The organism is Georgenia sp. G2120 (genome assembly GCF_055326485.1).
This window is the reverse complement of the sequence record NZ_JBUZNL010000002.1, coordinates 1-367,023: the sequence shown is the minus strand read 5'-3', so window position 1 is coordinate 367,023 and position 367,023 is coordinate 1. Positions and strand designations below refer to the sequence as shown.

The 367,023-nt window shown below is 73.2% G+C and carries 311 protein-coding genes, 2 tRNA genes, 1 rRNA gene, 6 pseudogenes and 1 other annotated feature; of the genes and pseudogenes, 183 read left to right on the top strand and 137 right to left on the bottom strand.

All coding sequences use genetic code 11. The features are described 5' to 3' along the window. Positions 1-120: 120 nt before the first annotated feature. The 3 genes and pseudogenes from ACZLMO_RS03845 to ACZLMO_RS03835 form a co-directional block, all read left to right on the top strand. Positions 121-723: pseudogene (locus ACZLMO_RS03845) on the top strand (integrase core domain-containing protein); the annotation flags it as partial. Next, a pseudogene (locus ACZLMO_RS03840) lies at positions 720-1,103 on the top strand (IS3 family transposase); the annotation flags it as partial. The pseudogenes ACZLMO_RS03845 and ACZLMO_RS03840, both read left to right, overlap by 4 nt. A 51-nt stretch (positions 1,104-1,154) precedes the next feature. After that, positions 1,155-1,304, top strand: coding sequence for a hypothetical protein (locus ACZLMO_RS03835; RefSeq protein ID WP_463652897.1), 150 nt, complete (start codon positions 1,155-1,157; stop codon positions 1,302-1,304). A 235-nt stretch (positions 1,305-1,539) separates the two neighbouring features. Here ACZLMO_RS03835 and ACZLMO_RS03830 read toward each other — a convergent pair whose 3' ends face one another. Beyond that, the gene (locus ACZLMO_RS03830) at positions 1,540-1,890 is read right to left on the bottom strand and encodes an ArsR/SmtB family transcription factor (RefSeq protein ID WP_463652896.1); all 351 of its coding nucleotides are present in this window, start codon (positions 1,888-1,890) and stop codon (positions 1,540-1,542) included. Positions 1,891-1,954: 64 nt separating this feature from the next. On the opposite strand from ACZLMO_RS03830, the gene ACZLMO_RS03825 reads away from it, so the two are divergent. Both ACZLMO_RS03825 and ACZLMO_RS03820 read left to right on the top strand, forming a co-directional pair. Next, positions 1,955-3,127, top strand: coding sequence for an MFS transporter (locus ACZLMO_RS03825; RefSeq protein WP_463652895.1), 1,173 nt, complete (start codon positions 1,955-1,957; stop codon positions 3,125-3,127). Then, positions 3,124-4,149 carry an IS481 family transposase gene (locus tag ACZLMO_RS03820; RefSeq protein ID WP_463652903.1) on the top strand — a complete coding sequence of 342 codons (1,026 nt, stop codon included), beginning with the start codon at positions 3,124-3,126 and terminating at the stop codon, positions 4,147-4,149. Before ACZLMO_RS03825 ends, ACZLMO_RS03820 begins: the two co-directional genes overlap by 4 nt. On the opposite strand, the gene ACZLMO_RS03815 is transcribed toward ACZLMO_RS03820, so the two are convergent. Both ACZLMO_RS03815 and ACZLMO_RS03810 read right to left on the bottom strand, forming a co-directional pair. Continuing rightward, entirely contained in the window at positions 4,100-5,125 is a 1,026-nt protein-coding gene (locus ACZLMO_RS03815) for an IS481 family transposase (RefSeq protein WP_463652894.1), read from the bottom strand. The two genes, ACZLMO_RS03820 and ACZLMO_RS03815, sit on opposite strands and share 50 nt — an antisense overlap. Continuing rightward, the gene (locus ACZLMO_RS03810) at positions 5,122-6,306 is read right to left on the bottom strand and encodes a Cmx/CmrA family chloramphenicol efflux MFS transporter (RefSeq protein WP_015780278.1); all 1,185 of its coding nucleotides are present in this window, start codon (positions 6,304-6,306) and stop codon (positions 5,122-5,124) included. Before ACZLMO_RS03810 ends, ACZLMO_RS03815 begins: the two co-directional genes overlap by 4 nt. Before the next feature lie 355 nt (positions 6,307-6,661). Here ACZLMO_RS03810 and ACZLMO_RS03805 point away from each other — a divergent pair, with 355 nt between their 5' ends. Next, entirely contained in the window at positions 6,662-8,218 is a 1,557-nt protein-coding gene (locus ACZLMO_RS03805) for a recombinase family protein (protein ID WP_463652893.1), read from the top strand. A gap of 136 nt (positions 8,219-8,354) precedes the next feature. Continuing rightward, positions 8,355-8,903, top strand: a complete 549-nt coding sequence (locus ACZLMO_RS03800) for an antirestriction protein ArdA (protein ID WP_463652891.1) — start codon at positions 8,355-8,357, stop codon at positions 8,901-8,903. 64 nt (positions 8,904-8,967) lie between these two features. Here ACZLMO_RS03800 and ACZLMO_RS03795 read toward each other — a convergent pair whose 3' ends face one another. Further along, positions 8,968-9,411 (bottom strand): MarR family winged helix-turn-helix transcriptional regulator, encoded by a 444-nt coding sequence (locus tag ACZLMO_RS03795; RefSeq protein ID WP_463652890.1) that lies wholly within the window; start codon positions 9,409-9,411, stop codon positions 8,968-8,970. Positions 9,412-9,465: 54 nt separating this feature from the next. Here ACZLMO_RS03795 and ACZLMO_RS03790 point away from each other — a divergent pair, with 54 nt between their 5' ends. The 5 genes from ACZLMO_RS03790 to ACZLMO_RS03770 all read left to right on the top strand — a co-directional run bounded on the left by ACZLMO_RS03790 (position 9,466) and on the right by ACZLMO_RS03770 (position 13,881). Then, positions 9,466-9,810 (top strand): VOC family protein, encoded by a 345-nt coding sequence (locus tag ACZLMO_RS03790; protein ID WP_463652889.1) that lies wholly within the window; start codon positions 9,466-9,468, stop codon positions 9,808-9,810. After that, positions 9,807-11,024: an MFS transporter gene (locus ACZLMO_RS03785; protein ID WP_463652888.1), complete on the top strand. Its 1,218-nt coding sequence runs from the start codon at positions 9,807-9,809 to the stop codon at positions 11,022-11,024. The genes ACZLMO_RS03790 and ACZLMO_RS03785 overlap by 4 nt, the downstream gene beginning before the upstream one ends. Positions 11,025-11,047: 23 nt before the next feature. Beyond that, positions 11,048-12,688 carry an IS21 family transposase gene (gene istA / locus ACZLMO_RS03780; RefSeq protein ID WP_463652887.1) on the top strand — a complete coding sequence of 547 codons (1,641 nt, stop codon included), beginning with the start codon at positions 11,048-11,050 and terminating at the stop codon, positions 12,686-12,688. A gap of 10 nt (positions 12,689-12,698) precedes the next feature. Next, positions 12,699-13,484, top strand: coding sequence for an IS21-like element helper ATPase IstB (istB, locus tag ACZLMO_RS03775; RefSeq protein ID WP_463652886.1), 786 nt, complete (start codon positions 12,699-12,701; stop codon positions 13,482-13,484). Positions 13,485-13,659: 175 nt separating this feature from the next. Further along, positions 13,660-13,881 (top strand): hypothetical protein, encoded by a 222-nt coding sequence (locus ACZLMO_RS03770; protein WP_125106244.1) that lies wholly within the window; start codon positions 13,660-13,662, stop codon positions 13,879-13,881. A gap of 48 nt (positions 13,882-13,929) precedes the next feature. Here the strand turns inward: ACZLMO_RS03770 and ACZLMO_RS03765 are convergent, their stop codons facing one another. The 10 genes and pseudogenes from ACZLMO_RS03765 to ACZLMO_RS03720 all read right to left on the bottom strand — a co-directional run bounded on the left by ACZLMO_RS03765 (position 13,930) and on the right by ACZLMO_RS03720 (position 23,317). Next, the gene (locus tag ACZLMO_RS03765; protein WP_463652885.1) at positions 13,930-14,874 is read right to left on the bottom strand and encodes a hypothetical protein; all 945 of its coding nucleotides are present in this window, start codon (positions 14,872-14,874) and stop codon (positions 13,930-13,932) included. A gap of 340 nt (positions 14,875-15,214) precedes the next feature. After that, positions 15,215-15,562, bottom strand: a pseudogene (locus ACZLMO_RS03760) (relaxase/mobilization nuclease domain-containing protein); the annotation flags it as partial. A 131-nt stretch (positions 15,563-15,693) separates the two neighbouring features. Next, positions 15,694-16,251, bottom strand: a complete 558-nt coding sequence (locus ACZLMO_RS03755) for a plasmid mobilization protein (RefSeq protein ID WP_463652884.1) — start codon at positions 16,249-16,251, stop codon at positions 15,694-15,696. Between the two features lie 110 nt (positions 16,252-16,361). Further along, on the bottom strand, positions 16,362-16,685 hold the full coding sequence (locus tag ACZLMO_RS03750; protein WP_463652883.1) for a hypothetical protein: 324 nt from the start codon (positions 16,683-16,685) through the stop codon (positions 16,362-16,364). Between the two features lie 2 nt (positions 16,686-16,687). Next, positions 16,688-17,020, bottom strand: coding sequence for a hypothetical protein (locus ACZLMO_RS03745; RefSeq protein ID WP_397554959.1), 333 nt, complete (start codon positions 17,018-17,020; stop codon positions 16,688-16,690). A gap of 28 nt (positions 17,021-17,048) precedes the next feature. Further along, positions 17,049-19,685, bottom strand: a complete 2,637-nt coding sequence (locus tag ACZLMO_RS03740; RefSeq protein WP_463652882.1) for a hypothetical protein — start codon at positions 19,683-19,685, stop codon at positions 17,049-17,051. A 353-nt stretch (positions 19,686-20,038) separates the two neighbouring features. Beyond that, on the bottom strand, positions 20,039-20,344 hold the full coding sequence (locus tag ACZLMO_RS03735; protein ID WP_242134952.1) for a helix-turn-helix domain-containing protein: 306 nt from the start codon (positions 20,342-20,344) through the stop codon (positions 20,039-20,041). A gap of 639 nt (positions 20,345-20,983) precedes the next feature. Then, positions 20,984-21,877, bottom strand: coding sequence for an SDR family NAD(P)-dependent oxidoreductase (locus ACZLMO_RS03730; protein ID WP_463652881.1), 894 nt, complete (start codon positions 21,875-21,877; stop codon positions 20,984-20,986). 39 nt (positions 21,878-21,916) lie between these two features. Beyond that, positions 21,917-22,297: a cyclophilin-like fold protein gene (locus ACZLMO_RS03725; protein ID WP_463652880.1), complete on the bottom strand. Its 381-nt coding sequence runs from the start codon at positions 22,295-22,297 to the stop codon at positions 21,917-21,919. 105 nt (positions 22,298-22,402) lie between these two features. After that, positions 22,403-23,317, bottom strand: coding sequence for an oxidoreductase (locus tag ACZLMO_RS03720; RefSeq protein ID WP_463652879.1), 915 nt, complete (start codon positions 23,315-23,317; stop codon positions 22,403-22,405). Positions 23,318-23,413: 96 nt separating this feature from the next. Here ACZLMO_RS03720 and ACZLMO_RS03715 point away from each other — a divergent pair, with 96 nt between their 5' ends. Beyond that, entirely contained in the window at positions 23,414-24,094 is a 681-nt protein-coding gene (locus ACZLMO_RS03715) for a TetR family transcriptional regulator (protein ID WP_463652878.1), read from the top strand. Between the two features lie 186 nt (positions 24,095-24,280). Here ACZLMO_RS03715 and ACZLMO_RS03710 read toward each other — a convergent pair. Next, positions 24,281-25,578, bottom strand: a pseudogene (locus tag ACZLMO_RS03710) (IS3 family transposase). Then, positions 25,169-25,297: a sequence feature (AL1L pseudoknot), on the bottom strand. (Overlaps the previous pseudogene by 129 nt.) 277 nt (positions 25,579-25,855) lie before the next feature. Here ACZLMO_RS03710 and ACZLMO_RS03705 point away from each other — a divergent pair. Then, positions 25,856-26,599, top strand: a complete 744-nt coding sequence (locus ACZLMO_RS03705) for a class I SAM-dependent methyltransferase (RefSeq protein ID WP_463652877.1) — start codon at positions 25,856-25,858, stop codon at positions 26,597-26,599. A gap of 30 nt (positions 26,600-26,629) precedes the next feature. On the opposite strand, the gene ACZLMO_RS03700 is transcribed toward ACZLMO_RS03705, so the two are convergent. The 3 genes from ACZLMO_RS03700 to ACZLMO_RS03690 are packed head-to-tail and all read right to left on the bottom strand — an operon-like array spanning position 26,630 to position 28,729. After that, positions 26,630-27,382, bottom strand: coding sequence for an SDR family NAD(P)-dependent oxidoreductase (locus ACZLMO_RS03700; protein WP_463652876.1), 753 nt, complete (start codon positions 27,380-27,382; stop codon positions 26,630-26,632). A 49-nt stretch (positions 27,383-27,431) separates the two neighbouring features. Next, positions 27,432-28,025 carry a DNA alkylation repair protein gene (locus ACZLMO_RS03695; protein ID WP_463652875.1) on the bottom strand — a complete coding sequence of 198 codons (594 nt, stop codon included), beginning with the start codon at positions 28,023-28,025 and terminating at the stop codon, positions 27,432-27,434. Positions 28,026-28,072: 47 nt separating this feature from the next. Next, a complete protein-coding gene (locus tag ACZLMO_RS03690) occupies positions 28,073-28,729 on the bottom strand; it encodes an ankyrin repeat domain-containing protein (protein ID WP_463652874.1) in 657 nt (218 codons plus the stop codon). A 111-nt stretch (positions 28,730-28,840) separates the two neighbouring features. On the opposite strand from ACZLMO_RS03690, the gene ACZLMO_RS03685 reads away from it, so the two are divergent. Genes ACZLMO_RS03685 through ACZLMO_RS03675 form a run of 3 tightly spaced genes read left to right on the top strand, consistent with a single transcriptional unit; the run spans position 28,841 to position 30,206 of the window. Beyond that, positions 28,841-29,644, top strand: a complete 804-nt coding sequence (locus tag ACZLMO_RS03685) for an alpha/beta fold hydrolase (protein ID WP_463652873.1) — start codon at positions 28,841-28,843, stop codon at positions 29,642-29,644. Further along, a complete protein-coding gene (locus tag ACZLMO_RS03680) occupies positions 29,641-29,871 on the top strand; it encodes a hypothetical protein (RefSeq protein ID WP_425714825.1) in 231 nt (76 codons plus the stop codon). The genes ACZLMO_RS03685 and ACZLMO_RS03680 overlap by 4 nt, the downstream gene beginning before the upstream one ends. After that, positions 29,868-30,206 (top strand): type II toxin-antitoxin system PemK/MazF family toxin, encoded by a 339-nt coding sequence (locus ACZLMO_RS03675; RefSeq protein WP_463652872.1) that lies wholly within the window; start codon positions 29,868-29,870, stop codon positions 30,204-30,206. The genes ACZLMO_RS03680 and ACZLMO_RS03675 overlap by 4 nt, the downstream gene beginning before the upstream one ends. Positions 30,207-30,254: 48 nt before the next feature. Here the strand turns inward: ACZLMO_RS03675 and ACZLMO_RS03670 are convergent, their stop codons facing one another. Next, positions 30,255-30,611: a TraR/DksA family transcriptional regulator gene (locus ACZLMO_RS03670; protein ID WP_463652871.1), complete on the bottom strand. Its 357-nt coding sequence runs from the start codon at positions 30,609-30,611 to the stop codon at positions 30,255-30,257. Between the two features lie 90 nt (positions 30,612-30,701). Here ACZLMO_RS03670 and ACZLMO_RS03665 point away from each other — a divergent pair, with 90 nt between their 5' ends. From ACZLMO_RS03665 to ACZLMO_RS03650, 4 genes are all read left to right on the top strand, one after another. Continuing rightward, a complete protein-coding gene (locus ACZLMO_RS03665) occupies positions 30,702-31,079 on the top strand; it encodes a hypothetical protein (protein WP_425714827.1) in 378 nt (125 codons plus the stop codon). A 91-nt stretch (positions 31,080-31,170) separates the two neighbouring features. After that, the gene (locus tag ACZLMO_RS03660; protein WP_463652870.1) at positions 31,171-31,611 is read left to right on the top strand and encodes a YtoQ family protein; all 441 of its coding nucleotides are present in this window, start codon (positions 31,171-31,173) and stop codon (positions 31,609-31,611) included. Between the two features lie 34 nt (positions 31,612-31,645). After that, the gene (locus ACZLMO_RS03655; RefSeq protein ID WP_463652869.1) at positions 31,646-32,107 is read left to right on the top strand and encodes a VOC family protein; all 462 of its coding nucleotides are present in this window, start codon (positions 31,646-31,648) and stop codon (positions 32,105-32,107) included. Positions 32,108-32,188: 81 nt separating this feature from the next. After that, on the top strand, positions 32,189-32,911 hold the full coding sequence (locus ACZLMO_RS03650; RefSeq protein WP_463652868.1) for a GyrI-like domain-containing protein: 723 nt from the start codon (positions 32,189-32,191) through the stop codon (positions 32,909-32,911). Between the two features lie 43 nt (positions 32,912-32,954). Here the strand turns inward: ACZLMO_RS03650 and ACZLMO_RS03645 are convergent, their stop codons facing one another. Continuing rightward, a complete protein-coding gene (locus ACZLMO_RS03645) occupies positions 32,955-33,371 on the bottom strand; it encodes a GNAT family N-acetyltransferase (RefSeq protein WP_463652867.1) in 417 nt (138 codons plus the stop codon). Positions 33,372-33,460: 89 nt separating this feature from the next. On the opposite strand from ACZLMO_RS03645, the gene ACZLMO_RS03640 reads away from it, so the two are divergent. From ACZLMO_RS03640 to ACZLMO_RS03620, 5 genes are all read left to right on the top strand, one after another. Beyond that, positions 33,461-33,691 (top strand): FitA-like ribbon-helix-helix domain-containing protein, encoded by a 231-nt coding sequence (locus ACZLMO_RS03640; RefSeq protein ID WP_463652866.1) that lies wholly within the window; start codon positions 33,461-33,463, stop codon positions 33,689-33,691. Between the two features lie 55 nt (positions 33,692-33,746). Then, positions 33,747-34,241 carry a GNAT family N-acetyltransferase gene (locus ACZLMO_RS03635; protein WP_463652865.1) on the top strand — a complete coding sequence of 165 codons (495 nt, stop codon included), beginning with the start codon at positions 33,747-33,749 and terminating at the stop codon, positions 34,239-34,241. A gap of 114 nt (positions 34,242-34,355) precedes the next feature. Beyond that, complete coding sequence (locus ACZLMO_RS03630; RefSeq protein WP_463652864.1) at positions 34,356-34,709, top strand: YciI family protein; 354 nt, start codon at positions 34,356-34,358, stop codon at positions 34,707-34,709. Then, a complete protein-coding gene (locus ACZLMO_RS03625; protein ID WP_463652863.1) occupies positions 34,706-35,059 on the top strand; it encodes a YciI family protein in 354 nt (117 codons plus the stop codon). The genes ACZLMO_RS03630 and ACZLMO_RS03625 overlap by 4 nt, the downstream gene beginning before the upstream one ends. Further along, on the top strand, positions 35,056-36,300 hold the full coding sequence (locus ACZLMO_RS03620; protein ID WP_463652862.1) for an RNA polymerase sigma factor: 1,245 nt from the start codon (positions 35,056-35,058) through the stop codon (positions 36,298-36,300). Before ACZLMO_RS03625 ends, ACZLMO_RS03620 begins: the two co-directional genes overlap by 4 nt. 137 nt (positions 36,301-36,437) lie before the next feature. Here ACZLMO_RS03620 and arfB read toward each other — a convergent pair whose 3' ends face one another. Further along, entirely contained in the window at positions 36,438-36,875 is a 438-nt protein-coding gene (gene arfB, locus ACZLMO_RS03615; protein WP_463652861.1) for an alternative ribosome rescue aminoacyl-tRNA hydrolase ArfB, read from the bottom strand. Between the two features lie 206 nt (positions 36,876-37,081). On the opposite strand from arfB, the gene ACZLMO_RS03610 reads away from it, so the two are divergent. Next, positions 37,082-38,878, top strand: a complete 1,797-nt coding sequence (locus tag ACZLMO_RS03610) for a BCCT family transporter (RefSeq protein ID WP_463652860.1) — start codon at positions 37,082-37,084, stop codon at positions 38,876-38,878. Position 38,879: 1 nt separating this feature from the next. Here ACZLMO_RS03610 and ACZLMO_RS03605 read toward each other — a convergent pair whose 3' ends face one another. The 5 genes from ACZLMO_RS03605 to ACZLMO_RS03585 form a co-directional block, all read right to left on the bottom strand. Continuing rightward, entirely contained in the window at positions 38,880-40,256 is a 1,377-nt protein-coding gene (locus tag ACZLMO_RS03605) for a DHA2 family efflux MFS transporter permease subunit (protein ID WP_463652902.1), read from the bottom strand. Positions 40,257-40,446: 190 nt separating this feature from the next. After that, complete coding sequence (locus ACZLMO_RS03600; protein ID WP_463652859.1) at positions 40,447-41,085, bottom strand: acyl-CoA-like ligand-binding transcription factor; 639 nt, start codon at positions 41,083-41,085, stop codon at positions 40,447-40,449. 145 nt (positions 41,086-41,230) lie between these two features. Then, on the bottom strand, positions 41,231-41,548 hold the full coding sequence (locus ACZLMO_RS03595; protein WP_463652858.1) for an acylphosphatase: 318 nt from the start codon (positions 41,546-41,548) through the stop codon (positions 41,231-41,233). A gap of 85 nt (positions 41,549-41,633) precedes the next feature. Then, positions 41,634-42,395, bottom strand: a complete 762-nt coding sequence (locus ACZLMO_RS03590; RefSeq protein WP_463652857.1) for a MerR family transcriptional regulator — start codon at positions 42,393-42,395, stop codon at positions 41,634-41,636. A 166-nt stretch (positions 42,396-42,561) separates the two neighbouring features. Continuing rightward, positions 42,562-43,668, bottom strand: a complete 1,107-nt coding sequence (locus ACZLMO_RS03585; RefSeq protein WP_463652856.1) for a serine hydrolase domain-containing protein — start codon at positions 43,666-43,668, stop codon at positions 42,562-42,564. 194 nt (positions 43,669-43,862) lie between these two features. On the opposite strand from ACZLMO_RS03585, the gene ACZLMO_RS03580 reads away from it, so the two are divergent. After that, on the top strand, positions 43,863-47,474 hold the full coding sequence (locus tag ACZLMO_RS03580) for a metallophosphoesterase (protein WP_463652855.1): 3,612 nt from the start codon (positions 43,863-43,865) through the stop codon (positions 47,472-47,474). 169 nt (positions 47,475-47,643) lie between these two features. Continuing rightward, positions 47,644-48,897, top strand: a complete 1,254-nt coding sequence (locus tag ACZLMO_RS03575; protein WP_463652854.1) for a multidrug effflux MFS transporter — start codon at positions 47,644-47,646, stop codon at positions 48,895-48,897. Positions 48,898-48,985: 88 nt separating this feature from the next. Here ACZLMO_RS03575 and ACZLMO_RS03570 read toward each other — a convergent pair whose 3' ends face one another. Continuing rightward, on the bottom strand, positions 48,986-49,609 hold the full coding sequence (locus ACZLMO_RS03570; protein WP_463652853.1) for an HAD family hydrolase: 624 nt from the start codon (positions 49,607-49,609) through the stop codon (positions 48,986-48,988). 220 nt (positions 49,610-49,829) lie between these two features. On the opposite strand from ACZLMO_RS03570, the gene ACZLMO_RS03565 reads away from it, so the two are divergent. Continuing rightward, positions 49,830-50,285, top strand: coding sequence for an SRPBCC family protein (locus ACZLMO_RS03565; RefSeq protein WP_463652852.1), 456 nt, complete (start codon positions 49,830-49,832; stop codon positions 50,283-50,285). 31 nt (positions 50,286-50,316) lie between these two features. On the opposite strand, the gene ACZLMO_RS03560 is transcribed toward ACZLMO_RS03565, so the two are convergent. Both ACZLMO_RS03560 and ACZLMO_RS03555 read right to left on the bottom strand, forming a co-directional pair. Further along, a complete protein-coding gene (locus tag ACZLMO_RS03560; protein ID WP_463652851.1) occupies positions 50,317-51,228 on the bottom strand; it encodes an SDR family oxidoreductase in 912 nt (303 codons plus the stop codon). Between the two features lie 187 nt (positions 51,229-51,415). Further along, positions 51,416-51,952 carry a CarD family transcriptional regulator gene (locus ACZLMO_RS03555; protein ID WP_463652850.1) on the bottom strand — a complete coding sequence of 179 codons (537 nt, stop codon included), beginning with the start codon at positions 51,950-51,952 and terminating at the stop codon, positions 51,416-51,418. 235 nt (positions 51,953-52,187) lie between these two features. Between ACZLMO_RS03555 and ACZLMO_RS03550 the strand changes: the two genes are divergently transcribed. Both ACZLMO_RS03550 and ACZLMO_RS03545 read left to right on the top strand, forming a co-directional pair. Next, positions 52,188-52,631, top strand: a complete 444-nt coding sequence (locus ACZLMO_RS03550; protein ID WP_463652849.1) for a hypothetical protein — start codon at positions 52,188-52,190, stop codon at positions 52,629-52,631. Between the two features lie 240 nt (positions 52,632-52,871). Next, positions 52,872-53,519, top strand: a complete 648-nt coding sequence (locus ACZLMO_RS03545; RefSeq protein ID WP_425715658.1) for a TetR/AcrR family transcriptional regulator — start codon at positions 52,872-52,874, stop codon at positions 53,517-53,519. 96 nt (positions 53,520-53,615) lie between these two features. Here ACZLMO_RS03545 and zupT read toward each other — a convergent pair whose 3' ends face one another. Continuing rightward, positions 53,616-54,416, bottom strand: coding sequence for a zinc transporter ZupT (zupT, locus tag ACZLMO_RS03540; protein WP_463652848.1), 801 nt, complete (start codon positions 54,414-54,416; stop codon positions 53,616-53,618). A 195-nt stretch (positions 54,417-54,611) separates the two neighbouring features. On the opposite strand from zupT, the gene ACZLMO_RS03535 reads away from it, so the two are divergent. The 4 genes from ACZLMO_RS03535 (at position 54,612) to ACZLMO_RS03520 (ending at position 60,110) form a co-directional block, all read left to right on the top strand. Beyond that, on the top strand, positions 54,612-55,031 hold the full coding sequence (locus tag ACZLMO_RS03535; protein ID WP_463652847.1) for a DUF4870 domain-containing protein: 420 nt from the start codon (positions 54,612-54,614) through the stop codon (positions 55,029-55,031). Positions 55,032-55,280: 249 nt separating this feature from the next. Next, entirely contained in the window at positions 55,281-57,206 is a 1,926-nt protein-coding gene (locus ACZLMO_RS03530) for an ABC transporter substrate-binding protein (RefSeq protein ID WP_463652846.1), read from the top strand. Between the two features lie 181 nt (positions 57,207-57,387). Beyond that, positions 57,388-58,920, top strand: coding sequence for an ABC transporter permease (locus tag ACZLMO_RS03525; RefSeq protein WP_425715654.1), 1,533 nt, complete (start codon positions 57,388-57,390; stop codon positions 58,918-58,920). Further along, a complete protein-coding gene (locus tag ACZLMO_RS03520) occupies positions 58,920-60,110 on the top strand; it encodes an ABC transporter permease (RefSeq protein ID WP_425715653.1) in 1,191 nt (396 codons plus the stop codon). Before ACZLMO_RS03525 ends, ACZLMO_RS03520 begins: the two co-directional genes overlap by 1 nt. Before the next feature lie 17 nt (positions 60,111-60,127). Here the strand turns inward: ACZLMO_RS03520 and ACZLMO_RS03515 are convergent, their stop codons facing one another. Then, positions 60,128-60,739 (bottom strand): hypothetical protein, encoded by a 612-nt coding sequence (locus ACZLMO_RS03515; RefSeq protein ID WP_425715652.1) that lies wholly within the window; start codon positions 60,737-60,739, stop codon positions 60,128-60,130. A 71-nt stretch (positions 60,740-60,810) separates the two neighbouring features. Here ACZLMO_RS03515 and ACZLMO_RS03510 point away from each other — a divergent pair, with 71 nt between their 5' ends. The 5 genes from ACZLMO_RS03510 (at position 60,811) to ACZLMO_RS03490 (ending at position 67,871) form a co-directional block, all read left to right on the top strand. Beyond that, positions 60,811-62,769, top strand: a complete 1,959-nt coding sequence (locus tag ACZLMO_RS03510) for an ABC transporter ATP-binding protein (RefSeq protein ID WP_463652845.1) — start codon at positions 60,811-60,813, stop codon at positions 62,767-62,769. Positions 62,770-62,971: 202 nt separating this feature from the next. Next, on the top strand, positions 62,972-64,885 hold the full coding sequence (typA, locus tag ACZLMO_RS03505; protein WP_463652844.1) for a translational GTPase TypA: 1,914 nt from the start codon (positions 62,972-62,974) through the stop codon (positions 64,883-64,885). Then, entirely contained in the window at positions 64,885-65,532 is a 648-nt protein-coding gene (locus ACZLMO_RS03500; protein WP_463652843.1) for a hypothetical protein, read from the top strand. The genes typA and ACZLMO_RS03500 overlap by 1 nt, the downstream gene beginning before the upstream one ends. Further along, complete coding sequence (locus ACZLMO_RS03495) at positions 65,529-66,038, top strand: flavin reductase family protein (RefSeq protein WP_463652842.1); 510 nt, start codon at positions 65,529-65,531, stop codon at positions 66,036-66,038. Before ACZLMO_RS03500 ends, ACZLMO_RS03495 begins: the two co-directional genes overlap by 4 nt. Before the next feature lie 105 nt (positions 66,039-66,143). Beyond that, entirely contained in the window at positions 66,144-67,871 is a 1,728-nt protein-coding gene (locus tag ACZLMO_RS03490; RefSeq protein ID WP_425715647.1) for a VanW family protein, read from the top strand. Here ACZLMO_RS03490 and ACZLMO_RS03485 read toward each other — a convergent pair. Then, positions 67,838-68,167 carry a hypothetical protein gene (locus tag ACZLMO_RS03485; RefSeq protein WP_425715646.1) on the bottom strand — a complete coding sequence of 110 codons (330 nt, stop codon included), beginning with the start codon at positions 68,165-68,167 and terminating at the stop codon, positions 67,838-67,840. The two genes, ACZLMO_RS03490 and ACZLMO_RS03485, sit on opposite strands and share 34 nt — an antisense overlap. Positions 68,168-68,291: 124 nt before the next feature. Between ACZLMO_RS03485 and fdxA the strand changes: the two genes are divergently transcribed. The 4 genes from fdxA to ACZLMO_RS03465 all read left to right on the top strand — a co-directional run bounded on the left by fdxA (position 68,292) and on the right by ACZLMO_RS03465 (position 72,543). Further along, positions 68,292-68,633 (top strand): ferredoxin, encoded by a 342-nt coding sequence (fdxA, locus tag ACZLMO_RS03480; RefSeq protein ID WP_425715645.1) that lies wholly within the window; start codon positions 68,292-68,294, stop codon positions 68,631-68,633. A 1-nt stretch (position 68,634) separates the two neighbouring features. Further along, positions 68,635-69,762 carry a succinyldiaminopimelate transaminase gene (gene dapC / locus ACZLMO_RS03475; protein ID WP_425715644.1) on the top strand — a complete coding sequence of 376 codons (1,128 nt, stop codon included), beginning with the start codon at positions 68,635-68,637 and terminating at the stop codon, positions 69,760-69,762. Between the two features lie 188 nt (positions 69,763-69,950). Further along, positions 69,951-71,237: a citrate synthase gene (locus tag ACZLMO_RS03470; protein WP_425715643.1), complete on the top strand. Its 1,287-nt coding sequence runs from the start codon at positions 69,951-69,953 to the stop codon at positions 71,235-71,237. Between the two features lie 127 nt (positions 71,238-71,364). Then, positions 71,365-72,543, top strand: a complete 1,179-nt coding sequence (locus tag ACZLMO_RS03465) for an acyl-CoA dehydrogenase family protein (RefSeq protein ID WP_425715642.1) — start codon at positions 71,365-71,367, stop codon at positions 72,541-72,543. A gap of 37 nt (positions 72,544-72,580) precedes the next feature. Here the strand turns inward: ACZLMO_RS03465 and ACZLMO_RS03460 are convergent, their stop codons facing one another. From ACZLMO_RS03460 to ACZLMO_RS03400, 13 genes are all read right to left on the bottom strand, one after another. Further along, positions 72,581-73,687, bottom strand: a complete 1,107-nt coding sequence (locus ACZLMO_RS03460; protein ID WP_425715641.1) for a fatty acid desaturase family protein — start codon at positions 73,685-73,687, stop codon at positions 72,581-72,583. Between the two features lie 308 nt (positions 73,688-73,995). Further along, positions 73,996-74,955, bottom strand: a complete 960-nt coding sequence (locus ACZLMO_RS03455) for a hypothetical protein (RefSeq protein WP_425715640.1) — start codon at positions 74,953-74,955, stop codon at positions 73,996-73,998. Between the two features lie 13 nt (positions 74,956-74,968). Then, positions 74,969-75,904 (bottom strand): 2,3,4,5-tetrahydropyridine-2,6-dicarboxylate N-succinyltransferase, encoded by a 936-nt coding sequence (gene dapD / locus ACZLMO_RS03450; RefSeq protein WP_425715638.1) that lies wholly within the window; start codon positions 75,902-75,904, stop codon positions 74,969-74,971. 138 nt (positions 75,905-76,042) lie between these two features. Continuing rightward, complete coding sequence (locus tag ACZLMO_RS03445) at positions 76,043-77,311, bottom strand: MFS transporter (RefSeq protein ID WP_425715637.1); 1,269 nt, start codon at positions 77,309-77,311, stop codon at positions 76,043-76,045. A 16-nt stretch (positions 77,312-77,327) separates the two neighbouring features. Then, on the bottom strand, positions 77,328-78,311 hold the full coding sequence (locus tag ACZLMO_RS03440) for an NUDIX domain-containing protein (RefSeq protein WP_425715635.1): 984 nt from the start codon (positions 78,309-78,311) through the stop codon (positions 77,328-77,330). A 35-nt stretch (positions 78,312-78,346) separates the two neighbouring features. Then, complete coding sequence (locus ACZLMO_RS03435; protein ID WP_425715634.1) at positions 78,347-80,299, bottom strand: acetyl/propionyl/methylcrotonyl-CoA carboxylase subunit alpha; 1,953 nt, start codon at positions 80,297-80,299, stop codon at positions 78,347-78,349. A 284-nt stretch (positions 80,300-80,583) separates the two neighbouring features. Beyond that, positions 80,584-81,249, bottom strand: a complete 666-nt coding sequence (locus ACZLMO_RS03430) for a Maf family protein (RefSeq protein WP_463652840.1) — start codon at positions 81,247-81,249, stop codon at positions 80,584-80,586. Positions 81,250-81,410: 161 nt separating this feature from the next. Beyond that, on the bottom strand, positions 81,411-83,105 hold the full coding sequence (locus ACZLMO_RS03425) for a DUF885 domain-containing protein (protein WP_463652839.1): 1,695 nt from the start codon (positions 83,103-83,105) through the stop codon (positions 81,411-81,413). A 25-nt stretch (positions 83,106-83,130) separates the two neighbouring features. Next, positions 83,131-84,126: an ABC transporter ATP-binding protein gene (locus ACZLMO_RS03420; RefSeq protein ID WP_425715631.1), complete on the bottom strand. Its 996-nt coding sequence runs from the start codon at positions 84,124-84,126 to the stop codon at positions 83,131-83,133. Further along, positions 84,123-85,172 (bottom strand): ABC transporter ATP-binding protein, encoded by a 1,050-nt coding sequence (locus tag ACZLMO_RS03415; RefSeq protein ID WP_463652838.1) that lies wholly within the window; start codon positions 85,170-85,172, stop codon positions 84,123-84,125. The genes ACZLMO_RS03420 and ACZLMO_RS03415 overlap by 4 nt, the downstream gene beginning before the upstream one ends. Then, the gene (locus ACZLMO_RS03410; protein WP_463652837.1) at positions 85,169-86,137 is read right to left on the bottom strand and encodes an ABC transporter permease; all 969 of its coding nucleotides are present in this window, start codon (positions 86,135-86,137) and stop codon (positions 85,169-85,171) included. Before ACZLMO_RS03410 ends, ACZLMO_RS03415 begins: the two co-directional genes overlap by 4 nt. After that, on the bottom strand, positions 86,134-87,078 hold the full coding sequence (locus ACZLMO_RS03405; RefSeq protein WP_425715628.1) for an ABC transporter permease: 945 nt from the start codon (positions 87,076-87,078) through the stop codon (positions 86,134-86,136). Before ACZLMO_RS03405 ends, ACZLMO_RS03410 begins: the two co-directional genes overlap by 4 nt. A gap of 13 nt (positions 87,079-87,091) precedes the next feature. Continuing rightward, complete coding sequence (locus ACZLMO_RS03400) at positions 87,092-88,660, bottom strand: ABC transporter substrate-binding protein (protein ID WP_463652836.1); 1,569 nt, start codon at positions 88,658-88,660, stop codon at positions 87,092-87,094. Between the two features lie 153 nt (positions 88,661-88,813). Between ACZLMO_RS03400 and ACZLMO_RS03395 the strand changes: the two genes are divergently transcribed. Further along, a complete protein-coding gene (locus tag ACZLMO_RS03395; protein WP_463652835.1) occupies positions 88,814-89,620 on the top strand; it encodes a DUF1028 domain-containing protein in 807 nt (268 codons plus the stop codon). Positions 89,621-89,640: 20 nt separating this feature from the next. Here ACZLMO_RS03395 and ACZLMO_RS03390 read toward each other — a convergent pair whose 3' ends face one another. Together ACZLMO_RS03390 and ACZLMO_RS03385 are read right to left on the bottom strand one after the other, a co-directional pair. Beyond that, positions 89,641-90,237 (bottom strand): helix-turn-helix domain-containing protein, encoded by a 597-nt coding sequence (locus ACZLMO_RS03390; protein ID WP_425715622.1) that lies wholly within the window; start codon positions 90,235-90,237, stop codon positions 89,641-89,643. 145 nt (positions 90,238-90,382) lie between these two features. Further along, positions 90,383-91,846: a CAP domain-containing protein gene (locus ACZLMO_RS03385; protein ID WP_463652834.1), complete on the bottom strand. Its 1,464-nt coding sequence runs from the start codon at positions 91,844-91,846 to the stop codon at positions 90,383-90,385. 176 nt (positions 91,847-92,022) lie between these two features. Here ACZLMO_RS03385 and ACZLMO_RS03380 point away from each other — a divergent pair, with 176 nt between their 5' ends. The 3 genes from ACZLMO_RS03380 to ACZLMO_RS03370 all read left to right on the top strand — a co-directional run bounded on the left by ACZLMO_RS03380 (position 92,023) and on the right by ACZLMO_RS03370 (position 95,012). Continuing rightward, positions 92,023-93,090, top strand: a complete 1,068-nt coding sequence (locus ACZLMO_RS03380) for a hypothetical protein (RefSeq protein WP_463652833.1) — start codon at positions 92,023-92,025, stop codon at positions 93,088-93,090. Between the two features lie 16 nt (positions 93,091-93,106). Further along, entirely contained in the window at positions 93,107-94,231 is a 1,125-nt protein-coding gene (locus ACZLMO_RS03375) for a hypothetical protein (RefSeq protein ID WP_463652832.1), read from the top strand. A 142-nt stretch (positions 94,232-94,373) separates the two neighbouring features. Continuing rightward, the gene (locus tag ACZLMO_RS03370) at positions 94,374-95,012 is read left to right on the top strand and encodes a hypothetical protein (protein WP_463652831.1); all 639 of its coding nucleotides are present in this window, start codon (positions 94,374-94,376) and stop codon (positions 95,010-95,012) included. Here the strand turns inward: ACZLMO_RS03370 and ACZLMO_RS03365 are convergent. Both ACZLMO_RS03365 and ACZLMO_RS03360 read right to left on the bottom strand, forming a co-directional pair. Then, positions 95,003-95,386 carry an acyl-CoA carboxylase epsilon subunit gene (locus tag ACZLMO_RS03365; RefSeq protein ID WP_463652830.1) on the bottom strand — a complete coding sequence of 128 codons (384 nt, stop codon included), beginning with the start codon at positions 95,384-95,386 and terminating at the stop codon, positions 95,003-95,005. The genes ACZLMO_RS03370 and ACZLMO_RS03365 overlap by 10 nt on opposite strands. Next, positions 95,383-97,047: an acyl-CoA carboxylase subunit beta gene (locus ACZLMO_RS03360; protein WP_463652829.1), complete on the bottom strand. Its 1,665-nt coding sequence runs from the start codon at positions 97,045-97,047 to the stop codon at positions 95,383-95,385. Before ACZLMO_RS03360 ends, ACZLMO_RS03365 begins: the two co-directional genes overlap by 4 nt. A 166-nt stretch (positions 97,048-97,213) precedes the next feature. Here ACZLMO_RS03360 and ACZLMO_RS03355 point away from each other — a divergent pair, with 166 nt between their 5' ends. The 5 genes from ACZLMO_RS03355 (at position 97,214) to ACZLMO_RS03335 (ending at position 102,223) form a co-directional block, all read left to right on the top strand. After that, positions 97,214-98,074, top strand: coding sequence for a biotin--[acetyl-CoA-carboxylase] ligase (locus ACZLMO_RS03355; protein ID WP_463652828.1), 861 nt, complete (start codon positions 97,214-97,216; stop codon positions 98,072-98,074). 82 nt (positions 98,075-98,156) lie between these two features. Beyond that, complete coding sequence (locus ACZLMO_RS03350) at positions 98,157-99,338, top strand: adenylate/guanylate cyclase domain-containing protein (RefSeq protein WP_425715668.1); 1,182 nt, start codon at positions 98,157-98,159, stop codon at positions 99,336-99,338. A gap of 140 nt (positions 99,339-99,478) precedes the next feature. Further along, positions 99,479-100,165, top strand: a complete 687-nt coding sequence (locus tag ACZLMO_RS03345; protein WP_425715611.1) for a response regulator transcription factor — start codon at positions 99,479-99,481, stop codon at positions 100,163-100,165. A 1-nt stretch (position 100,166) separates the two neighbouring features. Further along, positions 100,167-101,489: an ATP-binding protein gene (locus tag ACZLMO_RS03340; protein WP_425715610.1), complete on the top strand. Its 1,323-nt coding sequence runs from the start codon at positions 100,167-100,169 to the stop codon at positions 101,487-101,489. Between the two features lie 89 nt (positions 101,490-101,578). Next, on the top strand, positions 101,579-102,223 hold the full coding sequence (locus ACZLMO_RS03335) for a lysoplasmalogenase (protein ID WP_425715609.1): 645 nt from the start codon (positions 101,579-101,581) through the stop codon (positions 102,221-102,223). 41 nt (positions 102,224-102,264) lie between these two features. Here the strand turns inward: ACZLMO_RS03335 and ACZLMO_RS03330 are convergent, their stop codons facing one another. Beyond that, entirely contained in the window at positions 102,265-102,888 is a 624-nt protein-coding gene (locus ACZLMO_RS03330; RefSeq protein ID WP_463652827.1) for a GtrA family protein, read from the bottom strand. Between the two features lie 76 nt (positions 102,889-102,964). Here ACZLMO_RS03330 and ACZLMO_RS03325 point away from each other — a divergent pair, with 76 nt between their 5' ends. From ACZLMO_RS03325 to ACZLMO_RS03315, 3 genes are read left to right on the top strand one after another with little or no spacing between them, the layout of a single operon-like run. Further along, positions 102,965-104,149: a 5-(carboxyamino)imidazole ribonucleotide synthase gene (locus tag ACZLMO_RS03325; protein ID WP_463652826.1), complete on the top strand. Its 1,185-nt coding sequence runs from the start codon at positions 102,965-102,967 to the stop codon at positions 104,147-104,149. 18 nt (positions 104,150-104,167) lie between these two features. After that, the gene (gene purE / locus ACZLMO_RS03320) at positions 104,168-104,737 is read left to right on the top strand and encodes a 5-(carboxyamino)imidazole ribonucleotide mutase (protein WP_463652825.1); all 570 of its coding nucleotides are present in this window, start codon (positions 104,168-104,170) and stop codon (positions 104,735-104,737) included. Between the two features lie 7 nt (positions 104,738-104,744). Then, positions 104,745-106,016, top strand: coding sequence for an amidohydrolase (locus tag ACZLMO_RS03315; RefSeq protein ID WP_463652824.1), 1,272 nt, complete (start codon positions 104,745-104,747; stop codon positions 106,014-106,016). A gap of 30 nt (positions 106,017-106,046) precedes the next feature. Here ACZLMO_RS03315 and ACZLMO_RS03310 read toward each other — a convergent pair whose 3' ends face one another. The 5 genes from ACZLMO_RS03310 to ACZLMO_RS03290 form a co-directional block, all read right to left on the bottom strand. Then, positions 106,047-107,450 (bottom strand): hypothetical protein, encoded by a 1,404-nt coding sequence (locus ACZLMO_RS03310; RefSeq protein ID WP_463652823.1) that lies wholly within the window; start codon positions 107,448-107,450, stop codon positions 106,047-106,049. Between the two features lie 46 nt (positions 107,451-107,496). Next, positions 107,497-109,023 (bottom strand): LCP family protein, encoded by a 1,527-nt coding sequence (locus ACZLMO_RS03305; protein ID WP_463652822.1) that lies wholly within the window; start codon positions 109,021-109,023, stop codon positions 107,497-107,499. 82 nt (positions 109,024-109,105) lie between these two features. Next, complete coding sequence (locus ACZLMO_RS03300) at positions 109,106-110,509, bottom strand: LCP family protein (RefSeq protein ID WP_463652821.1); 1,404 nt, start codon at positions 110,507-110,509, stop codon at positions 109,106-109,108. A 146-nt stretch (positions 110,510-110,655) separates the two neighbouring features. After that, complete coding sequence (locus ACZLMO_RS03295; protein ID WP_463652820.1) at positions 110,656-111,123, bottom strand: DUF2304 family protein; 468 nt, start codon at positions 111,121-111,123, stop codon at positions 110,656-110,658. Then, positions 111,123-111,815: a glycosyltransferase family 2 protein gene (locus ACZLMO_RS03290; protein ID WP_463652819.1), complete on the bottom strand. Its 693-nt coding sequence runs from the start codon at positions 111,813-111,815 to the stop codon at positions 111,123-111,125. Before ACZLMO_RS03290 ends, ACZLMO_RS03295 begins: the two co-directional genes overlap by 1 nt. 106 nt (positions 111,816-111,921) lie before the next feature. On the opposite strand from ACZLMO_RS03290, the gene ACZLMO_RS03285 reads away from it, so the two are divergent. The 4 genes from ACZLMO_RS03285 (at position 111,922) to ACZLMO_RS03270 (ending at position 116,098) form a co-directional block, all read left to right on the top strand. Then, entirely contained in the window at positions 111,922-112,521 is a 600-nt protein-coding gene (locus ACZLMO_RS03285; RefSeq protein ID WP_425715600.1) for an acyltransferase, read from the top strand. A gap of 14 nt (positions 112,522-112,535) precedes the next feature. Then, complete coding sequence (locus ACZLMO_RS03280) at positions 112,536-113,642, top strand: DegT/DnrJ/EryC1/StrS family aminotransferase (RefSeq protein WP_463652901.1); 1,107 nt, start codon at positions 112,536-112,538, stop codon at positions 113,640-113,642. A 5-nt stretch (positions 113,643-113,647) separates the two neighbouring features. Continuing rightward, positions 113,648-114,667, top strand: coding sequence for a Gfo/Idh/MocA family protein (locus ACZLMO_RS03275; protein ID WP_463652818.1), 1,020 nt, complete (start codon positions 113,648-113,650; stop codon positions 114,665-114,667). A 267-nt stretch (positions 114,668-114,934) separates the two neighbouring features. Next, positions 114,935-116,098, top strand: coding sequence for a glycosyltransferase family 4 protein (locus ACZLMO_RS03270; RefSeq protein ID WP_463652817.1), 1,164 nt, complete (start codon positions 114,935-114,937; stop codon positions 116,096-116,098). A 53-nt stretch (positions 116,099-116,151) separates the two neighbouring features. On the opposite strand, the gene ACZLMO_RS03265 is transcribed toward ACZLMO_RS03270, so the two are convergent. From ACZLMO_RS03265 to ACZLMO_RS03255, 3 genes are all read right to left on the bottom strand, one after another. Beyond that, positions 116,152-117,207 (bottom strand): hypothetical protein, encoded by a 1,056-nt coding sequence (locus ACZLMO_RS03265; protein ID WP_463652816.1) that lies wholly within the window; start codon positions 117,205-117,207, stop codon positions 116,152-116,154. Positions 117,208-117,345: 138 nt separating this feature from the next. After that, positions 117,346-118,632: an acyltransferase family protein gene (locus ACZLMO_RS03260; RefSeq protein ID WP_463652815.1), complete on the bottom strand. Its 1,287-nt coding sequence runs from the start codon at positions 118,630-118,632 to the stop codon at positions 117,346-117,348. Then, positions 118,629-120,668 (bottom strand): glycosyltransferase, encoded by a 2,040-nt coding sequence (locus ACZLMO_RS03255; RefSeq protein WP_463652814.1) that lies wholly within the window; start codon positions 120,666-120,668, stop codon positions 118,629-118,631. The genes ACZLMO_RS03260 and ACZLMO_RS03255 overlap by 4 nt, the downstream gene beginning before the upstream one ends. Before the next feature lie 157 nt (positions 120,669-120,825). Here ACZLMO_RS03255 and ACZLMO_RS03250 point away from each other — a divergent pair, with 157 nt between their 5' ends. The 3 genes from ACZLMO_RS03250 to ACZLMO_RS03240 are packed head-to-tail and all read left to right on the top strand — an operon-like array spanning position 120,826 to position 124,879. Continuing rightward, positions 120,826-122,601: an ABC transporter ATP-binding protein gene (locus ACZLMO_RS03250; protein WP_463652813.1), complete on the top strand. Its 1,776-nt coding sequence runs from the start codon at positions 120,826-120,828 to the stop codon at positions 122,599-122,601. 32 nt (positions 122,602-122,633) lie between these two features. After that, entirely contained in the window at positions 122,634-123,758 is a 1,125-nt protein-coding gene (locus ACZLMO_RS03245) for a glycosyltransferase family protein (protein WP_425714655.1), read from the top strand. Continuing rightward, complete coding sequence (locus tag ACZLMO_RS03240) at positions 123,755-124,879, top strand: glycosyltransferase family protein (RefSeq protein ID WP_425714654.1); 1,125 nt, start codon at positions 123,755-123,757, stop codon at positions 124,877-124,879. Before ACZLMO_RS03245 ends, ACZLMO_RS03240 begins: the two co-directional genes overlap by 4 nt. On the opposite strand, the gene ACZLMO_RS03235 is transcribed toward ACZLMO_RS03240, so the two are convergent. Next, positions 124,876-126,060, bottom strand: a complete 1,185-nt coding sequence (locus ACZLMO_RS03235; RefSeq protein WP_425714653.1) for a glycosyltransferase — start codon at positions 126,058-126,060, stop codon at positions 124,876-124,878. The two genes, ACZLMO_RS03240 and ACZLMO_RS03235, sit on opposite strands and share 4 nt — an antisense overlap. Before the next feature lie 49 nt (positions 126,061-126,109). Between ACZLMO_RS03235 and ACZLMO_RS03230 the strand changes: the two genes are divergently transcribed. Continuing rightward, positions 126,110-127,270 (top strand): glycosyltransferase, encoded by a 1,161-nt coding sequence (locus tag ACZLMO_RS03230; RefSeq protein WP_463652812.1) that lies wholly within the window; start codon positions 126,110-126,112, stop codon positions 127,268-127,270. A gap of 9 nt (positions 127,271-127,279) precedes the next feature. On the opposite strand, the gene ACZLMO_RS03225 is transcribed toward ACZLMO_RS03230, so the two are convergent. Beyond that, positions 127,280-128,497, bottom strand: coding sequence for a hypothetical protein (locus tag ACZLMO_RS03225; RefSeq protein WP_463652811.1), 1,218 nt, complete (start codon positions 128,495-128,497; stop codon positions 127,280-127,282). A gap of 118 nt (positions 128,498-128,615) precedes the next feature. Here ACZLMO_RS03225 and ACZLMO_RS03220 point away from each other — a divergent pair, with 118 nt between their 5' ends. Then, a complete protein-coding gene (locus ACZLMO_RS03220) occupies positions 128,616-128,840 on the top strand; it encodes a type II toxin-antitoxin system Phd/YefM family antitoxin (RefSeq protein ID WP_425714650.1) in 225 nt (74 codons plus the stop codon). Further along, complete coding sequence (locus tag ACZLMO_RS03215; protein ID WP_425714649.1) at positions 128,831-129,229, top strand: type II toxin-antitoxin system VapC family toxin; 399 nt, start codon at positions 128,831-128,833, stop codon at positions 129,227-129,229. The genes ACZLMO_RS03220 and ACZLMO_RS03215 overlap by 10 nt, the downstream gene beginning before the upstream one ends. A gap of 29 nt (positions 129,230-129,258) precedes the next feature. Here the strand turns inward: ACZLMO_RS03215 and ACZLMO_RS03210 are convergent, their stop codons facing one another. After that, positions 129,259-129,900: a hypothetical protein gene (locus ACZLMO_RS03210; RefSeq protein ID WP_425714648.1), complete on the bottom strand. Its 642-nt coding sequence runs from the start codon at positions 129,898-129,900 to the stop codon at positions 129,259-129,261. Between the two features lie 272 nt (positions 129,901-130,172). Between ACZLMO_RS03210 and allB the strand changes: the two genes are divergently transcribed. Next, a complete protein-coding gene (gene allB, locus ACZLMO_RS03205; RefSeq protein WP_425714647.1) occupies positions 130,173-131,699 on the top strand; it encodes an allantoinase AllB in 1,527 nt (508 codons plus the stop codon). A 66-nt stretch (positions 131,700-131,765) separates the two neighbouring features. On the opposite strand, the gene ACZLMO_RS03200 is transcribed toward allB, so the two are convergent. Beyond that, on the bottom strand, positions 131,766-132,629 hold the full coding sequence (locus ACZLMO_RS03200; protein ID WP_425714646.1) for a bifunctional allantoicase/(S)-ureidoglycine aminohydrolase: 864 nt from the start codon (positions 132,627-132,629) through the stop codon (positions 131,766-131,768). A 222-nt stretch (positions 132,630-132,851) separates the two neighbouring features. Between ACZLMO_RS03200 and uraD the strand changes: the two genes are divergently transcribed. The 6 genes from uraD to ACZLMO_RS03170 all read left to right on the top strand — a co-directional run bounded on the left by uraD (position 132,852) and on the right by ACZLMO_RS03170 (position 141,878). Beyond that, complete coding sequence (gene uraD, locus ACZLMO_RS03195) at positions 132,852-133,349, top strand: 2-oxo-4-hydroxy-4-carboxy-5-ureidoimidazoline decarboxylase (protein WP_425714645.1); 498 nt, start codon at positions 132,852-132,854, stop codon at positions 133,347-133,349. After that, positions 133,346-133,711 (top strand): hydroxyisourate hydrolase, encoded by a 366-nt coding sequence (gene uraH, locus ACZLMO_RS03190; RefSeq protein ID WP_425714644.1) that lies wholly within the window; start codon positions 133,346-133,348, stop codon positions 133,709-133,711. The genes uraD and uraH overlap by 4 nt, the downstream gene beginning before the upstream one ends. A gap of 201 nt (positions 133,712-133,912) precedes the next feature. Next, positions 133,913-135,532, top strand: a complete 1,620-nt coding sequence (locus tag ACZLMO_RS03185) for a xanthine dehydrogenase small subunit (protein ID WP_425714643.1) — start codon at positions 133,913-133,915, stop codon at positions 135,530-135,532. After that, entirely contained in the window at positions 135,529-138,078 is a 2,550-nt protein-coding gene (gene xdhB / locus ACZLMO_RS03180; protein WP_425714642.1) for a xanthine dehydrogenase molybdopterin binding subunit, read from the top strand. Before ACZLMO_RS03185 ends, xdhB begins: the two co-directional genes overlap by 4 nt. Positions 138,079-138,091: 13 nt before the next feature. Next, positions 138,092-139,054, top strand: coding sequence for a xanthine dehydrogenase accessory protein XdhC (gene xdhC / locus ACZLMO_RS03175; RefSeq protein WP_425714667.1), 963 nt, complete (start codon positions 138,092-138,094; stop codon positions 139,052-139,054). Positions 139,055-140,120: 1,066 nt separating this feature from the next. Next, positions 140,121-141,878, top strand: a complete 1,758-nt coding sequence (locus ACZLMO_RS03170) for an HNH endonuclease (protein WP_463652900.1) — start codon at positions 140,121-140,123, stop codon at positions 141,876-141,878. Positions 141,879-142,146: 268 nt separating this feature from the next. Here ACZLMO_RS03170 and ACZLMO_RS03165 read toward each other — a convergent pair whose 3' ends face one another. The 4 genes from ACZLMO_RS03165 to ACZLMO_RS03150 form a co-directional block, all read right to left on the bottom strand. Next, positions 142,147-143,499: an 8-oxoguanine deaminase gene (locus ACZLMO_RS03165; RefSeq protein WP_425714640.1), complete on the bottom strand. Its 1,353-nt coding sequence runs from the start codon at positions 143,497-143,499 to the stop codon at positions 142,147-142,149. A gap of 114 nt (positions 143,500-143,613) precedes the next feature. Continuing rightward, entirely contained in the window at positions 143,614-145,197 is a 1,584-nt protein-coding gene (locus ACZLMO_RS03160) for an NCS2 family permease (protein WP_425714639.1), read from the bottom strand. Positions 145,198-145,272: 75 nt separating this feature from the next. After that, positions 145,273-146,568, bottom strand: coding sequence for a guanine deaminase (guaD, locus tag ACZLMO_RS03155; RefSeq protein WP_425714638.1), 1,296 nt, complete (start codon positions 146,566-146,568; stop codon positions 145,273-145,275). Positions 146,569-146,832: 264 nt separating this feature from the next. Continuing rightward, a complete protein-coding gene (locus ACZLMO_RS03150; RefSeq protein ID WP_425714637.1) occupies positions 146,833-147,333 on the bottom strand; it encodes a nucleoside deaminase in 501 nt (166 codons plus the stop codon). 400 nt (positions 147,334-147,733) lie between these two features. Here ACZLMO_RS03150 and pucL point away from each other — a divergent pair, with 400 nt between their 5' ends. After that, positions 147,734-148,672 carry a factor-independent urate hydroxylase gene (gene pucL / locus ACZLMO_RS03145; RefSeq protein ID WP_425714636.1) on the top strand — a complete coding sequence of 313 codons (939 nt, stop codon included), beginning with the start codon at positions 147,734-147,736 and terminating at the stop codon, positions 148,670-148,672. Positions 148,673-148,718: 46 nt separating this feature from the next. Further along, entirely contained in the window at positions 148,719-150,347 is a 1,629-nt protein-coding gene (locus ACZLMO_RS03140; RefSeq protein ID WP_425714635.1) for a nucleobase:cation symporter-2 family protein, read from the top strand. Positions 150,348-150,376: 29 nt separating this feature from the next. Here ACZLMO_RS03140 and ACZLMO_RS03135 read toward each other — a convergent pair whose 3' ends face one another. Next, positions 150,377-150,853, bottom strand: a complete 477-nt coding sequence (locus tag ACZLMO_RS03135) for a SufE family protein (protein WP_463652810.1) — start codon at positions 150,851-150,853, stop codon at positions 150,377-150,379. Positions 150,854-150,880: 27 nt separating this feature from the next. Beyond that, positions 150,881-151,636 (bottom strand): IclR family transcriptional regulator, encoded by a 756-nt coding sequence (locus ACZLMO_RS03130; RefSeq protein ID WP_463652809.1) that lies wholly within the window; start codon positions 151,634-151,636, stop codon positions 150,881-150,883. 119 nt (positions 151,637-151,755) lie between these two features. Between ACZLMO_RS03130 and ACZLMO_RS03125 the strand changes: the two genes are divergently transcribed. Continuing rightward, positions 151,756-153,018 carry a DUF6986 family protein gene (locus ACZLMO_RS03125; RefSeq protein WP_463652808.1) on the top strand — a complete coding sequence of 421 codons (1,263 nt, stop codon included), beginning with the start codon at positions 151,756-151,758 and terminating at the stop codon, positions 153,016-153,018. Positions 153,019-153,037: 19 nt separating this feature from the next. Here ACZLMO_RS03125 and ACZLMO_RS03120 read toward each other — a convergent pair whose 3' ends face one another. After that, entirely contained in the window at positions 153,038-153,466 is a 429-nt protein-coding gene (locus tag ACZLMO_RS03120) for a GlcG/HbpS family heme-binding protein (RefSeq protein ID WP_425714631.1), read from the bottom strand. 293 nt (positions 153,467-153,759) lie between these two features. Here ACZLMO_RS03120 and ACZLMO_RS03115 point away from each other — a divergent pair, with 293 nt between their 5' ends. The 4 genes from ACZLMO_RS03115 to gcl all read left to right on the top strand — a co-directional run bounded on the left by ACZLMO_RS03115 (position 153,760) and on the right by gcl (position 158,222). Continuing rightward, positions 153,760-154,524 (top strand): IclR family transcriptional regulator, encoded by a 765-nt coding sequence (locus ACZLMO_RS03115; protein ID WP_463652807.1) that lies wholly within the window; start codon positions 153,760-153,762, stop codon positions 154,522-154,524. A 168-nt stretch (positions 154,525-154,692) separates the two neighbouring features. After that, positions 154,693-155,505: a hydroxypyruvate isomerase family protein gene (locus tag ACZLMO_RS03110; protein WP_463652806.1), complete on the top strand. Its 813-nt coding sequence runs from the start codon at positions 154,693-154,695 to the stop codon at positions 155,503-155,505. Between the two features lie 35 nt (positions 155,506-155,540). Continuing rightward, positions 155,541-156,419, top strand: a complete 879-nt coding sequence (locus ACZLMO_RS03105) for a 2-hydroxy-3-oxopropionate reductase (protein WP_463652805.1) — start codon at positions 155,541-155,543, stop codon at positions 156,417-156,419. Positions 156,420-156,446: 27 nt separating this feature from the next. After that, positions 156,447-158,222, top strand: coding sequence for a glyoxylate carboligase (gcl, locus tag ACZLMO_RS03100; RefSeq protein WP_463652804.1), 1,776 nt, complete (start codon positions 156,447-156,449; stop codon positions 158,220-158,222). Positions 158,223-158,318: 96 nt separating this feature from the next. Here gcl and ACZLMO_RS03095 read toward each other — a convergent pair whose 3' ends face one another. After that, positions 158,319-159,131 (bottom strand): hypothetical protein, encoded by an 813-nt coding sequence (locus ACZLMO_RS03095; protein WP_463652803.1) that lies wholly within the window; start codon positions 159,129-159,131, stop codon positions 158,319-158,321. Position 159,132: 1 nt separating this feature from the next. Continuing rightward, a complete protein-coding gene (locus ACZLMO_RS03090; protein ID WP_463652802.1) occupies positions 159,133-159,954 on the bottom strand; it encodes a hypothetical protein in 822 nt (273 codons plus the stop codon). 258 nt (positions 159,955-160,212) lie between these two features. Here ACZLMO_RS03090 and ACZLMO_RS03085 point away from each other — a divergent pair, with 258 nt between their 5' ends. Beyond that, positions 160,213-161,430 carry an acyltransferase family protein gene (locus tag ACZLMO_RS03085; RefSeq protein ID WP_463652801.1) on the top strand — a complete coding sequence of 406 codons (1,218 nt, stop codon included), beginning with the start codon at positions 160,213-160,215 and terminating at the stop codon, positions 161,428-161,430. 34 nt (positions 161,431-161,464) lie between these two features. Here ACZLMO_RS03085 and ACZLMO_RS03080 read toward each other — a convergent pair whose 3' ends face one another. Then, positions 161,465-162,427, bottom strand: coding sequence for an AraC family transcriptional regulator (locus ACZLMO_RS03080; RefSeq protein ID WP_425714623.1), 963 nt, complete (start codon positions 162,425-162,427; stop codon positions 161,465-161,467). 158 nt (positions 162,428-162,585) lie between these two features. Between ACZLMO_RS03080 and ACZLMO_RS03075 the strand changes: the two genes are divergently transcribed. Further along, the gene (locus ACZLMO_RS03075; RefSeq protein WP_425714622.1) at positions 162,586-163,464 is read left to right on the top strand and encodes an NmrA family NAD(P)-binding protein; all 879 of its coding nucleotides are present in this window, start codon (positions 162,586-162,588) and stop codon (positions 163,462-163,464) included. After that, positions 163,461-163,970, top strand: coding sequence for an anthrone oxygenase family protein (locus ACZLMO_RS03070; RefSeq protein ID WP_425714621.1), 510 nt, complete (start codon positions 163,461-163,463; stop codon positions 163,968-163,970). Before ACZLMO_RS03075 ends, ACZLMO_RS03070 begins: the two co-directional genes overlap by 4 nt. Before the next feature lie 43 nt (positions 163,971-164,013). Here the strand turns inward: ACZLMO_RS03070 and ACZLMO_RS03065 are convergent, their stop codons facing one another. Both ACZLMO_RS03065 and wecB read right to left on the bottom strand, forming a co-directional pair. Then, entirely contained in the window at positions 164,014-164,415 is a 402-nt protein-coding gene (locus ACZLMO_RS03065; protein ID WP_425714620.1) for a hypothetical protein, read from the bottom strand. 59 nt (positions 164,416-164,474) lie between these two features. Next, complete coding sequence (gene wecB / locus ACZLMO_RS03060; protein ID WP_463652800.1) at positions 164,475-165,539, bottom strand: non-hydrolyzing UDP-N-acetylglucosamine 2-epimerase; 1,065 nt, start codon at positions 165,537-165,539, stop codon at positions 164,475-164,477. 63 nt (positions 165,540-165,602) lie between these two features. Here wecB and ACZLMO_RS03055 point away from each other — a divergent pair, with 63 nt between their 5' ends. The 8 genes from ACZLMO_RS03055 to ACZLMO_RS03020 all read left to right on the top strand — a co-directional run bounded on the left by ACZLMO_RS03055 (position 165,603) and on the right by ACZLMO_RS03020 (position 177,938). Continuing rightward, entirely contained in the window at positions 165,603-166,715 is a 1,113-nt protein-coding gene (locus ACZLMO_RS03055) for a glycosyltransferase (RefSeq protein WP_463652799.1), read from the top strand. Then, positions 166,712-167,833, top strand: a complete 1,122-nt coding sequence (locus ACZLMO_RS03050) for a glycosyltransferase (RefSeq protein ID WP_463652798.1) — start codon at positions 166,712-166,714, stop codon at positions 167,831-167,833. Before ACZLMO_RS03055 ends, ACZLMO_RS03050 begins: the two co-directional genes overlap by 4 nt. Positions 167,834-167,936: 103 nt before the next feature. Beyond that, positions 167,937-169,232, top strand: coding sequence for a nucleotide sugar dehydrogenase (locus tag ACZLMO_RS03045; protein ID WP_463652797.1), 1,296 nt, complete (start codon positions 167,937-167,939; stop codon positions 169,230-169,232). Then, entirely contained in the window at positions 169,233-171,287 is a 2,055-nt protein-coding gene (locus ACZLMO_RS03040; protein ID WP_463652796.1) for a DUF6541 family protein, read from the top strand. Between the two features lie 125 nt (positions 171,288-171,412). Then, complete coding sequence (locus ACZLMO_RS03035) at positions 171,413-173,719, top strand: DUF6541 family protein (protein ID WP_463652795.1); 2,307 nt, start codon at positions 171,413-171,415, stop codon at positions 173,717-173,719. Further along, a complete protein-coding gene (locus ACZLMO_RS03030) occupies positions 173,716-176,010 on the top strand; it encodes a DUF6541 family protein (protein WP_463652794.1) in 2,295 nt (764 codons plus the stop codon). The genes ACZLMO_RS03035 and ACZLMO_RS03030 overlap by 4 nt, the downstream gene beginning before the upstream one ends. A gap of 81 nt (positions 176,011-176,091) precedes the next feature. Further along, positions 176,092-177,081 carry a UDP-glucose 4-epimerase GalE gene (gene galE, locus ACZLMO_RS03025; RefSeq protein ID WP_463652793.1) on the top strand — a complete coding sequence of 330 codons (990 nt, stop codon included), beginning with the start codon at positions 176,092-176,094 and terminating at the stop codon, positions 177,079-177,081. Continuing rightward, positions 177,078-177,938, top strand: coding sequence for a glycosyltransferase family 2 protein (locus ACZLMO_RS03020; protein ID WP_463652792.1), 861 nt, complete (start codon positions 177,078-177,080; stop codon positions 177,936-177,938). The genes galE and ACZLMO_RS03020 overlap by 4 nt, the downstream gene beginning before the upstream one ends. Positions 177,939-177,959: 21 nt before the next feature. Here the strand turns inward: ACZLMO_RS03020 and rfbB are convergent, their stop codons facing one another. Both rfbB and ACZLMO_RS03010 read right to left on the bottom strand, forming a co-directional pair. Continuing rightward, entirely contained in the window at positions 177,960-178,952 is a 993-nt protein-coding gene (rfbB, locus tag ACZLMO_RS03015) for a dTDP-glucose 4,6-dehydratase (RefSeq protein ID WP_463652791.1), read from the bottom strand. Positions 178,953-178,980: 28 nt separating this feature from the next. Then, positions 178,981-180,303, bottom strand: a complete 1,323-nt coding sequence (locus ACZLMO_RS03010; protein ID WP_425714609.1) for a UDP-glucose dehydrogenase family protein — start codon at positions 180,301-180,303, stop codon at positions 178,981-178,983. A gap of 121 nt (positions 180,304-180,424) precedes the next feature. Here ACZLMO_RS03010 and ACZLMO_RS03005 point away from each other — a divergent pair, with 121 nt between their 5' ends. From ACZLMO_RS03005 to ACZLMO_RS02980, 6 genes are all read left to right on the top strand, one after another. After that, entirely contained in the window at positions 180,425-182,590 is a 2,166-nt protein-coding gene (locus tag ACZLMO_RS03005; protein ID WP_463652790.1) for an N-acetylmuramoyl-L-alanine amidase, read from the top strand. A gap of 548 nt (positions 182,591-183,138) precedes the next feature. Continuing rightward, the gene (locus ACZLMO_RS03000) at positions 183,139-184,332 is read left to right on the top strand and encodes a C40 family peptidase (protein WP_425714607.1); all 1,194 of its coding nucleotides are present in this window, start codon (positions 183,139-183,141) and stop codon (positions 184,330-184,332) included. 157 nt (positions 184,333-184,489) lie between these two features. Then, positions 184,490-185,323: an ABC transporter permease gene (locus ACZLMO_RS02995; protein WP_425714606.1), complete on the top strand. Its 834-nt coding sequence runs from the start codon at positions 184,490-184,492 to the stop codon at positions 185,321-185,323. Continuing rightward, the gene (locus ACZLMO_RS02990; RefSeq protein ID WP_425714605.1) at positions 185,320-186,633 is read left to right on the top strand and encodes an ABC transporter ATP-binding protein; all 1,314 of its coding nucleotides are present in this window, start codon (positions 185,320-185,322) and stop codon (positions 186,631-186,633) included. Before ACZLMO_RS02995 ends, ACZLMO_RS02990 begins: the two co-directional genes overlap by 4 nt. Continuing rightward, a complete protein-coding gene (locus ACZLMO_RS02985) occupies positions 186,630-187,994 on the top strand; it encodes a glycosyltransferase family 4 protein (RefSeq protein ID WP_463652789.1) in 1,365 nt (454 codons plus the stop codon). Before ACZLMO_RS02990 ends, ACZLMO_RS02985 begins: the two co-directional genes overlap by 4 nt. Positions 187,995-187,999: 5 nt before the next feature. Then, the gene (locus ACZLMO_RS02980; RefSeq protein ID WP_463652788.1) at positions 188,000-189,124 is read left to right on the top strand and encodes a calcium:cation antiporter; all 1,125 of its coding nucleotides are present in this window, start codon (positions 188,000-188,002) and stop codon (positions 189,122-189,124) included. A gap of 32 nt (positions 189,125-189,156) precedes the next feature. On the opposite strand, the gene ACZLMO_RS02975 is transcribed toward ACZLMO_RS02980, so the two are convergent. Next, on the bottom strand, positions 189,157-190,791 hold the full coding sequence (locus ACZLMO_RS02975; protein WP_425714602.1) for a glycosyltransferase family 2 protein: 1,635 nt from the start codon (positions 190,789-190,791) through the stop codon (positions 189,157-189,159). Positions 190,792-190,823: 32 nt separating this feature from the next. Then, positions 190,824-191,228 carry a hypothetical protein gene (locus ACZLMO_RS02970; protein ID WP_425714601.1) on the bottom strand — a complete coding sequence of 135 codons (405 nt, stop codon included), beginning with the start codon at positions 191,226-191,228 and terminating at the stop codon, positions 190,824-190,826. A 45-nt stretch (positions 191,229-191,273) separates the two neighbouring features. Between ACZLMO_RS02970 and ACZLMO_RS02965 the strand changes: the two genes are divergently transcribed. Next, on the top strand, positions 191,274-193,880 hold the full coding sequence (locus tag ACZLMO_RS02965) for a glycosyltransferase (protein WP_463652787.1): 2,607 nt from the start codon (positions 191,274-191,276) through the stop codon (positions 193,878-193,880). A 444-nt stretch (positions 193,881-194,324) separates the two neighbouring features. Here ACZLMO_RS02965 and ACZLMO_RS02960 read toward each other — a convergent pair. Further along, positions 194,325-195,614: pseudogene (locus tag ACZLMO_RS02960) on the bottom strand (ArnT family glycosyltransferase); the annotation flags it as partial. Next, positions 195,611-197,005 (bottom strand): hypothetical protein, encoded by a 1,395-nt coding sequence (locus ACZLMO_RS02955; RefSeq protein WP_463652786.1) that lies wholly within the window; start codon positions 197,003-197,005, stop codon positions 195,611-195,613. The gene ACZLMO_RS02955 and the pseudogene ACZLMO_RS02960, both read right to left, overlap by 4 nt. 140 nt (positions 197,006-197,145) lie before the next feature. Here ACZLMO_RS02955 and ACZLMO_RS02950 point away from each other — a divergent pair. The 3 genes and pseudogenes from ACZLMO_RS02950 to ACZLMO_RS02940 all read left to right on the top strand — a co-directional run. After that, positions 197,146-198,078 (top strand): annotated as a pseudogene (locus tag ACZLMO_RS02950) (glycosyltransferase family 2 protein); the annotation flags it as partial. Positions 198,079-198,590: 512 nt separating this feature from the next. After that, positions 198,591-199,691: a glycosyltransferase family 4 protein gene (locus ACZLMO_RS02945; protein WP_463652785.1), complete on the top strand. Its 1,101-nt coding sequence runs from the start codon at positions 198,591-198,593 to the stop codon at positions 199,689-199,691. After that, on the top strand, positions 199,688-200,725 hold the full coding sequence (locus ACZLMO_RS02940) for a lysylphosphatidylglycerol synthase domain-containing protein (RefSeq protein ID WP_463652784.1): 1,038 nt from the start codon (positions 199,688-199,690) through the stop codon (positions 200,723-200,725). The genes ACZLMO_RS02945 and ACZLMO_RS02940 overlap by 4 nt, the downstream gene beginning before the upstream one ends. 27 nt (positions 200,726-200,752) lie before the next feature. On the opposite strand, the gene ACZLMO_RS02935 is transcribed toward ACZLMO_RS02940, so the two are convergent. Beyond that, a complete protein-coding gene (locus ACZLMO_RS02935) occupies positions 200,753-202,897 on the bottom strand; it encodes a SpoIID/LytB domain-containing protein (protein ID WP_463652783.1) in 2,145 nt (714 codons plus the stop codon). Between the two features lie 179 nt (positions 202,898-203,076). Between ACZLMO_RS02935 and ACZLMO_RS02930 the strand changes: the two genes are divergently transcribed. After that, positions 203,077-204,408, top strand: a complete 1,332-nt coding sequence (locus tag ACZLMO_RS02930; protein ID WP_463652782.1) for a hypothetical protein — start codon at positions 203,077-203,079, stop codon at positions 204,406-204,408. Between the two features lie 45 nt (positions 204,409-204,453). Here ACZLMO_RS02930 and ACZLMO_RS02925 read toward each other — a convergent pair whose 3' ends face one another. Together ACZLMO_RS02925 and ACZLMO_RS02920 are read right to left on the bottom strand one after the other, a co-directional pair. Continuing rightward, entirely contained in the window at positions 204,454-205,431 is a 978-nt protein-coding gene (locus ACZLMO_RS02925; RefSeq protein ID WP_463652781.1) for a glycosyltransferase family 2 protein, read from the bottom strand. Further along, positions 205,428-206,042 (bottom strand): dTDP-4-dehydrorhamnose 3,5-epimerase family protein, encoded by a 615-nt coding sequence (locus ACZLMO_RS02920; RefSeq protein ID WP_463652780.1) that lies wholly within the window; start codon positions 206,040-206,042, stop codon positions 205,428-205,430. Before ACZLMO_RS02920 ends, ACZLMO_RS02925 begins: the two co-directional genes overlap by 4 nt. 168 nt (positions 206,043-206,210) lie before the next feature. On the opposite strand from ACZLMO_RS02920, the gene rfbD reads away from it, so the two are divergent. Both rfbD and ACZLMO_RS02910 read left to right on the top strand, forming a co-directional pair. Next, entirely contained in the window at positions 206,211-207,059 is an 849-nt protein-coding gene (gene rfbD, locus ACZLMO_RS02915) for a dTDP-4-dehydrorhamnose reductase (protein ID WP_463652779.1), read from the top strand. A 24-nt stretch (positions 207,060-207,083) separates the two neighbouring features. Beyond that, a complete protein-coding gene (locus ACZLMO_RS02910) occupies positions 207,084-207,518 on the top strand; it encodes a hypothetical protein (protein WP_463652778.1) in 435 nt (144 codons plus the stop codon). Positions 207,519-207,642: 124 nt separating this feature from the next. Here the strand turns inward: ACZLMO_RS02910 and ACZLMO_RS02905 are convergent, their stop codons facing one another. The 3 genes from ACZLMO_RS02905 to ACZLMO_RS02895 all read right to left on the bottom strand — a co-directional run bounded on the left by ACZLMO_RS02905 (position 207,643) and on the right by ACZLMO_RS02895 (position 210,335). Continuing rightward, the gene (locus tag ACZLMO_RS02905) at positions 207,643-208,560 is read right to left on the bottom strand and encodes a hypothetical protein (RefSeq protein ID WP_463652777.1); all 918 of its coding nucleotides are present in this window, start codon (positions 208,558-208,560) and stop codon (positions 207,643-207,645) included. A gap of 142 nt (positions 208,561-208,702) precedes the next feature. Further along, positions 208,703-209,572, bottom strand: coding sequence for a glucose-1-phosphate thymidylyltransferase RfbA (rfbA, locus tag ACZLMO_RS02900; protein WP_425714589.1), 870 nt, complete (start codon positions 209,570-209,572; stop codon positions 208,703-208,705). A 4-nt stretch (positions 209,573-209,576) separates the two neighbouring features. Next, positions 209,577-210,335 carry a TIGR03089 family protein gene (locus ACZLMO_RS02895; protein ID WP_425714588.1) on the bottom strand — a complete coding sequence of 253 codons (759 nt, stop codon included), beginning with the start codon at positions 210,333-210,335 and terminating at the stop codon, positions 209,577-209,579. A 127-nt stretch (positions 210,336-210,462) separates the two neighbouring features. On the opposite strand from ACZLMO_RS02895, the gene ACZLMO_RS02890 reads away from it, so the two are divergent. From ACZLMO_RS02890 to ACZLMO_RS02880, 3 genes are read left to right on the top strand one after another with little or no spacing between them, the layout of a single operon-like run. Continuing rightward, positions 210,463-210,774: a WhiB family transcriptional regulator gene (locus tag ACZLMO_RS02890; RefSeq protein WP_425714587.1), complete on the top strand. Its 312-nt coding sequence runs from the start codon at positions 210,463-210,465 to the stop codon at positions 210,772-210,774. Positions 210,775-210,777: 3 nt separating this feature from the next. After that, complete coding sequence (locus ACZLMO_RS02885) at positions 210,778-214,479, top strand: glycosyltransferase (protein WP_425714586.1); 3,702 nt, start codon at positions 210,778-210,780, stop codon at positions 214,477-214,479. Continuing rightward, entirely contained in the window at positions 214,476-216,068 is a 1,593-nt protein-coding gene (locus ACZLMO_RS02880) for a DUF5719 family protein (protein WP_425714585.1), read from the top strand. The genes ACZLMO_RS02885 and ACZLMO_RS02880 overlap by 4 nt, the downstream gene beginning before the upstream one ends. A gap of 87 nt (positions 216,069-216,155) precedes the next feature. On the opposite strand, the gene ACZLMO_RS02875 is transcribed toward ACZLMO_RS02880, so the two are convergent. Next, positions 216,156-216,632 (bottom strand): metallopeptidase family protein, encoded by a 477-nt coding sequence (locus ACZLMO_RS02875; protein ID WP_425714584.1) that lies wholly within the window; start codon positions 216,630-216,632, stop codon positions 216,156-216,158. Positions 216,633-216,778: 146 nt separating this feature from the next. Between ACZLMO_RS02875 and ACZLMO_RS02870 the strand changes: the two genes are divergently transcribed. Then, the gene (locus tag ACZLMO_RS02870) at positions 216,779-217,222 is read left to right on the top strand and encodes a DUF3499 domain-containing protein (RefSeq protein WP_425714583.1); all 444 of its coding nucleotides are present in this window, start codon (positions 216,779-216,781) and stop codon (positions 217,220-217,222) included. Further along, the gene (locus tag ACZLMO_RS02865; protein WP_425714582.1) at positions 217,219-217,521 is read left to right on the top strand and encodes a Trm112 family protein; all 303 of its coding nucleotides are present in this window, start codon (positions 217,219-217,221) and stop codon (positions 217,519-217,521) included. The genes ACZLMO_RS02870 and ACZLMO_RS02865 overlap by 4 nt, the downstream gene beginning before the upstream one ends. Positions 217,522-217,650: 129 nt before the next feature. On the opposite strand, the gene ACZLMO_RS02860 is transcribed toward ACZLMO_RS02865, so the two are convergent. Continuing rightward, positions 217,651-218,535, bottom strand: a complete 885-nt coding sequence (locus ACZLMO_RS02860) for a hypothetical protein (protein WP_425714581.1) — start codon at positions 218,533-218,535, stop codon at positions 217,651-217,653. A gap of 183 nt (positions 218,536-218,718) precedes the next feature. Here ACZLMO_RS02860 and ACZLMO_RS02855 point away from each other — a divergent pair, with 183 nt between their 5' ends. Next, positions 218,719-219,717, top strand: a complete 999-nt coding sequence (locus ACZLMO_RS02855; protein WP_425714580.1) for a cation diffusion facilitator family transporter — start codon at positions 218,719-218,721, stop codon at positions 219,715-219,717. 93 nt (positions 219,718-219,810) lie between these two features. Here the strand turns inward: ACZLMO_RS02855 and ACZLMO_RS02850 are convergent, their stop codons facing one another. Continuing rightward, a complete protein-coding gene (locus ACZLMO_RS02850; RefSeq protein ID WP_425714579.1) occupies positions 219,811-220,707 on the bottom strand; it encodes an RDD family protein in 897 nt (298 codons plus the stop codon). Between the two features lie 19 nt (positions 220,708-220,726). Here ACZLMO_RS02850 and ACZLMO_RS02845 point away from each other — a divergent pair, with 19 nt between their 5' ends. After that, positions 220,727-221,725 carry a stage II sporulation protein M gene (locus ACZLMO_RS02845; protein ID WP_425714578.1) on the top strand — a complete coding sequence of 333 codons (999 nt, stop codon included), beginning with the start codon at positions 220,727-220,729 and terminating at the stop codon, positions 221,723-221,725. A gap of 103 nt (positions 221,726-221,828) precedes the next feature. Here ACZLMO_RS02845 and ACZLMO_RS02840 read toward each other — a convergent pair whose 3' ends face one another. Genes ACZLMO_RS02840 through ACZLMO_RS02820 form a run of 5 tightly spaced genes read right to left on the bottom strand, consistent with a single transcriptional unit; the run spans position 221,829 to position 227,448 of the window. Continuing rightward, positions 221,829-223,148 carry a DUF58 domain-containing protein gene (locus ACZLMO_RS02840; protein ID WP_425714577.1) on the bottom strand — a complete coding sequence of 440 codons (1,320 nt, stop codon included), beginning with the start codon at positions 223,146-223,148 and terminating at the stop codon, positions 221,829-221,831. Further along, on the bottom strand, positions 223,148-224,257 hold the full coding sequence (locus ACZLMO_RS02835) for an AAA family ATPase (protein ID WP_425714576.1): 1,110 nt from the start codon (positions 224,255-224,257) through the stop codon (positions 223,148-223,150). The genes ACZLMO_RS02840 and ACZLMO_RS02835 overlap by 1 nt, the downstream gene beginning before the upstream one ends. Next, the gene (locus tag ACZLMO_RS02830) at positions 224,254-225,507 is read right to left on the bottom strand and encodes a DUF4350 domain-containing protein (RefSeq protein ID WP_425714575.1); all 1,254 of its coding nucleotides are present in this window, start codon (positions 225,505-225,507) and stop codon (positions 224,254-224,256) included. The genes ACZLMO_RS02835 and ACZLMO_RS02830 overlap by 4 nt, the downstream gene beginning before the upstream one ends. After that, positions 225,504-226,220 carry a DUF4129 domain-containing protein gene (locus tag ACZLMO_RS02825; RefSeq protein WP_425714574.1) on the bottom strand — a complete coding sequence of 239 codons (717 nt, stop codon included), beginning with the start codon at positions 226,218-226,220 and terminating at the stop codon, positions 225,504-225,506. Before ACZLMO_RS02825 ends, ACZLMO_RS02830 begins: the two co-directional genes overlap by 4 nt. Next, positions 226,213-227,448, bottom strand: a complete 1,236-nt coding sequence (locus ACZLMO_RS02820) for a glycerophosphoryl diester phosphodiesterase membrane domain-containing protein (RefSeq protein ID WP_425714573.1) — start codon at positions 227,446-227,448, stop codon at positions 226,213-226,215. The genes ACZLMO_RS02825 and ACZLMO_RS02820 overlap by 8 nt, the downstream gene beginning before the upstream one ends. Positions 227,449-227,543: 95 nt before the next feature. Between ACZLMO_RS02820 and mtrA the strand changes: the two genes are divergently transcribed. From mtrA to ACZLMO_RS02775, 9 genes are all read left to right on the top strand, one after another. Continuing rightward, positions 227,544-228,227 (top strand): MtrAB system response regulator MtrA, encoded by a 684-nt coding sequence (mtrA, locus tag ACZLMO_RS02815; RefSeq protein ID WP_425714572.1) that lies wholly within the window; start codon positions 227,544-227,546, stop codon positions 228,225-228,227. Continuing rightward, positions 228,224-230,038 carry an MtrAB system histidine kinase MtrB gene (gene mtrB / locus ACZLMO_RS02810; protein ID WP_425714571.1) on the top strand — a complete coding sequence of 605 codons (1,815 nt, stop codon included), beginning with the start codon at positions 228,224-228,226 and terminating at the stop codon, positions 230,036-230,038. Before mtrA ends, mtrB begins: the two co-directional genes overlap by 4 nt. Continuing rightward, positions 230,035-231,786, top strand: coding sequence for an LpqB family beta-propeller domain-containing protein (locus ACZLMO_RS02805; protein WP_425714570.1), 1,752 nt, complete (start codon positions 230,035-230,037; stop codon positions 231,784-231,786). The genes mtrB and ACZLMO_RS02805 overlap by 4 nt, the downstream gene beginning before the upstream one ends. A gap of 100 nt (positions 231,787-231,886) precedes the next feature. Next, positions 231,887-232,687, top strand: a complete 801-nt coding sequence (locus tag ACZLMO_RS02800) for a ComF family protein (RefSeq protein ID WP_463652776.1) — start codon at positions 231,887-231,889, stop codon at positions 232,685-232,687. A gap of 223 nt (positions 232,688-232,910) precedes the next feature. Next, positions 232,911-233,555, top strand: a complete 645-nt coding sequence (hpf, locus tag ACZLMO_RS02795) for a ribosome hibernation-promoting factor, HPF/YfiA family (protein WP_425714568.1) — start codon at positions 232,911-232,913, stop codon at positions 233,553-233,555. 66 nt (positions 233,556-233,621) lie between these two features. Then, the gene (locus tag ACZLMO_RS02790) at positions 233,622-234,872 is read left to right on the top strand and encodes a winged helix-turn-helix domain-containing protein (protein WP_425714567.1); all 1,251 of its coding nucleotides are present in this window, start codon (positions 233,622-233,624) and stop codon (positions 234,870-234,872) included. Between the two features lie 159 nt (positions 234,873-235,031). Further along, the gene (gene secA, locus ACZLMO_RS02785) at positions 235,032-238,142 is read left to right on the top strand and encodes a preprotein translocase subunit SecA (protein ID WP_425714666.1); all 3,111 of its coding nucleotides are present in this window, start codon (positions 235,032-235,034) and stop codon (positions 238,140-238,142) included. 335 nt (positions 238,143-238,477) lie between these two features. Then, positions 238,478-239,635, top strand: a complete 1,158-nt coding sequence (locus ACZLMO_RS02780; RefSeq protein ID WP_425714566.1) for an LLM class flavin-dependent oxidoreductase — start codon at positions 238,478-238,480, stop codon at positions 239,633-239,635. A 2-nt stretch (positions 239,636-239,637) separates the two neighbouring features. Further along, positions 239,638-240,354, top strand: coding sequence for a CE1759 family FMN reductase (locus ACZLMO_RS02775; protein ID WP_425714565.1), 717 nt, complete (start codon positions 239,638-239,640; stop codon positions 240,352-240,354). A gap of 119 nt (positions 240,355-240,473) precedes the next feature. Here ACZLMO_RS02775 and ACZLMO_RS02770 read toward each other — a convergent pair whose 3' ends face one another. Together ACZLMO_RS02770 and ACZLMO_RS02765 are read right to left on the bottom strand one after the other, a co-directional pair. Beyond that, on the bottom strand, positions 240,474-241,049 hold the full coding sequence (locus tag ACZLMO_RS02770) for an Rv3235 family protein (RefSeq protein ID WP_425714564.1): 576 nt from the start codon (positions 241,047-241,049) through the stop codon (positions 240,474-240,476). Continuing rightward, on the bottom strand, positions 241,046-241,747 hold the full coding sequence (locus ACZLMO_RS02765; protein ID WP_425714563.1) for a LysM peptidoglycan-binding domain-containing protein: 702 nt from the start codon (positions 241,745-241,747) through the stop codon (positions 241,046-241,048). Before ACZLMO_RS02765 ends, ACZLMO_RS02770 begins: the two co-directional genes overlap by 4 nt. Positions 241,748-242,054: 307 nt before the next feature. On the opposite strand from ACZLMO_RS02765, the gene ACZLMO_RS02760 reads away from it, so the two are divergent. Further along, on the top strand, positions 242,055-242,570 hold the full coding sequence (locus ACZLMO_RS02760) for a hypothetical protein (RefSeq protein ID WP_425714562.1): 516 nt from the start codon (positions 242,055-242,057) through the stop codon (positions 242,568-242,570). A 25-nt stretch (positions 242,571-242,595) separates the two neighbouring features. On the opposite strand, the gene ACZLMO_RS02755 is transcribed toward ACZLMO_RS02760, so the two are convergent. Next, positions 242,596-242,820, bottom strand: coding sequence for a helix-turn-helix domain-containing protein (locus tag ACZLMO_RS02755; protein ID WP_425714561.1), 225 nt, complete (start codon positions 242,818-242,820; stop codon positions 242,596-242,598). 156 nt (positions 242,821-242,976) lie between these two features. Between ACZLMO_RS02755 and ACZLMO_RS02750 the strand changes: the two genes are divergently transcribed. Genes ACZLMO_RS02750 through ACZLMO_RS02740 form a run of 3 tightly spaced genes read left to right on the top strand, consistent with a single transcriptional unit; the run spans position 242,977 to position 245,979 of the window. After that, the gene (locus tag ACZLMO_RS02750) at positions 242,977-243,636 is read left to right on the top strand and encodes a hypothetical protein (RefSeq protein WP_425714560.1); all 660 of its coding nucleotides are present in this window, start codon (positions 242,977-242,979) and stop codon (positions 243,634-243,636) included. Next, positions 243,633-245,525 carry an AAA family ATPase gene (locus tag ACZLMO_RS02745; protein ID WP_425714559.1) on the top strand — a complete coding sequence of 631 codons (1,893 nt, stop codon included), beginning with the start codon at positions 243,633-243,635 and terminating at the stop codon, positions 245,523-245,525. The genes ACZLMO_RS02750 and ACZLMO_RS02745 overlap by 4 nt, the downstream gene beginning before the upstream one ends. Before the next feature lie 7 nt (positions 245,526-245,532). Then, positions 245,533-245,979 (top strand): DUF6912 family protein, encoded by a 447-nt coding sequence (locus tag ACZLMO_RS02740; protein ID WP_425714558.1) that lies wholly within the window; start codon positions 245,533-245,535, stop codon positions 245,977-245,979. Between the two features lie 82 nt (positions 245,980-246,061). Here ACZLMO_RS02740 and ACZLMO_RS02735 read toward each other — a convergent pair whose 3' ends face one another. The 6 genes from ACZLMO_RS02735 to ACZLMO_RS02710 all read right to left on the bottom strand — a co-directional run bounded on the left by ACZLMO_RS02735 (position 246,062) and on the right by ACZLMO_RS02710 (position 254,423). Further along, positions 246,062-249,280 (bottom strand): AAA family ATPase, encoded by a 3,219-nt coding sequence (locus ACZLMO_RS02735; protein ID WP_425714557.1) that lies wholly within the window; start codon positions 249,278-249,280, stop codon positions 246,062-246,064. After that, positions 249,280-250,476, bottom strand: coding sequence for an exonuclease SbcCD subunit D (locus ACZLMO_RS02730; protein WP_425714556.1), 1,197 nt, complete (start codon positions 250,474-250,476; stop codon positions 249,280-249,282). Before ACZLMO_RS02730 ends, ACZLMO_RS02735 begins: the two co-directional genes overlap by 1 nt. A 99-nt stretch (positions 250,477-250,575) precedes the next feature. Then, positions 250,576-251,382 carry a histidinol-phosphatase gene (gene hisN / locus ACZLMO_RS02725; protein WP_425714555.1) on the bottom strand — a complete coding sequence of 269 codons (807 nt, stop codon included), beginning with the start codon at positions 251,380-251,382 and terminating at the stop codon, positions 250,576-250,578. Further along, positions 251,379-252,551 carry a ribosome small subunit-dependent GTPase A gene (gene rsgA / locus ACZLMO_RS02720; protein ID WP_425714554.1) on the bottom strand — a complete coding sequence of 391 codons (1,173 nt, stop codon included), beginning with the start codon at positions 252,549-252,551 and terminating at the stop codon, positions 251,379-251,381. The genes hisN and rsgA overlap by 4 nt, the downstream gene beginning before the upstream one ends. Before the next feature lie 13 nt (positions 252,552-252,564). Beyond that, entirely contained in the window at positions 252,565-253,902 is a 1,338-nt protein-coding gene (gene aroA / locus ACZLMO_RS02715; protein ID WP_425714553.1) for a 3-phosphoshikimate 1-carboxyvinyltransferase, read from the bottom strand. A 26-nt stretch (positions 253,903-253,928) separates the two neighbouring features. Then, positions 253,929-254,423, bottom strand: a complete 495-nt coding sequence (locus ACZLMO_RS02710; protein ID WP_425714552.1) for a DoxX family protein — start codon at positions 254,421-254,423, stop codon at positions 253,929-253,931. A gap of 135 nt (positions 254,424-254,558) precedes the next feature. Here ACZLMO_RS02710 and ACZLMO_RS02705 point away from each other — a divergent pair, with 135 nt between their 5' ends. From ACZLMO_RS02705 to ACZLMO_RS02690, 4 genes are all read left to right on the top strand, one after another. After that, entirely contained in the window at positions 254,559-255,218 is a 660-nt protein-coding gene (locus ACZLMO_RS02705) for a sigma-70 family RNA polymerase sigma factor (RefSeq protein ID WP_463652775.1), read from the top strand. After that, positions 255,215-255,535: a mycothiol system anti-sigma-R factor gene (gene rsrA / locus ACZLMO_RS02700; RefSeq protein WP_425714550.1), complete on the top strand. Its 321-nt coding sequence runs from the start codon at positions 255,215-255,217 to the stop codon at positions 255,533-255,535. The genes ACZLMO_RS02705 and rsrA overlap by 4 nt, the downstream gene beginning before the upstream one ends. Before the next feature lie 150 nt (positions 255,536-255,685). Continuing rightward, complete coding sequence (locus ACZLMO_RS02695) at positions 255,686-255,760, top strand: 50S ribosomal protein bL37 (protein WP_425714665.1); 75 nt, start codon at positions 255,686-255,688, stop codon at positions 255,758-255,760. 137 nt (positions 255,761-255,897) lie between these two features. Next, a complete protein-coding gene (locus ACZLMO_RS02690; RefSeq protein WP_425714549.1) occupies positions 255,898-256,869 on the top strand; it encodes a zinc-binding dehydrogenase in 972 nt (323 codons plus the stop codon). Positions 256,870-256,991: 122 nt separating this feature from the next. Here the strand turns inward: ACZLMO_RS02690 and ACZLMO_RS02685 are convergent, their stop codons facing one another. Beyond that, positions 256,992-257,588, bottom strand: coding sequence for a GDSL-type esterase/lipase family protein (locus ACZLMO_RS02685; protein WP_425714548.1), 597 nt, complete (start codon positions 257,586-257,588; stop codon positions 256,992-256,994). A 117-nt stretch (positions 257,589-257,705) separates the two neighbouring features. Next, positions 257,706-261,581 carry a multifunctional oxoglutarate decarboxylase/oxoglutarate dehydrogenase thiamine pyrophosphate-binding subunit/dihydrolipoyllysine-residue succinyltransferase subunit gene (locus ACZLMO_RS02680; RefSeq protein ID WP_425714547.1) on the bottom strand — a complete coding sequence of 1,292 codons (3,876 nt, stop codon included), beginning with the start codon at positions 261,579-261,581 and terminating at the stop codon, positions 257,706-257,708. 416 nt (positions 261,582-261,997) lie between these two features. On the opposite strand from ACZLMO_RS02680, the gene ACZLMO_RS02675 reads away from it, so the two are divergent. Together ACZLMO_RS02675 and ACZLMO_RS02670 are read left to right on the top strand one after the other, a co-directional pair. Further along, positions 261,998-263,341, top strand: coding sequence for a M23 family metallopeptidase (locus tag ACZLMO_RS02675; RefSeq protein ID WP_425714546.1), 1,344 nt, complete (start codon positions 261,998-262,000; stop codon positions 263,339-263,341). Between the two features lie 2 nt (positions 263,342-263,343). After that, positions 263,344-264,120: a glycerophosphodiester phosphodiesterase family protein gene (locus tag ACZLMO_RS02670; RefSeq protein ID WP_425714545.1), complete on the top strand. Its 777-nt coding sequence runs from the start codon at positions 263,344-263,346 to the stop codon at positions 264,118-264,120. Positions 264,121-264,227: 107 nt separating this feature from the next. On the opposite strand, the gene ACZLMO_RS02665 is transcribed toward ACZLMO_RS02670, so the two are convergent. After that, positions 264,228-264,300: transfer RNA gene (locus ACZLMO_RS02665), tRNA-Arg, on the bottom strand. Positions 264,301-264,450: 150 nt separating this feature from the next. Between ACZLMO_RS02665 and ACZLMO_RS02660 the strand changes: the two genes are divergently transcribed. The 27 genes from ACZLMO_RS02660 to ACZLMO_RS02530 all read left to right on the top strand — a co-directional run bounded on the left by ACZLMO_RS02660 (position 264,451) and on the right by ACZLMO_RS02530 (position 290,246). Further along, positions 264,451-265,011 carry a hypothetical protein gene (locus ACZLMO_RS02660; protein ID WP_425714544.1) on the top strand — a complete coding sequence of 187 codons (561 nt, stop codon included), beginning with the start codon at positions 264,451-264,453 and terminating at the stop codon, positions 265,009-265,011. Between the two features lie 66 nt (positions 265,012-265,077). Further along, a complete protein-coding gene (argS, locus tag ACZLMO_RS02655) occupies positions 265,078-266,757 on the top strand; it encodes an arginine--tRNA ligase (RefSeq protein WP_425714543.1) in 1,680 nt (559 codons plus the stop codon). Between the two features lie 26 nt (positions 266,758-266,783). After that, complete coding sequence (gene lysA / locus ACZLMO_RS02650; protein WP_425714664.1) at positions 266,784-268,181, top strand: diaminopimelate decarboxylase; 1,398 nt, start codon at positions 266,784-266,786, stop codon at positions 268,179-268,181. 117 nt (positions 268,182-268,298) lie between these two features. Beyond that, positions 268,299-269,693, top strand: a complete 1,395-nt coding sequence (locus tag ACZLMO_RS02645) for a homoserine dehydrogenase (RefSeq protein ID WP_463652774.1) — start codon at positions 268,299-268,301, stop codon at positions 269,691-269,693. Between the two features lies 1 nt (position 269,694). Then, a complete protein-coding gene (thrC, locus tag ACZLMO_RS02640; RefSeq protein WP_425714541.1) occupies positions 269,695-270,798 on the top strand; it encodes a threonine synthase in 1,104 nt (367 codons plus the stop codon). Further along, the gene (gene thrB / locus ACZLMO_RS02635) at positions 270,795-271,718 is read left to right on the top strand and encodes a homoserine kinase (RefSeq protein WP_425714540.1); all 924 of its coding nucleotides are present in this window, start codon (positions 270,795-270,797) and stop codon (positions 271,716-271,718) included. The genes thrC and thrB overlap by 4 nt, the downstream gene beginning before the upstream one ends. Before the next feature lie 285 nt (positions 271,719-272,003). Beyond that, complete coding sequence (rho, locus tag ACZLMO_RS02630) at positions 272,004-274,085, top strand: transcription termination factor Rho (RefSeq protein WP_425714539.1); 2,082 nt, start codon at positions 272,004-272,006, stop codon at positions 274,083-274,085. Positions 274,086-274,221: 136 nt separating this feature from the next. Next, positions 274,222-274,440 (top strand): 50S ribosomal protein L31, encoded by a 219-nt coding sequence (gene rpmE / locus ACZLMO_RS02625; RefSeq protein ID WP_425714538.1) that lies wholly within the window; start codon positions 274,222-274,224, stop codon positions 274,438-274,440. Between the two features lie 106 nt (positions 274,441-274,546). Further along, positions 274,547-275,656 carry a peptide chain release factor 1 gene (prfA, locus tag ACZLMO_RS02620; RefSeq protein ID WP_425714537.1) on the top strand — a complete coding sequence of 370 codons (1,110 nt, stop codon included), beginning with the start codon at positions 274,547-274,549 and terminating at the stop codon, positions 275,654-275,656. Next, entirely contained in the window at positions 275,653-276,549 is an 897-nt protein-coding gene (gene prmC / locus ACZLMO_RS02615; RefSeq protein WP_425714536.1) for a peptide chain release factor N(5)-glutamine methyltransferase, read from the top strand. Before prfA ends, prmC begins: the two co-directional genes overlap by 4 nt. Beyond that, a complete protein-coding gene (locus ACZLMO_RS02610; protein WP_425714535.1) occupies positions 276,546-277,316 on the top strand; it encodes an L-threonylcarbamoyladenylate synthase in 771 nt (256 codons plus the stop codon). The genes prmC and ACZLMO_RS02610 overlap by 4 nt, the downstream gene beginning before the upstream one ends. Then, positions 277,313-278,425 (top strand): MraY family glycosyltransferase, encoded by a 1,113-nt coding sequence (locus ACZLMO_RS02605; RefSeq protein ID WP_425714534.1) that lies wholly within the window; start codon positions 277,313-277,315, stop codon positions 278,423-278,425. Before ACZLMO_RS02610 ends, ACZLMO_RS02605 begins: the two co-directional genes overlap by 4 nt. Continuing rightward, positions 278,422-279,024, top strand: a complete 603-nt coding sequence (locus ACZLMO_RS02600) for a hypothetical protein (RefSeq protein WP_425714533.1) — start codon at positions 278,422-278,424, stop codon at positions 279,022-279,024. The genes ACZLMO_RS02605 and ACZLMO_RS02600 overlap by 4 nt, the downstream gene beginning before the upstream one ends. A 173-nt stretch (positions 279,025-279,197) precedes the next feature. Continuing rightward, a complete protein-coding gene (gene atpB / locus ACZLMO_RS02595; RefSeq protein ID WP_463652773.1) occupies positions 279,198-280,028 on the top strand; it encodes a F0F1 ATP synthase subunit A in 831 nt (276 codons plus the stop codon). 79 nt (positions 280,029-280,107) lie between these two features. After that, positions 280,108-280,311, top strand: coding sequence for an ATP synthase F0 subunit C (gene atpE / locus ACZLMO_RS02590; RefSeq protein ID WP_425707879.1), 204 nt, complete (start codon positions 280,108-280,110; stop codon positions 280,309-280,311). Beyond that, positions 280,311-280,895, top strand: coding sequence for a F0F1 ATP synthase subunit B (locus ACZLMO_RS02585; RefSeq protein WP_425714531.1), 585 nt, complete (start codon positions 280,311-280,313; stop codon positions 280,893-280,895). Before atpE ends, ACZLMO_RS02585 begins: the two co-directional genes overlap by 1 nt. A 5-nt stretch (positions 280,896-280,900) precedes the next feature. Next, entirely contained in the window at positions 280,901-281,713 is an 813-nt protein-coding gene (locus ACZLMO_RS02580; RefSeq protein ID WP_425714530.1) for a F0F1 ATP synthase subunit delta, read from the top strand. A gap of 62 nt (positions 281,714-281,775) precedes the next feature. Then, entirely contained in the window at positions 281,776-283,407 is a 1,632-nt protein-coding gene (gene atpA / locus ACZLMO_RS02575; RefSeq protein ID WP_425714529.1) for a F0F1 ATP synthase subunit alpha, read from the top strand. Between the two features lie 3 nt (positions 283,408-283,410). Further along, on the top strand, positions 283,411-284,304 hold the full coding sequence (locus ACZLMO_RS02570) for a F0F1 ATP synthase subunit gamma (RefSeq protein ID WP_425714528.1): 894 nt from the start codon (positions 283,411-283,413) through the stop codon (positions 284,302-284,304). Between the two features lie 50 nt (positions 284,305-284,354). Next, positions 284,355-285,818, top strand: coding sequence for a F0F1 ATP synthase subunit beta (gene atpD / locus ACZLMO_RS02565; RefSeq protein ID WP_425714527.1), 1,464 nt, complete (start codon positions 284,355-284,357; stop codon positions 285,816-285,818). A gap of 1 nt (position 285,819) precedes the next feature. Continuing rightward, entirely contained in the window at positions 285,820-286,134 is a 315-nt protein-coding gene (locus ACZLMO_RS02560) for a F0F1 ATP synthase subunit epsilon (RefSeq protein ID WP_425714526.1), read from the top strand. Between the two features lie 6 nt (positions 286,135-286,140). After that, positions 286,141-286,560 carry a DUF2550 family protein gene (locus ACZLMO_RS02555; RefSeq protein WP_425714525.1) on the top strand — a complete coding sequence of 140 codons (420 nt, stop codon included), beginning with the start codon at positions 286,141-286,143 and terminating at the stop codon, positions 286,558-286,560. Positions 286,561-286,663: 103 nt separating this feature from the next. Beyond that, positions 286,664-287,359, top strand: a complete 696-nt coding sequence (nucS, locus tag ACZLMO_RS02550) for an endonuclease NucS (protein WP_425714524.1) — start codon at positions 286,664-286,666, stop codon at positions 287,357-287,359. 8 nt (positions 287,360-287,367) lie between these two features. After that, positions 287,368-288,390 (top strand): family 1 glycosylhydrolase, encoded by a 1,023-nt coding sequence (locus tag ACZLMO_RS02545; RefSeq protein ID WP_425714523.1) that lies wholly within the window; start codon positions 287,368-287,370, stop codon positions 288,388-288,390. Next, complete coding sequence (locus ACZLMO_RS02540) at positions 288,390-288,707, top strand: hypothetical protein (RefSeq protein ID WP_425714522.1); 318 nt, start codon at positions 288,390-288,392, stop codon at positions 288,705-288,707. Before ACZLMO_RS02545 ends, ACZLMO_RS02540 begins: the two co-directional genes overlap by 1 nt. A gap of 159 nt (positions 288,708-288,866) precedes the next feature. Then, positions 288,867-289,688 (top strand): alpha/beta fold hydrolase, encoded by an 822-nt coding sequence (locus tag ACZLMO_RS02535; RefSeq protein ID WP_425714521.1) that lies wholly within the window; start codon positions 288,867-288,869, stop codon positions 289,686-289,688. Between the two features lie 87 nt (positions 289,689-289,775). Continuing rightward, positions 289,776-290,246, top strand: a complete 471-nt coding sequence (locus ACZLMO_RS02530; protein ID WP_425714520.1) for a GNAT family N-acetyltransferase — start codon at positions 289,776-289,778, stop codon at positions 290,244-290,246. A 9-nt stretch (positions 290,247-290,255) separates the two neighbouring features. On the opposite strand, the gene ACZLMO_RS02525 is transcribed toward ACZLMO_RS02530, so the two are convergent. Next, positions 290,256-291,578 carry a coiled-coil domain-containing protein gene (locus ACZLMO_RS02525; RefSeq protein WP_425714519.1) on the bottom strand — a complete coding sequence of 441 codons (1,323 nt, stop codon included), beginning with the start codon at positions 291,576-291,578 and terminating at the stop codon, positions 290,256-290,258. Between the two features lie 201 nt (positions 291,579-291,779). Here ACZLMO_RS02525 and ACZLMO_RS02520 point away from each other — a divergent pair, with 201 nt between their 5' ends. From ACZLMO_RS02520 to ACZLMO_RS02505, 4 genes are all read left to right on the top strand, one after another. After that, positions 291,780-293,495, top strand: a complete 1,716-nt coding sequence (locus ACZLMO_RS02520; RefSeq protein WP_425714518.1) for a hypothetical protein — start codon at positions 291,780-291,782, stop codon at positions 293,493-293,495. A gap of 4 nt (positions 293,496-293,499) precedes the next feature. Further along, positions 293,500-294,579, top strand: a complete 1,080-nt coding sequence (locus tag ACZLMO_RS02515) for a hypothetical protein (RefSeq protein WP_425714517.1) — start codon at positions 293,500-293,502, stop codon at positions 294,577-294,579. 149 nt (positions 294,580-294,728) lie between these two features. Continuing rightward, positions 294,729-295,649: a co-chaperone YbbN gene (locus ACZLMO_RS02510; protein WP_425714516.1), complete on the top strand. Its 921-nt coding sequence runs from the start codon at positions 294,729-294,731 to the stop codon at positions 295,647-295,649. Continuing rightward, positions 295,649-296,200: a GNAT family N-acetyltransferase gene (locus tag ACZLMO_RS02505; protein WP_425714515.1), complete on the top strand. Its 552-nt coding sequence runs from the start codon at positions 295,649-295,651 to the stop codon at positions 296,198-296,200. The genes ACZLMO_RS02510 and ACZLMO_RS02505 overlap by 1 nt, the downstream gene beginning before the upstream one ends. Here the strand turns inward: ACZLMO_RS02505 and glgB are convergent. The 3 genes from glgB to ACZLMO_RS02490 are packed head-to-tail and all read right to left on the bottom strand — an operon-like array spanning position 296,191 to position 303,961. Beyond that, positions 296,191-299,808 (bottom strand): 1,4-alpha-glucan branching protein GlgB, encoded by a 3,618-nt coding sequence (gene glgB, locus ACZLMO_RS02500; RefSeq protein ID WP_425714514.1) that lies wholly within the window; start codon positions 299,806-299,808, stop codon positions 296,191-296,193. The genes ACZLMO_RS02505 and glgB overlap by 10 nt on opposite strands. Next, positions 299,808-301,862 (bottom strand): maltose alpha-D-glucosyltransferase, encoded by a 2,055-nt coding sequence (gene treS / locus ACZLMO_RS02495; protein ID WP_425714513.1) that lies wholly within the window; start codon positions 301,860-301,862, stop codon positions 299,808-299,810. The genes glgB and treS overlap by 1 nt, the downstream gene beginning before the upstream one ends. Then, complete coding sequence (locus ACZLMO_RS02490; RefSeq protein WP_425714512.1) at positions 301,859-303,961, bottom strand: alpha-1,4-glucan--maltose-1-phosphate maltosyltransferase; 2,103 nt, start codon at positions 303,959-303,961, stop codon at positions 301,859-301,861. Before ACZLMO_RS02490 ends, treS begins: the two co-directional genes overlap by 4 nt. Positions 303,962-304,354: 393 nt before the next feature. Here ACZLMO_RS02490 and glgP point away from each other — a divergent pair, with 393 nt between their 5' ends. Further along, the gene (gene glgP, locus ACZLMO_RS02485) at positions 304,355-306,940 is read left to right on the top strand and encodes an alpha-glucan family phosphorylase (RefSeq protein WP_425714511.1); all 2,586 of its coding nucleotides are present in this window, start codon (positions 304,355-304,357) and stop codon (positions 306,938-306,940) included. Between the two features lie 66 nt (positions 306,941-307,006). Here glgP and trpS read toward each other — a convergent pair whose 3' ends face one another. The 3 genes from trpS to glgX form a co-directional block, all read right to left on the bottom strand. Then, positions 307,007-308,119, bottom strand: coding sequence for a tryptophan--tRNA ligase (trpS, locus tag ACZLMO_RS02480; RefSeq protein WP_425714510.1), 1,113 nt, complete (start codon positions 308,117-308,119; stop codon positions 307,007-307,009). Positions 308,120-308,227: 108 nt separating this feature from the next. Beyond that, positions 308,228-309,028, bottom strand: coding sequence for an alpha/beta hydrolase (locus ACZLMO_RS02475; RefSeq protein ID WP_425714509.1), 801 nt, complete (start codon positions 309,026-309,028; stop codon positions 308,228-308,230). A gap of 83 nt (positions 309,029-309,111) precedes the next feature. After that, positions 309,112-311,394 carry a glycogen debranching protein GlgX gene (glgX, locus tag ACZLMO_RS02470; protein ID WP_463652772.1) on the bottom strand — a complete coding sequence of 761 codons (2,283 nt, stop codon included), beginning with the start codon at positions 311,392-311,394 and terminating at the stop codon, positions 309,112-309,114. A gap of 117 nt (positions 311,395-311,511) precedes the next feature. Here glgX and ACZLMO_RS02465 point away from each other — a divergent pair, with 117 nt between their 5' ends. The 3 genes from ACZLMO_RS02465 (at position 311,512) to nudC (ending at position 314,908) form a co-directional block, all read left to right on the top strand. Next, complete coding sequence (locus ACZLMO_RS02465; RefSeq protein WP_425714507.1) at positions 311,512-312,726, top strand: cysteine desulfurase family protein; 1,215 nt, start codon at positions 311,512-311,514, stop codon at positions 312,724-312,726. A 96-nt stretch (positions 312,727-312,822) separates the two neighbouring features. Beyond that, the gene (gene mnmA / locus ACZLMO_RS02460) at positions 312,823-313,914 is read left to right on the top strand and encodes a tRNA 2-thiouridine(34) synthase MnmA (protein WP_463652771.1); all 1,092 of its coding nucleotides are present in this window, start codon (positions 312,823-312,825) and stop codon (positions 313,912-313,914) included. Between the two features lie 43 nt (positions 313,915-313,957). After that, positions 313,958-314,908: an NAD(+) diphosphatase gene (gene nudC, locus ACZLMO_RS02455; protein WP_463652770.1), complete on the top strand. Its 951-nt coding sequence runs from the start codon at positions 313,958-313,960 to the stop codon at positions 314,906-314,908. A 9-nt stretch (positions 314,909-314,917) separates the two neighbouring features. Here nudC and ACZLMO_RS02450 read toward each other — a convergent pair whose 3' ends face one another. Further along, complete coding sequence (locus ACZLMO_RS02450; RefSeq protein ID WP_463652769.1) at positions 314,918-315,178, bottom strand: mycoredoxin; 261 nt, start codon at positions 315,176-315,178, stop codon at positions 314,918-314,920. A gap of 245 nt (positions 315,179-315,423) precedes the next feature. On the opposite strand from ACZLMO_RS02450, the gene ACZLMO_RS02445 reads away from it, so the two are divergent. From ACZLMO_RS02445 to ACZLMO_RS02435, 3 genes are all read left to right on the top strand, one after another. Beyond that, a complete protein-coding gene (locus tag ACZLMO_RS02445) occupies positions 315,424-317,556 on the top strand; it encodes an ATP-dependent helicase (RefSeq protein WP_463652768.1) in 2,133 nt (710 codons plus the stop codon). Between the two features lie 225 nt (positions 317,557-317,781). After that, positions 317,782-318,003: a hypothetical protein gene (locus ACZLMO_RS02440; RefSeq protein WP_463652767.1), complete on the top strand. Its 222-nt coding sequence runs from the start codon at positions 317,782-317,784 to the stop codon at positions 318,001-318,003. An 84-nt stretch (positions 318,004-318,087) separates the two neighbouring features. Beyond that, positions 318,088-318,444, top strand: a complete 357-nt coding sequence (locus tag ACZLMO_RS02435) for a WhiB family transcriptional regulator (RefSeq protein WP_463652766.1) — start codon at positions 318,088-318,090, stop codon at positions 318,442-318,444. A gap of 191 nt (positions 318,445-318,635) precedes the next feature. On the opposite strand, the gene ACZLMO_RS02430 is transcribed toward ACZLMO_RS02435, so the two are convergent. Next, positions 318,636-319,712, bottom strand: coding sequence for a thiamine biosynthesis protein ThiF (locus tag ACZLMO_RS02430; protein WP_463652765.1), 1,077 nt, complete (start codon positions 319,710-319,712; stop codon positions 318,636-318,638). A gap of 90 nt (positions 319,713-319,802) precedes the next feature. Further along, complete coding sequence (locus tag ACZLMO_RS02425; protein WP_463652764.1) at positions 319,803-321,371, bottom strand: zinc-dependent metalloprotease; 1,569 nt, start codon at positions 321,369-321,371, stop codon at positions 319,803-319,805. A 124-nt stretch (positions 321,372-321,495) separates the two neighbouring features. On the opposite strand from ACZLMO_RS02425, the gene ACZLMO_RS02420 reads away from it, so the two are divergent. Next, a complete protein-coding gene (locus ACZLMO_RS02420; RefSeq protein ID WP_463652763.1) occupies positions 321,496-322,710 on the top strand; it encodes a YlbL family protein in 1,215 nt (404 codons plus the stop codon). A gap of 93 nt (positions 322,711-322,803) precedes the next feature. Here ACZLMO_RS02420 and ACZLMO_RS02415 read toward each other — a convergent pair whose 3' ends face one another. Further along, the gene (locus tag ACZLMO_RS02415; protein ID WP_425714497.1) at positions 322,804-323,436 is read right to left on the bottom strand and encodes a PPA1309 family protein; all 633 of its coding nucleotides are present in this window, start codon (positions 323,434-323,436) and stop codon (positions 322,804-322,806) included. Positions 323,437-323,652: 216 nt separating this feature from the next. On the opposite strand from ACZLMO_RS02415, the gene ACZLMO_RS02410 reads away from it, so the two are divergent. Both ACZLMO_RS02410 and ACZLMO_RS02405 read left to right on the top strand, forming a co-directional pair. Beyond that, positions 323,653-326,712, top strand: coding sequence for a UPF0182 family membrane protein (locus ACZLMO_RS02410; protein WP_425714496.1), 3,060 nt, complete (start codon positions 323,653-323,655; stop codon positions 326,710-326,712). A gap of 281 nt (positions 326,713-326,993) precedes the next feature. Continuing rightward, a tRNA-Met gene (locus tag ACZLMO_RS02405) sits at positions 326,994-327,067 on the top strand. A 107-nt stretch (positions 327,068-327,174) separates the two neighbouring features. Here ACZLMO_RS02405 and ACZLMO_RS02400 read toward each other — a convergent pair. The 7 genes from ACZLMO_RS02400 to ACZLMO_RS02370 all read right to left on the bottom strand — a co-directional run bounded on the left by ACZLMO_RS02400 (position 327,175) and on the right by ACZLMO_RS02370 (position 332,495). After that, a complete protein-coding gene (locus ACZLMO_RS02400; RefSeq protein WP_425714495.1) occupies positions 327,175-328,128 on the bottom strand; it encodes a carbohydrate kinase family protein in 954 nt (317 codons plus the stop codon). Between the two features lie 153 nt (positions 328,129-328,281). After that, positions 328,282-328,437 (bottom strand): hypothetical protein, encoded by a 156-nt coding sequence (locus tag ACZLMO_RS02395; protein ID WP_425714494.1) that lies wholly within the window; start codon positions 328,435-328,437, stop codon positions 328,282-328,284. Positions 328,438-328,561: 124 nt separating this feature from the next. Then, on the bottom strand, positions 328,562-329,116 hold the full coding sequence (locus ACZLMO_RS02390; protein ID WP_463652899.1) for a dihydrofolate reductase: 555 nt from the start codon (positions 329,114-329,116) through the stop codon (positions 328,562-328,564). 8 nt (positions 329,117-329,124) lie between these two features. Continuing rightward, a complete protein-coding gene (locus ACZLMO_RS02385) occupies positions 329,125-329,958 on the bottom strand; it encodes a thymidylate synthase (RefSeq protein ID WP_425714492.1) in 834 nt (277 codons plus the stop codon). Positions 329,959-330,180: 222 nt separating this feature from the next. Further along, positions 330,181-330,660, bottom strand: coding sequence for an Hsp20/alpha crystallin family protein (locus ACZLMO_RS02380; RefSeq protein WP_463652762.1), 480 nt, complete (start codon positions 330,658-330,660; stop codon positions 330,181-330,183). A gap of 333 nt (positions 330,661-330,993) precedes the next feature. After that, positions 330,994-331,794, bottom strand: coding sequence for a hypothetical protein (locus ACZLMO_RS02375; RefSeq protein ID WP_463652761.1), 801 nt, complete (start codon positions 331,792-331,794; stop codon positions 330,994-330,996). Next, the gene (locus ACZLMO_RS02370; protein WP_463652760.1) at positions 331,791-332,495 is read right to left on the bottom strand and encodes an OsmC family protein; all 705 of its coding nucleotides are present in this window, start codon (positions 332,493-332,495) and stop codon (positions 331,791-331,793) included. Before ACZLMO_RS02370 ends, ACZLMO_RS02375 begins: the two co-directional genes overlap by 4 nt. Before the next feature lie 82 nt (positions 332,496-332,577). Here ACZLMO_RS02370 and ACZLMO_RS02365 point away from each other — a divergent pair, with 82 nt between their 5' ends. Then, entirely contained in the window at positions 332,578-334,020 is a 1,443-nt protein-coding gene (locus ACZLMO_RS02365; protein WP_463652759.1) for a glucose-6-phosphate dehydrogenase, read from the top strand. Continuing rightward, on the top strand, positions 334,017-337,460 hold the full coding sequence (locus ACZLMO_RS02360; RefSeq protein ID WP_463652758.1) for a proline dehydrogenase family protein: 3,444 nt from the start codon (positions 334,017-334,019) through the stop codon (positions 337,458-337,460). The genes ACZLMO_RS02365 and ACZLMO_RS02360 overlap by 4 nt, the downstream gene beginning before the upstream one ends. Positions 337,461-337,583: 123 nt before the next feature. Here the strand turns inward: ACZLMO_RS02360 and ACZLMO_RS02355 are convergent, their stop codons facing one another. Further along, positions 337,584-338,099, bottom strand: a complete 516-nt coding sequence (locus ACZLMO_RS02355) for a DUF2505 domain-containing protein (RefSeq protein ID WP_463652757.1) — start codon at positions 338,097-338,099, stop codon at positions 337,584-337,586. A 145-nt stretch (positions 338,100-338,244) separates the two neighbouring features. Here ACZLMO_RS02355 and ACZLMO_RS02350 point away from each other — a divergent pair, with 145 nt between their 5' ends. After that, positions 338,245-339,744: a sensor histidine kinase gene (locus ACZLMO_RS02350; RefSeq protein ID WP_463652756.1), complete on the top strand. Its 1,500-nt coding sequence runs from the start codon at positions 338,245-338,247 to the stop codon at positions 339,742-339,744. Positions 339,745-339,774: 30 nt separating this feature from the next. Here ACZLMO_RS02350 and ACZLMO_RS02345 read toward each other — a convergent pair whose 3' ends face one another. Then, a complete protein-coding gene (locus ACZLMO_RS02345; protein ID WP_425714484.1) occupies positions 339,775-340,023 on the bottom strand; it encodes a WhiB family transcriptional regulator in 249 nt (82 codons plus the stop codon). A 241-nt stretch (positions 340,024-340,264) separates the two neighbouring features. On the opposite strand from ACZLMO_RS02345, the gene ACZLMO_RS02340 reads away from it, so the two are divergent. Beyond that, a complete protein-coding gene (locus tag ACZLMO_RS02340) occupies positions 340,265-340,663 on the top strand; it encodes a hypothetical protein (protein ID WP_463652755.1) in 399 nt (132 codons plus the stop codon). 194 nt (positions 340,664-340,857) lie between these two features. Here ACZLMO_RS02340 and ACZLMO_RS02335 read toward each other — a convergent pair whose 3' ends face one another. The 8 genes from ACZLMO_RS02335 to ACZLMO_RS02300 form a co-directional block, all read right to left on the bottom strand. Continuing rightward, complete coding sequence (locus ACZLMO_RS02335) at positions 340,858-344,274, bottom strand: FtsK/SpoIIIE domain-containing protein (protein WP_463652754.1); 3,417 nt, start codon at positions 344,272-344,274, stop codon at positions 340,858-340,860. Positions 344,275-344,419: 145 nt separating this feature from the next. Next, positions 344,420-347,077, bottom strand: coding sequence for an FtsX-like permease family protein (locus ACZLMO_RS02330; RefSeq protein WP_463652898.1), 2,658 nt, complete (start codon positions 347,075-347,077; stop codon positions 344,420-344,422). Continuing rightward, entirely contained in the window at positions 347,077-347,892 is an 816-nt protein-coding gene (locus ACZLMO_RS02325) for an ABC transporter ATP-binding protein (protein ID WP_463652753.1), read from the bottom strand. The genes ACZLMO_RS02330 and ACZLMO_RS02325 overlap by 1 nt, the downstream gene beginning before the upstream one ends. 165 nt (positions 347,893-348,057) lie before the next feature. Continuing rightward, positions 348,058-348,762: a response regulator gene (locus ACZLMO_RS02320; protein ID WP_463652752.1), complete on the bottom strand. Its 705-nt coding sequence runs from the start codon at positions 348,760-348,762 to the stop codon at positions 348,058-348,060. Further along, complete coding sequence (locus ACZLMO_RS02315; protein WP_463652751.1) at positions 348,759-350,222, bottom strand: sensor histidine kinase; 1,464 nt, start codon at positions 350,220-350,222, stop codon at positions 348,759-348,761. Before ACZLMO_RS02315 ends, ACZLMO_RS02320 begins: the two co-directional genes overlap by 4 nt. Positions 350,223-350,358: 136 nt before the next feature. After that, complete coding sequence (locus ACZLMO_RS02310) at positions 350,359-351,108, bottom strand: SOS response-associated peptidase (protein ID WP_463652750.1); 750 nt, start codon at positions 351,106-351,108, stop codon at positions 350,359-350,361. 34 nt (positions 351,109-351,142) lie between these two features. Further along, positions 351,143-352,297 carry an RNA polymerase sigma factor gene (locus tag ACZLMO_RS02305; protein WP_463652749.1) on the bottom strand — a complete coding sequence of 385 codons (1,155 nt, stop codon included), beginning with the start codon at positions 352,295-352,297 and terminating at the stop codon, positions 351,143-351,145. Positions 352,298-352,299: 2 nt separating this feature from the next. Next, entirely contained in the window at positions 352,300-352,737 is a 438-nt protein-coding gene (locus ACZLMO_RS02300) for a YciI family protein (RefSeq protein WP_463652748.1), read from the bottom strand. A 236-nt stretch (positions 352,738-352,973) separates the two neighbouring features. Between ACZLMO_RS02300 and ligA the strand changes: the two genes are divergently transcribed. Continuing rightward, on the top strand, positions 352,974-355,562 hold the full coding sequence (ligA, locus tag ACZLMO_RS02295) for an NAD-dependent DNA ligase LigA (protein ID WP_463652747.1): 2,589 nt from the start codon (positions 352,974-352,976) through the stop codon (positions 355,560-355,562). Positions 355,563-355,627: 65 nt separating this feature from the next. Here the strand turns inward: ligA and ACZLMO_RS02290 are convergent, their stop codons facing one another. After that, positions 355,628-356,509 carry a type IV toxin-antitoxin system AbiEi family antitoxin gene (locus tag ACZLMO_RS02290; RefSeq protein ID WP_463652746.1) on the bottom strand — a complete coding sequence of 294 codons (882 nt, stop codon included), beginning with the start codon at positions 356,507-356,509 and terminating at the stop codon, positions 355,628-355,630. A gap of 483 nt (positions 356,510-356,992) precedes the next feature. Beyond that, on the bottom strand, positions 356,993-358,243 hold the full coding sequence (locus ACZLMO_RS02285) for a phospholipase D-like domain-containing protein (RefSeq protein WP_463652745.1): 1,251 nt from the start codon (positions 358,241-358,243) through the stop codon (positions 356,993-356,995). 113 nt (positions 358,244-358,356) lie between these two features. Here ACZLMO_RS02285 and gatC point away from each other — a divergent pair, with 113 nt between their 5' ends. The 4 genes from gatC (at position 358,357) to ACZLMO_RS02265 (ending at position 363,225) form a co-directional block, all read left to right on the top strand. Beyond that, complete coding sequence (gene gatC, locus ACZLMO_RS02280; RefSeq protein ID WP_425715922.1) at positions 358,357-358,656, top strand: Asp-tRNA(Asn)/Glu-tRNA(Gln) amidotransferase subunit GatC; 300 nt, start codon at positions 358,357-358,359, stop codon at positions 358,654-358,656. Next, positions 358,653-360,191, top strand: coding sequence for an Asp-tRNA(Asn)/Glu-tRNA(Gln) amidotransferase subunit GatA (gatA, locus tag ACZLMO_RS02275; RefSeq protein ID WP_463652744.1), 1,539 nt, complete (start codon positions 358,653-358,655; stop codon positions 360,189-360,191). The genes gatC and gatA overlap by 4 nt, the downstream gene beginning before the upstream one ends. Further along, positions 360,188-361,687: an Asp-tRNA(Asn)/Glu-tRNA(Gln) amidotransferase subunit GatB gene (gene gatB, locus ACZLMO_RS02270; protein WP_425715920.1), complete on the top strand. Its 1,500-nt coding sequence runs from the start codon at positions 360,188-360,190 to the stop codon at positions 361,685-361,687. The genes gatA and gatB overlap by 4 nt, the downstream gene beginning before the upstream one ends. Positions 361,688-361,761: 74 nt before the next feature. Then, positions 361,762-363,225 carry an NAD-dependent malic enzyme gene (locus ACZLMO_RS02265; RefSeq protein ID WP_425715919.1) on the top strand — a complete coding sequence of 488 codons (1,464 nt, stop codon included), beginning with the start codon at positions 361,762-361,764 and terminating at the stop codon, positions 363,223-363,225. A 200-nt stretch (positions 363,226-363,425) separates the two neighbouring features. Here ACZLMO_RS02265 and ACZLMO_RS02260 read toward each other — a convergent pair whose 3' ends face one another. After that, positions 363,426-363,974: a DoxX family protein gene (locus ACZLMO_RS02260; protein WP_425715918.1), complete on the bottom strand. Its 549-nt coding sequence runs from the start codon at positions 363,972-363,974 to the stop codon at positions 363,426-363,428. Between the two features lie 147 nt (positions 363,975-364,121). Here ACZLMO_RS02260 and ACZLMO_RS02255 point away from each other — a divergent pair, with 147 nt between their 5' ends. Both ACZLMO_RS02255 and ACZLMO_RS02250 read left to right on the top strand, forming a co-directional pair. Beyond that, entirely contained in the window at positions 364,122-364,811 is a 690-nt protein-coding gene (locus ACZLMO_RS02255; protein WP_425715917.1) for a DinB family protein, read from the top strand. 659 nt (positions 364,812-365,470) lie between these two features. Next, positions 365,471-366,991, top strand: a 16S ribosomal RNA gene (locus ACZLMO_RS02250). The last annotated feature ends 32 nt before the right edge of the window (positions 366,992-367,023 follow it).

Here is a 367,023-nt window from a genome sequence, read left to right as displayed (position 1 = left end):
CGAGTAGCGCGGGCAAACCAGATGGCCAGCACCGGGCAGAGCCGGTGGCCATCACTGGGCAGTCCTTGTGGCCGTCAGCGGGTCATTCCCTGGCCACCTATGGGCAGCTTTTCATGGCCGCTGACAGCTCGGCGACTCGGTCACATGGTGCACCTCGACGTCAAGAAGGTCGGCAGGATCCCGGACGGTGGCGGATGGCGAGCCCACGGCAAGGACAGCCCGCAAGCCCGAGCGGTCGCGCGCACCAAGACCCGGGGATTGAAGACCGGATACGTCTACCTGCACTCCGCGATCGACGGCTACTCGCGCCTCGCCTACACCGAGGCGCTCGCTGATGAGAAGGCCGCGACCGCGGTCGGATTCCTCGCCCGTGCCCGCGACTGGTTCGCAAGTCACGGCATCACACACATCGAGCGGATCGTCACTGACAACGGGGCCTGCTACCGCGCTGCAGCTTTCGCCGCCGCGCTCGACGGCTCGCGACACCAACGGATCACTCCGTACACGCCTCGGCACAACGGGAAAATCGAGCGCTACAACCGAATCCTTGTCGACGAGTTTCTCTACGTCCGGACCTGGACGTCGGAAGCGCAGCGCAGCGCGGCCCTTGACGTCTGGAACCTGCACTACAACTACCACCGGCCGCATGGAGCGGCGGACTTGCAGCCACCGGCGACGCTGGTTCCGCTTCGCGTCCACAACGTCCTGGCGTCCTACACCTAGCTGTCACCGCGTTGAACTCAGCCGTCGCACGCCGCGGCGCTGACGGCGTCGACGTGGCCGGGTGCATCGTGCACAGCGACCGAGGCTCGCAATTTCGAAGCCGAAGATTCGTCCACCGCCTCGGGCACCATCAGCTCCTCGGGTCCATGGGCCGAGTCGGTGCCTGCGGCGACAACGCCGCGATGGAATCCTTCTTCGCGCTCCTGCAAAAGAACGTCCTCAACCAACGCCGCTGGGACACCCGCGAAGAGTTGCGCATCGAGATCGTCACCTGGATCGAGAGGACCTACCACCGCCGACGACGCCAAGACCGCCTCGGCCGATTGACGCCCATCGAATACGAGACCACCATGACCACACCAGCCGACCAGGCTGCGTGACTACCCACTGTCACCTATCCGTGCAGCAGTCCCCGATGCAAGCTGTCCGGCTTGACCATGACCCATGACGGAATGGGCTATTTCGGCTTCATCGAACCGTACAAGGCCTACGTCGAGGTCATGAGCTTCGATCGGCTCGTCAACGCCGCAACGGAGCGGAGCCGTGCCTTCTTCGACAAGCTCGGCCTGCCCTCGAGCTAGATGAGATGGCGCACGACGACGAAGACCTTGAGGAGGGTCCTGGGCAGGAATCCGGCGAGGAGGACGACTCGCCGGTCGACGGCGCGGAGGCTCCGACCCCGGACGCAGTCTCGTCACCCGCGGCCGACTTCCGGATGCCGGAAGGGTTCGCGCAGTCTTTGATGCCTAGCTGTTGCGGGGCAGGTGGTTATTGACGGTGAAGCGGTGGCTCCCACCTGCCTCCGAGCGACGAGCGTCAGGCAGTCTGTCGCGGCGGCTTGACTCCGACCTTCGTTGCTCCGTGCCCTGAGGTGGCCAGCAAACTCTCAAGGAGGCCTGGGAACCGCTCTTCGAGGTCGTCGGCCCGGAGATGTACGTAGCAGCGGGTGCCTTCCTCACGAGTCCGCGTGACTCCCGAGGACCGGAGCACCTTCAGGTGATGGCTGAGGGTGGAGTTCGCGACGGGCGCATCCAACTCACCCCACTGTCGCTCGACACCGTCGGACAGTAGTCGCACCAGGCCCAGCCGCAGGGGGTCGGACAGCGCGGCAAGGAGGGTGGTCAGCGCCACTTCGTCCAGATCAGGGTGATGTGCATCTTTCGCCACGAGTTCAGTATCGCACTGGACCCACCTTATTCGATGTTCGCCGAACATCGAATAAGGTGGGTCCATGAGACAACACCGACTCCCTGGCTGGCTGATAGGCCTCTTCGTCGCCACGCTCGCGTTGGGCACCGATGAGTTCGTGATCGCCGGCCTCCTACCCGAATTGGCCGCCGACCTACAGATCACCACGGGCGCAGCTGGTCAACTGATCACCGTGTTCGCCCTCACGTTCGCGCTCGGTGCGCCGGTGATGGCAGTCGTCTTGGACCCGTATCCACGACGGCGGGTCATCCTGACCGCCTTGGCGGTATTCATGATCGCCAACCTCGCCGCCGCCATCGCGCCCACGTTCAGTAGCTTGATCGCGCTCAGGGCAGTGGCCGGTCTTGCCGCTGCGGTGGTGTCGTCCACCGCGTTCGCGGTCGCGGCGCAGGGCGCTCCGTCCGATCGGCAGGGTCGCTATCTCTCAGTCGTCACCGCGGGTCTAACCGTGGCACTGTTCACCGGAGTGCCTGTCGGGGCATGGATTGGCGGGCTATTCGGGTGGCGGTCGACATTCGTGCTGATCGCGGTCGTAGCGCTCGCCGCCATGATCGTCCTCGCAGCGGGGCTGCCCCAGCTTGAGGGAGCCCCGGCAGCGGGTCTGGTCGAGCGACTCAGCCCTCTACGCAACGTGCGCGTGCTGCGGCTCGTCCTTGCCGTGACCCTCTGCGGGGCGGGCGGTCTGATGTTCTACAGCTACCTCTCGGCCCTCCTGGAACGCAGCCAGGGCAACACGCAGGCACTGCCCTGGGTGCTTCTGATGGTGGGCATCATCGGCGTCCCCTCAGCCTTCCTGGGTGGCCGGCTTGCAGACCAGTACGGCGGGCGACGCAGCCGGCTCATCGTCGTCGGCGGACACGCCCTGGCCCTCGTTCTCGTGGGCAGTCTGCTCGCACTGAGCGCGCCCTTCCCGCTGCTGCTGCTCGGCATCGCCACCTGGTCTGTCTTCGCTTGGGCCCTCAACCCACCCCTGCAGGCCAGCACCATCGAAGCCGCACCCGCCGCGCCCATGACAGCCATCTCGCTCAACATCTCCGGCCTCTACCTCGGTACCGCGGCCGCCGCCGGTGTCGGCGGGATCATCGTCGACGGACCCGGGGCACTCTGGATCCCGTTCGCCGCGGCCCTCGCGCTGACGCTCGCGTGGATCAGCGCCTCATTCCGAACGCCGCAGCCAGCCGTGGTCACGGCATGACCCACCGCAACGCACCCCTGTCCATCGAAGGACGCCGCCGGCTTGTCGAACGCTGCAAGACCCGTCCCATCGCCCACGTCGCAGCAGAGATGGGAATCTCCCGCGCCTGCGCATCGAAGTGGGTCAACCGGTGGCGGCATCACGGCGATGCTGGCCTTCACGACCGCCCATCGACTCCCCATCGGAGTCCGCACGCGACGCCCGCATGGGTCATCGAACACATCGAGACCTGGCGGCGCGAACACAAATGGTCCGCCCAGCGCATCACCGACGAACTCGCCGACCTCGGGGTCAGGATCAACCGCCGGACAGTCACCCGGCACCTGAGCAGGCTCGGCCTCGGCCGACGCCGGTTCATCGACCCCGGCGGCGACAACAACCGCAAGCCGGGCAAGATCACCGCCCGCTGGCCCGGGCACATGGTGCACCTGGACGTGAAGAAGGTCGGCAGGATCCCCGACGGCGGCGGATGGCGCATCCATGGTCGTGGCAGCGACCAAGCCAAGGCCGCCGACCGCGCCAAGTCAGCTGGCGCACGGCGCGGATACACCTACCTGCACTCGGCCATCGATGGCTTCTCCCGGCTCTCCTATACGGAGCCACTACTCGACGAGAAGGGAGCGACTGCGGCAGCGTTCCTGACCCGCGCCAAGGTCTGGTTCGCTGCCCACGGCATCACCCACATCCACCGCGTCGTCACCGACAACGGCGCGTGCTACCGCTCCGGCGACTTCGCCCGGATCGTTGGCGATCGGTCCCGGCATCAAAAGACAAAGCCCTACACGCCGCGCCACAACGGGAAGGTGGAGCGCTACCAGCGAATCCTGGCCGAAGAGCTGCTCTACGCCCGCGACTTCACCAGCGAGGACGCGCGTTCAGCAGCGATCGCGGTCTGGAACATCCACTACAACTACCACCGACCACACTCAGGCGCAGGCGGTCAGCCACCGGCATCCCGATTGCGGGAAGGCGTCACGAACGTCCAGCCCTCATACACCTGTATGAGGGCCAGACGTTGGTGACGCGAGCACGGAGCCGAGATGCTGGGGGATGTCCGCCCGCTCCACTGTGGGGGCGGTGGTAGTTGTAGTGGATATTCCAGATTTCGATCGCGGCGTCGCGGGCTTCTTCGCTCTTGAACTCTCGGGCGTATAGCAGTTCCTCGGCCAAGATTCGCTGGTAGCGCTCCACCTTCCCGTTGTGTCGGGGCGTGTAGGGCCTGGTCTTCTGGTGTCGCGTGCGGTTGCCGACGATTCGAGCGAAGTCGGCCGAGCGGTAGCACGCACCGTTATCGGTGATGATGCGGTGGATGTGCGAGATCCCGTGAGCGGCGAACCAGGCCTTAGCTCGGGCGAGGAACGCTGCCGCCGTGAGTCCCTTCTCGTCGGTCAGCGGCTCGGTGTACGAGAGTCGGGAGAATCCGTCGACGGCGGAGTGCAGGTAGGTGTACCCCCACTTCGCCCCAGCTGACTTCGCGCGACCCGCGGTCCTAGCCTGGTCGCTGTTGCGCCCGTGAATGCGCCAGCCGCCGCCGTCAGGGATTCGGCCGACCTTCTTCACGTCGAGGTGCACCATATGGCCGGGCCAGCGGGCGGTGATCTTCCCTAGCTTGCGATTGGTGTCGCCGCCAGGGTCGATGAATCGGCGTCGGCCAAGGCCGAGCCGGCTCAGGTGTCGGCTGACGGTACGCCGGTTGATCCTGACGTCCAGCTCGGCGAGCTCGTAGGCAATGCGCTGGGCGGACCACTTGTGCTCTCGCCGCCAGACCTCGATCTGTTGGATGACACAGGCGGCTGTCGCGGTACTGCTGTGGTGGGGCGTCGAAGCACGGTCTTGGAGCCCGGCTTCGCCATGGCGTCTCCACCGGTTGACCCACTTCGAAGCGCACGCGCGTGAGATGCCCATCTCGGCAGCTACGTGCGCGATCGGCCGGGTCAGGCACCGATTCACGAGCCGGCGTCGACCTTCAAGGCTCAACGGAGCATTAGCGTGCGTCACTTGGCAGCCTCCACATTCCGTACCCGCGGGGCGATCATGCGCAGCGTGGGCAGCATCACGAGGAGTGCGAGAGCGGTCAGCGCGGTCGCTGCCCACACGGGACCAAGGTTGCTCGAGCTCTCGAGCGCTACCGCTCCGAGCGCCGGACCAGCAGCGGCCCCGATGTTGAGAGCGGCAGTCGCGTAGGAACCACCCATGGTGGGCGCTTCCGATGCTGCGTAGAGCACTCGAGCGATCATGGTGCTTCCCACAGCGAATGCCAGCATTCCCAGCAGGAACACCAGGACGAGCAGCGGCACGGAGTGCCCAGCAAGCACCGCGAGCAACAGCCACCCAACTAACAGGAGCGGCGCGGCCACAACGAGGAGCGTTCGCGGGTGCTGGTCAGACAGTCGCCCGGCAATGCTGACTCCCATGAAGGACCCGATGCCGAACAACACCAGAGCCACCGGTACCCACACCTGGCCCAGACCCGCTGTCCCGGTCACGACCGGCGCGAGGAACGTAAACGCGGCGAAAGTCCCGCCATTGACCAGCGCAGCGAGCAGCATCGCCGTGAAAAGACGGGGCACGCGGAGCTGCGCCAACTCGAAGGCGAGAGACAGGCCATCGTTGGCTTCGTCCTGCGTGTCTCTCGGCTGTGGACGGATCCCGGTGAGGATGCCGATTGCAGCAGGAACGCACAGGAAGGCTACCGCCCAGAACGTGGCCCGCCATCCCAGCGCCGTGCCAAGTAGAGCCCCCGCGGGAACACCGGCGACCATGGCGATCGTGGTGCCCGAGAGGAGGATGGCAAGAGCGCGGCCCTTCCGGCTGGGGGCCACGAGGCGGGTCGCGGTGCTGAGTGCAACGGCCAGGAAACCGGCGTTGGCAACCGCGGCAACCACACGAGTTGCGAACAGCACGGAGAAGGTCTCGGCAGTGGCGGCGACGACGTGACAGGCAGCGAAGATGACCACGCACCCGAGCAAGGTGGTCCGGGCGGGCCACCGACGGGTGAGAGCTGCCATGGCGGGCGCACCGAGAATCATCCCGACCGCAAAGGCAGAGGTGAGTAACCCAGCTGTGCCGACAGAGACACCGACACTGGCGGCGATGTCTGGCACGAGGCCAGCAAGCATGAACTCAGATGTGCCCATGGCAAAGACAGCCAGGGCAAGCAGGTAGAGGGCGAAGGGCATGGAGGGCTCCGAGGAACGAGAACGAAAAGGGGGAAACGTCTCGTCACCACGGCCAGCGCCCAGGGAGCTGCCCAAGAGCCCGCTCAGCGCACAGGCGCAGGCGGCGGGTTAAGGACTCAGGAGGTCTGGGGGCTGACGGTGTGACCGAAAGCCCCCTGAGTGTCTGATTCAGGGCACGCCATGCTCTTCACCCTACCGACGCTCCCTCGACACTGCACATCCTTTGCGCGCGCCGCGGCATCGTCATCAACGTCCTGCCCCGCAACAGTTAGTTGGCTCAACTCTATCACTATGCACACTGACGGTGACGGCGTTAGTTATGGACGGCGCTTACGTCAAAGGGTAATCTGGGTACATGAACGAGCGCTCCACTGCACACCGCAAGGCAGCCATCTACCTTCGCATCAGCCAGGACCGCGAGATGGATGGGCTCGCCATCGACCGACAGCGTGAGGACTGCGAGAACCTCGCGCGGTTCCGGCGCTGGGACGTCGTTGAGACGTACGTGGACCAGTCCAAGAGCGCCACCGATCGAACCGCGATCCGTCCGGACTACGACCGCATGGTCGCCGACTACCTGCTCGGGCGGTTCGATGCGATCATCTGCTACGACCTCGACAGGCTCACCAGGCAGCCCCGGCAGTTGGAGGACTGGATCGATGCCGCCGAGCTGCGTGGTCTCGCCCTCGTCACGGCCAATGGTGACGCGGACCTCTCCACAGACGGTGGGCGCATGTATGCACGCATCAAGGCCGCCGTGGCGCGTGCTGAGATGGAGCGCAAGAGCGCCCGTCAGTCCGCCGCCCAGCGTCAGCGCGCCATGCAAGGGCGTGCTCCGAAAGGCATGCGCCCACTCGGCTACGCCGTCGATGGTGACGTGATTCCTGGCGAAGCCGAGGCGGTGAGGGCGATCTACGACCTCTTCACGAGGATCGAGCACCCTGAGTCGCTACGCTCGCTCGCGCGGGCGCTCAGCGGCACTGGGGTGATTGACGGTCTCTCGCCCCTTCCCAAGCACACGCACACCGTGAGCGTCGAACGCGCTGCCGCCCGCGAGCAGCAAGGCCTCGAACCCCGGCCGATCGTCGAAGACGGTCCGTGGTCTCCCTCAACAGTGCTGGGCATCCTGCGGAACCCGCGCTACGCGGCGCTTAGCACGTACACCCCGAAGTTTGCCCAGGCGGACGGGAAGCGGCGCCGGATGTGGAAGGCACAGATCCTCCGTGATGACGCTGGAGAGCCGATCCGGGGGCAGTGGGAGCCGATCGTTAGCGATGAGACGTGGTGGAAGGCGCAGCAGGTCCTCGATGACACGGAGCGGGTGACGAACACATCCGGCTCGACCAAGCGCAAGCACCTCGGGAGCGGGCTCTACCGGTGCGGATACGTCGACGAGGAGACCGGCGAGGTGTGCGGTAGGAAGGTAACCGGGGCACCGCGCGGCTACAAGTGCGCAGGGCACATCGTCCGCTCGGGCGCCGCCATCGACGATTTCGTCATGACGGTCGTCGCCAAGCGTCTTGCACGCAAGGACGCGACGGTGATGGTCGAGGTCGCGGACGGTGGACCGCATGCTGCAGGCATCGACTCGGCGATCAGCGGCCAGCGGGCGCGCATTCTGCGCGCCGAGGCCGACTACGACGCCGAGATCATTGAGGCCCGCGACCTCAAGCGCGTACGGGACGCCGCAGAAGCGCGTATCCAGGAGCTGGAGGCCGAAAGGCTCATGCAAGGGCGCGCAGGCGCGCTGTCGCCGATCCTGGGCGTCGATAATCCTGCCGAGGCGTTCCGGGGTGCTTCACTTGACCTCCGCCGTCAGACCATCGACGCCCTTGCCACGGTCACGCTTCTCCCACAGCCGCGCGGGCGCAAGGGGTTCAGGACCGAGTCTGTCGCCGTCGACTGGAGGTAGACCTCCCATTGGCTAGCCACGCGGAGCGTGGCCGGGAGACCTCTTGAGAGCGGCGACGTGGCGTAAGCGCGTCGATTCACCGAGCACGACTGCCTGTCGCGCCCGCCGCTCTCCTCAATCACGGAGGAGACCCGCCATGACCACCCGAACGAACACCGATACCACGCCCCGAGCCTGGATCGGCTGCCTCGCCTGCTACAACAACGCTCGCCTCGTCGGCGAGTGGTTCGCGGGCGAGTCCGCCGACGAAGTCACCCTTGCTGACGTCCACGGCGGCGCTCACCGCGTGCGCCCTGGATGCGAGGAGCTGTGGGTCATGGACCACGAGAACGTCCCCGCCTCGGGCGAGATGAGTCCGTCGGAGGCCGCAGAGTGGGCTCGCGTCATCCTCGCGGTCCCCGAGCATCAGCGCGATGCTCTGTGCGCCTGGACGGCCTCCGGCAGCTACGTCGCAGAAGGCACTGGAGACCTGCCGTCTGTTTCCGACTTCGAAGAGCGCTTCTGCGGAACCTGGGGCAGCTTCCGGGACTACGCCGAGACCCTCGCCGAGGAGATCGGCCTCATCCCGCAGGACGCCCCGGAACAGCTTCTGCGTTACTTCAACTGGGATGCCTGGACGCGTGGCTACGTCGGTCAGATACGACACCACTTGTCGGTCTGTTCTGACACCACGAGCAATCGATGAGATGACATGTCGATTGGTTTCGACACCAGGGTCGCGAGGGAGTGGGTTGGTCAGGCGCGGAGGTTTAGCTGCTTGCCGCGGAGGTGAGGCACGCCGCGAGGTCCTGCCGTAGCCGAAGTTGCTGTTCTGGGGACAAGGGGGCGAACACTTGCTTCTCCGCGGCGCGAACCGCAGTGCTGGCCCGGCGAAGGATGGCCTGCCCGTCCCAAGTGAGCATGCTCGGTAGCGCCCGTCCGCGGGGTGCCTCGTCGGGCCGGGTGAGGAGTCCGCGCTCTTGCAGTCGGCGCAGGACGAGATTCATCGACTGCCGGGTCACGAAGGCGCGGCGGGCCAGCTCGGAGTTCGACAGTCCTGGGTTCTGCCCGAGCAGCTCCAGGCAGGCGTACTGGGGAACGGTCAAGTCCAGGGGTCGCAGGGCCTCGTCCATCGCAGTGCGGAGTGAGGCATGCACCTGCTTGAGGACGTAGCCCACCGAGAGCTCCAGTTCGCCGACCAACTCTTGCCCCATGTCAGCAGTCTGACATACGCTCGATGTCAACACACTGACATCAGGAGGTAGATCATGGCTGGCAACGTCACGTACTTCGAGGTCCCTAGCAGCGACATCGAAGCGACCCAACGGTTCTGGGGCTCGCTGTTCGACTGGACGTTCCGCGAAGGCAACTTCCCGGGCTACTCAATGATCGACGGGCCCACCCCCATGGGCGGTGCACCGCACGAGGATGCGTCCCGGCATCCGCGGATCTTCTTCGCCGTCGAAGACATTCACGCGGCAGTGGCGCGGGTGCGCGAGTTGGGTGGCACCGCCGAGGACCCCGTGACGATCCCATCCGGTGCGTTCGCCCACTGCGTCGATGATCAGGGCGTGGAGTTCAGCCTTTCCCAGGAGCCAGGAGAACAGGCTTGAGTCAAGCCGATGCCCGGGTAGACGCCGCGCCTTCAAACTTGATGAAGCCGCTGTTACCGCTGGCCGTGGCGACGTTCGCGGTCGGGACCGACGCGTTCGTGATCGCGGGGCTCTTGCCCGCTATCGCAACGGACCACGACGTCAGCGTCGCCGCGGCCGGGCAGCTAGTGACGGTGTTTGCGCTGACACTCGCGATCGCGGCCCCGGTATTGAGCTGGCTGTTGAGCTCGATCGATCGCCGGAAGGCACTCCAGCTCGCGCTGGCCGTGTTCGTCGTCGGGAATATCGCGACCGCGCTGAGCCCGAACTACCCGATCATGATGTCGGCTCGGGTCCTCACCGCTCTTGGTGCTGCGACCATCACGGCTTCGGCATCAAGTGCGGCCGTCGCGATAGCACCCGAGGAACGCCGGGGCCGGGCGATGGCCCTCGTCATCGGCGGCCTGACCCTGTCGACCGCATTGGGCATGCCGGTCGGCAACCTGATTGGCAGTGTCGATTGGCGATTCACTCTGTGGGCCGTTGCGGGACTGGGGATGCTCGCCGCGATCGGGATCTCGGTGTCGTTGCCGAGGGTGTCACTCCCAGCCGTCAGCCTGACCGCCAGGCTTGCGCCACTGCGCCAGGTCAACGTGCTCACGATCCTGATAGCGACGACGCTGGTCATGGCCGGGCACTACACCCTCTACAACTACATCGGTGCGCTCACCGCCGACGCCACGGCGGACTCGTTTCCCCAAGCGCTCACCCTGATCCTCTTTGCCTGGGGCCTGGGAGTCTTGGCCGGCAACTTCGTCGCCGGGTTCTGGGCGGACAAGCGCTCAGGCCTGGGAGTCGCGGTGGTCGCACTCGGCAGCGGCACGATACTGCTCGCGGTCAGCCCGCTCGCCGTGGGTCACCTGGCGCTCGTGCTCGTCTGGGCCGTCGTCTGGGGAGCAACTGACGGGATGGCCTCGGTGGTGCAGCAACACCGGCTGGTGATGATCGCGCCCGCCTCCGCACCACTGCTGTTCGGGCTCAACTCCTCAGCGATCTACGTCGGCGTCGCGATAGGGGGCGTCCTCGGCGGCGTGTCTCAGGGGTGGTTCGCCATCACCCTGCTCGGCATTCCTGCGGCCGCCATGGCGTTGCTCGCCACGATGGTGACCGTCGTTGAGGGGCGACGGAGCAGGCGTGAACGAAGAGCACGGGGTCAGGTCGAGTACGCCCGCTAGGACGAAGGCGTGCACAGAAAGCCATGGACCAGAGTCGAGTAGAGCTGTTCGCCGCGATCCGGCGTGATGCTCGCGCTGGGATGTCGAAGCGGGCGTTGCAGCGAAAGCACGGCGTCGGGTACCGCACCGTCGCAGCCGCCCTGGTGTCGGCGTGGCCACAACCTCGCAAGGCGCTCCCGCGCCGTGCTTCACGGCTGGACCCCTACCGTGAGGTCGTCGACGGGTGGCTACGGGACGATCTGGATGCGCCAAGGAAACAGCGCCACACTGCGAAGCGGATCTATGACCGTCTTCTCGACGAACACGATGCCCGAGGCGCGGTCTCGTACGGGATGGTGCGCGACTACGTCGCGACCAAGCGACGCGAGATCCGGATCCAAGCCGGCCGGGGACAGTCAGCCGGATTCGTGCCTCAAGAGCACCTACCCGGCCATGAGGCAGAGGTCGATTTCGGCGAGGTCGCGATCAAACTGCGCGGCGAGCTGGTCACCTGCACCCTGTTCTGTCTCCGCCTCTCCTACTCCGGCAAGGCCGTGCACCGGATCAGCGCGTCAGCCGGGCTGGAGGCATTCCTCGAAGGGCACACGCACGCATTCCGCGTCCTGGGCGGCGTGCCCACGGACAAGATTCGCTACGACAACCTCAAGGCCGCAGTCGCCCAGGTCATCGGATTCTCCCGGCAGCGGGTCGAGACCGAACGCTGGACCGCATACCGGTCCCACTACGGGCTCGAGGCCTTCTACTGTCAGCCCGGAATCCAAGGTGCCCACGAGAAGGGAGGAGTCGAGGGGCAGATCGGCTGGTTTCGTCGCAACCACCTCGTCCCTGTTCCGGAGGTCGACTCGATCGCCGAGCTCAATGCGATGGTCGACGCATGGGACCTCGAGGACGAACAACGCCGGATAGGCACTCGCGCCCACACCGTCGGGGAGCACTTCGCAAACGAGCTCCCACTCCTGCAGCCACTGCCCGAAGAAGAGTTCGAGACCGGCCTCTGGTCCACCCCACGCGTGAACAGGTACGCCCAAATCACGGTCCGGATGAACACCTACTCCGTCCCCGTCCGATACATCGACCGCAAGGTTCGGGTGCTTCTGCACGCGTCCCAGCTGGTCGTCTACGACGGGCGCTCCGAGGTCGCTCGCCACGAGCGACTGATGACCAAGGGCGGCACCCGCGTCGAGCTGGACCACTACCTCGAGCTCCTACTCCGCAAGCCTGGAGCGCTTCCCGGCGCGACCGCGCTGGAACAAGCCCGCGCCGCTGGCCGCTTCACCCCGATCCACGACGCCTGGTGGGCAGCAGCCTGCAAGATCCACGGCGACGCCGAAGGCACCCGGGCGCTGATCCAAGTGCTGCTCCTTCACCGCCACCATCGACACGAGCAAGTCGTCGCCGGAATCGCCGCAGCGCTCAAGGCCGGGGCACTGACCGCCGACGCCGTCGCCCTGGAAGCCCGCAAGTTCGCCGACGATGAAACCGGGGCGGCCACTCCGGGAGGGCTTCAAGACGAGGAGCAAGGGTCGTCCCCGCCACCCGTTCGATCGCTCACCGAGCAGCGCCTCCGGACCAGGCTCCCCGAAGACGACCGGCCATTGCCATCAGTCGATAGGTACGACCAACTCCTGTCGAGCCGAACCCGCACACGAGCCGAACCTTCCTGAGGAGCCCACCATGAACACCCGTCGCCGCGGCATGACCGAGGAAGCTGCCGATGCCTCGATCGACCAAGCGTGCCGCATGCTCCGACTACCCACTATCCGCCAAGAGTTCATCGACGGTGCCGACCGCGCGGCCGCGGAGCAGATGTCCTACCGAGGGTTCCTCGCCGAGCTCCTCCTGGCTGAATGCGACGACCGTGCCCGCCGTAGGTCCGAGCGACGGATCAAGGCCGCAAAGTTCCCCCGCGAGAAGTCCATTCGGGCGTTCGACTTCGACGCCAACCCCAACATCGACCCCGCGACCGTGCACACCCTCGCAAAGTGCGAGTGGGTCAAGAACGGAAAGCCGCTCTGCCTCATCGGTGACTCCGGAACTGGCAAGAGCCACCTCCTCATCGGGCTCGGGACCGAAGCAGCCATGGCTGGTCACCGGGTCAAGTACACCTTGGCGACGAAACTCGCCAACGAACTCGTCGAAGCCGCCGACGAGAAGGTCTTGTCCAAGACCATCGCCCGCTACGGCCGCGTCGACCTGCTCTGCATCGACGAGCTCGGCTACATGCAACTCGACCGTCGCGGTGCAGAGCTGCTGTTCCAGGTCCTCACCGAACGTGAGGAGAAGGCCTCCGTCGCGATCGCCTCCAACGAGTCGTTCTCCGGCTGGACCAAGACCTTCACCGACCCGCGACTCTGCGCCGCCATCGTTGACCGTCTCACCTTCGGCGGCACGATCATCGAGACCGGCACTGACTCCTACCGCCTCGCCCACACCGCCCGGCAAGCAAGTCCGCACAACTGACCTGGGAGCGGTGTCGATGCTCATCGACACCGCTGATCTAGATCTGGCCCAAGTGGTGTCAGAACAGACCGACAAGTGGTGTCGTATCTGACCGAAAGAGCCAGACGCGCGACCTCGAACACGACTACACGGTTGTCCGAGCCGACGCGATCTCCGTGTACGTCTTCAGGGACCTGTGAAGGGAACGATCATGAGTGCTGAGTCCAACGCCTACAGCCATGCCGAATCGTTTCGCTGGTGGGTCGGCAACCCCGAGATGGGCGATGAGGAGGCTCACCTCCATGACCTGCTCGCCCTGCACAAGGCAACCGTCGAACTGATCCGCCAGCAGCGCGACCTTCTCGGGTATTACGACACCGATGCCGAGCTATTCGGCGATGACCCCGACGTCGACTGAGTTCAGAGTGCCCGTAGCTTCGGCTACGGGCACTCACTTTTCTTCCGACTACCAGCCGCGGTAGCTCTCGTACAGCTTCTTTCCGAGCCACCAGAGCAGCCAGGCGAACAGAGCGCATCCGCCGAGGGCGGCGAGGGCAATGAGTGCCTTCGCCCACCAGGCACTCGCGGCGGCGAAGGAGTCCCAGGCCCATCCGAGCAGCGGTCCGAGGCCGAGCATCTGCGTGATCCCGCCGACCATCCCCGTGAGCATGATGAACGCGACGGTGAACGGGACCAGGGCAAGGCACATACGACCTACCGTCGCCCAGGTGACCCTCGCCGAGAGTCGCTCGACTCGCCGCTCGGCCCGCCCGACGGCGCTGACCACTTCGTGGGCGCGGCCGGTAAGCTCGGCGAGCTTCTCGGAGCCGAGCCTGACCACCCGCTCTTCGAGCCCCTCGACGGTCTTCTCGACCCTCTGGACGGGAACCTCGACAGCCTCAGCAAGTCGGTCATCGAGTACCTTCACAGCGTGCTCGGTGAGCTTGCCCGTGTCGATACGGACGTGGCCGCGCTTACGGACGGCCTCGGCGAGGTCAGCCGAGGCTGAAGTCGTCGTCTTCAGCTCCTCGCTGATCTTCTGTGTCATCGTGTATGCGGCCAGGTCCGCCCTGGTGACCGAGGACCCGTCGGGCAGCTTCACGACCTCGCTGCTGCTCAGCTGCTGCGCGACGGCGCTCAGCGTCTTCTCGATCTCGTTCAGCCGCTTCTTCGTCTCGGCGTCGAGCGGCAGCGTGGAGGGAAGCTCGTGCTGCCGCGAGGTCGACAGGCGATCCAGTCGCGTCATCTGCTCCTCGTCCATCACCTTCACGTACTCGGTCAGGTCGGCGACGGTGTTCGTCAGCTTCGCGATCTGCTGCATGTCGGCGTCGCGCTGTGAGATCAAGGCCTCCAGGAGCTCCGTAGTCTTCTGCTGCTCGTCGGCCTGCTTGATCCTGTCCAGCGCTCCCATGAGCCTGTCCCTTCTGTGCGTGATAGTCGAAGATCTCTTGAGCACCTTCGGCTGTGAATTCGGGTGCCAGCGCCGAGGCCTTCTTCCGTCCGAGCTTCCCGTTGTCATCCCGGCGCATCTTGTAACTCCAACCGTCGCGGTTCGTCACCGCGAGCGTGACCCCGTGCTCGGCGAGGACGAGCTCGAACGCCTCGCGATTCGTTGAGCGCGAGTCGGTCAGTGCGTAATAGACCTTGTCGCCGAGGACCTGCTCGAACCCGCCCGGAGAGAAGGCCTCGCGGCGCAGCTCCCAGTCGGGCTTCGGTTCCTCAGGGTCGGGGAGCACCCGCAGGCCCTCGTCTGCCATCAGCTCGTCGTTCAGCTGGCGCAGTCCGTGCTTCCACGATGTGTACCGCTGGAGGCTCTTACCGGTGAGGTTGTCGTGGTTGATGACCAGGATGTGTGCATGCCCGTGACCTCCGGCGGAATCAGAGTGCACCGCGACCATGTAGTCAGCGCTGTGCATGCGTTCCGCAAGTTCGACGGCCACGTCCCGGATGCGTTCAAGGTCGGCCTGCGAGGTCACGTCGAACTCGTCAGGGTGGAACGCCAGAACGTAGCTCTGAAGTTGGTTCGTTCGGCCATGAGCAGCGGCGTGCGCCTCAGCACACGCGATGAACTCCGCCGGAGTCGACCCGCCGTCGACCATGGACATCGCATACGCGGCCGCACGTGTCGATCCGACCCTGAGGAGCTCCCTGCGCACCTCAGGGTCACGCCCGTAGAGGATGTACCCCACGGCTCCTGCAGCATTGGTCGAGGGGCGGACGTTCACGGTGCTCATGTCCGCGTCCGGTCGCCGAGCGAGGCACGCACCTCGTCCACCGCAACCATCACCTCGTGAAGGAGGCCGTCATCGACGGCAGCACCCTTGCGGAGCGCCTGGTTCAGGTTCACACCAACTCGACGCAGCTGCTCTACTGCAGGAACAAGAGACGTAGGCGCCGCCTCCTTCACTCCCGCGTTGTTCTCCAGCTGATCGACCTTCGAGGACCTCGAGTCCAGCGCGTCGAACATGACGGCACGAGCCCATGCGCTCGGCTTGACGCCGAGCACGTGGGCACGGCGGCGGATCGCATCGCGATCAGCCACCGTCAACCGCACGTCGAGAGAGACCTCCCGACGACGGCTGTTCCGAGGCTCCACCGGAGCCTCGGCCGACCCTGCCCTCTGCGCAGCACCACGACCGGTGTTCACCTGGGAGTCGTGGTGCAGCTCCGCTGCCAGGGCCGGGTCTTCCGCACACCCCTCCGCGCGAGCCCGACCAGCGCTGCTTGGGGAGTTGTGCTCGCTCTCCGGGGCGTACGGAAGACGGCCAGCAGGGTTCTTGTCGGACATTTCGCTGACGCTCATATCCTCCAAGAACCGCTGGCCCTCGTCCTCGGTCGCTGCGCTCCCTGCGGGCGAGGGGGTCCCGGGACGCTGACGCAAGTCCCGGATCGGAGTCGTCAGCCGTTCCACGGTGCCGCCTCCTCATGCTCGGGATCGACGGACTGCGAGGCAGTCCCGTCGTTCGCCGACACCGAAGGCGATGCCGCCTTCTTCGCACGCCTCGACCTCTTCGCCTTCTCTGCCTCCAAGGTATCGGCCGCCTCCTCGGAGAGCCGGTCGTAGAGATCGGGGCTTTGGTCGCGCAGCAGATTGATGACCTTCTCGTCGATGCGGCGCTGTTCAGCGGCGGCAGCACGCTTCAGCTTGGCGATGCGCTCGGACGCACGGCGGCGCTCCTGATCGATCAGCTCGTCGAGGTTCGTCTTGGTCTTATTGCTCATGGTCAGTTCTCCTTCCCGTTGAGAGGGTGGCCCTCTCCGAGGACAAGCGACGCAATCTCGGACGGGAGGTCGAGAGCAGCGATGATCGTGTCTTCGGGCAGGCCTTCGTCTCGTGCTTCCTGCACGTCCTCACGAAGCAGGTCGAGCGCTGCGCCAAGCACGAGTGCCTCAGAGCGCAGGGAACCCTCGATCGTGGTGCGCCGGGGGTCGCGGGCCTGCCAGGCGTCGCCGGGTGCGCGTCCGCTGATCAGCCAGTCCGTCAACGAGACGCGCGCGGCGCCCCTGTCCTGAATGTCCTTCATCAGGTCGTCCAGCATCTGGTCGTCGCTGTTCATGGTCGTTCCTTTCGAGTCGTTGAGTTGGTCAGTACGGGAGCCGGTCGGCGTCCGTAGGCTGTTCGCCGGACGCCATGGACGTCATCCGGCCGAGATACGGGTCGAGCGTGTCGATGGGGAGCATCTGGGACGCCCGCTCGGGCCGGCGGGCGTTGTCCCAGTCACCGCGCGAGACGGTGCCGAGCCCCCACTCGCCGAGCCAGTCGAGCCGCTCGGCGATGCTCAACGAGCGGTCGGCGAGAGTGGGGATCGTGGTCACACCCTGGCGATGCGCCATGACGATGGACATCAGCACAGCGCGCTGCGGGGTACTGATTCGGCGACCCTTACCGTGCGCGAACTTCACGTTCCAGTCGTGCCATTCAGAGACGGTGCGCAGGCATCCGGTCTCGGCCATGTCGCGGGCGATCTGGCGAGCGCGCAGGCAGTCCTCGACCCGTTCCCACGGCTGCGTGGCGAAGGTCGCCATCTCCTCAACCGAGCCGTCCGGCAGGGGCACCATCTCGGGTGTCATGGAGGACATAACGGGCTGGCGCTTGAGGTCGTAGTCCATGCTGACCGAGCGCTCGATCCGGGACGGCAGGAAGTCTTTCCGGTCCTCCTTGCGTGACAACTCCTGGAACGAGGGGAACCGCGTGTACCCGTTGGGAACCCGACCTTCCCTGCTCACGACGGAGGCCAGCAACAGCTCGCGGTCCTCGATACTGTCAGGGACAATATCTTTCGGTGCCTTGAGGCCGTTGTGAGCGCATACGCCACCGAGGTCGAGAGAGACGTTCCCGCGCGTCGTGAAGTTCACCAAGTCGGACTGCGCGTGCTTGGTCTCCCAGATAGACGGGTCCCCAGTCAGGGCAACCCGGGCATCGCCGAGCACCTCTTCCAGACCGTAAAGGTCGAGGGCGGCGACCTCGTCCACGGTAGCGTCCGTGATGAAACCGTCGGTCGTCACCGAGTAGACATCCCTACCGTTCTCGCTCAGCTGGTTCATCGTCGCCAGCAGCTGCGCCCGGACCAGTGACGTGGTCGTGGCCGCGTGATAGGGGCTGGACACAGCGGAACCGCCGACGTTGTCCATCTCCTGCGCACGTGCATCCCAGGACCGCTGCTCAGCCACGTCCTGCGCCGTCTTCCCATAGATGCTGTTCACTCCGGTCTTGAGGGTCTGCTCTTCCAGAGATCCCTTGCCGAACAAGGTCTTGGCGGTGTTGCGGTCGTCGATGAGCTGCTTGACGCCATGCCGGAGGGAGAAGCTCGGGCCACCGTCGTGCTGCCGCTCACGACCGAGATAGCCGATCTGGCAGTGCACCTCAGCACCCAGGGTGAGCGCGAGCCACAGCTCCGGGCCGCACACCCATGTCCCGGCGACACCCTCGGATGTGCGCGGGTAGATGAGCGTCCCGTCGGCGACGATGGGCAGGCACGGGTGCAGCACGTTGGTCGGGAACGTGAAGGACACGAAGCCTACGAAGGGCGTCGTGGCCGTCGGCACGTCATCAACGGAGAGGACCCGCTCATGCACGACTTCCTCGATAGCACCAGCCTCCCAGTCGATGTCACGGACCAGCGCCATCGCCGTCGGGTATGCGTTCTGTGCGTCGATGTCCACGGTCGGTACCGGGTAGTAGCCAGGCATCGGGCAGCTGTTGAGACCACCGTGGTAGGCGCGAGCGAACGCCGACGACAGCTGAGCAGCAGCGCCGTCCAGCGGGTTCCGTCCACGCTTCGCATAGAAGCTCAGGCGGTCGCCCTCCTCGACAGCCTCGACACCCTCATCCTCGTCCACCAGCCCGGCGAACAGCCGACGGAACTCGGCCGGAGTGGAGGCACCGAGGTAGGCGCTGCCCGAGTTGACGAGGGCAGCGGCAGCACCACCGCTGAGAGTGATCGGCGGAACGGTGCCGTCGCCCCACAGCCGGGCGAGGTACTCGACGACGATCACCGCGTCGTTGACGCCGTACTCCAGAAACTCCGCGAGGTGTTCACGGCGATAGTCGGTCATCCTGGAGATCCAGCAATCCGGCACGTCGAGCTTCGCGACTCCGCACGCCTCGCCGAGCGCTGCCAGTGTCTTCTTCCCTGCCGGAGCCTGCGACATGGTGTCGCGCACGGTCACTGACAGGCTCTGCCACCAATGCCCGTTCTCGTTGCCGCGCTGGGAGCGAAACGGCAGGAGAGTCACGAGGCCACCGGCCGCCGAGGTCAGGCGGACGAGGGGGTCCAGCTCCCGGGACTGACCACCCGAGCGGAACGTCGTCAGGTCGGCAGCGCCGTAGTGGCAGGCGAGGACGAGGGGAACCCTCAGCTTCGCGAGTGCCTCCCGGCGCTCATCCCAGTCATCCGTCCAGAACACCGAGCGAGGCACACCGCGCGGGCCCACCCCGGTGGGCACCAGAGGGGACCGCCACAGCTCAGCTGCTGCGACTACGGTCCACAGCGCCGTGTGCAGGGAGATGCGCGCACCGGAGCCCAGCGGCGGCAGGATGACGACCTCGACCATCACCGATGGGTCGAGCGGATCAGGTACGGCGAGCTGGTAAGAGTCGACGACCCGAGCACCGCCCACGGTCGTGAACTCGGTGTCGAATCCGACGACGATCCCGGCGCGGCCCGTGCCCATCGCCTTCACCGACGGGAGCTCGCCGAACGCGGTCGTCGGCACCGACATGACCCCTGCGACGGCCCCCGGCGAGGGCGGCGCCCAGCCGGTCGCAGAGCCACGGTCACACGGTCGAAACCCGGGGCTCCCCATAGGGGCTATTGACCGTGCCCGACCACCGCCCTCCTGACCAGGGGAAACGTTCGTCTCGGACGGGTTGAAAAGGTGTGACAGTTCGGAACCGTCACACTCAGTGGCGGGCGTCTGAGACCTCTTCGCCCCGCCGTTCGAGGCCTCGCTGGGCACACCCGCGCCACCGTTGACCGCTGCTCGCGCGCGCCGCCGCACGAGAACCTCAAAGGCGATGCCGCGCCGTGCACCATCGGTGATCTCGTGGTGTTCCCAGCCAGGAGCCGCGGCGCTCATGATGCACCGCCGAAGATCGTGCTGAGACGACGAACCTGGGCGTCGCTCAGCGGGGGAGCGGAGGCGGCGAGCCGCTCTGCGGCGGCCTCGATCTCCTCGAAGGTTGCAGGCCTGACAGCGACCGCGAGAGCGTCGAGGTCGGTGCGCAACACCTTGATGCGGGAACCGATCTTGACGGCGGGCAGCCGACCGTCAGCGATCCACTTCCGGAGGGTCTGATACGCGCCGTAGCCGAGCGAGACGGCTTCCTGGAGCGTGATGTAGTGAGTGAGATCGGACGAAGGAGGCGGGGAGTACCCCATGACAACTCCAGACAGCTTGAACTGTCCGGAGACGGGGGAATAGTTGTCCGGCTACTTTCCCGGTCGCCGTGCGCGATGCTCCACTGGGCCCTGTCGGGCCTCCGTGCCTTACGGGAGAAGTCGCTCCCTGCCGGGTCGTCTGTATCTCAATCTCGACGTGGTTCCCGGCGCTACCCGGTGCTGACTATGCGCTGCTCACCACAGCCCACGTGGGGTGATCCCTCTCCAACCACCTTGCGGTCGCGGTGATTAAAGACTTGACGCGATCCTATCCGGTCGGTCAAGTGGTGGCAAGTTCGAGTGCTCTAAACGGAAGCAGTGTCCGTAATGCGGTGGAGTTCCGCTTCAACGTGTGAGAGGGGCCTCTGACCAGGGTATTCGCCTCTTTCGCTTCTCGGTTCGGCGAATGGAGTGAGTTCCGGTCTTGCATCATGACGTCGCTCAATAACGGGCGGGGTGGGCATGCATCGTCAGATTGACTGGACGGGTGGCCGTGAAGGCGTTCTGCATCTGTTCCTCAAGCGCGTCCCGGTGATCGTGTCGTGGTGATATCGCCGACCCGAGTATCCGTGCCGTGCTCGCCACGATCGGTGGCGACCGGGGCGACGTTGACAATGGACCTGTCGGTGAAGCGCGCCGTCAGGCGTCCTCTCCCTGACGTGGTGCCGTCGGCAGGTAGGGCTGGAGCACGTCCATGCAGTAGTCCCAGACCGCCGATTCCGCCGCCGGGCTGTGGTGGCGTTCGCTGACCTTCTCCCGCCCCTTGGGGCCGAAGTACAGGTTCGAGAGCCCCTCGACTTCCGGGGCGGTGGCGGCGTGGATCGTGGGCTGCGCGCCCTTCTCGGTGGAGCTGGCGAAGAGGAAGGCCACGGCGAAGACCGGTCGCAGCAACCAGGGGCGCTGGTCGGCCTCCCCGAGGCTTGAGCGGGCCATGCCGGGGTGGGTGGTGTTGACGTCGATCGACTCAACGCCCTGCGCGCTCAAGTGCTTGCGCAGGGCGCGCATCGCCCAGATGACGTAGAGCTTCGAGAGGCCGTAGGCCCGGGTGTACGAGTAGTGGTCCCGCAGCTCGATGTCGTCGAGGTAGGGCTTTCCACCCTGGGCGTGGGACGCCGAGGAGACGGTGACGATCCGTGCGTGCCGGCTCTTCTTCAAGGGCTCGATGAGCAGCAGGGAGAGCAGCAAGGGGGCGAAGAGGTTCACCGTCATGGTCTTCTCGTGGCCCTCGGCGGTGGGCTGCCATGTGCGGCCGTACTGGTTGCCGGCGTTGTTGACCAGCACGTCGAGATGGTCGTACCTCGCGTGGAACTCCTCGGCCATGGTCTTGACCGCGGCGAGGGACTCCAGGTCGGCGACGAGCACATCGGCGTCGGCGTTGCCGGTCTCGGCGACCAGCTCATTCTTCACGGCCAGGGCCTTCGCGCGGTTCCTGCCGTGGATGATCACGGTGTGGCCCTGTGCCAGGAACGCTTTAGCCTCCTCGCGGCCGATACCGCTGGTCGCTCCGGTGACGAGGATGATCTTCTTGTCCATGTCGAGTCCAAACTTTCTCTTGTGGGGTGGGCTGACGAATCAGGGAGTCATTGCTTGTGCGGTGACGGGACCGGCTTCCAGGTCATCGAGCTGGGCGGTGGTGGCCTCGAAGCGGCCCATGTGCACCAGCTCGGGCTCAGGCTTGTGCCCGGCCGGGTCGTACCAGAACGCGATGCTGTTCCACGGGGTGAAGCAGATGAGCACCCCGGGGGCGACGCCGGAGGCTGGTGAGCCCTGCATGTCGAGCGGGTCGCGCAGCCGGGTGAGCTTCTCCAGGCCGCCGTTGTCGGCGAAGTCGAGATCGTGCAGAGGCAGCTGCGCGATCAGCGAGCGGACCGTCGGGTTGTCCTGGTCGAGGGTGACATCGATGCTGGTGCGGTCGTTGCTGAACCGGATGACGGTGCCGGTGACAGTCGACATGGTGGGGTCCGTCGCATTCTGTGGGTCAGTCGTGGCTGAGAGCAGGTACGGCGGTGGTTTCCGCAGATCGGCGGGTGGTCAGGAGCGCGATCGCGGCGATCCCGATCACGCCCCGACCGAGTCCAGCGATACGCCGGTGAGGCGCTCGGCCTCGGCCCACAGCCGCTTCGCGGTCTGCTCGTCCTGCCCGCGCTGGGAGATCTTCGCGGGGGCCGGGCGGCCGATCAGGCCGAACCGGGGGCCGTAGTAGCCGCCCTGGACGACGTCGGGACGCGTCGCGGCATACAGCAGCGGCGCGGCACCCGCGGCGGGCGAGTGGGTGGGAGTGATCCGCGCGGCGATGCGGAGCTCGAGGATCGGCTGGTCGCCGTACTGCTTGCCGTTCTCGAAGATGTTCGTCGAGGAGCTGCCTGGGTGCGCGCCCACCGACAGCAGGTCCCAGCCCATGTCCTTGGCGATCCGGGCCAGCTGCTGGCTCAGCAGCAGGTCGGCGAGCTTGGAGCGCCCGTACGCGCCGATGGGACTGTAGGAGCGCTTCCAGTTCAGGTCGTCGAAATCGATCGCTGCCTGATTGCTGCTGGACATCGTCACCACCCGCGGGGTCGCAGCCTTCAGCAGCAGCGGCAGCAACCGCACGGTCAGGGCGTAGTGGCCGAAGAAGTTCGTGCCGAGCTGCATCTCCAGCCCGTCGGCGGTCTCGTAGCGCTGGGGGAGCATCATCACCCCGGCGTTGTTGAGCAGCAGGTCCACCGGCGTGCCCTCGGCGATCAACTGATCGGCGAACTCGGCCACGCTCGCCAGGTCCGCCAGGTCCACGCGGCGCACCTCCACCGTGGCCTGCGGGTGGGTATCGAGGATGTCCCTCCTCGCCTCCTCGCCCTTCGAGACGGTGCGCACCGCGATGATCACCCTCGCTCCGGCACCTGCCAGGCCACGGGCGGCCTCCTTACCGGTGCCGCTGTTGGCACCGGTGACGATCGCGAGCTTGCCGCTCTGGTTCGGGACCTCGTAGGCCGCCATGTCGACTCCTTAAAGACTGCTGGTCTGTTTGCGCTCCACACGCTAACGCACCACCGGTCTGCATGCAAGAGACGAGTGGTCTGTAGAATGTTGGGCATGGACTTCCAGAGAGCCCGCAGTGAGGAGCAGCGTCAACAGCGGCGCGAGACGATCCTGGGCACCACCGCGGCAATGCTTGGTGAGATGTCGGTGGCGGACTTGAGTCTGAATGAGCTCAGCCGTCGCGTAGGGCTTGCTAAGTCCAACGTGCTGCGCTACTTCGAGTCCCGCGAGGCGATCCTGCTTGAACTCCTCGATGGCGAGGTGCAGGCGTGGGCCAAAGATCTCGAACTGCGTGAGGTCCCTACCGACGGTCCTCCTGTCGAGCGGGCCGGGGAGCTCGCGCGGCAGTTGGCTGCGAGCCTGGCTGAGCGGCCGGTCCTGTGCGACCTGCTTGCCGCACAGTCCGCGGTGCTCGAGCGCAACGTCTCCACCGACGTGGTGCTGCGACACAAGCAGGCCGCCGCCGAAGTCATCAAGCGCCTGTCGACCGTGGTCAGTTCCTGGGTCCCCGAGCTGAGCACCGACGCCGCGGCGCAGGCGATCGCGATCGTGCTGATCATCGCCGGAGGCGCATGGCCGGCAAGCCAGCCCAACGAAGCGGTCTGCGCGGCCTATGACGCCGAACCCGCGATCGGGCGCATGCGCATGGACTTCGCCGAACTGGTCTCCGAGACCCTCACGCTGACCATCTCCGGTCTCCTGGCACGCGAATCCGCCGCCGCCCAGACCGGATGAAGCGGGGCGGCAGCGGCCGTCCTGTGCGGACGTCCTCGTAGTGCGTCGGTGTGACCTGGATGCGGCATGCCGGGGCTGACCGCCCCGATGCTCGCGGCTCAGGGACGCCCGTGCGGCCCTGAGCGGTTGCAGCGGGTTCGCAGACCGGTGGGGTCCGGCCGTGAGTCAGACTGAACCGCCCCGGGTTCAGTGGAGAGTTGTGTGTGGTTCGGCGGCGGGTGCCGTCGAGGCGTTGAGGGCAGCGTAGTAGTCGTGCTCGTACGCTGCGGGGGCGAGGTGGTCGCACCAGGAGTGCGGGCGGGTTGTGTTGTACCAGTCGACCCATCGAAGGACCTCGAGCTCGACGTGCTCGAGCCCCTTCCAGGGGCCGCGCCGACGGATGCGTTCGGTCTTGAAGACCCGGTTGAGCGCTTCGGCGGCAGCGTTGTCGTACGAGTCGCCCTTGGACCCCACCGACGCGACGATGCCGAGCTCGATCAGGCGTTCGGTGTAGCGAATCGCTCGGTACTGAACGCCGCGATCGGCGTGATGGACCAGGCCGGAGAGCTCTCGGCCGTCGCGGTGGCGCTGCCAGATCGCGTGGTCCAGGGCGTCGAGCGCGAGATCGGTGTGCAGGGAGCCGTGCACTCGCCATCCCACGATGCGCCGGGAAAACAGGTCCATGACGAAGGCGACATAGACGAAACCGGCCCAGGTCGGCACGTAGGTGATGTCAGCGACCCACCGATTGTCCGGGGCCGATGAGCTGAAGTCCCGGTTGAGCTGGTCGGCAGGGTGCTGATCCCGGGCAGGGATGGTCGTCCTGGGCCGCTTGTGGTCCCCGGCCACCGCACCGGACAGGCCCAGTACCTTCATCCTCCTGGCCACGGTGCACCGAGCCACGGGCGGGTACTTCTGGCCGGTGGGGCGGCCGTGCTCGTCGAGGACGTCCTCGCGCTCGAGCATCTTCCACATCTTCAGCACACCGAAGACCTGGTAGTTCTCGTCCCAGATGCGCCCGATCCGCTCGTCCAGTGCCGCGTCGCTCAACGCGCGTTTCGAGGGCAGACGCGTCTTCGCGGCGTAGTAGGTGCTCGGGGCAATCTTCGCGCCGGCCTGGGAAAGCACGGCGCAGATCGGCTCGACCCAGAAATGGTCCCTGTACTGATCGATGTAGGCGATCAACGAGGTCAGGGGCGGCCCGGCTCCGCCGCGAAGAAAGCCGAGGCCGACCTCAGGATCGCGTTCGCACGCCGAAGCTCGCGGTTCTCCTTCTCCAGCTGAACCAGCCGCTCATGCGGACCGGCCGCTGTCGCGGTCGAGCCCGCCGCCGGCCCAGGACCGCGGAACCAGTTTCGCAGCGTCGCCCCCGGGATGCCTAGCTGCTCACCGACCTGGTAGCAGGCCCCCTTCGCGGACATCCCGGGATTCTCCTTGAGCGTCTCGTTGACCGTGCGGATCGCACGCTCGCGAAGCTCGTCGCTGTACTTCCTCGGTGCAGGCATGACTCCACTCTCCCGTAGAGATCAACACCCTCCACCAAACCCGGCGCGGTTTATACTGGGAGCAGCGGTACGGCCCCAACAAGCACCTCGGCAACGAGTGGCTGGTCGAGACGAAGGCGCGTGGCATCCACCTGATCGAGGAGGCCGCCGCTGCCCGCAGTTCCTAGCCGTCGTCTCCTCACGTCGATGAGCCATGTGCGGATGTGACTGAACGACGTGGGTCGCACCGACGCCGCGTCCGGTGCGACCGCCGCGCAGCGAACCTATGGTCGATCCCGTGATCGACACCTGGCGTCAGGCCTATGCGCAGTCGAAGATGATCGGCTGGGACTTCTCCGTGCTCGACGGTCGGATGTCCGCCGACGAGCCGTGGTGGGACTTCGAGGCCGACTGCCGCTCCGAGCTGACCCGCTCAGCGCGCATCCTCGACCTCGGAACCGGGGGTGGGGAGAGGCTGCTCCGACTCCTGGACGGCGTGGAGGTCGCCGGCAGGCACCTCACGGCCACGGAGGGGTGGGAGCCGAACCTCACCGTGGCGCGGAAGGCTCTCGGCCCGCGTGGTGTCGACGTGGTCGGTTACGACGCGGACAGAGGCGATCGCCTGCCCGTCCCCGACGCGAGCGTCGATCTCGTGATGTCGCGGCACGAGTCCATCGACGCGCACGAGATCGCCCGAGTGCTTGCCCCTGGCGGTCGGCTGCTCACGCAGCAGGTCGACGGGTACGACGCCGCAGAGATCCATGAGTGGTTCGACGAACCGTTCGAGTACGCGCACGTCACGGCCACCCGCTACCGCGCGGACCTCGAGGCCGCGGGACTCCGGATCGACACCGGCGACGAGTGGCAGGGGACGATGGAGTTCGCGGACGCGACCGCGCTGGTCACATATCTGGCCCTCGTGCCGTGGGACGCCCCGGGCTTCACCGTCGACGCGCACGCCGAGCGGCTTGCCGCCCTTGACGCCGACCGCCCGATCCGGGTCGGCCAGCGACGGTTCCGGATCTATGCGACCAAACCGTAGCCGGCAGCCGCGCACCGGGCCGTCCTTTGTCTATGCGGGAGCCGGCAGTCGTGCCGTCCGTCCTCCGTCGACGACGAGCACCTCGCCGGTGATGAAGGACGCCATGTCGCTGGCGAGGAACGCAGCGGCATGCCCGATGTCGCGAGGCCGGCCCAGACGACCGACAGGATGGAGCCTGCGCAGGCTCTCCTCTGCGGCGCTCGGGTCGTCCAACGATGCGATGTACTCCTCGCTGAGGTTCGACTCGATCCACCCCGGTGCGATCGCGTTGCAGCGCACGTCGTGGTCGCCGAGGTCGACGGCCAGCGCGCGGGTCATCGCGTGGAGGGCGCCCTTCGACGCGGCGTAGGCCGCGTGCTGCGGGTTCGCCGCGAAGCCCTCGATCGAACCGATGTTGACGATGCTCCCGCCGCCGGCCAGGTGGGGCAATGCCGCCTGCGCGAGCAGCAGGGGCGTGCGTGTGTTGACCGCGGTCGTTGCCTCCCACGCCTCCACGGTGGTGCTCGCGGGGTCCTGCTCGATCATGAGACCCGCGCAGTTCACGAGGATGTCGAGTCGCCCGAACTCCGCGATCACGGCGTCGACCAGGGGCGCGAACTCGGTCGTGGTCGAGAAGTCGGCGGAGAAGTGGGCTACCCGCGGATCCGAGGTGAGCGCGTCGTCGAGCGACGAGCGCTGCGCGACGAGGACGCGCGCCCCGTGCTCGAGAAACACCTCGACGATGCCGCGTCCGATGCCCTTCCCGCCGCCTGTGACGAGGGCGACCTTGTCGGTCAGATCCATGCCGCCCACGCTAGTTCGCCTCGCCCCGTGCGAGCAGCCGCCAGGGCCGTCAGGACAGACCCCGCCGCGCTGCGTGCTTGCGGTAGATCGTCACGGCGGAGGCCACTCGCGGGTGCGTGTCGTCGTCGAGCAGGTCCGCGATACCGAGGCCACGTGCCACGTCGGCATCCGTCCCCTTCTTGATGAACCAGAGCGGGGCGGTGACGGCGGATCGTCGTCGGAGGGGGTCCTCCGAGCGGGCGAGGTTCTCGAGGATCGAGAACTCGCACGCGCCGACGAGGATCGGCCACCCCAGCACGCGGGGCGCCGCGCGATCGACCATGTCCCACGTCGTGATCGCGTCGTGGTGATCGAGGTAGACGGCGGCAAGGTTCGCGCGCTCGTCGTCGGTGAGCCGGCGCCGGGCGCGGAAGTCGAGGATGCAGAAGGCGGCGAGCCGTGGCTCGTACGCCGGGTGCGCGAGCAGTCGTTCGAGCTCGTCCTGCGGAAGTCCGATCGCGCGCTTGGCGATGTCGAAAAGCGTGCCCATCCGGACGCCGAGGACGGGCTCGTCCGGCGCGACCCGGGTCCGTGTCCGAGCGACCTCTCCGGGGTCGGCCGCGTCCTGCAGCGAGGCGACAAGGTCCTGCGCCGTCGTAGCCATGGCTCGACCCTAGGGCGCCGGTGCCGCCGGCTCTGGCGGCTCCGGGTTCAGGCTCGGAGGAACTGGGCGACGGGCTCGGCCTGGTAGAACTCGGTGAGCGGCTTGCCGAGGTGGGGGTCGGGGCGGCTCGGGTCGGCGCCGCGGCTGATGAGGGCGTGGAAGATCCGGGAGAGGTCGTCGACGAGCTCGGGGTTGAGCGGCTTGGGGTCCACCCAGTCCGGGTCGCTGTGGCGGTAGGACGGGAGGATCTGCCGCGCGTCGAGCACGGCGCGTGCCAGTGAGGAGTTGCCGTAGGAGTCGAGGGCCTGCACGTCGGCGCCGGAGTCGAGCAGCAGCTCGAGCGCGGCGAACGCGACATCGGACGTCTCGGCCGAGTTGCGCAGCTGCCAGGGGTTCTCCTCGCGCCAGGTGGGACGCAGCCAGCGCGACCGCATGACGGCCGCCATGATCGCGTCGTGGAGGACCGGCATCGCCCACGGCTCCCGTTCGCCGTGCTCGATGTAGTTCGGGTCGGCGCCGTGGTCGAGCAGCAGGGCGCCGATCTCGAACTCACCGGTGCGGTACGCGACCTGAAGGGGTGACTGCCCCTGGTACTTCTTGGGCGGCGCGGAGGCGGCGAGCGTGACCATGTCGGGGCTCTTCGCCAGTCGCGCCCGGACCGCGTCGATGTCCCCCGCGACGATCTCCTTGAACGCGATCTGCATGCTGCTCCCCGTTGTCCGTGCCGGGCCTGAAGCCTGGTCGTCGCGTCAATGTAGCGTCGCCCGGGGCGTGGCGGACCTCCGGCTGCCCCGACGATCTGGAGACGGGACGACATGACCGTGATACCGCACGTGGTCCGCCGGGGCGAGGGCGTCCCGATCGTCGCCGTCCACGGCAACGGCGTCGACCACCGACTGCTGCTCGCGCTCGACGACGACCTGGCGGCCGCGGGGTCCGTCGAACGCATCTACCTCGACCTGCCGGGCTTCGGCAGGACACCGGCGCTCGACGGCGACGGCGGGCTCCCGGAGCTCGCCGACTGGCTGGTCGCGACGGTGCGCGAGCTCGTCGGTACCGGCCGATTCGCGCTGCTCGGCAACTCGCTCGGCGGTCTCCTCGCCCGGCACGTCGCCGCCCAGCTGCCCGACCAGGTGCTCGGGCTCGCTCTCCTCGCGCCCGTCGTGGACCCGGACCCGTCACTCCGGACCACGCCTGAACACATCGTCCTCGAGCGCGACGACGACCTCCTCGCCTCGTTGAGCACGGACGACCGGGAGGAGTTCGCCGGCGTGACGGTCCGTCAGGTTCCCGCCGTGTGGGAGGCGTTCGCGGCGCACGCGCTGCCGGGGATCCGCGCGGCCGATGCGCGCGCGATGGAGCGACTCTCGCAGCGGTACTTCCTCACGGCGACGCCCGAGGCGCCGGGGACGACGACGAACACCCGTGACTGGCCGACCCTCATCGTGGCCGGGCGGCAGGACCATGTCGTCGGCCATCTCGACCAGGCCGAGCTCGCGGCTCTGTATCCGCGCGCGACCTACCTGGCCATCGACGGGGCGGGGCACAACGTCCATCTCGAGCAGCCGGAGCTGGTCGGTGCCGCCGTGCACGACTGGGCGCGTATACTCTTGGTATGACAGTGACGACGATCAAGGTCACCGCGGAGACGCGTGACCGGCTGAAGGGGCAGGCCGCCGCGTCCGGTCGCACTCTCGGCGAGTACGTGGCGCACCTCGCGGACAAGGCGGATCGGGACGCTCGCTTCGCCGAGATCCGCGCGGCGCACGACTCGACCTCGCCCGAGATGATGGAGAGCTACTGGCGGGAGAGTCGCGAGTGGCTCGACGCTGATCTCGGCGCGTGAGCCCCGTCGTTCAGGGAACTGTGCTGTGGGGGTACCTCGACCCCACGGTTGGGAAGGAGCAGTCCGGGCGTCGCCCGCTCGTCGTCGTGTCCTCGGAGGATTACAACTCCCTGGTGACCGGGCTGCTCGTCGTCGTGCCGGTGACGCGTGTCGGACGCGGGTGGCCCAATCACGTCGAGCTGGTCGGCAGTCTTGGCGGGCTGACAGGGTTCGCGATGACGGAGCAGCCGAGGACCGTGAGCCGCGACCGGTGCGGCGAGGTCATCGGCCTGGTCGATGTCGCGTGTCTCAGGATGATCCTGCGGTACCTGGCCGACTTCCTCGGTCTGGACTGACTCCGGGCGCCCCCGCTCAGCCCTCCCTGATCTCCACGCCGATCCGGATCAACCCGAGCACCCGACGCAGGTGGTCGCCTCCGGCCGGACCGCGAGCCGTGCCGACGGGATCGGTCGGCCGCACACCGCGCAGAGTCCGCCCTCGCCCCGGTCGCGCCGGGCGATAGCCCCGTCGATCTTCTCGAGCGCCTCGAGCCGCATCCGCCGGAGTCCCTCGAGCCGCGACCACTGGACGGACAACGGCTCGCCCTCGGGGTCGTGCTCGTCGTCGTCGGACCCGCCCCGGCGCGCGTTCCGGAGCGCGTCGAGCGTGTCCTCGACCTCCACCAGGTTCGCTGCCGCCTTCGCGCGGCGAGCCTCGAGGCTGTCGCCGTCGGTGGGCGGCACCGCGTCGCTCCCCGTCATCGGCCCAGTCTGCCCCGGAGGGCTGGTGCGACAGAGCCGGACGGGCGTCGTCGTCGGCTCGTCCGGGGCGATCCCGCGCCACAATGGCGCGTGCCCACGACCTCCACGTCCGACGACGATCCCTCCGTCCGGGGCGCCCTCGTGGTCGACATCCGCCGGGTCGACGCGCACCCCGGTGACCAGCTGGACCTGGACCGCCGGGTCGAGGTCCCCGCGGACGCGATGCTCTCGGACGTTCTCAGCCTCGTGGTCGAGCCGTTCCTCCGGATCGCTCCGCGGTCGAACTGGCGCGTGAGGGCTCGGGTCGAGGGTCGGTGGGCCGACGTCGGGACGGCGATGTGGGACTCGAGTCGGCAGAGCCTCGCCGCGGAGCTGACCGCGCCGGACCGACCCGCGCGTGAGATTTCCGCCAGGTCGGTTCTCGAGATCGCCTGCCCGGCACTCCCGTACGGTCCGCGGAGGGCATAGGCGCCGCGCTGGCCCTTCTCGCCGAACCGGTGGCATGGTGAGGACGAGAGCAGACCAGAGCAGTCCACACGGCCTCGAGGAGTCTTCGGCGATGATCTTTTCCGTCTACCTGTCCGGCGAGATCCACACCGACTGGCGCGACGAGATCCGGCGTGGCGCGGAGGCCGCCGGCCTAGACGTCACGTTCAGCGCGCCGGTGACCGACCACCCCGCGAGCGACGCGGCTGGCGACCACCTCGGCGAGACCCCGAGCCAGTTCTGGCGCGACCACCAGTCCGCGAAGGTCAACGCCATCCGCACGCGCACCCTCATCGAGCAGAGCGACCTGGTCGTCGTGCGTTTCGGGGACAAGTACAAGCAGTGGAACGCGGCCTTCGACGCCGGCTACTGCGCCGCGCTCGGCAAGCCCTACGTCACCCTCCACGACGAGGACATCATCCACGCGCTCAAGGAGGTCGACGCAGAGGCGAAGGCCTGGTGCACGACCACCGACCAGGTCGTGGAGACCCTGCGATACGTGCTGCAGGGGTAGGGCCGGGAGGCGGCCGCCGTCTACGTTGTGGGACATGGTCGCCGTCGCCCAGATCAACCTCGTCGCTGCGGACATCGACGTCAGCCGGAGGTTCTACGAACGCCTCGGGGTCGAGTTCCGTGGCCGCAACCGGCACGGGGAGGGCGCTGCCGAGGCATGGGTCTCGACCAACACGACCGTGACGCTGGTGATCCATTCGACCGCGTTCGCCGCGTGGTGGGACGAGACGGCGCCACGGCCGACCGCCGGTGGCCCGCAGATCGACCTGGAGCTCGGTTCCGCGCAGCAGCTCGACGACCTGGTCGCCGAGCTGGACGGCATCGACGTGGACGTCGTCAAGGTGCCGACTGACATGCCGTGGGGCCAGCGGTTCGCTGTTGTGCGTGACCCGGACGGACACCGCATCGGCCTCAAGGCGCCGATCGAGCGCGAGCGACGGGACCCGGAGCGAGGCGTGCGGGTCACCGTCGACGAGCTCCGCGCCGAGCGCCGGTAGGGACGATCCGATCAGATCGGATCGGCACGGTCGGGCGCTCCTCGGTCCGGCCGACGATGCTGGTGGTCGGAGGGAGCACCAGTGATCGACCATCTCAACCGCCTCGTCGACGCGATCGAGTCGGACCTGCTCGGGGACGACGATCTCCTGACGATCGCCGTGCGCCACGGGTACGGATCGACCGAGGCCTTCGGTCGCGCGTTCCGTGCCGTGCACGGCGTGAGCCACGGCGAGGTGCGTCGGCACGGCGGCCCCCTCCGCAGCCAGCCACAGCTCAGGTTCCGCCTGACCGTCGAAGGGAGCACCCCCATGGATGCCCGCATCACCGAACGACCCGCCTTCCGACTCGTCGGACACGCCGCGCGCGTGCCCCTCATCCATGAGGGCGTCAACCCGCACATCGCCGCGCACGTCGCCGCCATCCCCGCCGCCGAGCACGACCGGCTCAAGGCGCTCGGCACCGGCGAACCGGCGGGGTTGCTCCAGGTCAGTGCCGACGTCGATGCCGACTACACGGAGGGCAGCGAGCTCACCTACCTGCACGGGGTGGCCGTTGACGCCGGGACGGAGGTCCCCGACGACCTCGACGCGCTGGACATGCCCGCCGGGACGTGGGCCGTCTTCCGTACCTCCGGCGAGCACCCGGCTGCGCTGCAGGCGGCATGGGCCGCGACGGCCACCGAGTGGTTCCCGTCCAACCCGTGGCGCCTGCGTCCCGGTCCGTCGATCGTCGCGGTCTTCGAGCGCGCCGACGACTTCAGCACGGCCACCTGCGAGCTGTGGCTTCCCGTCGAGCGCGAGTGATCTGCACGCGCGGACCAAGGGGCCGTCTGGCGCGAGCCGTCGATCAGGAGAACCGGACGAACGCGCGGACCGGGGGCTCGTGCGCGTGGGCGGCGGTGAATCCCAGCGACGTGTAGAAGGCGTGCTGCCCGGGCTCGTCGTCGGTGATGAGCACCTGCTGGCGCACGTGCGCGACCGGGGAGAACGCGAGCCGGACCAGCTCGCGGCCGATGCCCCCGCGGCGGTGACCCGGATCGACGAGGACGTCCTGCAGGTAGGCGATCGTGTGCCCGTCGCCGACCACTCGCGCGAGCCCGACGAGGCGTCCGTCCTCCCGTGCCGTCGCCACGGAGGCCGAGCCGGCGACGGCGGCCGCCAGCCGGTCCGGGTCCCGCGTGTAGGCGGTCCACCCGACGGCGTCGTACAGCTCGGTGAGCTCGTCCCCCTCGGGGGTCGCGTCGAGCTCGTAGGTCGGTGGCATGCGGTCATCGTGCCAGGCATGCCAGATCCACCCGGAGGGCTTGGTGGACAGTCTCGCTACCATCCGTGCGAACACCAGGAGGTGGTCGCATGGCACCCATCGTCGTTCGAGGGCTTGACGAGTCGGTGAAGAATTGGCTGTCGGAGAGAGCGAAGAGCAACGGTCGTTCAGCAGGAGCCGAGGTACGTGAGATTCTGATGCGGGAGGCACGGCGCCCCCGCATCGGCCTCGCGCTGTTGGGGGCCGCTCGTCTCACCGGTGGGGTGGAGGAGTTCCCCGTGCCCGAGCGCGTCGATGTCGCGCGAGCGGTCGACCTCTGATGAGCACCATGGACGTCGATGTCTCATCGCCGGAACGTCGGCCCGAGAGTGGCCGATGACCGACACAGTCACGCTTCGCCCGCTCGCCGTCGAGGACGCCGACCCGATGGCGCGCGTCCTCGCCGACCCGGGGTTGCATGAGTTCACCGGCGGCGAGCCGCCGTCGGCCGACGATCTCCGACGGCGGTACACGGCACAGGTGCGCGGCGGCCCGGCGGACGGGAGCGAGGTCTGGCTCAACCGCATCGTGCTCGTCGGTGAGGACCGTGAGCCCGCCGGCTACGTCCAGGCCACGATCACCGACGACGGCGCGACGGCGGAGATCGCCTGGGTGATCGGCGCGGCCTGGCAGCGGCGCGGGTACGCGGGACGCGCGGCGCAGCTCCTCGCGGCCGAGCTCGCGGAGCGCGGAGTGTCCACGCTCGTCGCCCACGTCCACCCGGAGCACCACGCCTCCGCCCGGATCGCCGAACGCCTCGGCCTCACCCGCACCGACGTCGTCGTCGACGGGGAGATCCGGTGGGAAGGGGCACCGGGGGAGGACGTCTGAGAATCTCTCCCACCCGGTTGTCGATTCCGCACACCCTCGTCCGTCATGCTCATGAGGTCGCGACCGCGGCCCGGCCGGCGGACCGCGCCGGCCCCAGCACAGGAGGTGGGAACGATGCCCAAGTTCGTGGTTCTACTGATGGCCGACGGTGACGAGAAGGCGTGGGACACGCAGACCCCCGAGGAGCAGGGGGCGCTGATGGAGAAGTTCGGCGCGTTCGGCGAAGCCTGCGCCGCGCGAGACGGGGTGGAAATCCTGGCCGGGGAGGCGCTCGCCGACGGCGACGCCGCCAGCACGGTGCGCACCCGCGACGGGCGCCTCACCCACACCGACGGCCCGTTCGCGGAGGCCGTCGAGCAGCTCGGCGGCTTCTACCTCCTCGAGGCGCCCGACCGGGAGACCGTCGTCGAGCTCCTCGCCGTGCTGCCGGCGTACGACATGCAGATCAACCCGGTCCAGGAGATGTGAGCGTGCACCGCTACCTCGTCCTCATCGCCTACGAGCCGTGGGACTGGTCCACGGCCACCGAGGAGCAGCGGGACGCGTTCTTCGCCCAGCACGGTGCGTTCTCCGCGTTCGTCGCCGAGCACGGTCGGGAGATCGCCAGCGCGGCGCTCGGGGACGCGGAGACCGCGACCACGGTGCGGCACGTCGACGGTCAGGTGGTCGTCACCGACGGCCCGTTCGCCGAGACCGCGGAGATGATCGGCGGCTACTACGAGATCGAGCTGCCGGACCTCGACACGGCGATCGCCGCCGTGTCCCTCCTGCCGCCGAGCTACTCCCTCGAGATCCGACCGGTCGTCGCGGTCGAGTGACGACGGAGGCGCTGGCGCGCGTGGTGCGCGAGGAGTGGGGCCGACTCGTGTCCCTGCTCCTCGCGCGCTACCGGAGGCTCGACCTCGTGGAGGATGCGCTCGCCGATGCCGTCGAGGCCGCCGCGCGGACGTGGCCGGACGGCGGCGCGCCCGACAACCCGGCCGCGTGGCTCCACCGCGCGGCCGGGCGGCGAGTCGTCGACCAGCTGAGGGCCGAGGCGATGCGGCAGCGCCGTGCGCCGCTGCTCGTGACCGAGGCGGAGCACCGTGCCGACCGGGTCGGCGTGCGCGTGGACCCCGGAGACCTCGTCGAGGACGACCTGCTGCGGCTCGTCCTCATGTGCACGCACCCGGCCCTTGCCCCGGAGGCCGCCGCAGCCCTCGCCCTGCGTCTCGTCCTCGGCGTGAGCACGCACGACGTCGCCCGCCTCTTCCTCGTGCCCGAACCGACGATGGCGGCCCGGATCACCAGGGCCAAGAAGAAGATCGTCGCCGCCGGCATCCCCTTCGCCGTCCCTGACGCGGGAGCGCTTCCCGAGCGCCTCGACACCGTGGCGCAGACCGCCTACCTCGCCTTCACCGCCGGGTACGCGCCCGGCAGCGGTCCCGACCTGCTGCGCACGGAGCTCGCGGGCGAGGCGGTCCGCCTCGTCCGCGTGACCCGGGCGCTGCGCCCCGACGAGCCCGTCCTCACCGCGCTCCTCGCCCTCGTGCTCCTGCAGCACTCGCGGCGCGACGCCCGGGTGGGGCCCGGCGGCGAGCTCGTCCTGCTCGCCGACCAGGACCGCACGCGTTGGAACCGCGCCGAGATCGACGAGGGGCTCGCCCTGCTCGAGACCCTCGCGGAGCCGCGCCCCATGTCCCCGGCGGCGGCCGGGTACCTCCTCCAGGCACGGATCGCCGCGGAGCACGCCACGGCCCCGACACCGGGCGACGTCCGGTGGACGCGCATCGTCGGGTACTACGACCTGCTGCTGCGCGTGACGCCGTCGCCCGCTGCCGAGCTCGCCCGCGCCGTCGCGGTCGCCGAGGCCTCGGGCCCGGAGGACGGGCTGCGCGCCGTCGACGGTGTGGACATGCCCGGCAGCCACCGGCCCGCCGCTGTCCGGGCCGAGCTGCTCGCCAGGCTCGGCCGCACGGGAGCGGCCCGCGCCGCCTACGCGGACGCGATCACGTTGTGCCGCAACGACGCCGAGCTCGCCCACCTGCGCGGACGACTCGCGCAGCTCGCCGAGGCGTGAGGGGGCCGCCCGGTGCCGCGGTGCCGGGCGACCGTCGGCAGCCCCGGTGCCGCCGGCCGCCGGCGGCCCCGGGCGCCGGGCTCGGCACCGTACGCGGTCCGCCGAGCCCGGCACCATACGCGGTCCGACGGCCCCCGTCAGTCGATCGGCCGCCTCCGGTTGCGTTTGATCTCCGACCGGACCTTCTTCGCGGCCAGGCGGCGCCGCTGGGATCCGCGGGTCGGTCTGGTCGGTCGACGCACGGTGGGCGGCATGACGGCGTCCCGCAGGAGCGCCGCGAGGCGCAGGCGGGCGGCGCCGCGATTTCGGTACTGGGAGCGGTGCTCTGCCGCCGTCACGGTGAGCACCGATCCGTCGAGGCGCGTCGCCAGCGCCTCGAGCACCCGTGGCCGCTGGGCGTCTGTCAGCGCGGTCGTCGTCGAGAGGTCGAGGCTCAGCTGGACCCGCGAGTCCGCCGTGTTCACGCCCTGTCCACCTGGACCGGACGCGTGGGAGAACTGCTCCACCAGCTCGCCGGAGGGCACGACGAGGCCCCGCGGGGCACCCGGCCCCGGCGGCACGCGCAGGTCGTCCATGCCTGCCAGCATGGCGCACCGCTTCGTCGTCTCCGAGGCGGCAGCACGTGCGGCGTCACCCGCCCGTTCCCGTGCGACCGGAGCGACTCCCGGTTTGCACGTCACTGTCTGCTGAGTAACGTAGGCGCGACTGTCAGGTGCACCACACGAGTCGGTCGCAGAAGGATAGTGGCCGGCGACTCCACGATCGAAGGAGCCGACCACCGATGCTCAATCGACTGCACGACCTCCTGCGCCTCCGGACATCGCCCGCGATCTTCTTCGGCTCCGCGGCGATCCTCATCGGATTCGTCATCATCACGATCGTCTTCACGGGCCCCCTCGACTCCGCCGTGGGCGCCGCCTCGAGCTGGCTGATGACGAACCTCGGCTGGTTCTACATCCTCGGCGTGACGGTCTTCCTCGCGTTCCTCATCTTCATCGCCGTCGGCCGGTTCGGCCGGGTCAAGCTGGGGCCCGACGACGAACCCCCCGAGCACTCGGGGCCCGCCTGGTTCGCCATGCTGTTCGCCGCGGGGATCGGCAGCATCCTCATGTTCTGGGGCGTGGCCGAGCCGATCAGCCACTTCGGGGCGCCACCGCGCGAGGCCTCGCTCGGCATCGAGCCGTCGACGACGGCTGCTGCGGCCGACGCCATGAACTTCACCTTCTACCACTTCACGCTGCACACCTGGACGATCTTCACGCTGCCCGCCCTGTGCTTCGCGTACTTCATCCACAAGCGCAACCTGCCCCCGCGCGTCAGCTCGATCTTCCAGCCGCTGCTGGGTGAGCGGATCCACGGGCCGATCGGCAAGCTCATCGACATCGTCGCCATCGTCGGCACCGTCTTCGGCATCGCCGTCTCGGTCGGCCTCGGCACGCTGCAGATCAACGGCGGGCTCGCCCAGCTGTGGGGCGTGCCCGAGAACGCCGCCTGGCAGCTCATCATCATCTCGGTGGTGTGCGGCGTCGCCCTCATCTCGGTGGCGCTCGGCCTGGAGAAGGGCATCAAGGTCCTCTCGAACGCCAACATCGTCATGGCCGTGGCCCTGCTCCTCTTCGTCCTGTTCGCGGGGTCCACCCTGTTCGTCCTCAAGGGCACGATCGAGTCCCTCGGGTCCTACCTCGTCAACCTGCCCGAGCTCGCCTTCTGGAACGACACGTTCGCGGACACCGGGTGGCAGAACACGTGGACCGTCTTCTACTGGGCCTGGACGATCACGTGGTCGCCGTTCGTCGGGATCTTCATCGCCCGCATCTCCAAGGGCCGCACGATCCGCCAGTTCGTCTCCGGCGTGCTCGCGATCCCGGCAGGGTTCTCGGTGATCTGGTTCGGCATCTTCGGCTTCTCTGCCTTCGACATCGAGCTGAACGGCGAGGGGGGGCTCGTCGAACGAGTCGTCGACCAGGAGGACGTCCCGGGCGCCCTGTTCGCGTTCCTCGAGCACTACCCGGGGGCCGGGGTCATCTCGGTCATCGCGATCATCCTCGTGGTGATCTTCTTCGTCACCTCGGTGGACTCCGCCGCGCTCGTGACCGACACGATGGCGAACGGGCACGAGGACTTCAACCCGCTCGGTCAGCGCATCTTCTGGGCGATCGCCGTCGGCCTCATCACCGCCACCCTGCTCGTGTTCTCCGGGCAGGGCGGGCTCAAGGCGCTCGAGTCGACGATCATCCTCGTCGGACTCCCGTTCTTCGTCATCGCGTACTTCCAGATGTACGCCCTCATGCGCGCGCTGCGGGAGGACGCGGGCGAGCTCCCGCCGATCCGGACGCGGCGCTGGAAGAAGGTCCTGCCCCCGGAGGAGCTCGAGCGCCGGCACGACGAGGACGAGCACGACACGACGGAAGTCGTCGTCGCCCCCGAGGCCGCGGAGGAGGCGCCCGAGATGCGCGACCCGTACGTCGAGCGGCCCTCGAGGCGGTGGCGCCGCGAGAAGGGGCGGACGCTGTCCGCCCGCACGGGCAGCGAGCCGAAGGAGTACGGCCGGGCCGTCGACATCGACGACCCGCGCTGACTCAGTCGTTCGTCGTCGTCGGACGGGTCCCGGGCCGTGTGTCCCGGACGAAGAACGATCCGACGACGCCGAGTGCGCCGATCGCCCCGGCCACCGCGAACGCGACGTTCGCACCGTGGATGGCTCCCGACGGCCCGTAGACCTCGGGGTCGCGGGCGGCGCCGGACATCACGGTGACGAGCACCGCGGTCCCGACGGAGCCGGCCACCTGGCGCAGCGTGTTGTTGAGGGCCGTTCCGTGGGGGATGAGGCTCGGCGGCAGCACGTTGAGCGCCGCCGTCGTCACCGGCATCATCACCATGGCCGTGCCGAGCATCCGCACGGCGTTGACCGTTGCGATGTAGGCGAAGGTGGTGTCGGTCGACAGCCGCGCCAGCAGGAACGTGGTCGCCGTCAGCAGGACGAACCCGACGATGCTCAGCGCCTTCGCGCCGAACCGGTCGAAGATGCGGCCCGTGACCGGCGACATGAGGCCCATGACGGCCGCGCCCGGGAGGAGCGCCAGCCCGGACTCCATGCCCGAGTAGTCGCGCATCTCCTGCATGTAGAGCGGGAGGACGAGCATCCCGCCGACCATCGCCATGAACACGCACATCCCGAGCGCGGTGTTGAGGGCGAACATCGGGTGGCGCAGCACGCGCAGCTCGAGGATCGGGTCCTCGATGGTCAGCTGCCGGTGGACGAATGCCACCAGCGTGAGGGCCCCGACGACGAGGGGCACGATCACCTGGGCGCTCGCCCAGCCCGCGTCCCCGGCGGCGCCGAACCCGAACAGCAGGCCGCCGAAGGCGAGGGTCGACAGGACGATCGAGGCGACGTCGAGACGGGGGTCCGACCGCTCGGTGACGTTCCGCAGGATGACGTAGGCGACGATCATGTCGATCACCGCGATCGGCAGCATCATGACGAACAGCGACTGCCACGGCAGGTGGTCGATGATCCAGCCGGACAGGCTCGGGCCGATCGCCGGGGCGAACGCGATGACGAGCCCGAACGTCCCCATGGCCGTGCCGCGCTTCTCGAGCGGGAAGACCGCGAAGAGGATCGTCTGGGCCAGCGGCATGATGATCCCGCCGCCGGCAGCCTGGATCACGCGACCGACGAGCAGCACGGGGTACACCGGTGCCACCGCGCAGACCACCGTCCCCACCGTGAACAGGCCCATCGCGGTGAGGAACAGGGCGCGGGTGGTGAACCGGCGGATGAGGTAGGCCGTGACCGGGATCATGATGCCGTTGACCAGCATGAAGATCGTCGTCACCCACTGGACCTGGCTGGCCGAGATCCCGAAGTCCGCCATGAAGGCCGGCAGCGCCGTGTTGAGCAGCGTCTGGTTGAGGATGATGACGAAGGCGCCCGAGATGAGCACCGTCAGCAGGACGTTGCGGTTGACGGGCGCGGGGGAGCGGGTGCCGTCGCGGGCGGCGCCGTCGTCGGACGAGGAGCCGCGCTCGTGCTCCGCTGGAGTGTCGTCGCTGGTCAGGGTGCAGCCTCTCGGTCCGTCCGCCCGCGGCTCGCGGGGGACTGTCGTCGTCGGAAGTGTCGGTCGGGTCTCGTGCGCGGCCGGGTCAGCCCGTGAGCCGCACGTCGGGTTCGGCGATGCCCTCGTGCTCGAGCCCGGCGAACGCGGCGTCGACAAGGTCGGCGAGCGAGGCCTCGTCGCCCGTCGTCCACCGGCGGATCGAGACCCGCAGGACGCCCACGGCCACGGCCGCGAGGAGGGTGGGCCGCAGGTCGTCGGGCCCGGTGCCGAGGCGCTCGGCGAGAGCCTCGGCCAGGCTCTGCTCGAGGCGCACGTACTGCGCCAGCTGGCGCGTGAGCAGGGGCAGGTGCGCGTGGACCAGGCGCTGCCGTGACTGCAGGCGCTCCCGGTCCGGCCGGACCTCACCGAGCCGGTAGCTGCTGACGATCCCGACCCGGATCGCTCGCAACGGGGGCTCGTCGGGCGGCCGGGCGAGGATCGATCGACAGAAGACGTCCGCCGACTCGGAGGTCTCCGGGACGAGGGCGTCCTCCTTACAGGAGAAGTAGTTGAAGAACGTGCGGGCGGACACACCGGCGGCCGCGCTGATCGCGTCGACGGTGAGGGACTCCATGCCGTGCTCGAGCGCCAGGTCGAGGGCGGTGCTTCGGATGGTCCGGTGCGTCTCCTGCTTGCGCTGCTCCCGCCTGCCGAGGGGAGCCGGTGCGGTGCTCGGGTCGGTCATCGACGACGACGCTAGGTCCGAACATGCAGACTCTGCAAGTTTGCCGATGTGGCGAGGAGGCGTCGTCGTCCGGCGCGGCCGCGCAGGGCACCCGGCCCGGGCAGGATCACGAGGTCGCCCATGTCGCCGGTGTCGTGCGTGCCGTTCAGCGGATCTCGAAGTCAGGCTGTCGTGCGTCGTCGTCGCCCGCAGTGCGGCGGGCGTCAGCACCGCCGGGGGCTGTTCGGGCGTCGACGGGCCGGACGTCGACCGCGTCCACGCGCGCCGCCGGCGGACCGGAGCGGCACCACTCGAGCACCGCGTCGACGTCGCGGCGCGCACCCGTCAGGAGGGCCTCCACCCGGCCGTCGCCCGTGTTGCGGACCCAACCCGACACCGACCGTGAGCGCGCGGCCTCCCGGCACGCCGCCCGGAAGCCGACGCCCTGGACCCGGCCGCTGACGATCACTCGCACGGTGGCCATCGCTCGTGTCCCCCTCACCGTCCGCGGGGCGGTGCCCGGTCCGGGACACCGCCCCGCACGGGCCGGCTCCCGCCGACCCGGACGGTTACGCGAGGTGCTCCTCGGCGAAGACCGTCATCGCGTCCCGGACATAGGCCGCGTAGCTGCGGCCCTCGTCCGAGTATGTCGCGCCGAAGCGCGGGTCGTCGACGTACATCTGGCCGAGGCCGATGAACGCCTCCCTGCCCGGGGGCGTGCCGCCCCACCCGGCACCGACCCAGTCGTACTGGCGGCGGGCCAGCGCCTGGACCTCGTCGCTGCGGACGTCGAGGCCCCTCGCGGAGGCGTCGCCGAAGCCCTCGGCGACGTCCTGGATCTCGCGCTGGAAGGACGCCTTCTCGGTGTTGCTCAGCGAGCGCCACCAGGCGTCGGACTCCGCGTAGGCCTGGTGGCCCCACCGCTCCTCGACCTCGTCCTTGTGCTGCGTGTGGTCGAACCCGTCGAACATGTCGCGTGCCACGAGCCCTCCTCCTTCGTCGATCATGGTGATGGTGGACCGCACCGATCCGGCGACGACGCGGAGCCGCTCGCTCTCGAGGTCGAGCCGCTCCGCGTGCGCTCGCAGCGCCTCGGTGACCGGCATGTCCTCCTCGAGGACCTCGCCGATCCGCGCCAGCCCCAGCCCGAGCTCGCGCAGGACGAGGATCTGCTGCAGCCGCAGCAGGCCCGCCCGGTCGTAGAACCGCACGCCCCCGTGGCCGGTGCGCGCCGGTACGAGCAGGCCGACGGCCTGGTAGTGCCGCAGCGTCCGGCTCGTCGTGCCCGTGAGCCGGACGATCTCCTGCATCGACCATTCCTGGTCCGGCATGGCTCCTCCGTTCGTCGCGATCGGTGCACGCACCACCGTTCCGCTTGACGCCGCGTCAATCGCAAGGGGCGGTGGCATCGCCGTCGGGTGGTCCCGCTCACGGTCACCGGCCGGTGCTCGGTGGTCATTCGTCCGGCGTCGGTCAGCGCCGGACCGTCCCGGGCGCTCAGCCGTCCGTGGGCAGTGCGCCGAACTCCGTGAGCAGCCCGAGGACCCGCTCGTCCATCGCGACCTGGGCGAGGAGGATGCCGATGCTGCCGTCGGGGGTGACGAAGAAGTCCGTGCCCAGCCCGCCCGACCACCCCCACCGGCCGGCGGACGGCCCGGACGTCGTCACCGATACTCCGTACCCCCACCCGGTGGAGTCCCAGAATCCGGGGAAGAAGCTCTCCGGCGTCTTGGCGTTCTCCGGGACCTGGTCCGTGCGGAGCGCGGTGAGCAGCTCCCCGGGGATCAGCTCGCCGGCCGCGAGCGCCCGCAGGAACGCGTGGAGGTCGGTGAGCGTGGAGACGAGCTCGGCGTGGCCCACCTCGAAGGGCGGGGCGACGTAGAAGCCCCCGCCGGCCGGCTCGATCTCCTCGAACTCGTCGGCCCCGCGGCGGTAGGCGGCGGGGAGCCGGTGCGTCCGGCTCGCCGGGACGACGAAGCCCGTGTCCACCATGCCGAGCGGGCCGAACAGCTCGTCCGCCAGGACGCCGGCGGTCGAGGTGCCGGCGACCCGGCCGAGCAGGATCCCGAGGATCCCGAACGAGTGGTGGTACCGCCAGCCCTCGCCCGGCTGGACTGCGAGGGGCAGGGTGGCCAGCGCGGCGAGCCAGTCGTCCTGGCCGAGGCGCGGAGGGGCCTCGTCGGCCTCGGTCCCGTTCGCCGCCATCGCGTCGGCGAGCGGGGAGCCGGGGGCGAGGGCGCCGTATCCGGACATGTTGGTGAGGAGGTGGCGCAGCGTGATCGGTCGGCGCGCGGGCACGGTGTCGTCGATCTCCGCACCCGGATGGACGAGGACGCGCCGCTCGGTGAGCTCGGGCAGCCAGCGGTCGACCGGTGCGTCGAGGTCGAGATCGCCGCGCGCGACGAGCCGCAGCGCCGCCACGGCGGTGACGACCTTCGTCATCGACTGGATCCGCACGATCGCGTCCGGGGACGCGGCGGGTCCGCCGACGGTGAGGTGGCCGACCGCGACCGGATCGAGGTCTCGGCCGAGCGTCGCGACCGCCCCGGGGACCGTGCCCTCGTCGACGTGGCGGGCGAGCGCGGACCTCGTCGTCGCGGGCATATCGCCAACCTACCGCCGGAGCCCGGCGGACGGAACGGGAGGGCGGCCGCGGTCCGGGCGTCCGTCCCGGGGCGGGAGTTCACCGCAGGGGCCCGTCCGGTTCACCTTCGGATGACATCGTCCGGGTTGCCCGTCACACGGCTCCCCCTCCGGCTCCCTCGGGCCGGCCGTACCCGTCTGGAGAGATGTCAACGATGCGTAGATCTTGGACCTCGGGGCTGCTCGCCTCGGCCGCGGCGCTCGCGGTGGTGACCGCCACGGTCCCCGCCGCTGCCACCCCCGACGACGGCGGGGTGATCCCCCTCCCGGCGGCCCCCGGCGCCGCGCAGCCGAACTACGGGCCGGTCGAGCCGGACCCCGGCCAGGTCGAGGCGGGTGAGCCGACCGTCAACGTCGACGAGGGCGAGCGCGTGAGCGGTGTGCACACCGTCGTCACCACCCCGAGCGTGGCCGGCGAGAACCCCGCGAACATCGAGATCGACGGGGTCGCCGACGAGGACGCGCGGGTCACCCTCGGCGCCGAGGCGCTCGCCGAGACCGATGCCGCGTTCGTCCTCGACGTCACCGCCGCGGTCGAGATCGCCTACAGCAACTACCTCATGGTCAACGGCGAGCGGGTGGGGATCCTCGAGCAGATCGCCAACGTCAACGACCACCCGATCAACCTCCCCGCCGACCTCGTCACGCTCGGGCACAACGAGATCGAGTTCCACACCGGGACCCGCGCCTCGACCTGCGGCATCAACCACGACGACGTCGTCATCGGCAACTTCCGCCTCCAGATCCCCGGCGGCGAGCAGTTCAGCAACCCGGCCAACCCCACCACCGGCCCCGCCCCGGGCGCGGACGGGCTGTACAACATCGGTGACGGCAACTGCGGATCGAGCAACAAGCCCCGCTTCCTCACCACGGAGTTCACGGTCGACGCCGAGCCGAACGAGCACTCCGGCCTGCTCCTCGAGCTCGACACCACCGCGCTCGAGGACGGCGAGCACACCCTGGCCGTGACGACCGACGCGGGCGCGACCACCGAGCGCACGATCGTCGTCGACAACACCGGCCCCGCGCTCGTCTCCTCCACGCCCGCCGACGGCGACCACCTCCTCGGCGACGCGGTCGTCGCCGCGGAGGTCGCGGACGAGGCCGGCGTGACCGGCGACGTCGCGCTCACCCTTGACGGCACCCCGATCGCAGCCGGCACCACGATCTCGTCCGACACCCTGAGCGAGGGCGCCCACGAGCTCGTCGTCGAGTCGACCGACGCGCTCGGCACCACCTCGCGCCACGTCGTCGAGTTCACCTCCGCCCCGAACACCCCGGGAATCGCGGACCTGTCGCCCGCGACCGGGACCGCCGGCGTCGGGCTCGACGCGCCGCTCGCGGCAACGGTGACGGACCCGCACGGCGACGACGTCGACGCGACCTTCTACGTGGCCGAGCCCGAGCTGCCGTCGGCCGCCTACCAGGGCACGACCGAGGAGCTCCCGCTCGGCCAGCTCGACCTCACCGGCCAGGAGGAGGCCGACGCCGCGCCGCTCGCCCCGGGCGACGACGAGGTGCTGCGCAGTCCTGCGGCCGAGGGCGTGACGTACCAGCGGTTCGACGTCCCGGTCGAGAGCGACGGCGAGCAGATCGTCTCCTGGTCCGGCGAGGTCGACCCGGCCCGTGGCGCCCGCCTCTACGTGTGGGACGGCGTCGAGCTGACCTGGGACCTCCTGCAGGACGCCCGCGGCTCCGCCGACGGTGCGACCGAGCTCGGCGGGACCGCCGACGCGCAGCACGTCGACGACGGCACCGTCCACCTGCTCGTCGAGGGGTACGACCCCTTTGCCGACGACATCGAGGACCCCGTCGCCGACTCGTTCCGCGACCCGGAGACCTACGACTTCGCGATCGCGCACAACACGGACACGCAGTACCTGTCCGAGGGCGCCGTGGACCAGGAGGGCGCCGCCGCGGACCGCTTCCGGGACGCCTACGTCGACACCACGCAGTGGATCGCGGACAACGCGGACGAGCGGAGCATCGCCTACGCCCTGCACACCGGTGACCTGGTCAACGACGACACCGTCGTGACCGACGACCCGGACTGGATCGCCCACGCCCGGGCGCAGTACGACGTCGCCGACGAGGCGCAGTCGATCCTCGACGACGCCGGCATCCCCAACGGTGTCCTGCCCGGCAACCACGACAACCGGTACGGCAACGACAACTCGCTCTACAACGAGTACTTCGGCCCCGAGCGGTACGAGGCCCTGTCCGAGGACTGGGAGAACGCGGAGTACGGCGGCTCCTGGCGCGAGGGCGACAACCAGAACCACTACGACCTGTTCTCCGCCGGCGACCTGGACTTCGTCGTCGTGCACCTCGGCTACCTCGCCACGGCAGAGGAGCTGGCCTGGGCGAACGAGATCCTCGCGCAGTACCCGGACCGCAACGCGATCCTCGCCTCGCACGAGTACATCAATGCCTCGACGGCGCCGGACGCGCGCGGGGCGACGCACACCGCGCACTGGGGCCAGAACCTCTGGAACGACGTCGTCACGCAGAACCCGAACATCGTCCTCGTGCTCTCGGGCCACGTCCATGGCGTGGGGACCAACGTCCGGCACGACGTCGCGGAGCCCGGTCACCACGTGGTCGAGCTGCTCGCCGACTACCAGGAGTACCTGGTCGATGACGAGAAGACCGCCGGCTTCATGCGCCTGCTGCAGTTCGACGTGGACCGCTCGGAGCTGACGGTGGACACCTACTCCGCCCGCCTCGACAACTTCGGCGCGAACGAGTTCGACTCGGCCACCAACCGTGAGTACGACGGCACCGAGGACGACTTCACCGTGCCGATCGACCTCACGACCCGCACCACCTCGATCGCCACCGACTCGGTCCTCGTCACCGCGTACTCGGACGAGGAGATCGGCACCGACACCGTCGCGTCCGGTGAGACCGCGACCGTCGAGTGGTCCGGCCTCGAGCCGGCCACGACCTACGGCTGGTACGTGGTGGCGCAGAACGCCACGGGCGGCGAGGCCGTCTCGCCGGTCGCGACCTTCACGACGACGTCCGACGGCGGCGAGGAGCCCGGCCCCGACCCGGAGCCCGAGCCCGGTGAGCCGGTGCCGCCGACGCCGGGGCGTGGGTTCTATCTCAACGACGGCTGGGACGCGGTCGCGGAGCACGAGTTCTCCTTCGGCCGCGCCGGTGACGAGGTGCTCGTGGGTGACTGGGACGGTGACGGCCAGGACACCCTGGCCGTGCGCCGCGGGAACGCCTACTTCCTGACGAACTCGCTGTACGGCGGGAACGCGGACGTCGAGCTGGCCTACGGGCGCTCCGGCGACACGGTGCTGGTCGGTGACTGGGACGGCGACGGCGTGGATACGTTCGCCGTGCGCCGGGGCAATGCCTACTTCGTGTCCAACACCCTGGAGTCCGGGGATGCGGAGACCGAGCTGAACTACGGCCGCGCCTCCGACTCGGTGCTCGTGGGGGACTACGACGGTGACGGCGTGGACACGTTCACCGTGCGTCGTGGCAACCGGTACTTCATCGCCAACTCGCTCACCGGTGGGAACGCGGACTCCGAGCTGGCCTACGGGCGGGCCTCGGACGAGGTGTACGTCGGTGACTGGGACGGGGACGCGGTCGACACGTTCGCGGTGCGGCGTGGGATCACGTTCTTCGTCTCGAACTCGCTCACGGCGGTCAACGCCGAGATCGAGCAGGACTACGGCCGCTCCGGTGACGAGGTCTTCGTCGGCGACTGGGACGGCAACGGCACCGACACCCTCGGCGTCCGCCGCTGACCCACCTCACCCGCCGGAACGAGAGGCGGATAGTCTGACCGTTCGCCGCTGACGCGCACGAGCGGTCGGCGGCCCAGGACAGGCACGGAGGCCCGGGACCCCACCAGGGGTTCCGGGCCTTCGCCGTGGATCACGGGACCACCCGGCCCCCGCACCGTGAGGAACGCCAGTGAACGACACGACCGCCGCGGGCACGACCGCCGCGAGCACGGCGCCCGCGGGCCCCACCATCTGGCTCGTCGCCACGCTCGCGCTGCTCTCCGCGGTCTCCCCGCTGGCGACCGACATGTACCTGCCCGCCTTCCCACAGATGCAGGACGACCTCGGGACGACGGCAGCCTCCGTCCAGCTCACCCTCACCGCGTTCATGGTGGGGCTCGCGCTCGGCCAGCTCGTCATCGGCCCGCTCTCCGACGCGCTCGGTCGGCGCGGGCCGCTGCTGATCGGCACGATCGTCTGCCTGGCGGCGAGCATCGCCTGCGTGCTCGCCCCGAACGTCACGGTTCTCGTCGTCATGCGGTTCGTCCAGGGCATGAGCGGCGCGGCCGGGATCGTCCTGTCCCGCGCGGTCATCACGGACATGACCCGCGGGGCACGCACCGCCCGGCTCATGAGCCTGATGATGGTGGTCGGCGGCCTCATGCCCGCGCTCGCCCCGAGCATCGGCGGCGGCATCCTCGCGGTCGGGGACTGGCGCACGATCTTCCTCGTGGTGTGCGCGCTCGTCGGCGTGATGGTGGTGCTCGTCGTCGTCGTGGTGCCCGAGTCCCTGCCCGCCGGGCGGCGCGGGTCCGGGGGCCTGCGCCGACTGGTGGTCGGTGCCGGCGAGGTCCTGCGCAACCGCACCTACCTCTTGGCCACCGGCGTCTTCACCCTCGGCTTCGCGGCGTTCTTCGGCTACATCTCGGCCTCGCCGTTCGTCCTGCAGAACATCCTCGGCCTGGGCGAGCTGCAGTACGCGGTCGTGTTCGGGGTCAACTCTCTCGGCATCATGGCCACGGGCGGCCTGGCGATGAGGCTCGCGGGTCGGGTGCCGATCCTGTCCGTCGTCGGCGTGGGTCTCGCCCTGCTCGCGGCCGGCGCCGTCGCGCTCCTCGTGCTCGCGCTCGTCGGCCCCACCCTCGTCCCGACGCTCGTCGCGATGTTCGTCGTCGCCGCCTCGATCGGGCTGTTCATGGGCAACTCGTCCGCGATCGCGATGCAGGCCCTGACCTCCTCGGCCGGGACCGGTTCGGCGGTCCTCGGCGCAGCCCAGTTCCTCCTCGCAGGACTCATCTCGCCGATCGTCGGTATCAACGGAGAGGACGACGCCGTGCCGATGGGGCTCGTCCTCGTCGTCGGATCGGCCCTCGCCTGGGTCTCCTACCTCGCGCTGCGCCGCGAGCCTGCCGGGTCGGACCGCACGACGACGAACCTCGCCTGACCGCTCCCGATCGCCCGGTGCCCGCGGGCGGACGTGGATGCGCCCCCGTCCGCGCGGGGGGTCGGGGCGCGGCCGTCGTGCGCGGGGCTCAGCCCAGGAGGCCGGGCAGCTCGTGCAGCGAGCTGATCCGCCAGCGCGCCCCGCCGTCGTCGAGATCGAGTCCCGGCGTGACGACCGCGGCGCTGTCGACGCCCGCCGCACGGGCGGCCTCGGCGTCGATCGGGCGGTCACCGACGGCGAGGCAGTCCGCCGGGTCCAGCCGGTGCCGGCCCAGCACCTCGGAGTACATCGTGGGGTCCGGCTTGCGCGGGAACCCGTCCGGCGCGCACAGGAGGTCGTCGACCTCGAGCCCGAGGCTCGTCAGGAGGCTCGTGGCGCTCGCCCGGTCGCGGTGCGTGACCACGAGGTTGAGGCCGCCGAGCGCACGGGCCGCGGCCATCGCCTCGCGCGCGCCGTCCATCACGGGTGGGGGAGTGCGCACCCAGCCGGCCTTGAGCTCGGCCTGCGACTCCTCGAGCTCGGCGGCGTCGATCTCGTAGCGCCGTGCCAGCTCCTCGACGGCGACCCCGGTCGAGCGCCTCGTCAGTGCCGCGACCTCGTCCGGCGTCACCTCACCACCGTGGCGCCGGACGACCTCGACCATCGCGGCGTCGACCGCGGGGTAGGTGTCGACCAGGGTCCCGCCCATGTCCCAGACGATGTGTCGCCGCATGCGCCCAGTCTGCACGTGCGGACGGTTGCCCGGTGGTCGGGCACGACCCGCGCGACCGGCCCGACCGCCCGTACCGGCGCCCTCGGCACGCTCTGCCGGGTCCCGGCACCCTGCCGGGTCCCGGCACCCTGCCGGCGGCTGCACGGATCCGTGCCGCTGCGCGCCCGGCGACCCGCCGGCGACCCTGGGCAGACGGCCGGTGCGGTGGTTGGATGACCACATGGACACACCCTCGGGCGAGTCGCGGATCGTGAACGCCAGCGCGGAGGTCGCGGCACCGGCCGCCGAGATCTTCGAGCTCATCGCCGTGCCCGCCAACCAGCCGCGCTGGGACGGCAACGACAACCTCGTGCGGTCGTCCCGGTCCGAGCAGGTCCGCGAGGTCGGCGAGGTCTTCGAGATGCTCAACACGAGCGGCAAGGTGCGCGCCAACACGATCTCCGAGCTCGAGCAGGACCGGCTCATCGCCTGGATGCCCGGCGGGGTCGGCGAGGAACCCGCCGGGCACGTGTGGCGCTGGGAGCTCGAGGAGATCGGCGAGGGCCGCACGCTCGTCACCCACACCTACGACTGGACGCAGCTGCACGACGAACGCCGCCACGAGCGCGCACGCTCGACCACGAGCGCCAACCTCCTCGCCTCGATCGAACGGCTCAAGGCGCTCGCGGAGAGCTGACCCGCGACCCGGCGCTGCGCGACCGTCCGGCTCAGAACACCGGCTTGCCGCCGGTGACGCCGAGGACGGCGGCGGAGACGTAGCTCGCTTCCTCCGGCGAGGCGAGGAACACGAAGGCGCCCGCCACCTCGGACGGCTGGCCCGCCCGTCCCAGCGGAGTGTCACCACCGAACGCCGGCATCGAGTCCGCGCCCTTGGTGGCGGGTTGGAGCGGCGTCCAGATGGGACCGGGAGCCACCGCGTTGACGCGGATCCCGCGTTCGCCCAGCTCCTGCGCCAGGTTGACCGTGATGTTGGTGATCGCCGCCTTCGTCGACGCGTAGTCGATGAGGCTCACCGACGGGTCGTAGGCCTGGATCGAGGCGCAGTTGATGATCGAGGATCCGCGGCCGAGATGCGGCAGGGCCTCCTGGGTGATCCAGAACAGCGCGTAGAGGTTGACCTTGACGATCGCGTCCATCTGCTCGGTGGTGACGTCCGCGATCCCGTTCTCGCGACGTGCCCACTGCGCCCCGGCATTGTTGACGAGCACGTCGAGACCGCCGAGTCCCGCGACGGCGTCGCGCACCACCGTCCGGGCCGTCGCCTCGTCCCGGATGTCGCCCGGGACGAGAACGGCGCGTCGTCCCGCCCGTTCCACCCACGCCGCGGTGTCCTCGGCGTCGGCCTGCTCGTCGGGAAGGTAGGACAGCGCCACGTCGGCGCCCTCACGGGCGTAGGCGATCGCCACGGCGCGACCGATGCCGGAGTCGCCACCGGTGATGAGCGCACGGAGCCCGGCGAGCCGGCCGTTCCCGCGGTAGGACTCCTCCCCGTGGTCGGGTCGGGGCTCCATGGCGGCGGTGAGACCGGGCGGTTCCTGCTCCTGGGCGGGGAACCCGCCGTCCTCGCCGGCCAGCCGTGCGGCGTCGGTGCCTACTCGGTGGAGGTCGTTCTCGCTCATGTCTCCAGCCTCGCACCGGGGGGTCGGTCGCGCGAGTGGAGGCGGGTCGGTTCACCGGGAGGCGCGGTCGTGCGAACGGAGGCGTGGATGGATCCGCCGAGCTGACCCGGACGCACCGCGGCCCCGACGCATCTGCGTCGGGGCCGCGTGGCCGGCCCGTGGGCGGGCCGGGGCGATCGGGGGCGGATCAGCTCGCGGGGGCCAGCGACGTCTCGTCGTCGGCCGCGAGGTCCGGGGCGACCTGCTCGAGGATCGCGCGCTCGACGGCCGTGTCCGCGGCGCTCTCCTCGATCTCCAGCCCGATGGCGAGCTCGCTCACCAGCGGCACGAGGGCGTCGCGCATGAGGGTGCGCTCACCGAAGGAGATGCCGGACTCCTCCTCGCGGCGGCGCAGGTCGCGGACGACCTCGGCCACCTTGACGAGGTCGCCGGACGCGACGCGGTCCTGCGCCGACTTCATGCGGCGGGACCACACCTTCTCGAACGGCAGCGAGTCGGCGACGAGGACGTCGAAGATCGCCTCGATGCGCGTGGTGTCCATGACGTCCCGGACCCCGACCTCGTCGAGCATGTCGACCGGGACCGCGACCGTGAGGTCCTGGCCGAGGACCTCGAGCCGCGCGTAGGAGATCTTTCGTCCCTTGACCGTCCTGCTGAACACCGAGTCGACGGTGCTCGGTCCGTGGTGGGGGTGGACGACGGTCTGACCGGGAACGACGGGCATGGATCTCCTCTGCTCGGGACGACCGGTCCGGCCGCCCGCTCGCGCGGCGGTCGTCCGGACGGCGGCGGATCGCTCGCGGCGCTCGTGCGGACATGGGCACAGACGATTCGGTGAACCGTCCGAAACCTACGGACCTGCCGGACAATTATGGCACAGTGCCGCCGAAAATGCCAGTGTGATGTCGTCCGCTAACCGGTGACGAGGTTCGCGGCACACTGACTGGCAGGCTGGGGCCATGGCGGACGCGGAGATGTACATCGTCAACTACCGGTGGGCCGAGGCGGGCCCGGAGCCGTGGGACGAGTCGTCGATCGTCACCCTGCGGGCGGACCTGGTCTCGTCCGGGGACGGCAACGCGGTGTGGTCGGCGATCGAGGGGTGGTGGTCCGACTCGCTCGAGAGGACCGACGACGACGCGCCCACCGCGCACGAGGGTGGGTGCGTCGTCCCACGTCCGGAGCGTGCCGGGCCACGGATCGTCGTCCTGCTCCGCGCGCGCGGCGAGGCGGCGTTCGACGAGATCGCCAGGTTCGCCGCGTGGGTCCACCGGTTGGCGACCGTGGCCGAGCCCGCGGTGGCCATCACCTGGACCGAGCTCCCGCACACGAACGCCGGCGACGAGTCCCGGGCGCTGGAGATCCTGCACGGCCCGGCCGGACAGGCCGGCAGGGCCGGGTGAGCGTCGTCGTCGAGGGACGGGAGGCGGGCGCGAGGATGCGGGACCTCCGACGGCGCCCCGGGGGTGTGCGCCGCCGTCGCCTCCCGCATGACGGCGGCAACCGACCGGCGCGACGCCGTGTGAGCGACGCAACGATCAGGGCGTCGAACGGGCGACGACGCGCCGATAACGGTGACCTGCGACCGACCTCCCGGCCCGGCGATGCATCGAACAGCGCTGCATGTACTTACAGTGTGTGGCATGGCTAGACAGCGGACGTACGACGACACCCTGAGGGACCGCCTGATCGACGAGGCGGCCCAGGTGATCGCCGACCACGGGGTGCAGGCGCTCTCGGTCCGCGACGTCGCCATGCGCGCCGGGACCACGACCAATGCGATCTACACGTTCTTCGGCAGCCGTGGCTCGCTGGTCGCCGAGGTGGTGGCCAAGGCTGACGAGTCGTTCGTCGAGGCCCACCGGGTGGCCGCGGGCGAGGGGGCCGACCTCCTCGACCTGTACGCCATCGGCAAGGCATACGTCATGTGGGCGGTCGAGTACCCCACGATGTACGTCATCCTCACCGACCGCGCGGGCGCCCGGCTCGACCCGCCGCCGTGGGCGCCGCACATCGAGCACGGCGCCTCCGAGGACGGCGCGCCGATCGTGCGCACCGTGAGTCGGCTGATGGCCGAGGGCGTGCTCACCGCGGCCGACCCGGTGCTCGTCAGCACCTACCTGTGGGCCGGCGTGCACGGATACGTCGAGGTCAACCGCCTGCTCGACGGCCAGGTCCCGGACGGGTACGACCTCGTCGAGTACCTCCACGCGCTCATCGCGCCCTGGGTGGCCACCGACGCCGACGGGAAGCCGGTCGTCGACCTCGACGAGATCGGCCGCGGGGTCTGACGAACGCGCCGACGTCGGTCGTCGACGTCCGGCGTCGAGCGCAGTCGGGCTCGTCGCCCGGGCCCGGGCGGGTCGGGGCAGGAGCCCCGGCGCGGGTCAGGCCAGCATGAGCAGGCTGAGCGCCATGACGGCCATGCCGGCGAGCAGTCCGTAGACCGACCAGTGGTGGTGCCCGTACGCCTCGGCGGTCGGGAGCAGCTCGTCGAGCGAGATGAACACCATCACCCCGGCGACGGCGGCCAGCGCGAGGCCAGTCACGGTAGGCGTGAGGAACGGCGCGAGCAGGCCGAACCCGATGAGGGCGCCCGCCGGCTCCGCGAGGCCGGCGAGGAACGCCCACCGGAGCGCGGTCCCGCGCGAGCCCGTCGCCCGTCGGATGGGGACCGCCACGGCGATCCCCTCGGGCACGTTGTGGATGGCGATCGCCACCGCCACCGGGATCCCGATCTCCGGGTTCTCCAGGGCGGTGATGAACGTGGCGAAGCCCTCGGGGAAGTTGTGCAGGCCGATCGCCACGGCGGTGAACGTGCCCATGCGCAGCAGCGAGGCCGCCTCCCGCTCCGCCGCGGTCCGTTCGACGGGCGGCACCTCGTGCGGATTCGCGGCGCCCGGGACGAGGCGGTCGATGATCGCGATGACGGCGATGCCCCCGAAGAACCCGGCCGTGGTCGCCCACGCCCCCGGACCGTCTCCCAGCGCGCCGCCGAGCTCGGCCAGGGACCCGGGCAGGATCTCGACGAACGAGACGTAGATCATCACGCCCGCGGAGAAGCCGAGCGCCGCCGAGAGGAACCGGTCGGACATCGCGTGCCGGGACAGGGCGACCAGGGCGCCGACCGTCGTGGCCAGGCCCGCCCCGAGCGTGAGCAGGAACGCGAGCACCGCACCCTCGGGCACCGCCCACCTCCTCGTCGTCCTGCGGCCGTGCCGCCGTCGGGCCCCGGGAGCCGCTCGGCCCCGGCGCGGACGACCGCCCACCGGTCACCCCGGTCAGGGTAGGCGGGGGAGAGGGTGGCGACGGACGGCGGCGCACCCCGTCGACGCCCGCCGATAGGCTCGAGACGGCACACCCGACCGACGAGGAGCAGCGACATGTCCTACGACAACCCGTACGCGACGTCCGGCGGCCCCGAGCACGGCCGGGGGGACGGCGCCCCCAGCTCCGACGAGCGCACCTTCGCAGTCATCGCGCACCTCTCCGCGCTCGCCGCGATCCTGCTCTCCGTCGGCTGGCTCACCTTCCTCGGCCCGCTCATCGTGTGGCTCGTCCTGCGCGAGCGGGGCCCGCTGGTGCGCGCCGCCTCGGCCGGCGCCTTCAACTTCGCGATCGGGATCACGATCATCGGCATCGTCGCCTGGGTCTGCTTCTTCACACTCATCCTCATCCCGGTGGCGATCATCCTGTGGATCATCGCGTTCGTCGCCCAGGTGTGGTGCTCGATCCGCGGCGCCATGGCGGCCTCCCGGGGCGAGCTCTACCGCTACCCGTTCCAGGTGCGCATCCTCGGCTGACCGGGCGCCGCGCCGGGCGTCACCGGTCGCGCGGGAGCGGCTCGACGCCGCCGGTTCCCGGTGTTCTCGCAAGTCAGGGGCGTTACGAGAACATAACGAAAGAAACTCAGATGTTCCCGGGATGCGCGCGCCGCTTCGCGAGCATGGTTACAGTGCGCCTCAACCGTGACGGACAACGACCCGTTCGCGCGGACATGACGGCTGGTCAGGCCACCCCCGTGGCCGTGACCACCATCCTGAGGAGGAACATTGAAGATCCGGCGCTTCACCGGGCTCGTCGCGGCTTCCGCCGCCACCGCCCTGGTCCTGGCAGCCTGCGGAGGATCGTCCGACGACGACAACGGCGGCGACGACGACACCACGCAGACGGACGGCGCGGGCGGCGACTCGCCCGACGACGACCCCGACGCTCCCGGCGGCGACGCCGAGGGTCTCAACGAGTCGACGCAGATCAGCCTCGGCTGGAACCAGCACTTCTACGAGTACAACGGCAACACGGAGACCGGTAACGCGGCCTCGAACAACAACATCCTCCACCTGATGAACAACGGCTTCGCGTACTTCAACGAGGAGCTGGAGTTTGTGCCCAACGAGGAGTTCGGCACGATGGAGCTCGCCGACGACGGTGTGACGGCGACCTACACGATCGCCGACGGCGTCACGTGGTCCGACGGCACGCCGGTCAGCGCGGTCGACGTGCTCCTGCAGTGGGCCGCCACGTCCGGCCACCTCAACACCGTCGAGGCGGAGACGGACGAGGAGGGCGAGGTCACCAACCAGGACGAGCTCGACGCCGGCGTCTACTTCAACGGCACCTCGCCGACGGTGGCCTACTTCCAGCCCACCCCGGAGATCTCCGACGACTACACGACGCTCACCGCGACGCTGAGCGAGCCCTTCGCCGACTGGCAGTTCCAGCTCGCGTCCGGCTTCGTCCCGGCCCACGTGGTCGCCATGCGGGCCCTCGACATCGACGACCCGCAGGAGGCGCTCGACACGCTCGTCGAGGCGATCCAGACCAACGACACCGAGGTGCTCTCGCCCGTGTCCCAGTTCTGGAACGAGGGCTTCCAGTTCGACGGCGCGCTGCCGGACGACGAGCTGCTCTACCTCTCCAACGGCGCCTACCTCCTGACGGAGATCAGCGGCGAGGAGTACGTCGTGCTGACCGCCAACCCGGACTACCAGGGGTCCCACGCGGCGACCTTCGAGACCGTGACCGTGCGCTTCAACGGTGACCCGAACGCTCTCGTGGACGCCATGGAGAACCAGGAGATCGCGGTCGTCTCCCCGCAGGCGACCTCCGACCTGCTCACGCGCGTCGAGGGCCTCGGCGAGCCGTACACCTTCACCCAGGAGGACACGGCGACCTACGAGCACATCGACCTCGCCCAGAACAACGAGGGCCCGTTCGACCCGGCCACCTACGGCGGCGACGCGGAGACCGCGCGCAACGTCCGCGAGGCCTTCCTGCGCGTCATCCCGCGCCAGGAGATCCTCGACCAGCTCGTCATCCCGCTCAACCCCGAGGCCGAGATCCGCAACAGCCAGACGCAGGTCCCCGGATCCCCGTACTACGACGAGATCGTCGAGGCCAACGGGATGACGTCCTACGACGAGCCCGACGTCGAGGCGGCCACGGCGCTCCTCGAGGAGGCCGGCGTCGAGACGCCGATCGAGGTCCGGTTCATGTACGACACGGCGAACAGCCGCCGGTCGAACACCTACCAGCTGCTCGCCTCGGCCTACGAGGAGTCCGGCCTGTTCACGCTCGTCGACGCGGGCTCGACCGACTGGGGCTCGCTCCTCGCGGACACCACCGTCTACGACGCGGCGCTGTTCGGCTGGCAGTCCACCTCGACGGGTGCGACCAACTCCCAGGCCAGCTTCTACACCGAGGGCATCAACAACTTCTACGGCTACTCGAACCCCGAGGTCGACGCGCTGTGGGACGAGATCGCCACGACCGTCGAGCCGGAGGACCAGGCTCCGCTCCTCGGTGAGATGGAGGCCCACCTCGTCAACGACGCGTTCGGCCTGGTGCTCTACCAGCACCCGGGTCTGACGGCGTGGAACAGCGACGTGGTCGAGGAGATCACGCCGATCACCATGGCGCCGACGATCTTCTGGAACTACTACGAGTGGACCCCGGGCGGCGCCGCCACGGCAAGCTGACCCAAGCCGTCACGCCTGACGGATCGACGAGAGGCGCCGGGACCCCGGTTCCGGCGCCTCTCGCGTGCCCGGAGGACACCCCAGCGCGCGTGCCTCAGGACACCCCGACGAACGTCGTTCGTCATCACAGAGCCGCGTGTAGGCTCCCAAGCCACGTGCCCCAGCGAGAAGGTCTCACCACATGATTCGGTTCCTGGTTCGGCGAACAGCCACCGGGCTCGTCGTCCTGCTCGTCTCGAGCTTCCTCATGTACGGCATGCTGTCGGTCTCGATCAACCCGCTGCAGGACCTCGAGGAGTCGACCGCCCCGAACAAGGCGCAGCTCATCGCCCAGCGGATCCAGGACCTCGAGCTCGACCGGCCGTGGATCGCGCGGTTCTGGGACTGGCTGACGGGCGTGGTCACCGGCGACCTCGGCGTGGCGTGGCGCAGCGGGCGTGAGGTCGAGTCCGTCATGGGCGACGCCCTCATCGACACGCTTCAGCTGGTCACCGCGGCGACGTTCCTCGCGATCTTCCTCGGCGTCGCGATCGGTATCGCCTCGGCGCTGCGGCAGTACTCGACCTTCGACTACGTCATCACGCTGGTCTCGTTCGTCCTGTTCTCGCTCCCCTCGTTCTGGGTGGCGGTGCTGCTCAAGCAGGGTGGCGCGATCTGGTTCAACACCTTCCTCGCCGACCCGACCCTCAGCTACACGACGATCATCGTCATCGGGGTGCTCACCGGACTCTTCTGGTCGCTCGCCGTGGGCGGCGACGTCCGCCGCCGCCTGACGGTCGGCGGCATCGCGGCCGCCGCGTCGATCGCCGTGTTCGCCTACCTGCAGGAGAGCGGGTGGTGGAGCGAGCCGCACATCTCCGGCGTCCTCTTCCTCCTCCTGTCGCTCGCCACAGCTCTCGTCATCACCCTGCTGACCACGGGCCTGTCGAACCGCCGCGCGCTGCTCACCGGCGTCGCCGTCGTCGTCGTCTTCCTGGCGCTCCACCGGTGGATCAGCCACGGGCTGTTCGTCGACCTCACCGACTCGATGACCTGGGGCATCATCGGCTTGTTCGTGCTCGGCGCCGTCGTCGTCGGCATGGCGGTCGGCGCGGCCTTCCGCGGGCCGGACTGGGTGCAGTCGATGCGCGTCGGCGGGATGACCGGCGGCATCGTCATGGTGTTCATCGTCATCGACCGCTGCATGCGCGCCTGGCCGGCCTACTTCAACGCCAACGCGATCAGCGGCCGGCCGATCGCCACGATGGGCTCGGACACGCCGAACCTCGGTGGCAACTTCTGGATCCAGGCGATCGACATGTACACCCACCTGATCCTGCCGACCCTCGTGCTCATGCTCATCTCGTTCGCCCAGTACACGCGCTACGCGCGCGGCTCGATGCTCGAGGTCCTCGGCCAGGACTACATGCGCACGGCACGCGCGAAGGGCCTCAACGAGCGGACCGTGATCATGCGGCACGGGTTCCGCAACACCCTCATCCCGCTCGCGACGATCGCCCCGGTCGACGTCATCACCCTCTTCGGCGGCGCCATCATCACCGAGCAGATCTTCGGCCGTCCCGGGATGGGACGACTCTTCGTCGACTCCCTCAACGGCGCCGAGATGGATCCGCTCATGGCCTACATCGTGCTCACGGCGGCTCTCGCCGTGCTGGCGAACATCGTGGCCGACATGCTCTACGCCGCCCTCGACCCACGGATCAGGCTCAGCTGATGACTACTCCCCACACGCCCGAGACGCCCACCGGGGCGGACGAGTCGCGGTCCAGCCGCGAGGAGAACGAGCTCGAGCTCCGCGACGTCGCCGGCCTCACGCAGGGCCAGATCGTCCGGCGCCGGTTCTTCCGCCACGCCGGCGCCATGGTCTCGCTCGTCTACCTCGGACTCATCACCATCCTCGCCTTCACCTCCGTCGGCTTCCTCGGGATCGACGGCTGGTGGCAGTGGGGCGCGCGCGACCGCGACCCGGCCGGCAACGTCAACGAGCTCGGTGCCCCGACGCTCGAGCTGTTCCCCGACGGCGGCGGCCTCATCTCGATCGGCACGCACCCCTTCGGGCAGAACGAGATCGCCCAGGACCTGTTCGCGCAGGTGATGTACGGGATCCAGACCTCGCTGCTCGTCATGGCGATCATCGGCGTCATCGCCGCGGCGATCGGCGTGCTCGTCGGCGCGCTCTCGGGCTTCTTCCGCGGCTGGATCGACAACCTGCTCATGCGGATGACCGACCTCGTCATCACGGTGCCGACCGTCGTGCTCGGCGCGGTGCTCGGCACGCTGCTGGGCAACCCGCACACGATGGACCGGATCTACAGCATCCCGCTGTTCGGGACCGTGCTCGGGTGGATGTCCTTCCCCGTGCTCTTCGCGATCGTGCTCGGCCTCGTCCTGTGGACCGGCATGGCGCGACTCGTGCGCGGCGACTTCCTCGCCCTGCGCGAGCGTGAGTTCGTCGACGCCGCGCGGGTGGCGGGTGCCTCGAACTCGCGGATCATCTTCAAGCACATCCTCCCCAACGCCATCGGCGTGGTCATCGTCAACGCGACCCTGCTCATGGCGTCCGCCGTGCTGCTCGAGACGTCGCTGGCCTACCTCGGCTTCGGCATCCTGCCGCCCGACTACTCGCTGGGCTGGATCATCTCCGAGTACCAGGGGGCGTTCGCGACCCGCCCCTGGGCCTTCTGGTGGCCCGGCTTCTTCATCATCTCGATCGCCCTGTCGATCAACTTCATCGGCGACGGCCTGCGGGACGCGTTCGACCCGCGGCAGCGCCGCAAGCCCTCGGCCCGTGCGCTCCGCCGCGCCGAGCGCGGGGCCGCCGACCGCAAGGCCGAGCAGGTGGCCGCCGCGACGAGCGCCGGCTCCGCGGCCGGCACGGTCGACGACACGGACGACCGGCGATGACGGTCGCCGTCCCGGGCTCAGCCCAGCAGCAGCGCCAGCACCACGAGTGCGGCCAGGGCGCCGAGCGGGAGCACGTTCCAGCTCGTCGACACCGGCGGCACCGGTGCGTCCGCGTCCAGGTGGCCGTCGCGGCGCAGGGCGTCGCGTCGCGCGGTGATCGCCGACGCGACGACCTCGGCGGTGCCGTCGTGCCGCTCGACGGGGGCGGCCCCCGGCTCGCGGACCGGCGTCTCGTCACCGCCGGACCGGTCCTCGACCTCCGGCTCGCTGCCGCGACCACGCCGCAGGCGGCGTGCCGAGGCCGACGACGCCGGCACTGCCCAGGAGCCGAAGCGCCCCTCGTCGGTCACGACGGTCAGCGACCAGCGCGACTCGACGTCCCGCAGGGCCGGCCAGGGCACGTGGACGTCCCGGAGCAGATCGAGCACACCGATCCCGCCGTCGGAGACCTCGACCGCGGGGCGCCACCACACGACGTGCAGGACGAGTGCGGCGCAGGCGATCCAGGCCAGCGCTCCCGGCCCGACGCCGTCGACCAGGACCATGACGGCCGCCAGGGCGCAGACGACCCAACCGGCGACGGCGATCGGCCGGGCCGCGCGCGTACGGAAGACCAGGGTGGGTCGCATTCGTCGATCCTCCCACCTGCGAGCGGCACAGCCCGTGCCCCGCTCGCCGGCACGACCCCGAGGATGACCACGTGACTGAGACCATCGAGACCACGCCCTCCGCGAGCCGGTTCGCGGACCAGGACCCCATCCTGCGGGTGCGTGACCTGACGATCGAGTTCCTCGTCGACGACGAGTGGTTCACCGCCGCCGAGGACCTCAGCTACGACGTCCACCCCGGCGAGGTCCTCGCGATCGTCGGCGAGTCCGGGTCCGGCAAGACCCAGTCCTCGATGTCGCTGGTCGGCCTCCTGCCGCCCAACGGCCGGACAACCGGCTCGGCGCGGCTCGGGGAGACCGAGCTCGTGGGCCTGCGGGGCCAGCGACTGCGCAACGTCCGTGGCGACGAGATCGCGGTGATCTTCCAGGAGCCGATGACGGCGCTCAACCCCGTCTACACGGTCGGCTTCCAGATCGTCGAGACGCTGCGCACGCACCAGTCGTTGCTGCCGGCGGCGGCGAAGAAGCGGGCGATCGAGCTCCTCACGCTCGTCGAGATCCCCGAGCCCGCGCGTCGCTTCGACTCCTACCCGCACCAGCTCTCCGGCGGCCAGCGACAGCGGGCGATGATCGCCCAGGCGCTCGCCTGCAACCCCCGGCTGCTCATCGCCGACGAGCCGACGACCGCGCTCGACGTCACCGTCCAGGCGGAGATCCTCAAGCTCATGCGGGACCTGCGCGAGCGGATCGACGCGGGCATCATCCTCATCACCCACGACATGGGTGTCGTCGCCGACATGGCGGACACGATCCTTGTGATGAAGGACGGGCAGATCGTCGAGCGCGGCGTCGCCGACGAGATCTTCCACCGGCCGCAGCACCCGTACACCCGCCAGCTGCTGTCCTCGGTGCCCCACCTGGGCTCCCACACCTCCGCGGACGAGTCGTTCGCCCCGGAGGCGGAGGACGGCACCGGCGGGGCGCGGCCACGGACCGACCGACTCGAGGTCAGCGACCGCGACGCCGCGCCGTCCCCGTCCGGTGCCACCGCGGGCACCGCCGAGGTCACCCCGGTCATGCGGGCCGAGGACGTCGTCCTCGAGTACCCCAAGCGCGGCCGGCAGAAGGCCTTCGTCGCGGCGGAGGACATCAACCTCCACATCAACCCCGGCGAGGTCGTCGGTCTGGTGGGGGAGTCGGGCTCCGGCAAGACGACGATCGGCCGCGCCATCGTCGGCCTGCTCCCGGTGAAGTCCGGGTCGTTGGTCGTCGACGGCATCGAGATGCGCGGGGCGAACCGGTCCGCGCTCAAGCCCCTGCGCAGCCGGGTCGGCATGGTCTTCCAGGACCCGGGCTCGTCCCTCAACCCGCGCCTGCCGATCGGCGAGTCGATCGGCGAGCCGCTGCTGCTCCACACGGAGCTGTCGAAGGCGGAGCGCAACACCCGGGTCGAGGACCTGCTCGACAAGGTCGAGCTGCCGCGCGTCATGCGCAACCGCTACCCGCACGAGCTCTCCGGCGGCCAGCGCCAGCGCGTCGGCATCGCCCGCGCCCTCGCGCTCGAGCCGACGATCCTCGTGGCCGACGAACCGACCTCGGCGCTCGATGTCTCCGTCCAGGCCCGGGTGCTCGAGCTGTTCAGCGAGCTCCAGCGGGAGACCGGGTTCGCCTGCCTCTTCATCAGCCACGACCTCGCCGTCGTCGAGATGCTGTCCTCCCGCATCGCCGTCATGCACAAGGGGCACCTCGTCGAGACCGGTCACTCCGGCCAGGTCGTCAACGACCCGCAGCACCCCTACACGCAGCGGCTCATCGCGGCCGTGCCGGTGCCGGACCCCGACGAGCAGGCGAAGCGCCGTCGCACGCGCGACGCCGTCCTCGAGGCCTACGCCAAGGCAGGCGAGGACGGGGAGGTCGTCGTGGACTCGCCGACCGACCGGGACGACACGGTGCGCCGCGCGGAGGAGCGCGACAGCGTGGAGGCCCTCGACCGTCTCGACAACGAGGGCCACGACGCCCAGGACCCGGGCTCGTCCGAGCGCAAGCACTGACACCGAGCTCCGCCCGTTCGGGCCCGCTCGTAGGCCCGGGTCGGGGGAATCACGGCCGCGGGGCAGGACGGGGGCGCGCCCGCGCGCGTAGGATCGCGGTTCGGGGCACGTGCCGCGACCGGCGAGCCGACGCCCCTGCCGATCGGTGCGCACCAGCGCGTGGACGCCGGAGGTAGCCACCGGACCCGAAGGAAGCACTGCCATGCCCCAGCGCCAGGACCTGCGCAACGTCGCGATCGTCGCCCACGTCGACCACGGCAAGACCACCCTCGTGGACGCCATGCTGTGGCAGTCCGGGGCGTTCGGGGAGCACGACCACGTCGACGAACGGGCGATGGACTCGGGCGACCTCGAGCGCGAGAAGGGCATCACGATCCTCGCGAAGAACACGACGGTCGACTACAAGGGACCGGCGGCCGCCGCCGCGGGCGCGCCGGACGGCGTGACGATCAACGTCATCGACACCCCGGGGCACGCCGACTTCGGCGGCGAGGTCGAGCGCGGCCTGTCGATGGTCGACGGCGTCGTCCTGCTCGTCGACTCCTCCGAAGGCCCGCTCCCGCAGACCCGGTTCGTCCTGCGCAAGGCGCTCGCGGCGAAGCTGCCGGTCATCCTCGTCGTCAACAAGGTCGACCGCGGTGACGCCCGCATCGCCGAGGTCGTCGAGGAGGCCACGGACCTGCTCCTCGGCCTGGCCTCCGACCTCGCGGACGAGGTGCCGGACCTCGACCTCGACGCCGTCCTCGACGTGCCCGTCGTCTACGCCTCCGCGCGTGCGCGCCGCGCCTCGCTCACGCGCCCCGGGGACGGAGAGATGCCGGACTCCGAGGACCTCGAGCCGCTGTTCGCCACGATCCTGCAGACGATCCCCGGGCCCCGCTACGAGGAGGACGCTCCGCTCCAGGCGCACGTCACCAACCTCGACGCCTCCCCGTTCCTCGGCCGCCTCGCGCTGCTCCGCATCCACAACGGGACGATCCGCAAGGGCCAGACCGTGGGCTGGGCGCGGCAGGACGGCACCGTGGCCAACGTCCGCATCTCCGAGCTCCTGCGCACGGAGGCGCTCTCGCGGGTGCCCACCGAGTCGGCGACCGCCGGTGACATCGTCGCCGTCGCCGGGTTCCCGGACATCACGATCGGCGAGTCCCTCGTCGACGCCGACGACCCGCGCCCCCTTCCGCTCATCACGGTCGACGACCCGGCGATATCGATGACGATCGGCATCAACACCTCGCCGCTCGCCGGCCGCGTCAAGGGCCACAAGCTCACCGCCCGCCTCGTCAAGGACCGCCTCGACCGCGAGCTCATCGGCAACGTCTCCCTCAAGGTGCTCCCCACCGAGCGGCCGGACGCCTGGGAGGTCCAGGGGCGCGGCGAGCTCGCGCTCGCGATCCTCGTCGAGCAGATGCGCCGCGAGGGCTTCGAGCTGACCGTCGGCAAGCCCCAGGTCGTCACCAAGGAGGTCGACGGCAAGCGGCACGAGCCGATGGACCGGATGACGATCGACGTCCCCGAGGAGTACCTCGGCGCGGTCACGCAGCTGCTCGCCGCCCGCAAGGGACGGATGGACTCGATGGTCAACCACGGCACGGGCTGGGTCCGGATGGAGTTCCTCGTCCCGTCCCGCGGCCTCATCGGCTTCCGCACCCGGTTCATGACCGAGACCCGCGGCACCGGCATCGCCTACTCGATCGCCGAGGGGCACGAGCCGTGGCACGGCCCGATCGAGCACCGTTCGACCGGATCGCTCGTGGCCGACCGCCCGGGGGCCGTCACGCCGTTCGCGATGATCAACCTCCAGGAGCGCGGTTCGTTCTTCGTCGAGCCCACCGCCGAGGTCTACGAGGGCCAGATCGTCGGCGAGAACTCGCGCAACGAGGACATGGACGTCAACATCACCAAGGAGAAGAAGCTGACGAACATGCGGTCCGCCACGGCGGACTCGTTCGAGAGCCTCGTCCCGCCGCGCAAGCTCACCCTCGAGGAGTCCCTCGAGTTCGCCGCCGACGACGAGTGCGTCGAGGTCACCCCCGAGATCGTCCGCATCCGCAAGGTCATCCTCGACGGCACCGAGCGCGCGCGGGCCGCCGCGCGGTCCAAGAGGCAGGGCGCCTGATGACGGCGGCCGCGGGACCGGGCCACGCCGGGGGGCCGCAGGTCGGCGGCGAGGCACCCACCGGTCACGCGGCACCGCGCCGCGGCGTGGGGGAGTGGGTCCTCGAGGCCGTCGTCACCGTGCTCCTCACGGTCCTCGTGGCCGTCGCGGGCACGGTCGTCCACCGGATGGAGTCGGGCGGCCTGCCGCTCGGGATCACCCTGGGGATCGCGTTGGCGCTGTCCGGCGCCGTGCTCGTGCGCGCGGTCTGCGGCACCACGGCCCTGCTCGTGTACGGCGCGCTGGGGATCGGCGTCGTGCTCCTCATGACCTACTGGGGACCGGGCGAGGACGTCCTCGTCACCTCCACCCCGCGCGCCATGCTGTGGATCCTCACGATGCCGCTCGCCGCGGCGATCGGGTGGGCCGCCCCGCGCGCCTGGTTCTCGTCGTCGAGCGTGCGGTTCGGCCGCCGGCGTGCCGCAGGCACCACCCCGCACGACGACGAACGACGCGATGCGCCCGCCCATGTCGACGGGGGCGCCGGCCGGGACGCGCGCCCCCACGGAGAGGTGCAGGTGGACACGGATGCGTCCGCCGGCACCGGCACCGACGCGTCCGCCGGCACCCCCGCCGTCTCCGACGAGGGCGCCGGGACGCAGCGGTGAGGGGCGACGCGCTCGAGGAGGGCTTCCGGGCGGCGCTCGCACGCCGGCCCGTGGGGATCGCCGTGCTCGGCGTCCGCGCCGGAGGTCATCCCCTTCTCGTGCCGGTGACCGACGTCGCGTCGGCGTCGCTGCGTCCGCCGATGGTCACCGTCTCGGTCTACACCGACTCGCGCGCCGCCGAGGCGCTCGAGGATGCACCGGAGTGGGGGCTGTCCGTCCTGGACGGCTCCACCGAGGCCGGTGCCGCGCTCGCCCGCGTCGCGGAGCCCGGCCGGCCGCTCGTCGGCCAGGCCGTGGGCATCGAGCTGGTCGAGCGTGCCGGGGACGCGGTCCTCCTCGAGGCGGCGAGCGCGCACCTCGTGCTCCGCACGTCGTGGACGCGGCTCGCGGGCGACCACGTCGTCGTCGCCGCGGACGTCCTCGAGGCGCGGGCCACGGGCCGGCCAGGCGCCCACGTCCACGCCCTCGGGCGCGCGCGGCCGTGGTCGCCTCCTGGACAGGGCTGACGTCCCCATCACGGCGTCCGCGCGCCGCCCTCCACGTGCGATGAGATTCCCTACGATGGACCGGGCCGCAGCGATGACGGCCACACACCACGGAACGAGGAACGCATGACCCGCCACGCCCGCGACGCAGGCCCAGCCGACGGCCGGAGGCGGCGCCGCGGTCGCGGCTGGCTGATCGGGCTCGGCGTCACGGTCCTCGTGCTCGCCGGTGCGTACTTCGGCGTCGCGTGGTTCATGGGGGACAAGGTGCCGACCGGCACCGTCGTCGCCGGCGTCCAGATCGGCGGGCTCGAGGCCGAGGAGGCCGTCGAGGAGCTGCGCACCGGCCTGTCCGACGAGGTCGAGGCCCCCGTCCGGCTCACGCTCGACGGCAACGAGGCGGAGATCAGCTCCGCCGAGGCCGGCCTCACCTTCGACGCGCAGAGCACGGTCGACGGCCTCACCGGCTTCGCCCTCGACCCGCGCGTGCTGCTCGGCCACTTCACCGGCCTCGGCGCCTACGACCCGGTCCGCAGCGTCGACGAGCCCGCGCTGCTCGCCGCGATCGAGGCGGCCGAGGAGGAGCTCGCCACCGAGCCCGTGGACGGAGCCATCGAGTTCAACGGGTCCACCCCGAGCGTCACCGACCCGGTCGTCGGTCAGCAGATCGACGCGGAGGCCACCGGCGAGATCGTCGTCGAGGAGTGGCTCGTCTCGACCACGCCCATCGAGGCCGTCGCGACCGAGGTCCAGCCCGAGATCGGCGAGGAGGAGATCGCGGCCGCGCAGGAGTCGATCGTCGCCCCGCTCACCTCCGGCCCGGTCACGGTCCAGGTCGGCGACTCCGAGGTGGACCTCGGGGTCGACCAGCTGACGGCCGCCGCGACCATCGAGCCCGTCGACGGGGCGCTCACCCTGACCATGGACGGCGACCAGCTCGCCGACGCCGTCCTCGAGTCCGGTCCCGACATCGGCACCGAGCCCCAGGACGCGCAGATCACCCTGCGCAACGGCGGGCCCTACATCGTCGGCAGCGAGACGGGCGCGACCCTCGACCCCGAGGGCCTGGGGGCGACCGTCGCGGCCGCGGCGACCTCGACCGAGGACCGCGTCGCGGTGGCCGACGTCGTCGAGGAGGAGCCGGAGTTCACCACGGAGGACGCCCAGGAGCTCGGCGTCCTCGAGGTCGTCTCCGAGATCAGCACGCCGCTCACCTCGGACGACGTCCGCACGCAGAACCTCGTCAACGGCACCGCGCTCGTCACCGGCACCCTGGTCCTGCCCGACGAGCAGTTCGACCTCGCGGCCGAGCTCGGCCCGATCACGGAGGAGAACGGGTTCGTCAGCTCCGGCGTCGTCGAGAACGGCTTCAACGCCACGGCGCTCGGCGGCGGCGTCTCCCAGCTCTCGACGAACATGTTCAACGTCGGCTGGGAGGCCGGGCTCGACGACATCGAGCACCGTCCGCACAGCAAGTACTTCGACCGGTACCCGATGGGCCAGGAGGCCACCCTCTGGGTCGACGAGGACAACCCGGAGAACTCGATCAACATGATCTGGGAGAACAACACGCCCTACGGCGTGCTCGTCGAGGCATGGGTCGCCGACGGCGAGGTCCACACCCGCCTGTGGTCCACCCCGTACTGGGACGTGACCACCGAGATCCAGGGCCCGTACAACATCACCGCGCCGCAGGACGTCGTCAACGACTCGCCCTCCTGCGTCCCGGAGTACGGCGGCGTCAACGGGTTCTCGGTGACGGTCTCCCGCGAGCGCAGCCACGAGGACGAGACGCTGCCGCGCGAGGAGTACGAGTGGACCTACTCCCCGCACAACCGGGTCACCTGCGGCTGACCGAGCCTGCTCGTCAGGGCGTCAGGGCGTCCGGCGGGGCGCGGGCCGCTCGGACCTCCGCCTCGGGCCGGCCGCGGGGGCACCCGGTGCCCGGACAGGATCGCCGCCACGGGCACGACGACGCGGCCCCGCCCGGTCTCGACCGTGAGGCCGTCCTCGCCGGATGCGACCAGGTCGCCGAGCGCGTCCCGGGCGTGGTCGCCGTCCCGGAACCGGACCACGACCCGGTCGCCGAGGGACCACGTGCGCCAGGCGACGCCGCCCGGCCCGGGGTAGCCGTCGAAGGTGTGGGCCATGCGCCTCAGCGTCGCACACCTGCTCCGGCCGGTTCGTCCGGAACGACCGGTCCTGCGCCGGAACGGGTGTCTCGCGAGCGAGCCTGGGCCGCGCGCCACGCGAGTCTCGTGGGACGATGGGGGCATGACGTACGTGATCGCCCAGCCCTGTGTGGACGTGCTCGACCGCGCATGCGTCGACGAGTGTCCGGTCGACTGCATCTACGAGGGCGACCGCATGCTGTACATCCACCCCGACGAGTGCGTCGACTGCGGCGCCTGCGAGCCGGTGTGCCCCGTCGAGGCCATCTACTACGAGGACGACACCCCGGCCGCGTGGTCCCAGTACTACGACGTCAACGTCAACTTCTTCTCCGACGTGATGCCCGGCCAGTCCGAGCCGGTGGGTTCCCCCGGCGGCGCGGCCCGCACCGGGCGGCTCGGGTTCGACCACCCGGTGGTGGCCGGGCTCCCGCCCCAGGCCTGACGTGACCCTGCACGGCGACGCGCTGCCGGACTTCCCCTGGGACTCGCTCGCCGGCGCGCGCGAGGTGGCGACCGCCCATCCGGGCGGGATCGTCGACCTGTCCGTCGGGACCCCCGTGGACCCGACGCCGGCGGTGGTCCAGGACGCGCTCCGGGCGGCCGCGGACCGGCCTGGCTACCCGACGACGATCGGCACCGACGAGCTGCGCGCCGCGATGGTCGACTGGTTCGGGCGGCGGCGCGGCGTTCCCCTGACCGAGCGCGGCGTGCTGCCGACGGTCGGTTCGAAGGAGGCCGTGGCGCTCGTTCCCGCGATGCTCGGGATCGGCGCGGGGGACCGGGTCCTGCACCCGGCCGTCGCGTACCCCACCTACGACGTCGGGGCCCGGCTCGCCGGTGCCGAGCCGGTCGCCGTCGACCCCGCGCGGCCGCAGGACTGGCCGCGGGACGGCGTGCGGCTCGTCTGGCTCAACTCCCCGGCGAACCCGCACGGGCACGTGCTCGGGGTCGACCAGCTCGCCGCCGCGGTGGCGTGGGCGCGGGAGGTCGGCGCGGTTGTCGTCGCCGACGAGTGCTATGCCGAGCTGGCCTGGGAGGAGCCGTGGGCGAGCTCCGGCGTGCCCAGCCTGCTCGACCCGCGGGTGACCGGCGGCGACCACACCGGCCTGCTCGTCGCGTACTCGCTGTCCAAGCAGTCCTCGATGGCCGGCTACCGCGCGGCCCTGCTCGGGGGCGACGAGGCGCTCATCGGTCGCCTGCGGGAGATCCGCAAGCACGCCGGGATGATGGTGCCCGCCCCGGTCCAGGCGGCGATGGCCGCGGCCTTGGCGGACGACGCCCACGTCGACGCGCAGCGGGCCCGCTACGGCGCTCGGCGCGAGCGGCTGCTCGGCGCCGTCAGCGCGTACGGCCTCGCGCCCGACCCGGACTCGGTGGCCGGTCTCTACCTCTGGCTCGGCCGGGAAGGCGCGCAGGGGCGCGAGCTCGTCGACGAGCTCGCCGCGCTCGGCGTCCTCGTGGCCCCCGGCGAGTTCTACGGCTCGCTCGGCGAGGGCCGGGTGCGCATGGCGCTGACGGCGAGCGACGAGCGCGTCGACGCCGCGGTCGCCCGCCTCACCGACGGCGAGTGAGCCGGGCGGTGCTCGACGGCACGGTCGAGCACCACGCGGGCGGGGTTCGTCGTCGTCGGCGGGTGTGACCCGTGGGCGCCCGTGACCTCCGACCGGCGGTATCTTGGACGGTGGACGACCTCCGACGGGGGCGGTGCTCCGCCCCTCGTGCGCCCACGAGGCGCTCACCATCCACGAAGGGGACCAGCATGACCGAAGACGCCACGCTCACCGTCGACGACAAGACGCTCTCGCTGCCGAGGGTGAAGGCGTCCGAGGGCAGCGACGGTCTGACCATCGGCAAGCTCCTCGGCGAGACCGGCACCGTCACGCTGGACTACGGGTTCACGAACACCGCGTCGACCGAGTCGGCCATCACGTACATCGACGGGGACGCGGGCATCCTCCGTTACCGCGGGTACCCGATCGAGCAGCTCGCGAAGCAGTCGACCTTCCTCGAGACGGCCTACCTGCTCATCTACGGCGAGCTCCCCGACGCCGAGACGCTCGAGGCCGTCACGCGCCGCATCAAGCGCCACCGCGTGCTCCACGAGGACTTCAAGGGCTTCTTCACCGCGTTCCCGCCCAACGGCCACCCGATGTCGATGCTCCAGGCCGGTATCGCGGGGCTCGGCACGTACTACCCGCACACGCTCGACCCGCACGACGAGTACCAGAAGGAGCTCTCCACGGTGCTCCTCATGGCGAAGCTGCCGACGATGATCGCGTACATCGCCAAGCGGGCGTCGGGCCTGCCGCTGCTGTACCCGGACCAGTCCTACAGCTACACGGCGGACTTCATGCGGATGACGTTCGACCTGCCCTACCAGCACCGCGACGTCGACCCCGAGATCATCCGGGCGCTCGACCTGCTGCTCATCCTCCACGCGGACCACGAGCAGAACTGCTCGACGTCGACGGTCCGGATGGTCGGCTCGTCCGACGCGAGCATCTACGCCTCGATCTCCGCCGGCGTGGGCGCGCTGTCCGGCCCGAAGCACGGCGGTGCGAACGAGGCCGTCCTCGAGATGCTCTCGCGCATCCAGGGCAGCGACGACTCGGTCGAGACGTTCATGAAGCGCGCGAAGGACAAGAACGACAACGTCCGGCTCATGGGCTTCGGGCACCGCGTGTACAAGAACTACGACCCGCGCGCCGCGATCGTCAAGAACGTGGCGCACGACGTCCTCGAGCGCCTCGGGACCGACGACGAGCTGCTCGACATCGCGATGAACCTCGAGGAGATCGCGCTGAACGACGACTACTTCGTCGAGCGCAAGCTCTACCCGAACGTCGACTTCTACACGGGGCTCATCTACAAGGCGATGGGCTTCCCCACCCAGATGTTCACCCCGCTGTTCGCGCTCGGGCGCCTGCCCGGCTGGATCGCCCAGTACCGCGAGATGATCGAGGACAAGAACACGAAGATCGGCCGCCCCCGGCAGGTCTACACCGGCGCCACCGAGCGGGACTACGTCCCGATCGAGAAGCGCTGAGCCGGTACCGGGGGCGCAGGCGGTCCGCCGCCCCGCCCCCGGTCCCCCCGTACTCGTCGAGAGTGCGGTTCGCACGCGTGGCCGTCGCGGTTCGTCGCCGGCCGCGGCCGAGCAGAGAGGCGGGTCGATGGAGACCCTCTACCCGGACAGTGACCTCTACCGGTACGCGGACCTGCTCACCGGGGTCGAGCGGGCCGAGATCCTCCGGCTGCGCGCGGTCCTGGCCGAGCACCTCCCGTCCGAGGTGCTGGCCGACCACTGGGACCGGGCCGCATTCCCGGCCGACGCGGTCGAGCCCCTCGCGGCCGGCGGCTTCATCGAGCCGGAGGCCCTCGGCGGGTCACCCGTCCGGTGGCTGTTCCAGGGCTTCCGCTCCTTCGAGCTCGCCCGCCACGACGCGTCCGTCGCCACCTGGTACAACGGGCAGGCCTCGCTGTTCCTCACGAACATCGAGGTCGGCGGGTCGCCGGAACAGGTCGCGCGGTGGCGGCCCTCGGTGGTCGACTTCTCGGCGCGCGGGGTCTTCGCGATGACGGAGCCGGACCACGGGTCCGACGTCGCCGGGGGCCTCGAGACCACCGTCCGGCGGTCCGGCGGGGACTGGGTCCTCGACGGCACCAAGCGCTGGATCGGCTCGGCCGCCTACGCCGACCACCTCTGCGTGGTCGCCCGCGAGCCCGACCGCGGGCCGGTGCGGATCCTCGTCGTGCCGGCGGACGCCGACGGCGTGCGACTCACCACCATCGAGCGGAAGACCTCGGTCCGGATGGTGACGAACTCGGTCATCGAGCTCGACTCCGTGCGGGTGCCCGACGAGCTGCGGCTGGCGAACGTCGAGTCCTTCGCCGACGTCGGGGCCATGCTGCGGCGCATGCGGATGACCGTGGCGTGGCACGCCGCCGGGGTGCAGGCGGGGGCGTTCGAGGCCGCGCGCCGGTACGCCCGCGCGCGCGAGCAGTTCGGCCGCCCCATCGGCGGGTTCCAGCTCGTCCAGGACAAGCTCGCCCGGATGCTCGGCAACCTCACGAGCACGCTCGGGATCGTCGTGCGGCTCTCGCAGCGCCAGGACGAGGGCGTGTTCGACGAGGTCGAGTCGTCCCTGGCCAAGCGCGAGACCTGCCGGCACATGCGCGAGACGGTGGCGCTCGCCCGCGAGGTGTGCGGCGGGAACGGGATCACGCTCGACTCGGACGTCGCGCGGTTCCACGCCGACGCCGAGGCGATCTACACGTACGAGGGGACCGACGACATCAACGCACTCGTCGTGGGCCGGGCGATCACGGGGCTGTCCGCCTTCACGCGGTAGGGCGCGAGGGCGGGCGGTTCGCCGTCGGGCGGGGTCGTCAGGCCGTGCGCATCTGACCGGCCAGCGGGCACGCCCAGATGTCGGCGCCGCCGCGCCCGACCTTGTGGACGTGCGCGGTGACGGCCTTGTAGGACTGGAACAGCGTGGTCTCGGTGTACCGCACGCCGATCGCCCGGCAGTGCTCCCGCACCATCGGGGCGACCTTGCGCAGGTTCGGGCGGGCCATCGACGGGAAGAGGTGGTGCTCGACCTGGAAGTTGAGCCCGCCCATGAACGTGTCGACCCACCTGCCGCCGGTGATGTTGCGGCTCATGAGGACCTGCCGCTGGAGGAAGTCGACCTTGAGCCCGCGTGCGACGATCGGCATCCCCACGTGGTTCGGGGCGAACGACAGGCCCAGGTAGGCGCCGAACAGCCCCATCTGGATGGCGATGAAGGCGAGGGCCTTGCCCGGCGACAGGACGAGGAACACGAGCGCCACGTATGTGCCGAGGCGGAACGCGATGAACGCGGCCTCGACCCAGCGGTGCTCGAGCTTGGTGCGGGAGAACAGGCGGGCGATGCCCTGGACGTGCAGGCTGAGCCCCTCGAACGCGAGCAGCGGGTAGAACGTGTAGGCCTGGATCCGCGCGAAGAACCGGCCCACGCGGCTCCGGCGCGTCTGCAGCGCCTCGTTGGTCCAGATGACCGGTCCGGGCTCGATGTCCGGGTCCTTGCCGAGCTGGTTGGGCGCCGAGTGGTGCTTGTTGTGCTTCTTGTTCCACCAGCCGTGGCCCATGCCGGTGACGAGGTTGATGAGCACGAGGCCGGCCCACGTGTTCCACCGGCCCGAGTTGAAGATCTGGCGGTGCGCGGCGTCGTGGCCCATGAACGCGGTCTGCGTCATGAGCAGGCCGAGCGCCGCCGCGATCCCCATCTGCCACCACGAGTTCCCGATGAAGAGGAACGCCACGACGAGGCCCGCCCCGATGACCATGAGGATCGCGAACTTCGTCCAGTAGTACGCGTACGCCCGGCGCATGAGTCCGGCGTCCTTCACAGACTTCGTCAGCGTGGTGAAGGAGCTGACGTAGCGCTCGCCGGCGCCGCGCATGGGGCGCTCGGGGCGGGACGGCGGGGCGGGGGCGAGGTCGGTCACCGACACGGTGGGCCTTCTTCCGGGGGAGCTCGAACGAAGCAGGTCGCCCCGAACTCCCTCGACCGTACTGCGTCGGGGCCCGGCCCGTGGGTCGGTCCAGCCGCGGGATCGCGCATCTCTCGCCCGACGACGACGAACGACGCCCCCGACGACGAACCGCAACCTCGACGTCGACCACCCGCAACCTCGAGGACGACGAACCGCAATGTCGGTGGGCGTGAGCCGCACCCTCGACACCGACGACGAACCGCAATCTCGACGACGACGAACCGCAATCTCGACGACGACGAACCGCAATCTCGACGGGCTGCGGGTCAGCCGATCGCGACCTGGCCCGGTTCGAGGCCGGCGGCGGCGTCGACGACCGACTGCTCCACGGGTGAGAGACCGGAGCCGACCTCGTCGAGCGCGGTCCACCCGGCGTCGTCGCCCTCGGAGCGCAGCCACACGCGCCCGTCGGTGGCGACGGCCAGGGCATCCGTCTCGGTGGCCGTCGCCACGCCCCAGTGGGCGACCCCCCAGCCGGCGGCCGCGCCGGAGTCGTCGGAGGCGGCCCCGTCCGGCAGCCCGGCGGAGTCGAGGACGAGCACGCCCGCGTCGCGCTCCTCGGGCGTGAGCCCCAGGTCGCGCAGGGCGAGGTCGGTGACCGTGGCGGTGGCGAGGGAGTCGGTGGCGTTCTCGGCGTCGTCGGGCATGGACAGGCGGCACGTGAGTCCGCCCTCGACCTGGCCGACGAGGTTGGCCGCGAACGCGCGGGCCATGGGCTCGTGCTGGGCGTACGCCTCGGGGTAGCCGGAGCGCTGGACGGCCTGGGCGGCGTCGTTGATCGACATCTCCTCCCAGCCGTCAATCGTCACGAGCTCGTCGTAGAACCGGCCGGTCGAGTAGACGGGGTCCATGATCTCCTCGACCGAGCCCCAGCCCTGCGACTCGCGCTGCTGGAAGAGGCCGACGGAGTCGCGGTCGCCGTAGTCGATGTTCCGCAGCTTCGACTCCTGCATGGCGGTCGAGATCGCCACGGTGGTCGCGCGGATCGGCAGGTCGCGCTGCTGGGCGAGGCCGACCATGAGGGCGGCGTTCGCGGCCTGGTCGCCGTCGAGGGTGGCGGAGAGGTCGCCGCCGGCCTCGGCGCGGCACGTCCCGGACGCGGGGGAGCGCACCACGTAGGTGAGGATCGCGACCACTCCACCGACGGCGACGGCGAGGACGAGCGCGACCACGGCGAGCCCGCCGAGGCAGGACAGGCCGGAGCGGGTGCCGGGCTCGTCGCTCACGCGCGGGGTCGGGTCAGGCGTGCAGGGCGTCGTTGAGCGCGACGCCGTGCCCCTCGCGGGCGAGGACCTGGACCGCGCCGGTGACCGAGTGGCGGCGGAACAGCAGGCCGCTCACGCCGGACAGCTCGCGCGCCGAGACGACCGTCTCCTCGGGCAGGACGGTGACCTTGGTGCCGGCCGTGACGTAGAGGCCGGCCTCGACCACGCAGTCGTCGCCGAGCGAGATGCCCACGCCGGCGTTCGCGCCGAGCAGGCAGCGCTCACCGATCGTCACCTGCTCGGTGCCGCCGCCGGAGAGCGTGCCCATGATCGAGGCGCCGCCGCCCACGTCGGAGCCGTCGCCGACGACGACGCCCTGCGAGATGCGGCCCTCGACCATCGAGCGGCCGAGGGTCCCGGCGTTGTAGTTGACGAAGCCCTCGTGCATGACGGTCGTGCCCTCGGCGAGGTGCGCGCCGAGGCGGACGCGGTCGGCGTCGCCGATCCGCACGCCGGACGGGACGACGTAGTCGATCATCCGCGGGAACTTGTCGAGGAGCTGGACCACGAGGTGGTGCCCGGCGTCGGCGGCGCGCAGGCGCGCGGCCGGGAGGTCGGCGGGGGCGACCGGGCCGAGGGACGTGAAGGCGACGATCGGGAGGACGCCGAAGATGCCGTCGAGGTTGACCGTGCGTGGCGCGACGAGGCGGTGCGAGAGCAGCTGGAGGCGCAGGTACGCGTCGGCGACGTCGGCCGGGGCGGTGTCGAGGTCGATCGTCGTGGTGACGACCTCGACGACGACGCCGCGGACGGCGTCCGTGCGAGCGCCCGTGGCGATCTGCGCGAGCGCCTCCGCGTCGTGCGCGGCGGGCGGGGCGCCCAGTGCGGGGTGCGGGTACCAGACGTCGAGCGTCTCGCCGGACTCGGTGCGGGTGGCCAGGCCGTGGCCCCAGGCGCTGCGGGAGGTCATGGAGCCAGGATAGGTCGCGGCCGCGGGGCAGCGGCGGCCCGTCCGGCGTGAGACCGGTCCCTGGCCGCGGTCGTGGCGGTGCCGGCGCGCTGCCGCGAGCACGACCGGCGCGGTCGGCGCGGTCGGCGTCCGGAGCGGTCAGCCCTCCGCCTTGATCCGGGCGTCCCGCATCGGGGAGAGCGTCACCACGAGGGTCGCGACGGCGAACACCGCCGCGACGGCGACGAACGTCCACCGGTACCCGATCGCACCGACGAGCACGCCGCCGGCCAGCGCCCCGACGAGGGCCACGGTCCGGTTGGCCGACCGCCTGCCCGCGTTGACCCGGCCGAGCATCGCCCGCGGGGTCCGCAGCTGCCACCAGCCCATCTCCGGGGCGTCCTCGACGCCCATCCCGAAGCCGTGGACGAGCTGCACCCCGGCGAGCCAGACGACGAGCAGCCAGACGTCGGCGTCGGCGGGGGTGAGGGCGCCGGCCACCCAGGCGGGCACCATGAGGGCGCGCCCGAGGACGACCGTGCGCCCGGCGCCGAGCCGGGCCGCGACGGTGGTCGAGGTGAGCGTGCCGACCAGGGCGCCGACCCCGCCCAGCGCGAGGACGAGACCGTACGCGGCGGCGGAGAGCTCGAGCTCGCGCAGCACGAACAGCCCGAGAGCCGTCGTCACCGCGCTGTTGGCGAGGAACCACACGTGCGTGGAGATCGCCAGCGGCGCGAGCGTGCGGTGCCGGTAGACGAAGCCGAGCCCCTCGGCGATCCCGCGCCACAGGCGGGGCCGGTCGGGGTGCGGCGGGGGCTCCTCCTCGCGGATCCCCGCCACGAGCAGGGCGGACGCGAGCCGGGAGATCGCCGTGACGACGAGGGCGAACGGGGCGGTGACGAGCGCGACGACGGCGCCGCCCAGCGCGGGCCCGGACGTCTGCGCGACCGTCGAGGCCTGGCCGATCCGCGCGTTCGCCGCCACGAGCGATCCGCGGGGGACGAGGTCGGGGAGGTAGGTCTGCTCCGCGGCGGCGATGACGACGCCACATGTGCCGACGGCGACCAGCACGAGGGCCGTCAGCCCCACGGTGAGCGCGCCCGCCAGGTGGAGAAGGGGGATGGCCGTGAGCAGGAGGGCCTGGACGATGTTGGTGATGACGAGGGTGGGACGGCGCCGCCAGCGGTCGACGTAGGCGCCCGCGATCAGCCCGACGAGCAGGTAGGGCAGGAACTGCGCCGCCCGGACCGCCCCGACCTCGGCCTCCGAGGCGTGCAGGACGTCGATGACGAGGACGTCGACCGCAACCACCGAGACGGCCGCCCCGACCTGCCCGACCGAGGTGGAGAGCCATAGCCCGCGGAAGCCTTGCCGGCGCAGCGGTTCGACGGGACACGACGGGCCGGTGCCGGCGTCGGTGGAGCTCACGCGCGTCCGCCGCGTCTCACGCGCGCGGACGGGACTGTGAGCGCCTCACGAGAGAGGGGCCGACGACGACGGCGCCCACCGCCCGGCACCGCTCGGCGAGCGCGCGGTCGGCCGTCGCCACGACGACCCGCACGAAGCCCGGCTCCGGCGGGGCGGGGGAGTTTGCCGCGAGCGCGGCGGCGACCCGGACGATCTCGTCGTCGCCCTCGCCGGGGGCCTCGTGGACCGTGACGTCCGCGGTCGAGCCGACCCCGCGCGCGGCGCCCTCGGTGACGAGGTGGATCTCGGGGAACCAGCGCGTCCCGGGCAGGCCGACGGCGTCGGCGGGCAGCCCGTTCGCGGCGAGGTCGGTGAGGGAGTCCCGCAGGCGCACCGTGGCGGCGCGTCGGTCGCGCCACCAGCCGTCCGGCACGGAGCCGACGACGTTCGCCGAGTCGACGACGAGCACCACGCGCCCGAGCATCCCGGCGAGCTCGTCGAGGGAGTCGGCGAAGGCGGGCAGGAGGGGTAGGTCCCCGGATCGGAGCTCTGGGGCGCCGACCCAGCGGACCTCGAGCGACTCGGCGTCGGTCGCCGCCACGCGGGCGGACGGGGCGGCCCGGGCGACGACGGTCGTGTACGACCAGTCCGGGTGGGTGAGGACGCGGGTGGCGAGGACCCGCAGGTGGCGCTCCTCGATCCCGGACTCCTCGGCGGCCTCGCGCATGGCCCCGGTCAGCGCTGTCTCGCCGTCGGCGATGGCGCCGCCCGGGATGCCCCACGTCCCGCCGTGGTGGGACCACGCGGCACGGTGCTGGAGGGCGAGCTCGACGCCGGCCGCGTCCGTGGGCCCGGCTGCGTCCACGGCCCTGCTCGCGTCCTCGACGGCGGTCGCACCGGGGGTGGCGCCGTCGTCGTGCCCCGACACCGGCCGCCACGCGAGGAGACCGGCCGCGCCGTTGAGGCCCCAGTGCCGGGCGCCGCAGGCGCACTCGACCCAGCCGTCCCCCGGCATGCGCATCGGGCGTCGCGCGGACGGGGGAGGGCCGGGGGCGGTCACGGGGCGGGCGGCAGCGGGACCGGCGACGGCGTCGTCTCGGGGGTGTCCGTTCCCGGGGCGTCCCCGCCCGGGGCGCCGTCCCCCGCGGGGGGCGACCCTGCGGCGTCGGGCGTGGCGTCGGACCCGGCGTCGACGATCGAGCAGATGACGGTCCCCGCCGAGACGGTGGCGCCGGCGGTGCCGGACAGCCCGGTCACGCGGCCGGCGCGATGCGCGGCGAGCGGCTGCTCCATCTTCATGGCCTCGAGGACCACGACCGTCTGGCCGGCCTCGACGAGGTCGCCCTCGGCCACGGCGAACGTGACGATCGTGCCCTGCATGGGGGCCTTGAGCGCGTCGCCGCCCGAACCGCCGGCACCTCCGGTACCGCGGGCGGCACCGGAGCGGCGCAGGGGCCGGCGGACCGGGCCGCGGCCGAAGCGGTTCTGGGAGATCCCCAGGCCCGCGGGGATGACGACCTCGAGGCGCTTGCCGCCGACCTCGACGACGACCCTCTCGGTCGGGGCCGGCTCCGGCGCGGGCTCGTCGGCCGGCGGGGTCTCGGGGCGGGTGCTCGGCAGGCCGCTGAGCTCCTCGGCGTAGTCGTTCTCGATCCACGTGGTGTGGACGCGGAAGGCCTCGGGGCCGTCGGCGGCGACGTAGTCGGGGTGGTCGAGCACCGAGGCGTGGAACGGCAGGACCGTGGGGACGCCGGCCACGCGGGTCTCGCGCAGGGCGCGGCGCGCGCGCTCGATCGCCTGGGTGCGGGTGGCGCCGGTGACGATGATCTTGGCGAGCATCGAGTCGAACGCGCCGGAGATCTCGTCGCCCGCGACCACGCCGGAGTCCACGCGGATGCCCGGGCCCGCGGGCCACGCGAGCTCGGAGACGGTGCCGGGCGCGGGCATGAAGCCGGACGCGGGGTCCTCGCCGTTGATCCGCAGCTCGATCGAGTGGCCGCGCAGCGGGACCTCGTCGTAGCCGAGGGGCTCGCCGGCCGCGAGGCGCAGCTGCTCGCGCACGAGGTCGATCCCGCTGACCTCCTCGGTCACCGGGTGCTCGACCTGGAGGCGGGTGTTGACCTCGAGGAAGGAGATCGTGCCGTCCACCCCGAGGAGGAACTCGCACGTGCCGGCGCCGACGTAGCCGGCCGCCGAGAGGATCGCCTTCGACGACTCGACGAGACGCGCGTTCTGCTCGTCCGTGAGGAACGGCGCGGGCGCCTCCTCGACGAGCTTCTGGTGCCGGCGCTGCAGCGAGCAGTCGCGGGTGGAGACCACGACCACGTTGCCGTGGGTGTCGGCGAGGCACTGGGTCTCGAGGTGCCGGGGGCGGTCGAGGAACCGCTCGACGAAGCACTCGCCGCGCCCGAACGCCGCCGTGGCCTCGCGGACCGCGGAGTCGTACTGGGCGGTGACCTCCTCGGCGCTGCGGGCCACGCGCAGGCCGCGGCCGCCGCCGCCGAAGGCCGCCTTGATGGCGAGCGGGTAGCCGTGCTCGGCGCCGAACGCCTCGATCTCGGCCGCGCCGGCGACCGGGTCCTTCGTGCCGGGCACGAGCGGGGCTCCGACGGACTGGGCGATCCGGCGGGCGGTCACCTTGTCGCCGAGCGACTCGATCGCGGCCGGCGGCGGGCCGATCCACAGGATCCCGGCGTCGGTGACGGCGCTCGCGAACTCGGCGTCCTCGGACAGGAAGCCGTAGCCCGGGTGCAGCGCGTCGGCGCCGGAGCGTCGGGCGGCGTCGAGGACCTTGCCGGCGTCGAGGTACGTCTCGGCGGCGCGGGTCCCGGACAGGGCGTAGGCCTCGTCGGCGAGCAGCACGTGCTGCGCCTCGCGGTCCTGGTCGGCGTAGACGGCGACGGTGGCGATCCCGGCGTCGCGGCAGGCGCGCACCACCCGGACGGCGATCTCGCCGCGGTTGGCCACGAGCACCTTGCGGGGCAGCGGGTACGTCCCGTCGTTCGCCATGCCTCTCCTCGCTGCCGGTGGGTGCGCGGACGCCTGCGTGCGCGCGTGCCCCGCTACGTTAGCCGAGGGTGCGTCGAGGCCCAATCAGGGGTGGTGTGACGTTCTGCGCGGCCCGCCCGATTCCCGCCGTGGTCGAGAGTGCGGGTCAAGGCCCCCGCAGTCGTCGAGATTGCGGTTCGTGCACGCCGAGATTGCGGTTGGTCGCCCCGCGTCGGTCGAGAGTGCGGGTCAGTGCGACCTGCACCGAGGTCGTGGTTCGACGTCGTCGAGGGTGCGGTTCGTCGTCAGGCCCAGAGCTCGGTCACCGAGACACCGTGCTGCCCGAGCAGGTCGCGCAGCAGCGGCAGCGAGACCCCGACGACCCCGTGGAAGTCCCCCTCGATCCCCGCGACGAACGGCCCCCCGATCCCGTCCACCGTGAATCCGCCGGCCACCTTCAGCGGCTCGCCGGTCGCCACGTAGGCGTCGATCTCGTCGTCGGAGAGGTCGGCGAAGAGGATGACGGCCGAGGACACGCCCCCGACGCCGACCCCGGCCTCCCGGCCGGCCCCGACGTCGACGAGCCAGTGCCCCGTGTGCAGCACGCCCGTGCCGCCGCGCATCGCGCGCCACCGCCCGACGGCTGTCTCGGAGTCGCCGGGCTTGCCCACCACCTCGATGCCCGACCCGAGGTCGGCCTCGAGCATGGAGTCGCAGCCGAGGAGGAGGACCCGCTCGCCGGGCGCCGGTGCCAGGTGGCCTGCGACGTCCTCCGCCTTGGCTCGGGCGAGCGCGAGGACCTGGTCGGCGGGCGAGGGTGGGGGAGCGCCCGCCGCTGCTGCCGCGCGCGCCTGCGCCTCGAGCACGGCGGGCTCGTCGACGTCGGAGACCTGGACGTCGTGCGCGATCCCCGCCGCGGTCAGCGTGGCGGTGCGGGCGGGCGAGGCGGAGGCGAGCAGGAGGCGAAGCACGAGCGGCAGGCTATCGGCGGTACGGACGGCTCCCAACCGCAGTCTCGACGCGCAGGCGGTCTCCCAACCGCAGTTTCGACGTGCACCAACCGCAATTTCGACGTGCACCAACCGCAATTTCGACGTGCACCAACCGCAATCTCGACGAAAGAGCGGGAGGGTCAGGCCAGGGCGCGGCGGAGGGTGTCGAGGCCGACAGAGCCGACATCGAGCGCCCGCCGGTGGAACCGCCTGAGGTCGAAGTCGGCGCCCTCGCGCTCGGCGGTCTCGTCCCGGATCTGCTCCCAGATCCGCTGGCCCACCTTGTAGCTCGGCGCCTGGCCGGGCCAGGTCATGTAGCGGTCGAGCTCGAAGGCGAGGAAGGCGTCGTCGGAGTTCGCGTTCTCCTGGAGGTAGGGCCACGCGACCTCGGCGTCCCAGGGCCCCGTGCCGAGGTCGGCGGGGCGGGGCAGCCCCAGGTGCACGCCGATGTCGAGGACGACGCGGGCCGCGCGCATCCGCTGGCCGTCGAGCATGCCCATGCGGTCGCCCGGGTCGTCGAGGTAGCCCAGCTGCTCCATCAGCCGCTCGGCGTACAACGCCCACCCCTCGCCGTGGCCGGAGACCCACACGCCGACCCGCCGGTAGGTGTTGAGCAGCGACGAGCGGTAGGCCGTCTGTCCGGTCTGCAGGTGATGGCCGGGCACGCCCTCGTGGTAGACGGTCGTCAGCTCGCGCCAGGTGCCGAACTCGGTCACGCCCTTCGGCACCGACCACCACATCCGGCCTGGCCGCGAGAAGTCCATGCTCGGCGCGGTGTAGTAGATGCCGCCGGTCTGGGTCGGGTCGATGCGGCACTCGAGCCGGCGCACCGGCCCGGGGATGTCGAACGAGGACTCGGCCAGCTCGGCGACCGCCCGGTCGGAGGTCTCCTGCATCCACGCCTGCAGCGCGTCGGTGCCGTGGAGCTTCCGCGCCGGGTCCGCGTCGAGCCGCGCCATCGCCTCGGCGACCGTGGTGCGGGGCCCGTACAGCTCCGCCGCGACGGCCTCCTGCTCGGCCGTGAGCCGCGCGACCTCCTCGAGCCCCCACGTGTACGTCTCCTCGAGATCGACGTCCGCACCGAGGAAGTAGCGCGAGTGCAGTGCGTAGCGCTCGGCCCCGACGGCGTCGCCCGCCTCCGCGTGCGGCGCCAGCTCCGTCCCGATCACCTCGGCGAGAGCGCCGTAGGCCGCCCGCGCCGCCTCGGCGCCCCGCGTCAGGTCGGCGGCCAGCTCGGCGGACGGCTCGGCGCCGTCGACCCGGGCCCCGGCCGCGAACGACGTGAAGAAGGAGTCCTCGCCGGCGAGCTCACGCGCCTGCTCGACGCCGATCCGCACCTGGCGCTTCGACGGGTACCTCCCGCGGGCGGCCTGGGCCCGCAGCGACTCCGTGTAGCCCGCCAGCGCGTCCGGGAGCGTGCGGAGGCGCTCGGAGATCCACGACCAGTGCTCGGCGGTCTCGGTCGCCATGAGGTCGAACGTGTCGCGAAGGAACTGGATCGGTGAGGAGAGGTTGTTGATCGGGGCGAGGTCCTCGCCCGCCTCGTGCAGCGCGATCTCGGCGCCGAGGCGCTCGCGTAGGACGTCGGCGGTCACGGCGTCGACGTCGTCGGCCGGCTCGATCCCCGCGAGCTCGGCGAGCGTGCCGCGGCGCTGGTCCGCCCGGGCGGCCACGCCGGCGGGGGAGAGGTCCGGCCACTCGTGCTCGTGCCCGGGCAGCCCCATGTCGGTCGCCTCGGTCGGGTCGAGGGCCGCGGCGGCGGCGAGGTGGCGCTCGGCCAGCTCGTCGATCGCGGTGGCGGTGCGCGGGGCGGGCTCGGGCGTCGTCGTGGTCACCGGCCCAGGCTAGGGGTGCGCCGACTCACCCGGCGAGCGCTTTGTCGACCACCTGCTCGCCGGCGCGTACGCACCACGAGGAGTGGCCGGTCCCGAGGTCGACCGGGGCCGGCTGCTCCTGCGCGCACGCATCGATCGCGAGCGGGCAGCGGGTCCGGAACACGCAGCCCGACGGCGGGTCGATGGGCGAGGGGACGTCGCCGGCGAGGATGATCCGCCGCCGCTCCCGCTCGGCGACCGGGTCCTCGAGCGGGATCGCGGACATGAGGGCCTGCGTGTACGGGTGCCCGGCCGTGCCGTAGAGGGAGGACGCCGGGGCGGACTCCATCGCCCGTCCGAGGTACATGACGAGGACGTCGTCGGACATGTGCTCGACCGAGGCGAGGTCGTGGCTGATGAACAGGTACCCGAGCCCGAGCTCGGTCTGCAGCTCCTTGAGCAGGTTCATCACCTGTGCCTGGACGGAGACGTCGAGAGAGGCGGTCGCCTCGTCGAGGATGAGCAGCTTCGGCCCCGAGGCGAGCGCGCGGGCGATGCACACCCGCTGGCGCTGACCGCCGGAGATCTCGTGCGGGTACCGGTCCGCGAACCGCTCGGGCAGCCCCACGAGGTCGAGGAGCTCGCTCACGCGCCGCCGTCTCCCCGCCCGCTCGCCGATCCCGTGGATCCGCAGGGGCTCGCTCACCGACGTGGCCACCGTGCAGCGCGGGTCGAGCGCCGCCCGGGGGTCCTGGAAGACCATCGCGACGTCGCGGCGCAGCGCCTTGAGCTCGGCGCCCCGCGCGGCGAGCACGTCGCGCCCCTCGAGCCGCACCGTCCCCGAGGTAGCCGGCACGAGGCGCATGATCGCGTTGCCCACGGTGGACTTTCCCGAGCCGGACTCCCCGACGAGCCCGAGCGTCTGCCCGGCCCGGATCGTCAGCGAGACGTCCTCGACGGCGTGCACGCGCGCCGTGCGGGACCCGCGCACGGGGAAGCGCACGACGAGGTCCTCGACCTCGAGCAGCGGCTGGTCGCTCATGCGTCCTCCTCCACGAGATCCGACTCCGCGCGAGCCGTACCACCACCGTCGATCGGCCCCATGTCCGCCCGGTACCACGACCGGGCGAGGTGACCGGGGGAGACCTCCCGCAGCTCGGGGTGCTCGCTCTCGCACCGGGCATCGCCGCGGACCGAGCAGCGGTCCCAGAACACGCAGCCGGGCGGCACGGCGCGCGGGTCCGGCGGCGCCCCGGGGATCGTCGTCAGCGGCGAGCCGTCCCCGCCGGCACGCGGGCGGGACTCGAACAGGCCGCGCGTGTAGGGGTGCGCCGTCGACCGGAAGAGCTCCACCGTCTCGGACTGCTCGACGATCTCCCCGCCGTACATGACGACGACCTCGTCGGCGATCGACCCGACGACGGCGAGGTCGTGGCTGATCCACACGACCGCCGTGCCGAGCCGCTCCCGCAGGTCCCGCACGGCGTCGAGGATCTGCGCCTGGATGGTGACGTCGAGGGCGGTCGTCGCCTCGTCGGCGATGAGCAGGTCCGGGGAGCACGCGAGCGCGATCGCGATCATCACGCGCTGGCGCATCCCGCCGGAGAGCTGGTGGGGGTAGGCGCCCAGGCGCCGCTCGGGGTCCGGGATGCCGACGAGCTCGAGCAGCTCGAGGGCCCGGGTGCGGGCCGCTCGGCGCGTGTGTCCGAGGTGCTCGATCGTCCCCTCGGTCAGCTGCCGTTCGACGTCGAGCAGGGGGTTGAGCGAGGTGGCCGGGTCCTGGAAGACGAACCCGATGCGCCGCCCCCGCACGCGCCGCCGCTGCTCGGCGGACATCGTCAGCAGGTCGACCGGCCCGGCGTCGTCGTCCGCGGCAGGTCCGAGCAGGGACCGGCCCGTGACCCGGGCCCGGTCCGACCCCATGAGGCCCGACGCCGCGAGGACGGACATCGACTTGCCCGACCCGGACTCGCCGACGATCCCGAGCGTCTGCCCCCGCTCGACGGACCAGGAGACGTCGCGGACGATGCGGGCGTCGCGGATGGACACGTGCAGACCCTGGACCTCGAGGGCCGGTGCGGCGGTCATCGGCGCTCCTCTCCGGCGGTGCCGCGCACGTCGAGGACGTCGCGCAGGGCGTCGCCCAGCAGGTTGAAGGACAGCACGGTGAGGAACACGGCCATCCCGGGGAAGACGGCCATCCACCACTGCTGCGGGAACTCGCGCGCGACGTTGAGCATCCCGCCCCAGCTGGGGGTGGGCTGCTGGACGCCGAGGCCGAGGAAGCTGAGCGCGGCCTCGGACAGGATGGCGAACGCGAGGGACAGCGAGGTCTGGACGATGATCGGCGCCACCGAGTTCGGCAGGACGTGCCCGAGCATGAGCCGCGCGGGTCCGGCGCCGAGCGAGCGGGACGCGCTGACGTAGGTCTCGGTGCGCACCGACAGGGCGGAGGCCCGGGTGACGCGCGCGAAGATCGGCGTGTAGACCACGGCGATCGCGATCGTCACGCTCGTCGTGCCCTTGCCCATGATCGCCACCACGGCCATGGCCAGCAGCATCTCGGGGAAGGCGAACATCACGTCGGTGATCCGCATGATCACCGTGTCGAGGATGCCCCGGAAGAACCCGGACACGAGGCCGAGCGTCACGCCCGCGACGAGCGCGATCGAGACGGACACGAGCGAGACCTGCACCGAGATCTGCGCGGCGAGGATGACGCGGGACAGGATGTCGCGTCCCACCTCGTCCGTGCCGAAGGGGTGGGCGAGGCTCGGCGCCTGCAGCATGGCGGACGTGTCGACCTCGTTGATGCCCTGCGGCGCCACGAGGTCGCCGAAGATTGCCAGGAGGACGACGAGCAGGAGGAAGCCGAGCGAGATCACGGCGACGGGCCGGCGGAGCAGCCGGCGTACCGGGTGCCGACCTTCGAGCGGCGGCGCGGCCACGGCGGTGGCGGCGGCAGCGCCCGCGCCGTTCGTCGTCGGGCCCGTGGGTGTCTCCCCCGCCGGGGACGGGGCCCCGGAGGCCGGGTCGTGGTCGTCGGTGGTCATGCGCCCTCCGCGATCCTCGGGTCGATCGCCGCGTAGGCGAGGTCGACGAGCAGGTTGACGACGAGGAAGAACGTGGCGATGAGGAGGACCGCGCCCTGGACGACCGGGTAGTCGCGGGCCTCGACGGCGTCGTAGACGAGGTACCCGAGCCCGGGCCAGGCAAAGACGAACTCGACGACGATGACCCCGCCGAGGATCGCCGCCACCTGGGTGCCGACGATCGTGACGACCGGGACCATCGCGTTGCGCAGGACGTGCCAGGACAGGATCGTCGAGCGGCGCAGCCCCTTCGACTCGGCCGTGCGCACGTGGTCCATCGCGAGGACCTCGAGGACGGACGAGCGCACGTACCGCGTGAGGATCGCGCCCGCGACGACCCCGACCGTGACCGCCGGCATGATGACGTGGCTCAGCCAGTCCACCGGGTCCTCGGTGATCGAGGTGTACCCCGACGGCGGCAACCACCCCAGCTGCGTGGAGAAGAGCAGGATGAGCAGGGTCGCGAGGAAGAAGTTCGGCAGGGACACGCCGAGCTGGCTGACCGCCCGGGTGATCGAGTCGGACACCGAGCCGTGGTGCGTGGCCGTCCAGACGCCGAGTGGGATCGAGACGAGCAGGGCGATGACGATGCCGACGCCCGCCAGCGACACCGTGGCCGGCAGCCGCTCGGCGAGGATCTGCGTGACCGGCTGGCCGGAGCGGAAGCTGACGCCGAGGTCGCCCGTCACCGCCCGGCCGACGTAGGAGAAGTACTGCTCGACGAGCGGCCGGTCGAGGCCCGCCCGCTCGCGCAGCGCGTCGTAGGTGTCCGGGTCGAACCGGGTGCCCATGGCGATCCGCACCGGGTCGCCCGGCACGAGGTGGACGATCGCGAAGACCACGACCGTCACCCCGAGCAGGACGATCAGCGAGTGGCCGATCCGGGTGAGGACGAAGCGCACGGGAGGTCCCGCCTCAGTCGGCGATCTCCACGTCGCGGAACCGGATCGCCCGGTCCGGCAGCGCGGTGTAGCCGGAGAGGTCGGTCGACCAGGCCTGCACGACGTCGGGGTTGTAGAGGTAGATGTAGCTCGCGGTGTCCGCCACGCGGGTGGCCACCTCGTCGTAGATCTCCTCGCGGGCGGCCTCGTCGGTCTCCGTGCGGCCGGCGTCGAGCAGCTCGTCGAGCTCGGGGTCCGCGTTGCCCTGGTGGTTGTTCGACCCCTCGGAGTGGTGCTGGCTGTAGTAGAAGTCGTCGGGGTCGATGTTGCCGAGCCAGCCGAGCATGAGCATGTCGAAGTTGCCCTCGGTCTGCTCGGACAGCCAGGTGCCGAAGTCGAGGGTGTTGATCGTCGTCGTGATCCCGACCTCCTCGAGCTGGCTCGAGATGATCTGCGCGGCGGTGACGGTCTCCGGGTACTCGGAGGTGACCATGAGGTCGATCGTCAGAGTGGCGGGGTCGACCCCGATCTCGTCGAACAGCTCGCGGGCGCGGTCCGGGTCGTGGCTGTAGGTCGTGTACTCCGTGAACCAGGACGAGGACTCGGGGATGGCGGTCTGGTTGACGGTGGCGGCCCCGAACATCGTGGCCTCCGTGATCGCCTCCCGGTCGATCGCGTAGGCGATCGCCTGCCGCGCCTCGACCTGGTCCCACGGCTCGTTGCCCTGGTTGAGGGCGAGGTACCAGTAGTCGTTCGACCCGACCTGGCCGATCTCGAGGGCGTCCTCGCTCGAGAGGGTCTCGACCTGCTGGGGCGGCACGTTGTCCGTCCAGTGGATCTCGCCGGAGCGCAGCGCGGCCAGCGCCGTCGACGCCTCCGCGATGAACTGGAACTCGACGCCGCCGATCGCCGGCTCCCCGCCGAAGTAGTCGGGGTTGGCGGCGAGCTCGACGGCCTGCCCGGAGGAGTAGGCCTCGAACGAGAACGGCCCGGTGCCGATCGGGTCGGTCGCGATGTCGCCGGAGGAGGCGTTCTCCTCCTGGACGATCGCGACGCCCTTGTACCCGCCGATGCTCGCGAGCAGGTTGGGGGAGGGGGCGCTGACCTGGATCTCGACCGTGAGGTCGTCGGTCGCGGTCACCGACTCGACCGCAGCGAACCGCCACGAGGCGGCGAGCTCCTCGTCGATGATCCGGTTGAACGAGTACGCCACGTCGTCGGCCGTGAACTCCGAGCCGTCGTGCCAGGTCACGCCCTCGCGCAGCTGGAACGTCCAGGTGAGCTGGTCCTCCGACGTCTCCCACGACTCCGCCAGGGCGGGCTGCATCTCGAGGTTCTCGTCCGGCTCGACCAGGGTGTCGAAGACGTTCTCGAGGATCTGGAACGAGAAGTACGAGGTCGTCGAGTGCGGGTCGAGCTGGTCGGGCTCGCCGGCGATCGCGGCCACGAGGACCTCGCCGGAGGAGCCGGACCCGCCGGACCCGTCGGATCCGGACTCGCCGTCGACGTCGACCGACTCGCCGCCGCCCCCGCAGGCGGCGAGGACGAGCAGGGCGGCTGCCGCCACGGCCGTCGGGCGCAGGACGCGGGCTGTGAGGCGCATGGGGGATCTCCTCCGGGGCGGGACGACGACGTCGTCGTAATGAACGTGAGTTCACTATGCTTGGCCTTGGCGGGCGATGCAAGCCCGAATGATGATCGGCGTCACATCGTGACGCGGACGAGACCGGCGTCGACGCCGGAGGGAGGAGGGGGCGTGACCTACTCGATCGTCGCGCTGTCCGACGACGGCGCATCCCTCGGCGTGGCGACCGCGTCGGCGTCGCTCGCGCTCGGCGGGATGGTGCCGGCGCTCGCCCCCCGGGTCGGAGCGCTCGTCACCCAGGCGTGGACGAACGTGACCTTCCGTCCGCGCGGCCTCGAGCTGCTCCGGTCCGGGCTCGCGCCGGCCGAGGTGCTCGACGTCCTGGCGACCGAGGACGAGGGGATCGAGCGGCGCCAGGTGGCCCTCGTCGACGCCCGCGGGCGGGTCGCGAGCCGCACGGGGAGCGGGTGCACGCCGTGGGCGGGGGGCCTCGAAGGTGACCGTGTCGTGGTGGTCGGCAACTGCCTCGCGGGGCCGGGCGTGCTCGACGCGATGCTGGCGGCCTACCGGGACTGCGGGGCGTGGTCGTCTGCTGAGCCGCAGTCTCGATCAGTCGCCGAGCCGCACTCCCGACGACGAACCGCAATCTCGACGACGACGAACCGCAATCTCGACGACGACGAACCGCAATCTCGACGACGGTCTGAGCCGCACTCCCGGCCGGGCGGGGCGGGGGACCTCGGACGGCGACTGGTGGCTGCCCTGGCGGCGGGCGAGGCGGCCGGGGGAGACGTGCGCGGGCGGCAGTCCGCGGCCCTCGTCGTCGCCGCCGTGGACGAGGACGACGTGGCCCCGCCGCGGACGGCGCTCGACCTCCGGGTCGACGACCACCGCGACCCGGTCGTCGAGCTGGGTCGGCTGCTCGCGCTGGCCACCGCCGAGGGGGAGGCCGCGGAGGTCGAGCGCAGCGACGGGTAGTGGGCGAGCCCTCCGGCGGCTCAGCGGCTCAGCGGCACGGTGACGCCGAGGACGACGGCCTCGTCGGGGCCGGGGTTCGCCCACCAGTGGCCGGTCGAGCAGTCGTAGGTCAGGGTGTCCCCGGCGCGCAGCCGGCTCGTCCGTCCGTCGACGGTGACGTCGAGCTCGCCGGAGAGGACGTGGACCGCCTCGGTGCCGAGGTGCCGGTAGGGGCGGGACTCGTTCGTCAGGCCGACGGGGACGACGGTGCGGATGACCTGCAGCGGGGCGTCGAGGCTCGGGGTGAGGAGCTCGCGCTCGAGTCCGGGGCTCTCGTCGGGGGTCCGCAGGCGTCGCCCCTCGCCGGCACGGACGAGGGCCGACTGGCTCTCGCGGCGCGGCTCGAGGAGGTCGGTGACGCCCATCCCGAGCGCGTCGGCCAGCGAGCGGAGCGTGCTGAGCGCGGGGTTGCCCTGGCCGCGCTCGAGCTGGGAGACCAGGCCGACGGACAGGCCCGCACGGGCGGCGACGTCCCCGACCCGCAGGCCGAGGCGCAGCCGCTGGGCCCGGGCGGTCTCGGCCAGGTCGGCGGCGGGGCCGCCGGGGACGTCGTCGTCGCTCGCGGCGCGCGGTGTCATGGCGTCGACCCTAACCAGGGGCATCCGTCAGGCCGCACTCTCGACGCACGACGACGGGGCCGCCGGTCCGGATGGACCGACGACCCCGTCGTGGCGTGCAGACGCCGGGAGCGCGGCGGGCCGGTAGAGGACGGCCCGCCCTGCCTCAGCGGGTCTGCTCGATGCGGACGACCCCGAGGCTGTCGGAGCCGTCGCCGTCCCAGTCGCCGAACGCGGCGGTGTCGCCGTCGCGCCCGTAGCGGGTCTCGGTGATCTCGGCGTCGGAGGAGTTCTCGTTCGTCACGAAGAAGTCCGCGCCGCGCTGGAGGGCGATGCTGTCCGCGCCGTCGCCGTCCCAGTCGCCCACGAGGACGAGGTCGGAGTCGCGGCCGAGGGAGAGCTCGCCGTCGACGGACGCGCCGGCCGGGTCGTTCGTCCAGATGACGTCGGCGCCGCGGCGGATGCCGAACGTGTCGGTCCCGTCGCCGTCCCAGTCGCCGACGAGCAGCGTGTCGCCGTCGGCGCCGAAGGCCGCCAGCTCGATCTCGCCCGGGTTGTCGAGGTCGTTGACGATCTCCATGACGTTGCCGTCGCGGATCGCGAAGGTGTCGGTGCCGTCGCCGTCGAAGTCGCCCTGGACGAGCTCGTCGCCCGCGTCGCCGAGCTCGACGACGTGCTCCGCAGGGCCGGTGCCCAGCGTGTTCGTGATGTGCAGCTCGCTGCCACGGCGTACCGCGATCGTGTCGCTGCCGTCGCCGTCCCAGTCGCCGACGAAGATCTCGTCGCCCTCGACCCCGTAGAGGAAGCTGTGCACGGCGTTGCCGGCGAGCTCGTCGGACAGGAGGAAGCGCGGCGTGCCGGGCACGGGCTCCGGCTCGGGGGCCGGCTCCGGCTCGGTGCGGGCGGTGTCGCGGGTCGCGGCGTCGGCCTCGCGGGCCGCCTCGGCGTCCGTCGCGGGCTCCTGCTCGATCTCGGGCTCGACCTGCGGCTCCGCCTCGACCTGGGGCGCGGCCTCGGCCTCGGGGGCGGGCTCGGCGGGCGCCTCGGCCGTGGGGGTGGAGCCCGAGGGGCCGCCGCCGGCGTAGGTGGCGAAGTTCTGCGTGGCGAACACGCGCCCGTCGGCCGAGACGGCCACGCCGACGCCGAAGTGCGTGTAGGACCCGGTGAGCAGGATGTTGTTGTGCACCGGGGAGTTGCGCCACTGGCTCATGAAGTAGTCGGCCTGGTGGTCCGGGTAGATGCCCCAGGACAGGATCTCGGAGGTCCCCGAGGAGCCGGCGGGCACGGCGGAGCGGCCGTAGTCGCCGCGGTGGACCATGGCGCCGATGCTCGCCTGGTGGTTGGACCAGGACTGGGCGACGGAGTCGATCGAGCCGGTGCGGGTGAGCTGCGAGAGGCCGTTGGCTGCGCGGTAGGCGTTGGTCTGCGCCGCGATCGCGTTGGCGACCTGGTTCTGCCAGCCGGCGTCGGTGCGGATCGAAGGGGTCACGGTGCGGACGCCGGCCGGGGCCTCGGCGGCCTGGGCGCTCGTCGCGACCGACGTCGCCGCGGCGACGGTCAGCAGTGCGGTGGCGACCCGGGGGGCAAGGGTGCGGTGCCGTGTGTGGCGGCCGCGCGGGGGTGCGAACACGTCGGGGGTTCTCCTCGTTATCGGAAAGTTACCGGGCGACGCTAAACCGTGATCTTCACTCGGGTCGAGGAGTTGTGTCATGTCTCACCGGCCGCTCACCGGGCACCCATCGCTCCCTCACCGGCCGGCCGCGAGCACCCGCCGGACGCCCGCACGCCCCCGGTAGCCTCGTCCGCGTGACCTCACCAGCACCGTCGCCCCCCGGTCCGCAGCCGATCACCCGCGGGGCGGTCGTCGACAACGCCCCCGTGCTCGCGCTCATCACCATGGGGATCGCGCTCGTCGGCGCCTTCGCCGGGTTCTCCCTCGGCGACGGCACCATGGCCTGGACGATCGGCGGGTTCGGCATCGGCCTGGTGCTCGTCGGCGGCATCTTCTGGCTCACGCTGCGCCCGTACGTCCGGGTCGACGTCGACCTCGGCGCCTCGACGATCTCGGCCAAGGGCCGCACCGTGCCGCTCGCCGAGATCGACCAGCTGCACATCGGGCCCGCGAGCTTCGGCTCCTTCGGGAAGCCGGGCGTCCACATGGCGTTCGGCACGGGCACCGACGTCATCGCGCCGATCTACCTCCGAGGTGCTCCCCTTCGTCGACTCCCCGGGCCCCAGGCTCAGCTGCTGGCCGAGGCCATCCACCGCACGTCGGCGGCGCCCGCGGCCGACGCCGTCGAGGCGCTCGTCGTCAGCGGCATGATCGAGCGGCCCGCCTGGCACGAGGTACCCGACCCGACCCGGCCCGAGGGCATGGTCCGCTACCTCCTCGTGGGCCCGCTCACCGGGCGCCCCGACCCGGCCGGCCTCGCCCGCGTCGCAGCGAACCTCTCCCTGCCCACCGAGGCCCTCACCGCCGCGATCCGCGGCAGCGTGCGGGCCTCCCGGGAGGTCGCACGGGCGCTCGCCGAGGCCGGCGTCCGCGTCGAGCGCCTCCACTCACAGGGCGACGACGCCGCCTCCGGCGGGGCGGGCACGAGCGACGGGCCCGGCGTCGATGCCGCCGTGCTCACCGAGCGGGCCCGGGCCGTCACGGTGCTCACCGAGGGACCGCGCGACCTCACGGGCATCACCGGTGAGGACTCGACGGCCGCGGTCTTCGAGTACGTGCGTCTCGTCAATCCCGCCGGCGCCCGACAGATGCTCGAGCAGCTCGCCGCCGCCCGGCCCGCGGCACGGGACAAGCAGCTCGACTCCGACGCCGGCCTGCGGAAGGTGTGGGCGCGCTACGGCCACGAGGTCTCGGCCACGTGAACCGCGGACCCGCGGCGTGAGCGGGCCCGAGGAGCCGGTCCGGCTCACCCCGAACCTCTACCGGAACAACCTCCACGTCGTCGTGCTCGGCGTCGCGCTGCTCGGGCTCGCCGGCGCCATGATCGGCGTCGGCCTGGCCGACCTCCGCGGTGAGATCGCGGGGGTGCGCAGCGGGGAGGTCGTCGTGGGCGGCGCGGTCGGAGCGCTGACGGGGGCGGTCCTTGCGCTGCTCCTGCTGGCAGGGGTCGCTCGGAGGTACCCGCCGGTCACCGCCGATCTCGATGCCGGTCTCATCCACTCCGCCGGCACCGCGACGCCCCTCGCGGACATCGACGGCTTCCGCGCCGGCTCCAGGCCCGGCGCCACCTGGTGGGCGCCGACCCCGGCGACCGCGCCCCAGGAGCTGGAGCTGAGTGCGGGTGGTCGAGTCGTCGCCCGCATCCTTCTCATGGGCGTGCCCCTTGTCCGGCGCCTGCCGCGACGGCACGCCGAGCGGGTCGCCGACGTCCTCGGGCGCGCGGGCGGGGCGACCGCCCCGGTCGTGCGCGCCATGGTCGAGCGCGGGCTGCTCGAGCCTCCGGGCTGGCTCGAGCCGCCCGCGGGAGGAACGCCCGAGGCCGCCGTCCGGTCCGTCCTCCGGGGTGCCGTCGTCGACCGGCCCGAGACGGCCGGCATGCGTGCGGTCTCCCGGTCCCTCGGTGCCGGACCGGAGGCCATCCGCCTGGTCATGCTCGGCGACCCCGTCGCGGCCCGGGAGGTGGTGGCGGCCCTCGTCGCGGCCGGGGTCGACGCCGACCGGCTCGGCGCGGCCTCGCGCGGGGGCGGGGAGATCCTCGAGCCGCTCGCCCCGGAGTCGGGCCGACTCGACGTCGACGAGATCTCGACACCTGTTCTCGATGTCGAGGTGGTCCGGGCGCTCGCCGTCCTGACCGGCTCGCGCGACGTCACGGCCGTCGCCGCGCAGGACGGCCCCCGGCACCTCGCCGAGCTGGGCATGCTGCTCAGCCCCTCGGCCACGGGAGAGGTCGTCGAGTGGCTCCGGCGCTCCGGCCCGGTGGGGCGCGCCGTCATGCTCCGGATCTCGGCGCGCCTGCGGGCGGTGTGGGAGCAGTTCGGAGCCGGCACGGGCCACCCGTCCTGAGAGGCGGGTGCGGCCCGCGTGCCCGGATACCCTGATCCGCGTGACCGGACACCAGCCCCCGTGGTCGCCCACGAGCGGGACCCCGTCGTCTGGGCATGGCGCCCCATGGCCCGGCCACGGGCTTCCGGGCCACGGGACACCGGTGCGCGGCCCCGTCACGATTCCACGCCCGTCCCTCTGGGGAACCCTCTGGCGCGCCCTCCTCTACGCCGTGCCGTGCGCGGTGATCGGGTACTTCCTCGTGCAGGTCCCTGGCGGCTGGGGCCATCAGGACCAGGCCACGCCCGAGGAGGCGCTGGTCGTCGCCGTCGGCACCGTGCTCGCCATGCTCGGCATCTACGGGTTCGTCGCGGTGCGGCTCCATCGACGGATCGTCGTCGATCTCGGCGCCCGGACCGTCGCGGTGCGCGGCGAGCACACCTCGCTCGACGACCTCGCCGACGTCGGCTTCCATCCCTATTTCAAGCGCAAGGGCGTGCGGCCCGACCCGCGGGCGCTGCCGCCGGCACAGGGCTACCCGGCGGGCGACACCATGATCTACGTGACGCTCCGGTCCGGCACGCAGGCCGCCCGACCCTTCCGGATGCGGATGGTCGCCCCGACGATGCCCGAGTCCGACGCGCGGCTTCTGCACGAGATCGCCGTCGCGGTGCGCGCCCCGAGCCTCGCGCAGCTGACGACCGCGTTCGCGAAGCAGTACGGGTGGGTGGTCCCGGAGCCGTTCCCGTCCCCTCGCCCGGTCTCGCCCCCGGGACCGACCTCGCCCCCCGGCTACCGCTGAGCGGACCAGCGCCAGGCGCCCGCGCCCGCGCGTCGAACGCCGAGCCGGTGGGCGTGGTCGCCCCAGGCCGAGGTCGCCCGACCGGCACCGCCGGACCCCGTCCCGCCGGCCGTCACGCCGACCCCGGGCCGTCCCGCCTCGCCCGTCCCGCCGCCGTCCGCGTCGTCGGTGCGCGCGAGCGCCCGCGCCGTCGCGAGTCCGGCGAGCAGGGCGGCGAGCTCGTCCTCGTCGGGGGTCCCGGAGACCACCGTGAGCGCAGCGAGAGCCGCGACGTCCTCGGTGGACGGGCCGTTGCCCAGGTCGCGGCGCGCGTCGGCGACGAGCTCGTCGTCGCCCTCGGGTCCGGACCAGTCCCGCGCGTCCCCCTCGGTCACAGCGGGATGTTCCCGTGCTTCTTCTCGGGCAGGGTGGCGCGCTTGGTGCGCAGCGCCCGCAGCGCCCGGACCACCTGGGAGCGCGTCTCGTGGGGGGCGATCACCGCGTCGACGTCGCCGCGGCGGGCCGCCTCCCACGGGTTGATGAGCGCGTCCTCGTACTCGCCGGTCAGACGGGCGCGCTCGGCCTCGACGTCGCCGCCCTCCTCACCGAGCTTCTTCAGCGCACCGCGGTGGAGGATGTTGACCGCACCGCCGGCGCCCATCACCGCGATCTGCGCCGTCGGCCAGGCGAGGTTGATGTCGGCCCCGAGCTGCTTGGACCCCATGACGATGTAGGCGCCGCCGTACGCCTTGCGCGTGATGACGGTGACGAGCGGGACGGTGGCCTCGGCGTAGGCGTAGATGAGCTTGGCGCCGCGGCGGATGATGCCCTGCCACTCCTGGTCCGTGCCCGGGAGGAAGCCGGGGACGTCGACGAGCGTGAGGACGGGGACGTTGAACGCGTCGCACGTGCGGACGAACCGGGCGGCCTTCTCGGCGGCGTCGATGTCGAGCGTCCCGGCCATCGAGCTCGGCTGGTTCGCCACGATGCCCACCGGGCGGCCCTCGACGTGCCCGAACGCGGTGATGATGTTCGGCGCGAACGCCGCGGAGACCTCGAGCGCCTCGCCGTAGTCGACGATGTGCTCGATGACCGTGTGCATGTCGTAGGGCTGGTTGTCCGAGTCCGGCACGAGGTCGTCGAGCTCGTGGTCGATCGCGACGATCTCCGCGGAGTCCTCGGCGTCCGCCGGCGGCCAGCTCGGCGGCTCGGAGAGGTTGTTGCTCGGCAGGAACGAGAGCAGCGCGCGGACGTAGTCGATCGCGTCGTCCTCGTCGGACGCGGCGTAGTGCGCCACCCCGGAGCGGGTCGAGTGCGTCGAGGCCCCGCCGAGCTCCTCGAACCCGACGTCCTCGCCCGTGACCGACCGGATGACGTCCGGGCCGGTGATGAACATGTTCGACGTCCCCTCGGCCATGACGATGAAGTCCGTCAGAGCCGGGGAGTACACGGCACCTCCGGCGCTCGGCCCGAGGATGAGCGAGATCTGCGGGATGACGCCGGAGGCGGCCACGTTGCGGCGGAAGATCTCCGCGAACTGGGTGAGGGCCGCGACGCCCTCCTGGATGCGGGCCCCGCCGCCGTCGGAGATCCCGATGATCGGCACCCCGGTGCGCAGGGCGAGGTCCATCACCTTGGCGATCTTCTGCCCGTGCACCTCGCCGAGCGAGCCGCCGAGCACCGTGAAGTCCTGGCTGTAGACACAGACCTGCCGGCCGTCGATCGTGCCGTGGCCGGTGATGACGCCGTCGCCCGAGACGCGCTTCTTGTCCAGGCCGAACGCGGTCGAGCGCAGCGTGGCGAAGGCGTCGAGCTCGGTGAAGCTCCCGACGTCGAGGAGCGCCTCGATCCGCTCGCGCGCGCTGCGCTTGCCCCGCTTGGCCTGCTTGGCCGCGCCGGCCTCGGTCACGGCGTCGATCTCGCTCTTGCGCCGGCGGGCGAGGTCGTCGATCTTCGACCGGGTCCCGCTCACGCCGTCGGGGCCGCTCGCATCGTCGGGTCCTGTCGCAGGGTCGGCTCCGGTCGTGCCGGTGGGGTGGGGTGCTGCGTCGCTCACCCGTGGCAGCCTAGATGCTCGACCGGCCACCCCGACGCCGGGACGCGGGGCGAGGACCGGGAACCGATGCCACCCGGACCGCGTCTCCACGCATCTCGACACAGATCCCCCACGTGTCGCACGCTCGGCGGGCGCGCGGGGCCACGACGCGTGGTTGGCTCTGACCATGAGCACCTTCAGCCGCGTGGTCGAGGTCGACTCGACCGGTTCGACGAATGCCGACGCGCTCGCACTCGCGGACACCGACCCCGACGCCTGGCCGCACCTGTCCGTGCTCGTGGCGCACCACCAGACCGACGGACGGGGCCGCGCCGGGCGCGAGTGGGTCACTGCGGAGGGCTCGGCCCTCACCGCGTCGATCGTCCTGCGGGTCGACCTGCCGCCGGTGCGCACCACCTGGGTTCCGGTCGTCGTGGCGCTCGCCGTGCGCCGGGCGCTCACCGACCTCGGCGTGCCCGCCGCCACCAAGTGGCCCAACGACGTGGTTCTTCTCGGCGCTGGTACCGATCCGGTCGACGGCTGGGGGCGGGCCCGCAAGGTGGCCGGCATCCTCGTCGAGGTCAGCCCCCGCACGCGCGCGCTCGTCGTCGGCATCGGCGTCAACCTCGCCCCCGGCAGCGTGCCGGTGGAGTGGGGGGCGAGCCTCGGCGACGTCGGCGTCGTTGCCACGCCCGCGCAGGTGCTCGAGGCGATCGGCACGCACCTGCCGGGCCTGCTCGACCGGCTCGTGGCGGCGGGCGGCGACGCGGAGGGGGCCGGGCTCGCCGACGACGTGGTGCAGGGGTCGATCACGATCGGCAAGTCCGTGCGCGTCACGCTGCCCGACGGCTCCGAGATCACGGGCCGGGCGGAACGGCTCGACCCGACCGGTGCGCTCGTCGTCGTCGACGACTCCGGCGAGGAGCACGTCCTCGTCACCGGCGACGTCACGCACGTGAGGTTCGTCCAGGTCGACCCGGCGCTCCCCGCCGGCGACGGGACGGCGGGGGACGGGACCGTCCTGCACGACGACGAGGTCGCACCCTGATCCCGGCCCGGGCGGCACCGACCGCCCACGGGGACGGAGGGCCCACCCACGACCGGCAGGCACCCACTACGATCTCCCTGTGATGCAGCGCACGCCGGAGGGCCGACCTGCCGTCGGCCCGTCCGACGGTGGGGCCCGCGTCGACCCCGGCGCCCCTGAACTTGCCGAGAGTGCGGCTCAGGCGCCGGCGGCCACCTCCGACAGTGTCGAGAGTGCGGCTCAGGTACCGGCGGAGGCAGCGATCGGCCCCGGCACGGTCGACGACCGGGTGCGCGCCCTCATCGGTTCCGACGCCGTGTACACGATCCGCGAGCTGGCCGAGCAGGCCGGGACCTCCCTCGAGCTCGCCCACACGTTCTGGCGGGCGATGGGCTTCCCCAACGTCGGCGAGACGAGCGTCGTCTTCACCGACTCGGACGTCGCGGCGCTGCGCTCGATGGCCACGCAGCTCGACGACGGCAGGATCGACATGTCGACCGCGATCTCGCTGCTGCGCGCGCAGTCGCACACGACCGACCGGCTCGTGCTCTGGCAGACCGAGGCGCTCGTCGAGGGGATCTCGCGCCAGCGCGGGATCGACGACACGTCCGCCCGGCGCCTGTTCCTCGACAAGGTCGGCGACCACACCGACGTGCTCGAGAAGCAGCTGAGCTACGCCTGGCGGCGCCAGCTCGCCGCGCTCCTGCGCCGCACGGAGGCGGAGGTCGCGAGCCGCGAGCCCGCGACGGCGCCGGGATCGGCCGGCTCGGCGGAGCGCTACCCGCTCACCCGCGCGCTCGGGTTCGTCGACATGGTCGCCTACACGCGCCGGTCGACCGAGCTCGGCTCCGCGGCGCTCGCCGACCTCGTCCAGACCTTCGAGTACACCTCGCGCGACGTCATCACCTCGGCCGGCGCCCGCATCGTCAAGACGATCGGCGACGCCGTCCTCTACGTCGCCGACGACCTCGTGCTCGCCGCCGAGGTGTGCGTCGACCTCATCGCCGCGCTCACGGCGAAGGAGCGCATGCTGCCGGTGCGCGCCTCCCTCGTCTGGGGCGAGGTGGTCTCCCGGTTCGGCGACATCTTCGGCCCCAGCGTCAACCTCGCCTCGCGGCTCGTCGACGTCGCCCCGGCCGGGTCCGTCCTCATGGACTCCGCCACCGCGGACGAGCTCTCCGCCCGCGACCGGGTGGGTGAGTTCCGGATGGTCCCGCTGCCGGCCGCCGGCCTCGAGGGGATCGGCCAGGTTTCGCCGGTCGAGCTCGTGCGCGCGACCGGCTGAGCCCCCACGCCACCGGCTGTGCCGCCACGCGACCGGCTGAGCCCGCGTCGCGATCCGCCGAGCCCCCGACGCGACCGCCCCGGCACGTCCACGACCCGTCGACTTGACCAATCGTTGACGATTGCGCCTACGATGCAGATGTGACTGACGTGCTGCTCGTCGAGGACGACCCTGCGATCGCCGAACCGCTCGCCCGCGCCCTCGGCCGTGAGGGTTACGAGGTGCGCTCCCACACCACCGGAGGTGCCGCCCTCGAGGACGTCGCCCGTGGCGCCGACCTCGTGGTCCTCGACCTCGGGCTGCCGGACATGGACGGCCTGGACGTGGCCCGTGCGATCCGTTCACGCGGCCTGACCGTGCCGATCCTCGTGCTGACGGCCCGGGCGGACGAGGTGGACCTCGTCGTCGGGCTCGACGCCGGGGCGGACGACTACGTCACCAAGCCCTTCCGACTGGCCGAGCTCCTCGCCCGCGTCCGGGCGCTCCTGCGCCGCGCCGGTGGGGACATCACCGAGGAGGACGAGCTGGTGGCGCAGGACGTCCGCGTCGACGTCGCCGCCCACCGCGCCTTCCGCGGCACCCGCGAGATGCACCTGACCGCGAAGGAGTTCGAGCTCCTGCGCGTGCTCGTGCGGGACGCGGGCTCGGTCGTCACGCGCGAGGCGATCATGCAGGAGGTGTGGGGGACCGATCCCACGGGATCCACCAAGACCCTCGACATGCACGTGTCCTGGCTGCGTCGCAAGCTCGGCGACTCCGCGGACCAGCCGCGCTACATCACGACCGTCCGCGCGATCGGCTTCCGGTTCGAGACCTCCGGAGGGTGATGTGCGCCGCCGCGCGATCCGCATGATCGTCGTGGCGGTGACGGTGGCGGTCCTCGTCGTCGGCGCACCGCTCGCGGTGTTCGGCGGGGCGATGATCTGGGGCGACCAGCGCGCCACCCTCGACCTGCGCAACTCCTCGCTGTCCCGGTCGGTCGAGCGCCGCATCGCGACGAACGAGGAGCTCGACGACGACATGCTCGTCGCGTGGGTCGGCGGGCAGAACAACATCGAGGCCAACATCGTCGTCCGCAGCCCCGAGGGCGAGGTGTTCAACGGCGGACCGGCCATCGAGGGCGACGTCATGCGCTCGGTGAGCCGCACCCCGTCCGGCGCCGAGGTGATCATGGAGATCCCGATCTCCCAGGTGTGGTTCCGGGTCATGCAGGTGGTCGGCATCATCGCCGTCACCTCGATGATGGCCCTCGGCATCGCGGTGGCCATCGGCTCGCGGCTCGCGCGGCGCCTGTCCGCCCCGCTCATCTACCTCGCCGCCTCCGCCGAGCAGATCGGGTCCGGCCAGGTGCGGCCGCGCATGCAGGTCTCCGGCATCGAGGAGATCGACCTCGTCGCCGATGAGCTCGTGCGGACCTCCGACCGCATGGCCGGCCGGCTCGCCGCCGAGCGCCAGTTCGCCGCGGACGCGTCCCACCAGCTGCGCACCCCGCTCGCCGCGCTCTCGATGCGCCTGGAGGAGATCGAGATGACGAGCGAGCAGGAGGAGGTGCGCGACGAGGCGCGCCGCTCGCTCGAGCAGGTCGAGCGCCTGACCGGCGTGGTCGACGACCTGCTCAAGACGTCGCGCTCCGCGGGCGGCGGCTCGACCGAGGTCGTCAACCTCGACGAGATCTTCGCCCAGCAGGACGAGGAGTGGCAGCAGACCTTCCTCGCCGCGGACCGCGACCTCTCCTTCACCGACGACGCCGACATGCCCGTCCTCGTCACGCCCGGCTCCCTGTCCCAGGTGCTGGCGACCCTCATCGAGAACTCGCTGAAGTACGGCGCCGGCAGCACCACCGTGACGACCCGCTCGGCCTCCGGCGCCAAGGGCGTGTTCATCGACGTGGCCGACGAGGGCGACGGCGTCTCCGACGAGCTGGCGCCCGAGATCTTCACCAAGCACGTGTCCGGCAAGTCCGGGACGGGCCTGGGCCTGGCGCTCGCGCGCGAGCTGGTGACGGCCGACGGCGGCCGGCTCGAGCTCACGCAGCGGCGGCCCCCGATCTTCCGGGTGTTCGTCCACGCGGTCCCGCGCGAGCTGACCCCCGAGGCCGTCCTCCCGCAGGGCGCCCTCGTGTCCGTGGGCCGCAGGCGCGGGCGCCGGTGACCGGGGGCGGGCGTCGCGACGGGCCCCGGGGTGAGGCACGCCCCGGTCCGCGCCGCGGGCCCGGCCGCACCGAGGTCTCCGTCGCCCTCGTGTCCGTGGTGGTCCTCGCCGTCGTCACGCTCACCCACCTGGTCGCCCAGCTCACCGGGCCCGGCTGGCTGCGGGAGGTCTCGCAGCCGCTCCTCCTGCCGCCGCTCATGGTCGCGGTCCTCGCCCTGACCCCGGCGCCCCGCTCGCACACGACCTCCTGGGCGCTCGCCGCGCTCGCCCTGTCCTGGGGGGGCGACCTCGTGCCGCGCTTCCTCGACACGGGTGGGTTCGAGGCGATGCTCGCGCTGTTCCTGCTCGCCCACGTGAGCTGGGTGATCGCGCTGTGGCCGCGCCGTCGGGGCACCCCCGTGTGGCGCGCGCCCGTGCTCGTGCTCCCGTTCCTCGGCTACGGGATCGTGCTCGTCATGCTGTGTGCGCAGGGCGCGGGCACGCTTCTGCCGGCCGTCGTGGCCTACGCCGTGGCGATCCTCGCGACCGCGATGCTGGCGCCGGCGCTCGGCACGGCCGCCGCCGTCGGCGCGCTCGTCTTCATCGTCTCGGACTCGCTCATCGCCCTGCGCACGTTCGCCGGCCTCGAGCTGCCCGGGAACGGGATGTGGGTGATGCTCACCTACGTCGCCGCGCAGGTGCTGCTCGCCGCGGGCGTCGTGCGGGTCCAGGGCCGCGAGCGGGCGCGCGGCTGACGCACGCACATCGCCGCTCGCTGCCGGTCAGTAGTCGCCGGTCAGCGGTCAGCGGTGGCGCTGTCGCTGGACACCGACCCGTGCACGACCGGATCGGAGCTCACGGGATCGGAGCTCACCGGGTCGGCCCCGCCGCCGGCGGGCGCACCGGGTGTGGCGGGATCGTCGTCGGGCACGGGGGTCCGCTCGTCCGCCGTCCCGTCCGCCGAGTGGTCCTCGGTGAACACGACGTACCGGTAGCAGACGTACCGGAAGGCGGTGCCGAGCACGAGCCCCACGCCGTTGGCGGAGATGTTGTCCGCCAGCGGCGAGGTGAGGCGGAGGACGTAGTGCGAGAACGCGAGGCAGCCGACGGCCACGAGCATGCCGCCGATGTTGACGAGCAGGAACATCAGTGCCTCGCGGTGGGCGGCCGAGCGCCGCTTCTCCCGGAAGGTCCACAGCCGGTTGCCGGTCCAGGCCACGACGATCGAGACGGCGACCGAGATGACCTTCGCCGTCAGCGGCCTGTCGAGGAGGAGCTCGCCGGGGCCGAAGCGCAGGAGGTTGAACAGGCCGATGTCGACGACGAACGCCGAGAGCCCCACCGTGCAGAACCTGAGGAACTCGATCCACCACTCCCGCCAGGTCTGGCCGCGCAGGAGGAGATCGATGAGGCGTCGCACCGGACAACTGTAGGCGGGCCGGCCCGCGCGGACGGGGCCGGTGCGGGGGAGTTCGCACCGTCTAGGCTGTCTCCCCGTGACCCGACGGACCGTGGCCGTGATCGGCGGTGGGCAGCTCGCCCGCATGATGGCGCCGGCGGCGCTCGCTCTCGACGTGCACCTGCGGGTCCTCGTCGAGTCCACGGATGCGCCGACCGCGCAGGTGGTCCCCGACGTCGTGGTGGGACGGGCCGACGACGTCGACGCCGTGCTCCGCCTCACCGAGGGCGCCGACGTCCTCACCTTCGAGCACGAGCACGTCCCGGCCGAGGTCCTGGCCGCCGTCGCCGCCACCGGCGTACCGGTCCGCCCCGGTCCGGACGCGCTCACGCACGCGCAGGACAAGATCGTCATGCGCGAGCGCCTGGGCGCGCTCGGCGTTCCGTGCCCGTGGTGGACCACCGTGGCGAGCGCCGACGAGCTCGCCGCCGCCCTCGCCGAGGCCGGCGGTCCGGTCGTCGTCAAGACCGCCCGCGGCGGCTACGACGGCAAGGGCGTGCGGGTGGTCTCCGCCCCGGGCGACGTGGCGGACTGGCTCGCCGACCTCGCCCCGGGCGCGCGGCTCCTCGTCGAGGAGAAGGTGCCCTTCACGCGCGAGCTCGCGGCCCTGACGGCGCGCCGGCCGGGTGGCTCGGGACCTGACGCAGCGGGCCCGGACGGCGCCACGGGCGAGGTCCGCAGCTGGCCGGTCGTCGAGACGCGGCAGGTCGGCGGGGTGTGCGCCGAGGTGCTCGCGCCGGCGCCCGGCCTGACCGAGACGCTCGCCGAGCAGGCGCGCGCGATCGCCGAGCGGGTCGCGACGGGGCTCGGCGTCACGGGCGTCCTCGCCGTCGAGATGTTCCTCGCCCCGGGCGACGACGGCGAACGGCTCCTCGTCAACGAGCTCGCCATGCGGCCGCACAACTCGGGGCACTGGACGATCGACGGCGCCGTGACCAGCCAGTTCGAGCAGCACCTGCGGGCCGTCCTCGACCTCCCGCTCGGGGACACCGCCCCGCTCGCCCCCGCCGCGGTCATGGTCAACCTCCTCGGCGCCGAGCGGCCCGAGCCGTCCGCCGCGTACCCCGCGGTCCTCGCCGGGCACCCGCGCGCGAAGGTCCACCTCTACGGCAAGGAGGTGCGGCCGGGCCGCAAGCTCGGGCACGTGACCGAGGTGGGGGCGGACCACGAGGGGCTGCTCGCCTCCGCGCGGGCGGCCGTGGAGCTGCTGCACCGCGCCTGAGCCCGCAGGGATGCCAGGATGAGGCACGGGCGGACGCGCGTGCCGCCGGAGCCGAAGGGGGACGTCATGGTCGAGGTCGGGATCGTCATGGGGTCGGACTCGGACTGGCGGGTGATGTCCGCCGTCGCGCTCGCGCTCGACGAGCTCGGCGTGAGCCACGAGGTCGACGTCGTCTCCGCCCACCGGATGCCGGACGAGATGCTCGAGTACGGGCGCGCCGCCGCCCGCCGCGGGCTGCGCGTGATCGTGGCCGGCGCCGGCGGGGCCGCCCACCTGCCCGGCATGCTCGCCGCCGTCACCCCGCTCCCGGTGATCGGCGTGCCGGTGCCGCTCGCGCACCTCGACGGCATGGACTCCCTCCTCTCGATCGTCCAGATGCCCGCGGGCGTGCCGGTCGCGACGGTCTCGATCGGCGGCGCCCGCAACGCCGGCCTCCTCGCCGCCCGGATCCTCGGCGCCGGCGAGGGCGCCCGGGCAGAGGAGCTGCGCGACCGGATGATCGACTTCCAGTCCGACCTTGCCGACTCCGCCCGCGCCCGCGGTGCCCGGCTGCGCGCCTCGCTCGCCGACGACCACCGGGACGACTGAGGTGGCGGTGCCCCTCGACGACGGTGCTGGTGTCGAGGTCGACCACCGCCTCGAGCACCTGCGCACGCTCTACACCGACCTCCACCGCACGCCCGAGCTCGGCCTGGCGGAGCACCGCACGGCCGAACGGGTCGAGGCCGAGATCGCGGCCCTCGGTCTGACGCCCGTGCGCATCGGTGGCACCGGCGTCGTCGTCGTGCTGGAGAACGGGGACGGACCGACCGTGCTCGCCCGCGCGGACATGGACGCGATCGCCGTCACCGAGGCGACCGGCCTCGCCTACGCGTCCGAGGTCGAGGGCCTCATGCACGCGTGCGGGCACGACATGCACACCGCCGCCCTGGTCGGCGCGCTCGGCGTGCTCGCCGAGCGGCGGGCGGACTGGTCGGGCACGTACGTCGCCCTCTTCCAGCCCTCGGAGGAGGACGCCGCCGGCGCGCAGGCGATGATCGACGACGGCCTGACGGACAGGGTCCCGACGCCGGACGTCGTCCTCGGCCAGCACGTCATGCCGATCGCGGCGGGCACGGTGGCGATCGCCCCGGGGCCCGTGCTGTCGATGGGGGACTCGGTGCGGATCACCCTGCACGGCCGCGGCGCGCACGGGTCGATGCCGCACACGGCGATCGACCCGGTCGTGCTCGCCGCCGACGTCGTCCAGCGACTCCAGGGCGTCGTGGCCCGGGAGATCGAGCCGGGGACGTTCGCGGTGGTCACGGTCGGCGCGGTGCGGGCCGGGACCTCGGCCAACATCATCCCCGACCGCGCCGAGCTCCTGCTCAACCTGCGCACCTACGACCCGGTCGTGCGCGAGCAGGTGATCGAGGCGGTCGAGCGCATCGTGCACGGCGAGTGCGAGGCGGCGGGGACGCCGCGCGAGCCCGAGTTCGCGTACTACGACCAGTTCCCGCTCACCGACAACGACGAGTCCGTGGTGGCGCGCACCGCCGAGGGCCTGCACGCCGACCTCGGTGCCGAGGCGGTGCTCGAGGCGACCCCGATGACGGCGTCGGAGGACTTCGCCCGGATCGGCGACGCGTTCGGTGCGCCGTACGCGTACTGGTTCGTCGGGTGCGTCGACGCGGACACCTACGACGACGCCGCCGGTCGCGATGCCGTGGCGACCGAGATCCCGGCCAACCACTCGCCGATGTTCGCGCCCGTCATCGACCCCACGCTCGAGGTTGCGGTTCGTGCGCAGGTCGCGGCCGCCCGCGCGCACCTCGGCGCCGGGGCCGGACGACGCGGGGGCGTAGGAGGCTCGGTCGGCCCTCGCTGAGACCCTGGTCCGCCCTCGCTCAGCCCTCGCTCAGCCCTGCGCCGGCCCGCCGGCGAGGTCCGAGCGGGCCTCCTCGGCTCCGTTCGCGGCCTGCTCGATGAGCGGGTGGTCCGGCGGGAGCAGGCGCTCGAGGTCGCCGCTCAGCTCCTCGAACTGGGCCAGCGCCCGGCCCGGGTCGACCTCGAGGGTCGCCCACGCCTCGCGGTGGCGGGCGTCGAGCGTGGAGAGGTGCTCGGGACCGACGCCGGGCCGGTTCGACCGCAGCGCGACCAGCTCGGCGAACACCTGGCGCGCCTCCTCGAACCGACCCTTGGCGGCGAGCAGGTCTGCGCTGCGGGCCGTCGCGATGTCGGCGAGCTCGAGGTCCTCGGGGCGGTACCGGCGCGCGTCACGGCCGAGGAACATGTTGGCGTCGAGGGCCTCGTCGAGCTGCCCGGCCTCGACCAGGGCGGTGACGTGGCGGGCGCCGGCGCGCAGGGCGGTCCCCGAGGTCGGGCCGTCGAGCGAGGAGACGGCCTCCGCGCGGCGGGCGTAGGCCTCGACCGCGCCGTCCGGGTCCTCCGCGCGCGTGCGGGCCTCGGCGAGCAGGAGCAGCGCGTCGGGGAGGAGCTGGCGGTCGGCGGGGGAGTCGGCGCGGTCGACGAGCTCCTGGGCACGCTCCGGCTCGACGCCGGTGGTCGCGGCCGCCCGGAGGTCGTCGGCGAGCGACGAGCCGCCCGACGCCGGGCCGACGCCGGACATCGCCCCGGTGCTCGCGTGCGAGCCGGTCGTGACCGGTGCTCCGGTGTCGTCGAGGTCGTCCGAGCCGTCCGGTCCGGCGAACCGGTCGTGGTCGGGGACCTCGTCCGCGGCCGCGTGTGCCCCACCGTCCGCGTGCGCATCGGCCTGGTGCGGGCCGCCCTCGCCGAGGCCGTCGACGTTCGCCCCACCGGGCGCCCCGTCACCGCCACCGACGCCGCCGGCTCCGTTGCCCGCCTCGCGCCCGTGCGCGGCGGCGTACGACCCGCCACCGGCGTACGCACCGCCACCGGCCTCCTCGAGCTCACGCTCGAGCGACGGCGTCTCCTCGCCCCGACCCGAGGCGCGCAGCGCGTCGATGAGCGCGGAGATGAGACCGGTGCGGGTCTCGGCGTCCTCCGGGCCGAGCTCGCGGGCAAGAACCACCCCGGGGCCGAGGACGTCGACGGCCTCGTAGTGGCGACCGAGCAGCCCGAGGGCCTTGCCGAGCTCCCCGCGCACGAGCAGGACGTCGGCGTCGGCGGGGCCGTAGAGGGACTCGGACCAACCGAGGACGTCGCCGAGGGCGGTGACGGCCGCGGCGTGGTCCCCGGCGTCGAGCAGGTGCCCGGCGCGGTCGACCTCGGCGCCGAGCCGGGCGTCGTCCTCGGGCGTGGGGCGCCGCGGGGCGAACCCCTCGTGGGCGTCGGTGTTCATCGAAGTCCTTCCTCGCGCGACCGGTGCGCCGCGCACACCCCCGACGCTAGCCGCCCGCGGGGGTCGTCGGCTCCTCCGAGGACGGGGCGATCGTCCCGTCGCGGACGGACTCGAGCCACGCGGGCATCGCGTCGGCGTCGAGCAGGACGGTCACGCCGAGGCCGCCGGCCCGGTAGGCGGGGTCGGCCACGGGCGGTGCGCCGACGAACCCGCCGTTCGAGGCGCCCCGGAACGCGAGGGCGAGCCGGCCGAGGTCGACGATGCCGGTCTCCTCGTCGGTGATGAGGACGTCGGTGCCGGTCCGGGCGAGCGAGACGTGGCGTCGCGGGTCGAGCAGGGTGCCGGGCGTTGCCACGGAGTCGGCGATCGCGCCGATGACCTGGCGCTGGCGCAGCCCGCGGCCGATGTCACCGGTGGGGTCGGAGTAGCGCATCCGGGCGAACGCGAGGGCGGTCTCGCCGTCGGAGACGTGGCACCCGGCCTGCCAGCTGAGTCCGGAGAACTCGTCCTCCACGTCGTAGTCGAGGCAGAGCTCGACCCCGCCGACCGCGTCGACGATGTCCGAGAGTCCGCCCATGCCGATCTCCACGTAGTGGTCGACGGTGAGCCCCATGAGCTCCTCGACGGTCTGGACGAGCAGCTCGGGCCCGCCGAGCGAGTAGGCGGCGTTGAGCTTGTTGTCGCCGTGCCCGGGGATCTCGACGAGGGTGTCGCGCGGCAGCGAGATGAGCGAGGGAGTGCCGGACTCCGGGTCGTGCAGCACGAGGATCGAGTCCGAGCGCGAGCCCTCGACCCCGTCCTCGATGGCGCCGCCGCGGGTGTCGGTGCCCGCGAGGACGTAGGTGGTGCCGGTCGTGTCCTCGGCGCCCGAGAGCGCGGTGGTGTGTGCGATCCGGCCGTCGGCCCAGATCGCGAGGCCCACGGGCCACGCGACGACGAGCACGAGGAGGGTGACGAGCACGAGGGCGATCACTCGTCCCGGCCGACGACGACGCCGCTGCCGCGGGGGCCGACCCGGCGGCGGTGGCGGGCGGTGGCCGGGGTCGTCGGGATACCGCGGACCACCGGGGTGCTGCGGGCCGGGGGCGTGCTGCGGCTGGTCCGGGTACTGCGGCCCGGCGGACCGGCCGGCCCGCGAGGACGACGGCGGTGCGTACGACGGCGGGGGCTGTGCGGCCTGCGCGTGGCCGTCGTTCCAGCCGTCCGCCACGGCGGCGGGCATGGCGCGCGTGGCCCCGGCGTCGCGGGGCCCACCGACGGGGGCGCCACCTGCGTCGGCGCGCGTGGGGATGCCGCTGCGGTCGGCGGCCGCGCGGCGCGGGGAGGCGGCCGGGCTCTGACGGATCGACCGCCGCACGGTGGCGTTGCCCTGGTCGTTCGGCGGAGGAGGCGGCGCGGCGGACGAGCGGCGCGGGTTCACCCGGGTCGCGCCGGTGGCGGCACCGGCGCCGTCACGCGCACCGTCGGCCCCGGAGCCCGCGGGACGCTCGGACCGCGGCGGTCGCTGCGGCGCACCGTCGGACCGGCGCCCCCGGCGGGGTGCGTACGACGGCGGAAGCTCGTCGTCGTTCATCGTGTCCCCCCGGGTCGTCGTCCAGCGATCCGCAGGCTATCCGCGATCCCGACCGACCGGGTGGCACCACCCCGTGGAGTGGTCACCGGGTGCACGGCGGGAGGGGGGCGGCCTCCGGCTCGGCCGTCGGGGCGGGCGGGGCAGCGTCGTCGGGCGTGCCGTGGCTGTCGGCCTCGTCGGTGGGGGTCTCCTCCGCCGCGGCCGCGTCCCGTGCCTCCTGGGCCAGGTCGCCGCCCGTGCCGATCGCCGTGCCGGTCTCCTCCGGGGCCGCGCCGTCCGACGCCCCCTCGGACGCGCTCTCGCCCGTCCCCGCGGAGTTCGACTCGTCGGTCGGGGTCCCGCCGCCGAGCTCGGGGTCCGCCGCCGCGGTCGTCCCCGGGATCGGCTCGTCCTCGCGCAGGGCGGCCCACACGTCGTCGGCCTCCTCGGTCGGGGTGACGCGGTAGCCCGCGGGCTCCCAGGGCATCGTGAGGAACCCGATGTTCTCGCCCTCGAGGCCGCGCAGCGAGACCGCGAGGCCGGCGAGGTTGCGGATGCTGCCGAACTCGGGCGAGGTCGTCAGGGTCTGCGTGCCGGCGTCGAGCACCGAGTACAGGCGCGGCAGGTCGAACAGGACGCGGCTGGAGAGCACGTCGCGGGCGATGGCGCTGACGAGCTGCTGCTGCCGGCCGATCCGGGAGATGTCCGACCCGTCGCCGAGCGTCTGGCGGGCGCGCGCGTAGCCGAGCGCCTCCTCGCCGTCGAGGATCTGGCAGCCCTCGTCGAGCTCGAGCCCGGCACCCGGGTCGTCGATGTCCTCGTCCACGTACATCGGGACCCCGTCCAGGGCCTCGACGACGCCGATGAACCCCGCGAAGTCGACCACCATGTAGTCGTCGATCCGGACGTCGGACATGCCCTCGACGGTGGCGATCGTGCAGGCGGCGGCCGCGCTCACGTCGCCGTGCTGACCACCCGTGTGGAATGCGGAGTTGAACATCCCGGCCTCGACGGGCTCGGTCTCGGAACCGTCCTCGAGCGTGCAGGAGGGGATCGGCACGAGCGTGTCCCGGGGGATCGAGACGATGTCGACCCGCTCCCGGTCAGAGGAGATGTGGACGATCATCGTGGTGTCGGAGCGCATGCCCTCGACGTCCTCCTGACCGCCCTGGGCGCTGTTCGCGCCCTCGCGGGTGTCGGAGCCCATGACGAGGATGTTCATCGCCTGCCCGGCGTTCGGGTCGTCCGGGTCCTCGACGACGGAGGGGCGCTCGTCCTCGTCGAGGAGGTGCGTGACGTCCTCGGTGGTGATGTTGCCCTGGAGGTCGTTGTACATCGCGGCGACCGCACCGATCCCGACGGCGACGACCGCCGTGGCGGCCCCCGCGATGATCGGTCCGCGGCGCCGCCGCCGCTGCGCCGGGGCAGGCTTGCGGTGCCGGGGCTGGTAGGGCTCCTCGCGCGGCGTCTCCGGCTCGGCCGCGCCGTCCTCGGCGTCGGGCGGCATGACTCTCACGATACGGCCGGGTGGCCGAAAGGTGGACGTCCGTCGACGGCATGGCGGCGGGGAGTTCTGCCCCCGCGCTGGTCCTCGGCCCGCGATGTGGGAGGCGTCTCGTCCCAGGTGGGGCCGGTGGGTCGGTGGTGCGGGTGCTAGTCGTCGGCCCGGCGGTCCTCGACGGGGTCGTCCGCGTCACGCAGGGGTTCGTCGTCGGGCGCGTGGCGGGTGTGGTCGTCGGGGGCGCGCGGGGTCCCCGACGGTGCGCGCCGTACCTCGCCGTCGGCCTCCCGGATGGCGAGCCGCCGGGCGAGGATCGTCGTCTGCCGGTCGCGCCGTGCGTGCCCCCGGGCCGTGACGACCACGTAGCCGAAGAACACGACGACGAGGATGTAGAGCACGAGGTCCGTGCCACGCCCGACGCCGACGAACCGGGCCACCGACGAGACCCACGAGGGGAACAGCACCGAGATCGCGGCGAGCACCATGAAGCCGAGGAGCCCGAGCCGGCGGATCGCCTGGTGGCGGGAGCCCGCCGTCGACCGGGTGAGCAGGACGGTGAAGGCGACGACGGCGACGAGGAGGAGGATCTGGATGATCCGCGTGTCTCCGGAGACGGGCATCAGCGGATCACCAGCTCCCACAGGATGTTGACGGAGTTGAGCAGCGACTGCCCCTTGGCCTTGGAGTAGTCGGTGTAGACGATCTCGATCGGGTGCTCCGACCACGGCAGCGAGGTGCGGCCGAGCTGGAGCACGATCTCGGTGGCGTGCGCCATGCGGTTCTGCCGCAGGTCGACGTGCCGGGCGGCGTCGCGACGGATGACCCGCAGGCCGTTGTGGGCGTCCGTCAGGCGCATGCCGGTGGACTGGTTGGTCACCCACACGGCCGTCTTGAGGACGAGCCGCTTGAGCAGGCCCGGCTTCGTGCGGTCGTCGAGGAAGCGGGAGCCGAAGACCACGGCGAGGTCCTCGGTGCGGGCCCTCTCCACCATGTCGACCGCGTCGACCACCCGGTGCTGCCCGTCGGCGTCGAACGTGACGAGATAGCGGGCGTCGGTGCGCGTGAGGACGTACTCGATGCCGGTCTGCAGCGCCGCCCCCTGCCCGAGGTTGAACGGGTGCGTGACGACGACGGCGCCCGCCGCGGCGGCCGCGGCCCCCGAGGCGTCGGTCGAGCAGTCGTCGACGCAGACGATGTGCGGGAACGTCTCGCGCGCCTCCGACACGACGCGACCGATGACGGACGCCTCGTTGAAGACGGGGATGACGAGCCAGGCGTCGTCCACGGGTGGCACCATGGGCATGGGCCGCATTGTCGCAGGCTCGTGGACGACAGCAGGGCAGCGTGCCGTGCGCGGGCCGGTCGCGTGAGCGGCTCGCCCGGGGGCGGATCGTTGGCCGCGACACGAAGGGCAGCGCATGACCGCACGGATCGTGGACTCCGCCGACGTGGCGGAGACCGCTCGCATCGGCGACGGCAGCTCCGTCTGGCACCTCGCGCAGGTGCGGGAGGACGTCGAGATGGGGGAGGGCTGCGTCGTGGGGCGCGGCGCCTACATCGGCACCGGCGTGCAGATGGGGCGGCACTGCAAGGTCCAGAACTACGCGCTCGTGTACGAGCCCGCGCGGCTCGGCGACGGCGTGTTCATCGGGCCCGCGGCCGTGCTGACGAACGACACCTATCCCCGTGCGATCAACCCGGACGGCTCGCTCAAGTCCGCCTCCGACTGGGACGCGGTCGGCGTGACCATCGAGGAGGGCGCCGCGATCGGCGCCCGCGCCGTGTGCGTCGCGCCCGTGACGGTGGGCGCCTGGGCGACCGTGGCCGCCGGCGCTGTGGTGACCAAGGACGTCACCCCGTACGCCCTCGTGGCCGGCGTACCCGCGAAGCAGATCGGATGGGTAGGACGTTCGGGCGCCCGACTCGTCCAGGACGGGGAACAATGGCGGTGCCCGCTGACCGGGCAGCGGTACGTCGAGACGAACGGCGTGCTGACCGAGACGGAGGAGAACGCGTGAACGACGAGCTGCCCATGATCCCCGCGGCGAAGCCGGTCATCGGTGACGAGGAACGCGCGGCGGTCGACCGTGTGATGCGGACCGGCATGATCGCCCAGGGGCCCGAGGTCAAGGCCTTCGAGGAGGAGTTCGCCTCGGTCCTGGCCGCCGGCCGCACCGCCGTGGCCGTCAACTCCGGCACGTCCGCCCTGCACATGGGCCTGGTCGCCGCCGGCATCGGTGAGGGCGACGAGGTCATCGTCCCGTCCTTCACGTTCGCGGCGACCGGCAACTCGGTGGCGCTGACCGGCGCGACGCCGGTGTTCGCGGACATCGAGCCCGAGCACTTCTGCCTCGACCCCGAGTCGGTGCGTGCCGCGGTCACCGAGCGCACGCGCGGCATCATGCCCGTCCACCTGTACGGGCACCCGGCGAACATGGACGCGCTCCAGGCGATCGCCGACGAGCACGACCTGCAGATCTTCGAGGACGCCGCCCAGGCCCACGCCGCCACCTACCGCGGCCGCCAGGTCGGCACGTTCGGCGCCTTCGCCGCGTTCTCCCTCTACCCGACGAAGAACATGACCTCCGCCGAGGGCGGCATGGTCACCACGGGCGACGAGAAGCTGGCCCGCCGGGTGCGCCTCCTGCGCAACCAGGGCATGGAGAAGCAGTACGAGAACGAGGTCGTCGGGTACAACACGCGGATGACCGACGTGCACGCCGCGATCGGCCGCGTCCAGCTCGGCAAGGTCCTCGGCTGGACCGAGCGGCGCCGGGCCAACGCCGCGTTCCTCGACGCCAACCTGCGCGGCGTGGTGGTGCCCCCGGTCGCCGAGGGCGCCGAGCACGTCTACCACCAGTACACGGTCCGCGTGCCCGTCGAGGGCGACGGCGGCGCCGAGCGCGACCGCATCGTCGCCGCGCTGCGCGCGGAGCACAAGGTGGGCTGCGGCGTGTACTACCCGATCCCCAACCACCGCCTCGAGTCCCTCGCCGTCTTCGCGCCGGGCCTCGAGCTGCCCGAGACCGAGCGCGCCGCGCAGCAGGTCATCTCGCTGCCCGTGCACCCCTCCCTCGAGCAGGGCGACCTCGACCGCATCGCGGCCGCGGTCGAGGCCGTGACCGGGGCGGGGGCCTGATCGCGATGGGAGACAACGTGGCTGGAACGACTGCGACCGATGCCCCGCTGCGCGTGGGGCTCATCGGGCTGGGCTCGATGGGGCGCCACCACGCGCGCGTCATCCGCGAGACCGACGGCATGGACCTCGTGGCCGTGGCCGACCCGGGGGGCGACCGCTTCGGCGTCGCCGGGTCGCTGACGGTGGGCAGCGACGTCGAGTCGCTCATCGACGCCGGCATCGAGGCGGCCATGGTCGCCGTGCCGACGATCTACCACGAGGAGGTCGCCCTCAAGCTCGCCGAGGCCGGCATCCACACGATGGTCGAGAAGCCCATCGCGCACGACGTCGCCGCAGGTCGCCGCGTCGCAGGCGCCTTCGAGGAGGCCGGGCTCACCGGCGCCGTCGGGTACGTCGAGCGGTGCAACCCGGCGATCGTCGCGCTGCGGGACAAGCTGGCCGAGGGGTTCCTCGGCGAGATCTACCAGATCCAGACCTTCCGGCAGGGCCCGTTCCCGGCGCGGATCTCCGACGTCGGCGTGGTCAAGGACCTCGCGACCCACGACGTCGACCTCGCCGCGTTCGTCGCCGGCTCGCCGTACAGCTCGATCTGGGCGCGGACCACGCACCGCTCGGGTCGCGAGTTCGAGGACATGGTGCTGGCCACCGGACAGCTCGCCGACGGGACGATGGTGGGGCACACCGTCAACTGGCTCTCGCCCTTCAAGGAGCGCCGGACCGTCGTGACCGGTGAGCGCGGGGCCCTCGTGGCCGACACCCTCAACATCGACCTCACCTTCTACGCCAACGGCACGATCCCCACCGAGTGGGACGCCGTGGCCGCCTTCCGCGGCGTGTCCGAGGGCGACATCACGACCTACGCGATCCCCAAGCGCGAGCCGCTGCGGGTGGAGCAGGAGCGGTTCCGCGACGCCGTGCGCGGGACCGGCGACGAGGTCGTGTCGATGGCCGAGGGTGTGCACACGCTCGAGGTGGTCGAGGCGATCCTGTCCGCCGCCGGCGACGGTGTGGCCGTCCAGCTGTAGCCGCTGATCGCTGACGCAGCACCACGAGGGGCCGACCGTCACCGGTCGGCCCCTCGTGCCGTTCGCCCGTGCGTGCCGACCGGCAACCTGGTCGGCGACCACACAACTTCTCGCCGAAAAGACGGTCTCCCGCCGAGGAGTCGGGTTGTGCGCCGAGAGTACTGACGGCGGGGGTCCACTCGGCACCTCGACCGACTGTTCGTCACACCCGACCGACTCTTCGGCACCTCGACCGACTGTTCGTCGCACCTCCGTCACAATGGCCTCGTGACCTCCCGACGCCCGCGCGTGACCATCGCCTCCCGCATCTGGTCCCCGGAGCCCGCGGCCGCGTCGTTCCGCCTCGCCGCCCTCGCCCGCGGCCTGCGCGAGGCCGGAGCCGCCACCCGCGTCCTCACCGCGCGCCCGCCCACCGACGCCACGATCGACGACCACCCGGGCACCCGCGTCTCCCGAGCCCCCGTCCTGCGCGACGCCGACGGCTACCTGCGCGGCTACGTCCCCTACCTCTCGTTCGACGTCCCGCTGTCCGCCCGCCTTCTCCGCGACCCCGCCCCGGACGTGTACGTCGTCGAGCCGCCGCCCACCACCGGCCTCGTCGTCCGCGCCGTTGCCGCGATCCGGCGTCGCCCGTACGTCGCCTACGTCCCCGACATCTGGTCCGACGCCGCGACCTCCACCGGGGCGCCCGGCGCCGTCGTCGAGGTGCTGCGTCGCGCCGAGTCGGCGGTCCTGGCCGGAGCGGCGGCGACGATCGCGGTGTCCGACGACGTCGCCGCCCGGGCGGAGGAGCTGGGCGCGCGGGGCGTCGTCGTCGTGCGCGGGGGAGCGGACACCGAGACGTTCACGCCGACCGGGCACATGCCCGACGACGACGATCCCCGCCCCTACCTCCTCTACGCCGGCACCGCCTCGGAGTGGCAGGGCGCGGACGTCTTCCTGCGCGCGCTCCCGCGGGTGCTCGAGCAGGTGCCGGACGCGCGCGTCGTCGTCCTCGGCCAGGGCAGCGCGTGGCCCGAGCTCGAGCGCCTCGCCGCGCGCCTGCCGAGCGGGGCGGTCGAGCTGCGCGGCCTGGTCGGTCAGGCGGAGGCGGCGCGCTGGCAGCGGGGCGCACGGGCGGCGCTCGTCTCGATCCGCCCGGGCATCGGCTACGACCTCGCGTACCCCACCAAGGCCTACGCGGCGTGGGCGTCCGGCGTCCCCGTCATCTACGCGGGCCCGGGGCCGGCGCGCGCGGACATCGCCGAGAGCCGGCTGGGCTGGGCGGTCGAGCACGACGCCGACGACGTCGCACACGCGATGGTCGCCGCCCTGACCGGCGAGCGCGGTCCCGTCGACGCCGCACGCCTCGCGGGCTGGGTGGCCGAGAACGCGTCGTCGTCGGCGGCGGGGCGCACGGCGGCCGACGTCGTGCTCGGCGCGATCGGCTGACGCAACTGCTGTTGCGTCCTGTGGCTCTGGCGGTTGCTGCCTCGGTGCGCGGGTCAGTCGGGCAGCTCGACGCCGTTGATGAACATCGCCTCGGTCTGGCCCCCTGTACAAGTCGGGGTCGTGTCGCCGTACAGGGCCGGGATCGTTCCGATCTGGCCCTTGTCCACCGAGTACTCGGTGCCCAGCTCGGCAATCGCGCCGTCGGGAAACAGGACGGCGAGGTTCCCGTCGTCGTCGGTGACGGGTGCCGCGCCCTCGGGGAGCGCCGCCAGGCGCGTGATGCCCTGGCCGACTGTGCTGACGACGACGAGGCAGCCGTCCTCGATCTCGAGCCGGCCGTAGAACATGTCGTCGGTCCCCGTGGACGACAGTGTCACGGTCTCCGGCAGTGTCGCGATCGAGAACTCGCCGGCGCCGTCCCAGCCGGGGACGTGGTCCACGGCGCCTGGCTGGAGGACGAGGTCGTCACCATCGCCGGCCGCGCTGACCTGGACGACGATCGAGTCGATGACCGCGGCCTCGTCGACGTCGAGAGGAGTGGGACTGGACCCGTCGAGGTCGAGCGCGCCGGAGGCCAGGTGCTCCTCGATCGCGTCGGCCTCCGCCTGGGACGCCACCTCGACGTTGATCTCGCCTGAGACCGGGTCCGCCACCGTGGAGATGCTCGAGCTCGCCCCGAGGTGCTCGACCAGCGCCATGTGGACGGCGACACCGACGGACTCGGCGGTCTCGGCGTCGTACGCCGCGCCGCCGTGGGCGACGATCCCGGGCTCGGCCGCAAGCTCGTCGACGACGTCGGCGGGGACGTCGCCGGTGAAGTACAGGTGGGCGGTGGCGTCGTCCCGGAGCTCGGAGACGGCGAACGTGTCCGCGTGGCGGGTGGCGATGTCCGTGACGATCGGCGCGGCGCGCTCCTGCATCGCGATGCGGTCCTCGAGCTCGCCGGGCTCGATCTCGCCGCGGGCGATCTGGGCCTGGAGATCCTCCCAGGCGGCGTCCGAGATCCCGTCGGGCCGGTCGGGGACGGCGGCCGCCGAGCTCGTCAGCACCGCGGTGGCGGCGCCGATCGCGAGCAGGGCCGCCGCGAGTCGCTGTCCGGGTCGCCTCATCGCGCGTGCCGTCCTGTCGGGCCGGAGATCGGTGTCATGGATCACTGTACGGAACTCGTACGGGGCGCACAGCGGTCGAGGTCGCGTCGAGAGGGAACCGTGATGAGATGTGCTCTCCAGCTCCAACCGCGCCCGCATCTACCGCTTCTGCTCCAACCGCTCCTTGTCCCGCCGGTCCTTCCACCGCCGCATCCGCCTCTCGATCGGCCGCTCGACGAACGCGTGCAGCGCCCACGCCGCCACGATCGACGGCACGAGGACGGCCGCGTAGATCAGGAGGTTCGACCACCCCATGGGCTGGAGGCCGAACCACGTGCGGCAGGCGTAGATGAGCGTGGCGTGCAGGAGGTAGAACGCGAAGCTCCACTCGCCGAGTCGCACGAGCCAGCCGGCCGGCGCCCCGCGCCCCGACCCGTCCGCGCGGCCGCGCAGCTCCCGCACCGCGTAGGCGAGGATGACCACCCCGCACACCGCGGGGATGGCCACCGGCGTCAGCGGCCCGAGCCGCATTGCCTCCCACGCGTCCGGCGCGCGCAGCGGCCCGAGGAACACCCCGGCGCACACGGCGAGCAGCAGCCCGAGCGCCACGGGCACGGGCAGCCGCGGCCGCCACCCCAGCCGGACGGCGTGCGCGAGCGCCATGCCGAGACAGAACTCCCACAGCCGGAGCACCGGCCGCGGCAGGTGGGCGAGGGCGTCGATCTCGGACCGCGCGAGGTAGAGCACCGCCGCCGCGAGCGGGATCGCGAACAGCACCGCGAGCGCGGCCCTCCGCCCGGTGCGGCCGAGCACGCGGTCGAGCCACGGGTGCGTCGCGTAGAAGAACGCCTCGAGCGACAGCGTCCAGGACGCCGGGTTGCCCGAGAACACCACCTCGTTGTTGCTCGACCACCCGTGCAGCAGCACCACCGACAGCAGGAGGACGAGGGACAGCGGCCGGACCCAGCTCTCCTCGACGTCCGCCGGCGGCCCGACGAACACCGCCACCGCCAGCAGCAGCGCCACCATGTGTGCCGGCCAGATCCGGGCGAACCGCCGCCAGTAGAACGTCGAGACCGGGGTGCCGGGCCGGGCCGACCACGTGAGGACGAAGCCCGACAGGACGAAGAAGAACGCGACGCCCTGCGCCCCGAGCCGCAGCGGCCCCGAGATCGGCAGCGGCGCGAAGTTCGTCATGTGGTGCGCGAATACCGCCAGCGCCGCCCACCAGCGCAGCGCGGTGAGCGAGTCGAGGCGGGGCAGCGTGCCGGGGGTGCCGGACGCGGTCCACCGGCCGCGGGTTGCGACACGCTCGGGACCGGAGGACGGGCGCTCGTCCGGCGTCACGCTCTCCTCGGGGGCCGGGGCGCCGTCCGGCACCGTTCCCGAGGGCTGGTTCTCCCCGCTCGCCGCGTGCTCCCCGCCCTCCCCGCGGGCCCCGCTCACCCGAGCGACCCCGACGACCCTGCGCCTGCCGCGGACTCCTCGCGCCTCGCCAGCCGCTCGGCCGCGGCCACGCCGTGCACCGCACGGCCGACGACGCCGCGCCGCAGCCACTCCCACGCCGTGCGCACGGCGGGCAGGTCGACGGCCACGGCCACGTCTGCCTGCCCGGCCAGCGACTCCGCGGTCGCGTCGGCCCGGGCGGCCCGCCACACGGTGCGGGTGTCGTCGACCGGGCTGAGGGTGGCGAGCAGCCGCCCGGGCACCGAGCGCCTCGCGGCCGCGTCGAACGACCGGTACCTCCCGGAGCCCGCGATCCTCGCGAGCGGCCCGTGGTCCTCGGCGATCACGTGCACGACGTCGACACCCGCCACCGGTGCGACCGGCGCCGTGCGGCACACGAGCGTGACGTGCGCGGGCGTGCCCGGGCTCCCCAGCCGCTCGGCCAGGTCCCCGGCCCCCGCGGACCGCGCGAGCACCTCGTCCGCCGGATCCTCGGACCCGACGACGAGGACGAATCGCCGCGCAGGCTGCGACGCGCGGGGCGCAGCCGGCGGGCCGGACGAGTCTCCGGTGGTCGACGCCGAACCGGTGGCCGGCGATCCCGCGACGGTCGATGCGTTGCCGGCGGTCGGCGCCGCAGCCTTCGCCTCGCCCACGGCGTCGGCGCCCAGCTCGTGCGCCCGCACCTCCGGCACCGGAAGGCCGAGCTCTGCCGCCCGCCGCGCGACGAACTCACCGAGCTCGGCCACCCGAGGGGCCAGCTGCTCCTCGCGCGCGTACCGCCGGGCCCACTCGCGGGTCTCGGCCACGGAGCCCGCGGTCGCCGAGCGCGCGAGCGCAGCGCCCGCCACGAGCGCGTCCGCGACGTCGTCGGCGGACATCGACTCCGTCAGCACCCACGCGGGATGCCCGTCGAGCACGGAGGACGCCGCCGACTCCGGCCCGTGCACCGACACCACCGGCAGGCCGGTCGCGGCGTACTCGAAGACCTTGCCGCTCGTGACGTACCGGCCGGGGATGAGCGGGAGCGCGAGGACGTCGAAGCCCGCGTACACCGACGCCACCTCGGCGCGCGGGACGGGACCGCCGTGCTCCACGCCGTCGCCGGCGAACTCGGCGAGCATGGCGAGGGTCCGCTCCTCGGGCGCGCCCTGGTGGCCCACGTGGCCGCGCAGCACGAGCCGCGCCCGCGCGAGGTCCGCGCTCCGCGCCCGCGCCGCCCGCCAGCCCTCGAGGAGCTCGCGCACCGGCACCGACCCGTACAGGGTGCCGAGGTAGCCGAAGGTGAGGGGGGCGTCGTCGTCGGGGGCGGAGGTCGGGCGCAGGGAGTCGATCGCCTCGCCGAGGTCGCCGTCGTACCCGTTGGCCACGACGTGCGTGCGGTCGGCGACCTCCGGCAGGGTCTCGTCGTACCAGTCGCGGATCGGGGCGTTGACGAACCACGCCTCCTCGGCGCCGAGCAGGAGCTCCCGCTCGGTGCGCCACGCGCGCGAGCGCTCGCCGGACACGCGCCGGCCCGTCGTCACGTCGAGGGCCCAGCCGTCGCGGTAGTCGAGGACGTAGGGCACGTCGGCGCGCCGGGCGAGGTGCTGCCCGGGGACGAAGTCGACGTGCGGGTTCGACGTGCCGAGCACGAGGTCGACCGGGTGGCGCTCGTGGACCTGCTCGGCGGCGGCGCGCAGGTTCGCGGCCCACCCGCCGTAGACGCGCTCGGGGAAGCTCAGCTCGCTCGACCGCATGAACGCCGAGAACCAGCCCGGCTCGGAGGCCACGCGCGCCCGCGAGTACCCGGCGAGGTCGGTCTCGATGTGCGCGAGCTCCTGCTTGACCCGCAGCACCTCGATCGCCGGGTGCACGCGCCGCTCGAGCGAGAGGTCGGCCCCGAACAGCTCGGTGAACAGCTCCCGCGGCGCGGTGAGGACGGTGACGTCCCACCCGGCCTCGGCGAAGGCGTTGGCGGTCGCGAGGGCCCGGTAGACGCCGGAACCCCGGCACGGCGGGAAGCCCCAGGCGACGTAGAGGAGGTGTGGACGCACCCGGCAAGGATAGGGAGAGCGCCCGGAAACGGGTGTGCGACCCCACCGGCGTGCGGCCGTCCCGGGTGTGGGGCCGCGTGGCACGATGAACGGCACGCGCCGGTCGGCGCGCCCCACGGACGCCCCGGCGCCCGGACGACGAGCAGCAGGAGCACGGGTGAAGGACCTTCTGAGGACGACGCGGACGCTGCTGCCGATGCTCCCCGACGGCGCCCGCCGCTACCTCCTCGTGTACTCGACGGTGACGGCGCTGCTCGCGCTCCTCGACGTCGTGGCCCTCGGCATCCTCGCGCTGGTCATGGCCCCGATGGTGTCCGGCCAGCCCGTCAGCCTCCCGCTCATCGGCGAGATCAGCACCGACCAGTACATCTGGGTCCTCCTCGCGGTGTGCGCGCTCATCTGCACGAAGTCGATCGCCTCGCTCGCCATGCGCTGGGTGGCCACCCGGAAGTTCGCCGAGTACGAGATGGAGATCGGGGACCGGCTCTTCCGCGCCTACCTCCACTCGCCGTGGACCGACCGACTCTCGCGCAACTCCGCCGAGCTCGTCCGCATGGCCGACGTCGGGATCGCCAACACCACCTCCGGCCTGCTGCTGCCGGTCGCGAGCCTGCCGACCGAGATCGCCACGACGCTCGCGGTGCTGCTCGTCCTCGTCGTCGCCGAGCCGATGATCGCTGCGATCACGGTCGTCTACCTCGGGGCGCTCGCCGCGCTCCTCTACCTCGTGGTCAACCCGAAGGCCCTCGTGGCCGGCCGCGTCAACCGGGACTACTCGCTCAAGACCGCCCGCCTGATGACCGAGATGGTGGCCACGCTCAAGGAGATCGTCCTGCGGGACAAGACCTCCGAGGTCGCCGACGTCGTGTGGGACAACCGCAAGCACGCCGTCCGCGCGCGCTCCAACAGCCAGTTCCTCGGACAGGCGCCGAAGTACGTGCTCGAGGTGGCGCTCATCGGCGGGTTCGTGCTCGTCGGAGGCGTGGGCTACTGGCAGGGCGGGGCGACCGAGGCGTTCGCCGCGGTGGCGATGTTCGGCGTCGCGGGGTTCCGGATGATCCCCGCGATCACGCGCATGCAGGCGATCCTCACGCAGACCTCGACCACGCTCCCGCACGCGAAGCGGGTCATCTACGACATCCGTGCCTCCGAGAAGTTCATCCGCGACGCCGAGACCGTGGGCCGCGAGCCGATCGTCGGGGAGCCGACGGAGCTCGTGCTCGAGGGAGTCGGCTTCACCTACCCCACCTCGCAGACGCCCGCCGTCCACGACATCGACCTCACCGTCCGCATGGGCACCCACGTGGCGCTCGCCGGCTCGTCGGGCGCCGGGAAGTCCACGCTCGTCGACATCCTCCTCGGGCTGCTCGTCCCGCAGGACGGCATCATGCGGATCGGGGACCAGGACCTCGACGACGTCCTGGCCGACTGGCGCTCCCGCGTGGGCTACGTCCCCCAGGACGTCTCGCTGTTCAACGGGTCGATCGCGCAGAACGTCGCGCTCGCCTGGGGCTCGACGATCGACGAGGACCGGGTGCGCGACTGCCTGCGGCGCGCCCAGCTGCTCGACGCCGTCGACGAGCGCGGCGGGCTCGACACCCTCGTCGGCGAGCGCGGCCTCGCCTTCTCGGGCGGTCAGCGGCAGCGGCTCGGCATCGCCCGGGCCCTCTACACCGACCCGCTCGTCCTCGTCATGGACGAGGCCACCTCGGCGCTCGACACGGCGACCGAGGAGGCCGTCACGCACGCGCTGCGCGAGCTGCACGGCGAGGTCACCGTCGTCACCGTCGCCCACCGCCTCTCGACGATCCGCCACGCCGACGAGGTGTGCTTCATGAGCGGCGGCACGATCGCCGCGCGCGGCACGTTCGAGGAGGTCGTCGCTGCGCACCCCGAGTTCGCGCACCAGGCCAACCTCGCCGGGCTGGCGTAGGGCAGCGGCCGCCGGATGGAAGAATCCCGCCCATGACTCAGGCGGCCCGGCTGCTCATCCTCTCGTTCTCCTCGATCGCCACCGATCCCCGCGTCCTCAAGCAGGTCCGGTACCTCACCGACCGCTACGAGGTGACGACCTGCGGGTACGGCCCGGCGCCCGAGGGCGTCGCCGACCACGTCGAGCTCCCGGCCGGCCGGACGAACAAGCTCGACGGGCGGCTCATCACGCTGCGCGCCTACCGGGCCGCGCTCTGGCGGCAGAACGGGATGCGGACCGCGCGCTCGCTGCTGTCCGGTCGCGAGTTCGACGCGGTGCTCGCGAACGACATCGAGGCCGTGCCGGTCGCGCTCGGGCTGAAACCCCGGGGTGGCGTGCACGCGGACATGCACGAGTTCTTCCCGCGGTGGCGCGAGGACGACCCGCTGTGGCGGAAGCGCATCGGTCCCTACTACCGCTACCTCTGCCGGCGGTACCTGCCGCGCGCGGCCGCGGTGACGACCGTGTCCGGCGGCATCGCCCGCGCGTACACGGAACTGACCGGTGCCGACGTCGGCGTCGTCACCAACGCGACCCCGTTCCACGACCTCTCACCGACGCCCGTGGCCACCCCGATCCGGGTCGTCCACTCGGGCGCCTCGATCCGGCGCCGGCACCTCGACCGGATGATCGAGGCTGCGGGCAAGGCCGCCGACGCCGTCACGCTCGACCTCTACCTCGTCAAGCACGACCCGGCATGCTTCGACGAGCTCCAGGCCCTCGCGGCGACGACGTCGAACGTCCGCGTGCTCGACCCGGTGCCCTACGAGAGCCTCATCGACACGCTCAACGGCTACGACGTCGGTCTCTACGTCCTGCCTGCCACCGGCTTCAACCACGAGCACGCGCTGCCGAACAAGATCTTCGACTACGTCCAGGCGCGGCTCGGGATCGTCGTCGGGCCGTCGCCCGAGATGGCGCAGGTCGTGCGGGAGCATGAGCTCGGGGACGTCACGGACACCTTCGAGGTCGACGACGTCGCCGCCACGCTCCGTGCCCTCGAGGCCGAGCGGGTCGAACGGTGGAAGTCGGCCGCGCACACGGCCGCGACCGAGCTCGCCGCGGAGCGGGCACTGGAAGGCTGGGGACGGCCGATCGCCCATATGGTCGGCGCATGACCGACCGCCGCTCGCTGCTCATCCTGTCCTTCTCGAAGATCGCCACCGACCCGCGGGTGATCAAGCAGGTGCGGTACTTCGCGGACCGGTACGACGTGACGACCTGTGGGTACGGGCCCACGCCCGACGGCGTGGTCGAGCACATCGAGCTCGACGGCTCGCTCCCGCGCAAGCTCGACGGGCGGATCATCACGACCCGCATCTACCGGCTGGCCTACTGGCAGCAGCCCGCCATGCGCGGCGCTCGCCGGCAGCTCAAGGGCCGCACCTTCGACGCCGTCCTGGCCAACGACGCCGACGCCCTGCCTGTCGCGGTGTCGCTCAAGCCGCGGTTCGGCATCCACGCGGACATGCACGAGTACTTCCCCCGGTGGCACGAGGAGGACGAGGCCTGGCGGCGCAGGATCGGCCCGTACTACCTCTGGCTGTGCCGCCGGTACCTGACGCGCGCCCGCTCGGTGACGACCGTGTCCGGAGGCCTCGCCCGCGAGTACGGGACGATCGTCGATGTCCCGGTCGGCGTCGTCGCCAACGCGACCCCGTTCCACGAGCTCGAGCCCGGTGAGGTCGGCGAGCGCATCAGGATCGTCCACTCCGGCGCTGCCATGCCCCGGCGGTACCTCGAACGCACGATCGAGGCGGCGGGGCGCCTGCCCGGGAGCGTCGAGCTCGACCTCTACGTGGTACCGGTCTACAAGGACTACTTCGCCGACCTGCAGGCGCAGGCCGCGGCCACCGAGAACGTCCGCGTGCACGAGCCCGTGCCGTACGAGGAGCTCGTCGGCGTCCTGCACCGCAATGACGTCGGCATCTTCGTGGTGCCGCCCGTGACGTTCAACCTCGAGTGGACGCTGCCGAACAAGATCTTCGACTACGTCCAGGCGCGCCTGGGCATCGTCACGGGCCCGAGCCCGGAGATGGCGTCGGTCGTGCGGGAGAACGGGCTGGGCGCGGTCACCGGCGGCTTCGAGGTCGACGACATCGAGGCCACGCTCGCCACGCTGGACAAGGAGACGGTGGCCGGATGGAAGTCCGCGAGCCACGCCGCAGCCCGCGAGCTCGCCGCCGAGGCCGAGGTCGAGAAGTGGGGCGACGCGATCGAGAAGCTGCTGACGAGCTAGATCTCCGCGACCCCGAGGAACGGCGCCAGAGCCGCCGCCGAGGCCCGCCCGTCGTGGTGCGTGCGCGCCCAGTCCGGCCCACGAACCGCAATCTCGGCGAACCGGTCGCGGTCGGTGAGGATCTCGTCCATCACGTGCGCGAACGTCTCCGGGGTCGCGTCGACGACGGGCAGGTCGCCGTCGAGCCGCGCGCGTACCCGCTCGTGCACGTGCCCGACGACGAGACGCCCCGCTGCCATGGCCTCCGCCGCCAGCACACCGACGGCGCCGAGCAGGATCTGGTCGACGACGACGTCTGCGCCGGCGACGAACTCCGTCATCCGCTCGTGCGGGACGTCCTCGAGCCGCCGGTAGGTGATCCGCCCCTCGGCGTCGAGCGCCTCGAGCACCGGCTCGATGACGGCCGTCCCCTTGAGCGCCGGGTTCGACGGCGCGTGCAGGACGATCGGCCGCTCGTGCCCGAGCGCCGGCACCGTGTGGGGCGCTGCGAACCCCTCGACGTCGACGACGATCGGCAGCAGCGTGGCCCCCGGCGCGAGGTCGAGCTGGTCGGGGGTCGTGACGAACGCCGGCAGGCCCTCGACCTCGAGGAGCCGCTGGGCGGCCCGGATCCGCTCGCGCGCGGCGTCGTCGACTCGCACGGCGTCCCGGTAGGGGCTCGTCGGGTAGAGCTCGGCGTGCCGGTCGGGGTCGCGGATCTCGGAGCCGTGGAACACGACGCCCGGTGTCACGCCCGCCGCCCGGTACCGCTCGATCTCGTCACGGTCCGCCACCGCCGTGGTCATCGTCGTCGGGGAGTAGCCCGTCTCGAACAGGGCGTGGCTGAACCGCGCGAGCACCCCGTCGCGCCACGCCGCCCGGCCCGGGCGCAGGGCGAGCGGCAGGGCGACATCGGTCGGGTAGGAGAAGCGGTCGACGCCGCCGGGACGCTCGAGGGTGACCGAGCGCGCGGCCACGCCGCCCAGGTGCTCCTCGACGGCCCGCGCCCACAGGTAGCCCTGGCCCGCCGTGTTCGTCGGGCCGACGAGCAGTCCCGCGGTGCGGTCGTCCGGCAGGTAGGGCACGAGCTCGCCGGCCGCACGAAGCTCGCGGGCGAACAGCCGCCGTTCGACGGCTTCCCGCCGCTCGTCGGGCAGGCGCCGCACGCCGGCGGCCATGACGTCGCGCAGGCTGGGGCTCATACGGACAGTGTGCCGGGCGACGGGGGCCGCGGGTGGGAGCATGGGCGCCATGACGCACGCCGCCGACGCACCGACCTCCCGCCCCTCGGTGCTCGTCATCTCGTACTCGATCCTCACCTCGGACGCCCGGCTGCTGCGCCAGATCCGGCTCCTCGCGCGCGACCACGACGTCACCACGGTCGGCTACGGGCCGGCTCCCGACGGCGTGGTCGAGCACGTGCAGATCCCCGACGAGCTCGTCGCCTGGCACAAGGACCGGCTCCTGCTCATGCAGCGCCGGTTCGCCGCGGTCTACCGGGACAACGCCGTCAACGCGTACCTGCGGGAGATGCTGCCGGTGGGGCAGTTCGACGTCGTCGTCGCCAACGACGCCGACACCGTGCCCTTGGCCCTCGGGCTGCACCCGCGCGGCGGCGTGCACGCCGACCTCCACGAGTACGCGCCGCGCCAGCACGAGGCCTCGCCGCGGTGGCGGCTCTTCGTCGCGCCCTACTACCGGTGGCTCGTCCGGACCTTCCTGCCGCTGTGCGACTCCGTGACGACGGTGGGTGCGGGGCTGGCGCGCGAGTACGAGCGTGAGTACGGGGTGCAGGCGGGGGTGGTCGTCAACGCCGCCCCGTTCCGGGACGCGAGCCCGACGCCGGTCGGCGAGCCCGTGCGCCTCGTCCATTCCGGGGGAGCGACGCGTGTGCGCGCGCTCGACGTGATGGTGCGGGCGGTCGAGGCCTCGACGTCGGGGGCCACGCTCGACCTCTACCTCATGCCGTCCGACCCCACCTACCTCGCGGAGATCGCGGCGCTCGCCGACGCCTCCGAGAAGGTCACGCTGCACGACGCCGTGCCCGCCGACGAGCTCGTCGAGACCCTCGCCGGCTACGACGTCGGCCTCTTCCTCGTGCCGCCCGTGACCTTCAACCTCGAGTGGACGCTGCCGAACAAGTTCTTCGACTTCGTCCAGGCGCGCCTCGGGATCGTCGTCGGCCCCAACCCCGAGATGGCGGGCCTCGTCCGTGAGCACGGGCTCGGCGCCGTGACGGCCGGCTACGACGAGACCGACCTCGTCGCGCTCCTCGACCGGCTCGACCCGGCCGAGGTGGCGCGGTGGAAGGCAGGCTCAGACGCCGCGGCGCGGGAGCTGTCCGCCGAGCAGCAGATCACCGCGTGGGGCGAGGCGGTCGGGGCGCTGGCGGCCCGCGCCGGGCGGGCGTAGGACGAACCCCTAGTCCCGCACGTACCAGGCGGGCAGCTCCCAGTCGGCGTCGACCCCGTGGTCCCGCGCGGCCCCGCGCACCACCGGCAGCCAGGACGCGAGCTGGAACACCCGCTCACCGGTCAGCGTCAGCGTCCGGGGCCCGCCCCCGGCGTCGAGCTCGATCTCGGCGTCGACCAGGTGGAGCGACCCACCGGACAGGAGGAGCACCTCGGAGAGGTACTCGTCGCTCGCGTCGGGCAGCAGATGGCGTAGCTCGCGGAGGACGTCCGTCCATGTGTCGGCGAGCCGGAGCTCGCCGATGCGGACCCTGAGCCGGGAGACCGCGTCCCACCCGTGGTGCTCGCCGTCGATCTCGACCCCGTCCGGACCGGCGCGCAAGGTCCGCTCCTTCTCGACCTGCCGGCTGGAGGATCCGAACAGTCCGCGTAGTCCGCGACGGCCCTTGGGCGGTGCCTCCTCGATCGTCTCCGTCACGCGCAGGAGATCGGTGGTGGGCGGAGTCCCGAGGAGGCCGAGGCGGTAGCGCGCGTAGCCCGCCGACTCCTCGGGGCGCAGCGCGTCGGGCTCGCCGACAACCGGCAGACGGAATGGCGCCTCCGTCCGGGGACGTGCGGGAGGGTCGACCGCGGCGAGGTCCCCGCCCGCGGCGAGGAACTCCTGCAGCGGCTCGGGCCACGGGTCGGCGTCGACGTCCGACGGCCCCCACGCGATGTCCGCGTCCGCGTCCGCACCGCGGGCCAGCCACAACGCGCCGTGGAGGCGCGCCACCTGGAAGGCGAGGACGCCCTCGAGCTCGATGACGACGGGGCCGGGAGCGACGTCGAGCAGGATGCGGGCGCCGACCTCCCGGGTGGCGTCGGTCCGGGCGAGCATCGCCTTCGCGACCATCGGGTGGCTCGCGTACGGGGTCCGTGCGACCAGCTCCTCACGCGCGGCCCGCTCCTCGTCCGCGCTCAGCAGGCCCGGCGCGTGGACGAGTGCCGCCCGGATGTCCGCGGCCGCCCACCGGTGGTCGCCGACGCTGACGCCGCTCCGGTCGGCCCGGACCACGAGGGGACCGCGCTCGGGAGCGGCGCCGGTGACGAGGAGCGTGCCCGTCGTCGACGCCAGGGCGTACTCCTGGCCGAGCTGCTCGGTGCGGATCTGGTCGCGGTGGTCGATCCAGTCGACGAGCTCGGCGGGGGACAGGGGCCTGGACGTCGGCACGAGGGGCTGCATACCCACGACCCTAGGGATCGTCCGACGTCGTCATCCGGCTCGCGGCGGGCCGTTCTGCCCGTCATGTCCGGCCGCGGCTCCCGTGGTCTGGTCAGGTTGACCAGACCAGTAATATCGTGACGTCATGACCGAGATGGCGAACGTGCAGGAGGCGAAGACTCGACTCTCCGAGCTCCTGGTGCGAGCGAGCAGGGGTGAGGACGTCGTCATCGCCCGGGCCGGCGTGCCCGTGGCCCGGTTGGTCGCCGTCGACGGGGCGCCGCCTCGCACCTTCGGCACGATGTCCTTCGACGTACCGGACGACGTCGACGAGCCGCTCCCGGAGAGTGAGCTGGCCGCGTGGGAGTGAACCATCTCCTCGACACGCACGTCCTGCTGTGGCTCCTCGCGGCACCGCACCGTGTGCCTGAACACGTGCGCGACGCGCTGGCCGATCGAGGATCGGGGCTCGTCGTCTCGGCGGTGTCGGCCATGGAGGTGTCGACGAAGCATCGGCTCGGGCGACTCACGGAGGCGGAGGGTCTCCTCGCCGGCTGGTCACCGCGTGTCGCCGAGATCGGGGCGACCGAGCTCCCGCTCGAGACCGATGCCGCGCTCCTTGCGGGCCGTCTCGACTGGGCCCATCGCGACCCGTTCGACCGCCTCCTCGTCGCTCAGGCGATGACGGAGAATCTCGTGCTGGTGTCCGTGGACCGCGCCGTCACCGGTTTCCCTGGGCTGCGGACGCTGACCTGGTAGTGCCCCCAGCGCTCAGCAGCTGATTCTGCTCAGCCCCTGACCTCGGTCACCCGCTGGCCGCGCGGGGCCAGCTCGGCGTCGAGGACCGCGCGCAGGAGCGCGACGTCGGCGGCCGACCGCTCGCCCAGCTCGACCCGCACGTGCGGCGCCCCCTCGCTCGTGCGGACGGCGGCGGCCTGCAGGGGAGTGGTGGTGCGCTCGAGGGTGGATCGTGGGTCGGTGAGCAGGATCCGCACGAGCGCGGCGGACCGCTCGGCGTCCCGCGTCCCCTGCGCGGTCACCGGGGTCGACGCCGACATCTCGACGCCCGCCACCTCGTACCAGGGGATCGCGAGCCCGCCCGGCCCGACGAGCTCGTTCTCGGTGACGACGAGGTCGATCGCGTCGTCGCCCGTGCGCCGCTCGGCGCGGAGCCTGATCAGCCGCCAGATCGCGCCGCCGGCGCCGAGCACGCCGACGATCCCCAGCAGGACGATCATGAACAGCCGTCGCGTGACCTCGCCGGACAGCAGCCCGCCGATGCAGATGACGGCGAGCACCGAGAAGCCGAGCAGCGCCAGCCACTGCTTGCGCACCTTCGACCGGTGCTCGGCCGGGTCGACGACGAACCGCGCAAGCTGGCCGCCGCTGCCCTGGCCGCCGTGGCTCGCCGTGCCGGCGTCGTTCGTCATGGTTCTCCTCGGGCTGCGTGGCGGTGTGGCTGTGTGACGGTAAGGCTGCGTGGCGGTGCGTCGACTGTGCGACCGTGTCTCAGGCAGCAGGCCGAGGGTAGTCGCGCGAGGTGTCGTGAGTCGTTGACCGTTACTCGACCACCGCCGTAGGCTTCCGGTGTGCAGAATCTGTCTCTCGCCAAGTGGAATCGTGGCGAGGGAGTGGCGGCGACGCGGCAACGGGTCGCGGAACGGCCGGAGGGCGGCTGCCCCCACCGATCGAAGGAGATCCGATGAGCGAGCAGAGCGACGTCCCGACCCACGGCCCCGGCGCCGTCGTGGCCGACGTCAACGACCCCGCGCGCATCCGGGAGCAGATCCGCGCCTTCCGCACGGAGCACGGCCTGCCCGACGACGACGAACGGCCCGTGCCCGCGGGTGCCGGTGACGCTGCGCCTGCCGGTGACGCTGTGCGTACCCGCGAGGACGGCGCGTTCGACCTCGTGCTGCGCGGCGGCCGGGTCCTCGGCGAGGACGGGTTCGCCCCGCGGGAGATCGGCGTGCGCGACGGGTCGATCGTCGCCGTCGAGCCCCTCGGAGCCGGCCTGACCGGCGACCGCGTGGTCGAGCTCGCCGAGGACGAGGTGCTGATCAGCGGCCTCGTCGACGCCCACGTGCACGTCAACGAGCCCGGCCGCACCGAGTGGGAGGGCTTCGCCAGCGCGACCCGCGCGGCCGCGGCCGGCGGCGTGACGACGATCGTCGACATGCCGCTCAACTCGATCCCCTCGACCGTCAACCGGCCGGCGCTGGAGTACAAGCGGTTGGTCGCGGAGCCGCAGGCGTTCGTCGACGTCGGGCTCTGGGGCGGCGCGGTCCCCGGCAACCGGGCCGACCTGCGCGAGCTGCACGAGGACGGCGTGTTCGGCTTCAAGTGCTTCCTGTCCGGCTCCGGGGTGGACGAGTTCCCCCACCTCGAGGCCGACGAGCTCGAGGACTACCTGGGCGAGCTCGCCTCGTTCGGCGGGATGATGATCGTCCACGCCGAGGACGACCGCTCGATCGGCCGCGCGCCCCAGGCCGAGGGCGCCACGTACAAGAAGTTCCTCGACTCGCGGCCTCGCGGGGCCGAGAACCTCGCGATCGCGCAGCTCATCGAGCGCACCCGCTGGGCCGGCGCACGCAGCCACGTCCTCCACCTGTCCTCCTCGGACGCCCTGCCGATGCTGCGCAGCGCCAAGGCGGACGGGGTCGACATCTCCGCCGAGACCTGCCCCCACTACCTCGCGCTCAACGCGGAGGACATCGCCGACGGCGCCACCGCGTTCAAGTGCTGCCCGCCGATCCGGGAGGATGCCAACCGCGACCTGCTGTGGGAGGGCCTCCTCGACGGGACGATCGACTACGTCGCGAGCGACCACTCGCCCTCGACGGTCGAGCTCAAGGACCTCGAGCACGGCGACTTCGCCGTCGCGTGGGGCGGGATCTCCTCCGTGCAGCTCGAGCTGCCGATCGTGTGGACCGAGGCGCGCCGCCGCGGGATCCCGCTCGAGCGGGTCGTCGAGTGGATGTCGGCCCGGCCCGCCGCGCGGGTGGGCCTGGCCCGGAAGGGGCGCATCGGCGTCGGGTACGACGCCGACCTGGCCGTCCTCGCGCCGGACGACTCCTTCACCGTGGTCGCCAAGGAGCTGCGCCACCGCAACCCGATCTCCGCCTACGACGGCCGCGAGCTCACCGGCGTCGTCCGCCGCACCTTCCTGCGCGGCGACGAGGTCGGCGACACCCCGCACGGTCGACTGCTCCGGCGGGGCGACGCCTGACCTCGAGGTCGCGCCGGCGACAGGTGGTCGCCGGCGACCGCCCGGCGCCTCCCGGACGCCGGCGACCTACCGGTGCATCCCGCCCAGGAAGAGCGGCGCGTGCCGGTTGACGTCCTTGTAGAGCAGGTAGCGGAACGGGGCGGGGCCGCCGGCGTAGCAGGCCTGCGGGCAGAAGGCGCGCAGCCACATGAAGTCGCCGGCCTGGACCTCGACCCAGTCCTCGTTGAGCCGGTAGACGGCCTGACCCTCGAGGACGTAGAGCCCGTGCTCCATCACGTGGGTCTCCGCGAACGGAATGATCCCGCCCGGCTGGAACGTCACGATCGTCACGTGCATGTCGTGGCGGACGTCGGTCGGGTCGACGAACCGCGTGGTGGCCCAGCGGCCCTCGGTGTCCGGCATCGGGGTGGGGTCGACGTCGCGCTCGTTCGTCACGAACGAGGCGGGCGGCTCGATCCCGTCGACCCGCTGGTAGGCCTTGCGGATCCACATGAAGCGGGCCGGCTCGTCGCCGTCGTTGGCCAGGGTCCAGGTCTCGCCGGGGGCGAGGAAGACGTAGGAGCCGGCCGTGAGGTGGTGCGGAGTCGCGTCCTCGCCCAGCGTCAGCTCCAGCTCGCCCTCCATGACGAAGAGGACGGCCTCGGCGCCCGGGTCGTCCTCGGGGCGGTCCGAGCCGCCGCCGGGGGAGACCTCGACGAGGTACTGGGAGAACGTCTCCGCGAAACCGGTGAGCGGCCGCGCGAGCACCCACAGCCGGGTGCCGCGCCAGTGCGGCAGGTTCGAGGTGACGATGTCCATCTGCGTGCCGCGCGGGATGACCGCGTACGCCTCGCGGAACATCGCGCGGTCGGTGAGCAGGTCGGTCTGCGGCGGGTGGCCGCCGTGCGTCGCCCAGTAGGTGGGGGCGGGCCTGCGGGTCTGGTCGGTCATCGTCGGGTCCTTCCGTCGTCGGGCTCGGTCTCGATGCTTCCATGGTCGGGTGCGCGGCAGTGCGGGTGCGTGGCAGCGTGGCCTCGGCACGTGCACCTCGCGCCCGATCGCCCTGCGCCCGATCGCCCCGTCGGGGAGGATGTTGACAGGCGGCGAGCGCGCCTTCTACGTTCGTCATCTGGAAGTTCTGTTCCGCGATCCGAAACTATCAGAAGGTGCCGCATGACCACCGCACTCACGCGATTCAACGAGGACGCGGACGCCGCGCGCGAGATCCTGCTCGCCGCCGTGCGGGTGCCGCGCTGGGCCGACGAGATCGTCGCCGGCCGCCCCTACGCCGGCGTCGAGGACGTCGTCCGCGCCGCGGAGACCGCCGCCGACCCGTGGACCGACGAGGAGGTGGACGGCGCCCTCGCCCGCCACCCGCGCATCGGGGAGCGCGCCACGGGCGACGACCCGGACGCCGCGCACTCGGCCCGCGAGCAGGCGGGCGTCGACGGCTCCGACGCCTCGGTGGCCGAGCGCCTGCGCGCCGGCAACCTCGCCTACGAGGAGCGGTTCGGCCACGTCTTCCTCATCCGCGCCGCCGGCCGGGACGCCGAGGAGATCCTCGCCGCCCTCGAGCAGCGCCTGACCAACGACCCCGCCACCGAACGCCGCGTCTGCGCCGAGCAGCTGCGGGAGATCGCCGTCCTTCGTCTCAAGGGAGAGCTCGCATGACCTCGCACGTCACCACCCACGTCCTCGACGCCGTCACCGGCATCCCCGCCGCCGGCATCGCCGTCCGTCTCTCGCGCATCGAGGGCGACGGCGCCTCGGGTGCCGCCGGGGCCGAGACCGCGACCGAGGTCGCCGCCGGCACCACGAACTCCGACGGCCGCATCCGCGACCTCGGCCCCGAGGTGATCGACCCCGGCACCTACCGGATCACCTTCGCCACCGGCGAGTACTTCCGCGCCCAGGGCGTCGAGACCTTCTACCCGTCGGTGACGATCGACTTCTTCGTCGATGAGGGGCGCGACCACTATCACGTGCCGTGCCTGCTCAGCCCGTTCGCCTACTCGACCTATCGCGGGAGCTGAGCAACCGGCTGTCGTCGTCGTGAACTTCACGATGCGAGAGAACTCTTCCGAAATATTGCCCGACCGCGGAGTCTCCGCGTAGAATGTCCGCACACGCCGGGGTTGCCGTGGGGGCCCGGACGGTGGACGCATCGACCCAAGGGGTCGGGGACGCGCGAACCGCCCCACGACTGCACGTCGAGCTCGACAGGGAAGTGAGCAATGGCCCGCATCACGGTGAACGTCAACGGTGAGGACCGGGAGATCTCCGGTGCCCCCGTCCACACGAACCTCCTCGACTGGTTGCGCTCGCTCGGGCTGACCGGCGCCAAGGAGGGCTGCGCCGAGGGTGAGTGCGGCGCCTGCGCGGTCCTCGTGGCACGGCCCGACGGCGAGGGGCGGTCGCGGTGGACCTCCGTCAACGCCTGCCTGCCCCCGGCCCTCGCCTTCGACGGCCAGGAGATCGTCACGAGCGAGGGCTTCGGCACGGCGCCCGGGGCCTGCGCGGTGGAGGACCTCCACCCCGTCCAGCGCGAGATGGCCGACCGCGGCGGTTCCCAGTGCGGCTACTGCACGCCCGGCTTCATCTGCTCGATGGCGGCGGAGTACTACCGGCCCGAGCGGGCGGGGGTGTCGTCGTCGGGGGCCGTCGTCCCGGACGGCACCGCCAGCCCGGACGGCACCGCGAGCCCGGACGGCACCGCCAGCCCGGACGGCACCGTCACCGACGCGACGCCTGAGGGTGCCTCCACGGTGGTCGACACCTCGGTCCTCGACGTCGACGCGAGCGACGCCCACGCGCACGAGGTCGGCCCGAACGGCTTCGACCTCCACTCCCTGTCCGGCAACCTCTGTCGTTGCACCGGCTACCGCCCGATCCGGGACGCCGCGTACGCGCTGGGCTCCCCGGCCCCCGAGGACCCGCTGGCACGTCGCGCCGAGTCCGCCGGTCCGGACGCCCGCCCCACCTCCTACGCGCACGGCGAGGCGGAGTTCGTCCGCCCCGCCACCCTCGCGGAGCTCCTCGACCGCCTCGCCGAGCAGCCCGACGCGCAGATCGTCGCTGGTGCGACCGACCTCGGTGTCGAGCTCAACATCCGGCACACGCGTCCGCCGGTGCTGCTGGCGATCGACCGCCTGCCCGAGCTGCGCACCCTCACGCGCGCCGAGGACCACGTCGAGATCGGCGCCGCGCTCACGCTCTCGGAGATCGAGCGCACGCTCGACGGCGAGATCCCCCTGCTCGCCGAGCTGTTCCCGCAGTTCGCCTCGCGCCTGATCCGCAACGGCGCCACGTTCGGCGGCAACCTCGGCACAGGCTCGCCCATCGGCGACGCACCGCCGGCGCTGCTCGCGCTCGGCGCCTCCCTCGTCCTCGCCTCGCGCGACGGCGAGCGGGAGGTCGACCTCGCGGGGTACTTCACGGGCTACCGCCAGACGGTGCGCGAGCCCGGCGAGATCATCAGGGCGGTGCGGATCCCGCTGCCGCTCGCCCCGACCACCGCGTTCTACAAGATCGCCAAGCGCCGGTTCGACGACATCTCGAGCGTGGCCGTCGCGATCGCCGCCCGGATCGAGGACGGGGTCGTGGCCGACATCCGCATCGGCGTCGGCGGGATCGCCGCCACGCCGGTGCGCGCGCTCGCCACCGAGGAGGCCCTGCGCGGCCGCCCGTGGACCGAGGAGACCGTGTCCGCGGCCGCCGAGGTCATGTCCGGCGAGGGCACCCCGATGGACGACCACCGGGCGAGCTCGCGCTACCGCAGCGCGATGCTCGGTCAGGCCCTGTGCCGCTTCTACGTGGAGAACAGCCCGTCCGAGGTCCTGGAGGTGGCCCGATGAGCGCCCTGTCCGAGCGTCCCGTCAACCCGATCGTCGGACGCAGCGTCCCGCACGAGAGCGCCGGCCTGCACGTCACGGGCACCGCCCTGTACACCGACGACCTCACGGTGCGGACCCTGGGGGTCCTCCACGCCTGGCCGGTCCAGGCGCCGCACGCCCACGCGCGCATCGTGTCGCTGCGGCCGGAGCCGGCGTACGACGTGGAGGGCGTCGTCCGCGTGCTCACCTCCGCGGACGTCCCCGGCGTCAACGACGCCGGGACCAAGGCCGACGAGCCGCTGTTCCCGCCGGAGGTCATGCAGTACGGCCACGCGGTGGCGTGGGTGCTCGGCGAGAGCCTCGAGGCCGCCCGGCTCGGTGCCGAGGCCGTCGAGGTCGAGTACGAGCCGCTGCCGTCGATCCTCACCCTCACGGAGGCCATCGAGCAGGAGTCCTTCCAGGGCTCGCAGCCGATGATCGACCGGGGCGACGCCTCCTCCGCGCTCGCGGGCGCCACCCACCGGTTCTCCGGCGAGTTCGAGTTCGCCGGCCAGGAGCACTTCTACCTCGAGACCCAGGCGGCGCTGGCCACGGTCGACGAGGGCGGACAGGTCTTCGTCCAGTCCTCGACCCAGCACCCCTCTGAGACGCAGGAGATCATCGCCCACGTCCTCGGGCTCCACAACCACGCGGTGACCGTGCAGAGCCTGCGGATGGGCGGCGGGTTCGGCGGCAAGGAGGCGCAGGCGAACGGGCCGGCCGCGGTCGCCGCCCTCGGTGCCGTCCTCACGGGTCGGCCGGTCCGCGTGCGCTACAACCGCACCCAGGACCTGACGATGACCGGCAAGCGGCACGGCTTCCACGCCTCGTGGGAGATCGGGTTCGACGACGACGGACGGATCGTCGGTCTCGACGCCACCCTGACGGCCGACGGCGGCTGGTCGCTCGACCTGTCCGAGCCCGTCCTCGCCCGCGCGCTGTGCCACATCGACAACGCGTACTTCATCCCCGACGCGCGGATCCGCGGCCGGATCGCCCAGACGCACAAGACGTCGAACACGGCCTTCCGCGGGTTCGGCGGCCCGCAGGGCGCACTCGTGATGGAGGACATCCTCGGGCGGTGCGCACCCCTGCTCGGCATCGAGCCGGGTGAGCTGCGCCGGCGGAACTTCTACCGGCCGGGCGACTCGACGCCGTACCTCATGCCCGTGCGGCACGCGGAGCGGCTCGAGGCGCTGTGGCAGCAGGCGCTCGACTCGTCGGACCACGCCGAGCGCACGCGCCGGGTCGAGGAGTTCAACGCGAGCCACCGGCACACGAAGCGGGCGATCGCGATGACGCCCGTGAAGTTCGGCATCTCGTTCAACCTCACGGCGTTCAACCAGGCCGGCGCGCTCGTGCACGTGTACAAGGACGGGTCCGTCCTCATCAACCACGGCGGCACGGAGATGGGGCAGGGCCTGCACACGAAGATGCGGCAGGTCGCGGCCACGGCCCTCGGGGTCGAGCTCGCGGACGTGCGGCTCGCGCCCACCCGGACCGACAAGGTGCCCAACACGTCCGCGACGGCGGCCAGCACCGGCGCCGACCTCAACGGCGGCGCCGTGAAGAACGCCTGCGACCAGATCCGCGGCAACATGGCCGACGTGGCGGCGCGGGAGTTCAACTGCCACCCCGAGGACGTGAGGTTCTCCGGGGGCACCGTGACCGCGCTCGGGCGCGCGGACGCCGAGCTGACGTTCGCTCAGCTCGCGCACAAGGCCTACTTCCAGCGGGTGCCGCTGTTCGCCGCCGGGTACTTCCGCACGCCCGGGCTGCACTGGAACGCCAAGACGTTCCAGGGCGAGCCGTTCCGCTACTTCGCCTACGGCGTCGCGGTGTCCGAGGTCGAGGTCGACGGCTTCACGGGTGCCTACCGGTTCCTGCGCACCGACATCGTCCACGACGTCGGGGACAGCCTCTCGCCGCTCGTCGACGTCGGGCAGGTCGAGGGCGGGTACGTCCAGGGTGTCGGCTGGCTGACCCAGGAGGAGCTCGTCTGGGACCAGTCCGACACCGAGCGGCGCGGGCGCCTCGCCACCCAGGCGGCGAGCACCTACAAGCTGCCGAGCTTCTCGGAGATGCCGGAGGAGCTCAACGTCCACTTCCTCGAGCGGGCGGAGGAGACCGGCGTCGTCTACGGCTCGAAGGCCGTCGGCGAGCCGCCGCTGCTGCTCGCCTTCGCGGTGCGCGAGGCGCTGCGCACCGCCGTCGCGGCGTTCGGCGAGCCGGGCACCGAGGTCAAGCTGGCGAGCCCGGCCACGCCGGAGGCGGTGTACTGGGCGATCGAGTCCGTGCGGTCGCCGGGGGATGCCGATGCTCGTGCTGAGGGTGCTGGTGCCGAGGGGGCGGAGACCGGGTCCGACGGCGGGGTGTCCGACGTCGTGGGCATTCCCGACTCGCCCGCCACGGCCGGCGTGCACCACGGCGGCGACGTCGTGAACGGATCGGCGTCGAACGGTGCTGCGACCAGCCCCTCCGACGCCGAACACCGGCCCTCGTCGCCGGTGCCCGTCTCCGGGACCTGACGGTGGTGGCGTGATGGACTGGCTCGCCGCCCTGCAGCGCCTCCGTGAGGAGTCGCGTCCGGGCGTGCTCGCCACCGTCCTCACCGTGCGCGGCCACGCGCCGCGGGAGGCCGGGGCGAAGATGGTGGTCGGCGCCGACGAGACGTGGGGGAGCGTCGGTGGGGGGAACCTCGAGGCGAGCGTCGTCGAGCGTGCGCGCGCGGTGATCGTCGAGGGTGGGACGTCGCCGGAGCAGATGTCGTTCGGGCTCAACGAGCACGCCGACAACACGCACGGCACGCAGTGCTGCGGCGGCGACGTCACGGTGCTGCTCGAACCGTTCGGTGCGCGGCCGTCGATCGCCGTGTTCGGGCTCGGGCACGTCGGGCTCGAGCTGGGTCGGATCCTCGCGCGGCTGCCGATCTCGCTCCACCTGGTGGACAGCCGGGCGGAGATGGTCGACGCCGAGCGGCTCGCCGACGTCGTCGGGAACGCCACCGTGCACCGGCACCACGCGCCCGCGCCCGAGGTGGTCCTGCGCGGGCTGCCCGCCCGCACCCACGTGATGATCATGAGCCACGACCACTCCGAGGACCTGTTCCTCTGCGACGCCGCGATCACTCGCGGCGACCTCGGGAGCGTGGGCCTCATCGGGTCGCGCGCCAAGTGGCTGCGGTTCCGCAAGCGCCTCGCCGACGCCGGGCATTCCGGTGAGGCCATCGAGTCGATCCACAGCCCCGTCGGGATTCCCGGGATCACAGGGAAGACTCCCGAGGTGATCGCGATCAGTGCTGCCGCGTCGCTCGTGCAGATCCTCGAGGGCGCCGAGATCGCGCGCGGCTGGGGGAGTGGGACGGTCGTGCCGTCCGAGTGGTCGTCGGCCGGGGCGCAGGCTGGTGCTGGTGCTGGTGCTGGTGCTGGTGCTGGTGCCGGTGCTGGTGCTGGTGCTGCCGGCGCTCGTGTCGGCCGCGTGGTGGGTGCCGAACCGGCGCGCTGACTTTCGCACCTGGTCCGGGGAGCTCGCACCGACTGCTCGGTCAGGCTGCCTCGCGGCGGTGCGCTTGGGGCACTGCCCCCGCGCCCGGCCGCCGCGCGCGGCACGACGCACACCGCACCCTGAACACCGGCGCCGCGCCCCGCCCGGCACCCGCCTGTCGTCCGACGGTGCCGGTCGTGCTCCACGCAGTTCCGCGTGCGCCGTTGAGCGGTGGCCGTCAGCGACGCGGACAGGCCGAGATCTGCGGTCCCGATCGGACCCGACGGGCTCGTCCCGGCTCGTGGCTGCCTCGGTGAGCTGTGGTGCGATCGCGCTCGTCGCGCTCGTCGCGCTCGTCGCGCTCGTCGCGCTCGTCGTCCCTCCTCGTCCCTCGTCGTCCCTCCTCGTCCCTCGTCGGGCTCGTCGCGCTCGTCGCGCTCGTCGTCCCTCCTCGTCCCTCGTCGTCCCTCCTCGTCCCTCGTCGGGCTCGTCGCGCTCGTCGACGTGTGCGTCCTCCCGCCGGTGCTGCCCTCTGCTCGTGCAGGCGCTGCTCGACCACTTGCGCAGGTGCTGCCTACTGCCGGCGCTACCGTCCGTCTGGGCCGCACGCCCATATGGACCGCGCGCCCGGCAGGAGCGCCGTTCCGCGCGGTCGCCGACCGCCCTGCCACGCCCACCGGCGTTGCGCGTCACCGGCTCACAGGCTCACAGGCTCACAGGCTCACCGGGTCACCGGGTGACCGGGTGACCGGGTGACCGGGTCACCGGGTGACCGGGGCGCCGAGTCACCCCCCCAACGACGCTGCGAGTTACCGAGTCACCGAGTCGCCGAGTCACCCCTCAGTGACGCTGTGCGTCACCGAGTCAGCGCGTCACCAGGTCACAGAGTCGTCCGGCGACCGAGCCGGGCCCCGAGCGGAAGCCCTGCTGAGTCGCCCGTGTCCGTGACGCCGTCCGCATCGACCCGGGTCCACAGGTACATCTGATGCCTGTGCGTCCACAGATATGTCGATTGGTCTTGTTTGATCACCATCCGTCGCGATAAACTGAGAGCCAATCGAACGACAGTTCGATGCGAGTGGCCGCGATGTGGCGGGCGGGGGTGAAGACGGTGGAGACCAGGTTCTGGGCGGACGTGGAGCGAGACATGATCAGGCACGTCCTGAAGACGGCCGAAGGCATGCGCTTCGTGACCGAGGCTCTGGCGGACATCCAGGTCACGGCCGAACCGGACGCGATCGACATCATCGCCGCAGCCGAAGGCCTCAAGTCCGCGGCAGCAGCGGCCCAGATGCGAGCGACGGCCATGTTCGACGTCCTGCGATGCACCCGCGAAGGCATCAACGGGGTGCCGAAGGCCCGCCAGGGGATCGGTGTCGCGGACGAGATCGCGCTTGCCCGGCGCGAGTCCGCGTCGTCGGGCCAGCGTCGGCTGTCCGCGGCTCAGGTCGTCGTGCGCGACATGCCCTACGCCCTGGACCTCATGGAGTCCGGCGAGCTGTCGGAGTCGCGGGCTCACCTCCTCGTCAACGAGGTGCGTGAGCTCGGTCAGGCCGATCGCCGGACGGTGGACGAGGAGCTCGCGCCGGTCCTGGGCGGACTGAGCGATCGGCAGGTCTCCCACCGGGCCAAGCGGATCGCCCAGCGGCTCGACGCGGAGGCCGCGACGCGCCGTGCCACGGAGGCCGAGAAGACGCGGCGGGTGACGATTCGGCCTGCGACCGAGCCGGGGATGTGCTTCCTCACCGCCCATCTCCCGGTCTCCCAGGCGCGGCGCGTCTACGACTCGCTCATGGACGAGGCCGACCGGATTCTCACAGGGAATGCAGCGAGCGCCGGGATGATCGGCAACGGCAACGGCAACGGCAACGGCAACGGCAACGGCAACGGCAACGGCAACGGCAACGGTGATGGTTCCGCCGTCGAGACGTTCCCGACGGATGCGGCCAAGGTTGAGCCGAGCGCCTCGATCAACCTGACCACGGGGGAGATCACGACGCTTGGCCACATCGAGCCAGGCGCCGTGCTCTCTTCTTCCTCAGCATCCGCGCCTCCCGACGTTTCTGGTTCTGCCTCCGGTCCCGGCGGCCCCTCTGGCTCTGGGCCTGCCGCTGACCTCGCGTCGGTCGGTCGGCCGGTCGGCGCGGATGGCAGGTCGCGTTCGCAGCTGGTGGCGGACCTGTTCGTCGAACGCGTGACGGGCGTCGGGCTCTCCGAACCCCGGGATGTCGACCTCACGCTGGTGATGACGGACGAGACCCTGCTCGGCGGGGACGACCCGGCGTGGGTGCCTGGCCAGGGGCCGATCCCCGCGTTCGTGGCTCGCGGCATGCTCAACGAGACGCAGGCCAACGACGTCGAGCTCCGGCGGATCTGGACCGAGCCGACCACCGGGCTGATCACGAAGATGGATGCCCGGTCTCGCACCTTCAGCAACAGGTTGCGACGGATGGTTCTGCTTCGGGACGACGACTGTCGCAACCCGTGGTGCGGGGCACCGATCCGCGACATCGACCACGCGATGCGGTGGGCCGACGGTGGGCAGACGAGGTTCGAGAACGCGTCAGGGCTGTGCAAGAGATGCAATCTCATCAAGGAGCAGGCGGGCTGGACCCATCAGGCTGACGCGACGTCCCTGACGGTCACGACCCCGACGGGCCACACGTACGTCGCCGCCCCGACACACCTGGCAGATCCCGGGCCACCTCCCGAAGGCGTATCGCTCAACAGGAACGGCGCCGGGAACGACAGGCGGCCGAGAACGCGGCGAGGGTCCGCGGCGGAGGGCGGCGATCCGCCACCAGATGCCGACCCCTGCGACGAGCTCGACGATCCCTACGCATAGGGATGACTGCTCGCGCCCCACGACGAACGTGGCCCCATTCCGACGGGCTGACTTCTGACTACTGACTACTGATTACTCGCGCCCGAGGCCGAGCTCGAAGAATCCTGGGCACAGATCTCACCGTTCGAGCTGTGGCAGCGACGCGTGCGGGGCAGCCGGCGGTGGTGGTGGCGGTCGAGCCCGGTGGTCTGGTGGTGGAGGGCGGCTGCCCCGATGCCTCGCTGTTCCGCTGCTGGACAACCTGTGCGTTCCTCAGCCTGTGCGCTACTCAGCCCGCGACCAGCTTCTTCGCAACAGCGGAGTGCTCGGCGACCAGCTCGGCGACGTCGAGCCCGAGCACCTGACCGTCCTCGACGCGCCACTGTCCACCGACCATCACCCGGTCGGCCCGCTCGGTCCCGCACAGCAGGAGTGCGGACAGCGGGTCGTGGCTCCCGGAGAACTGGAGGTCGTCCTGCCGGAACATGGCGAGATCCGCCTGCTTGCCGGGCGCGAGCACACCGATGTCGGTGCGCCCGAGCGCGCGGGCCGACCCCTGCGTGGCCCAGTCGATGGCCCGGCGCACCGTCACCTTCTCGGCCCCGTACTGCAACCGCTGCAGATACATGGCCTGGCGGACCTCGGTGATCATGTTGGACCCGTCGTTGGACGCCGACCCGTCGACCCCGACCCCGAGCGGGACGCCGGCGTCCTCGAGCTCGACGCCGCGGCAGACCCCGGACGCGAGCCGCATGTTCGACGACGGGCAGTGCGCCACGGCGGTCCCGGCGCCGCCGAGCCGGGCGATCTCGTCGTCGTCGAAGTGGATCCCGTGCGCGAGCCACGTCCGATCCGTCAGCCACCCGACCGACTCGAGGTAGTCCACGGTGCGCATGCCGAACCGCTCGAGGCAGAAGTCCTGCTCGTCGTCGGTCTCGGCCAGGTGGGTGTGCAGGCGGACGTCGTTGCGCTCGGCGAGCTCGGCGCTGTCCCGCATGATCGACGTCGTCACCGAGAACGGGGAGCAGGGCGCGAGCGCGATCTGCACCTGGGCGCCGTCCCCGCGCTCGTGGTGGGTGTCGATGAGCCGCTGGGAGTCCGCGAGGATCGTGTCGGGATCCTCGACGACGGACTGCGGAGGCAGCCCGCCGTCCTCCTTCCCGAGCGTCATCGACCCACGCGTGAGCGTGGCGCGCATGCCGAGCCGGCGCGTGACGCCGACCTGGATGTCGACCGCGTCCTCGAGCCCGCCCGGGAAGATGTAGTGGTGGTCGGCCGCCGTCGTGCACCCGGAGCGCAGGAGCTCGGCCATCGCCACCGTCGTCGCGAGCTCGAGGGCACGCGGGTGCAGCCGCGCCCACACGGGGTAGAGGTTGACGAGCCACGGGAACAGCGGGACGTCGGCGACCGGCGCCCAGGCCCTCGTGAGGGTCTGGTAGAAGTGGTGATGGGTGTTGACGAGACCCGGCACCACGACGTGCGACCCGGCATCCACCACAGTTCCCGGTGCCGACGACGGCGAACCTCCGGTGGGGACCAGCTCGACGACGGTCCCGGCCTCCGGGTCGATGACGAGGCCGCCCCCGGTGTCGTCGGACGTGCCGGTGTGGATGGCGAGCGGGTTCTTGAGCCAGACGGTCATGGTGACTCCGGGGTGAAGTAGTGGCAGTGGCAGCGACGGTGAGGGTCCGAGGGCGGCAGGGCTGGTCAACGGTGCGCCGGCCGGAGCGCGGTGCTCCTGCCGGGGCACCGGCGCTTACACGAAGAAGATGTATCTGACGGCGAGCAGGATGGCGACGATGTAGAGCACGGGGTGGACCTTGCGGATCCCGCCCGTGAACATCTGGATCGCGCAGTAGCTGATGACGCCGATGCTCACGCCGTTGGCGATCGAGAAGGTCAGCGGCATGACGATGATCGTGAGGAACGAGGGCACGCCCTCGGCGATCTCGTCCCAGTCGATGTGCCGGATCCCGTCCATCATCATCGCGCCGACGAGGATGAGGATCGGTGCCGTCGCGGCGCCGGGGACGGCGCCCATGACGGGCCACAGCACCATCGAGACGGCGAACAGGATTCCTGTGAACGACGAGCTGACGCCGGTGCGCCCGCCGTCCTGGATGCCGGACGCGCTCTCGACGTAGGCGCTGACGGTCGAGGTGCCGAGCGTGGCGCCGACCATCGTGGCCAGTCCGTCCATCGAGAAGGCCGTCTTGGCCCGCGGCATGTCGCCGCTCTCCGAGAGGTGCCCGGACTTCTGCGCGAGGCCGGTGAGGGTCCCGGTCGCGTCGAAGAAGTCGACGAAGAAGAACGTGAACACGACGCTGAACAGGCCGATCCCGATGGCGCCGGCGATGTCGAGCTGTCCCACGAGGTCGGAGGGCCACACCGGTGCGGCGATGATGCCGTCGGAGAAGCCGCCGAACGCCGCGGGGCTGCCGTCGGCTCCGGTGTAGACCTCGGCGCGGCTGACGATGGCGATGATCGCGGAGGCGATGATGCCCCACAGGAGCGCGCCCTTGATCCGCAGCTGCAGCAGCACGGCCGTGACGAGGAGCCCGACGACGGCGATCCACGCGTCCGGTGCCGTGAGGTCGCCGAGAGTGACGAGCGTGGCCTCGTCCGTGACCACGAGCCCGGCGTTGCGCAGGCCGAGGAAGGCGAGGAAGCAGCCGATGCCGGCCATGATCGCCAGCTTGATGCTCATGGGGATCGCCATGACGATCGCCTTGCGGGCACCGATGACGCTGAGGACGACGAAGAGGATGCCGGAGATGAACACGGCCCCGAGGGCGGTCTGCCACTCGACCCCCATGCCCAGCACCACGGTGAAGGAGAAGAAGGCGTTGAGCCCCATGCCCGGTGCCTGGGCGAACGGGTACCGGGCGATGACGCCCATGAGGAGACAGCCGATGGCGGCCGCCATCGCGGTCGTCATGAGGAGCTGGACCTGGCCGTTCGGCACGTCGATCGCCGCGCCGAGCACCTCGGGGTTGACGAAGAGGATGTAGCTCATCGTGAGGAACGTGACGAGACCCGCGCGGAGCTCCCGGGGGATCGAGGACCCCGCCGCGGTGATCCCGAACCACTTGTCGAACCAGTTCTTGGGTGCGGGGGTGGCGCTGTCCGTATCCGCGGGGCGGGCGGTGGCGCCGGCCTCGGTCGCCGTGCCCGCGTCGTCGGCCGGTCTCGCGGCGTGGGCCGCGCCGTCGGCCGGTCTCGCGGCGTGGGCCGTGCCTTCAACGTCGTCGGGGCTCGCGTCCGTCGTCGTCGGTGACTCCGGGTGCGTGCCGGTGGCGCTGCGGGTCCTGCGGTCGTGCTTGTCGTCCTTGCTGGTCATGCCGGCCTCCATGGGCGTTCGTGTCGCGCTGAGGACTGCGGACGTGCGGTGGTTGTGCGAGGGCCTGTCCCTCGCTCAGTCGTGGGGGAGGGCGGCGACGTCGCCGCCGATCCACACGGTGTCGATGTCGGCGGGAGTGCCGAGGGCGAAGATCGTGGCGAGCGCGTCGGCAGGGTCGGCCGCGTGCCGCAGGGAGGTGCGCAGCGACCCGCGCGGGCCGGGGCGCAGCAGCACGGCGTCGAACTGCTTGCCGACCGAGAGGTCGCCCACCGTCTCGTCGAGCCCGAGCGCCGTGGCGCCCGATCGCGTGGCGAGGTGGAGGAGGTCGGGCGCGCCGAGCGGCACGCCGTCGGGGCGCAGCTGCTGCGCGAAGTAGGCCTGCAGCCCCTCCTTGAGCAGGCTGAAACCCGTCCCGGCCCCGACGTCGGAACCCAGCGCCACGGTCACCCCGGCGTCGAGGTGGTCGCGCAGGGGGAAGAGGCCGCTGCCGAGGGCCGCGTTGGAGGTGGGGCAGTGCGCGACGGCGGCCCCCGCGGCGCCGAGCACCTCGAGCCCGTGCTCGGTCGGGTGCACGTTGTGGGCGAACACCGACCGCTCGTTGATGAGCCCGTGCCGGTCGTAGGTGTCGACGTAGTGCCGGGCGTCCGGGAACAGCTCACGGACGTCGGCGATCTCCTGCACGTTCTCGTTGACGTGGGTGGTGAACCACAGGTCGTCGTCGAGCAGCTCCCCGCACGCGGCGAGCATCTCGTCGGTGGTCGAGAGGGCGAACCGCGGGGTGACCGCGTACCGGAGCCGCCCCTTGCCGTGCCACCGCTCGGCGAGCCGACGGCCCGCCTCGAGGCTGTCGGCGGGGCCCGCCAGCAGCTCGCCGGGCAGCGTGCGGTCCGAGACGACGAGCCCCGACGTCACGCGCAGCCCCGAGCTCTCGGCCTCCGTGAAGAGAGCGTCGACCGCGCCCTCGAAGTGGGAGCCGAAGACGAGCGCGGTCGTGGTGCCGGCACCGACGAGGCCACCGACGAAGTCGCGGGCGACCTCCTGCGCGTACGCGGGGTCGGCGAGGCGGGCCTCCTCGGGCAGGGCGCAGGTGTCGAGCCAGTCGAGCAGCGGCATGCCGAGGCCGCCGATGGCCCGAACCTGGGGGTAGTGGACGTGGGTGTCGACCATGCCCGGCAGGAGGATGCCGTCGCGCAGGTCGACCACGTCGTCGTCCGGATGGTCCGCGCGGGCCGTCGCGTAGTCGGTCCGGGCGACGATCGTCCCTCCGACGACGACGAGCGCGCAGTCCTCGTCCGACCGCAGATCGACCGGCCGACCGATGCTCGTGGCGTCCCCCGGGGTGTCGAGCACCCGGGCGCGGTAGATGGTCATGACAGCACCGGGACATCGTCCCGGCGCACAGGTGTGATGGGCCTCGGCGTCATCGCCACACGCTCCTCGACGCAGCCGGCATCGCACAGGGCGGAGGCTGCAGCTTCGGCACGGTTGAGGACTCGCAGCGCGTCGATGGTTATCCATGCCGTGAACAACGACGCGTCGGTGGCAGGGACGTTAGCGGGACTCGCTCAGTTGCGCAATAGATTCTGGAAGAGAAGTTCCGATCCGTGAAAGTGGGGAGGTGGTGGGCGGGTGGTGCTACACCCAGAACCCCTCGTGCGCCTGCGCGGCCTCGTCCTCGAGGTGCGGGCCCGAGACCGTGACCTCGCGCTGGCCGCGGGCGAAGACCTCGCGGCAGGGCAGGTCGAGCGTCGGGTTCTCGGGGTGCGAGCCCGTGATCGTCAGCAGGCGCGACTCGCTCAGCGCGTAGACGACGCGACCGACCCCGGTCCAGTACGCGGCCCCCGCGCACATCGCGCACGGCTCAGCGCTCGTGTAGAGCGTGCTGCCGCGCATCCCGTCGGGGCCGGCGGACCGGGCGGCGGCGGCCGCGGCGAGGAGCTCGGCGTGCTGCGTCGGGTCGCCGCCGGGGCCGGACGAGTTGTTGACCGCCTCACCGAGCACCGTCCCGTCGGCCCCGACGACGATCGCGGCGAACGGGTGCCGTCCCTGCTCCCGCGCCGCCGCCGAGCGGGCGATGACGTCACGGAGCCGGCGCTCGTCGTCGTCGGGGAGGGGTGTGACGGAGGAGGTCGTCATGGTGGTGCTCCTGCTCGAGAGTGCGGCCGGGTCGAAGGATGCCCGCGCGCCACGCTAATCGTCCACGACCTCTCCGTGGCCACCCCACGACCTCTCCGTGGCCACCCCGCGACCTCTCCGTGGCCACCCCACGACCTCTCCGTGGCCCGTCCGGCGCGGGTAGCGTGAGCGACGGGGTTCTGCGCGCCGACACCGCCCCGCACCTCGTGACGCGTCTCTTGACACGACCCGTGCCCGGTCGTAACTTGATGCCGCATGGTGGATTAGTTATTCCACCTCATGAAAACGACAAGGACGTCAGAGTGGATGGCCGCACCCCCTGCGGCGCAGGCCCGCGAGGCGCGGACCGGCAGCGAGGACACGGCATCCGGACGGCACAGGACCAACGAGGGAGCTGGGCATGAGCGAGAGCACCACCACGAACGGGACCGGCGGCATCGTCCTCGGCGAGAACCAGTACGGCAAGGCGGAGGTCCGCCTCGTCAAGGTCGACCGCCAGGAGGCGCGGCACTGCATCACCGACCTCTCGGTGACCTCGCAGCTCCGCGGCGACTTCACCGTGGCGCACACCGAGGGCGACAACAGCCCGGTCGTGGCCACCGACACGCAGAAGAACACGGTCTTCGGCCTCGCGCGCGACGGCATCGGCTCGCCGGAGGACTTCGGCCTGCGCCTCGCGGAGCACTTCACCAGCTCGTTCGACTGGGTCACCGGCGGTCGCTGGCAGGTCAAGGAGCACACGTGGGAGCACATCCCCACGTCGCTCGCGAACAACTCGGCCGACGGCGAGCACAACCACTCCTTCGTCCGCACCGACGTCGAGACCCGCACCGCGCTCGTCCAGCGCGACGGCGCCGACACCTTCGTGGTGGCGGGCATCGAGGACCTCGCCGTCCTCAAGTCGACGGGCTCGGAGTTCCACGGGTTCCCGCGCGACCGCTTCACCTCGCTGGTCGAGACCACGGACCGCGTGCTCGCCACGTCGGTGACCGCCAAGTGGCGCTACCTCGACACGTCGATCGACTTCAACGCCGTCTACGACGACGTCCGCCGGATCCTGCTCGAGACGTTCGCCGACGTGCACAGCCTCGCGCTGCAGCAGACCCTGTACGAGATGGGCCGCCGCGTGCTCGAGGCGCACCCCGAGATCGGCGAGATCAAGTTCTCCATGCCGAACCTCCACCACTTCCTCGTGGACCTCGAGCCGTTCGGGCTCGACAACCCGGGCGAGGTCTTCTACGCGGCCGACCGTCCCTACGGGCTCATCGAGGGCGAGGTGCGCCGCGAGGGCGTCGCCCCCGAGCCGCGCGCCTGGGCGACCTCCGCCGGCTTCTGCTGACCCGCCCCTCCGTCCGCCACCACCTGAGCGAAGGAGCCCGGGAGACATGAGTACGACCACAGCCGACGCCGTCGAGAAGGGCAAGAGGCCCGAGGACGAGACGTACGGAGCCGGCAAGACGACCCTCTTCGGGTTGCAGCACGTCCTGACGATGCTCGGTGGCGTCATCGCGCCGCCGATCATCGTCGGCCAGGCGGCCGGCATGAGCGCCACCGACCAGGGCATCCTCATCTCGGCCGCCCTGTTCGTCAGCGGGCTCGGCACCGTGGTGCAGACGATCGGCCTGCCGTTCTTCGGCTCCCAGCTCCCGCTCGTCCAGGGCGTCTCGTTCGTCTCCGTCTCGACGATGACCACCATCGTCGTCGGCGGGGGCAGCGTGACGACGATCTTCGGCGCCGTCCTCGTGGCGGCGGCGATCGGTCTGGTCGTGTCGTCGTTCTTCTCCCAGGTGGTGCGGTTCTTCCCGCCCGTCGTCACGGGCACGATCATCGCGACGATCGGGATCTCGCTGCTGCCGGTGGCCGCCGGCTGGATGATGGGCGGCAACGGGAGCCCGAGCTGGGGTGCCCCGGAGAACATCGGGCTCGCGATGTTCACGCTGCTCGTCATCCTCGTGCTCAGCCGGTTCACCACCGGCACGTTCTCGCGGCTGTCGATCCTCATCGGCCTCGTCGTCGGAACGGCCTTCGCGGCCGCCGTCGGGATGGCCGACTTCTCGGGCATCCCGGAGGGCGACGTCGTCGCCGTCCCGTCGCCGTTCCACTTCGGCGCACCGACCTTCGAGATCGGCGCGATCATCTCGATGACGGTCGTCATCTTCATCGCGATGACCGAGACGACGGCGGACATCCTCGCCGTCGGTGAGATCGTCGAGACCAAGGTCGACGCCCGACGGGTCGGCGACGGCCTGCGTGCGGACATGGGTGCGTCGCTCATCGCTCCCGTGTTCAACACGTTCCCGATCACGGCCTTCGCGCAGAACGTCGGGCTCGTGGCGATCACCGGCATCAAGAGCCGGTTCGCGGTGGCTGCGGGCGGTGGCGTGCTCGTGCTCGTCGGCCTCGTGCCGCTGCTCGGCCGGGTCGTCGCCGCCATCCCCAACCCGGTCCTCGGCGGCGCCGGCATCGTCCTCTTCGGTTCCGTCGCCGTCTCGGGCATCCGGACGCTGTCGAAGGTCAAGTACGACGGGAACCTCAACCTCACCCTCGTCGCGGTGTCCCTGGCGTTCGGCATCATCCCGATCGCGGTGCCGGACTTCTACGCCGGGTTCCCGGAGTGGGTCGGCATGATCTTCCACTCGGGCATCAGCGCCGCGGCGATCGTCTCCGTCATCCTCAACCTGCTGTTCAACGAGATCCGCTGGGGCCGGTCGAAGGACCCGTCGGTCTTCACGGCCGGGTCCACGGCCCGCGCGAACATCGCGGAGGACGAGCAGGAGCGCCGCTCGGCCTACTTCGCCCAGCTCGACGGTCGTCGGCGCGCCGAGCACGCGGCCCGCGAGCAGGCCGAGCGCTCCGCGCGGCGCAGGCTGGGGCACGGGCGCCGGTCCGGCTCCGCGTCCTCGCTCGACCGGGCGGCCGACCGGGCGAGCGACGCAGACCTCGCCTGGCCGCACCTCACCCGCGCCGAGGACTCCGCGCGACCGGCCAGGCGCGCGGACGACGTCAACCGATGAGCGGGCACCGGTCGGTCGGGCGGGCGGGATCAGCCGTCGGCCGACCGGTGCAGCCCGGCGGCGTCCGCCACCTGCCGCTGCACGCGGGCGAGGAGGCCGGCCATCCCGGTCAGCCGGAGCGGGCTGACGACCTGGTCGAGGCCGAGCCGGGTGGGCAGGTCCGCGGGGACGGCGAGCACCTCGCCCGCCGTGGCCCCCGCCAGGCCGACGACGACGATCCCCGCGAAGCCGCGCGTGACCGGCGCCTGGGGGGCCGCCGAGACGTGGACCGTCACCGGCGCGTCCTCGCCCGACCCGTCGACCTCGGCCCGCACGTGCACGGGGGCCTGGCACTCCCGCACCGCCTCGAGCAGCTCGGGGTGGTCGACCAGCCGCTGCGGCAGCCCGGGAAGCTCGTCCCCGAGCTCGACGAGGAGCTGGACCCGGTCGCTCGGTGCCAGGGCCGCGAGGTCGCGGGCGATCTCGGCGAGGGCGGGCCGCAGCGCGGCGGCGTCGTCGTCGGGCATGGGGGTCCTCCTCGTTCCGCCGACCCGTCAGACGGACGGGAGCAGCTCGGTGGCGACGGCCGTGGCGACCTCGCGCAGGAGCGGGACCGCCCGGTCGCCGAACTCGTAGGTCACGCGCGCCTCGGGGCCGGACACCGAGAGCGCGGTCGGGGTGGGGGCGCCCGGCACCGTGACGGCGAAGCAGCGTACGCCGAGCTCCTGCTCGCCGTCGTTCATCGCCCAGCCCTGCTCGCGCACCTGGTCGAGCTCGGCGAGGAGGGCGTCGATGTCGACGATGCTCTTCTCGGTCACGGCGGGCATCCCGACCCGGCCGACGATCTCGCGCACGGTCTGCTCGGGCAGCTCGGAGAGCACCATCTTTCCCACGCCCGTGCAGTGGCAGAACACGCGCCGGCCGACCTCGGTGAACATCCGCATCGAGTGCGAGGACGACGCCTGCGCCACGTACACCGCCATGTCGCGGTCGATCATCGCGAGGTTCGCGCTCTCGCCGAGCTCGCGGGCGAGCCGCTCGAGGTGCGGGCGGGCGCCGGCGCCGAGCTGGCGACCCGCGCTCTCGCCGAGGCGGATGAGGCGGGGGCCCAGGGTGTAGCGGCGCGAGGCCAGCTGCCGGGCGTACCCGCGGTCGACCATGGTCCGCATGAGACGGTGGATCGTCGGCAGCGGGAGCTCCGAGGCGGCCGCGAGCTCGCTGAGGGCGGCGTTCCCGCCGAGGTCCGTGAGGAGCTCGAGGAGGTCGATCGCCCGGTCGACCGACTGCACGCCGGAACCGCTTGCCATCATGTTCCCCTCGTCGCCGTCGGTCGGATGGTGGTGCGGGGCCCGGGCGCAAACCCGGAGCCGAGACCCGACGCATTCTTCCACGTGCCGGAACCGACCGGCCCAACGATCGGAGCGATCGCATGACCAGCCCTCGACCGTCCCTCGACGCCGGCACGTACGACGACGTCGACGCGATGCTCGCCGGTGCCGACGAGCACCTCGCGCGTACCTACCCCGGCGACGACGGCACCCGCCAGCCCGTGCACACCGTGTACGTCCCGGCGGACCGCTTCCGCGCGGGCCTCGCGGGGGAGTGGGGCGAGCGGGCGCTGGCCGTCCTCGAGGAGGGCGGCGGGACCGCCGCGCTGCTCGACGCCGTCGGCGTGCGGGAGGACCTCCGGGCGGACGTCGGCGCGCTCGTCGAGGCGAAGCTCGCGAGCGAGCCGATCGAGGACCTGCGCATCGACCTCGAGGACGGCTACGGGGACCACGGCGACGCCGAGGACGACGACGCGCTCGCGGCCGCCCGCGCGGTGCGCGCCGAGATCGACTCCGGGACGTCGACCCCGTTCGTCGGCATCCGGTTCAAGAGCTTCGAGGCCCCGACGCGTGCGCGCGGCCTGCGGACCCTCGACCTGTTCCTCGGCGAGCTCGCCGGCTCGGGCGAGCTGCCGGCGGGCCTCGTTCTCACGCTGCCGAAGGTGACCTCGGTCGAGCAGGTCGAGGCGATGGTGCTCGTCTGCGAGCGGCTCGAGACCCTGCACGGCCTGCCGGCGGGACGCCTGCGGTTCGAGATCCAGGTCGAGACGCCGCAGGCCGTGCTCGGCTCCGACGGGACCGCGCTCGTGGCCCGGATGATCCACGCCGGCGGCGGCCGGGTGACCGGGCTGCACTACGGCACCTACGACTACTCCGCCTCGCTCGGCATCGCCGCGCGCTTCCAGTCGATGGAGCACCCGGCCGCGGACCACGCGAAGGCCGTCATGCAGCTCGCCGCGGCCGGCACCGGCGTGCGGCTCTCCGACGGCTCGACGAACGTGCTGCCGGTGGGCGACGCCGACCAGGTGCGCGCGGCGTGGTCCCTGCACGGCCGCCTCGTGCGCCGGTCCCTCGAGCGGGGCTACCACCAGGGCTGGGACATGCACCCCGGTCACCTGCCGGGCCGGTTCGCCGTGACGTACGCCTACTACCGGGAGGGCTTCCTGCCCGCCGCCGAGCGCCTGCGGATCTACCTCGCGCGCGAGGAGGGGGCCGTGATGGACGAGCCGGCCACGGCGCGCGCGCTCGCCTGGTTTCTCGCGCGCGGCACCGACTGCGGTGCCATCGCGGTGGCGGAGCTCGAGGAGGCCGTGGGCGCCTCGGCCGCGGACGTCGACGCGCTCGCCGGCCGGCCCGGGCGGTAGACGCCGCATGGGCGCCCGGTCAGTCGACCTGCGCGACGAGGCCCGCGGCCTCGATCGCCGCGACGGCGGCGGCCTCGTCGTTGTCGGAGGTGTCGCCCGAGACGCCGATCGCGCCGAGCACGGTGCCGTTCGCGTCCTTGACGAGCACGCCGCCGGCGACCGGGATGAGCGCGCCGCCCACCGCGGCGGTCGCCGCCGAGACGAAGTAGGGCTGCTGCTCGGCGCGTGCCTGGATCGCCCGCGACCCCATGCCGAGCGCGATGGCGCCGTGCCCCTTGCCGTGCGCGATGTCGAGGCGGCGCGCGGAGGTGCCGTCCTGACGCTCGGCCGCGATGACGAGACCGGCCTGGTCGAGCACGGCGACGGCGAGCGGCTTGAGCCCGCGCTCGGCGGCCGTCGCGAGGGTGCCGGCGACGAGGGTCCGGGCGGTGTCGAGGGAGAGGCTCACGGGAGGTCCTTTCGATGGGCGATCGAGCGGCGGGAGTGCCGGTCGGTCGGTTGTCGGGACGGGTGGTCGGACGGGCGTCGGGTCGGTCCGTGCGGCAGGGCGCGAGCGCGCTGCGCGGCCTCGGGCAGGAGCTGGGGCGCTCGCTCACCGGGCGCCGGGAGACGAGGTAGATTCCTCGATACGGAAAAGCGCTATCGCGTTGCGGATAGCATGTCAGCGGCGGCGATCGGGCACAAGGGAGCGGCCGTGGCGGCCGCGGACGAGTCAGCGACGAGCACGAGAGAGGTCCGACGATGAGCACAGGTCAGGGCGGCGGTGTCCAGTCCGTCGAGCGCGCGTTCCGGGTCCTCGAGATCATCGCGGCGGCGGGCGGTGAGATGACCCTGTCCGACCTGTCGGCCACGGTCGAGCTCCCGCTGCCGACGATCCACCGGCTGCTGCGCACGATGGTCACCCTCGGCCACGTCCGGCAGATGCCCAGCCGGAGCTACGCGCTCGGGCCTCGGCTCGTCCCCCTCGGGGAGGCCGCGAACCGTCAGCTCGGCGTCGCGAGCCGGCCGATCCTCCAGCGCCTCGCCGACCAGCTCGGGGAGTCCGCGAACATGGCCACGCTCGACGGTCCGATGATCGTCTACATCGGCCAGGTTCAGTCGACCCGGTCGATGCGCATGTTCACCGAGGTGGGACGACGCGCCCTCGCGCACGCGACCGGGGTGGGCAAGGCGATCCTCGCCACGATGTCGGACGCCGACGTCGAACGGCTCGTCGGTCGGGACATCGCCCAGCCCACGCCGCGGTCGGCCGCGACGCTCGGACAGCTCGTCGAGCGGCTCGAGGTGGTGCGTGCGCACGGCTACTCGATCGACGACGAGGAGCAGGAGCTCGGTGTGCGCTGCTACGCGATGGCCGTGCCAGGGACGCCGGTGCGTAGCGGGATCTCGGTCTCCGGCCCGAGCTCGCGGGTCGACGACGCGTTCGGCGCGCGGGCGGTCCCGCTGCTGCGTCGGGCCGCCCAGGAGATCGCCGACGGGCTCGGTGCGGTCGGCGCCGCCGGGTGACGTGCGTCGTGGCGATCGGTACCCCGACCGCAGTGCCGCGAACGGCCGGGACCCGCGACGGGTCCCGGCCGTCGTCGTGTGCTGACCGGTCTGTTGACCCCTCCCGGCGCCGCTGCTAACGTTTTCGACATCAGGAAGGAAACATCCACGAAGCGGAAAAGGAACCTGATGGCCGACGACGTCCTCTACACCGTCAACTGCTCGATCCTGCTCACCGACCTCCCGCTCCTCGAGCGCCCGGCGGCCGCGGCTGCGGCGGGCTTCGACGGCATCGAGCTGTGGTGGCACTTCCCGACCTCGACGCCGGAGCAGGACGAGATCGACGCGCTCCTGCGCGCGATCGACGACGCCGGCGTCCAGCTGACCGGCCTCAACCTCAACGCGGGCGACATGCCCGGCGGCGACCGCGGCCTGATCTCGTGGCCCGAGCGCTCCGCCGAGCTGCGCGCGAACCTCGACGTCGTCACCGCGATCGGCGAGCGCACCGGATGCCGCGCGTTCAACGCGCTGTACGGCAAGCGCGTCGACGGCGTGGACCCGGCCGAGCAGGACGCCCTCGGCGCCGAGAACCTCGCGCTCGCCGCCCAGGCGGTCGACCGCATCGGCGGCACGATCCTCCTCGAGCCCGTCTCCGGGGCCGACGCCTACCCGCTGAAGACCTCCGCCGACGTCGTCGGCGTCCTCGACCGGGTGGGTGACGAGCACGGGGCCACGAACCTCGGCCTCCTCCTCGACGTCTACCACCTGGCCGTCAACGGCTCCGACGTCGACGCCGACATCGCGGCGTACGCCGACCGGATCGCCCACGTGCAGATCGCCGACGCCCCCGGGCGCGGCGCCCCGGGCAGCGGCGACCTGCCGATCACCCGCTGGATCGACGACGTCCGGGCCACCGGCTACACCGGCCCGGTCGGGCTCGAGTACAAGACCGCCGACGCCGACCCGTTCGCCTGGCTCCCGCGCGAGCAGCGCTCCGCCTGACCCTCACGACCACCTCACAGATTGGGGACCGACCAATGAGCACCATCGCCTTCATCGGCCTCGGCATCATGGGCAGCCCGATGGCCGTCCACCTGCAGAACGCCGGGCACACCGTCCGGGGCTACAACCGCACGCCCGACAAGACCGCCCCCCTCGTCGAGGCCGGAGGCACCGCCGCCTCCTCCGTGGCGGAGGCCGTGACCGGCGCCGACGTCGTCGCCGTCATGGTTCCGGACTCGCCGGACGTGCGCGACGTCCTCACCGGCGAGGACGGCGTGTACGCCAACGCCGCGCAGGGCACCCTCGTCATCGACTTCTCCTCGATCCGGCCCGACGTCACCGTCGAGCTCGCCGACGAGGCGAAGGAGAAGGGCATCCGCCTGCTCGACGCCCCGGTCTCCGGCGGCGAGGCCGGCGCGAAGAACGCGGCGCTGTCGATCATGGTCGGCGGGGCGGAGGAGGACTTCGCCGCGGCGAAGGAGATCTTCGACGTCGTGGGCAAGACGATCGTCCACGTCGGCCCGTCCGGCTCCGGGCAGACCGTCAAGGCCGCGAACCAGCTGATCGTCGCCGGCAACATCGCGCTGCTGGCCGAGGCCGTCGTGTTCCTCGAGGCCTACGGCGTCGACACCTCGGCCGCGATCGAGGTCCTCGGCGGCGGGCTCGCCGGGTCGAAGGTCCTCGACCAGAAGGCGCAGAAGATCCTCGACCGGTCCTTCGACCCGGGCTTCCGGATCGAGCTGCACCACAAGGACCTCGGCATCTTCACGTCGGCCGCGCGCGAGGAGGGCGTCGTCGCCCCCGTCGGTGCGCTCGTCGGTCAGCTCATGGCCGCCGCCCGCGCCGCCGGCGACGGCTCGCTCGACCACTCCGGCCTGTTCCAGACCATCGCCCGCCTGTCCGGGCGCGAGTGACCCACCGAACCCCCTAAGGAGATCGACATGCCTCGCATGCGCGCGGTCGACGCCGCGGTGGCCATCCTCGAGAAGGAGAACGCGACCCACGCGTTCGGCCTCCCGGGCGCCGCCATCAACCCGTTCTACGACGCCATGCGCAAGCACGGCGGCATCCACCACGTCCTCGCCCGCCACGTCGAGGGCGCCTCGCACATGGCCGACGGGTACACCCGCGCCGAGCGCGGCAACATCGGCGTGTGCATCGGCACATCCGGGCCCGCCGGCACGGACATGATCACCGGGCTGTACGCCGCGTGGGCCGACTCGATGCCGATCCTGTGCATCACCGGCCAGGCGCCCGTCGCGAAGCTCGACAAGGAGGACTTCCAGGCGGTCGACATCGCCTCGATCGCCGCGCCGGTGACGAAGATGGCGAAGACCGTCCTCGAGGCCGCCCAGGTCCCCGGCGTGTTCGCCAAGGCGTTCCAGCTCATGCGCTCCGGCCGTCCCGGCCCGGTGCTCATCGACCTGCCGATCGACGTCCAGCTCGCCGAGATCGAGTTCGACCCCGACACGTACGAGCCGCTGCCCGTGGTGCAGCCGGCCGCCACGCGTCCGCAGGTCGACAAGGCGCTCGACATGCTGCTCGCCGCCGAGCACCCGATCGTCATCGCCGGCGGCGGCATCGTCAACGCCGGCGCGGAGGCCGAGCTCGTCGAGCTCGCCGAGACCCTCGGCGTCCCGGTCGTCTCCACCCTCATGGGCTGGGGCTCGATCCCCGACGACCACCCGCTGGCCTCCGGCATGGTCGGCATCCAGACCTCGCAGCGCTACGCGAACGCGACGTTCCTCGAGTCCGACGTGGTCCTCGGGGTCGGCAACCGCTGGGCCAACCGCCACACCGGTGGCCTCGACGTCTACCGCCAGGGCCGGGCCTTCATCCACGTCGACATCGAGCCCACCCAGATCGGCCGCGTGTTCGCGCCCGAGTACGGGATCGTCTCCGACGCCGGGGCGTTCCTGCGCACCGCCCTCGAGGTGGCCAAGGAGCGCAAGGCTGCCGGGCAGGTGCCCGACTGGTCGACCTGGGCCGACGAGGCCCGCGGCCGCAAGGGTTCCCTGCAGCGGAAGACGAACTTCCCGGAGACGCCGATCAAGCCGCAGCGGGTCTACCAGGAGATGAACCGGGCCTTCGACCGGGACACCGTCTACGTGACGACGATCGGCCTCTCGCAGATCGCCGGCGCTCAGTTCCTCCACACCTACGCGTCGAGACACTGGATCAACGCCGGCCAGGCTGGGCCGCTCGGCTGGACCGGTCCCGCCGCGCTGGGCGTGGCCGCCGCCCGGCCGGACGCCAACGTGGTCGCCCTGTCCGGTGACTACGACTTCCAGTTCATGCTCGAGGAGCTCGCGGTCGGCGCGCAGCACCACCTGCCGTACGTCCACGTGGTCGTCAACAACGCCTACCTCGGGCTCATCCGGCAGTCGCAGCGCGCGTTCGACATGGACTACCACGTGTCCCTCGCGTTCGAGAACATCAACTCCGCCGAGGTCGCCGAGTACGGGGTCGACCACGTCAAGGTGGCCGAGGGGCTCGGCTGCAAGGCCCTGCGGGTGACCGACCCGGACGACCTCGAGGCCTCGTTCACCAAGGCCCGCGCGATGGCGCAGGAGTCGCGGGTGCCCGTCGTCGTCGAGGTCATCCTCGAGCGCGTCACGAACATCGCGATGGGCGTCCAGCTCGACGGCGTCAACGAGTTCGAGGACCTCGCGCTGTCCGCCACGGACTCGCCGACGGCGCTCGCGCTGCTCGACTGACGGAGCTGCTCGACCGATCGCGCTGAACGACGGCCCCGGACCTTCCCAGGTCCGGGGCCGTCGTCCGTGCACGGGCTGCGTCCGGGTCTGGTCCCGTCAGAGCTGGTACAGCCCGCGCCCGCGGCGGCCCAGCTCCTCGGCGAGGACGCGGACGGCGAACTCGAGGCGGTCGGCCCGGTGGTCCGTCAGCTCGACCCGCACGTGCGACGTGAGTCCGGCGACGTGGACCGCGCGGCGCTGCCGGTCCGTGACGGCCCGCTCGATGACGCCGGCGGGCGTGACGAGGTCGATGAGCACGAGCACCGGTGGGCGGGAGCGGACCGAGTGCCCGGCGGCCCGGCCCGCGAGGTACTGCCCCTGTCGCCTCGTGCGACCGAGGCTGGAGAGGAGCCAGATCCCACCGATCTCGACGGCGTCGGCTCCGTGGGCGATCGGGAGCGGGCCGATGCGCACGCCCCGGATCTCGTCCCAGGAAATGTCGAGCCCACCCGGCCCGGTGAGGCCGGCCGTGGTGACGAGGAGCTGGATCGCCTCATCGCCGATGGTGCGCCGGCGGGCCTGCTGGACGATGCCGACGACGAGGACCCCGATGGCGCCGAGGACGTGGACGAGGACGAGAGAGATGATCGCCGTCGGGATCGGGGACCACGGAATCTCGACCTGGAGGGGACCGACGCGGTCCGGGGTGAGGGAGTCGACGAGGCTGACGACGAGCCAGACGGCGAGCGCAGCGACGGCGACCAGGAGGACGCAGTAGATGGTGATCCGGTCGCCGGCCTCCTTCCGGTTCGCGCCCAGGCCCGCGACGACGTGGCCGCGGCCGACCGCGGAGGTGCCGTAGGGCTGCGGACCGTACGGCTGCGGCCCCGGGTGCGGCCGCGAGGCCGGGTACGGCTCGCGCTGCGGCACGTCAGCGCCGGTGGAGGAGCAGGCCGTGCTCGCCGAGCTGCTGGTCGAGGGCCGTGAGGACGTTCGCGATCTCGTCCCCGGGGTGCTCGGTCAGCTCGATGCGGACGTGCGGGGGGCGGTGGTTCGGCACGACGGCGCCGCGCTGCCGCTCGGTGGCGGCGCGCGCGAGGACGCCCGACGGGTCGCGCAGCTCGACGACGACGAGGACCGGGGTGCGGCGCGCGACCGCCTGCTCGTGGCTCCGCACCTTGCGCTTGTACTCGCGGGCGGTCATGTCGCGGTCGGGGCGCCGGATCGCCCGCTCCCGGGACATCGTCGAGATTCGCTGGACGAGGGTGGAGCCGGTGCCGAGGGGGAGCGCGTCGACCACCACCTGGTGCATCTCGTCCCAGGGAATCCCGAGCCCGCCGGGACCGACGACGCCGGCCGGCGTGACGAGCAGGTCGATCGCGTCGTCGCCCTCGCGGCGACCCCGCACGACCTGCCCGATCGCGATGCCGAAGACGGCGATCACGCCGAGTCCGACGACGGACAGGCCGAGCGGAGTCACGTGGTCGGAGGTCTGCGCGTCGCCCGCCCCGAGCGCGCGGACGAGCTGGACGCCGTGGTACCCGGCGATCGCGAGCCCCACCACCACGCCGACGCCGTAGCCGACGAGGCGTGTCGTGGCGGTGGAGGAGTCGACGGCGAGGCCGGTGATCACCTCGCCGCGCGGGTGCGGCACGTGTACGCCGGTCTGCGGCGGGGTGCCCCGCGGCGGGGTGCCCTGCGACGGGGTGCCCCGGGGCGGTCCATCGGGTGGTCCTGCGGCGTCGTACGTCATGGGTCCTCCGTGCCGGTAGCGATCGGCGACCATGGTCTCGGTCATGTCCGCACGGCGCAGGACCTCGGGAGGGGAGTTCTTCCTCGAGCACGGGTACCCGCGCAGAGCGAAACAAGCCGAGGAGAAGTGGGCACCGGAGCGTCGGGCGGTTTCCGGTAGCCTCGACGGGATGAGCCTTGGCATCCGGTGTGTGTGGCGGAGAATCGCCGACCCCCACCATTGGATGCGGCCCGACGACGTGCGCACCGTGGTCGTCGCGTGAGCCCCGGCGACGAGTCCGCACAGCCCAGCCGTGGCCGCGTCGCGTGGATCGATGCCGCGCGTGGATTTCTCGTTGTTCTCGTCGTGCTTGGGCACACTCTCTACTTCATGCGTATGGGGGGTATGCCGTTCCCTGAGTTGGAGCCTGCGGTGCGGGTGGCGCAGGCCATCCGTATCCCTGCTCTGTTCGCGCTCTCTGGTGCCCTATTTCTCCATGCTGCCTCGCGAAGCTGGCGGACGGTGATAGGCACACGCATCGTTCCCATGGCGTGGGTCTTGGGGGTCTGGCTACTCGTCGAACTCGTAGTGCGGAGCTGGCGCTTCTCGGTCGCGACGACGTTGCCGGACGGGGTGGCGGCGTGGGCACTCGAGCAAGCGCTGCTGCCTGAGGACTACTTGTGGTTCATCTGGGCACTTGCCGTCATGACGCTGATGGCGCGACTCCTGCGTTCCTACCCCGTGCTGATCGTTGCCGTTGGGTTGGCGATGTTGTTGAGCCCGGAACTCCCGAACCTCGGCAGGCAAACGGTGCCGCTCTTCACCTACGCGCCGTTCTTCCTCATCGGCTTCCTCGTCGCCCCTGCCCTTCGCGTACGGCAGCGGTGGCTGGTCGTGCTGGGCGCGATCTCGGCGCTCTGCTTCATTCCCCTTGCAATCGCTCGTAACGAGTTCGACCTAGTCCTAACGAACAACCGGACCGACGTCGTACTGCTGGCGCTACTCGGCCTAACGGCTGTCGCACTCGTAGGTATCGGACTTTCACGGATACCAGGGTTCGCGCTGTGGAGTTGGCTGGGGCGGCGTACCCTTCCGATCTACGTGGCCCACATGCCCTTGTTGCTTGTGGGGCTATGGCTGGTGGAGGGCCCGGCTCGCGCCTTCGCCGAGCCCCGACCCGGAGTCGTCGTCCTCCTTCTCCTCGTGTACGCGGTAGGTGTCCCAGTGCTGCTCAGGGTCGTGTGCGACAAGCTGCCGTTCGACGGGATCCTGGCCGAGCCCCGGTGGCTGCGCCGCCTCGTGCTCGGCGACGGGGGCGGTGGGGCGTCCGCCCGGTCGGCTCGTACCGAGGCAGCGGCCCCGGACGACGCGTCCGGCGCGCCCGAGGCGGTCGAACCGCCCGCCCCGGAGGACGCGTCCGGCGCGCACTCACCGGCGGACCCACCCGACGCGGCTGACCGGGCCGCGCGCGAGCGACGGGGTTCCTCGTCCGGCTGACCTCTCGTGGCCGCGGTCGGCGTGACGGGGAGGCTCAGGTGGAGATCGCGCGCGCGGCCGCCCTGACGGCCCCCGGCGTCCGGCCGACCGCACGGACGAACGCGCGGCTGAAGGCGGCGTCGGACCGGTAGCCGAGCTCGGCGGCGACCTGGGCGGCCGTCGCGTCGCCGCCGGCGAGCCGCTCCTGGGCCAGCCGCATCCGCCACCGGGTGAGGTACCCGTTCGGCGTCTCGCCGACCAGCTCGGAGAACCGCGCCGCGAACGTCGACCGGGACATCGTGGCGGTGCGCGCGAGCCGATCCACGCTCCAGTCGCCGCCCGGCTCGGCGTGGATCGCGTCGAGCGCGCGGCCGATGCGGTCGTCCCGCAGGGCGGTGAGCCAACCGTCCCGTGCGGCGTCGTCGTGCGCGAGCCAGTCCCGGATGACCTGGACCACGAGGATGTCAGCCAGCCGGGTGGCCACGGCCTCGCTGCCGGCGCGCGGGCGGGTGAGCTCGTCGACCATGAGGCGGAGCGTGTCGCGGATCGCCGAGCCGACCGGGGAGGCGTCGGCGTCGACGGTGAGGACGGCCGGCAGGCGGCTCGTCAGCTCGCGCGCGGCCGGCTCGTCGAAGCCGACGATCCCGCAGATCAGCCGGGTGTGCGCGCCGCCACCGCCGTGCTCGAGGACCGCGTAGTGCTCGCCCAGCCACTCCTGGGGGAGGTCCTCGACGGGACGCGGCGTGCCGGCGCCCTCGCCGCTCGCGATGTCGTGCCCGCGCCCGTGCGGGACCAGCGCGAGATCGCCGGGGCCGAGCTCGACCGGGTCGCTGCCCCCGACCTCGAGCCGGCAGGCCCCCGACGTGACGACGTGGAAGCTGAGCGAGTCGGGCACGGTCGGCATCCGCAGCGACCACGGCGCGGTCAGCTCGGAGTGCCCGTAGAAGATGCCGCGCATCCGCAGCGTCTGCAGGGCCCGCGCGAGCCGGTCGCGGGTCTCCCAGGGTGTCGTCAGCATGACCTCAGCCTTGCGTATCCGGCCGGGTCGCGACAGTGCTTCCGGACGATCGGACAAGAACGACGGCGGAACGGGGCTGGGAACGCCTGGAGGGAGCTTCTAGCGTCGGTGGTGCCGCGCCGGGCACGCCGGTCGGCACCGACATCGGGGAGGACGCCATGTACGCAGTCGCAGGAGCCACGGGACGGGTCGGAGGGGCCGCCGCGCGCCGGCTGCTCGACGAGGGGGAGGAGGTGCGGGTCCTCGTGCGCCGCGACGCGGACGCCGAGCGGTGGCGCGATGCCGGGGCCGACGCAAGGGTCGTCGACCTCGCGGACCGCGCGGGCCTGACCGACGCCCTGCGCGGGGCGGAAGCGATGTTCGCCCTCCTGCCCTTCGACCTCACCGCCGACGACCTCGATGCGCACGCCGACCGGCTCACCGCCTCGATCGCGGGCGCCGTGGAGGATGCCGGGGTGCCTCGCGTCGTGCTGCTCTCCTCGGGCGGTGCGGACCTCGGGGCCGGCACCGGCCCGGTCGACGGCCTGCACCGGCTCGAGGAGGCGCTGCGCGGGGTGAGCGTGCTGACCGCGATGCGGTCCGGGCACTTCCAGGAGAAGGTCACCGACGTGCTCGAGGTCGCGCGTACCGAGGGCGTGTACCCGGTCCTCGCGCCGTCGGCCGACGAGCCTCTGCCGCTCGGGGCCACCGCCGACGTCGGGGCCGTTGCCGCGCAGCTGATCCGAGAGCAGGGAGGGGCGAGCGAGGTGGTCGACGTGCTGGGGCCCGAGGTCACCGAGGCCGAGGTCGCCGGTCACCTGGGCCGGGCGCTCGGGCGGGAGCTGCACGTCGTCGTCGTACCGGAGGAGGCGTGGGCGGGCACGCTCGCGGGCGCCGGCTTCGACGCCCACGTCGCGGAGAGTCTCGCCGAGCTCTACCTCGCCGACGCACGTGGGCTGCTCGCGCCCCGCGGCGACCGGACGGTGCGCGTGACGACGCCCGTCGAGGAGACGATCGGCGCGCTGGTCGGAGGAGCTGCGGTGGGGACTGTTCGATGAGTGCCGCCTCCGCCGCGCTGGTCACGGCCACCGTGGGTAACGGGCTCGTCGCGGGACTCTTCCTCGGCTTCACCTGCGCGGTGATGCCCGGCCTGCGCCGGGTCGACGACGCCGCGTTCGTCGCCACGATGCGGTCGGTCAACCGGGCGATCCTCAACCCGCTGTTCGGGGTGGTCCTCGTGGGGACGCCGGTCGCGACCGTCGCGGCCGTGGTGCTCGGGTGGACGAGGGTGGACGACGCCGGCGGGGCCGACGGAGCTGGATCCGCGCTGCCCTGGCTGGTCGCCGGCCTCGCGGGGACGGTCCTCACGCTCGCGATCACCTTCGCGGTCAACGTGCCGCTCAACGAGCGGCTCGACCGGGCGCCCGACGACGACGATCGCCTGCTCGCTGCCGCCCGTTCGGCGTTCGAGCGGCCGTGGACCAGGTGGAACGCGTGGCGCACGCTGACGGCGACCGCGGCGACGGCGCTGCTCGCGATCGGGGGACTCGCGGCGCGCGGGTGAGGTCGGTGGGTGGGTGGGTGAGTGAGTGAGGGGAGGTGCTGGATCAGGCGTTCGGGTCGCGCGGGGTCGCGCGCGGGATGCCTGCCTCGTCCTCCTCGAGCCCCCTGATCTGCCGGCCGTACAGGTTCCACATGTAGGCGGCCGCGGCGAAGCCGAGGACTCCGGCGGCGAGGACGACCCAGCGGGTCGGTGGCTCGAAGAGGAACAGGCCGACCGCGATGACGACGAGGTCACCGACGACCATGGCACCCACCACGTAGGCCCGCGTCCGGCGCAACCCCGCGGCCGTCCCGGAGGGCGCGGACGAGCGCTCGGGTGCCTGCGAGGCGTCGGCGCCGCCGGTGGAGGCGTGGTGGGCCGAGGGCGCGTCGGCCCCGCCGCTGCGTCCACGGTGCACAGGTGCCTGTGGGCCCCAGTCGTCGAGCGGGTCGGTGCCGGTGGTCATGGTGGGGCTCCGTCGTGTCGGCCGTGTGTGGGCAGCGGGTGGGTGAGGGTGAACGCTGGTCAGCGGGGCGCGAGCAGGGCGTCGAGCACGCGGGCGGCGGCGTCGCCGTCGCCGTACGGGGTGGCGTCGGTGTCCGCGGGGCGCGGCCGGGTGGCGGCCGCGAGCAACGCGTCGCCCGGCTCGACGAGCACGTTCCAGCCGAGCTCGACGGTCTCGACCCACTCGGTCTCGGTCCGCACCGTGGTGCAGGGCGTGCGCAGGAGGAAGGCCTCCTTCTGCAGGCCGCCCGAGTCGGTGACGACGCCGCGCGCCCGGTCGGCCACGGCCACGAGGTCCCGGTAGCCGAGCGGCGTGCGCGTGCGCAGCGCGCCGCCGGACAGGTCGATGCCCGCCGCCTCGGCCTTGGCCACGAGGCGCGGGTGGGCGAGCAGCAGGACCGGCGCGTCGAGCCCCGCGAGGGACTGCACGATCGCGCGCAGCCGGTCGGGGTCGTCGGTGGACTCCGCGCGGTGGATGGTGGCGAGGTAGAACTCGCCGTCGGCCAGTCCCTCCTCCTCCAGCGCTGCCGGGCGGGCGTCGCCCACGGCCTCGCGGGTGGCGAGCAGGACGTCGGTCATCACGTCGCCGACGACGACGGTGCGCCCGGCCAGCCCCTCGTCCGCGAGGTGCCCGGCCGCCACCTGCGTGGGCGCGAGGAGGAGGTCGGCGGCGTGGTCGGTGAGCACGCGGTTGATCTCCTCGGGCATCCGCCGGTTGAACGAGCGCAGGCCCGCCTCGAGGTGGGCGATCGGCACGTACAGCTTCGCGGCGGCCACGGCGCCGGCGAGCGTGGAGTTCGTGTCGCCGTACACGAGCACCCAGTCGGGGCGGTGCTCGGTGAGCACGTCGTCCATCGAGGCGAGCATCGACCCGGTCTGGTGGCCGTGGCTCCCGGACCCCACGCCGAGGTGGACGTCCGGGGCCGGGATCTCCAGCTCGGAGAAGAAGACGTCGGACAGCAGCGGGTCGTAGTGCTGGCCCGTGTGGACGATGAGGTGCTCGGCACCCCGGCGGGCGCTCTCGTGCGCGATCGGCGCGAGCTTGACGAACTGGGGGCGGGCACCGACGACGGAGAGGATCTTCACGGTCACCGAGCCTAGTGCGGCCTGCTCCCGCCGGAGGCGGAGCGGCCGGGTAGTTTCGGGGGCATGCGAGTCGTCGTCGTCACCACCTGGTTCCCGACCGCCCTGGCGCCGAGCTCCGGCTCGTTCGTCGTCCGCGACGCGCTCGCGATGGCTTCGCGCGGGGACACGGTCGACGTCGTCCACCTCGTCCCCGGCCACCAGGACGACGGCACGCGGCACGTCTACCACGAGGGGCTCAAGGTCCTGCGCCTGCCGATGACGCCCTCGCGCCCGGACCAGATCGCCCAGGTCGCCGCGGCCCTGCCGGGAATCCTCGACGGCGCCGACGTCGTCCACACCACCGCGATCTCCGCGCTCCTGCCGTTCGTCGTCGGGCGCCCGGACGCCCCGTGGGTGCACACGGAGCACTACTCGGGACTGACGAGCCCGGAGAACCTGGGGTTCGGAACGCGCGCCGTCCTCCCGCTCGTGCGCCGCCTGCTCGACCGGCCGGACGTCGTCACCGCCGTGTGCGAGTTCCTCGCCGACCCGATCCGCGAGGTGCGCGGCGACCGCGCGACCGCCGTGGTGCCGTGCATCGTCCCGCCGCTGGCGACCGTCCCGGCCAGGCCCGAGCCATCCGGCGAGCTGCGCATGGTCAGCGTCGGCGGCCTGGTCGAGCGCAAGGACCCGCTCCTTGCCGTCGACGTCGTGGCCGAGCTCGGCCGCCGCGGGCACCCGGCGCACCTCACCCTCGTCGGCGACGGCCCGCTCGCGAGCGCCGTCCGCGACCGGGCGGACGAGGTCGGGGTGGGGGAGCGGATCCACCTCACCGGCACGCTCGACCGCGACGGCGTCCTCGGCGAGCTCGCCCGCGCCGACCTCTTCCTCGGCCCCACCCGCGGCGACAACTTCTTCGTCTCCTGCGCCGAGGCGCTCGTGGCGGGGCGCCCGGTCGTCGTGGGCTCGACGGGCGGTCAGGGCGAGTACGTCGACCCGCGCGTCGGCACCCTCGTGGACGTCCAGGACGCCGGCGCCTACGCCGACGCGGTCCTCGACCTGCACGAGCGCACCGCCGCGCTCTCCGCCGAGGACGTCGCCGCGACGATCGGCGACGCCTTCTCCGTGGAGACCGTGGCCGCCGGCTACGCCGACGCGCACGCCCTCGCCGCCCACGTCCACGGCTCGGTCCGGTGAGCGAGCAGTCGGTGGGGCAGGGCCGGGCGATGGTCTACCACGCCCCCTACCCGGTGGGCGAGGGCTCGACGTCGGGCTCCGGGATCCGGCCCGTGCGCATGCTCGAGGCGTTCCGCGGGCTCGGGTACGAGGTCGTCGAGGTGACCGGGCACGGCAAGGAGCGGGCGGCGGCCGTCCGTGACCTCGCACGCCGTCTGAAGGACGGGCTGCGGGTCGACCTCGCGTACGGCGAGTCCTCGACGATGCCGACCGTGCTCACCGAGTCGCACCACCTGCCCACGCACCCCGTGGTCGACGTGCGCCTCGCCCGGCTGCTGCGGCGCCACGGCGTGCCGACGAGCGTCTTCTACCGGGACATCTACTGGCGCTACCCCGAGTACACCGAGCGCGTGCACCCGGTCGTGGCCGCCGGGACCCGGACGCTGTACCACGCGGAGCTGCGCGCCTACCGCCAGCTCCTCGACCGCGTCTACGTCCCCTCGCGGGAGTTCGCCGCGCACGTCCCGCACCTGCGCCCCGAGCAGATGGCGCCGCTCCCGCCGGGCGGCGCGATCCGCGACGTGCCGCGCACGGACGGTCCGTTCACGCTCCTCTACGTCGGCAACGTCACCTCCTACTACCGGATGCACGAGCTGCTGCGCGCCGTCGACGCGACGCCCGGCGTCCACCTCCTGCTGTGCACCCCGAAGGACTCGTGGGAGGCCGCGCGCGGGGAGTACGCCGACTGGCTCGGCGACCGGGTCGAGGTGGTCCACGAGCGCGGAGACGGCCTGCTCCCGCTGTTCGGCCGGGCCGACGCGTGCTCGATCGTCGTCGAGCCCTCGGAGTACCGGGACTTCGCGGCGCCCATCAAGCTCTACGAGTACATCGGCCACGGCAAGCCGGTGCTCGCGACCACCGGGACGCTCGCCGGCCGGACGATCGAGACCGGCGGTCTCGGGTGGGCGGTCGACTACGACGCCGACGCACTCGCGGACCGGCTCGCCGCCCTGCGCGACGACGCGGGCGAGGTCGAGGCCGTGGCGGCGCACGTGCGCGAGGCACGGCACGAGCACACGTGGGCCGCGCGCGCCCGCCAGGTCGCGGCCGACCTCGCCGCGCTCGACCGGAGGGCCTGACCGATAGCGCGGCCCGCGGACTCACGGCACCTACGATGGGACCCGCCGCGGAAGAGGCGGGCGCGGGGCCACCGCGCGCCGCACCGAAGTCGAGAGGACACTCATGCGCATCGCCGTCGTCGCCCTGGGAAAGATCGGACTGCCGCTCGCCGTGCAGTTCGCGGACGCCGGGCACGAGGTGATCGGCGTCGACATCAATGCGGCGACGGTCGACTCGGTGAACGCCGCCACGGAGCCCTTCCCGGGCGAGGCCCACCTCCAGGAGAAGCTGACCGAGCTCGTCCCGGCCGGCCGCCTGCGCGCCACCACCGACTACGCCGAGGCGATCCCCGGCGCCGACGCGATCGTCCTCGTGGTCCCGCTGTTCGTCGACGACGCCACGTGGGACCCGGACTTCGACTGGATGGACGCCGCCACGCGCTCGCTCGCCGAGCACCTGACGCCGGGCGCGCTCATCTCCTACGAGACGACCCTCCCGGTCGGCACCACCCGCAACCGGTGGAAGCCGCTCATCGAGGAGATCTCCGGCCTCACCGAGGGGGAGGACTTCCACCTCGTCTTCAGCCCCGAGCGCGTGCTCACCGGCCGCGTGTTCCAGGACCTGCGCCGCTACCCCAAGCTCGTCGGCGGCCTGACCGAGGAGGGCACGCGCCGGGCGATCGAGTTCTACGAGGCCGTGCTCGAGTTCGACGAGCGCCCCGACCTCGACCGCGCCAACGGCGTGTGGGACATGGGCAACGCGGAGGCCGCCGAGATGGCCAAGCTCGCCGAGACCACGTACCGGGACGTCAACATCGGCCTGGCCAACCAGTTCGCGCGCTACGCCGACACGGTCGGCATCGACGTCATGACCGTCATCGAGGCGTGCAACTCCCAGCCGTTCAGCCACATCCACCGCCCGGGCATCGCGGTCGGCGGCCACTGCATCCCGGTCTACCCGCGCCTCTACCTCTCGACCGACGCCGACGCGACGATCGTGCGCACCGCCCGCCAGCTCAACGCCTCGATGCCCGCCTACGTGGTGGGCCGGCTCGAGTCGACCCTCGGCGACCTGTCCGGCCGCCGGGTCGCCGTGCTCGGCGCGAGCTACCGCGGCGGCGTCAAGGAGACCGCGTTCTCCGGCGTCTTCGAGACCGTCACCGAGCTGCGCGCCCGCGGCGCCGAGGTGGCCGTCCACGACCCGATGTACTCCGACGCCGAGCTCGGCGAGTTCGGCTGGGCCCCATACCACCTCGGCGAGCAGGTCGACGCGGCGGTCGTCCAGGCGGACCACGCGGAGTACAAGGAGCTGACCCCGGACGACCTGCCGGGCATCCGCATCCTCGCCGACGGCCGCAACGTCACCGATCCCACCCGCTGGGCCGGTACGCCCCGGATCACGGTGGGCGGCGGCCAGTAGTTGGACCCCAGCGGAGCCCCGCTGGGAGGGATCGCCGCCACCGCGGCACTGTCCCTCCTCGCGCTGCTCGGCCCCGGCCTCGCGATCGGACACGCGTGGCTGGGGCTGCGCCGACTCACCCTCCTCGCCGCGGCGCTGCCGCTGACGGCGGGGGTGGTCGGCGTGCTCTCGATGCTCGTGCCCACCCTGGGGCTGCCCTGGGTGCCGACCGCGTGGGTCGTCCTCCTGGCCGTCACCGGAGCCGCCGTCCTCACGGGCGCCCGACGACGACGCCGCCCCGCATCGGGCGTGCCGTCCGGGGCGCCCGGCCCTGATCGGGCGGGTGCTCGCGACGCCGATCCCGACCTCGGCCGCGGCGACCGCCTCGTCACCGGACTCGCGCTCGTGGGCGGGCTCGTCGTCCTGCTCGCGGTGGTCTCCTCCGGACTGGGCGGGCTCGGACTCGGGCAGCCGATCGAGCACCGCGACGCGATATTCCACTACTCCGCCACCGCGCTCGTCACCTCCGGCGACGGCAGCCCGTTCCCGCTCGGCGGTCTCGACGCCCTCTTCCCTGGCGAGTCCGGCGTCTACTACCCGTCGCTGTGGCACGGGCTCGCGGCGCTGCCGGCGTTCGCGTCGGACGTCGTCGTCGCGTCCCACGTCGTCGTCGCCGTCGTGGCCTGGTGCTTCCTCGTCGGCGTGGCCGCGCTCGCCCGGGCCGCGGCGCCGCGCGTGCCGTACGCCGCCGGGCTGTCCGTCGTCGTGGCGTCGGCCGCGGTGGCCTTCCCGTACTACTCGATGTACTTCCACGGCCAGTGGCCGTGGGCGCTCTCGCTCGTCCTCACCCTCCCGGTCCTCGTCCTCGGGCTGCGGTGCGCCGCCCGTCCCAGGGACGTGCGGGCCTGGGTGGCGGTCGGCGTCGCGGGGCTCGGGGCGGTGCTCGCCCACGGCTCGGCGCCCGCCGTCGTCGTCGTGGCCGCCACCGCGTGGGGCATGGCGCTCCTCGCCCGCGGCATCGCGCGCGGACCCGCGGGCCACCGGGTGGGCTCGGGGCTCGCCGTGCTCGCGCTGCCGATGCTCGTGGGCGCCCTGGCGTGGATCGCGGTGACGACGATCCCGCTGCTGTCGTCGATGGGTGACTTCGAGCGGATCTCGATCGACCAGCTCGGCGAGGTGACCCAGACGCTGCAGTACGCGGTCCCGGTGCCCCCGCTCACCGGGGTCCAGGACCCGGCCTGGGTGCTCACGGCGCTCGCCGCGCTCGGGCTGCTCGTCCTCGTCCAGCACGTGCGCGGCCGCTGGATCCTCGCGACCGCGGTGCTCCTGCTCGTCCTGCGCGTCCTCGCGGCCGGGCCGGACGGGCCACTGCGCGACCTCACGGCGCTCTGGTACAAGGACTACGACCGGCTCGAGGCGCTCCTCGTGGCCCCGATGGCGGTCATCGCCGGGGCCGGCGGTGCCGGCGTGGTCGCGCTCGCCGTCCGGCTCGTGCGGCGCCGGGCTGAGGCGGGGGAGCGGGACACCGGCCTCGCCGCGGCCGGCAACGCCGCCGGCAGCACCCTCGCCGTGGCGGCGGTGTCCCTCGTGGCGGTCACCGCCGCGATCGTCCTCGGCACCGGCGGGCTGCACGCCTCCGTGTCCGCCGAGACCGTGCGCCAGGGGCCCCGCCAGGCCGTCCCGGACCGGCCCTACTCGATGCACGTGGGCGAGGCCGAGTGGCTGCGGTCGCTCGCCGGCGAGCTGCCCGAGGACGCCCGCGTGCTCGGCGCCCCCGCGAGCGGCGCCGTCCTCGCCCCGGCGCTCGCCGGCTGGGACGTCGTGCCCCGTCCCCTGTACCCCGCGGCGGACGACCCGGCCGACCAGCTCCTCTACGACCTCCAGCATCTGGGCCAGGACCCTGACGTGTGCGACCGGATCACCGAGCTCGGCATCACGCACGTCTACCTCGACACCCCGGGGCACCGGCTCCTCGGCTGGAGCTACCCGGACCAGGCCGACGTGCCCGCCGACACGCTGCGCACCGTCGCCGCGCACGAGGACGCGCGCCTCATGGAGATCGCCGTCTGCGGGTGACGGGCTCGCCGTTGCGGGGTGACTCGTGACCTCGGGGGGCGTGGTGTGAGCAAGGCGACCGGAGCGGGCCGCGACGCGACCGGGCCCACGCCCCACAATGGCGAGGCCGATCGAGAAGGAGAGCGATGACCTGGGCGCAGTTCGTCCTGCCGACGACCCTCATGCTCGTGACGTCGATCGTCCCGGGAGCGCTCATGCTCGCGGCGGTCGGCGTGCGCGGGCTCATCGCCGTCGGCGGCGGCGCCGTCCTCACGATCTCCGCGGCGGGCGGGCTCGGCATCATCTACGACCTCGTCGGGGTCCCGTACACGACATTCACGCAGCTGTTCGGCCTGCTCGTCTGCGTCGGCCTGGCCGCCGCGATCGGGCACGGCCTCGGCACCGCGCCGTGGGTGACGGGGCCGCGCGCGAGGGAGATCGTCCAGCCCGTGCCGCTCGGCCGGACCGCGACCGCCGTGCTCGTGGCCATGGTGCTGGTCGGCACGATCGTCCACTGCGTGAGCCTCGCCCGCGGCATGGTCGCCCCCGGGCAGCCCGTCCAGACCTGGGACGGCGTCTTCCACCTCGGCGCGATCCGCACGATCGCGGAGACCGGCAACGCCTCCGTGCTCGGCGGCCTCGCCCCGATGTACGACGAGCTCGAGAGCCCCTTCTACCCCGCCGTGTGGCACGGGTTCGTCGCCGTCTCGCCCGGGTTCGACCTCCCGTCGACGGCGGCCAACGCCTCCTCGTTCGTCATGGGTCCGATCTGGCTGATCTCGAGCGCCGCGCTCGCCCGGGCCGTCTGGCCGCAGCGCCCCCTCGCCGCCGTCGCGGCCCCGCTGGTCGCCGCCTCGTTCGTCACCACGCCCGGCGTCCTCCTCGGTGTGGTCTCGCTGCTGCCCTACGGCGCGGCGCACGTCGGCATGCCCGGGCTGCTCGCACTCGTCGCCCTCGCCCTGCGCCAGCTCCCGCACGCCGCGCCGACGGTCGCTCTCGCCGTCCCGTCCCTCGTGGGGTTCATCGGGGTCGGCCTCACGCACGGGTCCGCGGCCTTCACGATGATGTTGCTTGCCGGGCCGCTCGTGGCCGTCGGCATCTACCGGGCGTCGCGCCACGCGTGGGACGCCGGCCACCGGCAGCCGGTGTACGTCACGCTCGGGGTGCTCGCGGCGCTGCTCGTCGCCGGAATCGTCGCCCTGGCCAACTTCCCCGTGCTCGACATGGTCACCGGCTTCGAGCGCGGCGGTCAGGAGACCTACTGGGGGCCGCTGGGGCAGGTGCTCATCGACAACCCCATGGTCTACAGCTACGACTGGCGGCAGTCCGTGGGCCAGATTGTCGTCACCGCGCTGACGGTGGTGGGGCTCGCCGTCACCTTCACCCTGCGCTCGGGACGGTGGGTCGCGCTCGGCTGGGTGTGCGCCGTCGTCCTCACCGTCATCACCGCCGGCCCCGAGGACGGGGCCCTGCGCGTGATCGCCGGCCCCTGGTACACCCAGCCCAGCCGGGTGGTCGTGCTCGTCGGGATCATGGCCGTGCCGCTCGCCGCGCTCGGCGCCTCCGCCGCGGCCCGCTCGCTCGCGGACCTCTGGGCGACCGTGACGGGGCGGGGCGCGACGACCGAGGTCGAGGAGCCGCGGTTCGTCGATGGCGCCGTCCCCGGCCATGCCGACGCCGACCGCAGGTACACCAGCCGCGCGGAGGTCGAACGTGCGTACTCCGAGCGCGTGGAGGGCGAACGTACGTCCGGCGAGCGCGTGAGGTCCGAACGCGCTGACGCCGAGCACGCGGACCCCTACGCCTCGCCACGGCAGGCGGCCGCGCGCCGGCGGCCCGAGACGTCCGCGGCCACCACCACTCCCAACGACCGCGGCCGCCGGTCGGACACGCGGCCCGCGCTCGTCGCGCTGGTCGCCGTGCTCGGGGTGATCGTCCTCGTGACGAACGGGCTCCGGGCCGACCTCAAGAGCCAGGTCATCGTCAACTCCTACGTGCCCGACCGCATCGCCTGGGGCACGATGCTCAGCCAGGACGAGATCGAGCTCGTCACGCACGCGGGCGACGTGCTGCCCGACGACGCCGTCGTCATCGGCGACCCGTTCTCCGGCGCCGGCTACCTGTGGTCGATGGGCGGGGTCAACGTGCTCTACCGCCAGCTCGGCCAGTGGGACAGCGAGGAGCTGACCACCCTGGGGACCAGCTTCGACGAGATCTACACGAACCCCGAGATCTGCGAGATCGTCCGCGACCTCGGCGTCACGCACGTCTACACGGACACCGACCCGCGCGGCGCCCAGGAGGACGAGCAGAAGTACTCCTACCGGACCGAAGGCCTCGCCTACGTCCGGCCGGCCGAGGGCTTCGAGCTCGTCGCCAGCGCGGGGACCACCTCGATCTGGCGGCTCACGTACTGCGACGACCCGGCGGCCGGGACGCCCGCGGGCGGATGACCTGGGCGCAGACCCTGCCCGGGCTGGCCGCCATGACTGTGCTCATGGTGGGGCCCGGGTGGGTGATGCTGCGCCTCCTCGGGCTGCGGGGGCTGGTGGCGCTCGGTCCCGCGGCCACCCTGACCGTGGCGCTCTCGGCCGGGTGGGCGGTCGTCCTCGGCGCGCTCGGCGTGCGCTGGGGCCTGGGGACGTTCCTGCTCGGCATGCTGCTCGGCGCCGCGGCCTGCGCGGGTCTCGGCCACGTGCTGGGCACCGCGCCGTGGCGGACCGCCGGGCTGGTCGACGACGCCGCGGATGCTGCCGCCGACCTCACCGAGCGCGCCGGGCCCTCGGCCGCGGCCCCGCGAGCGGGACGGTCCGTGGCGGCTCGGCGGGCGCGGCCCCCGCGGGCCCCCGACCGCTCGACCCTGCTGTCGGCCCCCGGCGCGGTCCTCCAGCCGGCGCCGCTCGCCCGCCCCCACCTCGTGCTCGCCGTCGTCGCCGCGGCGGTCGCCACCGGCCTGTACGTCGTGGCGATGACGCGCGGCATCGGGGTGCCGGACCGGCCCAGCCAGGTGTGGGACGGCGTGTTCCACCTCAGCGCGATCCAGACCGTCCGGGAGTACGGCGACGCCTCCGCGTTCGGCGGCCTCGCGCCCCTCTACGACTACGGGTACGCGCCGTTCTACCCGACCGGCTGGCACTCGGTCGTCGCCGTCGTGCCGTTCCTCCCCTCCGTCCCGGCGGCGGTCAACGCGTCGATCGTCGTCGTCGGGCTCCTGTGGACCCTCTCCGTCGCCGGGCTCGTCCGCGCCACGTGGCCGACCCTCCCGGTGGCCGCGGCGGCGGCCCCCGTGCTCGCCCACTCCTTCCTCGCCCTGCCCGTCGGGCTCATCACGCAGATGGGGCAGTTCCCCTACACCTACGCCCACGTGCTGCTCCCGGGGTTGCTCACGCTCGTGGTCCTCGCGGTGCGTAACCTCCCGGACGTCCGGGCGACGGCCGCCCCCGCGCTGCCCGCCGCCGTCGCGGCCTTCGGGCTCGCCCTCGTCCACGGCAGCGCCTGGTTCTCCACGCTGGTGCTCACCGCGCCGCTGCTCGTGGCCACCCCGGTCGGCGCGTTCCGGCGACTGCGCCGCACCGACCGGCGGCTCCCGGTCGCCGTCGCCGTGTGGTCGGCGGCAGGGCTCGCCGTCCTCGCGTCAGTGCCCCTCCTCGCCGACGGCGTCGTCGAGTCCGTCCAGGCCTTCGAGCGCCCGGGCGACGACGGGTACGACTGGATCCTCGCCTCCCTGCTCGTCGACCGGCCGCTGCGCTCGTTCGGCGGGTACGAGCTCGGCGGGCTCGACTCCCTCGCGCAGGTCGCGATCAGCGGGCTCGCGGTGGGCGGGGCGGTGCTCGTGTGGTGGCTGCGGCGGGGACGGTGGCTCGCCGTCGGGCTCGTCGTCACCGTCACACTGACCGCGGTCTCCTGGGGGCCGGCCGACCACCCGCTGCGGTGGGCGACGGGGGTCTGGTACTCGGAGACGATGCGGCTCGACGCGCTCGTCGTCATCTGCGCCGCGCCGCTCGCCGCAGCCGCCCTCGCGGTGCTCGTGCGTGAGGGCACGGCCCTGGTTCGCGGGCTGGTCGCGGCGCGTCGGGGGCGGAGGTCGGGCGAGGGGCAGGACGGCGACGACGGGCGCGAGGCGGGTCCTTCGCGGGGCACGGGTGCCTCGCCGGCTGCGCGCCACGGGCGGGAGGCCGACGAGGCGGCAGCCGCGGCGGGGGGTCGTCGTCGTGGGATCGAGTCCGTGGTCGCGGCCGTCCTCCTCGTCGCGCTCGTGGCCGGCTCCGGCGGGCTGCGCCACACCCTGCGGACCTACCACGCGGTGGAGAGCTTCGTGCCCGGCCACCTGACGTACCGGATGCTCGCCGGCGAGGGCGAGCTCGACCTGTTCCGGCGTGCGGACGAGCTGCTGCCCGAGGACGCCGTGGTGCTCGGCGACCGGTTCCGCGGCACGCCCTACTGGTACTCGATGGGCGGCGTCGCCGTGGTCTACCCGCACCTGGCCGGGCCGCGCGGGCCGGACGGGCAGTTCCTCCTCGCGAGGTTCGACGAGATCGGCGAGAACCCCGAGGTCTGCACGGTGGTCGAGCGCCTCGGCGTCACCCATTTCTGGACGAACACCCGGGACACGGGGCCCGCGCCGTGGCACCAGATGGCGCCGCTCGGGGACCCCACCCTGTTCACCTTCCGGCCCGTGGACGGGTTCGAGCTCGTCGCCACCGGCGGGCACGGCGAGCTGTGGGAGATCACGGCCTGCGACTGAGGGTGCCTCGCCCTGCCACCGCCGGTGCTCATGGGCACGCCCCTCCCGCGCGGCGGCCCGGCGCGCGGATAACCTGCTCGCATGGCAGTCCTCATCACCGGCGGAGCCGGCTACATCGGCGGGCACGTCGTGTCCCTGCTCCGGGAGCGCGGCGACGACGTGGTCGTGGTCGACGACCTCAGCACCGGCATCGCCGAGCGGATCGACGGCGTCACGCTCGTCACGCTCGACCTCGCGGCCGAGGGGTCGGAGGAGAAGCTCGCCAAGGTGATGGAGGAGCGCAGGATCGACGCGGTCGTGCACTTCGCCGGCCGCAAGCAGGTGGGGGAGTCCGTCGAGCGACCCACCTGGTACTGGACGCAGAACGTGGGCGGCCTGCTGACCGTGGTGCGGGCGATGGAGTCCACGGGCTGCCGGCGGATCGTCTTCTCGTCGTCGGCCTCGGTGTACGGCGTCTCCGACGCCGAGCTGCTCGCCGAGACCGCGCCGACCAGCGCGCTGAGCCCGTACGGGCGCACGAAGATGGTCGGGGAGCAGATCCTCGACGACGCCGCCGCGGCCGGCACGCTCGACCCGATGTCCCTGCGGTACTTCAACGCTGCCGGCGCCGCCTCGCCGCTGCTCGGGGACACCTTCGTTCAGAACCTCATCCCCATGGTGTTCGAGCGGCTCGACGCCGGGGAGTCGCCGCGGATCTTCGGCGACGACTACCCGACCGAGGACGGCACGTGCGTGCGCGACTACGTCCATGTGGTCGACCTCGCGCGGGCGCACCTGCTCGCGCTCGGCCACCTCGCGGGGGCCGGCGAGCGGCGCGCGGCGGGGGCGCCGCCCTCGCCCACGGTCGTCAACGTGGGGACCGGCGTGGGCAGCTCCGTGCGCGAGGTGCTCGCCGAGGTCCGGGCCGTGACCGGCGACCCGGTCGAGGCCGAGGTGACCGCACGGCGCCCCGGCGACCCGCCGCGGGCGGTCGCCGACGTCACGCTCGCGCGCGACCTCCTCGGGTTCACCGCCGAGCTCGGGCTGCACGAGATGGTGGACTCGGCGTGGAAGGCCTGGCGGGCCCGGTGAACGGCACCGACGGCGCCGGGGGGCGGGCCGTCCAGGTCGTGACGATCGCGTACGACCCCGGGCCGCTGCTCGGGCGGATGGCGGAGACGCTCGAGGCGGCGACCAGCGCCGACGTCCGCCTGACGATCGTCGACAACGGCCGCGAGCACGCGGACGTCGACCGGGTCGCGGCCGAGCACGGCGCCGAGGTGGTCCGGCCGGGCGCGAACCTCGGGTACGGGACCGGCGCGAACCTCGGTGCGCGCGGGGGGACCGAGCCGTGGCTCGTCGTCGTCAACCAGGACGTCGAGTGGGAGCCCGGGGCGCTCGACGCGCTCCTCGAGGCGGGGGAGGCCCGCCCGCGGGCCGGCTCGCTCGGGCCGACCGTGCTCAACCTCGACGGGACGGTCTACGCCTCGGCGCGCGCCGTGCCGAGCCTCGTGGTGGGCGGCGCGCACGCCGTGCTCGCGCCGATCTGGCCGGGCAACCCGTTCACCGCGCGCTACCAGCAGCGCTCCGGCCTCGGGGCGGAGACCGACCGGGCGGTGGGGTGGCTGTCCGGCTCGTGCCTGCTCCTGCGGCGCGCGGCGTTCGACGAGGTCGGCGGCTTCGACGAGGGCTACTTCATGTTCTTCGAGGACACCGACCTCGGGGACCGGCTCGGCCGCGCGGGCTGGGAGAACGTCTACGTCCCCGCCGCGCGCGTGGTGCACGACCAGGGCGCCAGCTGGCGAGAGCGCCCGGCGCCGATGGTGCGGGCGCACCACCGCAGCGCCGAGCGCTACCTGCGCGGGCGGTACGACGCGTGGTGGCAGCTGCCGCTGCGCGTCGCCGTGGCCGGCGGCCTCAGGGCCCGCGCCCGCCTCCTCTCCCGCTGAGGCGCCGCGTGGGCGAAGGGGTCAGTGGCCCTGGGCCTTGTACCGCGCCTCGACGGCGGCCTTCTGCGGCCGCCACCAGCCCTCGTTCTCGCGGTACCACTCGATGGTGGCGGCGAGTCCATCCTCGAAGCCGGTGAACGCCGGCTCCCAGCCGAGCTCGGTGCGCAGCCGCGTCGAGTCGATCGCGTACCGCATGTCGTGGCCCGGGCGGTCGGTCACGTGGTCGTAGTCGCCGGCGTCGCGCCCCATGAGCTGAAGGATGAGCTCGACGACCTCCTTGTTCGACCTCTCGCCGTCCGCGCCGATGAGGTAGGTCTCGCCGGGGGTGCCCTTCTCGATGATCGTCCACACCGCCGAGTTGTGGTCGTCGACGTGGATCCAGTCGCGCACGTTCGCGCCCGCGCCGTAGAGCCGCGGGCGCACGCCGTCGATGAGGTTGGTGATCTGGCGCGGGATGAACTTCTCGACGTGCTGGAACGGCCCGTAGTTGTTCGAGCAGTTCGAGATCGTCGCCGTGATCCCGAAGGACCGCACCCAGGCGCGCACGAGCAGGTCCGAGCCGGCCTTCGAGGCCGAGTACGGGGAGGAGGGGTTGTACGGCGTCGTCTCGTGGAACCGCTCCGGGTCGTCGAGCTCGAGGTCGCCGTACACCTCGTCGGTCGAGATGTGGTGCAGCCGGACGCCGTGCCGCCGCACGGACTCGAGCAGCTGGAACGTGCCGACGAGGTTCGTCTGCACGAACGGGCTGGGGTCGTTGAGCGAGTTGTCGTTGTGCGACTCGGCGGCGAAGTGGACGACGAGGTCCGACTCCGCGACCAGCGGGTCGACCGTGTCCCGGTCGGCGATGTCGCCCGTGACCAGGCGCGTGCGCTCGACCCCCGCGAGGGACTCGGAGTGCCCCGCGTAGGTCAGCTTGTCGAGGACGGTGACGTCGGCGTCCGGGCGCTCGGCGATCGTGCGGTGGACGAAGTTGGCGCCGATGAACCCGGCGCCCCCGGTGACGAGGATCTTCATGGTCTCTCCTGGCTCGTGGGCGGTCGGGTCAGGGACGGCCGACGCCGGCGTATGTCCAGCCGGCTGCGCGCCACGCCTTCGGGTCCAGCGCGTTGCGGCCGTCGACGATCGCGCGGACGGAGACGACCTCGCCGAGCTCCTCGGGATCGAGCTCCTTGAACTGCTTCCACTCGGTGAGCAGCATGACGACGTCGGCGCCCTCGGCGGCCTCCCGCGCAGAGTCGACGACCTCGAGGCGGGTCCCGCGCTCGCGCAGCACCGGACCGGCGGCCGGGTCGGTGACCTTGACGTTCGCGCCCTCGTCGTGGATGCGGCGCGCGATGTCCAGGGCCGGGGAGTTGCGCATGTCGTCGCTGTCCGGCTTGAACGCGGCGCCGAGCACGGCGACCGACTTGCCCCGCAGGCTGCCGCCGACGATCTTCTTGGCCATGTCGACGGCGCGCAGGCGCGTGCGGTCGTTGATGAGGTCGACCTCGCGAAGGAAGGTGAGCGACTGGTCGGCGCCGAGCTCGCCTGCGCGGGCCATGAAGGCGCGGATGTCCTTGGGCAGGCAGCCGCCGCCGAAGCCGATGCCGGCGCGGAGAAACTTCTTCCCGATCCGGTCGTCGTGCCCGATGGCCTCGGCGAGGGTGGAGACGTCGGCGCCGGTGGCGTCGCACAGCTCGGCCATGGCGTTGATGAACGAGATCTTCGTGGCGAGGAACGAGTTCGCGGCGACCTTGACGAGCTCGGCGGTCGCCCAGTCCGTGACCACGAGCGGGATGTCGCGGGCGAGGAGCTGGGCGTAGGCCTCGTCGAGCGGTGCGCGGGCCTCGGCGGCCAGGGCCTCGTCCTTCGGGAGGCCGTAGACGATGCGGTCGGGGTTGATCGTGTCCTCGACGGCGAACCCCTCGCGCAGGAACTCGGGGTTCCAGACGAGCAGGCCGCCGGCCTCCTCGATCCGGGTCGACAGGCGCTCGGCCGTGCCGACGGGCACGGTCGACTTCCCGACGACGACGGGGCGCTCGCCGTCGACCGGGGAGAGGTGGGGGAGCAGGGAGTCGACGGCGGCGTCGACGTACCTGAGGTCCGCCGCGTAGCCGCCCTCGATCTGCGGGGTGCCGACGCCGATGAAGTGGAGGCGCGCGCCGGCGACGTCCGCGGGGTCGGTCGTGAACGTCAGCCGGCCGGAGTCGACCTGCTCGCGGAGCAGCTCGTCGAAGCCCGGCTCGTGGAAGGGAGCCCGCCCCTCGGAGAGCATCGCCACCTTGGTCGCGTCGACGTCGAGACCGACGACCTCGTGGCCCAGCTTGGCCATGCATGCCGCGTGAACGGCGCCCAAATAACCCGTTCCGACTACAGACATTCTCATGTCGCCACGGTACCGTCGCGCGCGGCAACCGCCATCACCCACCCCGTCCTTCCCCCGAGGTGTCGCTTTCATGTCTGCTCCGCAGCGCCCTGTCCGGATCCTTCGACGACCACGACGGGCGGTGCTCGCGTCCGCCCTGGTCACCGCCCTGAGCGTGCCGGCGATCCTGAGCCCCGCCGTCGCCGAGCCCGACGACTCGCCCACGGACGCGCCCACCGCGTCCACCGACCCCGCCGACCCGGTCGAGACCGCCTCGCAGGGCGCCGACGACTCCGGCGCCGACCTCATGACCGACTCCCCGGCGCCAGGCTCCGACCCGACGCCCCTTCAGGTCCTCGACCTCACCGACGACGCCGGCGAGCCCACTGCGTCCGGCGACGCGGGCGCGGCCGACCCGGGCCGGGTCTCCGCCAGCGCGCTGCCCGGCGCGAGCGCACCGAACGCGGTCGACGCCGAGGTGGCCGACGCCCAGGAGTCCGGCGACCTGACGATCCTCACGGAGGAGATCGACACCGAGGGCTTCAACCTCGCCGGTGTCACGTGGGCGGCGGGCGAGATGCTGCCGCAGGACGCCTCGATCTACGTCCGCACGCGCGCGGGCGGCGAGTGGTCCTCGTGGGCCGACCTCGAGCCCGAGTCGCCCGGTGACGACTCCCTGCCCGGCGGCACCGAGCCGTTCCTCACGACCGAGTCCGACGGCGTCCAGGTCCAGGTCGACCCCGGCTCCGGCGCGCTGCCCGCCGACCTGCGCCTCACGCTGGTCCCGACCGACGTCTCCGGCGCGGTCGAGCTCGCCCCGGACGGCCCCGGGACCGCTGCCGTGACGATCGACGAGCAGTCCGTGTCCGGCGCCCCGGCGACGGCCGGCTCCGGGGGAGAGGTCGAGGGGTCGGGCGACGCGCCCGTGCTCGAGGGATCGCCCGACTCCGGTTCGGCTCCTGACGCGGGCTCGACGCCCGACGCGGCTCCCGACGCCGGTTCTGTCGACGCCCAGGCCCAGCCGGACATCATCGCCTCGCGGCCGAACATCATCTCGCGCTGGTCGTGGGGGGCGAACCAGGACCACTTCTTCTGGCCGCCCGAGTACTCGGAGCTGCGCGCCGCGGTCGTCCACCACACTGCGGGGACGAACACCTACACGTACGCCGAGGCCCCCGGGGTCGTGCGGAGCATCTACTACTACCACGCACAGACGCGCGGCTGGGGGGACATCGGCTACAACTTCCTCGTCGACCGCTGGGGCCGCGTGTACGAGGGCCGCTACGGCTCGCTGTGGTCGCCGAACGAGCAGATGACGATCGGCGCGCACGCGGCGCCCGCCAACCAGAACACGGTCGGCGTCTCGATCATGGGCGACTTCACCTACGGCCCGGCGCCGCAGGCCGCCATGAACTCCGTCCGCGACGTCATCGCGTGGCGCTTCGCGCTCGCCGACGTCGACGTCGACGCCCCGACCGGCATCACCTCGCGCGGCACGAGCTTCGCCTACGCGGGCCAGCCGCTGCCGGCGATCATGGGCCACCGGGACGTCGCCTACCAGACCCGGACGATCTGCCCCGGCCCCTACGTGGCCGCGGCGCTGCCCGGGATGATGGCCGAGATCCGCGGCATGGTGGGCAACGAGTTCTACCTGTCGAACACGTGGACCACGACCGCGGAGGTCGAGTTCGAGTTCGGCGAGCGCGGCCTCGAGGTGCTGGTCGGCGACTGGACCGGCAACGGCCGGGACACGGTCGGCGTGCGGCACGGCAACACGATCGAGCTGACGAACGGGCACGACTCCGTGCCGGACATCGTCCTCAACTACGGCCGCCCCGGTGACGAGCTCCTCGTGGGGGACTGGGACCGCAACGGCACCGACACCCTCGGCGTGCGCCGCGGCAACGTGCTCTACCTGCGCAACGACATGGAGTCCGGTCCCGCGCACGTGGAGTTCGCCTACGGCCGGACCGACGACGAGCTGCTCGTGGGCGACTGGACCGGCAACGGTCGGGACACGTTCGCCGTGCGTCGCGGCAACCGGTACTTCCTGACGAACGGGCTCGCCGCGGGCCCCGCGTCGACCGTCCTCGACTACGGGCGGGCGGGCGACCAGGTCGTCGTCGGCGACTGGGACGGCAACGGGACTGACACGTTCACGGTGCGCCGGGGCAACCGGTACTTCATGCGCAACGACCTGAGGACCGGGGACGCGCACCGCGAGATCGGCTTCGGCCGCGCGGACGACCGGGTCATCGCCGGCGACTGGGACCGCAACGGCACCGACACCCTCGGCGTGGTCCGCTGACACCAGCTCCGCGCCACACCCACGGCGGTCCGGCACCTCACGAGGTGCCGGGCCGCCGTCGTGCGTGCGGCGGGTGGGTGAGGTGCACGGGTGGCGCGCGGGGTCGTTCGTCGTCGTGCGTGGACCGCGTGGACCGCGTGTACGGGGGAGCAGGTGAGGCGTGCGGGGTCGTTCGTCGTCGTGCGTGGGGCGGATCGTGGCGCACACGCCGAGACCCGTTCGTGACATTCCCTACACCCACTCACGCACCACCCGTCACAGCGGGCGCTCCTGCCCTCACGCGTCCCGTCACACGTGACGCGTTTGCCCCATCGGTCACAGTGGTGTAGGGCGAGTTCATTACTCCGAGTCGTCGTCACCGTCGCGTGACGCGCCGACACCTGCGCGTGATCTTCCTCACGAACACCACCAGTCACAGACGCATCACCGTAAGGTCACGGTCGAACATCCCCCCCATGCCGGAGCGGACCACCAGATCCGCGTCCGGACCGCAACTGCGCGGACCGCGCCCGACCCGGGCGAGGACGCCGGAACGAGGAGCGACTCTGGTGCGAACGACGACCCGGCTCACTGCCGCGACCCTGACCGTCCTCGGCGCCGCCGTGGTGACCGCCCCGCCGGCCATGTCCGCCGCGGGCGGTGACATCGGTGGCTCCGGCAGCGAGTTCCACCTGTCCAACTCCAGCTCCGGGCAGACCGCCGTGACGATGCAGTTCGGCCACCCGGACGGCAACGCCTACGTCGGCGACTTCAACGGCAACGGCGTGGACACCGTGGCCGTGCGCCGCGGCCAGGAGTTCGCGATCACGACGTCGAACACCACGAGCCCGGGTCACGAGAGCATCCGTTACGGCCGCGCCGGCGACGAGGTCTTCGTGGGCGACTGGGACGGCGACGGCGTCGACACGTTCGCGGTCCGCCGGGGCAACCAGTTCCACATCCGCAACACGGTGACCTCGGGGGTCGCCGACCAGGTCATCCACTACGGCCGCGCCGGCGACGAGGTGGTCGTGGGCGACTGGGACGGTGACGGCGTCGACACGATCGCCGTCCGCCGCGGCAACCAGTACTTCCTCAGCAACACGCTGCGCTCGGGCTACGCGGACGCCGTCGTCGACTACGGGCAGTCGGACGACCAGATCATCGTCGGCGACTGGAACGGCGACAGCGTCGACGGTCTCGGCGTGCGCCGCGACAACCAGTACCACCTGCGCAACACGCTCTCGAACGGCGTCGCGGAGCAGGTCGTCTCCTACGGCCGGACCGCCGACACGGTGATGGCCGGCGACTGGGACGGCGACCGCGTCGACACGCTCGGCGTGCGCCGCGACACGCGGGTCGTCGAGGCCCCGTCGCGCACCGAGGAGCGCGAGACGCCGCCCGCGACCGACTGGATCGGGGACGAGGTCGTCGCCACCGCGATGAGCTACGTCGGCTCGCCCTACCGCTGGGCCGGCACCACGCCCGCCGGCTGGGACTGCATCGGGTTCGCCCACTACGTCTACGCGCAGCACGGCATCGAGATCCCGCGGACCACGATGTGGGGCGCGTTCGCCAACCTCGAGCAGGTCCCGGCGTCCGAGGCGCGCCCGGGCGACCTCATCTGGTGGCCCGGCCACGTGGCGATCAACCTCGGCGACGGCCAGAACGTCGCCGCCTGGAACCCCTCGATGGGTACCCGCGTGGGACCGAACTCGTGGGTCGGCGGCGAGCCGACGTACTTCCGGGTCCTGCCCGACTGAGCCTGACCAGTCCGACAGCTGCGGCACGGCGTCTTCCCCCGTCGACCGTCCGCAGCCCGACCCGGCGCCCCGCGGCCTCGCTGCCGCGGGGCGCTGGTCTACCCTGGTCGGTGCCCCGCGCCCGCGGAGCACCGGCGCCACGGGAGGGCGGACGCACGTGAGGTTCCTGCGCGACCTGCGCGGCTCGAAGGAGCTGCTGGTCAACCTCACGATGCGCGAGGTCAAGGGCAAGTACAGCCGCACCGCGCTCGGCCAGCTGTGGTCGCTCGCCAACCCGCTGGCCGCCATGGCGATCTACACGGTCGTCTTCGCCTTCATCATCCGGATCGAGCCGGACCCGGGCGACCCGTCCGGGCTCGACATCTTCGCCGTCTGGCTCCTGTGCATGCTCCTGCCGTGGACGTTCTTCACCAACGTCGTCACGGGCTCGATGAACGCGCTCGTCGGCAACGAGAACCTCATCAAGAAGGTCCACTTCCCGCGTGGCGCCCTCATCGTCTCCACGGTCGCGTCCTGGCTGTTCACGTGGTCGATCGAGATGGGCGTCCTCACGGTGGTCCTGCTGATCGTCGGCGCGAACCCGCTGCCGCTGCTGCCGCTGCTCGTCCTCGCGATGGCGGTGTTCGCGGTCTTCGCCATGGGCGCCGGGCTGCTCGCCTCGATCGCCAACGTCTACTTCCGCGACACCCAGCACTTCGTGACGATCCTGTTCCAGATGTGGTTCTACCTCACGCCGATCGTCTACCCCGTGCGGCTCGTCGCCGAGCAGTCGGAGCGCATCGGCGACCTGCTCGGGCCGATCTCGATCCTCGACGTCTACCTGCTCAACCCGCTCGTCCAGTTCGCCGAGGTCTTCCGCAACCTCCTGTACGACAACCGCCTGCCGGAGCTGAGCACCACGCTCGTCGTCCTCGCCTGGGCGGCCGGCACCTTCGTGGTCGGCGCGCACCTGTTCTCCCGGCACGAGAAGGGACTGGCCGAGGCCCTGTGAGCACCGAGACCCCCGGCGCCGCCGCGATCACGGTGGACGACGTCTCCAAGCGGTTCCGCGTCTACCACGAGCGCAACCAGACGCTCAAGGCCGCCGTCATGCGGCGCCGTCGCTCCGTGCACGAGGACTTCTGGGCGCTCAAGGACGTCTCGCTCGAGATCCCCGAGGCCTCGACGTTCGCGCTCGTGGGGGACAACGGCTCGGGCAAGTCGACCCTGCTCAAGTGCCTGGCGAAGATCCTCTACCCGACCTCCGGGTCGATCACGACCCGAGGTCGGATGGCGGCGCTACTCGAGGTCGGCTCCGGCTTCCACCCCGAGCTGTCCGGGCGGGACAACATCTACCTCAACGGCTCGATCCTCGGGATGACGCGGCCCGAGATCGACGCGAAGTTCGACGACATCGTCGGCTTCTCCGGCGTCGAGCAGTTCATCGACCAGCCCGTGAAGAACTACTCGTCCGGCATGTACGTCCGCCTCGGCTTCTCCGTGGCCATCCACGTCGACCCCGAGATCCTGCTCGTCGACGAGGTCCTCGCGGTCGGCGACGCCGCGTTCCAGGAGAAGTGCGCCGCGAAGTTCGCGCAGTTCCGCCGCGAGGGTCGCACCGTCGTCGTCGTGTCCCACTCGATGCCCACCCTGCGCACGATGGCCGACCAGGCCGCGTGGCTCGACCACGGCGAGCTCAAGGCCGTCGGCCCCGCCTCCCACGTCCTCGAGCGCTACCTCGACTCCACCCACGCCTCGACCCGGCTGGACGACAAGGGGCGCACGCACTGGGGCTCGGGCGAGCTGACGATCGAGGAGGTCGAGGTTTTCGGCGCCGGCGGGCCCGGCAGCCCGGTGCGGCAGGACGAGGACATGACCGTCCGCGTGCACTACGACGCGCACGAGCCCGTCACCGACCCCGTCATGGGCATCGGCATCGAGCACACCGACGGCACCTACCTGTGGGCGTCCAACACGTTCGACGACGGGCCGCGGCTGGGCACGATCCGCGGCCGCGGCGTCATCGACTGCTCGGCCGGGCGGGTCCCGTTCGCCCCCGGCGGCTACGTGGTCGTCACCTCGCTCACCGACTCGACCACCCAGCACACCTACGACCAGGTGCGGGACTCGGCTCGGTTCGTCGTCGAGAACGGCGCGACGCGGTGGTGGGGCGGGTACATCCAGTCCGCCTCCGCGTGGGCCGTCCCGGCCGGCGCCCCGGAGCCGACCGGACAGGACGGGCCCACGGGGATCGTCCCCATGGAGAGCGCGGACCCGACCCCGGACCTCGACGGCGCCCCCGACCCCGAGGAGACCCGATGACCGACCGCCGACGCATCCTCGTCGTCACCCTCGACACGCTCGCCGAGCGGATGGCCGGCCCGGCGATCCGGGCCTTCGAGATCGCCCGCGCGCTCGGCGCGGAGCACGACGTCCGGCTGGTCACGTTCGGGGGCTGCTCGCGGCAGGGGGAGGGCTTCACGACGGCGCAGACCACCGTCGAGACCTTCCGCGCGGAGGTCGGGGCGGCGGACGTCGTCGTCGTGCAGGGGTACGTCGTCTCCACCTTCGACTGGCTGCAGGACGCGGACGTGGTGCTGGTGGTCGACCTGTACGACCCCTTCCACCTCGAGTCCCTCGAGGTCGAGCGCTTCCGGCCCGCCGCCGAGCGGCACGCGGCCCTCGCCCGCGCGCTCACCGAGCTCGGCGCCCAGGCGCGGCGCGGCGACCTCTTCCTGTGCGCGTCGGGCAAGCAGCGCGACCTGTGGATCGGGCACCTCGCCGCGGCCGGGCGCGTCAACCCCGACACCTACGACGCCGACACGTCGCTGCGCTCGCTCATCGACGTCGTCCCGTTCGGCACGGACCCGGTGGCGCCCGTGCAGCGAGCCCACGGCATCAAGGGCGTGGTCGACGGCATCGCGGCCGACGACCCGGTGATCCTGTGGGGCGGAGGCGTCTACAACTGGTTCGACCCGCTCACCGTCATCCGGGCCGTCGACCGGGCGCGCGCGGCGGTGCCGAACCTGCGCCTGTACTTCCTCGGGATGAAGCACCCCAACCCGGACGTGCCCGAGATGGCGATGGCCGTGCGCACCCGCGAGCTGTCCGACGAGCTCGCCCTCACCGGCACCCACGTGTTCTTCAACGAGGACTGGGTGCCCTACGAGCGCCGCGCCGACTACCTGCTCGACGCCGACATCGGCGTCTCCGCCCACTTCGACCACGTCGAGACCGCGTTCAGCTTCCGCACCCGCATCCTCGACTACCTGTGGGCCGGGCTGCCGATCGTCTGCACCGACGGCGACCACTTCGGCGCGCTCGTGACCGCCGAGGGTCTCGGCGCGGCCGTGCCCGCCGAGGACGTCGACGCGCTGGCCGACGCGCTGACGGGCCTGCTCACCGACGAGGCGCGGCTCGCGGACGTGCGCGAGTCGGTCGCCCGGGTCGCGGCCACGCACACGTGGACCGACGCCCTCGCGCCGCTCGTCGCGTTCTGCCGGGACCCGCGACGGTCCGCGGACGCGGGGCGGCTCGCCGCCGAGCGCGCCGCCGGGGTGGAGCCGGGACAGGTCTCGCGGGCCACGCGGCTGCGGGCCGACGTCGGCGGGGCGTGGCGGACGCTGCGCGCCGACGGTGTGGGCGGCGTGACGCGGAAGGTGCGCCGCCGGCTCGGGCGGTAGCGCGGGTGGCCGTCCTCACCCCCGCGGCATGGCTGCGCCTGGCGATCGGCTGGGGCGCCGTCCTCGCGCTCGCCCTCGCCGGCCCCCTGCTCGAGCCGCCCGTCCCGGGCCCGCTGCTCGTCGGCACGCTCGCGGTGATCGTCGGCGTCATCCTCCTGTGCGCCTTCGGCGTGGTCGGCGAGGCCGAGCACCTCGCCCGGCGCCTCGGCGACCCCTACGGGTCGCTCGTGCTCACGCTGTCGATCGTCGTCATCGAGGTCGTCCTCATCTCCGCCGTCATGCTCGGCCCAGGCGACCACGCGACGATCGCCCGCGACTCCGTCATGGCGGTCTCGATGATCATCCTGTGCGCCGTCGTCGGGCTCTCCTTGCTCGTCGGCGGGATGCGGCACGGCGACCTCGAGCACAACCGCACCGGGACCTCGAGCTACCTCGCCGTGCTCGTCGTGCTCGTGGCGCTGGCCTTCGCGCTGCCGGCCGCGATCGGCACGGACGGCTCGTACACCGGGGGCCAGGCGGTGGTCGTCGTCGCTCTGACGGTCGTGCTGTACGCCTTCTTCCTCTGGCGCCAGACGGGCGCGCAGGCCGACGACTTCCGGGAGGTCGACCCGCGGGTGCGGCAGGACTCGGCGGACGGCGACGTCGGGGCGTCCCTGGGCGAGACGTTCGCCGCGCACCGCACCGAGATCCTCCTGCGGGCCGGCCTGCTCGTCGTCACCGTCCTCCCGATCGTCCTGCTCTCGCACGACATGGCCGCGCTGCTCGACGACGGACTCGGCCGCCTCGGCGCGCCCGCCGCCCTGTCCGGGCTGCTCATCGCGTGCATCGTCTTCCTGCCGGAGTCGATCACCTCGGTGCGCGCGGCGCTCGCCGGCGAGGTGCAGCGCGTGAGCAACCTCTGCCACGGCGCTCTCGTGTCGACGGTCGGCCTGACGATCCCCGCCGTCCTCGTCATCGGCGCGCTCACGGGGCAGCAGGTGGTGCTCGCGGAGTCGCCGGCGAACCTCCTGCTCCTCGGCGTCGCGCTGGTGCTCTCGGTGGCAACCTTCGCCGGCCGACGCGTGACGGCGGTCCACGGGGCGGTGCACCTGACCGTGTTCGCGGTCTACGTGCTCGCGCTGTTCGCCTGACGCGACCGGCGCCGCTCCGGACACGCGCCCGGTCAGACCCCCCAGTACCAGGGGTCGAGCGCCGTGACCCCGGACCACCAGGTCACGGCCGCGTGCTCGCGGTCGGTCACGGTCGCATCCCGGGTGACCGACTCGTGGTGGACCACCCGCACGCTCCCGGCGCAGACCGTCCGCAGCCCGGCGGCCCGGAGCTTGAGGCAGTAGTCGACGTCGTTGTAGCTGAGCGGCAGGTCCTCGCTCAGGCCCCCGACACGCACGAACGCCTCGCGCGGCGTGAGCAGGCAGGCGGCCGTCACGGCGAGGTGCTCGAGGTCGGCGCTGCCCACCCCGAACCGGCGCTCGCCGTCGGCCTCGTGCGCGAGGAGGTGGGACGGCGTGCGGTCCGCGCTCATGACGATGCCGGCGTGTTGGATCGTGCCGTCGCCGTAGAGGAGGCGCGCCCCGACCGCGCCGACGCCGTCCTCGAGCCCGATCGCGACGAGGCTGCGCAGCCAGGTCGGCTCGACGATCTCGGTGTCGTCGTTGAGCAGGAGGACGAGCTCGCCGGTCGCCGCGCCGACGCCGGCGTTGATCGAGCGCGAGAAGCTGAACGGGCCGTCGACCTCGACGACGCTCACCCGCGGGTCGAGGCCGCGGCAGTGCGCGGCGACGCCCGGGTCGGTCCCCTCGGAGGTGACGACGACGACCTCGTAGTCGGGGTAGTCGGTCCGCTCGAGCAGGGTCGCCAGCGCGACGTCGACCGAGCGGACCTCGCCGCCGGGGGTCGGCCGGTGCCCACCGCCGGTGGGGATCACGATGCTCACCCGGGGAGCGGTCGGCAGCGCGCGCTCGAGGACGAGATGGTCCGACGGCGGGGCGGAGGTCTCGTGCGAACCCTCGTCGGCCCCGGCCCCGGCTCCGGCGCCCGATTCGGCCCCGAGACCGGTCGGTGTCTCGTGCGGCCGGACGACGACGTTCCCCGACCCGCGGCGGACGAGCGAGCGCTCGACGGCGGCCGCCCCGGCGTCGAGCAGCTCGGCCGGGTCGGAGGCGCGGGCGAGCGAGGTGAGCGGCAGGTGGAGGACGTGCGGGCTCGGCGCGAGCGGGTCCCCGGCGCCCAGGTGCTCGGCGAGGCGCAGGTGGAGGTCCCACTCGGCGGCCGGGTCGTCGGTCAGCCCGCCGACCTCGGCGAGCAGGTCGGCGCGGACGAGGGTGAGCCGGCCGAGGACGTCGAGGTGGTCGAGCGCCCGCGGCATCCATGACGGCTTGGCGTGCGTGCGGCCGTCGGGCAGGCGCTCGTCGGCGTTGACCACGCGCACGTCCGGGGCGGCGTCGATCGCCTCGAGCATCGCGGCCGGCACGCCGGGCTCGAGGGAGTCGCCCGCGCCGAGCACGCCGACCCAGTCGCCCCCGGCCGCCGCGGCCGCCGAGGGGAGGTCGCGGTAGCGGGGCGGGGGTGCGGGTGCGTCGCCGAAAGGTTCGGGTGTGGGGGAGTCGGTGGAGTGTGCAGCCGCCCCGTCGGTGGGCGAGCCGGCCGGGAGCTCGGGCCCGATCTCCAGCAGCTCCCACGGCCCCTCGCCCTGCGCCTCGAGCGACGCGCGCGTGGCGGCGAGCTGCTCCTCGGTCCCGGGCAGGACGAGCAGCGAGATCCGCGGCGGTCCGGCGGCGGGGGTGTCGTCGTCGGGCATCTCGCTCGTGGCCCCGTCCGTCCCCGGGGCGGTCACTCGCCGCCGCCCGGGAGCCGGCGGCGGACCGCGCGCAGGGCCCGCGCCGGATCGGTGACGGCGACCTTCGCCCGGCCGGGCACGGACGCGAGCAGCCGGCGCGCGCGGGACGGACCGGCGTCGTCGTCCGGGGCGCCGCCCCCCGGCGCGCGGGTGGACCCGGGGTTCTGCAGCTCGCGGATGTCGTCCTCGAGCTCGGTGTGGCGAACCGCGAGGTCGCGCAGGAGCCGGTCCTGGAGCGTGATCGTCGCGCGCGCCTGGCCGAGCGCCGCCTCGGCCTCCAGCGTGCGGCGGGACCAGGCGTCCCGGCCGAGGAGCTCGAGGCGGCCGGCGAGCGTGGCGTGCAGCTCGGCGTCGGTCGCCGCGAGGTCGTCGAGCCAGGTGGAAGGGGTCTCGGCCATGCAGCCAAACTAGTGCGACCGGCCCCGCTGCCTAGGATCGGGGGCATGCGCGTCGCCCAGGTCTCGGCCCACTACCCGCCGAATTTCGTCTCGGGCGGCACGCTCGTCCCGCGGCGCATCGCGCGGGCGCTCGCCGCCGCCGGGCACGAGGCCCACGTCTACGCCGGCCACCTCGACGACGCGCGCCCCGCCCTGTCCACCTGGGACGACACGGACACCGGTGAGCACGGCACCGTGCGGGTGCGGTGGATCGAAACCCACCCCTACACCTCGTGGTCGGACAGGAAGAACTGGGCCAACCCCGCCGTCGAGGCCGACTTCCGCGGGTGGCTCGAGGACGTGCGGCCCGACGTCGTGCACCTGCACTCCCTGCAGACCCTCGGCGGTTCGCTCGTGCGCGCGGCCAAGGAGTCCGGCGCCGCGGTGGTCGTCACCGCCCACGACTGGTGGTGGCAGTGCACGCGCCAGTTCCTCGTGGACCAGGACCTGCGGCCGTGCGCGCTCGTGGTCGGCTGCGGCGTGTGCCGGTGCGAGCGCGGGCGCGACGCCGCCGACGCCCGACTCGCGGCGCTGGCGACCGAGCTCGCCCACGCCGACGTCGTGCTCGCCCCGTCCGCCTCCGCCGCCGCGACGTTCCTCGCCAACGGGGTGCCCGCTGAGCTGCTCGAGGTCGACGAGAACGGGCTGCCGGGCGTGGGGGAGGACGAGGGCCCGACGACGAGGCCGGCGCCGGTGCCGCGCACGGGTGACGGGCCGCTGCGCCTCGTGTTCGCCGGCGGCAACGACCCCGTCAAGGGCGGGCCGCTCCTGCTCGACGTGGCGCGCAGGCTCGCCGCGGAGGACCCGGACCGGGCGTGGACGCTCGACATGTACGGGACCCGGGCCGACGGCGACTCCCCGCTCCCGCCGCAGGTCCGCCTGCGGGAGCCGTTCGCCCCGGAGGAGCGCGCCGAGGTCCTCGCGGGGGTGGACGTCCTCGTCCTGCCCTCGATCATGCGCGAGTCGCACTCGATCCTCACCCGGGAGGCGCTCCTCGCCGGGCTCGCGGTCCTCGCGACCGACACGCTCGGGCCCGAGGAGGCCGTCGCGGAGGACGTCAACGGGTGGATCGTCCCCGCCGGCGACCCGGACACGCTGCTCGCGCGCCTGCGGGACCTCGTGGCCGACCCCGTCGCCGCGCGCGCGAGAACCGGGCAGGGCGCCGCGAGCCCGGTGCGCGCGCTGTCCGACCAGGTCGCGGGGCTCATCGAGCGGTACGCGGCGATGAGCGGGCAGCCTGCGGGGGAGGAGTCGGGGGCGATGACCGGGGCGTTGACCGGGGCGGGGGCGGCCGAGCGGGCCCTCATGCGCAAGGTCCTCTTCGTCAGCGGCATCCAGGGGGCGCCGCAGCGGTACCGCACCCAGCTCGCCGCCGAGGCGCTCGGCCTGCACGGCGTGGCCGCGCGGGTGCGGCACTACCGCGACCCCCGGCTGCTGCAGGAGGCGCAGTCGTGCGACGCCCTCGTCCTCTACCGCGTGCCGGCGACCGACCAGATCGTCGAGCTCGTCGCGTCCGTCCGCGCTCGCGAGCGCGCCGTGCCGGTCCTCTTCGACATCGACGACCTCATCTTCGACCCCGCCCTCGAGGGGCAGGTCGACGGCCTCGAGGGGATGCCCGCCGACGAGCTCGCGCTGTGGTGGCGGGGCGTGCGCCGCTACCGCACGTCGATGGAGCTCGCGGACGCCTACGTCGGCTCGACCCAGACCCTGTGCGAGCACGCCACCGCCGTCACCGGGATGCCCTCCTACCGGTTCCCCAACGGGGTCGGCACCCTTCTCGCGCGCCGCTCCGACGCGGCGCTGCGGCGCGAGCGGGCCGAGGGCCCGGTCCGGATCGGCTACTTCTCGGGCACGACCACGCACGACGCCGACTGGGCCATGGTCGAGCCCGCCGTCATCGAGGTCCTGCGGCGCCACCCGGCCACGGAGCTGTGGCTCGGCGGCCACCTCACGTCCACGCCGGCGCTCGAGCCCTACGCGGAGCGCGTGCGCCGCCTCCCGTTCGTCCCCTGGTACGACCTGCCGGACCTCCTGCGGGACGTCGACATCAGCCTCGCCCCCCTCACGCCGGGCTCGATCTTCAACGAGGCCAAGTCCGCCATCAAGTGGCTCGAGTCCGCCCTCGTCGAGACGCCGGTCGTCGCCTCGCCCACGCAGCCCTTCCGGGAGTCGGTCACGGACGGCGTCACCGGGTTCCTCCCGGCCGACGTCGAGGGATGGACGGACGCCCTCGACGCGCTCGTGCACGACCCGGCCCTGCGGCGTCGCGTCGGGGCCCGCGCGCGACGGGAGGCGCTGCTCACGTGGTCCCCGCACGTCCAGGGGCGGACCTACCGCGAGCTGCTGATCGACGCCGCGGCGCGGGTGCGCAGCGAGGGGCCGCGGGTCTCGACCGGCTGGAATCCGGTGACCGACGACGAGCCGTTCGACGCCGCCGGCGCCCACGTCGAGCCGTACGCGCTGCCGCGCTCGGGGCTACGCGTCCCGCCGGCGATCGCCGGGAGCCGGGCCGTCCGCCTGCTCGGCGCCGCCCGCCGCGTCCGGCGCGACGCCGGCACCGTCGAGCTCGTCCGCCGCGGGGTCGGCAAGGTCCGGGGCCGGCTCGGCCGCTGAGGCTGCCGGGGCCGCCTCGCCGGTCGCCGCCCGGCCGGTCGTCGTCGCGCCGGCGGTCGTCAACGGGCGCGCGCCGTTCGTCGTCGTGCCCGTCGTTCCCGGGGTGACCGCGACGCGACCTTCGGCGTCGCGCCGGGTTTGGATCGCGAGCAGCGCGAGGGAACCGAGGGCGGCCGCCACGGTGGCGGCGGCGAGGGCGAACAGCTTCGGCACGCCGACGTGGCTCCAGTTGTTCCAGCGGCTCAGGCCGGTCGAGAAGGTCTCGTAGAACTCGACGTAGAACGCGTCGAACCCGAACCACAGCCCGTACCCGGCCAGCGCGAGGCAGAGCGCCGCGGCCCCGACGCGCGCCGCGACCATCGGCCCGGGCGCCAGACGTGCGGTGACCCGCTCGAGCAGCACGGCGAGCGCCACGAGGATGCCGAGGATCGCCACGTACAGGTACCGGCCCTGCAGCCCGGCGAGCAGGCCCGTGGAGTAGTACTCGACGATCGCGCCGTAGACCACCACGCCGAGCACGCCGACCCACGCGGCGAGCAGCACGAGCAGGTGCCGCCGGTGCCGGCCCGCGAGGACCACGCCGACGACGACGAGCACGAGCGTGAGGTAGGTGAGCGCGTGCTGGAACCAGCTCGGCATCGGCGACTCGAGCCAGCCGTAGTTGCCCCACGTGCTCGTGACGATCGACCGCTCGGCGCCGACCGCGAAGTCCCACATGTTGAGGCCGAGGTGCGAGGTGTCCTCGAGCGGCTCGCGCCCGGGGTAGCCGTCGGGCTGGAACGTGCCGTGGACGACGAGGTTCTTCAGCCACCACCAGCCGCCGATCGCGAAGGCGACCCCGAGGGACCAGAACCCGCCGAGCGCGCGCCGACCGAGCGGACGGTCGGAGGCGGGCGAGAGGAGGAACGCGAGCGCCACGATGGGGATGAACCCGAGCATGAAGCCCTTGGTCATGAGGCCCGCGCCGAGCACCGCGCCGAGGCCGACGACGTGCCGCCAGTCCCACCGGCTCGTCAGCACGACCGCGCTGAGCGCGAGCACGCCGGCGCCGCACAGGTTGAGCAGGGCGTCGTTCGTCACCGCCGAGCCGACGAACAGCAGCTGCGAGGGGGCGGTGAGGGCGAACGCGCCCACGAGGGAGGCCGAGCGGGAGGCGCCGAGCCGCCGGGCCGCGACGACGACGAGAGGGACGACCCCGGCCACGAGCACGACGTCGAGGAGGCGCAGGGCGAGGAGCTGGGTGTCCCAGCGCCAGTCGTCCGCGCCGAGGACGGTGAGGTACCCGGCGGCGAGCGCGTAGTAGCCCGGCGGGTGCTGCGTCATCTGGTCGACCTGCTCGAACAGGGTGACGCGGTGGTCGACGTCGAGGACGACGGTGCGGTCCGCGACCGCCGGCGGGTCCGGCACCGCCAGGACGAACGGCAGCTGGCCGGAGGTGACGTCGGCGCCCGGGTGCGGGTGGGAGTTCTGGCGGATGAGCTCCAGCCCGGTGTCGACCCAGCCCGCCTCGTCCGCGGCCACGTGCATGCCCTGGAGGAACGTCTGCTCGCCCGGCGCCGGCCAGCCGCCGCCGTCGGCGAGGCGCAGGACCGTGTTGACGTGCTGGGGCTCGTCGGGCGCGCGGAACCCGGGCGTGATCGTCGCCCAGAGCGCGCCGATCCCGGCCACGAGAAGGGTGACGGCGAGGACCGCGACCCGGAAGACGTCCCGACGGCGGCGCGGGGCGGATGTCATAGAACTCCTGAGAGGGACAGCCACATGACGGCGACGCTGACGGCGACGCCGACTTGGAGGAACGTGCCGAGACGGCGGTGGTGCAGGGAGGCGACGAGCGCCGCCACCGTGATCGGCAGCAGGGTGATCGCGTACCGGCCCGAGATCAGTCGGAAGGCGTGGTCGGAGCTGAGGACCTCCTGGCCCTGGACGATGATGCCCGCCCCGATCGTCCCCGCGATCGCCGCCAGGCCGAGGAGGCGCTCCGCGCGGCCGGCGCCGAACGCGACGAGGACCATGAACGGCGCGGCCGCCATGAGGACCCACCAGGCCGCCGTCACCGTGTCGAGCTGCCAGCCGGTGAGCTCGCCGGGGAACTGCGAGGACTTCACGAGCCCGAACGCGTCGAACAGGGTGGGCACGGTCTCGTCCCACGGGCTGCCCTCGACCGGGCGCGTGCTGATCCCGTACAGCGGGTTGTCCCAGCCCTCGGCCCCTCGCCCGGCCTGGAACCGGGACCAGCCGACCATGCAGGCGGCGACGACGGCGACCGGCGCGAGCACGGTGGCCGCCCGGCGCCCGAGCGTGCGCCAGTCGCGCCGCCGCACGTCCGCGACCGCCATGGTGGCGATCAGGCCGACGACGGCGAGGATCGCGACGGCGCTCATCACCTTGGTGCTCGCGGCCAGCAGGGCGACGAGCGTGGGCCACAGCCAGCCGATGCGGCCGTGCAGCGCCCACCGGCCGAGCACCCACAGGGCGCCGGCTCCGACGAGCATGGCCGGGCCGTCGTTCGTCACCTGCCAGCCGGAGACGATGACGGGCTCGAAGGCCAGCAGCAGCGCCGCGCCCGAGGCCGCCGTCGGCCTCGGCAGGCGCCACGTGCGCAGGGCGGCGTACACCGCGACGACGCCGGCCGTGAGCCACAGCGCGTTGGCGAACCGGGCGCCGGTGGAGAACTCGAGGCCGACCGCCTCGGCCACCAGCCCGGTGGCCGCCGGCGTCACGTAGTACGTGGGCGGGTGGAAGGAGTTGTAGTTCTGCCCCAGCGCCGGGTAGGCCGTCGGCTCGACCTCGTCGGCCAGGGCGTCCTCGCACGAGGGCAGGTCGGGCAGGTTGGACTGCCCGCGGCACGACCACTGGTCGAGGACGTAGTCGGAGAGCCGGTCGCCGTCGGCCGGCAGGTTTCCGTGCGCCACCTGGTAGGCGTAGTCGAGGTGGGTCTGCTCGTCGAGCGCGGACAGCGAGGTGCCGAACAGGATCGCCGTCACGCTCATGAGCAGGGCGAGGACGCCGACTCCGCCGGCCCAGGGGAGCTCGGGCCGCAGGCGCGCCCACCTGGTCTCCGGCTGCTCCGACGGCAGGTCGGGGGCCGGTGCTCGAGCACCCCCGTCGTCCACGCCGTCTGCCACCAGTGATCTCCCCTTCACGCCGAGGGGACGTCCCAGGCCTCGCGCGGCCCCTACGGTACCCTGGCCAGGTTCCGGGCCAGCCCGACCGCTGCCTCGCGGGGCAGCCGCGGGTGCGCCGCGACCGACACCCGAGGTACCCCATGAAGCTGTTCGTGCAGATCCCGTGCCTGAACGAGGAGGAGACCCTCCCGCTCGTCCTGGCCACCATCCCGCGGGAGATCCCGGGGATCGACGAGGTCCACATCCTCGTCGTCGACGACGGGTCGACGGACCGCACCGTCGAGGTTGCGAAGAACCTCGGCGTCACCCACTTCGTGCGGCACTCGCGCAACCAGGGGCTCGCCCGCTCGTTCCGCGACGGCGTCGACTACGCCCTGGCCCACGGCGCGGACATCGTCGTCAACACCGACGGCGACAACCAGTACCCCCAGGAGGTCATCGGCGAGCTCGTCCAGCCGATCGTCCACAACGAGGCCGACATCGTCATCGGCGACCGCCAGACGGCGACGATCGCCCACTTCTCGCCGTTCAAGAAGGCGATGCAGAAGGTCGGCTCCGACGTCGTCAACCTCGCCGCCGGCACGAAGCTGCCCGACGCGGCGTCCGGGTTCCGGGCGTACTCCAAGGAGTCGCTCATCCGGCTCAACGTCGTCACCCAGTTCTCCTACTGCATGGAGACGATCATCCAGGCGGGCAACAAGCGCCTGCGGATCGCGTCGGTGCCGATCGCGACGAACCCGAAGACCCGCGAGTCCCGGCTGTTCAAGAACATCTGGCAGCACATGTTCAAGTCCGGTACGGCGATCATCCGCTCGTACCTCATGTTCAAGCCGCACGCGATCCTCGGCACCGTCGGCACGATCCTGCTCGTCGCCGGGCTTGTGCCGTTCGTGCGGTTCCTCGTCCTGTTCCTCATGGGCGAGGCCGGCGGGCACGTCCAGTCCCTCATCTTCGGCACAGCGGCCCTCGTCGGCGCCCTGCTGAGCCTCGCGCTGTCCGTCATCGCCGACCTCCTGCGCACCAACCGCGTGCTGATGGAGGAGAACCTCGAGCGGGTGAAGTCCCTTCAGTACTCCGACCACGCGATCTCGGCCCGGCTCGGCGAGACCTCGACGGCCGTGATGGACGGACCGTCCGTGGTCCTCGACGGCCGGCCCGACCCGTCCGTCACGGCCGGGGGTCGCGGCGCGGACGCGCAGCCGGGTCGGGACGCCGCCCGCGTGGGACCGGCACCGGGCGACGCCCCGTCCGCCGGCACCGCGCCGCGGGCCGCGGAGCCGACGACCGGACGCGCGACCGTCCCCGAGGTCCCCCACCTGAGAACCCCGGCCGCCGTGGTGCCCGGCTCCCATGACTACGCCGTCGCCCCGAACGGGGCCGCGTCCGGGGTCGACAGCAACGGGGTGCCGCGGGACATCGGCGGCATCGGGGGCGACGACCACGCCGGGTACGAGCCGGCCGGATACGCGTCGGCCGGGGCCGACGGCTACGGCGCGCCCGAGGCGAACGGCACGAACGGGTACGCGACCGACGGCCACGCCGACGTCGCCGCGCCCGAGGAGCTGCGTCAGGGGCGTCCGGGCCGGTGAGGGTTCTCGGCTTCGGCACCTACGACACGTCCGTCCACCCGCGTTCCGGGGTCCTGCTCGCCGGCCTCGCCGCGCGCGGCGCCACGGTCCGCGAGCTCGACCGCCCGCTCGGCCTGACCACGGCGGACCGGGTCGACATGCTGCGGCGGCCGTGGCTCCTCCCGCGGCTGGCCGCGCGTCTGGCGCGTCGCTGGGCCGGGCTCGTCGACGGCTCGTTCGCGTTCGGCGGCGAGCGGGCGCCCGACGTCGTCGTCGTCGGCTACCTCGGACACTTCGACGTCCTCCTCGCCCGGGCCCTGTTCCCGCGCGCGACGATCGTCCTCGACCACCTCATCTTCGCCGCGAGCACCGCGCGGGACCGGGGCGTCGACGACCGGGTCCGCGGAGCCGCGCTCTCGGCGCTCGACCGGATGGCGACCGGCGCGGCGGACGTCGTCGTCGTCGACACCGAGGAGCACGCCGAGCTCGCGGCGCCGGCCGTGCGCGAGCGGACCGTCGTCGTCCCCGTCGGTGCGACCGAGGTCTGGCGGCTGGCGGGGGAGCGGCACGCCACGAGCACCTCGGCCACGCCCCGCATGGTCTTCTACGGGCTGTTCACCCCGCTGCAGGGCACCGTGACGATCGCCCGGGCGCTCGCCGAGCTCCACCGGCGCGGGGTCCCGCTGCGCGTCACTCTCGTCGGCACGGGGCAGGACCACGCCGAGGCGCGGGCCGTCCTGGGCGGCGTGCCCGGGATCGAGTGGGTCGACTGGGTCGCTCCCGACGAGCTGCCGGACCTCGTGGCCGCCCACGAGATCGGTCTCGGCATCTTCGGCGACACCGACAAGGGCCTCAAGGTCGTGCCGAACAAGGTCTACCAGTCGCTCGCCGCGGGCTGCGCCGTCGTCACCTCCGACACCCCGCCGCAGCGCCGGTTCCTCCGCGACGCCGCGCTGCTGGTCCCTCCGGGCGACCCGGCCGCGCTCGCCGATGCGCTCGAGCGCCTCCTCGCGGACCCCGAGCGGGTCGCCGACCTCCGCGCCCGCGCGCGCGAACGGGCCCGCGACCTCACGCCGTCCGCCGTCGTCGAGCCCCTGTGGCGCGAGCTGGTCTCGTGAAGAAGATCCTGGGTGCCCTGAGGTCGCCGTGGGTGCGCGGCCTGTTCCTCGTCGCGGCGATCGGTGCGGCCGTCCTGGCGGTGGCCAACCAGTGGGACATCGTCGTCGACTCGCTCAGCCAGATGCCGTGGTGGATCGTCGTCGTCGGCCTGCTCGTCTCCGTCCTCTACGTCGTCGCGACGATGCTCTCGTGGCGCGAGGTGCTCATCGACCTCGGGTCACGGCTCGGGCTCGCCCCGGCGGCGCGGCTGTTCTTCGTGTCCCAGGTGGGCAAGTACCTGCCGGGCGGCGTGTGGAACATCGTGGCTGCCGCCGAGATGGGCAAGGACATCGACATCCCGCGGCGCCGGTCGGTCTCCGGCATGGTCGTCTCGCTGCTCGTCTCCATCGTCACGGGCCTCGCGCTCGCCGCCGGTGCGGTGGCGTTCGACCCGGCCGTGCGCTCCGAGGTCGGGTGGGTCGTCTGGTTCCTGCCGGTGTTCGTCGTCGTGCTCCTGCCGCCCGTGCTCAACCGCATCCTCGGCGTGGCGCTGAGGCTCATCCGGCGCCCTCCGCTCGAGCACCCGCTCTCCGCCGGCGGCGTGCTGAGGGCGTCCTCGTGGGCGATCGTCGGCTGGCTGCTGGCCGGACTGCAGGTGTGGCTCATCGCCACCGCCGTCGGTCTGGACCCCACGCTCGGGACGTTCGCGCGTGCGGTCAGCGGCTACGCGCTGGCGTGGGTGGTCGGGTTCCTCGTCGTCATCGTGCCCGCCGGCGTGGGTGTGCGCGAGAGCATCCTCGGCATCATGCTCGCCGGTCTGCTCAGCGGGGGCGGCGTGCTCGTCACCATCCTCATGTCGCGGGTGCTGCTCACCGTGGTCGACCTCGCGCTGGGCCTGGGCACCGGGGTGCTCGTCCGGCGGCACGCGCCGCAGGGTGCCGCCGAGGTGGCGGTCGACGAGGCAGGGCCGGTGCCTGCGGACGAGGCGGGCCCGGTGCCCGCGGACGGGACTGGGTCCGTGCCTGCGGACGGGGACGGGCAGCCCGAGCGCTGAAATCTCGGCGGTGAGCTCGTGGGCCTGCTACCAGGCCTCGACGCGGTGCACGCCCAGGGTGTCCTCGCCGTCGCCGTCCCAGTCGCCCACGACGACCGAGTCGCTCGCGCGTCCGAAGGCGAGCTCGATGTCCGCGTCGCCCGAGGTCAGCTCGTTGCGCACGAGGTAGGTGTTGCCGCGGCGCACGGCGAAGGTGTCGATCCCGTCGCCGTCCCAGTCGCCCACGAGGACCGTGTCGCCGGCCCGGCCGTAGTCGAGCTCGGCATCGGCCCAGCCGGAGACCAGCGAGTTCGACACGAAGAACCGGTTCCCGCGGCGCACGGCGAGGGTGTCGACGCCGTCGCCGTCCCAGTCGCCGACGAACACCTCGTCGGCCGCCCGGCCGTAGTCGAGCACCGTGTCGGCGACCCCCGACGTCAGTGCGTCGCGCAGGAGGTAGGTGTTCCCGCGGCGGACCGCGAAGCTGTCGGAGCCGTCCCCGTCCCAGTCGCCCGTCAGCAGCACGTCGCCGGCGCGGCCGTAGTCGAGGGTGGTCGTCGTCGCGCCGGTGTGGTCGCGGGCGAGCGTGAGGCGGTTGCCGTCGCGCACGCCCACGGTGTCCGTGCCGTCCCCGTCCCAGTCGCCGGCCAGCGGCGCGGACGTGGTCGCGCCGAGGCGAACCTCGTGGTTCGCCCAAGCGGTCCAGGCGTCGTTGAGGAAAAACACCGAGGGGTACTCCTCGGGCACCGGCCGCCACCAGCTCGAGCGCATGCCGAGGCGACGGGTGAACTCGGTGGTGACGTCCACCGGGCCGGTCGTGCAGTCGAGCCGCAGGCCGGTGATGCGCCCGCCGAGGTCGCCCCGGCCGTCGCGCGCGGTGACGACGAGGCTGCGCACGGTCCCGCCGGCGGCGCACCGGGCGTCGACGTCGGTGGCGCGCAGCGTGGTCGACCAGCTCGTCACCGGGTCGCCGGGGGCGGTCCCGGACCACGGGTCCGCGCGGGCCACGAGGTAGGGGCGCGAGCCGGCCACCGAGTAGCCGCCGTTGGAGGAGGAGAACTGCGTGAACGCCGGGCCCCACGCGCCGCCGGCGGTCGTCCGCCCCTCGAGGATGCGCCCGTTGGTCGAGGCGATCGCGGTGTCCGTGCGGGCGTGCTCGTGGCCGGTGAGGGCGCCGCTCGCGCTCACGGAGCCGCGGCCCGCGTAGACCTGGCAGCTCGTCGTGTCGCACAGGTCGTAGATGCCGCCGGTGCGCATCTCGTGCCGGGCGTACGTGCGGGCGGCCACGGACTGCGCCTCGAGGGCCGAGTAGTGCCAGGACGCCGGCGCCTCGCGCGGGACGACCGAGCGGAGGTAGTCCTCCATCCGCACGTGGTTGACGACCTCCAGCGTGCCGGAGGTGGGCTGGACGGCGGCCTCGCCGCGGTACCAGGTGCCGCCGCCGGTGGGGGAGGCCCCGACGACGACGCCGTCGTTCGTGGCGAGCGTGACCGGGGCGGTGGTCGTCGTCGACCAGCCGACGGACCCGCCCGGCGTGGCGCGGTGCTCGAGCCGGAACCCGGTCGACGTGCGCGTGACGGTGAGGCGGCCGCCCGCGGGGGCGCCGAGGTTCGTCCCGCCCGCGGTGGCGCGCAGCGTCTGGCCCGACGGCGCCCACGCGGTGACCGATGTCCGACCCGCGAGGGCGAGGAGGCGGATGCGGACGACCGGGTTGCCGATGTCCGCCTGCCGCGTGCCCGGGTAGTAGAAGGAGAGGATGTCGGCGCTGCTGACGCCCTGGAGCGCCGCGCCCTGGGCGCCCCACTGGGACATGCCGATGCCGTGGCCCCAGCCGTGGCCCTCGATCTCCCACGTGCCGTCGGCGGGGCGCGGGTAGACCTCGGTGGCGGTGGTCCCGGCGTCGGTGGTGGCCTCGGGTGAGGCGTCCGTCGACCCCTCCGGCAGGGCGCCCGCGTCGGGTGCGCCGATGCCGTCCGGGGAGCCGATCCCGTCGGGTGAAGTGGTGCCGTCCGGCGACGACGAGACACCGTCCGACGACGACGCCGCGTCACCGGGCGATCCGTCGTCGTCGGGGGAGTCGGTCCCGACTGGCCCGAGCGGGGAGGCGACGGCGGCCGACGGGGCGACCAGTGCGGCGCCGGCGGTGGCGAGCGCGAGCCACAGGGTGGCGAGGCGCGGACGGGGGAAGGACATCTGGGCTCCTCAGCGGGCACCTGGACGACCGGTGGATCGGGCGTCTCTGGCCGGATTCTCTCTCAACTCGAGGGGTCGGTGGGCCGTCGGATGAAACTCGTCCACATGTCAGCGTTTGGCCATAACCTGCAACCGTTCGGTGGCGATGGGTCACCGCTCCGAGAATGGAGACGCTCGGTATGAGATGGAAGAAGGCGGCCCCGGTCGCAGCAGTCGCAATGCTGGCAAGCATCGGTCTTGCCGCAGTCGGTACACCCGCGGTCGCCAAGGGTGGTGAGGTCGGTGGGTCCGGAGAGGAATACTTCCTCAATGACGCATGGACAGCGAATGCCAACATCAGCTTTGTCTACGGGGCACCGGACGACGAGGTGTATGTCGGCGACTGGGACGGTAACGGGACCGACACGGTCGCCATTCGGCGTGGGGCAACATTTCATTTCCGGAACACCAACTCGAGCGGTCCGGCCCACATCGAGGTGACGTACGGGCGTCGCGGCGACGTCGTTCTCATGGGGGACTGGGACGGTAACGGGACAGACACCTTTGCCGTGCGACGCGGGGCTGAGTATCACGTGCGCAACGAGCTCGCGGGTGGTGCGGCGGATCGGGTCTTCACGTATGGGCGGAGCAGCGACACGGTGCTCGTGGGGGACTGGGACGGTAATGGCACTGACACCTTCGCCGTGCGCCGTGGCCGCGAATACTTCGTGCGCAACGAACTCGCGGACGGTTGGGCCGATCACCAGGTCGCGTACGGCAGGGCTGGCGATGCGGTGTACGTCGGTGACTGGGACGGCGAGGGCACGGATACATTCGCTGTGCGTCGTGGCGCGGAATACTTCGTGGCGAACTCGATGGTGGCGGGCCCGGCGGACTACACGATCGTGTATGGACGATCGAGTGACGTCACGCTGGTGGGCGACTGGAACGGCGACGGTGCGGACACCCTTGGCGTTCGTCGCGCGGCTGCGCTGCCGGTGGCCCCTGAGCACCCGGCACCCGAGCCGCCGGCGCCGAACCCTGGTGCCCGCACGTTCGGAGACGGAACACACTCGGTGGGTCGGATCGGAGTCGCTCCGGGGACCTACCGTGCGTCAGCGGCAGATCCAACTTGCTACTGGGCTCGCCTGTCCGACTTTTCCGGAAGAGATGACAGCATCATCGCGAACGGAACTGGATACCCCCGACCAATCGTGACCATCGAGGCGTCCGACGCCGCGTTCGAGAGTGACTGGTGTGGAACATGGGTCCCTGTCGGACAGACGTACCCGGCCTCGCCCGCTACACGGTTTGGCGATGGCTATTTCGTCGTTGGCGAGCACATTGCAGCTGGTATGTATCGAAGCACCGGTGGCGAGTACTGCACCTGGCAACGTATGTCCGGCTTCACCGGTGACTGGGATGACGTCATTGGCTACGGGTACGGCAACGGCCGGCAGACCGTTTCCATCTCCGCCAGCGATGAGGGCTTTGCAGCCGGCGGATGCGGAACCTGGACGCGCGTCGGCTGATCGGACGGCGCGGGTGGTGCCCAAGGGGCGCCGCGCGAGCCGCTTTCAGCGAGCGGGACCGGTGCGGCCGAGCACTCCGTCGACCACACCCCGCATCATCCTCCGTGCGCGGTCGATCCGGCCAGGAACAAGAAGTGAATTGAAGGCGACGTACTTGCCCAGCCACACGGCGTAGCCGACCGCCCACGCCGGCGGTAGCAGCCCCGAGCGCAGGAGCAGCACGGTGTTGCGCGCGAGGAAGTAGGTGCGGAAGGCCGAGTGGACGTGCACCTCCTGGGCGCGCCCGGGCAGCTTGACGAGGCTGTCGCCGAGGGCATGGTCGAGCCGCGCGGTCGTCACGGCGAGCAGGCGGTACCCGGCCCGCCGCGCGCGCAGCCCCCACTCGAGGTCGACGTGGTCGATGAACCAGTCCGCGTTCATCGGACCCACGCGCTCGAGCACCGCGGCCGGCACGAGGCAGCCCGAGGCGATGAGGAAGGCGGCGTCGATCAGTCCGTCGTCGTCGACCTCGTCCGGCCGTGCGCGCCGCGGGCCCCAGCGCCGCGCCACGTAGACGAGCTCCTCGGTCTCCGAGCGCACGTCACCCGCGACGGGCCCGACGGCGCCGACCGGTCCTCGTGCCTGCCCATCGCCGCGGTCCAGGCCGGCGAGCAGCTCGGCCACCATGTCCGGCGCGGGCAGCGAGTCCTGGTCGCTCAGCAGCACGTGGGTGGCCCCGTCCGCCACCGCCCGCTCGATCCCGACGTTCTGCGCGTGCGCGATGCCCGTGTTCTCGCCGAGCGCGACGAGCTCGGCGCCGTGGCGCTCGCAGGCCGCCTCGAGCCCCGAACCGCCGGGCCCGTTGTCGACGACGACGACGCGCGCGCACTGGGCGCCCAGCGCCGCGAGGAGCGGGTCGAGCCGCTCCAGTTCGGGGGTGTACGTGACGACGACGGCGCACACCGCGGTGTCGACCGCCGTCGGGCCGTGCCCTCCCGCCCCGTGCGCCGGTGAGGCGCTCTCCCGAGCCGGGCCCTCGCTCACCTCAGGCTCGCGTAGAAGTCGGCGGCCTCCTGCGCCGTGGGGAGCAGGCCCTGGTCGGCGACCTCGGCCAGGCTCGGTGCCGCGGAGTCCTTGTCCGAGAGCAGCAGCTCCATCGGGTTGCCGGCGCGGTCGACGCTCGGCCACTCGATGCCGATGGCGGGGTCGAACGGGTGGATGCCGTGCTCGCGGCCGGGCGCGTACTGGGTCGAGCACATGTAGACCGCGGTCGAGCCGTCCTCGAGCGAGCAGAAGGCGTGGCCGATGCCCTCGCCGACGTAGATCGCGCGGCGGTCGACGTCGTCGAGGAGGACCGAGTCCCACTGACCGTAGGTGGGGGAGCCGACCCGGACGTCGACGACGACGTCGAGCAGCGCGCCGCGCGGGCACCACACGTACTTGGCCTGCGAGGGCGGCAGCTGCGCGAAGTGGATGCCGCGCAGGACGCCCGCGGCCGAGACCGAGCTGTTGGTCTGGGCCAGGGAGAGCGTGTGCCCGACGACCTTCTCGAACTCGCTCGACTTGTAGGCCTCGAAGAACACGCCCCGCGGGTCGGTGAACTGCTTCGGGGTGATCTCGTAGGCGCCGCCGACCTTCAGCTCGCGGATCTCCATGGGGTGGTCCTTCCGTCGCGCGGGTGTGGTCGTCAGCGGCGCGGGTGTGCGCGGTACGTGGCCGCGCGGGACCGGGCCGCGTGCCGGGCCAGCCTAGCCGCGCGGGGCGCCACTACTGTGGTCGTGGTCGTCGCGCGGAGGGGCCGGGCGGGCCGAGGGAGGCACGACGTGCGCTGGATGGTCACCGGGGCGGCCGGGATGCTCGGCCAGGATCTTGACGCCGCGCTCCGTGAGGCGGGCGAGGACGTGACGGCGCTCGGCAGGGACGACCTCGACATCACGGACCCCGCGCTCGTCGCGCGGACCGTGCGGGACATCGACGTGGTGGTCAACTGCGCAGCCTGGACCGCCGTCGACGACGCCGAGGACGCCGAGCCCGCGGCCTTCCGCCTCAACGCCGTCGGCCCGCAGCTCCTCGCCCGCGCTGCCGCGGCCGCCGGTGCGCGCACCGTCCACGTCTCCACCGACTACGTGTTCGACGGCGTCGCGAGCGAGCCGTACCCGGCCGCCGCGCCGATCGCCCCGGCGTCCGCGTACGGCCGGACGAAGGCCGCCGGTGAGTGGGCCGTGCGCGCCGAGGACCCGCGCGCGCTCATCGTGCGGACCGCGTGGCTCTACGGCGCCGGGGGAAAGTGCTTCCCCCGGACGATGGCGCGCCTGGCCGGCGAGCGCGACTCGCTGTCCGTCGTCACCGACCAGGTGGGCCAGCCGACCTGGACCCGCGACGTCGCGGACCTGATCGTGCGCCTCGTCGCCGCCGACGCCGCCCCGGGGACCTACCACGCGACGAGCTCGGGGCAGGTGAGCTGGCACGGCTTCACGCGCCTCATCGTCGAGACGCTCGGCAAGGATCCGGCCATGGTGGGGGAGACGACGGCGGACGCGTTCCCCGCGAAGGCCCCCCGCCCCGCGTACTCGGTGCTCGGGCACGACTCGCTGCGCGCGGCCGGGGTCGAGCCGATCGGTGCGTGGGACGAGCGCTGGCGCGCCGCGGCACCCGAGGTCCTCGGGGCCTGAGCCGTGGCGCCCGGGGACTGAGCCGTGACCGTGCGCACCGCTGCCGACCCGGCCGTGATCGGCCTGGTCGAGGCGTGCCTGACGTGGGCGTTCCGGTCGGCCGGCGTCACGGTGGCCGTGGTCCCCGGCGAGCCCGTGCCCGGCGAGCACCCGACGGTTCGGGTAGCGGTCTCGGGACCGCGTCTCACCGAGCCGTTCAGCTATGACCGGGAGCTGGTCGGCATGAGTCACGGGACGGCGAGCTGCGCGGCGGCGACGATCTTCGACGACGTGCAGAACTACCTCGACGAGGGCGAGCTCTACGGCCTCCCGGTGCCGCCGTGCGGCGCGCACCCGCGGCACCCCGCGAACCTCGACCCCCACGGCACGACGGCCCGGCTGCGCTGCAGCGCCGAGGCCGCGGACTGGTTCGAGGACTTCCCGGGCCGGCTCGACGTGTCGGTCGTCGCGGGGGCCTGAGCCGTGGCGCCCCCGGGCCTGACGACCTGCCGGCGCGGCCCAACGCCCACCGATGGGGGGGAAAGCGGCAGATTCTCGCCGCCATAACTGCCGCTTTCCCCCCAGTCGTGGACGGTGGGCGCGGTCAGCGCGTCGCGACGACGAGGTGCAGCTCGCCCGGGTCCGCACGGCGGGGCGTCACGCGCAGCGCGCTCAGCGGCGCGCACACGGCGATCCCGATGCCGAGCAGCTCGAGCAGCTCCTCGGAGTGGATGAGCTCGGAGAGGAACCGGTTGTGGACGTCCGGGGCGTACGTGCGCAGCTCGCCGGTGAGCATCTCGACACCGACAGCACCGGCGAAGAACACGAGGATCCCCGCGATCATCAGCCACCGCGCGCGCCGTGGCAGCCGGATGGCGCACATGACGACGCCGACCACCACCGCGATCGCCAGCGGGATGCCGATCATCAGCCAGGCGTAGGTGATCGAGGCCTCGATGCCGAGCCGGTCGACGACGAGCGGCAGCCGCTCGTGCAGGCTCGACGCCTCGTCGACGGCGAAGGCGGCGAGCCCCAGCCCGAGGAGCACCCACGGCCAGGCGGCGCCGGACCGTTGGCGCCGGACGAGCCACGCGCACAGGCCGCACAGCACGGCCCCGGCGGTCATGAGCATCGTCGACCAGGTGGTGGCCACCGAGTTCTCGAGCGCGACGTCGAAGATGTGGTGCCACTCGCCGCCGCCGTAGAACAGCCCGCCCCCGGTCCAGCGGGTGGGGATGTAGCTGGCGACGGTGACGAGCAGGGAGACCACCGACAGCGCGAGGGCCACGCGGCGCCACGGGACGACGGCGAGGCCGGAGGGCGCCGGGTGCGTAGTCGTGGCGCCGGCGGTCGGGGTGCCGGGTCCGGGCTCATCGCGGGTCGGCGACGATGCGGCACGCGTGTCGTCGTCGTGCTCGGTTCCGGGCTCCGTCGTGGACGGGACGCCCGAGCCCGCGCCACTCCCGGGCGCGCCGACCGCAGGGGAGGCCGCGCCCCCGAGGTGTCCTGCGGGTGACGTCATGATGAACGTCATCCCAGCACGGCGTCATGAGAAAGTGATGACAACCGGGCGAGAGAGTCGTCAGGCGTGTCGCCCGGCGGCTCGTCGCCAGGCGGTCGGCTCGTCGCCCGCCGGCGGGGCAGATGGTCGGCGTGTCAGCCGCTCAGCGACCGCGGGCGAGGATCCCGAGCAGGTACTCCCCGTACCCGGACTTGCGCAGCGGCTCGGCGCGCTCGCGCAGCTCGTCGTCGGTGAGGAAGCCCATGCGCCAGGCGACCTCCTCCGGGCAGCCGACCTTGAGCCCCTGCCGGGCCTCGACGGTGCGGACGAACGCGGTCGCGTCGGCGAGCGAGTCGAAGGTGCCGGTGTCGAGCCAGGCGGTGCCGCGGGGGAGGACCTCGACGGACAGGCGACCGGCCTCGAGGTAGGCGCGGTTGACGTCGGTGATCTCGTACTCGCCGCGGGCGGAGGGCTCGAGGTTCTTCGCGATCTCGAGCACGTCGTTGTCGTAGAAGTACAGGCCGGGCACGGCGAACGAGCTGCGCGGCTGCGCGGGCTTCTCCTCGATGGAGATCGCGCGGTGGTCGGCGTCGAACTCGACCACGCCGTAGGCGGTCGGGTCGGCCACGTGGTACGCGAACACGGCCCCGCCGTCGACCTCGGTGTTGCGGCGCAGCCGCGTGCCCATGCCGGGGCCGTAGAAGATGTTGTCCCCGAGCACGAGCGCCGCGTGGTCCGTGCCGACGTGGTCGGCGCCGAGGACGAACGCCTGCGCGAGACCGTTCGGCTCCGACTGGACCACGTAGTCGAGGCTGATGCCGAACTGCGAGCCGTCGCCGAGGAGGCGCTGGAACTGGGCCTGGTCGTGGGGCGTCGTGATGACGAGGATGTCCTGGATGCCCGCCAGCATGAGCGTGGTGAGCGGGTAGTAGATCATCGGCTTGTCGTAGACCGGCACCATCTGCTTGCTCACGCCGATGGTGATGGGGTGCAACCGGGTGCCGGCGCCGCCGGCCAGGATGATTCCGCGCATCGCCCTAGTCTGCCGCCTGCAGCGTCGCGCGCTCCACCTCGGCGAGTCGCGCCGCCTCCTCGGGCGAGGTCCCCGGGGCGAGGAGCACGGCCGAGCCGCCCGCGAGCCAGGTGCCGAGCACCCACGCGACCCCGTGGGCCGTCGAGGTCGGCACGAGCGCCACGCGCGCACCACGGTCGAGACCCCGCCCGACGGCGGCACCCGCCTCAGCGGTCGGGTCCCCCTCGGCGGGGGTCGGCGGGAGGATGAGCTCGTCGGGCTGGGCGAGCGTCTCGGCGGAGGCGTCGAGAGCCCCGGCCGGGAGGTCGCCGGCCCAGCGCATCGACATCGAGGGCTCGGCCAGCGCGAGCACGGTGCCGGCGACCGCGCCCGCGGCGGCGGGCTCGTGCGTGACGGTGGCCAGCGGGGCCGTCGCAGGGGCCGTGGCGGACGGCCCGGCACCCGTGGAGCCCGCGGCACCCGTTGAGCCCGCCGGTCCCGCACCGTGGTCGGCGGCCGGGGCGCCGGACAGGTGGGGCGTGACTCCGACGACCAGGGCCCCGAGCGTCCACAGCGGCGCCCGCCAGGACGGGGGGAGGTCGACGGCCAGCAGGTCGCCGGGCTCGGCGTCCAGCTCGTCGCGCAGGAGACCGCCGATCTTGCTCGCCCACTGGCGGGCGACGCGGCCCGAGACCTCGAGCCGCCCGTCGGGCGCGTAGGCGGTGACGGCGGGCGCGGCTCCGAGGGTCGCGAGATGGTCCATGATCAGCAGGGCATCGTGCACCGGACCAGGCTACGTCCCAGGGCGACACGCCGGGCGACGCGCCGTGATGCTGGTCCCTCCCCTTGACGGGGTGCGGATGACACGGGTGTAATTCACGCCAACGGCGGCGACTGGAGCAGTGACTGACATGTGGAACATCCTGGGTGACGGACCCTTGACCACGTCCTGGGAGGACACCGACCTCTCGGGGCTCGAGCACCTCGACAACGGTGACGAGGGACCCCTGTCCTGGCAGGACCGCGCCCTGTGCGCGCAGACGGACCCCGAGGCGTTCTTCCCCGAGAAGGGTGGCTCGACCCGGGAGGCCAAGCGGGTGTGCTCGTCGTGCGACGTGCGCTCGGAGTGCCTGGAGTACGCGCTGGAGAACGACGAGCGGTTCGGCATCTGGGGCGGCCTCTCGGAGCGCGAGCGCCGCCGCGTCAAGCGTCTCGCCGTCTAGCAGGTGGTCGACCGCACCACCGCTGCACCCGCGCGGGCGACGACGCTCGCCGTGGTCGTCACCTGCGGGGTGACGCCGTACCTCGAACGCACCCTCGCCGCCGTCGCCGCGCAGTCCCATCACCCCGAGGTCGTCGTCGTCGTCGACGTCGCCGCCCCGGGCCGTGACATCGGCACCGGCGAGCCGATCGTCGAGGTCGTCCACCGGTCCGGGCTCGAGGACGTCTCGCGCGTCCGCCTCGTCACCGCGCAGGGCGCGAGCACGTTCGGCGGCGCCGTCTCCGCGGGCCTGGACGCCTACGCGAAGCTGGTCGAGCGGGCCGCACGCCGTTCCGGCCGGACGGACGCGGGAACCGGCGGTGCGACGACCGCGGGCTCGAGCTTCCGCGCGGCCACGGGCGAGATGTCGCCCGTCACCACCGGTGAGATGCGCGCGGTGACCGACGGTGTGCTCGATGCCGGGGCCGCGTCGCACCCCGACTGGCTCTGGCTGCTGCACGACGACTCCGCGCCGGCACCCCGGGCGCTCGACCGTCAGCTCCGTGCCGCGGAGGCCGGCCGGTCGCTCGCCGTGGTCGGCGCCAAGCAGGTCGACTGGGACGACCCCGGCCGGCTGCTCGAGGTGGGCGTGCGGGCCACGCGCCGGGCGCGCCGCGTGGCGGACGTCGAACCGAAGGAGATCGACCAGGGCCAGCACGACCACCGCCAGGACGTGCTCGCGGTCGGCACCGCCGGCATGCTCGTCGGCGCGCAGGTGTGGGAGCGGCTCGGCGGCACGGACGAGGTGCTCGGCCCGTTCGGGGACGGCCTCGAACTCTCCCGGCGCGTGCGTGCCGCGGGGTACCGGGTCGTCGTCGAGCCCACCGCCCACGTGCTCCACCGGCGGGCCTCCTACCTGGGGCTGCGCGACTCGGGGCACGGCGGCGTCCGGGTCGTCGACCACGCCGACGATGACGACGACGCCGCCCGCGGCGCCCTCGCCGTGGACGGGGACGTGCGGGACGGCGGCCCGGCCGACGCCCACCCCGGCTTCGACGGGGCGAGCGACCCCGGGACCGGCGGCGCCCACCGCGGCAGCCCCGCCCGTTCCTTCTCCGCGCGGCGCACCGCCCAGCTCTACAACGCCCTGCTCGCCGCGCGCGGCACCTGGCCGCTGCTCGCGCTCGGCTACGTCCTGCTCGGGCCGCTGCGCGCCCTGTGGCGGATGCTCGGCAAAGACACGCCGCTCGCCGTCGCCGAGCTCTCCGCCGTCGGCCGGCTCGTCGCCCGCCTGCCGAAGGTCCCCGCCGCGCGCCGGCGGATCGCATCCGCCGGCCGCGGCTCCCGGGCCGCGCTGCGCGAGCTCGAGGCGACGCCGGGCGAGGTCCGCGCCGCGCGCGCCGCCATCCGCCGGCAGACCGCCACGGCGCGCCGGCTCGCCGAGGCGCCCTCGGAGCTCGAGCTCGCCGAGCGGGCCGAGCTCGGCCGACGCCGCCGGGTGACGCTCGGCCTGGTCGTCGTCGTCGCCCTCACGCTCGCGCTGCCGTTCGTGCTCCCGCTCGTCGGCGGCGGCCAGCCCGTAGGCGGCGCGCTCGCCCACCTCGGCCGGTCGGCCGAGGACCTGTGGATCACGGCACGCTCGACCTGGATGGACTCCGGGGTCGGCGCCCCCGGCCCGGCGGACCCGATGCTCACCCTGTTCGCCGCGGCCGCCTGGGTGCTCGGCCTCGTCGGCCTCTCCCCGGGCTGGGTGGCCACGCTCGCGGTCCTGCTCGCCGTGCCGGCCGCGGCCCTCACGGCGTGGGCCGCCACGGGCGCCGCCACGCGCTCCCTCCTCCTGCGCGCCGCCGCCGCGCTCGCCTGGGCGGTCGCCCCCACGCTGTGGCTGGCCCTCGGCGAGGGGCGGCTCGGGGCCGTCCTCGCGCACGTCGCGCTCCCGCTCGTCGGCCTCGGGATCGCCTGGGTGGCCGGCGTGCGGCGCCGGGACGTCATCCGCTCCGGGATGGTCGACGCGCGTCGGGTCGACGTCGACGGCGAGCCGCTCGAGGACGACGGTCCCGGGAACGACGGTGCCGCGGCGAACGACCCCGGGAACGGTGCGGTCGTCCGGCCGCGCCGCACGACGCGGGCGGGCGCGATCACGGGTGCCGCCGGCGCCGGGCTCGCCCTGGCGCTCGCGAGCGCCGGCGCGCCGATCCTCCTGCCCGCCGCGCTCGTCGGGCTGCTCGTGCTCGCGCCGCTCGTCCCGCGGCGCCGCGGCCTCCTGCTCCTCGTCCCGGTGCCCGCGCTGGCGCTGCTCGCGCCGACGATCGTCACGGCGCTCGAGCGCGGCCCCCTCGCGATCGCCGTCGCGGACCCGGGCCACGGGCTCGCGTCGGCCCCCGGGCCCGCGTGGCTCGCCCTGCTCGGGCTCCCGCAGGACCTGCCCTCGGGTGCACCCGCCGACCCGACCCAGGTGCTCGACCTGCCCTGGCGCGACCTGCTCCTCCTCGTGCCGGGCGTCCTGCTGCTCGTCCTCGCTCTCCTCGCGCTCCTCCGGCTCGGCCGGGCGCGTGCGGTCCGCGCCGGCTGGGTCGTCACGGCGCTCGGGGTCGCCACTGCGGTCGCCGCCACCCGCGTGCCGGGCGGCACGGGGATCGACGGCGCCGAGATCGCCGGGTGGGCCGGCCCGGGGGCCACCCTCGCCCTGCTGGGCCTCCTGCTCGCGGTCGTCGCCGCGGCCGACGGCATCCCCGAGGCCCTCGGCGGTCAGGAGCTCGGGCTGCGTCAGGGCCTTGCCGCCGTCGGCGCGATCGTGCTCGTGCTCGTGCCGCTCGCCTCCGCGGGCACGTGGGTCGCGTCCGCGGGCACGTGGAACCACCTCGCCCCCCGGGCGGGCGGCGCGGTGCCGGCGCTGTCGGTCGAGCAGCAGGCGTCCGGCCTGCGCTCACGGGTCCTCCACCTCCAGGCCGGCGCGGACGAGGTCGCCGCCGAGCTGTGGCGCGGTGACGGCCGGCGCGAGGCCGACGCCGCCGTGACGATCAGGCTCGGCACGGCCGACGAGCGCGCGTCCGACGACCTTGCACACGTCGTGGCCCTGCTGGCGGACGGCGGGCAGCCGGGCGCCGTCGAGGAGCTCTCGCACCACGCCGTCGGCGTCGTCGTCGTCGACCCGGAGCCGATGCCCGGGGCGACCGACGCCGACCGTGAGGCGCTCGTCGCCCGGCTCGCCACCGTCCCCGGGCTCGAGGGCGTGACCGACGACGGGTCCGGCACCGTGCTGCGGCTCTCGCGCGACCCGGAGGTCGAGGGCAGCGCCAGCTCGATCGCGCGCGTGCGGCTCGTCGACGCCGCCGACCTGCCGGACGGCGGCCGGGCGGAGGGCGACGGCGCGGACGGCGACGACGCTGGTGGTGATGCTGCGGACGACGCGGTGGTCGTGACCGACGTCGACGCCGAGGCGGTCGAGGTGGACACCGTGGTCGAGTCGACGGACGCGGACCGCGTGCTGCTGCTGGCCGAGACGCCCCACCGGGGCTGGGAGGCCACGCTCGACGGCGCGCCGCTCGAGGTGGTCGAGGTCGAGGGCCGGCAGGCGTTCGCCGTGCCGGCGGGCGAGGGTGGCGAGCTGTCGGTGGTCCACCGCGAGCCGTGGTCGGTGTGGATGGGCGCCGCGCAGGCGGTGGTGCTGGGCGTCGTCGTGCTCCTCGCCCTGCCGCTGCGCGTGCGCCGGGAGGAGGAGTGGTGACCGGTAGGACAGCAGCACGCGCGGCCGGGGCGGCCGTCGGGGCCGTGGCGGTGCTCGCCCTGACCGGGGGAGCCCTGTGGGCCGGGCAGGCACTCCCGGCGCCCGAGCTCCGCCCGGCCGAGGCCTCCGGGATCGCGCTGCCCGCCACGGGGTCGACCCACGTGTGTGCGCCCGTCCCCGTCCCCACCACCGAGGACACGGGCCCGGCGGACCCGGACCAGGACGAGGGCGACCGCACCGTCCGCTCGACCACCCAGCTGCACACGTGGGCCGTCGGAGACGCCCCGGTCGCCGAGGCGGAGTGGGCGGAGGGCTCCGGTGCCGGCGAGAGCGTCGGGCTCGACACCGTGGCCGCGGGGGAGTCCGCGATCCGGAGCCTGGCGACGGCGACCGCCGACCCCGGCGTCCTCACGGTCGCGCCGGTCGACGAGGCGGGGGCGACCGCGCCGGGCAGCGGCGGCGGTGCCGTCGTCGTGCGGACCGACGCCGGCGACCTGCGCGGCATCGCCGCCGCGACCTGCCAGGCGCCGGCGGCGTCGGCGTGGCTCGTCGGCGGGTCCACCGAGCTCGGGTCGACCGCGCTGCTCAGCCTCACCAACGCCGGGCCCGTGCCCGTGACGGCCGACGTCACGGTGCACACCGCGGTCGGGATCGTCGACGCCCCCGCGCTCAGCGACGTGGTCGTCCCGCCCCGCTCCACCGTCCAGCTGCCCGTCGAGGCCTCGGTCGAGAGCCCGGCGATCGCCCTGCGGGTCGACGGCAGGGGCGGACGGCTCGCCGCGTCGCTCGAGGACCTGCGCACGCAGGGGCTCGCGTCCGCCGGGCTCGACGTCGTCACCGCCGGCACCGGACCCGCCGGCGAGGTGCACGTCCCCGTCGTCGAGGTGGCGCCCGGGGGCACCGCGGCCGTCCGCCTCGTCAACCCGGCCGACGAGGTCGTCACGGCGTCGCTCGACCTGACGACGGAGGACGGCTGGACGCCCCTGGGCGGGGCGCAGGACGTCGTCCTCGACCCGGGCGTCGTGCTCGACGTCCCGCTGACCGGCGTGGCCGAGGGCGTGCACGGCGTGCGCGTGCGGACCGACGGCGCGGTGGCGGCCTCCGCCGTCACGACCCAGGAGGGCGCGAGCCCCGAGGGGAGCGGCGACCTCGCCGTCGACCTCGCGTGGACGGCGGCCGCCGAGCCCGCGTCGTCCGCCGTCCACGTCCTGCCCGGCGGGGCGCTCGGGGTGCGCTCGCGGATCGCGGTGACCAACCCCGGCGAGGCGCCGACGGTCGTCACGGTGAGCGATCTCGCCCGACCCGGCGCGGCCGAGGAGATCGAGGTGACGCCGGGGAGCACGGTGCTCGCCGATGCTCCCGAAGGAGCGACCGTCGTTCGGGTGGCCACCGAGCAGGCGGACGGGGCGCGCGACGACGCGGGCTCCGACGCCGGCGGGGAGGACGGCGCCCCGGACGCGGCGGACGGCCCGGGCGTGCTGTCGGCCGTGCTCCTCGACACCGAGGTGCCGACCGGCCGCCTCGTCGGGGTGCTCGGTGCCGTGCCCGACGCGCGCGAGTCCGGCGAGATCGACGTCCTCGTCCGGTGATCACGGCCGGGCCCTGCAAGGTCCGGCACGTTCGCGACCGGTGACGGCGCTCGCCCGGCACGGGGGGAGTCCGCCGGCAGGCGTCGCTCAGGCGCCCGGGTGGTCCGGGTCGATCTCGCCGGGCGTGCGGCCGAGCATCGCCGCCACCTGCTCGACGAGCGCCGCGGTGACGAGCTCGCCGAGGTCGTGGGCGTCGACGGCGCGGGACTCCACCGGGCGCCGGTAGACGACGATGCGCCGGGGCAGCCCGGCGGCCCGGTCGCCGGCGTAGTACCGGCCCAGGGCGATCGCCCGGTGCTCCCACGGGGCGGGGTCCGACGGCGGGACGTCCTCGACCGCGATCTCCACGCCGGAGAGCTCCGCGGCCCAGCCCTTCTCCAGGCGCTCGACGGCGTCGAGCAGGAGGTCGTCGAACCGGTCCGCCCGGGTCCGCCAGCCGGGCAGCTGCCACGGGAGGAGCGGGCCACGTGGTCCGCGACCGTGGCGCTCGCGGCGGCGGCCGTCGCGTCGCGCGGGGAGCGCGGGCAGGTGCGGCCCCACCGCGGGGCCCGTGGACTCGGACACCTGGCGATCCTAGGACGAGCGGCCGTGCCGTCGTCGTCCGGCTGCCGCGTCGCCGCCGGGACCTGCCACCCCGCACCCCGGCAGTGGCGCACGAGACGCGTGACGGAGCCGCGCCCGGGCCGGTGGACCAGGTAGCGTCAGCAGGTGTGAGAGCCGTCCGCCAGTGCACCAAGCCGTCGTGCACCCGTTCGGCCGCCGCCACCCTGACCTACGTGTACGCCGACTCCACCGCCGTGCTCGGTCCGTTGTCGGCGACCCCGGAGCCTCACGCCTACGACCTGTGCGACGTCCACGCCTCGCGGTTGTCCGTCCCGCGCGGCTGGGACGTCGTCCGGCTGAGCACCTCCTTCGAGGCGGCACCGCCGTCGTCGGACGACATCGAGGCGCTCGCCGACGCGGTCCGGGCCGCGGCCGCGCGCGGTCCGCGCGAGCACCGGCCGGCGGAGCGCGCCGTCGCGATGCACCGCGGGACACCCGCCCCCCTGACCGGTGAGCCGCCGGCGCGGGAGCACGAGATCACCCGGCGCGGGCACCTGCGCCTCCTGCGTGGCGGCGACGACGCGACGACCGACGAGAGCGAGCAGCGATGACCCACGACGAGTCCGTCGGACGGGACGGCCAGGAACAGGCGCTCCGCGGGAAGGCTGCCCAGGAGCCGACCGACCGACCGGTCGCCCAGGCGGTGCGGGCCGACGGCGTGACCGTCGGCGGCGGCGAGCTCGAGCCGTGGGTGCGGGCGCTGCTGCGCTGCCCGGTCACCGGGGACGAGCTGACGGACGCCGTGGCACCGGACGGCACCGCGGAGCTTCGCTCGGCCGCGGCCGGCCTGGCCTACCCGGTGCGTGACGGCGTGCCGATCCTCCTCGAGGACGAGGCCCGGTCGCTCTGACCGCTGCCCGGCTCTGACCGCTGCCGGGCGCTGCCCGCTCTCGGGCCGTGTCCCGCCTCGCTCGGCCCGCACGACTGACCCCCGCGCGACGACGACTGACGCCGCGCGCCTCCCGACCTGGTCGGCCGGTCAGTCCGTGGGCGACTCGGAGCCCGGGGCGGACGGCACCGCGGACGAGCTCTCCTCGGACCCGGCGGCCTCGGCGGCGATCGACGCCACGCGCTCGGACGTGCCGAACACGTGGATGTCCCACGTCAGCGCCCCGGAGAACGACACGAGCTCGATGCTGCGCACGACCTCCCCCTCGAGCAGGCCGCTCGCGAGGGCCTGGTCGAGCGCGGTGTCGGCGCTGATGACGTCCTCCTCGGCGAGTGCCCGCAGCACGGTGTCGGCGGGGCTCACCTCGGCCCCGACCACCCCGTACGCGGAGTCGAGCGAGACCTCGACCCGGTCCGGGCCGGCCACGAGGACCACGACGTAGCCGGTGTCCGGCGGCGGGACCTCGCCCGAGTTGTCGTCGCGGTGCACCACCGAGACGAGCGCGGCCCCCGGGTAGGCGGACAGGGCGGCCCCCGCGGCCGCGCGGATGTCCTGGCCGCCGGGGCGCTGCTCGACCGGCTCGTCCTCCTCGCCCGAGGTCGGTGCCTCGGTGGGGGCGGCGGTCGGCGCCTCGCTCGGAGCCTCGGTCGGGTCCTCCGGGCGCGTGTCCGGCGTGGCGGTCGGGGTCTCCGTGGACTCCTCGTCGTCCGTGGTGGGCGCCTCGCCGGAGGACGGCGTCTCCGTGCCGTCGGGCGAGTCCGCGGGGTCCGTCCCGTCCTCGGTCGGCGACTCCGACGGGTCGGCGTCCGGGTCCGTGCCGGGAGGGGTGCTCGGGAGCGAGGGCGCCGAGGGGGCCGGGTCGTCCGCGTAGGGGGACCGGGAGCTGACGGACGGGCCGTCCGAGCAGGCGCCGAGGGTCAGGGCGAGCGCAAGCATGCCCGCAGGCACGACGAGGACCCGCGACATGGACCGCATGGCGACCACCTTGACGGACCGGACCGGATCCGTCGAGCGATAAGGGCGGGGAGTTCGCCCCATGTGACCAGGCTCGCAGAGGTGGGAGGTGAGCCCTCGCGTGCGACCGGCCGAGCCACCGTGCCCCTACACTCGTGCCGCCCGGGACCGCGGGCGACAGCCACCAGCCCACGAAGGACGACCATGGCCGCCGGCTCCGGAATGAAGTCCGTCATCACCGCTCTGTTCGCGAACCTCGGCATCGCCGTGCTGAAGTTCCTCGGCTGGCTGCTCACCGGCTCGAGCTCGATGCTCGCCGAGGGTGTCCACTCCGTCGCGGACTCCTCCAACCAGGCGCTGCTCCTCATCGGCGGGCGCCGGGCGACGAAGAAGGCCTCCGAGGTCCACCAGTTCGGCTACGGACGGGTGCGCTACGTCGCCGCGTTCGTCGTCTCGATCGTCCTGTTCTCGCTCGGCGGCCTGTTCGCGATGTACGAGGCGTGGCACAAGTTCAGCGACCCGCACCCGATCACCGACTGGAAGTGGGTGCCCGTCGCGGTCCTGCTCCTCGCGCTCGTGCTCGAGGGTTTCGCCCTGCGGACGGCCCTCAAGGAGGGGGCCGCGGTCAAGGGCGACCGCTCGTGGTTCCGGTACCTCAAGGAGTCCCGCTCGCCGGAGATCCCGACGATCATCCTCGAGGACACCGGGGCGCTCCTCGGCCTCGTGTTCGGTCTGTTCGGGGTCGGCATGACCCTCGCGACCGACGACGGCCGGTGGGACGCCATCGGCTCGGGCGCGATCGGCGTGCTCCTCGTCGTCATCGCGATCTTCCTCGCCCGCGAGATGATCTCCATGCTCGTCGGCGAGTCCGCGCTGCCCGAGCACCACGACGCCATCGAGCGGTCGCTGGTCGACGGCGAGGACATCGAGCGCATCATCCACATGCGCACCCTCCACCTCGGGCCCGACGAGGTGCTCGTGGCCGCCAAGGTCGCCGTCCCCGCGGTCGAGACCGCCGCCGACGTCGCACGCGCGATCGATGCCGCCGAGGTGCGGGCGCGGGACTCCGTGCCGCTGCGCCTCCAGATCTACATCGAGCCCGCGCCGTTCGATGAGGGGGCGATCCCCGCCGGGCGGGAGACCTGGGAGGTCGATCCCGCGCCGGACCCGGAGGGGGTCCAGGACTCCACCGGCGGGCACTGACGAACCGGCGGCGTCCGCTCACGTTCACCGGGCGGGACTGACGAACGGCCCGACGACGAAGGGCGCGACGACGAACGGGCCGGCGGTGACCGGTCAGGCGTAGTCGGTCACCTCGTGGGGGAGACGGAGCATGAGCGCCGCCGAGCGGTCCTCGAGCTCCTGCGCCGCCGCGAGCCTCTTCCGCTCGGCGTCCCGCCGCACGACGAGGACGGCCGCGAGGAACCGCTCCGGGTGCGTCCCGGGCGGTGCCGGGCGGGAGACGAATGGCTCGACCTGGGCGGCCAGCGAGCGGGCGACCCGGATACGCGTCTGAGGCGTCATCAGGGCCGTGCGGCCGAGCAGGTCGCGGGCCGCGGCCGCGAGGGTCGCCGGCATCGCGCGCACGGTGAGACCGTTCGCCCAGGTGCCGAGCTCGGGCGGCATGACGAGGGGGAGCCGGAGCGCCTCCGAGGCGCGCACGGACACGATGATCGTCCCCGCGAGCCGGTCGCCGAGCCGCTGCCCGCGCGCCGAGGCGAGGGAGGCGATGATCGCCCCGCCGCCGACGGTGAGCCACAGCTCGCCGACCCCCACGAGCGCGCGCACGGCGGAGTGCCGCAGCCGGACGGGTCCGCCGTCGTCGCGCACCACCCGTGTCCCGGTGGCGATCCGCCCGAGCGAGCGGCCGCGGCTGATCGCCTCGACCGTCATCGGCGCGACGACCCACCACAGGGCCATGAAGGAGATGACGAGGGTCTGCAGCTGAGCCTCGTTGATGCCGTCGTCGAGCAGCCCGACGACGATGAGCAGGGAGGCCAGCAGCCCGACGAGGTAGGCGAAGCCGTCGAGCAGGCCGGACAGCACGCGCGTGGCGAACCCGGTGGGCGCGAGGTCGAGCGCGACCGCCTCCGACGTGACGACGACGTCCCCGGCGAGCCCCGCCGACGTCAGCGCCCCGGCCTGGTCGCGCGGTCGTCCGCGACGGGCGGGGGGAGCGGGGGAGGCGGCCACGTGTGGCAGGGTACGACGCGTGGATGCCGAGGCGCTGGGAGCGGTGCGGTCCGGCCGCTGGGAGCGGCTCGACGACCTCGCCGGCCGGCGCACCCTGACCGGCCAGGAGGCCGACGAGCTCGTCCGCCTCTACCAGGCGACCTCGGCCGACCTCTCCCGGGTCCGCACGCGCTCGGCCGACGCCTACGTCACCGGACGGCTCTCGGACATGCTCGCCCGCGCGCGCGGGAGGATCACCGGGACCCACGAGATCAGCTGGCGGGCCGTGCGCGACCTGTTCCTCGTGACGATGCCGCTCGCCCTGTGGCGCGTGCGGTGGTGGACCCACGGGGTGACGGTCGCCTTCCTCCTCGTCGCGTTCGCCGCGGGCTGGTACTTCGCGACGACCCCCGGGGCGCTCGCCGAGCTCGGGTCCACGGCCCAGCTGGAGAGCTACGCCGACGAGCAGTTCGCGGCCTACTACTCGAACTACCCGTCCCACGACTTCGCCGCCCAGGTGTGGACGAACAACGCGTGGATCGCGGCCCAGACCATCGGGCTGGGCATCACGGGCGTCTGGCCGGTCCAGGTCCTCGCGCTCAACGCCGTCTCGATCGGGCAGTCCGGCGCGGTCATGGCCGTCCACGGCGACCTGTCCGTGTTCTTCTCGCTCCTCGCGCCGCACGGACTGCTCGAGCTGACCGCGATCTTCGTGGCGGGCGGGGCCGGTCTCAAGCTGTTCTGGACGATGCTCGTGCCCGGGGGGCGGCGCCGGCAGACGGCGCTGGCGGTCGAGGGACGCACGACGATCACGGTGGCGGGGGCCCTCGTCGTCGTCCTGCTCGTCTCGGGCCTGGTCGAGGGGTACGTGACCGGGACGACCGCCCTGGACTGGTGGGTGAAGATCGTCATCGGCGCGATCGTCTGGGTGGCCTTCTGGGTGTGGACCCTGTGGGCCGGCGGCCGGGCGCACCGTGCGCAGCTCACCGCCGACCTCGCCGACGACGACGCCGGCTACCGGGTCGCCGAGGCCGGCTGACGGCACCGTCGGCGCCGCGTCACGGGCACGCCGTCACCGGCTGTTCGTCACCGGCCGTTCGTCACGGGCGGGTCGCCGCGGTCAGGTCGTCACCCGCGGGTGGTCACAGGCGGCCGGCCGCCTTGAGCGCGAGGTAGGCGTCGGCCAGGCGCGGGGCGATCTGGTCGGGCAGGCCCTGGACGACGTCGGCGCCCGCCTGCCGTACCCGGGTCGCCACGGCCTCGCGCTCGAGCCCGGCGCGCTCCGCCGCGGCCGCGTCGTACACGGCGAGGGAGTCCGAGCGGTCCTGCCGCAGCTCCTCGACGGCCGGGTCCTCGACGCCGGCGACCACGACCGTGTGGTCCCGCGCGAGGCGGCGCACGACGGGCAGGAGGCCGGAGCTCATCGTCGAGGGGTCGATCGCCGTGAGCAGCACGACGAGCGCCCGCTGCGAGAGCGTCTCGCCCACCGTCTGCGCCACGGTGGTCCAGTCGGTCTCGAGCAGCGCGGGCTCCACCACCGCGAGGCCGTCCGCGAGGCCGCTCATGAGCCGGGGGCCGGCCATGCCGGTGATGCGGGCCCGGACCTCGGCGTCGACCGCGACGACGTCGACCCGGTCGCCCGCGTGCGAGGCGAGCGCCGCGAGCAGGAGGACCGCCTCGATGGACGCGTCGAGCCGGGGCTCGTCGCCGAGCCGCGCGGCGGACAGGCGTCCCGAGTCGACGACGACGAGCACCCGCCGGTCCCGCTCGGGCCGCCACGTCCGCACGTGCACGTCGCCGCGCCGGGCCGTGGCCCGCCAGTCGATCGACCGCACGTCGTCACCCAGGACGTACTCGCGCAGCGAGTCGAACTCCGTGCCCTGGCCGCGCACGAGCACGCTCGCCCGGCCGTCCATCTCGCGCAGCCGGGCGAGCCGCGAGGGCAGGTGCCGGCGCGAGCGGAACGCGGGCAGCACGCGGACGGTCGCGGGGACGTCGAGCGAGGCCTGCCGGGAGCCGAGGCCGAGCGGGCCGGTCAGCCGGACGGTGACCGCGCCGGCGACACGCTCGCCGCGGCGCAGGGGGAGCAGGACGGTGCGCATGCGCCGGCGCTCGCCCGGGGGCACGTCGAGCCGGTGGCGGTCGGCCCCGGCCCGGTCCGGACCGGCGTCCTCTCCGAAGCCCGCGGACGGGGGCCACGCGTCCCGCAGCGTGCCGCGGGCACGGCGCCGGGAGTCGTTGGACACCGTGAGCGTGACCGTCGCGGGGTTGCCCAGGCGCACGGCCCGGGGCGCGTCGCGCGTGATGCGCAGCGCCTTCGGGCTCGGCGCGAGCAGGGCGTCGCCGAGCACGACCAGGACGACGACCGCGATCCAGATCGCGAGCGTCACCCAGGTGGGGTGCAGCGCCACGGCCACCACCCCGAGCCCGGCGAGCGCCGCGGCGAGCGGGGTGGGGAGCATCAGCGCGGGACCTGGACCGAGGAGAGCAGGCCCTGGAGGACGCCCACGGCGGTGACGCCCTCGAGCTCGGCCTCCGCGTGGAGGGCGACGCGGTGCCGAAGGGTCGGGACCGCGAGCGCCTTGACGTCGTCGGGCGTGACGTAGGTGCGACCCGTGAGCCAGGCCCAGCCGCGGGCCGTGGCCAGGAGGGCGGTGGCGCCGCGGGGGGAGACCCCGAGGGAGAGCGCGGGTGAGGTCCGGGTGGCGCGCACGAGGTCGACCACGTAGCCGAGCACCTCGGGCGCGACCTCCACCCGGGCCACCTCGGCGCGGGCGACGGCCAGGTCGGCGGGACCTGCGACGGGGACGACGCCGGCGCCCGCGAGGTTGCGCGGGTCGAACGCGGCGGCGTGGCGGCGCAGGACCTCGATCTCCTCCTCCCGTGCGGGCAGGTCGAGGACGAGCTTGAGGAGGAAGCGGTCGAGCTGGGCCTCGGGCAGCGGGTAGGTGCCCTCGTGCTCGACCGGGTTCTGCGTCGCGATGACCATGAAGGGGTCGGGGAGGCGGCGGGCCTCGCCGTCGGAGGTGACCTGACGCTCCTCCATGGCCTCGAGCAGCGCCGACTGCGTCTTCGGGGGCGTGCGGTTGATCTCGTCGGCGAGCATGAGGTTGGTGAACACGGGGCCCGGCCGGAAGGAGAACTCGGCGGCGCGGGCGTCGTAGATGAGCGAGCCCGTGATGTCGCCGGGCATGAGGTCGGGGGTGAACTGGACCCGCTTGGTGTCCATCGACAGGGCGGTCGCCAGGGTGCGGACGAGGAGCGTCTTCGCGACGCCGGGGACGCCCTCGAGGAGGACGTGGCCGTCCGAGACGAGCGCGATGAGCAGCCCGGTCACCGCCCCCTCCTGGCCGACGACCGCCTTGCCGACCTCGGCGCGCAGGGCGCCGAGCCGGTCGCGGGCGGCCCGGGCCTCGGGCGACTCGTCGTGGCCGCGGGCGGGGCGGCCCGCGGGGGCCCCGGGCCGGGCCGGCCCGCCGGGAGCGCCGGGGGAGCCCGGCCCGGGACGGCCCGGCCCCCAGGCCTGCTGGTCACGCGGTGCGAACCGGTCGTTCTCGGGGTGGTGGGTCACGGTCGGTGAACCTCGCTCTCCAGGGTGTCCAGGTCGGTGGCCAGGCGGCCGAGGTCCGCGCCCGTGGTCGGCGGTGCGCCGTACAAGAGGTCGCGGACCCAGGCCTCGTCGCGTCCGCTCGCGCGGGCGACGGCGTCGGTGAGGTCGGTCCGGTGGACCGACGGGGGCAGGCCCAGGCGTCGGGCGAGCCGTGCCGCGGCGCCGCCGCGCAGCCCGGCGGCGGCGTGGGCGGTCGCGCCGTACCGGCGGTAGAGGGCCCCGCGCCCGCGGACGGTCTCGGCGGACCGGACGACCACGGGCAGGGGCTCGGGGATGACGCGGCCCAGGTTGCGCCCGCGCGCGAGGGCGAGGACGAGGACCGCGAACCCCGCCGCCCAGCCGACGTACAGCATCCAGCGCGGGGACAGCGGCTCCGGGGGCGGGGTCGCCGAGAGGTCGACGGCCTCGACCGGGTCGACGGGGGTGAACCAGTAGAGGTTCTCGTGGTGGCCGAGGGCGCGCAGCACGAGCGCCGCGTGGCCGTCCTCGTCGAGGCGCTCGTTCGACATGAGGGAGCCGTCGGCGAGCGCGCGGACGGCCGGCCCCTCCCCGTCCCACACGGCGTACGCGGAGGCGTCGTCGGGCGTGAAGCACGTGGTGACGTCGGCGCCGGAGCCGGCGAGGCCGCCGCGGAACGGGCCGATCCGGCTCGCCGCCGCGGCGTCGGGGTCCTCGCAGTCGGCCTGCACCGGGTCCTGGCTGCCGCCGCCGGTGGTCTCGAGCGGCGACCCGAGTCCGCGCAGCACGGGGGTCGTCGGGTTGACGAGGACGAGGTCGGCCCCCGTGCCGGCCAGCTGGGCGGCCGCGTCCTCGGTGAGCAGGCGGGCGTTCGTCACGAGCACGGTGGTCCCCTCGCCGGCGAGGGAGAGGACCTCCCGCTGGCTGTCGACGACCGCGACGTCCACGCCCTGGTCGCGCAGGATCTCGGCGGTGGCCTGGGCGCCCCCCGGTCGGGGGTTGTGCGCCGAGAGCGGGTCCGCGTCGCGCTCCGCGGAGCGGAGGAACATCATGAGCCCGAGGGCGGCGAGGACCACGGCGAGGATGCCCACGCGCAGGATCGTCCTGCGCCGGGACGTGCGGCGGGTCGGCGCGCCCGAGGTGACCTCGCCGATCTCGGGGACGAGCTCGTCGACCGTGTCGGACCGGTCCGCGGCGTCGGTCGTCGCGGCGTCCGTCGTGGGTACGGTGCCGCCGGACGCGTCCGCGCTCATCCGAGCACCCCGTGCAGCGAGGGCGGCAGCTCGGCGGCGCCGGCCTCGACGGACTCCTGCCCGGCGGGCCGGCGGACGCGCTGCACGGCGTCGTCGAGGGCCCGCAGGCGCTCGTCGTCGTCGTGGGCGGCCGTCGTGTCCCCGTACCGCACGGCGTCGAAGAGGCGCGCGCCCCAGGTCAGCTCGTCCGCGAGCCCGGGCACCGCGCGCGAGCCGAGGCCGGCGGCCTCGTGCGCGGTCAGCCCCGGGCGGTCCTCGATGAGGGCCCGCTCGTCGAGGGCACGGACGATCGCCCGGAACCGCTCGATCACGGCGAGCGAGTAGTCGCCCGCGCGGGCCGCCTCGTCCGCCGCGGCGCGCAGGTCCCGCGAGCCGCGCTCGTCCTCGAAGAGCACCCCGGACGCCGTCGGCACCTGGGGCCGCATGCGGGTCCGGACCGGTCCGGCGAGGACGAGAGCGATGACGACCACGGCGAGGATCGCCCCGACGACGACGAACGGCAGGAGGCTCGGGGAGACCGACGAGCCACCGCTCGTGATGCCCTCGAGCAGGCTGCGCAGGGCGTCGCCGATGCTGTCGAGCACGCGCGAGAGGAGGCCCGGCGAGGTGTCGTACATCCGGCGGGAGAGCTCGTCGACGGCCCATTCGTGCGCCTCGGGGGCGTCCGGCGTGACGGGGACCTCCGCGATCCGACCGGTGAGGAGGTCAGGCACGGTCCGAGGCGGCGCGGGCGAGCTGGACGTCGAGCCCCTCGCGCCGCATGCGCTGGTCGATGTAGACGAGCGACGTCACGCCGGCCGTGAACGGCGTGATGATGAGGTTGACGAGCACGGACACCACGGTGGTGAGCACGAGGACGACCGTGTCGGACAGTCCCGCGGCGCCGCCGAGCAGCCCGACGGGCAGCGAGACGACCCCCGCGATGACGATCGCGATGATGGCGGTGAGCAGGTACACGCCGACGAGCCGCCACGTGGACTGCGACGTCAGCGACCAGGAGCGGGACAGGGCGCGTCCCGGCCCGGCCTTCTCCAGGACGACCGCCGGGTAGGACAGTGACAGCCGGATCATGATGATGATCGCCGGGATCGACGACGCGAGCAGGGCGATGACGACGACGGCGACCGCCGTCGTGATACCGGTCGTCGAGCCGTCGAACGATCCGATGACGGCCGCGAGGAACGCGAAGGCGACCACCGACATGATGATGCCGGTGACGAACGCCAGGCCCGTCATGATGAGGCCGAGCAGGAGGCTGAGACCCACGAGCGAGAGGATCCGGCCCTTGACCGCCGTCCAGACCTCGCCGATCGACGCCTTCTTCCCGATCGCCGACCGGCTGACCGAGACGACGAGGGCGCCGGTCGCGATCAGCGAGGTCAGTGCCGTGACGATGCCGAGCGCGAAGCTCGAGAAGCCCTGCACGCCGGCCGACTCCTCGATGGTCATCGACTGCGTGGCGTTGACCGAGAGCCAGCTGGTCGCCAGGGACAGGACCAGCGTGAGGACGCTGACGACCCCGGCGTAGAAGAACATCGTGCCCGGGTTGTGCCGGACGGAGCGGAACGCACCCTCGAGGATCTCGCCCACGCCGAGCGGGCGCAGCGCGATGATCCCCGGCCGGCCGCCGGCGAGGCTGTCGGCCACCCAGGCGCCGGAGCCCGGGGCGTCGGCCGCCCCGTACTGGCCGTAGCCCGACGACGCCGTGCCCGGCGTCGTCCCGCCCGGGGCGCCCCACGCGCCCGGTGCGGGAGGACCCGCGGTGGGGCCGGCTCCGTACTGGCCGTACTGCCCCGTCGGGGGCTGCTCGACGGGTGCGGTGGGGTCCGCGCCGTACTGCCCGTACCCACCGGGGTCGCCGTCTCCGGAGGGGGACGAGGCCTGCCCGTCCCACCCGCCGTACGGTCCCCGCGGGTCGTTCCCCGCGCCGCCCTGCGTCATCCCGCCTCCGTCGTCGTCACCTGCGCGACATCGTGCCACGCATTCACGGCGCGCCCGCCGACTGAACTGCCCGGTCCGTGTAGGACACTGGGGCCATGAGTGCTCGACTCCTTGTCGTCGACGACGACGTCGCCCTGGCCGAGATGATCGGGATCGTCATGCAGTCCGAGGGGTTCGACGTCGTGCATGTCGCCGACGGCGCCGCGGCGCCGGAGACCTTCCGGCAGACGCACCCGGACATCGTGCTGCTCGACCTCATGCTGCCGGGGCTCGACGGCATCCAGATCTGCCGCATCATCCGCGCGGAGTCCGACGTCCCGATCGTCATGCTCACGGCGCGGTCCGACACGCTCGACGTGGTCGCCGGGCTCGAGGCCGGTGCGGACGACTACGTCCAGAAGCCGTTCAAGCCCAAGGAGCTCGTCGCCCGCATCCGCGCGCGCCTGCGCCGGCAGGAGGACGTGGACCCGGAGCGCCTGCGGATCAGCGACCTCGACATCGACGTGGCCGCCCACGAGGTGCGGCGGGGTGACGAGCTCATCTCGCTCACGCCGCTCGAGTTCGACCTCGTCGTGGCGCTCGCCCGCAAGCCTCGACAGGTCTTCACGCGCGAGCAGCTGCTCGAGACCGTGTGGGGCTACCGGCACTCGGCGGACACCCGGCTCGTCAACGTCCACGTCCAGCGCCTGCGCGCCAAGGTGGAGCTCGACCCGGAGAACCCCCAGGTCGTCGTCACGGTCCGCGGCGTGGGCTACCGGGCCGGGCCCGTCCAGGCGTGAGCTCGCCCGACGAGCCGACGCCGGCGGGGTCGGAGCGACCGGCCCCGACGTCGGAGGCCTCGACCTCGACCACCCACTCCCGCCCCTCCCGCGCGGAGGGGGCCGGCGGTGAGGTGCCGGAGGCCACCGGGACGGCGGGACGGACGCCCGCGCGGCCGGCACGCAAGAGGTCATGGCGCGCCCGGCTCCGCCGACGGGCCTTCGACCTCGCGCGCCGGTGGCGCGGCTCCCTCGCGGTCCGCGTCGTCACCGTGACCGCGATCGGGGGGATGCTGGGCCTGGGGATCATCGGAGCCGTGGTCTCGGTGGAGATCCGCGACCGGCTCTTCGACGCCCGGGTCGAGCAGGTCGTCGGTGACGCCGCCGACCGCGCCGCACGGGCCCAGGCGACCCTGGACGACTCGCTCTCCTCCACCCCCAGCGAGGCCCAGCAGGCCGCGACGGACATCGTCGACCTCAGTCAGGGAGCGGCTCCGGGGGTGATCGGCACGGTCATCACCCGCGACGAGGAGCACCAGTCCGGGCCCACGATCCTCGAGCCGACGAGCTCGGCCGCCATCCGCGACGTCATCTCCGCGGAGATGCACGCGGCCGTCGAGCCGGGGGCGTCGCTGCACTGGCAGTCCGCCACGGTGTCGATGGACGGCGAGGAGGTGCCGGCGATCGTCGTCGGGGCGCCCGTGGTCCTCCCGGTGGCTGGCGAGTACGAGCTCTACACCGTCTACGGGCTCCAGCCCGAGCAGCAGATGATCGCCGTCGTCACCTCCGTCCTCGGGGTCGCGGCACTCGCCCTGGTCGCCCTCGTCGCCGCGATCGCCGCCCTCGTCCTCAGGTGGGTGCTGCGGCCGGTGCGGCAGGCATCGCGCACGGCCGAGCGCCTCGCGGCCGGGCTCCTCGACGAGCGGATGGACGTCAGCGGCTCGGACGAGGTCGCCCGCCTGGGCGAGTCGTTCAACGAGATGGCCGACTCGCTCCAGCAGCAGATCAAGGACATGTCCGAGCTGTCCCGGCTGCAGCAGCGGTTCGTCTCCGACGTCTCGCACGAGCTGCGCACGCCGCTGACGACGATCCGCATGGCCGCGGACCTCATCCACGACCAGCGCGACGAGTTCCCCCCGCCGGTGCGCCGGTCGGCGGAGCTCCTCGTCGCGCAGATCGAGCGCTTCGACCACATGCTCGCCGACCTGCTCGAGATCTCGCGGTTCGACGCCGGCGCGGCGACCCTCGAGGTCGGACCGACCGACCTCGGCGAGCTCGTCGAGGGCGTGGTCGAGGGCCACATCCTGCTCGCGGAGAGCAAGGGGACGGAGGTCCGGGTGCACCGCGTGACCCCGGTCTGCATCGCCGAGGTCGACGCGCGCCGCATCGAACGGGTCCTGCGCAACCTGCTCGTCAACGCGATCGAGCACTCCGAGGGACGTCCCGTCGACCTCACCGTCGCCGCCGACGACCGGTCGGTCGCGGTGCTCGTCCGCGACCACGGCGTGGGGATGTCCGAGGAGCAGGCCGACCGGGTCTTCGACCGCTTCTGGCGCGGCGACACCGCGCGCACCCGCACGACCGGCGGCACCGGTCTCGGGCTGTCCATCGCTCAGGAGGACGTCGGCCTGCACGGCGGGACGCTCGCCGCCGCGGGGCGGCCCGGCGAGGGCGCCGCCTTCCTCCTCACGCTCCCACGCGAGGACGGGGGAGAGGTCGGTCCCTCGCCGATCGAGCTGTGGCCCGACGACGCCAGCGTGGAGCCGGCGCTCGCCGCCCCGCTCGTCGGGCTCGTCCCGCCGGCGCTCGACGCGCGTGGGGAGGAGCGATGACGGCGCGCCGGCTCCCGTCCCGGGCCGGGTCGCCGCCCGGTGCCGTACCCGCTTCCGCGTTCCGGCGCGCGGCGGCGAAGGTGCTCGCGCCGCTCCTGGCCCTCGCCCTGCTCGCCGGCTGCGCGCAGCTGCCCGGCTCGGGGCCCGTCGTCGCCGCCGACCCGACCGTCTCGGCCGCGCCGTCGCTCGGCCTGTACGCGCGCGGGCCGCAGGAGGGCGCGACCCCGGAGGAGGTCGTCCAGGGCTTCCTCGCGGCCAGCGCCACGGGGTTCGCCGACGACTTCTCGGTCGCCCGGGAGTTCCTCGGCGGGCAGGCCACGACCGGCTGGCAGCCCCTCGCCCAGGCGCGCGTCTACGCGGACCACGTGGAGCCGTCGATCGCGACGACGGACGACGGCGGGGTCTCGGTGAGCACCGAGCTCCTCGCGGTCGTCGACGGGTCGGGCCACTACACGGAGTCGGCGAGCGACCACGAGATCGTCACGGACTTCACGCTGGCCCGCGACGACGACGGCGAGTGGCGGATCATCGACCTCGAGGACGGCGTCCTGCTCTCGGCCGAGTCGTTCTCCGTGCAGTACACCGCCGCCCCGCTGTACTTCCCGGCGGCGGACGGCGAGACGGTGGTCGCCGACCTGCGCCACTACCCGCGCCAGCACCTGGCCGCCTCCCTCGTCCAGGGGGTCCTGTCCGGTCCCTCGGCCTGGCTCGAGCCGGCGGTCCTCACGCCCGCCCCGCTCTCGACCCGGCTCGTGCTCAGCTCGGTGGACGTGGCCGACGGAGTCGCCACGGTCGACCTCACCGACGACGTCCTCGAGGCCTCGAGCCGGGAGCGCGAGCTGCTCGTGGCGCAGCTGCGCCGCACGCTCGCGGCCGTGCCCGGCGTCTCCGACGTCACCGTCACAGTCGGGGGCAACGCGCTCGCGATCGGCTCGGTGCCGCAGCTGCCCGCCTACCCGTACAGGCCGCAGCCGCTGCTCGCGGTATCCGACGGCGAGCTCGTCGAGCTCGACGGCGGGCTGGCCGTGCGCGTGACCGGTGCCGCCGCGCCCCGCACCGGCGAGGCGTCGGCACCGGCGGGCTCGCCCGCCGACCCGCCCGACGGGCAGGTCTACCTCGACGGCCCGACCCGGATGATGGCGGCGCCCACGGCCGGCCGCAGCGCCCGCCTCGTCGTCTCGGGCTCGAACCTCGTCGCGCCGTCGATGGACCGCTACGGCTGGGCGTGGACCGGCGAGACGACGAACACCGGCTCCCTGCGCACCGCCGTGCCGAGCGGAGGCACGGCCGAGGTCGACGCCCCGTGGCTCGACGGGTCGGTCGTCCGGGCCCTGCGCGTGTCCCGCGAGGGGTCGCGGGTCGCGGTGATCCGGGAGCAGGGCGGCTCGGTGCTCGTCGAGGTCGCGGGCGTCCAGCGCGCGACGGACGACACGCCCCGCTCGCTCGGGACGGCCCAGGCCCGGGTCGGGGTCGGCCTCGTCGACGCGACCGACCTCGCGTGGATCGACTCCACCACCCTGGTGGTGCTCGGCCGCACGGCCACCGACCCCGGCCCCCGCCCCTACCTCGTCCGGATCGGCGGCGACACCGAGCCGCTGCCCGTGCTCCAGGGCGCGGTGTCGTTGACGGGCGGGCGCGGGGAGACCTCGATCGTCGTGCAGACGTCGGACGACGGGATCTACGAGCGCACGGGCGCCTCCTGGACGCGCGTGGCCGACGATCTCGCCGACCCGGCCTATCCGGGCTGACCCCGGCACGCGGGTCCACAGGCGTCGCACCGGCAGGGCGATCCACCGCCCGGACGGGTGCGGCCCGCGGGGGCGCGCATGCGGCGGCGATCCTGCCCGGGTGCGACCACCTGATCCCCGCGACCGCTCCCGCGCACGCCTGCCCCCGCCGCTCCTGGCCGCGCTCGAGCTCGTCGTGCCCGCCGAGTGCGCCGGGTGCGGGACGTGGGGCGTCGCGCTGTGCCGGACGTGCCGGCGCCTGCTCACCGCCGGGCCCGCGGAGTGCACGGACGGCGCTCCGCTGCTCGCCGGGTTCGACGAGCCCGTCCTGCGTGCCTGGTCCCTCGGCGACTACCACGGCCCGCTCCGTCGCATCGTCATCGACTGGAAGACGGGCCGGTGCGGCCACCTCCGGCGCGAGCTGGTCGACGCCGGACGGCTCGCCGGGTCACGGATGTGGCCCCTCCTGGCCGGCGACGTCCGGGGCGACGACGCCGGGGGCACGCTGCTCGTCGTCCCCGCCCCCTCAGGCGCAATGCGACGCCGGCACGGCATGCTCGTCGCCGTCGAGCTCGCCGACGCCGTGGTTGCCGGGCTGGCCGACGCCGCCGCCCGCGCAGCCGATGCCCCGTCGTCAGGTCCGACCCCGCGGGCGCGCCTGCGGATCGCGTCCGTCGACCTCCTGCGGCGTGCGGGTGGCCCGGCCCGGCAGCGCGGCTCGTCGGCCCGCTCCCGCGTGGCGAACCGGAGCCGCCCGCCCGACCTGCGCGCGCCGGTCCCCGCCGGCACCGCGGTGCTCCTCGTCGACGACGTGCTGACCACCGGCGCGACCCTCGCCGCCTGCGCGGAGTCCCTGCGCGGGGCCGGTGCGGACGTGCTCGGCGCCCTCGTCGTCGCCGGGGCGCGGGCTCCGGGCCGGTGACCTGCGACCGGGCACGCGCCAGGGTGTCCGCCAGGTGTCCGGGACGGGGCGAACCGGGTAACGTTGGTGCATGGAGCCACCCGGGACGCGGAGACGCGACGGGTGGCTGTTCCGTCCCCCGGGAGGGAGGAGGTCGCACGCACCCTGACCGGCGCCCACGGCGCCGGAGTTTCGAGAGGCGGGCCCGTCACGTCCGCCCCCGCACCGACCGATGGAGGTCACCATGGAGATCGTCGTCAAGGGCCGCGGCACGGATGTCGCCGACCGCTTCCGTTCCCACGTGGAGGACAAGCTCGCGAAGGTCACCCAGCTCGCTCCGCGCACGCAGCGCGTCGACGTCGAGCTCACGCTCGAGAAGAACCCCCGGCTGGCCGACCAGGCCGAGCGGATCGAGATCACGCTGCGGGACAAGGGGCCGGTGATCCGGGCGGAGGCGAGCGCCGCCGACCGGTACGCGGCGCTCGACCTCGCGACCGGCAAGCTGCTCGAGCGGCTGCGGAGGCACCACGACCGGCGCAAGGACCGGCAGCGGCACGCGAACCGTGCGCTGCCCGCCGCGCCCCCGCTCGACGTCGAGCAGCACGAGCCCCAGGACGGGCTGGCCGGCGACGCGCCGATCGCGGAGCACCCGGCCCCGTCGACGAGCCCCGGCGAGGCGGTCGAGACCCAGCTCGGTGACTCGCCGGTCATCGTGCGGGACAAGCTGCACAAGGCCGAGCCCATGACGGTGGACCAGGCCCTGTACGAGATGGAGATGGTGGGGCACCCGTTCTTCCTCTTCGTCGACTCCGAGACCCGTCAGCCCTGCGTGGTCTACCGCCGCAAGGGTTGGTCGTACGGCGTGCTCCGGCTCGACTCCACCTGCTGACCCGCGCTCCCGCCCGGCCGACCTGCCGGGCGGGGGCATGTCGGCGCCCGGTGGCACGATGGCGCGATGCCGGTCCAGCAGATGTCGATCCGTCAGGTGCGCCGAGTCGCGATCGCGGCGCAGGGCCTCGCCCGGCGCCGTCCCGCCTGGCCCGCGCGGCGGCATGTCGCTCGCGCGATCGCGGACACCGCGCTGCTGCAGATCGACTCGGTCAACGTCCTCGCTCGTGCGCACACGCTGCCCGTCCTCGCACGCGTCGGCCCCTACGACCCGGCGATCCTCGAGCGCGCGACGGGCCGCGCACCTCGCCTCCTCGTCGAGACCTGGTGCCACGAGGCCTCCCTCGTTCCCCCGCGCACGTACGCGCTCCAGGCCGCGCGCCGCGCAGCCGAGGAGGAGCGCTTCCGTGCGGACGAGTTCGGCGACCCGCGGGTGATGGCCGAGGTCGAGGCGGCGATCACCGACCGTGGGGCGATGTCGGCCACCGAGCTGCACGACGCGCTCGCGCACGACCGGGCGGAGAAGACCCAGTGGGGCTGGAACTGGTCCCCGCTCAAGATCGCCGTCACCCGGATGTGGCGCACCGGACGGCTCGCCGTGGCCGGCCGGACCGCCTCGTTCGAGCAGCGCCTCGACCTGCCGGAGCGGGTGCTCCCGCCCGCCGCCCTCGAGCCCGCACCGTCCTGGCCGGAGGCGGTGCGCGAGCTCACCCTCGCGGCCGCCCGCGCCCACGGGGTGGCGGACGTCCGGGCGCTCGCGGACTACCACCGGCTGCGTATCGGGACGACGACGACGGCGGTCGGCGAGCTCGTCGAGGACGGACTTCTCGAGGAGGTCGCGGTCCGCGGCCTGGCCCGACCCCACTACCGGCTTCCCGGCGCCCCGGCCCCGTCACCGGTGCGTGCCCGCGCGCTGCTGGCGCCGTTCGACCCGCTCGTGTTCGAGCGCGGGCGGCTCGCCGCCCTGTGGGGGATGCACTACCGGATCGGGATCTACACCCCCGCCCACCTGCGCACGCACGGCTACTACGTCCTGCCCTTCCTGCTCGGTGAGCACCTCGTCGCGCGCGTCGACCTCAAGGCCGACCGGGCGGCCGGCGCGCTCCTCGTCAAGGAGGTCCACGCCGAGGACCCCGGGCAGGTCCCCGACCTGCCCACCCGCGGTCCCGCGGCCTGGCCCGGCGCGGAGGAGATCGCGGCGGCGCTCGCGGCCGAGCTCGCCGAGGTCGCGCGCTGGGTGGGGGCCGACCGGATCGACGCGAGCGGCGCCGAGGGGGATCTCGCCGGGCCGGTGAGCTCCGCCGTCGGAGGCGTGTGAGGCGCCCGTGGCGCCGGAGGTGACCCGCCGTGCCCCGGGCCCGGTGCGGCACGCCTACCATGGCGGGTGGCGCGGCAGCTCGGCGCGCCCGCCCCGCCGGGGCGACGGACCACCTCACGGAGTGCCGCTGTGGCAACGATCCTCGACAAGATCCTGCGGATGGGCGAGGGGCGGGTCGTCAAGCGGCTCGGCACCATCGCCGACCAGGTCGACCTGCTCGAGGACTCCTTCGTCGACCTCACCGACGAGGAGCTGAAGGAGCAGACGACCGAGTTCCGGGAGCGCCTCGAGGACGGCGAGACGCTCGACGACATCCTCCCCGAGGCGTTCGCCGTCGTCCGTGAGGCCGCCCGCCGCGTGCTCGGCCAGCGGCACTACCGGGTGCAGATCATGGGTGGCGCCGCGCTCCACCAGGGCAACATCGCCGAGATGAAGACCGGTGAGGGCAAGACGCTGGTCGCCACGCTGCCGAGCTACCTCAACGCGCTCGAGGGCAAGGGCGTCCACGTCGTCACCGTCAACGACTACCTGGCCTCCTACCAGTCCGAGCTCATGGGGCGTGTCCACCGCTTCCTCGGCCTGACGACCGGCTGCATCCTCTCCGGTCAGACGCCCGCCCAGCGGCGCGAGATGTACGCGGCCGATATCACGTACGGCACGAACAACGAGTTCGGGTTCGACTACCTGCGCGACAACATGGCGCTGAGCACCGACGACCTCGTCCAGCGCGGTCACAACTTCGTCATCGTCGACGAGGTGGACTCGATCCTCATCGACGAGGCGCGCACCCCGCTCATCATCTCGGGCCCGGCCGAGGGCGACGTCAACCCCTGGTACGCGGCGTTCGCGAAGATCGCGCCGAAGCTCGAGGTGGACGTCGACTACGACGTCGACGAGAAGAAGCGGACCATCGGCATACTCGAGCCCGGCATCGAGAAGGTCGAGGACCTGCTCGGCATCGACAACCTCTACGAGTCGCTCAACACCCCGCTCATCTCGTTCCTCAACAACTCGCTGCGGGCCAAGGAGCTCTACCAGCGGGACAAGGACTACATCGTCGAGGGCGGCGAGGTGACGATCGTCGACGAGCACACGGGCCGTCGCCTGCGCGGACGCCGCTACAACGAGGGCATGCACCAGGCCATCGAGGCCAAGGAGGGCGTGAAGATCAAGGCGGAGAACCAGACGCTCGCCACGATCACGCTGCAGAACTACTTCCGGCTCTACGACACGCTCTCCGGCATGACCGGTACGGCCGAGACCGAGGCCGCCGAGTTCTCCTCGACGTACAAGATCGGCGTGGTGCCGATCCCGCCGAACAAGCCGATGATCCGCAAGGACGAGGGCGACCTCGTCTACAAGAACATCGAGCAGAAGTACAAGGCGATCGTCGCCGACGTCAAGGAGCGTCACGAGACCGGGCAGCCGGTCCTCCTCGGCACCACCTCGGTGGAGAAGTCCGAGCGGCTCTCGGAGCTGCTGTCGGAGGCCGGGGTCGCGCACGACGTCCTCAACGCCAAGCAGCACGAGCGTGAGGCCGCGATCGTCTCGGAGGCGGGCCGCAAGGGCGCCGTCACCGTCGCCACCAACATGGCCGGCCGAGGCACCGACATCATGCTCGGCGGCAACCCCGAGCACATCGCCCAGAACGTGCTGCGCGACCGGGGGCTCGATCCCACCGAGAACGCCGAGGAGTACGAGGCGGCGTGGGCCGAGACGCTCGAGGCCGCCCAGGAGCAGGTCAAGGACGAGCACCAGGCGGTGCTCGACGCCGGCGGGCTGTACGTCCTCGGCACCGAGCGGCACGAGTCGCGCCGCATCGACAACCAGCTGCGCGGCCGTGCCGGGCGTCAGGGCGACCCCGGCGAGTCCCGGTTCTACCTCTCGCTCGAGGACGACCTCATGCGGCTGTTCGGCTCCGGCCCGACCGCCCGCCTCATGGACAACGCGTCCTACCCCGACGACATGGCGCTCGAGCACAAGTGGGTGTCGTCGGGCATCCGGCGCGCCCAGGAGGCGATCGAGGCACGCAACTTCGAGCAGCGCAAGAACGTCCTCAAGTACGACGACGTGATGAACAAGCAGCGCACCGTCATCTACGAGCAGCGCCGCCGGGTGCTGCACGGCGAGGACATCGAGGACCAGGTGCGCACCTTCGCCTCCGACCTCGTGGACGCGATCGTCGACCAGCACGCGGGCGGCGGTGCGGCGGAGGACAGCGACCTCGACGCGATCCTCGGGGAGCTCGGTGCCTTCTACCCGGTGTCGGTGACCGAGGAGGACCTCGTCGACCAGGCCGGCCACCGTGACCGCGTGACGCCCGAGCTCCTGCGCACCGAGCTGCGCTCCGACATCTCGGTCGCCTACGACACCCGCGAGGAGGAGGTGGGGGAGGACCTCATGCGCCGCCTCGAGCGCCGCGTGGTCCTGTCCGTCCTCGACCGGCACTGGCGCGAGAACCTCTACGAGATGGACTACCTGCGCCAGGGCATCCAGCTCCGCGCCGCCGGTCAGCGCGACCCGCTGGTCGAGTACCAGCGCGAGGGCTTCACGTTCTTCCAGGCGATGAACGAGGCCATCCGCGAGGACACCGTCCGCTACGTGTTCAACCTCGAGATCAAGCCGGCCGGGCAGACGGCGGTCGACGCCTCCTCCGCCGCGGCCACGGCGGTCTCGGCCGCGGGCCGCGCGACGGCCGCTCCCCGCACCGGGGCGGCCGCTCCCCGCACGGGGACCGGCACCGCCGCGACCCAGAAGGCCGCGGCCGCCGGGTCCGCCTTCGCCGCGTCCGCGCTCGGCGGGGCCACGCCCGCGCCGCCCGTGCCCGGCGGAGGCGCGGCGGCCGGCGCCGCGATCGGCGCGCGGGGTGCCGCGTCGGCGTCCGCGAGCACGTCGGAGGACGCGTCCTCGGATGCCGGCGGGGCGCCGGAGGACTCCGCCTCGCTCGCCTCGGACGACGCCGCCGGGCTCGCCCCGGACGCCGCCGGCCTCGGCGAGGACGCCACGGGCGACGCCGACGACGCCCCGGCGGGCGAGGGGTCCGGCGCCACACCGACGGACGACGAGCTGCTCGGCCTGGACGCCCCGCGGCGCCCCACCGGGCTGACCTACTCGGGCACGAGCTCGGCGACGTCCGGTGCCGACGACGACGCGCCGACCCGTCGGCCGGCCCGAGGAGGCGACTCCGCCGCGGACGGCGACGGCGGGGCTGACGGGCTAAACCGCGCCCAGCGGCGCGCGCAGGCGAAGAAGGCCCGCAAGCGCGGCTGACGCAGGGTCCGGCCCCGAGCGGCCCGCGCCACCCCGACGACGGCGACCCACCACGGTGGGTCGCCGTCGTCGTTCGTGCGCCCGCCGGGCGACGCCTGCCGACCCGCCGGCGCCCGCCGACCTGCCGGCGCCCGCCGACCTGCCGGCGCCCGCCGACCTGCCGGCGCCCGCCGACCTGCCGGCGCCCGCCGACCGGTCTCGCGGGCGCGTCCGTGCCCGCCCGGGCCGCGGTGTGACCTCCCTCCCGGCCGGCGGGGAATGAATGCGGGGGCGGCGACGTTGGCGGTAGTATCGATGCAAAAGCATCGAACCGAGCGAGCACGAGGAGGGGCGACATGCAGTTCGGAATCTTCACCGTCAGCGACGTCACGACGGACCCGACGACCGGCAGCACGCCGACGGACACCGAGCGGGTGCGCGCGATGCTCACCATCGCCGAGCACGCCGACGCCGCCGGGCTCGACGTCTTCGCCACCGGCGAGCACCACAACCCGCCGTTCGTCGCCTCCTCGCCGACCACGATGCTCGGCTACCTCGCGGCGCGGACCAAGAACATCATCCTGTCCACCTCGACCACCCTCATCACGACGAACGACCCGGTGAAGATCGCCGAGGACTACGCGATGCTCCAGGTCATCTCGGACGGGCGGATGGACCTCATGATGGGCCGTGGAAACACCGGCCCCGTCTACCCGTGGTTCGGCAAGGACATCCGCGAGGGCATCAACCTCGCGATCGAGAACTACGCGCTCCTGCGCCGGCTGTGGACCGAGGAGGTCGTCGACTGGTCGGGCAAGTTCCGCACCCCGCTCCAGGGCTTCAGGGCGACCCCCCGTCCGCTCGACGGCGTCGCGCCGTTCGTCTGGCACGGCTCGATCCGCAGCCCCGAGATCGCCGAGCAGGCCGCGTACTACGGCGACGGCTTCTTCCACAACAACATCTTCTGGCCGATGCGGCACACGAAGCGGATGGTGCAGTTCTATCGCGAGCGCTACGAGCACTACGGCCACGGTCAGGCTGACCAGGCGATCGTCGGGCTCGGCGGTCAGGTCTTCATGCGCGCGAACAGCCAGGACGCGAAGACGGAGTTCCGCCCCTACTTCGACAACGCGCCCGTCTACGGCCACGGCCCGACGATGGAGCAGTTCACCGCCGAGACGCCGCTGACCGTCGGCTCGCCCCAGGAGGTCATCGACCGCTACGGGAAGATGTGGGAGAACGTCGGCCACTACCAGCGCCAGCTCTTCCTCATCGACCACGCGGGCCTGCCGCTCAAGACGGTGCTCGAGCAGATCGACCTCCTCGCCACCGAGGTGGTCCCGGCCCTGCGCAGGGAGGCCGAGTCGACCCGCCCCGCGCACGTGCCTGCCGCCGCCCCCACCCACGCCGAGCGCGTCGCCGCCGCCCTCGCCGGCGGGACGGCCGGCGCGGCCCACGTGGGCGGCACCGGCGACGACGTCACCGGCCGCCGCGCCGAGGATCTGGAGGTCTGAGCATGACGTTCCCCTTCGACCTGCCCGACGACGACGCCGCGCGCGAGGCCGGCCCGGGCCCCCTGGGCGACGACCGCGCCGCGGCCGGAGCTCCCGGCCGGCGCATCGTGTCGGTCTCGGCCGGGACCTCGCAGCCGTCCTCGACGCAGATGCTCGCCGACCGGCTCGGCCAGGCCACCGTCACCGCCCTGCGGGAGCAGGGGGTCGCGGCCGAGGTGACGACCGTGGACCTGCGCGACCATGCCCACGACATCCTCAACGCGATGCTCACCGGGGTGCGGACGGGCGCCCTGGAGGACGCGATGTCCGCGACAGCCTCGGCCGACGGGCTCGTGGTGACGACCCCGGTCTACTCCGGGTCGTACTCCGGCCTGCTCAAGATGTTCCTCGACATCCTCGACCAGGGGGCGATCGACGGCACGCCGCTGCTCATCGGCGCGACCGGCGGGACCCCGCGGCACTCGCTCGCGATCGACTACGCGGTGCGGCCGCTCGTGGCCTACCTGCGGGGACGCGCGATGTCGACCGGCGTGTACGCCGCGACGGACGACTGGGCCGGCGACGCCGAGGGGCGCGACGGCGGCAGCCTGCCCGGCCGCATCGCCCGCGCCGGCGGCGAGCTGGCCACGGCCGTGGCGGCCGCCGACCCGCGGAACACGGCCGACGAGTTCGACGCCGTCCCCGACTTCTCCTCGATGCTCCGGTCGATGGGGGCCTGACCCCGCGACACCGACGGCGCCGGGCCCCGTGGCCCGGCCGCCCACCCGCTGCCGGACGGCCGTGACCTCCCCCCGGGGTCACGGCCGTCCGGTCGTCCGGGTCGCGCGTCGCCCGCCGGTCAGCCGATCTCGAGGGCCACGGCCCGCCAGCGCGAGCGGAACGCCTCGAGCCGGACGGCGGCCGCCCGCACCCGCTCGCCGTCGTGGAGGACGACGCTGACCTCGCGGGCACGCTCGCTCGGCGCGCACCCGTGCACGTGCCGGACGGCGACGTGCCGGACGAGTCGCGGGCGTCCCTGGAGGCGGCCGGCGAGCCCGACCCGCCGCGACAGCGACTCGTAGAGGTCCGGGGCGAGCCACCGGGACAGCTGCGCCGCCGACCGGGAGCCGAGCAGCGCCTCGACCGCGTGCTGGGCGATCCCGGCCGCCAGGCGGTCGAGCCCCTCGTCGGTCGACGGGGCATGCTCGCCGGTCGGCTCCTCCTCGAACTGCTCGGCGCCCCTGCGGCACTCGCCGCTGAAGCGCACCCGGTCCCACGGCCGCTCGTCGGAGGTGCGCGGGGCGTGAGGTGCCACGGCGGGTCCGGTGCGCGGCGTCGTGCGGGTGACACGGCCGGGGGCGTCGGGGACCGCCGCGAGCCGGGGTCCCGACGGGAGGGGGACCGGACGGAGCTCGTGGGTGGGCTGGGCGCTCATCGGGACTCCAGGGCGGCGGGCACCGTCAGGTGGGTGCCGGGGCGGACGAGATGGGGGTCGGCGCCGACCGCATCGGCGTTGGCCGCGTAGAGCTCGGGCCATGCCTCGGCGATCTCCGCACTGGTGGCCGAGGGGCCGAGGTGGTCCTCGGTGATCGTCCAGAGGGAGTCACCCGGCGCGACGGTGTACGCCGACGTCGCCGGCTCGTTCCCCGTGGGCTCGTCGCCCGCCGGCTCGGCCTCCGCGGGCGACGGGCCGTCGACCCAGGGCCCGCCGGGGGTGTCGGGGGCGTCCGGCACCTCCGGGAGGGTGGGGACCGCCGGCAGGTCGGGCCCGTCGCCGGTGCCCTCCGGTCCGCCCGTGGTCGCCCCGGCGGGCGCGACGGCCAGCCCCAGGGACAGGCCCGCCACCGCGCTGCCCGTGGCGACGCGCCGCAGCACAGGAGCGCCGATGCTGCCGACGAGACCTGTCAGCGATCGGCGCAGGTGGGCGCCCGCCCCCGCCCGCGGGAGCAGGAGCACGCCGAGGCCCGCGATCGCCGTGAGCGCGTACCAGGCGGCCGCCGCGGCGCCGGCCACGAGGAGCGGCCCCGCCACGAGGTCGGGCACGTCGTTCGCGCCGAGCACCGGCCGGGCGGCCAGGTCGACGACCGCCCTCCACCCGGTCCGGCCGAGCCCGACGGCGAGCGGGGCGGTCACCGCGGCGGTCGCCAGGAGGGCGAGGGCGGTGCCGCCGACCCGTGCCGGGCGCCCGTCGCCGGGCGGTGGTGCCGATCGCGCGTGCGGTCTCGGTTCTCTCGTGCGCTCGCTCCGTGCCATGTCGCCGCCGTCCCGCCGAACGTGTCCGTTCGTGCTCGTTCGTGTCGAATGATGGCTGAACGCTGGCACAGGTGTGACGAGATGCGCAAGGGTGTCGGCGTGTCGCGCGGGACGATGCCGTCCGGCGTTCGTGAGATCCGTGCGTCGTCCGGGCCCACGGTGGCGCGCGACGACCTAGGTTGGCCGGGTGGCGTGGGAGGACCTGCTGCTCGCGGACCTGTCCGGCGAGCTCGAGGCGGAACGGCGGGCGGAGCAGCTCGCGGAGGCGGGCGAGCTCGTCGAGGCGGAGGCCGCCACGGTCACGCTCGAGGTCCGCTGGCGGGCGCGCACGGGTGCCGAGCTGTCGATCGCGCTACCGGGTGGGGACGACGTCGCCGGCACCCTGCTCGACGCCAACGCTCACTGGCTGCTCCTCGCCCAGGGGGAACGCCGCGCCCTCGTCCCCGCGCACGCCGTGGTCGCGGTGCGCGGGCTCGGACGGACGGCGGGGGCCGCAGGCGTGGTCGCCGCCCGGCACTCGTTCGCCGCCGCGCTGCGCAGGATCGCGCGCGCCGGCTCGGTCGTGCGGCTCGACGACACGGCCGGCGGACGCACCGGCCGGATCGTGCGCGTCGGCGCCGACCACCTCGACCTGCTCACCGACCCGGGCGCGCACGTGGTCGCCGTCGCGCTCGCGGCCGTGCACGTGGTGCGGACGGCGTGACCACCCCGGCGCCGGGGCGGGTGGGTCAGCCCTCGGCCGACTCCTCGACCGCCTGGTCGGCCGGCCTCGCCTCCGCCTGCGCGTACAGGCGGGAGATGTACGCCTCGAGCTGGACGTCCTCGATGCGCCACAGTCCCTTGCCGCCGATCTGCACGCCGACGAGCTCCTTGCTCCGCAGGAGGGCGCGCACCTGCGAGACCGAGAGCTGGAGCTGCTCGGCGACGTCGGCGATGGTGAGGAAGCGGGCCACGGGTCCAGTATCGCCGCTTCGGCGGCCCGGCGCGTGCAGGATGTGGACGGAAGGTCGCGCGGCGCGTCGCGGTGCGGGGCTGTGGATGACGCCGGCGGGCCCGGTCGGGGGCCGGGACGATGGGCCGACGTGCCAGGTGAGCAAGGGGGAGCTCGGATGACGGAGAACGCGGGGACGGCCCGGCGGATGCGACGGCCCGGGTGGCGGGACCCACGCCTCGGCGTGGGCGTGCTGCTCGTGGCGGCCTCGGTCGGGATCGGCGTCTGGGCGGTCGACAGCGCGGGCGGGACGACCGAGGTGTGGGCGGCCGCCGACGTCGTCACCCCGGGCGAACGCCTGGCGGAGGCCGGCCTCGAGGTCGTCGAGGTCAACGTCGGGTCGGCGGGGGACCACTACCTCGTGGCCGACGGCGACCTGCCCGACCACCTCGTGGCCACCCGTCTCGTCGGGGCCGGCGAGCTCGTCCCGCTCGCCGCGACGGGTGAGGCGACCGAGCAGGACCTGCGCCCCGTCGTCGTCCCGGTCGGTGCCGCGCTGCCGTCCGGGCTCGGGGCAGGCTCGACCGTCGACCTCTGGCGCGCCCCGAGGGCCGCCGTCGGGGACCGCTCCGAGGAGGTCGCGCCCCCGGTCGTCCTCGCGCCCGAGGTCCTCGTCGTCGACATCGGCACCGAGGAGGGCGTGTTCGCCGCGACGGGCGGGGCGAGCGTCGAGCTCCTCGTCCCCGCCGAGCTCGTCGAGGACGTCCTCGGCGCGGTCGCCGCGGGCGAGGAGCTGACCGTGGTCCCGCACCACGCCGCCGGTGTGGAGGGCTCGTGAGCCACGGGATCCTGCTCGCGCTCACCGAGGGCGAGGCCGAGGTGGTGCGGGCGATCGACGCGCCCGGTTCCGGCGCGCGGGTCGTCCGGCGGTGCGCGGACCTGCCCGAGCTGCTCGGCGGGGTCGGGGCCGGGATCGGCACCGTCGCCGTGGTCGGCAGCCGGGTGGACGGGGTCGACCGCGCGTCGATCGGACGCCTGGTCGCGGCGGGTGCACGCGTGCTGCTCGTCGGCCCGGCCGCGGAGGCCGGCCGGCTCGCCCAGCTCGGTGCGCACGCGGTGGCGGCGGAGTCGGACGAGCCGGGGACGCTCGCCGCGATGGCGATCGCTCTCGCCCGAGGTGAGAACGTCCGGGGGCGGCCGGGCGAGCGGGTGCCCGGTCGCCCGGGGGACGGGGCCGCGGGCCCGGGCGGACACGCGCCCGACGGCGACAGGCCACCGCCGGCGGGCCTCCCGACCACGGTGGCGGTCCCGGACTCGGTGCCCGAGGCCTGGACCCGCGAGGGCGCCGGCGGCCCCAGAGGTCCTTCCGCACACGGAGGCGGGAGCGGGAGCGGGGCCGGGAGCGCACGCAGGAGCGGGGGTGACGCGGGCTCGGGCGGTGGTGACGAGGCGGCACCCCGGACACCCGAGCGGCCGACCAGCCGGCGCGCGCTGCACCGCCCCGACGCCCCGGCCCGGCCGGCCCTCGGGGAGGACGCCGGGCCGGACGGAGCGGCGACGCCGTCGGAGGCGGGCCGTCCGGACGCCGCGGCGGGCGGCACGGCGGCCGGCTCCCCGTCGTCCCGCCCCGCTGACCAGGCGTCTCCGGAGCCGACCTCGCCGGAGCCGACCTCGCAAGGTTCGGGCGCTTCGGGTTCGGGAGACCCGGGCGGCGACACGGACGACGCGGTCATCTCGGAGGTGCCGTGGTGGTTGTCCTCCGGCGGCAGCTCACCCACGGTTCCGGCGCCGACGCCCCCCGCGGGCACCCCCGAGGAGGTCGTGGACGAGGCCGGACCGCCGCCCGTCATCGAGCCCGAGGAGGCGCCGGGGCGGATCGTCGTGGTCTGGGGCGCGCGCGGTGCGCCCGGCCGCACGACCCTCGCCGTCAACCTCGCGGCGGAAGCCGCCGCCCTCGGCGTCCGTGCGGTGGTCGTCGACGCGGACACCGAAGCGCCGGCGCTCGCCCAGGTCCTCGGGATCCCCGACGACATCTCGTCGATCGCGGCCGTGACGCGTCACGCGACGCACGGCCGCCTCGACGCCGACGTCGCGCGTTCCGCCCTCGCCGAGGTCTCCGACAACCTCCGTGCGCTCACAGGCCTGACCAGGCCCGACCGGTGGCGCGAGCTCGAGACCGCATCGCTCGAGTCGGTCTGGGAGGTGCTCCGCGAGGTCGCGCCGCTCGTCGTCGTCGACGTCGCCGCCGGGGCCGAGCAGGGTGACGGGACGGACTTCGGACCGGTCCGCCACCAGGCCACGCTGTCGGCGCTCGCCGCCGCGGACGAGGTCGTGGTCGTGGGCGCGGGCGACCCGGTGGGAGTGCGCCGGCTCGTGCTCGCGCTCACCGACCTGCGCGAGCGGGACCTCGCCCCGGACGCCCGACGCAGCGTGGTCGTCAACCGCGTGCGCCGGGCCGCCGCCGGGCCCGACCACGAGCGCGCGGTCCGCGAGGCCCTGTGGCGCTACGGCGGCGACCAGGAGCCGGTCCTCGTGCCCGACGACCCGTCGACCGCCGACGCCGCGCTGCTCGCCGGCGCGACCTGGCGCGAGCAGTCGCACTCGAGCGCGGCACGCAAGGCGGTCGAGGCCCTCGCCCGGCGCGTGCTCGACCTCCCGGCGGGCAGCACCACGCGCTCGCGCTGGTGGCGGCGTGGCGCGCGACCCGCGCCGACCGTCGCGGGATGATCGCCCCGTGCGCATCTACCTGCCCGCGACGCCCGCCGAGCTCGCCGCCGACCCCGCCGCCACCCGCGCCCACGCCGTGACGGCCGACCTCGTCTCCGCCGTGCCGGACGAGGACGAGGAGGGGCTGGAGGTCATCGCCCTCCTCGCCGCCGCGGACGACTCCGTGCGCCGCCTCGCCGAGCTCGGCGAGGGCCCGCCCGCCCGGCGGGTCGTCCTGGCCGCCGACGTGCCCGAGGGTTCCGCGACGCCCGAGCCCGGCGACCTGCCGAGCCTCGTGCGGCTCGACGCCCCGATCGGCTGGGAGTCGGTGGCGGCGATCCACGTGGACGAGGAGTCCGCCGAGGTCGAGGTCGCAGCGGCGGTGGCCGGGGACGACGACGCGTTCGAGCGCGTCGCCGAGCTCGACCTCCTCTGGTTCGACCCTTCCGAGCGTGCCGCGATCCTCGGCGCCTGACCTGCGCGATCGGGGCGCCCGTCCGGCGTCCTGACCGACCGTCCGGCTCCCGGACCGGCAGGAGGGCCAGCGGCCGCGACGTTCAGTCGCCCGCCCGGACCGTCAGCGTCGATCCTCGTCCGTCGCCGCGGTGGCGCACCGTGACCTGGTCGGGGATCCGTTGCTTGAGCTCGGCGACGTGGCTGATGAGGCCCACCGTGCGGCCGTGGTCCCGGAGCGCGCCGAGCTCGTTCATCACCGAGTCGAGGGTCTCCGGGTCGAGGGTGCCGAACCCCTCGTCGACGAACAGGGTGCCGAGCTCGATGCCGCCGGACTCGGCGCCGACCACGTCCGCGAGACCGAGTGCCAGGGCGAGCGAGACGTAGAAGGTCTCCCCGCCGGAGAGCGTGCGGGTCGCGCGCGGGGCGTCGGTGTGAGTGTCGAGCACCTCGAGCCCGAGCCCGACCGCGCGGGCCCGGACGCCTTCCTCCCGGTCGTCGGTGCGTCGGAGCACGTACCGGCCCGCGGACATCGACGCGAGGCGGTCGTTGGCCGCGGCGAGCACCTCCTCGAAGCGGCGGAGGAGCACGTAGGTGGCGAGGGTGACGCCGGTCCGGGACTCGCGACCGGCTGCGAGGTCCGCCACGCGCACGAGCGGCGCATCGGCGAGAGCGCGGGCGGCGTGCCGCTCGAGCTCGGCCCGCAGCGTCTCGACGGCGCCGGTCGTGCTGGTCAGGGTGCGGCGCGCGGCGTCGTGGGCGGCGGCGGCCGCCTCGAGGACCGTGGCGGCGTCCTCGCGCGCGGCTGCCGCGGCCGCGGGGTCGGCGCTCGCGTCCTCCGCGAGACCGGCGATCTCGGTCTCCGCGAGGCCGGCCGTCACCCGGGCCGTCTCGGCCTCGTGGTGGGAGACCCGGCGCTCCGCGGCGGCCCGCTCGCCGTCGGGCAGCACGGCGGCGCGGGCGCTCGCGGCGTCGGCGAGCTCGGAGGCGGCGAGGTCCGCCGCGGCCCGGTCCCGGGTGTCCGCGGCCGCGCGGCGGCGGTCGAGGAGCGTCCGGACGGCCTCGGCGAGGCCGCGCGCCCGTGCGGCGCGGGTGCCGAGCGCCGCGGCCCGGTCCGCGACCGACCCGTGGGCGCCGCGGGCGGCGACGACGGCCTCCTCGTCCTCGGTGAGGGCGGCGCGCAGCGACTCGATGGCCGCGATCAGCGACGCCCGCTCGGTCTCGTCGGCCGTGCGGAGCTCCGCCTCCCGCGCCGCGCGGACGTCGTGGGCGGCCAGCGACTCGTCGAGCCGGACCACCTCGGCGGCCTGCTGCTCGGCGAGGCGCACGGCCTCCCGGGCGGCGGTGAGCGCCTGCGTGGCGTCGTCGACGCTCCGGTCCCCGGCGGCCTCCGCGGCGGCACGGACCTGCTCCTCGGCCGCGGCCCTCGTGGACGAGGCGGCCGACAGGGCGCGGTCGGCGCCGGCGCGCGACTCCTCGGCCGCCGCGAGGTCCTCCTCCCCGACGGGGCTGTCCGAGTCGGGGCTCGGGGCAGGGTGGTCGAGCGACCCGCACACCGGGCACGGCGCCCCGTCCGTCAGCTCGCGCGCGAGCCGGCCGGCGACCTGGTCGCGCCAGCGGGCGCGGAGGTCGTTCTCGTGCCCCTGCGCCTCCTCGGCCGTCGTGCGGGCCGCGTCGAGCGCCTCGGTCGCGGCGGCGAGCTCCGCGCGGCGCCGCTCGGCCAGGCGAGCGGCGGCGAGTCGCGTCTCGGCGTCGTCGGTCGCCGCGCGTGCCCCCGAGAGCTCGGCGGCGGCGTTCTGCGCCGTCGCCCGACGCTCGACGATCGCCGCCCGCGCCTCGGGCAGGCCGGCGAGGACGGTCGCCCGGTCGGCGAGCCGGCGGTCGAGGTCGCCGACTGAGCGCTCCGTGGCCGCGAGGCGCTCCCGGCGCGCGGCGAGCCCTGCCTCCGTCGCGACCAGCGCGGACAGTCGGCCCTGCTCGGCGGTCGCCCGCTGGCGCTCGTCCTCGAGCCGGTCGGCGTGCGCGGCGAGGTCGGTGTCGACCTCGGCGTCCGGGTCGGCGGCCGCCCCGGTGTCGAGACCGGCGTCGACCAGGACCGAGTCGACCAGGCCCGAACCGACGGGGCTCGTGCCGAGGGGGTCGTCGCCCCCGCCCTCCCCGCCGCGGGGAGCGTCCGCGACACGAGAACGACCCTCGACACGTGAAGCCTCGTCGTCGCGGGCCTCCCGCGCCTCCCGGACGCGCCGGTCGAGCCCCTGAGCCGCACCCTCGAGCGCCTCCCGCGCGCGGTCGGCGGCATCGAGCGCGACGACGACGGGCCGGGCGCCGGCGTGCGCGGCCAGGGCGGCGCGGGTGCGGGCGACGTCCTCCGCGGCCGCGGCCAGCTCGTCCCGGCCCGCGCGCAGGGCGGTGCGCCGCTCGATCGCCCGGGCGACCTGGCGCTCCGTGTCGAGCGTCTCCTGCGCAGCGCGGTCCGCTGCCCGGGCCGCCTCGTGCGCGGTTCCCGCGGCCGCCCGCTCGTCGGTGAGCCGCGCGAGCAGGGGCCCGACTATCGCCTCGACCCCGTCTGCGTCGAACGCCTCCGCGGCGGCCACGAGCGCCGCACGCTCCGTCTCGCCCGGCCGCGCGTGCTCGGCGACCGCCGAGGCGGCGCGGCCGGCGGACTGCGCCGCACGCTCCGTCGAGGCGCGAGCCTCCCGGGCGCGGTCCGCGAGGAGTGACTGGACGTCGTCGTACAGCGAGGTGGCGAAGATCTGCCGGAGCACCTGCTGGCGGTCGGCCACGCCGGCGCGGAGGAACCGCGCGAACTGCCCCTGGGGGAGCACGACCGTCTGCGTGAACTGCTCCTTGGTCAGGCCGAGGATCGAGCCGAGCTCGGTGCCGACCTCCTGGACGCCCGCCGAGACCGGCTCGCCCGGCGGGTCCTCGCCTGCGGGGACGCCCGAGAGGTCGTCCGACGCGAGCCGCCACAGGCGCGCCGTGGGGTTGACGGTCGTCGTGCCGCTCCCGCGCTGCTTGGGGCGCTCGAACGACGGCGTGCGGCGGATCCGGTAGACGCCACGGGCGGTCGACAGGACGAGGTCGACCACCGGCTCGACGCCGGGCTCCGCGTGCTGCGAGTGCATCCGCGAGCGGTGCGACCCCCCGGAGTCGGCCACGTCGCCGTACAGCGCGAACACGATCGAGTCGATGATCGTCGTCTTGCCCGAGCCGGTCGGCCCCTCGAGGAGGAAGAGGCCCGAGGCGCCGAGGGCGTCGATGTCGATCGTGTGCCGGCCGGGGAACGGCCCCACGGCCTCGATGGTCAGGCGGTGGAGCCGCATCAGGCGGACCTCCGCATCGCCTCGGCGGCCTCGACCGCGGAGCCGAGCGCGGCCCGCTCGGCGGCCGTCGCCTCCGCCCCGCCCGCGTCGGCCACGAACTGGGCGGCGATCTCGACCGGGTCCTCCGCGGCCGTCACCCGGACCGGGCCGCCGAGCGGCACGGCCCCCTCGGGCTCGTGGGCGAGGACGAGCAGGTGGGGGAGGTGGTCGAGGAGCCGGGCGCGCATGTGGGCGGGCCGCGCGGCGTCGGTGACGGTCACCCGCACGTGGTCCTCGGCGTGGTGGTCGAACGCCCCCGAGGTCAGCTCGTCGATCGTCCCGCGCAGCGTGGTCAGCCGGCGCAGCACGGGAGCCTCGACGAGCTCGGGCTCCGAGCCCGGCGCGCCGAGGTCGACGAGCACGCTCGACTTCACGTGGTGCTCCTCGGAGAACGAGAACGCCACCGGCGAGCCGGAGTACCGCGCCGGCACGTCCCCGCCGACCCGCTGCGGGCCGTGCAGGTGCCCGAGCGCCGCGTAGTCGATCGTCGCCTCGGGATGGGCGAGCGCGCCCGAGGGCACCACCTCGACGCCGCCGACCCTCAGGTCTCGCTCCGACTCGCTCGCCTGGCCGCCGGCCACGAACGCGTGCGCCATGAGGACGGCGGGCACCCGGGTGGGGTCCGCCGTTCGCCGTCGGGCGAGGTCCGCGTGGACGCGGCCCATGGCCGCGGTGACCACCCCCTCGTGGCTGCGCGGCGGCAGGAGCGGTGCGCCGTCCGGCCCGGCCTCGGCGAGGTCGGCGCGCGCCATGTCCGGGTCGAGGTAGGGGAGCGGGTAGACGTAGGCGCCGACCCCGCCGTCCGCGCCGGGAAGGATCGTCGGCCGTGCGACGTCCGCGACCCGGGTGCGGATCGACAGGCGCTCGTCGAGGAGCGCGGCGGAGAAGCCGAGCCGCACGGCCGAGTCGTGGTTGCCCGGCGTGAGGACCACGCGGGTGAGCTCGGTCAGCCGGGCGAGCGCCTCGGAGAGCTGCGTGATCGACGAGGTCGGGGGGATCGCCCGGTCGTAGACGTCCCCGGCGACGAGCACCGCGTCGACCCGCTCGGCGGCCACGACCTCGACGAGGTGGTCGAGGTAGGCCTGGTGCGCCTCGGTGAGGTCGACGCCGTGCAGCGTCCGGCCCAGGTGCCAGTCCGAGGTGTGCAGGATCCGCATGCGCTCACGGTAGGCGGAGCCGCCGACACCGTGCCGGCGTCGTCACCAGGGCGGGCGCGTCACGAGGGCGAGCGCCGGTGCCCGGTGCCGGGCCGGTTCTCAGTCCTCCTGGCCCGAGAGGATCTCGAGCACGAGGTCGTGGAGGTGCCCGTTGGTCGCGACCGCGTCGGACCCCCACGGGCCGTCCTCGCCGTCGAGCGAGGTGAACCGGCCGCCGGCCTCGGTGATGATCGGGACGAGCGCGACCATGTCGTGCAGCGCGAGCTCCGGCTCGGTCGCGATGTCCACCGCGCCCTCGGCGAGCAGCATGTAGCTCCAGAAGTCGCCGTAGGCGCGGGTGCGCCAGCACTCCTGCGCGAGCGAGAGGAAGGCCCGCAGCCGGCCGCGCTGCGCCCAGCCGCCCAGGGACGAGTAGGACAGGGAGGCGTCGGCGACCTCGGGCACGGCGGAGACGTGGATCTGCCTCGCCGAGGACAGGGAGCGGCCGGTCCAGGCGCCGGTCCCGGACCCCGCCCACCAGCGGCGCTGGAGCGCCGGGGCGGAGACCACGCCGAGCACGACCTCGCCGTCCTCGACCAGCCCGATGAGCGTGGCCCACACGGGGACGGCGCGGACGAAGTTCTTCGTCCCGTCGATCGGGTCGATGACCCACTGCCGCTGGGAGTGGCCGGTGGCGCCCATCTCCTCGCCGATGATCGCGTCGCGCGGGCGGGTGCGGGCCAGCTGGGCACGCACGAGCTCCTCCGCGCCGCGGTCGGCATCGGTGACGGGGGTGAGGTCGGGCTTGGACGTGACCTCGAGGTCGACGGCGCCGAACCTCGCCGTCGTGTGGGCGTCCACCTGGTCGGCGATCACGTGGGCGAGGCGCAGGTCGTCGTCGATACGCCTGGTGGGGCCGGTGCTCATCGCTCGACCGTACCCGGCCCGCCGTGCAACGCCGCCGCCAACCGCCGGAAGGACTCCAGGCGCGCCGCGCGCGCGTCCGCCGCCACGCCGTCCGCCGGGTGCGCGCCCGCCGTGCCGCCGCCCGCCGCGTCCGTCCCGGGCTCACGGGCCCCGACCACCCATGCGTCGAGCGCGCAGTCGGGGGAGTCGGCCGCGTGCGTGCAGCCGCGCGGGCACTGCTCGGCGGCCTCCGCGAGGTCGGCGAACCCGGCGAGCAGGGAGCCCGCGGAGACGTGGGCGAGCCCGAACGAGCGCACCCCCGGTGTGTCGATGACCACGCCCCCGCCGGGGAGCTCGAGCGCCACGGCCGAGCTGGAGGTGTGCCGGCCCCGGCCCGTGACCTCGTTGACGTGACTCGTGGCGCGCTCGGCGTCCGGGACGAGCGCGTTGACGAGCGTCGACTTGCCGACCCCGGAGTGTCCGACGAGCACGGTCGAGCGCCCGGCGAGCAGCTCGCGGACCTCGGTCAGGCCGTCGTCCCGGGCGGGCGTACCCGTCGCCCCGGAGCCGTCCGTCGCCGCGGGCACGTCCGCCGGCCCGGCCGTGTCCTCGCCCGCCGTGTCCATGCCCCCGACGACGACGAACCGCGCGTCGAGCGCCGCGTACGCCGCCAGCAGCTCCTCGGGCCCGGTCAGGTCGGCCTTGGTGAGCACGAGGAGCGGGTCCATCCCGGCGTCGTAGGCGGCCACGAGGAACCGGTCGATCATCCGGGGCCGCGGCGGCGGGTCGGCGAGCGCGGTGACGATCGCCAGCTGGTCGGCGTTGGCCACCACGGGCCGCTCGACCCCGACCGTGTCCCCGTCCTCGGCGCTGCGCCGCAGCACGGTCCGCCGCTCGCGGACGGCCACCATCCGGGCGAGCGTGTCGACGTCGCCGGTCACGTCTCCCACGAGGGCGACCTCGTCCCCGACGACGATCGCCGTCCGCGTCCGGTTGAGCTCGCGCGCCTTGACGGCGGTGACCCGGGTGCCCTCGGCCGTCCGGACGCGGTAGCGGCCGCGGTCGACCGCGAGCACGGTCCCGTCGGTGGCATCCTCGTGGGCGGGCCGGGTCTTCGTGCGCGGGCGCGTCCCCCTCCCGGGGCGGACCCGGACCCGCTCGTCGTCGGTCCCGACGTCCCGGCGGCTCACGCGCGCGACCTGCTCATCCCAGCAGCGCGTTCCAGCGCGGGACGAAGTCGGGGATGGTCTTCGCCGTCGTCCCCACGTCGCGGATCCCGACCCCGTCGACCCGCAGCCCGAGGATCGCCGCGAAGGTCGCCATGCGGTGGTCGCCGTACGTCTCGACCGTGGCGCCGTGGAGGAAGGCGGGCTCGACGACGATGCCGTCCTCGGTCTCGTGCGCCGCGCCCCCGAGCCGGCGCAGCTCCGTGACGATCGCGGCCAGGCGGTCGGTCTCGTGGCCGCGCAGGTGCGCGATCCCGTGCAGGTGGGTCGGGGTCGTCGCGAGGGCGGCGACGGCCGCGATCGTCGGGGTGAGCTCCCCGACGTCGTGCAGGTCGACCTCGATGCCGCGCAGGTCGCCCGCGTCCGGACCGGTGACGGACAGGACGTCCTCGGCCGGCCAGTCCACCTCGGCGCCCATCATCGCGAGCAGGCCGGGCATCGCGTCGCCCGCCTGCGTCGTGCTCGTCGGCCAGCCCGGCACCCGCACGGTCCCGCCCGTCACGGCGGCCGCGGCGAGGAACGGGCCCGCGTTCGACAGGTCCGGCTCGATGGCGACCTCGCCGCCGCGGACCGGCCCGGGGGAGACGACCCAGCGCACCGGCACGCCGTCCTCCTCGTGCACCTCGACCTCGACCCCGCGCTCGCGCAGCGTGGCCACCGTCATCGCGACGTGGGGGAGCGAGGGCATGGGTGCGCCGACGTGCCGCAGGTCGATCCCGCGCGCGAAGGCGGGCGCCACGAGGAGGAGGGCGGAGACGAACTGCGACGACGACGAGGCGTCGACGTCGACGACCCCGCCCTCGACCCGGCCGCGCCCGTGGACGGTCAGCGGCAGGACCTCGGACCCGGGCCCGCCGGCCGCGTCGACCTCGATCCCGAGCCCGCGCAGGGCGGCCACGAGCGGTGCCATCGGGCGCACGCGCGCGTGCGGGTCGCCGTCGAGCCGGGTGTCCCCGGGGGCGAGCGCAGCGAGCGGCGGGACGAACCGCATGACCGTGCCGGCGAGTCCGCAGTCGATCGACGTGCCGCCGACGACGGGGCCCGGCGTGACGCGCCAGTCGGTGCCGACGTCCTCGACGGAGGCCCCGAGCGCGCGCAGCGCCTCGGCCATGAGCAGGGTGTCGCGCGAGCGCAGCGGGCGGCGCAGGAGGGTGGGACCGTCCGCGATCGCGGCGAGGAGCAGCGCGCGGTTCGTCTGGGACTTCGAGCCGGGGACGTCGGCGGTGGCGTCCAGGGGGCCGCTCGAGCGCGGGGCGGGCCAGATGTCGGAGGTGGTCACGTGCCCAGGGTAGGGCCCCGGCCGGCGGCGGGACATGGCCGTCGCCGCCGGCCGCACCGGGCTCAGTCGGTGTACTTCTCCTTGACCTCGGCCTTGGCCGCGCGGATCTCGGCGCGCTGCTCGAGGCTGTTCCCGAGCTTCCAGCGCAGCGACGGCTCGCCGCCTCGGTCGGCGGCGGCGGTGAACAGGCCGCCCACGAGGCCCGCGTAGGCGAGGAGGTCGGACGTCATCTCCTTGCGCTCCTCGCCCTCCGCGGTCCACACGGGGTTGCGCGCGACGGCGACGGGGGCCGAGACGAGGGCGAGCGTGAAGGCCGCGGTGCGCGGCTTGCGGCCCGTGGCCAGCGCGAGCGCGGACACGGTGGTGACGACGCCGAGGGCGCGCGTGAGCAGCTCGGGCGCGGCCGTGACCTGCTCGGGGACGCCCAGCTTCTCCAGTGTCGGCCGGATGCGCTCCACCTTCTCGGCGTGCTTCTGCGGCTTGGTGACGGCCCCGATGCCGTCGGCCAGGAAGGGCGCGGCGAGCAGGGGGCGGGCGATGATCGCGTGGAGGCTCATGTCACCATTCTTGCCACATCCGGGGCCGCGAGGCACGCGGACGGAATACATCGGCACCGCCACCTGGTTGTCCAGGGCATGAGCATGGCGACCCTCGAGCGGCCCGTGGCCCGCCGCGGTCTAGTCTGGGCCGGGATGACCACCGACGACGCGCCGCGCACCGGCGCCGTGACCACGCCCGACGACGTCGGGGAGGATCTCGACCGCGCGCCCGCGGGCGAGAGCGACGACGACCGGGCCGCCCGGTTCGAGGCCGAGGCGCTCCCGTACATCGACCAGCTCTACGGCGCGGCGATGCGGATGACCCGCAACCCGTCCGACGCCGAGGACCTCGTGCAGGAGTCGTTCACCAAGGCGTTCGCCGCCTTCCACCAGTACCGGCCGGGGACGAACCTCAAGGCCTGGCTGTACCGGATCCTCACGAACACCTACATCAACACGTACCGCAAGAAGCAGCGCGAGCCCATGCAGACCGACGCCGACGCGGTGGAGGACTGGCAGATGCACGCGGCCGCCTCGCACACGTCGACCGGGCTGCGCTCGGCGGAGACCGAGGCGCTGGAGTCCCTGCCGGACTCCGAGGTCAAGGACGCGCTCGCCGAGCTGCAGGAGGACTTCCGGCTCGCGGTGTACCTCGCCGACGTCGAGGGATTCGCCTACAAGGAGATCGCCGAGATCATGGGGACCCCGATCGGGACCGTCATGTCCCGCCTGCACCGCGGGCGCCGCCAGCTGCGCGAGCTCCTGGCCGACCACGCCCGCGAGCTCGGTATCCGGACGGAGGTGACCAAGTGACCACGCCCTACGACGACGACGCACTCGCGGACCGCATCGTGCGGGCCGTCGAGGCGGACGTGCCCGCGGGCCCGTGCTCCTGCGAGGAGCTGACCGACCAGGTGTACGAGTTCATCGACGCCGAGCTCGGCGACGCCCACCGGGAGCGCCTGCGGCGGCATGTCCAGACGTGCGAGACCTGTCGCGGCGAGGTCGACGCCGCCGCGCACGTGAAGACGATCCTGCGCCGCTCGTGCACCGAGCAGGCGCCGGAATCGCTGCGCGCGCGCATCGTCTCGCAGCTCTCGGTCGTCAGCGTGACGGTCGAGCGCCGCTGAACGAGCGGGCTGCCCGCGGTGCCGCGCACCGCGCTGTGCGCGCAACCCGCGTCACGCACGGCACCGTCGCGCCCGTCCGCGCCGTGTGGGAGGATGGCCCGTCCAGTCCTCCCGCGCAGCGGGAGACCTCCGAGTCCTCGAGGAGCACTCATGTCCAAGCGCGGACGCAAGCGGAAGGCCCGCAAGAACGGCGCTGCCAACCACGGCAAGCGGCCCAACGCCTGATCGCGACGACGGCCCCCGGCGATGCCGGGGGCCGTTCTCGTCCGTGGGGGAGCGGGGCGGCGGGCGGTGCAGCGGGCAGGGGGCCGCGGGTCACCGACGATCCGGGACGACACGGCGGTGCCGCCTAGGCTGACCGCATGCGTGCCGCCACCGTCGTCAGCCAGGATCCGGACGAGCCGCTCGCGGGTCTCGTCGTCGGGGACGTCCCCGCGCCCGACGTGCCGGAGGACTGGGTGCGCGTGAAGGTGCGCGCCGCCGCCCTCAACCACCACGACCTCTGGTCGCTGCGAGGCGTGGGGCTGCCCGCCGACCGGCTCCCGATGGTCCTCGGCTGCGACGCGGCCGGCGTGACCGACGACGGCCGCGAGGTGATCGTGCACTCCGTCGTCGGCGACCCGGCGTGGGAGGGCGACGAGACCCTCGACCCGGCGCGGACCCTGCTCTCGGAGCGGTACCCCGGGACCCTGGCCGAGCACGTGCACGTCCCCGCGCGCAACCTCGTCGACAAGGCGCCGGAGCTCTCGTTCGCCGAGGCCGCGTGCCTGCCGACCGCGTGGCTGACCGCCTACCGGATGCTGACGACGGTGGGTCGGGTCCGCGCGGGGGAGACCGTGCTCGTCCAGGGCGCGACCGGCGGGGTTGCGGGCGCCGCGATCTCGCTGGCCCGCCTCATGGGCGCTCGGGTCGTCGCCACCTCGCGGAGCGAGGCCGGTCGCGCGCTGGCCACGGAGCTCGGCGCGCACGAGGTGCTGCCGAGCGGCGGGCGGCTCACGGAGCGGGCCGACCTCGTCGTCGAGTCGGTGGGCCGGGCCACGTGGGGGCACTCGCTGCGGTCGCTGCGTCCTGGCGGGCGGGTGGTCGTGTGCGGCGCGACGTCGGGCGACGCGCCCCCGGCCGAGCTGAGCCGGGTGTTCTTCCGGTCGCTGGCCGTGCTCGGCTCGACGATGGGCACGCGGGACGAGCTCGAGGCGCTCCAGCGCGCGCTCGTGGCCACCGGCGTGCGGCCGCGCGCCGAGGTGATCGGTTCCCTCGACGCCGTGCCCGAGGGGCTCGTTCGCATGGAGCGGGGCGAGATCGCGGGCAAGCTCGTCGTCGAGCCCGCCCCCTGACCCGTCGAGAGTGCGGTTCGTTCCCGTCGAGACTGCGGTTGGGAGCCGCCCTCACGTGTCGAGAGTGCGGTTGGGAGTCGCCCCCTACTTGTCGAGAGTGCGGCTGAGCCGGCCGAGACCGGTCAGGCCGCGCGGTCCTCGGCGCCGAGCCAGCCGTGCCAGCCCTCGTGGAGGACGAGCCACGCGAGCAGCCCGTACCCGGCCTGGCCCGGCACCACGCCGTTGCCGCCGTACATGTCCGCGAGCCACTGCTCGTGGGAGCGCAGCGGCTCGAACGTCTCGACGTAGGGCACGTGGCGGCGGCGGCACACGTCCGCGAACGCGTCCGAGACCGTGCCGAGCGCGCGCTCGTCGACCCGGAGCCGGGGCGGGGGACCGACCACGAAGGTCCGCACGTCCGAGGCCGATGCGGCGTCGAGGACGTTTGCGAGGTTGAGCCGCGAGCGCGCGGTCGAGACGCCGGAGGTGACGTCGGAGGCGGAGAGGCCGATGACGAGCCGGTTGTCGTCGAGGGCGTCGAACCGGCTCGCGGTCTCGCTCTCCCAGCGTGCGGCGAGGTTCGTCGAGGTCTCTCCGGGCACGGGCAGCGCGGCGACGAACGGGTCGACCTCGTGGCGCGTCCGCGCAAGGACGCGGCCGACCCAGCCCAAGGCCCGCGCGTCCCCCTGTCCCGCCACCAGCTCGTCGCCGAGCACGCAGATCCGCACGCCGTCGCTCATACCCCTCCTTCACCGGGCCCCGTCGTGCACGGGGACGCTCCATCCTGCCCCACCGCTGACACGCCGCGGGCGGCCACCCCGTGAGGAGCGGCCGCCCGCGGCGTCGTCGCTCGACCGTCAGCGCGCGAACGCGTCGGCCACGAGCTGCGCGTTCTCGGCCGCGTGGGTCTTCGCGGAGCCGGCCGACGGGGAGGCCGCCGCCGGGCGCGAGACGAGCTTCATCGGACGGCCGAACACGTGCAGGTTCGCCGCGAGGAAGGGCCACGCGCCCTGGTTGGCGGGCTCGTCCTGGACCCACACGAGCTCGGCGTCACCGAACGGCTCGATCGCCCGGAGGACGTCCTCGGTCGGGACCGGGTAGAGCTGTTCGAGACGCACGATCGCGGTGCGGGTGTCGCCGGCCTTCTTCCGGGCCGCCGCCAGGTCGTAGAACACGCGCCCCGAGCACAGCAGCACGCGGTCGACCTGTCCGCCGCCCGCGACCACCTGCTCGTCGACCTCGCCGATGACGCGCTGCAGCGCGCCCTCGGTGAAGTCCTCGACCGACGACGCGGCCGCCTTGAGGCGCAGCAGCTGCTTGGGGGAGAAGACCACCATGGGGCGGCGGGGCTGCGCGTACGCCTGCTGTCGCAGGAAGTGGAAGTAGTTGCCCGGCGTCGAGGGCTGGACGAGCAGCATGTTGTCCTGCGCCGCCAGGGTGAGGAAGCGCTCGATGCGTGCCGAGGAGTGGTCCGGCCCCTGCCCCTCGTAGCCGTGGGGGAGGAGCAGGACCAGCGAGGAGGACTGCCCCCACTTCTGCTCGGCCGAGGAGATGAACTCGTCGATGATGATCTGCGCGCCGTTGGCGAAGTCGCCGAACTGCGCCTCCCACAGCACGAGGGCGTCGGGCCGCTCGATCGAGTAGCCGTACTCGAAGCCCATCGCCGCGTACTCGCTGAGCGAGGAGTCGTAGATCCACAGCTTTGCCTGGTCGGGGGTGAGGAAGCGCAGCGGCGTCCACTCCTTGCCGTCGACGTTGTCGTGGAAGACCGCGTGCCGCTGGACGAACGTGCCGCGCCGCGAGTCCTGGCCCGCGAGGCGCACCGGGGTGCCCTCCATGAGCAGCGAGCCGAAGGCGATGAGCTCGCCCATGCCCCAGTCGATGCCGCCCTCCTTGGCCATCTTCACGCGCCGCTCGGTGAGCTGCTTGAGCTTGGGGTGCAGGGTGAAGCCCTCGGGCACCCGGGCGTGGGCCTCGCCCACGCGCTCGACGACCGCGGGGCTCACCGCCGTCGACCAGCCGACCATGAGGCCGGCGTCCTCCTGCTGGGCCGACGGCTTCTCGAGGCCGGCGACCGAGTCGCCGCCGTCGCGCCCGTTGCGGTCCTTCGACGCCGCGAAGCCCTCGTCGAGGGTGCGCTGGAACTCCGCCATCGCCTCGGCGCTCTGCTCCTCGGTGATGTCGCCGCGCCCGATGAGGGACTCCTGGTAGAGCGTGCGCACCGACTTCTTCTCGTCGATGAGGCGGTACATCACCGGCTGCGTCATCGAGGGGTCGTCGCCCTCGTTGTGGCCGCGCCTGCGGTAGCAGACGAGGTCGATGACGACGTCCTTGTGGAACTCCTCGCGGAACTCGAACGCGAGCTCGGCCACCCGGGCGACCGCCTCGGGGTCGTCGCCGTTGACGTGGAGGACGGGGATCTGCAGGCCCTTGACGATGTCGGACGCGTAGTAGGACGAGCGCGACGACGACGGCGAGGTCGTGAAGCCGATCTGGTTGTTGACGATGACGTGGACCGTTCCGCCCACGCGGTACCCGGGCAGCTGGGAGAGGTTGAGCGTCTCGGTGACCACGCCCTGCCCGGCGAACGACGCGTCGCCGTGGATGAGCACCGGCAGCACCGAGAACCCCTTGTCGCCGAGGTCGATGCGGTCCTGCTTCGCGCGGACCACGCCCTCGAGGACGCCGTCGACCGCCTCGAGGTGGGACGGGTTCGCGGCGAGGTAGACGCTCGTGACCCCGCCGTCGGGCGACTCGTGCTTGCCCTCCGTGCCGAGGTGGTACTTGACGTCCCCCGACCCGGCGAGGTCGAAGTTGCCCTCGAACTCGCCGAAGATCTGGGAGTAGGACTTGCCGGCGACGTTCGCGAGCACGTTGAGCCGGCCGCGGTGGGGCATGCCGATCGCGACGCTGTCGAGCCCCTCGGCGGCGGCGCCGTTGAGGATCGTGTCGAGCAGCGGGATGAGCGACTCGCCGCCCTCGAGGGAGAACCGCTTCTGGCCGACGAACTTCGTCTGCAGGAACGTCTCGAAAGCCTCGGCCTTGTTGAGCATCGAGAGGATCCTCAGCTGCTGCTCCGAGGACGGCTTCGCGTAGGGCCGTTCGAGTCGCTCCTGGAACCACGTGCGCTGTGCGCGGTCGGCGAGGTGCATGTACTCGATCCCGACCGTGCGGCAGTACGCGTCCCGCAGGTTGTTGAGGATCTCGCGCAGCGTGGCGCGGTTGCTCCCCCCGAACCCGCCGGTGGGGTATTTGCGCTCGAGGTCCCACAGGCTCAGCCCGTAGTTCGTGATGTCGAGGTCCGCGTGCATGCGCTGGCGGTAGGAGATCGGGTCGGTGTTCGCCATGAGGTGGCCGCGGGACCGGTAGGCGTGGATGAGCTCGGCGATGCGGGCGGGCTTGCCCAGCTCGGTCTCGGCGTCGAACTCCGTGTCCTTCTTCCAGCGCACGGGCTCGTAGGGCACCTGCATGGCGACGAACACGCGGTCGTAGAAGCCGTCCTCGCCGAGCAGCTTCGTGGCGATCGCCCGGAGGAACTCGCCCGACGCCGCGCCCTGGATGATGCGGTGGTCGTAGGTCGAGGTGAGGGTGAGGATCTTCGAGACGCCGAGCCGGGCGATCGTCTGCTCGGAGGCGCCCTGGTACTCGGCGGGGTAGTCCATCGCGCCGACGCCGACGATGACGCCCTGCCCGTTCATCAGGCGGGGGATCGAGTGGACGGTGCCGATGCCGCCGGGGTTGGTCAGCGTGGCGGTCGTGCCCTGGAAGTCCTCGACCGTCAGCTCGTTCGTGCGCGCCTTGGCCACGAGCGCCTCGTAGCCGGCGACGAACTCGGCGAAGTCGAGGGTGTCGGCCTTCTTCACGCTCGGCACCACGAGGGTCCGGGTGCCGTCCGGGCGGGGCAGGTCGACGGCGAGCCCGAAGTTGATGTGGGCGGGCCGGACGAGGGCGGGCTTCCCGTCCTCGGTGCTCCCGTAGGAGTTGTTCATGTCCGGCACCTCGGCGAGCGCCTCGACCATCGCGTAGCCGATGAGGTGCGTGAAGGACACCTTGCCGCCGCGCGAGCGCGTGAGGTGGGAGTTGATGACGAGGCGGTTGTCGACCAGGACCTTCGCGGGGACGGCGCGCACCGAGGTGGCGACGGGGATCTCCAGCGAGGTCTCCATGTTCTTCGCGGTGCGTTGGCTCGCCCCGCGGAGCTTGACGACCTCGTCCTCACGGCCCTCGCTGTTGTACCGGGCGATCGGCTTGGACGAGTCGCGGTAGGTGGCCGTCGCGGCCTGCGCCTCGACCGGCGGGGCCGGCGGGAGGTCGCCGCGGACGACCTGGACGGCGGAGTCGGTCGGGCGGCCCTGGGGGTCGGCCGGCCGGGTCTGCGGCTCGGGTGCGGACGAGACGTGCTCCGTCGGGGCGTCCTGCGGCGCCGGAGCCTGCTCGGCCCGACCCTCCGGGGCCGGGGCCTGGGCCTGGGCCGGGGCCTGCGCCGGAGCCGCCGGCGTCGACCGGACGGGGCTGCCGGCGGCGGGAGCCGCGGGCGCGGCAGCAGGCGCGGCGGGCACCTGAGCCCGGGCGGCAGGGGCCGGCTGCGCCTGCGCGGGCTCGCCCGCCGCGCGCTCGGCGAAGAACGTCTGCCACGACTCGTCGACCGACGTGGGGTCCTGCCGGTACCGCTCGTACAGCTCCTCGATGAGCCATGCGTTCGGGCCGAAGTTGTCGTGATCCTGGGTGGACACCGTGGGAAACCGCCTTGTTCCGAGTCGTGGGGGAGCGCGTTCTGCCGCCGTTCAAGGTTAGGGCGAAGCAGTGCCGAAACCCCAGCCACGCGCGGTTTCGGGCCGGAGTTCGGGTGTTCGCGGGCGCCGCGGGGGCCCACGTCCCAAGCAGCGGCAAAGACCCACCCTGGGGCGTGCCGTGCGATGGTCCCGATCGTCCTGCTGCCGGACTGTGGACGGGCGGTCCGGGCGGTGCGCGACCCTCGGTACCCTGGTGCGCGTCGGGCGGGTGTGCTTGGTCACCGAGCCGCCGGATCCCTGGACCGGACCGACCCCGGCAGTTATCGTTTCGTGATCAACCGCTTCCGCGTGCGGGCCTGCCCGCGCCGCCGGGGCGGACCCGCGCCCGTCGCCCCCGCTGGAAGGTCCCTGTCGTCATGCCTGACTCCGCCACCTCGAGCCCCCGGCTCAGGCGACGGGACCTCCGGTCGGTCGGCACCATGACCGGCCCGACGACGACGAACCCCCAGGTCGGACCGGACACCGACGCCGCGGACCTCGGTACGCCGGCCACCGCCCCCGCTCGTGAGACCGCGGCGGAGCCGTCCGGCTCGTCGGTGCCCGCCACCCGCGTCCGTCGCCGTGACCTGCGCGCGACCTCGACGTCCGTGACGGCCCCCATGCCGACCACCGACCAGGCAGCCGGCCGGGCTCCGGAGCCGGGAGCGGACGCCGGACGCCCCGTCGTCGGCCCGGGTCGCTACCCGACGCGTCGGGAGCTGCGCGCCCGGGCGGCCGCCGCACCGGCCACCACCACCCGGTCCGCCACCACCACCCGCTCGGCCACCACCACCCGCTCGGCCGCCACCACTCCCTTGGCCGCCACCACTCCCTTGGCCGCCACCACCCCCTCGACGGCTACCACCCGCCGCGAGCGCCGTGCCGCCGCGCGTCGGCCCGCGAGCCGGCAGGGGATCGCCGGCCTCGTGCGTGCGGGTGCCCGCCACCGCCGCCCGCTCGTCCGGACCTCGGTGGTCGCGGCGGCGGCCGTCGGCGTCGTCGCCGTGGGTCTCCCGATCGTCCAGCAGTCCGCAGCGCCCGCCGAGGCCCAGCTCCAGTCCGGCCAGCCGGTCACCGCGCTGACCGCGCCGACCTACTCGGTGCTCACCGACGGCGCGGGGCAGGACACCACCGTCGCGTCGGAGCTGCGCGAGTCCGACGGCGCCGGCGCGCGGGCGACCTACGCGGCCGCCAGCCGCTCGGAGGCCCGCGACGACCTGCGCTGCTCGCCCGAGCTCGCGGCGTCCGGCGCCCGCGCCGCGCTCTCGGAGGGCTCCGGCACCGTCATGCCGATGACGGCCGACACCTACCGCCTCTCGTCCCCGTACGGCTGGCGGACCCACCCCATCTCGGGCGGCCGGAGCTTCCACCCCGGGGACGACTTCGCGGCTCCCTTCGGCACCCCGATCTACGCGGTCGCCGACGGCGTCGTCACCCACGCCGGCCCCGGCATCGAGGGCCGCTCCGGGACGCTCGTCATCATCGAGCACGAGGTCGACGGCCAGGTCTTCGAGACGTGGTCGACCCACATGTCGCCCTCCGGCGTCCACGTGACGGTGGGCGACGAGGTCTCGGCCGGCCAGCACTTCGCCGACGTCGGCTCGTGGGGCAACTCCACCGGGCCGCACCTGCACCTCGAGGTGCAAGTCGACGGCGAGACGGTCGCTCCGATCGAGTTCCTCGAGTCCCTCGGCGCGGTCGACCCGTCCCAGGCCTGCTGACCGTGGCCGGGCACCTGTTCGACGGCGTCGGACCGGTCGCGATCGCCCACCGGGGCGGGCGCCTGGAGGTCCCGGAGAACACGGCGGCCGCGGTCGCCCACGCCGCCGCCCTCGGAGTGGTGCTCGAGACCGACGCCCGGCTGACCGCCGACGGCGAGGTCGTCCTCTTCCACGACGACGACCTCGCGCGCACGACGTCCGCGACCGGACCGATCGAGGACCTCGACCTCGCCCGCGTCCAGGAGCTGAGCGTCGAGGGCGGGGGAGCGCCCGCGCGGCTCGCCGACGTCCTCGCCGCGCACCCCGACCTCCGGCTCAACATCGACGCCAAGACCGACGAGGTCGCCGCGCCGCTCGTCGAGGTCGTCGCCGCAGCCGGCGCCGCCGACCGCGTGTGCCTCGCGGCCTTCTCCGACGCGCGGCTCGCCCGCATGCGTGAGCTCCTGCCGGTCCCGGCGTCGCTCGGGCCAGGAGACGTGGCGCGTCTCGTCGTCGGGTCCGTCCTCCCGGTCGTCGGCCCGATGCTCGCGCGGCGCGTGCCCGGCCCGGACGCCGGCGTCGTGGCCGTCCAGGTTCCCGAGCGCTACCGGGGCGTCGTCCCCGTCGTCACCCGTAGGTTCGTCGCCGCCGCGCACCGGCGCGGGCTCCAGGTGCATGTGTGGACGGTCAACGAGAAGGTGGACATGGAGCGGCTGCTCGACCTCGGCGTGGACGGGATCATCACCGACCGCCCGACCCTGCTCGTCGAGGTGCTCTCCGCGCGCGGCCCCTGGCACTGACCGGTCCGGCACGCCCGAACGGGGGGGGGCGCGTGCTCACTCGTCGGGAGGACGTCCGCTCGCTCGCCGAGAAGAATCCCCGCACTCATCGCGGGTGGGCGCGAAAGTACCCCCGACTGGATTCGAACCAGCGACCTTCTGCTCCGGAGGCAGACGCTCTATCCACTGAGCTACGGGGGCATACGCCCGCAGGCGCCCGGACATCCTATCCCGCCCACGGCGTGCCACGGTCGCAGGTGAGAGTGCTCCCGACCACGTACCCTGTCCACCGGCGGCCGCACGGGCCGCGGCGGCCACGGCCGCACGAGGTCGAGCACGAGGGGCGCACGGATGGCGGCACGGACGGGGGGTCGGTCCGACACCCGACTCATCGTCACGATGATCGTCTCGACCCTCGTCCTGCTCGCGGTCATCATCGGCGGCACGCTCGTCCTCGACGGCGCACGCGGGCCGTCGATCGACGACCGTAACCTCGGCCCGCGCATCCCCACCAGCGTCGTCTACACCGACGACGGCGCGGCCACGACCTACTCCCTCACCGGCGACTGGGAGACGTGGGACGGGGCCACCACCGCAGGAGCGGTCGAGGGCTGGCAGGGGACCTACTCGTCGGGCTCCGACTCCGTCGCCTACGGGGCCGCCCGGTTCACCTCGCAGGAGGACGTCGACGCGTTCACCGAGCAGCTCACCAGCGAGCTCGAGGCCGCCGGAGCGACGGTGCGCAGCGAGGGCGAGACGAACACGGACGGCACCGGGACGCTGCGGATCCTCGACACGGCCGACCCGAACGCGCCGGTGCAGTACCTGTGGGACAACGGGCGCGGCCTCGTCTTCACGCTCGCCGGCGAGGACTGGCCCGTCTACGAGATGTACGTCGCCCACGAGCTGTAGCAGGGCTCGCACCCGGGAGGGCCGGCCCGGCGCGGAACGGCGCCCGCGCGGAACTACCCTGGGGGCGTGACCCCAGAAGCACTCGCCGACCTCATCGCCGCCCAGCTGGCGGCCCTCGCCGCCGACGGCACGATCGCGCTGCCCGCGGACGCCGTCCCCGCCACCGTCAAGGTCGAGCGACCCCGCCAGCGCGAGCACGGCGACTGGGCGACCAACGTGGCGATGCAGCTGGCGAAGAAGGCGGGCACGAACCCGCGCGAGCTCGCCACCCTGCTGGCCGAGCGCCTGGCCGGCCAGGACGGTGTCGCCGCCGCCGAGGTGGCCGGTCCCGGCTTCCTCAACATCCGGCTCGAGGCCGGCGCCGCCGGCGAGCTCGCCCGGACGATCGTCGAGTCCGGCGCAGCCTACGGGCGGTCGGAGAAGAACGCGGGCCGCCGCATCAACCTCGAGTTCGTCTCGGCCAACCCGACCGGTCCCATCCACATCGGCGGCGTGCGCTGGGCCGCCGTGGGGGACTCGCTCGCCCGCGTCCTGCAGGCCACCGGCGCCGAGGTCACCCGCGAGTACTACTTCAACGACCACGGCGCGCAGATCGACCGCTTCGCCCGCTCGCTGCTCGCCCGCGCCCGCGGCGAGGAGGCACCGGAGGACGGGTACGGCGGCCAGTACATCTCCGACATCGCGGACGCGGTGACGGCCGACGCCGTGGCGGCCGGTGAGCCCGAGCCCGCGACCCTGCCCGACGCCGAGGCGCAGGAGGCCTTCCGGTCCCGAGGCGTCGAGCGCATGTTCGGCGAGATCCGCTCGGCGCTGCACGACTTCGGGGTCGACTTCGACGTCTACTTCCACGAGGACTCCCTCCACGAGTCCGGTGCCGTCGACCGGGCGATCCAGCGGCTGCGCGACGCCGGCCACATGTTCGAGGCCGACGGCGCCACCTGGCTGCGCACCACCTCCTTCGGCGACGACAAGGACCGCGTGGTCGTCAAGTCCGACGGCGAGACCGCCTACATCGCCGGCGACATCGCGTACTACCTCGACAAGCGTGAGCGCGGCTTCGACGAGGTCGTCATCATGCTCGGCGCCGACCACCACGGGTACGTCGGCCGCATGATGGCGGTCTGCGCGGCGTTCGGCGACGAGCCCGGGGTCAACCTCCAGCTGCTCATCGGCCAGATGGTCTACCTGCTGAAGAACGGCGAGCCCCTGCGGATGTCGAAGCGCGCCGGCACGGTCGTCACGCTCGAGGACCTCGTCGACGCCGTCGGCGTGGACGCCGCCCGCTACTCGCTCGCGCGCTCGTCGACCGACTCCTCGATCGACCTCGACCTCGACCTGCTCACCGAGCGGTCGAACGAGAACCCCGTCTACTACGTCCAGTACGCGCACGCCCGCACCCGCGCCGTCGCACGCAACGCGGAGGAGCACGGCGTGCGCCGGGACCTCGGCTTCGCGCCCGAGCTCCTCGACGACCCCGCCGACGCCGCGCTGCTCGGGGTGCTCGGCTCGTTCCCGCAGATCGTGGCCATGGCCGGCGACCTGCGCGAGCCGCACCGCGTGGCTCGCTACCTCGAGGACCTCGCCACCGCCTACCACCACTGGTACGGCCAGGTCCGCGTCACCCCCCGCGGCGAGGGCCCGGTCGAGGACGCGCACCACACGCGGCTGTGGCTCAACGACGCCACCACCCAGGTCATCGCCACCGGCCTCGGGCTGCTCGGCGTCAGTGCCCCGGAGCGCATGTGAGCGGGGAGGCGGCGGGGACGTCCCCGGTGGACCTGTCCGCGCTCGTCGCGCCCGAGCCCGACGGCTCGGTCGCCGGCCCGTGGTCGACCACGACCGAGCGCGACGACGCCGGCGCCCTGACCGTCGGGGGAGTGGCGATCACCGACCTCGCCGCCGAGCACGGCACCCCGGCGTACGTCCTCGACCTCGCCGACCTGCGCGGGCGGGCCGCCGCCTACGCCGACGCGTTCGACCGGCACTTCGCCACGGAGCGCGGCCTCGCGGGCGCCGACGTCTACTACGCGGGCAAGGCGCTGCTCACCGTCGGCGTGGCGCGGCTCGTGCACGCCGCCGGACTCAGGGTCGACACCTCGACCGGCGGGGAGCTCGCCACCGCGCTCGCCGCCGGCGTGCCCGGCGCGGACATCGGCCTGCACGGGAACAACAAGTCCGACGACGAGATCGCCGCGGCGATCGACGCCGGGGTCGGCCGGCTCGTCCTCGACTCGCTTGCCGAGATCGACCGGGTCGCCATGATCGCCGCCGAGCGCGGCACCTCGGTCCCCGTCATGGTCCGGGTGACCACGGGCGTGCACGCCGGCGGGCACGAGTTCATCGCCACGGCCCACGAGGACCAGAAGTTCGGCCTCTCGCTCGCCTCCGGGGCGGCCCGCGAGGCGGTCGACCGGATCCTCGCCCTCCCGGCGCTCGAGCTGATCGGCCTGCACAGCCACATCGGGAGCCAGATCCTCGACCTCGCCGGCTTCGAGGCCGCCGCCCGCGCGGTGCTCGAGCTGCGCGAGGACGTGCGCCGCGAGACCGGGCGCGTCCTGCCCGAGGTCGACCTCGGCGGCGGGTACGGCATCCGGTACACGGGTGCCGACGCGACCCCGCCCACGCCCGACGAGGTCGCCGCCACCCTCGCCCGCGTCGTCGCCGCCGAGTGCGCGCGCCTCGGCTCGCCCGTCCCGCGCGTCTCGGTCGAGCCCGGCCGCTCCGTGGTGGGCCCGGCCGGACTCACGCTCTACCGGGTCGGCATCGTCAAGGACGTCGCCCTCGACGGCGGCGCGTCCCGGCGGTACGTCGCCGTCGACGGCGGCATGTCGGACCACGTCCGCACCGCGCTCTACGAGGCCGAGTACACCGCGGCGCTCGCGGGCCGGCCCGGGGACGCCGCCCCGGTCGCGACCCGGGTGGTCGGCAAGCACTGCGAGTCCGGCGACATCGTCGTCCGCGACGTCGCGCTCCCCGGCGACGCCGGCCGGGGTGACCTCCTCGCCGTGCCGGCCACCGGCGCGTACGGGCGCTCGATGTCCAGCCAGTACAACCTCGTCCCGCGCCCGCCCGTGATCGGGGTCGAGGACGGTCGCTCCCGCGTGATGGTCCGGCGCGAGACGATCGACGACCTCCTCGCCCTCGACGCGGACCGCACGACCGGGGACTGACGGCCCGTCGCCGCTGCTCCGCTCCCGGACGGGCCACGGCCGCCGGGGCGCGCGCACCTATGCTGGCCCCCGGCCCCGCAGGCGCGGGGCGGACCAGTCGCCCGACCCGCCAAGGATGTGAGTGCCCCCGTGGCCACCCCGCCCACCGACGTCCGCGTCGCCCTGCTCGGTGCCGGCACCGTGGGCGCGCAGGTCGTGCGCCTCCTCGCCGAGCGCGCCGACGACCTCGCCGCCCGCGCCGGCGCCCCGCTCCGCCTCGTCGGCATCGCGGTGTCCGACGCCGACAAGGAGCGCGAGCCCTGGATCCCGCGCGACCTGCTGACGACCGACGCCGAGGGGCTCGTGCGCCGGGCGGACGTCGTCGTCGAGCTCATCGGGGGCATCGACCCGCCGCGCGCGCTGGTGCACGCCGCGCTCGAGGCCGGCGCCTCCGTGGTGACGGGGAACAAGGCGCTGCTCGCCGCCCACGGGCCCGAGCTGCACGACGCGGCGGCCGCCGCCGACGTCGACCTCTACTACGAGGCCGCCGTGGCCGGGGCGATCCCCATCGTCTACGCGCTGCGCGAGTCGCTCGCGGGCGACACCGTGACCGAGGTGCTCGGCATCGTCAACGGCACGACCAACTACGTGCTCGACGAGATGGTGACCAACGGCCTCGGCTTCGACGACGCCGTGGCCCAGGCGCAGGCCCTCGGCTTCGCGGAGGCCGACCCGACCGCCGACGTCGACGGGCACGACTCCGCGGCGAAGGCGGCCCTGCTGGCCTCGCTCGCGTTCCACACCCGCGTCCCGCTCGAGACCGTCCCGGTCGAGGGGATCCGGTCCATCACGGCGGAGGAGATGACCGCCGCGCAGGACCACGGCTGGGCGCTCAAGCTCCTCGCCGTCGCCCGGCGCACCGGGTCGCCCGAGGGCATCTCGGTGCGCGTGGGCCCCACGCTCGTCCCCGCCGACCACCCGCTCGCCTCGGTGCGCGGCGCGTTCAACGCGGTCGTCGTCGAGTCCGAGGCCGCGGGCCGGCTCATGTTCTACGGACAGGGCGCCGGCGGCGCGCCGACTGCCTCGGCCGTGCTCTCCGACCTCGTGGCCGCGGCCGGCCACGTGGTCGGGGGCGGCCGTGCCCCGCGGGAGTCCGCCTACGCCGACCTCGCCCCGCTGCCGCCCGAGCGGCAGAAGGTCACCGCCTGGTTCGACCTCGACATCGAGGACCGGCCGGGGATGCTCTCGATGGTCGCGGCGGTCCTCGCCCGGCACGGCATCTCGATCGAGGCGGTCCGCCAGGCCGCGCACGCCGAGCCGACCGCCTACGGTGACGAGCTCTACGACGTGTTCGACGATGCCTACGACGGCGCCTCGCCCGCCCGGGCCACCGCCGCCGACCGGGAGAGCACGACGCTCTCGATCACCACCCACCGCACGGACGAGGCCACCCTCGCCGCGTGCCTCGCCGAGCTGGCCGAGTCGGACGGTGTCCGAGCGGTCCTGCCCGTGCGCCGAGTCGAAGGAGTCTGACGTGGCCCAGCCGTGGCGCGGCATCATCACCGAGTATGCCGACCGGCTCCCGGTCGAGGGCGACACGCCCGTGAGCCTGGGCGAGGGCGGCACGCCGCTCGTCGAGGCACCCGCCCTGTCCGAGCGCACCGGTGCCCGGGTGTGGGTCAAGGTCGAGGGCGCGAACCCGACCGGGTCGTTCAAGGACCGCGGGATGACGACCGCGATGACGAAGGTCCTCGCCACGGACGCCGAGGTCGTCGTGTGCGCGTCCACCGGTAACACCTCCGCCTCGGCGGCGGCCTACGCGGTCCGCGCCGGCCTGACCTGCGCCGTGGTCCTGCCGGCCGGGAAGATCGCCGCCGGCAAGCTCGCCCAGGCGGCGGTCCACGGGGCCACGCTCCTCGCCGTCGACGGCTCGTTCGACGACTGCCTGCGCATCGTGCGGCAGATGGCGGAGGACTACCCCGTGGCACTCGTCAACTCGGTCAACCCCTTCCGCCTCCAGGGGCAGAAGACGGCCGCGTTCGAGATCGTCGACGCCCTCGGCGACGCGCCGGACATCCACGTCCTCCCCGTCGGCAACGCGGGCAACATCTCGGCCTACTGGATGGGCTACAACGAGTACGCCGGGCGGACCACCGCCGCCTCGATGGCGGGGACCACCGAGGGGCGTGCCCCGGTGTCCACCCGCGTCCCGCAGATGTGGGGCGTCCAGGCCGACGGGTCCGCCCCGTTCGTCAAGGGCGCGGTGGTCGAGCACCCCGAGACGGTCGCCACGGCGATCCGCATCGGCAACCCCGCCTCGTGGGACCTCGCCGTCGCCGCGCGGGACGACTCCGGCGGTCGCATCGACTCCGTCACGGACCACGAGATCCTCGAGGCGCAGGCGCTGCTGGCGGCCGAGGTCGGCGTGTTCTGCGAGCCGGCCTCCGCGGCCTCCGTCGCCGGCCTGCTCGCCGCCGCCCGCCGCGGCGAGGTCCCGGCCGGCGCCCGCATCGTCTGCACCGTGACCGGCAACGGCCTCAAGGACACCGAGACGGCGCTCGGCCACACCGGCCTCACCCTCACCGAGGTGCCGGGAACGGTGGAGGCGGCGGCCGAGGCGCTCGGTCTGCGCCCGTGAGCCGCGTCGTCGCCGACGCCGTCGCCGTCCGGGTCCCGGCGACCTCCGCCAACCTCGGCCCCGGGTTCGACTCGCTCGGGCTCGCGCTCGGACTCCACGACGACCTCGAGGTCCGCGCGACGACGGGAGCCGCCCGCGTGACGGTGACCGGGGAAGGGGCCGACTCCCTGCCCGAGGGGGAGGACCACCTCGTGGTCCGCGCGGTCCGGCTCGGCCTCGAGGCCGCCGGCGCCCCGCAGGTGGGCCTCGACCTGCGCGCCACCAACCGGATCCCGCACGGCCGGGGGCTCGGCTCCTCGGCCGCCGCCGTCGTCGCCGGCCTGCTCGCCGCGCGCGGGCTGCTCGACCCCGGCGCGGGCGAGGCGGGCGGCCCGCTCGACGACCCCTCGGTCCTCGCGCTGGCGACGGAGCTCGAGGGGCACCCGGACAACGCGGCGCCCGCCCTGCTCGGCGGCGCCACCGTGGCCTGGATCGACGACGACGAGGGCCCGACCGCGGTCCGCCTCGCCCTCGCCCCGGCGATCGACCCCACCGTGGTCGTCCCCGTGGACCGGCTCTCGACGACGACCGCGCGTGCCGCGCTGCCGGCGTCGGTCCCGCACGCGGACGCCGCGCGGACGGCCGGGCGCGCGGCGCTCCTCGTCCACGCCCTCGCCGGTGCGCCGGAGCGGCTGCTCGCCGCGACCGTCGACTGGCTCCACCAGGAGCACCGCCGGGCCTCGATGCCGGCGACCCTCGCGCTCGTCGACGAGCTGCGCGCCCAGGGACTGCCCGCCGTCGTCTCCGGTGCCGGCCCGTCGGTCCTCGTGCTCGCCCCGGTCGACCCGACGCCCGCGCGGCTGCTCGTGGCCCGCGGCTGGCGCGTCGTCGCCCCGGGCGTCGATCTCGTCGGCGCGCAGGTCCGCACGATCGACGCCTGACGCCTCACCGATGACGCCCGGGGCCGGTGGGGGAGATCTCCCCGCCGCCTCGGGCGCGCGGGGCGCGCCGACGGCGGCACGGCCTGTTATCATCAAGCCACCGGCACGTGCACGACAGGCGGTACGCCACGCGCGCCCCCGTGTCCCACGCAGCCGGTCAGCCTCCACGATTCCGACCGCATCCGAGCGTGTCGTGCAACAGGAGCGCAGACCTATCTCCCCGGCACCGAGCCGGGTGTGCAGCGCACCCGCTGTCAGCGGGTGCCGACCGAGGAAAGGCACCTCGTGACAGACACCATCGACGCCGCCCGACAGGGCGCGCTCACCACCCTCAAGCTCGCGGAGCTGCAGGCCATCGCGTCCCAGATGGGGCTCAAGGGCACCGCCCGCATGCGCAAGGGTGACCTCGTCGAGGCGATCCGGGCCGGTCGGTCCGGCTCGTCGACCTCGACCGACAAGCCGTCGGCCCCCGCCGACGCACGGGCCGCGGCGGCCGGCGCCCCCGAGGCACCCGCCGCCGACGACCCGAGCGCCGCCGAGACGGCTCCCGCCACCGCCGGCGGCGCCGTCGACGAGCGCCCCGAGCCCCGCCAGCGGCGCTCCCGCCGGGCCACCTCGGCCCCCGCGAGCCCGACCGCCCGCGCCGCCGACCCGGTCCCGGACCTCGGCATCGCGCTGCCCGACCGCTCCGCCCCCGCGGCGGCCGCCGAGGGCGGGTCCTCCGCCCGGGCCGCGTCGGACGGCCCCGACCAGGCCTCCGAGCGCCGGGAGAACGACCGCTCCGGCGGCTCGCAGCAGGGCCGGGACCGTAACGGTGGCCGCGGCGACGACCGCAACGGCGGCCGCGACGACCGCAACGGCTCGCAGCAGGGCCGCGACCGCAACGGCGGCAACGACCAGCAGCGCCGCGGCGACTCCGGCACGCCCGACTTCACGCTCGACGACCTCGGCGAGGCGGCCTCGCGGCGCCGGGAGAGCTCCGGCCAGCAGAATCAGCGCGGCAACGCGGGCAACGGCGGCAGCGGGAACGACTGGGACGACGACGGCGGGCCCGGCGGGCGTCGTCGTCGCAACCGGGACCGCAACCGCGACCGGCGTCGTCGTGGCCGTGGCAACCAGGACCAGGACATCGTCGTCGAGGAGACCGAGGTCTCCGCGGACGACGTGCTCCTGCCCGTGGCCGGCATCGTCGACATCCTCGACCAGTACGCGTTCGTGCGGACCTCCGGCTACCTCCCGGGCTCGAGCGACGTCTACGTCACCCTCAACCAGGTCAAGAAGTTCGGGCTGCGCCGCGGCGACGCCGTGACCGGCGCTGTGCGGCAGACCGGCGAGGACGGCAACGGCGGGCAGCACGGCGGCGGTGGCGGCCGCGGCGGGCGGAACCAGAAGCAGAAGTTCAACCCGCTCGTGCGCCTCGACACCGTCAACGGCATGACGGTGGAGAAGGCCCGGCAGCGCCCCGAGTTCGGCAAGCTGACCCCGCTCTACCCGCAGGACCAGCTGCGGCTGGAGACGACCCCGAAGGCGATCACGCCGCGGGTCATCGACCTCGTCTCGCCGATCGGCAAGGGCCAGCGCGGGCTCATCGTCTCGCCGCCCAAGGCCGGCAAGACGATCATCATGCAGCAGATCGCCAACGCGATCGCCGTCAACAACCCCGACGTGCACCTCATGGTCGTCCTCGTGGACGAGCGCCCGGAGGAGGTCACGGACATGCAGCGCCTCGTCAAGGGCGAGGTCATCGCCTCGACATTCGACCGGCCCGCCTCGGACCACACGGTGGTCGCCGAGCTCGCCATCGAGCGGGCCAAGCGGCTCGTCGAGCTCGGTCAGGACGTCGTCGTGCTCCTCGACTCGCTCACGCGGCTCTCGCGCGCCTACAACCTCGCCGCACCGGCGTCGGGTCGGATCCTCTCCGGCGGTGTCGACGCCGCGGCGCTCTACCCGCCCAAGAAGTTCTTCGGTGCCGCCCGCAACATCGAGCACGGCGGCTCGCTGACGATCCTCGCCTCCGCGCTGGTGGAGACCGGCTCGAAGATGGACGAGGTGATCTTCGAGGAGTTCAAGGGCACCGGCAACATGGAGCTGCGCCTGTCCCGCCAGCTGGCGGACAAGCGGATCTTCCCGGCGGTCGACGTCAACGCGTCGGGTACCCGCCGCGAGGAGCTGCTCATGGGCTCCGAGGAGCTGAAGATCATGTGGAAGCTGCGCCGCGTCATGGGCGCGCTCGACCTCCAGCAGGCCTCCGACCTGCTGCTGGGCAAGCTGCGCGAGACCACGTCGAACGCCGAGTTCCTCATGACCGTGCAGAAGAACACCCCCACCACGCCCTCGAACTCGGACCCCGACTACGCGATCCAGTAGTTCGGCGCGACCCACGTCACGGGCGGCCCCCCTTACCCGGGGGCGCCCGGACTGGCAGAATGTCCCGTCGGCCTCCGGTTCACGCCTCGCACCAGCGCGGCGACCCGGTACGTCGTGAGACCCCTTGGAGTAGTACATGAAGCAGGGAATCCACCCCGAGTACGTCGCCACCACGGTGACGTGCACGTGCGGGAACACCTTCGAGACGCGGTCGACCGCCACGTCCGGCTCGATCAACGTCGAGGTGTGCAGCGCGTGCCACCCGTTCTACACGGGCAAGCAGAAGATCCTCGACACCGGCGGCCGCGTGGCCCGCTTCGAGGCGCGCTACGGCAAGAAGAAGGCCACCAGCTAGCTCCCACGACGCGCCGGTGGTGGCGCCGCCCCACGGCGGCGTCACCACCGGCGCTCGTTCGTTCCCACCCACTTCTCGACGCGACCCAGGCCCACCGGGAGGCCCCATGAGCACCCCCGAGCTGGACGACGCCCTCGCACCGCTGCTCGCCGAGCACGCCGAGCTCGAGGTCGCGCTCGCGGACCCGGACGTCCACGCCGATGCCGGCCGGGCCCGCTCGCTGGCCCGCCGCTACGCCGAGCTCGGCCGCGTGTCCGCCGCCGCGGCTGCCGAGACCGCCGCTCGGGAGGACCTCGAGGCCGCGGCGGAGCTCGTCGAGCTGGCCGAGGGGGAGGACGCGGACCAGATGCGCGCCGAGCTCGGCGATCTCGGGTCCGTGCACGCCGCCGCCCTCGAGCGCCTGCGCGAGGTCCTGCTCCCGCGCGACCCGGACGACTCCCGCGACGTCATCCTCGAGATCAAGGCCGGCGAGGGCGGGGAGGAGTCCGCCCTGTTCGCCGGCGACCTGCTCCGGATGTACACGCGCTACGCCGAGCGACGCGGCTGGACCACCCAGGTCCTCTCCCTGACCGAGACCGGCCTCGGCGGGGTCAAGGACGTGGCCCTGTCCGTGCGCACCCGGGGCGACGTGGCACCCGAGGACGGTGCCTGGGCGAGCCTGAAGTACGAGGGCGGCGTCCACCGCGTCCAGCGCGTGCCCGTCACCGAGTCCGCGGGCCGCATCCATACCTCCGCCGTGGGCGTCCTCGCCCTCCCCGAGGTCGACGACCCCGGCGAGATCGAGATCGACGTCAGCGACCTGCGGATCGACGTCTACCGCTCGTCGGGGCCGGGCGGCCAGTCCGTCAACACGACCGACTCGGCCGTCCGCATCACGCACGAGCCCACCGGCATCGTCGTGTCGATGCAGGACGAGAAGTCCCAGCTCCAGAACCGCGAGGCCGCCATGCGCGTGCTGCGGGCCCGGCTGCTCGCCGAGCGCAACGCGAAGCTCGAGGCCGAGGCGGCCGACGCCCGCCGCTCCCAGGTGCGCACGGTCGACCGCTCCGAGCGGATCCGCACGTACAACTTCCCCGAGAACCGGATCGCCGACCACCGCACCGGGTTCAAGGCCTACAACCTCGACCAGGTGCTCGACGGCGAGCTCGGGCCCGTCCTCGCCTCCGCGGTCGAGGCCGACGAGGCCGCCCGCCTCGCCGACGCCGCCGGGTCGTGACCGCGCCGGCGCCCACGTGGCGCGCCGCGGTGCGGGCCGCCGCCGGGCTGCTCGCCGACGCCGGGGTGCCGAGCCCCGAGGTCGACGCCCGCCTGCTCGCCGAGCACGTCGCCGGCCGGTCCCCGCTGCTCATGGCGCCGGACCCGAGCGCGGACCAGCTCGGCGCGCTCGCGCACCTCGTCGAGCGCCGCGCCGGGCGCGAGCCGCTCCAGCACCTCACCGGCACGATGCACTTCCGCCGCCTCGAGCTCCACGCCGGTCCGGGCGCCTTCGTCGTCCGGCCCGAGACCGAGCTCGTCGCCGGCGCCGCGATCGAGGCCGCGCGAGCCGTCGCACGGAAGGGGCGCCGGCCCGTCGTCGTCGACCTGTGCACGGGCTCCGGCGCCATCGCGCTCGCCGTCGCCACCGAGGTGCCGACCGCGCAGGTCGCTGCCGTCGAGCTCTCCGCGGAGGCCCTCGCGATCGCCCGCCGCAACGTCGAGCGCCACGCGCCCGGGGTGCGGCTCGTGGCCGGCGACGCGCGCGACGCGCTCCCGGAGCTGGACGGCACGTGCGACGTCGTCGTGTCCAACCCGCCCTACGTGCCCGACGACGCCGTGCCCCGCGATCCCGAGGTCCGTGACCACGACCCGGCCCGCGCCCTGTACGGCGGGGGAGCGGACGGCCTCGACGTGCCCCGCGCGGTGCTCGCGCGGGCGGCGGCGCTGCTCGCGCCCGGCGGGGTCGTGGTCCTCGAGCACGCCGAGGAGCAGGGGGCGGCGCTGCGTGCCCACGCGGACGCGCTCGGGCTGTCCGACCCGCGCACCCACCGCGACCTCACCGGCCGGGAGCGCTTCCTCACGGCGGGGGCGCCCCTGCGCCCCGCCCGCGGCGTGGAACACTCGGCCTCGTGACCGTCTTCGACACGTCCTCCGCGCGCGAGCGCGCGGTCGGCCTCGACGCCGCCGTCTCCGCCCTCGGCCGTGGTGAGCTCGTCGTGCTGCCGACGGACACCGTGTACGGGGTCGGGGCGAACGCGTTCGACCCCGCCGCCGTCGAGGTCCTCCAGGCCGCCAAGGGCCGGGGCCGCGACAAGCCGCCGCCCGTCCTCGTCGGCGACCTCGCCGTCCTGCCCGCACTGACCACGGACCTGCCGCCCTCGGCGCACGCCCTGGCCGAGCGGTTCTGGCCCGGCGCGCTCACCCTCGTGTGCCGCGCGCAGCCGGCGCTGAGCTGGGACCTCGGGGACACCCGCGGGACCGTGGCGGTGCGGATGCCCGACCACGCCCTCGCCCGCGAGCTCCTCGGCCGGGCCGGCCCCACGGCGGTCTCCTCCGCGAACCGGACCGGCCGGCCGGCGCCGTCGACCTGCACGGACGCCCGCGAGCAGCTGGGGGAGTCCGTGGCCGTCTACCTCGACGGCGGGGCGGTCGGCGGCGGGCAGCCGTCGACGATCCTCGACCTGACGGGCGACCGGGTCCGGGTCCTCCGCCTCGGGGCGCTCTCCCTCGCCGAGCTCGCCGAGGTCGTGCCCGAGCTCGCCGAGGACGAGGCCTCCGGGCCGGACTCCCACGTGGGGGCGGACGCCTCCGGACAGGACGCCTCCGGGCCGGACGCCGGCGCGGGGCCCGACCCCTCCTCCGGGTCCGACACCGATGCGGGAGCGCCCGCCCCGGCATGAGGACCTACCTGCTCGTCGCAGCGCTGGCCGCCGTCGTCACGTACCTGCTCACGCCGGTCCTGCGCCGGCTCGCGGTCCGGATCGGCGCGCTGACGGCCGTGCGGGACCGGGACGTCCACGCGGTGCCCACGCCCCGGCTCGGCGGGCTCGCGATGCTCCTCGGCTTCGCCGCCGCGATGGTCCTCGCCTCGCGCATCCCCTACCTCGAGGCCGTGTTCGCCCAGTCCTCCCAGGCGTGGGGAGTGCTGCTCGGCGCCACCGTCATCTGCCTCATCGGCGTGGCCGACGACGTGTGGGACCTCGACTGGCTGACCAAGCTCGCGGGGCAGTTCCTCGCGGCCGGTCTCATGGCCTGGCAGGGCGTCCAGCTCATCACCTTCCCGATCTTCGGCCTCACCATCGGGTCCTCCGCGTTCTCGCTCATCGCGACGGTGCTCATCGTCGTCGTCGTGGTCAACGCCGTGAACTTCGTCGACGGGCTCGACGGGCTGGCGGCCGGGATGATCCTCATCGGCGCCTCGTCGTTCTTCCTCTTCACCTACCTGCTGGCGCGCGACGCCTCGCCCGGGAACTACGCCAACGTGGCCTCCGCGGTCCTCGCCGCGCTCGCCGGCGTCTGCCTCGGGTTCCTCCCGCACAACCTCCACCCGGCCCGCATCTTCATGGGCGACTCGGGCGCGATGTTCCTCGGCCTCGTGCTCTCCGGGGCGGCGATCATCGTCACCGGCCAGATCGACCCCGCCGCACTCTCGACGAGCCGGGCGCTGCCCGCGTTCGTGCCGATCCTCATCCCCGTCGCCGTTCTCGCGGTCCCGCTGATCGAGATCGTCACGTCGGTCGTGCGCCGGGTCGGCGCGGGACGCTCGCCCTTCGCCGCCGACGCCTCGCACATGCACCACCGGCTGCTCCGGCTCGGGCACAGCCACCGGGCCGCCGTCGGGATCCTCCACCTGTGGACCGCGGTGGTGTCCGGCACGGCGGTCTCGCTCGCCTTCTTCCAGCTCGAGCAGGTGGCGATCGGTGCCGGCGCGGCCGTGCTCGTCGCGCTCGTGCTCACCGCGCGCCTCCTGCCCACCTACCGCAAGCCCACCTCCCGGAGCTCCCAGTGACCGACCACGCCCCCCGCGACCCCGCGACGAACGACGACGCGCACGACGTCGACGCGCACGACGTCGACACCCCCGTCGCCGCGCACGCGCCCGACGTCCCCGACGACGCCCCCGGCGCCGACGTCCCCGACACCGACGAGCCGGGGGGCCCGCGCCGGGCCGACCCCAACGACCCGGCGCTGCCGCCCGAGCTGTTCACCGGCATCCTCAAGCGCCTCAGCCTCTTCCTTCTCGTCGTCGCCGTGGGGTCGATCGGGATCGGCATCCTCGTCGGCGGCTCGCGGGGGATGTGGGGCGGCGTCATCGGGACCGGGCTCGCGGCGATCTTCGCGGTGACCACCGTGGTCGCGGTGCGCGCGGCCGCCAAGCGCCCCCTCGACCTCATGGTCATCGCGGTCATGGGGTCGTGGCTGCTCAAGACCGTGCTCGTCATCCTCGTGCTGCTCGCGGTGCGCGACGCGGAATTCTTCCACCGCGGCGTCCTGTTCGGTTCGGCCGCCGTGGCCGTCCTCGGATCGGTCCTCATCGACTCCCACGCCGTGATGACGGCACGCATCCCCTACACCCAGCCGTACTCGCGGACCGCCGACCAGGACTGACGCCTGCGCCGGCGCGCAGCGCCCCCGAACGTGACCCGTGTCGCTCCACCAGGGGCGGGATCGGGGGTGGAGGGGCCGGGGCGATGGGTTAGTCTGACTGCCGTCGGCGCGCCCCGAGGAAGCACTCGGCAGGTCGCCGCCACGCCGCCCACCAGGAACCCGGGAGACGACCTGTGCTGAATGCGTTGACGAACGCCGCCACTGCCGCGCACGTCCGCATCGTCACCGCCGAGGGGGGCGAGGGCTGGCACGCCCCCGGGCTCACGGAGTTCTTCCCGGAGCCCTTCCTCTTCGAGGGCACGCCGTTCGCCATCAACCGGATCATGCTGGTCCGTTTCATCGCGGCGATCGCGGCCGTCCTCATCATCTGGCTCGGCACGCGCAAGCTCCGGCTCGTCCCGGGCCGCGGTCAGTCGATGATGGAGCTCGTCCAGGAGTTCGTGCGCCGCAACATCGCGTTCGACTCGCTGGGGGAGCGGCTCGGCCGGAAGTACACGCCGGTGCTCACGGTCATCTTCGTGTCCGTGCTCTTCTTCAACCTCACCGGCGTCATCCCGTTCCTCAACATCGCGGGCACGTCCGTCGTCGGCCTGCCGCTCACGCTCGCGATCATCGCCTGGATCGCGTTCATGTACGCGGGCATCAAGGAGCTGGGCGCGAAGAAGTACTTCGGCGGGCAGCTCTTCCCCGCCGGCGTGCCGAAGCCGATCTACGTGATCCTCACGCCGATCGAGTTCATCTCGACCTTCCTGCTGCGGCCGGTCACCCTCACCGTGCGTCTCCTGGCGAACATGATGTCCGGGCACATCCTGCTCGTGCTCTGCTTCTCGGCCACGCACTACTTCTTCTTCCAGGCCTCGGGCGCGCTCGCGGCGATGGGTGGCGTCACGCTGATCGCCGGCCTCGCGTTCACGCTCTTCGAGATCTTCATCGGGGCGCTGCAGGCGTACATCTTCACGCTGCTCGCCGCCGTGTACATCCAGCTCTCCGTGGCCGACCACTGATCCAGGCCGCGCGCCCGGCCCCGGCCGGCACCGACCCTTTCCCGACCGATCTCCACCCACACAAGTAAGGAACCACCACATGGACGGCTCGCTCTCCGCAGTTGGTTACGGCCTCGGCACCATCGGCCCCGGCATCGGCATCGGCTACCTCGTCGGCAAGACCCAGGAGGCCACCGCTCGTCAGCCCGAGGTCGCGGGCCGCCTGATGACCAACATGTTCATCGGCGCCGCCTTCGCCGAGGCGCTCGGTCTGCTCGGCCTCATCGCGGGCCTCATCTTCTGATGCCCGCCGGCGGCAACGTCGTCGCGGAGGTGAGGGACGGCATCGACCTCCTCATCCCCGCCTGGTACGACATCATCTGGTCGCTGGTGGTCGTCGCTGTCATCGCCTTCGCGGTCGTCCGCTGGGGCGTGCCGCGTCTCACCGGCATCCTCGACGAGCGCTCCGAGAAGATCGCCGAGGGCCTGCGCAAGGCGGAGGACGCCGAGGCCATGCTCGCGAACGCCGAGGAGTCCTCGGCCAGCGAGCTCGCCGAGGCGCGCCGCGAGGCCGCCGGGATCCGCGAGCGTGCGAACGCGCGCGGCAAGGAGATCGAGGCCGAGGCGCAGCGCAAGGCGCAGGACGAGGCCGAGCGCACGACCTCCGCGGCCGAGCGTCAGATCGAGGCCGAGCGCCGCCAGGCGGCGCAGAGCCTGCGCACCGACGTCGGCTCGCTCGCCGTCGAGCTCGCCTCCCGCATCGTGGGCGAGTCCCTCGCGGACTCCGCCGCGCAGTCGCGGGTGGTCGACCGGTTCCTCGACGACCTCGAGGCCCGCAGCTCGGCCGGCGCCACGCCCGGCACCACCCGCACCACCCAGGAGGGCTGACCCTCATGCGCGCCTCCAGCTCCGTCGCACTCGGGCAGGCCCAGGGCCGGTGGGACCCGGTCGTCCGGGAGGCCCACGACGCGTTCGACCTCGCGGGGTCGATCTTCGCGGTCGCGGACCTGCTCGCCGACAACACCGCGTTGCGCCGTGCCATGACCGACCCGTCCCGCTCCGGCGAGGACCGGGCCGCGCTCGCGTCGCGCATCGTCGGCGGGGCCGTCGACGGTCGCGTGAACGACCTCGTCGCGGGGCTGGCGCGCGACCGGTGGTCCGAGGACCTCGACATCGTCGAGGCTCTCGAGATCCTCGGCCAGGACACCGTCCTCGCGGCGGCGGAGCGCGGCGACGGGCTCGACGCGCTGGGCGCGGAGCTGCTCGACGTGCGCGGCGTGATCTCCGGCTCCCCGGAGCTCGAGGTCGCCCTCGCGGAGGAGTCGCGGGACCTGGCCGGTCGCCGGGAGCTGCTCGCGCGGGTCATGGGCGACCGCGTGTCGCCGCAGGCCCTGCTCATCGCGCAGCGGGCCGTCGGCTCGCGCCACGAGCGCACCGCTCTGACGGCGCTGGCCCACGCGGCCGAGCGCGCCGCGGAGCGTCGGGCACGGAAGGTCGCCCGCGTGACGGCGGCCGTGCCCCTGACGGGCGAGCAGCGGGACCGGCTGGTCGCCGTGCTCGCCGCTGAGCACGGCAGCGACATCGCCCTGCACGTCGACATCGACCCCGCGGTCATCGGTGGTCTGCGTGTCGAGGTCGGGCACACCGTCCTCGACGGCACCGTCCGCACGCGCCTCGACGAGGCCCGCCGGCGCATCGCCGGTTGATCGACCCCACGCACGAAGACAACCGGGACCGCACGGGACCGGACAAGGTGAGGAAACTTGAGATGGCAGAGCTGACGATCCGCCCCGACGAGATCCGGGCGGCGCTGGACAGCTTCGTGAGCTCCTACGAGCCGGGGGCCGCGAGCACGGACGAGATCGGCCACGTGATCTCCGCCGCCGACGGCATCGCGACCGTCGAGGGACTCCCGGGCGCGATGGCGAACGAGCTGCTCCGCTTCGAGGACGGCACGCTCGGCCTCGCGATGAACCTCGAGGAGCGCCACATCGGCGTCGTCGTGCTCGGTGAGTTCACCGGCATCGAGGAGGGCCAGGAGGTCCACCGCACGGGCGAGGTGCTCTCCGTGCCCGTCGGCGACGGCTACCTCGGCCGCGTGGTCGACCCGCTCGGCACGCCGATCGACGGCCTCGGCGAGATCGCCGACATCCAGGGCCGCCGCGCCCTCGAGCTCCAGGCCCCGGGCGTCATGGCCCGCAAGTCGGTCCACGAGCCGCTGCAGACCGGTCTCAAGGCGATCGACGCGATGATCCCGGTGGGGCGCGGCCAGCGTCAGCTCATCATCGGCGACCGCAAGACCGGCAAGACGGCCATCGCGCTCGACACCATCCTCAACCAGAAGGCCAACTGGGAGTCGGGGGACCCGAGCAAGCAGGTCCGCTGCGTCTACGTCGCCGTCGGCCAGAAGGGTTCGACGATCGCGGCCGTCCGCAAGACGCTCGAGGACGCCGGCGCGCTGGAGTACACGACGATCGTGGCCTCGCCCGCCTCCGACCCGGCCGGTTTCAAGTACATCGCCCCGTACACCGGCTCGGCCATCGGCCAGCACTGGATGTACGACGGCAAGCACGTCCTCATCGTGTTCGACGACCTGTCGAAGCAGGCCGAGGCCTACCGCGCCGTCTCCCTCCTCCTGCGCCGCCCGCCGGGCCGCGAGGCCTACCCGGGTGACGTCTTCTACCTGCACTCCCGGCTGCTCGAGCGCTGCGCCAAGCTGAACGACGAGCTCGGCGCCGGCTCGATGACGGGCCTGCCGATCATCGAGACGAAGGGCAACGACGTCTCGGCATACATCCCGACGAACGTCATCTCGATCACCGACGGCCAGATCTTCCTCCAGTCGGACCTGTTCAACGCGAACCAGCGTCCCGCCGTCGACGTCGGCATCTCCGTCTCGCGGGTCGGTGGCGACGCCCAGATCAAGGCGATGAAGAAGGTCGCGGGCACGCTGAAGATCACGCTGGCGCAGTACCGCGCGATGGCCTCCTTCGCGATGTTCGCCTCGGACCTCGACCCGACGACGCGCCGCCAGCTCACCCGGGGTGAGCGCCTCATGGAGCTGCTCAAGCAGCAGCAGTCCTCCCCGTACCCGGTCGAGGACCAGGTCGTCTCGATCTGGGCCGGCACCAACGGCTACCTCGACGACGTCGCGGTCGCGGACGTCTCCCGCTTCGAGTCCGAGATGCTCGACCACATGCGGTCGTCCACCCAGGTGCTCCAGTCGATCGTCTCGAGCGGGAAGCTCGAGGACGAGACGGTCGACGCCATGCGCGCCGGCATCGAGGAGTTCCGCTCCGGCTTCACCACCGGGGAGGGCAAGCTCCTCGAGGAGGTCGAGGGCGAGGAGGAGTCCGAGGCCGAGGTCGCGCAGGAGCAGATCGTCAAGGCCAAGGCCTGATCCATGGCGGGACAGCAGCGCGTCTACAAGCAGAAGATCCGGGCGACCCAGACGCTCAAGAAGGTCTTCCGCGCGATGGAGCTCATCGCGGCCTCGCGGATCGGCAGGGCCCGCGACGCCGCGCTCGGGTCCGACCCCTACACCCGGGCGCTCATCCGCGCGGTGTCGGCGGTCGCCTCGCACGCGGACCTCGACCACCCGCTGATCTCGGGCCGGCAGGACACGACCGACGTCGCGGTCCTCGTGGTCACCTCCGACCGCGGCATGGCCGGGGCCTACTCGGCGACGGTGCTGCGCGAGGCCGAGCGCCTCGTCGAGGACCTCGAGGCCGAGGGCAAGACCCCGCACGTGTACGTGTTCGGCCGCCGCGGCGAGAGCTACTTCAAGTTCCGCGGCCGTCCGATCGTGCGTACGTGGACGGGCGAGTCCGACAGCCCGTCCGTCGAGGTCTCCCAGGAGATCGCGCGGGCGCTGCTCGACGCCTACCGGGCGGAGCCCGGCGAGGGCGCCGTCAGCGAGGTGCACGTCGTCTACACCCGGTTCCAGTCGATGGTCACCCAGGTGGTCCAGCGGCGCCGGGTCCTCCCGCTCGAGGTCGTCGAGGGGGTGGCGGAGCCGGAGCACAAGGCGCTCCCGCTGTACGAGTTCGAGCCGAGCCCCGAGGACGTCCTCGACCAGCTGCTGCCCATGTACGTGTCCGACCGCATCCGGGCGCAGCTGCTCATGGCTGCCGCCTCCGAGCTGGCCTCCCGCCAGCGCGCCATGCACACCGCCACCGAGAACGCGGAGGACATCATCCGCGACTACACGCGTCTGGCGAACCAGGCGCGGCAGGGTGAGATCACCCAGGAGATCTCCGAGATCGTCTCGGGCGTCGACGCCCTGAGCAACGGCTGACCGCACCGACCACCGACCTTTACGAGCACCCGAGACCGAGGACACCACTCATGACCGCCACCCAGTCCGAGACGCCGCAGGCCACCGCCGCCGGCGTCGGCCGCATCGCCCGAGTGATCGGTGCCGTCGTCGACGTCGAGTTCCCGGCCGGCCAGATCCCCGAGGTCTACAACGCGCTGAAGACCACCCTCCAGCTGCCGGGGCAGGAGCAGGCCGCCGAGATCACGCTCGAGACCGCCCAGCACCTCGGCGACAACCTCGTGCGCGCCATCGCCCTCAAGCCGACGGACGGCCTCGTCCGCGGCGGCGAGGTGCGCGACACGGGCGCCCCGATCTCCGTGCCCGTCGGCGACGTGACCAAGGGCCACGTCTTCGACGTGACCGGCGAGCCGCTCAACCTCGCCGAGGGCGAGACCCTCGAGGTCACCGAGCGCTGGCCGATCCACCGCAAGCCCCCGCGGTTCGACGAGCTCGAGGGCTCGACCACGATGTTCGAGACCGGCATCAAGGTCATCGACCTCCTCACCCCCTACGTCCAGGGTGGAAAGATCGGCCTGTTCGGCGGCGCCGGCGTCGGCAAGACGGTCCTCATCCAGGAGATGATCCAGCGCGTCGCGCAGGACCACGGTGGTGTGTCGGTGTTCGCCGGTGTCGGCGAGCGCACCCGTGAGGGCAACGACCTCATCGAGGAGATGGACGACGCCGGGGTCTTCGACAAGACCGCCCTCGTGTTCGGCCAGATGGACGAGCCGCCGGGCACCCGCCTGCGCGTCGCCCTGTCCGCCCTGACGATGGCGGAGTACTTCCGCGACGTCCAGCAGCAGGAGGTGCTGCTGTTCATCGACAACATCTTCCGCTTCACGCAGGCGGGCTCCGAGGTCTCCACGCTGCTCGGCCGCGTCCCCTCGGCGGTGGGCTACCAGCCGAACCTCGCGGACGAGATGGGCCAGCTCCAGGAGCGCATCACCTCGACCCGCGGCCACTCGATCACCTCGCTGCAGGCGATCTACGTGCCCGCCGACGACTACACCGACCCGGCGCCGGCCACGACGTTCGCGCACCTCGACGCGACGACCGAGCTCTCGCGCGACATCGCCTCGCGCGGTCTCTACCCGGCCGTGGACCCGCTGACCTCGACCTCGCGCATCCTCGCGCCGGAGTTCGTGGGCCAGGAGCACTACGAGGTCGCCACCCGCGTGAAGTCGATCCTGCAGAAGAACAAGGAGCTGCAGGACATCATCGCGATCCTCGGCGTCGACGAGCTCTCCGAGGAGGACAAGGTCACGGTGGCCCGCGCGCGCCGGATCGAGCAGTACCTCTCGCAGAACACCTACACCGCCATCAAGTTCACCGGTGTCGAGGGCTCCACGGTGCCGGTCGCCGAGACCGTCGAGGCGTTCAAGCGCATCGCGGACGGCCAGTACGACCACGTGCCGGAGCAGGCGTTCTTCAACATCGGCGGGATCGAGGACCTCGAGCGCGCATGGTCCAAGATCCAGGCCGACGAGCGCTGACGTGGCGGGCAACGGATCGCTGACGGTCGACGTCGTCTCCCCGACCGGGGTGCTCTGGTCGGGCGAGGCGTCCTCGGTCGTGGTGCCCGCCGCGGCCGGCGAGCTCGGCGTGCTGCCGGGCCGCGAGCCCGTCCTCGCCGTGCTCACGCAGGGGACGGCCCGCGTGACGTCCGGCGGGTCCACGGTCAGCCTCGACGTCCACGGCGGTTTCGTGTCGGTCGACGACGACGTGGTGACGGTGGTCGTGTCCGACGCCTCGACCGGCGCCGGGTCGCTCTCGGTCGAGGGCGCCGCGGACGACTCGACACTCGCCTAGGTCGCGATGCCGCGCACCGGATGGTTGGTGGTCCTCGGGATCCTCGCCGTCCTCGTGCTGTGCGCGGCCGTGGCGTGCGCGGTGCTGTGGCGCGCGCTGCGTCTCTACCGCAGGGGCGGCACCGTCGAGTGCCGCCTGCGCGTGGGGGAGGACCGCTGGCGCCGCGGGCTCGCACAGCTCGGGGCGCGTCAGCTCCTCTGGTACCAGTTGGCGTCCCTCTCGCCCGGACCGCGGCTGCGGATGGAGCGCTCGGCGCTCGAGCTGCTCGGGCACGACCGGCGGCCGCCGGACCCCGGTGGCCGCGCGGTGGTCGAGACCCGGCTCTCGGACGGGCGGGTGACCGCCGAGCTGCGCATGGCGCCGTCGGCGATGCAGGGTCTCATCGGGTGGAGCGAGGGCGCCCCGCCCCGGGTCCGCGAGACCTGAGCCGCACTCTCGAACGGTCGGTGGGGTGCGGGGCGCGTGATCCGCACCGCCCGTCCCAGCCGCTGCTCCCTGCGCCGCGGGGCCCGGGGTAGCGTGGCTCGCTGTGCGTACCGTCTTCGCCCGCTGCTCCGTCGACTACTCGGGACGGCTCGCGGCGCACCTGCCGCTGGCCCCGCGCCTCATCATGGTCAAGGCCGACGGCTCGGTCCTCGTCCATTCCGACGGCGGCAGCTACAAGCCGCTCAACTGGATGACCGCGCCGTGCACCCTCAAGGAGCGTGAGCCCGACGAGGCGGAGGCCGCCGACGGCACCGCCCTCGTGTGGGAGGTCAGCGCCGCCAAGACGGACGACCGGCTCGTCGTGCGTCTCCATGAGGTCATCTCGGACACGAGCGTCGAGCTCGGCGTCGACCCGGGCCTGGTCAAGGACGGCGTCGAGTCCCATCTCCAGGCGCTCCTCGCCGAGCAGGTCGAGCTCCTCGGCGACGGTCACCGGCTCGTGCGGCGCGAGCACCCCACGCCCATCGGCCCCGTCGACCTCCTCGTGCGCGACCCGGCCGGCGCCGCCGTGGCGGTGGAGATCAAGCGCGTGGGCGGGATCGACGGCGTCGAGCAGCTCACCCGCTACCTCGAGCTCCTCGGCCGGGACCCGCTGCTGAGCCCGATCTCCGGGGTGTTCGCGGCGCAGCAGATCAAGCCGCAGGCCCGCACGTTGGCCGAGGACCGGGGGATCCGGTGCCTCGTCCTCGACTACGACGCGATGCGCGGGGTCGACGACGTCGACTCGCGCCTGTTCTAGGGAACGCCGTGACCACGCTCGCCCCCGGCACCTGGCTCGCGCCCGACGCAGCCGCCCTCGTCACCGCGCACGAGTCCCTGCTCGACGACGACGCCGCGGCCCGCGCCTTCGCCGCCGAGGTCGGGCGCGTGCGGGCGCAGGGGCGCACCCCGGTGGTCGTCCTCGGGCCCGGGGCCGACACCACGCGCGCGGGCGTCGCGCGCCGGGCGGAGCTTTCGCGTGCCGCTACGGAGCTGGCCGACGACGAGGGCGCGGTGTGGCTCACCGGCCGCGACCCGCTCGGCGCCGCGCGCGCCGCGGGGGGCGGCGACGTGGGCGCGACCCTCGCGGCCCTGCACCACGCGCTGCTCGGTCACGGCGCCGCGGCGGAGGCGCTGCGGGACGCGGGCGCCGGCGTCGTCGGGACGTCCGTCCACCTCGAGGTGACGCGCGCCGCCGATCCCGGGTCGGTGCACGACCTCGCGGCGGCGCACGAGGTCGACCTCGTGAGCAACCACCTCGTCCTCGGCCCGCTGCTCGACGGCACGTACCCGGTCGAGGCGCGCGCGGCCACCGCGCCGGCCCCCTGGGACCACGTCCGCCCCGGCGACCTCGTCGCGATCCGGCGGGGGCTCGACGTCCTGCTCGTCGAGCACGCGGGGACGCGCACGGTGCGGCGGGCCGGCGGACGGTCGGGCGCCGGTGGGGGAGCGGCTGCCGGCGGAGGGGCGGGCATCCCCGCGGACGCACGGGGCGGTGGCCCGTCCGCGCCTGCCGCCGTCGTGCGCCGTTCCGACGCGCCCGGCGCCGACGACGTCGAGCTCGTCCACACCGCCGAAACCCCGGGCGGCCGCTCCGTGGACGCCGGCGGCCTGTACGAGGTGCTCACGGCCCTCGACAACGCCTACCTCGGCACCCCGTTGCTCGCGCTCGTCGCCACGGGGACCGGCGAGGTGGGGGACGGGGACGGGCTCGCCGCGCACGAGTCGGCCGCCCGCCGCGCCGCGGAGGACGGTGCGGACGTGCGCGGGATCGTCACGGTGGTGCGCTGATGGCCCGCAACCGGCGTTCCGGCAAGCGGCCGTACTCCTCCGAGCACGTGCCGCTCGACATGGACCGGCTCGCCTCGGTGCCGCGGCAGGAGGCCGGTCCCGGCGGCGAGGAGTTCAAGGTCCGCACCGTCCGCTCGTCGGACAAGACCTACCGCTGCCCGGGCTGCGACCAGGAGATCCTGCCCGGGACCTCGCACGTGGTGGCCTGGCCCGCCGAGCACATCTGGGGCGTGGACGCCGGCGCGGAGGACCGTCGGCACTGGCACACCGCCTGCTGGCGTGCCCGGGGGACCCGGCGGCCGACACGGCGGCGCTGAGTCGGGTCGCTCGGCGGGGCTGAGCCTGCTCGCCCGGCGTACGCGGCAGCCTCCGTCGCCCGCGGCCCGGCAGCGATCCGCGACGGTCCGGCGTTGCCTCCCGTCGACTCCGCACCTCCACGGCTGGCCGCGGCGGCCGAGCGGTGGGACCCTGACGGCATGAGCATGCTCGCCGCCCACCCCCACGGCCCCGCGGACGGCCTCCCGCTCGTCCTCCTCCACGCGTTCCCGCTCGATGCGCGCATGTACGACCGCGCCCTGTCCCACCTCGGCGACGTCCCGGTGCTCGCGCTCGACTCGCCCGGCTTCGGCGACTCGCCGGGCCCGGCCGAGGTGGCCGACGCCGTCGACTGGGCCGGCGGCCCCTCCCTCGAGCTGGTGGCCCGGGCCGTCCTCGCCGCGCTCGACGCGCGCGGCGTCGACCGGTTCGTCGTGGCCGGCACCTCGATCGGCGGCTACGTCTCCATGCGGCTCGCCGCGCTCGCCCCGGAGCGGCTCTCGGGCGTCGGTCTCCTCGACACGAAGGCGGCCCCGGACACCGACGAGGCGCGGGCCAGGCGCGAGCGCCTGGCCGCCGACGTCCTGGGGCCGGCGGGGGTGTCCGCCGTCATGCCGACGCTCGGTGGCCTGCTCGGACCGACGACGGCGGATCGTTCGCCGGAGCTCGTCGACCTCGTCGCGCAGTGGGCGGGGGAGGCGACCCCGGACGGCGTCGCGTTCGCCGCGCGCGCGATGGCGGAGCGGCCCGACTCGCTCGCCGACCTGCGCGCCCTGGGGGAGCGGGGCGTCCCGGCCCTCGTGCTGCGCGGGGTCGAGGACGGCCTCGCCTCCGACGACGACGCCCTCGACATGGCCGAGGCGCTGCGCACCGAGGTCCTCGAGGTCGACGGCGTCGGGCACCTCGCCCCGCTCGAGGACCCGGAGGCGGTCGGCCGGGCGCTGCGCGACCTCCACGAGCGGGCGGCCACAGCGGCGGCGTGACCGCCGGAGCGGCCGAGGACGGTGCGGTCGGCCGGAGGGCCGAGGGCCCTGGCGGCGCGAGGTCCGGGGCGGCCGTAGGGTGACGCGGTGACCACCGCGAAGATCCGCCCCGCGACCGTCCTCGACGCCGAGGCCCTGGCCGAGCTGCACGCCCGCGTCTGGCGCGCGACCTACGCCGACTCGGTCGACGCCGCGTGGCTCGACGCGCGCCTCGCGCGGTACCCGGAGATGTGGGCGGAGCTCCTCGCGGAGGACGAGGCGGCGCCGACCTGGCTCGCCCACCGCGACGGACGCGCGGTCGGGTTCGCCCGCGCCACCGCGGTCGGTGCCGGTCACGTGCGCCCGCTCGAGCTCGAGTCGATCTACCTCGACGTCGACGAGCAGGGCAGCGGCACGGCCGACAACCTCATGCAGATGGCGCTCGGTGACGCGCCGGCGTCCCTGTGGGTGTGGGACGGTCAGGCCCGGGCCCGGGCGTTCTACCGCCGCCACGGGTTCGTCGAGGACGGGGAGACCGGCGCGTTCGGGCCGCTGCCGACCGTGCGGATGGTGCGCTGAGCGGAGGCGTCAGGCGCGCTGCTCGTCGTCGGCGGGGGTGTCGGCGGTGTCGTTCGCCGAGGAGGTGCGGTCCTCGGCCGGTGACGCCGCGTCCTCGGCGTCGGTCTCGGCCCCAGCGGCGTCGTGCTCGGCTCCCGAGGCATTCTCATCGGCGTCCTCGTCCGCGGGCTCCTCGGTCGTCGGGTGCTCGACCGTCGCGTGGTGGTCGGCGGGCCGGTCGTCGTCGGACACGTCGTCGGTGCCTTCGGATGTGGATCCCAGGGCATCGGCGTCGGCGGTGCGGTCCGTCGTCGGGCCGGGGGCGGCGGCCGCCGCGAGGGCGTCGTCGGCCCGGGCGGCCGCGGACGTGCCGTCCGTGGCGCCGACCTCGACGACCTCGTGGAGCGCGCGTCGGATCTGCTCGAGGTACTCGGTGAGCAGGGTGTGGCGCTGCTCGAGGCGGGCGACCTCGACCCCGGCGCCGATGCGCGACCGGTCGGCCTCCTCGGCGGCGTCGCCGCGGGTGCGCTCGGCCTCCTCGCGGGCCTCGGCGAGCAGGCGCTCGGCCTCCTCGGTGGCCTCGGAGACGCGGAACCGGGCCTCCTCGTCGGCCTCCCGGGTCACCTCCTCGGCGAGCGTGAGCGCCTGGGCGGCCCGACGCTCGGCCTCGTCAGCCCGCTGCTCGGCCTGCTCGACGGCCTGGACCCGCGCGATGGTCGCCGCCTCGTGCGCGGCGGCGAGGTCGCGCTCGGCACTCGCCCGGGCGGACGCCAGCTCCTCGGCGGCAGCGGTGCGGGCGAGCCCGAGCTCGCGCTCGAGGTCGGCGCGCCGCGTGATCTCCTCGGCCTCGATCTCGCGGCGGATCGACGCCACCCGGCGCTCCGCCGCGGTCAGCAGCTCCTCCGCCCGGACCTCGGCGTCCTGCACGCGGGCCGCGGCCTCGGACTCGGAGCGGGAGGTGAGCAGGTCGGCCGCGCGCCGGGCGTCGCCGAGGACAGCCGCCGCCTCGCGCTCGGAGCGCTCGCCGAGCCGGTCGGCCATCGACTGCGCGCGTTCCGTCGTGCGACGCGCGTCCTTCTCCGCCTGCTCGACGACCTCGTTGGCCTGCTGCTCGGCCGCCGAGAGCAGGTGGGCGGTGCGCGAGCCGAGCCCGGCGTAGGTCGGCGTCCCCGACTCAGCCAGCTGGCCGCGGACGTCCTCGAGCTCCGTGGTCAGGCGCAGGACGCGGGCGTCGAGGCTCTCGACGTGCTCGCGCGCGGCACCGAGCCGGCTCGTGAGGTCGTTGATGCGGTGGTCGACCTGGGCGCGGTCGTAGCCCCGCATGACGACGGGGAAGCTGGCCTGCTCGTCCATGACGGTCCTCACGGTCGGGGAGCGCCCGGGTCGTGCTGCGGGCACGTCACGGGCAGGTATCGGCGACCAGGGTACGTCGCCGCCGGGCGGCCGCGCCCGGGCGTGGGCCGTCACACCCTCCGCGCGCGGCTATCACGCCGTATCCTGTCCAGTCGACCCGTGTCGCCGCCGGCGGCCGCCGACCGGAAGGACGCCCGCCCCGTGATCCGACGCATCCTCGCGGCCCTTCTCGCCGTCCTCGGCGTGACCGCGATCGTCCTGGCGGTCATGTCCGCCACCACCTGGAAGGACGAGGACCACCTCACGGCGACGCTCCCCGAGCGGCCGGGCACGCCGATCCTCACCACGGACCCGGGCGTCCTCGAGATGGGCGCCGACCAGGTGACGATCACGTTGACCGCCGACCCGGGCGAGGAGATCTGGTACACGATCACGCCCACCGACCGGGTGACGGAGTGGGTGGGGGACGGCGAGCGCACGTCCGTCAGCGGCCTGCTCTCGCGCACCGAGCTCGACTCGAGCACCGCGGGCACCGAGTCCCCGGTCCCGCACCCCGGCGGCTCCGACATGTTCCGGGACGCGGAGACGGCCACCGGCGAGGTGGAGATCGAGTGGACCGCCGAGCCGGGCCGGCACACCCTGTTCGCCGTGGTCGACGGCGAGGCCGACGCCCCGTCGATCACCCTGTCCTGGCCCCGCGAGGTGTCCACCCCCTACCTCGTGCCCGGCCTGATCGTCGGCGGCGTGCTCCTGCTCACCGCGCTCGCCCTGCTGCTGTGGCCGTCCCGGCGTCGGGACGTGGGCGTCGCGGGTGACGGCGAGGGCGTTGCCGTCCCGGTCTCGCCCGAGCCGGCCGTCGACGACGACGTGGCGGCCACGCGCGCGGAGTCCGGCGCCTACGCCGCGGCGCCGGCCGCGGGGCACCCGACGACGGACCCCTACGCCCCCTCCGTCGACACCAGCCACGGGGCCGAGGCGGACGGGACCGACGACGACGAGCGCGGCGCGGCAGAGGACCGGTCCGAGGCAGCCGGGTCCGACGACCGATCCGGCGACCGATCCCGTGACCGCGCGGAGGGTGCTCGCGAGGCGGGCACCACCGCGTCGGGCGGCCGCGGTGCCGCGGCAGCCGTCGCCGGTAGCGCTGCGGCCGGGGCCGGTGCGGCCCTCGCCGGAGCGAGCAGGTCCGCCGGCGGCCGTTCGTCGTCGTCGCCCTTCGCCCCGAAGGACGACGAGACCGAGGACATCCCCGTCGCCGACCCGGTCGACGTCTCGCCCGAGGCCGTCGACGCCGCGCTGAGCGCGGACATGGCGGACCTCGCGCGCCGCGAGCGCGAGGGCGAGTCCTTGCGCCGTCACGAGCGTCGCGTGCTCGCCGAGGCGCGACGCGAGACCCGCGAGGACCTGAGGACCGGCGTCGACACGCCCGTCCGCGACGAGCTGCGCTCGGCCGGGTCGGCCCGCGGCGCCGGGATCCTCCCGTACTCGCCCCGCGCGGACGAGCTCCGCGTGGCACCGGGCGACGACGCCGCGCAGGCCGAGGAGACCCCGACCGCCCCGGTCGAGGACCAGGCGCTCGCCGACGCCGAGGCCGCCCGCGCCGCCGGTCGGCCCCTGTCCCGCCGCGAGCGGCGCGCGCTGGACCGTCGGGCACGGCTCGGCGGCCCGGCCGGCGCGGCCGACGCTCCCGCCCTCGGCGGGGACGAGTCATCGACTGCGACCGACGCCTCCACCCCCACCGGCGTCGGGACGACCGAGCAGACCACGACCGACGACCCCGCCGCGCCCGGCACCGACCGGGCGGCCGACGGCGACGACACGACCACCCCGACGCCCGGCCACGGCCGGTCGACGGACGACGAATGGCGCGACCTGTGGGGCTTCGGCCCCAAGGACGCCACCGAGAACCGGAGGTGACGCGATGAACCGCCGCACCACGACCACCCTTGCCGTCCTGCTCTCGGCCGGCCTGATCGCCGGCTGCACCGAGGGGGAGGAGGAGCTGCCGACCCCGGACGCGTCGTCGGAGAGCCCGTCCGACTCGGCCGGCCCCGCGCTCGACCAGGAGACGATGCAGGTCGTCCTCGACGGCATCTCGACCTCGGTCGAGGAGGCCGACGAGGCGCAGGACCCCGAGCTCCTGCGCGAGCGCGTGATGGGTCCGGCCCTGCGCCTGCGCTCGGCCGAGTACCGGATCGCCGAGGCGACGGGCGGCACGGTCCAGCCCGACCCGCTCTCGCTCGACACCCAGGTCGACATCGTCGGCGGCAGCCAGGAGTACCCGCGCGTGGCGATGGCCGTGAGCCAGATCCCCGACGGCTCGAACCTGCCCCTGCTGCTCACGCTCGCCACCTCCGACGTGCGGGACAACTACCGCCTGTGGTCGTGGGTCGAGCTCTTCCCCGGCGCGACGGTCCCGGAGACGCTCTCCCCGGACGTCGGCGCCGACGCGCTCACCCCCGACGACGACTCGCTGGCGCTGAGCCCAGCCGAGGTCGTCGACGCGTACGCCCAGCTGATCTCGGACCCCGAGGGCTCTCAGGCCGACACGTTCGCGCCCGACGAGTTCCGCTCGGACGTGTTCGCCGAGACCGCCGGCCTCAACGAGGCGGTCTCCGCCGCGGGGAACGCCACCGTGTCGGCGGAGCCCGTCGTCGACGGCCCGCTCTCGCTGCAGACCGTCGAGGGCGGCGCGATCGTCGTCGGCGTCATCCGCACCACCACCACGGTGACGAAGACGGAGCCCGAGGGCACGCTCACCGTCGGCGGCGTGTTCGGCGACCTGCTCGGCAACGACGGCGTGGTCGAGGACGAGGTGAGCGCGATCGCCCAGGTGTCGGTCGCCTTCCACGTCCCGTCCGCCGAGGCGGAGGACCAGACGATCGAGGTCCTCGGCGCGACGTCGGTGCTCACCGAGGCGGTCGCGTCCGGCCAGTCCGTGGTCGAGTCGCCGTCGGAGTCGCCGACGGAGTCCGGCTCGGAGTCCGCCTCCGAGGGCTGATCCCGCATCCGCCGGGCGCGCGGCTCCTGACGGCAGGGGCGGGTGCGTCCGGCTGATCGCCGGCCCTGATGTGGGCGCCGGTCGTCGTCGTGCTCCGCTGTGGGCCAAGACTGCTGCGCGAGGCGGCCGGATCGGGGGACAATGGCCGCATGTCTCAGCCCTCGCTCTACGGTGCCGTCGACCTGTCCGCCCTTGCTGCGCCCGCCGCCCCGGCCGGGGGTGGTGCCGCGCCCGCCACGGACCCGAACGGGCTCGTCGTCGACCTGACCGAGGAGCTCCTCGGCGAGGTCGTCCAGCGCTCCCAGGAGCTGCCGGTGCTCGTCGCGATCCTCTCCGCGCGCGCCCAAGGGTCGGACGACCTGCGCGCCACGCTCGAGACGCTCGTGCGCGAGCAGGGCGGCCGGGTCCAGCTCGCCGTGGTGGACGGCGACGCGCAGCCGCGCATCGCGCAGGCGCTGCAGGTCAGCCAGGTGCCGTCCGTCGTCGCCCTCATGGGCGGGCGCCCGATGCCCCTGTTCACCGGCAACCCGCCGGCGGACCAGCTGCGGCCCGTCATGTCCGAGATCCTCACCGTCGCCGAGCAGAACGGGCTGACCGGCCGCCTGCCGGTGGGCGAGGGGGACGAGGCGCCCGCCGAGCCGGAGCCCGAGCCGCTGCCGCCGCTGCACGCCGAGGGCGTGGCCGCGATCGAGCGGGGCGACCTCGACGCCGCCGCCGAGGCCTATCGCAAGGCGCTCGCGCAGAACCCGAAGGACGCCGAGGCGATCTCGGCGCTCGCCCAGGTCTCGTTGGCCCGCCGGCTCGCGGAGGTCGAGGACCCGCAGGAGGCGGTCGCGGCCGGGAACGCGGAGGGAGCCGGGGTGGACGCGCAGCTCGTCGCGGCCGACGTCGAGATCGTCTCCGGCGATGCGACCGCCGCGTTCGGCCGGCTGGTCGGCGTGGTGCGCCGGACCGCGGGGGACGAGCGCGAGACCGTGCGGAAGCGGTTGCTCGAGCTGTTCGACGTCCAGGGGACGGCTGATCCCGAGGTCGCGAAGGCGCGTCGCCTGCTCGCCAGCGCGCTGTACTGATGCCCGCTGCTGCGTCGGCGGTCGTCGTCCGGCCGTGCACGGATGCGGACCTTGAGGTCCTGGTCCGCGTGTGGCCGACCTCCGGCGTGCACGAGGCGCACGTCGCGCGGGCGGCGTCCGGCGATGCCAGCTACCTCGTCGCGTGGGACGGCGAGGAACCGCTCGGCTCGGGATTGGTGCGGTGGACCGGGCCGGTCGGGGAGAACGCCGCGGCAGCGTTCCCGTCCGCGGTGGAGATCTGCCACCTCCAGGTGCGTGAGGGGGCTCGCGGCCGCGGCGTCGGAACCGCGATCATCCACCGTGCCGAGGTGCTCGTCGTCGACGCCGGCGCAGTGACCGTCGCGGTTGGTGTGTCGGTCGACAATCCCGGAGCCGAGCGGATCTACGAGCGCCTGGGGTACCGACGCGCCGGCGTCAAGGACGTCTCGAGGTACTCCTGGACCACGCCGTCGGGCGAGGTCCGCCACGAGGTCGAGGTCGACCGGCTGCTCGTCAAGGAGCTCGCCTCACCTCAGGTTCGAGGTGACGCCGCACCTGCCGCTCAGCCCTGAGGCGTCGCCTCCCCGCCGACCGGCTCCAGCCAGATGGCCGACAGCGCCGGCACCCGCAGGGTGATCGACCGGGACCGGCCGCTCCACGGGGTGTCGGTGGCGACCTGGTCGCCGGTGTTGAGGATCCCGGAGCCGCCGAACCGTTCGTCGTCGGTGGTGAGGATCTCGCGCCACGCGGAGCTGCCCGGCACGTTGTCCGGCACGCCCACGCGGTAGTCCTCGTGGGCGGTGCCGGCGAAGTTGACGACCACCATCACGTGGTCCGTGCCGTCGGCCGAGCGGCGCAGGTAGGTGAGCACGTTGTGGTCGCCGTCCCCGGCCTCGATCCACTCGAAGCCCTCGGGCCGGAAGTCCTGCGACCACATGGCGGGCCGCTCGCGGTAGACGCGGTTGAGCTCGTGGACGAGCTGGACGATCGCGTCATGCTCCGGCTGCTGGGCCTGCGCCCAGTCGAGCCCGGTTCCCTCGTTCCACTCGGCGCCCTGGGCGAACTCCTGCCCCATGAAGAGCAGCTGCTTGCCCGGGTGGGACCACTGGTAGCCGAGCAGGGCGCGCACGCCGGCCCGCTGCTGCCAGTAGTCGCCGGGCATCTTCGCGAGCAGGGACCCCTTGCCGTGCACGACCTCGTCGTGGCTGATCGGCAGGATGAACTGCTCCGAGTAGGCGTAGACCATGGAGAACGTCAGCTCGCCGTGGTGGTAGCGGCGGTTGATCGGCTCCTCCGCGAGGTAGCGGAGGGTGTCGTTCATCCACCCCATGTTCCACTTGAGGCCGAACCCGATGCCGCCGGCCGAGGTCATCGCGGTGATGCCGGGCCACGCGGTGGACTCCTCGGCGATCATCATCACGCCGGGCGAGCGGCGGTACGCGGTCGCGTTGGTCTCCTGGAGGAAGCTGATCGCCTCGAGGTTCTCGCGCCCGCCGCGCTCGTTGGGCCGCCAGCGGCCGGGCTCGCGGGAGTAGTCGAGATAGAGCATCGAGGCGACGGCGTCGACGCGCAGGCCGTCGACGTGGAACTCCTCGAGCCAGTACGTGGCGTTGGCGACGAGGAAGTTGCGCACCTCGCGGCGCCCGTAGTTGAAGACGTACGTGCCCCAGTCCGGCTGCTCGCCGCGCAGCGGGTCCGGGTCCTCGTACAGGGCGGTCCCGTCGAAGCGGGCGAGCGCGAAGGAGTCCTTGGGGAAGTGCGCCGGGACCCAGTCGACGATGACGCCGATGCCCGCACGGTGGAGGGTGTCGATGAGGAACCGGAGCTCGTCCGGCGTGCCCATGCGGGAGGTCGGGGCGTAGTAGCCGGTGACCTGGTAGCCCCACGACCCACCGAACGGGTGCTCGGCCACGGGCATGAGCTCGACGTGCGTGAAGCCGAGGTAGGTGACGTGCTTGACGAGCTCGTCCGCGAGCTCGACGTAGCTGAGCCCGGGCCGCCACGAGGCGAGGTGGACCTCGTAGACCGAGATCGGTCCGGCGTGCGGGTCGGAGGCGGAGCGCGCGGCCATCCACTCGTCGTCGCGCCAGGTGTACTCCGTCTCCGTGACGACGGACGCCGTGGCGGGCGGGACCTCGGCGCGGCGGGCCATCGGGTCGGCCTTGTCGACCCAGTGACCCTCGGGCGTGCGGATCTGGAACTTGTACCGCTGCCCGGCCGCGACGCCGGGGACGAACAGCTCCCACACGCCCGAGCCACCGAGCGAGCGCATCGCGTGGCGGCGGCCCTCCCAGCCGTTGTGGTCGCCGACCACGCGGACGGCCTGCGCGTTGGGGGCCCAGACGGTGAACGAGACGCCGGTGACCTCGCCGAGGACGGAGGGGAAGCGGCGCACGTGTGCGCCGAGCGCCGTCCACAGGGTCTCGTGCCGGCCCTCCGCGATGAGGTGGAGGTCGACCTCACCGATCGTGGGCAGGAACCGGTAGGGGTCGTCGACGACGGTCCGCTCGCCGGCGTGCGTGACCTCGAGCCGGTAGTCGGGCACGGCGGTGCCGGGCAGGAGCGCGGACCAGATGCCGCCGTGCTCGTGCTCCGCGGGGACCCGTCCCTCGGCGGTGACGATCGTGACGGCGTCGGCGAGGTGCGCGAGGGCGCGGATCGTCACGCCCTCGGCACCGGGGTGGGCGCCGAGCACCGAGTGCGGGTCGTGGTACGTCCCTTCCGCGACTGCGGCGAGGACGTCTGCGTGGACGGCGGCGGGTTCGGCGCTCATGCCGTCATTGTTCCCCACCGCGTCGCCCGGGGCGCTTCGAACGGACAGGAGAGTGCGCAGGCCGTCGAGCGGGACGTCGAGCCAGTCGGGGCGGTAGCGGGCCTCGTAGTCGATCTCGTAGAGCGCCTTGGCGACCTCGGAGGCGTCGAGCAGCGGGCCGCGGACGGAGCGGCCCGCCACGGACTCCCAGCCCGCGACGAACGAGCGACGCGCGCCGGCGGCCCACGCGCGCGTGGCGGCCGGTTCGGCGCCGGCCGCGCGGGCGGTCCCCGCGGCGTAGTCGAACGAACGCAGCATCCCGGCGACGTCGCGCTCCGGGGTGTCCGGCAGGCGGCGGTCCGCCAGCGACCGCAGCGGCTCGCCCTCGAAGTCGAGCACCACCCAGCCGCGGCCGGGCACGTCGAGGACCTGGCCGAGGTGGAGGTCGCCGTGGATGCGCTGGAGCACCGGCCAGTCGGCCTCGACGCCGCCGGCGACCGCGGAGCGCACCTTCTCGGCGAGCCCGCCCACCTCGGGGGCGCTCGCGCTCGCGCGCGCCAGGCGCTCCTCGACCTCGGCGGTGAGCGAGTTGCGCGCCCCCGAGCCGGGGACGGCGGTGCCGAGGGTGAACAGGTGCCGGTGGATCTCTCCGACGACGGCGCCGAGCGCACGTGCCCGCGCGCGGAAGTCGGTCCCGGTGCGGGCCGACTCGACGGCGACCTCCCACGCGTCGTCCGCGCCCGCGAGGAACTCGGTGGCGACGGCGACGTGCCCGGAGGCGTCCCGGCCGGCCGCGTCCTGGCCTCCGTCCTCGTCCCCGGTCCGCCACGTCCCGGCGAGCGCGCCGACCACCCGCGGCACCGCGGTCGATCCCGCGCCGGACACGGCGGCGGTGAGCTCGGCGTCGGGGTTGGCCCCGGCGTCGAGGACGCGGAAGACCTTGACGATGACCGGGGCCGCGTCCTGACCGGCGGCCGGGCCGACGACGATCGAGGAGTTCGACTGCTCGCCGGTCAGCAGCCGGCCGTCGCCGGCCGGCAGGGTCGCCGTGTCCGCGGGCTCGGCGTCCAGGCCCGGGGCGTCGACGTCACCCGCGATCGCGCCCAGCACGAGCCGGCCGAACAGCGGGTCCTGGGGTGCGTCGTAGATCCACCGCTCGCCGAGCTCGGAGTGGGTGGTCCGGGCCACGAGCCCGGCGTCGTCGGCCAGCGGCTCGCCCCGGTAGGTGAGGGGGACGAGGTAGACGACGCGCTCGGGCCCGGCGTCGTCGCGGAGCATCCACCACTCGATGCCGACCTCGCCGTCCGGGTCCTCCAGGCGGGCGGAGCCCACCTTCGACAGCACCGGGTCCGCCCCGCCGCGGTACCACCGCTGGCGGGCGATCCACGGGGGGAGGAACGTCTCGAACCCGGGGGTGACGGTCGGCATCAGTGCTCCTTCGTGTCCGTCGGTTCCTCGGTGCCGGCGCCGCTCGCCTCGTGCCCGGAGGTGCTCTCCTCGCCGCGCTCGGCCGCGTCGCGGGCGGCGACCGCCTCCTCGACCGGGGACAGCTCGGCGCGGTCGTCGGGCAGCGGTGGGGTGGGCCCGGCGGTGATCCCGGCGTCGAGTCCCGGGAACATGCCGGTGGTCGGCCGGCGCGTCGGCATCGGCGGCGTGCTCGGCGCGGTGCGCGGCGACGACCCGGGGTAGGAGGGGCCGGTGGCCACGCTCGGCGGCCCCTGGAAGTCGGGGTGCGGCTCGTCGGTCCGGCCCTCGAGCGGCGCGGCCGGCGAGGTGCCGGGCCGGGTGAACTCGAGCCAGAAGAAGTCCCGCGAGCCGAGCGTGAGCTCGAGCGTCCCGTCGGCGCCGACCGCCGGGAACCGGGCGCCGCCGAACACGTCGGTCGCCTCCCAGCCCGCGTGCTCGGGGATCTCGACCTGAGCGGTGCGCGGTGTGTTGGCGAGGTTGGAGACGCACAGGACCGTGCTGTCGAGGCTCGAGCGGGTGAACGCAAGGACGGCCTCGTTGTCCACGTCGCGGGGGACGAAGTCGCCGTCGCCGAACACGGGGAAGCGCCGGCGCACGTCGAGCATGCCCCGCACCCAGTGCAGGAGCGAGGTGGGCTGGGCGAGCTGGGACTCGACGTTGACGGCCGTGTACGTGCTGACGAGCGACTGGACGACGGGCAGGTAGAGCCGCCCGGGGTCCGGCGCGGTCGAGAACCCGGCGTTGCGGTCGGGCGTCCACTGCATCGGCGTGCGGACGGAGTCGCGGTCGTTGAGCCAGATGTTGTCGCCCATCCCGATCTCGTCCCCGTAGTAGAGGTAGGGGGAGCCGGGCAGGGACAGGAGCAGGGCGTTCGCGAGCTCGAGCTCGGCGCGGGAGTGGCCCAGCAGCGGGGCGAGCCGACGTCGGATGCCGACGTTCGCGCGCATGCGCGGGTCCTCGGCGTACCAGCCGTACATGGCCGCGCGCTCCTCCGTGCTCACCATCTCGAGCGTGAGCTCGTCGTGGTTGCGCAGGAAGGTCGCCCACTGGGCGCCCTGGGGGAGCTCGGGCGTGGCCGCGAGGATGTCCCGGATCGCCGAGGCCCGCTGGTCGCGCAGCGCGTAGAAGATCCGCGGCATGACCGGGAAGTGGAAGCACATGTGGCACTCGGGCGCCTCGGGGGTGCCGTAGTAGTCCACGACGTCCTCGGGCCACTGGTTCGCCTCGGCGAGCATGAGCGTGCCGGGGAACTCGGCGTCGATCATCGTGCGCAGGGAGGCGAGGAACTCGTGCGTGCGCGGGAGGTTCTCGCAGTTGGTCCCCTCCTCCTCGAAGAGGTAGGGCACCGCGTCGAGCCTGAAGCCGTCCACACCCCGGCGCGCCCAGAACCGCACGACGTCGAAGATCGCCTCCTGCACCGCCGGGTTCTCGTAGTTGAGGTCCGGCTGGTGGGAGAAGAACCGGTGCCAGAAGTACTGGCGGCGCACCGGGTCGAACGTCCAGTTCGACTCCTCGGTGTCGACGAAGATGATCCGGGCGTCCTGGTACCGCTCGTTGGAGTCGGACCACACGTAGTAGTCGCCGTACGGCCCGTCCGGGTTGTTGCGCGAGGCCTGGAACCACGGGTGGGCGTCCGAGGTGTGGTTGGCGACCACGTCGATGAGGATGCGGATCCCGCGGGCGTGCGCCTCGGAGATCAGGTCGTCGAAGTCCTCGAGCGTGCCGTACTGCGGGTCGACCGCGGTGAAGTCGGCGACGTCGTACCCGCCGTCGCGCTGCGGGGACGGGTAGAACGGCGGGATCCACAGGCAGTCGACGCCGAGCCACTGGAGGTAGTCGAGCCGCGAGGTGAGCCCGCGCAGGTCGCCGATGCCGTCCGCCGTGCTGTCGGAGAACGTCTTGACGTAGACCTCGTAGAAGACGGCGGTGCGGTACCACTCCGGGTCGTCGGACAGCCCGGGGCGGCCCGCGCCCACCGCGTCGTCGGGCAGGTCGGGGATCGTGGGCGCGCTCATCGCAGCACCGTCAGCACGTGGGCGGTGCGCTCGGAGGGCGTGAGGCGCACGTACGGGCTCGCGCCCCACTCGTAGACGGCGCCGTCGAGCTCGTCGCGGACGGTGAGCACGTGGGCGTCCGGGCCGGTGCCAGGGGCGACCTCGATGCCGAGGGCCTCGAGGTCGAGGTGGACGAGGCCGTCGCGGGTCGTGAACGGGTCGAGGTTGGCCACGACGATGACCGTGTCCTGCTCACCCGTGGGCGACTGCTCGGCCGGCAGGTGCCGCGAGAACGCGAGGATCTGGTCGCTCGTGGTCTCGTGGATCGCCACGTTGCGCAGCCGCTGCAGGGCGGGGTGCTCCCGGCGGGCGCGGTTGAGGGTGCGCAGCAGCGGGGCGATGCCGCGGACCTCGTCCTGGCTGTGGTCGCGGGCCTTGAGCTCGTACTTCTCGTTGTCGACCTGCTCCTCGGCGCCCGGCCGCGGCACGTTCTCCACGAGCTCGTAGCCGGAGTAGATGCCCCACGTGGGCGAGCCGGTGGCCGCGAGGACGGCCCGCACGGCGAACGCCGCCGCGCCGCCCTGCTGCATGTACGGCGTGAGGATGTCGTGCGTGGTCGGCCAGAATGCCGGGCGCATGTGCGTGTCGGTCTCGTGGGCCACCTCCACCAGGTAGGTCTCGAGCTCCTCCTTGGTGGTGCGCCACGTGAAGTACGTGTAGCTCTGGTGGAAGCCGATGGCGCCGAGGGTGCGCATCATCGCCGGGCGCGTGAACGCCTCGGCGAGGAAGACGACCTCCGGGTGGCGCGCGTGGAAGTACGTGAGGATCCGGTGCCAGAAGTCGAGCGGCTTCGTGTGCGGGTTGTCGACCCGGAACAGGGTGACCCCGTGGTCGATCCACGTCTGCAGGACGTCCCGGACGGCGGTGTAGATGCCCTCGGGGTCGTTGTCGAAGTTGAGCGGGTAGATGTCCTGGTACTTCTTCGGCGGGTTCTCGGCGTACGCGATCGACCCGTCGGCGCGCGTGGTGAACCACTCGGGGTGCTCGGCGACCCACGGGTGGTCCGGCGAGGCCTGGAGCGCCACGTCGAGCGCGACCTCCATCCCGAGGCCGCGCGCACGCGAGACGAAGTGGTCGAAGTCGGCGAACGTGCCGAGCTCGGGGTGGATCGCGTCGTGCCCGCCCTCGGGGGAGCCGATGCCGTAGGGGGACCCCGGGTCGCCGGGCTCCGCGCCCAGGGTGTTGTTGCGGCCCTTGCGGTTCGTCGTGCCGATCGGGTGGATCGGGGTGAGGTAGACGACGTCGAACCCCAGGTCCGCGATCCGCGGCAGGTCCTCCTCCGCCGTCCGCAGCGTGCCCGAGACCATCTGCCCGGTGGCCGGGTCGCGGTAGGCGCCCGTCGAGCGCGGGAAGATCTCGTACCAGGAGCCGACGAGGGCCTTGAGGCGGTCGACCTGGAGCGGGTAGGTGGCCGACGGCGAGAGGAGGTCCCGCAGCGGGGCCGCCTCGAGGACCGCCTGCACCTCGTCCGAGGTCGCGCGCACCATGCGCTCGCCCGGGGTGAGGGAGTCGTCGGCGAGGGTGGCCGCGGCGCGCAGGAGCACGTCCCGGTCGGCGGCGGGGCGGTCCTCCTCGGCGGCGCGGGTGAGCACGATCGCGCCCTCGGCGAGCATGAGGTCGACGTCGACGCCCGCCTCGATCTTCACCGTCGCGTCGTGGATCCACGTGCCGACCGGGTCGGACCACGCCTCGACCCGGAACGACCAGTCGCCCGGCTCGTCCGGCGTCAGCCAGGCCTCGAGGCGGTCGAGACCCGGCGCGACGTCGACCATCCGCGCGCGCGAGTGCTCCGAGCCGTCCGGGCGCAGGAGCACCGCGGTGGCGCCGAGCAGGTCGTGGCCCTCGCGGAAGACGGTCGCCGAGATCGGCAGCGCCTCCCCGGCCGTGGCCTTCGCCGGCCAGCGGCCGTCCTCGATGACCGGGGCGACCTCGACCACGGGGATCCGTCCGATCGGCACGAAGGCTGCGGGCGCGGGCGGACGGGCGGAGGCGGGCCAGGGGGTCAGCGGGCCGGTCGACCCGGGCGCGGAGATGGACGCGGGAGGCTGCGTGTGGCTCACGCAACCAACCTACCGAGTCGCTCGCGCGCGTGCGTCCGCTCACGCTCCCGGCGGGTGCCCCCGTGCATCGAGATTGCGGTTCGTCGTCGTCGAGATTGCGGTTCGTGCGCGTCGAGACTGCGGTTCGTGCACGTCGAGACTGCGGTTCGTGCACGTCGAGACCGGGCGGTCTCACGTGGTCGGGGCCCCGACCGCACGCTCGACGAACGGGCGCCCCTGGTCGAGCGCGGGATGCGCGCACCACCCGCAGTCTCGATGAATCTGGTCGAGAGTGCGGCTCGGGACGCCCTGCGGCAGCCACGGTGGCCGGCCCGGGTGAACGTCGTGCGACCTCTCGGAGGACGCCCTGCAACACGACAGAAACGGGACAAGCGAACGGATAGGCTCGTCCCCGTGAGAGCCATCCGCCGTTTCACGGTCCGCACCGTCCTCCCCGAGGCGCTCGCGCCTCTCGACACGCTCGCCACGAACCTGCGCTGGTGCTGGCACGAGCCCACCCGCGCCCTGTTCGAGTCGTTCGACCCGACCGTGTGGTCGGAGGTGCACGAGGACCCCATCCGCCTCCTCGGCGCGCTCCCGCGCACGCGTCTCGACGAGCTCGCCGCCGACCCCGAGGTCGTCGCCCGCGTCCGCGAGCTCGACGCCGACCTCGCCACCTACATGAGCGAGCCCCGCTGGTTCCAGACCGAGGGCCCGGCGGACAAGCCCGCCGCGATCGCCTACTTCTCTGCCGAGTACGGCATCACCTCCGTGCTGCCGCAGTACTCGGGTGGCCTCGGCATCCTCGCCGGCGACCACCTCAAGTCGGCCTCCGACCTCGGCGTGCCGATCGTCGGCGTCGGGCTCCTGTACGGGGCCGGCTACTTCAAGCAGTCCCTCACGCGCGAGGGCTGGCAGCACGAGACCTACCCGCTGCTCGACCCGGACAACCTGCCGCTCGTCCTCCTGCGCGAGCCCGACGGCACCCCGTCGCGCGTCGAGCTCACCCTGCCGGGCGGCCGCACGCTGCGCGCCCAGGTGTGGGTCGCGCAGGTCGGCCGCGTCCCGCTGCTCCTGCTCGACTCCAACGTCCCCGACAACGACGAGCGCGAGCGCAAGGTGACGGACCGCCTCTACGGCGGCTCGGCCGAGCACCGCCTCGAGCAGGAGCTGCTCCTCGGCATGGGTGGCGTGCGGGCCGTGCGCCTGTACTCCCGCCTCACCGGTGCGCCGGAGCCCGAGGTCTACCACTGCAACGAGGGCCACGCCGGGTTCCTCTCGGTCGAGCGCATCCGCGAGCACGTCCAGGCGGGCGGCCTCGACTTCGGCGCCGCCCTCGAGTCCGTCCGGGCCGCCACCGTGTTCACCACGCACACGCCCGTGCCCGCCGGCATCGACCGGTTCTCCCGCGAGCTCGTCTCGACCTACTTCGGCGGCGACGCCTCGATCCCCGGCGTCGGGCTCGACGACATCCTCGCCCTGGGCGCCGAGGACTTCGAGGGCGGCAACCCCGAGGTCTTCAACATGGCCGTCATGGGCCTGCGCGTCGCGCGCCGCGCCAACGGCGTGGCCAAGCTCCACGGCTCCGTCTCGCGCGGCATGTTCGCTCAGCTGTGGCCGGGCTTCGACGTCACCGAGGTGCCGATCACCTCGGTGACCAACGGCGTCCACGGGCCGACCTGGGTCGATGCCTCGTTCGCCGCGAAGGCGACGAAGCGGCTCGGCGAGCGCTCGCTGACCTTCGGCGAGGGCTGGGAGCGCACCGAGGCCGAGGGCGGGTTCTCCGACCTCGAGCTGTGGGAGACCCGCAACGAGCTGCGCGGCAAGCTCGTCACGAGCGCCCGCGAGCGGCTCCGCAAGGCGTGGCTCGACCGCGGCGCCTCGCCCGCCGAGCTCGGCTGGACGGCCGACGCGCTCGACCCGAATGCGCTGACGATCGGGTTCGCGCGCCGCGTCCCGACCTACAAGCGGCTCACGCTCATGCTCAAGGACCCCGAGCGGCTCACTCGCCTGCTCACGGACCCCGAGCGGCCCGTCCAGATCGTCGTGGCCGGCAAGTCGCACCCCGACGACGAGCCCGGTGTCGGCCTCATCCAGAAGTTCGTCACGTTCGCCGACCAGGTGGGCGTGCGCGACCGCATCGTGTTCCTGCCGAACTACGACATCGCGATGGCGCAGACCCTCATGCCGGGCTGCGACGTGTGGCTCAACAACCCGTTGCGCCCGCTCGAGGCCTCGGGGACGTCGGGCATGAAGTGCGCGATCAACGGCGCGCTCAACCTCTCGATCCTCGACGGCTGGTGGGACGAGATGTACGACGGCGTCAACGGCTGGGCGATCCCCACCGCCGACGGCGTGGAGGACACCGAGCACCGCGACAACCTCGAGGCGGCCGCGCTGTACGACCTCCTCGAGAACGTGGTCGTGCCCCGCTTCTACGACCGCGACGAGGACGGTGTGCCCGCCCGCTGGATGGAGCAGGTCCGCCACACGCTCGCCACGCTCGGCCCGAAGGTGCAGGCCACCCGGATGCTCCGCGACTACGTCGAGGAGCTCTACACGCCGGTCGCGGCGGCGGGCCGACGGCTCGACGGCGCCGACGAGTACCGCGGCGCCAAGGAGCTCGCGCGCTGGAAGCGCAAGGTCCGCTCCGCGTGGCCGGCCGTGCGCGTCGACACGGTCGACGCGCACGACGTCCCCGACGTCGTCAAGGTCGGCGACTCCATCAAGGTCTCGGCCACGGTGGCGCTCGGGGAGCTCGCGCCGGAGGACGTCCTCGTGCAGGTCGTGTCCGGTCGGGTCGACGACTCCGACGAGCTCGGCGACCTCACCGTCACCCCGCTCGCGCACCGCGGCAGCATCGACGGCCGGCACACGTTCGGCGGCGACGTCACCCTCGACACCGCCGGCGCGTTCGGCTACTCGGTCCGGGTCGTCCCGCAGCACGAGCTGCTCGACGGCGTGACCGAGCTCGGTCTGGCGGCCTCCGCCCAGGGCTGATCACCACGACGACGAACGGGGGCCCGGCCGTGCGGCCGGGCCCCCGTTCGTCGTTCGTGGGGTCGCTCAGTAGTCCATGTGCATGGCCGCGCGCACCTCGGCGAGCGTGGCCTCGGCGACGGCGGTGGCCCGCTCGTTGCCGTCGTGCAGGATCTGGGTGAGCTGCGCCGGGTCGTTCGCGTAGGTGGCGCGGCGCTCGCGGATCGGGGCGAAGTGGTCGTTGACGGCCTCGGTGACGAGCTTCTTCAGCCCGCCGCCGCCCGCGTCGCCGAGCTCGTCGGCCACGTCGACCGGGTCGCGGCCCAGGCACAGGGCCGCGAGCTGGACGAGGTTGGACACCTCCGGCCGGCCGGCGGGGTCGAACGTGATGTGCCGGTCGGCGTCGGTGACGGCCTTCTTGATGATCTTCGCGGTGGTGTCGGCGTCCATGCCGATCTCGATCGTGTTGCCCTTGGACTTGCTCATCTTCTGCCCGTCCATGCCGAGCAGCAGGGGGACGGGGGAGAGCAGGGCGTCGGCCTGCGGGAAGACGGGCCGCTCGGGGTCGACCCGGCCGTAGCGCTCGTCGAACCGGCGCGCGATGAGCCGCGTGACCTCGATGTGGGGCAGCTGGTCCTTGCCCACGGGCACGAGGTTCGCCTTGCAGAACAGGATGTCCGCGGCCTGGTGCACGGGGAACGTGAGCATGAGCCCGGACATCGGCCGGGTGGACCCGGCGAGCTCGTCCTTGACGGTCGGGTTGCGGCGCAGCTCCGCGTCGGTCACGAGCGAGAGGAACGGGAGCATGAGCTGGTTGAGGGCCGCGATGCTCGAGTGCGAGAAGATCGTCGACCGCGCCGGGTCGAGCCCGACGGCGAGGTAGTCCGCCAGCATCTCGAGCACGTTGGTGCGCAGGTCGCCCACGCCGTCGCGGTCGTAGATCACCTGGTAGTCGGCGACGAGGATGAACGACTCGACGCCGAGCTCCTGGATCCGGACGCGGTTGGCGAGCGACCCGAAGTAGTGGCCGATGTGCAGCTGGCCGGTGGGTCGGTCGCCGGTGAGCATGCGGTAGCGCCCCGGGTTCTCCCGGAGGTCGGCCTCGATGGCGTCGCTGCGCGACTGGGAGCGCGCGAAGGTGGCGGAGTCGGCGCCCGAGAGCTCGTCGGTGGTGTCGGTCGTGGGAGGTGCGTCGGTCACCGGCCCAGACTAGGCGCTGCGCGGCGGCCGGCCCGTGGGGCGTCCGTCGGTCGATGTCCGGGCGCGGGCGGGAGGACGCCCCGAGCACCCCCTCGGGGACCGCGACGGTCAGGCCTCGAGGACGCGGTCGACGAACGCCGTGACGTCCGCGAGGACCTCCTCCTTGTTCGTCTCGTTGAAGATCTCGTGCTGCGCGCCCGGGTAGGTCCCGCTCTCGGTGGCGGGGCCGGCGATCTCGGCCACCCCTTCCCGGCTCGGCCCGATCGGCACGAGCCGGTCCTCCTCGCCGTGCAGGTAGAGCAGCGGCAGGTCGCCGAGCGATCCGTGCGCGGAGATCCGCGCCATCGCCTCGTTGAGGGCCTCGAGGGTCTCGCGGCGGAAGTCGCCGTGCCACACGAGCGGGTCCTCGGCGTAGATCCGCCCGATCTCCGGGTCGCGGGACAGCGTGGCGGGGTCGATGGGCGTCGGCGGGATCGGGTCCTGGGCGAGCAGCTCGTCGACCACCGCCCAGCTGCCGATGACGGGGCCGGACAGGACGAGCGCGGTCAGCTCCTCGGCGTGCAGCTGGGCGTACCGGGTCGCGATGAGGCCGCCCATCGAGTGGCCGATCATCACGAGCGGGACGTCCGGGTGGTCGGCGCGCGCGGTCGAGACGAGCTGGTGGAGGTCGGCGACCACGTCGTCGTAGTCGCGCACGAGCACCCGCTCGCCCTCGGACTCGCCGTGCCCCGCGTGGTCGAGCCCGTAGACGACCGCGCCGTGCGCGCCGAGCGTGGCGGCCACCCACTCGTAGCGGCCGATGTGCTCCCCGTAGCCGTGCACGAGCACCGCCGCGTAACGGGGATGGTCGACCCGCCACACCCGTGCGGCGACCTGTCCGGCATGTCCCTCGTACGTCCACGCGTCCATGCGTCCTCGTCCCGTCGTGCCCTGCCCGCCCCGCCGCATCCGCGACGGGGAGACCGGCGTCGTCGCCGGAGGCTGTCGTGAGGTCAGCGTAGCAACGGCGCCGACGCCGGGCGGGTGACGTAGACGCGCATCGAGAGCGGGTCGAGGCGGACGACCTCGCCGGGGGCGGCCGTCAGCGACCAGGGGTCGGAGTCCTCCTCGGCCTCGGCGAACGAGGGGGCCTCCCAGCCCGAGCTCCACGCGAGCTCGTAGTCCGCCCCGCGGCCGACCGGGAGCCGGACCGACTCGTAGTCCAGCGAGCTCGAGAGCACGAGGAGGACGTCGGCGTCCCGCCCGCCGCCCGAGCGCAGCATCTGCAGGACCCGGGCGCGCGGGTCGTGCCACCGGTGCGCCCCCATCTCGGTGGCGTCCGCGCCCAGCCAGGCGAGGTCGGGCACGGGGTCGCCGTCCGTGGCGCGGCCGGTGTAGCTGCGCTCGGGGCGCAGGACCGGGTGCTCGCGGCGCAGCCGCAGGAGGTACCGGGCGGTGGCGAGGAGGTCCTCGCGCCACCGGCCCAGGTCCCAGTCGAGGTAGGACAGCTCGTTGTCCTGGCAGTAGGTGTTGTTGTTGCCGCGCTGGGTGCGACCGATCTCGTCGCCGGCCGTGAGCATCGGCGTGCCCGGCGAGAGAAGGAGGGTGCCGAGCAGGTTGCGGATCGAGCGGCGGCGCAGCGGCAGCACGTCGGCGGCGGGGGAGTCGCCGGGGACCGGGCCCTCGGCGCCGTGGTTCCACGAGAGGTTGTCGGTCGTCCCGTCGCGGTTGTCCTCGAGGTTGGCCGAGTTGTCCTTGTGCTCGTAGGCCACGAGGTCGGCGAGCGTGAAGCCGTCGTGGGCGGTGACGTAGCTGATCGACGCGAGCGGGCCGCGGCCGCCGGGGACGTCGCCGTAGCCGAACATGTCGGCGGAGCCGGACAGGCGGGTGGCGAGGTCGCGCAGGTCCCGGCCGGTCCCGCCCTTCGCGGCTGCGCCCGGGTCGGCGAGCCAGAACGAGCGCACCGAGTCGCGGAACCGGTCGTTCCACTCGGCGACCGGGGCGGCGAACTGGCCGGTGCGCCAGCCGTCCGGGCCGAGGTCCCACGGCTCGGCGATGTGCTTGACCTCGCGCAGGACGGGGTCGGTCGCGAGCGCCACGAGCAGCGGGTGGTACGGCGTGAACTGGTCGGCGTTGCGGCCCAGCGTGACCGCGAGGTCGTAGCGGAACCCGTCGATGCCGACCTCGCGCACCCAGTAGCGCAGCGAGTCGAGCACGAGGCGGACGACCTCGGTGCGGCGCATGTCGAGGGTGTTGCCGCAGCCGGTGGTGTCGAGCATGCGGCCGCGGTCGGCGTCGTCGTGCAGGTAGTAGTCGCTCGCCCCCAGGCCGCGCCAGGACACGGTGGGGCCGGCCACGCCGCCCTCGCACGTGTGGTTGTAGACGACGTCGAGGAGCACCTCGATGCCCGCCGCGTGCAGGAGCGCGACCATTCCCTTGACCTCGGCGAGCACGGCGGCGGGGCCGGCGGCTCGCGCGGCGGGGCTCGCGTAGGACGGTTCGGGCGCGAGGTAGCCGAGCGTGTTGTAGCCCCAGTAGTTCGTCAGGCCCTTGGCCGTGAGGTGGGGCTCGTCCATCTTCGCGTGGATGGGGAGCAGCTCGATCGCGGTGATGCCCAGGGAGCGGAGGTGGGCGATCGTCGCCGGGTGGGCGAGGCCGGCGTAGGTCCCGCGCAGGTGCTCGGGCACCCCGGGCAGGTGCATCGTCAGGCCGCGGACGTGGGCCTCGTAGATCACCGTGTCCCGCCACGGCGTGCGCGGGGCGGGGACGGCTCCGTCGAACCGGTCGTCGACGACGACGCCGTGGGCCGCGTCCGCGACCGAGTCCCGGGGGTCGGGCGAGCCGGTGCCGTCCACGGGGACGAGGTCCTCGCCGACGACGTGGGCGTACAGCGCGGGCGTGAGCCGCGGCGCGCCGACGACGGCGCGCGCGTACGGGTCGAGCAGGAGCTTGGCCGGGTTGTGCCGCTGCCCGCGCGGCGGGCTCCACGGCCCGTGCACCCGGAAGCCGTAGCGCTGACCGGCGCGGACGCCCGGGACGTGGCCGTGCCAGACGCCGTGGACGGGGCCGCGCAGCGTGTACCGGCGCTCGCTGAGCCCGCCGTCGGAGGCGACGTCGACGAGGCAGAGATCGACCCGGGTGGCGCGCGAGGCGAACACCGCGACGTCGACCCCGTCACCGACGAGGTGGACCCCGCGGCGGTCCGGTCGGCTCGCCGGGGAGGGCGCGGGAGAGGCGCCGGCGTCCTCGTATAGCCGGGGGGCGGGCGCGCGGTCCGCGGTCGGAGGGGAGTGCATGGGACCCACCGTCCTATCCAACCCCAGCGGACGGTGGCGGCGCGCCGCGCGACCCTGTCACTGCTCATCGAGACTGCGGGAATCTCCCCGCACCCGTGGGCTTCTACGCTGGGGACCGTGCGCCACTACCTCGACCACGCCGCCGCGACCGACCTCCTGCCCGAGGCCGCCGGGGCGCACGCCGAGGAGCTGGCCCGGCAGGTCGCGGCGCCGGGGAACCCGTCGAGCGGTCACGCCGCGGGGCGCGCCGCCCGGGCCCGCTGGGAGGAGGCGCGCGAGCGGATCGCCGCCGCCCTGGTCGCCGACGCCGCCGAGGTCGTCCTCACCTCCGGCGCCACGGAGGCCGACACCCTGGCGATCACGGGCGTCGTCCGCGCCGCCCACCTCGCCGGCCGCACCCCGCGCTGCGTCGCGCACTCGGCGGTCGAGCACCCCTCCGTCCTGCGCACCGCCCGCTACCTCGAGGACGACGGCCTGACGGTCGCTCACCAGCTCCCCGTCCACCCCGACGGCCGGCTCGACCTCGACGCCGCCCGCGATGTCCTCTCCTGCCCGCCGGCCCTGTTCTCCGTCACGGCGGTGTGCCACGAGACCGGCGTCGTCCAGCCCCTCGCCGAGCTCGTCGGCATCGCGCGCTCCGCGACGAGCACGGAGCGCCCGCGCGGCGTCCCCGTCCACACCGACGCCTCCCAGGCGCTCGGCGTCCTGCCCGTCCGGTTCCACGGCGGCGACCTCGACGCGATGACGATCGCCGGCCCCAAGGTCGGCGCGCCCGTGGGGACGGGGGCGCTCATCGCCCGCCGCGACCTCGAGCTCGCCCCGGTCGGCGGCGGGGGAGGGCAGCAGCGCTCGGTCCGCTCCGGCACGCTCGACGTGGCCGGCGCGGTGGCGCTCGCCGTCGCCGTCGAGCACGCCGTCGCCACCCGCGAGGCGCACGCCGCCCGGCTGTCCGCCCTGCGCGCCGACCTCGTCTCCGGGATCGCGTCGCGCATCCCGGGTCTCGTCGTCTCCGGCCCCGACCCGGACCGGCCGGAGTCCGCGGAGGTGAGCCCCGCCGTCGTGCACGTCCGCATCCCCGGCGCCGACCCGGACGCCCTGCTCCTCGCCCTCGACGCCGCCGGGATCGACGCCTCGCCCGGCGCCGCCTGCACCACCGGCGTGCTCGGCGCGAGCGACGTCCTCCTCGCGATGGGCCTGTCCGAGGCCGACGCCCGCACCGGGCTGCGCCTGTCGATGGGGCGGACCACCACGCCCGACGACGTCGCCGCCGTGGTCCGGGCCCTCCCCGGCGCCGCGGAGGCCGCCCGAGCGGTGGGCGCGCTCTCGTCCTGAGCCGCCGCGGCGATCGGCGCGGTGCGCGACAATGGTGGCCGCCCGAACGACCCCCTGCGCGGCGCCCCGGCGGCCGCGCGAGACGGAAGGACCCCCATGCGCGTGCTCGCCGCCCTCAGCGGAGGGGTCGACTCCGCCGTGGCCGCCGCCCGCGCCGTCGAGGCCGGCCACGAGGTCGTCGGCATCCACATGGCGCTGTCCCGCAACCGCGCCGAGCACCGCTCCGGCTCGCGGGGCTGCTGCTCGATCGAGGACGCCTCCGACGCCCGCCGGGCCGCCGACATCCTCGGCATCCCGTACTACGTGTGGGACCTGTCCGAGCAGTTCGACGACCTCGTGGTCAAGGACTTCCTCGAGGAGTACTCCGCCGGCCGCACGCCCAACCCGTGCGTGCGCTGCAACGAGCACGTGAAGTTCTCCGTCCTCGCCGACCGCGGCCGCGCCCTCGGGTTCGACGCCGTGGCCACGGGGCACTACGCCCGCCTCGAGCACGACGGCGCCGGGCCGCGCCTGTTCCGCTCCGCCGAGCCGGACAAGGACCAGTCCTACGTGCTCGCCGTGGCCGGCCGCGAGGGCCTGTCCCGCGCGCTGTTCCCGCTCGGCGACGTCGCCGCGAAGGCCGACGTCCGGGCCGAGGCCGAGGCGCGCGGCCTCCCGGTCGCGACCAAGCCGGACTCCTACGACATCTGCTTCGTGGCCGACGGCGACACCGCCGGCTTCCTGCGTTCCCGCCTCGGCGAGCAGCCCGGCGAGATCGTCGACACCGACGGCGCGGTCCTCGGCGAGCACTCCGGCGCCTACGCCTACACCGTGGGCCAGCGCAAGGGCCTCGGTCTGAACCGCCCGGCGCCGGACGGGAGGCCGCGCTACGTCCTCGACGTCGACACGCGGGCCGCGCGCGTCGTCGTCGGGCCCGCCGAGCTGCTGTCCACCCGGCGGATCGACGCGACCGACGTCGTGTGGCTCGCCGAGGACCACCCCGCAGAGGTCCCCACCGAGGCTGCGGTGCAGATCCGTGCGCACGGCGCGGCGCACCCGGCCGTCGTCACGCGCACGGCCGGCGACGACGGCGAGACGCTCGCCGTGGAGCTGCGCGAGCCGATCCGAGGCGTCGCCGCCGGTCAGAGTGCCGTGGTCTACCTCGGCGACCGGGTGCTCGGCCAGGCGACGATCAGCGGCCGGGGCTGACCGAGGAGGGACGCCGCGGCCCGTTCGGGCCTACCGTGGGGTCATGCTCGCGGACCTGCCCCTCGCCCGATCCACCGTCGACCAGGCCGCCGAGCGGCGCGACGAGGACGGCCTCTGCGAGCGGCTCCGCGAGGACCCGACGACCCGGGTGCTGCTCGTGTCCCAGGGCGAGGTGGCGGTCGCCGACGACGCGCTCGTCCTGCTCGCCCCCGCCGACGTCCCGGGAATCACCTGGACCCCGGAGCACGTCCACCTCCTCGGGGCCGACGACGAGCACACCTACCTGTCCGTCGTCCTGCCCGACGAGCTCGGGCGCGAGCGGGACCTCGACGGCGTGCCGATCGTCGAGGACGCGGCGCTCGTCGAGCTCGTGCACGGGCTGCAGACCTTCCACCTGCGCGACGTCGGGGACGCGCTGAGCGACCGCGACGCCGGGCTGGCCACGACCGCGGTGGCGCTCGGCGCCTGGCACCGCCGCCACCCGCGCTGCCCGCGGTGCGGGGAGCCGACCGAGGTCCGCAGCGCCGGGTGGATGCGGTGGTGCGCCCAGGACGAGGTGCCGCACTTCCCGCGCACCGACCCGGCCGTCATCGTCGCCCTCGTCGACGACCGCGACCGCCTCATGCTCGGCCACGCCGTGCACTGGCCGCAGGGCCGGTTCTCCACGCTCGCGGGCTACGTCGAGTCGGGGGAGTCCGCCGAGGAGGCCGTGCGGCGCGAGATCATGGAGGAGTCCAACGTCCGGGTCGTCGAGATGGAGTACCGCGGCTCGCAGCCCTGGCCGTTCCCGTGCTCGCTCATGCTCGGCTACACGGCGCGCATCGAGGGAGTCGAGGACGCGCGGCCGGACGGTGAGGAGGTCACCGAGCTGCGGCTCTTCACGCGCGAGGAGCTCGAGAGCGCGGTGCGCCTCGGCGAGGTCTACCTGCCGATGCGCAGCTCGATCGCCCGCTCGCTCATCGAGGACTGGTACGGCGGAGAGCTCCTCGGCTGACACTGACTCTCAGGCCTCGAGGCGCTTGCGGACCTCGCTGAGGGAGGGGTTCGTCGCCGTCGTGCCGTCCGCGAACAGGACGGTGGGGACGACCTCGTTTCCGTCGTTGACCTCGGCCACGAGCCTCGCGGCGTCCGGCGTCTGCTCGATGTCGATCTCGGTGAACGCGATGCCCGCGGAGGTCATCTGCTTCTTGAGGTTCCTGCAGTATCCGCACCAGGTGGTGGTGAACATCGTGACCGAACCGGGCTGGGGGGCGGTGACCGTCATCGTCATCCTTCGGAAGGGGGTGAGGCGTCGTGCGCCGACCGGCGGGGGCCGGTCCTGCCTGCACCAACACAGTACGCCGCCCGAATTCTTCCCCGTCGGCGTGTCGTGCCCCGTGCCGACGTCGCGCCTTGACGTCCGTCCGTCCGCAACCGTGCCGGCGCGCGACCACGCGACACGGCACGCCACCGCCCGCCCGTCCACAGGCCGTCCCGGCGGTGTCGTCGCCCCCTGAGAGACTGGGACCGATGTCCGCGCCGCTGAACGATGCCCCCGACCCCACCCGTGTCCCCGCCGGCTCCGACCCGGCCTCCGGAGCCCCCGAGCCGGAGGACCCCGCCCGGCTGCTCGACGCGCTCGACCCGGACCAGCGGGCCGTCGCCGAGCACCTGACGGGCCCCATGTCGGTCCTCGCCGGCGCGGGCACCGGGAAGACCCGCGCCATCACCTACCGCATCGCCTACGGCGTCCGCACCGGCGCCTACGACCCGCGCCGCATGCTCGCCGTCACCTTCACCGCCCGCGCGGCCGGCGAGCTCCGGTCGCGCCTGCGGGACCTCGGCGCGGGCGCCGTCCAGGCCCGCACCTTCCACTCCGCGGCGCTGCGCCAGCTCTCCTACTTCTGGCCCCGCGTCGTCGGCGGACCCGTGCCCCAGATCGCCCCGCACAAGGCGAGCCTCGTCGCGGAGGCCGCGGGGCGCCTCGGCCTGGGGGCGGACCGAGTGACGGTGCGCGACCTCGCGGCCGAGGTCGAGTGGGCCAAGGTCAGCCTCGTCACGCCCGAGGACTACCCGCGCATCGCGGCGTCGAAGGACCGCGACGAGGTCGGCGGCCACGACCGCGCGACCATCGCCCGCCTCCTCGAGCTCTACGAGTCGGTCAAGACCGAGCGCGGCGTCATCGACTTCGAGGACGTCCTGCTGTCGATGGTCGCGATGCTCCTCGAGCGCACCGACGTGCGAGACGAGGTGCGCGGCCAGTACAACCGGTTCGTCGTCGACGAGTACCAGGACGTCTCGCCCCTCCAGCAGCGCCTCCTCGACCTGTGGCTCGGGGACAGCAAGGAGCTGTGCGTCGTCGGGGACGTGAGTCAGACGATCTACTCGTTCACCGGCGCGACCCCCCGCTTCCTCACCGAGTTCCCACGCCGTTACAAGGGCGCCGCCGTCGTCCGCCTCGTGCGGGACTACCGCTCCACCCCGCAGGTGGTGCGGGTCGCCAACGAGATCCTCGCCCGCGCCGGAAGCGACCGGGACCGTGCCGCGGTCGAGCTCGTCGCCCAGCGGCCGAGCTCGGTCCCCGTGCGGTACGAGACCTACGACGACGACGCCGCCGAGGCGGCGGGGGTGGCCCGCCGCATCGGTGAGCTGCAGAAGGAAGGGGTGGCCCTGAGCGAGATGGCCGTCCTGTTCCGGACGAACGCCCAGTCCGAGGCGTTCGAGCAGGCGTTCGCGGAGCGCGGCATCGGTTACCTCCTGCGGGGCGGCGAGCGGTTCTTCTCGCGGCGCGAGGTCCGGGACGCGATCGTCCTCCTGCGCGGGGCCGTGCGGTCGATGGCGGACGCCGAGCTCGGGCCGACGGTCCGGGACCTGCTGTCCGGCGCCGGATGGTCGCCCGAGCCGCCCGCCCAGCGCGGTGCCGCCCGGGAGCGGTGGGACGCGCTCGACTCGCTCGTCCAGCTTGCCGACTCGCTCGCGGCGACCCGGCAGGCCGACCTCGGGGACCTCGTCGCGGAGCTCGACGAGCGCGCGTCCGCGCAGCACGCCCCGACGGTCGAGGGCGTCACCCTCGCCTCCCTGCACGCGGCGAAGGGCCTGGAGTGGGACGCGGTCTTCCTCGTCGGCGTCTCCGAGGGGCTGATGCCGATCTCCCACGCCGACGACTACGCCGAGATCGCCGAGGAGCGCCGGCTGCTGTACGTGGGCGTGACCCGGGCCCGGGAGCACCTCCAGCTGAGCTTCGCGCGTGCCCGCCAGGTCGGCGGGCGGGCGAGCCGCAAGCGCTCGCGGTTCCTCGACGGCATGTGGCCCGAGGAGGAGCGCGGCGGCCGCAGCGGCGGCGACCGGTCGAGCAAGAAGGCTGCGGCCAAGGCCCGGGCCGAGAGCTTCGCGACGGAGCACCCCGAGGCGGTCGAGCTCTTCGAGCGCCTGCGCACGTGGCGCTCGGAGGCCGCGCGGCTGCGCGGGTGGCCCGCCTACTCGGTGCTTCCCGACGCGACGCTGCAGCAGATCGCCGTCCACCAACCCGCCGACCTGCGTCAGCTCGGACTCATCCGGGGCGTCGGGGCCACGAAGCTCGACCGCTTCGGCGGCCAGGTGCTCGCCGTCGTGCGCGGCGACGAGGTCGACGCCGAGGAGTGGCTGAGCCGCACGGAGGGGTGAGTCGGGCGGGGTGCCCGACGGCCGTCCGACACGCACCCCGTACGCCGCCCGGACGCCCGCTCGAACGCCGCCCGGCCGGCCGAACGGACCGCCGCGTGGCGATCTCGAAAGTCCGTCCGTTAATTCCCTTGTGCCTCGGATGGGGGCCGCCTACTGTCGCACTTGTCCGTGTCGAACGGGATCGGGTCTAGCCAGCCATGACGATCCCCTGGTGAGGAGAAGGAGGTGCTCGAGATGAGGAACAGCAGCTACGCGATCGGTATCGATCTCGCCGTGTCCGCTGTGAACGCGCGCAATGCGTTCGCGAGCACCTCCGCGTGCGCAGGTGGCGTCGCCGCTGCGGGCCTTCGTGATCGCGGCGTCGATGCTGCCGGGGAGAACTCTGCGTTCCCCCGTCCGCGGAACCTCGCGCGCCCCACGGCGCACCTCCGTCCCGACCTGGGCTGACACGCTCCGCGTGCGCCGTCGGGACAACCCGACGGCCTCGTCGCCGTCCCCCACCAGGAGAACGACGCACCACCGGAGCACCCGATGACCACGCAGACCACTGCGTACCTGGCCCCATCCATCAGGACCGACGCGACGACGCGCCCCACCACCGCCTCGATCGGACTCGCGCGCCCGTCGCACAGCACCGACGAGGACGACACGACGGCGCTGCCCTGCCTCACCTCGGACGACCCCGACCTGTGGTTCGCCGAGCGGACCGCCGAGGTCGAGCTGGCCAAGTCGATGTGCGGCCCCTGCCCCCTGCGGGAGGCCTGCCTGGCCGGCGCCGTCGAGCGCGGCGAGCCGTGGGGCGTCTGGGGCGGAGAGGTCTTCGTCGACGGCGTCGTCGTGGCCGTGAAGCGCGGCCGCGGCCGTCCGCGGAAGAACGCCGCCGCCTGAGGGACGAGTGAGGGGCGGGCGGGCGCCCGGCACACCTGCCGAGCGCCCGCCCGTCACCTGTGTGCTCCCGCCCGTCACCCGCGCGGGCTGGGAGCCCGACGACGAACCCCTCACGACGACGAACCCCTCACGACGACGAACCCCTCACGACGACGACCGGTCGCCTCGTGAGACCTCACCCGGCGACCCGCTCACCCCGTGACCCCGGACCCCCTCGTGGGCTCCGGACCGGTGCACCCGCAGTCCGGGTGCACCGGCCACTCGCGCCGCAGCTCGGCCCCGTCGAGGTCGAGCTCGACCGACGCCCCGGTCAGCGCGGGTCGCCCGCCCGGCGCCCGCAGGAGCTCGAGGGCGGCGCGCACCGCGGTCCCGGCCGCCCAGCTCGCCTGCGTGTAGGGCTCGGCCTGCTCCGGCAGGACCCGCAGCTGGGTGGCGACCGCCGGCCACGCCCGCTCGGACCGCGCGCGGGCGAGGTCGAGGCACCGCGCGCACGGCCCCCGGCCGGGGACGACGAGCGGACCGACGGTCGTGGCGAGCTCCCCGACGACGACGACCAGGTGCGGCACGTCCTCCTGCGTCAGGCGGCGGAGGAGGGGCGGGTCGCTCACGCGGGAGGTCGTCACCACCACGAGATCGGGCCGGGTGCCCGCCGGGGCGCCGAACCGGAGCAGCGGTGCGGCGGAGCGCAGGTCCTCGGCGACCCGCGACTCCCGCGGCCGGCCGACGTCGGTCGACCGGTAGGGGAGGACGTCGGTCGACAGGACGGGGGAGGGGTCCGACAGCAGCAGGGTGCCCACCCCGGCCGCGGCGAGCCCGACGGCCGTGAGCGCGCCGGTGCGCCCGAGTCCGGTGACGCCGACGACCGCGGACCCGAGCGCGTCGGCGGCGACGGCCGCCCCCGCGAGACCGGCCACCCCCGCGAGCCCCGCCCGCTCCCGCCACTGCGCGTCGCCGGTGGTCCCGTCTCCCGCGGGGCGCAGGGAGGGAGACCCGCCGTGCGCCGTCCGCCCGTCGACCGACGGAGGTTCCGTCACCACTCCGGCGCGCGTGAGCAGCTCGACGAGGCGGTCCACCCGGGCCGAGGTCACGCCCGACGCCGCACCCCGGCGGCGCAGGTCCTGTCGCGAGGGGGAGCCGGCCAGGGCCTCGATCAGCTGCTGCTCGGCGCTGCTGAGTCCCTCGAGCACCACGGCGCACCGAGGGTCGCTCCCGACCTGCGAGGACCCGGCTCCCCGCCACAGCACGTCCATCCCGGACACCAGTCGCATCTCGACCACCCCCGGGGCAGACGCTGCCACCCGGACGGGGGCGCGCGCCCGGGTCGTCCCCAGGTCGCGCGGGCTGTGGACGGCGGTGCGTCAGCCGCCTTGAGGGGCCTCGTCGTCGGAGCCGTCCCCGCCCGAACCGTCCGTTCGGGAGTCGCCCTCGCCCGAGCCGTCCCCGGTCTCGCTCGAGCCCGCGTCTTCATCGGAGGCATCGTCCGAGGCCGCGCCGTCACCCGCGCCGTCGCCCGCGTCGCCACCTGCTTGCCCGTCGCCGTCCTCGGCGAAGAGGTCGGCGAGGAAGGAGTCGACGTCGGAGGTCTCCTCGGCGGCCTTCTCCCGCCCGGCGGCGAAGCCCTCGGGGTCGGCGAGCTCCTCGGCCGTGGGCAGGACGTCCGGGTGGGACCACAGCTCGTCGCGGGCCTCCTGGCCGCGCTCCGCGCCGTAGAGCTCCCACAGGCGCGCGGCCTCGCGCAGGCTGCGCGGCCGCAGCTCGAGGCCGACCAGGGTGGAGAAGGTCTGCTCGGCGGGGCCGCCGGCCGCCCGGCGCCGGCGGAGCATCTCGCGCAGCTGGACCCCGTGCGGCAGGTGCGGGGCGACGGCGCGGGCCGTCACCTCCTCCACCCAGCCCTCGACGAGCGCGAGCAGCGTGGCGAGCCGGCCGAGGGCCGCCTCCTGCTCGGGGGTGTCGTCCTGGTCGAACACGCCGCCGGACATCGCCCCGCGCAGCGCGTCCGGGTCGGTGGGGTCGACGGACCGAACCGCGTCCTCGATCTTCGAGGTGTCGATCGTGATCGCGCGCGCGTAGGCGGTGACGGCGTCGACCACCCCGGCGCGCAGCCACGGGGAGTGCGCGAAGACCCGGGCGTGCGCGAGCTCGCGGACGGCGAGGAAGTGGCGCACCTCGTCGAGCGGGATCTCGAGCCCCTCGGCGAACGCGGCGACGTTCGCGGGCACGAGGGCGGCGCCGGGGTCGGCGAGCAGCGGGATCGAGATGTCGGTCGTGCCGACCACCTCGCGGGCGAGCGTGCCCACGGCCTGGCCGAGCTGCATGCCGTAGACGGCCTGCCCGATCTGGCCGAGCAGCCCGCTCTCGTCGCCGAGCTGCGCGCCGAACGCCTTGATCTCCTCGGGGGCGTCCTCGAGCTGCTTGCCGATGGCCCCCGCGAGCGCGTGGGACATCGAGGCCGCGACCGGCTCGGCGAGCGAGCGGAACATCGGCAGGGTGCGCTCGACCCAGGCCGCCCGGGTGAGGGCCTCGCGCGGGCCGCCGGCCGGCGGGAGCTCGGTGGCGACGTCGAGCCACAGGTCCGCGGCGCGCAGGGCCGCGCGGACGGCGTCGGCCTCGGCGGACGTGACCGCCGGGTCGCCCTCCGCGGTGGCGGTGCGTCGCGCCAGGTCGGTGGCGAGCCGCCAGTTGACGGGGCCGCTGCCGTCGGGCCGCATCATCGCCTGGACCTGCGCGATGAGCGGGCCGAGGGACGCGGCGTCGCCGGGCAGGCCGGCCGCCTGGCCCATGGCCGCTGGGTCCATGCCGGCGCTGCGCATCGCCTGGACGGCCTGCGCGGCGGCCTCCGGGCCGAGCATCGAGGAGAGCATCTCCTCCCAGCTGCTCCTGTCGGCGTCGCCGTCCTCGGGCTCGCGCGGGGCGGGGTCCTGGCTCATGGCACTCCTCGGCTTCGATCGGACTCCCACGGTAGTGCGCCGCGAGCCCCGCGCCGCGCCCGGTTCGCCCACGGCTAAGGCCGGCGCGCGACCGCGCGGTGCCCGCCGGAGGCATGATGTCCGGGTGCCGAACCCGAACCACCTCTACCCGTCGGGCGACGACGCCTACGCACCCTCGCGCGCGGACGACCCGTACGCGGTGGGCCCCGACGCCCACGACGGCCCCGACGACGCGCCCGGCCCGCTGACCGCCCGCACCCTCACGCTCGCGATCTCCGGCGGCCTGTCGGTCCTGCTGCTCCTCGTCATCATGCTCGTCCCGCTCCCGTACGCGGTCGAGCGGCCCGGTCCGACCGTCGACACGCTCGGTGAGCTCGACGGCCACCCGCTCATCACCGTCGACGGCGCGGAGACCTACCCCACCAGCGGCGAGCTGCGCCTGACCACGGTCTCCACCGTCGGCGGCCCCGGCCACCCCGTGACGGCCGGCGACGTCGTGCGTGCCTGGGTGCTCGGCTCCGAGACCGTGGTCCCGCGCGAGGCGGTGTTCTCCCCGTCGGAGACGTCGGAGGAGATCGCGCAGCGCGGCGAGGCCCAGATGCTCTCCTCGCAGACGAACGCCACCGTGGCCGCGCTGACCGAGCTCGGGTACGACATCCCGATGACGCTCACGGTCTCGGCGGTCGCGGAGGAGTCCGGGGCGGCGGGGCAGATCGAGGTCGACGACGTCATCACCGGCATCGCGGCGCCCGGCGGGCAGGTCGAGGACGTCGCCGACTATCAGCAGCTCGTCGGCACCCTGGGGGAGGTCCCGCCGGGAGAGACGGTGCAGGTCCGGGTCGAGCGCGGTGGCGCGGAGGAGGTCGTCGAGGTCGTGACGACGGCGCCGCCGGTGGACGCCTCGGGCGCGCCGGTCCAGGAGGGCTCGCTCCTCGGCGTCGGGATCCTGCCGGACCCGGACGTCCCCGTCGACATCGCGTTCGACATCGACCGGATCGGCGGCCCGTCGGCCGGCACGATGTTCGCGCTCGCGATCATCGACATGCTCACCGAGGGCGAGATGACGGGCGGGGAGGAGATCGCCGGGACCGGGACGATGGATCTCGCCGGCCGCGTCGGCCCGATCGGGGGCATCCGCAAGAAGATGGTCGGCGCGGTCGACGACGGTGCCGAGTGGTTCCTCGCCCCCGCGGCGAACTGCGCCGAGACGGTGGGCTACGTGCCGGACGGCCTGCAGGTCGTCCGCGTGACCACGCTGGCCGAGGCACAGACCGCGGTCGAGGAGATCGCGGCCGGACGCGGCGACGAGCTGCCGGGCTGCGAGGCCGTCGGCGACTGAGGTCGAGCGCCGCGCGGCGCTCGACGGCCGTCCGTCGAGGGCCCGTACCGAGGGCGGCGACCGGCCGGCCCCGAGATCGCCCGCCCGCGCCCGCTACTCGAAGGTCGCCGCCAGGGCGTGGACGAGTCCCGGCACGGCGTCGGGGGAGCCGGCGACCATCGTGTCGTCGTCGTGGGCCCGGGTGCGCAGCGCGCACCAGGACTCCCCGCTGCGCAGCACGCCGACCGCCATCCGCACGTCCTCGCGGGCCGGGTGCGCACGCAGGGCGGCGAGCGACTCCTCGGGGTCGCTCGGCAGCCCGGCCTCGGCCTCCGGCGGCACGACGATCCGCTCGACGACGATCGCGGCCCCGGCGACCTCGTCCGGCCAGGCCAGCCGGCCGAGGAGCTCGTCGAGGGTGTCCGCCTCCGGCAGTCCCTCCTGCTCGACGGCGAAGAGATGCTCGGGGTCCGCACGCCCCGCCAGCACCGCCTCGACGCCGAGGCTCGACTCGATCGACGGGTCCGCCGCGAGCGCCTCGCCCGTGCGCACGAGCGCCGCGACGACGACGGGCCCGTCCCACCCGGACCGCGCGGCGTGCCGCTCGAGGTCCATCACGGCGGCCCGCACGGCGGAGGTCCGCGGCGTCGGGGCGTCCGCGCCCTCGCCGGGCGAACCGGCACCGGGCGGGGGGTTCGTCGTCGGGCCGTCGTTCTCGGGGGTGGCGGGGCTCGCGGCGTCGGTCATGGAGCCATCCTCGCCCACCCGGCGGGGGTGTCGCCGTCGTGCGTCGGTCCCCGGTGCTGCGCCGTGCGCGAACAACGTGGTGAGCGCCTCCCGGGCGCGCCTCGTCGCGGTCGTCCCACCGCTTACCCTGGGGGAGACCGTCGACAGTCGTGGGTCCCGATGCCGGGTCGCGCGACCGCACATTCGTGAGGTGCCTTCCGCGTGACCATTCCACCCATGTCCCGACCAGGCCGCGCGCAGGGCCCACGGCCCTCCTCCGGGTCCAACGAGCGCACGATCGGCACCCTCGCGATGACGATCATCGTCATCGGCGTGCTCGGCGCCCTCGTGTTCGCGTTCGCGCAGGTGTGGACCGAGCTGTCCTGGTACTACCAGGTCGGGTACGAGGGGGTCGTCTACCGCGAGTGGGGCTCGCGCGCCGTCCTGTTCCTCATCGGGCTCGTCGTCACCGCGGCCGTCGTCCTCGCCTGCCTGGAGATCGCCTACCGGTCGCGCAAGGTCTATGCGCCCACCACACCGGAGGAGCGCAACCTCGACCGCTACCGCGGCATGATCGAGCCGCGCCGCCGCCTGCTGTTCCTCGCGGCCGCGCTCGTCCCGGGCGTGTTCGTCGGCATGCGTCTGCAGGCCGCCTGGCGCGAGATCCTCCTGTGGCTCAACGGTCAGTCGTTCGGCACCACGGACCCGCAGTTCGGCCTCGACATGGGGTTCTTCGTCTTCACGCTCCCCGCGCTGCGGGCCCTCCTCGGGGTCGTCATGACGATCGTCGTCCTCGGCCTCGTCGCCACGGTGGTCGCGCACTACCTGTACGGCGGGCTCTCGCTCGCCCGCAAGGACAGCCGCGTCTCCCGCGGCGCCCGGGTCCAGCTCGGCGTCCTCGCCGCGATCTTCGCCCTCCTGCTCGGCGCCTCGTACTGGCTCGACCGGTACTCGCTGCTCGTCGGCAACAACCAGCGGTTCTCCGGTGCGTCCTACGCGGACGTCAACGCCGCGCTCCCGGGCCGTGGCGTGCTCGCCGCGATCGCGGTCCTCGTCGCCGTGATGTTCGTCGTCGCGGCCGTGCGTGGCACGTGGCGCCTGCCCGCCGCCGGGGTGGCGATGATGGTGGTCGCGGCGATCGTCGTCGGGACCGCGTACCCGGCGATCGTCCAGCGCTTCGAGGTCGAGCCGAACGCCATCGAGGCCGAGTCGCCGTACATCCAGCGCAACATCGAGGCCACCCGGGCGGCGTACGGGCTCGACGGGGTGCAGTCGGAGGCCTACGAGCCCACGACCGACGTCGAGCGCGGCCAGCTCGGCCAGGACAGCGCCGCCACCACGCAGATCCGTCTGCTCGACCCGAACCTCGTCTCGCCGACCTTCGACCAGCTCCAGCAGATCCGCCAGTATTACGGCTTCCCGCCGCAGCTGAGCGTCGACCGGTACGAGCTCGACGGCGAGATGCAGGACACGGTCATCTCCGTCCGCGAGGTCAACCACGACGGCCTCAGCGCCGAGCAGCGCACCTGGGTCAACGAGCACACGGTCTACACCCACGGGTTCGGCGTGGTCGCGGCCCAGGGCAACTCGGTCGACTCCGACGGGCGTCCGCTGTTCTTCCAGGAGGGCATCCCGTCGGAGGGCGCGCTCGGCGACTACGAGCCGCGCGTGTACTTCGGGCAGGACACCGACTTCTACTCGATCGTCGGCGCGCCCGAGGGTACGGACCCGTGGGAGCTCGACTACCCCGCGGACTCCGCCCCGAACGGCCAGGTCAACTCGACCTTCACCGGCGACGGCGGCCCGTCGATCGGCAACATCTTCGAGCGCGCGATGTTCGCCATGCGGTTCGGCGACGTCCAGCTGATGTTCTCCGACCGCGTGACCTCGGAGTCCCAGATCCTCTTCCACCGCGACCCGCACGAGCGCGTGGCCCGCGCCGCCCCGTACCTCACCCTCGACTCGCGGGCCTACCCGGCGGTGGTGGACGACGACGACGATCCCGAGACGCCGTCGCGGCTCGTGTGGATCATCGACGGGTACACGACGTCGAACGACTACCCCTACTCCGCGCGGGAGTCGCTCGAGGAGGCCACCGAGGACTCGCTGTCCGAGGGGCAGGCGGGTGTCGCCGGCACCGCCTATGTGCCGGAGCAGGTCAACTACATCCGCAACTCGGTCAAGGCCGTGGTCGACGCCTACGACGGCTCGGTCACGCTCTACGAGTGGGAGCAGGAGGAGGGGGAGAACCCGGACCCCGTCCTCGAGGCGTGGCAGTCCGTGTTCCCCGAGAGCAACATCCAGCCGATCTCCGAGATGAGCGGCGACCTCATGGCGCACATGCGCTACCCGGAGGACCTGTTCAAGGTGCAGCGCTCGCTGCTCGCCGAGTACCACGTCACGGACGCGGCGACCTTCTACTCCGGCTCGGACTTCTGGAACATCCCGACCGACCCGACGGCGTCCGACAACGGCGTCCAGCAGCCGCCTTTCTACCTCACGCTGCAGATGCCCGGACAGGACGAGGCGACCTTCTCGCTCTCGACCGCCTACATCCCGGGCGGTGAGAACCCGCGGAACGTGCTGACGGGCTTCTTCGCCGTCGACTCGGAGACCGGCGACACCCCGGGGGAGGTGCGGGACGGCTACGGGGACCTCCGACTGATCGAGCTCCCGAGGAACTCGACCGTGCCGGGACCCGGGCAGGTGCAGAACAACTTCAACTCCAGCCCGGAGGTCTCCACGGAGCTCAACCTGCTGCGGCAGGGCGGGTCCGACGTCCTCCTCGGCAACCTGCTCACCCTGCCCGTGGGTGGCGGCCTGCTCTACGTCCAGCCGGTGTACGTCCAGTCCTCCGGCGGCACCGCCTACCCGACGCTCCAGCGCGTGCTGGTCGGCTTCGGCGACGAGATCGGGTTCGCCCCGACCCTCGACGAGGCGCTCGACCAGATCTTCGACGGCGAGTCCGGCGCGGCCACGAGCGAGGGCGCGGGCGTCGAGTCCCCGTCCGAGGGGGCCGAGCCTGAGGAGCCCACGGGGTCCGTCGAGGTCCCGGCGGCGGCACAGCAGCGGCTCGACGAGGCGCTCGCCGAGATGCAGACCGCCCTGGCCGAGTCGAACGAGGCCATGGCGGCCGGCGACTGGGCGGCGTACGGCGAGGCGCAGGAGCGGCTCACGGCGGCCGTCGAGGAGGCGATCGCCGCGCAGGACGAGATCGCGTCGGCCACCGGCGGCGAGTCGGTGGGCGAGTCCGCCTCCGAGGCGCCCTCGGCCGGCGTGGAGACGCCGAGCGAGTAGGACAGGCGGGATCGCCTGACGAGGACGGCCCCCGACGACGAGCTGCGTGCTCGTCGTCGGGGGCCGTTGTCGTGGGAGGTGGGCGTGCTCGACCCGGGGTTGCTCCACGCGAGCCGGCTCCACCGAGCTCCACCGATGGGGGGGGAGGGCGGCACGAATAGGCCCTGATTCGTGCCGGTTGCCCCCCACCGGTGAGGAGGAGCGTCGGAGCCAATGGTGAGCGGACCCACGTCCACGCCGGTTGAGTCCCCGTTTCCCGTGTCGTAATGTTGAGGAGTCGCCGCGGGGTGGAGCAGTTCGGTAGCTCGCCGGGCTCATAACCCGGAGGTCGCAGGTTCGAATCCTGTCCCCGCTACTACGCGCCAGGCGCACACGAAGGCCCGGACCACATGGTCCGGGCCTTCGTGCATGTGTGGGGCGATCCGGCCGGGTGCACCTCGCCGCGCACCCGGCCGAGCGCCGTCAGACAGTCGGGATGTGCTGCTTGCGGAACTCGTTCGCCTGCTCGTACGACTCGAGGCCGGCGTCGGAGCCGAGGCCGGTGGCGACGAGCGACCCGCACGCCATGCCGAGGCGCGCCGCCTCCTCGACGGGCTCGCCGTCGAGCAGCCCGCGGATGAAGCCGGCGGCGAAGGCGTCGCCGCAGCCGGTGGTGTCGACGACGTCGACCGTCGTGGTCGGGTAGCGCACGTCGATGCTGTCGCCCGAGCTGATCGACACGCCCTCGGCGCCGAGCGTGATGATCGCCGTGCCCACGCCGCGGTCGAGGAACCAGCGGGCGGCGTCGGCGTAGGTCTCGGCGCCGGTCAGCAGCAGCGAGTCGTCGTCCGAGGGCAGGATGTAGTCGATCAGAGGGAGGATCGGGTCGAGCGCCGCGTGGTCGGACGCCCCGCCGTCGGTGGGCAGGAGGTCGACAGTCACGGTGATGCCGCGGTCCTTGGCCCGGCGGAGGAACTCGACCGACGTGTCGCCGTCGATGCCCGGCATGAGGCCGACCCCGCCGAGGTGGATGTGCTCGATGCCCTCGAGGATCGAGTCCCCGAGGTCGTCGGCGGAGATCTGGCCGTTGGCGCCGACCACGTGCAGCGCCGGGCGCGAGCCGTCGCGACGGATGTTGAGCATCGACGCGGACGTCGGGGCAGCGGCCGAGCTGCGGAGCCCGGAGACGTCGACGCCCTCGCGCGTCATCTGGTCGCGGACGAACTGACCGAGGGCGTCCTCACCGACGACGCCGGTCGTCGCGATCGGCACCCCGAGGCGGGCGAGGTTGACGGCCGGGGCGGCGGCGGTGCCGGCGACGGTCAGCTTGATCTCGTCGAGCAGGGTGAGGCCCTGCCCCTCGGGGATGGCGTCGACGTAGCGGCCGAGCACGTCGGCGATGTGCAGGCCGATGGTGCGGACTCGAGCGTTGGACACGGTTCCTCCTGGGCGTCGTCGGACGGAGTAACCGCGCGGGGGCGCGGACCTTCGAGTGTATGACCAGGTGAGGCGGGGGATCCGGGACGTTCGGCCGTGGGGCGCCCGTTGGCCTTGGCTAGCGGGCGCCCGACGCCGAGGAGCCGGGTTCGGTCAGGGCAGCCGTCGCCCGCGGAGCAGGCGGGCGACCGTGCCGCCGATGCTGCGACCGGAGACGGGGCGTCCGCCCGGTGCTCGGCGCCGCGCGGTGGGGCCGGGGGCGGGACGGGTCGTGCGGCGCACGAGCCTGGAGATGCGGCCGAGAATCATCGTTCGCTCCATCCATGAGGTTGGTGGTGCCGGACGTGCACCGTAAGCACGCCAGGTCCGCCCTGTCGCGGCGAGAGGCACGGGAGACCGCGGTGGCCGAGGCCCCACCGCCGGCGGCGTCGGCTCAGCGGCGGCGGAGCTCGCGGAACCGGTAGCGCGTGCCTGTGGACGACGTCAGCCAGCCCACGGCCGGCTCCCGGGCGACCTCGACCCACTCGGCGGGGTCCAACATGGGCGCCCGCACGAGGGTCGGGTCGTCGCCCAGCGTGACGTCGATGTCGGTGATCACCGCGCGGCGCACGTGCGGCAGGGCCGCGGCGTAGACCTGGCCACCGCCCATGACCCAGCCGTCCTCCCCGGCGAGGTCGAGCGCCTCGGCGAGCTCCGGCGTCGTGCGGGCTCCGGGGAAGTCCGCCGGGTCACCGGAGGTGAGGACGACGTTGAGCCGCCCCGGCAGGGGACGGAAGCGTTCGGGCAGGGAGGCCCAGGTGCGCCGCCCCATGACCACCGTGTGGCCACGGGTGACGGTGCGGAAGTGCGCGAGGTCCTCGGGCACGTGCCAGGGCATCGCTGTGCCGTCGCCGATGACGCCGTCGAGGGACTGCGCCCAGATCGCGCCGGGGCCGGTCACGAGGTCGGGGCCGGGTGCGAGGGTGCCGGGCTCGTCGTCGTCGGGGATGGGCACGGTCAGACGGCGACAGGTGCCTTGATGGCCGGGTGGTGCTCGTAGCCCTCGACGACGACGTCGGCGATCTCGTGGTCGAAGATCGACTTCCGCGGCGCGAGGCGAAGCGTGGGGAACGGGTACGGCTCGCGGCTCAGCTGCTCGGTCACCTGGTCCACATGGTTGTCGTAGACGTGGCAGTCGCCGCCCGTCCAGATGAAGTCGCCGACCTCGAGCCCCACCTGCGCGGCCACCATGTGGGTGAGGAGCGCGTAGGAGGCGATGTTGAAGGGCACGCCGAGGAAGAGGTCCGCGCTGCGCTGGTAGAGCTGGCAGGACAGCTTCCCGTCGGCCACGTAGAACTGGAACATCACGTGGCACGGCATGAGCGCCATCTTGTCGAGCTCGGCCACGTTCCAGGCCGAGACGAGGATGCGGCGCGAGTCCGGGTTGGTGCGGAGCTGCTCGAGGACCGCGCTGATCTGGTCGACGTGGCTGCCGTCCGGCGTGGGCCACGAGCGCCACTGGACGCCGTAGACGGGGCCGAGGTCGCCGTCCTCGCCGGCCCACTCGTTCCAGATGCGGATGCCGTTGTCCTGGAGCCAGCGGACGTTGGAGTCGCCCGAGAGGAACCACAGCAGCTCGCCGACGATCGACTTGAGGTGCACCTTCTTCGTCGTCACCAGCGGGAACCCCTGGGCGAGGTCGAAGCGCATCTGGTGGCCGAAGACCGAGCGTGTGCCGGTGCCGGTGCGGTCGGACTTCCTGGCGCCGGTCTCCATGACCAGCCGGAGGAGGTCCTCGTAGGCGGTGCTCACGGTGGTGGGGCCGACGGTCGCGGGTGCAGTGGTCGTCACCGGGTCATCGTAGGTCGGTCGGGCGGCGAGTCGACAGGGCCCGGCCGGGTGCGGCGGAGTGGCACGCACGACGGCGGCGCGGCACGAGCGATGGCCCGGCGTGTGCGCGCGGAGGGGGAGCACGGTGGCCCGGCGTACGACGGCGTACGACGGCGGCCGGACGCGTGGTGCGTCCGGCCGCCGTCGGGGTCGGTCCGGCGTCGTGCGAGGCGCCGGGGGCGATCAGGCCTGCGCGGCGTGCTCCTGGGGTGCGGAGTCGGTCGCGGAGCCGGTCGACGCGGCGTCGATCGTGGTCGAGCCCGTGCCGTGCGTGACGGCGATCTTGCGGGCGCGGTTCTCCTCCGAGACCGGGATCCGCAGCGAGAGGACGCCGTCGGCGTAGGTGGCCTCGATGCGGTCGAGCGCCACGCCGTATCCGAGCGTGAGCTGGCGGGCGAACGTGCCCGAGGGCCGCTCGTGGGTCAGCCACTCGGCCCCCTCCGGCGCACCGGCGGTGCGCTCGGCGCGGACGGTGAGCGTGCGGTCCTCGACGTCGACGTCGATCGACGCCGGGTCCACGCCCGGGAGGTCGATCGTGGCGACGTAGGCATCGCCGGAGCGGTAGAGGTCGAGCGGCATGCCGGGCGAGCTCGGCGCCTGACGCATGGGGTTGAGCATGCGCTCGAGCTCGCGGAACGGGTCGGCGGTGCGGTAGGTGGCCATGGGTGGGGTCCTTCCTCGGTCGGGGCCGGGTGGGTCGCCCGGCGTCATGACCCCATTGTTGCGTCCCTGAGTGGATGCGGGAAGCAAAGTTGAGTCTCGTTCGCTCAAGGCTGACGGGTGTGCGCGGCGGTGTGGCTGTGCGGAGGCCCGTCGAGGAGTCGGTTCGCCGCCGAAGAGTCGGTGGACGTGTCGAGTGGAGGGGCGGCGGCCGGTGTCTCGGCGCGTTGACAGTCGGCTCGGTGCGTTGACCCATGTCTCGGCGCGTTGACAGTCGGCTCGGTGCGTTGACCGACTGCTCGGCGGGGGAGGGAGAAGGAGCAGGAGCAGGTGCGCTCAGGCGTCGTCGGCGAACCGCTCCGGCGGCGGGCCGAAGGCGGCCTGCGTGCCCTTGACGACGTCACGGCCCAGCGCCCGCGCACCCCGGTAGCCGAGCACCATGCCGATGCCGAACGGCGCGAGTCGGCCCAGCGCGAGCTGCATCCCGCGGTTGGCCCCGGCCTTCGTCAGCTGCCGGGTGAGCGCCCGGTTGACCGACCGCACGCTGCCCGACGAGAGCTGACCGAGCGCGGTGCGGGCCCAGCCGATCCCGCTCAACCCGATCTGCCCGGACACGAGCTTCGAGCCTTCCTCGCCGAGCAGGGCGGACAGCAGGAGCGTGCGGCGCTTCTCGACGTCGTCGACGTGGATGCCGTGCACCTCGGCCACCGCGAGGACGTAGCGGGTGGAGGCGTCGACGAACGCGGCGACCTGGGCGCTCGTCATCCCGACCGCCAGCGCGGTGCCGAGGACCGGGAACGCGGCCGTGGCTCCGACGGCCCCACCGATCCGCGCGACCGACCGCACGTAGTCGCGCTCGAGCTGCTTGAGCAGTCGGCTCGGGCTCTGCCGCCACATCCGCTCCCGCAGCTTGCGCACCTTCGTCCGCGCGCGGCGGCCCTCGACCCGGACCGCGGTGTCGACGAACCGCTTGAACCGCCCGTGCGTGACGACCTCCTCCGTGGTGTCCGGGCCCGACGTCGGTCGGTCGCCCTCGTCCGTCACGCTCACGGCGCGGTCCGCACCGGGGGTCTCGTCGTCGGGCGAGGTCGTCGCGGTGTCCGGGTCGTCGTTCCCGGCTCGGTCGGCGGTGCTCATCGCGCCACCCTGTCGGTCCCGGCGGCCGTGCCGGAGGCGGAATCGGCACCCGCGCCGGAGTCGGCGCCCGCGCCGGAACTGTCAACCGCGCCGGAGGCGGAACCATCACCCGCGCCGGAGGCGGAACTGTCACCCGCGCCGGAGTCGGCGCCCGCGCCGGAGGCGGCACCCGAACCGTCGTCCGCAGCTCCGGAGTCGGTCACCGTCAGCGCCGTCCGGGCGCCGGCCCGCAGCGTGCGCCCCACGGTGCAGTGGCGCTCGATCGCCTTGTCCATCCGCTCGAGGAGCCGTTCGCGCGCGACCGGCTCGAGGCCCGCCAGGTCGAGGGCGAGGTCGACGTGCAGGTCGGTGTACCGGTTCTCGGCGTCGTCCTTGTCGCGTCGGACCCGTGTGACGACCTGCGCGTCCTCGCCGAGGGTGTGGGTGATCCGGTGGTCGGCGGAGAGAGACTCGCAGGCGGCGAGCGCGATCTGGAGGAGCTCGCCGGGCGTGAAGGCGTCCGGGGCGCCGTCGCCGCCGATCCGCACCGAGGCGCCGCGCGAGTTGGTGCCCTGTGCGGTCCGCACCCCGGTGCGGGTGACCGTGAGGTCCGGGTCGTCGGCGGCAGGAGTCGCGGGACCTGCGGACGTCGCGGGACCCACGGAGCCCGAGGGAGTCGCAGGTGTCGCGGGAGTCGCGGGCGTGCGTGGCTCGGCGGTCATGGCGACGATCGTGGCACGCGTGGCGGGGACGCGCGCGCCCGAGGGACTGCGCCGCCCGCGCACGGTGCTCTAGGTTGGGGGCGTGAACGCCCGCCGCGCAGAAGCCCCCGAGCTCGTCGCCCCCAAGGCCGTCATCATCACCCTTCTCGGGGCGTCCGGTGACCTCGCCCATCGGATGGTGCTCCCCGCGATCGCGGAGATCCGCGTCCGTGGGCTCATGCCGGAGCAGTGGGCGGTCATCGCCTCGGCCCGCGAGCCGCTGACGGACGAGCAGTTCCGCGAGCGCGTCCGCGAGAGCCTGGCGGAGAGCCCGGGCGGACTGCCGGAGGACGTCGACGAGATCCTCACGCACCTGTACTACGCCACCGGACGTTTCGGCCCGGGCGACGAGTCCGAGCTGCCCGAGGTCATCGACGGCATCTACCGGGACATGTGGGCGGCCGCCAACGAGGAGCCCCTCGTCGTGCACTTCCTCGCCGTCCCGCCGAGCGGCTTCCGCTCCGTGACCCGGGGCCTCGCCGAGCACGAGCTCATCACCGAGTCCACCCGCGTGGTGTTCGAGAAGCCCTACGGCACCGACCTCAAGTCCTTCGAGCAGCTGGACCGGGACGTGAAGAAGGTCCTGCGCGAGGAGCAGATCTTCCGCATCGACCACTTCCTCGGCAAGGAGGGCGTGCAGACGATCTACGTGCTCCGGTTCGCCAACCAGCTCTTCGGCTCCGAGTGGGACCGGCACTCGGTCAAGCAGGTGCAGATCGACGTCCCCGAGGACCTCGACGTGGCCGACCGCGTCGACTTCTACGAGCAGACCGGCGCCGCGCTCGACATGCTCGTCACGCACCTCTTCCAGGTCGTCGGCCAGGTGGCGATGGAGCCGCCGTTCGACATCCGCAACCCCGAGCAGATCCTCGTCGAGCGCGAGCGGGCGCTGCGGGCGCTCCGCCTCGACCCCGAGGAGGTCGTGCTCGGCCAGTTCGAGGGGTACCGGGACCTCGAGGGCGTGCCGGACGACTCGACGCAGGACACGTTCGTCGCCGCCCGCGTGTGGGTCGACACCGACCGCTGGCGCGGGGTCCCGTTCCTCCTGCGCACGGGCAAGCGGATGGCGGTCAAGGCCCAGCGGATGACTCTCGTGCTGCGCCGCCCGGACGGCCCGCTGTTCGACGAGGGCCTCGAGCCCAACACGATCGAGGTCAACTTCGCCGGCGCCGGTGCGGTCTCGCTCAACATCACGGTCAAGACCCCCGGCCCCGAGCTCACCTTCTCCTCGGGCCGCGCCCAGCTCGACCTCAACGACGTCCCCCGCAGCGAGGCCCTGAGCCCGTACGCGTCGCTCATCCACGACGTGCTGCTCGGCGACCGGTCCCTGTTCACGACCGCGGACGGGCTGCGCGCCGCGTTCGAGGCGTTCGCCCCGCTGCAGAACGGCGAGCGTCCCGAGCCGCAGCCGTACGCGCCCGGCTCGTGGGGACCCGCCGCGGCCGCCGAGCTCGCCTTCCCGCACCGGTGGATGCTCGGTCAATGACGGAGGGACCCCCGGCCGACGACGCGATCGACCTCGCCCGCAGCTGGGCCGAGGCGAGCGCCGCGGGGGAACGCCCGGAGGAACGCGCCGCGACCCGGCGCCTCGCCGACCTGCTCGCCGACCCGGCGGGCCTCGACCTCGCGGTGCGGTTCGTCGACCGGGTCGCCCGGCCCGAGGACCTGGCCGTCGCGGCGCGCGAGCTGTCCCGCATCGGCTCCGCGTCCGGGGCCACGTTCCTCTCGGGCCTCGACCGGGCGATGCTCGGCGCGGGTGCCCGGGTGGGCCGGCTCGCCCCCTCGGTGGTCGTGCCGCTCGCCCGGCGTCGCCTCCGTCAGCTCGTCGGCCACCTCGTGGTCGACGCCACCGACGCCGCCCTCACCGACCGGCTGCAGCGCGCCGCCCGGGACGGGGAGCGGCTCAACCTCAACCTCCTCGGCGAGGCGGTGCTGGGGGAGACCGAGGCCGCGGACCGCGCGCGCCGCACCCTCGACCTCGTCTCGCGGCCCGACGTCGAGCACGTCTCCGTCAAGGTCTCCACGCTGGTCCCGCAGATCTCGACCTGGGACACCGAGGGCACCGTCGAGCGGGTCGGCGAGCGGCTGCGGCCGATCTACCGCGCCGCTCTCGCCCGCGAGCAGCACGTGTTCGTCAACCTCGACATGGAGGAGTACCGGGACCTCGACCTCACCGTCGAGGCCTTCACGTCGATCCTCGCCGAGGAGGAGTTCACCGGCCTCTCGGCCGGCATCGTCCTCCAGGCCTACCTCCCCGACTCCGCCGCCGCGCTCGACCGCCTCGTCGCGTTCGCCCGCGGCCGCCGGGACGCCGGGGGAGCCCCGATCGGGATCCGGCTCGTCAAGGGCGCCAACCTGTCGATGGAGCGCGTCGAGGCCGAGCTGCGCGGGTGGCACCAGGCGCCGTTCACGACGAAGGCCGAGACCGACGCCGCCTACCTGCGCCTGCTCGATCGCGCCCTGCGCCCCGAGAACGTCGGTGCCGTACGCATCGGCGTGGCCTCGCACAACCTCTTCCACGTGGCCCACGCCCACCTGCTCGCCGCCGGGCGCCGGGTCGCGGACATGGCGGACGTCGAGATGCTCCAGGGCATGGCGCCCGCCCAGGCGCGGGCCGTCGCCGCGGACGCCGGCCGCATCGTCCTGTACACGCCGGTGGTCGCCCCGCAGGACATGGACTCCGCGATCGGCTACCTCGTGCGCCGCCTCGAGGAGGCGGCCGCGCCGGAGAACTTCGTCCACGCCTTCGCCTCCGGGGACTCGGGCGCGCTCGAGGCCCAGGAGCGCGACTACCTCGCCGCGGCCGACGCCTCCGCGTCTCCGGCCCCCGCGCCGCGCCGCACCGGGGTGCCGGTCCGCTCTGACACCCGGTTCGTCCAGGCCGTCGACACCGACCCGGCGCTCGCGGCATCCCGCGTCTGGGCCGCCGAGCACCTCGCCGCACCCCGGCGCGAGCCGTCCTCACCGGTCCCGACGAGCGTCAGGGCCGTCGACGACGCCGTCGCCCGGGCCCTCGAGGCCCGCGCCACCTGGGCGGCGCTCGAGCCGGGCGAACGGGCGGGCCTCCTGCGAGCGGCCGCGGACGACCTCGAGGACCGCCGCGGCGAGCTCGTCGGGCAGGCCGCCGCCGAGGCCGGGAAGCTCGTCGACGAGTCCGACCCGGAGGTCTCCGAGGCGGTCGACTTCCTCCGCTACTACGCCGACCGCGCGGAGGACCTCGGCTTGTTCGCCGACCACCTCGACACCGACGGCGCGCGCTTCGAGCCCGACCGGCTCGTCGTCGTCACCCCGCCGTGGAACTTCCCCGTCGCGATCCCCACGGGCGGCACCGCCGCGGCGCTCGCCGCCGGCTCGGCCGTCATCGTCAAACCCGCGCCGCAGACGCCGGTGCTCGCCGAGATCGTCGTCGACACCCTGCGCACGGCGCTCGAGCGCGGCGGCCTGGACCCCGACGTCGTCCAGATCCTGCGCGCCCGCGAGAACGAGGTCGGGCAGCGGCTGATCACCCACGAGGACGTCGACCGCGTCGTCCTCACCGGGTCGACCGAGACCGCCCGCCTCTTCGCCGGCTGGCGCGCCGGCCGGCCCGGCGGCCACGGCGTGATCGCCGAGACGTCAGGCAAGAACGCGATGGTGATCACGGCGTCGGCGGACTACGACCTCGCCGTCGCGGACCTCGTGCGCTCGGCGTTCGGGCACACCGGGCAGAAGTGCTCGGCCGCCTCCGTCGCCGTCCTCGTCGGACAGGCCGGCACGAGCGACCGCCTGCGCCGTCAGCTCGTCGACGCCGTGTCCTCCCTGCGCGTCGGGATGCCGGACGACCTCGGCGTGACGACCGGCCCCCTGACCGAGCCCGCATCCGGCCGGCTCCTGCACGCGCTCACCGAGCTCGACGAGGGGCAGAGCTGGCTCGTGCGCCCGCGCCGGCTCGACGGCGAGGGGCGCCTGTGGTCGCCCGGTGTCCTCGACAACGTGGCCCCGGGCTCCCGCGCGCACCTCACCGAGTTCTTCGGCCCAGTCCTCGCTCTCGTGCGCACCGAGACCCTCGACGAGGCCATCGAGGTCGTCAACCGGACCGACTTCGGGCTCACCTCCGGGCTGCACTCCCTCGACCCCGAGGAGATCGAGCGCTGGAGCGACCAGGTCGATGCCGGGAACCTCTACGTCAACCGCCACTGCACGGGCGCGATCGTGCGCCGGCAGCCGTTCGGCGGCTGGAAGGACTCCTCGGTCGGCCCCGGTGCGAAGGCGGGCGGACCGAACTACGTCACCCAGCTCGGGTCGTGGATCGAGGACGGTCTGCCCGCGCGGGCCGCCGAGCCCTCGCCCGAGGTGCGCGCGGCGCTCGCCGACCTCACGGGCATCGTTCCCGTGCAGTCGGAGCGCCGCTGGCTGCGGGCGGCCGTCCGATCGGACGCCTACGTGTGGGAGCACGACCTCGGCCGCGAGCAGGACCCCACCGGCCTCGAGGCCGAGTCGAACGTCCTGCGCTACCGGCAGCTCCCGGTCCTCCACGTGCGGGCGGGGGCCGACGCGCGCACGGTCGACCTCGTCCGCCTCCTGCTCGCGGGGGAGGTCACGGGCACGCTCGTGCGGGTCTCGCTGCACCCCGAGCTGTCGGCGCACCTCAAGACCTGGGCCACCGAGGGCGAGCCCGCCAGGCGCGCGCTGCGCCGGCTCACCGAGCACGTCGCCGCGGCCGAGGGGGCCGACGCGTTCGTCGGGCGGCTGGCCGGCGGCCGGGGCCGCGTGCGCGTCCTCGGCTCGGAGCGCGAGGAGCTGGCGGACCTGGTGGCCGACGTGCGTTACGACGTGTCGACCGCGCCCGTCCTGGCCACCGGACGCCGCGAGCTGCTGACGATGCTGCGGGAGCAGGCGGTCTCGACGACCCGCCACCGGCTCGGCCACCTGCCCGCGGGCGGCTGACGCCCTCCCCGGCCGGGGCCCGGGCGGCCCACGTCGGCGACGCGCCGGGCGGACGCCGGGGACACGTCCGACGGCGAACGACGACGGTGGTGCCGGGGGGTTCGTCGTCGTCGGAGGAGGGCGTCAGTCCTGCTCGTCCACCTGCTCCGCGAGGTAGGCGATCCCCACACGGCGCTCGGCCTCGAGGACCGTGTCGACGGCGCCGACGACGGCCGACTCGATCTTGCGGCCGAGCAGCGGGATCGAGCAGGTGACGTCCCCGCGGTAGTCCAGCGCCGTCGAGCCGCCGGCGATCGGCCGGAGCGCCTGGGTGCCGTTGACGCGGGCCGGGACGCCCGAGACGTTGAGCCCGAACTCCGCCGTGCGGCCGCCGTCCGCGCCCGGGGCCGACCACTGCTCCTCGATGCGGACCACGAAGCTGTCACCGACCAGCCCGCGGTAGGTCGCGGGGATGATCGTCGTCGGGATCGTGGCCTCGACGTCGAGCGTGAACGAGCCGTCGTCGCCCGAGGTGATCGACGCCGTGTGGCGGGTCGCGCCGGCGGCCCGCACCCGACGGTCGGTGAAGTCCTTGTCCGCCAGCATCCGGGCGACCTCCTCGGGGGAGGCGGGGAACTCGACGGTGTGGTCGAAGCGCATGCGTGCTCCATCTCTTCCAGGGTCTGGTTCCAGGGTAGGCGCAGCCGGGCCGCGGCACGGATCCGAGTCCGGACCCCGGCGAGCCGCGCGGCGGGGTGCGGGCAGCTGGTCCGCGAGATGTCCGGACCGCCGTACGCTGGGGCTCGTGCCGACGCTGTCCAACATCCTCACCGACTCGCACCCGGGCTCCCCTGGGGACGTGGAGTGGCTCCACCAGCTCGTGGGGGACTGGCAGGTCATCGCCGACCTCGCGTTCGCCGACCTCCTCCTCTGGGTGCCCGACGGCGAGGGCGGGTTCGTCGTCGCCGCCCACTGCCGCCCGCAGACCGGCGCGACCGTCCACTACGACGACGCGGTCCGGTCCCGTCCGGACCGCCAGCTCGCCGAGCTCGTCCGGCACGCGATGACCGACGGCGGGACCCACACGCGGGAGTTCGTGCGCGACGACGGCCGGCAGGTGCGCACCGTCCTGCAGCCGGTGCACCACGACGGCCGCTACGTGGCCGTCCTCGGCCGCGAGCAGGTCGTCTCGCCCGCGATGATGCGCTCCCGCATCGAGGTCGCCTACATGGAGATGGGCGACGCGCTGGCCGCCATGGTCTCGAGGGGGGAGTTCCCCCAGCCCGGGACGCCGTCGGGCGACCGGCACGGGACCCCGCGGGTCGGCGACGGCGTCATCCGGCTCGACCTCGAGGGGCGCGTGACGTTCGCCAGTCCGAACGCGCTGAGCAACGTCCACCGGCTCGGTCTCATCGGCGACCTCAACGGCCAGGTTCTCGCGGAGGTCCTCACGGACCTGCTCGAGGAGGCCGGGGCGATCGAGGAGACGCTCGCCGTCGTCGTCATGGGCCGGGCCGCCTGGCGGACCGAGGTCGAGGCCGGGCGGGTCATCCTCTCCCTGCGCGCGATCCCGCTCACCGACAACGGCGAGCGGCGGGGGGCGGTGCTGCTGTGCCGGGACGTGTCCGAGATGCGCCGCCGCGAGCAGCAGCTGCTGACCAAGGACGCGACCATCCGGGAGATCCATCACCGGGTGAAGAACAACCTGCAGACCGTGTCCGCGCTCCTGCGGCTCCAGGCCCGGCGCAGCGGGAACGAGGAGACCAGGGAGGCGCTCGGGCAGGCCGAGCGCCGGGTGACGACGATCGCCCTCGTCCACGACACGCTCGCCCAGGGGCTCGACGAGGTGGTCGACTTCGACGACGTGTTCGGCCGCGTGTTCGCGCTCGCCGCGGACGTCGCCGTGCCCGACGCGCACGTCACCACACGGATGGACGGACGGTTCGGGCTCGTGCCCGCGGACGTGGCCACGGGTCTCGCCGTCGTGCTCACCGAGCTCATCACGAACGCGGTCGAGCACGGCCTGTCCGGCCGTCCGGGGACGGTGGTGGTCCGGGTCGAGCACCACGAGGAGAGCCTCGAGATCTATGTGACCGACGACGGCGTGGGGCTCGCCGAGGGCAAGGTGCTCACCGGCCTGGGCACGCAGATCGTCAAGACCCTCGTGGCCGGGGAGCTCGGCGGCACCATCGAGTGGCGCGGCGGGACCGACGGCGGGACCGAGGTCCACCTGAAGGTGCGGGTCGGCCGGCCGAGGTCGCTGGGATCGGGCCGGACCGACCGGCTGGGTCGCCCGCTGCGGTAGGCGCGGGAGGCGCCGGAGGCGCTGGGGAGGTCAGCCGGCGCGGCGGGCGCGGGCGGTGCGGCGCTTGAGCGCGCGGCGCTCGTCCTCGGAGAGTCCGCCCCAGACGCCGGAGTCCTGGTTGTTCTCCATCGCCCACTTGAGGCAGGTGTCGACCACCGAGCAGGAGGCACAGACCGCCTTCGCCGCCTCGATCTGGACGACGGCCGGGCCCGTGTTCCCGATCGGGAAGAAGAGCTCCGGGTCCTCGGTCAGACATGCGGCTCGGTGACGCCAGTCCACTTGTTCCTCCAAGCACGCACGGCTGCCCGAACCGGTTGTCGGGGGTGTTCGCCGTGCGATGTATGTAGTCGCTGCGAGCACCAACAATCCCACGCGCACCATCGCCCCACAAGGCTCCGTCTCGCGCCTTGCTCAGGTGAGCAGCGTGGGTTTGCTCACAGCATGACGGGCGTCTCCTCCCCGTACGTACACCCGCCGGACACGTCGTGGTAGCCGACGCTCGACGTCCTAGGGTGGCGCCGTGCCGACCCCGACGAGCTCCCCGACCGTCCCGACCTCCGTCCGCATCGTGCAGGTCGTGTGCCTCCTCCAGGCGGTGGCCCTCCTCGTCGTGGCCGGTGGGCTCGTGGGCGACCTTGTCTCGGGTGAGGTGGTCGTGCGCTCGACCGTGGTCATGCTCGGGGTCCTCTACGTCGCGGTGGCGGTCCTCCTCGTGCTCGGCGCCCGGGCGGTGGGGCAGGGGCGGGCCGCGGTGCGCGGCGCGCTGATCACGTGGTGGATCCTCGCGGGTGTCTCGGTGCTGACGATCGGCCTGCCGCTCGCCGGTGCGATCGCCGCGGCGCTCACCTGCCTCGTCGGCGTCGGGGCGATCCTGTGGCCGGCCTCCCGGGCGTTCATGCGCTACCGCCCGGCGCGCTGACCCGCCGTTCGTCGAGATTGCGGTTGGTGCGCGTCGAGATTGCGGTTCGTGCATGTCGAGATTGCGGTTGGGGCCCCAACCGCAATCTCGATGAAACTGCCCGGGGCGCCCGTGCCGGTGGAGAGTGAGGCGCAGAGCCGAGAGAGTGGTTCGTGCACGTGGGGCCCAACCGCACCCTCGACACAGGGGGCGGGTCATCGGCCGTGCGGGTCGAGGGCGTCGTGCAGGAGCTGGACCGGCGTCGCGCGGCCGGAACGGACCAGTGCGGCCCGCCCCGGAACGGTTGCTGCGAGCGGGTCGGCGCCGTCGCCGAGACCGCCGGGCACGAGCCGCGCCGACAGCGGCAGGTCCGGGCGGAGCACCACGAGCACGCCAACCGGCCACGTCGACAGCGGCGGGCGGTGCGCGGAGAGCACGGCCAAGGTCGCGGTGGCAGCGACCACCCGCGCGCCGCGCGACGGGAGCGCGGCGACTTCATCGAGCTCGGGGCTGGTGAGTCGGTCGAGGTCGTCGACCACGACGACAACCCCGACGACGACATCCTCCGCGCCTACCGCCGCTGCACCGACGTCAACTGCGTCGACCGCGCCCGCGCCGACCGTCGCTGAGCCGACCGCGCCCGCGCCGCCGTCGCCCGTTCCCGCCCGGACGACCCGCTGACCGGCAGCGGTCAGGCGCCGGGCAACATTCCCCAGCGCGGTCGACCGCCCCGATCCCGCCGGTCCCACCACGAGGAGCGTCCCGCCGGGCAGGAGCGGCACGCTCACCGGACCGGCGTCGTCGCCCCCGACACCGACGCACACCTCGGTACCGGCCCGTTCGGCCGCGGTGGGCGGTAGCTCGGGCGCCGACCGGGGGAGCGGGCGCAGGAGAGGAACGCCAGCCCCTTCCGTCACGACCCCGACGTCCCCCGCGGGCTCACCGGGCAGCGCCGGAGCGGCCTCGACGACCTGGACCACCCGCTGACCGGCCGGCCGCACGAGCACCGCCCGACCGGGCACCGCCGCCCCGACCGTCATCGCGCGGTCGACCCCGGCGAGCGTGGCCTCCGTGACGTCGCGCGGGCTGAGCACGAGCCGCGCCCTCCCGACCTCCGCCCACCGGGCCGAGGCGCTCGCCGGCGCCCCCGCGAGCGCGAGATGGTGCCCGCGCGCGAGCACCGACCGCAGGGCGACGGGCAGGGCGGCGAGCGACTGGCCGGGCCCGAGCGCGGTGTCGAGGCGGTCGAGGAGAAGCTCGACGTCGTCGACGAGCAGCACCTGGCCGGGCGCCGAGTCCGCCGACCCGAGCAGCTCGAGCAGCCGGAGCACGAGGCGCGGGTCGCCGGTCGGGGCGATCGTCGCCGTCGCACGACCGGACCCGACCGCGCCCGGCCCACCCACCACGTGCACACGCCGACCGGCCGCCCCCGCCGCGGCGCCCAGCGCGCGCAGCGCGGTCGTCCGCCCGGTGCCCGGTCCGCCGAGCACGAGCAGCGCCGACCCGTCCCACTCCCACGGCTCGAGCGTGAGGCGCTCCGGCTCGTCGACGAGCGCCGCGGTGGTCGACGAGACCGGCGTCCCGGTCGCGGGGTTGATCCCGCCCGGCCCGATCCGCTCCGGAAGCGCAGGTGCCCAGGGCACGGCGGGTGGCGCCGCGCCGTCGGCGGCCGCCCGGATCGCCGCCACGGCATCGGCCGGGAGCCCCGATCTCGCCGGCCCCAGCCACGCCACCTGGACCTCCTCGGTCGACCCGGTGCGCAGCACGGCCCGACCCGGCACGGCGGGAAGCTCGGCGGCCCGCGCGGTCCCGACGACGTCGCGCGAGTCCGCGGCCTCGAGCACCCGCAGGCAGAGCCGCACCGTGATGTTCGCCCGCACGTCCGGCCCGACGATCCCCGACGGGCGCTGCGTGGCGAGCACGAGGTGCAGCCCGAGGGAGCGCCCCTGGGCGGCGAGCCGGACGAGGTCGGCGAGCAGGGCCGGATGATCGTCGGCCAGTGCCCGGAACTCGTCGACGACGACGAGCAGCCGCGGCATCGCGCCCCCGCGCGCATGCAGGTCGGCGACGTCCTTCGCCCCGGCCTCGGCGAGGACGACCTCCCGGCGGCGCAGCTCGGCGCCGAGCGAGGCGAGTGCCCGGAGCGTGGCGGCGGGCTCGAGGTCGGTGAGGACCGCGGCCACGTGCGGCAGCGGGGCGAGCGGTGTGAACGCGGACCCGCCCTTGTAGTCGACGAGGATCATCGCGAGGTCCGCCGGTGACCGGGTGGCCGCGAGCGCCACGAGCCAGGCGGTGAGGGCCTCGGACTTGCCCGCCCCCGTCGCCCCGGCCACGAGGGCGTGCGGCCCGTCGGCGACGAGGTCGATGGCCACGGGCCCCTGCGCCCCCGTGCCGACGGGCGCCCGCAGGCCCGACGACGCCGACCAGCGGCGGCGCACCGCGGCCGGCGTGACCGGTCCGATCAGGTCGGTCAGGAGAACGCTCGTGGGCAGCGCGTCCCCGGCCGCCCCGGACGTCTCGAGCGCCCGGGCGTGCCGCCGCGACCAGGTCGGCGAGACGCCCGCGTGCTCGTCCGCCCCGATGGTCGCGGTGCACCACGCCGGGGGCCGGCCGTCCGCGACCACGAGGACGAGGTGGCGGCGCTCGCGGGGCGGGTCGGGAGCCCGGTCACCGGGTCCGGCCACCACCACCGACACGTGCCACGGCGCCCCCCGCGAACCCGCAAGGGACCCGGCCCCGGCGTCACCGACCGGCCGGCGCGACGACGGCACCACCCATCCGGCGGGCACGTCCGCCGTCGCGGTCGGCTCGTGGGTGAGCACCTGGGCGAGCAGCCAGCGCGCGAGGCGGGCGGCGCCCGGCCCCGTGAGACCGACGGCGTCCCCCGGGCTCACGCGCAGCTCACCCCGACGACGACGCACCCGCGCGGCGCCCGACGCGATCCGCAGGACGAGGACGTCCCCGGGCCCGTCCGTGGGCCGCACCCCGGCGCCCGCGAGGAGCAGGACCTCGGCGGCGCCCGGCCGGGGCGGTACGCGGGCGCCCGGCTCGCGCTCCGACAGCAGCCAGATCCCCACCGCGATCAGCGGGACGGCGAGGATCGCGAACCGCCACGGCCCGGCCGAGGAGCCCATGAGCAGGGGCACCATGACGAGCGGCGCCAGCAGCATCGGCGCGAGCCGGGCGAGCGCTCGCAGGCCCCGGCGGCCACCGGGCGGGAGGACGACCGGCCGCGGCGCGACGAGCCGCCCCGCGCCACCGGTCACCCGCACCGCGCCGGCACCCGCGAGGAGCACGGACCCGACGGGGACCACCTCCCAGCGCGCACCGACCGCGCGCCCACCTCGCCGCTCACCGATCCCTCGACCTGCCCGCCAGGTGCCGTGCCGGGACCCCGGGTCGCGCGCCTCGACCCGGCCGGACCGCGCCCGCAGCTCGAGGTGGTCCCGCGAGAGCCGGGCGTCCCCGAGGTCGACCCGGTCCGGACCGCGACCGACCCGGACGGGGGAGGGGCCGACGGCGACGATCCGCCCGACCCCCGGCCCGGAGTCGACCACCGCGAGGCGGTCGGCCGCGAGCACGGCGGACAGGTCCTCCGGGTCCGTCGCGGAGGCAGGGGGCGGCTCGGGCATGCCACCGACGATCCCGCGCACCGCCGACCGCGCGCCGCGCCCCTGTGGACGGCCGCGCGCGAGGCCGCAGGTCACAGGGGCGGGTGACCGCGGACCTCCTCGGCCCCGAGCGCCGCCCGGCTCCACGCGCCGTCCGCCAGGAGCCCTACTCCGCCCCGAGCGCCGACACCGGCGAGACCCCCAGCGCACTGCGCGCCGGCAGCACGGACGCAACCACGTCCGCGACCAGGGCGACGACGAGCGTGAGCCCGAGCCCGGCCCACGGGACGGCGAGCGTGGCGAGCTCGGTGGCGGCGAGCAGGCACGTGATGCCGACCCACCCGACCGCGAGCCCGAACGCCGCGCCCACCCCCGTCCCGACCACGGTGAGCAGCACCCCCTCGGTGGCGAGCGCCCCCCGGACCTGACGCCTGGTCATCCCCACAGCCCGCAGCGTCGCGATCTCCCGGCGCCGCTCGACGACCGACAGCGAGAGCGTGTTCGCGACGCCGACGAGCGCGATGACGACCGACACGGCAAGCAGGCCCACGACGACGACGAGCACCCGGTCGATCGCCTCGTCGTACACGAGCCGCTCCTCGCCGGACCCCTCGACCGCGACCGACGCCCCGGCCGTCGCCGCCGCCCGTCCGGCCTCGCGGACGTCGGTGACCACGTCCTCGACGTCCGCCGCGTCGTCGATGCGCGCCCACACCGCCGAGGGAACTGCGTCGGGGACGAGGGAGCGGACGGCGTCCTCCGTCAGCAGCGGCGAGTCCCCGTGCTGCGTGACGACGACCGTCATCTCCCGCTGCGTGGACTCGTCGAGCTCCCACGTCTGCGGGTCCGGCAGGCCGACGAGCACCGTGTCGCCGCCCGCGACGCCGAGCTCGCGCGCTCGGGACGCCGGCAGCACGACGGTGTCGTCCGTCAGGCCCTCGGGCAACCCGTCCCGCAGGACGTCCTCCGCCTCCGGCGGCACGCCGTAGACGATCGAGCCGATGTCGACCGCTCCCGCGTCGCCGGCGGTGGTGCCCGGGGCGACCTCGATCACGAGGTCGGCGGACGACACCCGCATCGTCGCGGCCAGCCCGGGAACGGACTCGACCGCCGCGAGCGCGTCCTCCTCGAGCGCGACCGGCCCGTCGGGCCCGTAGGTGGGGTTGTGGACGGCGACGTCGACGGGGAACCGGGAGGACAGCTCCTGCTCCAACGACGCCCGGATGGACTCGGTCCCCGTCGTCACCCCGGTGACCAGGCCGATCCCGATGACCAGCGCCATCGTCGTCGCGGACGTCCGGCGCGGGTTGCGGGTCGCGTTCGCGGTGGCGAGGCGGACGGTGGCGCGCGCCGGCCCGGGGGAGAGCACGGCCAGCACCGCGCCGAGCACCCGCGCGACGAGCGGGACCACGAACACGAGCCCGACGAGCAGGCCGAGGCCGAGCAGCGCGACGCCGAGCACGAGCAGGCCGATCATCAGCAGGATCGTCGAGTCGGCCGGGATCCCCGCCCCGAGCTGCGCGGCGACGACGAGCGCCCCGGTCATCGCGGCCACGCCCGCGGCGGCGAGGGCGATCCCCCAGGTCCGACGCGCCGGCGAGCCGCGCAGGAGTGTCGGCGCCTGCGCGGGCCGCATCGCCTCGACGGGCGCGACGGCGCTCGCCCGCCTTGCCGGGGGCAGCGCCGCGAGGACGGTGACGACCGTGCCGACGAGGACCGGGAGCGCGATCGTCGTCGGGCTCGGCCCGACCGTCCCGGCGAGCGGGATGCCGAGGTCTCGCCCGGAGTCGCTCCACAGCCGCAGCGCGAGTGCCATGACGCCGAACCCGAGGGCGGCGCCGACGATGCTCGCGACCAGGCCGAGCCCGGCCGCCTCGGCGAGCACGGAGGACCACACCTGCCGCCGGGTCGCCCCGACCGCCCGCAGCATCGCCAGGGTCCGGGCCCGCTGGGCCACGAGCACCTGGAAGGTGTTGGCGATGACGAGTCCCGCGACGACGAGGGCGAGGCCGGCGAACAGGAGCGTCGCCATGCCGATGACGTCCCGGAAACCGAAGACCTCCTGCAGGCGGGCGTCGACGTACTCGTCGGCCGTGACCGTCACGGCGTGGTCTCCGCCGGCCCCCGTGCTCCGGGTGACGTCGAGGACCCGGGACGCGACGACGTCCTCGTCCGCCCCGGGCTGCGTCGACAGGCCGACCGCCCACGCCCCCGTGCCGTCGCTCGCGTGCGCGAGCTCGAACGCGGCCGTCTCGGGCACGTAGATCGTCGTCGTCGGGATGCCGAGGACCGGGCTAAGGTCCTCGGCGATCCCGACGACCTCGACCTCGGACCCGGCGACCTCGACCGGGTTGCCGTCTGCGTCGACCGTCTGCGCGCCGACCTCGAGCGTGTCCCCGATGCCGGCGGCGGCCCAGAGGCTTGCCTCCTCGCTGAGCACGACCTCGTCCTCGGCGGTCGGCCACGTCCCGGTCACGAGGTCGACGGGCGGCTCGGCCCCGGGCTCCGGCGCGGCGGCGAGCGCCAGCCAGGTGGCGGAGTCGCCCGCGCCCACGCCGACCCAGGTCGTGAACGTCGGCGTGGCCTGCGCGACCCCGTCGACCTCCCGCAGGGCCTCGAGGTCCTCGAACCCCACCTCGACACCGGTGAGGACGATGTCGGCCTGACCGAGCGCCGCCCGCAGGACCCCGCGGGCGCCGTCGTCGACCGCGCGCCCGGTGAGCAGCGCGAGCGTGAGGAACGCCGACGCGAGCACGATCGCGAGCCCGGCGGCGGCGAGGCGGCCGACCGAGTTCCGTGCCTGCCCCGCGGCGAGCCGCAGCATCACGCCACCTCGTTCTCGGGTCGCAGGGCGTCGAGGCCGGCAAGGACGGAGGACGGCGTCGGGTGGTCGATGTCGCCGCGCACGAGGCCGTCGGCGATGAGGACCACGCGGTCGGCGTGCGCGGCGGCGCCGGGGTCGTGGGTGACCATGACGACCGTGCGCCCGAGCTCGCGTACCGAGGTCCGCAGGAGCGCGAGCACCTCGGAACCCGTGCGCAGGTCGAGGTTGCCGGTGGGCTCGTCGGCGAGGACGACGTCGGGCCGGGTGACGAGCGCGCGGGCGATCGCGACGCGCTGCTGCTGCCCGCCGGACAGCTCGGCCGGCCGGTGCGTGAGGCGGTCGCCGAGCCCGAGGACGTCGACCAGCTGCGTCAGCCACTCCTCGTCCGCGTCGCGTCCGGCGAGCTCGAGCGGCAGGAGGATGTTCTGCCGCGCCGTGTACATCGGCAGCAGGTTGAAGGACTGGAAGACGAAGCCCATGCGCTCGCGGCGCAGCAGCGTGAGCTCGGCGTCCTTCAGCGCCGTGAGCTCGGTGGCGCCGAGGTGGACGGTGCCTGAGGTGGCGGAGTCCAGGCCGGCGAGCAGGTGGAGCAGGGTCGACTTGCCCGACCCGGACGGCCCCATGATTGCGGTGAACGACCCCGGTGCGATGTCGAGGTCGACGCCGGCGAGGGCGGTGACGGAGGCGTCCCCGCGACCGTGCACCTTGCGCAGGCCGCGGGCGCGGAGCACCGGCGCGTCGCCCGGGGAGTCGGTGCGCGGGTCGGCACCCGTGTCGTCGGCACCCGTGCGGTCGGGCGTGGTCTCGGCGGTCATGGCGGTCCTTGTCGCTCCGGCGCCGGGCCTGGTCCCGGCGCTGCCCCGACGGTACGAAGGCGGGAGGTGCGTCGTCGTCGGCCCCTCGTCCGGTCCGGGCGTCATCCCGGGGTCGTACGTGCGGGCGGCCGGGTCACCCGGCGCGCCTACCGCGGTCCGGCCCGCCTACCGACCCGGCGTGACGAGCCCGGTCTCGTAGGCGAGCACGACGGCCTGCACGCGGTCGCGCACGTCGAGCTTGGTGAGGATCCGCCCGACGTGCGTCTTGACGGTCGCCTCGGCGACGAACAGCTCCGCCGCGATCTCCGTGTTCGACCGGCCGCGGGCGATGAGGACGAGCACCTCGCGCTCGCGCTCGGTCAGGGCGTCGAGGACGGCCGGCGGCGTGCGGTCCTCGGCGGGCAGCAGGTCGGCGACGGTCGCGATGAGGCGGCGCGTAGAGCTCGGGGCGATGACCGCGTCGCCGGCGTGCACGGTGCGGATCGCGGCGAGCATGTCCTCCGGCGGGGCGTCCTTGAGCAGGAAGCCGGACGCGCCGGCGCGGATCGCCTGCAGGACGTACTCGTCGAGGTCGAACGTCGTGAGGATGACGACCTTCGGCACCCGCCCGCCGCCCGCGGCACGCTCGGCCAGGCCGCGTGTGGCCGCGAGCCCGTCGAGGTTCGGCATGCGCACGTCCATGAGCACGACGTCGGCCTCCACACCGGCGAGCATCCGCAGGGCCTGCGCGCCGTCGCCCGCCCCGCCGACCACCGTCATGTCCGGCTGGGAGCCGATGACGAGCGCGAAGCCCGCGCGCACGAGCTGCTGGTCGTCGACGAGCACCACCCGGATCGGGTCGGCCACCTCTGGCTGGGGGACAGCGGTCACGCGGGGGTCCTCTCGGTCGGTCCGGCGGGTCGGTGCCCGACGGCGGAACTCACCCCGGGCGGTGGACCCGCCCCGGCACGGGGTCGGGTCGGGGGCGGGGTCGTGGTGTGCTCGGTTCCGGCCGGGCGGCCGGTCTCGGGACCGGCCTCGGAACTCGTCGCGTCGACGGCGGCGCTCGCCGACGCCGCCGCGCCGGGGCGGACCGGCAGCTCGAGGCGGACCCGGAAGCCGCCCCCGGGCCGCGGCCCGGCACGCAGGGCGCCACCGAGCACGGAGGCGCGTTCGCGCATGCCGACCAGGCCCTGCCCCTGGCCGTCGCCGCGGGCGGCGGCGCCCCGCCCGTCGTCGTCGATCTGGAGGGTGAGGCCGTCGTCGGTCCACTGCACGAGCATCGTCACCGCGACCGCCGGGCCCGCGTGCTTGAGCACGTTCGTCAGAGCCTCCTGCGCGATCCGGAAGACCATGAGGCCGGCGCCGGCGGGCAGCGGCCGAGACGCACCGAGCCGGATGACGGAGACGGCCAGGCCCGAGTCGCGGACCTGGTCGACGAGGCGGTCAAGATCCTCGTCGACGGGCTGGGGGACGAGCGCGGCACCGGAGTCGTCGGCGCGCAGGACCCCGAGGATGCTGCGGATGTCCCCGAGGGCCGCGCGGCCGACCTCGCCGATCGTTGTCAGGGCCCGCTCGGCGGCCACCGGGTCGGTCGTGGCGGCGTAGCGGCCGCCGTCGGCCTGGGCGATGACGACGGACAGCGTGTGGGCCACGACGTCGTGCAGCTCGCGCGCGATGCGGGCGCGCTCGTCGGACACGGCGAGCCGGGCGTCGCGGTCCCGCTGCCCCTCGGCGAGCCGCTCGATCTCCACCGCCCGGGCGCGCTCCTGGATGCCGGTGCGGCGCAGCAGGCCCAGGCCCCAGGCCCCGGCGGCGAGCCCGGCGGCCGCGAGCGTGACGACGAGGAGGGTGGGGCCGCTCCACAGCCGGGGCACGCCGAAAGCGACCGCGAGGACCACCGCCCCCGCGAGGGCCCCGGCCATCGCGAGGCGGTGGCCCGGCACGGTGCCGTGGACGGTGACGGAGTACAGGGAGAGGAGGACGAGGACGTCGACCGGGTGGAAGGGCACGCCGACCACGACGTGGGCGAGCGCGCCGAGGTAGACGACCACCGCCGACGCCTCCGGGGCGACCCGCCGCCATGCCACGGCCGTGCACATCACGATGGCGTCGATCCAGATGAGGACGAGGCGCGCCTCGTCGCTCAGGGCTCCGAACCCGTACCCGGGGTGGGTCGCGAACCCGAGAACCTGCGCGGCCAGCCCGATCCCGAGCGCCGCGAGGACGGCGATGACGACGTCCCTGTGCCCGGGCCACGGCACCCGGACGGTGAGCGTGCCGTGGCCCGGGGCGCGCACGTCCGGGTCCGCCGACCCGGCCGGCGGCGCAGCCGCGTCGTCCCCACTCATGCGGACGACCCTAGGCATGCGGACGGGCAGGTGCGTCCGTCCGCCGTCGGAGGGGGCCGTCCGTCCCCGGGACTACGCGCCGACCGGCTGAGGACGGGACCGCGTCACGACGCCGCCGTGTCACGAACCGGCCGGCTCAGGACGCGACCGGCTCGACCAGCTCGGCGGAGTTGTTGCGCGGCGTGTTGACGTCCCGGGAGACCTCGTGCCACGTGAGGTCCGGCGTGCCTGTGCCGAGCACCGCGAGCGCCTCGGCCGGGTCGGTGATCGTCGGGTCGAGCCAGACGTCGATGTCCGCCGGCTCGAGGATGACGGGCACGCGGTCGTGGAGCTCGCGCATCTCGCCCTCGGCGGCGGCGGTGAGGATCGTCGTGGTGCACAACCAGTCGGCGTCGGGCTCGTCCTTCGGCCGCCACCACGAGAACAGGCCGGCGAAGGCGAGGGGTGCGCCGTCGGACCGGGTGATGAAGTACGGGGTCTTCGGGCCCTTCCCGGACTCGGGCGCCTGCCACTCGTAGTAGCCGTCGGCGAGGACGAGGCAGCGGTTCTTCTTGAGGGGAGACTTGAAGGACGCCTTCTCCGCGACCGTCTCGCTGCGCGCGTTGATCATCTTGTTGCCCACGGACGGATCCTTCGCCCAGTGCGGGACGAGCCCCCAGCGCGCGACCTCCATGCTGCGCCGCGGGCCCTCCGCCTCGCCGGACCCCTCGCGGCCCGCGATGCGGCCCTCGCCATCGACGAGCCGCTCGACGACGATGAGTCCGTCCTGCGTCGGCGCCACGTTCCACGACGGCCGCAGGCTTGCCACCTCCTCGGCCACCTGGGTCACGTCGAAGACGTCGGCCAGGTCCTGGGCCTGCTTGAAGCTCGCGTAGCGCCCGCACATGCGACCAGCGTGCCACGGGGGTCCGACGACGGGGTCAGGTCGCCGCCCGGGCGCGCGCGGCCTCCCGGCGCAGGTGGTCGCGCTCCGGGACGCTGCTCGCGCGCTCGGCCGCCTCGTCGTAGAGCCGGGCGGCCGCCGCGGGCTCGCCCGCCCGGCGTCGGAGGTACGCCTCGGCGGCGGTGCGGCGGGGGAGGCCGTCGTCGATCGCGGCCAGCGCCGCGAGCCCGGCCCGCGGACCGTCGGCCTCGCCCACGGCGATCGCGCGCCCGAGTCGGGCCACGGGGTTGTCGGTGAGGGCCACCAGCTCGTCGTACCACTCGACGATCTGCACCCAGTCGGTCTCCTCGGCGCTCGCGGCGTCGGCGTGCAGCGCGGCGATCGCGGCCTGGGCCTGGTACTCGCCGAGGCGGTCCCGCGCGAGGGCGGCCTGCAGGAGCGCGACGCCCTCGGCGATCGCCGCCCCGTCCCAGCGGGACCGGTCCTGCTCGGCGAGGGGGACGAGCCGACCGTCGGGTCCGGTGCGGGTGTCCCGCCGCGCGTGGTGAAGCAGCATGAGCGCGAGCAGCCCGCGCACCTCGGGCTCGTCGCTGACCGCGGCCAGCTGACGCGCGAGACGGATCGCCTCGGCCGCCAGGTCGACGTCGCCCGCGTACCCCTGGTTGAACACGAGGTAGAGGGTGCGCAGGACGGTCGTCACCGACCCGGCCTCGTCGAGCCGCACGTCGGCGACCGTGCGCTTGGCGCGGCTGATGCGCTGCGCCATCGTCGACTCGGGCACGAGGTAGGCCTCGGCGATCTGCCGGGTGGTCAGGCCGCCGAGAGCGCGCAGCGTGAGCGCGACGGCGGAGGACGGCGTGAGCGAGGGGTGCGCGCACAAGAAGTACAGCCACAGGGAGTCGTCGACCCCGGACGCGGGACCGGGGAGCGGCTCGGCGTCGACGACCTCCTCGCGCCGGGACCGCGACACCTCCGACCGCGTGGCGTCGAGGAACGCGCGCCACCCCACCGTGACGAGCCAGGCACGCGGGTCCCGCGGCGGGTCGTCCGGCCACGTGCGCCACGCCGTGAGGAGCGCCTCCTGCACGGCGTCCTCGGCGGAGGCGAAGTCGGCGCCGCGCCGGACGAGGGCCCGCAGCACGTCGGGGGTGAGCCGTCGCAGCAGGTCCTCGTCCGGCACGTCGCTACCCACGGTCAGCGGGCCTCGCGGGTGATGATCTCGGCAGCCTCGGCGGACGTGACGGCCGGCGCCACGAACGGGCGCAGCTCGAGCCACTCGCCGAGCGGCTCACCGCCCTTCCCGGGCGCCGCCGAGAGCTCGGCCGCCAGCTCGAGGGCCCGCTCATGGCTCTCGACGTCGACGATCACCCAGCCGGCCACGAGGTCCTTCGTCTCGGCGAACGGGCCGTCGGTGCGCGGCGGGCGCCCCTCGCCGTCGAACCGGACCCACGAGCCCTCGGGGGACAGCGCCTGGCTGTCGACGAGCTCGCCGCTCGCGCGCAGACGCGCGACGTAGGCGTCGCAGTAGGCGAAGTGCGCGTCCATCTCGGCCTCCGTCCACTCGCTGATCGGGGCGGCGTTCGCCGGGGTCGGGGCGCCGCGGTAGTGCTTGAGCATGAGGTACTTGGCCATCTCGGTACTCCTTCTCATCGGTGCGGCCCGGGTCGGCCGCGTCACCCGGGGGACGGAGCCGCCGGCCGGTTCTCGACATCGTCGTGCGGGTGCGTGCCGGCCGGTCGCCGGGCGGGGCGCGGGCGGACCGGGGGTTCGTCGTCGTCGGGCGTGGTCCTGGGTGGTCCTCGTGGAGACCGTGGCACTGCCGGCCGGCCCCGTCCACCCGTGTCGGCGGCCTGCGCAAGGATGTCCCCATGAGCGAGACGGGGACGACGACGCCGGACGCGGACGCGCAGGGCACCGAGCCCGCGAGCGCCGAGGAGCGGCAGCGCTGGACCGAGCTGGTCGAGCAGGTCGAGGCCGCGCGCTGGGCGTACTACATGCGCGACGCTCCGACCCTTGCGGACGCGGAGTACGACGCCGCCTATCGCGAGCTCGAGTCCCTCGAGGCCGCCCGCCCGGACCTGCGCACGCCGGACTCGCCGACCCAGACGGTCGGCGGCACGTACTCCACCGACTTCGCCGCCGTCACCCACGCCGAGCGCCTGTACTCCCTCGAGGACGTGTTCTCGCTCGAGGAGCTCGCCGAGTGGTTCGCCCGCATCGGCGCCGAGGTGAGCGACGCGACCGGCGCGGAGGCCGACGAGGCGCCCGACGTCCCGGTGACGTGCGAGGTCAAGGTCGACGGGCTCGCCGTCAACCTCACCTACGAGGCCGGCCGGCTCGTGCGCGCCGCCACCCGCGGGGACGGCGTGACCGGCGAGGACGTCACCCTCAACGTGCGCACGCTCGAGACCGTGCCGCAGGTGCTGACCGGCGGGCCGCACCCGGCGAGCATGGAGGTCCGCGGCGAGGTGTTCTTCCCCGTCGCCGCGTTCGCCGAGCTCAACGCCGCCCTCGTCGAGTCCGGCAAGGCGCCGTTCGCCAACCCGCGCAACTCGGCGGCCGGGTCGCTGCGGCAGAAGGACCCGCGGGTGACGGCGTCGCGGCCGCTCGACTTCCTCGCCCACGGGGTTGGGGCGGTCGTGCCGGGGGACGACTTCGAGAACCCGACGACGCAGCACGGCTTCTACGAGCTCCTCGCCTCCTGGGGGCTGCCGGTCTCGGAGGCGACGCAGCTGCTCTCCGGCCGCTCGGCGGTCGAGCGGTACATCGCCGAGCGCGGCGCGGCCCGGCACGAGGGCGCCCACGAGATCGACGGCGTGGTGGTCAAGGTGGACGACCGCGCGCTTCAGCGCCGCCTCGGCCACACCTCGCGGGTCCCGCGCTGGGCGGTGGCCTACAAGTTCCCGCCCGAGGAGGTGACGACGAAGCTGCTCGACATCCGCGTCAACGTGGGCCGCACCGGTCGAGTGACCCCCTACGCGGTGATGGAGCCCGTGCTCGTGGCGGGCTCGACGGTGGCGATGGCGACCCTGCACAACGCCTCCGAGGTGGCGCGCAAGGGTGTGCTCATCGGGGACACCGTGGTGCTGCGCAAGGCCGGCGACGTCATCCCCGAGGTGGTGGCGCCGGTGGTCGACCTGCGGGACGGGAGCGAGGTCGAGTTCGTCATGCCGGCGCAGTGCCCGAGCTGCGGGACGCGCCTCGCGCCGGCGAAGGAGGCCGACGTCGACCTGCGCTGCCCCAACTCCCGCTCGTGCCCGGCGCAGCTGACCGAGCGGGTCGAGCACGTCGGCTCGCGGGGTGCGTTCGACATCGAGGCGCTGGGGTACGAGACGGCGCTCGCGCTGACCAACCCCGACGCCACGCGGGAGCCGGACGCACCGGGCGGGCCCACGGGCGGGCGGGAGCCGGCGCTCGCCGCCGTCGCCGCGGGGTTCGCGCTCGTGACCGAGGCCGGTGAGGTGACGTCCGCCGAGGACGTGCCGCCGCCGCAGGAGCCCGTGCTCGCCAACGAGGCGGGCCTGTTCGACCTCACCGCCGACGACCTGCGCGACGTGTTCGCCTACCGGCCCGAGCTCGCACGCGACGAGGAGTCCGGGAGCTCCGCGTTCGTGCCGACGGGGAACTGGGTGCTGCGCCGCGTGTTCTGGACGCAGCGGCAGGTCAAGCGCTTCAAGACCAAGGACGACGAGGTGGTCGAGCCGCGCCCGTCCGGCACCACCGAGAAGCTGATCGCCGGACTCGCCGAGGCGAAGGACAAGGACCTCTGGCGGGTGATCGTCGCCCTGTCGATCCGGCACGTCGGCCCGACGGCGGCGCGTGCCCTGGCCACCGAGATGGGCTCGCTCGAGGCGATCTTCTCCGCCCCGCTGGAGCGGCTCGCCGAGGTCGACGGCGTGGGGCCGACGATCGCGCAGTCCGTGCTCGCCTGGTACCACGGCGGCGTCGTTGCGCGTGCGGACGACGACTCCTCTGACGTCGAGAGTGCGGCTCAGGGTGTGGATGGCGACGCTGCTGTGGTCGAGAGTGCGGATGAGGGCGCGGCTGACGCCCCCTCCGTGGTCGAGAGTGCGGGTGAGGGGGACGATGTCGGCAGCGACGACGTCGACAGCGTGGACGCCGCCTGGCACCGCGAGATCGTCGAGCGGTGGCGGGCCGCCGGCGTGCGGACCGAGCAGCAGGTCGACGAGTCGGCGCCCCGCACTCTCGAGGGTGTGACGGTGGTGGTCACCGGGTCGCTCGAGGGGTTCACGCGGGACTCGGCGAAGGAGGCGATCCTCGCGCGCGGCGGCAAGGCGTCAGGCTCGGTCTCGAAGAAGACGCACGTGGTGGTGGCCGGGGAGAACGCGGGCTCGAAGGAGACGAAGGCGCGCGAGCTCGGCGTCCCGGTGCTCGACGAGGCCGGCTTCGTCACGCTTCTCGAGGGCGGCCTCGACGCAGCCCTCCCACCCGCCTGACCCTTCCCTGGTCGAGAGTGCGGGTCAGCAAATGCACGCTCACCTTCATTGGTCGAGAGTGCGGTTCAGTGGACCGGGCGTCGGCCCGGCGAGCGTTGGCGGCGAGCTCGCCGGCGCGCGGTCGGCATCAGTTCGAGGACGGGTTCGCGCGCGACGAACTCCTCTGTGCCGACCGCGCTCGCCAGCGTGGTCACGACCTCGATCGGATGTCCGACCTGTATCGCACGGAAACGCACGATCTCGTGACCGGCCGCCAGGAGATCCTGTTCGCGAGCCTCCTGGCGCGCGAGTACGTCCGCGACCTCGTCGTCGTCGCCCGAGTACTTGATCTCCCCATCGAACTCGATGAGCAGCCAGCGCGGACTGCCGTCCGGCAGTGTGCCGATCCTGAGCGCGAGGTCCACGAAGTACACCTTCTCGCCGCACCAGATCTCGAGCTGTGGCACGACGTCGCGGCGGCCCCAGGTGAGGATGATCCAACGGACGACGGACTCGAAGGCGGACTCGGACCAGGGGCTCGACCACTCGATCACGGCGCGGGCGCGGAGCTTTCCACGAGTGCCCCGGGGTAGTCGGTCGATCTCGGCCAGCAGGGCACGGCGCTCCTGCCGGGCCTCGGCCTCGACCCGCACACGGTCGCATCGATCGGCGCTGCTGACGATCGCGAGATGATGATCGACGACGACAAGTGCCTCCTGCGCGGCAGTGAAGCGAGCGGCATCGAGTACGGTCCGCCGAGGTGTCGTCACCGGGAGACCATGAACGGTCGTGAGCTCGTCGGTCGAGTGCGCGAATCGATGACGTTCGACGTCGACCGCGCTTTCAGTAGCCCGTCCCTGGCTGATGAGGACGTGTACCCGGTCGGGGATGCTGAGCGTTCGGAGACCGTGCAGGATGGCGGCCGAGCTCAGCGTGAACGCGTGCGGCGTCGACAGCTTGTGGTGCACAGCGACGATCCTGGCCCGGTGCTCGAGACGAGCCCGTTCCGCGCGCTCGGTCATCTCTGGTACTGCCGCGACCGCACCGCGGCGCAACCTCACCGGCGCCGGACGCGGGAGCGGTGCGGTTGCCGGGTCGTCCGCGGGCGTGCTTGGCGCGAGGGTGGGAGTGCCCGAGCGCGGTGACGGGGAGAGCTGGACCGTCCCGTCGTTCGTCCGTGCCCAGACATGTGGGAGCGGCGGGGGCTGCCATCCAGGAAGTTCCATGCGAAGACTCTCCCGACAGTGAGGGCCCCTCAGGGTGTCGGGGACCCTGGCCTGTGGGTAAGTCGGTCAGCACCGTGCCTGTGGTGCGCGCGTGCGTGCCCGACACGCCACCTCACCCGCACTCTCGACACGTGGAAGCGCGGCTCAACCGCACTCTCGACACATGGGGACGTCGCTAAGCCGCAATCTCGACGACGACCAACCGCAATCTCGACGAAGGAGGGGTCAGAGCAGCGGGCCCAGGGGGCGGACGATGCGCTCGAGTGGGCGACGCCACCAGTCACGCGCCCGCCACTCCTCGAGGGTGAGCGGCATCGAGTTCGTCAGGTCGGTCGCGAAGACGCGCTCCATGTGCTCGGCGAGCCCGTCGTCGTGGATCTCGAGGTTGACCTCGAAGTTGCCCTGCAGCGACATCCGGTCGATGTTCGCGGTCCCGATCGTCGTCCACCGGCCGTCGACGGACATCGTCTTCGCGTGCACCATCGCGTCCTTGAACAGCCACAGCTCGACGCCGGTCTCGAGGAGGTCGTCGTAGTACGGGCGGGACACCCAGTCGGCGAGGACGTGGTTGGTGCGGTGCGGGATGATGACGCGGACCCGCACCCCCCGACGCGCGGCGGCGGTCAGCGCCCGCAGGATCTCCCGGTCGGGGATGAAGTAGGCCATCGTGATGTCGACGGACTCCACGGCGCGGTCGAGGGCGTCGAGGTACATGCCGCGCACGGGGAACAGCATGCGGTGCGGGGTGTTCGACCGGCCCTCGATCTGGGCGAGCCACTCGCGGGCGCCGGGGTCGGGGAGCTCGGGCTGCTTCTTCGTGCGGTGGTCGTTCCAGAAGTCGACGAACGCGTTCGTCAGCTCCCACACCGCCGGCCCGCGCACACGCAGGTGGGTGTCGCGCCAGGTCGTCGCGTACAGGTCGCCGATGTTGTACCCACCGATGTACCCCGTGGACTCGTCGACGACGAGGAGCTTGCGGTGGTCGCGCCCGGTCTGGCGCAGGTTCCCGATGAGCAGGCCGGGGCGGATGAGTGGGAACCGCCGCACGTGCAGGTGGGGGAGGTCGGCGAAGCGGTAGAAGTGCAGGCCCTGGTTGAGGTTCCCCCACGAGTCGAAGACGACGTAGACGTCCACGCCGCGCCGCGCCGCCGCCTCGAGCGCCTCCTTGAACCGCTTCCCCGTCTCGTCGCGCTTCCAGATGAACGTCTCGAAGAAGATCGACTCGGTGGCGCCCTCGATCTCGGCCAGCATGTCGTCGTAGAGGTCCTGGCCGTAGGTGAAGACCTTCATCTGCGAGCCGTGGACGTCGAGGTCGACGGGCTCGGTGGCCGGGAACTCTCCCGAGAGCGGCTCGCGCAGCTTGCGCAGGTGGTCGACGGCCATGATGCCGCCCGCCGCGGTCAGCTGGACGGCGGCGGTCGCGGCGGCGATGCGGACGGCGGTCCCGGTGAGGGCGGCGAGGGTGGTGCGCGGCATGGTCGCCAGCGTAGGCGGGCCGCCGGACGACCGGGCCTCCCGGGCACCGGGCCGCCGCCCGCCCACCCGGACGACCGGGCGGCCCGCCCTCCCGGAACACCTAGACTCCGGGCATGCCCTCTTTCGACTCAGCCGAGGTCGCGCGCGTCGCGGCGCTCGCCCGTATCGAGCTGACCCCGGACGAGATCGAGCGTCTTGCGGGCGAGCTCGAGGTCATCACCCAGGCCGTGGAGAGCGTCTCCGAGATCGCCACGCCGGACGTGCCGCCGACCTCGCACCCGCTGCCGCTCGTCAACGTGTTCCGCGAGGACGAGCCCACCCAGGGTCTCGACCTCGGCGAGGTCCTCGCCGCCGCGCCCGCCTCCGAGGACGACCAGTTCCTCGTGCCGCAGATCCTGGGGGAGGAGGCATGAGCGACCTGACCCGCATGTCCGCCGCCGAGCAGGCGGCCGCCCTCGCCGCCGGCGAGGTGAGCTCCGTCGAGCTGACCGAGGCCCACCTCGCGCGCACCGCCGCCGTCGACGCCTCCGTCCACGCCTACCTCGACGTCTCCGCCGAGAAGGCGCTGGCCTCCGCGCGCGACGCCGACGCCCGCCGCGCCGCCGGTGACGACCTCGCCCCGCTGACCGGCGTGCCGATCGCCGTCAAGGACAACATCGTCACCCACGGCCAGGTCACGACCGCCGGCTCGAAGATGCTCGAGGGCTGGGTCCCGCCCTACGACGCCACCGTCGTCACGCGCCTGCGCGCGGCCGGCCTGCCGATCCTCGGCAAGACGAACCTCGACGAGTTCGCGATGGGCTCGTCCACCGAGCACTCCGCGTTCGGACCCACCCGTAACCCGTGGGACCTCACCCGCATCCCCGGCGGCTCGGGCGGTGGCTCGGCCGCGGCGGTGTCCTCGTTCCAGGCGCCGATCGCGCTCGGCTCCGACACGGGCGGCTCGATCCGCCAGCCCGCGGCGGTGACCGGCAGCGTCGGCGTCAAGCCCACGTACGGCGGTGTCTCGCGGTACGGCGCGGTCGCGCTGGCCTCCTCGCTCGACCAGATCGGCCCGGTGGCACGCACGGTTGTCGACGCCGCGCTCCTGCACGAGACCGTCGGCGGCCACGACCCGCTGGACGCCACCTCGCTCACGGACCCGGTGGCGGGTCTCGTCGAGGCCGCCCGCACGGGTGAGCTCGAGGGCCTGCGCGTCGGCGTCGTGCGTGAGCTCGGCGGCGAGGGCTACCAGCCCGGGGTCAAGGCGTCCTTCGACGCGGCGCTCGCGGTCCTCGAGGCGGGCGGGGCCGAGATCCACGAGGTCTCGGCGCCGTCGTTCGAGCACGCGCTCGCGGCCTACTACCTCATCCTGCCCGCGGAGGCGTCCTCGAACCTCGCCCGGTTCGACGGCATGCGCTTCGGCCTGCGCGTCGAGCCCGCCGAGGGCCCGGCCACGGCCGAGCGCGTGATGGCGGCGACCCGTGGCGCGGGATTCGGCGACGAGGTCAAGCGCCGGATCATCCTCGGCACCCACGCCCTGTCCGCGGGCTTCCACGACGCCTACTACCGGGCCGCGCAGCAGGTCCGCACCGTGGTCCAGCGCGACTTCGCGGCCGCGTTCGAGCAGGTCGACGTCCTCGTCTCCCCGACGGCGCCGACCACCGCCTTCCCCATCGGCGAGAAGATCGACGACCCCCTGGCGATGTACCTCAACGACATCGCGACGATCCCGGCCAACCTCGCCGGCGTGCCCGCGATGTCGCTCCCGTCGGGACTGTCCGACGACGACGGACTGCCGGTGGGCCTCCAGATCATCGCCCCGGCCCGGCAGGACGCCCTCCTGTACCGCGCCGGCGGCGCCCTCGAGCGGGCACTGACGAGCGGGTGGGGCGGGCCGCTGCTCGACCGCGCCCCGGAGCTGACCGGGACGACCGGCGAGACCGAGCCGACGGAGGCGCAGCGATGACCGACACCCTCATGGACTACGACGAGGCGATCCGCCGCTTCGACCCGGTCATCGGGCTCGAGGTCCACGTCGAGCTGGGGACCCGGACCAAGATGTTCGACGGCGCGCTCAACGAGTTCGGCGGCGCGCCCAACACGCACGTCACGCCCGTCTCGCTCGGCCTGCCCGGCGCGCTGCCGGCGGTCAACGGGACGGCCGTGCGCTACGCCGTGACGATCGGCCTCGCGCTCGGCTGCGAGATCGCGGAGTCGTGCCGCTTCGCCCGGAAGAACTACTTCTACCCGGACCTCGCGAAGAACTTCCAGACCTCCCAGTCGGACGAGCCGATCGCGTACGACGGCGAGCTCGCCGTCGAGCTCGAGGACGGCACCGAGGTCGTCGTCCCCATCGAGCGGGCGCACATGGAGGAGGACGCGGGCAAGAACACCCACGTCGGAGGGTCGACCGGACGTATCCAGGGCGCGGAGTACTCGCTCGTGGACTACAACCGCGCCGGCGTGCCGCTCGTCGAGATCGTCTCGCGGCCGGTCGTCGGCACCGGCGCACGGGCACCCGAGGTCGCGCGGGCCTACGTCCAGTCGCTCCGGGACATCTTCCGGGCCCTCGGCGTCTCCGAGGCGCGGATGGAGCGCGGCAACGTCCGCGCCGACGTCAACGTCTCCCTACGCGAGTCCCCGGACGCGCCGCTGGGCACGCGCACCGAGACGAAGAACGTCAACTCCTTCCGGTCGATCGAGCGGGCCGTGCGCCACGAGATCCAGCGCCAGGCGGCGGTCCTCGCCGCGGGCGGCACCGTCACCCAGGAGACGCGGCACTGGCACGAGGACACCGGCACCACCTCGCCGGGCCGCGTGAAGTCCGACGCCGAGGACTACCGCTACTTCCCCGAGCCCGACCTCGTGCCCGTCGCGCCGTCGCGCGAGTGGGTCGAGGAGCTCCGGGCGGCCCTCCCGGAGCTGCCGGCCGTTCGTCGTCGTCGGCTCATCGGGGAGTGGGGCTTCTCGGAGCCGGAGATGCGCGACGCGGTCAACGCCGGCGCGCTCGACCTCATCGAGTCCACCGTCACCGCCGGCGCCACGCCCGCGGCCGCCCGCAAGTGGTGGATGGGCGAGCTCGCCCGCGTCGCGAACTCGCGCGGCGTCGAGCTCGACTCCGTGGGCGTGACGCCGGAGCAGGTCGCCGAGCTCCAGGGGCTCGTCGACTCCGGTCGGGTCAACGACAAGCTCGCCCGCCAGGCGCTCGAGGGCGTGCTGGCCGGAGAGGGCTCGCCGACCGAGGTCGTCGAGGCCCGCGGTCTCGCGGTCGTCTCCGACGACGGCCCGCTGCTCGCCGTCATCGACGAGACGTTGGCCGCGCAGCCGGACATCGCCGAGAAGATCCGCTCCGGCAACCTCGGGCCGATCGGCGCCGTCATCGGCGCGGTCATGAAGGCCACCCGCGGCCAGGCGGACGCCGCGCGGGTCAAGGAGCTCGTCCTCGAGCGCGTCCAGGCCTGATCGACACCGGATCTGTCGTCCCTGCGGCAGACTGACCCACGTAGCACCCGCATTCTCTGACCACGGAGGTCCCTATGGCAGTGCCCAGTCCGTCCTACACCACGACCCTGCGAGTGCTGGTCGGCACCTCGCCGCAGGCGACCGCGGAGGTCGTGAGTGCCGTGGCCTCGGCGGGGGGCACCGTGATGGGCGTCGACGTCGTCCACTCGAGCGCCGACGGCATCACGGTCGACATCACCGCGGACACGATCGACGGCGAGCACCTCGAGCGGGTCCGCGCCGCGATCGAGTCCGTCGACGGCGCGAGCGTGTCCAAGGTGTCGGACTCGACGTTCCTGCTGCACATCGGCGGCAAGATCGAGGTGACCTCGAAGGTCCCGCTGCGCACGCGTCGTGACCTCTCGCGCGCCTACACCCCGGGCGTCGCCCGCGTCTGCAAGGCGATCGCCGCCAACAAGGAGGACGCGCGCCGCCTGACGATCAAGCGCAACACGGTCGCTGTCGTCACCGACGGGACGGCGGTCCTCGGGCTCGGCGACATCGGCCCCGAGGCCTCGCTGCCCGTGATGGAGGGCAAGGCGGCGCTGTTCAAGGAGTTCGCCAACGTCGACGCGTGGCCCGTCGCGCTCGACACGAAGGACACCGAGGAGATCATCTCGATCGTCAAGGCGATCGCACCGGCCTACGGCGGCATCAACCTCGAGGACATCTCGGCGCCCCGCTGCTTCGAGATCGAGGCCCGCCTGCGCGACGAGCTCGACATCCCGGTCTTCCACGACGACCAGCACGGCACCGCCGTCGTGGTCCTCGCCGCGCTCATCAACGCGCTGCGCGTGGTGGACAAGAAGCTCGAGGACGTGAAGATCGCGATCTCCGGCGTCGGCGCCGCGGGCCACGCGATCATCCAGCTGCTGGCCGCGCAGGGGGCGAGCCACATCGTGGCCTACGGCCGCGAGGGGTCCCTCCACGCCGGCAAGCAGGAGGCGAGCGCGCAGCGGCAGTGGATCGCCGAGAACACGAACCCGGACGGGTTCGACGGCTCGCTCAAGGACGGGCTCGCGGGCACCGACGTCTTCATCGGCGTCTCGTCGGCGGGGATCCTCGACGGCGACGACATCGCCACGATGGCCGACGGCGCGATCGTCTTTGCGCTCGCGAACCCGGACCCGGAGGTGGACCCGGAGGAGGCCGCCCGTACCGCGGCCGTCGTCGCGACCGGTCGCAGCGACTACCCGAACCAGATCAACAACGTGCTGGCCTTCCCGGGCCTGTTCCGCGGCCTCCTCGACGCGGGAGCGAGCCACATCGACGGCGAGATGCTGCGTGTCGCGGCCGTGGCGATCGCCGACGTCGTGGGGGCTCAGGAGCTCAACGCGTCGTTCATCATCCCGGGCGTCTTCGACCCGCGGGTGGCCGAGGCCGTGTCCAGCCAGGTGCAGGCCTACGCGACGGCGCAGCTCGAGGCGGGCGCCACCGGGAAGCCGGTGTCGTCGGTCGGTTCCGAGGGCGCTCGCGAGCCGTGGGCCGAGGTCATCTGACCCCGCCCGACGCCGAAGCGGCGCCTCGCGTCCTGAGGTGACCTGAGCGGTTGGTCGGCTCACGGGCCGGACCGGCCCGCCGGACGAGATCACCGTGCGAGACGCGGTGACCTCTCCCGAAGGACGACGACGAAGGGCCCGCCTCCCCAGGGGGAGGCGGGCCCTTCGTGCGTGCGGAGCGGGTCCGGCGGGGGAGGCGGTCAGCGCAGCCAGCTGTTACCGACGATGCCGCCCCACCACTTGCCGATGCCGATCGTGTCGCCCGCCAGGGTGAGCGCGGGGATGACCACGAGGAAGCCCTCGAGGACGTGGCTGTCGAGGATGGGGTTCGACGAGGCGTCGACCGCGAACGGCGGCTGCGCGAGGTACATGAACAGCAGGAGGAGCGCGCCGGAGACGGCGGCGATCTTCAGGCCAGCGCCGCTGACGAGGGCGACGCCGAGGCCGAGGAGGCCGGCCATGAACAGGATGTCGCCGAACGGGTTGGCGAACAGCTCGAAGAAGCCGCCGAGGGGGCCGTTGACGGCCACGCCGTTGATGTAGCCCTGGGCGGGGGTGCCGCCGTTGATCCAGGCGTTCTCGGACTGCGTGGCGAACCCCAGGCCGAACGTCTTGTCGAGGAATGCCCAGAGGAAGTACAGGCCGATCCCGATGCGGGACAGCCCGAGGAAGATGCGGGCGGACGAGCTCTTGATGATGTCGTCCTGGTAGACGGTGGCGGTCCGCGTGCCGGCGGTGGTGGTGGCCATGTCGAGCTCCTTGTCTCGGAGCAGCGGGTGGACCGCTGCGGGGTGGGTACATGCATATGGTTCCCCGCCGGGAAGCGTCCGTCCTGGGCAGTAAGTCCCAATTTTCCGTAGGCACTTCGTCCTGGTGGCCACGCGTACGGTGCGGGCATGACGAACGGTGCCCGTGCCCGCGCGGTCTGGGGAGGCGTGGACCCGGACGTCGCGCCGCTCGACGAGGACGGGCGACCCGAGCCGCCGACCGGGCTCGGTGAGTCAGGGACGCTCCTTGGCTTCCTCGACTACCTGCGCGGAACGATCGACTGGAAGACCCGGGGGCTGTCGCCGGAGCAGCTGGGGGCGACACACGCTCCGTCGACCATGACGCTCGGCGGGATGCTGCTCCACCTGGCCTTCGTCGAGGACTTCTGGCTGACGCACGGCATGCGGGGAGAGCCCGTCCCGACGTCCGCCACCGACGAGGAGTGGGACGCCGATCCCGATCGGGACTGGCACGCGGCGAAGGGGCGCGCCCGTGCCGACCTGCGGGCCGAGTGGCTCGCGGCCGTCGACCGGTCCCGCCGGTCGGTCGATGCCGTTCTCGCGGGGGAGCGGGTGCCGACGCGGGACGAGGTCTCGACGGGGGACGGACCGTCGACGACAGGGCCGGCTTCCGAGGCCGGACCCACGTCGGCCGAGAGCTCGGACCCGATGGCGACACCGATGCGCCACAACGTGTACGGAGACGAACCGGCGCCGACTCTCCGCTGGGTGCTCACCCATCTCATCGAGGAGTACGCGCGGCACGCGGGGCACGCCGACCTCCTGCGCGAGGCGATCGATGGCGACACCGGGGAGTAGCTCGGGGAGCAGCCACGCGGCGAGTCTCTGCGGGCGGGACCGAGACGGGAGGATCTCTACCGGTCAGCGCCGAGGTCGAGGCAGCAATCGTTGCAACCCCGGGAGAAATCGGCCCTGTGACGGAGCGCACGGCGCACCGGCTTGCCCATCGGGATCGGCCCGGCCTAATCTCTACGAGGCCCGCACGGGAGAGACGGACACCAGCTGGTGGCCGGTCCCGAAGGCCCACCGACAACTACCGGCCAATGGTCAGTGCGCGTCGGTGCCATCCTGAAGATCGACCAAGACCAGCTCGTAACGAGCAGGTTGACAGCCGAGAAACAGATGGTTAAGATAGTCAAGTTGCCCTGATGTGGCTGGCTTGGAACTAGAGGTTCTGGGTTGGTGTGTTGTGGGTGGGTTGTTTGAGAACTCAACAGTGCGTGATTGTTTTTGATGCCATGTATGTGGGGGCGTCATCGTGTCTGGTCTGCCGATCGGTGGGCCGGGTGGGTGGTGTTCTCATGTTGTTGTTTGTTTTTTTGGCTCTGCTGGCTCCTTTTCCTTGGGGTTGGTGGGGTTGGTTGGGATCGCCGGGCTCTCGTTGTGGGGGTTGGGTTGGTCTTCGTATGGATAGTCGCCCGTGTCCGGCCCTTAGTGGTTGGCGTGGGTGCGATACTTTTACGGAGAGTTTGATCCTGGCTCAGGACGAACGCTGGCGGCGTGCTTAACACATGCAAGTCGAACGGTGAAGCTCAGCTTGCTGGGTGGATCAGTGGCGAACGGGTGAGTAACACGTGAGCAACCTGCCCTTCACTTCGGGATAACCTCGGGAAATCGGGGCTAATACCGGATATGACTCCTGCTCGCATGGGTGGGGGTGGAAAGATTTATCGGTGAGGGATGGGCTCGCGGCCTATCAGCTTGTTGGTGGGGTAATGGCCTACCAAGGCGTCGACGGGTAGCCGGCCTGAGAGGGTGACCGGCCACACTGGGACTGAGACACGGCCCAGACTCCTACGGGAGGCAGCAGTGGGGAATATTGCACAATGGGCGAAAGCCTGATGCAGCGACGCCGCGTGAGGGATGACGGCCTTCGGGTTGTAAACCTCTTTCAGCAGGGAAGAAGCGAAAGTGACGGTACCTGCAGAAGAAGCGCCGGCTAACTACGTGCCAGCAGCCGCGGTAATACGTAGGGCGCAAGCGTTGTCCGGAATTATTGGGCGTAAAGAGCTCGTAGGCGGTTTGTCGCGTCTGCTGTGAAAACGCGGGGCTCAACCCCGCGCCTGCAGTGGGTACGGGCAGACTAGAGTGTGGTAGGGGAGACTGGAATTCCTGGTGTAGCGGTAAAATGCGCAGATATCAGGAGGAACACCGGTGGCGAAGGCGGGTCTCTGGGCCATTACTGACGCTGAGGAGCGAAAGCATGGGTAGCGAACAGGATTAGATACCCTGGTAGTCCATGCCGTAAACGTTGGGCACTAGGTGTGGGGCCTGTTTCCACGGGGTCCGCGCCGTAGCTAACGCACTAAGTGCCCCGCCTGGGGAGTACGGTCGCAAGGCTAAAACTCAAAGGAATTGACGGGGGCCCGCACAAGCGGCGGAGCATGCTGATTAATTCGATGCAACGCGAAGAACCTTACCAAGGCTTGACATATACCGGAAACATCTAGAGATAGGTGCCCCGTAAGGCTGGTATACAGGTGGTGCATGGTTGTCGTCAGCTCGTGTCGTGAGATGTTGGGTTAAGTCCCGCAACGAGCGCAACCCTTGTCCTGTGTTGCCAGCACGTCATGGTGGGGACTCATGGGAGACTGCCGGGGTCAACTCGGAGGAAGGTGGGGATGACGTCAAATCATCATGCCCCTTATGTCTTGGGCTTCAAGCATGCTACAATGGCCGGTACAAAGGGCTGCGATACCGCGAGGTGGAGCGAATCCCAGAAAGCCGGTCTCAGTTCGGATTGGGGTCTGCAACTCGACCCCATGAAGTCGGAGTCGCTAGTAATCGCAGATCAGCAACGCTGCGGTGAATACGTTCCCGGGCCTTGTACACACCGCCCGTCACGTCACGAAAGTCGGTAACACCCGAAGCCGGTGGCCCAACCCTTGTGGAGGGAGCTGTCGAAGGTGGGACTGGCGATTGGGACGAAGTCGTAACAAGGTAGCCGTACCGGAAGGTGCGGCTGGATCACCTCCTTTCTAAGGAGCATCTGGCACCCACAAACCCCAGT

Excerpts from the sequence above, each read along its gene's own strand:
- ACZLMO_RS03265 (WP_463652816.1), bottom strand. The coding sequence starts at position 117,207 with ATGAGGCGACCCGGACAGCGACTCGCGGCGGCCCTGCTCGCGATCGGC.
- ACZLMO_RS02330 (WP_463652898.1), bottom strand. The coding sequence starts at position 347,077 with ATGCTGCGGCTCGCCGCGGGGCAGGCACGGAACTCGGTCGGCCGCCTC.
- ACZLMO_RS03685 (WP_463652873.1), top strand. The coding sequence starts at position 28,841 with ATGACCGTGATACCGCACGTGGTCCGCCGGGGCGAGGGCGTCCCGATC.
- ACZLMO_RS03170 (WP_463652900.1), top strand. The coding sequence starts at position 140,121 with ATGTGGCGGGCGGGGGTGAAGACGGTGGAGACCAGGTTCTGGGCGGAC.
- ACZLMO_RS03285 (WP_425715600.1), top strand. The coding sequence starts at position 111,922 with ATGACCGCACGGATCGTGGACTCCGCCGACGTGGCGGAGACCGCTCGC.
- xdhC (WP_425714667.1), top strand. The coding sequence starts at position 138,092 with ATGGACTGGCTCGCCGCCCTGCAGCGCCTCCGTGAGGAGTCGCGTCCG.
- ACZLMO_RS03515 (WP_425715652.1), bottom strand. The coding sequence starts at position 60,739 with ATGCGACCCACCCTGGTCTTCCGTACGCGCGCGGCCCGGCCGATCGCC.
- ACZLMO_RS03690 (WP_463652874.1), bottom strand. The coding sequence starts at position 28,729 with ATGCAGATCGCGTTCAAGGAGATCGTCGCGGGGGACATCGACGCGGTC.
- ACZLMO_RS02855 (WP_425714580.1), top strand. The coding sequence starts at position 218,719 with ATGGCCGCCGGCTCCGGAATGAAGTCCGTCATCACCGCTCTGTTCGCG.
- ACZLMO_RS02705 (WP_463652775.1), top strand. The coding sequence starts at position 254,559 with ATGACCACCGACGACGCGCCGCGCACCGGCGCCGTGACCACGCCCGAC.
- ACZLMO_RS03660 (WP_463652870.1), top strand. The coding sequence starts at position 31,171 with ATGATCTTTTCCGTCTACCTGTCCGGCGAGATCCACACCGACTGGCGC.
- ACZLMO_RS03795 (WP_463652890.1), bottom strand. The coding sequence starts at position 9,411 with ATGGGGCAAGAGTTGGTCGGCGAACTGGAGCTCTCGGTGGGCTACGTC.
- ACZLMO_RS03135 (WP_463652810.1), bottom strand. The coding sequence starts at position 150,853 with ATGCCCGACGACGACGCCGCCGCGCTGCGGCCCGCCCTCGCCGAGATC.
- atpD (WP_425714527.1), top strand. The coding sequence starts at position 284,355 with ATGACCGCCACCCAGTCCGAGACGCCGCAGGCCACCGCCGCCGGCGTC.
- ACZLMO_RS02395 (WP_425714494.1), bottom strand. The coding sequence starts at position 328,437 with ATGATTCTCGGCCGCATCTCCAGGCTCGTGCGCCGCACGACCCGTCCC.
- ACZLMO_RS03555 (WP_463652850.1), bottom strand. The coding sequence starts at position 51,952 with ATGCCCGTCGTTCCCGGTCAGACCGTCGTCCACCCCCACCACGGACCG.
- ACZLMO_RS02830 (WP_425714575.1), bottom strand. The coding sequence starts at position 225,507 with ATGAGCGCGGACGCGTCCGGCGGCACCGTACCCACGACGGACGCCGCG.
- ACZLMO_RS03695 (WP_463652875.1), bottom strand. The coding sequence starts at position 28,025 with ATGGCTACGACGGCGCAGGACCTTGTCGCCTCGCTGCAGGACGCGGCC.
- ACZLMO_RS02260 (WP_425715918.1), bottom strand. The coding sequence starts at position 363,974 with ATGGCCACCACCACCGCCGGCACGCGGACCGCCACCGTCTACCAGGAC.
- ACZLMO_RS02935 (WP_463652783.1), bottom strand. The coding sequence starts at position 202,897 with ATGTCCTTCCCCCGTCCGCGCCTCGCCACCCTGTGGCTCGCGCTCGCC.
- ACZLMO_RS03550 (WP_463652849.1), top strand. The coding sequence starts at position 52,188 with ATGGCGGACGCGGAGATGTACATCGTCAACTACCGGTGGGCCGAGGCG.
- ACZLMO_RS02335 (WP_463652754.1), bottom strand. The coding sequence starts at position 344,274 with ATGCCCGAGCCGCCCCCTGCCTCCGCGACGGACCCGGAGGACCTGTCC.
- ACZLMO_RS02510 (WP_425714516.1), top strand. The coding sequence starts at position 294,729 with ATGTCTCAGCCCTCGCTCTACGGTGCCGTCGACCTGTCCGCCCTTGCT.
- ACZLMO_RS02430 (WP_463652765.1), bottom strand. The coding sequence starts at position 319,712 with ATGCGACTGGTGTCCGGGATGGACGTGCTGTGGCGGGGAGCCGGGTCC.
- ACZLMO_RS03470 (WP_425715643.1), top strand. The coding sequence starts at position 69,951 with ATGACCGAAGACGCCACGCTCACCGTCGACGACAAGACGCTCTCGCTG.
- ACZLMO_RS02805 (WP_425714570.1), top strand. The coding sequence starts at position 230,035 with ATGACGGCGCGCCGGCTCCCGTCCCGGGCCGGGTCGCCGCCCGGTGCC.
- ACZLMO_RS03410 (WP_463652837.1), bottom strand. The coding sequence starts at position 86,137 with ATGACCACCGACGACCACGACCCGGCCTCCGGGGCCCCGTCCCCGGCG.
- ACZLMO_RS02685 (WP_425714548.1), bottom strand. The coding sequence starts at position 257,588 with ATGAGCGACGGCGTGCGGATCTGCGTGCTCGGCGACGAGCTGGTGGCG.
- ACZLMO_RS03580 (WP_463652855.1), top strand. The coding sequence starts at position 43,863 with ATGCGTAGATCTTGGACCTCGGGGCTGCTCGCCTCGGCCGCGGCGCTC.
- ACZLMO_RS03740 (WP_463652882.1), bottom strand. The coding sequence starts at position 19,685 with ATGTCGGTGCCGACGACCGCGTTCGGCGAGCTCCCGTCGGTGAAGGCG.
- ACZLMO_RS03610 (WP_463652860.1), top strand. The coding sequence starts at position 37,082 with ATGCTCAATCGACTGCACGACCTCCTGCGCCTCCGGACATCGCCCGCG.
- ACZLMO_RS02840 (WP_425714577.1), bottom strand. The coding sequence starts at position 223,148 with ATGCTCCCCACCCCGCTCGCCGCGGCGCTCGCCGGGCTCGGGGTGGTG.
- fdxA (WP_425715645.1), top strand. The coding sequence starts at position 68,292 with ATGACGTACGTGATCGCCCAGCCCTGTGTGGACGTGCTCGACCGCGCA.
- ACZLMO_RS03655 (WP_463652869.1), top strand. The coding sequence starts at position 31,646 with ATGGTCGCCGTCGCCCAGATCAACCTCGTCGCTGCGGACATCGACGTC.
- ACZLMO_RS02555 (WP_425714525.1), top strand. The coding sequence starts at position 286,141 with ATGCCGCGCACCGGATGGTTGGTGGTCCTCGGGATCCTCGCCGTCCTC.
- ACZLMO_RS03565 (WP_463652852.1), top strand. The coding sequence starts at position 49,830 with ATGGACACACCCTCGGGCGAGTCGCGGATCGTGAACGCCAGCGCGGAG.
- ACZLMO_RS02690 (WP_425714549.1), top strand. The coding sequence starts at position 255,898 with ATGCGTGCCGCCACCGTCGTCAGCCAGGATCCGGACGAGCCGCTCGCG.
- ACZLMO_RS03235 (WP_425714653.1), bottom strand. The coding sequence starts at position 126,060 with ATGAGCCCCAGCCTGCGCGACGTCATGGCCGCCGGCGTGCGGCGCCTG.
- gcl (WP_463652804.1), top strand. The coding sequence starts at position 156,447 with ATGCCTCGCATGCGCGCGGTCGACGCCGCGGTGGCCATCCTCGAGAAG.
- ACZLMO_RS03570 (WP_463652853.1), bottom strand. The coding sequence starts at position 49,609 with ATGCGGCGACACATCGTCTGGGACATGGGCGGGACCCTGGTCGACACC.
- ACZLMO_RS03500 (WP_463652843.1), top strand. The coding sequence starts at position 64,885 with ATGACGGCGGCCGCGGGACCGGGCCACGCCGGGGGGCCGCAGGTCGGC.
- ACZLMO_RS03390 (WP_425715622.1), bottom strand. The coding sequence starts at position 90,237 with ATGACACCGCGCGCCGCGAGCGACGACGACGTCCCCGGCGGCCCCGCC.
- ACZLMO_RS02750 (WP_425714560.1), top strand. The coding sequence starts at position 242,977 with ATGACGGAGAACGCGGGGACGGCCCGGCGGATGCGACGGCCCGGGTGG.
- ACZLMO_RS02660 (WP_425714544.1), top strand. The coding sequence starts at position 264,451 with ATGGCGGCACGGACGGGGGGTCGGTCCGACACCCGACTCATCGTCACG.
- ACZLMO_RS02710 (WP_425714552.1), bottom strand. The coding sequence starts at position 254,423 with ATGAGCCTCCACGCGATCATCGCCCGCCCCCTGCTCGCCGCGCCCTTC.
- ACZLMO_RS02265 (WP_425715919.1), top strand. The coding sequence starts at position 361,762 with ATGGCAGTGCCCAGTCCGTCCTACACCACGACCCTGCGAGTGCTGGTC.
- rfbA (WP_425714589.1), bottom strand. The coding sequence starts at position 209,572 with ATGCGCGGAATCATCCTGGCCGGCGGCGCCGGCACCCGGTTGCACCCC.
- mtrA (WP_425714572.1), top strand. The coding sequence starts at position 227,544 with ATGAGTGCTCGACTCCTTGTCGTCGACGACGACGTCGCCCTGGCCGAG.
- ACZLMO_RS03125 (WP_463652808.1), top strand. The coding sequence starts at position 151,756 with ATGACCAGCCCTCGACCGTCCCTCGACGCCGGCACGTACGACGACGTC.
- ACZLMO_RS03790 (WP_463652889.1), top strand. The coding sequence starts at position 9,466 with ATGGCTGGCAACGTCACGTACTTCGAGGTCCCTAGCAGCGACATCGAA.
- ACZLMO_RS02930 (WP_463652782.1), top strand. The coding sequence starts at position 203,077 with ATGAGATGGAAGAAGGCGGCCCCGGTCGCAGCAGTCGCAATGCTGGCA.
- typA (WP_463652844.1), top strand. The coding sequence starts at position 62,972 with ATGCCCCAGCGCCAGGACCTGCGCAACGTCGCGATCGTCGCCCACGTC.
- ACZLMO_RS02445 (WP_463652768.1), top strand. The coding sequence starts at position 315,424 with ATGTCCGCGCCGCTGAACGATGCCCCCGACCCCACCCGTGTCCCCGCC.
- ACZLMO_RS02435 (WP_463652766.1), top strand. The coding sequence starts at position 318,088 with ATGACCACGCAGACCACTGCGTACCTGGCCCCATCCATCAGGACCGAC.
- ACZLMO_RS03275 (WP_463652818.1), top strand. The coding sequence starts at position 113,648 with ATGGGAGACAACGTGGCTGGAACGACTGCGACCGATGCCCCGCTGCGC.
- ACZLMO_RS03825 (WP_463652895.1), top strand. The coding sequence starts at position 1,955 with ATGAGACAACACCGACTCCCTGGCTGGCTGATAGGCCTCTTCGTCGCC.
- gatA (WP_463652744.1), top strand. The coding sequence starts at position 358,653 with ATGAGCGACCTGACCCGCATGTCCGCCGCCGAGCAGGCGGCCGCCCTC.
- ACZLMO_RS03290 (WP_463652819.1), bottom strand. The coding sequence starts at position 111,815 with ATGCGGCCCATGCCCATGGTGCCACCCGTGGACGACGCCTGGCTCGTC.
- ACZLMO_RS03070 (WP_425714621.1), top strand. The coding sequence starts at position 163,461 with ATGAGTGCCGCCTCCGCCGCGCTGGTCACGGCCACCGTGGGTAACGGG.
- ACZLMO_RS03485 (WP_425715646.1), bottom strand. The coding sequence starts at position 68,167 with ATGGCCCACACCTTCGACGGCTACCCCGGGCCGGGCGGCGTCGCCTGG.
- ACZLMO_RS02790 (WP_425714567.1), top strand. The coding sequence starts at position 233,622 with ATGCCGGTCCAGCAGATGTCGATCCGTCAGGTGCGCCGAGTCGCGATC.
- ACZLMO_RS02605 (WP_425714534.1), top strand. The coding sequence starts at position 277,313 with ATGAGGACCTACCTGCTCGTCGCAGCGCTGGCCGCCGTCGTCACGTAC.
- ACZLMO_RS03545 (WP_425715658.1), top strand. The coding sequence starts at position 52,872 with ATGGCTAGACAGCGGACGTACGACGACACCCTGAGGGACCGCCTGATC.
- ACZLMO_RS03725 (WP_463652880.1), bottom strand. The coding sequence starts at position 22,297 with ATGTCGACTGTCACCGGCACCGTCATCCGGTTCAGCAACGACCGCACC.
- ACZLMO_RS02535 (WP_425714521.1), top strand. The coding sequence starts at position 288,867 with ATGAGCATGCTCGCCGCCCACCCCCACGGCCCCGCGGACGGCCTCCCG.
- ACZLMO_RS03115 (WP_463652807.1), top strand. The coding sequence starts at position 153,760 with ATGAGCACAGGTCAGGGCGGCGGTGTCCAGTCCGTCGAGCGCGCGTTC.
- ACZLMO_RS02975 (WP_425714602.1), bottom strand. The coding sequence starts at position 190,791 with ATGCCCGACGACGACACCCCCGCCGCCGGACCGCCGCGGATCTCGCTG.
- ACZLMO_RS02780 (WP_425714566.1), top strand. The coding sequence starts at position 238,478 with ATGCAGTTCGGAATCTTCACCGTCAGCGACGTCACGACGGACCCGACG.
- treS (WP_425714513.1), bottom strand. The coding sequence starts at position 301,862 with ATGAGCGCGCCCACGATCCCCGACCTGCCCGACGACGCGGTGGGCGCG.
- ACZLMO_RS02255 (WP_425715917.1), top strand. The coding sequence starts at position 364,122 with ATGACGAACGGTGCCCGTGCCCGCGCGGTCTGGGGAGGCGTGGACCCG.
- purE (WP_463652825.1), top strand. The coding sequence starts at position 104,168 with ATGAGGCACGGGCGGACGCGCGTGCCGCCGGAGCCGAAGGGGGACGTC.
- ACZLMO_RS02820 (WP_425714573.1), bottom strand. The coding sequence starts at position 227,448 with ATGACGCAGGGCGGCGCGGGGAACGACCCGCGGGGACCGTACGGCGGG.
- ACZLMO_RS03715 (WP_463652878.1), top strand. The coding sequence starts at position 23,414 with ATGGACTTCCAGAGAGCCCGCAGTGAGGAGCAGCGTCAACAGCGGCGC.
- ACZLMO_RS02860 (WP_425714581.1), bottom strand. The coding sequence starts at position 218,535 with ATGCGGTCCATGTCGCGGGTCCTCGTCGTGCCTGCGGGCATGCTTGCG.
- ligA (WP_463652747.1), top strand. The coding sequence starts at position 352,974 with ATGAGCGAGACGGGGACGACGACGCCGGACGCGGACGCGCAGGGCACC.
- ACZLMO_RS03645 (WP_463652867.1), bottom strand. The coding sequence starts at position 33,371 with ATGCCACCGACCTACGAGCTCGACGCGACCCCCGAGGGGGACGAGCTC.
- allB (WP_425714647.1), top strand. The coding sequence starts at position 130,173 with ATGAGCGAGCAGAGCGACGTCCCGACCCACGGCCCCGGCGCCGTCGTG.
- ACZLMO_RS02370 (WP_463652760.1), bottom strand. The coding sequence starts at position 332,495 with ATGACCGCCGAGCCACGCACGCCCGCGACTCCCGCGACACCTGCGACT.
- ACZLMO_RS03750 (WP_463652883.1), bottom strand. The coding sequence starts at position 16,685 with ATGAGCAATAAGACCAAGACGAACCTCGACGAGCTGATCGATCAGGAG.
- ACZLMO_RS02970 (WP_425714601.1), bottom strand. The coding sequence starts at position 191,228 with ATGGCCGAGACCCCTTCCACCTGGCTCGACGACCTCGCGGCGACCGAC.
- ACZLMO_RS03535 (WP_463652847.1), top strand. The coding sequence starts at position 54,612 with ATGTCCTACGACAACCCGTACGCGACGTCCGGCGGCCCCGAGCACGGC.
- ACZLMO_RS03160 (WP_425714639.1), bottom strand. The coding sequence starts at position 145,197 with ATGACCAGCAAGGACGACAAGCACGACCGCAGGACCCGCAGCGCCACC.
- ACZLMO_RS03200 (WP_425714646.1), bottom strand. The coding sequence starts at position 132,629 with ATGACCGACCAGACCCGCAGGCCCGCCCCCACCTACTGGGCGACGCAC.
- ACZLMO_RS03560 (WP_463652851.1), bottom strand. The coding sequence starts at position 51,228 with ATGAGCGAGAACGACCTCCACCGAGTAGGCACCGACGCCGCACGGCTG.
- ACZLMO_RS02310 (WP_463652750.1), bottom strand. The coding sequence starts at position 351,108 with ATGTGCGGGCGCTACGCGAGCTTCAAGCAGGCCCAGGACCTGGCCGAC.
- ACZLMO_RS02315 (WP_463652751.1), bottom strand. The coding sequence starts at position 350,222 with ATGAGTGGGGACGACGCGGCTGCGCCGCCGGCCGGGTCGGCGGACCCG.
- ACZLMO_RS02415 (WP_425714497.1), bottom strand. The coding sequence starts at position 323,436 with ATGACCGACGCCGCGAGCCCCGCCACCCCCGAGAACGACGGCCCGACG.
- ACZLMO_RS02920 (WP_463652780.1), bottom strand. The coding sequence starts at position 206,042 with ATGGAGATCCGCGAGCTGAAGGTCGGCGGCGCCTACGAGATCACCCCG.
- rfbB (WP_463652791.1), bottom strand. The coding sequence starts at position 178,952 with ATGAAGATCCTCGTCACCGGGGGCGCCGGGTTCATCGGCGCCAACTTC.
- ACZLMO_RS03640 (WP_463652866.1), top strand. The coding sequence starts at position 33,461 with ATGGCACCCATCGTCGTTCGAGGGCTTGACGAGTCGGTGAAGAATTGG.
- ACZLMO_RS03165 (WP_425714640.1), bottom strand. The coding sequence starts at position 143,499 with ATGACCGTCTGGCTCAAGAACCCGCTCGCCATCCACACCGGCACGTCC.
- ACZLMO_RS02300 (WP_463652748.1), bottom strand. The coding sequence starts at position 352,737 with ATGGCCAAGTACCTCATGCTCAAGCACTACCGCGGCGCCCCGACCCCG.
- ACZLMO_RS03670 (WP_463652871.1), bottom strand. The coding sequence starts at position 30,611 with ATGACGGGGAGCGACGCGGTGCCGCCCACCGACGGCGACAGCCTCGAG.
- istA (WP_463652887.1), top strand. The coding sequence starts at position 11,048 with ATGGACCAGAGTCGAGTAGAGCTGTTCGCCGCGATCCGGCGTGATGCT.
- glgX (WP_463652772.1), bottom strand. The coding sequence starts at position 311,394 with ATGCACTCCCCTCCGACCGCGGACCGCGCGCCCGCCCCCCGGCTATAC.
- ACZLMO_RS03130 (WP_463652809.1), bottom strand. The coding sequence starts at position 151,636 with ATGATGGCAAGCGGTTCCGGCGTGCAGTCGGTCGACCGGGCGATCGAC.
- ACZLMO_RS02730 (WP_425714556.1), bottom strand. The coding sequence starts at position 250,476 with ATGCGGATCCTGCACACCTCGGACTGGCACCTGGGCCGGACGCTGCAC.
- atpA (WP_425714529.1), top strand. The coding sequence starts at position 281,776 with ATGGCAGAGCTGACGATCCGCCCCGACGAGATCCGGGCGGCGCTGGAC.
- ACZLMO_RS03105 (WP_463652805.1), top strand. The coding sequence starts at position 155,541 with ATGAGCACCATCGCCTTCATCGGCCTCGGCATCATGGGCAGCCCGATG.
- ACZLMO_RS03185 (WP_425714643.1), top strand. The coding sequence starts at position 133,913 with ATGGCCCGCATCACGGTGAACGTCAACGGTGAGGACCGGGAGATCTCC.
- ACZLMO_RS03220 (WP_425714650.1), top strand. The coding sequence starts at position 128,616 with ATGACCGAGATGGCGAACGTGCAGGAGGCGAAGACTCGACTCTCCGAG.
- ACZLMO_RS03520 (WP_425715653.1), top strand. The coding sequence starts at position 58,920 with ATGACTACTCCCCACACGCCCGAGACGCCCACCGGGGCGGACGAGTCG.
- aroA (WP_425714553.1), bottom strand. The coding sequence starts at position 253,902 with ATGTCCCGCCGCCGGCCGGGGCCCTACCCTGGGCACGTGACCACCTCC.
- ACZLMO_RS03090 (WP_463652802.1), bottom strand. The coding sequence starts at position 159,954 with ATGACGTACGACGCCGCAGGACCACCCGATGGACCGCCCCGGGGCACC.
- ACZLMO_RS03400 (WP_463652836.1), bottom strand. The coding sequence starts at position 88,660 with ATGCGCCTCACAGCCCGCGTCCTGCGCCCGACGGCCGTGGCGGCAGCC.
- ACZLMO_RS02505 (WP_425714515.1), top strand. The coding sequence starts at position 295,649 with ATGCCCGCTGCTGCGTCGGCGGTCGTCGTCCGGCCGTGCACGGATGCG.
- ACZLMO_RS02360 (WP_463652758.1), top strand. The coding sequence starts at position 334,017 with ATGACGGAGGGACCCCCGGCCGACGACGCGATCGACCTCGCCCGCAGC.
- ACZLMO_RS02865 (WP_425714582.1), top strand. The coding sequence starts at position 217,219 with ATGACCCACGACGAGTCCGTCGGACGGGACGGCCAGGAACAGGCGCTC.
- ACZLMO_RS02525 (WP_425714519.1), bottom strand. The coding sequence starts at position 291,578 with ATGGACGAGCAGGCCAGCTTCCCCGTCGTCATGCGGGGCTACGACCGC.
- ACZLMO_RS03730 (WP_463652881.1), bottom strand. The coding sequence starts at position 21,877 with ATGGACAAGAAGATCATCCTCGTCACCGGAGCGACCAGCGGTATCGGC.
- ACZLMO_RS03765 (WP_463652885.1), bottom strand. The coding sequence starts at position 14,874 with ATGGGAGCGCTGGACAGGATCAAGCAGGCCGACGAGCAGCAGAAGACT.
- ACZLMO_RS02675 (WP_425714546.1), top strand. The coding sequence starts at position 261,998 with ATGCCTGACTCCGCCACCTCGAGCCCCCGGCTCAGGCGACGGGACCTC.
- ACZLMO_RS02570 (WP_425714528.1), top strand. The coding sequence starts at position 283,411 with ATGGCGGGACAGCAGCGCGTCTACAAGCAGAAGATCCGGGCGACCCAG.
- ACZLMO_RS02905 (WP_463652777.1), bottom strand. The coding sequence starts at position 208,560 with ATGACGTCACCCGCAGGACACCTCGGGGGCGCGGCCTCCCCTGCGGTC.
- ACZLMO_RS02585 (WP_425714531.1), top strand. The coding sequence starts at position 280,311 with ATGCCCGCCGGCGGCAACGTCGTCGCGGAGGTGAGGGACGGCATCGAC.
- ACZLMO_RS03600 (WP_463652859.1), bottom strand. The coding sequence starts at position 41,085 with ATGACCGACCCGAGCACCGCACCGGCTCCCCTCGGCAGGCGGGAGCAG.
- arfB (WP_463652861.1), bottom strand. The coding sequence starts at position 36,875 with ATGGACGACCTGCGCGTGCCGCCGGGGCCGGGTGCCCCGCGGGGCCTC.
- ACZLMO_RS03415 (WP_463652838.1), bottom strand. The coding sequence starts at position 85,172 with ATGACCGCCGCACCGGCCCTCGAGGTCCAGGGTCTGCACGTGTCCATC.
- ACZLMO_RS03490 (WP_425715647.1), top strand. The coding sequence starts at position 66,144 with ATGACCCGCCACGCCCGCGACGCAGGCCCAGCCGACGGCCGGAGGCGG.
- ACZLMO_RS03440 (WP_425715635.1), bottom strand. The coding sequence starts at position 78,311 with ATGCGCATGCCGGGGGACGGCTGGGTCGAGTGCGCCTGCGGCGCCCGG.
- xdhB (WP_425714642.1), top strand. The coding sequence starts at position 135,529 with ATGAGCGCCCTGTCCGAGCGTCCCGTCAACCCGATCGTCGGACGCAGC.
- ACZLMO_RS02380 (WP_463652762.1), bottom strand. The coding sequence starts at position 330,660 with ATGGCCACCTACCGCACCGCCGACCCGTTCCGCGAGCTCGAGCGCATG.
- ACZLMO_RS03300 (WP_463652821.1), bottom strand. The coding sequence starts at position 110,509 with ATGCCGCCCGACGCCGAGGACGGCGCGGCCGAGCCGGAGACGCCGCGC.
- rpmE (WP_425714538.1), top strand. The coding sequence starts at position 274,222 with ATGAAGCAGGGAATCCACCCCGAGTACGTCGCCACCACGGTGACGTGC.
- ACZLMO_RS02450 (WP_463652769.1), bottom strand. The coding sequence starts at position 315,178 with ATGACGGTCACCGCCCCCCAGCCCGGTTCGGTCACGATGTTCACCACC.
- ACZLMO_RS03110 (WP_463652806.1), top strand. The coding sequence starts at position 154,693 with ATGGCCGACGACGTCCTCTACACCGTCAACTGCTCGATCCTGCTCACC.
- ACZLMO_RS02580 (WP_425714530.1), top strand. The coding sequence starts at position 280,901 with ATGCGCGCCTCCAGCTCCGTCGCACTCGGGCAGGCCCAGGGCCGGTGG.
- gatB (WP_425715920.1), top strand. The coding sequence starts at position 360,188 with ATGACCGACACCCTCATGGACTACGACGAGGCGATCCGCCGCTTCGAC.
- ACZLMO_RS03150 (WP_425714637.1), bottom strand. The coding sequence starts at position 147,333 with ATGACGACCTCCTCCGTCACACCCCTCCCCGACGACGACGAGCGCCGG.
- ACZLMO_RS02985 (WP_463652789.1), top strand. The coding sequence starts at position 186,630 with ATGACCGACCGCCGACGCATCCTCGTCGTCACCCTCGACACGCTCGCC.
- ACZLMO_RS03585 (WP_463652856.1), bottom strand. The coding sequence starts at position 43,668 with ATGCCCGCGACGACGAGGTCCGCGCTCGCCCGCCACGTCGACGAGGGC.
- ACZLMO_RS03735 (WP_242134952.1), bottom strand. The coding sequence starts at position 20,344 with ATGGGGTACTCCCCGCCTCCTTCGTCCGATCTCACTCACTACATCACG.
- ACZLMO_RS03590 (WP_463652857.1), bottom strand. The coding sequence starts at position 42,395 with ATGCCGGACCAGGAATGGTCGATGCAGGAGATCGTCCGGCTCACGGGC.
- galE (WP_463652793.1), top strand. The coding sequence starts at position 176,092 with ATGGCAGTCCTCATCACCGGCGGAGCCGGCTACATCGGCGGGCACGTC.
- ACZLMO_RS03305 (WP_463652822.1), bottom strand. The coding sequence starts at position 109,023 with ATGAACGACGACGAGCTTCCGCCGTCGTACGCACCCCGCCGGGGGCGC.
- ACZLMO_RS03595 (WP_463652858.1), bottom strand. The coding sequence starts at position 41,548 with ATGGCCACCGTGCGAGTGATCGTCAGCGGCCGGGTCCAGGGCGTCGGC.
- ACZLMO_RS02770 (WP_425714564.1), bottom strand. The coding sequence starts at position 241,049 with ATGAGCGCCCAGCCCACCCACGAGCTCCGTCCGGTCCCCCTCCCGTCG.
- ACZLMO_RS03210 (WP_425714648.1), bottom strand. The coding sequence starts at position 129,900 with ATGACGAACGACGCCGGCACGGCGAGCCACGGCGGCCAGGGCAGCGGC.
- ACZLMO_RS03465 (WP_425715642.1), top strand. The coding sequence starts at position 71,365 with ATGGAGACCCTCTACCCGGACAGTGACCTCTACCGGTACGCGGACCTG.
- nudC (WP_463652770.1), top strand. The coding sequence starts at position 313,958 with ATGCTCGCGGACCTGCCCCTCGCCCGATCCACCGTCGACCAGGCCGCC.
- ACZLMO_RS02410 (WP_425714496.1), top strand. The coding sequence starts at position 323,653 with ATGTCCCGACCAGGCCGCGCGCAGGGCCCACGGCCCTCCTCCGGGTCC.
- ACZLMO_RS02515 (WP_425714517.1), top strand. The coding sequence starts at position 293,500 with ATGAACCGCCGCACCACGACCACCCTTGCCGTCCTGCTCTCGGCCGGC.
- mnmA (WP_463652771.1), top strand. The coding sequence starts at position 312,823 with ATGCGCGTGCTCGCCGCCCTCAGCGGAGGGGTCGACTCCGCCGTGGCC.
- ACZLMO_RS03280 (WP_463652901.1), top strand. The coding sequence starts at position 112,536 with ATGATCCCCGCGGCGAAGCCGGTCATCGGTGACGAGGAACGCGCGGCG.
- ACZLMO_RS03075 (WP_425714622.1), top strand. The coding sequence starts at position 162,586 with ATGTACGCAGTCGCAGGAGCCACGGGACGGGTCGGAGGGGCCGCCGCG.
- ACZLMO_RS03045 (WP_463652797.1), top strand. The coding sequence starts at position 167,937 with ATGCGCATCGCCGTCGTCGCCCTGGGAAAGATCGGACTGCCGCTCGCC.
- atpE (WP_425707879.1), top strand. The coding sequence starts at position 280,108 with ATGGACGGCTCGCTCTCCGCAGTTGGTTACGGCCTCGGCACCATCGGC.
- ACZLMO_RS03755 (WP_463652884.1), bottom strand. The coding sequence starts at position 16,251 with ATGTCCGACAAGAACCCTGCTGGCCGTCTTCCGTACGCCCCGGAGAGC.
- ACZLMO_RS03435 (WP_425715634.1), bottom strand. The coding sequence starts at position 80,299 with ATGGCGAACGACGGGACGTACCCGCTGCCCCGCAAGGTGCTCGTGGCC.
- ACZLMO_RS03080 (WP_425714623.1), bottom strand. The coding sequence starts at position 162,427 with ATGCTGACGACACCCTGGGAGACCCGCGACCGGCTCGCGCGGGCCCTG.
- secA (WP_425714666.1), top strand. The coding sequence starts at position 235,032 with ATGGGCGAGGGGCGGGTCGTCAAGCGGCTCGGCACCATCGCCGACCAG.
- ACZLMO_RS02475 (WP_425714509.1), bottom strand. The coding sequence starts at position 309,028 with ATGGACGCGTGGACGTACGAGGGACATGCCGGACAGGTCGCCGCACGG.
- ACZLMO_RS03745 (WP_397554959.1), bottom strand. The coding sequence starts at position 17,020 with ATGAACAGCGACGACCAGATGCTGGACGACCTGATGAAGGACATTCAG.
- ACZLMO_RS02285 (WP_463652745.1), bottom strand. The coding sequence starts at position 358,243 with ATGCCGCGCACCACCCTCGCCGCCCTCACCGGGACCGCCGTCCGCATC.
- dapD (WP_425715638.1), bottom strand. The coding sequence starts at position 75,904 with ATGACCTCCCGCAGCGCCTGGGGCCACGGCCTGGCCACCCGCACCGAG.
- ACZLMO_RS03630 (WP_463652864.1), top strand. The coding sequence starts at position 34,356 with ATGCCCAAGTTCGTGGTTCTACTGATGGCCGACGGTGACGAGAAGGCG.
- prfA (WP_425714537.1), top strand. The coding sequence starts at position 274,547 with ATGAGCACCCCCGAGCTGGACGACGCCCTCGCACCGCTGCTCGCCGAG.
- hisN (WP_425714555.1), bottom strand. The coding sequence starts at position 251,382 with ATGAGCACCGGCCCCACCAGGCGTATCGACGACGACCTGCGCCTCGCC.
- ACZLMO_RS03310 (WP_463652823.1), bottom strand. The coding sequence starts at position 107,450 with ATGAACACCGACGCCCACGAGGGGTTCGCCCCGCGGCGCCCCACGCCC.
- uraD (WP_425714645.1), top strand. The coding sequence starts at position 132,852 with ATGACCACCGCACTCACGCGATTCAACGAGGACGCGGACGCCGCGCGC.
- ACZLMO_RS03030 (WP_463652794.1), top strand. The coding sequence starts at position 173,716 with ATGACCTGGGCGCAGACCCTGCCCGGGCTGGCCGCCATGACTGTGCTC.
- guaD (WP_425714638.1), bottom strand. The coding sequence starts at position 146,568 with ATGACCATCTACCGCGCCCGGGTGCTCGACACCCCGGGGGACGCCACG.
- ACZLMO_RS03355 (WP_463652828.1), top strand. The coding sequence starts at position 97,214 with ATGAGCACCTTCAGCCGCGTGGTCGAGGTCGACTCGACCGGTTCGACG.
- ACZLMO_RS02775 (WP_425714565.1), top strand. The coding sequence starts at position 239,638 with ATGACGTTCCCCTTCGACCTGCCCGACGACGACGCCGCGCGCGAGGCC.
- ACZLMO_RS03035 (WP_463652795.1), top strand. The coding sequence starts at position 171,413 with ATGACCTGGGCGCAGTTCGTCCTGCCGACGACCCTCATGCTCGTGACG.
- ACZLMO_RS03010 (WP_425714609.1), bottom strand. The coding sequence starts at position 180,303 with ATGAGAATGTCTGTAGTCGGAACGGGTTATTTGGGCGCCGTTCACGCG.
- ACZLMO_RS02965 (WP_463652787.1), top strand. The coding sequence starts at position 191,274 with ATGCGCGTCGCCCAGGTCTCGGCCCACTACCCGCCGAATTTCGTCTCG.
- ACZLMO_RS03350 (WP_425715668.1), top strand. The coding sequence starts at position 98,157 with ATGCAGCGCACGCCGGAGGGCCGACCTGCCGTCGGCCCGTCCGACGGT.
- ACZLMO_RS02890 (WP_425714587.1), top strand. The coding sequence starts at position 210,463 with ATGTGGAACATCCTGGGTGACGGACCCTTGACCACGTCCTGGGAGGAC.
- ACZLMO_RS03525 (WP_425715654.1), top strand. The coding sequence starts at position 57,388 with ATGATTCGGTTCCTGGTTCGGCGAACAGCCACCGGGCTCGTCGTCCTG.
- uraH (WP_425714644.1), top strand. The coding sequence starts at position 133,346 with ATGACCTCGCACGTCACCACCCACGTCCTCGACGCCGTCACCGGCATC.
- ACZLMO_RS03065 (WP_425714620.1), bottom strand. The coding sequence starts at position 164,415 with ATGACCACCGGCACCGACCCGCTCGACGACTGGGGCCCACAGGCACCT.
- pucL (WP_425714636.1), top strand. The coding sequence starts at position 147,734 with ATGAGCGAGAGCACCACCACGAACGGGACCGGCGGCATCGTCCTCGGC.
- hpf (WP_425714568.1), top strand. The coding sequence starts at position 232,911 with ATGGAGATCGTCGTCAAGGGCCGCGGCACGGATGTCGCCGACCGCTTC.
- ACZLMO_RS03805 (WP_463652893.1), top strand. The coding sequence starts at position 6,662 with ATGAACGAGCGCTCCACTGCACACCGCAAGGCAGCCATCTACCTTCGC.
- ACZLMO_RS02325 (WP_463652753.1), bottom strand. The coding sequence starts at position 347,892 with ATGACCGCCGAGACCACGCCCGACCGCACGGGTGCCGACGACACGGGT.
- gatC (WP_425715922.1), top strand. The coding sequence starts at position 358,357 with ATGCCCTCTTTCGACTCAGCCGAGGTCGCGCGCGTCGCGGCGCTCGCC.
- istB (WP_463652886.1), top strand. The coding sequence starts at position 12,699 with ATGAACACCCGTCGCCGCGGCATGACCGAGGAAGCTGCCGATGCCTCG.
- ACZLMO_RS03700 (WP_463652876.1), bottom strand. The coding sequence starts at position 27,382 with ATGGATCTGACCGACAAGGTCGCCCTCGTCACAGGCGGCGGGAAGGGC.
- ACZLMO_RS03680 (WP_425714825.1), top strand. The coding sequence starts at position 29,641 with ATGACAGTGACGACGATCAAGGTCACCGCGGAGACGCGTGACCGGCTG.
- ACZLMO_RS02735 (WP_425714557.1), bottom strand. The coding sequence starts at position 249,280 with ATGCGGCTCCACCGCCTGACCATCGAGGCCGTGGGGCCGTTCCCCGGC.
- ACZLMO_RS03720 (WP_463652879.1), bottom strand. The coding sequence starts at position 23,317 with ATGGCGGCCTACGAGGTCCCGAACCAGAGCGGCAAGCTCGCGATCGTC.
- ACZLMO_RS02375 (WP_463652761.1), bottom strand. The coding sequence starts at position 331,794 with ATGAGCACCGCCGACCGAGCCGGGAACGACGACCCGGACACCGCGACG.
- ACZLMO_RS03295 (WP_463652820.1), bottom strand. The coding sequence starts at position 111,123 with ATGCCCGTCTCCGGAGACACGCGGATCATCCAGATCCTCCTCCTCGTC.
- glgB (WP_425714514.1), bottom strand. The coding sequence starts at position 299,808 with ATGCCGACCGTCACCCCCGGGTTCGAGACGTTCCTCCCCCCGTGGATC.
- ACZLMO_RS02540 (WP_425714522.1), top strand. The coding sequence starts at position 288,390 with ATGGCCCGCAACCGGCGTTCCGGCAAGCGGCCGTACTCCTCCGAGCAC.
- ACZLMO_RS03635 (WP_463652865.1), top strand. The coding sequence starts at position 33,747 with ATGACCGACACAGTCACGCTTCGCCCGCTCGCCGTCGAGGACGCCGAC.
- ACZLMO_RS02425 (WP_463652764.1), bottom strand. The coding sequence starts at position 321,371 with ATGAGCCAGGACCCCGCCCCGCGCGAGCCCGAGGACGGCGACGCCGAC.
- ACZLMO_RS03800 (WP_463652891.1), top strand. The coding sequence starts at position 8,355 with ATGACCACCCGAACGAACACCGATACCACGCCCCGAGCCTGGATCGGC.
- ACZLMO_RS03055 (WP_463652799.1), top strand. The coding sequence starts at position 165,603 with ATGCGAGTCGTCGTCGTCACCACCTGGTTCCCGACCGCCCTGGCGCCG.
- ACZLMO_RS03240 (WP_425714654.1), top strand. The coding sequence starts at position 123,755 with ATGACCGACCGCCGCTCGCTGCTCATCCTGTCCTTCTCGAAGATCGCC.
- ACZLMO_RS02355 (WP_463652757.1), bottom strand. The coding sequence starts at position 338,099 with ATGCGCTTCGACCACACCGTCGAGTTCCCCGCCTCCCCCGAGGAGGTC.
- ACZLMO_RS03420 (WP_425715631.1), bottom strand. The coding sequence starts at position 84,126 with ATGAGCGACCAGCCGCTGCTCGAGGTCGAGGACCTCGTCGTGCGCTTC.
- ACZLMO_RS03245 (WP_425714655.1), top strand. The coding sequence starts at position 122,634 with ATGACTCAGGCGGCCCGGCTGCTCATCCTCTCGTTCTCCTCGATCGCC.
- ACZLMO_RS03820 (WP_463652903.1), top strand. The coding sequence starts at position 3,124 with ATGACCCACCGCAACGCACCCCTGTCCATCGAAGGACGCCGCCGGCTT.
- ACZLMO_RS03230 (WP_463652812.1), top strand. The coding sequence starts at position 126,110 with ATGACGCACGCCGCCGACGCACCGACCTCCCGCCCCTCGGTGCTCGTC.
- ACZLMO_RS03810 (WP_015780278.1), bottom strand. The coding sequence starts at position 6,306 with ATGCCCTTCGCCCTCTACCTGCTTGCCCTGGCTGTCTTTGCCATGGGC.
- ACZLMO_RS03140 (WP_425714635.1), top strand. The coding sequence starts at position 148,719 with ATGAGTACGACCACAGCCGACGCCGTCGAGAAGGGCAAGAGGCCCGAG.